This is a genomic window from Cognaticolwellia beringensis, from assembly GCF_002076895.1.
GTDB classification, from domain to species: domain Bacteria; phylum Pseudomonadota; class Gammaproteobacteria; order Enterobacterales; family Alteromonadaceae; genus Cognaticolwellia; species Cognaticolwellia beringensis.
On record NZ_CP020465.1, the window covers coordinates 3,690,976 to 4,152,348 of the forward strand.

Annotated in this window: 380 protein-coding genes, 5 tRNA genes, 3 pseudogenes and 2 riboswitches (2 of these 390 cut by a window edge); of the genes and pseudogenes, 216 read left to right on the top strand and 172 right to left on the bottom strand. The window is 38.0% G+C overall.

What is annotated here, in order from left to right; translation table 11 throughout:
- Nucleotides 1–31 carry the end of a S9 family peptidase gene (locus B5D82_RS15500; RefSeq protein ID WP_157673914.1) on the top strand. The gene continues 1,907 nt to the left of window position 1, outside the view, so the window shows 31 of its 1,938 coding nt (coding positions 1,908–1,938); its start codon lies beyond the left edge, outside the window; the stop codon is at nt 29–31.
- Between the two features lie 353 nt (nt 32–384).
- Here B5D82_RS15500 and B5D82_RS15505 read toward each other — a convergent pair whose 3' ends face one another.
- Nucleotides 385–1,194, bottom strand: coding sequence for a crotonase/enoyl-CoA hydratase family protein (locus B5D82_RS15505; protein ID WP_081152793.1), 810 nt, complete (start codon nt 1,192–1,194; stop codon nt 385–387).
- A 213-nt stretch (nt 1,195–1,407) separates the two neighbouring features.
- Between B5D82_RS15505 and B5D82_RS15510 the strand changes: the two genes are divergently transcribed.
- The 6 genes from B5D82_RS15510 (at nt 1,408) to B5D82_RS15535 (ending at nt 9,043) form a co-directional block, all read left to right on the top strand.
- Entirely contained in the window at nt 1,408–2,454 is a 1,047-nt protein-coding gene (locus B5D82_RS15510) for an isoaspartyl peptidase/L-asparaginase family protein (protein WP_081152794.1), read from the top strand.
- Nucleotides 2,447–2,968: a CreA family protein gene (locus B5D82_RS15515; protein ID WP_245807487.1), complete on the top strand. Its 522-nt coding sequence runs from the start codon at nt 2,447–2,449 to the stop codon at nt 2,966–2,968. The genes B5D82_RS15510 and B5D82_RS15515 overlap by 8 nt, the downstream gene beginning before the upstream one ends.
- Nucleotides 2,969–3,096: 128 nt before the next feature.
- Nucleotides 3,097–3,879: a hypothetical protein gene (locus B5D82_RS15520; protein WP_081152796.1), complete on the top strand. Its 783-nt coding sequence runs from the start codon at nt 3,097–3,099 to the stop codon at nt 3,877–3,879.
- A gap of 145 nt (nt 3,880–4,024) precedes the next feature.
- Nucleotides 4,025–4,438, top strand: a complete 414-nt coding sequence (locus B5D82_RS15525) for a CBS domain-containing protein (RefSeq protein ID WP_081152797.1) — start codon at nt 4,025–4,027, stop codon at nt 4,436–4,438.
- 224 nt (nt 4,439–4,662) lie between these two features.
- On the top strand, nt 4,663–8,664 hold the full coding sequence (gene hrpA, locus B5D82_RS15530) for an ATP-dependent RNA helicase HrpA (protein WP_281255930.1): 4,002 nt from the start codon (nt 4,663–4,665) through the stop codon (nt 8,662–8,664).
- Nucleotides 8,665–8,743: 79 nt separating this feature from the next.
- Nucleotides 8,744–9,043, top strand: coding sequence for a PilZ domain-containing protein (locus B5D82_RS15535; RefSeq protein ID WP_081152799.1), 300 nt, complete (start codon nt 8,744–8,746; stop codon nt 9,041–9,043).
- A 73-nt stretch (nt 9,044–9,116) separates the two neighbouring features.
- Here the strand turns inward: B5D82_RS15535 and B5D82_RS15540 are convergent, their stop codons facing one another.
- A complete protein-coding gene (locus B5D82_RS15540) occupies nt 9,117–10,307 on the bottom strand; it encodes a class I SAM-dependent methyltransferase (protein ID WP_081152800.1) in 1,191 nt (396 codons plus the stop codon).
- 158 nt (nt 10,308–10,465) lie between these two features.
- On the opposite strand from B5D82_RS15540, the gene B5D82_RS15545 reads away from it, so the two are divergent.
- Both B5D82_RS15545 and B5D82_RS15550 read left to right on the top strand, forming a co-directional pair.
- Nucleotides 10,466–10,735: an acylphosphatase gene (locus B5D82_RS15545; protein ID WP_081152802.1), complete on the top strand. Its 270-nt coding sequence runs from the start codon at nt 10,466–10,468 to the stop codon at nt 10,733–10,735.
- Nucleotides 10,736–10,832: 97 nt separating this feature from the next.
- Nucleotides 10,833–11,801: an NAD(P)H-quinone oxidoreductase gene (locus tag B5D82_RS15550; protein WP_081152804.1), complete on the top strand. Its 969-nt coding sequence runs from the start codon at nt 10,833–10,835 to the stop codon at nt 11,799–11,801.
- Between the two features lie 2 nt (nt 11,802–11,803).
- Here B5D82_RS15550 and B5D82_RS15555 read toward each other — a convergent pair whose 3' ends face one another.
- From B5D82_RS15555 to moaC, 5 genes are all read right to left on the bottom strand, one after another.
- The gene (locus B5D82_RS15555) at nt 11,804–12,730 is read right to left on the bottom strand and encodes a tetratricopeptide repeat protein (RefSeq protein WP_081152805.1); all 927 of its coding nucleotides are present in this window, start codon (nt 12,728–12,730) and stop codon (nt 11,804–11,806) included.
- A 404-nt stretch (nt 12,731–13,134) separates the two neighbouring features.
- On the bottom strand, nt 13,135–13,341 hold the full coding sequence (locus B5D82_RS15560) for a DUF1653 domain-containing protein (protein ID WP_081152807.1): 207 nt from the start codon (nt 13,339–13,341) through the stop codon (nt 13,135–13,137).
- Between the two features lie 16 nt (nt 13,342–13,357).
- A complete protein-coding gene (moaE, locus tag B5D82_RS15565; RefSeq protein ID WP_081152808.1) occupies nt 13,358–13,828 on the bottom strand; it encodes a molybdopterin synthase catalytic subunit MoaE in 471 nt (156 codons plus the stop codon).
- 1 nt (nt 13,829) lies between these two features.
- On the bottom strand, nt 13,830–14,078 hold the full coding sequence (moaD, locus tag B5D82_RS15570) for a molybdopterin synthase sulfur carrier subunit (protein WP_081152810.1): 249 nt from the start codon (nt 14,076–14,078) through the stop codon (nt 13,830–13,832).
- A gap of 10 nt (nt 14,079–14,088) precedes the next feature.
- Nucleotides 14,089–14,583 carry a cyclic pyranopterin monophosphate synthase MoaC gene (gene moaC, locus B5D82_RS15575; RefSeq protein WP_259366291.1) on the bottom strand — a complete coding sequence of 165 codons (495 nt, stop codon included), beginning with the start codon at nt 14,581–14,583 and terminating at the stop codon, nt 14,089–14,091.
- 713 nt (nt 14,584–15,296) lie between these two features.
- Between moaC and B5D82_RS15580 the strand changes: the two genes are divergently transcribed.
- From B5D82_RS15580 to B5D82_RS15590, 3 genes are all read left to right on the top strand, one after another.
- Entirely contained in the window at nt 15,297–17,492 is a 2,196-nt protein-coding gene (locus B5D82_RS15580) for a cytochrome c3 family protein (protein WP_245807488.1), read from the top strand.
- Between the two features lie 475 nt (nt 17,493–17,967).
- Nucleotides 17,968–18,975, top strand: coding sequence for an MBL fold metallo-hydrolase (locus B5D82_RS15585; protein ID WP_081152812.1), 1,008 nt, complete (start codon nt 17,968–17,970; stop codon nt 18,973–18,975).
- A gap of 382 nt (nt 18,976–19,357) precedes the next feature.
- Nucleotides 19,358–19,651 (top strand): hypothetical protein, encoded by a 294-nt coding sequence (locus B5D82_RS15590; protein ID WP_081152815.1) that lies wholly within the window; start codon nt 19,358–19,360, stop codon nt 19,649–19,651.
- Between the two features lie 930 nt (nt 19,652–20,581).
- Here the strand turns inward: B5D82_RS15590 and B5D82_RS15595 are convergent.
- The 4 genes from B5D82_RS15595 to B5D82_RS15610 all read right to left on the bottom strand — a co-directional run bounded on the left by B5D82_RS15595 (nt 20,582) and on the right by B5D82_RS15610 (nt 21,470).
- Nucleotides 20,582–20,658 (bottom strand) — tRNA-Met (locus tag B5D82_RS15595).
- A gap of 62 nt (nt 20,659–20,720) precedes the next feature.
- Nucleotides 20,721–20,797: transfer RNA gene (locus tag B5D82_RS15600), tRNA-Met, on the bottom strand.
- 90 nt (nt 20,798–20,887) lie between these two features.
- Nucleotides 20,888–20,964: transfer RNA gene (locus B5D82_RS15605), tRNA-Met, on the bottom strand.
- Between the two features lie 429 nt (nt 20,965–21,393).
- Nucleotides 21,394–21,470 (bottom strand) — tRNA-Met (locus tag B5D82_RS15610).
- A gap of 324 nt (nt 21,471–21,794) precedes the next feature.
- On the opposite strand from B5D82_RS15610, the gene rlmKL reads away from it, so the two are divergent.
- Genes rlmKL through B5D82_RS15630 form a run of 4 tightly spaced genes read left to right on the top strand, consistent with a single transcriptional unit; the run spans nt 21,795 to nt 27,868 of the window.
- Nucleotides 21,795–23,924, top strand: coding sequence for a bifunctional 23S rRNA (guanine(2069)-N(7))-methyltransferase RlmK/23S rRNA (guanine(2445)-N(2))-methyltransferase RlmL (gene rlmKL / locus B5D82_RS15615; protein ID WP_081152817.1), 2,130 nt, complete (start codon nt 21,795–21,797; stop codon nt 23,922–23,924).
- A gap of 1 nt (nt 23,925) precedes the next feature.
- The gene (locus B5D82_RS15620) at nt 23,926–24,156 is read left to right on the top strand and encodes a glutaredoxin family protein (protein ID WP_081152819.1); all 231 of its coding nucleotides are present in this window, start codon (nt 23,926–23,928) and stop codon (nt 24,154–24,156) included.
- 3 nt (nt 24,157–24,159) lie between these two features.
- Nucleotides 24,160–26,070 (top strand): ATP-binding cassette ATPase Uup, encoded by a 1,911-nt coding sequence (gene uup / locus B5D82_RS15625; protein ID WP_081152820.1) that lies wholly within the window; start codon nt 24,160–24,162, stop codon nt 26,068–26,070.
- Between the two features lie 25 nt (nt 26,071–26,095).
- Entirely contained in the window at nt 26,096–27,868 is a 1,773-nt protein-coding gene (locus B5D82_RS15630) for a DUF3466 family protein (RefSeq protein WP_081154549.1), read from the top strand.
- 118 nt (nt 27,869–27,986) lie between these two features.
- Here the strand turns inward: B5D82_RS15630 and ilvN are convergent, their stop codons facing one another.
- Both ilvN and B5D82_RS15640 read right to left on the bottom strand, forming a co-directional pair.
- The gene (gene ilvN, locus B5D82_RS15635; RefSeq protein WP_081152822.1) at nt 27,987–28,490 is read right to left on the bottom strand and encodes an acetolactate synthase small subunit; all 504 of its coding nucleotides are present in this window, start codon (nt 28,488–28,490) and stop codon (nt 27,987–27,989) included.
- On the bottom strand, nt 28,490–30,214 hold the full coding sequence (locus tag B5D82_RS15640; protein ID WP_081152824.1) for an acetolactate synthase 3 large subunit: 1,725 nt from the start codon (nt 30,212–30,214) through the stop codon (nt 28,490–28,492). Before B5D82_RS15640 ends, ilvN begins: the two co-directional genes overlap by 1 nt.
- Before the next feature lie 555 nt (nt 30,215–30,769).
- Between B5D82_RS15640 and B5D82_RS15645 the strand changes: the two genes are divergently transcribed.
- Entirely contained in the window at nt 30,770–31,330 is a 561-nt protein-coding gene (locus B5D82_RS15645; protein WP_081152825.1) for a DUF4136 domain-containing protein, read from the top strand.
- A 166-nt stretch (nt 31,331–31,496) separates the two neighbouring features.
- On the top strand, nt 31,497–31,844 hold the full coding sequence (locus B5D82_RS15650) for a DUF3718 domain-containing protein (protein WP_081152827.1): 348 nt from the start codon (nt 31,497–31,499) through the stop codon (nt 31,842–31,844).
- Between the two features lie 33 nt (nt 31,845–31,877).
- On the opposite strand, the gene B5D82_RS15655 is transcribed toward B5D82_RS15650, so the two are convergent.
- Together B5D82_RS15655 and B5D82_RS15660 are read right to left on the bottom strand one after the other, a co-directional pair.
- Complete coding sequence (locus B5D82_RS15655) at nt 31,878–32,921, bottom strand: energy transducer TonB (RefSeq protein ID WP_081152829.1); 1,044 nt, start codon at nt 32,919–32,921, stop codon at nt 31,878–31,880.
- 100 nt (nt 32,922–33,021) lie between these two features.
- Nucleotides 33,022–33,963 carry an alpha/beta fold hydrolase gene (locus B5D82_RS15660; protein ID WP_081152830.1) on the bottom strand — a complete coding sequence of 314 codons (942 nt, stop codon included), beginning with the start codon at nt 33,961–33,963 and terminating at the stop codon, nt 33,022–33,024.
- 235 nt (nt 33,964–34,198) lie between these two features.
- Between B5D82_RS15660 and B5D82_RS15665 the strand changes: the two genes are divergently transcribed.
- Together B5D82_RS15665 and glnS are read left to right on the top strand one after the other, a co-directional pair.
- A complete protein-coding gene (locus tag B5D82_RS15665; protein WP_081152832.1) occupies nt 34,199–35,155 on the top strand; it encodes a DUF2785 domain-containing protein in 957 nt (318 codons plus the stop codon).
- A gap of 250 nt (nt 35,156–35,405) precedes the next feature.
- Entirely contained in the window at nt 35,406–37,085 is a 1,680-nt protein-coding gene (gene glnS / locus B5D82_RS15670; RefSeq protein ID WP_081152834.1) for a glutamine--tRNA ligase, read from the top strand.
- Nucleotides 37,086–37,235: 150 nt separating this feature from the next.
- Here glnS and trpA read toward each other — a convergent pair whose 3' ends face one another.
- The 6 genes from trpA to B5D82_RS15700 are packed head-to-tail and all read right to left on the bottom strand — an operon-like array spanning nt 37,236 to nt 44,224.
- Nucleotides 37,236–38,081, bottom strand: a complete 846-nt coding sequence (gene trpA / locus B5D82_RS15675; protein ID WP_081152835.1) for a tryptophan synthase subunit alpha — start codon at nt 38,079–38,081, stop codon at nt 37,236–37,238.
- The gene (gene trpB, locus B5D82_RS15680) at nt 38,081–39,328 is read right to left on the bottom strand and encodes a tryptophan synthase subunit beta (protein ID WP_081152837.1); all 1,248 of its coding nucleotides are present in this window, start codon (nt 39,326–39,328) and stop codon (nt 38,081–38,083) included. The genes trpA and trpB overlap by 1 nt, the downstream gene beginning before the upstream one ends.
- Before the next feature lies 1 nt (nt 39,329).
- On the bottom strand, nt 39,330–40,718 hold the full coding sequence (trpCF, locus tag B5D82_RS15685) for a bifunctional indole-3-glycerol-phosphate synthase TrpC/phosphoribosylanthranilate isomerase TrpF (RefSeq protein ID WP_081152839.1): 1,389 nt from the start codon (nt 40,716–40,718) through the stop codon (nt 39,330–39,332).
- Entirely contained in the window at nt 40,718–41,818 is a 1,101-nt protein-coding gene (gene trpD / locus B5D82_RS15690) for an anthranilate phosphoribosyltransferase (RefSeq protein WP_081152840.1), read from the bottom strand. Before trpD ends, trpCF begins: the two co-directional genes overlap by 1 nt.
- Entirely contained in the window at nt 41,805–42,515 is a 711-nt protein-coding gene (locus tag B5D82_RS15695; protein WP_081152843.1) for an aminodeoxychorismate/anthranilate synthase component II, read from the bottom strand. Before B5D82_RS15695 ends, trpD begins: the two co-directional genes overlap by 14 nt.
- Complete coding sequence (locus tag B5D82_RS15700) at nt 42,515–44,224, bottom strand: anthranilate synthase component 1 (RefSeq protein WP_081152844.1); 1,710 nt, start codon at nt 44,222–44,224, stop codon at nt 42,515–42,517. The genes B5D82_RS15695 and B5D82_RS15700 overlap by 1 nt, the downstream gene beginning before the upstream one ends.
- A 369-nt stretch (nt 44,225–44,593) precedes the next feature.
- On the opposite strand from B5D82_RS15700, the gene rnm reads away from it, so the two are divergent.
- The 9 genes from rnm to B5D82_RS15745 all read left to right on the top strand — a co-directional run bounded on the left by rnm (nt 44,594) and on the right by B5D82_RS15745 (nt 52,346).
- Nucleotides 44,594–45,484 carry an RNase RNM gene (gene rnm / locus B5D82_RS15705; RefSeq protein ID WP_081152847.1) on the top strand — a complete coding sequence of 297 codons (891 nt, stop codon included), beginning with the start codon at nt 44,594–44,596 and terminating at the stop codon, nt 45,482–45,484.
- A gap of 142 nt (nt 45,485–45,626) precedes the next feature.
- Nucleotides 45,627–46,247: an L-threonylcarbamoyladenylate synthase gene (locus B5D82_RS15710; RefSeq protein WP_081152848.1), complete on the top strand. Its 621-nt coding sequence runs from the start codon at nt 45,627–45,629 to the stop codon at nt 46,245–46,247.
- A gap of 85 nt (nt 46,248–46,332) precedes the next feature.
- Nucleotides 46,333–47,199, top strand: a complete 867-nt coding sequence (locus B5D82_RS15715; protein WP_081152850.1) for a segregation and condensation protein A — start codon at nt 46,333–46,335, stop codon at nt 47,197–47,199.
- Nucleotides 47,200–47,272: 73 nt separating this feature from the next.
- Entirely contained in the window at nt 47,273–47,836 is a 564-nt protein-coding gene (gene scpB, locus B5D82_RS15720) for an SMC-Scp complex subunit ScpB (protein ID WP_081152852.1), read from the top strand.
- 131 nt (nt 47,837–47,967) lie between these two features.
- On the top strand, nt 47,968–48,828 hold the full coding sequence (rluB, locus tag B5D82_RS15725) for a 23S rRNA pseudouridine(2605) synthase RluB (RefSeq protein WP_081152853.1): 861 nt from the start codon (nt 47,968–47,970) through the stop codon (nt 48,826–48,828).
- Nucleotides 48,829–49,067: 239 nt separating this feature from the next.
- Nucleotides 49,068–50,219: a ribonuclease D gene (rnd, locus tag B5D82_RS15730; protein WP_245807489.1), complete on the top strand. Its 1,152-nt coding sequence runs from the start codon at nt 49,068–49,070 to the stop codon at nt 50,217–50,219.
- A gap of 142 nt (nt 50,220–50,361) precedes the next feature.
- The gene (locus tag B5D82_RS15735) at nt 50,362–50,673 is read left to right on the top strand and encodes a YcgL domain-containing protein (RefSeq protein ID WP_081152855.1); all 312 of its coding nucleotides are present in this window, start codon (nt 50,362–50,364) and stop codon (nt 50,671–50,673) included.
- A gap of 5 nt (nt 50,674–50,678) precedes the next feature.
- On the top strand, nt 50,679–51,740 hold the full coding sequence (locus tag B5D82_RS15740) for a lytic murein transglycosylase (RefSeq protein ID WP_081152856.1): 1,062 nt from the start codon (nt 50,679–50,681) through the stop codon (nt 51,738–51,740).
- Between the two features lie 57 nt (nt 51,741–51,797).
- Nucleotides 51,798–52,346 (top strand): YcgN family cysteine cluster protein, encoded by a 549-nt coding sequence (locus B5D82_RS15745; RefSeq protein WP_081152857.1) that lies wholly within the window; start codon nt 51,798–51,800, stop codon nt 52,344–52,346.
- A gap of 115 nt (nt 52,347–52,461) precedes the next feature.
- Here the strand turns inward: B5D82_RS15745 and B5D82_RS19930 are convergent, their stop codons facing one another.
- Complete coding sequence (locus B5D82_RS19930) at nt 52,462–52,683, bottom strand: hypothetical protein (RefSeq protein ID WP_157673916.1); 222 nt, start codon at nt 52,681–52,683, stop codon at nt 52,462–52,464.
- An 85-nt stretch (nt 52,684–52,768) separates the two neighbouring features.
- On the opposite strand from B5D82_RS19930, the gene B5D82_RS15750 reads away from it, so the two are divergent.
- Nucleotides 52,769–52,975, top strand: a complete 207-nt coding sequence (locus tag B5D82_RS15750; protein WP_081152858.1) for a hypothetical protein — start codon at nt 52,769–52,771, stop codon at nt 52,973–52,975.
- Nucleotides 52,976–53,033: 58 nt separating this feature from the next.
- Entirely contained in the window at nt 53,034–54,299 is a 1,266-nt protein-coding gene (locus B5D82_RS15755) for a glycerate kinase type-2 family protein (protein WP_081154551.1), read from the top strand.
- A gap of 461 nt (nt 54,300–54,760) precedes the next feature.
- On the opposite strand, the gene B5D82_RS15760 is transcribed toward B5D82_RS15755, so the two are convergent.
- Both B5D82_RS15760 and B5D82_RS15765 read right to left on the bottom strand, forming a co-directional pair.
- Nucleotides 54,761–55,162 (bottom strand): hypothetical protein, encoded by a 402-nt coding sequence (locus tag B5D82_RS15760; protein WP_172820651.1) that lies wholly within the window; start codon nt 55,160–55,162, stop codon nt 54,761–54,763.
- A gap of 199 nt (nt 55,163–55,361) precedes the next feature.
- A complete protein-coding gene (locus B5D82_RS15765; protein ID WP_081152861.1) occupies nt 55,362–55,883 on the bottom strand; it encodes a gamma carbonic anhydrase family protein in 522 nt (173 codons plus the stop codon).
- 286 nt (nt 55,884–56,169) lie between these two features.
- Here B5D82_RS15765 and B5D82_RS15770 point away from each other — a divergent pair, with 286 nt between their 5' ends.
- The 5 genes from B5D82_RS15770 to B5D82_RS15790 all read left to right on the top strand — a co-directional run bounded on the left by B5D82_RS15770 (nt 56,170) and on the right by B5D82_RS15790 (nt 63,002).
- Nucleotides 56,170–57,708: a Re/Si-specific NAD(P)(+) transhydrogenase subunit alpha gene (locus B5D82_RS15770; protein ID WP_081152862.1), complete on the top strand. Its 1,539-nt coding sequence runs from the start codon at nt 56,170–56,172 to the stop codon at nt 57,706–57,708.
- A gap of 11 nt (nt 57,709–57,719) precedes the next feature.
- Nucleotides 57,720–59,123, top strand: coding sequence for a Re/Si-specific NAD(P)(+) transhydrogenase subunit beta (gene pntB / locus B5D82_RS15775; protein ID WP_081152864.1), 1,404 nt, complete (start codon nt 57,720–57,722; stop codon nt 59,121–59,123).
- Between the two features lie 300 nt (nt 59,124–59,423).
- Complete coding sequence (locus B5D82_RS15780) at nt 59,424–60,830, top strand: alanine/glycine:cation symporter family protein (protein ID WP_081154552.1); 1,407 nt, start codon at nt 59,424–59,426, stop codon at nt 60,828–60,830.
- Between the two features lie 126 nt (nt 60,831–60,956).
- Nucleotides 60,957–62,285, top strand: a complete 1,329-nt coding sequence (locus B5D82_RS15785; RefSeq protein WP_081152865.1) for a DEAD/DEAH box helicase — start codon at nt 60,957–60,959, stop codon at nt 62,283–62,285.
- 78 nt (nt 62,286–62,363) lie between these two features.
- Nucleotides 62,364–63,002 carry a hypothetical protein gene (locus B5D82_RS15790; protein ID WP_081152867.1) on the top strand — a complete coding sequence of 213 codons (639 nt, stop codon included), beginning with the start codon at nt 62,364–62,366 and terminating at the stop codon, nt 63,000–63,002.
- A 108-nt stretch (nt 63,003–63,110) separates the two neighbouring features.
- On the opposite strand, the gene B5D82_RS15795 is transcribed toward B5D82_RS15790, so the two are convergent.
- A complete protein-coding gene (locus B5D82_RS15795; protein ID WP_081152869.1) occupies nt 63,111–64,007 on the bottom strand; it encodes a GGDEF domain-containing protein in 897 nt (298 codons plus the stop codon).
- 321 nt (nt 64,008–64,328) lie between these two features.
- Between B5D82_RS15795 and B5D82_RS15800 the strand changes: the two genes are divergently transcribed.
- Nucleotides 64,329–66,296, top strand: a complete 1,968-nt coding sequence (locus tag B5D82_RS15800; RefSeq protein ID WP_094122819.1) for a monovalent cation:proton antiporter family protein — start codon at nt 64,329–64,331, stop codon at nt 66,294–66,296.
- Nucleotides 66,297–66,402: 106 nt separating this feature from the next.
- Here the strand turns inward: B5D82_RS15800 and B5D82_RS15805 are convergent, their stop codons facing one another.
- From B5D82_RS15805 to B5D82_RS15850, 10 genes are all read right to left on the bottom strand, one after another.
- Entirely contained in the window at nt 66,403–67,554 is a 1,152-nt protein-coding gene (locus B5D82_RS15805) for a patatin-like phospholipase family protein (RefSeq protein ID WP_081152872.1), read from the bottom strand.
- Between the two features lie 201 nt (nt 67,555–67,755).
- Entirely contained in the window at nt 67,756–68,115 is a 360-nt protein-coding gene (locus tag B5D82_RS15810; RefSeq protein ID WP_081152873.1) for a DUF3718 domain-containing protein, read from the bottom strand.
- A 65-nt stretch (nt 68,116–68,180) separates the two neighbouring features.
- Nucleotides 68,181–68,274: riboswitch (cyclic di-GMP riboswitch) on the bottom strand.
- A gap of 260 nt (nt 68,275–68,534) precedes the next feature.
- On the bottom strand, nt 68,535–69,191 hold the full coding sequence (locus B5D82_RS15815; RefSeq protein ID WP_081152874.1) for a 3-oxoacid CoA-transferase subunit B: 657 nt from the start codon (nt 69,189–69,191) through the stop codon (nt 68,535–68,537).
- A 13-nt stretch (nt 69,192–69,204) separates the two neighbouring features.
- Nucleotides 69,205–69,903, bottom strand: coding sequence for a CoA transferase subunit A (locus tag B5D82_RS15820; protein ID WP_081152876.1), 699 nt, complete (start codon nt 69,901–69,903; stop codon nt 69,205–69,207).
- A 127-nt stretch (nt 69,904–70,030) separates the two neighbouring features.
- Nucleotides 70,031–70,972: a hydroxymethylglutaryl-CoA lyase gene (locus B5D82_RS15825; RefSeq protein ID WP_081152878.1), complete on the bottom strand. Its 942-nt coding sequence runs from the start codon at nt 70,970–70,972 to the stop codon at nt 70,031–70,033.
- The gene (locus tag B5D82_RS15830) at nt 70,972–72,984 is read right to left on the bottom strand and encodes an acetyl/propionyl/methylcrotonyl-CoA carboxylase subunit alpha (protein WP_081152879.1); all 2,013 of its coding nucleotides are present in this window, start codon (nt 72,982–72,984) and stop codon (nt 70,972–70,974) included. Before B5D82_RS15830 ends, B5D82_RS15825 begins: the two co-directional genes overlap by 1 nt.
- Before the next feature lie 5 nt (nt 72,985–72,989).
- On the bottom strand, nt 72,990–73,853 hold the full coding sequence (locus tag B5D82_RS15835) for an enoyl-CoA hydratase/isomerase family protein (protein WP_081152881.1): 864 nt from the start codon (nt 73,851–73,853) through the stop codon (nt 72,990–72,992).
- A gap of 12 nt (nt 73,854–73,865) precedes the next feature.
- Nucleotides 73,866–75,473, bottom strand: coding sequence for a carboxyl transferase domain-containing protein (locus B5D82_RS15840; RefSeq protein WP_081152883.1), 1,608 nt, complete (start codon nt 75,471–75,473; stop codon nt 73,866–73,868).
- A gap of 264 nt (nt 75,474–75,737) precedes the next feature.
- Nucleotides 75,738–76,907 carry an isovaleryl-CoA dehydrogenase gene (locus B5D82_RS15845; protein WP_081152885.1) on the bottom strand — a complete coding sequence of 390 codons (1,170 nt, stop codon included), beginning with the start codon at nt 76,905–76,907 and terminating at the stop codon, nt 75,738–75,740.
- 88 nt (nt 76,908–76,995) lie between these two features.
- Nucleotides 76,996–77,388, bottom strand: coding sequence for a MerR family transcriptional regulator (locus B5D82_RS15850; RefSeq protein ID WP_081152886.1), 393 nt, complete (start codon nt 77,386–77,388; stop codon nt 76,996–76,998).
- A gap of 298 nt (nt 77,389–77,686) precedes the next feature.
- Between B5D82_RS15850 and B5D82_RS15855 the strand changes: the two genes are divergently transcribed.
- The 4 genes and pseudogenes from B5D82_RS15855 to B5D82_RS15875 all read left to right on the top strand — a co-directional run bounded on the left by B5D82_RS15855 (nt 77,687) and on the right by B5D82_RS15875 (nt 80,915).
- Nucleotides 77,687–78,871 (top strand): acetyl-CoA C-acyltransferase, encoded by a 1,185-nt coding sequence (locus B5D82_RS15855; RefSeq protein WP_081152888.1) that lies wholly within the window; start codon nt 77,687–77,689, stop codon nt 78,869–78,871.
- A 241-nt stretch (nt 78,872–79,112) separates the two neighbouring features.
- Complete coding sequence (locus B5D82_RS15860; protein ID WP_081152889.1) at nt 79,113–79,883, top strand: hypothetical protein; 771 nt, start codon at nt 79,113–79,115, stop codon at nt 79,881–79,883.
- A gap of 321 nt (nt 79,884–80,204) precedes the next feature.
- Nucleotides 80,205–80,351: a hypothetical protein gene (locus B5D82_RS15865; protein WP_157673918.1), complete on the top strand. Its 147-nt coding sequence runs from the start codon at nt 80,205–80,207 to the stop codon at nt 80,349–80,351.
- Nucleotides 80,352–80,354: 3 nt separating this feature from the next.
- Nucleotides 80,355–80,915: pseudogene (locus tag B5D82_RS15875) on the top strand (TIGR00366 family protein).
- A gap of 277 nt (nt 80,916–81,192) precedes the next feature.
- Here B5D82_RS15875 and yegD read toward each other — a convergent pair.
- From yegD to lgt, 3 genes are all read right to left on the bottom strand, one after another.
- A complete protein-coding gene (yegD, locus tag B5D82_RS15880) occupies nt 81,193–82,551 on the bottom strand; it encodes a molecular chaperone (RefSeq protein ID WP_081152895.1) in 1,359 nt (452 codons plus the stop codon).
- Nucleotides 82,552–82,867: 316 nt separating this feature from the next.
- On the bottom strand, nt 82,868–83,662 hold the full coding sequence (locus B5D82_RS15885) for a ribonuclease H family protein (protein WP_081152897.1): 795 nt from the start codon (nt 83,660–83,662) through the stop codon (nt 82,868–82,870).
- An 86-nt stretch (nt 83,663–83,748) separates the two neighbouring features.
- Nucleotides 83,749–84,537 carry a prolipoprotein diacylglyceryl transferase gene (gene lgt, locus B5D82_RS15890; RefSeq protein WP_081152899.1) on the bottom strand — a complete coding sequence of 263 codons (789 nt, stop codon included), beginning with the start codon at nt 84,535–84,537 and terminating at the stop codon, nt 83,749–83,751.
- A 698-nt stretch (nt 84,538–85,235) separates the two neighbouring features.
- Here lgt and B5D82_RS15895 point away from each other — a divergent pair.
- The 4 genes from B5D82_RS15895 (at nt 85,236) to B5D82_RS15910 (ending at nt 91,734) form a co-directional block, all read left to right on the top strand.
- Nucleotides 85,236–85,700, top strand: coding sequence for a hypothetical protein (locus B5D82_RS15895; protein ID WP_081152900.1), 465 nt, complete (start codon nt 85,236–85,238; stop codon nt 85,698–85,700).
- A gap of 672 nt (nt 85,701–86,372) precedes the next feature.
- Nucleotides 86,373–89,129, top strand: a complete 2,757-nt coding sequence (locus B5D82_RS15900) for a TonB-dependent receptor (RefSeq protein WP_094122820.1) — start codon at nt 86,373–86,375, stop codon at nt 89,127–89,129.
- Nucleotides 89,130–89,264: 135 nt separating this feature from the next.
- The gene (locus tag B5D82_RS15905; protein WP_081152902.1) at nt 89,265–90,755 is read left to right on the top strand and encodes a tryptophan halogenase family protein; all 1,491 of its coding nucleotides are present in this window, start codon (nt 89,265–89,267) and stop codon (nt 90,753–90,755) included.
- Between the two features lie 61 nt (nt 90,756–90,816).
- Nucleotides 90,817–91,734 (top strand): aldo/keto reductase, encoded by a 918-nt coding sequence (locus tag B5D82_RS15910; protein ID WP_081152903.1) that lies wholly within the window; start codon nt 90,817–90,819, stop codon nt 91,732–91,734.
- A gap of 113 nt (nt 91,735–91,847) precedes the next feature.
- Here B5D82_RS15910 and B5D82_RS15915 read toward each other — a convergent pair whose 3' ends face one another.
- Nucleotides 91,848–94,148: a peptidase U32 family protein gene (locus B5D82_RS15915; protein ID WP_081152905.1), complete on the bottom strand. Its 2,301-nt coding sequence runs from the start codon at nt 94,146–94,148 to the stop codon at nt 91,848–91,850.
- 59 nt (nt 94,149–94,207) lie between these two features.
- Here B5D82_RS15915 and B5D82_RS15920 point away from each other — a divergent pair, with 59 nt between their 5' ends.
- Nucleotides 94,208–94,963, top strand: coding sequence for a glutathione S-transferase (locus B5D82_RS15920; protein WP_342743780.1), 756 nt, complete (start codon nt 94,208–94,210; stop codon nt 94,961–94,963).
- A gap of 361 nt (nt 94,964–95,324) precedes the next feature.
- A complete protein-coding gene (locus B5D82_RS15925; protein WP_081152906.1) occupies nt 95,325–95,786 on the top strand; it encodes a transcription initiation factor IIE subunit alpha family protein in 462 nt (153 codons plus the stop codon).
- 223 nt (nt 95,787–96,009) lie between these two features.
- Here B5D82_RS15925 and B5D82_RS15930 read toward each other — a convergent pair whose 3' ends face one another.
- The 6 genes from B5D82_RS15930 to B5D82_RS15955 form a co-directional block, all read right to left on the bottom strand.
- On the bottom strand, nt 96,010–96,378 hold the full coding sequence (locus B5D82_RS15930; protein WP_081152908.1) for a PH domain-containing protein: 369 nt from the start codon (nt 96,376–96,378) through the stop codon (nt 96,010–96,012).
- Between the two features lie 312 nt (nt 96,379–96,690).
- The gene (locus B5D82_RS15935; RefSeq protein ID WP_081154555.1) at nt 96,691–97,239 is read right to left on the bottom strand and encodes an HPP family protein; all 549 of its coding nucleotides are present in this window, start codon (nt 97,237–97,239) and stop codon (nt 96,691–96,693) included.
- Nucleotides 97,240–97,315: 76 nt separating this feature from the next.
- On the bottom strand, nt 97,316–97,531 hold the full coding sequence (locus B5D82_RS15940; protein WP_081152909.1) for a hypothetical protein: 216 nt from the start codon (nt 97,529–97,531) through the stop codon (nt 97,316–97,318).
- 469 nt (nt 97,532–98,000) lie between these two features.
- Nucleotides 98,001–99,860, bottom strand: a complete 1,860-nt coding sequence (locus B5D82_RS15945; RefSeq protein ID WP_081152911.1) for an alpha-amylase family glycosyl hydrolase — start codon at nt 99,858–99,860, stop codon at nt 98,001–98,003.
- A gap of 23 nt (nt 99,861–99,883) precedes the next feature.
- On the bottom strand, nt 99,884–102,058 hold the full coding sequence (malQ, locus tag B5D82_RS15950) for a 4-alpha-glucanotransferase (RefSeq protein ID WP_157673920.1): 2,175 nt from the start codon (nt 102,056–102,058) through the stop codon (nt 99,884–99,886).
- A 275-nt stretch (nt 102,059–102,333) separates the two neighbouring features.
- Nucleotides 102,334–104,844, bottom strand: coding sequence for a glycogen/starch/alpha-glucan phosphorylase (locus B5D82_RS15955; protein WP_081152914.1), 2,511 nt, complete (start codon nt 104,842–104,844; stop codon nt 102,334–102,336).
- Nucleotides 104,845–105,362: 518 nt separating this feature from the next.
- Here B5D82_RS15955 and B5D82_RS15960 point away from each other — a divergent pair.
- Nucleotides 105,363–106,385 (top strand): LacI family DNA-binding transcriptional regulator, encoded by a 1,023-nt coding sequence (locus B5D82_RS15960; RefSeq protein WP_081152916.1) that lies wholly within the window; start codon nt 105,363–105,365, stop codon nt 106,383–106,385.
- A gap of 134 nt (nt 106,386–106,519) precedes the next feature.
- Here the strand turns inward: B5D82_RS15960 and B5D82_RS15965 are convergent, their stop codons facing one another.
- From B5D82_RS15965 to B5D82_RS15980, 4 genes are all read right to left on the bottom strand, one after another.
- A complete protein-coding gene (locus tag B5D82_RS15965) occupies nt 106,520–106,732 on the bottom strand; it encodes a DUF3565 domain-containing protein (RefSeq protein WP_081152917.1) in 213 nt (70 codons plus the stop codon).
- 171 nt (nt 106,733–106,903) lie between these two features.
- Nucleotides 106,904–108,403, bottom strand: a complete 1,500-nt coding sequence (locus B5D82_RS15970) for an MFS transporter (protein WP_081152919.1) — start codon at nt 108,401–108,403, stop codon at nt 106,904–106,906.
- Between the two features lie 183 nt (nt 108,404–108,586).
- Entirely contained in the window at nt 108,587–109,123 is a 537-nt protein-coding gene (def, locus tag B5D82_RS15975; protein ID WP_245807491.1) for a peptide deformylase, read from the bottom strand.
- A 2-nt stretch (nt 109,124–109,125) separates the two neighbouring features.
- A complete protein-coding gene (locus tag B5D82_RS15980) occupies nt 109,126–110,436 on the bottom strand; it encodes an MFS transporter (RefSeq protein ID WP_081154557.1) in 1,311 nt (436 codons plus the stop codon).
- Nucleotides 110,437–110,665: 229 nt separating this feature from the next.
- On the opposite strand from B5D82_RS15980, the gene recR reads away from it, so the two are divergent.
- Entirely contained in the window at nt 110,666–111,271 is a 606-nt protein-coding gene (gene recR / locus B5D82_RS15985; RefSeq protein WP_081152922.1) for a recombination mediator RecR, read from the top strand.
- A gap of 175 nt (nt 111,272–111,446) precedes the next feature.
- Here the strand turns inward: recR and B5D82_RS20260 are convergent, their stop codons facing one another.
- Together B5D82_RS20260 and B5D82_RS15990 are read right to left on the bottom strand one after the other, a co-directional pair.
- Complete coding sequence (locus B5D82_RS20260) at nt 111,447–111,575, bottom strand: hypothetical protein (RefSeq protein ID WP_281255931.1); 129 nt, start codon at nt 111,573–111,575, stop codon at nt 111,447–111,449.
- 27 nt (nt 111,576–111,602) lie between these two features.
- Nucleotides 111,603–112,793: a YbfB/YjiJ family MFS transporter gene (locus tag B5D82_RS15990; RefSeq protein WP_081152923.1), complete on the bottom strand. Its 1,191-nt coding sequence runs from the start codon at nt 112,791–112,793 to the stop codon at nt 111,603–111,605.
- A 374-nt stretch (nt 112,794–113,167) separates the two neighbouring features.
- Between B5D82_RS15990 and htpG the strand changes: the two genes are divergently transcribed.
- The 3 genes from htpG to B5D82_RS16005 all read left to right on the top strand — a co-directional run bounded on the left by htpG (nt 113,168) and on the right by B5D82_RS16005 (nt 116,774).
- Nucleotides 113,168–115,129 carry a molecular chaperone HtpG gene (htpG, locus tag B5D82_RS15995; RefSeq protein ID WP_081152925.1) on the top strand — a complete coding sequence of 654 codons (1,962 nt, stop codon included), beginning with the start codon at nt 113,168–113,170 and terminating at the stop codon, nt 115,127–115,129.
- 180 nt (nt 115,130–115,309) lie between these two features.
- Nucleotides 115,310–115,954 (top strand): adenylate kinase, encoded by a 645-nt coding sequence (gene adk / locus B5D82_RS16000; RefSeq protein ID WP_081152926.1) that lies wholly within the window; start codon nt 115,310–115,312, stop codon nt 115,952–115,954.
- A gap of 424 nt (nt 115,955–116,378) precedes the next feature.
- Nucleotides 116,379–116,774 (top strand): MAPEG family protein, encoded by a 396-nt coding sequence (locus B5D82_RS16005; RefSeq protein ID WP_081152928.1) that lies wholly within the window; start codon nt 116,379–116,381, stop codon nt 116,772–116,774.
- 66 nt (nt 116,775–116,840) lie between these two features.
- Here B5D82_RS16005 and B5D82_RS16010 read toward each other — a convergent pair whose 3' ends face one another.
- The 11 genes from B5D82_RS16010 to hisG form a co-directional block, all read right to left on the bottom strand.
- Nucleotides 116,841–117,305 (bottom strand): GNAT family N-acetyltransferase, encoded by a 465-nt coding sequence (locus B5D82_RS16010; RefSeq protein ID WP_081152929.1) that lies wholly within the window; start codon nt 117,303–117,305, stop codon nt 116,841–116,843.
- 156 nt (nt 117,306–117,461) lie between these two features.
- Nucleotides 117,462–119,771 carry a putative bifunctional diguanylate cyclase/phosphodiesterase gene (locus tag B5D82_RS16015; RefSeq protein ID WP_216628998.1) on the bottom strand — a complete coding sequence of 770 codons (2,310 nt, stop codon included), beginning with the start codon at nt 119,769–119,771 and terminating at the stop codon, nt 117,462–117,464.
- 202 nt (nt 119,772–119,973) lie between these two features.
- Complete coding sequence (locus B5D82_RS16020) at nt 119,974–120,342, bottom strand: DUF6559 family protein (RefSeq protein ID WP_483862445.1); 369 nt, start codon at nt 120,340–120,342, stop codon at nt 119,974–119,976.
- 180 nt (nt 120,343–120,522) lie between these two features.
- Nucleotides 120,523–121,146, bottom strand: coding sequence for a bifunctional phosphoribosyl-AMP cyclohydrolase/phosphoribosyl-ATP diphosphatase HisIE (hisIE, locus tag B5D82_RS16025; RefSeq protein WP_081152932.1), 624 nt, complete (start codon nt 121,144–121,146; stop codon nt 120,523–120,525).
- Nucleotides 121,140–121,928 carry an imidazole glycerol phosphate synthase subunit HisF gene (gene hisF / locus B5D82_RS16030; RefSeq protein WP_081152934.1) on the bottom strand — a complete coding sequence of 263 codons (789 nt, stop codon included), beginning with the start codon at nt 121,926–121,928 and terminating at the stop codon, nt 121,140–121,142. The genes hisIE and hisF overlap by 7 nt, the downstream gene beginning before the upstream one ends.
- A complete protein-coding gene (gene hisA, locus B5D82_RS16035; protein ID WP_081152935.1) occupies nt 121,910–122,647 on the bottom strand; it encodes a 1-(5-phosphoribosyl)-5-[(5-phosphoribosylamino)methylideneamino]imidazole-4-carboxamide isomerase in 738 nt (245 codons plus the stop codon). The genes hisF and hisA overlap by 19 nt, the downstream gene beginning before the upstream one ends.
- Before the next feature lie 3 nt (nt 122,648–122,650).
- A complete protein-coding gene (gene hisH, locus B5D82_RS16040) occupies nt 122,651–123,271 on the bottom strand; it encodes an imidazole glycerol phosphate synthase subunit HisH (protein ID WP_081152937.1) in 621 nt (206 codons plus the stop codon).
- A gap of 1 nt (nt 123,272) precedes the next feature.
- Nucleotides 123,273–124,343: a bifunctional histidinol-phosphatase/imidazoleglycerol-phosphate dehydratase HisB gene (gene hisB, locus B5D82_RS16045; RefSeq protein WP_081152938.1), complete on the bottom strand. Its 1,071-nt coding sequence runs from the start codon at nt 124,341–124,343 to the stop codon at nt 123,273–123,275.
- A gap of 1 nt (nt 124,344) precedes the next feature.
- Nucleotides 124,345–125,466: a histidinol-phosphate transaminase gene (gene hisC, locus B5D82_RS16050; protein ID WP_081152940.1), complete on the bottom strand. Its 1,122-nt coding sequence runs from the start codon at nt 125,464–125,466 to the stop codon at nt 124,345–124,347.
- Nucleotides 125,467–126,828, bottom strand: coding sequence for a histidinol dehydrogenase (gene hisD / locus B5D82_RS16055; protein WP_081152941.1), 1,362 nt, complete (start codon nt 126,826–126,828; stop codon nt 125,467–125,469).
- Nucleotides 126,829–126,830: 2 nt separating this feature from the next.
- Nucleotides 126,831–127,730 carry an ATP phosphoribosyltransferase gene (hisG, locus tag B5D82_RS16060; RefSeq protein ID WP_081152943.1) on the bottom strand — a complete coding sequence of 300 codons (900 nt, stop codon included), beginning with the start codon at nt 127,728–127,730 and terminating at the stop codon, nt 126,831–126,833.
- 529 nt (nt 127,731–128,259) lie between these two features.
- Between hisG and B5D82_RS16065 the strand changes: the two genes are divergently transcribed.
- The 7 genes from B5D82_RS16065 (at nt 128,260) to fadD (ending at nt 135,580) form a co-directional block, all read left to right on the top strand.
- Nucleotides 128,260–128,589, top strand: coding sequence for a hypothetical protein (locus B5D82_RS16065; protein ID WP_081152944.1), 330 nt, complete (start codon nt 128,260–128,262; stop codon nt 128,587–128,589).
- 184 nt (nt 128,590–128,773) lie between these two features.
- Nucleotides 128,774–130,726: a DNA repair helicase YoaA gene (gene yoaA, locus B5D82_RS16070; RefSeq protein WP_081152946.1), complete on the top strand. Its 1,953-nt coding sequence runs from the start codon at nt 128,774–128,776 to the stop codon at nt 130,724–130,726.
- Nucleotides 130,727–130,848: 122 nt separating this feature from the next.
- Nucleotides 130,849–131,535, top strand: a complete 687-nt coding sequence (gene tsaB, locus B5D82_RS16075) for a tRNA (adenosine(37)-N6)-threonylcarbamoyltransferase complex dimerization subunit type 1 TsaB (RefSeq protein ID WP_081152947.1) — start codon at nt 130,849–130,851, stop codon at nt 131,533–131,535.
- Between the two features lie 171 nt (nt 131,536–131,706).
- A complete protein-coding gene (locus B5D82_RS16080) occupies nt 131,707–132,114 on the top strand; it encodes a hypothetical protein (protein WP_081152949.1) in 408 nt (135 codons plus the stop codon).
- Nucleotides 132,107–132,811 (top strand): M50 family metallopeptidase, encoded by a 705-nt coding sequence (locus B5D82_RS16085; RefSeq protein WP_081152951.1) that lies wholly within the window; start codon nt 132,107–132,109, stop codon nt 132,809–132,811. The genes B5D82_RS16080 and B5D82_RS16085 overlap by 8 nt, the downstream gene beginning before the upstream one ends.
- 66 nt (nt 132,812–132,877) lie before the next feature.
- The gene (locus B5D82_RS16090) at nt 132,878–133,741 is read left to right on the top strand and encodes an alpha/beta fold hydrolase (protein ID WP_081152952.1); all 864 of its coding nucleotides are present in this window, start codon (nt 132,878–132,880) and stop codon (nt 133,739–133,741) included.
- Nucleotides 133,742–133,924: 183 nt separating this feature from the next.
- The gene (gene fadD, locus B5D82_RS16095; RefSeq protein WP_081152954.1) at nt 133,925–135,580 is read left to right on the top strand and encodes a long-chain-fatty-acid--CoA ligase FadD; all 1,656 of its coding nucleotides are present in this window, start codon (nt 133,925–133,927) and stop codon (nt 135,578–135,580) included.
- Between the two features lie 614 nt (nt 135,581–136,194).
- Here fadD and B5D82_RS16100 read toward each other — a convergent pair.
- On the bottom strand, nt 136,195–136,932 hold the full coding sequence (locus B5D82_RS16100; protein ID WP_081152955.1) for a YciK family oxidoreductase: 738 nt from the start codon (nt 136,930–136,932) through the stop codon (nt 136,195–136,197).
- 278 nt (nt 136,933–137,210) lie between these two features.
- On the opposite strand from B5D82_RS16100, the gene B5D82_RS16105 reads away from it, so the two are divergent.
- From B5D82_RS16105 to B5D82_RS16115, 3 genes are all read left to right on the top strand, one after another.
- Nucleotides 137,211–139,622, top strand: a complete 2,412-nt coding sequence (locus tag B5D82_RS16105; protein ID WP_081152957.1) for a VolA/Pla-1 family phospholipase — start codon at nt 137,211–137,213, stop codon at nt 139,620–139,622.
- Between the two features lie 199 nt (nt 139,623–139,821).
- Nucleotides 139,822–140,871 (top strand): protease SohB, encoded by a 1,050-nt coding sequence (sohB, locus tag B5D82_RS16110; protein ID WP_081152959.1) that lies wholly within the window; start codon nt 139,822–139,824, stop codon nt 140,869–140,871.
- 41 nt (nt 140,872–140,912) lie between these two features.
- Nucleotides 140,913–141,566: a thiopurine S-methyltransferase gene (locus B5D82_RS16115; RefSeq protein WP_081152960.1), complete on the top strand. Its 654-nt coding sequence runs from the start codon at nt 140,913–140,915 to the stop codon at nt 141,564–141,566.
- 129 nt (nt 141,567–141,695) lie between these two features.
- Here B5D82_RS16115 and B5D82_RS16120 read toward each other — a convergent pair whose 3' ends face one another.
- A complete protein-coding gene (locus B5D82_RS16120) occupies nt 141,696–141,962 on the bottom strand; it encodes a hypothetical protein (protein WP_081152962.1) in 267 nt (88 codons plus the stop codon).
- Nucleotides 141,963–142,245: 283 nt separating this feature from the next.
- On the opposite strand from B5D82_RS16120, the gene B5D82_RS16125 reads away from it, so the two are divergent.
- From B5D82_RS16125 to rlmM, 4 genes are read left to right on the top strand one after another with little or no spacing between them, the layout of a single operon-like run.
- A complete protein-coding gene (locus tag B5D82_RS16125; RefSeq protein ID WP_081152964.1) occupies nt 142,246–143,163 on the top strand; it encodes a transcriptional regulator GcvA in 918 nt (305 codons plus the stop codon).
- Nucleotides 143,160–143,861: an alpha/beta family hydrolase gene (locus B5D82_RS16130; protein WP_081152965.1), complete on the top strand. Its 702-nt coding sequence runs from the start codon at nt 143,160–143,162 to the stop codon at nt 143,859–143,861. The genes B5D82_RS16125 and B5D82_RS16130 overlap by 4 nt, the downstream gene beginning before the upstream one ends.
- Nucleotides 143,839–144,240: a DUF423 domain-containing protein gene (locus B5D82_RS16135; RefSeq protein ID WP_081152967.1), complete on the top strand. Its 402-nt coding sequence runs from the start codon at nt 143,839–143,841 to the stop codon at nt 144,238–144,240. Before B5D82_RS16130 ends, B5D82_RS16135 begins: the two co-directional genes overlap by 23 nt.
- Before the next feature lie 5 nt (nt 144,241–144,245).
- Complete coding sequence (rlmM, locus tag B5D82_RS16140; protein ID WP_081152968.1) at nt 144,246–145,331, top strand: 23S rRNA (cytidine(2498)-2'-O)-methyltransferase RlmM; 1,086 nt, start codon at nt 144,246–144,248, stop codon at nt 145,329–145,331.
- A 117-nt stretch (nt 145,332–145,448) separates the two neighbouring features.
- On the opposite strand, the gene B5D82_RS16145 is transcribed toward rlmM, so the two are convergent.
- The 7 genes from B5D82_RS16145 to queF all read right to left on the bottom strand — a co-directional run bounded on the left by B5D82_RS16145 (nt 145,449) and on the right by queF (nt 153,557).
- On the bottom strand, nt 145,449–146,276 hold the full coding sequence (locus B5D82_RS16145) for a hypothetical protein (RefSeq protein ID WP_081152970.1): 828 nt from the start codon (nt 146,274–146,276) through the stop codon (nt 145,449–145,451).
- A gap of 407 nt (nt 146,277–146,683) precedes the next feature.
- Complete coding sequence (locus B5D82_RS16150) at nt 146,684–147,691, bottom strand: isocitrate dehydrogenase (protein ID WP_081152971.1); 1,008 nt, start codon at nt 147,689–147,691, stop codon at nt 146,684–146,686.
- A gap of 490 nt (nt 147,692–148,181) precedes the next feature.
- A complete protein-coding gene (locus B5D82_RS16155; RefSeq protein WP_081152973.1) occupies nt 148,182–148,559 on the bottom strand; it encodes a DUF3192 domain-containing protein in 378 nt (125 codons plus the stop codon).
- A 139-nt stretch (nt 148,560–148,698) separates the two neighbouring features.
- A complete protein-coding gene (xni, locus tag B5D82_RS16160; protein WP_081152974.1) occupies nt 148,699–149,520 on the bottom strand; it encodes a flap endonuclease Xni in 822 nt (273 codons plus the stop codon).
- A gap of 5 nt (nt 149,521–149,525) precedes the next feature.
- Nucleotides 149,526–150,866: a nucleotide 5'-monophosphate nucleosidase PpnN gene (ppnN, locus tag B5D82_RS16165; protein WP_081152976.1), complete on the bottom strand. Its 1,341-nt coding sequence runs from the start codon at nt 150,864–150,866 to the stop codon at nt 149,526–149,528.
- 20 nt (nt 150,867–150,886) lie between these two features.
- Nucleotides 150,887–152,521 carry a GGDEF domain-containing protein gene (locus B5D82_RS16170; RefSeq protein WP_081152977.1) on the bottom strand — a complete coding sequence of 545 codons (1,635 nt, stop codon included), beginning with the start codon at nt 152,519–152,521 and terminating at the stop codon, nt 150,887–150,889.
- Between the two features lie 184 nt (nt 152,522–152,705).
- Nucleotides 152,706–153,557 (bottom strand): NADPH-dependent 7-cyano-7-deazaguanine reductase QueF, encoded by an 852-nt coding sequence (gene queF, locus B5D82_RS16175; RefSeq protein ID WP_081152978.1) that lies wholly within the window; start codon nt 153,555–153,557, stop codon nt 152,706–152,708.
- A 72-nt stretch (nt 153,558–153,629) separates the two neighbouring features.
- Here queF and syd point away from each other — a divergent pair, with 72 nt between their 5' ends.
- Nucleotides 153,630–154,211: a SecY-interacting protein gene (gene syd, locus B5D82_RS16180; RefSeq protein WP_081152979.1), complete on the top strand. Its 582-nt coding sequence runs from the start codon at nt 153,630–153,632 to the stop codon at nt 154,209–154,211.
- Nucleotides 154,212–154,283: 72 nt separating this feature from the next.
- Here the strand turns inward: syd and B5D82_RS16185 are convergent, their stop codons facing one another.
- The gene (locus B5D82_RS16185; RefSeq protein ID WP_081152981.1) at nt 154,284–154,613 is read right to left on the bottom strand and encodes a hypothetical protein; all 330 of its coding nucleotides are present in this window, start codon (nt 154,611–154,613) and stop codon (nt 154,284–154,286) included.
- Between the two features lie 172 nt (nt 154,614–154,785).
- Between B5D82_RS16185 and B5D82_RS16190 the strand changes: the two genes are divergently transcribed.
- A complete protein-coding gene (locus B5D82_RS16190) occupies nt 154,786–155,142 on the top strand; it encodes a DUF3192 domain-containing protein (protein WP_081152982.1) in 357 nt (118 codons plus the stop codon).
- A gap of 112 nt (nt 155,143–155,254) precedes the next feature.
- Here B5D82_RS16190 and B5D82_RS16195 read toward each other — a convergent pair whose 3' ends face one another.
- From B5D82_RS16195 to B5D82_RS16215, 5 genes are all read right to left on the bottom strand, one after another.
- Nucleotides 155,255–156,721, bottom strand: a complete 1,467-nt coding sequence (locus B5D82_RS16195; protein ID WP_081152984.1) for a DUF3300 domain-containing protein — start codon at nt 156,719–156,721, stop codon at nt 155,255–155,257.
- A gap of 135 nt (nt 156,722–156,856) precedes the next feature.
- Entirely contained in the window at nt 156,857–158,239 is a 1,383-nt protein-coding gene (locus tag B5D82_RS16200; RefSeq protein WP_245807492.1) for an ATP-binding protein, read from the bottom strand.
- A gap of 51 nt (nt 158,240–158,290) precedes the next feature.
- Nucleotides 158,291–158,980, bottom strand: a complete 690-nt coding sequence (locus B5D82_RS16205; protein ID WP_081152985.1) for a response regulator transcription factor — start codon at nt 158,978–158,980, stop codon at nt 158,291–158,293.
- Nucleotides 158,981–158,986: 6 nt separating this feature from the next.
- Nucleotides 158,987–159,295: a PepSY domain-containing protein gene (locus tag B5D82_RS16210; RefSeq protein ID WP_245807493.1), complete on the bottom strand. Its 309-nt coding sequence runs from the start codon at nt 159,293–159,295 to the stop codon at nt 158,987–158,989.
- Between the two features lie 451 nt (nt 159,296–159,746).
- Complete coding sequence (locus tag B5D82_RS16215; protein WP_157673921.1) at nt 159,747–160,475, bottom strand: DUF1499 domain-containing protein; 729 nt, start codon at nt 160,473–160,475, stop codon at nt 159,747–159,749.
- 866 nt (nt 160,476–161,341) lie between these two features.
- Here B5D82_RS16215 and B5D82_RS16225 point away from each other — a divergent pair.
- The 3 genes from B5D82_RS16225 (at nt 161,342) to B5D82_RS16235 (ending at nt 163,398) form a co-directional block, all read left to right on the top strand.
- The gene (locus B5D82_RS16225) at nt 161,342–162,169 is read left to right on the top strand and encodes a choice-of-anchor H family protein (RefSeq protein ID WP_081152990.1); all 828 of its coding nucleotides are present in this window, start codon (nt 161,342–161,344) and stop codon (nt 162,167–162,169) included.
- Nucleotides 162,170–162,321: 152 nt separating this feature from the next.
- Nucleotides 162,322–162,972, top strand: a complete 651-nt coding sequence (locus tag B5D82_RS16230) for a GNAT family N-acetyltransferase (RefSeq protein WP_081152991.1) — start codon at nt 162,322–162,324, stop codon at nt 162,970–162,972.
- A gap of 90 nt (nt 162,973–163,062) precedes the next feature.
- Nucleotides 163,063–163,398, top strand: a complete 336-nt coding sequence (locus B5D82_RS16235; protein ID WP_425429867.1) for a DMT family transporter — start codon at nt 163,063–163,065, stop codon at nt 163,396–163,398.
- Nucleotides 163,399–164,219: 821 nt separating this feature from the next.
- On the opposite strand, the gene B5D82_RS16240 is transcribed toward B5D82_RS16235, so the two are convergent.
- The 3 genes from B5D82_RS16240 to B5D82_RS16250 form a co-directional block, all read right to left on the bottom strand.
- Nucleotides 164,220–165,344: a hypothetical protein gene (locus B5D82_RS16240; RefSeq protein WP_081152995.1), complete on the bottom strand. Its 1,125-nt coding sequence runs from the start codon at nt 165,342–165,344 to the stop codon at nt 164,220–164,222.
- A gap of 400 nt (nt 165,345–165,744) precedes the next feature.
- Nucleotides 165,745–166,044, bottom strand: coding sequence for a DUF3301 domain-containing protein (locus B5D82_RS16245; RefSeq protein ID WP_081152996.1), 300 nt, complete (start codon nt 166,042–166,044; stop codon nt 165,745–165,747).
- Nucleotides 166,045–166,052: 8 nt separating this feature from the next.
- Nucleotides 166,053–167,093: a DUF3549 family protein gene (locus B5D82_RS16250; RefSeq protein ID WP_081152998.1), complete on the bottom strand. Its 1,041-nt coding sequence runs from the start codon at nt 167,091–167,093 to the stop codon at nt 166,053–166,055.
- Between the two features lie 360 nt (nt 167,094–167,453).
- Here B5D82_RS16250 and truC point away from each other — a divergent pair, with 360 nt between their 5' ends.
- Nucleotides 167,454–168,206, top strand: coding sequence for a tRNA pseudouridine(65) synthase TruC (truC, locus tag B5D82_RS16255; protein ID WP_081152999.1), 753 nt, complete (start codon nt 167,454–167,456; stop codon nt 168,204–168,206).
- Between the two features lie 57 nt (nt 168,207–168,263).
- Here the strand turns inward: truC and B5D82_RS16260 are convergent, their stop codons facing one another.
- From B5D82_RS16260 to B5D82_RS16280, 5 genes are all read right to left on the bottom strand, one after another.
- Nucleotides 168,264–168,617: a hypothetical protein gene (locus B5D82_RS16260; RefSeq protein ID WP_081153001.1), complete on the bottom strand. Its 354-nt coding sequence runs from the start codon at nt 168,615–168,617 to the stop codon at nt 168,264–168,266.
- Nucleotides 168,618–168,920: 303 nt separating this feature from the next.
- A complete protein-coding gene (dapD, locus tag B5D82_RS16265) occupies nt 168,921–169,751 on the bottom strand; it encodes a 2,3,4,5-tetrahydropyridine-2,6-dicarboxylate N-succinyltransferase (RefSeq protein ID WP_081153002.1) in 831 nt (276 codons plus the stop codon).
- A 14-nt stretch (nt 169,752–169,765) separates the two neighbouring features.
- Complete coding sequence (gene glnD, locus B5D82_RS16270) at nt 169,766–172,405, bottom strand: [protein-PII] uridylyltransferase (RefSeq protein ID WP_245807494.1); 2,640 nt, start codon at nt 172,403–172,405, stop codon at nt 169,766–169,768.
- A 191-nt stretch (nt 172,406–172,596) separates the two neighbouring features.
- Nucleotides 172,597–173,385: a type I methionyl aminopeptidase gene (map, locus tag B5D82_RS16275; RefSeq protein WP_081153005.1), complete on the bottom strand. Its 789-nt coding sequence runs from the start codon at nt 173,383–173,385 to the stop codon at nt 172,597–172,599.
- A gap of 371 nt (nt 173,386–173,756) precedes the next feature.
- Nucleotides 173,757–174,383: a hypothetical protein gene (locus B5D82_RS16280; protein ID WP_081153007.1), complete on the bottom strand. Its 627-nt coding sequence runs from the start codon at nt 174,381–174,383 to the stop codon at nt 173,757–173,759.
- Nucleotides 174,384–174,734: 351 nt separating this feature from the next.
- On the opposite strand from B5D82_RS16280, the gene rpsB reads away from it, so the two are divergent.
- The 20 genes from rpsB (at nt 174,735) to B5D82_RS16385 (ending at nt 198,206) form a co-directional block, all read left to right on the top strand.
- Nucleotides 174,735–175,463 (top strand): 30S ribosomal protein S2, encoded by a 729-nt coding sequence (gene rpsB, locus B5D82_RS16290; RefSeq protein WP_081153010.1) that lies wholly within the window; start codon nt 174,735–174,737, stop codon nt 175,461–175,463.
- A gap of 94 nt (nt 175,464–175,557) precedes the next feature.
- Nucleotides 175,558–176,430, top strand: coding sequence for a translation elongation factor Ts (gene tsf, locus B5D82_RS16295; protein ID WP_081153012.1), 873 nt, complete (start codon nt 175,558–175,560; stop codon nt 176,428–176,430).
- A gap of 283 nt (nt 176,431–176,713) precedes the next feature.
- Nucleotides 176,714–177,454: a UMP kinase gene (gene pyrH, locus B5D82_RS16300; protein ID WP_081153013.1), complete on the top strand. Its 741-nt coding sequence runs from the start codon at nt 176,714–176,716 to the stop codon at nt 177,452–177,454.
- Between the two features lie 19 nt (nt 177,455–177,473).
- Nucleotides 177,474–178,031 carry a ribosome recycling factor gene (gene frr / locus B5D82_RS16305; RefSeq protein WP_081153015.1) on the top strand — a complete coding sequence of 186 codons (558 nt, stop codon included), beginning with the start codon at nt 177,474–177,476 and terminating at the stop codon, nt 178,029–178,031.
- Nucleotides 178,032–178,222: 191 nt separating this feature from the next.
- The gene (gene uppS, locus B5D82_RS16310; RefSeq protein WP_081153016.1) at nt 178,223–178,990 is read left to right on the top strand and encodes a polyprenyl diphosphate synthase; all 768 of its coding nucleotides are present in this window, start codon (nt 178,223–178,225) and stop codon (nt 178,988–178,990) included.
- Between the two features lie 87 nt (nt 178,991–179,077).
- Nucleotides 179,078–179,944: a phosphatidate cytidylyltransferase gene (locus B5D82_RS16315; protein WP_081153018.1), complete on the top strand. Its 867-nt coding sequence runs from the start codon at nt 179,078–179,080 to the stop codon at nt 179,942–179,944.
- A 5-nt stretch (nt 179,945–179,949) separates the two neighbouring features.
- On the top strand, nt 179,950–181,149 hold the full coding sequence (gene ispC, locus B5D82_RS16320) for a 1-deoxy-D-xylulose-5-phosphate reductoisomerase (protein ID WP_081153020.1): 1,200 nt from the start codon (nt 179,950–179,952) through the stop codon (nt 181,147–181,149).
- A gap of 20 nt (nt 181,150–181,169) precedes the next feature.
- Nucleotides 181,170–182,525 carry a sigma E protease regulator RseP gene (gene rseP / locus B5D82_RS16325; RefSeq protein ID WP_081153021.1) on the top strand — a complete coding sequence of 452 codons (1,356 nt, stop codon included), beginning with the start codon at nt 181,170–181,172 and terminating at the stop codon, nt 182,523–182,525.
- A gap of 29 nt (nt 182,526–182,554) precedes the next feature.
- Nucleotides 182,555–185,029: an outer membrane protein assembly factor BamA gene (gene bamA / locus B5D82_RS16330; protein ID WP_081153023.1), complete on the top strand. Its 2,475-nt coding sequence runs from the start codon at nt 182,555–182,557 to the stop codon at nt 185,027–185,029.
- A 141-nt stretch (nt 185,030–185,170) separates the two neighbouring features.
- Complete coding sequence (locus B5D82_RS16335; protein WP_081153024.1) at nt 185,171–185,689, top strand: OmpH/Skp family outer membrane protein; 519 nt, start codon at nt 185,171–185,173, stop codon at nt 185,687–185,689.
- A 185-nt stretch (nt 185,690–185,874) separates the two neighbouring features.
- Nucleotides 185,875–186,888 carry a UDP-3-O-(3-hydroxymyristoyl)glucosamine N-acyltransferase gene (gene lpxD, locus B5D82_RS16340; protein WP_081153026.1) on the top strand — a complete coding sequence of 338 codons (1,014 nt, stop codon included), beginning with the start codon at nt 185,875–185,877 and terminating at the stop codon, nt 186,886–186,888.
- 31 nt (nt 186,889–186,919) lie between these two features.
- A complete protein-coding gene (gene fabZ / locus B5D82_RS16345; protein ID WP_081153027.1) occupies nt 186,920–187,372 on the top strand; it encodes a 3-hydroxyacyl-ACP dehydratase FabZ in 453 nt (150 codons plus the stop codon).
- Nucleotide 187,373: 1 nt separating this feature from the next.
- Complete coding sequence (gene lpxA, locus B5D82_RS16350; RefSeq protein WP_081153029.1) at nt 187,374–188,162, top strand: acyl-ACP--UDP-N-acetylglucosamine O-acyltransferase; 789 nt, start codon at nt 187,374–187,376, stop codon at nt 188,160–188,162.
- Between the two features lie 61 nt (nt 188,163–188,223).
- Entirely contained in the window at nt 188,224–189,375 is a 1,152-nt protein-coding gene (gene lpxB / locus B5D82_RS16355) for a lipid-A-disaccharide synthase (RefSeq protein ID WP_172820685.1), read from the top strand.
- Nucleotides 189,376–189,393: 18 nt separating this feature from the next.
- Nucleotides 189,394–190,044, top strand: a complete 651-nt coding sequence (rnhB, locus tag B5D82_RS16360) for a ribonuclease HII (RefSeq protein ID WP_081153031.1) — start codon at nt 189,394–189,396, stop codon at nt 190,042–190,044.
- Nucleotides 190,045–190,052: 8 nt separating this feature from the next.
- On the top strand, nt 190,053–193,607 hold the full coding sequence (dnaE, locus tag B5D82_RS16365; protein ID WP_081153032.1) for a DNA polymerase III subunit alpha: 3,555 nt from the start codon (nt 190,053–190,055) through the stop codon (nt 193,605–193,607).
- Nucleotides 193,608–193,659: 52 nt separating this feature from the next.
- Nucleotides 193,660–194,616 carry an acetyl-CoA carboxylase carboxyl transferase subunit alpha gene (accA, locus tag B5D82_RS16370; protein WP_081153034.1) on the top strand — a complete coding sequence of 319 codons (957 nt, stop codon included), beginning with the start codon at nt 193,660–193,662 and terminating at the stop codon, nt 194,614–194,616.
- A 92-nt stretch (nt 194,617–194,708) separates the two neighbouring features.
- Complete coding sequence (gene tilS, locus B5D82_RS16375) at nt 194,709–196,085, top strand: tRNA lysidine(34) synthetase TilS (RefSeq protein WP_081153035.1); 1,377 nt, start codon at nt 194,709–194,711, stop codon at nt 196,083–196,085.
- Between the two features lie 107 nt (nt 196,086–196,192).
- Entirely contained in the window at nt 196,193–197,416 is a 1,224-nt protein-coding gene (gene sstT / locus B5D82_RS16380; RefSeq protein WP_081153037.1) for a serine/threonine transporter SstT, read from the top strand.
- 220 nt (nt 197,417–197,636) lie between these two features.
- The gene (locus B5D82_RS16385; protein ID WP_081153038.1) at nt 197,637–198,206 is read left to right on the top strand and encodes a PhnA domain-containing protein; all 570 of its coding nucleotides are present in this window, start codon (nt 197,637–197,639) and stop codon (nt 198,204–198,206) included.
- Nucleotides 198,207–198,362: 156 nt separating this feature from the next.
- Here B5D82_RS16385 and B5D82_RS16390 read toward each other — a convergent pair whose 3' ends face one another.
- Together B5D82_RS16390 and B5D82_RS16395 are read right to left on the bottom strand one after the other, a co-directional pair.
- Complete coding sequence (locus tag B5D82_RS16390) at nt 198,363–198,827, bottom strand: methyltransferase family protein (RefSeq protein ID WP_157673922.1); 465 nt, start codon at nt 198,825–198,827, stop codon at nt 198,363–198,365.
- A gap of 191 nt (nt 198,828–199,018) precedes the next feature.
- Entirely contained in the window at nt 199,019–200,878 is a 1,860-nt protein-coding gene (locus B5D82_RS16395; protein WP_081153042.1) for a DUF885 domain-containing protein, read from the bottom strand.
- A gap of 173 nt (nt 200,879–201,051) precedes the next feature.
- Here B5D82_RS16395 and B5D82_RS16400 point away from each other — a divergent pair, with 173 nt between their 5' ends.
- Nucleotides 201,052–201,564 (top strand): GNAT family N-acetyltransferase, encoded by a 513-nt coding sequence (locus tag B5D82_RS16400; protein ID WP_245807495.1) that lies wholly within the window; start codon nt 201,052–201,054, stop codon nt 201,562–201,564.
- A 116-nt stretch (nt 201,565–201,680) separates the two neighbouring features.
- On the opposite strand, the gene B5D82_RS16405 is transcribed toward B5D82_RS16400, so the two are convergent.
- The 5 genes from B5D82_RS16405 to B5D82_RS16425 all read right to left on the bottom strand — a co-directional run bounded on the left by B5D82_RS16405 (nt 201,681) and on the right by B5D82_RS16425 (nt 207,146).
- A complete protein-coding gene (locus tag B5D82_RS16405) occupies nt 201,681–203,021 on the bottom strand; it encodes a M20/M25/M40 family metallo-hydrolase (RefSeq protein WP_081154566.1) in 1,341 nt (446 codons plus the stop codon).
- A gap of 129 nt (nt 203,022–203,150) precedes the next feature.
- Nucleotides 203,151–203,684: a YaeQ family protein gene (locus B5D82_RS16410; RefSeq protein WP_081153045.1), complete on the bottom strand. Its 534-nt coding sequence runs from the start codon at nt 203,682–203,684 to the stop codon at nt 203,151–203,153.
- Between the two features lie 436 nt (nt 203,685–204,120).
- Entirely contained in the window at nt 204,121–204,858 is a 738-nt protein-coding gene (locus B5D82_RS16415) for an SDR family NAD(P)-dependent oxidoreductase (RefSeq protein WP_157673923.1), read from the bottom strand.
- A gap of 27 nt (nt 204,859–204,885) precedes the next feature.
- Nucleotides 204,886–206,304, bottom strand: coding sequence for an aldehyde dehydrogenase family protein (locus B5D82_RS16420; RefSeq protein ID WP_081153048.1), 1,419 nt, complete (start codon nt 206,302–206,304; stop codon nt 204,886–204,888).
- 47 nt (nt 206,305–206,351) lie between these two features.
- Complete coding sequence (locus B5D82_RS16425) at nt 206,352–207,146, bottom strand: gamma-glutamyl-gamma-aminobutyrate hydrolase family protein (protein WP_216629000.1); 795 nt, start codon at nt 207,144–207,146, stop codon at nt 206,352–206,354.
- Nucleotides 207,147–207,295: 149 nt separating this feature from the next.
- Here B5D82_RS16425 and B5D82_RS16430 point away from each other — a divergent pair, with 149 nt between their 5' ends.
- Together B5D82_RS16430 and B5D82_RS16435 are read left to right on the top strand one after the other, a co-directional pair.
- On the top strand, nt 207,296–208,660 hold the full coding sequence (locus B5D82_RS16430) for an aminotransferase (RefSeq protein ID WP_081153050.1): 1,365 nt from the start codon (nt 207,296–207,298) through the stop codon (nt 208,658–208,660).
- A gap of 139 nt (nt 208,661–208,799) precedes the next feature.
- On the top strand, nt 208,800–209,669 hold the full coding sequence (locus B5D82_RS16435; protein ID WP_081153052.1) for a response regulator transcription factor: 870 nt from the start codon (nt 208,800–208,802) through the stop codon (nt 209,667–209,669).
- Between the two features lie 34 nt (nt 209,670–209,703).
- Here the strand turns inward: B5D82_RS16435 and B5D82_RS16440 are convergent, their stop codons facing one another.
- Nucleotides 209,704–211,050 (bottom strand): glutamine synthetase family protein, encoded by a 1,347-nt coding sequence (locus B5D82_RS16440; RefSeq protein ID WP_081153053.1) that lies wholly within the window; start codon nt 211,048–211,050, stop codon nt 209,704–209,706.
- A 91-nt stretch (nt 211,051–211,141) separates the two neighbouring features.
- Nucleotides 211,142–213,430 carry a TonB-dependent receptor gene (locus B5D82_RS16445; RefSeq protein WP_081153055.1) on the bottom strand — a complete coding sequence of 763 codons (2,289 nt, stop codon included), beginning with the start codon at nt 213,428–213,430 and terminating at the stop codon, nt 211,142–211,144.
- A 381-nt stretch (nt 213,431–213,811) separates the two neighbouring features.
- On the opposite strand from B5D82_RS16445, the gene B5D82_RS16450 reads away from it, so the two are divergent.
- Nucleotides 213,812–215,197, top strand: coding sequence for an APC family permease (locus B5D82_RS16450; RefSeq protein ID WP_081153056.1), 1,386 nt, complete (start codon nt 213,812–213,814; stop codon nt 215,195–215,197).
- A gap of 237 nt (nt 215,198–215,434) precedes the next feature.
- Here the strand turns inward: B5D82_RS16450 and lhgO are convergent, their stop codons facing one another.
- Genes lhgO through B5D82_RS16470 form a run of 4 tightly spaced genes read right to left on the bottom strand, consistent with a single transcriptional unit; the run spans nt 215,435 to nt 220,082 of the window.
- Nucleotides 215,435–216,667, bottom strand: a complete 1,233-nt coding sequence (lhgO, locus tag B5D82_RS16455; RefSeq protein ID WP_081153058.1) for an L-2-hydroxyglutarate oxidase — start codon at nt 216,665–216,667, stop codon at nt 215,435–215,437.
- Nucleotides 216,668–216,683: 16 nt separating this feature from the next.
- A complete protein-coding gene (glaH, locus tag B5D82_RS16460) occupies nt 216,684–217,646 on the bottom strand; it encodes a glutarate dioxygenase GlaH (RefSeq protein ID WP_081153059.1) in 963 nt (320 codons plus the stop codon).
- Between the two features lie 40 nt (nt 217,647–217,686).
- Nucleotides 217,687–218,901, bottom strand: coding sequence for a CaiB/BaiF CoA transferase family protein (locus B5D82_RS16465; protein WP_081153061.1), 1,215 nt, complete (start codon nt 218,899–218,901; stop codon nt 217,687–217,689).
- A complete protein-coding gene (locus tag B5D82_RS16470; protein ID WP_081153062.1) occupies nt 218,901–220,082 on the bottom strand; it encodes an acyl-CoA dehydrogenase in 1,182 nt (393 codons plus the stop codon). Before B5D82_RS16470 ends, B5D82_RS16465 begins: the two co-directional genes overlap by 1 nt.
- Nucleotides 220,083–220,213: 131 nt before the next feature.
- Here B5D82_RS16470 and B5D82_RS16475 point away from each other — a divergent pair, with 131 nt between their 5' ends.
- Nucleotides 220,214–221,095: a LysR family transcriptional regulator gene (locus B5D82_RS16475; RefSeq protein WP_081153064.1), complete on the top strand. Its 882-nt coding sequence runs from the start codon at nt 220,214–220,216 to the stop codon at nt 221,093–221,095.
- Nucleotides 221,096–221,268: 173 nt separating this feature from the next.
- On the opposite strand, the gene B5D82_RS16480 is transcribed toward B5D82_RS16475, so the two are convergent.
- Nucleotides 221,269–221,688 (bottom strand): VOC family protein, encoded by a 420-nt coding sequence (locus B5D82_RS16480; protein ID WP_081153065.1) that lies wholly within the window; start codon nt 221,686–221,688, stop codon nt 221,269–221,271.
- Nucleotides 221,689–221,974: 286 nt separating this feature from the next.
- On the opposite strand from B5D82_RS16480, the gene B5D82_RS20265 reads away from it, so the two are divergent.
- Nucleotides 221,975–222,106 (top strand): hypothetical protein, encoded by a 132-nt coding sequence (locus B5D82_RS20265; RefSeq protein ID WP_281255932.1) that lies wholly within the window; start codon nt 221,975–221,977, stop codon nt 222,104–222,106.
- Between the two features lie 201 nt (nt 222,107–222,307).
- On the opposite strand, the gene nth is transcribed toward B5D82_RS20265, so the two are convergent.
- From nth to B5D82_RS16520, 8 genes are all read right to left on the bottom strand, one after another.
- The gene (nth, locus tag B5D82_RS16485) at nt 222,308–222,970 is read right to left on the bottom strand and encodes an endonuclease III (RefSeq protein WP_081153067.1); all 663 of its coding nucleotides are present in this window, start codon (nt 222,968–222,970) and stop codon (nt 222,308–222,310) included.
- A gap of 38 nt (nt 222,971–223,008) precedes the next feature.
- Nucleotides 223,009–223,713 (bottom strand): electron transport complex subunit E, encoded by a 705-nt coding sequence (locus tag B5D82_RS16490; RefSeq protein ID WP_081153069.1) that lies wholly within the window; start codon nt 223,711–223,713, stop codon nt 223,009–223,011.
- The gene (rsxG, locus tag B5D82_RS16495; RefSeq protein ID WP_094122822.1) at nt 223,710–224,351 is read right to left on the bottom strand and encodes an electron transport complex subunit RsxG; all 642 of its coding nucleotides are present in this window, start codon (nt 224,349–224,351) and stop codon (nt 223,710–223,712) included. The genes B5D82_RS16490 and rsxG overlap by 4 nt, the downstream gene beginning before the upstream one ends.
- Nucleotides 224,351–225,415, bottom strand: a complete 1,065-nt coding sequence (rsxD, locus tag B5D82_RS16500) for an electron transport complex subunit RsxD (protein ID WP_081153070.1) — start codon at nt 225,413–225,415, stop codon at nt 224,351–224,353. Before rsxD ends, rsxG begins: the two co-directional genes overlap by 1 nt.
- Before the next feature lie 9 nt (nt 225,416–225,424).
- Nucleotides 225,425–227,887: an electron transport complex subunit RsxC gene (rsxC, locus tag B5D82_RS16505; RefSeq protein ID WP_081153072.1), complete on the bottom strand. Its 2,463-nt coding sequence runs from the start codon at nt 227,885–227,887 to the stop codon at nt 225,425–225,427.
- Between the two features lie 12 nt (nt 227,888–227,899).
- Nucleotides 227,900–228,454, bottom strand: a complete 555-nt coding sequence (rsxB, locus tag B5D82_RS16510) for an electron transport complex subunit RsxB (RefSeq protein ID WP_081153073.1) — start codon at nt 228,452–228,454, stop codon at nt 227,900–227,902.
- A complete protein-coding gene (gene rsxA, locus B5D82_RS16515) occupies nt 228,454–229,035 on the bottom strand; it encodes an electron transport complex subunit RsxA (protein WP_081153075.1) in 582 nt (193 codons plus the stop codon). The genes rsxB and rsxA overlap by 1 nt, the downstream gene beginning before the upstream one ends.
- Nucleotides 229,036–229,261: 226 nt before the next feature.
- Nucleotides 229,262–231,148: an EAL domain-containing protein gene (locus B5D82_RS16520; protein WP_081153076.1), complete on the bottom strand. Its 1,887-nt coding sequence runs from the start codon at nt 231,146–231,148 to the stop codon at nt 229,262–229,264.
- 484 nt (nt 231,149–231,632) lie between these two features.
- Between B5D82_RS16520 and rimP the strand changes: the two genes are divergently transcribed.
- The 7 genes from rimP to B5D82_RS16555 all read left to right on the top strand — a co-directional run bounded on the left by rimP (nt 231,633) and on the right by B5D82_RS16555 (nt 239,402).
- Nucleotides 231,633–232,094 carry a ribosome maturation factor RimP gene (rimP, locus tag B5D82_RS16525; protein WP_081153077.1) on the top strand — a complete coding sequence of 154 codons (462 nt, stop codon included), beginning with the start codon at nt 231,633–231,635 and terminating at the stop codon, nt 232,092–232,094.
- Nucleotides 232,095–232,123: 29 nt separating this feature from the next.
- Nucleotides 232,124–233,620 (top strand): transcription termination factor NusA, encoded by a 1,497-nt coding sequence (gene nusA, locus B5D82_RS16530; protein WP_081153079.1) that lies wholly within the window; start codon nt 232,124–232,126, stop codon nt 233,618–233,620.
- A 21-nt stretch (nt 233,621–233,641) separates the two neighbouring features.
- Nucleotides 233,642–236,329 carry a translation initiation factor IF-2 gene (gene infB, locus B5D82_RS16535; protein ID WP_081153080.1) on the top strand — a complete coding sequence of 896 codons (2,688 nt, stop codon included), beginning with the start codon at nt 233,642–233,644 and terminating at the stop codon, nt 236,327–236,329.
- 136 nt (nt 236,330–236,465) lie between these two features.
- Nucleotides 236,466–236,873 (top strand): 30S ribosome-binding factor RbfA, encoded by a 408-nt coding sequence (rbfA, locus tag B5D82_RS16540; RefSeq protein ID WP_081153081.1) that lies wholly within the window; start codon nt 236,466–236,468, stop codon nt 236,871–236,873.
- A 2-nt stretch (nt 236,874–236,875) separates the two neighbouring features.
- Complete coding sequence (gene truB / locus B5D82_RS16545) at nt 236,876–237,820, top strand: tRNA pseudouridine(55) synthase TruB (protein WP_081153082.1); 945 nt, start codon at nt 236,876–236,878, stop codon at nt 237,818–237,820.
- Nucleotides 237,821–237,959: 139 nt separating this feature from the next.
- Nucleotides 237,960–238,229 carry a 30S ribosomal protein S15 gene (rpsO, locus tag B5D82_RS16550; RefSeq protein ID WP_081153084.1) on the top strand — a complete coding sequence of 90 codons (270 nt, stop codon included), beginning with the start codon at nt 237,960–237,962 and terminating at the stop codon, nt 238,227–238,229.
- Nucleotides 238,230–238,466: 237 nt separating this feature from the next.
- On the top strand, nt 238,467–239,402 hold the full coding sequence (locus tag B5D82_RS16555) for an alpha/beta fold hydrolase (RefSeq protein WP_081153085.1): 936 nt from the start codon (nt 238,467–238,469) through the stop codon (nt 239,400–239,402).
- Nucleotides 239,403–239,953: 551 nt separating this feature from the next.
- Here the strand turns inward: B5D82_RS16555 and B5D82_RS16560 are convergent.
- Entirely contained in the window at nt 239,954–240,787 is an 834-nt protein-coding gene (locus B5D82_RS16560) for a mechanosensitive ion channel family protein (RefSeq protein WP_081153087.1), read from the bottom strand.
- Between the two features lie 798 nt (nt 240,788–241,585).
- Here B5D82_RS16560 and pnp point away from each other — a divergent pair.
- The 4 genes from pnp (at nt 241,586) to B5D82_RS16585 (ending at nt 248,361) form a co-directional block, all read left to right on the top strand.
- Nucleotides 241,586–243,709 carry a polyribonucleotide nucleotidyltransferase gene (gene pnp / locus B5D82_RS16565; protein WP_081153088.1) on the top strand — a complete coding sequence of 708 codons (2,124 nt, stop codon included), beginning with the start codon at nt 241,586–241,588 and terminating at the stop codon, nt 243,707–243,709.
- Between the two features lie 132 nt (nt 243,710–243,841).
- Nucleotides 243,842–244,759, top strand: a complete 918-nt coding sequence (gene nlpI / locus B5D82_RS16570) for a lipoprotein NlpI (RefSeq protein WP_081153090.1) — start codon at nt 243,842–243,844, stop codon at nt 244,757–244,759.
- Between the two features lie 30 nt (nt 244,760–244,789).
- Nucleotides 244,790–246,199, top strand: coding sequence for a tetratricopeptide repeat protein (locus B5D82_RS16575; RefSeq protein WP_081153092.1), 1,410 nt, complete (start codon nt 244,790–244,792; stop codon nt 246,197–246,199).
- Nucleotides 246,200–246,645: 446 nt separating this feature from the next.
- Nucleotides 246,646–248,361 (top strand): SufS family cysteine desulfurase, encoded by a 1,716-nt coding sequence (locus B5D82_RS16585; protein WP_245807496.1) that lies wholly within the window; start codon nt 246,646–246,648, stop codon nt 248,359–248,361.
- 50 nt (nt 248,362–248,411) lie between these two features.
- On the opposite strand, the gene tcdA is transcribed toward B5D82_RS16585, so the two are convergent.
- The 3 genes from tcdA to B5D82_RS16600 all read right to left on the bottom strand — a co-directional run bounded on the left by tcdA (nt 248,412) and on the right by B5D82_RS16600 (nt 253,191).
- Nucleotides 248,412–249,197 carry a tRNA cyclic N6-threonylcarbamoyladenosine(37) synthase TcdA gene (gene tcdA, locus B5D82_RS16590; protein ID WP_081153095.1) on the bottom strand — a complete coding sequence of 262 codons (786 nt, stop codon included), beginning with the start codon at nt 249,195–249,197 and terminating at the stop codon, nt 248,412–248,414.
- A 782-nt stretch (nt 249,198–249,979) separates the two neighbouring features.
- Nucleotides 249,980–251,521: a hybrid sensor histidine kinase/response regulator gene (locus B5D82_RS16595; RefSeq protein ID WP_081153096.1), complete on the bottom strand. Its 1,542-nt coding sequence runs from the start codon at nt 251,519–251,521 to the stop codon at nt 249,980–249,982.
- Between the two features lie 383 nt (nt 251,522–251,904).
- Nucleotides 251,905–253,191 (bottom strand): citrate synthase, encoded by a 1,287-nt coding sequence (locus B5D82_RS16600; protein ID WP_081153097.1) that lies wholly within the window; start codon nt 253,189–253,191, stop codon nt 251,905–251,907.
- Nucleotides 253,192–253,597: 406 nt separating this feature from the next.
- Here B5D82_RS16600 and sdhC point away from each other — a divergent pair, with 406 nt between their 5' ends.
- The 8 genes from sdhC to sucD all read left to right on the top strand — a co-directional run bounded on the left by sdhC (nt 253,598) and on the right by sucD (nt 263,474).
- Nucleotides 253,598–253,972 carry a succinate dehydrogenase, cytochrome b556 subunit gene (gene sdhC, locus B5D82_RS16605; protein ID WP_081153098.1) on the top strand — a complete coding sequence of 125 codons (375 nt, stop codon included), beginning with the start codon at nt 253,598–253,600 and terminating at the stop codon, nt 253,970–253,972.
- Nucleotides 253,966–254,313 carry a succinate dehydrogenase, hydrophobic membrane anchor protein gene (gene sdhD / locus B5D82_RS16610; RefSeq protein WP_081153100.1) on the top strand — a complete coding sequence of 116 codons (348 nt, stop codon included), beginning with the start codon at nt 253,966–253,968 and terminating at the stop codon, nt 254,311–254,313. Before sdhC ends, sdhD begins: the two co-directional genes overlap by 7 nt.
- Nucleotides 254,314–256,083: a succinate dehydrogenase flavoprotein subunit gene (gene sdhA / locus B5D82_RS16615; RefSeq protein ID WP_081153102.1), complete on the top strand. Its 1,770-nt coding sequence runs from the start codon at nt 254,314–254,316 to the stop codon at nt 256,081–256,083. It abuts the gene before it with no gap.
- A gap of 10 nt (nt 256,084–256,093) precedes the next feature.
- Nucleotides 256,094–256,804, top strand: coding sequence for a succinate dehydrogenase iron-sulfur subunit (locus B5D82_RS16620; protein ID WP_081153103.1), 711 nt, complete (start codon nt 256,094–256,096; stop codon nt 256,802–256,804).
- Nucleotides 256,805–256,895: 91 nt separating this feature from the next.
- Nucleotides 256,896–259,700, top strand: a complete 2,805-nt coding sequence (locus tag B5D82_RS16625) for a 2-oxoglutarate dehydrogenase E1 component (protein ID WP_081153105.1) — start codon at nt 256,896–256,898, stop codon at nt 259,698–259,700.
- A 51-nt stretch (nt 259,701–259,751) separates the two neighbouring features.
- Entirely contained in the window at nt 259,752–261,275 is a 1,524-nt protein-coding gene (gene odhB / locus B5D82_RS16630) for a 2-oxoglutarate dehydrogenase complex dihydrolipoyllysine-residue succinyltransferase (RefSeq protein ID WP_081153107.1), read from the top strand.
- 160 nt (nt 261,276–261,435) lie between these two features.
- On the top strand, nt 261,436–262,602 hold the full coding sequence (gene sucC / locus B5D82_RS16635; RefSeq protein WP_081153108.1) for an ADP-forming succinate--CoA ligase subunit beta: 1,167 nt from the start codon (nt 261,436–261,438) through the stop codon (nt 262,600–262,602).
- Entirely contained in the window at nt 262,602–263,474 is an 873-nt protein-coding gene (sucD, locus tag B5D82_RS16640) for a succinate--CoA ligase subunit alpha (RefSeq protein WP_081153110.1), read from the top strand. The genes sucC and sucD overlap by 1 nt, the downstream gene beginning before the upstream one ends.
- A 94-nt stretch (nt 263,475–263,568) precedes the next feature.
- Here sucD and B5D82_RS16645 read toward each other — a convergent pair whose 3' ends face one another.
- Nucleotides 263,569–264,432: a TIR domain-containing protein gene (locus B5D82_RS16645; RefSeq protein WP_081153112.1), complete on the bottom strand. Its 864-nt coding sequence runs from the start codon at nt 264,430–264,432 to the stop codon at nt 263,569–263,571.
- A gap of 2,540 nt (nt 264,433–266,972) precedes the next feature.
- On the opposite strand from B5D82_RS16645, the gene B5D82_RS16650 reads away from it, so the two are divergent.
- Entirely contained in the window at nt 266,973–267,296 is a 324-nt protein-coding gene (locus tag B5D82_RS16650; protein WP_081153113.1) for a ribonuclease E inhibitor RraB, read from the top strand.
- A gap of 584 nt (nt 267,297–267,880) precedes the next feature.
- On the opposite strand, the gene B5D82_RS16655 is transcribed toward B5D82_RS16650, so the two are convergent.
- On the bottom strand, nt 267,881–269,008 hold the full coding sequence (locus B5D82_RS16655; RefSeq protein ID WP_094122889.1) for a pyridoxal-phosphate-dependent aminotransferase family protein: 1,128 nt from the start codon (nt 269,006–269,008) through the stop codon (nt 267,881–267,883).
- A gap of 552 nt (nt 269,009–269,560) precedes the next feature.
- Between B5D82_RS16655 and B5D82_RS16660 the strand changes: the two genes are divergently transcribed.
- Nucleotides 269,561–270,799 carry a malic enzyme-like NAD(P)-binding protein gene (locus B5D82_RS16660; RefSeq protein WP_081153116.1) on the top strand — a complete coding sequence of 413 codons (1,239 nt, stop codon included), beginning with the start codon at nt 269,561–269,563 and terminating at the stop codon, nt 270,797–270,799.
- 518 nt (nt 270,800–271,317) lie between these two features.
- Nucleotides 271,318–272,589 (top strand): mechanosensitive ion channel family protein, encoded by a 1,272-nt coding sequence (locus B5D82_RS16665; RefSeq protein WP_081153118.1) that lies wholly within the window; start codon nt 271,318–271,320, stop codon nt 272,587–272,589.
- A 319-nt stretch (nt 272,590–272,908) separates the two neighbouring features.
- Here B5D82_RS16665 and B5D82_RS16670 read toward each other — a convergent pair whose 3' ends face one another.
- Entirely contained in the window at nt 272,909–273,382 is a 474-nt protein-coding gene (locus B5D82_RS16670) for an META domain-containing protein (RefSeq protein WP_081153120.1), read from the bottom strand.
- Between the two features lie 545 nt (nt 273,383–273,927).
- On the opposite strand from B5D82_RS16670, the gene B5D82_RS16675 reads away from it, so the two are divergent.
- Entirely contained in the window at nt 273,928–274,707 is a 780-nt protein-coding gene (locus B5D82_RS16675; protein ID WP_245807497.1) for a ZIP family metal transporter, read from the top strand.
- A 210-nt stretch (nt 274,708–274,917) separates the two neighbouring features.
- Here B5D82_RS16675 and B5D82_RS16680 read toward each other — a convergent pair whose 3' ends face one another.
- Nucleotides 274,918–277,302 carry a putative bifunctional diguanylate cyclase/phosphodiesterase gene (locus B5D82_RS16680; protein WP_172820653.1) on the bottom strand — a complete coding sequence of 795 codons (2,385 nt, stop codon included), beginning with the start codon at nt 277,300–277,302 and terminating at the stop codon, nt 274,918–274,920.
- Between the two features lie 754 nt (nt 277,303–278,056).
- Here B5D82_RS16680 and B5D82_RS16685 point away from each other — a divergent pair.
- The 3 genes from B5D82_RS16685 to rnk are packed head-to-tail and all read left to right on the top strand — an operon-like array spanning nt 278,057 to nt 279,490.
- Complete coding sequence (locus B5D82_RS16685; protein WP_081153122.1) at nt 278,057–278,266, top strand: hypothetical protein; 210 nt, start codon at nt 278,057–278,059, stop codon at nt 278,264–278,266.
- 4 nt (nt 278,267–278,270) lie between these two features.
- On the top strand, nt 278,271–279,071 hold the full coding sequence (locus B5D82_RS16690) for a uroporphyrinogen-III synthase (protein WP_081153124.1): 801 nt from the start codon (nt 278,271–278,273) through the stop codon (nt 279,069–279,071).
- A 41-nt stretch (nt 279,072–279,112) separates the two neighbouring features.
- The gene (gene rnk, locus B5D82_RS16695) at nt 279,113–279,490 is read left to right on the top strand and encodes a nucleoside diphosphate kinase regulator (protein WP_081153125.1); all 378 of its coding nucleotides are present in this window, start codon (nt 279,113–279,115) and stop codon (nt 279,488–279,490) included.
- Between the two features lie 92 nt (nt 279,491–279,582).
- Here the strand turns inward: rnk and B5D82_RS16700 are convergent, their stop codons facing one another.
- The 6 genes from B5D82_RS16700 to B5D82_RS16730 all read right to left on the bottom strand — a co-directional run bounded on the left by B5D82_RS16700 (nt 279,583) and on the right by B5D82_RS16730 (nt 287,036).
- The gene (locus tag B5D82_RS16700; RefSeq protein WP_081153127.1) at nt 279,583–281,601 is read right to left on the bottom strand and encodes an LTA synthase family protein; all 2,019 of its coding nucleotides are present in this window, start codon (nt 281,599–281,601) and stop codon (nt 279,583–279,585) included.
- Nucleotides 281,602–281,731: 130 nt separating this feature from the next.
- The gene (locus B5D82_RS16705) at nt 281,732–282,097 is read right to left on the bottom strand and encodes a diacylglycerol kinase (protein ID WP_081153128.1); all 366 of its coding nucleotides are present in this window, start codon (nt 282,095–282,097) and stop codon (nt 281,732–281,734) included.
- Entirely contained in the window at nt 282,097–283,785 is a 1,689-nt protein-coding gene (locus tag B5D82_RS16710) for a phosphoethanolamine transferase (RefSeq protein WP_081153130.1), read from the bottom strand. The genes B5D82_RS16705 and B5D82_RS16710 overlap by 1 nt, the downstream gene beginning before the upstream one ends.
- Nucleotides 283,786–284,191: 406 nt before the next feature.
- Nucleotides 284,192–285,616 carry a sensor histidine kinase gene (locus B5D82_RS16720; RefSeq protein WP_081153133.1) on the bottom strand — a complete coding sequence of 475 codons (1,425 nt, stop codon included), beginning with the start codon at nt 285,614–285,616 and terminating at the stop codon, nt 284,192–284,194.
- A 9-nt stretch (nt 285,617–285,625) separates the two neighbouring features.
- On the bottom strand, nt 285,626–286,291 hold the full coding sequence (locus B5D82_RS16725) for a response regulator transcription factor (RefSeq protein ID WP_081153135.1): 666 nt from the start codon (nt 286,289–286,291) through the stop codon (nt 285,626–285,628).
- 205 nt (nt 286,292–286,496) lie between these two features.
- Complete coding sequence (locus tag B5D82_RS16730) at nt 286,497–287,036, bottom strand: manganese efflux pump MntP (RefSeq protein WP_081153136.1); 540 nt, start codon at nt 287,034–287,036, stop codon at nt 286,497–286,499.
- Between the two features lie 393 nt (nt 287,037–287,429).
- On the opposite strand from B5D82_RS16730, the gene B5D82_RS16735 reads away from it, so the two are divergent.
- From B5D82_RS16735 to B5D82_RS16790, 12 genes are all read left to right on the top strand, one after another.
- The gene (locus B5D82_RS16735; protein WP_245807499.1) at nt 287,430–287,771 is read left to right on the top strand and encodes a hypothetical protein; all 342 of its coding nucleotides are present in this window, start codon (nt 287,430–287,432) and stop codon (nt 287,769–287,771) included.
- 150 nt (nt 287,772–287,921) lie between these two features.
- The gene (locus tag B5D82_RS16740) at nt 287,922–288,446 is read left to right on the top strand and encodes a DUF411 domain-containing protein (protein WP_081153138.1); all 525 of its coding nucleotides are present in this window, start codon (nt 287,922–287,924) and stop codon (nt 288,444–288,446) included.
- A complete protein-coding gene (locus B5D82_RS16745; RefSeq protein WP_081153139.1) occupies nt 288,446–289,903 on the top strand; it encodes a TolC family protein in 1,458 nt (485 codons plus the stop codon). Before B5D82_RS16740 ends, B5D82_RS16745 begins: the two co-directional genes overlap by 1 nt.
- A complete protein-coding gene (locus B5D82_RS16750) occupies nt 289,903–291,723 on the top strand; it encodes an efflux RND transporter periplasmic adaptor subunit (RefSeq protein WP_081153141.1) in 1,821 nt (606 codons plus the stop codon). Before B5D82_RS16745 ends, B5D82_RS16750 begins: the two co-directional genes overlap by 1 nt.
- 17 nt (nt 291,724–291,740) lie before the next feature.
- On the top strand, nt 291,741–294,860 hold the full coding sequence (locus B5D82_RS16755; protein ID WP_081153142.1) for an efflux RND transporter permease subunit: 3,120 nt from the start codon (nt 291,741–291,743) through the stop codon (nt 294,858–294,860).
- A gap of 198 nt (nt 294,861–295,058) precedes the next feature.
- Nucleotides 295,059–295,544: a YybH family protein gene (locus B5D82_RS16760; protein ID WP_081153144.1), complete on the top strand. Its 486-nt coding sequence runs from the start codon at nt 295,059–295,061 to the stop codon at nt 295,542–295,544.
- A gap of 24 nt (nt 295,545–295,568) precedes the next feature.
- Entirely contained in the window at nt 295,569–296,072 is a 504-nt protein-coding gene (locus B5D82_RS16765; protein ID WP_081153145.1) for a YybH family protein, read from the top strand.
- 87 nt (nt 296,073–296,159) lie between these two features.
- Nucleotides 296,160–296,981 carry a formyltransferase family protein gene (locus B5D82_RS16770; protein WP_081153147.1) on the top strand — a complete coding sequence of 274 codons (822 nt, stop codon included), beginning with the start codon at nt 296,160–296,162 and terminating at the stop codon, nt 296,979–296,981.
- A 111-nt stretch (nt 296,982–297,092) separates the two neighbouring features.
- Nucleotides 297,093–297,551: a MerR family transcriptional regulator gene (locus B5D82_RS16775; RefSeq protein ID WP_081153148.1), complete on the top strand. Its 459-nt coding sequence runs from the start codon at nt 297,093–297,095 to the stop codon at nt 297,549–297,551.
- Nucleotides 297,544–299,808, top strand: coding sequence for a heavy metal translocating P-type ATPase (locus B5D82_RS16780; protein WP_081153150.1), 2,265 nt, complete (start codon nt 297,544–297,546; stop codon nt 299,806–299,808). Before B5D82_RS16775 ends, B5D82_RS16780 begins: the two co-directional genes overlap by 8 nt.
- 15 nt (nt 299,809–299,823) lie before the next feature.
- Nucleotides 299,824–300,192 (top strand): cupredoxin domain-containing protein, encoded by a 369-nt coding sequence (locus tag B5D82_RS16785; RefSeq protein ID WP_081153151.1) that lies wholly within the window; start codon nt 299,824–299,826, stop codon nt 300,190–300,192.
- 341 nt (nt 300,193–300,533) lie between these two features.
- Nucleotides 300,534–302,498: a cytochrome c/FTR1 family iron permease gene (locus B5D82_RS16790; protein ID WP_245807500.1), complete on the top strand. Its 1,965-nt coding sequence runs from the start codon at nt 300,534–300,536 to the stop codon at nt 302,496–302,498.
- A 463-nt stretch (nt 302,499–302,961) separates the two neighbouring features.
- Here the strand turns inward: B5D82_RS16790 and B5D82_RS16795 are convergent, their stop codons facing one another.
- A complete protein-coding gene (locus B5D82_RS16795) occupies nt 302,962–303,141 on the bottom strand; it encodes a hypothetical protein (protein ID WP_081153153.1) in 180 nt (59 codons plus the stop codon).
- A 303-nt stretch (nt 303,142–303,444) separates the two neighbouring features.
- On the opposite strand from B5D82_RS16795, the gene B5D82_RS16800 reads away from it, so the two are divergent.
- Nucleotides 303,445–303,906 (top strand): flavodoxin family protein, encoded by a 462-nt coding sequence (locus B5D82_RS16800; RefSeq protein WP_081153154.1) that lies wholly within the window; start codon nt 303,445–303,447, stop codon nt 303,904–303,906.
- Nucleotides 303,907–303,955: 49 nt separating this feature from the next.
- Here the strand turns inward: B5D82_RS16800 and B5D82_RS16805 are convergent, their stop codons facing one another.
- Nucleotides 303,956–304,411, bottom strand: a complete 456-nt coding sequence (locus B5D82_RS16805; protein WP_081153156.1) for a YybH family protein — start codon at nt 304,409–304,411, stop codon at nt 303,956–303,958.
- Nucleotides 304,412–305,195: 784 nt separating this feature from the next.
- Between B5D82_RS16805 and B5D82_RS16810 the strand changes: the two genes are divergently transcribed.
- On the top strand, nt 305,196–306,329 hold the full coding sequence (locus B5D82_RS16810) for an OmpA family protein (protein ID WP_081153157.1): 1,134 nt from the start codon (nt 305,196–305,198) through the stop codon (nt 306,327–306,329).
- A 226-nt stretch (nt 306,330–306,555) separates the two neighbouring features.
- Here the strand turns inward: B5D82_RS16810 and yfaE are convergent, their stop codons facing one another.
- From yfaE to ubiG, 5 genes are all read right to left on the bottom strand, one after another.
- Nucleotides 306,556–306,810, bottom strand: coding sequence for a class I ribonucleotide reductase maintenance protein YfaE (gene yfaE, locus B5D82_RS16815; RefSeq protein ID WP_081153159.1), 255 nt, complete (start codon nt 306,808–306,810; stop codon nt 306,556–306,558).
- A 5-nt stretch (nt 306,811–306,815) separates the two neighbouring features.
- Nucleotides 306,816–307,946 (bottom strand): class Ia ribonucleoside-diphosphate reductase subunit beta, encoded by a 1,131-nt coding sequence (gene nrdB, locus B5D82_RS16820; RefSeq protein WP_081153160.1) that lies wholly within the window; start codon nt 307,944–307,946, stop codon nt 306,816–306,818.
- 141 nt (nt 307,947–308,087) lie between these two features.
- A complete protein-coding gene (nrdA, locus tag B5D82_RS16825; protein ID WP_081153162.1) occupies nt 308,088–310,358 on the bottom strand; it encodes a class 1a ribonucleoside-diphosphate reductase subunit alpha in 2,271 nt (756 codons plus the stop codon).
- Nucleotides 310,359–311,167: 809 nt separating this feature from the next.
- Nucleotides 311,168–311,845: an HAD family hydrolase gene (locus B5D82_RS16830; protein WP_081153163.1), complete on the bottom strand. Its 678-nt coding sequence runs from the start codon at nt 311,843–311,845 to the stop codon at nt 311,168–311,170.
- Nucleotides 311,846–311,938: 93 nt separating this feature from the next.
- Complete coding sequence (gene ubiG / locus B5D82_RS16835) at nt 311,939–312,646, bottom strand: bifunctional 2-polyprenyl-6-hydroxyphenol methylase/3-demethylubiquinol 3-O-methyltransferase UbiG (protein ID WP_081154575.1); 708 nt, start codon at nt 312,644–312,646, stop codon at nt 311,939–311,941.
- Nucleotides 312,647–313,120: 474 nt separating this feature from the next.
- Between ubiG and gyrA the strand changes: the two genes are divergently transcribed.
- The 10 genes from gyrA (at nt 313,121) to B5D82_RS16885 (ending at nt 324,172) form a co-directional block, all read left to right on the top strand.
- The gene (gene gyrA, locus B5D82_RS16840) at nt 313,121–315,853 is read left to right on the top strand and encodes a DNA topoisomerase (ATP-hydrolyzing) subunit A (RefSeq protein ID WP_081153165.1); all 2,733 of its coding nucleotides are present in this window, start codon (nt 313,121–313,123) and stop codon (nt 315,851–315,853) included.
- A gap of 278 nt (nt 315,854–316,131) precedes the next feature.
- Nucleotides 316,132–317,217 carry a 3-phosphoserine/phosphohydroxythreonine transaminase gene (gene serC / locus B5D82_RS16845; RefSeq protein WP_081153166.1) on the top strand — a complete coding sequence of 362 codons (1,086 nt, stop codon included), beginning with the start codon at nt 316,132–316,134 and terminating at the stop codon, nt 317,215–317,217.
- A gap of 1 nt (nt 317,218) precedes the next feature.
- Nucleotides 317,219–318,505: a 3-phosphoshikimate 1-carboxyvinyltransferase gene (aroA, locus tag B5D82_RS16850; protein ID WP_081153168.1), complete on the top strand. Its 1,287-nt coding sequence runs from the start codon at nt 317,219–317,221 to the stop codon at nt 318,503–318,505.
- Between the two features lie 80 nt (nt 318,506–318,585).
- Nucleotides 318,586–319,266: a (d)CMP kinase gene (gene cmk, locus B5D82_RS16855; RefSeq protein ID WP_081153169.1), complete on the top strand. Its 681-nt coding sequence runs from the start codon at nt 318,586–318,588 to the stop codon at nt 319,264–319,266.
- A 107-nt stretch (nt 319,267–319,373) separates the two neighbouring features.
- Entirely contained in the window at nt 319,374–321,041 is a 1,668-nt protein-coding gene (gene rpsA, locus B5D82_RS16860) for a 30S ribosomal protein S1 (RefSeq protein ID WP_081153171.1), read from the top strand.
- 78 nt (nt 321,042–321,119) lie between these two features.
- Nucleotides 321,120–321,425 carry an integration host factor subunit beta gene (gene ihfB / locus B5D82_RS16865; RefSeq protein ID WP_164718178.1) on the top strand — a complete coding sequence of 102 codons (306 nt, stop codon included), beginning with the start codon at nt 321,120–321,122 and terminating at the stop codon, nt 321,423–321,425.
- A gap of 70 nt (nt 321,426–321,495) precedes the next feature.
- Nucleotides 321,496–321,747 carry a lipopolysaccharide assembly protein LapA domain-containing protein gene (locus B5D82_RS16870; protein WP_081153174.1) on the top strand — a complete coding sequence of 84 codons (252 nt, stop codon included), beginning with the start codon at nt 321,496–321,498 and terminating at the stop codon, nt 321,745–321,747.
- A gap of 1 nt (nt 321,748) precedes the next feature.
- Nucleotides 321,749–322,918 (top strand): lipopolysaccharide assembly protein LapB, encoded by a 1,170-nt coding sequence (lapB, locus tag B5D82_RS16875; protein WP_081153175.1) that lies wholly within the window; start codon nt 321,749–321,751, stop codon nt 322,916–322,918.
- Between the two features lie 121 nt (nt 322,919–323,039).
- Nucleotides 323,040–323,735, top strand: a complete 696-nt coding sequence (gene pyrF / locus B5D82_RS16880; RefSeq protein WP_081153177.1) for an orotidine-5'-phosphate decarboxylase — start codon at nt 323,040–323,042, stop codon at nt 323,733–323,735.
- 134 nt (nt 323,736–323,869) lie between these two features.
- A complete protein-coding gene (locus B5D82_RS16885) occupies nt 323,870–324,172 on the top strand; it encodes a ComEA family DNA-binding protein (RefSeq protein WP_081153178.1) in 303 nt (100 codons plus the stop codon).
- An 88-nt stretch (nt 324,173–324,260) separates the two neighbouring features.
- Here the strand turns inward: B5D82_RS16885 and deoD are convergent, their stop codons facing one another.
- Together deoD and add are read right to left on the bottom strand one after the other, a co-directional pair.
- A complete protein-coding gene (gene deoD / locus B5D82_RS16890) occupies nt 324,261–324,965 on the bottom strand; it encodes a purine-nucleoside phosphorylase (protein ID WP_081153180.1) in 705 nt (234 codons plus the stop codon).
- Between the two features lie 166 nt (nt 324,966–325,131).
- Nucleotides 325,132–326,136: an adenosine deaminase gene (add, locus tag B5D82_RS16895; protein ID WP_081153181.1), complete on the bottom strand. Its 1,005-nt coding sequence runs from the start codon at nt 326,134–326,136 to the stop codon at nt 325,132–325,134.
- A gap of 222 nt (nt 326,137–326,358) precedes the next feature.
- Between add and aroG the strand changes: the two genes are divergently transcribed.
- The 15 genes from aroG to B5D82_RS16970 all read left to right on the top strand — a co-directional run bounded on the left by aroG (nt 326,359) and on the right by B5D82_RS16970 (nt 342,686).
- Nucleotides 326,359–327,411, top strand: coding sequence for a 3-deoxy-7-phosphoheptulonate synthase AroG (gene aroG / locus B5D82_RS16900; protein WP_081153183.1), 1,053 nt, complete (start codon nt 326,359–326,361; stop codon nt 327,409–327,411).
- 347 nt (nt 327,412–327,758) lie between these two features.
- A complete protein-coding gene (locus B5D82_RS16905) occupies nt 327,759–329,333 on the top strand; it encodes an efflux transporter outer membrane subunit (RefSeq protein ID WP_157673924.1) in 1,575 nt (524 codons plus the stop codon).
- Nucleotides 329,333–330,622: an efflux RND transporter periplasmic adaptor subunit gene (locus B5D82_RS16910; protein WP_081153186.1), complete on the top strand. Its 1,290-nt coding sequence runs from the start codon at nt 329,333–329,335 to the stop codon at nt 330,620–330,622. The genes B5D82_RS16905 and B5D82_RS16910 overlap by 1 nt, the downstream gene beginning before the upstream one ends.
- A complete protein-coding gene (locus B5D82_RS16915) occupies nt 330,619–333,717 on the top strand; it encodes an efflux RND transporter permease subunit (RefSeq protein WP_081153188.1) in 3,099 nt (1,032 codons plus the stop codon). The genes B5D82_RS16910 and B5D82_RS16915 overlap by 4 nt, the downstream gene beginning before the upstream one ends.
- A gap of 124 nt (nt 333,718–333,841) precedes the next feature.
- Nucleotides 333,842–334,210, top strand: coding sequence for an HIT domain-containing protein (locus tag B5D82_RS16920; protein ID WP_081153189.1), 369 nt, complete (start codon nt 333,842–333,844; stop codon nt 334,208–334,210).
- Nucleotides 334,211–334,376: 166 nt separating this feature from the next.
- Nucleotides 334,377–334,491, top strand: a riboswitch (TPP riboswitch).
- 133 nt (nt 334,492–334,624) lie between these two features.
- Nucleotides 334,625–336,730, top strand: a complete 2,106-nt coding sequence (locus B5D82_RS16925; protein ID WP_081153191.1) for a TonB-dependent receptor — start codon at nt 334,625–334,627, stop codon at nt 336,728–336,730.
- Between the two features lie 154 nt (nt 336,731–336,884).
- The gene (locus B5D82_RS16930; RefSeq protein WP_081153192.1) at nt 336,885–337,151 is read left to right on the top strand and encodes a hypothetical protein; all 267 of its coding nucleotides are present in this window, start codon (nt 336,885–336,887) and stop codon (nt 337,149–337,151) included.
- Nucleotides 337,151–337,825 (top strand): nicotinamide riboside transporter PnuC, encoded by a 675-nt coding sequence (gene pnuC, locus B5D82_RS16935; RefSeq protein ID WP_081153194.1) that lies wholly within the window; start codon nt 337,151–337,153, stop codon nt 337,823–337,825. The genes B5D82_RS16930 and pnuC overlap by 1 nt, the downstream gene beginning before the upstream one ends.
- 92 nt (nt 337,826–337,917) lie before the next feature.
- Nucleotides 337,918–338,991, top strand: coding sequence for an aminoglycoside phosphotransferase family protein (locus tag B5D82_RS16940; RefSeq protein WP_157673925.1), 1,074 nt, complete (start codon nt 337,918–337,920; stop codon nt 338,989–338,991).
- Nucleotides 338,992–339,076: 85 nt separating this feature from the next.
- Complete coding sequence (locus tag B5D82_RS16945; RefSeq protein ID WP_081153197.1) at nt 339,077–340,150, top strand: sensor histidine kinase; 1,074 nt, start codon at nt 339,077–339,079, stop codon at nt 340,148–340,150.
- Entirely contained in the window at nt 340,147–340,971 is an 825-nt protein-coding gene (locus B5D82_RS16950) for a LytR/AlgR family response regulator transcription factor (RefSeq protein WP_081153198.1), read from the top strand. Before B5D82_RS16945 ends, B5D82_RS16950 begins: the two co-directional genes overlap by 4 nt.
- A gap of 309 nt (nt 340,972–341,280) precedes the next feature.
- Nucleotides 341,281–341,517 (top strand): hypothetical protein, encoded by a 237-nt coding sequence (locus B5D82_RS16955; RefSeq protein WP_157673926.1) that lies wholly within the window; start codon nt 341,281–341,283, stop codon nt 341,515–341,517.
- Nucleotides 341,518–341,579: 62 nt separating this feature from the next.
- Complete coding sequence (locus tag B5D82_RS16960; protein WP_081153201.1) at nt 341,580–342,029, top strand: SMI1/KNR4 family protein; 450 nt, start codon at nt 341,580–341,582, stop codon at nt 342,027–342,029.
- Nucleotides 342,030–342,297: 268 nt separating this feature from the next.
- Nucleotides 342,298–342,480, top strand: a complete 183-nt coding sequence (locus B5D82_RS16965) for a hypothetical protein (RefSeq protein ID WP_081153203.1) — start codon at nt 342,298–342,300, stop codon at nt 342,478–342,480.
- A complete protein-coding gene (locus B5D82_RS16970; protein ID WP_081153204.1) occupies nt 342,465–342,686 on the top strand; it encodes a hypothetical protein in 222 nt (73 codons plus the stop codon). Before B5D82_RS16965 ends, B5D82_RS16970 begins: the two co-directional genes overlap by 16 nt.
- A gap of 111 nt (nt 342,687–342,797) precedes the next feature.
- Here the strand turns inward: B5D82_RS16970 and B5D82_RS16975 are convergent, their stop codons facing one another.
- Entirely contained in the window at nt 342,798–343,886 is a 1,089-nt protein-coding gene (locus B5D82_RS16975) for an NADP-dependent oxidoreductase (protein ID WP_081153206.1), read from the bottom strand.
- Between the two features lie 100 nt (nt 343,887–343,986).
- Complete coding sequence (locus tag B5D82_RS16980; protein ID WP_081153207.1) at nt 343,987–344,682, bottom strand: type 1 glutamine amidotransferase domain-containing protein; 696 nt, start codon at nt 344,680–344,682, stop codon at nt 343,987–343,989.
- A 238-nt stretch (nt 344,683–344,920) separates the two neighbouring features.
- Here B5D82_RS16980 and B5D82_RS16985 point away from each other — a divergent pair, with 238 nt between their 5' ends.
- Nucleotides 344,921–345,841 (top strand): LysR family transcriptional regulator, encoded by a 921-nt coding sequence (locus B5D82_RS16985; RefSeq protein ID WP_081153209.1) that lies wholly within the window; start codon nt 344,921–344,923, stop codon nt 345,839–345,841.
- Between the two features lie 41 nt (nt 345,842–345,882).
- Here the strand turns inward: B5D82_RS16985 and B5D82_RS16990 are convergent, their stop codons facing one another.
- The gene (locus tag B5D82_RS16990; RefSeq protein ID WP_081154577.1) at nt 345,883–346,905 is read right to left on the bottom strand and encodes an ATP-dependent 6-phosphofructokinase; all 1,023 of its coding nucleotides are present in this window, start codon (nt 346,903–346,905) and stop codon (nt 345,883–345,885) included.
- Between the two features lie 309 nt (nt 346,906–347,214).
- Here B5D82_RS16990 and B5D82_RS16995 point away from each other — a divergent pair, with 309 nt between their 5' ends.
- Nucleotides 347,215–348,063 carry a DUF6279 family lipoprotein gene (locus tag B5D82_RS16995; RefSeq protein ID WP_081153211.1) on the top strand — a complete coding sequence of 283 codons (849 nt, stop codon included), beginning with the start codon at nt 347,215–347,217 and terminating at the stop codon, nt 348,061–348,063.
- A 264-nt stretch (nt 348,064–348,327) separates the two neighbouring features.
- Here the strand turns inward: B5D82_RS16995 and pyk are convergent, their stop codons facing one another.
- Both pyk and B5D82_RS17005 read right to left on the bottom strand, forming a co-directional pair.
- A complete protein-coding gene (pyk, locus tag B5D82_RS17000) occupies nt 348,328–349,782 on the bottom strand; it encodes a pyruvate kinase (protein ID WP_172820654.1) in 1,455 nt (484 codons plus the stop codon).
- Nucleotides 349,783–349,849: 67 nt separating this feature from the next.
- A complete protein-coding gene (locus B5D82_RS17005; protein ID WP_081153214.1) occupies nt 349,850–350,698 on the bottom strand; it encodes a MurR/RpiR family transcriptional regulator in 849 nt (282 codons plus the stop codon).
- 328 nt (nt 350,699–351,026) lie between these two features.
- Here B5D82_RS17005 and zwf point away from each other — a divergent pair, with 328 nt between their 5' ends.
- The 5 genes from zwf to B5D82_RS17030 are packed head-to-tail and all read left to right on the top strand — an operon-like array spanning nt 351,027 to nt 356,713.
- Nucleotides 351,027–352,496, top strand: coding sequence for a glucose-6-phosphate dehydrogenase (zwf, locus tag B5D82_RS17010; RefSeq protein ID WP_081153215.1), 1,470 nt, complete (start codon nt 351,027–351,029; stop codon nt 352,494–352,496).
- Nucleotides 352,496–353,188: a 6-phosphogluconolactonase gene (pgl, locus tag B5D82_RS17015; protein WP_081153217.1), complete on the top strand. Its 693-nt coding sequence runs from the start codon at nt 352,496–352,498 to the stop codon at nt 353,186–353,188. The genes zwf and pgl overlap by 1 nt, the downstream gene beginning before the upstream one ends.
- Nucleotides 353,189–353,205: 17 nt before the next feature.
- Nucleotides 353,206–355,038 (top strand): phosphogluconate dehydratase, encoded by a 1,833-nt coding sequence (edd, locus tag B5D82_RS17020; RefSeq protein ID WP_081154578.1) that lies wholly within the window; start codon nt 353,206–353,208, stop codon nt 355,036–355,038.
- A gap of 2 nt (nt 355,039–355,040) precedes the next feature.
- Complete coding sequence (locus B5D82_RS17025; protein WP_081153219.1) at nt 355,041–356,057, top strand: glucokinase; 1,017 nt, start codon at nt 355,041–355,043, stop codon at nt 356,055–356,057.
- 8 nt (nt 356,058–356,065) lie between these two features.
- Entirely contained in the window at nt 356,066–356,713 is a 648-nt protein-coding gene (locus tag B5D82_RS17030) for a bifunctional 4-hydroxy-2-oxoglutarate aldolase/2-dehydro-3-deoxy-phosphogluconate aldolase (RefSeq protein WP_081153220.1), read from the top strand.
- A 162-nt stretch (nt 356,714–356,875) separates the two neighbouring features.
- Here B5D82_RS17030 and B5D82_RS17035 read toward each other — a convergent pair whose 3' ends face one another.
- Nucleotides 356,876–357,397 carry a hypothetical protein gene (locus B5D82_RS17035; protein ID WP_081153222.1) on the bottom strand — a complete coding sequence of 174 codons (522 nt, stop codon included), beginning with the start codon at nt 357,395–357,397 and terminating at the stop codon, nt 356,876–356,878.
- Nucleotides 357,398–357,951: 554 nt separating this feature from the next.
- Entirely contained in the window at nt 357,952–358,950 is a 999-nt protein-coding gene (gap, locus tag B5D82_RS17040; RefSeq protein WP_081153223.1) for a type I glyceraldehyde-3-phosphate dehydrogenase, read from the bottom strand.
- A 255-nt stretch (nt 358,951–359,205) separates the two neighbouring features.
- Between gap and gndA the strand changes: the two genes are divergently transcribed.
- The 3 genes from gndA (at nt 359,206) to B5D82_RS17055 (ending at nt 362,987) form a co-directional block, all read left to right on the top strand.
- Entirely contained in the window at nt 359,206–360,735 is a 1,530-nt protein-coding gene (gndA, locus tag B5D82_RS17045; protein ID WP_081153224.1) for an NADP-dependent phosphogluconate dehydrogenase, read from the top strand.
- A gap of 399 nt (nt 360,736–361,134) precedes the next feature.
- Complete coding sequence (locus B5D82_RS17050) at nt 361,135–362,586, top strand: glyceraldehyde-3-phosphate dehydrogenase (protein WP_081153225.1); 1,452 nt, start codon at nt 361,135–361,137, stop codon at nt 362,584–362,586.
- A gap of 200 nt (nt 362,587–362,786) precedes the next feature.
- Nucleotides 362,787–362,987: a hypothetical protein gene (locus B5D82_RS17055; RefSeq protein ID WP_081153226.1), complete on the top strand. Its 201-nt coding sequence runs from the start codon at nt 362,787–362,789 to the stop codon at nt 362,985–362,987.
- A gap of 78 nt (nt 362,988–363,065) precedes the next feature.
- On the opposite strand, the gene B5D82_RS17060 is transcribed toward B5D82_RS17055, so the two are convergent.
- From B5D82_RS17060 to B5D82_RS17085, 6 genes are all read right to left on the bottom strand, one after another.
- A complete protein-coding gene (locus tag B5D82_RS17060; protein ID WP_094122824.1) occupies nt 363,066–363,398 on the bottom strand; it encodes a TusE/DsrC/DsvC family sulfur relay protein in 333 nt (110 codons plus the stop codon).
- The gene (tusB, locus tag B5D82_RS17065) at nt 363,395–363,691 is read right to left on the bottom strand and encodes a sulfurtransferase complex subunit TusB (protein ID WP_081153229.1); all 297 of its coding nucleotides are present in this window, start codon (nt 363,689–363,691) and stop codon (nt 363,395–363,397) included. Before tusB ends, B5D82_RS17060 begins: the two co-directional genes overlap by 4 nt.
- 1 nt (nt 363,692) lies before the next feature.
- The gene (gene tusC / locus B5D82_RS17070; protein WP_081153231.1) at nt 363,693–364,070 is read right to left on the bottom strand and encodes a sulfurtransferase complex subunit TusC; all 378 of its coding nucleotides are present in this window, start codon (nt 364,068–364,070) and stop codon (nt 363,693–363,695) included.
- Nucleotides 364,070–364,447 (bottom strand): sulfurtransferase complex subunit TusD, encoded by a 378-nt coding sequence (gene tusD, locus B5D82_RS17075; RefSeq protein WP_081153232.1) that lies wholly within the window; start codon nt 364,445–364,447, stop codon nt 364,070–364,072. The genes tusC and tusD overlap by 1 nt, the downstream gene beginning before the upstream one ends.
- Nucleotides 364,448–364,577: 130 nt before the next feature.
- A complete protein-coding gene (locus B5D82_RS17080) occupies nt 364,578–365,243 on the bottom strand; it encodes a Bax inhibitor-1/YccA family protein (RefSeq protein WP_081153235.1) in 666 nt (221 codons plus the stop codon).
- Nucleotides 365,244–365,405: 162 nt separating this feature from the next.
- Nucleotides 365,406–366,002, bottom strand: coding sequence for a DNA-3-methyladenine glycosylase I (locus tag B5D82_RS17085; protein ID WP_081153237.1), 597 nt, complete (start codon nt 366,000–366,002; stop codon nt 365,406–365,408).
- A 162-nt stretch (nt 366,003–366,164) separates the two neighbouring features.
- Here B5D82_RS17085 and B5D82_RS17090 point away from each other — a divergent pair.
- Nucleotides 366,165–366,255 (top strand) — tRNA-Ser (locus B5D82_RS17090).
- 94 nt (nt 366,256–366,349) lie between these two features.
- On the opposite strand, the gene B5D82_RS17095 is transcribed toward B5D82_RS17090, so the two are convergent.
- Entirely contained in the window at nt 366,350–366,847 is a 498-nt protein-coding gene (locus B5D82_RS17095) for a hypothetical protein (RefSeq protein ID WP_081153239.1), read from the bottom strand.
- Nucleotides 366,848–367,693: 846 nt separating this feature from the next.
- Here B5D82_RS17095 and B5D82_RS17100 point away from each other — a divergent pair.
- Entirely contained in the window at nt 367,694–368,911 is a 1,218-nt protein-coding gene (locus B5D82_RS17100; protein WP_081153240.1) for an SMP-30/gluconolactonase/LRE family protein, read from the top strand.
- Nucleotides 368,912–368,968: 57 nt separating this feature from the next.
- On the opposite strand, the gene B5D82_RS17105 is transcribed toward B5D82_RS17100, so the two are convergent.
- The gene (locus tag B5D82_RS17105; protein ID WP_081153242.1) at nt 368,969–369,754 is read right to left on the bottom strand and encodes an AraC family transcriptional regulator; all 786 of its coding nucleotides are present in this window, start codon (nt 369,752–369,754) and stop codon (nt 368,969–368,971) included.
- A gap of 477 nt (nt 369,755–370,231) precedes the next feature.
- Between B5D82_RS17105 and B5D82_RS17110 the strand changes: the two genes are divergently transcribed.
- From B5D82_RS17110 to B5D82_RS17160, 11 genes are all read left to right on the top strand, one after another.
- The gene (locus B5D82_RS17110; protein ID WP_245807501.1) at nt 370,232–373,261 is read left to right on the top strand and encodes a TonB-dependent receptor; all 3,030 of its coding nucleotides are present in this window, start codon (nt 370,232–370,234) and stop codon (nt 373,259–373,261) included.
- A 162-nt stretch (nt 373,262–373,423) separates the two neighbouring features.
- Complete coding sequence (locus tag B5D82_RS17115) at nt 373,424–374,143, top strand: SapC family protein (protein ID WP_081153245.1); 720 nt, start codon at nt 373,424–373,426, stop codon at nt 374,141–374,143.
- 27 nt (nt 374,144–374,170) lie between these two features.
- On the top strand, nt 374,171–375,214 hold the full coding sequence (locus tag B5D82_RS17120) for a cupin-like domain-containing protein (protein ID WP_245807502.1): 1,044 nt from the start codon (nt 374,171–374,173) through the stop codon (nt 375,212–375,214).
- A 42-nt stretch (nt 375,215–375,256) separates the two neighbouring features.
- Nucleotides 375,257–376,744 (top strand): tryptophan halogenase family protein, encoded by a 1,488-nt coding sequence (locus B5D82_RS17125; protein WP_081153248.1) that lies wholly within the window; start codon nt 375,257–375,259, stop codon nt 376,742–376,744.
- Nucleotides 376,745–376,824: 80 nt separating this feature from the next.
- Nucleotides 376,825–378,354, top strand: coding sequence for a tryptophan halogenase family protein (locus B5D82_RS17130; RefSeq protein ID WP_081153249.1), 1,530 nt, complete (start codon nt 376,825–376,827; stop codon nt 378,352–378,354).
- Nucleotides 378,355–378,723: 369 nt separating this feature from the next.
- Nucleotides 378,724–379,956 (top strand): Gfo/Idh/MocA family protein, encoded by a 1,233-nt coding sequence (locus B5D82_RS17135; RefSeq protein ID WP_081153251.1) that lies wholly within the window; start codon nt 378,724–378,726, stop codon nt 379,954–379,956.
- A gap of 21 nt (nt 379,957–379,977) precedes the next feature.
- A complete protein-coding gene (locus B5D82_RS17140; RefSeq protein WP_081154580.1) occupies nt 379,978–381,030 on the top strand; it encodes a sugar phosphate isomerase/epimerase family protein in 1,053 nt (350 codons plus the stop codon).
- A 12-nt stretch (nt 381,031–381,042) separates the two neighbouring features.
- Nucleotides 381,043–382,269, top strand: coding sequence for an MFS transporter (locus B5D82_RS17145; RefSeq protein WP_245807503.1), 1,227 nt, complete (start codon nt 381,043–381,045; stop codon nt 382,267–382,269).
- A gap of 58 nt (nt 382,270–382,327) precedes the next feature.
- Nucleotides 382,328–382,960 carry a gluconate 2-dehydrogenase subunit 3 family protein gene (locus B5D82_RS17150; RefSeq protein WP_081153252.1) on the top strand — a complete coding sequence of 211 codons (633 nt, stop codon included), beginning with the start codon at nt 382,328–382,330 and terminating at the stop codon, nt 382,958–382,960.
- Nucleotides 382,961–383,040: 80 nt separating this feature from the next.
- Complete coding sequence (locus B5D82_RS17155; RefSeq protein WP_081153254.1) at nt 383,041–384,765, top strand: GMC oxidoreductase; 1,725 nt, start codon at nt 383,041–383,043, stop codon at nt 384,763–384,765.
- 44 nt (nt 384,766–384,809) lie between these two features.
- On the top strand, nt 384,810–385,709 hold the full coding sequence (locus tag B5D82_RS17160; RefSeq protein WP_081153255.1) for a sugar phosphate isomerase/epimerase family protein: 900 nt from the start codon (nt 384,810–384,812) through the stop codon (nt 385,707–385,709).
- Nucleotides 385,710–386,646: 937 nt separating this feature from the next.
- Here the strand turns inward: B5D82_RS17160 and B5D82_RS17165 are convergent.
- Together B5D82_RS17165 and B5D82_RS20180 are read right to left on the bottom strand one after the other, a co-directional pair.
- On the bottom strand, nt 386,647–387,861 hold the full coding sequence (locus tag B5D82_RS17165; RefSeq protein ID WP_081153257.1) for a DEAD/DEAH box helicase: 1,215 nt from the start codon (nt 387,859–387,861) through the stop codon (nt 386,647–386,649).
- Nucleotides 387,862–388,048: 187 nt separating this feature from the next.
- Nucleotides 388,049–388,577, bottom strand: a pseudogene (locus B5D82_RS20180) (aminotransferase class V-fold PLP-dependent enzyme); the annotation flags it as partial.
- Between the two features lie 189 nt (nt 388,578–388,766).
- Between B5D82_RS20180 and B5D82_RS17170 the strand changes: the two are divergent.
- Nucleotides 388,767–390,950 (top strand): malate synthase G, encoded by a 2,184-nt coding sequence (locus tag B5D82_RS17170; protein ID WP_081153259.1) that lies wholly within the window; start codon nt 388,767–388,769, stop codon nt 390,948–390,950.
- A gap of 5 nt (nt 390,951–390,955) precedes the next feature.
- A complete protein-coding gene (locus tag B5D82_RS17175) occupies nt 390,956–391,792 on the top strand; it encodes a bifunctional allantoicase/(S)-ureidoglycine aminohydrolase (protein WP_081154583.1) in 837 nt (278 codons plus the stop codon).
- Between the two features lie 327 nt (nt 391,793–392,119).
- Here B5D82_RS17175 and B5D82_RS20360 read toward each other — a convergent pair.
- Nucleotides 392,120–392,210: pseudogene (locus B5D82_RS20360) on the bottom strand (transposase domain-containing protein); the annotation flags it as partial.
- Between the two features lie 813 nt (nt 392,211–393,023).
- Between B5D82_RS20360 and B5D82_RS17185 the strand changes: the two are divergent.
- The gene (locus B5D82_RS17185; protein WP_081154585.1) at nt 393,024–394,475 is read left to right on the top strand and encodes an NCS1 family nucleobase:cation symporter-1; all 1,452 of its coding nucleotides are present in this window, start codon (nt 393,024–393,026) and stop codon (nt 394,473–394,475) included.
- Nucleotides 394,476–395,630: 1,155 nt separating this feature from the next.
- On the opposite strand, the gene B5D82_RS17190 is transcribed toward B5D82_RS17185, so the two are convergent.
- Nucleotides 395,631–397,325 (bottom strand): NAD-dependent malic enzyme, encoded by a 1,695-nt coding sequence (locus B5D82_RS17190; protein ID WP_081153262.1) that lies wholly within the window; start codon nt 397,323–397,325, stop codon nt 395,631–395,633.
- Between the two features lie 783 nt (nt 397,326–398,108).
- Between B5D82_RS17190 and B5D82_RS17195 the strand changes: the two genes are divergently transcribed.
- The 3 genes from B5D82_RS17195 (at nt 398,109) to B5D82_RS17205 (ending at nt 400,721) form a co-directional block, all read left to right on the top strand.
- On the top strand, nt 398,109–398,618 hold the full coding sequence (locus B5D82_RS17195) for an ureidoglycolate lyase (RefSeq protein ID WP_081153263.1): 510 nt from the start codon (nt 398,109–398,111) through the stop codon (nt 398,616–398,618).
- Nucleotides 398,618–399,562 carry an allantoinase PuuE gene (puuE, locus tag B5D82_RS17200; protein ID WP_094122892.1) on the top strand — a complete coding sequence of 315 codons (945 nt, stop codon included), beginning with the start codon at nt 398,618–398,620 and terminating at the stop codon, nt 399,560–399,562. The genes B5D82_RS17195 and puuE overlap by 1 nt, the downstream gene beginning before the upstream one ends.
- 142 nt (nt 399,563–399,704) lie before the next feature.
- The gene (locus tag B5D82_RS17205) at nt 399,705–400,721 is read left to right on the top strand and encodes an outer membrane beta-barrel protein (protein WP_081153266.1); all 1,017 of its coding nucleotides are present in this window, start codon (nt 399,705–399,707) and stop codon (nt 400,719–400,721) included.
- Nucleotides 400,722–401,011: 290 nt separating this feature from the next.
- Here the strand turns inward: B5D82_RS17205 and B5D82_RS17210 are convergent, their stop codons facing one another.
- The 3 genes from B5D82_RS17210 to B5D82_RS17220 form a co-directional block, all read right to left on the bottom strand.
- Nucleotides 401,012–401,713: a GntR family transcriptional regulator gene (locus B5D82_RS17210; protein ID WP_081153268.1), complete on the bottom strand. Its 702-nt coding sequence runs from the start codon at nt 401,711–401,713 to the stop codon at nt 401,012–401,014.
- A 741-nt stretch (nt 401,714–402,454) separates the two neighbouring features.
- Nucleotides 402,455–403,807 (bottom strand): NCS1 family transporter, encoded by a 1,353-nt coding sequence (locus tag B5D82_RS17215; RefSeq protein ID WP_081153270.1) that lies wholly within the window; start codon nt 403,805–403,807, stop codon nt 402,455–402,457.
- Between the two features lie 100 nt (nt 403,808–403,907).
- Entirely contained in the window at nt 403,908–404,639 is a 732-nt protein-coding gene (locus B5D82_RS17220; RefSeq protein WP_245807504.1) for an aspartate/glutamate racemase family protein, read from the bottom strand.
- A gap of 241 nt (nt 404,640–404,880) precedes the next feature.
- Here B5D82_RS17220 and B5D82_RS17225 point away from each other — a divergent pair.
- A protein-coding gene (locus B5D82_RS17225) for an IS3 family transposase (protein ID WP_094122825.1) occupies nt 404,881–406,049 on the top strand; the annotation gives its coding sequence in 2 pieces (ribosomal slippage) (nt 404,881–405,130 and nt 405,130–406,049; 1,170 coding nt in all).
- Between the two features lie 362 nt (nt 406,050–406,411).
- On the opposite strand, the gene B5D82_RS17230 is transcribed toward B5D82_RS17225, so the two are convergent.
- The 4 genes from B5D82_RS17230 to B5D82_RS17245 form a co-directional block, all read right to left on the bottom strand.
- Nucleotides 406,412–409,378, bottom strand: a complete 2,967-nt coding sequence (locus tag B5D82_RS17230) for a TonB-dependent receptor plug domain-containing protein (RefSeq protein WP_081153273.1) — start codon at nt 409,376–409,378, stop codon at nt 406,412–406,414.
- Between the two features lie 395 nt (nt 409,379–409,773).
- Nucleotides 409,774–412,347, bottom strand: coding sequence for a TonB-dependent receptor plug domain-containing protein (locus tag B5D82_RS17235; RefSeq protein WP_425429891.1), 2,574 nt, complete (start codon nt 412,345–412,347; stop codon nt 409,774–409,776).
- A 315-nt stretch (nt 412,348–412,662) separates the two neighbouring features.
- Nucleotides 412,663–413,700: a FecR family protein gene (locus B5D82_RS17240; protein WP_081153276.1), complete on the bottom strand. Its 1,038-nt coding sequence runs from the start codon at nt 413,698–413,700 to the stop codon at nt 412,663–412,665.
- A complete protein-coding gene (locus B5D82_RS17245; protein ID WP_081153277.1) occupies nt 413,697–414,272 on the bottom strand; it encodes an RNA polymerase sigma factor in 576 nt (191 codons plus the stop codon). The genes B5D82_RS17240 and B5D82_RS17245 overlap by 4 nt, the downstream gene beginning before the upstream one ends.
- A 375-nt stretch (nt 414,273–414,647) precedes the next feature.
- Here B5D82_RS17245 and putP point away from each other — a divergent pair, with 375 nt between their 5' ends.
- Complete coding sequence (gene putP, locus B5D82_RS17250; protein ID WP_425429892.1) at nt 414,648–416,090, top strand: sodium/proline symporter PutP; 1,443 nt, start codon at nt 414,648–414,650, stop codon at nt 416,088–416,090.
- A 515-nt stretch (nt 416,091–416,605) separates the two neighbouring features.
- The gene (locus tag B5D82_RS17255; protein ID WP_081153280.1) at nt 416,606–417,883 is read left to right on the top strand and encodes a hypothetical protein; all 1,278 of its coding nucleotides are present in this window, start codon (nt 416,606–416,608) and stop codon (nt 417,881–417,883) included.
- A 47-nt stretch (nt 417,884–417,930) separates the two neighbouring features.
- Here the strand turns inward: B5D82_RS17255 and B5D82_RS17260 are convergent, their stop codons facing one another.
- The 4 genes from B5D82_RS17260 to B5D82_RS17275 form a co-directional block, all read right to left on the bottom strand.
- Nucleotides 417,931–418,431, bottom strand: coding sequence for a hypothetical protein (locus B5D82_RS17260; RefSeq protein WP_081153282.1), 501 nt, complete (start codon nt 418,429–418,431; stop codon nt 417,931–417,933).
- A gap of 21 nt (nt 418,432–418,452) precedes the next feature.
- Nucleotides 418,453–419,148 (bottom strand): C39 family peptidase, encoded by a 696-nt coding sequence (locus tag B5D82_RS17265; protein ID WP_245807505.1) that lies wholly within the window; start codon nt 419,146–419,148, stop codon nt 418,453–418,455.
- Between the two features lie 8 nt (nt 419,149–419,156).
- Nucleotides 419,157–419,519: a hypothetical protein gene (locus B5D82_RS17270; protein WP_081153285.1), complete on the bottom strand. Its 363-nt coding sequence runs from the start codon at nt 419,517–419,519 to the stop codon at nt 419,157–419,159.
- Nucleotides 419,520–419,606: 87 nt separating this feature from the next.
- Entirely contained in the window at nt 419,607–421,319 is a 1,713-nt protein-coding gene (locus B5D82_RS17275) for a dentin sialophosphoprotein (protein WP_081153287.1), read from the bottom strand.
- A 563-nt stretch (nt 421,320–421,882) separates the two neighbouring features.
- Between B5D82_RS17275 and B5D82_RS17280 the strand changes: the two genes are divergently transcribed.
- Together B5D82_RS17280 and B5D82_RS17290 are read left to right on the top strand one after the other, a co-directional pair.
- Nucleotides 421,883–422,692, top strand: a complete 810-nt coding sequence (locus B5D82_RS17280) for a winged helix-turn-helix domain-containing protein (RefSeq protein WP_081153288.1) — start codon at nt 421,883–421,885, stop codon at nt 422,690–422,692.
- Nucleotides 422,693–423,349: 657 nt separating this feature from the next.
- Nucleotides 423,350–427,636, top strand: a complete 4,287-nt coding sequence (locus B5D82_RS17290) for a hypothetical protein (protein ID WP_081153290.1) — start codon at nt 423,350–423,352, stop codon at nt 427,634–427,636.
- 137 nt (nt 427,637–427,773) lie between these two features.
- Here B5D82_RS17290 and B5D82_RS17295 read toward each other — a convergent pair whose 3' ends face one another.
- On the bottom strand, nt 427,774–429,252 hold the full coding sequence (locus tag B5D82_RS17295; RefSeq protein WP_081153291.1) for a carbon starvation CstA family protein: 1,479 nt from the start codon (nt 429,250–429,252) through the stop codon (nt 427,774–427,776).
- Between the two features lie 350 nt (nt 429,253–429,602).
- Here B5D82_RS17295 and B5D82_RS17300 point away from each other — a divergent pair, with 350 nt between their 5' ends.
- The 6 genes from B5D82_RS17300 (at nt 429,603) to B5D82_RS17325 (ending at nt 436,476) form a co-directional block, all read left to right on the top strand.
- Nucleotides 429,603–430,157 carry a TlpA family protein disulfide reductase gene (locus tag B5D82_RS17300; RefSeq protein WP_245807506.1) on the top strand — a complete coding sequence of 185 codons (555 nt, stop codon included), beginning with the start codon at nt 429,603–429,605 and terminating at the stop codon, nt 430,155–430,157.
- A 64-nt stretch (nt 430,158–430,221) separates the two neighbouring features.
- On the top strand, nt 430,222–431,349 hold the full coding sequence (locus B5D82_RS17305; RefSeq protein ID WP_081153293.1) for a M14 family metallopeptidase: 1,128 nt from the start codon (nt 430,222–430,224) through the stop codon (nt 431,347–431,349).
- Between the two features lie 55 nt (nt 431,350–431,404).
- Nucleotides 431,405–432,901, top strand: a complete 1,497-nt coding sequence (locus B5D82_RS17310) for an alanine/glycine:cation symporter family protein (RefSeq protein ID WP_081153295.1) — start codon at nt 431,405–431,407, stop codon at nt 432,899–432,901.
- 77 nt (nt 432,902–432,978) lie between these two features.
- Nucleotides 432,979–433,308, top strand: coding sequence for a hypothetical protein (locus B5D82_RS17315; protein WP_081153296.1), 330 nt, complete (start codon nt 432,979–432,981; stop codon nt 433,306–433,308).
- 25 nt (nt 433,309–433,333) lie between these two features.
- Nucleotides 433,334–433,618, top strand: coding sequence for a YeaC family protein (locus B5D82_RS17320; protein WP_081153298.1), 285 nt, complete (start codon nt 433,334–433,336; stop codon nt 433,616–433,618).
- On the top strand, nt 433,615–436,476 hold the full coding sequence (locus tag B5D82_RS17325; protein WP_081153299.1) for a DUF349 domain-containing protein: 2,862 nt from the start codon (nt 433,615–433,617) through the stop codon (nt 436,474–436,476). Before B5D82_RS17320 ends, B5D82_RS17325 begins: the two co-directional genes overlap by 4 nt.
- 65 nt (nt 436,477–436,541) lie before the next feature.
- Here the strand turns inward: B5D82_RS17325 and ansA are convergent, their stop codons facing one another.
- Nucleotides 436,542–437,546: an asparaginase gene (gene ansA / locus B5D82_RS17330; RefSeq protein ID WP_081153301.1), complete on the bottom strand. Its 1,005-nt coding sequence runs from the start codon at nt 437,544–437,546 to the stop codon at nt 436,542–436,544.
- A 188-nt stretch (nt 437,547–437,734) separates the two neighbouring features.
- On the bottom strand, nt 437,735–439,597 hold the full coding sequence (gene sppA, locus B5D82_RS17335; protein ID WP_081153302.1) for a signal peptide peptidase SppA: 1,863 nt from the start codon (nt 439,595–439,597) through the stop codon (nt 437,735–437,737).
- A gap of 372 nt (nt 439,598–439,969) precedes the next feature.
- Here sppA and B5D82_RS17340 point away from each other — a divergent pair, with 372 nt between their 5' ends.
- On the top strand, nt 439,970–440,518 hold the full coding sequence (locus tag B5D82_RS17340; protein WP_081153303.1) for a nitroreductase family protein: 549 nt from the start codon (nt 439,970–439,972) through the stop codon (nt 440,516–440,518).
- Nucleotides 440,519–440,647: 129 nt separating this feature from the next.
- Here the strand turns inward: B5D82_RS17340 and asnS are convergent, their stop codons facing one another.
- Nucleotides 440,648–442,048, bottom strand: a complete 1,401-nt coding sequence (gene asnS / locus B5D82_RS17345) for an asparagine--tRNA ligase (protein ID WP_081153305.1) — start codon at nt 442,046–442,048, stop codon at nt 440,648–440,650.
- A gap of 144 nt (nt 442,049–442,192) precedes the next feature.
- Between asnS and B5D82_RS17350 the strand changes: the two genes are divergently transcribed.
- Complete coding sequence (locus B5D82_RS17350) at nt 442,193–442,570, top strand: hypothetical protein (protein WP_081153306.1); 378 nt, start codon at nt 442,193–442,195, stop codon at nt 442,568–442,570.
- 53 nt (nt 442,571–442,623) lie between these two features.
- On the opposite strand, the gene bioA is transcribed toward B5D82_RS17350, so the two are convergent.
- On the bottom strand, nt 442,624–443,961 hold the full coding sequence (gene bioA / locus B5D82_RS17355) for an adenosylmethionine--8-amino-7-oxononanoate transaminase (RefSeq protein ID WP_245807507.1): 1,338 nt from the start codon (nt 443,959–443,961) through the stop codon (nt 442,624–442,626).
- A 189-nt stretch (nt 443,962–444,150) separates the two neighbouring features.
- On the opposite strand from bioA, the gene bioB reads away from it, so the two are divergent.
- Genes bioB through bioD form a run of 4 tightly spaced genes read left to right on the top strand, consistent with a single transcriptional unit; the run spans nt 444,151 to nt 447,818 of the window.
- Nucleotides 444,151–445,131, top strand: coding sequence for a biotin synthase BioB (gene bioB, locus B5D82_RS17360; protein ID WP_425429893.1), 981 nt, complete (start codon nt 444,151–444,153; stop codon nt 445,129–445,131).
- 5 nt (nt 445,132–445,136) lie between these two features.
- The gene (locus B5D82_RS17365) at nt 445,137–446,300 is read left to right on the top strand and encodes an aminotransferase class I/II-fold pyridoxal phosphate-dependent enzyme (protein ID WP_081153310.1); all 1,164 of its coding nucleotides are present in this window, start codon (nt 445,137–445,139) and stop codon (nt 446,298–446,300) included.
- The gene (gene bioC / locus B5D82_RS17370; protein WP_081153311.1) at nt 446,300–447,085 is read left to right on the top strand and encodes a malonyl-ACP O-methyltransferase BioC; all 786 of its coding nucleotides are present in this window, start codon (nt 446,300–446,302) and stop codon (nt 447,083–447,085) included. The genes B5D82_RS17365 and bioC overlap by 1 nt, the downstream gene beginning before the upstream one ends.
- 55 nt (nt 447,086–447,140) lie before the next feature.
- Nucleotides 447,141–447,818 (top strand): dethiobiotin synthase, encoded by a 678-nt coding sequence (gene bioD, locus B5D82_RS17375; RefSeq protein ID WP_081153313.1) that lies wholly within the window; start codon nt 447,141–447,143, stop codon nt 447,816–447,818.
- Between the two features lie 25 nt (nt 447,819–447,843).
- Here the strand turns inward: bioD and pepE are convergent, their stop codons facing one another.
- The 3 genes from pepE to B5D82_RS17390 form a co-directional block, all read right to left on the bottom strand.
- Nucleotides 447,844–448,578, bottom strand: a complete 735-nt coding sequence (gene pepE, locus B5D82_RS17380; protein WP_081153314.1) for a dipeptidase PepE — start codon at nt 448,576–448,578, stop codon at nt 447,844–447,846.
- Between the two features lie 132 nt (nt 448,579–448,710).
- Nucleotides 448,711–449,115: a type II toxin-antitoxin system HicB family antitoxin gene (locus B5D82_RS17385; RefSeq protein WP_081153318.1), complete on the bottom strand. Its 405-nt coding sequence runs from the start codon at nt 449,113–449,115 to the stop codon at nt 448,711–448,713.
- Between the two features lie 695 nt (nt 449,116–449,810).
- The gene (locus B5D82_RS17390; RefSeq protein WP_216629001.1) at nt 449,811–450,584 is read right to left on the bottom strand and encodes a ferredoxin--NADP reductase; all 774 of its coding nucleotides are present in this window, start codon (nt 450,582–450,584) and stop codon (nt 449,811–449,813) included.
- Nucleotides 450,585–450,682: 98 nt separating this feature from the next.
- On the opposite strand from B5D82_RS17390, the gene B5D82_RS17395 reads away from it, so the two are divergent.
- Nucleotides 450,683–451,285, top strand: coding sequence for a glutathione S-transferase family protein (locus tag B5D82_RS17395; protein WP_081153325.1), 603 nt, complete (start codon nt 450,683–450,685; stop codon nt 451,283–451,285).
- 134 nt (nt 451,286–451,419) lie between these two features.
- Here the strand turns inward: B5D82_RS17395 and B5D82_RS17400 are convergent, their stop codons facing one another.
- Nucleotides 451,420–452,316, bottom strand: coding sequence for an SdiA-regulated/phytase-like domain-containing protein (locus tag B5D82_RS17400; protein ID WP_081154592.1), 897 nt, complete (start codon nt 452,314–452,316; stop codon nt 451,420–451,422).
- A 233-nt stretch (nt 452,317–452,549) separates the two neighbouring features.
- Here B5D82_RS17400 and B5D82_RS17405 point away from each other — a divergent pair, with 233 nt between their 5' ends.
- From B5D82_RS17405 to B5D82_RS17430, 6 genes are all read left to right on the top strand, one after another.
- Nucleotides 452,550–453,743 carry a tetratricopeptide repeat protein gene (locus B5D82_RS17405; RefSeq protein ID WP_081153329.1) on the top strand — a complete coding sequence of 398 codons (1,194 nt, stop codon included), beginning with the start codon at nt 452,550–452,552 and terminating at the stop codon, nt 453,741–453,743.
- Nucleotides 453,744–453,847: 104 nt separating this feature from the next.
- The gene (locus tag B5D82_RS17410; RefSeq protein ID WP_157673928.1) at nt 453,848–454,678 is read left to right on the top strand and encodes a M20/M25/M40 family metallo-hydrolase; all 831 of its coding nucleotides are present in this window, start codon (nt 453,848–453,850) and stop codon (nt 454,676–454,678) included.
- 87 nt (nt 454,679–454,765) lie between these two features.
- A complete protein-coding gene (locus tag B5D82_RS17415) occupies nt 454,766–455,323 on the top strand; it encodes a phosphoribosyltransferase (protein WP_081153333.1) in 558 nt (185 codons plus the stop codon).
- A 230-nt stretch (nt 455,324–455,553) separates the two neighbouring features.
- Nucleotides 455,554–456,753 (top strand): alkaline phosphatase family protein, encoded by a 1,200-nt coding sequence (locus tag B5D82_RS17420; protein WP_081153334.1) that lies wholly within the window; start codon nt 455,554–455,556, stop codon nt 456,751–456,753.
- Nucleotides 456,754–456,826: 73 nt separating this feature from the next.
- Nucleotides 456,827–457,279, top strand: coding sequence for a hypothetical protein (locus B5D82_RS17425; protein WP_081153336.1), 453 nt, complete (start codon nt 456,827–456,829; stop codon nt 457,277–457,279).
- A gap of 134 nt (nt 457,280–457,413) precedes the next feature.
- On the top strand, nt 457,414–458,625 hold the full coding sequence (locus tag B5D82_RS17430; RefSeq protein WP_081153344.1) for an EAL and HDOD domain-containing protein: 1,212 nt from the start codon (nt 457,414–457,416) through the stop codon (nt 458,623–458,625).
- Nucleotides 458,626–458,679: 54 nt separating this feature from the next.
- On the opposite strand, the gene yghU is transcribed toward B5D82_RS17430, so the two are convergent.
- The 3 genes from yghU to B5D82_RS17445 form a co-directional block, all read right to left on the bottom strand.
- Entirely contained in the window at nt 458,680–459,549 is an 870-nt protein-coding gene (gene yghU / locus B5D82_RS17435) for a glutathione-dependent disulfide-bond oxidoreductase (RefSeq protein WP_081154594.1), read from the bottom strand.
- A 198-nt stretch (nt 459,550–459,747) separates the two neighbouring features.
- Nucleotides 459,748–460,671, bottom strand: coding sequence for a ribose-phosphate diphosphokinase (locus tag B5D82_RS17440; RefSeq protein WP_081153346.1), 924 nt, complete (start codon nt 460,669–460,671; stop codon nt 459,748–459,750).
- 20 nt (nt 460,672–460,691) lie between these two features.
- Nucleotides 460,692–461,373 carry the final stretch of a thymidine phosphorylase family protein gene (locus B5D82_RS17445; protein WP_081153348.1) on the bottom strand. Its footprint extends 848 nt past the window's final position, so only the last 682 of its 1,530 coding nucleotides appear in the window; its start codon lies beyond the right edge, outside the window — the gene reads right to left on this strand; the stop codon is at nt 460,692–460,694.

Consider the following 461,373-nt stretch of genomic DNA (forward strand, 5'->3'; position numbering starts at 1 on the left):
AAAGTTTTTAAACGATATATTCGCAAGGTAAGACTATAAAAATAGTGTAGCGATGTCATCGATTGAGTTTTAAAATATAAGAGAAAGTGAGCGGCTCAGCTTGACCAGAACATAGCCCTATTTTAGGTGTTTTGAAGTAAGCCCATGCTATTATTTGAACGACCTTTCTTGTGACTTTGTTGTCTATCAAGCTGAAATAAGCTCAACGTCTTTTTAATGCCAAAAGTAGCTCAAAATATAAAGGCAGTTAATGATTATAATTTTGGAAAAGAAGACGTGTTACTTTAGCTTCGACAGATATCAATCCTTGGCTGAACCACATTATAAAAGGGTAATATTTATCTAACAGCATCACGCTGGGCTGGTCATTTAAATAGTGGTTATCTACCACTTCTTACGTGTCAAAAAAGCCTTGTGTTGTTCAGCTTCATGGGTTTGATTATAAATTTTTCGATGCACATTCTTACCCATTAAAATTCTAATCTGATAGTAAGACTCTCGAAACAGCGCGATACCTTTGCTGCCTTTCCAACTTTTGTTATATAGCCTTTTATTTGCGGCAATGGCATCTGGAGATTGTGACACCAAGGAAAGTGCGAAAGCTTGAGCATCGGCGAGTGGTGTTGTTGTTATTTCGGTCACTAAATTTAAGGCTAATGCTTGTTCACCAGTAAACATTTCTGCTGTCATGGCGAGTTTTTTCGCTTGGTCAATCGCCATCAGGTCTCGCAGAGCTATTGTGCCGCCCATATCAGGAATTAATCCCCATTTACCTTCTAAGATAGAGAGCGAGCTGTCAGGTGTGGAAAATCTAAAGTCTGCGCCTAAGGCGATTTGTAAACCACCTCCCCAACAGCGACCGTGAATAGCGCAAATAACGGGTACGGGAATAGTTTGCCAACCGGTTGAAACCACTTGCGCTAAATTAGATCGCCAAGGTAAAACTTTAAAGAGTAGTTTTAGCATGTTCATTGGCGATTTCATGATGGACTTTACGTCTAAGCCGGAACAAAAATCGTCACCATTACCCGATACGATAACCGCACGTATTTCACGGTTTTTACGCAATATTTTAATGGTGCTACGAATGGCAATAAACATCGGCATATCTAGCGCATTAAGCTTGTTAGCGCGATTCAGTTTAACGTGGGCGATGTTATTGGTGATCTCTACACTTACGCGTTGTTCGGTCATGATAATCCTTAGCGTTATAAGCGATTGGCCTATAAAGATAATATAATGGTATGACCAGTACAATAACGAAAGAGTTTAATGATGTCTACATTGAGTCGGTTTTCTAAGTGCTGAAAGCTTGTAAATATATAGAATTTATCGCACATTGTATTTATAGCAATTAATCACACCATTATGGCGTCAAAATCACATGAAAAATAACGGCGAAATTAAATGAAAAATAAAATTATTTTATCGACCATCTTAAGCATAGCAAGTACACCACTATTTATGGTGAATATGGCGCAAGCTCATCAAGAGCAAGCTTTCGCTATCGCCATACATGGCGGGGCAGGCACGATAAATAAAAGTAAAATGACCGAAAAAAAGCGTAAAGCTTATGAAGATAAGCTAAAGGAAGCACGTGATACCGGTTATGCCTTGTTAGCGGATGGAAAATCTAGCCAAACAGCGGTGATTGCAGCGATTCAAATATTAGAAGATTCGCCATTGTTCAATGCTGGCAAAGGTGCGGTTTACACTTTTGATGGCGAGCATGAACTTGATGCGTCAATTATGAATGGTAAAACCTTAAATGCCGGCGCAGTATCGGGTGTAAAAACGGTTAAAAGTCCCATAGCGTTAGCAGAAGCTGTGATGGAAAAATCGGTTCATGTCATGCTTAGTGGTGAAGGTGCTGAAGTTTTTGCAAAACAACAGGGCTTAGAAAGTGTTGAAAATAGTTATTTTGACACTGATGCGAGATACCAGTCGTTATTAAAAGCGAAAAAGCAGCTGGCGGAGAAAGAAAAAGAGTTAAAAGATTTTCAAGCGGCACACCAAACGCTAAACAATGAATATAAATTTGGTACCGTTGGCGCAGTGGCGCTTGATAAATCAGGCACTATAACCGCCGGTACGAGTACAGGTGGTATGACCGCTAAACGTTTCGGTCGTATTGGAGATGCGCCTATTGTAGGTGCCGGTACTTATGCTAATAATGACAGCTGCGCGGTTTCAGCAACGGGACACGGCGAATACTTTATTCGCTATCATGTGGCGGCTGATATTTGTGCGCGCATGCAATATCAAGGTATTAGTCTTGAAAAAGCGGCTGATGTAGTGATAAATGATGTGCTAGTTAAAGCGGGCGGCTCTGGTGGTGTTATTGCAATAGATGTCGCGGGTAATATCACTATGCCATTTAATAGCACGGGTATGTATCGTGCGAGTAAATCGTCAAATGGTGAAGAATTTGTTGGGATATTTAAAGATGATTAAAAAACATAACATGCAAAATGTAGCGCCGAAAAAATTACTAACTGCTAAAGTTTGTCTAGGTTTGGTTTTTGGCTTAGTACTTGTGGGTTGTTCAGATGATGTGGGTAAAGTCAGCTTAGGACTATTTACCACGAAAGACGTGGTGATCAAAGCTAATCAAGACCCGATTGTAACGGGAGTAACTTGTCATATTAGTCATGTAGAAGCTGATTTAGACTTTTCTGATCCCTCAGATATGAGTATTGCTTGTCGACAAACCGGTGAAATAACAGCTGAACATCTTGCTCAAATAGATCGCTCAAAAAATGGTGAAGTGGTTTTTAAAGAGTCAAAAAGTATTTTATTTAAAAGCTTAAAAGTAAGACGTATTTATGATGCTGAAAATAAAACCCTAATTTACCTGTCTTATTCAACGAAAGAGTCGTCGGGCAGTCATCATCATTCATTATCAACAGTGCCTTTATATGATACTAAGGCTTGGCAATGGGCATTGGCTCAAAAGGTTAAAAACTAGTCGCTAATCTGATGATAATTTAACGCAACCCGTTTGGTATAAACCCTATTAGCTTTTGGCATTACTCGCTGTATTTCAATTTACGTAGTATAAAGCCAAAAGCTAAAGATTTAAAAAGTAGTAAAATTATGTTGGCAAACCTGTTTAGCCCAAAAGCAATTATTGACGAGAACACCAAGAATTGGATACTCGATACTTTTGCATGGGCAATTGAAAACTTCGATATTAATGTTCTTAAAGATGATGCGCGCTTAATACTGCCAACCAATGAGTTCTATCCTGGTACGGTTACCAGTATTGAAGAAATGGCTCAAGCGATGTTTATTAAGACAAAAAATTATGCCGGTATGCAAAAATGGCCGATAGAGCTTACTTCTGCTGCACCGACATCGACGACGGCTATTGAAGATTTAAGTTTAGGCGCGATTATTCGTGGTGAGCATGCTGAAGTTGATGTCAACATGAGTAATGCGCCATTGATGTTAGGGTTTACGCAAAATCAAGTGAATCAACCACAAGATTTAATTGCCGGTATTAGCCAGGCACTTGCCAGTATTTTGGTGGTTTCTAACAAGGTATTACCACCAGGTGGTAAAGAATATTTACCTCAAGCGATAGATCTTGTTGCCTGTTTTATGGGCTTTGGTGTTATTTTTGCCAATACCGCCTATCAATTTAGAGGTGGCTGTGGCTCATGTAACAATGCCAGTTTAAACCGCAAAGCCGCATTAACTGAGCCCGAAACGTTATATGCATTAGCGCTGTTTTGTGTATTGAAAAAAGAACCGGTAAAAAATGTTAAAGGCCATTTAAAGTCTCATTTGAAAAAAGATTTTGTTAGTGCTTATAAAAGTATTGAGCAATCAATTTCTTCTACCACACAACCGGCATTATTAGCTTTGGTAAGTTAATAAATTGAAAAAGCTAAAAATTTAATAAAATTTGCTGTAAATGGATGATTTATTTGCAAATGGGTCTACAGTTAATAGTGTATAAGAAAATTATGTTTAATCAGTACTTGGGTATTAGTTTTATTTAAATTTTTAGGGATCCACTATGGAATCATTACAAGTAAAAGAATATATGAACCATTATCCCGTGACTTTCACGCCAGATATGGTGGTAGAAGAAGCGGCGCTGCGGTTTTTAAAAACCAAGCAAATTGGTGGTCCTGTTATCGATAAAAATAATCAGTTAATTGGCTTTTTATCGGAAAGTGATGTTTTATCTAAAATGATCGAAACTATTTACTATAACGAACATATTGCCGATGTCGCAGATTTAATGCGCAAAGATGTGTTAACCGTAAAACCATACGACAGTGTTATTGAGTTAGGTCAGCAAATGCTAAAAAATAAACCTAAGGTATATCCCGTTGTAGACGATGATGAAAATTTACTCGGCACAATATCCCGTAATGATGTACTTCGTGCTATCGATCTACATTTACGTTCAGGTTACAAAGGTTAGCCCGTGAGCGGGAGAAACATAGCGTTAATTTACTAAAGCGTTACCTTTTGTTAACGCTTTAGTTTTTGGCTTTTTATGAAAACTATATGAGATCTAAAAATTTTACGTATACAAAAATAGCTAAATTTAATCGTAGCAAACGGACACTTTCAAGGCCTGTACGTATTCATTTGCTATTGCTTACCTGTTAAACTGTTTTTATTGTTATCTGTTTTGAGTTTCTTTTGTCCACTGCAATCCCCGCAAATGCTAATGCTACTAATAAAGCTAATAAAAACGTCACGTTAAAGTCACTTTTTGATCTTTTAGATCGGGTTAAGTTATCCGATAAAGCGCGTATTCGAAATCGCTTATTGGGTGTTAATAAAATAACTGACCAAAGTAAGCAAGAAAAATCCTTGCAGCAAATAGCTAAATCGATCGAGCAATCAATAGCCAATAAGCAACTTCGCCTGACTAATTTACCTAAAGTAAGTTACCCAGAAGGCTTGCCGGTTTCACAAAATGTTGATGTGATAGCCAAAGCCATTGATGAAAACCAGGTGGTGATTATTGCGGGCGAAACTGGCTCAGGAAAAACTACGCAAATCCCGAAAATATGTTTGCAGCTTGGCCGCGGAATTGACGGTATTATTGGTCATACACAGCCACGCCGTATTGCAGCACGAACTGTAGCAAACCGAATTGCAGATGAGCTAAATACCAAGTTAGGCGACGCGGTAGGTTATAAAGTTCGCTTTAATGACCAAGTGGGTGAACACAGTTATATTAAACTAATGACCGATGGTATTTTGCTTGCTGAGATGCAAAAAGATCGCTTGTTACGCCAATATGACACGTTAATTATTGATGAAGCGCATGAGCGTAGTTTAAATATTGACTTTATTCTCGGTTATTTACGCCAAATATTGCCAAAACGTCCTGATCTAAAAGTGATTATTACCTCGGCGACGATTGACCCTGAAAAATTTGCACAACATTTTGCCAGTACCACCGGTATTCCTGCGCCAATTATTGAAGTGTCAGGCAGAACATTCCCGGTTGAAATGCGTTATCGTCCACTGAACGAATTAAATGAAGACAGTGACAGCGATGCGGATATTATTTCCGGCATTCTCAATGCCGTTGACGAGCTTAGTTCGGAAAATCGTGGCTCAGAAAGTGATGGCGATATTTTGATTTTTCTCAACGGTGAACGAGAAATTAGAGATACCGCACGGGCATTAGAAAAAGCGAATTTACGCCATACTAATGTTTTGCCGTTATATTCTCGATTAACCGTTGCCGAACAAAACTTAATATTTAAACCGCATAGTGGCCGTAACATAGTTTTAGCCACTAACGTTGCCGAAACGAGTTTGACGGTACCCGGTATTAAATACGTTATCGACCCAGGCACAGCAAGAATTTCGCGCTATAGTTATCGCACTAAAGTACAACGCTTACCCATAGAAGCTATTTCACAAGCCAGTGCAAATCAGCGAGCCGGTCGTTGTGGTCGTGTGTCTTCAGGTGTTTGTATTCGCCTTTATGCTGAAGACGACTTTTTAAATCGTCCTGAATTTACCGACCCTGAAATACTTCGCACAAACTTAGCGACTGTTATATTACAAATGCTAGCCTTAGACTTAGGTGAAATTGCTGACTTTCCGTTTGTGCAACCACCCGATAATCGCAATATTAATGACGGTGTAAAATTATTAGAAGAATTGGCGGCGATTGACGCGAACTCAACTCGGGTTAAGTTAACGCCAATAGGGCGATCGTTATCTAAATTTCCTATTGACCCGCGTTTAGCCAAAATGATTTTAACCGCGGCCGACTTAGGCTGTATTGAACAAATATTTATTGTTGTTAGTGCTTTAAGTATTCAAGACCCACGAGAACGTCCGCATGAAAAACAACAGGCAGCAGATGAAAAACATGGCCGATTTAAAAACAAACAATCAGACTTTGTTGGCTTATTAAAACTGTGGAGCTATGTTGAAGAACAGCAAAAGCTTTTAACAAATAATCAATTTCGCAGGATGTGTCAGAAAGAGTTTTTATCGTATGTGCGTATTCGTGAATGGCAGGATATTTATAGCCAGCTAACGCATTCGTTGCGAGAGTTAAAAATTCCAATGAGCCGTATCGAATTAGATTTATCAGAAGAAGCTGAAAAAAATGCCACTAATTCGAATCTAGATATTGTGCATCAAGCTATTTTGTCAGGTTTGCTGAGCCATTTAGGTCAGCAAGATGAAAACCGAGAATACAAAGGGGCTCGCGGCAGTAAATTCTTTATCTTCCCAGGCTCAGCCCTAGCTAAAAAATCGCCTAAATGGTTAATGGCAGCAGAATTAGTTGAAACTAGCCGTTTATTCGCCCGTATGGCCGCTAAAATTGACCCGCTATGGCTTGAGCCATTGGCACCGCACTTAGTTAAACGCAGCTACAGCGAGCCACACTGGGAGAAGAAGCAGGGCGCTGTAATGGCGTTTGAACAAGTGACACTCTACGGCCTGATTATTGTAGGCAAGCGCAGTATTAACTTTAATAAAATCGAACCTGACACTTGTCGTGAAATTTTTATCCGTGAAGCTTTAGTTAACGGCGAAAGTACGATTAAAGAAGCATTTTTAAAAGAAAATCGCCAACTGGTTGACGAAATTGAAGTTTTAGAGCAAAAAGCCCGACGTAAAGATTTCTTGATTGAAGAACAGCAGTTAGTCGATTTTTATCATGAAAAACTGCCCGAAACTGCTATTTGTCAGCGCAGCTTTTTAGCCTGGTGGAAGAAGCAAAAACAATCTGATGCTAAGCTATTAAACTTTACCAAAGCCTTTTTGTTAAAAGAAAACGCGGTTAAATTATCTGCTAACGAATATCCTGAGACATGGCAACAAGGCAGTTTAACACTGCCGCTCAGTTATCATTTTAGCCCAGGCGATGCGGATGACGGTATTAGCGTCATGATACCGGTAGGTATTTTAAATCAAGTAGAGAATACAGGTTTTGATTGGTTAATTCCTGCCCTACGACTTGAGCTAATTACGGCATTGATCCGAAGCTTACCTAAATCATTAAGACGTAACTTTGTACCCGCACCAAACTATGCTGAAGCATGTTTAGCGGCAATAACTAACACTGAGTTAACGTTAACCGCCGCACTTGAAAAACAGTTGTTAAGAATGACGGGAGTGCGGTTACCTGAAGATGCTTGGCAAGGCGCAGAGCTAGTGCCGCATTTATTAATGAACTTTAAAATTGTTAATGAGCAGGGCAAATTGCTTAAAGAAGGGCGTAACCTTGATGATTTAAAAGCTAGCTTGCAAGGTAGAGTGCAAGCGTCGATTAAGAAGGTTGCTGATAAAGGCATTGAGCGCAATGATATTGCACAATGGGATTTTAAAAATTTACCCAAAAGCTACGAAAAGAAAGTCGCTAATATTACTATCAAAGCCTTCCCTGCTTTAGTTGATAAAAATAAGTCAGTAGCAATTGAGTTATTTGAACACGAGAGCTTAGCTGAACAAGCCATGCTTGATGGTGTTAGCCGACTGATATTATTGAACATACCTTCGCCATTAAAATATTTGCAGGAGAAGTTACCTAATAAAGCTAAATTAGGGCTGTATTTTAATCCTTTTGGTTCGATAAATGATTTGTTGGATGACTGTATTGTGGCGGGCTGTCAATTTTTAGTTAACGAATACGGTGACTTACCGCGCGCTCAAGCTGAGTTTAATGCTTGCAAAGAACATGTTCGTGCCGAAATTGCTGATTGTGTATTAAGTGCTGCAATTAAAGTCGAACGGGTATTAAGTTTAGCGCATGATGTGCGCAAAAAAATGAAAGGTAAAATGTCGTTAAATGTAGTGCAGTCGCATGGCGATATTAAAAGCCAATTAGAGACTCTTGTTTTTAAAGGCTTCATCACTAAAGCAGGATATCAACGTTTAGATGATATTGCTCGGTACTTAACCGCTATGTTACGACGTTTAGAGAAATTACAAATAGACCCAAATCAAGACCGATTGAAAATGATAGAGGTTGAAAAGGTACAAAAAGCGTTAGATGCTGTTGTTGCTCAACAACCCAAGGGACAACCTTTGAGCAAAGCATTAGCGCAGGGTTACTGGATGATTGAAGAGTTGCGAGTATCACTTTTTGCGCAAAATTTGAAAACGCCGTTTCCAATCTCAGCTAAGCGGGTATTGAACTACCTAAAAGAAAATGCATAATTTCAAGACACAATGATTTGACAGTGATGGTCACGATTAGTATAAGTATTACAAACTATAAAAAAACATTGGAGTAGTAATGGTTAATTACGATGACAAGCGCAACTTTTATCGCATGATGTTAAACAGTGAAGTAACCGTGACCATTATTGATGATGAAGCTAATAGTAAAGTTTTAGCTACGTGTCGTGATTTAAGTGCGACAGGGATCGCCATTGAGATGGAGCATCCATTAGAAATGAATACAGCGGTGCGTATCAGTGTTCAGTCGGCTAACAGTGCTGTGCAGCCACTAGATGCTAAAGGAAAAGTGGTTAGAGTAACTGAAGAGAGCGCGAACTGTTATTTGATTGGCGTTAATATCACTGAAATTGATTAAGTCATTATGTGTGATATGACATAGCTGTAGCTAGGAGCATAAACTAGCTACAACTGTGATTTATACCCGTAAGCTATTCAACTTGGCAAACAAGGCCTTTTAGGTAATAACCTTCTGGGTAATTAGACGACACTGGGTGATCGGCAGCTTGATGCAATCTATCAACAAAATATGCATTTCTTTTCGCATCTAAAGCCGCATCGGCAACCACTTTTTGAAATAAGCTAGATTCCATTAAACCTGAACAAGAAAAAGTTAACAATATGCCATTAGGCTTAAGTAATTGCATTGCCAACATGTTGATATCTTTATAACCGCGACAAGCACCCGTGAGTTGAGCTTTTGATTCAACAAACTTAGGTGGGTCGAGGATGATCATATCAAAAGTGCGTTTTTCTTCACGGTACTGACGCAATAATTTGAAAACATCAGCTTTAACGAATGAAATATCTTTATCGCTTAAATTATTAAGTTCAACGTTTTTCTTCGCTAGGTCGAGTGCCGACTCTGAAACATCAACGTTAATCACTTCTTTAGCGCCGCCTGCTGCACAATGCAGGGCAAAAGTACCGGTATATGAGAAGCAGTTTAATACCGACTTATCTTTGGCATATTTGCCAGCAGCAAGTCGAGATTCACGTTGATCTAAATAAAAGCCAGTTTTGTGGCCTTGGGCAACATCTACATGAATTTTAATACCGTGTTCTTCAATAATACATTCGGTTGATTCTTGTGGCTCAGTTAACCAGCCTGTTACGGGCTCTAGGCCTTCTTTTTTACGAACATCAACATCAGAACGCTCATAAATATGACAGCCAGGATAGAGCGCTTTAAGGCACTCAACTAAGGTGTAGCGGTGAAAGTCTGCTCCGGCGCTAAGTAATTGGCAAACAATAAAGTCGTCGTATTTATCTATGGTAATACCGGGTAGACCGTCAGACTCGCCTGCAATGAGTCTATAACCCGTTAAGCCGCCTTTTTCGATAAACCAATCGCGTCTTTTTTGCGCGCTTAACAATTTATTACGAAAAAAATTGCTATCAATTTCTTCATCAATATCAAAACTCCAAACACGAATTCTAATTTGAGACTCAGGAGAATATGCGCCTTTAGCAAGCCAATTTCCTTTGTTGTCAAAGACATCGACTGTGTCACCAAGTAAAGGGTTACCTTTAATTTTGTTGATTGCTTGTGAAAAAATCCAAGGATGTTTCCGGCGTAATGATTTCTCACGAGCAACTTTTAAATAAATTCTTGCTGACATAGGCCTATACTTATAATTAACAATAATAATTGCGCGAGTTTAGTCAATGCAAGACTAGGGTGCAATGTTCTATTTTAACTATTTTTCATTTCAGCATTTGGATGGGAATGAAAGTTAAAAATAACAATAACAATAAACATATATTAAGGTGGAATATTATGAATGTAAGTTACATGGCGCATGTCAGCGGCAGGGTTCAAGGTGTCTATTTTCGGGCTTCTAGCCAGCAAGTTGCCATTGAGCATAGTTTAAGCGGATATGCGCGCAATTTAACTAACGGTGGTGTTGAAGTGCTGATGTGTGGTGAAGAGAAAAATATAGAAAAAATGATAAAATGGCTTGAGCAAGGCCCCCCAGAAGCAGAGGTTGATAATGTTGATGTGCAAAAAGTGCCATGGCAAGAACATCATTTTTTTGCGATTAGCTAAGTATCATATCAATTGTAGTAAACTTTATCTCGTTGGTATTTAAAGCTAAATAAGGCAAACTACCCATTATAGAATCAGTATGTAAAAAGGAAATAAATTGCGTTATATAGCTATTAATGAACAACAGCAGTTAAGTTTTGATGAAGTTGAAAAACCAGAAATAGGTGACGACGAATGTCTCATCAAAGTCAGGGCTATTGGGGTTAATCGCGCTGATATTTTACAAAAGCAAGGCAGCTACCCGCCACCGCCAGGCGAGTCTACTATTCTTGGTATTGAAGCTTGTGGTGAGTTAGTCGCTATTGGCGATCAACAATCTAGCTGGAATATTGGCGATAAGGTTTTCGCTATTGTTCCCGGCGGGGCCTACGCACAATATGTTAAAGTGAAAACCGAACACTTAATTCAATTGCCTGAAAACTTAACATATGCACAAGGCGCGGCAATCGCGGAAGTTTTTTTAACCGCATATCAATGTTTATTTACTATCGCTAACTTACAACCTAAAGCGAAAGTGCTTATTCATGCTGGGGCCAGTGGTGTAGGTACTGCTGCTATTCAGCTCGCAAAACACTTAAATTGCCAAGTAACAGTTACGGTTGGTAATGAGGATAAAGCTGCGGCCTGTAAAGCGTTAGGTGCAGATGAAGCGATAAATTATCAACAAACTGACTTTGTTGATTGGGCAAAACAAAAAGCGCAAAGCTTTGATGTTATTTTAGATGTGGTTGCGGGTGAGTATGTAAATAAAAATATTAGCGTGTGTGCCTTAGACGGTCATATCGTTATGCTTTCAATGCTGGGTGGTCGGTTTGCAGAAAATGTAGATGTGGCTAAAATGCTAGTCAAGCGAGTCAATATTCACGCTACCACATTACGTAGTCGTAGTAATGAATATAAAACCCAACTGATTAACGCCTTTATTCAAGATTTTTATCAGTGTTTTGAATTAGCTTCAATCAGTCCGGTTATATACAAACAATATAGCTGGCAAGAAGTAGACGTTGCTCATCACGTTATGTTGAATAATGAAAATATCGGCAAAATAGTATTAACGATAGATTAAAGTTATTCATTGGGTTTATTGATGATAACTTTGGTATCTAACTTTCTTACTTTTACATCAACACCTGCTGATACTAAGTTTTCAAAAAAGTCATATATCTGGCAACTGCTAACTTGTTTGCAGATAATTTCATATTTTAGAATTGCGGGTTTATGGCTTTGTAACGAAGCTTGATTTAGCCAATACAGTGCCTTGCTGAGATCTTTTTCAACATATTGCCCGTTAATATACATTTCTGCTAAGTTTACCTGTCCCGCAGCAAAGTCGTAATTTGCTGATTTAGTAAATAATTCAAATGCTTGTTGCAGGTTAGTTTCACTGAATCGTTCGTTAAGAAAAGCTTCACCTATTAAATTATCTCTGCGCCCTTGTATGTATATACTGCTACGGATTTTTCTTTGTTCTGGACTAATCCGTTGGCCGAAAAGCTTATCGCGCACTGGGCGCATGGCTTGATAAATTGCACCATCATCGAGTTTTTGTAGGATTTGTTGGTGTTTATAATCATAGCGTTTAACTTCGAAATATTTTTTATAGGTTAATTGACCATAGTAAAGGCTATTAATCACCGCGTGGTGGTTTGGATAGTAAAAACGGCCATACGTTAAGGTAATAATATCACCGGTTATATCAACTACCTTGGCAAGTCGGTACTTTTCATTCGGTCTGAGATCATGACTTAAAAGGCGAAAATCTAAAAAATAAATATCATTAACTTTTGGCGAGGAGATTATTTCAAACGTTTGTTGTTTTTCTTGATTGTTTTTATAAATGGTATGGTAGCTGTAATAGGCTAAACAAAGTAATACGGGGATTATAAATGATTTTCTTAACAATATTACCTGTTGTAATGATTGCAAAAAAGTGGACAGTTTGAGTATTTTTATTGGCTGAAAATCGTTACCTTTGTTCGCACTTACTTTAACCATTGTATGTCCTTATAAATGTTGACTAGCCTAATGCTACTTTATGGGCAAAGCATCAATTTAACTTGAAGTTGTACTTTTTGTTGGTGGAATAAATAATACTAACATCTTCGTAATCTATAATAAATGTTGAAAAATAATCCTATTTTATTAGCTTAAATTTTCTTCATAAATATAGAGTAAGGGCTATTTTTTTTATCTTCATTGGCTTAACGATGCAACTGAATGGAGAATGATTTCTCGCCTTTACCACTGACTAATATCTGCATAATTTTATTACTAATTAGTCGATACTCAAGCTTGTTTGGAAAGTCATGTAATTAGTTTGCAAAGATAAATAATTTATCTTTGCATTCGATTAATTTAAAGGCAATGATGGCTAGCACCTGCCTTTTGGCCATAGTTATTTACCCGACATATTCAAAACGTTTGATTGTCTTACCTTCTCTTTCAATGGTCTCGTCAAACATAGACAGTGGTCTAACCCAAATCGCACGTTCGCCATATTCAGGTTGATATACCACCATAGTTTCTTCGGTTTCACTGTGTGTTGCTAGATGAAGCACTTGGTAAAAGTTACCTTTAAAATGTTGATAACGTCCGATTTTTAGCATGAATATCTCAATATGTTTAGTTGGCTTGGTCGTTGGTAAGTTTTTTTGACCATTGTTGAGAAACCTCATTGTCGCTAGCTTTGGCTTCTAGCCATTTGCTACCTTGTGAGGTGAGTTCTTTTTTCCAAAATGGAGCTTTGGTTTTTAGAAAGTCGATAAGAAATTCGCAAGCAGCAAATGCCGCCTTACGATGTTGGCTAGTTACGCCAATAAAAACAATTTGTTCACCAAGCTTTAAATCGCCAACCCGATGAATAATGGTAATTTTATTAAGCGGCCAATGCTCGCGAGCTTCAGTTTCTAGGTTCTGTAACACTTTTTCTGTCATGCCTGGGTAGTGCTCTAAAGATAAGCCTTGAACGCCAAGCCCTTCGTTAAAGTCTCTTACTTTTCCGACAAAAGTGACTATGGCACCGTCTTGGTTGTCAGTGGCGAGTTTTTGATACTCATCAGCAACGTCAAAATCGTTTTGTTGTACATAAATCATATTAGCCGCCGGTAACTGGAGGAAAGAAGGCGACTTCATCACCTTCATTAACGCTATGTGACCAGTCAGTGATCTGCTGGTTAACAGCAACAAGTAAACTATCTGCAGCCATAACCTTAGCCCATAAATCATTCGTTTTAGCGAGTTGCTGACGAATATCTTCTGTGGTCATGTTTTCGCTTGCGGGTACTTGCATGCTATCGGTTGACAATTGTTCGCGAAGGCGAGCAAAAAATAATACCTTTATCATCATCGCTCCTTTATTTAGTCACTTCATTGTGAAAATAGCTGCCAGACTTTCCACCTTGTTTTTCACATAAATGAATGTTGGTAATTATCATATCTTTTTGTACGGCTTTACACATGTCGTAAATGGTCAGGGCTGCAGTTGAAGCTGCCGTTAATGCTTCCATTTCTACGCCAGTTTTACCTGATAATTTACATAGCGCGGTAATTTTAACGCGGTTATGTTGAGGCTCGGCAACTATATCAACTTCAATTTTGGTTAACATCAAAGGGTGGCAAAGTGGGATGAGTTCACTGGTTTTTTTTGCCGCCATAATACCGGCAATTCTAGCCGTAGCAAAAACATCACCTTTGTGGTGTTTACCTTCAACAATCATTGCTAGCGTTTGTGCTGACATTTCAATGTAAGCTTGAGCGATAGCCGTGCGCTCAGTAACTTTTTTTTCAGTAACGTCAACCATATGGGCATCGCCATCGGCATTAATATGAGTAAATTCGTTGCTCTTCAAAAAATAATCTCTTTTATTGTTAGCTATATAATAGCTTTTCTAAAAATACATCCTTTATATTATACCAATTTGACCAATTAAGTGACCTACTTTTTTATGAGGAAAAATGAATAAATACAAGGTGTAAAATCTATAAATAGTTATTCTACTTATAAATTTTACAATACCGGCGTTTATTATTTTAACCTTTAAAAATGAGCAGATACTTAATCCATTTCGTTTTACCTTATCTCAGCGCTTACTGTGTGACTATTTAGAACTTTTTAAAGAACAAATATATTCGATTTTTAATTTAAAGCGATCAGTACGATATTTATTAAAATAGAAGTGAGCGTGTTAAATCGAAACATTGAATATAGTAATTATATAACTAGTAGGGGTTTTAACCTTTTTCTGTGCGTGAGTTTAAAGTAATAAAATATTTATTTTTATAGGTATAGCTAAGTTCACCACGATGAAATCAAATAACTTAATGTAAGTTTTAGCACTCCATTTATCACATAAATAAAAATATTATTTAGTTATGTTGTTTTATATATGCAACGTAATGGTATATATGCAACATATTGATATATATGATATAAATATTTAAGGGTCTATAATGTAATTTAATTAAAGCAAAATATAAATTGAGTGACCTGGTCAACTAAATTCAGCCTTTGTTCAAAGCGCGTTGAAATATTTTGTTAATCGGCTCTATGAGGATTTATATTTTGAAAACGCATTTCTTACCGTATTTTTTGTCCCTTACTTTACTTACCGTACTTTCTACTCAAGCTGCTGATATACAAGGTCACGACTTTAATAAAGCAAAGCCTATTTCAAATGAAACATGTACATCATGTCATGTGCAATCAGAAAAAAATTGGAGGCAGTCTGATCATGCTAAAGCGATGATGATTGCAGACAATAGCTCGGTATTAGCCGACTTCTCTAATGTGAGTGTTGAACATTATGGCCAGAAGGCCCTATTTTTTATAAAAGATAATCGTTACCAAGTAACGATATCTTACGACGATAAATCTGATACATATCCGATTAAGTATACTTTTGGACATTTTCCATTACAGCAATACTTAGTTGAAACTGAGCAAGGAAGTTTGCACGTACTACCGTTTGCTTGGGATGCACGAACTAAAAAAGAAGGTGGTCAGCGCTGGTATCATAATTATAGCCATGAAGAGATTCGTCCTGAAGACAGATTACATTGGCGACAACCATTACAGAATTGGAATGGCATGTGTGCAGACTGCCACTCTGATGGACTTGTGAGAAATTATGACGCTGAGAAAAACAACTTTAATACGCAATTTGATAATATTAATGTAGGTTGCTTGTCGTGTCATGATGATATGACAGAACATGCCAAAGCACCTGCTAAAGAAAAAAATAGCGTTGATATCGTTGCTCTTAATAACCCTATAGGTCAATGGTTAAGAGGCGTAGGGGAAAAAACGGCTCACTGGGAAGGTGGCAAACGTGATAATGCTTTTATGGATAATTGTTTTGCTTGTCATTCACTTCGTGCACCGTTAACTGACGGCTTTAAAGCTAATAAGCCTTTTTTGGATCAATTTACCCCAAATTTTATTGCTGCTCCTAATTATTATGCTGATGGTCAAATTAAAGAAGAAGTGTATGTATATGGTTCATTTTTACAAAGTAAGATGTTTAAGGAAGGCGTTAATTGTTTAGATTGTCACGATAAACATACGATGAAGATAAAAGAAGAAGGTAATGGGTTATGTTTACAATGCCATGGTGCAGAAGTTTACAACGTAAAAGAGCATCATCAGCATAATAATGATTCAACAGGCGCTCAATGTGTAAATTGTCATATGCCTGAAACTACCTATATGGGCGTAGATGATAGACGCGACCATAGTTTTAAAATTCCTCGTCCTGACTTATCCCAAACATTTAATACGCCTAATGCTTGTGTGCAATGCCACGATAATAAGTTGAATGAATGGGCAAGTAAAAACTTAGAGAAATGGCATGGTAAGCCTAAAGCTATGTTAACAAGTAAACAATTACTAATGACGTTAAATAGTGGACAAGCCATTACTTTAGAGCATCATTTAAGTGTTATTAGTGATGATAAGCTTGATGTTATAAGCCGAGCTACTGCCATTCAACTACTTAGCTACACCACGCCTACGCTGAATGCTAATTTTTTAATGCCGTATCTAACGCATACAGAGCCGTTAATTCGCTTAAGTGCTGCTAGTATCGCAACATTACTTCCCCCTATCGATAGAATTAATGGGCTAACGCCTTTATTACAAGATAAATATAAAGCAGTAAGAGTGGCAAGTGCACGAAGTTTAGTTTCAAGTGATATACCTGCACTAAGTCAGCCACTGTTTGATAAAGCTTTTAAAGAATTAACATATTCTTTTGATGTTAATAGCTGGCGTGGCGAAGGGATGGCTAACAAAGGTGGGTTAGCCGTTGAAATGAATAAAATAACAGATGCAGAAATGTCTTTTAAGAAAAGTATAGAAATAGAGCCTTACTTTGATACAGGTTATATAAACTTGGCTGATATTTATCGTTCTCAACAAAAATCATTTCAAGCTGGAGCCGTACTGGCTAAAGGGATTAAACTTAATCCAAAGTCTGCCGCGTTACATTATTCTTATGGCTTGTATTTTGTCCGTCAGAAAAAGCTAGAAAAAGGCATTCCTCTCTTTGAGAAGTCTATAACTCTAATGCCTGATAATGCTCAATATGCATATACTTATGTGTTAGCACTCGATGGAGCAGCACAAAGTAAACAGGCATTAATTCAATTAAAAACATTAATCCTGAATTATCAGGACAAAACACAGTTGAAAGAATTAGGTTTGTATTTATCACAAAAATTGAATTTGAGAGCGGAATATAATTGGTTTATGCAGTTTTAAGTAAACCTGTATGATATTTAGGCTTGAGGTTGTATTCATTTTCACACTTAACGTTTAATTTATATTTAAAGCTCAATACATCGGTATTGAGCTTTTTAATTTACGTTAGTACTTGCCCAATGAAGTCGTTAAGGTGGGAAATAACATGTAGGCCAGGCACTTAATTACATTCTGTGCCGCCATTAAATTACATACAACTTTGCCACTACAGAAATTACAATACTGCAAAAAGCGGTCATTGATATAATTACGCTTGATGGTAGCTCAGAGCCTAAAGCGGTCAAAAATGGTGGCTAATATTCACCTCAATTTATGTCGGCTAGCATACGAGAGCAGACATTAACATCAATAACTAGCGAATTTAAACGCTTTTAGATGTTATTTTATAGTTAAGTGTGTGAACTTTTTTAGTTCGTGATCGTATAAACTCTATGTGCCAAGAATAAATAAATTCTAAGAAAAATGAGCAAGCTAAATGAAAAAATTTTCAGCGTTAATATTTACCATTTTCCTATCCTCCAGTGTATCTCAACCTTATGCAAAGACTAACGCCCCTTTTGACGGTGTTAAATTTGATAACATTGAGCCTTTTGACGATAAAAGTATATTTGACCTACTCAGTTGGAAAATTAAGGCTATAAGTGAGTCTACCCCTTGGCCAGATGAAATTGATTCCAAACAGTTTAAAGCCTCTAGCCAAAGATCGGTAAAGCCAATAATTACTGTAATCAGCCATGCATCAGTTCTTATTCAGATTGATAATTTAAACATACTAACAGATCCTCATTATTCACTCAGAGCTTCACCTGTTCAATTTGCTGGACCCAAAAGAGTCGTTAAACCTGGAATTGCCTTTGATGATCTGCCTTCAATAGATATCGTTCTTATATCTCATAATCATTATGACCACCTAGATCTTGATACGCTCAAGCGATTAAACGAGAGAGATGCTCCCAAATTCGTTGCAGGATTGAAAACAAAGTCATTTCTAGAAGATAATGGAATTGAAGCCGCTGTCGACCTTGATTGGTGGCAAAATATAACAGCTAATAATACTAAGATTACTTTTGTTCCTTCCCAGCATTGGTCAGCAAGAGGTCTATTCGATAAAAGGGAAATGCTGTGGGGTGGGTTCTATATTGAAAATAATTATAAGATCTACTTTGCAGGAGACACCGGATACGGGAAATTCTTCAAAGAAATTAAAGAGAAACTCGGCGCACCGGATCTTTCTTTGATTCCAATTGGAGCGTATGAACCTAGATGGTTCATGAAAGATGCCCACCTTAACCCAAAGGATTCTCTACAAGTATTTAGAGACCTAGAAAGTAAGAAGATGATCGGTATTCACTTTGGGACTTTTAAGTTAACTGATGAGGGATATAATGATCCAATTCAGACTCTTAATGAAGAAATGAAGAAATTAAACATGGATCCTCTAAAAGTAATTATTCCTACTTTTGGAAAGCCTTATTCAATTTAGGTTATATTATAGTCAGTTCATTATTGATATCACTTATATATTTTTGAGGCTAAAAAACATAACAATAGATTATGGCTGCAATAGTTAGTGTTGGTGAAAGCCCACCGTCTGCAATGAGATTGCTGCATGCATTTTATTTAGGTGAGTTATAGCAAAAGAAAAGGTCGGCTTTAGGCTTTGATCTGCCGATAAAATCTCAAAAACTTATGTCCGATTTTAGCTAGCTGAAGTATCTAATGATCACTAGCTTAATGTTAACAAAGATACGACATTTAAATATCTATTTTAAACTTCTATCGTTTGCCAATTTTTTTGTTCCAACTATAGGTTACAATGTACCTTGTTAACTTAGCGCCTATTGAGTAAGTCATAAAGTATGAAAATGAGTAAAATCTGCCATCGTTTGAACAATAAGTTATTGGCTGTATTAGTCCAAATCAATGAAGAGGCAAAGCAAGTCGATGGCTTTAGTCATTTAAGTCACACTGTTCAGTTCGATTGCTTCCCTGCCAGTTTATTAGTACATTGCCATTTTAGTGAAGCACAAAAGCTACGTGTTGCACAGAGCAGTCATACTGAAACCAAATTACAAAAGCAGTTGCATAAATTACTTTTTAAAAAAGGGATCGTGTTAAAAGATCCTAAAATGAATTTAAAACTGCAAGGTCCGGCTTAGGATAAAACAGACTATATTTCACAAGTTGTGTAATATATTTAGCTAGATGGATAATACTCTAATACTCACTGACCAGATATTAACAAGGTACGAAAGTGGACGCTAGCCTTGGCTTATCTAACGACAAGTAATCCGACACAGCGGTCGTAACTATTATTACTATGCACGCTAACTACTTGCTAACAGTTGTCGTAAGTCTAAACAAATTCCTAACGTCCGCTTGCTCGGAAGAGTCGTCGTTAGTGAAAAAAAGCGAATGTTAGCTAAGCGCAAAATGAGCTTAATTTATTAGCGGTAAATCCAATGCAACTGAGTGGTCACAGTTAATGTTATTGGGTGGCCGTTTTAGATAATAATGCCTGGCATGTTTGATGTGATTGGGTGGCATAACTCATATAATTATCCAGTTAAGCTATGTTAACGTAAAATACTGACCCGTTTTCGTATTATTTTATTCGAGATTATTCCAAGTGTTTAATTATAGTGAAGGTCTAAACTTAGATAAAAGTTATATATTTCAAAATGAGAATAATTGCCATGTTATTGAGTTTGTCATGAGATAGACACAAGAGGGGATTTATACCAAGTTAATTAATCAAATTGGTATTGGTATTGGTATTGGTTTTGATTAAGTATTTAAGAGAAGTGTGAAGTTTAAACTATCAATTATTCTTATTTATAATAAGGTTAGATTTTTTGAATTATTGAGGTTGTTTTGATTGTTTAAATTATATTTTTTATTAAAAAGCTAATGTATTAATTAAACATAATTAAATCAGAGAATTGGTTGCTGGAGCAGGATTTTAATTTTCGACCTTTGGCTAGTTATAAAGATTAGCCCGACGAGTTGAACTTTTAGACTGTTCCATCCCGTGTCCTAATGGCCAAAGTAATAAGCAAGAAAAGTTGTTTTAATTCAAACTTAAGAATTGGTTGCGGGAGCAGGATTTGAACCTACGACCTTCGGGTTATGAGCCCGACGAGCTACCAGACTGCTCCATCCCGCGTCCGAATGGTTTAAGTAATTACTTAAACAAGTCTTAGAAGTTTTAATTCATTCTAAAAGAATTGGTTGCGGGAGCAGGATTTGAACCTACGACCTTCGGGTTATGAGCCCGACGAGCTACCAGACTGCTCCATCCCGCGTCCGAATGGTCTAATAAATTAGACAAGCCAAGTTGTTTTAATTCAAACTTAAGAATTAATATTTATTTAAACTCTAATATTATAAAGAATTGGTTGCGGGAGCAGGATTTGAACCTACGACCTTCGGGTTATGAGCCCGACGAGCTACCAGACTGCTCCATCCCGCGTCCGAATGGTTTAAGTAATTACTTAAACAAGCCAAGTTGTTTTAATTCAAACTTAAGAATTAATATTTATTTAAACTCTAATATTATAAAGAATTGGTTGCTGGCTCAGAATTTGAACCTACGACCTTCGGCTAGTTATAAAAAGCAGCCCGACGAGGTTGAACTTTTAGACTGCTCCATCCCGCGTCCGAATGGTTTAAGTAATTACTTAAACAAGTCTTAGAAGTTTTAATTCATTCTAAAAGAATTGGTTTGGAAGTAAGATTTGAATCTACGACCTTCGGCTAGTTATAAAAAGTAGCCCGACGAGGTTGAACTTTTAGGCTGCTCCATCCCGCGTCCGAATGGTCTAATAAATTAGACAAGCCAAGTTGTTTTAATTCAAACTTAAGAATTAATATTTATTTAAACTCTAATATTATAAAGAATTGGTTGCGGGAGCAGGATTTGAACCTACGACCTTCGGGTTATGAGCCCGACGAGCTACCAGACTGCTCCATCCCGCGTCCGATTAGCAAGTTTTAATTCTAGCTTAAAGAATGCTTCTAAGGTGCAATAACTTGCCTCTTCAAAGCGAGGCGTATAATAAGGATACCTCATCTGATTTGCAACCTGTTTTAAGTTTATTTTAGGTATTAATTTGATTTATTTTCTACTTGCTGTTTTTTTACTCTTGAATGACTCGGAATTCAGACAATTAGCTGAAATTTGACTAAATTCAAAATAAAACGGCATAACTTCATAGATAGTTGGCGCTAATTTGTAAAATGCCTATAAGTAGAACGTGTCTTTGTTTATAATCGCGGCATAAATTAGATTGGAAAACCTATATGCAGCAATTTTTAGCATTAACCTCTCCAGGTATAGAAATATTACTGGCACAAGAACTTAAAGATTTGAAAGCCGAACAAGTTGTTCAAAAGCCTGAAGGTGTTTATTTTAATTCAACTATCGAGCATGCCTATCATATTTGTCTGCGTTCTCGCTTATCAACTCGCATACTTTTAAAGTTGGGAGAAGGTGATGCAGTTAATAAAGACGAACTTTATGCTGTAGCGAAGTCGATTAACTGGTCTGAACTATTTTCTGTTGATAGTACCTTCGCGATTGATTTTGTTGGTACCAGTGATGAAATTCGAAACAGTCAGTTTGGTGCTTTAACGGTTAAAGATGCTGTTGTTGATCACTTTCGTGATTTAAACCAAGAACGTCCGTCAGTAGACAAGTCTGCGCCACAGATAAGTTTTCAAGCGCGCTTATTAAAGCAAAAAGTTGTTATTTACTTAGACTTTTCTGGTCGTAGCTTATTCAAACGTGGTTACCGAGAGCATTCAGGTGCCGCACCATTGAAAGAACATTTAGCGGCCGCCATTATTACCCGCTCTGGATGGTTAGACGATACAACTAAACCTTTAGTTGATCCTATGTGTGGTTCTGGAACTATTGTAATAGAGGCTGTATTAATGGCCGCGGGCTATGCACCCGGTATTGACAGAGCACAATGGGGCTTTGATTTTTGGTTAGGGCATCAACCTGAAGCATGGAAAGCCGCAAAGTCTGCTGCCATTGAACAATCTCATGTTGGTTTAACACAACTTAAAGCTAAAGTATTCGGTGTTGACCTTGATAGCAGAGTATTAAAAACGGCCCAGCAAAATGCTAAAAATGCTGGCGTACAAAGGTTTATCGAATTTTCTTGTAAAAATGCCAATGACATGAAAAATGGCTTTGGACCAAAAGGTACGATTTTATTTAACCCGCCATATGGTGAACGCATAGGTGAACTACCTGAGTTAGTAGAAAGCTTTGCCTTGTTAGGACAGACGTTTAAAGCACAATTTGTTAATTGGCGTATCGCTGTTTTAACGGCCAATGTTGAATTGTTAGCCATGATGAAAATGGTTACTTTCAAGCGTTACAAGTTTAAAAACGGTCCGTTAGATTGCCAATTTGCACTTTATAATTTAGATGATAAGCAAGTATCGAGTAGTAATGTTAATGCTGAATTTGAGCAAAAAGACTCAGATTTTGGTAATCGCTTATTGAAAAATAAAAAGAATTTAAAAAGTTGGCTTAAGCAAGAAAACATTGAGTGTTACCGCTTATATGATGCCGATATTCCTGAATATAATGTTGCTGTCGATGTTTATGGCGACCACCTTGTTATTCATGAATATACAGCGCCGGCTATTATTGAGCCAGAAAAAGTTGCTAAAAGATTACAAGAAGTGGTTTACTTCGCGCCGAAAGTGCTTGGCGTTCCTACTGATAAAGTGATTATTAAAACCCGAGCGAAACAAAAAGGTAAAGAGCAATACCAACGTGTTGAGCAAACCAAAAAGTCGATGGTAGTGCATGAATATGGCGCTAAATTAAAAGTAAACCTTTGGGATTACTTAGATACAGGGCTTTTCTTAGATCACCGTAAAACTCGCCAAATTGTCGCGAAAAAGTCCAAGGGCAAATCATTATTGAATTTATTTGCTTATACCGGTTCGGTTTCTTTGCAAGCGGCATTACATGGCGCCGATACGGTAACAACGGTTGATATGTCGAATACCTATTTAAGTTGGGCACAAGACAATTTCGTATTGAACAATCTCAGTGGTCATAAATATGACTTTATTCAAGCGGATTGTTTGCAGTGGTTGAAGAAGAATGAGCAAAAATTTGATGTGGTGTTTATAGACCCTCCTACTTTTTCCAATTCAAAACGTATGGGCGAAAGCTTTGACGTGCAACGAGATCACATAAGCTTAATAACAGATGGTGTGAAATCACTGAGCGAAGGTGGCGAGTTAATTTTTACCAATAATAAGCGTAATTTTAAAATGGATTTTGACGCTATCGCTGCCTTAGATTTGAACGTGCAAGAGTTGAGCGATAAAACACGAGATAAAGACTTTCAACGTAACAAGCATATTCACAACAGTTGGTTGATAACGCGTAAGGCGAGTTAGCATGTCAGTAAAATTTAATCTTTATGGCACAGAAGGCTGTCATTTATGTGAATACGCTTTGGCATTATGTTTATCAGCAATGCCTGCAGCAGAAGTGCGTGAGGTTGATATTATTGATGACGATAAATTAGTCGAGCAGTATCGTGTTCACATTCCTGTATTAGAACGTCTTTCGGACCAAAAAAAATTATTTTGGCCATTTGAACAGAAACAAATTTTGGAGTTATTGTAGTTTATGGAATTAATTCGTATTTCCCAAGGTGAATTAGCCTTTGGTGAAGACAAAGTCTTAGATAAAGCAGACTTAAGTGTACAAACAGGCGAACGAATTTGTTTAGTCGGTAGAAATGGTGCTGGAAAATCGACATTAATGAAAGTATTAATGGGTTTTCAAACGTTAGACGATGGTCAAGTACTTAAATCTAACACTATGCAAGTTGCTATGTTGGAGCAAGATCCACCAGAGTCTTCTGATATCAGTGTTTTTGATTTTATCGCCCAAGGCGTAAAGGAAAATGCTGATTTAATTAAGCGTTATCATGCGATTATTCATGATGTTACTGAAGATCCTTCTGAAAAAAATCTCACTAAAATGGCCACGATTCAAGAACAACTTGAAGTGGCTAATGCTTGGCAAGATGAGCAGCGTATCGAACAAGTGATGACGACTTTAGCGTTGAATCCAGATGATAAAATTTGCGATCTTTCAGGTGGTTGGTTACGTAAGTTAGCGTTAGCTAAAGCCTTAGTGACTGCACCTGATATTTTACTGCTTGACGAGCCTACCAACCATTTAGATATTAAAAGTGTTCTATGGTTAGAGTCATTTTTAAAAGACTTTGCCGGGACCATACTGTTTATTAGTCATGATAGGGCGTTTATTCGTGGCGTTTCAACGCGTATTATCGATCTTGATCGCGGTGTTTTGAAAAGCTACCCAGGTAATTATGATCTATATATAGAGCAAAAAGCTCATGACTTGCAGGTAGAGTCACAGCAAAACTCGTTATTTGATAAGAAATTGGCTGAAGAAGAAGTTTGGATCAGACAAGGTGTAAAAGCGCGACGTACACGTAACGAAGGTCGAGTAAGAGCACTTGAGAAACTGAGAGGCGAACGTCAAGCTCGTCGTGAAGTGCGCAATCAAAGCACGATGAATATTACTCAAGGCGATCGCTCTGGTAAATTGGTCTTTGAAGCCGAAGATTTAACTATCGCGTTTGACGACAAGGTTATCATCAAAGATTTAGATTTATTAATCACTCGAAATGATCGCATTGCATTTATCGGTGCAAACGGTACGGGTAAATCTACGCTAATTAAGATGATTATGGGTAACCTCGAAGCAACTAGTGGAAAAATGCGTTCAGGAGTTAATTTAGATATTGCCTATTTTGATCAACATCGCGATGCGCTGGATCTTAAGAAAACTGTACAAGAAATTGTTGGTGAAGGTAAGCAAGAAGTCTTAGTAAACGGCAAACCTAGACATGTGTTAGGTTACTTACAAGATTTTCTGTTTAGCCCGAAACGTGCACGTACACCGGTTAGAGCATTATCGGGTGGTGAAAAGAATCGTTTGTTGCTGGCCCGCTTGTTTTTACGCCCAAGTAACTTATTGATTCTGGATGAGCCAACCAATGATTTGGATATTGAAACATTAGAGTTATTGGAAGAAGTCGTTGCAAATTACGCAGGAACGGTTATTTTAGTGAGCCATGATCGCGACTTTGTTAATAATTGTGTCAGTAGTTGTTTGTACTTTGATGGCAGCGGTCACATTACTCAAATTGTTGGTGGTTATGATGATGTTGATAGTTATCTTGAACATAAAGATAAACAACGTCAAGCAATGGCAAAGCCAGTTGTTAAAGCTAACGCAAATGATAAAGTGGTGAAGGCTGAGAATAAAGTCGCTACACCGGTAAAGAAAAAGCGCTCATTTAAAGAAAAAAAAGAGCTAGAAGAGCTACCTGGGCAAATTGATGAGCTGGAAAATTTAATTGCACAATTACAAGAAAAAGTGAATCAAGCTGACTTTTTTAGCCAAAGCCAAGAACAAAGTAATAAAATATTGAACCAGTTAGCCCTGAGTGAGTCCAATCTCGAAGTTGCCTACGCTAGATGGCAAGAATTAGATGATTAATAACGAAAGTGAGTTTAGTAGTTACATGAACAAATTTGTAAAATCAATTTTAGCATTAGGTATTACTAGTGCATTAGGACTATCCGCCGTTAATGCAGCAACATACCAAGTTATTGATAAAGGTAATGTTTCCTCATTAAAGTATACCTATTCGCAACAAGAAAATAATAATGGTGAAGCTGCTATTTCAGGCACTGATATCTATAATTTTCCGGTGCAGTTTCAATATCTAGATGAAGACGACTTTGACGCTATAGTCACCTTAGCTGATAGAAGTCATGAAGGTGTTCATGACTTAGTGAATATTGAAGATGAAACTGCTTTGCGCACAGGAAACCCAACCGCGAATGACCTTTCATGGGTGATTAGGTTTCTAAGATCAAGAGCCGGTAATAGCCTTTACCAAGAAGTGGGCGACATTTTTGCAATGACCAATTTTAATGGTCAAACTGAGCTCTTTAATGTTTTTGATGAAAAGTTTACCGGGACTGATATTTATACCCGTTCAACAAAAGAGTACATAAGTGGTATTACCAATGAAGGTTGGGTTTACGGTACTGCATCTGCGCCTTATTTGCCGCTGGACTTTACTAAAAGTGATGGTGAAGAAGTAACACACTGGTTGCGTGATTTTACTACACGTGGATTTTTCTCTTCAGACGGCGGTGCAAGTATTACTGAAATCATCCCACCTAGTGAGACTGATTTACCTGAAGAACAACGCTTTGGTGGTGAATCAGCAATATTAGACATTAGTGAATCACATTTTGCGGTTGGTTATGCTAGTACCAGTATTGATCAGAATGCCCTAGACTTTTTCATTGACGAAACTGGTGGCTGTGCTGACCCTGACGTACTTGATGATTTACCCTTTAAGGCTTGTGTACAGCAAGTTATTGAAGACATCTATAATACTGAAGCAATAAAGTGGACTATTGATGAGCAAGGTATTATTAGCTCGGAAATATTAGGACAGTTAGTTACTCCTCATGTTGATGATGTGCGTGAATATGAAAACTATGCTCAAGCTGTTAATAATCAAGGTGTAGCTGTTGGTTACGCTCATGGTTGGGTGGACGAGAATGAAACTGATCCAAGTGCAAACGAGCGACGCAGTTTATATGCCGTAGTTTATAAAGACGGTCAAGTTACTGATTTTACTGATGACCATGGTAAATATTTTGATTCACGGGCTTATGATATCAATGATGCTGGTATCGCCATCGGGCATGTTAATACGTTTGTTAATGGTAATCAGAGAACTAAGTTCTACCATGTTGATACCAATGCTGAAACGATGGAAATGGTTTTACCAACTGATTTTTTTACAGGTAGTTCAAGTACCGCTCGCGCGATAAATGAAGAAGGTAAAATAGTCGGTGAGGGTGAAGTTGAAACGCATAACGACAATACCAGTACACCGAGAAGAACACATGGTTTTATCTATGACATTACCAGCAAATCTTTTACTGATCTAAATGACTATATAGCCTGTGACAGTGATTATACTATTATTGAAGCTCGTGATATTAATGATGCCAATGAAATTTCTGCAACTGCATTGATCAGAGTACCTCGCCGTGATTCAAAAGGGGTTTTAATGCTAGATGATAAAGGCGAACAGTTATTTGAAGATGTGGTTCGCGCTGTGACATTAGAGCCTATACCGGGTGAAATTGAAAACTGTAGCGCCGTCGAAGAGAAAGTTGAAAGACAAGGTGCAGGTCTTGGCTTCAGCAGCATTTTATTCTTAATGTTAGTAGGATTACGTCGTAGGTTAACAGCTCGAATTAGCTAAAGCTTAATTGGCTCGAAGACTAAATTCAGCGTAAAAATAAAGCCAGCTATTAGCTGGCTTTATAGTATTTTAAGTAAAGTAAGTATGCATATTTATGGCTATTTGCTTTGCTTCAACATTATTGCTTTACCGATAAGGCTTTTTCTCCGCGCGCAATACCAACACAACCTGATCTTACCGACTCTATAATTTCTGTTTCATTAGCGAGTGTGCTAATAAAAGCATTAACTTTCTCTGCGTTGCCAGTTAATTGAATCGTGTAGACTTGTTTACCAATATCAATAACAGAGCCTCTAAAAATATCGGTTATACGCATCACTTCACTACGCGACTTTGCATTCATCGCGAGGACTTTAATTAGCAGTAATTCACGCTCAACATGACTTCGCTCGGTTAAATCGGTGATTTTAATAACATCGATGAGCTTATTCACTTGTTTCACTATTTGTTCAAGTATTTTGTCGTTACCTTTGGTGACTATGGTAATACGAGATAGACTGTCATCTTCAGTTGGTGCTACGGTTAAACTTTCAATATTAAATGCTCGTTGAGAAAACAACCCGACAATGCGTGAAAGTGATCCTGCCTCGTTCTCTAATAAAATCGCTAAAATTCTGCGCATTAGGCTTTAACTCCTTTTTTAATCCACATTTCATCAATAGCGCCAGTACGTATTTGCATCGGGTATACATGCTCATTTTCGTCAACTAACACATCAACAAAGACCAGACGATTTTTAATTGCAAAGGCCTCTTCAATTTTTTCATCTAACTCATCAAGGGTATTAATTTGCATACCTACATGACCATAAGATTCAGCTAATTTAACAAAATCAGGTAAAGATTCCATATAGGAAGATGAATGACGACCGCCATACACCATGTCTTGCCATTGACGCACCATACCTAAAGAACGGTTGTTTAATGAAATAATGACCACGGGTAAGTTATATTGCAGACAAGTCGAAAGTTCTTGTATGTTCATTTGAATAGAGCCGTCACCGGTAATACAAATAACATGGCTATCAGGGAAAGCTAATTTTACGCCCATAGCGGCCGGTAAGCCAAATCCCATAGTGCCTAAGCCGCCTGAATTTATCCATTGGCGAGGTTTAGCAAAGGGGTAGTATTGCGCGGCAAACATTTGATGTTGTCCCACATCAGAGCATACATAGGCTTCACCTTTAGTGGCTTTATACATGGATTCAATAACACGCTGAGGTTTTATCTTTCCGTCTGTTTGCTCATAGCTAACACTGTTAACTGCTCGCCATTGTGCAATTTGTTGCCACCATGTTTGGTTTTCTTCTTGATTGACACTAAATTGTTTTTCTTCAAGCTCATCAAGTAATTGTTTAATTACTATATCGAGTAAACCCACTACAGGAATATGGGCATTGATGGTTTTAGAGATTGAAGTTGGATCTATATCAACATGCACAATAGTCGCATCAGGGCAGAATTTCTTAACATTGTTTGTGACACGGTCATCAAACCTTGCTCCTAAAGCGAGAATAACATCCGCATTAGCCATGGCCTTGTTAGCTTCCAGGCTCCCGTGCATGCCCAACATGCCAATGAAGTTATCATGTAAACCTGATATGGCGCCTAGCCCCATTAAGGTGTTAGTAATAGGTGCATTGAGCTTTTCTACTAATTCAGTCAGTAACTCAGCAGCGTTAGCTATTATAACGCCGCCGCCAGCGTATATAACTAGGCGTTTTGCTTTTGTTATAGCTTGAACCGCTTTCTTAATTTGGCGGTGGTGACCTTTTACTGTCGGATTGTAAGAGCGCATATTAACTTCTGAGTTATAGACAAATTCAGCAGTGTATTGTGGCATTAAAATATCTTTGGGTAGTTCGATAACAACCGGGCCCGGTCGACCTGTACTGGCAATATAAAATGCTTTTGCGATAGTGTTAGGAATATCAACAACATTACGACAGTTAAAACTATGTTTCACAATGGGTCGAGAGCAACCTACGATGTCAGTTTCTTGAAATGCGTCGTCGCCAATTAAATTCGTTGGCACTTGCCCGGAAAGTACCACCATAGGAATGGAGTCCATATAGGCAGTTGCTATACCGGTAATACAATTAGTGGCACCAGGCCCTGATGTTGCTAACACAACACCGACTTCGCCGGTAGCGCGCGCAAAGCCATCTGCCATGTGTGTTGCTGCCTGCTCGTGACGAACAAGAATATGCTCAACATCATCTTGTCGAAACAGTGCATCATAAATGTCTAGTACTGTCCCTCCTGGGTAGCCAAACAAATATTTTACCTTAAGTGCTGACAGGGTTTTTACTACCAGTTCTGCACCTGAGAATAGCTCTTTTGTCATATGTAATCCCTTTAATAAATCGATAAATAGCGATAAAAAAACCCCCGTTCTTTTCAGAGCGAGGGTTTATTGTTTATATTTTTACTTTATTTTTACACACAATATCGACCACGCTTTGGTTCTAAGACCAAGACGACAACGAGGAGAGATAAGAGCGTGTTTACGAAATTCATAGTAAAATATTGTGTAAAAAAGTAATAGCTACAGTTTTAAGGGGTTTAGCTATTTCTGTCAATGAAAAGTTAGCAATTATTTATAAGTATTTATTATTTGTTATAGCTCAAAATAAAATTCTGTCATTAATTTAACCTTTGTCTGGTCATATAATGAGACATGGGGGTAATAAGTAGGTAAGTAAAGTTATTCAAATTGAGCGATGAACTTGCCTCCACCTGTAGCTATATTTTAATATTGGTTATATGAAAACTGACTGTTATTGTTTATTATTCTGTGTATAAAACGTAATGTCGTTACATTTTTCAACAGCTTATTAGCGTATCTATGATAGGCTGTTATAACAAGTTTTAAACACCTCAAAGTTATATGGAAGGATTTATGTTAAAAAGTAAACTAATCATAATGTTAGCACTTGTTAGTGCAATGGCCGGCTGTGTATCAACGCAACAAGCTAGAGTTGACTTTGATCGCAATAGTGAGATAGCTACATCGCATTATAAAACATTCGCATGGCTTAATGAAACAAAGGCTTTAGCTGAATCTGTTGATGCTAATCCAGTGATGAAAGTTAGAATTGATAACGCCATTGAACAGGCTTTTATCGCCAAAGGCTATCAATTAGTTAAAGAAGCAGAGCAGGCAGACTTTACTATTTCATATACCATGGGTAGTAGAGATAAAGTTAAAGTTGATTCTTTACCTGTTATGTACCGCACTAGTTTTATGTGGGGACATAGTTACTACGGTGGCATAGGCATGGGTTCTGATACTCGTGTGCGTAATTATACTGAAGGAAAATTAGCGATAGATGTATTCGATGTTAAAAGCCACCAGCCTGTATGGCATGGTTGGGCCGTAAAACGTATTAAGACCTCTGAACAAGATAACCCAAGTAAAGCGATTAAAATGGTCGTTGAGCAGGTTGTTGCTCAGTTTTAGGTTAGACAATTAAATAAAGTATTTATAAAGCGCAGGCCATCTGCGCTTTTTTTTGTTTTTAATAAATTAAATTTATCAATCACCATGCATATTTTTTATTCGGAGCTAATATTAATCAACTTAGTATTAATTGATATAAGTGTTTTATCTTTAAAAGTGAGGGTATATGAAGCCACTAATTTTTATTACTTTCGCGGCATTCGCTGGGTTTGTTTACGTGCCTGCAAGCCAAAGTGCAAACTTAGCTAGTAATATATGTGAATACGTCGCAGTTGATGATAAAGGGCGATTAAGAAAACTGCTTAAATCAAATCGTTTGAAATTGCGCAATGTGTTTAAGGATGTTAGTTGCGACAACGATAATATATTGATTTTTGCTGCGAAAAAAAATGCTAAAGAAATTGGTCAACTACTGATTAAAAAACTCCCTAAAGGTGTTATAGAAAGTGAATTAGAAAATTTAGTCAGTATATCCCCGCAATTAGCTGAACTAGCGCAAGCGCGTATAAATTAAATGATAATATACGCTTGAGTAAATGTTACTAATCTAAGCTTTAAATGGATGTTCAACAAGATTAAATTTCGTGTTGTTCTCACCAAAAATATAGACATTACATTGTTGCCAAGTATCTGGAATCGTCCATGTGTTGTTGTTTTCTATGGAATATACGTGGCGCTTATTCGCACAACGAATATCCATCTTAGTTAACTTTCCGGTGATATTGCTCAGGGTAAATTCATTACGCACTAATGCATAGTGCCAGTAGTCATTACTGCGCATATCGCCACTAACCACAAGCTCTTTTTCTGACTTAACAAACTCGTCGATACGTTCAATGAGTACTTGGTAATCGGCTAAATAGGGTTCATCACTCGCGATTTTTTTAAGGTATTTGAATGTGCTGTATGCTGCTTTTAATTGATTTAATTTTATTTGTAAAATGAACTTCTGCTTAAGTATCGATACTAACTGTTGGTTATTCTCGGGATCTGAAGAAAACGCAGTTTTATTCAGGTGGGAAAGTTGAAGGGCTGGGTCATCTATGTCGCTAGCATATTGCGCACTAAGCAATTGTAAAAAATTATTTTCAGATAAATGCATATGTTTTATCTTTTCAAACTTGGCTAATAGTTGCTCAACTTCTGCATAATCCTTTTCTGCTAAGGCGGATTTTGTCTTGTTATATAAACTTCTAAAGCGTTTAGTTGCCCCTGTAGTACCATTTTTTTGTTTATGCATTCTAAAATCAATTTGCACACTGTTAGCGCATTGCTGTATTGGCTCGCCATTTTCCATTGCTGGCTGATATTGCCACTTCAATATCGCTTTTTTAGCGGCTAGAGTGATGTCTTTACTGCCGGATGTTTCTTCGGTTATTACATTTGAAACACTGCCGTCTTTTTCAATGATAAAACTAAATCTTGCCCAACCTTCACGATTATTTCTTGCTGCCTCTATTGGGTATTTGGCTGCTACTCTGACTTTAGCTGTAGGTTCAGTTGATGTTCTTAGGTGCTGAGACAGCTCAAATGCGGAAACACTATTGCAAAGCAGCATTACGGGGAGAAATTTAACAATTTTTTTGTTCATTTGAACATCCGTGTAAGAATTATTACTTTAAATTAACATATTTATAACATTTTATATGCAAGTTTGTAATCTATAGCCTAATTTTATTTAGCGACTGAACTTAGCTGTATGAGGAAATTAAGTCAGTGATTTTTTTCGCTGTTTCTATTGGCTCTTCCATCGGAAAACAATGATGCTGACCAAAAGTTTGCCATTGTATAATATTATTGATTTTAGAGGCTCTTTTAACGGCCTTCGGAATGAAGAAATAACTTTTCTTTGCTATTAATATCTCTACCGGAATATCAACTTTATATATCGCTCGCCATAATCCTTTAGGGTAAGAACCAAAAATGGAAGCTTCCCAACTTGGCTGACAACTAAGTTGTACGGAATTATCCTGATGGGTATTCGTGGAAGACTCACAATAATCGCTAATCACTTGTGGATGCCAGGCTTTATAAAAAGACTTACCGGCGATACTCTCTTTCATGGCAGCTAAACTTGGCCATTTTGCATTTCGATTGGCAACTGATCTAACTAATGCTCTTTGTCGCCATGTTCCAGTAGCACGCATTAATTGCTGCGCTATGATCATTTCAGTTTGGAATAATACCGGATCTAACAAAATAATTTCACTGAATAAATCTGGGTATTTAACGGCCGCTAAGAGTGTTAAAACACCGCCCATTGAATGTCCTATACCAATCAATGGGCCGTTTTCTTTTACATTGGCCTGCTTATAAATAGCATCTGCAATAGTATTTGCTATTTTTTGCCAGTTTGGCATCTTTGTCGTTGGCTGTGTCGAACTTCCATGGCCTGGAACGTCGGTTAACCAAATAGACCAGTCTTGTGGCAATTGTGAAGCCATAGCGGCTAAGGTCATCGATGAAAAGCCCGTTCCGTGCAGTAAGTGGATACGCTTAGCGTTTTTAGCTCCCGCTCGATAATGACCATTAACCGTCATTTGACTGTTAGATTTTTGCTGCCATTGTTGAATATTTTCAAGCACAAGCGGGCTAGGTGGTGGCATAGTTTTGGAAGATGAACATTCAGGCATTGGTTTTTATCTACTGATTATTTAGTGTAAGTAACATATCAACTTACTTAACGGTTGTGAATGTTGTTTATAAGAATTGTTGAATAAATTAACCATGGAGATTATGGTAACTGCTTGAGTTTTAGCCAAAAGCTAAAAATAAAGAAGGTGTATAAGGTCATTCGACGTCATTATGATACAGATGGCTTTATGATTAGAAAAAATATTATAAGGTATATAATTACAAGGTATATAGATGTTTAATAAATCAATAGCCGTTTTTATTTTGAGTATTGTATTGACGCCAGTGAGTAAAGCAAAGGCGCAAATAAGTACCGAAATTGATCATATTAATGCCAGCAGCATTGGCCAGCAGTGCTATTCGGCTAAATGGAATAAACAAAAATTACTCGGCTTAGCTGAGCAGAACTTTGTCATTGAAAATGAGCTGGAACGTGCTGAATTAGCTATGCAATTATTACATTGTTTAGCTATCCCACAACCTGAAATTCGTGATGGCGTTGCTTTTACTGGTCTTTCGAACTGGTTGAGGGGAGATAGATTATCCAGTGAGGTGCATCGCTTAATGTTTACAACGTTAATTGAAGGCTTTGGCGTTGAAACGGATGACAAAAATGGCGTTTATCAGCCTTTTGTCGCATTGGTGTTATCTGAATTAGCACGTGTTGACCGAAAATCGACTTATTTGAGTGCAGAACAACGAGACTTGTTGGTGTCAAAAAGTACAGCTTTCATGAGTAACATCAATGATTATCGTGGGTTTGATGAAGTCGTTGGTTGGCGACATAATGTCGCACATACTGCTGATATATTTCTCCAATTAGCCTTAAACCCAGTAATTAATAAAGCGCATTTAACCCAGATGTTAAATGCCATCGGAGAGCAGGTACTTGCGAAAAATACGCACTTTTATATTTATGGCGAACCTGAACGTTTGTCTACAGCACTACTTTATATTCTACTGAAAAATCAGCACAATGAACAAGAATGGCAGCACTGGTTACAGCGCTACATCACACCAAGTCCGCTTAAAAGTTGGCAACAAGTTTACACTAACCAACAAGGCTTAGCTCAACTGCATAATGCGCGTGCGTTTTTAGGCGCGGTATTTGCATCAATAGCCGATAGTAATAATGAAAAGCTGAAAATGCTAAAACCAGCATTAGTCAATGCCTTCGATAATTTGCCATAAAATAGACCTTTAATCTTAATAACGTCTTCATTTTATATTTATCGTGTAATAGGCTGAATTAATCAGGTGGTAACTTTACTTAATAATATCCAAAATAAAGCGTATAAATAGCGCTTTAAGACCACAAGTTAAATTATATTTCGCGATCCACAGTCGAATTTATATTCTTTAGGTGCGCTTGGGTTAATTCTATTGATATAATATCTTCAATTACATTATTTAAATTTTATTATTTTTAGGGGTTCTGTGGATGTCGGAAGTAGAAAACCGTCCAACAAATTTTATTCGTCAAATTATTGATGCCGATCTTGCTAGTGGTAAGCATAGTAAAGTACAAACACGTTTTCCGCCTGAGCCAAATGGTTTTTTACATATTGGTCATGCGAAATCTATTTGTTTAAACTTTGGTATTGCTCAAGATTACAATGGTTTGTGTAATTTGCGCTTTGACGATACTAACCCTGAAAAAGAAGATATTGATTTCGTAAATTCTATTCAAGCCGATGTTAAGTGGTTGGGTTTTGAATGGGCGGGTGATATTCATTATTCTTCAGATTATTTTGACCGCTTGTATGGTTATGCTGTTGAGCTTATCGAAAAAGGTTTAGCTTACGTTTGTTTTTTAAATGCCGAAGAAACGCGCGAATATCGTGGTACGTTAAAGCAACCAGGGAAAAACAGTCCTTATCGTGAAACGTCAGTTGAAGAAAACCTCGCTTTATTTGAAAAAATGAAAGCGGGTGACTTTAAAGAAGGGCATTGTGCCCTGCGTGCTAAAATCGACATGGCATCAAGCTTCATGTGCATGCGCGATCCAGTAATTTATCGAGTTAAATTTGCCCATCATCACCAAACAGGTGATAAATGGTGTATTTATCCAATGTACGATTTTACGCATTGTATTTCAGATGCCATAGAAGGCATTACGCATTCAATCTGTACTTTAGAATTTCAAGATAATCGTCGTTTGTATGACTGGGTGATTGAAAATATTTCGATAGAAACCACACCACGTCAATACGAGTTCTCACGCTTGAATCTCGAATATACTGTGATGAGTAAACGTAAATTAAATAGCCTGGTGGAAGACAAGCTAGTTAGCGGCTGGGATGACCCGCGTATGCCAACCATTGCTGGCTTTCGTCGCAAAGGTTTTACGCCAGGTTCATTACGAGAATTTGCGAAGCGCATTGGCGTAACGAAAATGGATAACACTGTCGAAATGAGTGTGTTAGATGCTTGTATTCGTGAAGATTTAAATGATAATGCACCACGTGCTATGGCGGTTCTAGACCCAATTAAATTGGTGATTGAAAACTATCCTGAAGATAAAGTTGAAAATCTTGATGTTAAGAACCACCCAAGTGATGAAAGTCATGGCTCTCGCATTGTGCCATTTGCCAAAGCGCTTTACATTGAAGCAGAAGACTTTCGTGAAGAAGCCAACAAAAAGTATAAGCGTTTAGTATTAGACAAAGCCGTGCGTTTACGCGGTGCTTATGTTGTTACCGCTACCCGTTGTGATAAAGATGCAGAAGGTAATGTAACTACGGTTTATTGCCAATATGATCCTGAAACTTTAGGTAAAAACCCGACTGATGGCACTAAGCCAAAAGGTGTTATTCATTGGGTTGCGGCTGAACAAAGTCTTGATGCAGAAATTCGTTTGTACGAACGCTTATTTACTGTGCCAAACCCAGGAGCTGCAGAAGACTTTCATTCAGTGATTAACCCTGATTCATTGACTATTATTAATTCGAAAGTTGAACCTTATCTAGCGAATGCAAAACCTGAGCAAGCATTTCAGTTTGAGCGCCAAGGTTACTTTTGTTTAGATAATAAAATATCAGCAGAAGATACTGCCGCAGGTAAGCTAGTTTTCAACCGCACGGTTGGTCTACGCGATACTTGGGAAAAAAAGTCAGCTTAGCTATTAATCATCGACTAATAGCCATTGATTTAGAATCTAAGATGTAATAAAAAAAGCTCATAAGTTAAACCTTATGAGCTTTTTTATATTCAAATAAATCACTTTTAACTGACAGCTTAAAACTTAAAACTGATAGTTATTCCGATTAACTTAAAGTTTAGTAGCTAGCTTCATAGCACGAACAAATCCGGCTAATTCTTCCAACATTTTATCGTGATCATCAAGATTTTTTTCAATAATTTTAACGACAGCAGAGCCACTAATAGCACCTTTTGCTCCCGTTGCTAATGCAGCTTCTACTTGTTCAGGTTTTGATATGCCAAAACCAATCACAGAAGGTGCAGCTTGATATTTATCCAAGATATCAATAAGTTTATGGCCAGTCATTTCAGCTTCAGTTTCTGTGCCCGTAACGCCGACACGACTTAATACATAAGTATAACCAGAGCCATAATCAGCTACTTTTTGTAAAGTTTTTTCACTGGCATTAGGCGGGGCGATGAATATCGGCGCTATACCATTGGCAGTTGCCGCTTGTCTAAATGGCTCACATTCACGAATAGGTAAGTCAGCGATAAGTACAGAATCAACACCTGCCGCGGCAACATCACGATAGAAGTTATTAATGCCACGCGCAAATACTAGGTTGCCATAAAGTAGCAAGCCAATGGGAATATCAGGCGCATAAGCACGAATTTTAGCTAAAATATCTAAACAGACATCGGTATTAGTATTGGCTTTTAGTGCACGAAGCGCAGCCATTTGAATGGTCAAACCGTCAGCACTGGGGTCTGAAAAGGGCATGCCTAGTTCTAAAGCATCTGCGCCAGCATCAATAAGTGTTTTAATCACTTCTAAAGACTGCTCAGCATTTGGGTCGCCAATGATAACAAAAGGGATGAACGCGCCTTCATTCTTTGCCGCTAATTTTTCAAACGCTTGGTCATAACGAGTACTTACATTAGTAATGTTAGTAATATTAGTTGCTTGGCTCATTATGCTTCTCCTCTATGCTTTACATCACTTTTTTCAGCAGTCTCAGGCGATATAATCGCGTTTACATGCGCTAAATCTTTATCACCTCTACCTGATAAATTAACCAAGAAGATGGTTTCTTCTGTCACTTTATCAGCCATTTTTAAGGCATGTGCCAATGCATGAGAAGACTCTAATGCAGGAATAATCCCTTCATTACGCGCCAGTAATTGGAATGCTTCTAATGCTTCGTCATCGTTTATTGCGACATATTGAGCGCGACCAGAATCTTTTAATTGTGCGTGTTGTGGGCCCACAGCAGGGTAATCAAGACCCGCTGATACCGAGTAAGACTCTTCAATTTGGCCCACCTTATCTTGCATAATATAAGTATAGTTACCATGTAACATACCTTTGGTACCTGCCACTAAGGTTGCACCGTGGTGTGCCGTGTTTATGCCTTTACCACCGGCTTCAACACCAATTAGTTTGACATTTTCATCGCCAATAAAGTCATTAAACATACCAATGGCATTTGAGCCACCACCAACACAAGCAATAACGTAATCAGGTAATCGACCTTCTTCAGCTAATAATTGCTGTTTAGCTTCTTCGCCGATCATTTTTTGAAATTCACGCACAATAGTCGGGAACGGGTGAGGGCCCGCAGCCGTACCTAATAAATAGTGTGCGTTTTCATAATTGGCAGACCAATCACGTAATGCTTCATTTACCGCGTCTTTAAGTGTGCCGCTGCCGGCGGTTACTGGAATAACTTCAGCACCCATTAATTGCATGCGAAAGACATTCGGTTGCTGACGCTGACAATCAACCGCGCCCATATAAACCTTACATTTTAAACCTAATAATGAGCAGGCAATTGCTGTAGCAACGCCATGTTGACCCGCACCAGTTTCTGCAATGATTTCAGTTTTTCCCATGCGCTTGGCGAGTAACGCTTGCCCTAAAACCTGATTAGTTTTATGAGCACCACCATGCAGTAAATCTTCACGTTTTAAGTAAATTTTAGCTAATGGATTTTTAACAATATTGCGACACAATGTTAGTGGTGTCGGACGGCCAGCATAACTGGTTAATAGTTTGTTGAACTCAGCTAAAAAAACTTCATCGGTTTGCGACTCAATAAAGGCTTGCTCTAGTTCTTCTAAAGCAGGCACTAACAATTCGCCAACAAACATACCACCAAACTCGCCGAAGTAGGCAGGTAAGGTCTTTTTAGGCTGATTTTCAGTTGTTGATTTTAACATCTTAATAATTCCGTATTTGGGCGAAAACTTGGTTGAGTTTATCGCGACATTTAATGCCTGGGCTTGACTCAACACCTGAGTTGATATCTAAGCCAAATAATTCTTGATTGGTCAGTTGCGCACATGCTTGGGTAATATTATCGAGTTGTAATCCACCGGCCAAAAAGCAACGGGATAAGTCTTGCTCGCTATCAGCTAACGCTTGCCAGTTAAAAGCTTGGCCACTACCCGCACTTTTACCGTCAAGTACAATTTGGTCGACATTTACCGGTAGTGTCGGCACGGTTTTCTCTACAGGTAACGCTTTAAATATCTGACAATTTTTAGCTAGCTTTATCCGTAAGCTATCAATATATTGTTGGCTTTCTTGACCATGCAATTGCACGGCAGATAGTTGTAAATCTTTCGCTAACTCAATCACTTCTGTCTCAGGATGATTAACAAACACGCCAACGTATTTTAAGCTCGGGTTTTCGCTAATTATAGCTGTCGCCTGTGCTTTATTAACACACCTTGGTGACTTTTCAGCAAATATAAGACCGCCAAACTCAGCGCCAGCATCAATAGCAAAGCTTGCATGCTCTGGTTTTGTTAAACCACAAACTTTATTGTGACCGAATATTAGTTGTCGACAAGCTAAGTCAATATCAGCTTCAGCCATTACAGAGCTACCAACTAAAAAACCATCTACAGCAGGGGCAAGTTCTCTCACTTGGGCATTATTATATATGCCTGACTCAGAAATAACGATGCGATCATCCGGAATTGTTGGCGCTAAGTCAAAGGTACGTGAAATATCGGTAGAAAGATCACGTAAATTTCGGTTATTAATACCGATCAGTTTAGCATTTAAGCGAATGGCGCGGTCGCGTTCTTCTTCGTTTGATACTTCGGTTAAAATAGCTAAGTTTAATGACTGAGCAACAGCGGCTAACTCATTATATTCTTCGTCATTGAGCACGCTAAGCATTAATAATATCGCGTCAGCACCATAGTATCTGGCTAAATAGACTTGGTAAGTGTCGAAAAAGAAATCTTTATTAAGTACCGGACACTTGACGAGGTCACTGACCGTTTTTAAATAGCTAAAATCGCCTTGAAAATATTTATGTTCAGTCAGCACTGAAATAGCGGCGGCATAATTATCATAAATATCTGCAATTTCAGCAACGTTAAAATTTTCTCTGATCAAGCCTTTTGAAGGTGATGCTTTTTTGCATTCTAAAATAAAACCGGCATAAGGTTTTTCTGCTGTGCGGGTTAATGCTTGGTACATGTCTTTTTTCGATGGTGTTAAACCTTCAATAAAGCTTGCTAACGGCATTTCTTTTTTCAGTTCTGCAATCTCAATACGTCGATTAGCGACGATTTGCTCAAGAATGTTACTCACTATGCTGATACTCCTGCATTCGATAATCGCACTAAATCTGCTAAGGTTTTGGTGGCAGCACCTGAGGCTAGTACTTTTTTGGCATGTTGTGCTGCTAGTAATAAGGTGTCTGCTTGACCATCTAATTGTTCACGATGTAAATAAAGTAGCGCAGCACAATTAATGATCACTGCACTGTTATGTGCTTCTAACCCTTTACCGGCTAATATTGCTTTAATAAACTCGGCGTTTTCTTGTGGTGTTCCACCTTTAATATCTTCCAAAGTATAATTTTTTAAACCAAAATCGGCCGGCGAAATGTCTTTTTTAATTAACTCACCATTGCTGATTTCGGTAACTTTAGTTTTTCCGTGCAACGCTATTTCATCTAAGCCGCTGCCGTGAACAACCCAAGCGTGCTTAACCCCTGTTAATAATAAGGCTTCGGCTATTGGGGTTATTAATTCAGGCAAGTAAACCCCCAGTAACATAGCATCGGGTTTTGCTGGGTTAACTAATGGCCCAAGAATGTTAAACAAGGTTCTGATCGCCATCGCTTTTCTAACTGGGGCCGCATGTTTAAAACCGGTGTGGTATGCCGGCGCATATAAAAAGCAGATATTGGCCTGTGCTAAACACTCACTTGCCACTTCAGGCGACATGGTTAAGTTAACACCGAATGCTTCAAGTAAATCTGCAGAGCCAGACATACTTGAGACACTTCTATTGCCATGTTTTGCCATTTTTATGCCGCAAGCAGCGGCTAAAATAGCCGCTGTGGTTGAAATGTTAATGGTATTTGCACCATCGCCACCCGTACCAACACAATCGGAAACACCGTTAGTTTGCATTGGAAAAGGCGTGGCATTTTCACGAATAGCAATTGCAGCACCCGCAATTTCTGCTGGGGTTTCACCTTTAATTTTTAATGCCGTTAGAATGGCTGCCAACCGTTCAGGCGCAACAAAGCCATTAATGACTTGTTCAAAAACATCATGGCTTTGCTGTTGTGTTAAGGAATCACCATCAACTAAAGTATTGAGTGCACTGTGGGTAATGTCATCGTTCACTTCTACCTGAGTAAGTGGTGACGTTATACTACTAATTTCAGTGGTTTTCATGAGCATTCCCTTGTGCTTCGTAAATGGTTTGACTAGCTAAAGTGGATAAATGACTAAGGCTTTGGGCTAATAGGTTGGTGCCATAGGTGGTTAATATAGATTCAGGATGAAACTGAAACCCAATGGCAGCATCTGTACTATGTTCAATGGCCATAGGTAAAATAATATCTTCACCATCAGTGGCTAAATTAACATAGGCTGTCATGGTTAATTCTGCTGGCATTTCACTAGCAACAAGTGAATGATAACGTGCCACAGGTAATGGGCTAGCAATATTGTTAAAAGCGCCTAATTCGTTGTGGCTGATATTTGACGATTTACCATGGACCACTTCAGGTGCACGCGCTATAACACCGCCATAATGCTGAATTAATGCTTGATGGCCTAAACAAATACCTAATATGGGAAATTGTCCTGCACAAAGTGATAATAATGGCATTAAACAGCCGGCATGTGTTGGATCGCCAGGTCCAGGTGAAAGCACTAAAATAACACCTGCAGGGTTACTTTGCTGTTTCTCTTGTAACTTATTAAAAATAAAATCAGCACCGATGGTATTGCGATAAATTGTCAGTTTGTAACCTAAGCAACGAAACTCATCGACCAAATTATAGGTAAAAGAATCGAGATTATCTAACATGACAATCTCTGGCAAACAATCAGTAGAAGTGTTCGATATAACGTCAGATGATGTCATTATTTAACCTCCTGCTTTATTACATCGCTGTTCAGCGCAGTTTGTCTTTCCTGATGAGAAATCACTAAGACTTTACCTTCCGCTTCTTTAATCGCACTGATCACCGCTTGAGCTTTTTGTTTGGTCTCGTTGGCTTCAGATTGGGGATCAGAATCAAAAACCACACCAGCGCCTGCTTGAATTTGTGCGCGATTATTTTTAACAAAGGCTGAACGAATAACAATGCAGGTATCCATATCACCTTCGCCGGTTAAATAGCCAACAGCGCCGCCATAACTACCTCGACGCTTACCTTCCACTTCACGAATTAGTGAGGTGGCTTTTACTTTCGGCGCGCCAGATAAGGTGCCCATATTCATACAAGCTTGATAAGCATGCAAGGCATCTAGTTCATGCTCTAAAGTCCCGCAAACACGAGAAACTAAATGCATAACGTGCGAATATCGATCGACCTTTAATAAGTCAGCCACGTGGCGTGTGCCTGGTTGGCTAACTCGTGCAATATCATTGCGGGCTAAATCTACGAGCATAATGTGTTCGGCTAATTCTTTTTTATCTAACCGTAAGTCTAATTCTATGCGACTGTCTAAGTCGGGTGATAAGCTGCCATCAGCGTTAAAACCACGTGGACGAGTGCCGGCAATAGGGTAAATCTCTACTTGTCGGTTACTTTGTTGATATTTAAGTGCTGATTCTGGAGAGGCACCAAAAATACAAAACTCACTGTCTTGTAAATAAAACATATAAGGACTTGGATTACGGTGCTTCAATGCTTTATAAGCATTTAAATTATTTGAGCAAGTTAAGCTAAATGTGCGAGAAGGCACTACCTGAAAAATATCACCCGCTAAAATGTTCTCTTTCAAATCATTAACTATCTGACAAAAGGCGTTATCGTCTATATCGCAACTCAGAGTATCCGGTTCTTTTACACTGTCATCTGAAGGGTTATTAGATGATTTAAGCTCAAATGCTGCAGTAATATCAGTGAACAAACTGGCTTTTATGGCCGTAATTCTCGCTAAAGCTGCTTGCTTAGCCTCTTCATAGCCAAGACCCGTAAATTGGTTGGTGATCAGTTCGCTTGACTGTTTTTCGTGGTCAATAATGATCAAGGTTTCTGCAAGATAATAAACAAAGTCAGGACAGGTATTTTCACCGTCGGCAACGTCGGGTAATGACTCACTCATCGACATCATATCGAATGCAAAGGCGCCGCCGAGAAATACCGCAAAAGGATGTTGGTTAGTATTTTTAAGTTGGCTAAATAAGCGCAAGCTTTGAAAAGGGTTAATAGCAAGTAAGCGTGAACGTTCGTCTAATTGTTCAGTTACTTCAGCAAAGGTTGCTGTGAAACTTTTATGATCGCCGGTAATCTTTGCATCAGATGCTAAAGCTTGCTTAGCAAAGGCAAGGGCGCTTTCGCCATTTTTACTTAAAGCAGTAAAGTTAACAGTATTGCCATTACAAACGATTTTTACCGCGGTATCGGTCAACAATAAACTTTTCAGTTGATGTTTTTTGTCGACTTCAGCGGACTCTAGTAAAAGCGTGTTTTCTTTTTCAGCACACAAGTAATGAAAAACCGCTAATGGATCGCTCTGATAACTTAATGTATCAGTGATAGTGACTACAGCCCCTGGCTGTTGATTATCAAATGCAGTGTTTAACTGCTGTTCTTCGGTGTTATTTTTTTGGGTATTGCTCATGGGTATTCCTACAAATAATCTATTTAAAAACGGTCATCCAGCGTAAATAGGCAGAAGCCACCATAAGAACCAACGTTTAACTTTTATACGTAACATGCTTATTCTCTTATTATTTAATACTAATTAATTCAAAATTTTAAAAGCAAAAAACCCGCAATAGGGTGCGGGTTTTCGAAGTTTTTACTTACAAGTAAACATCACAACCCACTTATGTAGAGTTATGCCACCACCAAATCAAAGAAATAGTTTGTTTTACTTGTATCATTATCTGTTTTATCTCAGTAAAATTGTTTTATTCACTTGCCTAAATAGTGACTTGCACTTGTTTTTAGACAGTTTTAAGTCCCTATAGAAGAACCGATTCGCGTAATGATGTCAACCACTGATTTTACTAATGATAAAGATTTTTCAAACTTACGCGTTGATCTGCATAGTCACACTAATTGCTCGGACGGTGCCTTAACGCCAAAAGAGCTAATAGAACGGGCAGTTAACTTCCAAATTGACGTATTAGCCATCACAGATCACGACAGTGTTAAAGGTCTTGATAGTGCAAAACAAACTATTTTAGATCAAAATATTCCATTAACTTTAATTGATGGCATTGAAATATCGACGCAATGGCAAGGGTTTGAAATTCATATTGTCGGTTTAAATATTCAACCTGAGCATCCAGAATTGCAATCGTTGATTTCAGCGCAGCAACAACGTCGTGAAGATCGCGCGCTCTCTATGGGTGACAAGTTAGAAAAATGTGGCTTTAACGACGTTTATAGCCAAGCAAAAGAAATGGCAGGTGAGGGTTCTATTACTCGCGCGCATTTTGCTAAAGTACTTTTACATCGCGGTATCGTCAGTAAAATGCAAGCCGCCTTTGATAAATATATTGGTAAAGGCAAACGTGCTTATGTTAATCCTAATTGGTGCAGCATTGAAGAAGCGATAGCGACCATTCATGCCGCTGGTGGTGTTGCCGTAATGGCGCACCCGATAAGATACGACTTAACTGCAAAATGGTTAAGGCGCTTAATTGTTCATTTTAAGTCGGCACAAGGTGACGGTTTAGAGGTGGTTTTACCGCAGATGAACAACGAACAGCGTAAAATAATGCTAAGCTATTGTTCAGAGTACGATTTACATGCTTCGATGGGGTCTGATTTTCATCAGCCTAGTCGTTGGAGTGATTTAGGACGTAATTTAGTGATGCCTGAGCAGGCCAAGCCTATTTGGCAACTTTGGCAAACAAAAGTTATTAGCTAATTAAATGTATAATTTAACTAATTGATAATAAAAGAAAATATTAACTACAGTACAGTTTGATTGTATACGAACTGTTCTTCGTTGATCACCTATGGTGATTGCACATTTTAATGGTAAACCTGTTATTTAGTTGGAGCTCATTATGAGTCAGTTTTTTTATGTACATCCCGATAACCCGCAAGGTCGTTTAATGAAACAAGCGGCTGCCATTATTAGTCAAGGTGGCGTTATTGTTTACCCAACCGACTCGGGCTACGCTTTAGGCTGCCATATTGGTGACAAAAAAGCCTTGGAACGAATATGCAATATTCGAGATATCAATAAAGAGCATAACTTTACTTTAATGTGTAGTGACTTGTCAGAGTTGTCTGAATATACCCGCGTTGATAACAGTGCCTTTCGCTTATTGAAAAACAATACCCCAGGGCCTTACACTTTTATTTTCAAAGGTTCAAAAGAAGTGCCTAAACGCTTATTAAATCCAAAGCGTAAAACGATTGGCATTCGCGTGCCGGACAATGCTATTGCTCAAGCGCTTTTAGCCGAGTTAGGTGAGCCAATAATGTCGACAACACTGATCATGCCAGGCGCTGACACTGCAGAGTTTGATCCTGAGCATATTCGCGATATTTTAGAGCACCAAGTAGATTTAATTATTAATGGTGGCCATTTAGGCGAACGTCCAACCACCGTCATTGATTTTTCAAATGATGACGTTGAAATAATTCGTGTGGGTGAAGGCGATCCAACACCTTTTCAATAACGGGTGATTAAATCACCTAGCAAATAGTTATTAATGCCACTTACAAAGCAAACACAAAGCAAAAAATACATGATAAAAGCTGCTTATGCCTGAGAATACGGCTAAATTATCCAAAAATATAACGCCAGATAACAAGCCTGCATCTGGTGTTATGCTTCAGCAAGTATTACCTTTTGCTTTCCTGCGAGGTGAGGCGATTGTTGATAAACCTCAAGACTTATTTATTCCACCTGATGCCTTAGAAGTTATTTTAGAGATGTTCGAAGGGCCGCTCGATCTTTTATTGTATTTAATTCGCAAACAAAAATTTGATATTCTAGACTTACCTATTTCACCTATTACCACGCAATATATGACTTATGTCGAGCTGATGAAAGATATTAAGTTGGAGTTAGCCGCGGAATATTTAGTGATGGCATCTATTTTAGCGGAAATTAAATCACGCTTATTATTGCCAAAACAAGCGGTTGAAGAAGACGAAGGTGATCCAAGGGCAGAATTAGTCAGAAAATTACAAGAATATGAAATTATTAAAAAGGCAGCTGAAAATATCGATGAGTTACCGCGTGTTGACCGCGATAGCTTTGTGGCAAAAGTTGAGTTAGCGGAAAATTTTGTTCCTGAAATCCTTAATAGCCAAGTCGATTTAGCTGAACTAGTCAGCGCGTTACAAGGTGTTATAAAGCGCACACAGGCTTATGAACATCATCATATTCAAAAAGAGTCTTTATCGACAAGAGAGCGAATGGCACATATTTTGACCACACTCAAAGAAGCTGGGAGCGAGCAACCCTATTGTGACTTTAGCGACTTATTTACCGTCAAAGAGGGTAAGCAAGGAGTTGTAGTGACATTTTTAGCTATTCTAGAACTCATTAAAGAGTCTTTAATTGAATGTATTCAAACGCAAATCTATGGCGAAATCCGTGTTTGTCTTCCTAGACAAGGTTAGGCCATTTTTAGCGTAAATAACGGCAATAACAACAGCAAAATTAACTGCAATAACAAGAGTAAAATTAGCAAAAATGATAACCGATAAAATACGCCACAAAGATATTGACGATACCAAGCTGCAACGCTTGGTTGAAGCTGCGTTATTTATTGCTGATAAGCCGTTGTCTGTGCAATTACTTAAACGTGATTTTTTAATAGAATATCGTGTTAGTAACCTTCGCATTCGTGATATAATTATCGCTATTCAGGCTCAGTATAAAGGCCGTGGTGTTGAACTCAATAAAGTCGCTTCTGGCTATCGTTTTCAAACACCGGCAGAGCTGAGTGACGATTTAGCGCATTTGTATAAAGAAAAAGCACCGAAATACTCCCGTGCTATTTTAGAAACGTTAGCGTTAATCGCCTATAAACAACCGATAACCCGTGGTGAAATTGAAGATATTCGCGGTGTTGCCGTCAGTAGTCAGATAATTAAGACACTCACGGATAGAAATTGGATTAAAACCGTAGGTCAAAAGGAAGTGCCTGGTCGACCGGTATTGTATGCGAGCACGCAAGAGTTTCTTGATTACTTTTCGCTAACCTCACTCGATCAATTACCGGCGTTAATGCCAATGGAAGACTTTACGAGTTAAATGCTTTTACAAATAAGCTAAACTAAAAAACATGGGGTATTTACCCTAAACTTAAAGAGACAGAAATGTAATGGTGAGCCAGCTAATTTACTGGTTAACTGTGAAGTTACTGACGTAAGAGAGTTAAGACAATGTCTGAAAAATTACAAAAAGTATTAGCACGAGCAGGTGCTGGTTCACGCCGTGAAATGGAAACTTACATAAGTGCTGGCCGTGTTAGCGTTGAAGGTAAAACCGCTTATTTAGGCGATCGTGTTGAAGGTAATGAACTGATTCGCGTTGATGGCCATCAAGTTAAACTGAAACCTTTAGCAGACGATTTATGTCGTGTTTTAATGTACAACAAGCCAGAAGGCGAAATGTGTACGCGTAAAGATCCTGAAGGTCGCCCAACTGTTTTCGATCGTTTACCTAAGTTAGATGGTAGCCGTTGGGTAGCGGTAGGTCGTTTGGATATTAACACCTCAGGTATGTTGCTTTTTACTACCGATGGTGAGCTTGCCAATCGTTTAATGCATCCTTCAAAACAGGTTGAACGTGAATATGCTGTGCGTATTTTTGGTGAAGTTAATGAAGCGATGTTACAAACATTGCGTCATGGCGTAAAACTTGAAGATGGTACGGCTAAATTTCAAAAAATCACTTATAAAGGTGGTGAAGGTCGCAACCATTGGTTCCATGTTGTGTTATCTGAAGGCCGTAACCGTGAAGTTCGTCGCCTTTGGGAAAGCCAAGATGTACAAGTTAGCCGATTAATTCGTGTTCGTTACGGTGATATGGAAATGAAGCGTCAGTTACCTTTAGGTGGCTGGACAGAATTAAACTTACAAGATGTTAACTACTACAGAAAACTCGTTGATTTAGAGCCTGAAACACAAAGTAAAGTGAAGGTTGATGAGAAAGCAATGGATAACGCGAAAAGCCGCAGAATTCGTCGCTCAGTGAAAAAGCATCAACATCGCAGCCAACAAGCAACTAGACGCAGACGTTAAGCGTTAGATAAAGTAAATTGCTGAATTTATGTGTTACAACAACCAGCTAAATTAATGACAAGTTCAATTCACTATCGAACTTGTCATTTTTATTTCAGTAATTTAATTTCACTTTGGTATTGGTAAAAAAATAAGATATTGTAAGTCGACACTTTTCATAGTCAGTTTTATTGTTTCAGTGTCGTGGAAAATATTTACCTTAGTAATTGATTTAATTTTGACTCAACATAGGACATTACGTGCAAGCAACTCTTAAAAGAATTTATATCGAAGACTCCGAGCAATTACATCTAGTTTGTCAACGCTATGCACAAGCCAATGTGCTTGCTATCGATACTGAATTTGTACGCACGCGAACGCTTTATCCTAAATTGGGACTTATTCAAATAAACGATGGTAATACCTTAGCATTAATTGATCCCGTTGCTGTGCCAGACTTAACTCCTTTTTGGCAAATACTTGAAGATCCAAAAATTCAAAAAGTGTTACATGCTTGTTCGGAAGATTTAGAAGTTTTTTTGACCGCAGGTAACTGTCGCCCAGTCAATTTAATTGATAGCCAAATTATAATGGCTTTTTTAGGTCATGGTATATCCATGGGTTATGCGGCGATGATCTCACATTACACCGATATTGAAGTCGATAAGTCTGAATCTCGTACTGATTGGATGAAACGACCATTAACGCAAAATCAACTGACCTATGCAGCTGCTGATGTTGAACACCTGTTTAATATATTACCTTTATTATTTGCCGATATTGAAAAGGCGGGTTGGTTAGCCGCGGCTCAAGAAGAAAGTGACGTCATGGTTGAGCGTAAGTTCAGTGACATTGATGAAAGTCAGTTATACCTTAACCTTAAAATGGCTTGGCGTTTAAACCCTACGCAACTCTATCGCTTACAGCAATTAACCATTTGGCGCTATCAACAAGCTAAAATAAAAGATCGGCCCATCGGTTTTATCGCCAAAGACCATACTTTATTAGCCTTGGCGCAAATTAACCCAAGTAATGTGGGCGCTATGTCGGGTATTGAAGGTGTTGAGGCACTGGATATTCGTCATAAAGGTAATGCGATGTTAACGGTATTGAAACGTGCAGGTGAAGCAGAAAATATTGAGTTGCCACCGCAAATCATTCGTCTTGATGAATACCCTGGTTATAAACAGAACTTTAAAAAAGTTAAAAATTATATTACCGAGTTAAGTACACAAACAAATTTACTGCCTGAAAATTTAGCCTCTAAAAAACAAATTAATCAATTTTTATCTTGGTATTTTAAGATCAATGGCGCAGAGAATCAGCCACAAATGGTTGATATAATGCGTGGTTGGCGCAAACCATTGTTTGGTGAAAAGTTACTCGCCTTCGTTGAGAATGACTTTCAGTAAATTAGCCTTAAATCTTATTGAGTAAAGTGTTACATAACAGTCAAAGACGCTGGTGTATTGTTGTGATAACGTTACTCAGCGGTTGTTAAGGCAAATAAAATTAGCAATTCCCCATATATCATTTTAATCATAGGTCTCCATTATGCTGTGTAGTGTTTATAAAAGTTCTAAAAAATTACAAACTTATCTTTATGTTAATAACCGAGATGATTTTTCTGAAGTGCCTGACGCGTTAATGAAAATGTTTGGTAAGCCGGTGATGGTTACCGTACTGAACCTTTCTTCAAAGGTTAAATTGGGATTTGCAGACTTAGAAAAAGTAAAAGTAAGTCTAGCTGACCAAGGTTATTATTTGCAGTTAACGCCGCAGGAAGAGGATATGTTAAAAGGGCATAAAGCTAGTATGAATACAGCTAAGAATGCTACTACGGGCAAAGATGATCAAGGAGAATAATCATAATGCGCTATATTAAATCAGTAAAAACAATATCATTTTCACTATGCTTAGCATTATTTTCTCAAGTAACCTTGGCTGCTGATGATAAAACAGCAACAACGTTAGATGCTAAAGCAAGCTTCGAACAATATATCGTTAAGTTAAAACAAGAAGCGATTTCTAGGGGCTTTGAGCAAACATTGATTGACGAATCTTTCGCTAATGTGGTTTTTCACCAACGTGCAGTTAAAGCGGATCGTAATCAACCTGAAACCGTTGAAACTCTTGATACTTACTTGCCAAAACGCTTACCTGATTGGAAAATCAAACGTGCTCGAGCAAAATATAAAGAGCATGAAGCACTGCTAATCAAAGTAGCTGCTGAATACGGTGTACAGCCGCGTTTTATTGTTGCGCTTTGGGGGCTAGAGACAAACTTTGGTAAAATTATGGGCAACTATAATGTTATTTCTGCGTTATCAACCATGGCCTATGAAGGACGCCGCGAAGCATTCTTTAAAAAGCAGCTTTGGGCCGCGTTACAAATATTAAAAGAAGGCCATATCGATAGTGCGAACATGAAAGGCTCTTGGGCTGGCGCTATGGGACAAAATCAATTTATGCCAACCTCATTTGTTGGCTATGCGGTTGACGGTGATGGCGACGGAAAAAAAGATATTTGGGGTAACCAAGCCGATGTCTTTGCTTCAATGGCAAATTATTTGAAAAAAGAAGGTTGGAATGACCAACTTACATGGGGCCGACAAGTTAAATTACCGAGCGGTTTTGATACGTCATTAGCGATACCTAATAATACTGGTGGTCGTAAAAATTGGTTAAAAGCCTGGGCTAAAACCGAAAAAACCTTAGCACAGTGGCAGGCATTAGGGGTTCGACGCAGCGATGGTACTAATTTACCTAAAGTTGATATTAAAGCGGCATTAGTTTTTCCTGATGGCGCTAAAGGACGTGCGTACTTAGCTTACAATAACTATAAAAGTTTAATGCATTGGAATTTATCCTACTACTTTGTAAGCTCGGTGGGACATTTATCGGATCATATTAAATTTCCGCCGATTCAGTAGTCAGTTTTAGTAAGTCTTAGAAAGTAATAGCAACAGTAAGCATACATAAGTAGTGATATGAGTAAAAAAAATAGTCGTTTGAGCGCAAAGCCAAAAAAAGTGGTAGTTGAACGTTTTTGGGAAACTAAATCATTAAATGAAATGTCCCGAACCGAATGGGAATCATTGTGTGATGGTTGTGCTAAATGCTGCCTGAATAAATTTATTGATGACGATAGCACTACTGACGAAACAGAGTTGATGCCGACTACGCATATTGCTGAAGGTGAGCAAATGAGCTACTCGAACATTGCTTGTCATTTACTCAATGATAAAACTTGTCAGTGTTCAAAATACGAGCAACGTACTGTACTCGTGCCAGACTGTGTGCAGTTAACACAAGAGAACTTGGATGACGTGTTTTTTATGCCGCCAAGTTGTACTTATCGACGTTTAAAAGAGGGCAGAGGTATGCCGTCATGGCACCCGTTATTGCACAATGGCAAAAAATCAGCCATGCACCAAGCCGGTATGTCAGTGCGTGGTAAAATTATCAAAGATAACGACGTTGAATTAGACGATTTTGAAGGCTATATTGTGTTGTGGCCACTGAACGATATTGATTAACTCATCATAACAGCAAATTCATGCTACAGATTAGCCATGCTATAAATTAACTATTCTACTAATCTGAAAGCTTAAAAATATTATTAAGCTTTCAGCTATTTTTACCAACACTTTATTAAAGGCATAATGCTCTAAAAGGCAAACTCGCTGCGCCGACTGATACGGGCTCATACGTTACTTCTGATATCAGCAATTCGGGTTTAGGCCGTTCGGAAGAGCGACGATGTAATGCGTACATGACCACTTCTTTGATCAGTAATTTAGATAATGATTTTGGTATGTGTCCACCAATGACAATAGCCTGAGTATCTAATAACGCCGCTGATGATGATGCCACCAAACTTACGGCATCTTTAACTTTTGTTATCTACTCTTGAAACTTACATGAAATATGCTAATTATACGTCTGTTATTTGGGGGTTTTGACTTTAACCTTGTCACTTTACGCGGGCGATATAGCGGCAACAGTTATTGAAGCAATAAATAAAGTAGGCTCGGTATTTTATGGCCCGATTTTAGCTATTTTCTTATTAGCTGTTTTTGATAAACGTTTGTGTGCTTTACAAATTAACAATGGCTTACTTTCTTGTCATGATTGCTATTTGTTTATCAATTCCAATGCTATTTAGTTAATGACCAGAAGGCTGAAAAGCCTTCTGCATCTTTTATTTTATGTGTGAAATCATCATGAAAACTAAACAATTTTTACAAAATCTTTTTGAAATCGCAGTCAATGAAAGCCTACCTTCGGTCTGTATGCCTAAACACCTTGAAAACATAGATGCGAGTAATGGTTTATGTGTTATTGGCGCTGGTAAAGCGGCTGTCGATATGGCTAATACTATGCATCAATTCTTCGGTGAAAAATGCTATGGCACTGTTGTTACGCGTCATGGTTATACCACCAGTGCGAGTATTGGTGGTATAAAAATATTAACAGCAGGCCATCCTATACCTGACGAAGGAAGTGCAAACGCAGGGAAAGAAATTTTAGCCTTGGCTAAAAGTGTTCCTGAAAATGTCCCCGTGGTATTTTTAATTTCAGGTGGAGGCTCTGCTTTACTTTCGTTACCAATTGAAGGCGTTAGCTTTGAAGAAAAGATGCAATTAAATAAATTCTTATTAGGCTCTGGTGCGTCTATTGATGAAATTAATTGCGTTCGAAAACAATTATCACAAATAAAAGGGGGGAGGTTAGCACAAGCAATAAAAGGTGATTTTTATACCCTTATTATTTCTGATGTAGTTGGTGACGACCCGGCCACAATTGCCTCAGGCCCAACAGTTAAAGACCATACTACTGGCGAGCAAGCATTAAATATATTGACTAAATATGGTTGGAAACGAGTTCCTGCTATTGAACAAGCATTACTGGCAAAGTCTGCAGCGGGGAATAGAACTGTATCATCAGCTGATACGATTAAAAACTTTACTATTATGGCGAATGCTAGACAGTCAATTGATAAAGCTATTTCAACAGTTGATAAATCAAAGTGGCATGTTGAAGTGCTTAATTATGATGAAGTGGGTGATGCCAACAACGTTGCAAAGCAACATGCGGCAATAGCATTACGTGCGCTTAAAACCAATAAGCCTACCTTACTATTTTCTGGTGGAGAGTTAACCGTGACTTTAACGAATGCTTCAGGTCAAGGCGGCCCAAATCAACAATATATGCTGGCATTAGCTATTGCACTTAAAGGCGAAAAAGGCATTGTTGCATTAGCTTGTGATACCGACGGTATTGACGGCAGCGAAGATGTAGCAGGCGCTTATATCGATTCAACAACATTGCTAAGAGCTAATGAACTAGGCTTGTCAGCGATGAATTATTTAAAGACCAATAATTGTTTTAACTTTTTTAAGCCACTGGATGATTTAATCATAACAGGGCCAACACATACCAATGTTAATGATTTTAGGGTGATTATGATTGATCCAAGTTTGTCATAAATTATAGTCAGCTTAATTAAGTTATGGCTACTATTAATAGCCATAAGTAGCCATGCGTTGCCATAGCTGTAAAAACAATAATCGTTCGAGTGCAAAGTCATAAAAAGTTGTTGTTGAACGTTTTGGGAATCTACATCATTAAGTGAAATGTCTCGCACTGACTGGGAGTCATAGTGTGATGGTTTTGCTTAATGTTGCCTGAATAAATTTATTGATGACGATAACACCACCGATGAAACTGAGCTGATTCCGAATATGCATATTGCCGAAATAGCATAGAAACTAGAAGAATTAGAGTGTTTAAAATCATTAGGTTGCTATAACTTTCAAGGCTTTATTTTAGCAAACCTATTCCATTTAATGATTTTGTCGCGCTATTAAATTACGTCAAGAGTTAAGTGAAATTAGCATGTTTCACGATTTTTTACTGTTTGTGTATTTGCTTGAGGTTTTATTTTAGGCTATTGACTTGCATCAGTTTTTCTAAAAAATAATAGATTAAATAACTCTTTAACACTGATCGTTAGTAACCAATAACTTGAACGCTTTGGTACTTTTATCTTTGTTGATGTTTTTTTTGTTCTCAAATGATTTTTATCTGATAATATTTTAGCTTTTTCTGCCATTTTAATATTATCTCTTCGCTCTTGTGCAATATTGGCTCGTTCGGTAAAACGTTGTCTAGATTTTGCAGACATGCTTGATAAGAAACTGGCACTTGTAGCGCTTTTTCCTTTAACTTTTGTTCTTGGCTTTGGTGAACTACACATACTAACCTCAAAAATAGCTTTAATTAACGGTGCAAAACTTATAATCGCACTAAAAAAAGTAACATTTAATGAAGTTGTATTTTCCATCTTCATTAATGGCCTGCCTATATAGACCTGACAGTTAACGAAAAAATTCGCATATTAGCCATTAAAGTCGCATTGAAAACAAGACAGACTTACTCTGTATATTGATATCGCTTACAAGTGAGCCTTTAGCGAGGAAGGTATTTGCCTGAATTTTTTAGCTTTAACACTTTAACAATTAAATAAATTCAGACAAAAAGTATTGAAGCTAATCTACTTGCTGTAATTCTTTTAAATAGCGTTCGCCATTTTCAACATAGTGCATAGCAGATTTTGTAAACATTTCGCGGGTTGACTCATCAAGTGGTTTAATAATTTTAGCCGGAGAGCCTATGACAAGGTGTCCGTCTGGCACTTGCATATTTTCAGTGACTAAACTGTTGGCTCCGATTAAACAATTTTTGCCAATATTAGCGCCGTTGAGTACAACAGCATTCATACCAATTAATGTATTATCTCCAATAGTGCAGCCATGTAGCATAACTTTATGGCCGACAGTGACCTTATTTCCAATGGTCATTGGGTATTGAGCATCAACATGCAAAATTGAACCGTCTTGAATATTAGTATGCTCACCAATGTTAATACTGGCAACGTCGGCGCGAATGACGACATTAAACCAAATGCTGGTCTGCTTTCCTAAGGTTACGTCTCCGATTAGTGTGGCGTTTGGTGCGATAAAGTTGCTCTCATTTAAACTCGGGACTAAATCAGCTAATCGATAAATCATCTATTTTTCCTTTTTTAGAATGTATCTCTTTATCTTAATCTATTCATGTCATAGCGCAAACTAGACCTTGGACTACGACCAACAAAATTATAAAGCTTGTCCTATAATGAAAATAAACCAGCTTGATGTATGAAAATTAAACAATTAATGGTAAAACATTAATCTAGTTAGTAATAATAATAATTTTAACGTTCAGTCGAATCAGATAACTCGTAAGTAGGCTCGGCATAATAAATTAAGTGTTGAGCTTGTGAACTAGATTTTTATGATGAAATAAAGGTGATTTATGATTATTGGTATACCGAAAGAAGTATTGTCAGGTGAAAACCGAGTCGCAAGCGCGCCAACGGCGGTAACTTCCTTGCTCAAGCTTGGTTTTGAAGTGCAAATACAAAAAGGTTGCGGCACAAAAGCAAGTTTTACCGATCAAGAGTTTATTGATGCCGGTGCAAGTGTTGTGACTAAGAAAAATGTTTGGCAGTCTGATATTATTTTTAAGGTAAATCCGCCAACGATTGAAGAAGTAGCTGCAATGAAAGATGGGGCTTATCTCATTGGCTTTATTGCCCCAGCTCAAAATGACGATGTTTTAGCCGCGTTAAAAGATAAATCAATCACCACGTTAGCCATGGAAATGGTGCCAAGAATGACCCGCAGTCAATCAATGGACGCGTTAAGTTCAATGGCCAATATTGCAGGCTATCGTGCCGTAATTGAGGCAACTCATCAGTTTGGCCGCTTTTTAACCGGGCAAATAACCGCAGCGGGTAAAATGCCACCGGCTAAAGTGATGATTATTGGTGCCGGTGTTGCTGGTTTAGCGGCCATTGGCACTGCGAGTAGTTTAGGGGCGATTGTTCGAGCGTTTGATACTCGTCCTGAAGTAAAAGAGCAAATTGAAAGCATGGGGGCTGAGTTTCTAGAGCTTGACTACGAAGAGCCAGAAGATACCGGCTCGGGCGATGGTTACGCTAAAGAAATGAGCAAAGCCTTTATCGATGCAGAAATGGCGTTATTTGCAGCGCAAGCAAAAGATGTTGATATTATTATTACCACCGCGATGATCCCCGGAAAACCTGCACCTAAGCTGATTACAGCGGCGATGGTTGAATCGATGAAAACCGGTAGTATTGTGGTTGATTTAGCGGCCGCAGGTGGTGGTAATTGTGAATTAACGGAAGCCGGTAAAGTGGTTAATGCCAATGGCGTAAAAATAATTGGGTACACCGATTTAGTCTCTCGCTTACCTAATCAGTCATCACAACTTTACGCAAACAACTTAGTTAGCTTAGCCAAATTACTCTGTAAAGAAAAAGACGGTACACTTAATATTGATTTAGACGATGTCGTTATTCGTAACATGACGGTGGTTAATAAAAACGAAATTACCTTCCCGCCACCGCCAATTCAAGTAAGTGCAGCGCCCGCTAAACCGAAAGTAACACCGGTTAAAACTGCTGAGGTTAAAGTTGAAACGCCCATGAGCCCGACTAAAAAGTACGGCATGATGGCTGCTGGTGCTTTACTGTTTGGTTGGGTGGCTAGTGTTGCACCTGCTGATTTTCTCTCACATTTTACCGTGTTTGTTTTAGCCTGTGTCATTGGTTACAACGTGGTATGGAATGTTAGCCATTCGCTACATACACCACTAATGAGTGTAACCAATGCCATCTCAGGCATTATTATCGTGGGCGCAATTTTACAGGTGGGTAATAGTAGCCCACTCATTCAATTGCTCGCTGGTGTCGCAATACTTATTGCCACTATCAACATTGTTGGTGGCTTTGTTGTCACTAAACGTATGTTAAAAATGTTTAGAAAATAAGGGACACTGTAATGGAATTTTCTCAAGGTTTTATTAGTGCAGCGTATATTGTTGCCGCGTTATTGTTCATTTTTAGTTTAGCCGGATTAAGTAAGCAGCAAACTGCTGAAACAGGCAATTGGTATGGTATTGTTGGTATGGCAATCGCACTTATTGCCACCATTGCTGATCCTCGTGTCGACAACGTTTGGATTATTTTAGTTACCATGGTCATTGGTGCAACTATTGGTTTAAAGTTAGCCAAAAAAGTAGAAATGACTCAAATGCCAGAGCTAGTGGCCATATTGCACAGTTTTGTAGGGTTAGCGGCTGTAATGGTTGGCTTTAATAGCTATTTTGAAATGGACCATTCAGTGGCAGCTACGTTTAATGACAGTCAACAAATGGCGATTAATATCCATTTAGTTGAAGTGTTTCTTGGGGTGTTTATCGGCGCGGTAACCTTTACCGGTTCAATTGTTGCGTTTGGTAAGTTGCGTGGTGTTATTAACTCGGCGGCATTAATGCTACCTCATCGTCATAAACTAAACTTAGCCGCTGGTGTATTATCATTTATGCTACTAGCGAGTTTTGTAGAGCAAGGCGGCGGTGATGGTACTTTATATATTATGGCGATTATTGCCCTAGCTTTTGGTTGGCATTTAGTGGCGTCAATTGGCGGTGCTGATATGCCGGTGGTCGTATCCATGCTCAATTCTTACTCTGGTTGGGCAGCAGCGGCAGCAGGTTTTATGCTCAATAATGATTTGCTCATTGTTACCGGCGCATTAGTCGGCTCTTCAGGAGCTATTCTCTCTTACATTATGTGTAAAGCAATGAACCGCTCTTTTATTAGCGTAATTGCCGGAGGTTTTGGTACCAATGTGGTGATCGATACCGATACTGATTATGGTGATCACGTTGAAATTACTGCAGAATCAGTCGCTGATATGTTAAATGGCGCCAAGTCGGTCATTATCACACCAGGTTACGGTATGGCAGTCGCGCAAGCTCAGTATCCAGTGTATAAATTGACTCAAGCCCTCAAAGATAAGGGGATTGAAGTGCGTTTTGCTATTCATCCGGTGGCTGGTCGATTACCGGGCCACATGAATGTTTTGTTAGCTGAGGCTAAAGTGCCATACGATATTGTGCTAGGCATGGAAGAAATTAATGATGATTTTGCTGAAACTGATGTCGTGTTGGTGATAGGGGCAAACGATACGGTAAACCCAGCAGCGGCTGAAGATCCCACAAGCCCGATTGCTGGTATGCCGGTATTAGAAGTTTGGCATGCGAAAAATGTCGTCGTATTCAAACGTTCAATGAGCACAGGTTATGCGGGTGTACAAAATCCATTGTTCTTTAAAGACAATACGCAAATGTTGTTTGGTGATGCTAAAGATTCGGTTGAAGAAATATTTAAGGCCTTATAGCATGCCAGAGTTTTGCTAGTGTAAAGCTTAAATAATTAAGGTTAACTTGCCGGTACTTGTTATCGGCTTTTTTATTTCTAAAACTCAATCCAGCACTAAAAAACGATAAAATTGTAATTTATAAATTTTTATACACGTGGGCTGATATTAAACTCTGTATGTTGTTATTGATTTTAATCGTTATTGTGATGAAAAATCATTTATCAGACAGACAATTTTGTTAAACTACGCGAGTTGAAATTCCTAAAAATAAATCCTTCGGAGAATAACGTGATAGAACCAAGTGTAATTGAGCCCAGTATCATAGAATTATGGGTAGGAACTATTAACGGTTATTTATGGGGTAGTATTTTAATTTACCTGCTAAGTGCTTGTGGTATCTGGTTTACCTTTCGATTGAAAGGGCTACAAATTACCCGTTTTTTTCATATGTTTACTATTTTAAAAACCAGTCGTAAAAGTTCAAGCCAAGGTATTTCTTCTTTTCAGGCACTTTGTACCTCGCTGGCAGCTCGTGTTGGTACGGGTAATTTAATGGGAGTTGCGGTCGCTATTTCTCTGGGTGGAGCTGGCGCGGTATTTTGGATGTGGTTAATTGCTTTAGTCGGCATGGCTACCGCATTTGCTGAAAGTACCTTAGGTCAGCTCTATAAAGAGCGTGATAGCATGGGCAATTTCCGTGGTGGTCCCGCATATTATATGAGCAAGGGCTTAAAGAATAAGAAATTAGCCATTACTTTCTCGTTGTGTTTGTTTTTTGGCTATGGTTTTGTTTTTAGTGCCGTACAAGCCAACTCTATTACCAGTGCATTTAATGGCTCATACGGTTTTAATCCACTTTATACCGGCATAGTTATAACCCTAGCGGCGGGTTTTATTATTTTTGGCGGCCTAAAAAATATTGCGCGCTTTGCTGAATTAACCGTGCCTTTTATGGGGTTACTTTATTTACTGGTTTGCTTCGCGGTAATTTGGATGAACATTGAAAGAGTGCCGATGGTCATTAGTGATATTTTTGCTTCTGCTTTGGGTTTAAAAGAAGCCGGTAGTGGCTTAGTTGGTGCTGCTATTGTGCAAGGTGTTAAGCGTGGATTGTATTCTAATGAAGCCGGTATGGGTAGTGCACCTAATGCCGCTGCTGCTGCCGAACCTTTTCCTCCGCATCCGGTATCGCAAGGTTATATACAAATGCTAGCTGTGTTCTTCGACACCATTGTTATCTGTTCATGTACGGCAATTTTAATCTTACTTTTTAAAGATACCGGTGGTGAAGCACAAGGCATTCAATTAACGCAACAAGCATTGGCTTATCAAGTGGGCGATTGGGGCAGCGACTTTATTACTATCGCTATTTTGTTATTTGCTTTTACGTCAATCGTGGCTAACTTTGCCTATGCTGATAATAATTTAAAATATTTAAAAATGGATAACATTTTAGGCCGCTGGTTTTTACGTATTGGATTTTTACTGATGTTGGTCTTTGGCTCTGTCGCGACATTACCCGAAGTAATCGCTTTGGCTGATTTATCGACTGGCTTAATGACCATATTTAATGTTACAGCCTTGTTTATGCTTTCTAAAGTGGTGGTTAAAATAACTAAAGACTATCACAACCAACAAGATAAAGGTTTACTCCCAACTTATCAGGCTGATGAAGCTGAAGAACAGCGCTTAAATTTAACGAAAGGCATCTGGCTTAAAAAGTAGTGTTTAACACGCGTAATATTTAATACAAGCAAGTGTTAACAAAGCTGCTATAATGCGCGCCTTAATATTTTGGCGTGCTGCATTTAGTCGGTACGTTGTTTACGATAATACAGAAATGGTGATGTGATGAGTGTGGATTCAATAGGTTTATCGGCTGACTTACTAAAAGCGGTAAAAGCCTGCGGTTATAAAAATTTAACACCGATTCAACAAATAGCTATTCCTGTTATTCGTACCGGTGTTGATGTTTTAGCAAGTGCTCAAACAGGTACTGGTAAAACAGCCGCTTTTACTTTGCCAATACTCGACAGTTTAGCGAGTAAAGTTAAACCAAACGCGGATGGTTTTGATACCACTACGACAGTTAAAGCCCTAATTTTAACACCAACGCGTGAGTTAGCGGCGCAAGTTGAGAAAAATGTAAAAGCTTACAGTGAGTTTTTACCTTTGCGCTCAGGTGCTATTTTCGGTGGTGTAAATATGCCACCACAAACGAAAATGCTTAAAAGTGGTGTTGACGTTTTAGTCGCGACACCTGGCCGTTTAATTGAGCACCTTGAACAGCGCAACTTAGATTTATCGCAAGTACAATACCTTGTACTTGATGAGGCTGATCGCATGCTAGATATGGGCTTTTACAACGATATTGAACGTATCGTAGCCATGATCAAAGCAAAGCATCAAACATTGATGTTTTCGGCAACATTCTCAAATAAAGTTAAAACGCTTGCAAAGAAAGTGCTTAAAACACCTAAAACGATTGAAGTAGCGCGTCAAAACTCGACATCGGGTAAAGTAAAACAGTCAGTATATTGGGTTTCTGAAACCCGTAAAGCTGAGTTATTGTCTGAACTTATTGGCGTAAATAATTGGCAGCAAGTTTTAGTTTTTGCTGGTACTAAAGAAAGCGCAAATATTTTAGCGAAAGAACTAAAACTCGATGGTATAAAAACCGCTTTATGTCATGGCGATAAAACCCAAGGTGCACGTAATAAAGCGCTTGAGCAATTTGTTGATGGCAGTGTTCGTGTATTAGTTGCGACCGATGTTGCTGCTCGCGGGCTTGACATTGCTAACTTACCTTATGTGGTTAACTTCCATTTACCTTTCCTACCAGAAGATTATGTTCACCGTATTGGCCGTACAGGTCGAGCAGGTAAATCAGGAACAGCAATATCATTAGTCAGCCCTAAAGATGAGCAGTTTCTCGATAATATTGAAGCCTTAATTGAACGAAAATTTGAGCGTATTATAGTACCGGGTTACGAGTTAAATCGACCTTTACCGGCACATTACGACGCTAAAGAAGAAGCGCCGTTGAAGAAAAGCCGTTATAAAGCGACACAAGAAAAGAATCAATTACTTGCGCGTAAAAAAGCCGATGCTACTCCGGCAGCACAACGTAGAGCAAAAGCTAACAAGAAAAATAAAACAGTAAATAAAAAACGTAAATAGTTCACATATACCACGTTAGAATGAAGGATTATTTATTTCAAATGGTATTACTTACAGTTATAAAGTCGCAGGTTATTTATGTCTGATAACACCTACATCGACGTTCCTTTTAACTATCGACATCACTGCTGGTTCTGTTCAGAGCCAGCAGGACACTCTTTTACTTTTCCTCACTCAGCACATCTAGTTTTTGATTGCCCACATCACCCGCTAACTCTACCCAGTTGTTTAGAGTGCGCTCGTGCGGCAAACAAGGCGGAAGTGCGAAACATTTGGCAAGTCGAGCAAAGTGTTAAAGTTTATCTTATTAATAAATATCGTAAAGATTTAGCAATAGGGCTAAATTGGACAGAAGAAGAATTAGCTAACTCTGGCTTTGAGGGAGGCAGTTTTGCTGGCTTTCAAAAAAGTGCTTGGTTTATGTATCAAGTCGCAAAAGATAGAGTTAATTTTCGAGGTTGGCCGCTAGTGCTCGATGGTATTGAAATTACTAACGAAGATATTGAACGAGAATTTTGCTTTGACGGGGTCAGTTACCCGAGTATTGATCAGGCAATGGAACACTATAGCCTTAATTTTAATTTAGATTTGGATTTTTTGCGTCGAGTACTGGCAAAAATTGGTCCGCAAAGCTTTGCAAAAGCGGTAAGGTTTTGCCGCTTGTATGTTGGCGCAACACCTAATGAAAAGTCACTTGCTTTGCGAGAATTTAGCTAAATCAATATCTCGTCTTGGCTAGGTATTGCTGAGAATATAGTTAGTATTCTCAGGCCACTATATAATCATTCTTTATTAAACTTTTAGCTCAGCACCATTCAGTAAAGTTCAACTTTGAGAAACAATACTCAACTTTTGCGGCATAGTCATTTTCTGAGAATATAACGCTTTATCTGCACGTTTAAAAAAGCTTGTTGCGTTGTCAGCTCTATTCATAAAAGCTAAGCCTAAACTACTGGTAACATTATGTTTTGCTAATAATGCATCTTGCGACATTGCATGGTAAATTCTATGTTCAATAACGGATAAAGCCTGCTCAGTAGCATCTGCCACTATAATCGCGAATTCATCACCACCAAAGCGGAAGACACAATCTGTATCTCGAACACTTTGGCGTAATGCCTTGGCAAATTGTACTAAAACATTATCGCCTATGTTGTGACCAAAGGTGTCATTAATGGCTTTAAATTTATTGAGATCACTCAAGATTAATCCGACACGTGTGTGTCGACGGTTTGCTTGGGCCATCGTGCGTTTAATTTGTTCGTCAAAACTTCGGCGGTTGCCTAATTGAGTTAAACTATCTTGCATAGCCAGTTGCATGGCTTGATGATATTGCACCGCATTTTTCAATGGATTGAGCAATAATTCATGCAGTTCAGTCAAAACTTTATAATTACCCATACTTATGGGCATATTAACGGCATAAGTGATCATGCCAAAAAACTGACCATTGAGTTTTAATTCAAATTGACGCTCTGACTTTGCCTGACGACTGCCTCTTGCTGTGGCACTTATATCAACATGTTTAAAGTAAAGTCCAGTAAAATCAAGATACTTTGCCACTTCAATAGCGAAAATATCGATAAGCTGCTTTACATCTAATGTCGTTTGTAACTGCTCAAGTAAGGCCAAGTTGCGTTGGCTTTGTTGTTCACTATGTTGAAATAATGTAAAGGCATTAAATTTAGAATTAGGGTGATTAACAACATTGACTGTGCGCATAGTTTTTCCCTGCTAATATTGACGTTTAAACTTTCTGAAGTAACTAAAGCAAAAAGCATACCTACTATTTAACTTTTAGGGATTTTATTCATATCTAAGGATGAAATGGCTATTTTAGTTTAAATTTTTATGACTGCGGGTGTAAGTTCAAGGCTAATTATCTAAGTTAAGTAACCGTTTTAATGTATGTTTTTCTTTTGCTTACAGAAAATAATTTAGACAAAAGTGCCCCTAGAAGGCTACACTTAAATTAGGTTATTAAGTTCAACAACCAGTCAAACTCTGCCAATATCCGTTTTTATCACCTTGTAAGGAATACATTTGACAAGTCACCTTGAGTTACTCGCTATATTGTCCAGCGCCGTTTTAATTGTTTGGCTATTTCGCCGATTACAATTACCGGCCATTTTAGCTTATTTAGTTGCGGGTGTTTTGGTGGGTGAACATGGGTTAGCTTTGGCGCAAGAACATGTTGACTATGAGCATTTTGCTGAGCTCGGTATTGTATTTCTACTCTTCACTCTCGGACTTGAATTTTCATTACCCAAACTCGTTGCAATGCGGCATTTAGTAGTAACAGTTGGTAGTTTACAAGTGGTTATAACACTTGTGCTGTTTATGTTAGTTGCTATGTTTTTTGGGCAAAGTTTTGCCGCAGCAATAACTATTGGCGGCATATTAGCACTGTCGTCTACTGCTATTGTTATTCGCCAATTAAGTGAAAGCGGAGGCATGAAGAAAAAGTCTGGGCAACTTTCTGTAGCTGTTTTACTATTTCAAGACGTAGCCGTAGTCCCCCTATTAATCGTTATACCTTTATTAGCACAAGGTGGAGACTCTTCCTTTATTATGGCGCTGTTGTTTGCACTAGTTAAAGGGGTCTTTGTCGTTTCGCTTTTATTATTCGCCGGTAAATGGCTACTACCCAGATTATTCAATTTAGTTGCTCAAGTTAGAACGGATGAGTTATTTGTATTAACCACACTATTGGTAACCTTAGTTGCATCAGCCTTAACGCAATGGTTTGGACTTTCTATGGCATTAGGTGCATTTTTAGCGGGGATGATGCTAGGCGAAAGCCAATATAAACACCAACTTGAAGCTGACATTAGACCCTATCGTGATATTTTACTGGGTTTGTTTTTTGTTACTGTCGGCATGAAGCTAAATATCAGTGTTGTTTTCTCATCTCCTTTGATCATTATTTCGCTACTGGTTTGTTTTATGATAGTAAAAATACTGGTCGTTGTTTTATTAGCAAAGCGCGCAGGAGAGTCATCTAAAGATGCTTGGGCAGCAGGTATTATGTTGGCACAAATGGGCGAATTCGGTTTTGTTTTAATCGCGTTAGCAAGCCAAGTCGAAGTGTTACCAGAAACTACCGCCTCTATACTATTGGGGACAGGCGTGCTGAGCATGGCAATAACACCTTATATGATCAACCATGCTCGTGGTTGGGCACTTTGGTTAAGTCATGAGAAACAACTTGATACTCAAGCATTAGAAGAATTACCTCAAAATACAGATCTACATGATCACGTTATTATTTGTGGATTCGGTCGTATTGGCCAAACCGTCAGTCGATTTTTAAAACAGGAATCGATCGATTTTGTTGCCATTGATATCGACCCATTACGAACAACAAAAGCACGAGAAGCAGGTGAAAATGTACTTTTTGGCTCATCGAGACAGGCTGAGTTATTGCAGGCGGCGAAGTTATCAAAAGCTAAACTTGTAGTCATCGCCTTTGGTGAAGACAAACAGTCACTCGATGTTATCCAAAAAGTACGCTCATTAGCGCCAGACGTCCCTATTTTAGTTCGTACCCGTAATGATGATCAATTAGATGAATTACACGCTGCCGGTGCAAATGAAGTGGTACCTGAGAGCTTAGAAGGTAGTTTAATGCTAGTTTCACAAGTGCTGTCATTATCTGGCGTACCTTTTTCTAGAATTGTTCGCCGTGTACAAAAAGAGCGCAAGAATCACTACAATCATTTACATGGCTTCTTTCAAGGTGAACATACCGACATGAGCCCTGAGGGTATTGGTCGGATTGAATTTGCACACGCAATTATCTTGGTAGACGACTCATTTGCTACTGGCAAGTCTATTCAGTCATTAAAACTAGATGAGCGCCGTGTTTTTGTTATAGCGCTAAGACGTAATAATATCGAAAGTGAAGAACCTGATGTAGAGACCATATTATTACCACAAGATACTTTGATTGTTCGTGGTAAGCCCCGTCGAGTTGAGCGTGCAGAGCGTTTTGTGCAAGAAGGGCATTAATAGCGTACTAAAAACAATGTTAGTGCTAGATTCAGTCAACTAAATTTGAAGTTTTGTGCGTTTAAATTCTGACTAGGTGTTCAATATTTAATTTAATTAATTAATATCAGATATCAAGAAATTGACGTATTTTGGTTTCTTGCTCAAGCGCATCGTTAAAACCAAGGTTTATTAACTCTTTACAGTAGTTCTTTTCAAACAACAGGTAGCTGAGTAAGCTTGATTCTGCATCATTACTTATCCCGATACTTCGCAGTAATAATCGAATTGAAATAGGCAGTTTATCGTAATATTTTACGGCAATACTATTGAAGTTGTGGCTTGGGTTTAGCACATATGACTCGATATTTTTTAAACCTAAGGTATTCTTTTTATTTTCGTCTGGGATCAGCGATAGGGTATGGTTAACTCTTTCCATACGTTCAATATCGCTTTGTAAGGTATCAGAGAAAATAGAATCTAGTAAGTGACCCGCGATAGAAGCGGTTGTTGGTGGATGTGGATTATTCTCAAGCGCATGTATGGGCTCTTTGGGTTGATCAACACCGACGATGAATATTTTTTCTGCGCCTAAGTGGATTGCAGGGCTTAACGGAGAAAGTTGATGCACTGAACCATCGCCTAAATGATGTCGTTTTACTTTTTCAGACGGAAACACTAATGGTATAGCCGCTGATGCCATTAAATGCTGGCTATTTAACTGTGTCGGCTCGCCTCGTCGTTTGGATCTAAACCACGGGGATATAGAATCTTCTGATTGAAAAAAACTAATAGAATCGCCGCTACTATAACTTGAAGCCGTAACTGATACCGCGGAAAGATAGCGACGTCTTATATTGGTATCTATTCTGCTAAAATCCACTACAGTTTCGAGTAGTTGCCTAAGCGGCGCATTATTTAATAAACTTCTGGCATTTTTATTGGCATAATCTGCTTGAAATCCTCCCAGAAAACCTCCGATCAGGTGACTGGACACCCGCATAGGATCAGTATGATAAATCCTACATGGGTCTAAGTTTTTCCAAACCCATTCTAATTTTTTGACGGCTAGTTGAAAACATGAAGCATAACAAGCTAATGCGGTAGAGTTTATAGCGCCTGCTGAAGTGCCACAAATAATTGGAAAAGGCACTCCGTGGGTACGTGGCATGAACTTAGCTATTGCAGATAAAACACCGACTTGATAAGCAGCACGTGCACCGCCTCCGGTTAAAACTAGGGCGTTGTTACTGTTAATGTAGCTACGTTTATTGGTCATTCATGAAACCGATTAGATTAATATAAAACTTTGGCGTGATTTTAATCAGTTTTATGCAGTGTGGCTAGCTGAAATTGGTTTTTGATGATAATCACGTAAAAAAAAGGCCAGCTAATGCTGACCTTTTTAATGACACAGAAATATTAACTAGTAAAACATAGAACTTACAGAAAGTATAAACGCCTACTCGAAAATATATTTCTAGCTGCTAACGCGTTCGTTTGCAGCGTCGATTAATGGTTGCGATCCATTCTGGAATACTGCCAAGTTAGCAGAAACGGTTTTCTTTGGTAATTTACTTATCATCAAAGAGCCTGTTTCAACTGAACCTTTAGTGGCTGCGAATTCCAACAAGTTCTGACCATTACATTGGATACCTGAGAAGATATTACGAATTTTTAATTTATTCGTCTTTAAGAATGAACGCATACGTCTTTTGTCGTCAGCAGCAACATACTCACATACACTTTGTGCAACATTAGCAGCTTGTGCTGTCGGCGCAGTTATAATAGACGTCATAGTTAAAGCAGTAATGGTAGTAACTAGTAATAATTTTTTCATTTTAATAACCTTTTATAAAACAAGTAGAGTTAGTAAAAGAAAAAACCACAGGATGTACCTAATAACACGGTAACTCCGCTGTCATAGATAAATAGTATATTTATCCTTAGACCGGTGGTTTTGCGTAACACGTTTTCGCGTGTTTTGCCTTTTCTTTGTCTATTTCAGTATCTCTAATATTGCAATAGATTGCAACCCAACTGTAACAGCCTGTAGGTAATTGACCTGGTTATATTTGTAGTATTGTACACATAGCACTACATTGATGAAGAAGCTGATTATTTTAAATATTTAATATTTACGTGAAAATTATTGAAATCGATAGGTGGGTCTAGGTAAAGGCAAAATAAAAGGGGCTAGCGCCCCTTAGTGTATATTTTGCTCTGTAGACATTTCATTTAGTCTTCAATGTAAACACTTTATAATTTCATTTCAGGCACATCGCCTTCAACAATGAGTTCGCCTTCAGTTAATGACATTATTTCTTCAACAGAAACGCCAGGTGCTCGCTCTAATAAGTAAAATTTACCATTTTTTATTTCGATAAAAGCAAGGTCAGTTAATACTTTTTTAATGCAACCTTTGCCGGTTAACGGCAGGGTACAATTACTTAATAGTTTAGAAACACCATGTTTTGAAGCATGGGTCATGGTAACAATAATATTGTCAGCACCGGCAACTAAATCCATCGCACCGCCCATGCCTTTAATTAACTTACCTGGGATCATGTAAGAGGCGATATTACCATTAACATCAACTTCAAATGCGCCTAAAACGGTTAAATCAACATGGCCACCGCGGATCATCGCGAACGATTCTGCTGAATCAAAAATTGATGCACCTTTTGCCATAGTCACGGTTTGTTTACCGGCATTGATTAAGTCGGCGTCAATTTCGTCTTCGGTAGGGAATTGTCCCATACCAAGAAGGCCATTCTCTGACTGCAGCATAACTTCCATACCCTCTGGAATATAGTTTGCCACTAACGTTGGAATACCAATACCTAAGTTAACGTAGTAACCGTCTTGTAATTCTTGTGCAACTCGCTGTGCTAGTTGTTCTCTTGATAAAGCCATAAATTACTCCTTACTAACTGCGAATAGTGCGCTGTTCAATGCGTTTTTCGAATGTACCTAAAATTAAGCGATTTACATAAATACCCGGTGTGTGGATTTGATCTGGGTCTAGTTCTCCCGGTTCAACAATTTCTTCCACTTCTACCACCGTTATCTTTCCAGCTGTTGCTGCCAAAGGATTAAAGTTACGCGCAGTTTTTCTGAACACTAAATTGCCATAGCGGTCAGCTTTCCATGCTTTTACGATCGCAAAGTCGCCAGTAATAGCGGGCTCTAAAATGTAATGTCTGCCATCAAATTCACGTTCTTCTTTGCCTTCGGCGACTGGTGTTCCGTAACCTGTTGCAGTAAAGAATGCCGGAATACCCGCACCGCCAGCACGCATTTTTTCGGCTAAGGTACCTTGAGGCGTTAATTCAACTTCTAATTCGCCATTCATCATTTGACGTTCAAATTCGGCATTTTCACCGACATAAGAGGCAATGATTTTTTTGATTTGACGGTCAGGAAGCAAAATACCAAGACCAAAATCGTCAACACCACAGTTGTTAGAAACAACAGTTAATCCCTTTGTGCCTTTACGTTTAATTTCGCTAATCAGGTTTTCTGGAATACCACATAAACCAAAACCACCTGCAATGACGGTCATATTGTCTTCAAGACCCGCCATTGCTTCTTCATAGCTTGACACTACTTTGTCAAATCCTGCCATTGTTTGATCCTCAGTAAAAATTATTGTCTTTGTGCTTGTTGGCTAACGCAGATAATAGATAATAGATGCTATATGCGTTAGCAAAATTATTCATAATGTTATTTAAGTACATTAACCAATTAACGCGTTATTGTGCTCGATATGCCACAGATACTTTTGATATTGGCGCTTTACCTAATTTGTCGCTAATAAACCAACCAGCCTTGAGTAACTTGTCGAAATCAATATTCGTTGTTATGCCTAAACCATTGAGCATGTACAACACGTCTTCAGTCGCAACATTACCTGATGCTCCCTTAGCATATGGGCAACCACCAAGACCTGCAATAGCACTATCGACTACCTTCACGCCAGCTTGTAATGCAGCGTAAATATTAGTTAACGCTTGGCCGTAGGTATCATGAAAGTGTACGGCCAATTTTTCAACCGGTACCTTAGTACTAACCACCGCTAACATTTTACTTACGCTTGCGGGGGTACCTACTCCAATAGTGTCGCCAAGGGAGATTTCGTAACAACCCATTTGGTATAACTTTTCGGCAACTTTTGCTACTTGCTCTGGCGCAATATCACCATCGTAAGGACAACCAACTACACAAGAAACATAACCTCGAATGGGAATGTTTGCGGCTTTGGCCGCCTGCATAATAGGTTCAAAGCGCTGCAGACTTTCTTCAATTGAGCAATTGATATTCTTTTGACTGAACGCTTCTGAAGCGGCGCCAAATATAGCGACTTCATTGGCATTAACGGCCATGGCGGCTTCAAAACCTTTCATATTAGGTGTGAGTGCCGCGTAAGTAACACCCGCTTTGCGGGTAATACCGTTAAACACATCGCTCGACGTTGCCATTTGTGGCACCCATTTAGGGGAGACAAAACTGCCACTTTCGATGTAGCTAACACCTGCGTCGGCTAATTGTTCAATTAGCGCTATTTTATCTTCAGCGCTAATTTGCACTTTTTCATTTTGCAGGCCATCGCGCGGGCCAACTTCAACTATTTTTACCGACGTCGGTAACGGAACAGGCAACGAAGCTGGCAGTGTAGGTGTAAATACATCAGTCATTATGCGTCCTCAGGGCTGAAGGCAACTAATTCAGCGCCACCGTCAACCATTTCACCGTCGTTATAATAAATGGCATCTACTACACCGTTGCTTGGGGCACGAATGGTATGCTCCATTTTCATCGCTTCCATGATCATTAATGGTTGATCTGCAATAACGCTGTCGCCAGCTTTAATTAGTACTGATACCATAGTGCCGTTCATTGGTGCCACTAAGCCACCATGGCTATCATCACCGGTATTGTCGCCACAGTCAGGCAAGATGTGCGTAAAGTTAAACACACCATTTTGATGATAAAGACTAATTTGGTTAGCATTTTGTGCAATGGTTGCATGGCTGCGGTAGCCATCAATACTGGCGTACAAAGTATCGTTTTCAATACGACCTTGGCAATCAACGGTTTGGCCATCAACGGTAATTAAATAATAACTACCACTGCCTTGGCGTTTTTGCTCGACGACAATGGGGTATTCGGTGCCGTTATGGGCTAAAACGATATGATGGATGTTTGCTTCATTTAAGCGCCATGCATTGGTCATGTTCCAAGGTGAAAATGGGTCGTTAGTTTTAGCCGCTTTTGCTTGCGCTTGTTGTGCTTGCGATAACACTAAATAAAGCGCTGCCATCGGTAATTCGCCAGCGAGTGCTTGTTCACTTTCATGGAAAATAATTGCTTGGTTTTTCTCAATAAAACCAGTGTCGATATCCGCGTTAACAAAGGGCGCACTAGTGGCCAAATTATATAGAAAATCGATATTGGTAGTAACACCACTGATGCGATATTCTGATAAAGCTTTAGCTAAACGTTGTAGGGCCTTTTCACGACTTTCATCCCAAACAATTAACTTTGCGATCATAGGATCGTAAAATACGCTCACTTCATCACCTTGTCGCACGCCGGTATCTACACGGACAAATTCACTTTCCAGCGGTGGTTGTAAAAAGTCTAGTGTGCCCGTAGCCGGTAAAAAATCGTTGTTTGGATCTTCAGCGTAAATGCGCGCTTCAAAAGCGTGACCGTTGATTTTTAGTTCGTGTTGAGCTTTCGGCAATATTTCGCCAGCTGCTACCCGCAGTTGCCATTCAACTAAATCTTGGCCAGTAATTAATTCTGTAACGGGATGTTCTACTTGTAAGCGAGTATTCATTTCCATAAAGTAAAATGAACCGTCAATATCAAGTAAAAATTCAACCGTACCAGCGCCTTGATAACCAATAGCTTGAGCTGACTTTATGGCAGACTCACCCATTTGAGCGCGTAGTTCTTCACTCATGCTAAAGGCAGGAGCTTCTTCTATTACTTTTTGATGACGACGTTGAACAGAACAGTCGCGTTCGAACAGGTAAACCGCGTTTTGATGATTATCACAAAACACTTGAATTTCAACATGGCGAGGCTGGGTTAAGTACTTTTCAACCAGCATAGTATCATCACCAAATGATGATTTAGCTTCGCGTTTAGCAGCAGCAAAGCCTTCCGAAAATTCACTTTCGTTCCATACTTGGCGCATACCTTTACCACCGCCACCCGCGGTAGCTTTAAGTAGTACCGGATAACCCATATCATCAGCAGCTTTTTTAATGACAGCTTCCGATTGGTCGTCACCATGATAACCAGGTACTAAAGGTACGTTCGCTTTTTCCATGATGTTTTTAGCGGCAGACTTAGAGCCCATCGCTTCAATGGCTGCAACCGGTGGGCCAATAAAGGTAATACCTTCTTTGGCACACATACGACAAAAATCAGCATTTTCCGATAGGAAACCGTAGCCTGGATGAATAGCTTGAGCGCCAGTACGCTTAGCTGCTTCAATCACTTTTTCAGATAATAAGTAACTTTCGCGTGAAGGTGAACCGCCAATATGGATAGCTTCATCAGCCATAGTTACGTGCAGTGAGTCAGCATCAGCATCAGAATAAACCGCAACGGTTAATATACCCATTTTTCGGGCTGTTTTAATAACACGACAGGCGATTTCACCACGGTTAGCAATTAGTATTTTAGTAAACATGAATATTATCCTTCGCCTTTATTTGTTGATGTTGTTGGCTCTGCTGAGTGTCTTTGAGTAGCTTGCCAAGCAGGTTGGCGTTTTTCAAAAAATGCCGTTAGGCCTTCTTGGCCCTCTGAAGAAACGCGAATTGCGGCAATACGTTCGCTGGTTTCTTTAATTAATGTCTCATCAATATCTTGGTAGGAGACATCAAATGCTAACTGCTTTGCTTGTCGCACCGCTGATGGTCCATTGGCTAATAAGGTCTTTACCATTGTAGTAACGGCGGAATCTAACTCAGTTAACGAATAAACTTCATCAACTAAACCCAATTGTTGTGCTTTGTCAGCAAAAAATCGTTCAGCGGTTTGAAAATATCGTCTGCTAGCTTTTTGGCCAATAGCATTAACTACATAAGGGCTGATGGTCGCTGGAATTAAACCTAGCTTGACTTCACTCAAACAAAAACTCGCTTTATCACTTGCCAGCACAATATCGCAACAACTTGCTAAGCCAACCGCACCACCAAAAGCTGCACCTTGCACTTTGGCAATGGTGGGTTGTGGTAAAAAATTTAGATTTTTTAGCATTTGCGCTAGGGCGTTTGCATCCGACAAATTCTCTTCGTAAGAATAAGACGCCATACGCTGCATCCAGCCTAAATCTGCCCCAGCAGAAAAGCTTTTCCCTGTTGACGCTAACACCATGATATTGATGTCATCGCACAGTGCTATTTCTTTAAATAATTGGTTTAGCGCATAAATAATACTGTCATCAAAGGCGTTGTGCTTATCGGCATTATTCAATGTCACGGTTGCTACGCCAAGGCTATCGACGTCGAACAGTACTTGTTCGCTCGGGCTTTTTATATTGCTATGTGAAAACATCTTCAATTACCCTTACATTCTAAACAGACCAAACTTGGTCTCTTTAATAACTTTATTTAATGAAGCTGAAATAGCTAACCCAAGTACTTGACGAGTTTCAGCCGGGTCGATAACACCGTCATCCCATAAACGCGCAGACGCGTAATATGGATGACCTTGGCGTTCGTAGTCATCAATAATCGGTTGCTTGAAGTTTGCTTCTTCTTCGGCGCTCCACTGCTCGCCAAGTGTATCTTTTTGATCGCGCTTAACTTGCGCTAACACGCCCGCTGCCTGCTCGCCGCCCATCACTGAAATGCGAGAGTTTGGCCACATAAATAGGAAACGTGGGTCATAAGCGCGCCCACACATACCGTAGTTACCTGCACCGAAGCTACCACCAATTAAAATGGTAAACTTAGGCACTTGCGCAGTAGCAACAGCCGTGACCATTTTCGCGCCATGTTTTGCTATGCCGCCAGCCTCGTATTGTTTTCCAACCATAAAGCCAGTAATGTTTTGTAAAAACACTAGGGGGATTTTTCGTTGTGCACAAAGCTCGATAAAGTGAGCTCCTTTTTGTGCAGACTCGCCAAATAAAATCCCATTATTGGCGACAATGCCGACTTGATAGCCGTAGATACGAGCAAAACCACAAACTAAAGTTGTGCCATAAAGTGCTTTAAATTCATCAAATTCACTACCATCAACCACGCGGGCGATAATTTCACGTACGTCAAATGGCTGACGAGCATCTTTTGGTACGATGCCGTAAACTTCTTCCATAGCGTATGCAGGTTCAACCACTTCTTTAATCGCCATTTGTACGGGTTTAACTCGGTTTAAGTTACCAATAACACTGCGGGCAATTTCTAAAGCGTGATGATCATTTTGTGCCATGTGGTCGGCAACACCGGAGGTGCGACAATGCACATCAGCGCCACCTAAATCTTCCGCACTCACCACTTCACCAGTGGCCGCTTTAACTAATGGTGGGCCTGCAAGGAAAATAGTGCCTTGTTCTTTAACGATAATAGATTCATCAGCCATGGCGGGAACATAAGCGCCACCTGCGGTACATGAGCCCATAACCACAGCAATTTGCGGTATGCTTTGTGCAGACATATTCGCTTGGTTAAAGAAGATACGACCAAAATGTTCTTTGTCAGGGAAAACGTCATCTTGATTCGGTAAGTTTGCACCGCCTGAATCTACAAGATAAATACAAGGCAAATTGTTTTCTTGTGCGATAGTTTGCGCGCGTAAATGCTTTTTAACTGTCAGCGGGAAATACGTGCCACCTTTTACGGTCGCATCGTTGGCAACAATAATACATTCTTGGCCTCCAACACGGCCAATGCCGGTAATAATACCAGCAGCAGGGACGTTATCGTCGTAAACTTCATAAGCGGCTAATTGTGATAATTCAAGAAAGGCCGAGCCTGGATCGAGTAGGGCGTAAACGCGATCTCTAGGCAATAATTTCCCCCGTGATAAATGACGTTCGCGACTGCGTTCGCCGCCACCCAGCTTTATTGTCTCTAACTTTAGTTTTAAGTCATCGACTTGCACTTTCATATGGGCAGCATTTTCGATGAATTCAGGGCTGCGGGAATTAATTTTCGATATTATCTTAGCCACGGTATAACCTTCTATTTTGTTGATCTTTTGCTTCGTCAGAGCATATTGATATTGTTGTCGATTCACTAACTTTACATGCGGTACTTAATTCAGCACTTAATTCAGTCGTTAATTCAGTACTTAATTCGGTAATTCATTAGTTATAAGTGTTCAATAGCAATAGTCACTGAGAGACTTTATTTTTGTATATAATTTATCTATCCCGAAGCCAATGGTGCTGTTTTTATATAGCAACAGCATTCATTGGCAACGAGAAAAGGTAACTTAAACCGATTCGTTGAATAATTCGCGGCCAATTAGCATGCGACGAATTTCTGAGGTGCCAGCACCAATTTCATACAACTTAGCATCACGTAATAAACGACCCGCTGGGAACTCATTAATGTAACCGTTACCACCGAGTAACTGAATTGCATCTAAGGCCATTTTGGTCGCCAGTTCGGCAGAATATAAAATCACACCTGCAGCATCTTTACGGGTTGTTTCGCCACGATCCGCTGCCATCGCACATAAATAGGCATAAGATTTTGCTGCATTCATTTGTGTGTACATGTCGGCAATTTTGCCTTGAATTAATTGAAATTCACCAATGGCTTGGCCAAATTGTTTTCTGTCGTGAATGTAAGGTACAACTAAGTCCATACAAGCATCCATAATACCTAGCGGTCCGCCAGTTAAAACTAAACGCTCGTAATCTAGGCCCGACATTAGTACGCGCACGCCTTTGCCTTCTTCACCTAAAATATTTGTCGCCGGTACTTCACAATCTTGGAAGACTAATTCACAGGTATTAGAGCCACGCATACCTAACTTATCGAGTTTTTGATGACGAGAAAAACCTGGGTAGTCACGTTCAACGATAAAAGCAGTAATACCTTTAGAACCAGCACTGGTATCGGTTTTGGCATAGATAATAAAAACATGGGCGTCAGGACCGTTAGTGATCCACATTTTATTGCCATTAAGAATGTACTTATCGCCTTGTTTTTTAGCGGTAAGTTTCATGCTAACTACATCAGAGCCGGCATTTGGCTCTGACATCGCTAGGGCACCAATATGTTCACCAGTACAAAGTTTTGGTAAATACTTTTCTTTTTGTTCATGGCTACCATTTTTGTTTAATTGGTTTAAACAAAGGTTAGACATAGCGCCGTAGCTTAGGCCTACAGAAGCAGAAGCACGTGAAATTTCTTGCATCGCCACCATGTGCTCTAAATAACCTAAACCAGAACCACCATATTGCTCATCAACCGTCATACCTAATAAACCTAAATCGCCAAACTTGCGCCATAAGTCGTTTGGAAATTCATTATCAATATCAATTTGTGCTGCACGAGGAGCAATTTCGTCACGAGCAAAAGCATTCACCGTGGTGCGGATCATGTCAACGGTTTCACCCAAGTTAAAATTCATTGATGAGAATGTAGAAATCATAGTAGTACCTTTAATAATTGTTTGTCATGTTAACGCTGTTAATTGTCGCGTTAGCTGTTACTTAAATTTTTTCTGTATTTATTGTGCTTTATTTATCAATGGAGGCTAACGCATTTTGACAGTTGTTTTCTAAGCCTGTTAATTCAATTAATACCGCTTGGATATCTTCTAGCTGTTGGTTTAAATCATTTTTCTTGTTGGAAATTAAATCCATAATTGTTTTTAGTTGTGTAGCACTTGATTTGTCGGCATCGTAAAGCTCAAATAAGCGACCTGTTTCAGCTAATGAAAAACCTAAGCGTTTACCCCGTAGAATTAACTTTAGTCGAACTCTGTCTCTTTGGTTGTAAATTCTTGTCTGTCCTTTGCGAGTAGGAATTATCAAGCCTTGGTCTTCGTAAAAACGGATACTGCGGGTGGTAATATCAAACTCTCTCGCTAACTCACCAATAGAGTAGGTGATTGGGGTAATATCGCTCATTTTTATTGCTCGAAGTTAATTTGGTTTTTATCTATAGGATACCTTACAACAAGTTTACGTTAACGTAAAGTGCGAGGCGTAAGTAAGCTATGTAATACAGCATATATTATTGCTGATATTAGCTAGGTTTTAAGCGAGCGTTGTAAAGAATGCTTGGCGAATTTGCAATCAGAGATAAAGATAACACTAAAGGACTATAATCTTTACGTTGGCGTAAAGCTTGAATTGCGGTAATCTGTTGCGCAATTATTATCGATTATTAGCTACATTTATCGAACTACACTTTTTGGAGAGCCACATGTCTACTCAAGATCCTATCGTTATCGTTGCAGCAAAACGCACCCCTATGGGCGGTTTTATGGGCGGTTTATCTGCAGTTAGTGCTACCACATTAGGTGCCACAGCTATTCGTGGTGCTATGGCAGCCGCTAATTTATCTAATGTTCAAGTCGATGAAGTGATCATGGGTTGTGTATTACCTGCCGGTTTAAAACAAGCACCTGCCCGTCAAGCGGCATTAGAAGCTGACTTAGACCTGTCTACGACTTGTACTACGATTAACAAAGTTTGTGGTTCAGGCATGAAAGCGGCTATGCAGGCGCATGATGCTTTATTAGCGGGTTCTATTGATGTTGCTATCGCGGGCGGCATGGAAAGCATGACGAATGCGCCACATCTTTTACCAAGTGGCAGAGCTGGTATTAAAATGGGTCACGGTCAGGTACTTGATCATATGATGACTGACGGCCTAGAAAATGCTTATGACGGTATTGCCATGGGGTGTTTCGCACAAGCAACTGCTGATGAATCTGCATTTACCCGTGAAGACATGGATGCTTATGCAATTCGCTCTTTAGAACGTGCTAATGCTGCGATAGCTGACGGCTCATTCGTTAATGAAATATCACCAGTAACCATTAAATCTCGTCGTGGTGATTCAGTATTTGAAATTGATGAACAACCGGGTAATGCGCGCCCAGATAAAATTCCTAGCTTGCGTCCAGCATTTAAAAAAGACGGTACAATTACTGCTGCTAACTCAAGCTCTATTTCTGATGGCGCAGCCGCATTAGTGATGATGAAATTGTCAGAAGCACAAAAACGTGGTTTAACGCCATTATGTAAAATTGTTGCTCATGCAATGCACGCACAAAAGCCAGCAGAATTTACCGTAGCACCGGTTGGCGCTATGAAAAAAGTACTAGCAAAAGCTAATTGGACAACCGCTGATGTTGATTTATTTGAAATCAACGAAGCCTTTGCCATGGTAACTATGTTAGGTATTAAAGAATTAGACTTAGATGTTTCGAAAGTAAACGTTAACGGCGGCGCTTGTGCTTTAGGCCACCCGTTAGGCGCTAGTGGCGCACGTATTATGGTGACGTTAATTCATGCTTTGAAAAACCGTGGTTTAAGTAAAGGTCTTGCGTCTTTATGTATTGGTGGCGGTGAAGCCACTGCGATTGCTATTGAAATGATGTAGCAACTAAGGTTACTTATAAAAGCCCGCTTTTTTGCGGGCTTTTTTGATTCTAGGGTTACTGAAAAATATTTTATATTGTTAGACACTATGAATATGGGCAAAAAAATCACAGTAATTTAAATAAAAAGAAATACTTAGTAACAATTGTTTGAATAAAATATATTGAACTACTCACGTAATATTGAGTATAAAGTATGGGTATATCATCCACTGAAAATTAAAATAATAAACAGGGTAAGTTATGACATTCAAAAATATTCACATTACGGTATTAGCTGTGCTTACGTGTACCCTTACACAAAACGTTCACGCTGATGGCTTGGCTGATTTACAACAAGCCTTGGCTAAGTTAGACGGTAGCCATTCAGTTTCTGGTGTATTAAGCGTTACTTTTACTGAGTCTAGAGGTGATGGGAAAGATAAAAAATTAAAAACCGGCGCAATTAAATCAACACTTTCTGAAAGTATTGAAGGTTTAGATATTCGTTATTCGAAAAATGTTTTAACGCAAATAGCACAAGAAAATCTCATTAAAATCAATAATGAAGAAGCGGATACCCCAGCCTTAAATGGGGCAGAAATACTATCGGCGTCATCTTTAATTCCTATACTCTCCTCAGCACAAACCATTTTAGATATTATCGCAAAAGGCAAATTTACCACTGAAAGCAATATTGACTACCTCGACAAACAAGTGCGTGTATTAGACTTTGACTTACCGCTAGAAAGTTTCATTGATGATAAAAAAACGCGCGGTTATGTAAATAAATTCAACGGCAGTTATAAAATTTTAATTAACGATGAAGGTATTCCTATTGAAACTCGCATGAGCTATTCAGGAAAAGGCAGCGCTTATATATTTTTTTCTATGTCTGCGGAGAGTGAAACTACCTCTCAGTTTCAAATTAAAGGTACACGTTTAGTTAGAGTTAATAAAACAGTAGAGTCGAACTCAACTTCTACGTTTAACGAGCGAACTTATAGTGGTCGCTGGGCGTTGGAACTACAATAATATATTAACTTTATTAATGAAAGCTTTTGGCTGTTGAAAACGTTATATCAACAGCCCTGATTATTTGATGATTTAAATAGATTAAGATAAATACCTTATATTTGGCCACTTTTCCTGCGTATAAAGTTGCCCACCCAATTAGACACATTGTTGCTATACAAAAAGATAAAATAAAACGTAAAGCACAGGTGTGCTGCAGATTTAATTCCAGTAAGCCTTACGCTAGGTAGTTTGTTAAACTACTGCTATCTTTTTACACATTTTTTAACCGTGCCTTTGTTGATGTGGTTATTAAAACCAAAAGCGGACACTGCAAGTTCAATGGCTACATTGAAAGCTGTAGGACATGCTGCAAATAACACTGTTGCTGAAGAAGCACACTCACAAAATCTCACCGGCAACTCAATGTCTGATCGGCTAAATAATAGCTCTTGGTTACAATTTATTATTGCCCTGACTGCTTTTTAGTTTATTTTCCGTCACTTTTTAAATAATGGCTTTGATTTAAATCTTAATATTATGATCTTCACTTTTATGGCTATTGGTTTAATCGCTCATAAAACACCTATTCAATATGTCATTTCGATGAAGCGGTCTTGCAGTAATATGTCAGGGATCGTTTTTCAATACCCCTTTGTTACTTGAATAATGGGCATCATGATGTTTAGTGGATTAGGTGCTAATTTGTCAAGCTGGATGTCTGCTGGAGCCTCGATACAATCTTTACCTTTTATTACCCTATTAAGTGGTTCACTGATTCATTTTGCAATTCCTTCTGCAGGCGGAGAGTGGGCAGTGATTGGACCGGCACTAACTGAAACTGCACTCAAACTTACTGAAACTTTACCCGCTGAGCAAGTAAAAGCTTTTGTCTCACGTGTTGCTATGGCAACAGCCTATGGGGAGACAACTAGTAACTTACTTCAGCCATTTTTCCTGCTGATAATTTTACCTATTATGGGAGTGGGTGTACAAATTCATACGCGTGATGTTATGGGGTTTTTGGTCATCCCATTTATCTATTCGTTATGACATCATTATTAGTAACTTTTGTACCACTATAAACTACAAAGGATCCATTTAAAGGTCACTTCGATCATATATAAACCTGATCTTTTAGGTGACCTTCTATCTAAGGAAGATAAAAGTGCTAAATAACGCAAAAGTTGGCTGTTTTATTCAGTAGAATGTTCAGGTAATTAGTAATATTGATGTTACTTCTCTAGTTTATGCTAAGTAGCCATTAATCACGTATCATCAAATAATCGTAAGCGTCTGGCTACTAAGTACCGTTAATTTTACTATGTTTTTATGAATAAATAGTCTTAGCCCAACGCGTAAGACCTGCTGTAACACTACCGAAATGGTCACCAATGACAATCGGTGTATCTTGGAATTGCTGTTGCAAAAATTGGTTTAATACCGGTGATTTGGCGGTACCGCCAGTGACAAATACCACATCTGGCTGGCAGTTAGCCTGCGAAATAGCATCTTTCATTAGCACCGCAATAGCATTCAATTCTCTTTTACATGCCATGGCAAAACCATTCCTATCAAGATCTACGGTGAGCCCGTTATCGATATCAGATAAGTCTATTTGCTGTTCGGTTTGCTCAGTTAAGGCAATCTTAGTTTGCTCTGCAGCATTCACCACGCGGTAACTTAACTTTTGCTGTTGAACAGTTAACAAGCGGGTTAATAAGTCTGGCTGCTCGGCATCACGAATAAGCTGTTCTAAAAAGCGGCCATTAGCCGAACTGTAAAACTCAGTTTGATGGTTGATATTATTAATAGCCATTGCTTGCCAAAAACTATTGCTTGGCATAGGTTTGCCTGTTTTTAACAAACTATTTAAACCAAAACTGGGCATAATACCTTTAAGCGCAAAAGCAATATCAAAATCATTACCGCCAACGCGTTCACCACTATGGCTCAATAAATCACGGGTTCTATCAGCTAATACTGCTTGTTTCGGCCCCATTAATAACATTGAGCAATCTGTGGTGCCACCGCCAATATCGACCACTAAAACCTTGGTTTCCTCAGTAAGGCTAGCTTCATATTCAAAACCTGCTGCAACCGGTTCAAATTGAAATTCAACATCTTTAAAACCTACACGCTTAGCGGCATTAGTTAATAGTTTTATTGCTTGCTGGTTACTTTCTTCGCCACGTAGACCTTGAAAGTTAATCGGGCGACCAATGACCGTTTGGCTTACACTTCTACCAAGTGCTGCTTCAGTCAGACTTTTTACGTTACTCATCATTGCGGCAACAATATCTTCAAATAACTCCATTTGTTGCGGCAATAAACCACTGGCACCCAGAAATGACTTTGGAGATTTTATGTAATAGCCTTCATCGGGTTCTTGTAAATAATTATTTAATGCTTGTTGGCCAAACGATAATTCAGTTGGGTAACCGTCTAAAGTAAGCTCTCGTAAGGAGTTTTGTCCTTTTTGTAGCTGCCATTGACGTTGCTGTTGAAAGTTTTTTTGTTCGTTCAAGCTCAAGCGCTTTTGCAGCCAATTAACGATAACATCACGACTGGGGGCATACAAAGTTGACGATATAAATCGACCATGATCACCTAAAGATAATAGTTTTGGCGTATTGTTTTCCATAACGCCGACAGCACAGTTTGAGGTGCCGTAGTCAAATCCGATCATGTGGAAGTCCAAAGATAAAATGGCCGCGTAGAATACTGGTATATTGCACAGTAGGCAAGGGTTTTCAGGTTGTTCGGCGACAAAACTTACGATTAAACTTCTGCCTCGTTAAGCTTCAATTAATATATTTCAACAAAACACTTAATGAGTGTTTCGATAAAGAACTGAGGGGACAATGGGCTTTTGGGATACTGATTATTTTATCTTTTAGTCAGTGTAGATTATTTGGCGGTGTATTTTCTTGTAGATAATAAGAAAAAAGACAGTAGTGAACTGTCCTTTTTTTTTTGATTCTGGATGCTATATTACTAATAGATTAGCCCGAGGCCATGGCCAATATAGTCTTAATATCTAATGTTTCTTGGTATTGAACAAAACCTTTTGTGCATTTAACCCGAGCTAATACGGCCATTCTATCGGAAAGTTCATTACCTTCGATATTGGCGTGACCTTTTACATGACTAATAATTAAATTAGCCTTTAGTGCTTGGTAGAGCGTAAAACATTGTTTGATGATCTCAAGATTTTTAATTTCTTCACCCTTGCCGCGTGTCCAGCCTTTAGCTTGCCAGCCTTTTGCCCATTTAGTGATGCAGTCTATGGAATATTTAGAATCAGAAAGTACTTGAACAGTTTTACCTTGCTTAATGTGATCTTGTGCGTAATTAAATGCGGCAAGTAAGCCATTAAGTTCAGCGGTGTTATTCGTGCCCATTGGTTCATATAAGCCATACCACAGCTCAACTAATTTCTGCTGTTGATATACCGCCATGCCCGTTCCTGATTTTCCAGGATTTGGAGAACAAGCACCATCACAATAAATATTGATATCTGCAGTTTTTGCAGATGTTGAGCTATTACTCGCTCCGGTAGTTTCAGCTTTAACGTAGGCAGCAGAAGCAGCAGGTTTAGCGCCGCTACTTTTACTCATCGATCGTTTTGTTAAAGCCTTAGTATAAGTAGATTGAAATGCTGAATCAGCCTCTGCTTTTGATGGGAACCCCATATATTGCGCGTCTGCACGTCCTTGAGTGTGACTTTTAACATCATTCCACTGCTCAAAGACACCTGTTTTTGCGCCTTTCCATACCACGTAATATTTTTTACTCATAAATTTTTGACCATTTTTTATTAATCATAATTTTGTCATTACCTAAGCATTTTTCGGTCACTTAGATATGGGTGAAATTGTTAATATTATTGTACTTGTTTATTGTTTTTTAATGACCAAATAACTAATACAACACCCGCGATAAAAAAAGGAATACTTAACATTTGTCCTGCAGTTAGCGCAATATCGGCAGTGTAAGCGGCTTGTTTTTCTTTTAACATTTCAATAAGAAAGCGCGCGGTAAAAATTAAAATTAAAAATATGCCTAAAATAGAGCCTTGTGGTGTTTGGGATTTCTTTTGTTTATATAAAACCATCAATATAAAAAATATAGCTAAATAAGCAAAGGCTTCATACAGTTGAGAAGGGTGGCGAGTAACGTTATCGATACGGGCAAAGATTACTGCCCAAGGTACATTACTCGCGGTACCTAAAATTTCAGAATTAACGAAGTTGGCACTGCGGACAAAAAAGCCGAATAGGGCAGTACATATCGCGAGTCTGTCGAGTAACCATAGAAAGTTCATGCTATGTTTTCTGCTATAAATTCCAGCGGCAATAATCGCACCAAGGCCGCCACCATGGCTAGCTAAACCGCCTTCCCAAATGGCGAGTATTTTCATCGGGTTGGCAAAGTAATAACCGGGGTCGTAAAAGAAACAATGGCCTAAACGTGCACCGACAATCACGCCTATAACAATGTAAACCAATAAGTTATCTAGGGCAGCTAGGTCTTGCTTTTCGGTTTGAAAAATCCATTTCATTACTTGCAAACCAGATAAAATAGCAGCAGCGAATAACACGCCATACCAATGAACAGTCAGTGGCCCAATGGAGAAAAATACGGGATCCAGATCCCAAACTAAATGTTGCAAAGCGTAACCCTTAATATTGCTAATGTTGAATAATGTTAAGTGGTTCTTCTTTTAACTAACCACATATTTTTCGATATTCTATCAAGCTACTTGTTGCAGTGGTGAATTAATTTGTGCCAAAGCGTTAATGACTACATTTGACTGTTATTCGTTGATTAAAACTTGCTCAAGCGATGTAATAAAACTGCGCTTACATGACTAACGTTTTTCTTTATTGGTTGGAAGGTGCTTATCCTTTTTTAATAATACCCTTAATTATTTTGACACCTTCTAACTAGCTAACGTCTTTATTTAAATAAGATTAATCCTAAGTTTATTAAATTTTTTGTAAACATGTTAATCAAATATAGATCAAAGAGGCATGATTGAATTACCCACAAAATCAATTGTAATAACCTGTGACAACTTAAGCTGATATAAATTTAATACGAGCTGTCTAAGTTAAATCACTTTGACCATCAGCAGAAAGTTAGCACTAATTTGAGACATCATTCTAATATTCACTATTTTTATCGTAATTAACTGTGCTGATTACAGAAATTGATGCTTTACTTAAACTGTAAATGGAATTATCCAAAATTTAATTACGTTGTAGGTGATAAATGAGTGTTATAGAACCTGAAAATCATTAAGCACGCAGTGCTATTGGGTATTTTATAGCGATATCATTAATAAGTTGTAATAAGGAGCACTTCGTTATGGAAGGGATGATGACGGTTGAATCAAAAATTAATATTTTTGAAATAGCTCAGCCACCGATTAGTTGTAAGCTTATCATTGCTGCTGAACAGCCAGTAGTAAATGGTATTTTTGTTGATTTTATCTTATTTAATCATATTGACAGAGATTTATCTGTGTTGACTTGGCATACGCCATTAGAAGGGTTTTATTCAAAACTTTTTATTATTACCGACCAATATAATGAGCAAGTAGACTATCAAGGACCTATTATTAAACGCGCGAATCCGAGTCCAGAAGATTATCAATTGATCAGGGCCAACGGTAACGTTGCCACCCTACTAGACTTGAGTTTAGTGTATGATTTAATTCCAGGAGATTATAAAATAAAGCTTAACAAGAAAACCCTGCAGGTTATTGAAAACGACATGCCATTTTGTATTTGTCAATGCGAAATAGATACGTTAACTTTTAGGGTTAATTAGCAGATGGTTAGCTGATGTCAGGTCGTTAAGTCTTCATAAAAAAGCTTATTGCATTGCAATAAGCTTTTTAGTTTCAAGCGTAATTAATCGACATCATATTATTATCGCCCAATGAATTGAACGAATTCAGACACCAAATTATTTTATCGAATAAAACTAACTTTGTTTGACTGTGCTTGTTGTCTTTAATTAATGGGAAGGGGCTGGTGTTCGTTTAAATGTGGGGGATTAATGTTTTGTCACGACTTATGTTTTAAGTCGTCGAAGTTGTTATATATCGATCACTTTAACTTCAAAATAGTCGTTAGTGTTTTGAAACCATTTCATTTATTACATACGTATTCAACGCTAATTTAAAAAGAAGAATATTAAGGGGTTTAATAGTTATTATGTTGAGTTTTATGTTCATGTTCGTTTAACTTATTGATAATAAATGGTTAAGTTATAATTGTATCGACTTTTATTTTACGGTTAATTCTATGGTGGCTGTTTTATCTTCTAAGTAGGCTTTTAATCTGACTTTATGAATACGTATGCAGATAGTATTCATCATCAAGCCTCCACTCTATATTAGAATTGTCTGCAAAACTAAGCAGAAAAATACAAATTATCGATATCAGCGCCGGATCGCTGAATAATAATTAAAGCATGGATGTATAGGGGAGTTCACCAGTGTTAAATTTTAAACCAAGCCGAGTAACTTTGGCATTGCTATCAAGCGGTTTCATGGCGTTAAGCTTGCCAACTTTTGCAGAAGAAGTGGCACTTGAAACAGCAAAAGAAAAAGAAGTAGAAACCATCACAGTTACAGGTATACGTGGAAGCTTACAAAGAGCTCAAGCAATTAAAATGAGTTCAAGCTCTATCGTTGAAGTTTTATCGGCGGAAGATATTGGTAAATTACCTGATACAAGTATTGCTGAATCATTAGCACGACTTCCCGGTGTAACCGGTGAAAGACGAAATGGCCGTACCAGTGGTTTATCTGTTCGTGGTTTTAATGAAAACTATGTGGGAACTTCACTCAATGGCCGTGAATTACTCGGTATGGGTGATAACCGCGGTGTAGAATATGATTTATATCCAACTGAAATTATATCTAACGTTGTTGTCTATAAAACACCTGAAGCTGGATTAGTGTCACAAGGCCTTGGTGGTACAGTTGATTTACAAACGGTCAGCCCGCTAAATTCAGACTCGGTCATGGCATTTAATGTCAATTTTGAACAAAATGAAAAAGATTCAGCAAATCCAGACTATGATAATGACGGACACCGATTTTCATTCAACTTCGTTGATAAGTTCATGGATGATACTTTAGGCGTTGCTTTAGTCTTATCTTCTTTAGAAACACCACGCCAAGAAGAAAACTTCCGCGCATGGGGTTATGCAGATACACCTGAAGGCAATAAAATATTGGGTGGTCACGATTCATTCGTTCGTTCTGCACTTTTAGAGCGTGATTCAATTGCTGCCATTATCGAATATGAGCCGACAGATGCGTTAAAAATTCAATTCGATGCGTTATATATAGATTTCAGTGAAAATGATGTTCGCCGAGGCCTTGAAGAGGGCGGTCCGGTGTGGGGTGGCGTAAATTATACGGAAACCAATGTAGAAGATGGTTTAGTTACTTCTGGCTACTGGGATGGCTTTCAATCTGTTGTTCGAAATGATGCCCGTACTCAAGATTCAAAACTAACCACATTTGGCTTAAATGTTGAGTACGTTTTGAATCAAGACTGGACAGCTGTTTTAGATATTTCAACAGGCTCTGTTGAAAAATCAATTGTTGATGTAGAGAGTTACTCTGGTGTTGGCCGTGCCGGCATTGATGGTCGACCTGGTGCCGCACGCTCTTGGGAAATGACGCCAACAGGTGTTATGTATAGTGATCATCCAACACTAGCGGGTGTTGATTATACTGATGAAAGCCTTATGCGTTTAGCCGGCCCTCAAGCTTGGGGCGCACCTATCATTGGTAGTGACGCACAAGATGGCTTTATTAATCGTCCAGAATTTGAAGAAGACTTAGACAGTGTTCGTCTAGAAGTTAATGGCTTATTAGAATACGGTATTATTTCAGGTATCGAAGCTGGTGTACTTTATTCTGACCGTACTAAAGAAAAAATCAATGAAGGCGATTATTTAACTGCACCAGAATATCCAAATGATGGTCCAATTCCTAATGTATTAGGTGTCGCTGACTTAGGATTTATCGGTATTAATGGCGTTTTAGCTTACGATAGTATTGGTCTATATAAAAGTGGCTACTACACAGAAACAGCTGCTTCTTTAGTACAAACAGATCGCTTAGGTGATACTTATACTATTAATGAAGAGCAATTATCTGCTTACGTAAAACTAAATTTAGAAGCTGAATTTGGTGATGTGCTAATGAGTGGTAATGTAGGTTTACAAGTTGTTAGCATTGATCAAACATCTACAGGCTTCTCCGTTGTTGATAATGCCACTGGCTATGTTGATGCGACTCCGGTAAGTGGTGGTGATTCATATACTGACATTCTGCCCACTTTAAACTTAAGCTTTGAAATTGCTGAAAATCAGTTTATTCGTACAGCAATGGGCAAAGTATTAAGTCGTCCACGTATGGATGATATGCGCCCTAATAATAGAGCAACTTTTTCATTCAACGATAACAATATTAATAGCACCGATCCTGAAAATGGAGCATGGTCTGGCAGTAGCGGAAATCCAACACTTAAACCATTAGAAGCCAATCAATTCGATTTGTCTTACGAAAATTACTTTACTGATGATGGCTATTTTGCAGCAACATTCTTCTATAAAGATTTAAAAAATTGGCATCGAAGTGGTCAAGCGTTAACAGATTTTTCAGACGTTTATATTCCTGAGTATCATCAAGGGTCAACGGGTCAAGCGCCTGCGAGCTTTTTAGGTTTTGTAGACTCAACTGAAGACGGTTTGCAAGGCTTTGTACGTGGTTATGAATTCCAAGCCAGTGTACCATTTCGCTTAATTCACGAAAAACTAGAAGGTTTTGGTCTTGCCGTTAGTGCAACTTTCATTGATGGTGAATTAGAAGACGGCGGTCGAATTCCAGGTCTTTCTGAAGAAAGCTATTCATTAACCGCTTATTATGAATATAAAGGTTTCGAATTCCGTATTGCGGGCACTAAACGCGATGAGTTTTTAACTGAAACTCGTGGTTTAAGTCTTGCGCTTGATGAAACTGAAGATTTAGGCTCAGAAATTTGGGATGCACAAGTTAGTTACGACTTTAAAGAGTCTGGTATCGAGTCACTTGAAGGGTTGCGTATTACATTACAAGCGCAAAACTTAACAGACGAAGACACCTTACAAGCTGAAGCAACGGATGGTCGACAAATTAGGTCTTACCAATCGTTTGGTGCAAACTACTCGTTAGGTCTTAATTACAAGTTTTAATTATTAAGTGTAATTAATTAAACGTTTGTAAAATTAAAACCTGCTAGGCTTCTAGCAGGTTTTATTATTTGGACCGTGATAAAGTTTTATATTGAATTAATGTATATGTAGTAGTAATAAAGTAGAGAATTACACATGACAAATAAAATTAAAAAAGTTGTTGTTCTAGGCGGTGGTACTGCAGGTTGGATGTCAGCCTCATTAATTAAAAAGTTAATGGGCAAGTCAGTTGATGTTGAATTGGTTGAGTCAGAAGCTATAGCGAGTGTTGGTGTAGGTGAAGCGACTATCCCTCCTATTCGTTTATTTAATAGCGTGCTTGGAATTAATGAAGCTGAGTTTCTGCGAGAGACTAAAGCGACTATCAAGCTTGGCATAAAATTCGAAAATTGGAAAAACACCGAAGAAAGCTATTTTCATACTTTTGGTGCTGCAGGTAAAAGTTCTCCATTTTGTCAATTTCATCATTATTTAAAACGTGCACAAGATGCCGGACTAAAAGATAATTTATGGGATTACGACCTGAATTATCTATGTGCAACCCAAGGTAAGTTTGCGCAAATAAAATCTAAAGACCCTATTATTGATATTCCTTACGCCTTTCATTTTGATGCCGGCTTATACGCAGAATTTTTAAGAAAATTTAGTGAAAAAATCGGCGTTAAACGCACCGAGGGCATGGTTGAAAATGTTGAGCAATGTAAAAAAACCGGTAACGTAAATTCATTGGTACTAAAAAGTGGCGAGGTAATTAAAGGTGATTTGTTTATTGATTGCTCTGGTTTTCGCGGTCTGCTAATACAACAAACGCTTAATACTGGTTATGAAGACTGGGGGCATTGGCTACCTTGTGACCGGGCCGTGGCAGTGCCTTCTAAAAGGTTCGACGAAACAGTGCCTTATACTCGCTCAATTGCGCACGCAGGGGGTTGGCAATGGCGTATACCGTTGCAACATCGCAACGGCAATGGTCTCGTTTATAGCAGTAAACATTATAGCGATGAACAAGCTAAAGCACTGTTATTAGCCAATATTGAGTCAGAGCCCTTAGCAGAACCTCGAATTATAAAATTTACTACGGGGCGTCGACGTAAACAGTGGCATAAAAATGTAATCGCGATAGGATTATCGAGCGGATTTTTAGAGCCGCTTGAGTCAACCAGTATTCATTTAATTCAATCAGCCATTGTGCGCCTGATTCATATGTTCCCGCAAAAGGGTATCAGTACAGCACAAGTTGATGAATATAATCGTCAATCGAAAGTAGAGTATGAACAAATACGAGATTTTATTATCTTGCATTATCATGTTAACCAAAGGGACGACAGTCAACTGTGGCGTGATTTACGTGAAATGGATATACCAGAGTCTTTAGCGGAAAAAATTAAACTCTTTAAAGAAAGCGGCAAAATATTTCGTGAGCAAAACGACTTGTTTAATGAAGGTTCATGGTTACAAGTGATGTTAGGACAGGGCATAGAGCCAGAAGATTATCATCCTATGGCGAATGATATGCCGCTTGAGCAGCTCAACTCGATGTTAGCGAAAATTAAAGCTATCAAACATGAGCCGCTAACAAAGCTGCCAAGTCATGATGAGTATTTAACTAATTTTTGTCGGTTGTAGTGATTAGTTATATTACTTATTTTAGTTATTTTTAAATTCCAATTGTTAAACAGAGTGATCAATGAAACACAGTAAACTAGGCAACTCAACTATCGAATCATCACGTTTTATCTACGGCTGTATGCGTATTGCTGGCGACAACAGCACGAGCGATCGTAGTAAAGGTAAACGGGCAATAATGACGGCGTTGGATGCAGGCTATAACCATTTTGATCATGCTGATATCTATGGTGGTGGTGCAAGTGAAAGTATTTTTGGAGAGATATTAGCAGAACAACCGCATTTACGTGAAAAAATGATTATTACCTCAAAAGCTGGTATCCGACCAAAAAATAATGATGATAGCTACGCACCAACTCGTTATGATTTTAGCCAAAAGTATTTATTGGCCAGTGTGGAAGGTTCATTAAAACGTTTAAATACCGATCATTTAGATCTGTTTTTGCTGCATCGACCTGATTATTTATTTGACGCAAATGAGGTGGCAGAAACCTTTGCGTTATTAAAAGCCAGCGGTAAGGTTAAGCATTTTGGTGTCAGTAATTTTAAACCCTCGCAAGTTGCGTTGTTAAAATCTGCGTTATCTATGCCACTGTTGGTTAATCAGGTTGAAATTAATATTCACAATATCGATACCTTACTTGATGGCACGTTAGATCAATGCCAACAGCATGGTATTACACCTATTGCGTGGTGTCCGCTGGGCGGCGTTGCTTATTCAGCTTGGGGCAACACTTTTTCAGTTGAAGATGAGCAAAGAATTGAAAGCGAGCTAAACAACCAAAGTAAAAAATATGGTTGCGCACCTTGGCAAGTTATTCTCGCTTGGTTGTTACAACATCCTGCCAATGTTTTCCCCATTATAGGTTCAACGACCCCAGAACGCATTATTGCGGCTAAACAAGCCTTAGCAATAGATTATTCGCGTGAAGATTGGTATCGCTTGCTAGAAGCTAGAAATGGCCAAGCAGTGCCGTAGGTTTTTTAAAGAGAGTCTTAAGTGAGCCACCAAAAAAGCCACTCATTTACTTTATAATCGTAAGTGAGTGGCTTTATTAATTTACATTGTCTAAATAATAAGTCGTACTTTATCTACAACCCATTATGGTATTGAATATTAGTCGACTCAGGCACTAAATTATTTAACTGTTGTTTTACTGCCGACTGATTATCTTTCACTTGCATAGACAATAGTGCTTCAAATTGGCTGATCAACAAGGCTTTATCAGGAGAGGCTTTATCGCCTGCGCCAATGTTGGTTAAATCAATCATAAAGCTGTCGAATAAATCAGATAAGTCTTCAATAACTTCCATATTTAAAAACTGATCTTGGTTATAAATACTTGGATAACCCGCTTTTTGCTTATCAATGGCAAACGACACGCCTTTAAGGTTAGTGATGCTAGTCGACTTATCACAAGACAGCATACAACCATTGTCGATGCGTGGTTTTTCACAGCCAACACTTTGTTGGAAGAAACATTGTCGGCTAGTCATCAACAAAATAGGGTGGTAAATACTGTAAAACAATTTAAAGTTTTCAGGACGTGCAATATGCTTCATTTGCATGGCATTAATTTCGTTTGAAATAAACGCGCCGCTACAGTCAAAGTCTTCTTTCATGGCTAATAGCGCGTATGAGTTGGTGGTGTTTAAAAACGGGCCAGCAATCCATTTTATGCCTAAGGCATTGGCTTTATAAGCAATACCAGTGTTATTTGTGACGATAAGTTCAGGTTTTACTTGCTCTAAAATCGTAACAGCAGCGTCATAATCTTTTCCGATTAGCACGGCAGGAAACCATGGAATTAAACGTGGATTGTCTTGTAAAAAGCCAACATACTTAGTGCAGCCACGTTTGTAAGCATCGGGTAATTTAAAGTAAATATCGGCATCAGTAATCTCTGTAAGCGCAACATCGGTTTCGTCACAAATCAAAATTGATAGTTCAGCTTTACTCGCGTTTTTAGTATCACTTTTAGGGTGACTAACCAACTTAGGTAACGTCACCTCAGGGATAATATCAACCGCATTATTTAACGTGCTAGCGATTTGGTTTTTAAGTGCGGTTAGCTCTTTAAAAGGGATACTTAAACCGGCATTTAATTTGTCGCAGTTTAGCTCGTTAAGTAAAAACTCAGCATTATTAAAGCTTTTAAAGCGTTTTTCGATGGTTGCTTTATCAATACTAGCGTTATCACTAGCGCGTAATAGGCTAGTAGAGTGCACGGTAAAGGTATTTTGCTCAATAGAAAAGCCAGTGGTAGTCACTGTAACCGTTAACGGTTGCTCTAGTTGGCCTGAAAAGCTTAAGGTTAACGGTACTTTTTCAATACTTAAATGCTTTATTTTCTCTACAACTTCCGCTTCAATGTCGTTTTTATCTGTTTGTAGATTTTGCTCTACATCTTGAATTTGAACGACTGAAATTGCTTGGCTTTCGTCAGCTTTAAATTTACTGACCGCATGCACTTTTGAGTTATCGCGCGGATTATCAATAAACATCGATTGATTTAAATCACCGCGTAAAAAAGCATTGGAGAAGTCACGATTAAATACTTTGTAAAGGCGTTCGCCATCTTGTGTTAATTCGCCAGTATTAAGAAAACCATCGATTTGTTTACGGAAACTATCGACGACCGTATGGACGTAATTAGCACCTTTAATGCGGCCTTCAATTTTGAACGAATGCACACCTGCGTCAATTAAAGCCGGTAAATCAAAAAAGGCTGAATTGTCTTTAATATTTAGTGGGAAGTTATGACCAGACGGTGTTGTTTCATACTCTTCACGACAGGCTTGGCTGCAACGGCCACGATTACCTGAATTACCGACACTAGCTGAAGTTGAATAACAAAGCCCTGAAAAGGCCACGCAAAGTGAGCCATGCACGAATACTTCGGTTAGCACATTGTATTCATTACAAACTTCAGTGATAGCCGTTATTTCACGTAAGTTTAATTCTCTAGATAAATTAACTCGCGACGCCCCTAATTTTTTTAAAAAAGGTATTTGGCCTATATTATGGGTAGTTAACTGGGTTGAAGCGTGAATATCTAAGGTTGGAAAATGCTTTTTAATAATATTAAACATACCGATATCTTGCACGATAACGCCGTCTAATGTGGTGTTAACCAATTTACTTAATAATTTAGCAATAGACTTAAATTCACGCTCTAAAATAATGACGTTCAAGGTCAAAAATATTTGGCATTCGTATTGATGGGCAAGACGGATAATGCCAATAAGTTGTTCAAAAGATATATTAGCAGCGCGATTACGGGCATTTAGTGTGTCTAAACCGCAATATACCGCGTCGGCTCCGGCTATAATGGCCGCTTTAATTGCGTCAACATCGCCACCGGGGGCTAATAATTCTATTTTATGATCCATTTGTACAACTTTTTATTCGCTAAATTTCAGAGCAGGGATTTTACCCGTATATTTCCCTAATGAATACCGTTAAAGTTGCAGGATTAAAAGAAAAAGTATTCATCAAGAAGAGCACTATGGCACTCCCTATCCTTTATTCGTTAAGAAACTGCCCCTATGCAATGCGCGCACGTATTGCTATTTTTAAGTCGCATCAACCAGTTGCGTTACGTGACGTGGTGTTAAGTAATAAACCGCCAGAAATGATTTTAGCTTCACCCAAAGCTACCGTCCCCATTTTAGTGTTAAATGAAGAAAGTGAAATTGTTACCGGTGCTGTTAGCGAAGCAGACACAAAAGGTAAAATTATTGATGAAAGCCTAGATGTTATGTTGTGGGCGCTGCATAAATCGGATCCTCATGATTTACTTCATCATGAAACGCCTGAAACTTTAGTGCAAATGTTAAGCTTTATTGCTGAGTTTGATGTTGAATTCAAACGCTGTTTGGAAGCTTATAAATGCGCAAAACGTTATCATGAAACCAATATTAGTGAATGCCGAGCAGCATGCGAACATTATATTAAACAGCTAGAAGCACGATTAGCCCAGCATGAATTTTTAACGTCATCACGAGAAAGTTTACTCGATATAGCGCTGCTTCCGTTTATTCGCCAATTTGCCCGTATAGAACGCCAATGGTACTTACAATCGCCGTATCCCAATTTAAAAAAATGGTTAAATAGTTATCTACAAAGTTCAATGTTTACTAAAGTAATGGCCAAACATCCATTATGGCTAGATAGCGGTGAAGAAGTAATTTTTGTTGGTCGGTAAAATAAATGCTTTAAGTGGTAGTTAGATGAGTTTAGCAATGGAGATAGTTTTTTGGTTATTAATTGACACTATATTGGGTGTTATATTTTATTTCCCGGCTGTTTAATACTTAAAGTAATCACTTTGGGCCAGATTAACGTTGAGTTTTAGGACTTTGCAGCTTTTAAGGTGAGTAAATCTGCAAAGAGAAACTTCATTGGTCTGTTGGGAATATCTTTTTACATCATATTAATTGTCTTCGTTGCCTATTTAAATAATTAAATTATAACAGGCTATTAAATTGGACAAATGGCGTTAGCAGATTATATTTAACGTAGACATATTATTGCCCTTTATTAGGGCTTTCCAAGGAGGATTCAATATGGAACCCAATTATTCAGAGTATTCTTTAGATGAACTTAGAGAAGCCTTAACTCAAATAGACCCAAAAGCTTTCCCCGAAAATGCTGTTAATCTTCGACAGGAATTAAATAAAAGGCAGATGTCAGTTCCAGAAGCGATTTCAGATGTTAATTTCGACTACAATGAAAAATTTTATACTTGTCCAAATTGTGAAGTGAAAATTGGTTTTTTTTCTAAAGAATTGAATAAGTGGAGCAAGGATAAAACCTGCCCTCATTGCGGAAAACCCTATGTTGTGTCAATAGATTTTAAATTCTTAGCTTACCTTTTTATTCCTGTGATGGTTATCCATTTTCTGCTGCTTAAACCTATTTTGTTAACTTTCGACGTTAGTGGTTCTTTTAGTACGGGCATTTTGTCAGGTTTAATTGTTGTTTTATCAATTCGGCTTAAAAAAGTGAGAAGTAGTGGTAGCATTTAACAAGGCGCTAAACTTTACTCTTTGATGACCGTATTGTGCAGCTTTCAAATAGGTCTCTGTGAATAATGTTAACTTAATTTATGACGGGTTTATGAGGAATTTAATAGCACTTATTACACCTTTTGATTATTCAGTAAGGGCGCACTTTTGAATCATTGAATAGCAAATAGAGAAGCGTGCTGACAATAAAGCAACTAACTTATCTATTTGCTAAATTAAGCATTTATAATAAATGGCTAGATATTATTTTTGATACTTCTAGCATTGATGTTTTACCAGAAAACTCGAATCTCACTTTACCGATCGCCGAAAAGTATATTTCTAATTCAGAATCAAGATCAAAGGTGCCTGATGTTTCAATAGAGTAGGCTACAATGTTTTTGTAAGGTAGTGAGGTGAAATCTTTTTTGCTACCCGTAATACCTTGGACATTAACCGCGATTATTCTTTTGGTGGTAAATACTACACCGTCTCGCATGGTTTTATATGAGTCGACTATTTGCTCATCTTCTAACAGTAAGTCTGTTACTTTTTCTGCGTAGTCAATATCTTGCTTAAGTTTAAAAAAACCTTTGTTTTCAAAATCAATCATTGAATATCCTTAGGTAGTAAATAGCAGTACTGAGCGGTTAATTACTGCGTTTATAGATCTTGAGTTAACCGGATAAGTGTAAGTCATTTTATTGAAATTAATGCCAGTCGACTTGCTAAATTGACTTACTTTACAGACTCGAATTTACTCAAAGCTTGTTTGTCAGTTTACTTAAATGAGCTACTTTTACAAGCACAATGCGAGTCAGCTTTTATTCGAGGCTGAAATACAGAAGTTGTAACTAACACTTACTTTTAAACCGTGATCGTTAATCTTAATAGATACCAGCTTTAATGGCGTAAATTCTTACGATTAAAACCAATATTTAGGGTAATGTCTGAGTGGATTTTTAGATAAGTTATTTATGACTAAAGCTATGACTAATAAAATTAGTGTACCAATGGCAACGGGAGTCACAACAAAATAATAACCCGCACTGTGCAGCTCTGTACTGCCAATAACGGCAATTAAAGCCGTTGCTCCACCTGGAGGGTGCAATGTGCGCGTAAAATGCATAGCTACAATTGATAATGACACAGCCAGTGCACCCAATAATGCGATATCCAAGGTTAAATACTTTTGTAAAGAAACGCCGATAAAAGCCGATATTATATGGCCGCCAATCAGGTTTCTGGGTTGAGAAAAATCTGCTTGAGGCGCGCCGTAAATGAGCACAGCAGATGCGCCAAAAGAACCGACGAGAAACATGCTTTTTAAAACATCAACTTCTGTAAGGCTACTCAAAATAGCAACAAAATACATGCTAAGAAATGCGCCTAGCCAAGACCATGCAACTTTTGAAACGGGTACTCTAGGTGGACAGCTATCGCTAGCTCTCATTCTTGAAAAAATGACTCTTATCATAATAAAACATATATCCGTTAAACTTTTAACTCTCGTGACTTAACCAATTTTTCAGTGCTATTGGCATCATTAATCATTTAGTATCCATTGTGGCGTGCCACATATCGCATATTGCGACAATATCGCTTATCGCCTGATTTTTGTTGATATTAGACACCGATACTAATTGACGGGAATCATTAGTAATAATTTTTTCAATACCTTTTACTTCAGATAACCGTTGATAAAAAATGTCTTCGTCGGTCTTACACTTAAATACCGCACCTGATATTTCAATTTCTGTGGTCATTGAGCTCAACCCTGTCAGTTTGTTTATATTATGTAATGATTACACCTCACATTACACAACTTCGCGTAATGTCGCATATTGTGCAAACTATTGAAAATAATTTATCTTCGATTGTGAGCACAATTTGTTATTAGTAATAATTTGTAATCAGTTTTGGAGGTACGCAGATTAAGGCAGTTTATTTTATACCAAGTTGATTAATTAACGGCCCATTTTTAATGGTTAAAATTAATGATGACGGCGTTATAAAATTTATAAATAGAATAACTACTGACTAAATTTTATGCCTTGTCATTATCTGTTTTCTCTCATGAAAAAGTAGATTACTTAACTAATCAAATTGGTATTACTTACGTGAATTACGCTTAAACTGTTAATTTTAGTAATAAAAAAGTCCACATCTAGCCGTTAGGTATGGACTTAATAAGTTAATGTTTTTTGCGCTATATTTACTTACTCATTTTTTTATTCATTGTTTTTCATATATAGCGAAACTAAGTGCTGGAATCTCAATGGTATGAGTATCTTTGCTCGATTGTATTAGTTTGTTTTTACCCATAACTAGTCGATAGCTTTCACCTTCCAGAGCAATACTGGCTTTTGCTGGTTTATCAGAAGTATTAAAAGCGATTAACATTTCTGAGCTTGTCTCAGCTGGACTTGTACCTTCATTATCAGCAGCTAAAGTACGAGTAATGGCAAAAATAGCATTATCATCGGCTTGATATACCGTTTTTTGCTCACCTCGACGCAGTGCCGGATATTGATAAAAAACATCAGCGTATTGCGCGAAACTTTGGTAAATAGGGTGCGTAGTATCAAAGTTATCGTCAGCGGTGGTAGCGTCAGTAGCTAATAAGTCATCGTCATTATAACTAGCAACCAATGAGGGCATCATATCTTGTCGAGACGCTTGGTCACCGCCATCCCCGACAAAACCTTGTTCGTCACCGTAATAAATAATAGGTACACCACGCATAAAATAAGTCATGGCGTGCGCCAGTAAAGTTCGTTTAACCATTTGCTCTTCACTGTAATTAAACTCGCTTTTTTTCAACATATAAGCGAAGCGACCCATGTCATGATTACCTGTAAAGTTCATCAACTGATTAGCGTTACTGTCATGGTCAAGGTAGTCAATATCGTTGGCAAAAAGTGTCGCTAACGAGCTCGTGCCTTTTTGTTCTATTAAGCTTTCTACCATAGCACCTTGAAAGCCAAAATCTAATACTGATTGCATATTACCGACAGTGGTATATTCGCTAAGCTCTTTGCTGCTAAAACTATAAACTTCACCAAACATGAAGAAATTATTAATGCCAAGACTTTGCGCGTGATTAACTAACGCTGGAGCAAAATCAGCCCAAAAATCAGTATTTACATGCTTAACAGTATCAATGCGAAAGCCGTCAGGCTTAAATTCAGTGATCAGGTTTTTAAAGATATCGATCATACCGGCAAGTACTTCAGGGTTGTTGGTGTCGATATCGTCAAGTCCAGCGAAATCACCACGTTTTGAGCTTTCGCCTTGCCAGAAAGAGTCGCCTTGATTATGGTAATACTTTGGATCGTTTAACCAAGCTGGCGTTTTTAATTGCTCGTGACCCTTTGGGATTACGGTAGTGTAATTATCGCCACTCGCTACTTGCTCTACTGATTTAAATGGGCAACCTTTATCAGATTTAACTAGCCACTGGAGACCATCTTCACCATGACATTCAACGTACTTAATAACATCGGCAGTGTGGTTTGTAATAATATCGAAATAGATTTTAATGTTTTCAGCGTGAGCACTGTTGATAAGATCTTTTAAATCGTCGTTACTGCCCAAGTGTGGATCAATTTCAGTAAAATCTAATACCCAGTAGCCGTGATAGCCTGAACTGTCGGCTTGCATGGCTTGGTTGCGTAAAATAGGCGTTAACCAAATGGCAGAAATGCCCAGTTCTTTTAAATAAGGTAGTTTATCTTTTAACCCTTGAATATCACCGCCATGAAACATGCCTTTATTGGTTTTATCAAATCCGCCAGCAGAAATAGGTTGGGTTTTTGAACCTAAGTCATTATCGATATTGCCATTATTAAAGCGATCTGGCATAACAAAATAAAACACTTCTTCTTGCACATCGCGCTCAAGGTAATGCGGTAGATCTGCTGCGGTTGTATATTGCTTTGTCGTGTTAGTTTGCCCAGATTTTACCTGTACCTCTGCAACTGATGCAGGCTCAACGTGTGTATCTGCGCTTATTTTATCACTGCCACAACCGGCGAAAATCAATGTAGCGAAGGTCGATAATAGTAATGCGCATACTTTGTTATTTTTAAGCATATTTGTTTCCAAGGTTAACTCATTTAATCGCGGTTAGTTCGAGGTCGAGCAATTTTCATTGCTGTTGCTAGTTCAGTCACGGAATCAATTTGATCAAATTCTTCGACAGTCACGGGTAATCTCTGTAGCCAATTAGGGTGCTCATCTATGGTGCCCGGAATATTGACCTGTTCAACGACCTCTAAAACATCTTCAAGCGGAATTAACTGAATATGACTTGGTGCTTTTGCCATATATTTTTGCACGCCAAGCGTTAGTTCTCGGTTCATTGTGGCCGGAGCTTGAATAGGTGCTTTACTGCTATCGATAACGTTTAGGTCTTCTAATGCATCAATTAACAACTGTCGATCTTTAATTCGGCTATTACGCTCCTGCTGGCCCATATCTTCGTTTGGATAAAGCTGAAGTTTTTGACGCCATTCTAGATCTTTGCCTGTCCACCAACCCGCAAGTGTTGGTAAGTCATGGGTTGATACTGTCACCATCGATTGTGCAGGGTAAAGCTCTGGACGCATGAAAAATCCAGAATCCCAGCGTTCAAAAAATAATACTTTGTACGATAACAAGCCTGCACGTGCCATTATTTCGCCAAAGCCATCGGGCACAGTACCCAAATCTTCACCTATAACAACACAGTTATTGCGGCGAGACTCTAACGCTATAATGCGTAAAATATCTTCCAGTGGGAAAGTGATATAAACACCTTGATCGGCTTTCATGCCGGGTGCTACCCAGTACTGACGCATTAATCCCAGAATATGATCAATGCGCAGTGCACCGGCATACTGCATATTACTGCGCAATGCTTTAACAAGTGGTTGATAACCTTGCTTTTGCAGTGCAACCGGATTAATAGGCGTAAGTCCCCAATCTTGTCCTAGGGTATTCATCGCGTCAGGTGGTGCTCCAACGGCTGCGCCAGCAACATAAACATCTTTATCTGACCATACATCTACACCTGAGCCGTCACAACCCACGGCTAAATCAAGATATAAGCCGATCGGCATTCCTGATGTTTTTGTTTGCTTAGCAATCGTCTTTAATTGGTCATGGGCTAACCATTGTACAAAACAAAAGTAGTTAATACGGCTTGCATATTCTTGTTGAAAAGCTTTTACTTCAACACTGTCAGGTGTTTGAAATTCTGTTGGCCAATCTGGCCAGCCATACGCGTTAGCATCAGTTTTTCTAAAATATTCGTAAAGTGCTTCAAAAGTTGCTAGCTGTAATAAGTCATTGCCTTGGCTATTTTTAAAGTCAGTAAATTGGTCATACTCATCGGGTTTGTTCGTTATAAAGTCTTGAAATAATATTTCTAAAATTTCAAACTTAACATCGGCAACCGCAGGGTAGTCAATTAATTTTGTTTGTTTAGCGTAGGCAATTTTGTCTTGAATTTCTTCGCTGTTAAAACGCGCCTGTGCTGCCTGGCAAGAAACAAAGTTAGGGACTTGTTTAAGGTCAATATACAGGGTATTTAAAAAACAACGGCTAGTGGGGGAATATGGGCTGCGATGTGCCGGGTTATTTTGATATAACGGGTGCAATGGATTTAAACCGATGGCTGACGCTTGTTGCTTGGCTGATATATCAACCAGTTTTGCTAAGTCGCCAAAGTCACCCATGCCTAGGTTATCAGCACTGGTTAATGAGTATAATTGTGCGGCATAACCCCACATTTTATCGCTTGAAGCTTCTTGTGGGCTATAACAAGTTTGTGGCGCACATATCAGCGGGCAAGTTGCACTACTTTCGCCGTAATGCAGCGTTAATTGATGATAACCTTCCACTAAAAGCGGCAATAACAGGGTATATTTGCTAAATGATGCATCGCTGAATGTGGCAGTATCTAGCAGCGTTAACGCCTTTAAGGCTATGCTTTCGCTAACGGTATCACCTGACTCCAGAGTAATTTCCCAGTTCAGTTCGGTTATCGCAGAGTCTGCAACACTAATGGTTACTTGATGCTGCTTGGCTTCAAGTTTTGCAATGTGTGCTGGTGGTAGCATGTTGCGCCAAGACTTTTGCTCTAACTCAGTAATACTGGCTGCGATCTTTTTATCACATGAAAGATCATAACCCATAGCATTAAGTAACGAGTACCTCGCTTCATCCTTGGCATAAACTTGTTCGCCAAATGAATTGGTATAGGTTGCATGAAAGCCAACCAGTTCTGCAAGTTTCTCAATTAAATTCATTCTATGTTTCTCTCCGCTTATCGTCTTGCACTTTGTGCTAGCGTTATTATTTTTAAAATTACGCTCTGATACCACAGAGGCGATAATAATTAGTGTTTTGGATATTTTCATTTGTTTAACGCAACGGGGTTTAAAAATCAGCAAAAAATGCTTTTTTTAAAAACTGATGCACGGTCATTAATTTTGTCGAATAACCTTTATATAAACAGTACAAGGCAATATAGCTGTTAATGCCTTCAGTCAATAAACAGCTATATTTACGTTAATCGCTAGCGCTATTTACTGACAGTTAAGTGCCAAATGTTTTGCACATAATCTTCAATAGAACGATCCGAGTTAAATTTACCCATAAGCGCAGTATTTAAGATCGCCATTTTTGCCCATTGACTCGGATTTCTGTAAGCCTTGTCTAATGCTAGTTGCGCATCGGCATAGCTTTGAAAATCAGCCAATACTTTGTAAGGATCGCCGCCTGCTAAAAAGCTTTCTTTAATCGATGATAATTCACCCGGATTACCAGGGGTAAAGTAATCTGTGTCCAACCAATCTAAACAAGCGCGAATCTCAGCGTTATTCTGGTAGTATTGGTAAGAGTTATAATCTTGTGCATCTAGGGCTTTAACTTCATCGACGGTTAAACCGAAAATAAAAATGTTGTCATCGCCAACTTCTTCCGCGATTTCGATATTGGCACCATCAAGGGTACCGATAGTGACTGCGCCATTGAGGGCTAACTTCATATTACCGGTACCAGAAGCTTCTTTACCCGCGGTTGATATTTGCTCAGAAACATCAGCTGCTGGGATGATTTTCTCCGCTAAACTGACGCGATAATTAGGTAAAAACACCACTTTAAGCTTGTCTTGTATACGTATATCATTGTTGATTTTTTCAGCGACCTTGTTAGTCGCGTATATAATCTCTTTTGCTAGCTTGTAGCCAGGAGCCGCTTTAGCACCAAAGATAAAAACACGCGGTTGCATATCTAGCTCTGGGTTAGCTAATAGCTGTCGGTATAGCGAAATAATGTGTAGTAGATTTAAATGCTGACGTTTGTATTCATGCAAACGTTTAATTTGCACGTCGAAAATAGCGTCAGGACTGACCGTAATACCGGTGAGTTTTTTAATTTCTTTCGTCAAGGCAATTTTGTTTTGTTGCTTTATCGCCATAAACTGTTGTTGAAAATCGGCATTGTCAGCAAGGTGTTTCAGTTCACTTAAACGGTTGAGATCTTTCGCCCAATCAGCATTGATGGTGCTATCTAGCAAGTTGGCTAATAAAGGGTTACACGCTTTTAACCAACGGCGAGGGGTAATACCGTTAGTTACGTTGGTTAATTTTGTCGGCCATAATTGATCAAACTCTGGAAATAGATCTTGTTTTACCAGATCAGAATGAATTTGAGCTACGCCGTTCACTCTATGTGCAGTAACAACACAAAGGTGAGCCATGCGAACTTTAGGTTCATGACCCTCTTCAATCAATGATAAGCGAGCGCGCATGTCATCATTATTTGGCCAAAGCGCATTAACGTCATCGTTTAAGAAGGCTTCGTTAATACGGTATAAAATACTTAAGTGGCGGGGAAGTACGCGCTGAAATAAAGCCACTGACCATTTTTCTAAAGCTTCAGGCAATAAAGTATGGTTTGTATAGGCAAATACTTTTTGGCAAATCGCCCAAGCATTATCCCAATCAACATTATGGTTATCAATGAGCGTACGCATTAATTCTAAAATAGCGATAGTAGGGTGGGTATCGTTTAACTGAATCGCCACTTTTTCACAGAATGTTTGCCAGTGACTCTGCTCTGCAAGAGCGCCATATTGGTTTTCAAAACGGGCAATAATGTCTTGTACTGAACAGGCGCAGAAGAAATATTGCTGAACAAAACGCAGCTCTTTACCAGCCTCATGTTCATCATTTGGATAAAGTACTTTCGATACAGTTTCAGCCGCCACTTGCTGTTGGTGTGCTTGTAAATAATCACCATGATTGAATGTATCCCAATCAAAAGCGTTATCGGCACGACACTCCCATAAACGCAAGGCATTAACCGTATCAGAGTTATAACCAACAATTGGCACATCCCAAGGTACACCCTTTAACGTTTTACCGGCATGCCAAACTGATTTTATTGTTCCGTTAGCTTGAGCAACTTCTTCAATATGACCATAAAGTGGAATGGTTTGGCTTGATTCAGGGCGACATATTTCCCATGGACTACCAAACTCACGCCACATATCTGGAGTTTCTATCTGTTGGCCATCAGCAAAGCTTTGCTTAAATAAACCATGTTGATAATGCACGCCGTAGCCCATTGCGCTGTAATCTAACGTTGCAAGTGAGTCTAAAAAACATGCCGCTAAACGGCCTAAACCACCGTTACCTAATGCTAAATCAGCGCCTTGTTCGCATAAATCTGCCAATTCAAAGCCCATTGTTTTTAAAGCTTTTTCAGTATTTGTATATAGGCCTAAGTTATGTAAATTGTTCGACAGTAAACGGCCCATTAAATATTCAAGTGACAAATAATTAACTGACTTTACTTCACTTTGTTGTTGGCGAGCTTTAGTGTTTTGTAGTTTTTCAACGATTATATCGTTAAGCGCAAGGGAGGTAGCCCGCCAGTACGCTGGTTTTTGGTCTACGTTGATTTGTTCATCTAACGTAAATTTTAAATGGTGTTCGATACGTTGGCTAATCTCAGCCACAGTAATTGATTGTGTTTTATTTTTAGTTGAAGACTGTGTGTTAGTCGACGTTTTTGTTTTAGTAACCATATAACTACAAACTCTTTTATCGGACATTGTAATGTCGGTAAATGTTAACTTCTTCTTACTTAATGCAAAAAGTGAAGTACGGTCTCTCTATTATTAATTCGCGAACGAGACAACACGCAATAGACTTCATCTTGTAAATGCAGTTCTGAAAGCTCACTTTAATTTAGCTCATAAATAGCTCTTGAATCAGCGCTTGAATTAATTATGCCGATGTAAGTAATTAGAGCAATGCGCTACATACGTATGCACTGCAAAAATATGACTTAAAATGCATGCATACGTATGTATTTGAGCTTTTTATCAACATTAATTTTAAGTGAGTAAATGTATTGTTTAAAAAGCAGTGATGGCGATTATAAACGCCTGCCTTTGGCTTAGCTGGTTGTCGGAAAAGTTTAGTGATTGTGCAGGGAGGGCGTATGTTCTCTAGAAGGGGGTGATTCATCATCAATTAAATTATGTACTTAGCTTAAACCCTCGGTTAATATGAATTAGATATTTTCATTTATAGGTTTGCTGTGAGATCAAAACAAACATCATTTGATATTGCTTATCGTGCTGGCGTTTCACAATCGACAGTGTCACGAGCGCTGCGTAATAGCCCATTAGTTAATGAGGAAACGCGTCTTCGTGTGCAAGCAATTGCCAAAGAGTTAAACTATAAAGTCGATAAAAATGCCAGTAGTTTACGCACACAACTTAGCGGCACTATTGCATTATTACTTTTTGAAGATCCCACTAATGACGATTCTTTGATCAACCCATTCTTCTTGTCTATGTTAGGTAGCATTACTCGTGCAAGTGCGAAAAAGGGCTATGACTTATTAGTCTCTTTCCAACAAATGAGTAATGACTGGCATGCTGATTTCGAAGATACCCGTAAAGCTGACGGTATTATTTTGCTGGGTTATGGTGATTATACGGATTATGAAGAAAAGCTTGTTCAACTGATAAAACAAGAAACACATTTTGTGCGTTGGGGAGCCGACGTTAAAGGGCTATCTGTAGTGTCTGTAGGTTGTGATAATTTTCAAGGTGGCTATCAAATAACAGAGCATGTTATTAATAAAAATCGTCAACACTTTGCATTTTTGGGCGGGATTAGTATAGGTTCTCCCGAATTTCTAGATCGTTATTCTGGCCATTGCCAAGCATTAAAAGATAATAATCTTAAGGTAGATAGCAACCTACAAATTGATGCTATATCTACTGATGAATCTGGCTATCAAGCGGCTAAACAGCTTATTGCTAAAGGTATAAAGTTTGATGCCATTTGTACAGCAAGCGACTTAATTGCTATTGGCGCAATGCGAGCGATACAAGAAGCGGGTTATAACGTCCCAGGTGATGTAGCTATAGTGGGTTTTGATGATATAGCTACGGCTTGTTCTACTTCACCGGCATTAACCACTGCTAAACAAGACACAGTTTTAGCCGGTGAGCTTTTAGTTGATAAGTTGCTACAATTAGTTAGCGGCGAAGTAGCGCAAACTCAATTAATGCCAGCGACATTAGTGGTGAGAAAGTCTTGCGGTAGTTAGGTGGTTGAGTGGGTTTTACTTTTATTTAATGGCTTAATATCTATAGAGTTACTATTAAGCAATGTACCTGAAATCAATGTACCCGAAATCTATGTTCCCTAAAATTTAGCATCTGCAAACTTAGCATCAGTAATCTATGTTATTGAGAAATCAGCAGCTGCGCCTTGATCACACTTAATACAATTAAGTTTTTGACCCAATTTTTCATCCCTCGTTGACTGTTTTAATACCCATGGACGATTAATAAAAGGTGGTTGGTGTCGAACATGTTGAAAATGTCCGCAAGCTAAGCGAGCAACCCAATGATTTTCATCATCGAGGTGATAACCGATAATTGGCGTTAACATTTTAAACTTTCCACCACTATAGTCAGCCTAATTCATCTTAAATTGCGTATTGTACCTACTATTACACGATAAAAAATAAAACGTAATATCATTACTGCACTTTATTGGCTAAAGCCTGATATCGATATTTTTCGTTATCAGGCTTTATTATTTTAACAAGGAGCGAATTAACTAATACTCAGGCTCTTTTACTCGTAAGGTTAATATACCCGCAAGCACCATACTTGCGCCACCAACGGCAAGCGCATATACCGGTTGATTGTCGAAAACCTTAGTAATTAAAAAGCCTAAAATACTGGCGGCTAATATTTGCGGTAATACGATGAAGAAGTTAAATATTCCCATATATAAACCCATTTTTTTAGCCGGTAATGCATTAGCTAAAATAGCGTAAGGCACTGATAAAATTGACGCCCAAGCAAAGCCGATACCGATCATAGAAACAATAAGTAAGGTTGGATCTTTAATAAAGAGGAATGAGATAAAACCAGCACCACCGAGGAATAAGTTGATCATATGCGCAATACGTAAATTAAAGTATTTAACGACTATTGGAATGCATATCGCAGCAAAAACCGAGGTTAAGTTATAAGCTGAAAACAGCACACCCACCCAGTCTGCGCCTTCATTAAACGCCGCCGATGTAACATCAGAACTGCCGAAGTGGAATTCAGTAACGGCTGCTGTGGTATACGTCCACATGGCAAAAAATGGAAACCAAGAAAAAAACTGTACAAAAGCGAGTTGCTTCATAGTTTGCGGCATGGAAAATAAATCAGACATGACTTGTGCAAAGCCATTATGACTATTATTTTTTGCCATCAAGCCTGCCACTAACTGACAAATAGCAAAGAAACAAAACCCACCAGCAAGAATGAATAAACTTTTATCGAGTTGCTCAACATTAAGTGCGACTATCGCAAAGCTTACTAAGCCGAGTAGTAACCAAGTTGCCCCACCGGTAAAGTATTTTTTTGCCGTGCGAGGGACAAAGGACTCTTCGCTTTGCGTTTGCGCTTCGGCGTCTTGAAAGGCTTGTAGCTGTTCAGGAGAATATTCTTTCGTTGAATAAATAGTCCACAATACGGCGAGGAAAAAAATAACACCACCAGCATAAAATGAAAATTTAACCGTATCCGGTAGTATGCCTGGCTCTGCGATATTGCTGATATCGAACCAATTTGCCATCATCCAAGGTAATGAGGAAGCAACCACTGAGGCAACAGCAATAAAAAAGCTTTGCATCGCATAGCCCATTGCGCGCTGTTTTCGCGGTAGCATATCGCCAACAAAAGCGCGAAAGGGTTCCATTGAAACATTGATTGACGCGTCCATTATCCACAACATACCGGCTGCTACCCATAACGTGGGCGAGTTCGGCATAATAAACAATGATAAACTGGCGGCAATTGCGCCAAAGAGAAAGTAAGGTTTACGTCGGCCTAGTCTATTCCAAGTGTTGTCACTGAAATAACCAATAATTGGCTGAACGATAAGTCCTGTTATAGGGGCCGCAATCCATAAGATTGCCATATTAGAATAATCTGCACCTAAGGTTTGAAATATGCGGCTGACATTAGAGTTTTGCAAGGCAAAGCCAAACTGTATCCCCATAAAGCCGAAACACATATTCCAAATTTGCCAAAAATTAAGTTGTGGTTTGGTGGTCATATACGAACTCTTATTGTTATAAATCGGAGTTAACGCTTATCATTTTTAGGCTTAAAAGCTTACTTAGCCAAAATCTAGGTTAACAGTATCGATTTCCATCTTAGCAATAGTCTTTAAGATACAACATTAGTTGCATACGTATTCACCACTTATCTATGCTTATGCTTGATATGAAGCTGGGTGCTAATCGATTGTGTTATTCAGTATTTGTTGTTGCCATTGAGCTTCGTCAATCGCATCGTTTTCGTTGTCGAGGCGCTCAATAAAGGTAATACCGTCAAGATGATCTAATTCGTGTTGGAATATCCTAGCAAGAAAACCCGTGAGAGTTTGATTATGCATGATGCCTGTTTCGTCTAAATAGCTAACATCAATGCTGCTATGCCTAAGCACAAGTGCTCGTTTGCCTTTTACACTTAAACAACCTTCCCAGCCTAACTCTTGTTGATTACTGGTGTGAAGTATTTCTGGATTGATAATGACAGATGGTGCTAATAACGGCGCCTCAGGGTAGCGCTCGCTTGGAGCAGAGCACATAATGAATAGACGTAAACTCTTTCCTACTTGGGGGGCTGCGATACCGACACCTTTTGCGAGGGCTACTGTGTTTTTAAGATCAACAATAAGCTGTTTTATTTCAGCCGTAGCAACATTGGGTATCGGTTTTGCGATAGCAGATAACACTGGCGCGCCACGTTGTAAAATAGTTAAAGTGCTCAAGATTAAACTTCGCTCTGTTGAGTGATTTTTTGCTGGGTATTAACAACCACATTAGAAGTTGCTTGATTAATTTTCTCACGCTCTTTTCTATAATAAAACCAACTAACAGCGAACAAGATAATAATAAAAGGTAAACTGGTGAGCACTACAACATGCCAACCGGCTTTAAATAATATCCAACCTGCTAGTAGTGACGCTGTGGCCTGAAAGCCAAAAATAATAAAGTCATTAATTGCCTGAACCTTATGGCGTTCGCTGGCGTGATAGCTTTGGGGTAATAATGAAGTACCGGTGAGAAAAAGGAAATTCCAACCAATGCCCAATAAAACTAACGCCCACCAATAATGCATGACTTGTTCACCTGACAAAGCAATTACCGTAACAATCGCATAAATAAAGGTACCGGCTAACATTAAATTTTTCAAACCAATACGTTTAACCAATAAAGCGGTAAATAATGACGGGATAAACATGGCGGCAATATGGCTTTGTATCACCCATTTTGTATCGTTTAAGCTATGACCATGCAGTTGATGCATACTCAATGGTGTAGCAGTCATTAGATAACTCATGAGTGCAAAGCCAATTGCGGCGGACAATATGGCGATAATAAAAATGGGTTGCTTAATGATGACACTTAAAGGGCGAATGTCACCTTGGTTATCACTATGCTTTATTTCGGGGTCTTTGAAGTTCAGCATCAGCAGCATGGCAACAATAAAAAGCGCTGACAGGAATAAAAAAGAGCCAGCATAGCCATAAGGAGAGCTTAGCCAGTCTTTTGCGGTTACGGCGATTTCTGGCCCCAAAAACGCGGAAAAAATACCACTGAGCATCAGAATAGAGAGTACCGTTGGTACTTCATTACTGTCAGTTACGCTTTCAATAGCGGCAAAACGTAACTGTTGAATAAAGGCCGTACTAATGCCGAAGAGCAAACTGGCCAATACCAGTAGCTCGAAGCTACCATTTAACGCGGCAAACGTTGCCATCATAGTACCTGAAAAGCCTAAACTAAAACCGGTGAATGAGGCAAAGCGTCGGCCTTTATTTTTAGCCAATAAAGCAGCGGGAATAGCGCCACTGGCGACGCCGAGTATCATCACAGTGACGGGCAAGGTCACTAATGCAGGATCAGCGCCCATGCTTGTGGCAAGTATACCGCCAATAAAAACAATCACCGGCGATGCTGCCATTACTAACGGTTGCACTAAAAAAAGTAACCAGACATTTTTCGGTAGGGTAAACAGCCGTTGCAAGCCAATAAAGCTGACAATCAATAACGCTAAAGTAATGAAAATATTGGTTAGCATAATTGGCCTTATTGATGCTGTTGCTAAAGATTCAATGATGAAGGTTTTTATTATCACCATCATACTGAAGTTTTAAAGTTTTGGGTGAAATTACTCTGCTAGAAGCGAAAAAATTCTTTTTAATAAGTTATTATCAATTTTTAAACTCAATGATAAACTCCGTTGTAAATATTATTCATTTGCTTAACATTAGGTGAATGAAAGTCAATTAAGCCAAGAAAGAGTCGTAATGAAATTTAGCCCGTTAGTTCAAGAACTTATTGATTCATTAAAATGTTTACCCGGTGTAGGTGCAAAATCAGCGCAACGTATGGCATTTCATTTACTTGAACGTAATCGTCGCGGGGGTAGCAAACTCTCACAAACATTAGCGCTTGCGATGGAGAATATAGGTCATTGCGAGCAATGTCGTAATTTTACCGAAGAAGCCTTGTGCGAAATTTGTCAGAGTCCAAAACGAAAAATAGCTACACAACTGTGTATTGTTGAAACACCTGCCGATGTTATTGCTATTGAACAAACCGGCGAATTTCAAGGACGTTATTTTGTACTTATGGGGCATTTGTCGCCACTAGATGGTATTGGTCCGGACGATTTAGGTTTAGACATTTTAGAAAAGCAATTGGCGACAGGGCAGTTTACTGAAGTTATATTAGCCACCAACCCCACTGTAGAAGGTGAAGCAACCGCACATTTTATTGCTGAGCTTACCCAAACCCATGATGTTGAAATATCACGCATTGCTCATGGTGTGCCAGTAGGTGGAGAATTAGAATATGTTGATGGTAATACCCTAGCACATGCTTTATCGGGGCGAAAAAATTATAGTTTTTAGCCTTTAACTATTTAGCTTTAACTATTTAGCTTTAACTATTTAGCTTTAAATTTAAAGTAGTAAACTTAAGAACATGCACAACTAAGTGCATGTTTGGCTGAATTAGCACGTTCGAAGTCGTTTGTTTTGTGCATACTCGTTTATGGAGGGATAGCGTGATAAGTTTGCGCATGACTTACTGCTTAGCACCAACGATAGGTGTTTGAAGGGCATTTACTACGAATGGCCAACAAGAAATGCCAACCATCACAAGTATCATTGCCGAAATTAATCTAACATTGATGTTCTTAATTTTTCTTTTCATGAATCTCTCTTTATTCACATTATAATTTTACGCTTCATTTACTATTGGCGGCTTAGCAATTAAATTAGCCTGTGCGTATTTAAGTAAAAAGATGCCACAACAAACAATAAAAGCGGTTAAATAAAGCGCCGCGTTGTAATTTTTAAATTCTGCTATTAATGCGACACAATAGAGCGGCGCGACAACTTGTCCAACGCCATATGCCGCCGTGATCAGGCCCATAATAAATACCGGGTTTTTACCGGCTAACTGGCCGCCATAATTCATAAACAATGATACTAGCCCAATAAATGTTGCGCCGAATAATATGCCGCTGACTAAGTTAAGATAGATATTAGCGGAAAATGTCGGTATTAAAATACCAACAACCTGTAATGCCATAGCTACAATCATAATATCGATGCTGTTATATTTGTGGGCTAAACGCATCCAAATAATGCAAGAAGGAATACCCGCTAAGCCAACCGCCAACCAAGCATAACCACCGTAACCGTCGAGCCCAGGTAATGAGTTAACAATATCAGGCAGAAATGTCGCTTGCACCACCATGCCAACGCCTTCTGTAAAGTAGGCAAGTGCTAGCACAATAACTAAAGGTGTAAATAGAGACTTATCAAATTTGTGTTTAATGACTTGGTCAGCTGATTGTTTTTCAAAACTTAAAATATAACCGGAATAGCAAGCGAATATTGCGCCTGCAATAGCTAAAGCTAACCAAGCATGTTGCCAGTTTGCACTATAAGTAAATACACCGCGCATGATTAAATCAGACACTAAAATAGAAAAACCTAAACCACTAAAGTGAATGCCCATTGCTTTGGTTTTATTGGTGTTTTGTAATTTTGACATCACAATAGCAGAGCCTACCACTAATGCCATGGCGGCACCAAAACCTGCAAATAAGCGAGACAGTAACCAGAGGGTATTGTTTTCAGTAAACGCTAGTAGTAGCGATGTAATAACACACAAAGCTAATCCTATGCGGAAGAATCTAACCTTGGCATGAATATCTTTAATGAATATGGAAAAAATTGAGCCAGACAAATAACCGACATAATTAATTGATGCGAGCACACCTGCGAAAGCAATACTGAGGTGATTTTCTAGCATCGAAGGTAATAAAGAGGTAAAAGCAAATCGCGCTACACCCACGCCTACCACTAAAGCTAAAATACCAGCTAATAGAATAGCGGCATTATTATTTCGATCAAAAAACATGTTAATCCCTGTGTAATCGCTGCTTAGGCAAAAGCTTACGTTGCCTGACAAGTGGTAATAAGCGAACGCTTTAATGTATGTATAGAAGTCATTGAAAGCAAATCATTATTTATTATATAGAGTATGTATAAAAGTATATGAGGACAATGAAATACTTCAAAATCGACAGAAAATATGGGCGTTATCTGTGAAAAATTTTAATTTCTTGCTTGAAAATGTTTTCGCTACCCCCACATGTTAACTATCGAGTGAGTATTGAATAATACCAAATCCATTAAGTAAGTCTCTACACTTGAACTTATTGGAATTGGTATAATGTTCGATGGTCACCATAACCAATCGTTTTAATGCTATTTAGAGTAGGAAGTTTTCAAATGTCTGAGACAGGTCAAAAAGAAGTTCATGGTTTTCAAACCGAAGTAAAACAACTATTGCAGTTGATGATCCACTCACTTTACTCAAATAAAGAAATATTTTTACGTGAGTTAGTTTCCAATGCCGCTGATGCTGCTGATAAATTACGATTTAAAGCATTGTCTAATGCAGATTTATATGAAGGCGACGGTGATCTGCGTGTTCGCGTAAGTTGTGATAAAGAAAATAATACCCTAACTATTTCTGATAACGGTATTGGTATGACTCACGACCAAATCGTTGAGCATTTAGGAACTATTGCAAAATCAGGTACGGCTGAATTTTTCTCGCAACTTTCTGGTGACCAAGCGTCTGATTCACAATTAATTGGTCAATTCGGTGTTGGTTTTTACTCAGCATTTATCGTTGCTGACTCGGTAACTGTGCGTTCACGTGCTGCCGGTGTTGCTGCGTCTGAAGGTGTTGAATGGACAAGTGCTGGTGAAGGTGAATTTACGACGGCTAAAATTGAAAAAACAAACCGTGGTACCGATATTATTCTTCACTTAAAAGCAGAAGAAAGTGAATATGCAGATGACTGGCGTTTAAAGTCTATCGTTACTAAGTACTCTGATCATATTTCTGTGTCTGTTGAAATGCTGACACCAGAAGTGCCTGGCGTTGAAGCTGTTGAAGAAGCTAAAGACGACGAAGGCAATGTAACCACGCCTGCTGTTGAAGCCCGTGACGCTGTTCCGGCAATATGGGAGCCAGTGAACAAGGCGACTGCGCTTTGGACTCGTGAAAAATCAGACGTTTCTGACGAAGAGTACAAAGAATTTTACAAGCACGTTTCGCACGACTTTGGTGACCCACTTTTATGGGAACACAATAAAGTAGAAGGTAAGACTGAATATACTTCATTACTTTACATCCCGTCTAAAGCACCATTTGATATGCACAACCGTGAAAAGCAGCATGGTTTAAAATTATTTGTTCAACGTGTATTTATTATGGACGATGCTGAGCAATTCATGCCTAGCTACTTACGTTTTGTAAAAGGTTTATTGGACTCTAATGATCTACCTTTGAACGTATCACGTGAAATATTACAAGATAACAAAATAACTGAAACAATTCGCAAGGGTTGTACTAAACGTGTTTTAAAAATGCTTGAAAAATTAGGCAACAAAGATGCTGAGCAATATCAACTGTTCTGGAATGAATTTGGTCAAGTCCTAAAAGAAGGTCCAGCAGAAGATTCAGCTAATAAAGATGCGATTGCAAAACTTATGCGTTTTGCTTCTACTCATCAAGATAACAGCATGCAAAGTGCCTCACTTGCGCAATATATTGAGCGTATGAAAGAAGGCCAAGATAAGATTTACTACGTGGTTGCTGATAGCTTTGAAGCAGCTAAAAATAGCCCGCATTTAGAAGTTTTCCGCAAGAAGGGCATTGAAGTATTATTGATGTCTGACCGCATTGATGAGTGGTTAGTTAGCCATTTAACTGAGTTTGATGGTAAGCAATTACAATCAGTAACTCGTGGTGGTTTAGACTTAGGTGATATGGATGATGCAGAAACGAAAGAAGCACAAGAGAAGCTTGCGCAAGAATTCGATTCAGTTGTTACTCGTATTAAAGCCGCACTTGAAGGCAAAGCTAAAGATGTTAAAATTTCACAGCGTTTAACTGACTCACCGGCGTGTATCGTAGCAGACGAGCATGACATGAGCAGCCAAATGATGAAGTTGATGCAATCGGTTGGTCAAGAAGTACCAGACGCATTGCCAATTTTTGAAATTAACGCTGAGCATGATTTAATCAAGCACGTTGCCGAAGAGCAAGACGACGCACAGTTCAAACAATGGGCCGAAGTCTTATTTGAACAAGCTATGTTAGCAGAACGTGGTAGCTTGAAAGACCCTGCAACTTTTGTTGCGCGTTTGAACAAGCTAATGTTAAGCCTGACTAAATAAACACAACTCAGGTTAAATCGTACTTAAGTCATAATGTCGTTAGACTTTAGTCAAAAAAAGGAGCTTTTTAGCTCCTTTTTTGTTTTTTTAGTCTGCTTGCTACTTGTTTGCAACCCTTTGAATATGTATAGTGTTTGCACTTTCGAAAACCAATTCATTTATTAAATAGGGTTATACTAAATGCGCATTATTTTATTAGGTGCACCTGGTGCCGGTAAGGGTACTCAAGCACAATTCTTAATGGCTAAATTTGGCATTCCACAAATATCGACTGGTGATATGCTACGCGCTGCAATTAAAGCAGGGACTGAACTTGGCAAGAAAGCTAAAGCAGTGATGGACGCAGGGCAACTCGTTTCTGATGAATTAATTATTGGTTTGGTTAAAGAGCGTATAGCGCAAGATGACTGTAAAGCAGGATTCTTACTGGACGGTTTCCCACGTACAATTCCACAAGCAGACGCTATGAAAGAAAATGGTGTTGATGTTGATTACGTGGTTGAGTTTGACGTACCAGATGAAGTGATTGTAGAACGTATGGCCGGACGTCGTGTTCATGCTGGCTCTGGTCGTGTTTATCATCTTGTTTACAATCCACCGAAAACGGAAGGTAAAGATGATGAAACGGGTGATGATTTATCCATTCGTCCAGATGATGAAGAAGCAACAGTACGCAAACGTTTAGGCATTTATCACGAACAAACTAAACCTTTAGTTGCTTATTATCAAGCTGAAGCTGCTGCCGATGCTTGTGCTTATTTAACTATTGATGGCACTCAACCTGTTGAACAAGTTAGCTCATTGTTAGATGAGAAATTATCATAAATTAACCATTGTCGTTAATTTTTGAAATTGAAAGCTCGCGCAAGCGAGCTTTTTTATGCTCAGATAGCGGATAAATTCAAGGTTTCCGGCATATGTTAAGATCATAGTTCATAATCACAGGGACATGTTTTGACAACTCTAAAAGCGCTGAGTAACCACTCCCGCTATACGTTATTGTAATCTCTTTTGTAATCTCTTGGTATTGTATGTTCGTGTAATACCAAGTTGATTAATTTACTGCCTCAAAATTAATATGTTGTCATGGGTTTGATAAACTGTATCTAGCGCTTAGAAAAGGTGAATGGTGCTATAGCTTTGCTTCATTGTTTTTACATATTAAAAACAGCTATTAATTGAACAACTTAATAGGTAATATTTCGCACAATACTACAAACCATACTTCATCAAACATTAAGGAAAAACAATGGTAACGCTTTCATTAACAGGCTTCTATGCCAGTTTATTAGGACTTTTGTATATAGGTTTATCTATAAATATTATTCGTGTACGTTTGAGTGCGCAAATTGGCATCGGTACTAATGGTAATAAAACTTTAGCTAAGCGTGTTCGAATTCATGGTAATTTTTCAGAATATGTTCCGTTGGCATTAATATTACTGGGTTGCTACGAAATTAATGGCGCATCTGCTTTTATGTTACATATGTTAGGTGGAGCATTATTGTTAGCTCGTTTATCGCATGCCATTGGTTTAAGTAAATCTATTGGCACTTCAAAACCGCGTCAAATAGGTGTGCTTACAACATTTATTGTATTATTAGTTTTATCGATAGAAAATATTAGATTATTTGTTTTTGCCTAAGTTTCGTATTTATTTAACCTATAATAAAAAGCCAACATGGTGCCCATGTTGGCTTTTTGCTCAGTATTAATGTGTTTTTAGCATAGCGATATGCGGTATATCATCTTCTAAATACATGTCACTTACACGTTCAAAACCATGGTGATTGTAGTATTTTTCTAAATGCTCTTGAGCTGATATTTTTACCGTGTCATTTGGGAAATACTTTAAACATTGCGCTAAACCGACACGCATTAGTTCGTGACCAAGTCCGGTGCCTCGAACACATGGGGCAATGACAACACGGCCAATACTAATGTAGTCTGGGTAAGTTAATCCTGTAGGTAAAATACGTAAATACGCGGTCATAACATCGTTTTGATAGCAAAATAAATGTTGGGTTTGTGGGTGGCGGTCATGGTCGTCTAAGTCAGGATAAAAACAGGTTTGCTCAACAACAAAAATATCAATGCGTAATTTTAGTAAATCGTAGAGTTCATTAGTGGTTAACTGTGAGAAATTTTTATTTGTCCAGGTAATATCAGTGATCATAGCGGCTTGTTTAATTGTGTTTTTTACATTTTTTCACGATATCATACTCATGTACAGTTTACGTTTAATGTAGATAAATGAGAGGCCCTGATGAGCGATTTCCTTGCCCAAGAAGGGACATTATTAAAGATATAATATGAATTAATCCATTATGTTTTACTTTTTTTGCTCTTTAATGAGTAATTGTTCAAAGTCATCTTTTACCAAGGGCATTGCTAATAAGTAGCCCTGGCCATACCGGCAGCCTGCCTTTGTTAGAAACTCTTTTTGTTGGTCCGTTTCAATACCTTCAGCAATAACATCAATATTCAACTTACTGGCCATCACTATAATAGCTTCACATAACGCAGCATCTTTATTATCAGCAGACATATTTTGTACGAAACTTTTATCAATTTTTAAATAATCTATCGCGTAGTTTTTCAGGTAAGAAAAAGAGCAATAGCCCGTACCAAAATCATCAATAGAAACGGCAATACCTTTCAGGCGAATTTGATCAAGAACACTGACAACTTCGGCTTGATTTTCCATTAATAAATTTTCGGTTATTTCTATTGCTATAGCTTGCGGGTCAATTTCTCTCTCTTTAAGAGAATCAACCCACGCCGTAATTTGCTTGCCTTTATTTTTATATTGTACGGGCGAGGTATTTATACTGATCATCAAATTTTGACAATATGTCTCTCTCCAATACTTAACTTTCTGAGTTACCTCATTAAATATCCATTCACTAATTTCTGTAATTAAGCCGGTTGCTTCTGCGATAGGGATGAAATCTAACGGAGAAATTAAGCCTTTCTCAGGATGTTGCCAGCGAATAAGTGCTTCTGCTTTAGTTATTGTGTTGTTTGATAAGTTAACTATAGGCTGATAAACCATATGAAATTGCTGTTGTGTGATAGCAATGCGTAAATCTTTAATAATTTCCATACGTTTGAGGAAATCAGTACGCATATGTTCAGTAAAGTAGTGAATACTGTTGCGACCTTGAGCTTTAGCATTGTACATAGCTTGGTCGGCATTCCTTAATAAGGTGTCAATGTTTGCGGCATCATCGGGATAACGCGCAATACCGATACTCGCGGTATAATGAACACTTTGATCATCAATAGTATACGGTTGGGCTAGGGTGCTTAATAATTTTTGCCCGATGTTGTCTATATCTATCTCTGTAATCGTGCCGACTAGAACTATGATGAATTCATCACCGCCCAAGCGTGCGACAATATCATTTTTTCTAATGCAACTTTTAATACGGTTTGCACTTTCTACAAGTAATTTATCACCGACACTATGCCCTAGAGAATCATTAATATCTTTAAAGTTATCGATGTCGAGCATGGCTATAGCAATTTGTTTTTTATCGCGTTTAGCGTTCTCAATTGCCGCCGTTAGATGCTCAATTAATAAATTACGATTGGGTAATTGAGTTAAATTATCAAAATTGGCTTGATGCCAAATTATTTTATCAGCTTTATCTCGTTCAATGGCAATGCGAACAAGGTTAGATATTTGTTCAATGAGTGTGAAATCCATCTCATTTGGTGTTGATTTTGTACGATGATAAATTGCAAACGTACCGAGTAATTTACCTTTACTATCAATAATAGGCTCTGACCAACAAGAACCTAGTCCAGCTTTTTTAGCTAACTCTGCCCAAGCTGTCCAATAAGGATGCGTTGAAATATCTGTAACAGTAACTCTTTCTCTGGTAAATGCCGCTGTTCCGCAGGAACCCTTACCACGACCAATAGCAATTCCGTCGACAGCTTTGTTATAAAAATCAGGTAAACTTGGCGCAGAGCCTAACACTAAATGTTTTCCTGAATCGTCAATTAATAAAATGCTACACAACACATCAGGGTGTTCTTTTTCAATTCCAAGAATTATGGCAGGTAATATTTTGGATAGGTGATCCGCTGCTGCTATTAACTCAAGAATTTTGTTACGAAGTTGATTAAATTTATCATTTTCTAATAATTGCCGATTTTTATTTTGCATAAATACTGAAAATGCTAAAGCAAATACATTGGTCAAAACCATAGAAATAATAATGCGCGTTAGCGTAAAACTATCAAGCTGTTGGTAGGTAATGAGGTAAGTAACCGTAATTAATATACCATTTAGCACACTTGCCATTATTGTAGGTAGTAAATAGAAACTCGCAACCACCACGGGGAAAACCCAGTAAATTAAATTCGCCCCTTTCAATTCAACAGCAACCAATATTATTATTTGAGCGAAAACGGCAAGGAAAAAGCTAAAAATTTTTGTTCTGTTAGTGAACAGAACGCCACAGAAAATGCTGAAAATACCTACAATTGCTGAAAGTGAAAGTATGATTTCTACGCTATCTTGTATTTTTATACTCATAGCAAGAATGGGGATGAAACCGATCACAGCTGCAGCACTCACTGTTAAGAGAATTTTGTTTTCTATTGAGCGATTTTTTATTTTAGTTATCATATAAACATTAACTTATTGTTATTGATGTTGTCTGTTGTAGCGTAAGGTTTTTACTTATACGAATAATATATGGAAAAAGTTCTTTCTATTTAATAAAAATAGCAGAAATAATAGAGAGTGCATATCGTCATGTATATCGATATGCATGACGATATTTAGTGGGATCTTGGAAAAGAGTTAGTTTTGATTTAGTTATTAGTTATTAGTTGTGATTTAAACTCAGGCTTAAACGTTGAAAATATTCACTGTATTTTTTACGCACAATATAAGCACTTATTTCTTTTTTATATTGCTCAATATCGAGTTCTGGATATTCTGAAAATAAAACGTTTTTTAAGTCACTTTGCTCAAGACAAAGTAAATAGGCTAATGGTAAATATGTTGGATTAAAGTTGTTGTGGTAAACGGTGGTTCTAACTTCAGAGGGGCTATAATGCTTTTTTGCACCATAACGGTTTACAAGTACAGGCATTAGTTTGGAACCGTACTTTTTAATTGCATGAGATTTAAACAACTTGCCTTTCCTTAGCGAGAATATAGTCCTGTAAAATATTGTGCGAATTATATACATTAAGCTTGGAATAATCAAGTCAATTAAGGCTAGAGGCCTAGCTTTAATTGACTTGTGTGAATTTCGATAGGCATTTGAAAAAAGTGTAGATTACTCATGCTTTTACAATGCCAGTAGCACTTATAGGCTTAAATAAAATGTAGTTAACTAGATAAATAGCTAACTACTTAACGTGCTGTTTTACTTTTTTTTGTGTCTTGACTGTAATACGGCCATTACTTCACTTAGGTCAATATTTTGGTCCTGTAAAAGCACTAAGGTGTGATAAAACAAGTCCGCACATTCACCCAATAAATCTTCTTTCGTTTCAGCAACAGCAGCTAGTGCTACTTCTACGCCTTCTTCGCCTACTTTTTGCGCTATTTTAGTGGTGCCGCGCGAAAATAAATGTGCGGTGTAGCTATCTTCTGGGTCATCATTTTTTCGACTGGCAATAACTTGCTCTAGTTGACTAAGAAAATTTTGTTGGCTAATGTTTTGCTCTGGGAAGCAAGACTCTGTACCCAAGTGGCAAGTAGGGCCTTGCGGTCGACAAGCAATTAATAAGCTGTCTTGATCGCAGTCAGTCACAACTTGGCTGACTTTCAAAAAGTTACCGCTAGTTTCGCCTTTGCACCACAGTGCTTGTTTAGCGCGACTATAAAATGTTGCTAAGCCTGAGCTTAAGGTTTGCTCTAAAGCTTCAACATTCATATAACCTTGCATTAAAACCGCACCGGTATCTTGATGCTGAATTATTGCAGGGATCATGCCCGACATCTTGTCCCATGCCAGTTGGCTTATATTATCTTGTGTAATTAGCATAATCTGATCTCAATTTTTTCATTTTTAAGAGTTTGCTTTAATTCGTCCATAGGGATAATACCTTTATGGAAAACACTGGCAGCAAGTGCACCATCAACATCTGCTTGCTGAAAAACATCAACAAAGTGTGATATTTCGCCAGCACCGCCTGAGGCGATTAGTGGCACATTACACAAATCTCTCACTTGTTTAAGCTGCTTTATATCATAACCTTGGCGAACCCCGTCTTGGTTCATACAATTAAGTACAATCTCGCCTGCGCCGAGCTTTTGTACTTCTTGGATCCAATCTAAGGTGCGCCATTTGGTTTTTTGTGTCCGTGTTTCATCGCCAGTGAATTGGTAAACTTGATATTCGCCTTCACCATTGTTCGCATCTTGATTAAAAAAGCTATCAACACCAACTACAATACATTGTTGGCCAAAAATATCCGCTAAGCGTGAGATTAAACTTGGATCTCTTAATGCAGGAGAATTGATAGAAATTTTATCTGCGCCCATCATCAGAATTTGCTTAGCATCTTCTTCTGTTTTTATGCCGCCAGCGACACAAAAGGGGATATCGATAACTTGAGCAATACGGCTAACCCAGCTTTTATCGACTACGCGATCGTCCGAGCTGGCAGTAATATCGTAAAAAACTAGTTCGTCAGCACCCGCTTGTGCATATTTTTGTGCCAGCGGTACTATGTCGCCAATTATTTCATGGTTACGAAATTGAACACCTTTTACGACTTTACCGTCTCGAACATCAAGGCAAGGAATTATGCGTTTGGCCAGCATGCGATTGCCTCCTCTAGAGTAAATTTACCTTCAAGTAACGAGCGACCGAGTATCACGCCATCAACGCCAGTAGGAATTAGTGCTTTGATATCGTCTAATGAACCAATACCGCCTGAAGCTTGCCATTTTATACTTGGGTATTGCTGACATAGTTCTTGATACATGCCTACGTTGCTGCCTGTAAGCGTGCCGTCTTTACTAATGTCAGTACAAAGTACATGATTTAAACCGGCAGTAATGTAGTCATCTAATAATGTTTCTAAGTTAACGCCACTGTCTTTTATCCAGCCGTGCGTTGGCAGGGTTTTATTGCCTAAAGCATCAATTTTTACATCTAACGCCAGTACAATTTTTTCGCCGCCAAATTCTGTAATCCATGTGCGTACTAAATCGGGTTCTTTTATCGCTAATGAGCCAATAACAACACGGTCGGCACCTAAGTTAAGTAACTGCTGAACGTCTTCTTTACAACGCACACCACCGCCTACTTGAATGATCATGGTATCGTGTTTAACCAAAGTTTCAAGTAAGGCTAATTGGCGTTTAGTGCTATCTTTTGCGCCGTCTAAGTCAACAAAGTGCATGACCGTTGCACCAGCTTTAGCGTAAAGGTTTTGTCGCTCTTTTGCGGTATATTGATAATTAGTCTTTTGCTGGTAATCACCTTGAAATAACCGTACGACTTCGCCGTCAATTAAGTCAATTGCTGGGATCATCATGGCTTACATCTCCAAAAAATTTTTAATGATTTTACTGCCAAGCGCGCTTGAGCGTTCTGGATGAAATTGACAACCGATAAAGTTGTCTTTTGCGATAGCGGCAGAAAATTCACTGCCGTATTGACAGCGGGCGACGGTATATTCAGAAATAGGCGCGGCAAAGCTATGCACAAAATAGAAATAGTCATCAGCGCTAATACCTTTGAATATCGCATGGTCGCTAACTTGCGTTAACGTATTCCAACCCATGTGGGGCATACGTAAATCGTTCGCTTGCAGAGGCGTAATATCCGTAGGAATTAAGCCTAAACATTGCACTACTTCGTCTTTACCTGCGCCTTCAACAGATGTGCGTGCCATTAATTGCATGCCTAAACAAAAGCCTAATACAGGCTGGGTAAGTTGCTGTAATGTTGCCACTAAACCTTTCGATACTATATTTTCCATAGCATGACGAGCACTACCCACGCCGGGTAATATAACTTTATCGGCATTTTTAATGACATCAAGGTCATCAGAAATAATGATAGAAAAACCTAAGCGTTCAACGGCAAACTTTACTGACGCTAAGTTGGCACAACCGGTATCAACAATCACAAAGTTAGCTTGTTTTTTCTCGCTCATACTATAGACATCCCTTGGTGCTTGGTAAGTCGTCACCGGCCACGGTTATGGCTTGGCGAAGTGCACGACCAAATACTTTAAACAAGCTTTCAACTTGGTGATGACAGTTTCCTTCAGTCGTTGAAAGGTGCAGGGTGATTGCCATAGAATCTGCTAACGAGCGGAAAAAGTGCGAGACCATTTGCGTCGACATTTGACCCACCATATTATCGGTAAAGTTCGCGTCAAACTCTAACCAAGGACGGCCAGAAAGATCTATCGAGCACTCGGCGCGACATTCATCCATAGGCAAAACAAAACCAAAACGGCCGATGCCACGTTTATCACCTAAAGCTTGTTTAAGCGCTTGGCCTAAAGCTAAAGCAGTGTCTTCAACGCTGTGATGTTCGTCAATGTGATAGTCGCCATCAACATCTACTTGCATACTAAAGCCGCCATGTGCAGCAATTTGTTCCAGCATATGGTCGAAAAAGCCTAAACCTGTTTTGATTTTGATATCACCGACTTTATCTAGGTTAATAGCCACATTGATATCAGTTTCTTTTGTGGTGCGAACCACTTTTGCAACTCTTGAACTGGTCAGTAGTTGTTCAGCAATATCATCCCAATTAAGGGTTTGACGGTCATATTTTATCGCTTTAATACCCATGTTTGCGGCAAGGGCAACATCGGTGTCGCGGTCGCCAATAACATAAGAGTTGGCAAAGTTGACCTTACCTTGCTGTAAATAGTCGCTAACTAAGCCTAATTTTGGTTTACGACAGCTACAATTATCGGCTTCAAAGTGCGGACATAGTAATACGTCGTCAAAGGTAATACCTTGCGAGGCAAACATTGCCATCATTTTATCGTGCGGTAAGTCAAAGTCGCTTTGCGGGTAGCTTGTCGTGCCTAAACCATCTTGATTCGACACCATTACCAAGCGAAAGCCTTTCTTCTGTAAGGCAATTAACACCGGGATTACGTTCGGTTCAAAGACTAACTTTTCTAAACTATCAACTTGTTTATCGGTAATTGGCTCTTCAATTAAGGTACCGTCTCGGTCGATAAATAAAATATTTTCTTGGCTCATATTAATTCTCTTGTGCCACCGTTTGGGCTGTGGTCGTGGTGAAACTATGGGTTATAGTTTGCTGTAAAAGTGAAAGTTCGCGTTCACTGCCAATGCTAATGCGTAGACAGTTTGCGAGGTTTTGTTGCTTTGATTGGTCGCGTATTAAAATACCTTGCGCAACTAAACTATTAAAAATGAAGTCTTTTAGCTCGTTACTTTGACAGCGGAATAAAACGAAATTGGCATCACTGTGAAAGACTTCGTTACACCACGTTTGTGCTGTTAACCACGTCGCTAGTTGCCCACGTAATATGTCAGTTTCTTGCACGCGGGTACTCATTTTTTCAAGACCTGGCTGTGCTAATGCTTCACTGGCAATATCGGCAACCGGCGCTGAAATAGGATAAGGCGCTATCACTTTACTCAGCATAGTAATAACATCGTTATTCGCCAGCGTAAAACCGCAACGTAAGCCCGCTAAAGCAAAGGCTTTTGATAGTGTTCTTAAAATAACTAAATGCGGATAAGTGTTAAGCCAGCTTGCCACTGATTGCTCAGGGCTAAATTCGATATAAGCTTCATCAACTACCACAATTGCTGTTTCAGCAAAAAGCTCAAGTGCGGTTTTAATCTCTTGTTGTGATAGCAAATTACCGGTTGGGTTACCCGGAGAGCATAAAAATACAACTTTGGTTTTGCCAACGTTTGCTTTTAAGCCCGTTAAGTCCAGAGACATTGTTTCTGTCAGTGGCACTTTAATAACGTCAGCACCATGGTTTTCAGCACTAATGGCATACATTCCATAAGTGGGCGGACAAATTAAAATGCTATCTTGGTAAGCTTGGCAAAAGGTTCTGATGATCAGCTCTATACCTTCATCTGCACCACGCGTGGCGAGCAAATTTTCTGGCGCTATTTCACTATACTGGCTGTAAGCATTGATCAAGTTTTCTGGCTGAAAGTCAGGATAGCGATTAATGCTGTCGCTGCTAACTTGATAAGTACCTGGGCCAGAGGCTTCGTTAGCGTTTAACCATATTTTTCCTTGCATTGCACCGCTGCTGGCAAAAAGTCTGCGGGCAGATTGGTAAGGCACCATATCAATTAGCTCTTTTCGAGCAAGTTTGTTCGCAATGCTCATTTATGCCTCCGCGTTCTTTGTCGCTGCATTTTCTGCAGGTGCTTCTAGGCGAATGGTGACAGCGCGTTTGTGACCGTCTAGTCCTTCTGCATCAGTGAGTTCGCAAATACATTCGGCTAAGGAACTTAAGCCTTCGCGAGTAATTTCTTGCACAGTAAAGCGTCTTGAAAAGTCAGCCAATGACAAACTGCTAATAACTTTTGAATAACCATAAGTTGGCAGCACGTGATTAGTGCCGCTGGCATAATCACCAGCAGACTCTGGCGTATAAGCGCCAACAAAAATTGAACCAGCATTACGCAAACTTTTTAATAACTGCTGCGCGTTGTCGGTTTGAATAATTAAATGCTCTGGGCCGTATTCATTTGAAACTTCAACCGCTTGTGCTAAATCTTTTGTCAGTATTAAGCGGCTTTGCTGTAAAGCTTGGCGCGCTATTTCTGCACGAGATAAGGTCGTTAGTTGCGCTTCTAATGCTGATTGCACGGCGTTAATTAGTGCTTCGCTATTTGATAGCAAAATAACTTGGCTATCTGGTCCATGTTCCGCTTGCGATAATAAATCTGCAGCTACAAAGCTAGCATTAGCATTTGCATCAGCTATAACAAGTACTTCAGAAGGGCCTGCTGGCATGTCGATAGCGAAACCATTAACTTGCTGTGACAACTGCTTTTTTGCCTCGGTAACATATTTGTTTCCTGGACCAAAGATTTTGTTTACGGCCATAATGGTTTCAGTACCAAAGGCTAAAGCGCCACAAGCATGAGCACCACCAACGCTATATATTTCATCAATACCACATAATGAAGCTGCAACAAGTATTTCGTCGGCTAATTGTCCGCTTTTATTAGGCGGGCAAACCAGTACTTTACGCGGACATTTTGCCAGTTGTGCCGGCACACCTAACATCAACACAGTTGAGGGTAATGGTGCGCTACCGGCTGGTATATATAAACCTACGCTATCAATAGCTTCAGTTTTTAAGGTACAAACCACACCAGGAGTGGTCTCAACACGAATGTCTTCACTAATTTGGGCCTGGTGAAAGCGTTTAATTTGTCCGTATGCTGTTTCAATAGCTTTTAGGCGCTTGGCGGTTAATCTCACTTTTGCAGCGGCAACCTGTTTAAGTGTTACTTTAAGTGTATCAAGCTTCACACCATCAAATTTTTCGGTTAAATCAAATAAAGCTTTATCACCATTGTCTTTTACGTTGGCAAGAATGTTTTCTACTTGTTGTGATAATAAGCCGCTTTCTGCAATAGCTGGCCGAGAAAGTGCGAAACCACGCTCGGCTTTAGACAAGTTCTCCCAAACTATTGAGTCTTTAAGTTTAGTTGTGTCTTGGTTCTTTATGCTCATGTTTAGCCCATCATTTTTTCAATTGGCATTACTAGAATGGAGTTACAACCTAAAGCGTTAAGTTGTTCCATGGTTTCCCAGAAAAATGTTTCTGTTGCAACAACGTGCACTGCAACAAGATCTTCACGTCCTGCTAAGGGAAGTATGGTTGGTGTTTCTTTACCAGGCATAAGTGCGCTAACTTGAGCTATTTTGTCTTTTGGCGCGTGTAGCATAATGTATTTACTTTCTTTTGCTTTCATTACACCTTGAATGCGAGGTAATAAGGTATCAAGAATCGCTTGTTTCTCTGGGACTAAGGCATTGGCGGTTTGAATTAATGACGCATTTGATTGAAAAATCTCTTCTACTTCAACTAGCCCGTTAGCTTCTAGCGTTGCACCCGTTGAAACTAAGTCACAAATACCGTCAGATAAACCAACACGAGGCGCTACTTCAACAGAGCCTTTTAGTAAGCAAAACTCGACATCGATACCATTGTTTTTGGCAAAGCGATTAAGTAATTGTGGGTAGGTAGTGGCAAATCTCAGACCATTAAGGCTCTCAATACCTGTATAGTCAAAGCCTTCTGGCATGGCAATTGATAAACGACAACCGCCAAAATTCAAACCTGAAGTGCGAATGTATTTTGATTTTTGATTCATTAAAGCACGCTCTAACGCGGCTTCTTCTAAGGTATTATCACCTACTATACCTAAATCACAAACACCGTCCATAACGAGTCCTGGGATATCACTGCTGCGTACGCGCATGATATCAATTGGCATATTAGTAACATGAGCAAGTAAGCGGCGATCAGAGACATTAAGTTTAAGGCCACAACGCTTCAATAGTGCTTGTGTGTCGTCGCTTAAGCGACCTGATTTTTGCATTGCAATGCGTAAACGTGGTTCTGTTGTCATGTTATTTTCCTATTAAATTTTAAAATTTTTATACTATTTAGTCACATTTAATACGGTTAAAATTCATCATGTATATACAATTATATAGCCATAAAAATGCGAAAACCCCCGAGAGAGGTGAACTCTTTCGGGGGTTTAGAAATTAATTTTCATTTATCTTACACCGCTGAAAGGTTCAATGCCCCTCAGCGAATAAACCTGAGCAGCTAATCCGTATGATGGTGATGATGATGGATGGCAATCAGATTTAAAGTCATGTGTTATTTACTCTATTTAAGTGCTGAGTTATGTTTCAGCGTCAAGTTTCGGTGTAAGTTAATTTTTTGTCTTGTTATTAAATTAAAGTACTTACTTTAATTTAGGTTTACATTACGTGGATTTTTGGAGCAGATCAAGCGATTAATTTTAACTCGATATGAAATTTTGAACTAAGCTAGTATTGTTTGGTTCTAAGAGAAGTAGAGTCGCAAAGTTAACGTTAGGGCCGGTATTGCCGATATAGAGACAATACTTAAATGAGGAGGCAACCATGGACATTTTCACTACTGCATTAACACGTGTTGTGCCCGTGCCTATAAAACCAACTAACCTAAAAGTTAAGGCGTTAGCTAAAGCGGCTGCAACTCATGCAGTGTCTGATGACATTGCGGGCTTAGAAGATCCTGCTTTATATTTTAAAAAACCATCAGATGAAAAATCACCAAGTAAAGAAGAAACACACGATAATGACGCAGCTGAATCGGTTGAACCTTCAACAGTGCCAGCAGATAATACGGGTAAACATATAGATATATATGATGATAGTGAAAACGCACCAGTAGAAAAAGATGATAAACCCCACTTAGATATTTTCGTATGATACTTACGTTGATATTAAGCGCCTGACCTAGGCACTATTATTTAATCAGAGTATTTGTAGTCGAATTGTTAGCATATTCTACGATATTTTCTTGTTTAAAATTAGCGAGGATTTGCTATATTTATCCTGTTATTTTTATCTGTGATGATTATAATGAGCGCAAATTTATCAATGTCGTAACCTCATGAATGCTGTTGAACATGCGTTTTCACATCAAGGTGCTTTAGCGAAAGCCATTAATGGCTTTTCTCCTCGCCAAGCACAACTCGATATGGCATTGGAAGTTGCTAAAGCAATTGAGCAAAAAAGCTCGCTTATTGTCGAAGCGGGGACAGGTACTGGTAAGACATTCGCCTACTTAATTCCAGCATTATTGGCGAATAAGGCGAATGCTGAAAATGATGCCGGGCAGATAAAAATTATTGTTTCAACCGGTACCAAAAACCTACAAGAACAATTATTTCATAAAGACTTACCTCTAATACGTAAAGCGCTGGCCAGTAATGCACAAGTAGCCTTATTAAAAGGGCGCGCAAACTATCTTTGTATCTATCGATTAGAGCAATATCAACAATCGCGCGGTCAACTTGACGCTCAAACATTAGCTGATTTTGTCAAAGTACGTGCTTGGGCGAATGGCACACACAGTGGCGATATTGGTGAGTTGGTTAATGTTACCGAAGGCTCGCCGGTATTTCCGTTTGTTACCAGCACGGTTGATAACTGTCTCGCAAAAGATTGCCCAAATATTGAAGATTGTTATTTAATTAAAGCGCGAACAAAAGCCATTGATGCAGATCTTGTGGTGGTAAATCATCATTTATTCTTTGCTGATATGGCGCTAAAAGATAGTGGCTTTGGTGAGCTAATTCCTAAAGCTGATGTGATGATTTTTGATGAAGCGCATCAAATAGCCGACATTGCCAGTGAATACTTTGGCGAGGCATTTTCTACTCGGCAAATGCTTGATCTTTGTAGTGATGTTTTACAAGTTTACCGAACAGAATTAACTGATGTAAAGCAACTGGCTAAAGCAGCAGAAAAGCTGTTAAAAACCAGTCAAGAATTTCGCCTGTTATTTAGTTATGATCCCGAACGCGGCAATTGGCGAGAAAAGCATCAACAGCAACAATTTGCTCATGCCTTTAAACTATTAAAAACTGATTTAGATTTTCTCTATCAAGTGATCAAACTTTGTGTTTCTCGCAATGAAGCTATTGATAACTGTTTTGATCGAGCGGTAAACCTATTAGCACAATATGAAGTCATGGCTGATGTAGAGGCGATGGGTATGAGCTTTTGGTATGAAACCACGCCACGCCATGTTGTGTTACATAAAACACCATTATCAGTAGCTGACAAATTTGGCACGTATGTTAAAGAGTCTGGTGCAGGCTGGATATTTACTTCGGCAACGCTCGCCGTAGATGGCGCATTCAAACATTTTTCTAGCCATTTAGGTCTTGAAGGTTCCGCCAGTTTATTGCTCGATAGTCCATTCGATTATGCCAAACAGTCTCAATTAATAATACCGCGTTATTTGCCCGCAGCAAATGACATGAACCGGGCTAAAGCGTTATCTGAACTTGCTATTCCCTTAATTGAAGCCAGTGCTGGTGCTTGTTTTATGTTGTTTACCAGTTATCGCGTTATGCATCAGGTTGCTGAGTTATTAACCGAGAACATTGATAACCCATTATTAGTGCAAGGGCAGATGGGCAAGCGAAAGTTACTTGAAGAGTTTGTTGAGCAAGATAGCGCGGTGCTATTAGCCACGGCAAGCTTTTGGGAAGGAGTGGATGTTCGCGGTGACAAACTTACCTGTGTGATCATCGACAAATTGCCCTTTGCTTCACCCAATGATCCTTTATTACAAGCACGCAGTGAAGATGTAAAACGACAAGGTAAAGACCCGTTTGCGCAAATTCAATTACCGCAAGCGGTCATTGCTTTAAAGCAAGGAGTAGGGCGTTTAATTCGTGATGTGAATGACAATGGTATTCTTGTGATATGTGATGATCGACTGGTTAATCGTCCCTATGGCGAAGTTTTCCTGAAGAGCTTACCTGATATGAAACGCAGTCGAGATATTAAGCAAGCAGCGACATTCTTAGCACAACTTGTGAGTCGAAAATAAAGTATAACCAACTTCATGCCTGCAAATTTCAAACATGGCAGTGTTAAAGTTTTCTGGGAATAACATAAAATAATGTTAAACTCGCCCCATAAATAATGAAGCAATTTTAAAAGGTTTTTGACGTGAATTTTTTGGCCATTGATGCCTCAACTGAAGCTTGTTCAGTCGCAATTAAATATAATGATAAACAGTTTAGTGAATATGAGCTGTGTCCTCAGTCGCATAGTTTGCGTTTACTGCCGATGATCGACAGCGTGTTAAAACAGGCTAGTGTTAAATTAACTGATCTTGATGGTATTATTTTTGGCCAAGGCCCGGGTAGTTTTACCGGCGTGCGAATTGGTATTGGTGTTACGCAAGGATTAGCATTTTCTGCAGAGCTGTCTGCACGTGGTGTGTCTACTTTACAAGCGATGGCTCAGCAAGCCTACGATGAAAAAGGCGAGGGTAAAGTTATTGCCGCAATAGATGCGCGCATGTCAGAAGTTTATACTTGTTACTTTGAAGTTGATAAACAAGGGATTATGCAACCGAAAACTGAAGAAACAGTGCTAAAACCAGAGTTTGTTGCTCAATATTATCAAGACTTAGTCATACCTGCTTATGCGGTTGGCACAGGGTGGGATGCTTATCCTGAATTAGCCGCCTTAAAATCAAATGCTGATTCACCTGAAATTTTGTTTCCAACTGCTGTGGCTATGTTAACACTGGGGCAAGTCGATTTTGCACAACACTGTGTTGATGCTGAAAATGCACAGCCAAAGTATGTGCGCGATACTGTTTCATGGAAAAAGCTCCCAGGAAGATAACACTTAGCTATTTTGACGTTATCTAACTGACTAGGACTAAAACATTTAAATTTACCACTGCCCTTTAACTTGCGTGATTGAAAGCATATTAAGGTGTTTAACAATATACGATCTATTCGACCGTATAAAAAATTGATTTCACCTTGACGATAAATTTGTTAAATTAGTAGCATGCAAGTTAATAATACCGCCAATTTAGCTTCTCAAGCTGCTCTCGCACTTGGAAATAGCAACTCTGTACCTGCTCAAGAGCAGCGTACTAGAGCACTTGCGCGTGAAACGCTTAGCAATGAAGAAAATCAAAGCCAAAAGTCACAAGCTGACATTGATAGCCGACAACGATTAGATATTGACGACCAAGCGATTGCGCTTATTGAGCGAGAACAGTTGCCACAATTTGAAAGCCGCAACAACGCTCAGCGAAGTAATCACCAAGGTGCGCAATCAAACAGCTATAATAGTGGTTATGATTCACCTTCGAATCAAAATCAATCGGCAGTAGCCGCTTATCAGTCCATTGGTGCAATTGCCCAGCGCGATAATATTCAACAAATTTTTGGCGTTGACTTATTTGCCTGAATCATCGGATAAAAAATATCGTTCCTCAACTGAAAAAACCACAAAAAGCTTGAGCCATAAGTTTCAATTTTGGTTGCTGTTTTTAACGGCGCTAATTATTTTACAGTTGCCTTTTATTTCCATACCCTTTAAATGGTTAGAAAGCTATTTCCATGAGATTAGCCATGGTTTAACGGCGCTGCTAACTGGCGGAAGTATTATACAAATTCAATTGTTTCCTAATGGTGCTGGATTATGTACAACTCGCGGCGGCTCAGCTTTTTTTATAAGCTTAATGGGCTATGGAGGCGCAATATTGTGGGGCAGTTTACTATTCTACTTAGCTTCAAGTCATCGCAGAATTGCACAGGTTTTTTCTATGCTGCTAGTCGGGTTACTCGCAAGTAGTATATTATTATGGGTACGCGATTTATTAACCTTATTTATTGTTTTAGTTTTGCTGGTTTTAGTGCTGGCGCAAATAAAATATTCTTCACAAAAGTATCTGCAAAAGTTTTTACAAGTTACGGGTTTATTAGTGTTAATTAACAGTTTAATGAGTCCACTTTATTTACTTGATGGACAAGCTCGCGGTGATGGTGCAGCCTTAGCCAATCTGACTTATATTCCAGAAATAATTTGGGTTGTTATTTGGTTTTCAGCAGCATTGTTAGCAACCTATAAACTTAGTAAAATATCATTGGGTAGTAAACGTTAGCTTCTAGAACACCATTATCTTCATTTGAAACAAGCGATAGCTCTGTCGGCTTATTAAAGGATTTTCATGCCAACTTCTCATATATTTAAAACAGTAGAATTCGATGTTAACGGCCAAAAAATTAGTGGGATAAGTAATGGTAATGAGCAGGGGGAATTACTTTTATGCTTGCATGGTTGGCTCGACAATGCTGCAAGTTTTCATCCTCTGATGCCGTATTTATCAAACTATCATGTTATTGCCATTGATTGGCCTGGGCATGGTTTATCTGATCATCGCAGCGCTGATGCTCATTATCATTTTTTAGATTGGGTCAATGACTTAATTGCTTTGTTTCGCTCACAGCAATGGCAAGCTATTGATATAGTTGGTCACTCTATGGGAGGAATGGTAGCGTCTACCTTCGCAGCAGCATTTCCTGAACATGTGAAGTCATTAACCTTAATTGACGCTATCGGACTTTTAACCTCATCCGAAACAACTACAACGACACAATTGCGCAAAGGATTATTAAGTCGATTATCCCAAGGGACTAAAGTTAAAAAATATCACGCTAGTCTTGAATCTGCTGTTGAGGCTAGGGTACTTGTATCGGATTTGAGCCAACAAAATGCCGCACTTATTGTTAATCGAGGCATCGAGAAAACAGCGGCAGGTTTTAGTTGGCGTTCAGATAGTCGTTTACGCACTATTTCAACTTATCGATTTACTATGGCACAAGCACAACAACTTGTTGCAGATATAAATATACCTGTGCAATTGCTATATGGCAGCAAAGGCATGGATATGGTTACTAAAGGGCTAAAAAATTTTAGTCCGTTGTTTAAAAACTTGCAGAAGCACAAATTGATAGGCGGGCATCATGTTCATATGGAACAACCCGAGCAGGCGGCTATGTTAGTAAATGCGTTTATTCAACAGTTAAAGTAAGTATAAGCTTAACTCCATAGCTATAAGTTATTTAAAGGTAATTTTTTTACTCAGTTCAACTATAATAACGGTATTAAATTCCAGTTAATTTAAACAAGTGTTTAAATTAACTGGATCGACCAGTGAAAATTTGATAAAACGTATCACTAAATAAAGAATAAGAATCTAAAGAGGAAAGGTACTGTGGAAAAAATTTGGCTTGAGAAGAGTTATCCTCCCGGCGTTCCATTTGAAATTGATCCTGATAAATACGCTTCAATTGTCGATATGTTCCATAAATATACTAAGGTTTATGCCGATCGTGCTGCCTTTATTAATATGGGTGCGGAAATTAGTTATAGTGAACTTGCTGAGCAAGCCACTTCCTTTGCGGCCTACTTGCAGCAAGATTTAGGTTTAGTTAAAGGTGATAAGTTTGCCATTATGGTGCCTAACTGTTTGCAATATCCTATTGCACTCTTTGGTGCCTTGTTAGCCGGTTTAACTGTGGTGAATGTTAACCCGCTATACACAGCTCGTGAATTAGAGCATCAATTAAAAGATTCGAATACTAAAGCGATTTTGATTATTCAAAACTTTGCCAGCATTTTGGAAAAAGTGATTGATAAAACGCCGGTTGAAAAAGTTATTTTGACTTCGCTTGGTGATCGCTTAGGTCCAGTCAAAGGTGCGATTGTTAATGGCGTAGTTAAATATATCAAAAAAATGGTCCCTGCTTTTAATCTCGATAATGTCGAACACTTTAATAAAGCGTTAGCAAAGGGGAGCAAGTTAACTTTTAGCCCTGTTAAGCTTTCTGGTGACGACTTGGCCTTTTTGCAATATACCGGTGGAACAACAGGTGTTTCAAAAGGGGCGATGTTAACGCATCGCAATATGGTTGCTAACTTAGAGCAAGCCAAAGCAGCGATCAAACCACAACTAGAAGAAGGTAAAGAGCTCGTTGTTACCGCGTTACCGCTTTATCATATCTTCGCTTTGACCGCGAATTGCCTAACCTTTATAACTTTAGGTGGTACAAACTTACTGATCACCAATCCGCGTGATATGCCAGGGTTTGTAAAAGAGTTAGCTAAATATGACTTCACCGCGATTACCGGTGTAAATACTTTATTTAATGGTTTATTAAATACGCCTGGTTTTAGTGAACTAGATTTTTCTAATTTAAAGTTATCATTAGGCGGTGGTATGGCTGTTCAACGTCCGGTTGCTGAAAAGTGGGAAAGTGTCACGAAAACACGCTTGCTAGAAGGCTACGGATTGACAGAATGTGCACCATTAGTAACTTTATGCCCTTACAACCAAGAGCATTACAGTGGCACTATAGGTTTACCAGCATCTTCAACTGATATTCGTATTGTATTGGAAGATGGTAGTGAGGCTAAAATTGGTGAACCAGGTGAAATGTGGGTTAAAGGCCCGCAAGTGATGAAAGGTTATTTTAACCGTCAAGAAGCTACCGATGAAATTTTAAAAGATGGCTGGTTAGCAACTGGCGATATTGCCTGCATGGATGAGAATGGCTTTTTCAAAATTGTTGATCGCAAAAAAGATATGATTATTGTCTCTGGCTTTAATGTCTTTCCAAATGAAATTGAAGAAGTCGTAGCTAGCCATCCCGGCGTATTAGAAGCAGCCGCGGTGGGTATTCCGCATGAAGCAAGTGGTGAAGTAGTGAAAATATTTGTTGTGCGTAAGGATCCTAATTTGACCGAGGCTGGCTTAATTAAACATTGTCGTGAAAACTTAACTAATTACAAAGTGCCTAAACTTGTTGAGTTTCGTGACGAGTTGCCAAAATCTAATGTCGGTAAAATTTTACGACGTGAACTGCGCTAAGACTAGTTTTGCTATAAAAACTTACGTAAAAGTTACATAAAAGTTACTTAAAAAGGCCAACATTCTGTTGGCCTTTTTATGTTCAGGATGAACGGTCAGTTTTTTTGTTCCAGACAAAAACTAAGTACCTTCGTCCTTGCAGGCAATGTCGTGATCACATGGATGTGAATGAACGACGATGTTCAGGATGAACGGTCAGTTTTTTTGTTCCAGACAAAAACTAAGTACCTGCGTCCTTGCAGGCAATGTCGTGATCACATGGATGTGAATGAACGACGATATTCAGGCTGAACGGTCAGTTTTTTTGTTCCAGACAAAAACTAAGTACCTGCGTCCTTGCAGGCAATGTCGTGATCACATGGATGTGAATGAACGACGATGTTCAGGATGAACGATCAGTTTTTTTGTTCCAGACAAAAACTAAGTACCTTCGTCCTTGCAGGCAATGTCGTGATCACATGGTCGTTCTTTGCCATCTCGGTAATTGCTCCTGAATTACTCTAATGACTTACATCCATGTAAGAACATGGCACCACGGCATTAATACGTCCATATACGTCCATATACGTCGATGTGAAAGAACGACGGTGTTTATGAAGTAAATGTCCTAATGACTATTGTGCATTCAACCTTTGGCCGTTAATCGCTTTACTGTCGTCAGCCATTAAATATACGTAAAGTGGCATAATATCTTCAGGGGAGGCGATTGTAGCTTTGTTCTCAGCAGGGTAAGCAACTGAGCGCATATTTGTATTCGTACCGCCTGGGTTGATGGCGTTAGTTCTAAGCACGCTATTATCGTACTCATCAGCAATAACTTGCATCATGCCTTCTGTAGCAAATTTAGAAACGCTATAAGCGCCCCAGTAAGCCTTACCTTTATTGCCCACACCTGATGAAGTAAATACTAATGACGAGCTTTTAGCTTTTAATAGCACCGGTAACAATGCTTGTGCTAATAAAAACTGCGCATTAACGTTAACTTGCATTACGTCTTGCCAAGTTTGTAGATGAATTTGGTTGAATGGTGTCAACTCGCCTAATATTGAGGCATTAAGCAGTGCGCCATCTAATTGGCCAAATTGATTCTCTATTGTGGCGGCTAAATCGATATAATTTTGTTTTGTCGCACCTTTTAAATCAAGCGGAACGATGGCAGGTTCAGGATAGCCCTTGGCTAGAACCTCATCATAAACCGCTTCGAGTTTTGCAACGGTTTTACCTAATAAAATAACCGTAGCACCTAGCTCCGCATAAGTTAATGCTGCTTGGCGGCCAATACCAGCGCCTGCACCGGTAATTAAAATGGTTTTATTCGCTAAAATCTGTGGTGTTATTGCGTAGTCAAACATAAGAATAATTGCTGAAAAAATTTGTTAATAATTCTACTACTTTCACCACTATGCTGACGAGTGTTTTTCGTTAGAATTCTACATTTGCAGAACAAAACTGTGAATAAATCAAAAAATCACTAGCACTTGATCTATTCTTGAGTTAAGTTTAACTGGTCGAACAAGTTGATGCTAATCTTAGGATAAGTATAAAAATCAACGATAATGAAGAATAATAAATATATGCTTGGTAAATAACTAAGTTTATAAAAATAAAGACTAGACCGTGGGGAGATAAAATGAAAAAGCTAGTACTCAGTCTCGCAATAGCCAGTACCTTAGGGTTAAGTGCTTGTGGCGACGAAACCATACAAGATGTTGAAAAAGAAGTTGTTGAAAATGGCTCTGCCGTAACAGCAACAGCACGCGTTAAATTTGATCCCGCAGCAGGTGCTGCAGGACTTTCTATTCCAAATGATTTAATTTTTTCTGGTACTGTTGACGGCACTTTAGAGATACCCGTTGACGATCCAACTGATGGTTCAGATCCTTTTGTTGCTATTAGTGCTCTTGATGGTTGGTCTATTTCTCAACCTTTTTCACTGGGTATTGAGTTTCCTGCAGGCACTTCGTTAGAAGCCAGTAGCGCTTCAGAGCCTGCTTCGGTTAGAATTTTTGAAGCCGTTATGGGCGGCGATGCTAACGACAGTGATTGTACAGCGGTTACACGTGGACTAGCTTGTAAAATTGTAGCTGAACTAACCTTTGGACAAGATTTTGTTACTAGAGGCTCAGCGACTGGCGTATCTGTTATTCCAACACAACCGCTAAAAGCTGAAACAACCTACATTATGATGATGACAAATAATCTTCGTGATAATAACGGTAAAGCCATCGCAGGTTCTAGTACCTATGAATTAGCGCGCCAAGATATCAACACATTACCTTTAGGTAATGAGTCACAATTAGGCCTACAAGCCGCAATCAATAGTTACGAAGCTGCACTTGTTTCTGCAGGCGTAGATAGCGACACTATTATTTATACTGCTGCGATGACAACCCAATCTACAACGCGGGTATTAAGTACGGTTAAATCTTTAATGGCTGCTGGCGTACCGCAGATGTTTGCTAATAAAGAAGCTGGCATTCCAGCCATTGGCGTAGCCGATACAACTCTGTCAGTTGCGGATGTGTTAGCGGATATAATTCCTGAAAGCTTGGTACCGCTATATTCTGCAGCAAACTATATTCGTGGTTCAATTACACTGCCTTATTACTCAGGCGTACCTTCAGCAGAAAATCCATTAGCACCGGTTAATGATTGGTGGCGTGCACGTTGTGATTCAGGTGCAACACTGGCCGGATTAGCAGCAGCAAACCCAGAGGCAATTCCTGCAGGGCCATTAGATGCAAATGATGGATTTTGTATGAACTTTGGCTTGCGTGATTTAAGCTCGGTTGTAGCGATCGATACTGAACGTAATTTAACTAAGTTTAATCCAATTCCAGCAACAAGCGCGATGTTGCCGGTTGATGTGCAAATGACCACGCCAGATTTAGCTTGGGCTAACCCTGTTCGTGCCAGCATGGGATTAGCGGCTATAGAAGAACCTTTAGGTGGTTGGCCAGTAGCGATTTTAGTGCACGGTATTACAAGACAAAAAGAAGATATGTTACCGATTACTGGCATATTATCTTTATTTGGTATAGCAACGGTTGCTATTGATCAACCATTACATGGTAGCCGCGGTTTTGATTTAAATGGCGATGATGTTGATGATATTAATGCAACTACAGTCTCTACTTTACATTATGTAAACTTGGGTAACATGTTAAGTATGCGTGATAATACCCGACAAAGTACCGCTGATTTAATAGGTTTGCGTTTAGGTATGAACTTTTTGGCCGGTGTTGATGGCGATGGTAACCCAATAAAAATCGATAGCTCAAAAGTTCACCTGTTGGGGCATTCATTAGGTGGAATTTACGGCATGAATACGGTTGGCTTAGCAAACACTGAGTTAAACCCGCAAATCGATGGTTTATTTAAAATTGCCAGTACGTCTCTAGCAATGCCAGGATTAATGTTGGCTAACTTTGGTTTGGATTCGCCAGCATTTGAAGGCTTAGCTAAATCCAATTTAACCTTGCAGTTATCACCTGATTTTGCAGCCGCAGTTGCAGCAAATTTACCTACTGGGTATACCCAAACTGAATTGAGTGGTTTCTACTTTGCCTTTTATAACTCTTTATCCGTTGAACAAAAAGCGACATTAGATGCTGGTTTTGCACAATTTACTTTTGCCGCACAAACGGTTACTGATTCTGGTGACCCTATTGCATATGTTGAAATGTTAGCAGCGACAGAAACACCAACGCATTTAATTGAAGTCGTTGGTGATGGTGGTGATAACTTACCAGACCAAACGGTAACGAATACAGCTCCATATACTCCTATGGGTGGTACAGAGCCTGTAATTGCTTTCTTAGGTTTGCAAGGTGTTAGCGAAACGACTCAAGGCTCAGGAGCAGTAAGATTTGTTCATGGTCATCATAGTTCAATTCTTGATCCTCGTCCTGATGCTTCGTCACCCGATGAAGGGTTAAGCAAACGAGCTACACAAGAAATGCAAACGCAAGTTGCGACATTCTTTGCGAGCATGGGACAATTGATTACAGTTACAGACGCTGCAGTTGTAAAACAAGACTAAGTTCAGCTCAAGTCAAAAAAAGCCCTCATTAGAGGGCTTTTTTATTGGTGCTTATTTACAAGGTTAACTTTATTGAATAATTTAAGCATAGACCTTTATTTATAAACTATTTACCCCATATTGTTAGATATAATATTTTTAAAATTAATGCATAACAGCAAGGTTAGCATAAGTTAATTTGCTGGTTAGGAGAGTAACATTGGAATTTTTGTATGAATACGGTTTGTTTTTAGCTAAAGCTATCACTTTTGTCATAGCAGTAATCGCTATTATTATTGCTATTGCATCTTCAGCAATGAAGCAAGGTGGAAAGAAAGGTGAGTTAGAAATTACAGACTTGTCAGAGCAATATACTGAAGTGGAAGAAGATATTACGCATCACTTATTATCGAAAGAAGAATTAAAAGAAAAAGAGAAAAAAGATAAAAAAGCGGCGAAAGAGCAAGCAAAAATAGATAAGAAAGCCAGCAAAGATGACAGTGATGAAAAAACCGTTACACCACGTTTATTTGTTGTAGATTTTAACGGCAGTATTGACGCTAAAGAAGTTGGATCTTTACGTGAAGAAATTAGCGCAATATTAACCGTTGCTCAACCTAGTGATGAAGTGTTCGTTCGTCTAGAAAGTGGTGGCGGGATGGTGCATGGCTATGGCTTAGCAGCGTCGCAACTTGATCGTGTTCGTCAAAAAAATATTCCATTAACCGCATCTGTTGATAAAGTAGCAGCAAGTGGCGGCTATATGATGGCCTGTGTCGCTAATAAAATAGTGTCAGCACCGTTTGCCATTATTGGTTCCATTGGTGTTATTGCTCAAGTGCCAAATTTTCATAAGTTATTAAAGAAAAACGATGTCGACTTTGAGCAGTTCACTGCCGGTGAGTTTAAACGCACCGTGACTATGTTTGGCGAAAACACTGAGAAAGGTCGTGAGAAGTTTGTAGAAGAACTTGAAGAAACGCATGTGCTATTTAAGAACTTTGTCAGTGAGCATCGTCCAAGTTTAGATATTGCTAAAGTAGCAACCGGCGAGCATTGGTTTGGCACACAAGCAAAGGGTTTAGGGCTTGTTGACGAGTTACAAACCAGTGACGACTATCTGCAAGCGCGTTGTAAATCTCATAAAATAGTGCAAATTAAGTATGCAACGAAAAAAGGTTTAGCTGAAAAGTTTTCAAAAGCTGCATCTTTATCGTTTGATGCCATCATCAGTAAGGTTTGGCAAAATAACCGAATTTTTCCAGGTTAAGCGCTTTATTCATTTCAAGTTTAGCTAGGTGGCATATAGCAATGGATAACAGTTTTTGGCATAAATGTTGGGAGCGCAACACACTGGGATTCCACCAGCGTGACGTGCACCCTTTATTATCTCAATACTTCGAAAAATTGACACTACCCTCAGACCGGCATGTATTCGTGCCGTTATGTGGTAAAACGCTCGATATGGCCTACTTAGCAAGGTTTATGCAAGTGACAGGCAATGAATTAAGTGACATTGCCTGTAAAGACTTCTTTCTTGAAAATAATATTGAGTATCAAAAGCAGACTTTAGGTGCATTCGAGCAATTTTCTTGCCCGCAGCTTGTATTGCTTCAAGGTGACTTTTTTAAGCTTTCTTCAAAGGCAATCGACAGCATAGATTGGATATATGACCGTGCAGCGTTAATTGCGCTACCAACAGCGATGCAACAACAATATGTTGATCACTTAAGAACGTTTTTCTCGACGCAAACGCGGTTGTTTTTAGTGACAGTCGAGTTTCCAAAAGAGCAGTTGAACGGTCCACCGTTTGCCGTTACTGAATCTGATGTGAAAAGCCTTTTTTCAGGTTTTAACATTGAATACGTTGCTAAGAATGAGATTAAAGATAAGCAATTTGCGCAGCGGACATTTGAGGTCGATTACTTGCTTGAAAAGCTATATATCATTTCACTCGATAATTAGATGTTTGTTTGAGGTATGAGCGCCGTTAATGTTTAGGTTGATTGGCGATTAAGAGGTCAAGATGGTTGGAAGTTATAAATAGCAAAAAAGGTGCCATCGAGCACCTTTTTTTATTGCCAGTATTCTTACTTATTCAGCAAGTGATATACTTTTGTTGATGCTTTCTATGCTTTTGTTTGTCTGTACACGGTTCATTGTAACTTGAGCACGAGCCGTTTTTTCGATAGGGTTAAACGCTATCGTATTTAATTTAATTGATTGTGCTAAATGCAGTTTAGTTGTCTCAATAAGCTCAACAGCGTTGATTGCTTGGGTTTTAACTAACTGAGTTGCGTGGCTGCTATTTGCCATTAAAACGAGTATAGCGATGGTTGATAGTTTAACAATGTTTTTCATAAGTCACCTGTAATAAAACGTCAATAGTATTTATAGATGTTTTGGGACTCTTTCTTTTTCAATTGCAAACAAGGGTTGGGAGCCTGTTTGATTATCACCGGTATTTCGGGGTAAAGATGAAGTCCTTCATCTATGGTGGGTATAGTACGGTAATACTGGTAAATTTTAAAATGACTAATTATAATGTCATTCATTAGAAAAACTAATCCGACATAATTATGTCGATAATTTGATGAGTTATGCAAAAGTAGATTCATCAATAACATGACTTAATAGGTGTATTTTGGCCAATAGACTCCCACCCCTTAATGCTTTGAGAGCTTTTGAAGCATCGGCAAGGCAGTTGAGTTTTACTCGAGCAGCTGAAGAGTTATTCGTCACTCAAGCTGCGATCAGTCATCAAATAAAATCGTTGGAAGACAATTTAGGCATAAAATTATTTATGCGTAAGAATAGATCTTTGTTACTGACTGAAGAAGGTCAATCATATTACCTCGATATTAAAGATGTTTTTAATGCGCTGCATGATGCTACCGAAAAACTATTAGCGCGCGGTGAAAAAGGCGCTATAACGGTAAGCTTGCAACCCAGCTTCGCCATTCAGTGGCTAGTGCCTAGATTAAACACCTTTAGCCTGTTACATCCCGATATTGATGTGCGCATTAAAGCGGTAGATCAACCTGAAAATTCGCTTACTGAAGATGTAGATTTAGCAATATATTATGGTAGAGGTCGCTGGAAAGGTATCCATGCAGAGCAGTTGCATACCGAATATTTGATCCCCGTTTGTTCGCCGCTATTATTAGCAGGTAAAAAGCCCTTAGATAAAATTGAAGACCTAGCAAATCATACTTTGTTGCATGATACCTCGAGAAGAGACTGGAAAAGATGGTTTAAGCATGTTGACGTCAGAGGAGGGAATGTCAATCATGGGCCAATATTTAGTCATTCTGCTATGGTCTTGCAAGCCGCTATTCATGGTCAAGGCGTTGCACTCGCGCATAGTGTGTTAGCTAAACCCGATATTGATAGTGGTCGGTTGGTTTGTCCATTCAAAGAAGTATTAATCAGTAAAAACTCTTACTACATTGTTTGTCGAGAGCAGCAACTTGAATTAGGTAAAATAGCCGCATTTCGAGAGTGGGTATTACAAACTGTGGCTGACGAGCAAACAATAATTGATGAAGGACAAGTAGTGTGAGCAACAACGAATCTATCGTAAGTAACGAATTAGCTGCAAATAGCGAATTAAATATCAGTCATGAATTAACCGTTACAGAAGACCCAAAAGCATTAGTCATATTTGCCCATGGTGCTGGTGCTGATATGAAGCATCAATATATAGAAGATCTTGTTCAATTGATGAATGCTCAGCAATTGAACGTATTGCGCTTTAACTTTCCATTTATGGATAAGCGCAAACTTGATGGTAAAAGAAGACCGCCAGATAGAATGCCCACGTTAGTTGCTTGTTACCAGTCAATACTTGCAAATGTAACTACGGATTTACCGATATATATTGCCGGAAAGTCTATGGGAGGGCGAGTAGCCGCGATATTGGCTGGAGATAAAGACTTGATGAATACTCATCAAATTCGGGGTGTTATCTGCTTAGGTTACCCATTTCACCCGGCAAAAAAAACAGATAAGTTACGTTTAGAACCGCTGCAAGAAACACAACGGCCTGTGTTGATACTTCAAGGTCAACGAGATGCACTCGGTAGTGAGATTGAAATTAAGGCATATGAACTTTCTTCACACTGCCAATTACATTTTTTTAATGATGGCGACCATGATTTAAAACCACGGGTGAAATCTGGCTATAACTTGAAACAACATCAAAGTGCTGCGGTGAATAAAATGAGGAGTTTTATCGATGAAATTAATAACTGTTGCTAAACTATTGATGATATTTGTTGGTATCAGTGGTTGTTTTTCTGTATTATTCGGCGCTTGGTTAGCCCACGGTGGACAATCTCTACCTTTGGCGTCACAAGAACGACTACTGACAGCATTAACGTATCAATTTTTTCATACGTTAGCGCTTATGCTAACCATTATCTTATATAAGCTTCATTCCAAAGCTATGCTATTGATAGCAGGCATCTTGTTTGCCCTTGGCATCATATTTTTTAGTGGTAGTTTGTATATCAAAACTTTATTCGATGTGTTGAGTATTGGGAAGTTGGCGCCCTCAGGCGGCCTGTCATTTGCACTTGCATGGCTATTGGTTGGATTTGCAGGTACTAAAATGTTTGATCAAAAGTTAGGTAATTAATCGTAATGACTGCAATAGTTTTATATTGTCGCCCCGGATTTGAAAAAGAATGTGGCGCAGAAATTCAAGAAAAAGCCTCATGGAATGAAGTTTATGGCTATTTAGAGCTAAGTAAAAACCAGGGAGTGGTTTATTTTCATTTAAATAAGCCGGAAGAGGGCGAAGTCTTAATGGAAAAAATTCCATTACGTCGACTTATTTTTGCACGCCAATGGTTTGTTACTGTAACGGAAAAAATTGACTTACCGGACTACAATCGTGTTGAAGCTATTGTAGAAGCGTTAGGCACCGAGTGGCAATATGCTGATTTACGTATGGAAACGCCTGACACCAATGACGGCAAAGAATTGTCGAAGTTTTGTCGGAAATTAGCGGTTCCATTACGACAAGCACTGAGAAAAGAAAAAATACTCACCGAAAAAGGCAATAAAGATGGGGCAGTTCTACACGCGTTATTTTTATCAGGCAAAGAAGTTATATTTGGCTTTTCTCTAGCGCTAAATACTTCACCGCATGTTATGGGTATTCCACGTTTAAAATTCCCAAATGCTGCGCCAAGTCGCTCAACATTGAAATTAGATGAAGCTTTTTTATATTTTATTCCTAAAGAGGAATGGGACATACGATTAACATCAGGCATGAATGCGGTTGATCTAGGCGCCGCACCTGGCGGTTGGACTTATCAATTGGTACGTCGTGGCATGATGGTAACGTCAATTGATAATGGTCCAATGGCTGAGTCATTGATGGAAACAGGGCAAGTAAAACATCGTACTATGGATGGCTTTAAATATGTGCCGCAAAAGAAGAACGTTTACTGGCTAGTATGCGATATGATTGAAAAACCTCAACGCGTAGCAAAACTTATGAGCGAGTGGTTATTAAAAGGGCTGTGCCAAGAAGCAATTTTTAACTTGAAACTGCCAATGAAAGGTCGTTATCAGCAAGTTAATGACGATTTACAAACGATGAAAGATGCATTTTCTCTCCACAACGTTAAGTACGAATTGTTTGCTAAACATTTGTATTATGACCGTGAAGAAGTCACCGTACATGCAAGGCTGCTTTCTCCTCCTCCAACAGATATTTAAGCTATATTTTAGTGAAATTAATCTGAATAAACACCCTGGTATTTATAAAGTTCAGGGTGTTTTATTATGTAAAAACCGTTCTACTATCTAAATATCACCACGCATCGGTAACTCTTTCTAAGCTTTAAAACACATTCGATTATCACCCCCACTTTTTTGTCTAAACAGTACCTGACTGACGGTAAAAAATAGTAATGCAAAAATCATTATTACAAATGACTTTGGTTCACTAACTGTTACAGTATTAGACACGCCTTGAATGAAAACATTTTGAAACGCGATAGCTTCATTGTCGCTATTTGCATTAGCCTTCAGTTCAATTGTTAATAAGTTTCCGGTGTCTAAAATTGACGAAGAAAATGCTGTAAATTGATTGCTGAGTAATATTGAGTTTACTGTCATGGGATCGTTAAGGGTTTTTAAGCTGTTATCTTTTAAGCGATAGCTTTGCTGGGAGTCTAGATTACTTACGCCTTGAAAAAGGCTTGAGAATGGATTGTTGTCGATACTATAGCGCCATTCGAACTCGTCACTACTTTCAAAATCGCCCATGGCTGCCATATCAATTAAAAGCTTTATTGCGGTTAGGTTGGTAATATCTACTTGCCAGCTAGCGACAGCATCATTGCTTGGGTTGTTCAGATTTACGGTATCCACAATGCCAAAAAAAGCTTGTGTATTAGTACGGGTAATAATGCCTAAACTATCGGCTCCTATGTCACTGTTATCTAACAACGCGTTAGGTATATTCAAATCGACATTTCGTTGATAGATTTGAAAGCCATCTGCATTACTTGAAAAAGCATCTGTGAATGGATTAGCGTAGCTAATGTGTGGTGAAGAATTTGGGGTTAGAAGGTCATAACTTATTAGTGAGGCATAACTTTTACCTGCAAGTAAACAAGTGAATAGCGTGGCTGTAATTTTTAATTGAAATTGATTCATAACAAAGTCCTTTTGTTTTAACCTGTTTGGTTGATTTCCTCTAAGATGTTTTCGCTTGAAATACAAAAGCGAGTAATTAACAGCATTAAATATAACGTCTTTAAATATAACTACTTTCATCCTTGGAGCAGTTTAATATTGCAGTATTTATAGTACTATTTTTAATAAACAGTCTATAAAACTTTACATAGTATAGTGCTGGTTTAAATAAATGCGAATTCAGTCGGTTCACAATTTAACTCTCTTAGTTTGATTGTATGCTTTAGAAAGTATCTATGGCGTAATAAACTCAAAAAATTAATTTACCTATATTTAGGCATGATTTAGGCATAATTTAGTCATAAAAAAACCAAGCTACAAGGCTTGGTTTTCATTAGAACTATTTATTATTCAGAAGTTATATAGTTTTATAGACGCTCTAATACCGCTTGGGTGAAATCTGAAGTGCCATGTGTACCGCCTAAATCACGTGTCGTGCGATCACCTGTTTCGATAACGTCAGTGATAGCGCGACGAATATTATCGGCTTTATCTGCCATGCCTAAATATTCTAGCATTTGTATAGCAGCTAAAATAACGGACGTTGGGTTTGCCAAGTTTTTACCTGCAATGTCGGGTGCACTACCATGAACAGCTTCAAATATTGCACAGCCATTACCAATGTTAGCGCCAGGAGCCATTCCTAGACCACCAACTAAACCAGCACATAGATCAGATAATATATCGCCAAATAGGTTAGTGGTAACAATGACGTCAAACTGCTCAGGATTCATTACTAACTGCATACAACAGTTGTCTACGATCATTTCTGTTGATTCAATTTGTGGGTAACGTGCGGCTACTTCACGGGCAACTTTAAGGAATAGACCTGATGTTGATTTTAGGATATTAGCTTTATGAACGGCAGTAACCTTTTTACGGCCTTCTTTTATAGCAGTTTCGTAAGCAAAAGTAACAATGCGTTCAGCACCTTCGCGAGTCACAAGGCTCATTGCCTCTGCATGATTGCCATCTTCTGAAACCGTTTGCCCAAGGCCTGAATACATGCCTTCTGTATTTTCACGAATGGTAATGATATCAATGTTTTCGTAACGCGCTTTTGTGCCTTTAAATGACAACACAGGACGAACATTTGCGTACAGTTGAAAGTGCTTACGTAATGTCACGTTAATTGAAGTAAAACCATCACCTACTGGCGTTGTTAATGGGCCTTTAAGGGCGATTTTATTTTTTTCAATCAGCGCTAATGTAGACTCTGGTACTAAATCGCCATGATTCTCTAATGCTGTTAAGCCAGCGTCAGCATACTCATATTCAAAATTACAACCTGCTTTATCAAGGACTTTGATAGTTGCATCTATAATATCTGGACCAATACCGTCACCTGGTATCACTGTTATGATTTGTTTTGCCATTGTTTCATTACCTTTTGAGTATTACTTTTTTAGTGATGAGAATCGAGTGTAGTAGTACATATAAGACTACTGCCAACGGGTATAATTTATATGGCAGTTTTTATATCGACTCAACTGTGTTAATGCCTGCAATTATAGCAATTAATCGAAACAGTTAGTAAGTATTAACGTTAAACTTTAGTCTTATTTATGGGACAAATATTGATATTAACTGATGAATGATTACGTTAACTGGATAAATTATGGAATTAATGTGAAATGACTTTGACCTTCAGGGAAACGAAGGAACTATGACTATAGGTTATTTATCTTATTTTATAGCGAAGTTGTTGGTTTTAGCGCCATTTAAAAGGAGGTGATAATTAATCTATATATAAAATTAAAATCAACGATAGACTTTAGAAGCCTTAACCATAACTAGTCGATGACTTTAAATACTACTTTATTAATATGAGTGAGTAAGTGTTAGTAAGAGTTAATAATCGCTTCATTAAAAGTCTTTAAATTGCTGGTAAGCTGTTTTACCAATGGCAGTTAAAATCCCGTTAGTAAACAGTAATGCGGTACATTCATCTTGCGTTGTTATGCCGTCAGACTTTACGTGTTGCGTACGGTAAAAGCTGACTTGGTAACTGCTTTCGTTGACTAACTTGGCTTCAGTAATATCTGGACTGCCTAGTTGCTCTATAGCACTATTAAAGTTAAATTTTTTCAGTTCAAGTTTCGCTATAAATTGTCGATTATAGGCTTCTCGGTCTTCCCATTGCATTTTTGCTGGGCTGTCATCGTAAAAATTCACCACTAATGCGACAAAAATGCCATATGCAATTAATGCGACTAATATTCTAGCAATAACTTTTTTATTCACTTTTATTCCTTGAATCTTGCTAATCAATGGTTTTATTATCATTCGTAATAACAAAAAACTTAGTTTTAGTTATTATTTTTTAGTACGTTTAATGACGACATTACAAATGATGGTGATAAGGACTAATGTTACCAGATTGTTAACTACTGGCAAGTTCATTTTCATTAGGTAGTCTGATATCTTTTAAATTGAAGCCTAAAGGAATATCGATTTTTAACGTCAGTAGTTTGCGACTTAATGCTATTTGCTCATCATGGAGTGATAGTTTTTCACTGATGCTACTTTTTAAGTCTGTCGCACTAAGAATACTTTTAATTGAGCCGTACTGATTTAATAATTTGGAAGCCGTTACTTGCCCAATTCCAGCTACACCTGGTATTTTGTTGGTGTTATCGCCAGTTAATGTCCACAAGTCCATTAATTTATCTGGCTTTACACTAAATTTGTTAACTACATACTCTTCGTCTAAATAGCGTCGGTTAAAATAGTCATAAACTTTTATATTGGGGTTAAGTAGCGATAAAAAACATTTATCTGTAGAGACTATAGTGACATTTTGCCCTCTTAATGCGACTTTTATCGCTAAGGTAGCAATTAAATCGTCAGCTTCGTCAGCTTCTGACACTAAAGAATCAACAAAATTTTTCATAAAACGATCCTGAATATCGGGTAACTTATCAGCCAAATGCTCAGGCATTTTTTTACGGCCTTTTTTATAGTCAGGAAAAATATCGTATCGCCAACATGGTGCTTGCGAGTCAAAAACGGCAAGCGCATGAGTTGGTTGTAATTGATCTAATATTTTCTGCAAAGCTTGTTCACAGGCTTTGGCGGTATTAAACAAAACTTGTTGCTTGGTATTTTCAGCCAATTCATTATTTAACAAAAAAGGCCGTTCTTGGACAGCATAAATTCTTCTGATCAAATTTAATGCATCAATTAATACCAAATGAACCGTCATAAAGTCTAACCTTCAATGACTGTATAACAAGGAATATATTTACTGCCGGGTAGTTTCATTCTTTGTTGCTGGACGAAAGAATGTAATAAAGTATCCATTAACGCCATTATTTTACTATCACCACTTATTTCAAATGGCCCGTTTTCTCGGATGGCTTTTATTCCGCTTGCTTTGACGTTACCTGCGACAATACCAGAGAACGCACGGCGTAAATTTGCGGCTAAAGCAGCTATGCTTTGGTCATAATGTAAATTTAATGAGGCCATTTTTTCGTGATTTGGATCAAAAGGCTGTTGAAACTCAGCTTCAATAACTAATGACCAATTGAAATGATAAGAGTCACCAGTAAGTTTACGATGTGCAACCACATCTTTGGTGGTTGATTTCAAGGTTTTGGCGACTTGTTCTGGGTCGTCAATAATAATTTCATAAAGTTGTTGTGCTGATTCACCTAACGTGGCGCCAATGAAGGTATCAATTTGTTGAAAATATTCAGCGCTTTCAATTGGCCCCGTTAAAATAATAGGTAATTTTTGTGATTGATTTTTAGGGTGTAACATAATACCCAAAATATAAAGTAACTCTTCTGCTGTGCCTGCTCCACCGGGGAATATAATTATACCGTGTGACATACGTACAAACGCTTCTAAACGCTTCTCAATGTCAGGCATGATAACCAATTCATTAACGATAGGGTTTGGCGGTTCCGCGGCAATAATACTTGGTTCAGTTAACCCTATATAACGACCCGTAGCGTTGCGTTGCTTAGCATGACCAAACGTTGCTCCTTTCATAGGACCTTTCATTGCGCCAGGCCCGCAGCCAGTACAAATGTTAAAACCTCTAAGCCCAAGATGATAGCCCACCTGCTTGGTATATTTATATTCAATACTATTAATGGAGTGTCCACCCCAGCAAGTGATCAAATTAGGTGAGCTGTCAGGGATTATGGCGTTAGCATTGCGTAGCATATCGAAAATAACATTAGTGGTACTGTCAATTGCGTTTGAATTGTAACAATCACCGATAAATAATATATCGCGTAACACCGCAGAAAGGTGTTCTTGTATACCTTTTATAATAACACCGTCTACAAAGGCATGTTTTGGCGGATTATCTAATGCTAATTTCACGCCACGCTCACGTCGTAATACTTGAATTTGAAAGTCGAGAAATTGTTGATAGATATCTTCAGCATTGTCGGTATGACTGCCGGCATTAAGAACGGCCAATGAACAATTACGATAGAGATTATAGAGTTCACTAGTTGCTGATTGTTGTAAGTGATCAACTTCTGCTTGAGACAGTAAGTTCATTTTACCTACGGGATTAACTTGAGTGTGCATAATTCAACTTCCTCTATTTTTTACCCGTATACCACTTTATTTTTACCATCATGCTTTGCTTGATACAGTGCGGTATCTGCACGTTCGAATGCAGAATGCACAATATCATCTCTTTGTACTAGAGTGACGCCAACAGATAAAGTAATACTGACACGAGTGCCTTTAAAGGTGAATGGTAAGCTTGCCACTTTTTTACGTAACATGTTGAGTTTGTTCATCACAGTGATTTTGTCTACACCTTTAAAAATTAAGACAAATTCTTCTCCGCCATATCGGCTAATAAAAACATCTTTGCCCATAACTTTTGTTAAGGTCTCAGCAATAACTTGTAACGTTTTATCACCAGCAGTATGACCGTAAGTGTCATTTATACGTTTAAAGTCATCTAAATCAACAACCGTGATCGCTAAATCAAACTGTTTATGGTGAAAGCGAACAAGTTCTTTTGCAAAATACTCATCAAACGCTGCTCTATTGGCTAATTTGGTTAAAGCATCTTGGAAGCTTTTAGCCTGAACTTCTTGAATGCGCTTTTCAAAAACTTTACTTTGTTGCTCTAATTGTTCTACCTGTGCGGACATATTATTTAGCTTTTCGTGTAAAGCCAAACGTTGTTCTTCTTCTAATTTAGATTTATTTTCCAGTGTCTTAGCAATTTGCTGAATTTTATCATTAACATCGACTTTCATTTCGGTTAATGAACCTGCGTCGATAATACCAATACTAACTTCGTTTATTTTGTCAGATAGTTCTTTATTGATTTTGGCATTCTCAATACTACATTCTGAGGAACTAGTAAGCGTTGCAGCTACTGAAACTTGAACAGAAGTCAGTGTTTCGCTCAGTGTAGATAAAAACACTTTAGCTCTACTGCGTTCCTGCTCTAAATCTTCAATCATAAAATCGAAAACATTGAGGCATGTTGTCATTAATATTTGATTTGAAACTTGACCGTGTAAACTGGATTTAATTTTGGTGATATCAGCTTTATGCTTTTTGGAAATAACTAACGTATTGAGGATGGAGCTAAACCGTCCAAGTAATTCCTTCGGAGCAATTTGTTCAGTAACTGGGCTTGTTTCAGATACCTCATTGCTGTCAACCTTATTGCATTTACTAATAGCAACAGGCTGGCTCACCTTTGGTGATTGTTCCGCTGGTTGTCTGATCTGTGTATGAATTACATTTTCATAGAAGGCTATAAACTCGCTCATTAATGGTATGTATTGCACTAATGACGAGTGGCTTTCCTCTGCTTTGTTAATCAAGCCTTGCAATTGACGACGACTTTCCTTTGGAAAGCCTTTAACTTTTTGCAGACCCGTACCAGAGTTATTTAATTGTTTGTGTATTTTTATGCTGTTTTTATCATTTTTTAGCGAGTGCTGTCGTAAAAGTGTCGATATCGCTTTTATATCTTTTTCTATATCTGTGAAGCTTATAGATGTTTTTAGGGTTGTTCTTAACTTAGCTAACTTATTATCAAGTAATATGTCAGTGCCTTTGCAAGCTTGAGATAATTTGCTAATAAAACTGGTTAAAAGAACCGATTGTGCACTAAATTCGTTTTCTAGCTCACTTCGAGCGATAATAGCGGAGTTAAGTCGAGATTTTAAATCTTTGATAGTTTTTTCCGCAACAGAAGTTTCGCTCATTAAATTCTTCCCTTAAACACGATACGATGAAAGTAGACACTAATTAGTTTTATTGAAATACAGCTTTAACATCAAGGGTAAAGCTGTATTTTAGTATATATTAATAATAAACATAACCGTATAAAAAGCTAGCATAAGTGTATATCAATCACGCGTTTGTTTAAAAACTACTCATTATTGCACTTTATTGCCTAAGTGTTCTTAATTTAGGTGCTTTTATCTCAGTAGTTGAGCGGAAAGGATTAATATCTAAACCGCCTCTTCGTGTGTATCTGGCGAAAACAGTTAGACTTTCCATATGGCAAAAGCGCTTGATGTCACAAAATATCCGTTCAACACATTGTTCGTGAAATTCATTGTGTTGACGAAATGAAATTAAATACTTTAATAAGGTTTCATGACAAATTTGTTTACCTTGGTATTTTATATAAACACTTGCCCAGTCAGGTTGATTAGTAATTAAGCAGTTTGATTTTAATAAATGGCAAACTAAATATTCTGCTACGTTATTGCCTTCTTGCTCACCAGCATTTTTTAATATATCGGGTGCTAATTGATATTGGTTAATTTCAATATCAAGATCATCTATGCACAACGCTGTATCAGTAGATAAACTAAGAGCAGGGCAGTTATCAACCGGAAACAGTTTTACTTCAGCTGAAGCGCCTGCAGTGGCTGATAAATCTTTTCTTAACGCAGACTCTACGCTTTGCCATGAGGGAAATTGGGTTTGATTAAAGCTATTTAAGTACAGCTTAAATGACTTTGATTCAACAATGCTAGGACTCGTGCATGGAAAACTAAACTCAGCAACAGCAACTACAGGCTTACCTTTGTCATTAAGCCATGAAAGTTCATAGCCATACCAAACATCTTCACCTGTAAAAGGAAGGTTATTAGCTGTTAAGCCTAAACTGTCTCTATTTAAGCTTCTTGGTACCGCTTGTAGTAATTCTGGGTTATATTGACTGCAATAGTTTGTTGCTTTTCCAAGCGTTAAGTTGCTTAACGCATTTGCGTTTGTATAAGTGCTCATTTTGAGTAACTTCTTCTCTGGTTGTAACAATGCTGATAAAATTTTCTTCATTTTATAGGAATTAATCGTTAGATGAAAATATCAAATTATTCTCTTAATGATCTCGTATGGCATTTTTCTCAAGATTACTTAAAAGCGTACCAACATAGATTTGAACATTTACCTATTACTCATATAGTTGAGGATTGGGCGTCACCTTGCGAGCAAGGTGTGTATAAAGAAGAGTTTTCGCTTTGGCATCCGATAAAAGTGGATGAAGAACTGACTTTCGATAATGTTGAAGAGGCCTTGGAAGTAAAACTTCATGATGACATTAAACAATATTTTACCGCTATGTACAGTGATAGCTTAGACGCAAGTTGCTCAGAAGGGGATTTGTCATTGTTATTTGCATGGAGCAGCAAAGATTTCTCTCGTTTACAAGAAAATATCATTGGTCATATTTTAATGAAAACGAAATTAAAACAAAAGTTGACGATATTTTTTGCCATCACTGATGATGACGACCATATCATATCCTTAGACAATGAAACTGGCTCAGTTTGGGTCGAAAAAGTCGGCTGCGATCCGCATAAAAAAATAGCGGATACACTTGCTGATTTTATTTCGCAACTTACGCCACGGATACCACCAAAAGCTATCGAAAATGATTAGCAAGATTTAATCCGACTATTAAAATGCTAATTTATTTGAATTGAATGGTTTATATACAGACTGTTTATGAGGCTATTGTTTTTTAGCCAATTGATTTTCCAATAGCTGTTTTACCTGCTGTTTTAATTCAATAATTTCTTGCTGTAATGGCGCTAGGGCATTTGCTATAAGTAAGCTTATTTCTTCTGGGTTAGCTTTTTTAACAGTAGATGCCTTCGTTGTAATGTCTTTTTGTGGAGCATTTATAAACTCTGGGTCGTGATGCCAGTTTTTTAAAGCGGAAATGATTTTAGGCAAAGGTACCGTTTGGCTCAGACGACTTTTAATCAGCGCGACACTTGGCACTTTACCATCATTGGCTAGCTTGTTGGCGATGACGGAAATTTCATCAAATATAGTCATAAATTATAACTCAAGTGTAAAAGAGACAATATTTTAGCGAAAAACACCAACTTTGTCTCGCTATGATTTTAGTTTTTTTGTTTATATTTAATTTAATCAATTAGTTAGAGAAGTGGTTTGGCATTTGCAACCATTTGTATAAAACCATTACTTTTGATGAGAGAAAAATAAAATGAAAAAATCGTTATTAGCACTAATCGTTATCGCGCCTTTAACATTGGGTTTAACCGGCTGTGTTATTGCCGTTGGTGGCGAAGATGGTCACTCGATTTCAGGTGATTTTGAAGACCGAGAATATAAAAATAGAAAAAAAATTGCGGGTATTCAATTAAATACAGCCTTTGCTGATGTTTCTCGTGAAATGGGTGTAGCTGACTTTACCGAGACTTATTTAAAAGATGGCAAAACCGTTAATGTTGTTTACTACCGAACACACCGCCTGCACAAAGATGGCTTAACAACTAAAGATGAATGTACAAAATTAGTTTTTGTTAATAATAGCCTGACGGCTATAGAGCAAGCCGGTTAACTGATTTTTATTTTATTTGAATAAAAAAAGGCGATATCAGTAATTGATATCGCCTTTTTAATTGCTTTAAAGCCGTTAAGTTTTTTTGTGGTAAATCTAAAGTCACGTGACATTAGTTATGTTGTTTGGCTCGGCTTTGGTGCGTTCTACTACCGCTACTTTGTTGTCTGTTGGCCACGTTAGTATTTGAATGCTTTCTTACGCTTTTTTCGCTTTTTAAACGATTTGAGTTATGGCGCTTCTGCACTGTACTATTCGGTGTTTTCATTGGCTTTGAATAACTTTTTTCACTGTTATTTCGGCTAGTTAACACTTGAGTACTTTGCTTATGGCTGACGTTTTTTTCGTTAGCTCTAAACTCTTTATGCTTTTGCTCGTAACGTTTTGGCGATGTTTTTATTTTATTATTATCAATTTTTCTACTGTCTTTAGCGTGTCGCCAATTTTTATTTCCATAAGGTTCCTGTCTAGTAAATGAGTGTTTATTAGCCTTGTTCTGGTCAATTTTTTCTGCTCGATTGACTTGCAATTTATGCTTCAGACTTTGACTTTTACTACTGTTATATCTATTACTAGCATGCTGTGCTGTGTGCTTATTTTTATTCACAAAATGCCTTTGATTAGCACGTAAAACTTTATGTTGCTGAGCGCTAGGCGTTTGACTGCGATATTTTTTCTGAGTACTCGATGTACGATAAGCTACCCCCTTTCTGTGCCGAGGGTTATGCTGCCAGCGTTTAGACTGGTAACTGGTCGAAGTTTTCTTCTTGCCATGGTTTTTGTAATATCGAGATTTGTGATGTTGAACTACAACATGCCGATTATTCCAATGTACAGCTCCAAAAAATAGCCCAACGGTTAGGTGTACAGGATTATGCCAATAATAAGGACCATGATGCGAAACATAGTGCACAGGGTGCTGCCAAAAAATTGGTGGGTAATGCGACCAACGCCAATCACCATAAACCACTCGGGTGTCATAGTAGGGCACATAAATTATATCGGGTTGTCTTGATTCAATAATGATTGTTTTCGTTTCACGAACAACATTAACGTTGTTCATATTTTGAAGGTTTCCTGCCTGGTCTGCTTGTTGACGTAATATTTGCACACTGGCAAGTACTTGTGCCTCATCTTGCAAGAAAGCATCACCTAAATTACGCATCCAATGTAAATCTTCGCTTAATTTCTTAAGTACGTTTGGAAACGGTAGAAGGGCTTTAACGCTGGCATCCCAATCTTTATCATCAGCAGCGTCGGCAAGTGCCTGTGCGCTTAGTTGGCTGTTTTTATTTAACCAACGCTCTGCGTCAACAACTTCAATTGGGTATGTTGTAGCAATAAGGATATGGGTGAGCAAGGTGTCTGGGTATAAAGCGATGGGTGCCAGCATCTGCTCTAGCTCAGCACGTGTAAAATTGCGGGTGCTTGTTTGTTCAGCTAATGTTGGTTCATTATTTGAACCATAGTAGGTTTTACTAGCGTTTTCTGCGCTAAAACTTGGTGCAGATAGTACTAGTGCACTTGATAGAGAAAAAATTAAGTGACTCAACGACCTTTTGATATTTACTTTTAGCATGTTCTCTCTCCTTTAAACCGGATGATTTAAACGTCGCCTTTGTAAAACAATAAATGCAAAATTGTGCAGGTGACTTTTTAAGTTATGCTTGTAATATTAACAGCTGTAAACTGAACGTTAACTGAACAGATATGTTTATAGGGGAAAGTTAAGGGTAAATTTTGCGCCTTTTAGTTGTTCTGACGATCCGATGTGCATACTGCCTTGGTAACTTTTTACCAAATCACGCACGATGGCCAAGCCTATGCCATGACCATGTTGATAAGTGTCTGCTCGAGTTCCACGTTGTAATATATCTTCTCTAACGGCGGGGGCTATGCCTACACCATCATCTTGAATAATAATAGTCATGCTATTTACAGAGAGTTTTATTTCAAGTTGAACTTCTTTTATAGCCGCTTTACAGGCATTGTCTAATAAGTTACCCAGGATTTCTAACAGATCGGATTCATCACCTTTAAAATTGCATTCATGTTGAATGTTGACGGTAAACTTTAGTGATTTGTCTCGATATATTTTAGTCAAACTATTGATTAATTTATTTGCTATGGGCTCGACCGCTGTGCCTAAATACCATGATGATTGCCCCGCACTTTGTGCTTTACGAAGCTGGTGTTCAATGATCACATTAATTATACTGAGTTGTTCTTGTGTTAATACTGATAGCTCTTTTTGAGTTTGCATAACCGCTAACGGAGTTTTCAAGCTGTGAGCAAGATCAGAAAGGGCATTTCGATAGCGTTGACGCTGTTTTTGTTCAGCACTTAGTAACAAGTTCAACTGCTCGGTCACTTGATTTAGCTCGGTTGGATAAGTCCCCGTAAGTCGCTCGCTTTTACCCTGTTCTACATCGCTAAGTTCGGTTTTTAAATTTTTTAAAGGCTTTAAAGTCCATATTGACCAGAGGTACTGAATCATCAAAAGTATTAACATTAAGCCAGCTAAACCTAACATAAGTTGACGATGAAACTCTGCCATCATTTGAGTTAAATCTTTTTGCTGCTTTATAATATGTAATGTCATGGGAAAAGGCTGCTCTTCATTGCCATAACTGACACTTAAGCTGTAGACATAATGTGCCTGGTCATCAATCTCAGCTTGGTAAAATGCATTTGCTCCTAACAGGGGTTGTTGAAAGCTTGTTGTTTGCCAAGGCGCAAGTAGTGATTGAGAACTCCAAAGCTTGATTGATTTAGTAGAAGGCTTTTCTGCTGTGTTGTTTTGAATTGTCGTTGAGCTAGAAGTTAGTACCGCATATAAGCCTGACTGGCTGACATTAAATTGGGTCTCCAATAGCTGATCTGGCATGATAAGCAGGTTATTTTCAACTTCAATAATCGCTAAAATAGAGTAAGAATAAGCAGAAAGTTCATTTTTCAAACTCGCCACCATATGTTTTTCATAGGCATTACTGATGATTAATCCGACGATAGGTAATAAGATGAAAATCATCAGTAAAGCACTAAATAGCACTCTTGTTTTTAATGAGTTCAAGGATTTTTTCAGTGAATTAAACAACTAAGATTGCCTTTTATATGTTTAAATTATTTACCTACTTTTCTAGTTAAATCAGCCTAAATTAAGGTTAGAAAAGTCTTTTAATAAGTAGCCTTGGCCTCGCAAAGTCTCAATAAACTGATATTTATTTTCGGGATCAAGTTTCTTTCTTAATCGTCGAATAAAAACTTCAATAACGTTTGAGTCCAAGTCGAAGTCTTGATCATATATATGTTCAGTAAGCTGAGCTTTAGACTTTACTTCACCTAAATGGTGCATCAAGTACTCAAATAGTTTGTACTCATAACTACTTAGAGAAATCGTTTTTTCATCAACGCTAACTTGCATACTTGAGGTGTTAATCGTAAAGGGGCCATTTTCGATCAACGGACTCGCTTGTCCTGCACTACGTCGAATTAATGCATTTAATCTCGCGAGTAGTTCTTCAATATGAAAAGGTTTAGTTAAATAGTCATCAGCACCTGCGTCTAATCCTGAAACTTTATCTTGCCAACTACCTCGCGCCGTTAATATTAATATAGGGAATGTAAAGCCCTGTTCACGTAAGGATTTAATAACGCTTACACCATCAAGCTTTGGTAGACCTAAATCAATAATAGCAGCATCGTAAGGGAACTCTTGACCTTGAAATAATCCAGACTCACCATCACCTGCAACATCAACACTATATTTAGAGGTAATCAAATGTTCTTTAACGTGTGCTTGCAGGTTTTTATCATCTTCGACGAGTAATATTCTCATTGCTTATTATCCTGATATTCGGCCTGTTTGGGCGTCAACATTGACTGAGATCACATGACCATTGTCTTTAAGTAATTTCACTCGATAGCTTGGATTTTTTTTAGAACCACTATTGTTAACCTTTAGTACCTTACCGCCAAATTTATTTTTAACTATACGGGCTGCTTGTTGAGCACTGATTGATTTAGTGTTACTAGCCTGACCATATTTAGTCTTTACAATCATCATACTATTGGGTGCAGCCTCAATCGTAGCAAACACCGGGGCTGCTATTAATAAAGCTATTACGCTTAGAATAAATAATTGTTTCTTCATTTAAGTACCTTCTCAAAATTACCTTATTAGACAGTGTAAAATAATGATTGCTGTAATCCAAGTATCCGTTATTTTAAAATAACCAAGCTGAATGCTTTATGAACATATAATGTCCATAAAAATATGAATGGCTGTTTGAAAGATGCTTGGGACATAAATTGGAAAATATTTACAATCAGTGGCACCCAATGGCATCTAGCCAAACCATAAAATTAGATTTTAATTTCCACATTAAAGGCCTTTTAGATATCAGTCGTCAGATGATGAGCTGGTTGATAGACTTGTGCTCTGGCTGATATCTAAAATCTTAATATTGTGACGTTTCAACGAACCTGACCCCGTTGATTATCAGTCGTCAGATGATGAGCTGGTTGATAGACTTGTGCTCTCTCTGGCTGATATCTAAAACCTTAATATTGCGACGTTTCAACGAACCTGACCCCGTTGATACTTACTTGTCAGAGAAAGTCGTGATAAATTTTTCGACACGAGCTGCATTAGCACCAAGATCTGTACCGCCAATACGCGAAATTGAACGCAAATCTATTTTACTACTTACGCCCAGCGCTTGAACACGAATAGCAATATCATCTTTAAATGCCCACAGTGCCGAAGTATCAACCGCTTCAATAATGCCTTGTTGTTCATTTTTAGCGACAACTTCCCAACCTAAACTTAATGCAACTTCAAGGGCTTTAGCAAACGCTTGGTCTTTATCTAATTGACTGAGTATCGGCTTTAATTTTGGGTATGCAGCCAATTGTAGCGGAGCAAGTTTTTCTTGGTCATAGGCTAACGGATTACTGTTGTCACCACGCAGCGCTATAATGGCGTTAAATTTAGGTAAATTAACCGTATCAGTAGTCACTTGATGTAGAAAAGGTAGTGATTTCGCTTTAGACGCTTGCATCGACAAACCTATAGCAGGTATCGCAGATAGTATCGCAATAAAGGCACAACGTTTTGCCAACGGATATTGTTTTTTAAAGAGAGTAAAAAGCCCAATCAATATCGACACGGCTAATACAGCGATACTGGCATAACCTGTATATTTAATAATTTTAAAAGACACTCCCATCGGCCATAATTCCATTCGGTAAGCGATTACAGCGATAGGAAATCCTAGCAGCAAAGGAATAACGACGGCCTTACAGACGTTGGTGATGGTGTTAATTAACATAAATACCCTCATGCTTTTTATATGGCGCACTAGATTGTAATTGGTTTCGTAAGTCTAAATAGTAACAGTCATTGTTAGTGCATTGAACAATAGCCGGCATTTTGACACTTAAACAGATATATAAGAAGTGCTTTCCACTCAAACGCTAACCTTTGCGATAGTAAAAATTTAATATCGTAAAATTATTGGCTAATGACCTAGATACAGTATCCAAAGTACATACGTCAATTAATCAGTATTGGATCTTACGCTATAAATTAAACATCAGTATATTCCTGACTAGATAATACAAATGCACTCGCACGACTTGCTATTACAAATAAAAGGCCAAAAAATTAGTAATAGTGCCATTTAGGTCTCTATTTTTAATATTTAGGAGTACAAGAGTAATAGACGGTTTGCTTGAGGTTTTTCTGCAGTAATACAAAGGCTTATAGTGTTCTTGTGCTACTAGAGCTAATCTATACACCAAGAGATTTTGCACCACCTGCAAGGGCAGAGCGATAAACAGACCGTTAGGTTCTGAATCGCACATAAAGGTAACCTTGATCCAAAGTCCAAATATCACTCTGCTTGCTGATGTCCGCAATGTCGGATCACTTGCCATTATAAAGATAAGTCGTAACGTCTGCTTTCCTATATAAACTAGTATTTACTATTGAAAGTTGAAGTTAAATATCAAGGTTGTTAGGTGTTCAAAGTAGATGATATTAAGCGGCTAGTATGAATATTATAAATCGGCAGTTTTAATATAATTAAAGGGCAAAGCTAATGCGATTAGCTATATATCAAGTAAGCATTGTTCAGCTTCGGTTCAGAATAACTCTGGTTAAATGACAGTCATACCCAATTTAAAGGCTGTCATTATGTTTAATACACTATTCAATAAAACTTTTAATAAAAAGTTAACCATCAACTTAACAGCGACATTACTTTTAGTAAGCCAATTATCATTTGCCCAAACATCGACACAAATTGAACAGGTAAGTCGCTCTGTTGGTGGGACAAAAAGCAATATTGATTCCGCAAAATCAGAGGGTAAATCCCATCGGACCCTAGCATTTAAAGGTATGAATAGAACTGAGGTAACACTTGCTCGCCAACAAAAAGCAAAAGACCTTGCGTCAACACCTTCAACATCATCTTCAAGCCAAAGTGTTGTTTATAGTTCTAATTTTTATCACAGCTTTTCAATTTACACCGGCTATAGTCAACTTATCACGGATATTGACGAAGATGGCTATTATCAGACATTTAGCGTTGCCTTCGATGCGGATTTATTATCACCAATGGCTAATGAACAAGCGGTTGTTTTTGCCGACTTATACCTAAGTCAAAATGGTGGCCCGTGGGTATTGTATTTCTCTACTGACGATTTTGTTATAACGGGGGAATATACAGACGATGAATTCGAGGTGGTCACGAAACTAGATTCTGGTTATGTACCTGACTATTACGACGTGTTAATTGACTTGTATGAAGTCGGTTATAGTGAGGTGGTGGCTACTTACAGTTCAAATGACAGTAACGAACTTTATGCATTACCATTAGAAAGTAGTGACTTTGATCCTGAATACATTGAAGTCGAATATGTAGAGGTTGAATACTACGAAGAACACTCAGGGGGTGGAATTTGGTTGTTGCTTGGAGCGCTATTAGCATTAGGAGTGCGCCTCCTTAAATTGACAAAATAACAATAATTTAAGTTATTTAAGGTTATATAATTATGACTCCCGTCGAGGGCCATACCACTGTATGGGAATATAATTTGACCTGATTTCAACTATCCTGATATGGTGAACCGATAAAAATAACAAAAAATCGTACCATCTATGAGGGACTCTACATGTCATCAGAAGTCATTGGCAAAAGTAATGTCGAGATAAAAGCCGCTTATCTATCAGCTCAAGACTTGAAATTAGCCGCATCGTTGTTATACCAAGCTTATCATGACGATCCGGTATTTCTTGAAATATTTGCATCTGATAAAAGTGATTACGAACAACGTCTACGTGCAGCTATTCGTGAAGAGCTAAATGCTTTTTGGCAAGCAAAACAGCCAATGGTAGGTTTGTACTTAGGTGAAACGATAGTGGGCGTTGCATGTTTGAATGACCCCGAAGAAGGTGTTTCATCTGAGCGATTTTGGCATTGGCGCCTGAAAATGTTGCTGGGTGCAGGGTATTTTAGTACGAAACAAATGATCGAAAAAGAAAAGGTTGTTTTAACGTCGGTCCCATTGAAAAAATTTCATATGTTATCTTTTATTGCTATACACCCTTTACATCAACATCATGGTTTTGGCCATTATTTAATGGCGGCCGTAAATTCTATTTTGGCAGAACATAAAGATAGTGAAGGTGTTGCTGTTTATGCTACGAGTAAAAAATATAAAGCCTTCTTTAAAGATGTGAACTATCAGTTCATTAAAGAGGTTGCGGTGGGTAATGTATCGGGTTCTTTGATGGTTTATTATCGAGAAACAGCCGAAAATTAATCATTAGCCGTTTCAGCTCAATTTTCTGCAGTAAAGTAACATTACACTAGTATATAATTATCCTTTTATAATATTTATTATTTCAAGGGAATGATTATGGGTTACTGGTATTTAGCGTTAGCAATTGGTTCTGAAGTTATAGCGACAATGGCGCTTAAAGAGTCAGATGGTTTTTCTCATGCTACTTCTAGTACCGTTTGTGTTATTGGTTATGCTGCAGCATTCTATTTTCTGTCCTTAGTCCTCAAAACTGTGCCCATAGGTGTTGCTTATGCTATATGGGCAGGGATGGGAATTGTCTTAATTGCAGCCATTAGTGCTGTTTTATATGAAGAAACTCCAGACTTTCCAGCGTTAATAGGTATGTTTTTAATTATATTAGGTGTAATAATTATTAACGTCTTTTCAAAAACAGTGGGTCATTAATCTAGCAACAATATTATATTATTTCGTCAAATTTAGTGTTGATGGTAAACACCAACCAAACACTACTTCGAATAACACTTTCTAACTAATTTTATAATTGCCTAAATGCACCCAAACAATGTAAGACATATCTTACATTGTTGTGAGAGATAATGTTTTAGATGTATGTATATATCCTCATGAATAATTTAAGTCATTGTTTTATAACTTTTTATTTTTAAATTGTTTGTTGGGGCGTTTTTTATACTTAAATTATTAAAAATCACCTGCTTTGAAAAGTTTGCATTTAGTCTACTATTATACCTGTCAGGAAGACAAAGGGATTACGAATAACGGTATGGATATACCAACAGGATGCTTAGGTTAGCAAAGAGATTGGATGTCTCGCAAGGATAGAAGGAAAAAATTGTCACGGAATGATCGTCAGGATGATGAATATAGACAATTGATGTAACTAGGATAGTTACTTTTATGGATAATGTGGACAGCAAATGGTTTGCTAGGAAAGGCTAGGGACAGCTCTTTATGGATGAAACGGGATCATTATATAGTTATGCAGGATGCACATAAGCTAGTTATAGAAATGCGGTTCTTTGAACCGCTTTTTTTTGCCTAAAATTTGCTAAACTCCCCCCTAAAAATGCCTGGATGAATATACTCATCGCAATAATCGTCAGTGCTTCTCAACTGTTTAAAGCAACTAACTACAGCGTTGTATATGTACTACCAATCTCATTAATTTCTAAACATTTATACTGTTTGTTTCCCCAGCGTATAACGTTGGCCTTGTCAGTTAATTTATTACCATTAGACGTGTTTGATCAATAATCAATTAAATTGGCATAAAAAGCTGATTTTCCTAAGGTTGCTTGGCTACCTTTTAGTGAAAAGCTGTAGCCGCAAAGAGAGAAGTTGTTTTTAAAAGCGATATTTTTAATTAATGCTTTCGTGTCTAATGGCGAAAAGTAGGCATAAAAACCACTATCTATTGCGCTAACACGATAGGTTCTAATGGCAGCTTCTTTATTAAATGCAATCTCTTGACAGCTTTTATCGCCCTGAGCAGTACCTAGGGTCCATGTGTCTTGATTATCTAATACATTGGCTGGCCAGTGGATAACAATCGCGTTTTCAGCGGCTATCATGATGGAAAAGTTGTCTTGTAGTGTTAGTTTATGTTGAAAGCTTGCTTTTGCTTTTGCTTCTGATGCTTCGCTTATTTTCTCATTTTCTGGAGTTATTGGCGTTGGACTAGAAAACATAAAAGGAAGTGCCAAAGCTAATACCAATAATAAACTAAAAACTGAGACAGTGATTCGAGCATATTTTGTATTAAAAAGTGCTAATCGAATTGATTCGCCAAGCTCGAGTTTATGTTGTGCATTCGCGCTAACCTGGTTTGCTGCATTAGTTGAAGTTACATGCTCAACGTTATCAGTAAAACTTGTAGGCTGACTTTTAAATACTGATGGTTGATTAACATTAATGCCATTCATTGTCGGTTCAACACGTTTACTATTCTGAGCACTAGTTTTTTGCTCTTGTTGAAAATCCGATAAATTAACTGGACCGTTATAACCTAGAATATAGCTGTTTTGGTTTTTACCTGGATAAGTTAATAACAATAATGCGAAGAAAAAAGGAATTAATAATAACCAATAGGCACTGGTAAGCCCGGTAAAAATAATAATTAAGCCTGTTACTAAAAAGCTGCCTGCAGGGGCTAGGAGTAAATTGCTATGAAATTTTGCATCATTGAGTCGGCGTCTAGCCGTTGCTAAAGATATGGATGAGCATAATAGTAGTATGGAAATAGTGCCTACTTTAAAGTCAGTAAAGCTCTCATTGAGCATAATAAAAGCAAGAACGATTGAAAAATTAATTACAGTAAAACGTGGTCGGTTATCAAAACCGTGCCAGCAAAATAGTGACTTGATAAGTTGCACAAAACCTCCGGAAATCAGTTGGTTGTATCGAATTGGATACTAGTTTTAAAAATATGAGAATAAAAATCCAATGAGAATGGGCAAGGGTAACCAATTTTTCCTGTAAAGTCAGTCTATCTAAGAGATTTGTTTATTCATATATAGCCATTTATCGGTTAATGAACCGCATTTTTATGGTCATCGTAAAACTATAGAGTTTAATCCCAATATTACTTATTATCTGCTCATTGTTACTGATTAAAATAATCAAATACTACATTAATGATTCGCTATTTCTACACTTAAAGTAGGAGACTAATTTTATGAAATTTGTGTTAGTAATGATATTTCATAAATCAAAGGGATAATTAAAATGAAAAAGCGACATTACGTCGCTTTTTTTATGTCTGCTAGTTTATTTTCACACTCGGTATGGAGGCGTGTCGATATTATCAAGTTTGTAACCACGTAATGTCATTGTGCCATGATATGTAGATTCGCCATCACCACTAAATTCAAAATCGAAGTCACTGATCCAGTGGGGTCCAAAGCGCTTTGAAAATCTAAACCGACTTGATAGGCGACCTATCGCCAAAAACTGTAAATTCTCTTGTTTACAATAACTATCAGCATGGGAGCGAGCGTACTCAGCAACTTTTCGCAAATATACGAAATACCAGAAGAGTAGCCCTATAAAAAGTAAATAGTAAATATTTTCCATGGGAATGCCTATTGTTTAAAAAGTATGCCAATGGCTTTTGCCAAACTTGGGCTGCGTTTTGGAGAACGAATGGCTTGCAATATTACGGGGCGTATCATTGGTATTGCAACTAAATCTTTAAATATTGCCGAAAATAACTCGTAATCATTATCTTTTATCAACTGCTCTAAGTAGACAAAAAGAATATCTTCATCATTTAATACTGACCATAAACGACCCGCTATAATAATAAGAATTTCATCTTCTAGGGCATTATCTTTGATTAATGTAATGAGGAATTTCTGACTAAAGGGGTGTTGTGTACTTGATGCAAGTGCACGTAACAATGCAACTGTAGCGGTGTTATTTTTATTAACTTTATCTTGTTGATACCGTGTTATTATTTGTTCTATAACTTCTGCTGGTAAAGTCATGTTTTCAAGCGCTGAACATAATGGTACTAGTACTTGTTCAGGCACAGAATTAATAGCCTTAACTAAAATTTCGCTATTGTTTGCTTCATTTAATCGAAAAGAAAAGTCGGATAAACCTTGCACGCCAATCTCTTGCCAAGCATCCCATCCGTTCACCCCCGACAAGTAACTTTGTGCAGGTGCATAAAACTTGCTGGCAGCTTGTTTAAGTGATGTTGATACAACACTATTTACTGCGGCTAATTTGTACTGCGCGGGTGTAAAGTGATAAGGGTTTTTCTTAAGTAACGCCTCTTGTTGTTCGGTTGGATTTACCGTGAGATTTTCACCTAGTGCTTCAATAATAATAGCAATAAAATGATTTCTGGCACCTTGGTTTAATAAGCCACGCTCGTCTAATGGAAGTTTGATAAACCATAAGTAAGGGCTAGATGCTCGTTTTTGCCAAAATGCGATAGCAAGCAGTGCATGACCTTGGGTAGGAAATGGGTAGGGAAGCTCGGCCGCTTCAATTTTTTCAAATTGTTCTTTTGATATTTTATCTACACGACGACCAATATCGAAAATACGGTATTGAGAGTCAGATAAGTTCAGTAATGCTGATATTGAAGAAATAGTTTCCGAAGATTTACTCATAGAATAATACTGTTGCCATTAAAAGTTGCTAGAATTAAGTATCCGTTGTTTAGACGCATTATTATAGAGATAATAGCGTTTTAACTCCACCGTTAATCATTTATACCAATTAACAGAGGGCGCTTTTCTAATGTTTTTTGTAGTGAACCCTTGATGTTTAATCACCGCTAGCAAGTACTGTATAATTACAAATCTTGTACAAGCACTTATGATAAGACATTGATATAAGACATTGATACTTAATTGTAATAACAGGAATAGTATCAATGTATGAGTTATAACATTTACAACAATGAATATTAATGGCTGACGCTAAAGGATAGCTAATGATATTCACTAATATGAGAAGAATACACTAGCATGACAATTAAAAATGCCGGTACGGTAATTGTTGAAAAACCTGTATTAAAAATTTTATATCAAGATGAGTACCTAGTCGCGGTTGATAAACCCGCAGGTCTTTTTGTCCATCGTAGCTTTATGGACAAAGATGAAATTTACTTTGCCTTACAGCTTCTTCGCGATCAAATTGGCCAATATGTTTATCCTCTACATAGACTTGATAGGCCAACATCAGGTGTTTTGCTCTTTGCTTTAACCCAAGAGGTTGCGCGTACAATGGGTCTGGCTTTTAGCGAGAGAAAAATACAAAAAACCTACTATGCGTTAACACGAGGACATTTGTTAGGTGAAGGTCTAATTGACTATCCGTTAAAAGAAAAACTTGATGATTTAGGGGATAAAAATGTTAGTCGTGACAAAGAAGCACAAAGTGCGAGCACTAATTACCAGTCGGTTGCCATAGCGTCATTACCGCTGCCATTAGGTAAATATTCAAGTGTGCGTTATTCGTTAATTAAATGTCAGCCTCAAACTGGGCGTCGCCATCAAATTAGGCGTCACCTCGCGCATTTACACCACCCTATAATCGGCGATATAAATTATGGTGATAATAAGCAAAATCCATTTTTTGGTGAACACTTCGGTTTTAAGCGTTTAATGCTGATAGCTAAACAAGTCAGTTTTCTGCATCCTGTTACAGCGCAGCCGGTGACGATTGAAGCAGAATTTGATTCACAATGGCAGCAAGTATTCAGTGAATTTGATTGGTAACACTAAACACGTTTAATACCCTGTAAATTTTGTATCTTCGAAGTTATCCCCGTTGAATTAATTTGGGCCACTAATTTGCACAGAGTTAAAATCTTGAGCAATTAATTTACTATAACTGTGAGTGGGTCTTTTTGTTGTGTATTCACTTTTTATACTGTCATTGTATGCGTTGTTTTTTGGCCCTCTAATTTCGACCGCATTGACAAAGTATGGGCTTTGATAACTTGCACGATGTGCTGCAAAAGCTAACATCATTTGTTGATCTTGTGTCATTCCACGGTTTAACAAACTCAGCATTAAATAATGGTCTGATATAAGTGGCTTTTTCGCAACGACTAATTTCGGTGTAGTATTACAAGCCGATAATAATGTAACAATTAAAATAGCGATCAATATGGATAATTTTTTCATAAAGTTTGTGGTGTTTAAGAATACTAATTATCACTATCGCAAAGGTTATGCCAATTGTAATTTTGACTCAGTGTAGGATGTTTTTTCTAAGGGAGGTTTTTTGTTAACTTTATGATTTTAAGTTTGATTTTATTGCTTTAATATTGGATATAAAATTTCGGGACTCTTATATTTATTGAGATATATTACAAATTTTTTTGGTGATTTTAAGAGATAGGTAATGTGTCAAAAAAATAGCACTTTGCAAAGCCACACAATAATTTATTAAATAAAATTGTGTGGCTTTGTTATAAAATTAGCTAATTACTCTTCAGAAACAGAGCGAAGCAAGGCATTAATACCTACTTTTGCACGGGTTTTAGCGTCAACTTTTTTAACTATAATCGCAGCATATAAACTATAGGTGCCACATTTAGAAGGTAAGTTACCTGGCACGACTACTGAGCCTGCAGGCACTCGACCATAATGAACTTCGCCAGTTTCTCTATCATAAATACGGGTACTTTGACCGATATAGACACCCATCGAAATTACAGCACCTTCTTCTACGACTACGCCTTCCACAATTTCTGAGCGGGCACCAATAAAACAGTTGTCTTCAATAATGGTTGGTCCCGCTTGTAATGGTTCAAGCACACCGCCAATACCAACACCACCAGATAAATGTACGTTTTTACCAATTTGGGCACAAGAACCGACAGTAGCCCAGCCATCAACCATACAGCCTTCATCTACATAGGCACCGATGTTAACAAAGCTTGGCATTATCACAACATTCTTACCAATATAACTACCGGTACGTACAGAAGCACCCGGCACAACTCTAACACCGTCAGCAACAAAATCAGCGTGGCTATAATCAGTGTATTTCATCGGAACTTTATCGAAAAATTTACTTTCAGCTCCGTCGATGACTTCATTATCCCAAATTCTAAATGAGAGTAATACCGCCTTTTTAAGCCATTGGTGAACAACCCATTCACCGGCAATTTTTTCTGCTACGCGAGCTGAACCATTATTTAATGCTGCTAATGCATCCAATACTGCTTGTTTTACTTCAACGGAAACATTGGCTGGGCTAATGTTCATGCGATCTTCGAACGCTTGCTCAATAATTGTTTGTAATTCTAACATCATAATTCCTAATATTAATTTGGTAAAATTTGTCGCTGGCTATCATTGCAAAGCATAGCTTCTAATGAGGCTTTTTGCGCATCAGTTAATGATTGATTATCATTGTTTGAAATTGTAAATACATCTTCAGCTTTTTCACCAAATGTGGTGATTTTAGCTGAATGTATTTGGATATTACATTTTTGAAAAATAGCGGCAATATTTGCTAATAAACCGGGATGATCTAAAGCTACAATTTCTAGCATAGTACGGTTTTTTGCTGCCCCTTTAATATAGCTAACATGCGTTGGTACTTTAAATTGTCGAAATCTTTTTGCCAAGGGTTTTGGCTTTATTCTGATTTGCTTTGAGGCTAATTTAACACTTAAAGAACGCGCTATACTCAAGGCTCTAGCGCTATCATTAATGGCTTTATTGCGATTGTCTAACACGACAAAAGTGTTGGCCGTATAGCCAGATTTATTGGTCGTGATTTTTGCATCATGAATTGAAAGCTTTTTCGCACCCAGTAATGAGACAATATTGTAAAATATATTGGGTTTATCTTTCGTATAAACGAACACTTCTGTACCACCACGATAAGGTTTTGGACTAATAATGACCAAAGGCTTATCTTTGTTGTGTTCCAATATGTGTTTAAAGTGCCAAGCAATCTGTTCAGGTGAATAGCGTAAAAAGTAATCCGCTTTAAACTCTTTCCACAATTGTTTCAATCGTTCTTGATCAATGGTTTCAGCTTTTAAAATAGCTATGGCTTGTTGTTGATTCTCTCTAATCTTTGCTCTTAAATCGACAGGCTTTTCAAGGCCACGTCTAAAGGCGCGCTTAGTACTGTAATATAAATCTTCTAGTAAGTTAGCTTTCCAACTATTCCACAAACTTTCGTTGGTTGCTCTCATGTCGGCAACCGTTAAACAATACAAATAGTCAAGGTGAGCTTCATCACGCACAATTTCTGCGAAAGTTTTAATAACTTCCGGATCAGAGATATCTCTTCGCTGAGCGGTAACTGACATTAATAAATGTTTTTCTACTAACCAAGCGATCATTCGGCCATCGTGATCACCTAATTTATGGATTTTAGCAAAATCTAACGCGTCAATCGCGCCAAGTTTAGCATGGTCGCCACCACGACCTTTGGCGATGTCGTGAAATATACCGGCAAAATATAACAGTTCTGGTTTTCGTACACGTTGGACAATTTTGCTACACAACGGGTATTCTTTATTATGTTCAACTTGACTAAAACGATACAAGTTTTTCAATAAACGAAAGCTATGTTCGTCGACAGAGTATGCATGAAATAAATCAAATTGCATTTGGCCGACAATATTGCGCCAAAGTGGTAAATAGGCCCCAATAATAGAGTGTCGGTGCATTAAGGTAAATGCTAATCCTAAGCCGCGAGGGTGCTTGATTAGCGCGATAAATATTTCGCGGCAGCGTGCATAGTCGATCATACCTGAAACTAGACGGCGGCGGGCATTACGCATCAAGCGTAAAGTTTCCGGGTGTAAATCAGTAATTTCTTTATGTTGAGCAATCAGTAAAAACATTTCCATGATCATGGTAGACCGGGTAAAAACCCGCTTATCACAAACCTTGATTTGACCATCGATAATGACAAAATCGTCATTGAGTACGATTTCTTTACTGTGTTTCTTTTCGTTTAAAATAGCGTATTCAAAATGCTGTAATAGCATTCTATTAAGCTCTGAAACTCTTGATATTATGCGGAAAAAGCGTTTCATCATACGCTCAATAGCGAGCTTGCCACCATCACCAAAACCCATTAATTCAGCAACATCGGCCTGATAATCGAAAAGTAAGCGGTTTTCATTACGCCCGGCGATAAAGTGCAATGCACAACGCATACGCCAAAGGTAATCTTGACATTCTAAAAGCTCGAAAAATTCATTACTGGTTAAGTAATGATGGTCAATAAGTTGCTCAAGGGTATCAGCCATAAAGTGGCGTTTGGCAACCCAACCAATAGTTTGAATATCACGCAAACCACCAGGGTTAGATTTGAGGTTAGGTTCAAGAGTATAAGATGCACCATGGTATTGCTGATGGCGCAGGTATTGTTCATTACGTTTGGCAATAAAGAATTTTTCAGAAGTCCAAAAGATGTCTTCAATTAACAAGGGTTGTAATTGAGTTACTAAGGCTTGATTACCACAAATTTGTCGCATTTCAAGTAAGTTTGTTGCGATGGTAACATCATCTATAGCTTGATTTAGACATTCTTTAATACTACGAACGCTATGGCCAATATCAAGTTTTACATCCCAAAGTTGAGTAATAAAGGCTGATATTTTATCGGCTAAGTCATCAGCGATGACATCTTGGGTAATTAATAGAATATCAACATCAGAGTAGGGATGAAGCTCTTTCCGGCCATAACCACCAACAGCAACTAAACTGATTTGAAATTCATCTAAATGATGCTGGCACCAAAGTTTGGTTAAAATGAGGTCGACATAAAAGGCTCTTGCTGCAACGAGCGAGGTAACCTCACTAACAGGGAATTGTTCTTTTTGCCACTGGTGAAATTCATTACTCAGTGAACAAATTTGCGAGCTAGTTAATGGAGGGGCACTAATGGCAAGAGCGTCACTGTATTTTTCTGGAATTAATGATGTAGTATTCAACAATAAACTCTCATATTTTTAATTAAGATTGCCGTTAGCCATACACTAATATCAATCTCACTAACTGTGTGATCTTTTCTACGGGGTTAAATAGCTAACAATTTCGTTATTTCCCTGGGTAAAAACTAACACACCTAGTTAATGAAAATGATATTACAATAACTCTAATAAGTTACTGTGTAATAAGTACTTTAATTGTGCAGTATACGCGCTATGGTATCATCTTTGCGTAAGGTTAATATTTCACAGCCTGTTTTGGTTACTACAACGGTATGTTCCCATTGCGCTGATTTTTTACCATCCAAAGTATATACTGTCCAATTATCTTCTTTATCAAGCAAAGTATTGGCGCGACCTAAATTAATCATAGGTTCCACGGTAAAGCACATACCTTCTTGCATCTTTTCACTGTCATTATTTTTATAGTGAACAATTTGCGGCTCTTCATGAAATTCTTTGCCGATACCGTGACCACAATATTCTTTAACTATTGAATAACGTCCCGATTTTTTGATGAATTTTTGAATTGCTGTGCCAATTTCACCAAAAGTATTACCTGGCTTAACTTTTTTAAGGCCAACATAGAGCGATTCTTGGGTGATTCGACAAAGACGATTATCTTCAGCAGACGTTTCGCCAATTAAAAACATTTTACTGGTATCGCCATGGTAACCATCTTTAATAACCGTAATGTCGATATTGATAATGTCACCGTCTACTAATGGCGTATCATTTGGAATACCATGACAAACCACGTGATTAACAGAGGTACAAATGGATTTTGGAAAATTGTGGTAATTTAAAGGCGCAGAAATTGCATTTTGCACCTTATCAGTATATTCCGCACATAGGGTATTAAGCTCATCAGTGGTAATACCTGCTTGAACGTGAGGTTCGATCATTTCTAATACATCTGCAGCAAGCTTCCCTGCAATTCTCATTTTCTCTATTTCTTGCTGATCTTTAATCGTAATTGTCATAAAACCTCAAATGTGACGCTGTAAATTATGTAATAAGGGTAATTATATAGCTACTTAATCAATAGTTTCACTAACATGAAAAATATTACTATCGTAGTTAAAAATTAATTACTGCTGATTTTACCTGCTTTTTATACCTTTGCCCAATCGTAAAACGTTAGCGTTAATAATTAGATGTTATATAGCGAGCATTTAATAAGCTAAGGGCTCGCGTAATGTCGTTAGGTAAAGTAGATGGAGCAACAGCGAAACACATTTAAAATCATTTCAGTCCTGTTATATAACTATGCCGCTATGCTCGTTGAATAATGTCTGTGAAACTATGGCGTTAAATAATGAATGATGGCAATGTTCGATTGCCATCAATTTTATTATGATAAGTTTTCTAGCTCAATCTTAACCGCATCAATAATGGATTCAGGACTTTCTAGATAAAGATTGTGATTCAATAACACTAAACTTTCATTACACGCTAAGAGCATCGCTGGAATAGCTTGCGTACCAATTATTTCCTGAATTTCAATAATGTCATGAATCGCAAACTCGGCATCTTTAGTCAGTTTATTAGATTGTAGACATTTTGCTGGTGGTGACAATTTCAGTTCGTCAATAATATCATTCACACTTTCTTGATCCGTTAATTCGTTGCCTAAAACAAAGTGTGCATATTGTAATTTAGTCAATAACTCAAAGGCAGATTTTGCCGATTTGTTTTGCACCCAAGCCATTAAGTTAGCCGCTAACGTTGAGTCTTTAGAATAATTAAGGGTATCAATGTAATTAGCACCAAAAGTTACCTGACTGAATTCTCGAACGGCAGCAATGGTTGTGGGTGTTACTTTATTGTCACCATCGTAATAACCTACGTGCATAGCTCTAAGTGTAATAGATGGAAAAGCACTTAATACTTTTTCAACTAATACTGTAGAGGCATAGCTCCAAGGACAATGACTATCGTAAATATAAAAAAGTTCTGCGTTTGGTGTATTCAATGACATGATTTAATTAGCTTGATGAAAAAAGTAAGTTAATTTTAACTCGCTGGTATTAAAGATCCTAGTCATTAGCAAAATAAAATATCATTAGGGTAAATTTCAAGCTAAAAGCTAGTCAATTGCTTGTGTTTATGGTATAAAGTGCGCCGTTAAATTGTTTGTCTGAATCTTCAATGGTTTTTTCAAATATTTTTAGCATTAAAAGGGTATTGAAAAAATTCAATACATTAAAACTAAACTCACATACATCTAGCAAAGATATACCGGGGTGCTCAGCGTATTTACGATAAGTAAGGCGCAATAAGGGTCGTGTATATTGGATGTATGAACGCTTAACCCCACAAAGGAAAAAACATGCCAAACGTTTCTATGCGCGATATGCTTAAAGCAGGTGTTCATTTCGGTCACAAAACCCGTTACTGGAACCCAAAAATGAAATCATACATTTTTGGTGCACGTGATAAAGTTCATATCATCAACCTTGAACAAACTGTTCCAATGTTCAACGAAGCTCTTGCTGTTTTAAGCAACGTTTCTTCGAAGAAAGGTAAAGTTTTATTTGTTGGTACTAAACGCGCAGCAAGCGATGCTATTAAAGATGCAGCGATTAAATGTGATCAATTCTACGTAAATCACCGTTGGTTAGGTGGTATGTTGACTAACTGGAAAACAGTTCGTCAATCAATCAAACGTTTAAAAGATCTTGAAGCTCAAAGCTCAGACGGTACTTTTGAAGCGCTTACTAAAAAAGAAGCTTTAATGCGTACTCGTGAAATGGAAAAACTTGAGAAAAGCCTTGGTGGTATCAAAAACATGGGTGGTTTACCTGATGTTTTATTCATCATCGATGCAGATCACGAGCACATTTCTATTAAAGAAGCTAACAACTTAGGCATTCCAGTAATTTCTGTTGTTGATACAAACTCAAATCCAGATGGCGTTGACTACATCGTTCCAGGTAACGATGATGCGATTCGCGCTGTGACCTTATACTTAGATTCAGCTGCTAATGCTGTTCTTTCTGGTCGCGAGCAAAACATCGCAGTACAAGCTGAAAAAGACGGTTTTGTTGAAACTGAATAAATTCAGTTTTAAGTAACGTTTTATGCTGTTATTACCACAACAGCCAAGGTTGTTGTGGTAATTACTGATAACTTTTTATATTGAGGAAAATTTCATGGCAATTACTGCTGCACAAGTTAAAGAATTACGTCAACGCACAGCTGCGGGCATGATGGATTGTAAGAAAGCTTTACAAGAAGCTGATGGCGATATGGAACTTGCGATTGAAAACATGCGTAAGTCTGGCCAAGCAAAAGCTGCTAAGAAAGCAGGTAATATTGCTGCTGAAGGTACTATTTTAATCAAAACTAACGATGGCGTTGCTGTTTTAGTTGAAATTAACTGTCAAACTGATTTTGTTGCAAAAGACAATAACTTCTTAGCTTTTGCTAACGAAGTTGCTGACGCGGCACTTGCTTCTAAAGTAACTATCGAAGAGCTACAAGCTCAATTCGAAGAGAAGCGTATTACTCTAGTGACAAAAATTGGTGAAAACATCAATGTTCGTCGTGTAGAGTACATCGAAGGAGCTGCTTTAGCTTCTTATAGCCATGGTGCTACTATCGGTGTTGTTGTTGCTGGTGAAGGTGATGCAGAATCTCTTAAGCACATTGCTATGCACGTTGCTGCAAGCAAGCCAGAATACATCAACCCTGCAGATGTTCCTGCAAGCGTAGTTGAAAATGAACAACGTATTCAATTAGATATTTTAAAAACTGAAAACGATGCTCTTGAAGAAAGTAAGAAAAAGCCAGTTGATTTACTTGAAAAAATCATCATCGGCCGTATGAAGAAATTTACCGGTGAAATTTCTTTAACAGGTCAAGCTTTTATTATGGAACCTAAGAAAACTGTTGGTGCTATCTTAAAAGAGAAAGGCTTAACTGTTTCTTCATTTGTACGTTTAGAAGTTGGTGAAGGTATTGAGAAAAAATCAGAAGATTTTGCTGCTGAAGTAGAAGCACAAATCGCTGCAGCTAAAGGTTAATTTACTTCGGTGAATTAATATTAGCTCAATTGAAAAAGCGCCAGTAGGCGCTTTTTTTTTGGCAAAAATTTGAAGCTTGTTAGACTTTTTGGTATTAGCCTTTTTATTTCTATGAATCAGCGTTCAATAATTACACTATTTCACCAGTAATAAAGGATAAATAGCTTCTACTTTAGACTTTTTTCATATTTGACTTTCGAACCGTGGCTAAACGTATTAAAATAGCTGCGGTCGATCAGGCCTAGACTATTTTAATTTAAAATTCTTAAGGAATGTTTATTACATGAGCATCAATCCCAAACCAATGTATCGTCGAATCCTTTTAAAACTTAGTGGTGAAGCCCTAATGGGCGAAGAAGGTTTTGGCATAGATCCAAAAGTCTTGGATCGTATGGCGCAAGAAATAAAAGAATTAATCGAAATGGGCATTCAGGTCGGCTTAGTTATTGGCGGTGGTAATCTATTTCGTGGTAAAGGCCTAGCAGAAGCAGGTATGAACCGAGTGGTAGGCGACCAAATGGGTATGTTAGCAACCGTAATGAATGGCTTAGCTATGCGTGACGCTTTACATCGTGCTTTTGTCAATACGCGCTTAATGTCGGCTATCGATCTTGCCGGTGTTTGTGACCGCTATAACTGGGCTGAAGCCATTAGTTTATTAAAGTCTGGCCGTGTGGTGATTTTCAGCGCAGGCACAGGTAACCCGTTTTTTACAACCGACTCAGCAGCATGCTTACGCGGCATTGAAATTGAAGCTGACGTGGTGTTAAAAGCGACGAAAGTTGATGGTATTTACTCAGAAGATCCGGTGACCAATCCTGATGCAACTTTGTATAGCCATTTAACTTATCAAGATGTTTTAGAAAAAGAATTACAAGTGATGGATTTAGCAGCCTTTACGCTCGCACGTGACCACAGCATGACGCTACGTGTTTTCAACATGAATAAACCGGGTGCGTTAAGGTCTGTAGTTATGGGTGGTGATGAAGGTACAACAATCGATCACGCCAAAAATTTAAATTAATTAGTGCAGGAATAAAATAGTGATAAACGAAATAAAACAAGACGCTCAAGACAGAATGGCGAAAAGTATCGAGTCATTAAAAATTAGTTTGAACAAAGTACGTACAGGGCGAGCACATCGTTCTTTACTTGATAATATTGTTGTTGAATATTACGGTATGGACACGCCACTTAGTCAAGTAGGCAATATTTCTGTGCCAGACGCTCGTACGTTAGCGATTACTGTATTTGACAAAGGCATGATTGGTGCTGTTGAAAAATCTATTCTAAAGTCTGATTTAGGCCTCAACCCATCATCACAAGGTACGCTAATTCGTATTCCTTTACCTGCATTAACAGAAGAACGCCGTAAGGACTTAGTTAAAGTCGTTCGTGGAGAAGCCGAAGGCGGTAAAGTTGCGATACGTAATATTCGTCGTGACGCAAATACAGATATTAAATCACTGAATAAAGAAAAAGAAATCAGTGAAGATGAAATGCATCAAGCAGAAGATGAAATACAAAAAATTACTGACACGTTTATTAAGCAGGTTGATGATATTTTAGGCAATAAAGAAAAGGAATTAATGGAAATTTAAAGTTTTCATTGCTTAATCCATGACGCCGTAGATAATGACTACGGCGTTTTTGCATATAAGGGCATGTCCATTATTATCAAACGTGCTTTGATTTAACTTCTAAGCTTAGCGATAAAATTGAATGTTAATATGCAACGGATATACCCATAATATATTTTATTACTCAGCGTTAAGCTTACAATGGAGAGTATGTGAGTAAAACAGATAATCAAACTAATCAATTGCTAACAACAGAAGCCAGAACACCTCAACATGTTGCCATTATTATGGATGGCAATGGCCGATGGGCTCAGTTAAGAGGCAAAAAGCGCGCTGCAGGTCATAAATCTGGCGTTGAGACGGTGAGAACAACTGTCGCTGCAGCAGCAAAAAATGGTGTAAAGGCATTAACTTTATTCGCTTTTAGTAGCGAGAATTGGCAACGACCGGAAAGCGAAGTTAGTGTTTTGATGGATCTATTTATGTTTGTCTTAACGAGAGAAGTTAAGCGATTACATAAAAACGGTATTAAATTTAATGTCATAGGTGATTTAAATAAATTTTCTAGTAAATTACAGAAAATGATAAAAGAATCAGAAGCATTAACCGCAGAAAATACAGGTATGGTATTATCGATTGCTGCGAATTATGGTGGTCGTTGGGATATTACTCACGCAGCAAAAAAATTAGCTGAAAAAGTAGCGCGCCAAGAGATCACCGCTGAAGAGATTACTGAAGATTCACTCAACGAATATACTAGTCTAGCGCAATTACCTGAGTTAGATTTATTAATTAGAACTGGTGGCGACTATCGCATTAGCAACTTTCTGCTTTGGCAAGCAGCCTACGCAGAATTATATTTTACCGATGTGCTTTGGCCAGATTTCAATGAAATAGAATTTACTAAAGCAATGACTGTGTTTGACCAACGAGAACGACGTTTTGGTCAAACGGGTGAACAAGTAACTAATAAAAACTAAAAACTACTAAAGGGTATTGAGCTTTCAGGTTATAACTATAAGCAAGATGGAAGCTCTACAAACCCGTGTATTATTAAGGAATAACGTTTGTTAAAACAACGCATCATCACTGCATTAATACTCGCACCCGCTGCGATCTCGGCGATTTTTTACTTATCTCTATTTAACTTTGCAGCAATAATGCTGGTTGTAATGGCCATCGGCGCATGGGAGTGGGGTCCACTGATGGGCTGTGCTAGCAAACGTTATCGCATCGCTTTCGTTAGTATTACCAGTATTTTAATAGCAACATTATGGTTTTTGATACCACTCGAACAATTATGGGATGCGCCAAAGCACTTAATTGAGCAAGCTAATATAGTCTTGTGGCTGGCAGTTGCATGGTGGTTGTTATCAGCAGGCTTAACATTGCTATATCCACGATGTAGTAAGTTTTGGTCAAGTCATCGTTCTGTACGTGGGCTTTTTGGTTGGTTGACCTTAGTACCTACATGGCTAGCTTTTATGGCGCTGAGAACCAGCGAATACCAAGTTGATAATTATCATGGCGCGCAGCTGTTGATGTTTCTATTTTTAATGGTTTGGAGTGCTGATGTTGGTGCGTACTTTGTTGGTAAGTCAATTGGAAAACGTAAGCTTTTACCAAACGTTAGCCCAGGTAAAACCCTAGAGGGATTTTTAGGTGGTGTTGTGTTTGCCTGTATTATGGTAGCAATTGCTGGCTATTTTATTGACTGGACAATGGCACAATATCGCATTGTTATCCCAGTAACGATTTTAATTACGACTATTTCTGTACTGGGCGATTTAAATGAAAGTATGTTTAAGCGTCAAGCGGGTGTAAAAGATAGTGGAACTATATTACCAGGACACGGCGGTATCTTAGATCGTATTGACAGCTTAACGGCAACAGCACCTATATATGCGCTTTGTTACGCTTATTTGGGTTGGTAGATAAAATGCAAAAATTGTGTATTTTAGGCTCTACCGGTTCAATCGGTAAAAGCACGTTAGATGTTGTGCGTTTACATCCTGAAAAATTTGATATTGTTAGTTTGTCAGCTTATTCGAGCGTTGACGACATGCTTGCGCAATGTTTAGAATTTCGTCCAACTGAAGTCGTTATGGTCTCACAACAACATGCCGAAGCGCTTGTTAGCAAACTAATTGCTGCAAAGCTTAGCGATATTGTGGTGACATCAGGCACTTGTGCTCTTGAAGATATAGCCAAAAAGTCAGCTACAGATACTGTAGTAGCGGCCATTGTTGGTGCCTCGGGTTTATTACCGACATTAGCGGCGGTTAAAGCGGGTAAAAAAGTCTTACTGGCGAATAAAGAAGCGTTAGTAACATCTGGCGCAATATTTATTGACGCGGTAAAAAAATCTGGCGCTCAGCTCTTACCTATTGATAGTGAACACAATGCGATATTTCAGTGCCTTCCGTTAAGTGCTCAACAACAACCGGGTTATTGTGACTTAGCCAATGAGGGGGTCAGTAAAGTGTTACTGACAGGTTCAGGAGGTCCTTTTAGAACCTGGACACTTGAAGAACTCGACAACGTAACACCAGAACAAGCATGCGCTCACCCAAATTGGGATATGGGCCGAAAAATATCGGTTGATTCAGCTACCATGATGAATAAAGGCTTAGAGTTCATTGAGGCTAAATGGCTATTTAATATTGAACCCGAAGACATTCAAGTCGTGTTGCATCCACAAAGTACGATTCACTCGATGGTGCAATATAAAGATGGTTCGGTGCTTGCCCAAATGGGTAATCCTGATATGCGTACTCCCATCGCACATGCGTTAAGCTTTCCGCAACGCATTGAATCAGGTGTTGAACCCTTTGACTTTTTCTCGGCAAAATCCTTTGAATTCCAAGCGGTAGATTTCATCAAATATCCCAATTTAAAATTAGCAATTGACGCCTGTAAAAGCGGTCAAGGTGCATGTACAGCGTTAAATGCTGCCAATGAAATTGCAGTTGATGCTTTTTTGAACGAAAAAATTAAATTTACTGATATTGCAAAAATAAATGAAACTTCTGTGAATAAATTTGTCTCAGAAAAGGTAACTTCAATTGAAGATGTTGTTGCCCTAGATAAAAGTGTCAGAGTTTTTGCACAATCATTAATCACTAAAACCAAGCATTAGAGCAATTATAGAGTAGTAGCATGATAGAGTTTATTTGGAATCTAGCGTCTTTTGTCGTTGCATTGGGTATATTGATCACCGTTCATGAATACGGTCACTTTTGGGTTGCACGTAAAAATGGTGTGCAAGTCGATCGTTTCTCTATTGGTTTTGGTAAAGCGATTTGGCGAAAAGTTGATCGCCATGGCACTGAGTTTGTTATTGCGATGATACCACTAGGTGGTTACGTTAAAATGCTCGATAGTCGAGTTGATGATGTAAGTGAAGCGCAAAAAGATCGTACATTCAATGCCAAGTCAGTTTATCAACGTATTGCGATTATAGCGGCGGGACCGTTTGCTAACTTTGGCTTTGCCATTGTCGCTTTTTACTTAATGTTTTTAATTGGTGTACCTAGTGTTAAACCGATTATTGGTGAGGTTACTGTTGGCTCAATTGCTAGCGAAGCTCAACTGCCTAGTAATAGTGAAATAATTGCAATATCAGGGAATAAAACAGTAGATTGGCAAGATGTTAATTTAGCTTTAGTTAGTGCCATAGGTGATAAAAATATTATCTTTACGGTAAAATCTGCAGGCAGAACATCAAGCCAAGACTTTAACTTAAATACCCAGAATTGGTCCTTTTCACCGGAAAAAGAATCGGCGATGGCAAGTCTTGGCTTTCTGCCATATCGCGCCAATGTGCAAGCTAAATTAGCCTTAGTAGCAAAGGGGAGTCCGGCAGAAAAAGCAGGATTGCAGGTTGGTGATGAATTACTGTCAATTGCTGATGAAAAGATCAATGGTCAGTGGCAGAAGTTTTCTGATGAAATTAAACAGTATCCAGAACAAAATGTGCCAGTTACTGTTATGCGAAATGGTAAAGCATTAACTCTTAATGTTTACCCTGAAGCAAAAGAGTTTCAAGATAAGGTCGTAGGATATTTAGGCGTGCAGCCGGTATCAGATCCCTATCCAAAGGAATATTTATTTGAACAAGCTTATGGTCCAATAACAGCACTTGAGCAAAGTGCGTTAAAAACATGGAATTTAGTGATTTTAAGTTTTGATATGATCGGTAAATTAATTACCGGTGATGTCTCAGTGAAGAATTTAAGTGGCCCAATATCTATTGCACAAGGTGCGGGTAATAGTGCTGATTATGGTTTTGTTTACTTTTTAGGCTTTTTAGCCTTAATTAGTATCAACCTTGGCATAATTAACCTTTTACCTTTACCGGTTTTAGATGGTGGACACTTATTTTATTATTTTATCGAGCTTTTAACGGGGAAACCCGTGCCAGAAAAAATACAAGAAATAGGTTTTAAATTTGGTACTATAGCGCTACTAAGCTTAATGAGTATCGCCATATTTAACGATTTATCGCGATTATAACTAAAAGAAGTATATAAAGTTAATATTTTATGATTATTAAAAAACTTGCCCTGGCGGTATTATTAGGTAGTTTGGGAACATCAGTGCATGCCGCTGAAGATTTTCAAGTTGAAGATATTCAAGTTAAAGGCTTGCAGCGTGTAGCGCTGGGAGCAGCATTAACGCATATCCCATTCAATGTCGGCGATAACTTAAACGAATTTCGCGTGTCACAATCGATTAAAGCACTTTATAAATCGGGTCACTTTAGTGATGTTGTGGTGTCAAGAGATGCCAACACCGTTATTTATCGTGTTCGAGAAAGAGCAACGATAAGTGCTATTACCTTTGATGGTAATAAAGATTTAAAAGAAGAACAATTAACCGAAAGCCTTGATGGCAGTGATATTCGCGTGGGTGAAACGCTTGATATGACCGTTATTTCAGGTATTGAAGTTGGTTTGGAAGACTTTTATCACAGTGTGGGTAAATACAATGCTGATGTAAAAGCCAATGTCACTCACTTACCGCGTAACCGCGTTAACATTGATTTTGTTTTTAAAGAAGGTGATGCTGCCGCGATAGAGCAGATAAATATCGTGGGTAATGAAAAGTTTTCAGATGCCGAGTTGTTAGAGCGTATTGAGCTTACTTATGATTCACCTTGGTGGGACTTTATGGCGCAAGATCGCTATCAAAAGCAAACCTTGCAAGGCGATATGGAAACCATTCAAAGCTATTACCTCGACCGAGGTTATTTGCAATATAAAGTGGATTCAACACAAGTTTCAATGACCCCAAATAAAGAAGCGGTCTACATCACGCTTAACGTAACTGAAGGCGAGCTTTATACCGTTAGTGAAGTTGATTTTATTGGTGATATGGCAGGCTTTGAAAAAACTATTCGCGCTATTACCCCGATTAAAACTGATGCATTATATAATGGCGCCTTAGTGACTTATTCAGAAGAATTGGTCAGTAAGTTTTTAGGTCGCTATGGTTATGCATACCCTAAAGTGGTGACCATTCCAGAAATTGACGAAGAAAATAAAACCGTCAAATTGGTATTGTCAGTCGACCCTGGTAAACGTGTTTATGTAAACCGCATTAATTTTAAGGGTAACAATGTTACTGCCGAGCATGTTTTACGCCGTGAAATGCGTCAAATGGAAGGTGCTTGGTTATCAAACAACCTTGTTGAAGGCTCAAAAGCTTGGCTACAACGTTTACCTTATATGGAAACGGTAGAGTTTGAAACGAATCAATTACCGGGTGAAGACGACCTGGTTGATATCGATTTTACGGTAAAAGAGCAACCATCGGGTTCATTTACCGCTGGTATTGGTTATGGTTCAACCACACAGTTAAGTTTAAATGCCGGTATACAACAAAATAACTTTTTGGGTACGGGTAATCGCTTAGGTTTTAGCATAAATACTTCTAGCTACTCAAAAAGTGCCAATGTTTCTTACACTGACCCATACTTTACGGTGGACGGCGTATCGTTAGGCGGCAATATTTTCTATCAAGAATTTGACGCCGGTAACGCTAACCTTGTTGAATATAATAATAAAACTTATGGTGTCGGTCTGACTTTAGGTTTTCCTATTAATGAATATGTACGTTTAAGCTTTGGTTTAGGTTATAAAAATAACGGTATTACTCGCTTAGAAACTTACGAGCAAATTCAGAAGTTTTATGAATTATATTCAGATCCAAATGATCCTGATGGTGGTTTAACTTTTGAAAACTTTGATATTAACGCAGCAATATCGCGTTCTACGCTAAACCGCGGAACATTCCCTACTGATGGTTCGCAACAAAGTTTATCTTACAAGATGACTACGCCTAATTCAGACGTAAATTACTTTAAAGTTAACTTAGATACTAAATGGTATTTTCCGTTAACCCGAGACCAACGTTGGACCGTTTTAGCTAAATTTCAGCTAGGTTATGGTAACGGTTATGGTTCTGTTGAGGGTAACGATCAAGTCTTACCGTTTTGGGAAAACTTTAGAGCCGGTGGTTCAGGTACGTTGAGAGGCTTTGAATCGAACATTGTTGGACCACGTGCGATATATCGTCGACCAACCTCAATTCCAGGGACACCTGATTCAGTTGGCTCTGGAAGCGGTTGTTGTTTAGGCCCGGATCACGACTTTATTCAAACGTCTAGACGCTCTGTTGGTGGTAATGCTATTGCCATAGCAGGACTTGAACTTATTGTACCAACACCATTTTTAGATGAAGGTTTTAGTAACAGTGTTCGCTCAAGTATATTTATTGACGCGGGTAATGTTTGGGACACTGAGTTTAATTTAGACGACTATGCCGACTTGAATAGCGTTGAAAGTGACAAAATTGCAGACTACTCAGATGTTGGCCGTTTCCGAGCATCTGCTGGTTTATCTGTGCAATGGTTATCGCCAATGGGACCGATGATTTTTAGTTTTGCTAAAACGTTGAAAGAAGAAGAGGGTGATGACACTGAATTCTTTAGCTTTAATATTGGCCAAACTTTTTAAGTTTTATCTAATAAAGGCTGTTAATTGCTAAAATTAGGCAACCTTTAAATAAATAGGCTTGAACCAAATTAACTGAGACGGTATAACTACCGCATAAATAAAAAAATACAAAAATATTTGAAAATATTTTAGGAGTAAAAATTGAAAAAATTGATTAAATCTATCGCAATCGCTACTGCAGCATCAGGTTATATATTAGCAAGTTCAGCTATGGCTGCCGATCAAAAAATTGCTGTGGTAAACTTTCAAGAAGTTATGGGTAAAATTCCACAAACTGCGGCAGTAATGAAAAGCTTAGAAGAAGAGTTTAAAGACGAAAAAGCTGTACTTGCCCAACTTGAACAAGATATTAAATACCTTCAAGAAAAGCGTAAGCGCGATGGTTCTTTGATGAGTGCTAAAGACATTGAAGAATTAGAAGGCAAAATTGGTGTTCTTTTTCAAGATTACCAAACCAAAGGAAAAGCTTTTCAACAGAGCACTGGTGCTAGAAAAAATGAAGAAACTAACAAAATTATCGCATTAGTTCGTCAAGCAATAGATAATATTGCTGCTAAAGGTGATTATGACTTAGTGCTTGAACAAAGTGCTGTAGTTTATTCAAAACCAGATTCTGCGATTACAGAAGAAGTGGTTAAACAAGTTAGCAAGCTGAAATAATCATTTATTTTCAGGTAAATTGAATAAAACCGACTCGGCTTTATTCTTTGCTTTCTCGTCTATTTAATATTCCGAATCAAGTTGATTCGGAATATTGCGTTTAGCCCTAAGGTGGTTAGCGCTTTTCTTTAAGCCCATACTTTAAAATTTATACTTTAGAGCACATTTAAAAGAAGTTTATTCTTATGAGTTACATTCTCGACGATATTGCAAAAAAAATAGGGGCTGTTGTTCAAGGAGACGGGCAATGTGAGATATTAAGTATTGCCACCTTAGCCGCAGCCACATCTGGACAAATCGCATTTTTAGCCAACAGTAAATACAGTGAACAATTGGCAACGACTAATGCTAGTGCGGTTATTGTTACTGAGGCTGAAGCAGAAAAATGTCAAACCAACGCCTTAGTCATGGCCAACCCCTATATGGGCTATGCTTTGGTTGCACAGTTACTTGATACTACACCCAAGCCTGCTAATAGCATCCATGCCAGTGCTGTTATCGATGACAGTGCTATTATTGGCGAGGGCGTTAGTATAGGCGCTAATGCCGTTATTGAAGCTGGTGTTAGTCTTTCAAATGGCGTGAGTATAGGGGCTGGGAGTTTTATTGGCATTGCTGCTCAAATAGGCGCTAATTCAACTATTTGGTCTAACGTTAGTGTTTATCATGGTGTGGTTATTGGCGAAAATTGTTCAGTACATGCCAACACGGTTATAGGCTCTGACGGTTTTGGTTATGCGAATAATAAAGGCAGTTGGGTTAAAATACCGCAACTAGGTACGGTCATTATTGGTGATAATGTTGAGATTGGTGCTAGTACCACAATAGATCGCGGTGCATTAGGTAACACCATTATTAAAGACGGTGTTATTTTAGATAACCAAATACAGATTGCTCATAATGTTGTAATCGGAGAGAATACAGCCATGGCTGCTTGTAGTGTTATCGCCGGCAGTACTGAGATTGGTAAAAATTGTGTTATCGCCGGACTGGTTGGTATTAACGGTCATATTAACATTGCTGACGGTTGTGTGTTTACCGGCATGACGATGGTGACAAAATCATTATCAGCGCCTGGTGTATACTCGTCTGGTATGCCATGCCAACCAAATAAAGAATGGCACAAAAATAATGCTAGAATTAGAAAACTAGAATCGTTAACTAAACGGTTAAGTATTTTAGAAAAAGCTAGCAAATGACGTCATAGTTTAGTCAATAGAGGAACAAATTTTGGAATCGCAAAATAATATTATCGATGTCGAAGAAATTAAAACACTAATTCCACACCGTTACCCGTTTTTATTAGTTGATCGTGTACTAGATTATACGCCTGGAAAATCAATCCATGCGATTAAAAATGTCACGGTTAATGAGCCCGCATTTATGGGGCACTTTCCAGGCTATTCTATTTTTCCAGGTGTACTTATTCTTGAAGCGCTGGCCCAAGCTAGTGGTATTCTCGGCTTTAAATCTGTTGCAGATCAAACCGAAGGTGAGTTGTTTTTGTTTGCCTCAATTGATAAAGCCAAATTTAAAAAGCCAGTTCACCCTGGCGACACGATGCATTTGCATTTAGAGCTGTTAAAAGAACGTCGTGGTATGTGGAAGTTTTATGCTGAAGCAAGAGTAGACGGCAAAGTTGTTTGCTCTGCAGATTTAATGTGCGCAAGAAGGGCATTGTAATATGGTGAATTCAACGTCATTGATCCATCCGCAAGCGATTATTGAAGATGGTGCGGTTATCGGCAAAAATGTAAAAATTGGCCCGTGGACTCACATAGCAGCAAATGTTGTTATTGGAGATGATTGTCATATTAGCTCGCACGTAGTTATTAATGGCCCAACTACCATTGGTAAAGGCAATAGAATTTTTCAATTCGCTTCAATTGGCGAAGATTGTCAAGATTTGAAATATGCCGGCGAGTTGACTGAATTAGTCATTGGTGACAACAATACCTTCCGCGAAAACTGCACGGTACATCGTGGCACGGTTCAAGATAAAAGCTTGACCCAAATTGGTAGTAATAACTTATTCATGGCCTACACCCATGTTGCTCATGACTGCATGGTGGGTAGCAACTGTATTTTAGCGAATGGTGCCTCAATCGCAGGTCACGTGCATGTCGGTGATCATGTCATTATCGGTGGTATGGCAGGTGTACATCAGTTTTGTCATATTGGTGCGCATTGTTTTGTTGCTGCCAATTCATTGATTCTTAAAGATGTACCTCCCTATATTATGGCCTCAGGTCAACCGGCAAAACCTTTTGGTTTAAATAGCGAAGGGTTAAAGCGTCGAGGTTTTGATCCAGAGGTTATTTTGCAAATTAAACGTGCCTATAAAGCGATTTATCGCCAAGGTTTAACAGTTGATGAAGCAATAGCCAAGATAAAGAGTTCTGAAAGCGATTTGGTTGAATTGACCTTATTCACTGACTTTGTCAAAAGCTCTAGCCGCGGCATTGTCCGATAGTGATCTGATCATGGCAGCAAATTCAAAATCTTTAGCGAACAATCATTTATCATCTAATCAAATTATGAATAATTCAGCAGTTACTTTCGCTTTAGTGGTTGGCGAGCATTCCGGCGATACATTAGGTGCTGGTTTGATGCAAGCACTTCAACTGACTCACCCAAATGCAAAATTTATCGGCATTGGTGGCCCTAAAATGCTCGCGTTAGGCTTTGAAAGTCTCTTTGACATGGAAGAGCTGTCTGTAATGGGTGTGTTTGAAGTACTCGGACGCTTGCGCCGATTATTATATATTCGAAAATCCTTATGTGAATACTTCTATACCAATAAACCTAACGTATTTATTGGCATAGATGCGCCTGATTTTAATATAACTTTAGAAGCTAAGTTAAAATCCCAAGCGATAAAAACCGTTCATTATGTCAGTCCTTCGGTTTGGGCTTGGCGTGAAAAACGCGTATTCAAAATAGCTAAAGCGACTAACATGGTTTTGTCGTTATTACCTTTTGAAAAAGCGTTTTACGATAAACATCAAATTCCATGTACTTTCGTTGGTCATTCGCTTGCGGATGATATTCCTTTGGTTTCAGATAAATTGATGGCTCGACAAGCCCTCGGCTTACCTGATTCTTCAAAAATACTAGCGTTAATGCCCGGTAGCCGAGGTGGGGAACTTTCACGCTTGGTTGAACCGTTTTTGCTCACGGCTAAAAAATTGCTGCTCTGTGAGCAAGCAAAAAATGCCGAGTTACGCTTTGTTGTCCCCATGATCAGTGAGAAAAGAGCTGAGCAATTCCATCAATTGCATCAAAAAATAGCTCCCGAATTAAAAGTGCAGGTTATTATCGGTAAAACTCAAGAGGTGATGGCGGCTAGTGACTGCTTGTTGACGGCATCTGGCACAGTAACGTTAGAAGCCGCCCTAGTTAAACGTCCGATGGTAATTTGTTATAAATTTCATCCACTGACGTACCACATGTTTAAAGGTTTTGTGAAATTGAAGTGGTTTTCATTACCCAATTTACTGGCCAATAAAAGTTTAGTACCGGAACTGCTGCAATCAGACGTTACCGTAGCCAATATTCTTCCTTTAATTGAAGAGCGTCTGTTTGAAGATCAATCAGTGTTAAATCAAGCCTATACAGATATACACTTAATGCTTAAGCAAAATGCCAGTGAACAAGCCGCTAAAGCTGTTATTGCTTTATTATAATATTGAATCTGAGTAATTATGCCTACAGTTAAAAAAGTTTTTCCGCCCTTTGAATATCCCATAGCCTATTGTATCGCAGGCGTTGACGAAGTTGGACGAGGGCCCTTAGTGGGTGATGTTGTAACGGCGGCAGTTATATTAGATCCTGACAATCCTATTGAAGGTTTGATGGACTCAAAAAAGCTTTCAGAAAAGAAGAGGCAGCATTTATCGGGAGAAATTAAGCAACGAGCTATCGCTTGGTCGATTGGCCGTGCCTCTCCTGAAGAAATTGATACCCTTAATATTCTTCATGCCACTATGTTGGCTATGCAACGCGCCGTGCAAGGTTTAAAAGTGAAACCTGACTATGTCTTGGTTGATGGTAACCGTTGCCCTACATTTGCCCATGAAAGTGGTAATATTGCCAGTCAAAGTGTGGTAAAAGGTGATGCGCGTGTATCAGAAATTAGTGCGGCGTCGATTTTAGCTAAAGTCGTTAGAGATGATGAGATGGTCGCATTAGACAAGCTTTATCCCTATTATGGCTTTGCACAACACAAAGGTTACCCGACAAAAGCTCATCTTGAAAAAATCATCGAGCATGGTGTACTCGATTGTTATCGTCGAAGCTTTAAACCTGTCGCCAATGTACTCGCTAATGCAGCAACGCATAATAAAAATAATTAGAGCACTAGATGTCTGAATCTGAGTCAACACTAACCATCGCTGAATCCGATGTAATTCCAGCCCGAAGTGATCCGAAGTTTATTCATTTAAGAATACACAGTGATTATTCAATGTCGGACGGTTTAAAGAAAGTTAAGCCGATTGTTGCCCGTGCTGCTGAATTGAATATGCCAGCCATGGCATTAACTGACCAAACAAATTTATGTGGTCTAGTAAAATATTACCATGCCGCACATGGTGCAGGTTTAAAACCCATTATCGGCTGCGATTTCTGGGTTAAAAGTGAGGCACTTGAAGGTGAGTTGTCTCGCCTCGTTGTCTTAGCTAGCAGCAACATAGGGTATAAAAACTTAACAGAATTAATTTCTAAAGCGTATTTGCGCGGACATATTCAGGGCAAAGCGGTATTAGATAGAGATTGGTTAATTGAGCGTGCAGAAGGCTTAATTTTGCTATCGGGTGGCCGAGAAGGTGACGTAGGCAAAGCGCTGTTAAAAGGTAATCGAGAGTTTGTTGAAGAAATGCTCGCGTTTTATCTGCAATATTTTCCTAATTGTTATTACATTGAACTGATTAGAACCAACCGTAATGATGAAGAAAACTATATTCACCTTGCCGTTGAACTTGCCGCGAGTCATGACCTGCCTGTGGTTGCCACCAATGAGGTGATGTTTTTAAGTCCTAATGACTTTGATGCCCATGAAATTCGTGTCGCTATACATGACGGTTTTACCCTAGATGATAAACGCCGTCCGAAAAAATATTCTAAAGAACAATACCTACGAACCGAAGAGGAAATGGTCGAGCTTTTTGCTGATATTCCCGAAGCGCTGGCTAACTCAGTAGAAATAGCAAAACGCTGTAATGTTACCGTACGTTTAGGGGAATATGTATTACCTGACTTTCCTACTGAAGGATTGTCGATTGAAGACTATTTAGTGAAAGTCTCAGAAGAAGGTTTACAGGAAAGGTTAGAGTTTTTATTTGATAAAGACGCTCCTGACTTTGCCGAGAAACGGAAACCTTATGATGAACGTTTGGCCATCGAGCTCAAAGTTGTCAATAATATGGGCTTCCCCGGTTACTTTTTGATCGTGATGGAATTCATTCAATGGAGTAAAGATAATAATATTCCTGTCGGTCCTGGTCGTGGTTCAGGGGCAGGTTCATTGGTTGCTTATGCACAAAAAATTACCGATCTAGATCCCCTCGAGTATGATTTACTTTTTGAGCGATTTCTAAACCCTGAACGTGTCTCAATGCCTGATTTTGATATCGATTTTTGTATGGACAGACGCGATGAAGTTATTGATCACGTTGCTGAGTTGTATGGTCGTGACGCGGTATCTCAAATCATTACCTTTGGTACCATGGCCGCAAAAGCGGTAATTCGAGATGTTGGTCGAGTGCTCGGCCATCCATACGGTTTTGTTGATCGTATTTCAAAATTGATCCCACCAACACCGGGCATGACGTTAGCGAAAGCATTTGAAGAAGAGCCAAAGTTACCTGAGGTTTATGCGCAAGACAGTGACGTAAAAGATCTGATTGATATGTGCCGAATTTTAGAAGGTACAACTCGAAATGCCGGTAAACATGCGGGTGGTGTGGTTATTTCGCCGACCACGATCACCGATTTTGCGCCACTTTATTGTGACGAAGAAGGTAAAAATCCGGTAACGCAATTTGATAAAAATGATGTTGAAGATGCCGGTTTAGTTAAATTTGATTTTCTTGGTTTACGTACTTTAACGATATTGCAGTGGGCCATTGAAATGGCGGACGCAAAACTGTTAAAACAGGGAAAAGAACCGATCAATTTAGCCGGTATTGATCTTGAAGATAAAGCCAGTTTTAAAGTCTTATTAAAATCGGAAACAACCGCGGTTTTCCAACTTGAGTCTAGCGGTATGAAATCGCTGATTGCAAAACTAAAACCCGATTGCTTTGAAGATATCATTGCTTTGGTGGCGCTGTTTAGACCTGGGCCTTTGCAATCAGGCATGGTTGATAACTTTATCGAACGTAAACATGGCCGTGAAGCGATTAGTTACCCAGATGAAACTTGGCAACATCTTGACTTAAAACCAATTCTTGAACCGACTTACGGAATTATTCTTTATCAAGAACAGGTTATGCAAATTGCGCAGGTACTTGCCGGCTATTCATTAGGTGGCGCTGATATGTTACGTCGTGCCATGGGTAAGAAAAAGCCAGAAGAAATGGCAAAACAGCGAGCGGGTTTTGAAGCCGGTGCGATAGGTCGTGGCGTTGATGGCGAGCTGGCGATGAAAATTTTTGATTTGGTTGAAAAGTTTGCGGGTTATGGTTTTAATAAATCGCATTCTGCCGCTTATGCCTTAGTGTCTTATCAAACTCTGTGGATGAAAACCCATTTCCCGGCGCCTTTTATGGCCGCGGTAATGTCAGCTGATATGGATAACACCGATAAAATCGTTACCTTAGTTGACGAGTGCAGCAACATGGGACTTGATCTATTACCGCCGGATGTAAACCGGGGGCAATATAAATTCACAGTTAATGATGACGACCAAATTATTTATGGTATTGGCGCTGTAAAAGGTGTTGGTGAAGGCCCAATTGAAGCCATAATCGCTGCGCGGGAAAGTGACGGCGAGTTTATTGATTTATTTGATTTTTGCGCTCGGGTTGATTTGAAAAAGATCAACAAACGGGTGTTAGAAAAATTAATTAAATCGGGTGCAATGGATGCCCTTGGACCGAATGCTAAAGCCGGTCCTCATCGTGCGGCTTTATTTGAGTCTTTACCTGAGGCGTTAAAAGCAGCTGAACAACATGCTAAAGCGCAAGCTATAGGGCAAAATGATTTATTTGGCTTAATAAACGAAGAGCCTGAAGATAATAGACAAGTCTATAAAGAGGTTGCTAAGTGGCCTGAACAACGATGGTTAGATGGCGAAAAAGAAACTTTAGGTTTATATTTAACGGGTCACCCTATAAATCGTTATTTAAATGAAATTAAACGTTATGCGACAGGACGTTTAGTTAGCTTACAACCAACAAATAAAGATAAAACTACCGTAGCGGTAGGTTTGGTTCTGGCTGTGCGGGTTTTAGTGAATAAACGCGGTCGTCGTTGGGCATTGGTAACATTAGATGACAAAAGCGCCCGGATGGATATTCGTTTATTCCCAGATGACTACGATAGGTTCGCAGAATTGCTTATTTCTGATGCAATTTTAGTCTGTAGCGGACAGGTCAGCTTTGATGATTACTCTGGGGGTATTACAATGACCGCTCGAGACATAATGACCATTGCTGATGCACGTGAGAATTATGTCACGTCATTAGATTTACAAATCGATAAAAATCAGCTTTCGGGACGATTTATCGAGCAATTTACACAGGTGCTCACACCTTATAAAGATGGTATTTGCCCAATTCGTGTTTTTTATCAAAGAGATGAAGCGAAAGGTATGCTAGAGTTAGGGGTACAGTGGCGCGTATCGCCAAGCGACATGCTATTATACGATTTGAAAACCCTATTGGGTGAAGAGCAAGTCGAGTTAAAATTTAAATAGGTAGCGTTCTTTAATAACGGTACTCAAAGACAACATAGGTAATAATAATCATATGTCATTAAATTTTTTAGATTTTGAGCTTCCAATTGCGGAACTTGAAGCAAAAATTGAAGAATTGCAGTTGGTCAACAATGGCCAAGAACTCGATCTTGATTTAGAAGATCAGATTTCTCAGCTGCGAGAGAAAAATAACGAGCGAACAAAAAAGATTTTTTCTAGCTTAGATCCTTGGCAAACAGCACGAGTTGCGCGTCATCCGCAGCGTCCATATACCCTAGATTATTTGCCACGTATTTTTACTGAGTTCGATGAACTTGCTGGTGATAGAGCTTATGCCGACGACAAAGCTATTGTTGGTGGTACTGCGCGTTTAGATGGACGACCTGTGATGGTCATCGGTCACCAAAAGGGTCGTTCTACTAACGAAAAAGTAAAACGTAATTTTGGTATGCCTCGTCCTGAAGGTTACCGTAAAGCCTTACGTTTAATGAGAATGGCAGAGCGTTTTAAAATGCCCATTATCACTTTTATTGATACTCCAGGTGCCTATCCGGGTATTGGCGCTGAAGAACGTGGCCAAAGTGAGGCCATAGCTATGAACTTAAAAGTGATGTCACGATTGAATGTGCCAATCATTTGTACCGTTATCGGTGAAGGTGGTTCTGGTGGTGCACTTGCCATAGGCGTTGGTGATAAAGTTAACATGCTTGAGTATTCAACTTATTCTGTTATTTCTCCTGAGGGCTGCGCTTCTATTTTATGGAAGACTGCTGAGAAAGCACCTACAGCAGCAGAAGCTATGGGTATTACAGCGAAACGTATCAAAGAACTAGGTCTTATCGATAGTATCGTTGAAGAACCCTTAGGTGGTGCTCATCGCGATATGGATCAAATGGCCGCTTTTCTTAAGCAAGCTTTAAAATCTGATCTTGCGGACCTAGATAAATTGTCTAGTGAAGAGCTAATTGAAAGTCGTTATGACAAGTTAATGTCGTTCGGTTATTGTTAAGTTCAACATAAGCGACCTCAACAGGTCGCTTTTTATTGTCTTTACTAAAATAATCCTCGCAACAACACTTTTACCTACTATTTATTAAATCTGTGAATATAATTGAATCAGCGCTGGTGCAGTTTTTTAAAAGCACACCAGACAAACCTATTATTATTGCTTATAGCGGCGGTGTAGATTCACAAGTGCTATTGGTGGCATTGGCGAAATTAAAACAACAGGGACAACTTCCTAACCCTGTTGTTGTTTGTCATGTTAATCATGGTTTAAGCCCTCATGCCGACACTTGGCAAGTTTTTGCTCAACAACAATGTGATAGCTTTGATCTACCTTTGCTCACCCAGAAACTTCATTTAAAGAAACAAGCGCAACAAAGCTTAGAAGCAATGGCACGTGATGCACGTTATCAAGTGCTAATTAAAGCCAGTACGGAGCCGGCAATCATTGTTACTGGCCATCATCTTAATGACCAAGCTGAAACATTTCTATTAGCATTAAAGCGCGGAGCAGGGGTTAAAGGTTTATCAGCAATGCTGGTAAGTTCGGCATTAGCACAGCACACATTAGCTCGCCCGCTGTTAGCCGTTTCACGTGACGATATAGTTGACTACGCAAATCAACAAAAGCTAAGCTGGATTGAAGATGAGTCTAATACTGATGAGCACTATGATCGAAACTTTTTACGTCATCAGATTTTACCTACACTAAATGAACGTTGGCCAAGTATCAATAAGACCATTGCGCGCAGTGCAGAGCATTGCTTTGAAGCGCAACAATTACTTGATGAGTTAGCCCAAGACGATTTAGCTGAATGTCAGCTTTCAACTTTTAAGCTTTCGGTTCCTCATTTATATAAGCTGAGCGAATCACGCCTTAAAAATCTTATACGCTATTTTTTATCTGGTCATAATTTTTTAATGCCCACTCGTCAGCAGTTAGCACAAATATGCCAACAACTTAATGCTGATGCAGATAAGTCGCCTGTTATTCAACTCGCTAATTGTTGTTTTAGACGTTTTAGGGATGGCTTGTATTTAACCCCTATTTATCAGGATATTACGTTATGGCAACAAAGCGTAGATTTGAGTTGCGTACCTGATAAAAGCCGGTTAAATGTTCAGCTTCCAGAACAGTTGGGCGTATTAAGTTTTTCAATAAATTCAGAGCAAGTTACAACAAAAAGTCATTGGCAAACGGCAATAAAACAGCCTGCAACTAACCAATTGGTCAGCGTTAGATTTTCTCACGATAATCCTACATGTTTACCGCAATACCGGCAGCGTTCACGCGCTTTAAAAAAGGTTTTACAAGAGCTATCTATTCCACCTTGGCAGCGAAAAAGGTTACCGTTTATATATTATGATAATGAATTAGTTGCCGTTGTAGGTCACTTTGTTTGTCAAGCTTTCTTAGCCGATAGACCTGATTTGGCGTTGATTGTTTCCTGGGACAGTGAACCGTCTTTTTAAAGTAACCATACAACGAATATACTAGACAGTAACCACATTTAAGTGGTAAAAATCTTGCACGACACGTTAGCGTGATCATCAGTACAACAACTCAAATAAGAAAAATTATGACAACAGAAAATTATTCACTTTTTAGTAAGCTAAAATCTATTAACATCGTAAATCAAATCATCATTGCAATTGTTTTGGGGATTTTTATAGCACTTATCTCCCCTGATATAGCAATGTCATTCTCCATATTGGGCAGCTTATTTGTCAATGCATTGAAAGCGGTAGCCCCTATTTTGGTCTTAGTTTTAGTTGCCTCGTCTATTGCGAACCAAAAGCCGAATAGCGAAGCCAACTTAAAGCCTATTGTAGGGCTGTATTTAATTGGTACCATAAGTGCTGCATTAGTCGCAGTTGCGTTAAGTTTTATGTTCCCTGTGCAATTAACCCTAGATATTGTTGGCGCTAGTGCTAACCCCCCGCAAGGCTTGGGAGAAGTATTAACAACGTTGGCATTCAAAATTGTTGATAACCCTTTTAACGCCGTTATTACCGGAAACTTTATTGGTATTTTAGCTTGGGGCTTAGGTTTAGGTTTTGCGTTGAAAAAGGGTAGTGAGTCAACAAAAGTCATGGTTCATGATTTTGCCGAAGCTATTTCCAGCGTGGTCAAATTAGTTATTCGTTTCGCGCCATTAGGTATTATGGGCTTAGTTGCGAATACGGTAGCGACAACCGGCTTTGAGACCTTAGGTGAGTTTAGTCATTTAGTGTTAGTATTATTAGGCTCAATGCTTATTATTGCCCTGATAATTAATCCGTTAATCGTGTATTTCATTATGCGGAAAAATCCGTATCCATTAGTATTAACCTGTTTAAAAGAGTCGGGAATTACCGCTTTCTTTACCCGTAGTTCAGCCGCAAATATTCCAGTAAATATGGAACTCTGTGAAAAGCTTGATTTACATGAAGATACTTATTCGGTTTCTATCCCTTTAGGTGCCACCATCAATATGGCTGGCGCTGCTATTACTATTACTGTTTTAACACTTGCAGCGGCTAACACTTTAAATATTGAAGTTGATTTTGCTACCGCTATTTTACTGAGTGTTATTGCAGCCGTGTCAGCCTGTGGGGCTTCAGGTGTAGCTGGTGGTTCATTATTACTTATTCCATTAGCTTGTGGCTTGTTTGGTATTAATACTGACATTGCCATGCAAGTAGTCGCAATAGGATTTATTATTGGTGTAATTCAAGACTCAGCAGAAACGGCATTAAATAGCTCGACTGATGTTGTTTTTACTGCCGCGGCGTCACACCATATCACTAAAAACCTAGATTAAATCCTACTTAGAAGCTTTGCTACTTTTTCGTTTTAAAGTAGCAAAGCTAGAGTATCCCTTTAAAAAATGTTAAAAATTTCTTTAAACCCCTTCACTAGATAAATAGCCATAGGCATTAATTCCCCCCGCGTTCATAATCTGCACTTTTTAAATCGGTAAATTAGAAGCAGTTAATTAATCAACTTGGTATAATAGCGCAAAAATTTAGGGAGAACCTTTTATGCCAACAGAAAATGCTTTGAAAGCACGCAGTAATAATAGCTGTGAATTATGTACTTCACCTGCCAATTTATCGGTATTTCCTGTCCCACCCACAAGTGACTTAAGTGCTCAACAAAGTATTTATTTGTGTGATACATGTTTAGGGCAGGTTGAAGGCAATGCAGAGCTTGATATTAATCATATGCGCTGTTTAACTGACGCTATGTGGAACCAAGAGCCAGCTGTACAAGTCATGGCTTATCGTATGTTGCATAAATTGTCAGCTGAAAGCTGGGCGCAAGATGCCTTAGATATGATTTATTTAGAAGATGCTGTTAAAACTTGGGCTGAGCAGGGAATAGCAGCCGCAGAGCGAGAAGGGCCAACTCGCGATAGCAATGGCGCTGATTTACAAGATGGCGATAATGTCACCTTGATTAAAGATCTAAAAGTTAAAGGCGCTAACTTTACGGCTAAGCAAGGGACAATGGTCCGCGGAATCAGCTTAACGGATAACCCAGAGCATATTGAAGGTAAAGTGAATGGCACGCGTATCGTGCTAGTTGCAAGCTATTTAAAGAAAGCGTAAGCCATTAATAATGAAAGAATTTGAGGGCTAGTCTTTAAAAATCTAGATAACTCAAATCTTAAAAAAGCACTATCAGCGCTATCGTTGACTAGTGCTTTTTTTGTTTATGGCTTTTGTTTATGGCATATCAATCATCAATAAAGCACCAACTATGGGTTATAGCCAGCGTCGAACACTGTTTTTATAGTGAGCGTAATCTTGGCCAAAAAGTTTGGTTAGCATACGCTCTTCTGGTGTAATTTGATATTTGCCTATATACCAAATAAAAAGTCCACAAATAAGAAAAGTTAAAAGATTTTCAAGATAACAAGCATAAGCCAGTAATGCTAAAAGCATCGCCAAATACATTGGGTTTCTAGAATAGTGATATATCCCGCTATCAACCACCTGAGATGAGGTCTCGGGTTTACTCGGGTTGACCGTTGTTTGATGTTTTCGAAAGCTATAAATGGCAAGAAAGCCGATTAATATCGCAATAATCACTAATAGCGTTACCAATATTGAGTTGATTTTTGGGTTAATAATATCGCTGTAGTTTAACGTCGGTAAAAAGCGTTGTATTAGTGTCATTAATATCATGGCAATGACTACTTGCACAATAGGGATAACTTTTAGCTCCATTCTCATTCCTTGTCGGGTTTTAAAGCCTTGGCTGACTATAATGCTCCGATGAAGCTTTATTTGAAAGCAGATAAAATAAAAAACGCCAAAGGCGTATGCATTTGACGTTTGTAACGTCTTTTATATTTTACACAATATCACGTTAGCTGATGATAAAACAAACTAATAATAGTACTTACTGTTGGATAGTTTTAGCTATTATCCGCGATATAGTCATTCACCATATCTTCAAGTACATTCAGTGGTACTGCACCATTTGTTAACACAACATCATGGAACTCGCGAATATCAAACTTGTCGCCTAATTGTTGTTTTGCTTTTGCTCGCAGCTCGACAATTTTCAACATACCAATTTTATATGCAGTCGCTTGTGATGGCATAACAACATGGCGTTCGACCATTTTTATCGCATCTGATTCGGCATTCGGTGTGTTGTTAACGTAATATTCGATACCTTGGACACGGTCCCATTTCTTATTGTGAATACCAGTATCAACCACTAAGCGACAAGCTCGCCATAATTCCATCGCTAAACGACCAAAGTCAGAATAAGGGTCTTGATAAAAGCCAATCTCTTTCGGGATCATTTCTGAATATAAGCCCCAGCCTTCACTGTAAGCGGTGTAACCGCCAAATTTTCTGAACTTTGGAATACCTTCTAGCTCTTGTTTCAGTGCTATTTGCATATGATGTCCAGGAATGCCTTCATGGTAGGCTAAAGCTTCCATTTGGTAGGTAGGCATGGCTTCCATGTCATATAGATTTGCGTAGTAAATACCTGAACGTGAGCCATCAGGTGCCGGTTGTTGGTAAAATGCTTTACCCGCAGACTTCTCTCTAAAGGCTTCTACTTTTTTAACTTTTAAATCTGCTTTAGGCTTGGTAATAAATAGCTGATCTAATTCACCTTTCATGGTGTTAATTAATGCTGTTGCTTCATTTAAATAACGCTGACGTCCGGCTTCATCTCCTGCATAATAAAACTGTGGGTCGTGACGCATAAATTGGAAAAACTCATTCAACGAGCCTTTAAAACCGACCTTTTTCATTATTACGCGCATTTCATCATGTATACGAGCGACTTCATCTAAGCCAATTTTATGAATTTCATCAGCGGTTAAATTAGTGGTGGTCGTACGAGTTAAAGCATTGTTATAAAATTCATCACCGTCTGGAAACTTCCACGCACCGTCAGTGGTGTCGGCTTGTTTTTCAAGCTCAGTTAAGTAACTGACTAATTGCTGATAACCCGCTTTAAATTCATTGGTTAAAGCCATTGATAATTCGGCGGTTAACGATTCTTTTTCTGTTTCAGAAATATCTAATAGTGCTATCTTTTTTGTAAAATCTGCATACAAAGTGCTTTCTGCACCGTTATCAAAAGGCGCACCAATCGTTAAGTTTTTAGAATCTCGGATCACATGACCAAAAACAAATTTTGGCGCAATAATGCCTTTATCTGCTCTAATTTTAAGTTGCTCTACTAACTGCTCAAGCAAGACTTTTGAGTTTTTTACGCGGGCAATATAGTCATGAGCTTGCTTGGTATCTTTAATGCTATGTTGGTTGATCAATAACGCCGGTATTTGGGAATGTACACCAAACATTTGGTTAACCGGATAGTTATGGTGGCGCCAAGGGTAGTCAGCAATTTGTTGTTCTAGCTTTTGTGATAGTAGCTCGTAACTTAACTTTGTTTGTTTATCAAGATTGTTTACGTTAATAACTTGTATACGTTGTAGTGCTTGTTTTGCAAAAGCCAACTCCTTCGCACTGTTTTCCTCTGAAAGGTTTTGCCACTTATCATAGTCAGTTTTAATGCCAAGATAGGTTTGTCTGACAGGGTTACGATTAACACCTTCCATAAAAATAGTATCAAATAGCTCATTTGCTGCTTGAGAAGCGTTAACGGTGAGATCAGTTTTGGCTAATTCTGATGGCATGGCAAGTGCATTATTGCCTTTACCTATTTGTGTCGTCGTCTCATTACTGCAGGCAACAGATAATACCGCTGAAATTGTGATAACAATGAGTGATTTATTGAAGGTCATGTTGATTTCCTATTTTAATTTATACGCTATATTGCCGTTATCTTACCTTGGCGATCAAGCATGCAGCGCTCAATGGAGTCTTTTTTGCGGTAGCTTTCCAGAACTGTTGTTTATTTCAAGTGATCTATTTAGGGTTTACCTCATAAATCAACTTGCTATAGTAGTAGTATTAATTGATAAATTATTCGCGCTCAATGTCATCAATAAAGCAAGTATCAGAAAGTAACAGTGCTAGCCAAAAGCGTGCCGCGATTATTAGTTTTCGGCGGGCAATACCAAACGATAGAGCATTTCTTTTAACGTTACGAAAAACATCGATGGACGCGAATCTAAAAGCTGCTGGAATTTATCTCAATGATCATTCGCATATGCAGCGCATTGATGAATTCTTTTCTGATTCGCACATTATTTTATACCAAAATAATACCATTGGATTATTAAAGTTAGGTTTATTTTCCGATAAAATTCACCTACGTCAATTTCAGTTATTACCGGCATATCAAGGTTTAGGTATTGGCAGTCGAATACTTGGGTTAGTGAAGCGGAAAGCTCAAGAGAAACAGCTCAATATAACCTTAAATGTGCTGCTAAATAATCCGGCTAAAGCATTATATTTACGCCACGACTTTGTTGTTATTGATAGCAACGAACTGGAATTTCAAATGCGCTGGCAGTGGCTGAAATAATTATTGAATACAGAACTGATTAACAAAAACAGAGCGCAGGATTAAGCATGCGTTATTTTTATTTGGCAGAAATTTAAGTTACTGTAAAAATCATAACAGCCTTGAAGCTGAATACTTTAGTAAATTTTACCCTTGACACGTACTTGTGTTTTATCGATACGCGTGGGTGTTGCTGAGCCATCTACGAGCGCTTGTGTCGCTGTGGCTAAGGTTTCAATTACCTGATGCATTGAAGATAAATCTAAACTGCTAATATCATCAGTTACTTTATGGTAATGCTGGTCTTTATCAAGTTGAGTGCTACTAAAACTGTGTGCTGGAACGCCTAATCGGGCTAAAGTTGCATTGTCTGATCGATAAAAAAGCCCTTGTTCTGGGTAAGGGTCTTGATAAATTTTTCTGTTAAGCACAACAAGCTTATCATTCAAAAGGGTCCCTAAATTAGAGCGTTCCATACCGGTCATCCAAAGGGTGCCAGCACCAAACTTTGATGGTTTACCTATCATTTCAATATTAATCATGGCGACTACATTGTCGGGATTGAGTTGCTGTGAAAAATACTTAGAGCCAAAACCGCCGATTTCTTCTGCAGTAAATGCGCTAAACATTAACGTGCGTTTGTTATTGCCTTTTTCTGCGTAATATTGCGCTAAATTTAATACTGCAGTTGTGCCAGAGGCATCATCATCAGCACCATTATAAATTTGCTTACCATCTTCTGTTATTCCTAAATGATCATAGTGTGATGAGTATAAAACAATTTCTTTTGCGCTTTGTCTACCAGGTAATATACCAACAACATTAGTTAGAGACTGTTGAGTGATTGTTACACTGGCATTGATCGCATAGTTTTCGACTTTATCTTCGTCACTTAACACCAAAACAAGTGCACCAGGATGTTCAAGTGACAGCTTAGTTAAACCACGAGTAAAGTAATTTTGATAAGCTTTAAATATTTTAGCGTGCGTATTATGGATAACAACAAGATGTTGACCACCTTGTTGATTTAGCTCACTTAAGGTTTTTCTCATATCATCATCTTTACCAACAATATGCACCTGAGCATTGCTGTTTTGCCAATCTATATTTTCTATCGTCGTCGCAATAGCAATATCTTCACGGCTGATTTTTTTATGATTTAGTACAACATTCTGCGTTTGAGGTTGAATTTTATGAACCGTAAAAGGTTGCAGGAAGCTTTTATTTTTAAGGGGTTTGAGTCCAATGTCTTTAAAACGCTGGGCAATGTAATTTGCCGCTTGGTCAATTTCAGGACTAAAGCTTGCGCGACCCTTTAAGTCGTCAGACGCTAAATAGGTAATATCTTTGATGACTTGCTTTGAAGATATTATTTCCGCAACACTACAAAACGAGCTGGTAATAACGATCGCCGCTAATATAGTTTTGATTTTTAAGTTAAGATTTGTTTTTGCATTAGGGGTAAATGTTATTTTCATAGTTTTAGGCATTGCTCAGCATAAGTTGTATCTAGACGTTTACTGTCGAAGAACTATTAAAATATATCAATAGTTTAAGGCTATGGGTTATTGAGTAGAGATGCACTCATAAACATAACCAGCTTAAATTTACTTTAACTTCTCAAGTTCAATCAATAATGACTCTTCACCACTTGTCAGCCAAACTTGCCCGTCTTGGATACTCACTTGAAATTCCATTGAACGGTCTGCTAGCAACTCTAAAGCTTGTGAAGTTTCTTCACTAAAACGCTCAATTGACAGTTTATTAAATTGATTTAGTTTACTTTTAGATTGCTGCCACCAAGTATCTACACTTGTGCCAAAGCAATATAATTTTACCTCTTGCGCGCGATTACAGGCTTTTTTTAAGCGCTTTTCATCAAGCTGGCCAAGTTCAATCCAGAGCTCTATCACGTCACTATAATTTACTCGCCAAATGGCAGCTTCATCTTCGTCACTTACCCCCTTACCAAATTGCAAGTTTTCACTGGCGTTTAGCACATAAGCAATGAGTCTTATCATCATACGACGATCATTCTCAGAAGGGTGCTGCGCTATGGTTAATTGAATAGTGTCATAATAGTTACGGTCCATATCAGATAAATGGATTGTCGCTTTATTAATGGTTGATTTTAAGGCCATGAAGTTCTGAGTAATATTTTGAGTAATTAATTCAGTATATTAACGTGTATTAAGCGCTCGTGATAGCAACTTATAAGAAATTAAAAGCACAATAGCTGTTTGCTAAGGACAATATGAGCTTATTGGTTAAGCTTTATGGATAAAGTTTATTAAACTTAGTGAGCTGATTATGAACAGCAATATATAGACGTTTTATTTTTGGCAGACTATTAAAGGTTTGTCCAGAAACGTATCTACTTTGTGAACTTACTGAGCTTTGTTATATTCGTTCATTAAATGTTATGCGCAGAGATAACAGTAAGTTATAAAATTTATTGATTTTTAAATCAGTAGAAGCGGGCAGATAATTAGTGAAATGGTATGACGCCTTTGTAAGTTTAGTTTACTTACATAGGCGTTAATAATACTGGGACGAACTAGTAACAACAGAACAACGTTAAGCGGTATTACCACCGTCGATAGAAATGGCGGTACCCGTAATTTGTGCGGCACAGTCTGAAGCAAGATATAAGCATAAAGCGGCAACCTCGTCAGGCTGCGTGATGCGGCCGGTTAAACTATCAGCATTGTTATCGATCATCGCTGCTTTATAGTCAATGCCCCGTTGCTCTGACTCTATTTTTAGCATGGGCGTATCAACATCACCAGGACAAATGGCATTAATGCGAATTTTATCTTTAGCATGATCTATCGCCATGGCTTTAGTTAGAAGCACTAAACCACCTTTACTAGCGCAATAAGCGGCAGCCAGTGCTCCACCTTTTAAGCCCCAGTCAGACGCTATATTAAGAATGGTTCCACCGGCTTCTTTCATATGAGGGATTGCCGCTCTGGATAAATAAAATGGCGCATTTAAATTAACCGCCATCGTCTCTATCCATTGGGTATCAGTCGTATCAAGTGCAGTAGCACGATGAATAACACCGGCACAATTTATTAACACATCTAATCGGCCGAAATTTGCAATCGTAAAGTTAACAAGCGTTTCACCAGCTGTGCTTTGTGTTAAATCACCGGCCCAAATAATTGTGTTAGCTAAGGTACTTGCTAAGGCATTAAGACGCGCTTCATTTCGGCCAGCAAGAACAACATTATAACCTTGCTGATGAAATTTTAGCGCAGCCGCGACTCCAATACCTGAACTTGCGCCAGTAATAACAACCACTTTAGTCATAATATTATCCATGCTATTAAAATGAAGTTAGCTACTGATAGATTTAATTTCCAAGAAATCATCAAAACCAAACTCTCCCCATTCACGGCCATTACCTGACTGCTTAAAACCACCAAACGGAGAAGTGTAAGTATGTGAACCACCGTTGATACAGATCATGCCGGCGCGTATTTTCCTAGCCACTTGTTGTGCTCGCTCAGGATTTCCTGATTGAATAAAGGCGGCTAAACCATAAGGCGTATCGTTAGCAATACGAATCGCTTCAGCTTCATCAGCATAAGAAATTATCACCAAAACTGGCCCGAAAATTTCCTCTTGTGCGATGTACATATCGTTAGTTACATCAGAGAAAATAGTAGGTTTAGTATAGTAACCTGTTTCAAAGCCTTCAGGCTTGCCCACACCACCAGCAAGTAATGTAGCACCTTCATCAATTCCAGCTTGGATCATAGCTTGCACTTTTTCAAAATGGCCTTCACTGACTAATGGACCAATATGATTGCCATGCTCAGCAGGGTTGCCCACTTTTACTTTAGCCACGGTTGCTTTTGCTACCGCGATAGCTTGTTGATATTTACTCGCCGGTACCAACATACGCGTTGGTGCGTTACACGATTGCCCCGTATTGCTCATACAATGCAAAACACCATTTTTTACTACTTTATCGATATCTGCATCATCCAAAATAATATTGGGTGACTTGCCACCAAGCTCTTGTGCAACACGTTTAACGGTATCAGCTGCAGATTTTGCAATTGCGATACCCGCACGAGTAGAACCAGTAAATGAAACCATGTCGATATCTTTATGCGCTGAAATAGCAGAGCCAACGCCCATGCCATCTCCATTTACCATGTTATATACACCTGCTGGATAACCGGCATCATGTATCATTTGGGCAAATAATTGCGCTGATAATGGTGCAATTTCACTTGGCTTGAGAATCATCGAACAACCAGTGGCCAGAGCAGGAGCTACCTTACAAGCGATTTGGTTTATTGGCCAATTCCACGGAGTAATAAAGCCACAAACACCAATGGGTTCTTTAACAATTTGGGCATTACCTAAAGTACGTGAAAATTCAAATTCTTTTAGCGCTGCTAATGTTGACTCAATGTGACCTTTACCACAGTCGGCTTGTGCGTTTGTTGCAAAGTCGATAGGTGCGCCCATTTCTAATGAAATAGCATGTGCCATTGCATCATAGTTATCCATGTACTGCTTTAACAAAGACTCTAATAGCGATATACGCTCTTCTACGCTGCTGTAACCAAAAGTAGAAAAGGCAGCTTTCGCTGCAGCTACGGCTAGGTCAACATCTTTGCTTGTACCTAAAGAAATAACGGCAATTTCTTGCTCTGTTGCTGGGTTAATCACAGCAAAATCTTTGTTAGCCAACGGATTGACCCATTGACCATTAATATAAAATTGACGACAGTCTTTCATGTAAATCTCCAAAAATTTATTTTTATGTGAATAAGTATGTGTGATTATCACATTGATTTATTATTTTTTTCTTTGAACCTTTGGTTTATCGCCTCGCCAAATGCGGAGAATAAACTGCTTGATAGCTTGTCTTGTTGATATTGCCATTCAGGGTGCCATTGCACGCCTACAACAAAATTACTATTGTCATTACCGCTGATGGCTTCAACTAAACCATCAGGGGCAGTAGCCTCAACCTTTAAACCATTACCCAGTGTTTTTATACCTTGTCCATGTAGTGAGTTCACTTTATGGGTTGTTGCACCTAATATATTAGCTAAGACACCATCAGGGGATAAAGTAACGTCATGTGCTGGTGCATATTGTTCATCGCGTGTGCCATTTTTATTTTCTCGATGTTCAATAAATTCTTCATGATGGAACAAGCACTGATGAAGTTCTCCTCCCATAGCAACATTTAGCTCTTGCATACCACGACATACTGCCAGCAAAGGAATACCTTTTTCAATGGCAAGTTTAATTAAAGGCAAGCTAGAACCATCTCTTTGTTTATCATGGCTTTCGGGGGTTTTTGATGTCTCCGTACCGTAATGATGAGGTTCTACGTTTGAGGGACTACCCGGAAAGAATACGCCGTCAAGTTGTTCGAAAAAGTCAGCATCAAAAAACACACTTAAAGATTCAAGGTCTTGGGCTTCAGGTTGCGCAGGAATTAGAATAGGAATTGCATTCGCCCCGTGAGCAATGGCATTAATATATTTTTCGCCTACGCCATGAAAACCATTAAGGCCATATTTTATTACATCACAGACTATACCAATCACTGGTTTTTTAAAGTTCACCTTAACTTTTCTCCTCATACAACTCTTTAGGGGTAATCCAATAGTGTGGATTTTATGTGAAACTATTAGACATGAAGAGAGCAAATGCGGCTATAACCCAATAGTGTAGCCAACATATTAGAGCATTTTATTATATAAAGAGAACAGCTATGAGTCATAACAATACATCATTAAATACGTTAGATAAAACACATTTTTTACATCCTTTTACTGACTTTAAAGAATATAAAGCAACAGATACTGCAATTTATACTAAAGCGGAACATATTTATATTTATGACGAAGCGGGTAAAGAGTTAATTGATGGTATGTCTGGACTCTGGTGTTGTAACTTAGGTTATAGTCAACCGAAAATTAACGAAGCTATTAGTAATCAATTAAATAGCTTACCATTTTATAATAGCTTCTTTCAGTGTACGACTGATGTAACGGTAAAAATGGCGAAAGCATTGGTTGATATTTCTCCTGCGCAATTTAATCATGTTTTTTTCACTAACTCAGGTTCTGAAGCAAACGATACCAACATACGTTTAGTGCACCGTTACTACGACTTACTCGGCAAGCCAAGCAAGAAAATATTCATTAGTCGTCATGGTGCTTATCACGGTTCGACTATTGCTGCCGGTTCGCTAGGTGGTTTTAGCGGCATGCATAAACAATATACAGGTCTGAGTTATGTAGAGCACATTGGTCAACCTAACTGGTTTACTGAAGGTGGCGATATGGATAAAGCTGAGTTCGGTATTAAAGTTGCTCAAGAATTAGCCGCAAAAATTGATGAACTAGGTGAAGAGAATGTTGCAGCGTTTATCGCTGAACCCATTCAAGGTGCTGGCGGTGTTATTGTGCCACCTGAAACGTACTGGCCAGAAATTTCTCGTATTTGTAAAGAGCGTGATATTTTATTAATTAGTGATGAGGTTATTTGTGGTTTTGGTCGCACCGGCGACTGGTTCGGCGCACAAACTTTTGGTTTTGAACCTGACCTAATGACCTTTGCAAAAGCGGTTACTAATGGTTATCAGCCACTAGGCGGAGTTTTGGTTAGCGATAAAGTCGCTGATGTATTATCGGCAGACGGCGGCGAGTTTACCCACGGTTTTACATATTCAGGTCATCCTGCGGCTTGTGCGGCGGGTATCGCCACCATCGATATTCTAAAAAATGATAAAGTGATTGAAAATGCTGCTGCAGATATTATGCCTTACTTCCAAGCACAACTTCGTACTTTAGAAAGTCACCCTATTGTAGGTGAAGTACGTGGTATGGGTATGGTTGCTGCGTTAGAAATTGCTAAAAACAATTCAGCAAAAGAGCGTTTAGCGCCTGATTGTGCTGGTGGTGCAATGGTGAAAACTCATGCGATTAATCATGGTTTGATGGTACGTTCAGTAGGCGACGCAATAGTTACTGCACCGCCTATGGTTTGTAATAGAGAAGAAATTGATCTGTTAATTGCCCGTTTGACTATTGCGTTAGATTACACGGCAAAACACTACGGCATAAAAACATAGACTTGTTAGTATAACTAACCAAAATCTAAATAAAGTCAAACTACACCAGTTTGACTTTTTCTTATGTAAAAAATCAATTAATTGTTTCTCATTAGTGAGTTACTGCAGATATATTCAATTACTCTATAGTATTATCATCATGACAATGTTATTTATAATAGGGTATCTAATTAAAAAAGTATTAAATGTTATGTCTTATATTGCAAAAATAGCTGATATTACGGCGGGATGGATTGATGATTTATCAGATCCCAATTTTTCGAATAAATTAGCGCTAGGATTAAAGCAACTTGTTGAAAGTAATGATGTAACAATAATCTTATTTCGGCATTCTGATTTACCGACATTAGAATATTTTGATGAACCGATGAAGGGCGGTAGTCATAATATAGACTTGTTTGTTAAAGGTGCATTTTTAATCGATCCTTTTTATTTAATGGCTACTCAAAAAAATAAACGCGGCTTTTTTCATTTTAAAGAAATAATGCCTTCCGGCTTTAAGCAAACAGAATATTACCGTACTTGGTACTGTAATTCTGGATTAAAAGATGAAGTTGGTTACCTTATTTCCTTACCAAATAACGATTTTATCAATATCTCTTTAGGGCGCACTGGCGGACTAAAGAGTTTTACAAAAAAAGAATTAACTTTGTTAGCAGATATCCTGCCTTTGATAGAAAAAGTTTGCCAATGTCATTGGCAACAAACCAATATTAATGATGATCCGACTAATATCAGAATGAGAATGCAACATGCCTTAGATCACTTTGGTGCTTCGATTTTAACGCAAAGAGAACAGCAAGTAGTGCACTTGATCCTCCATGGTCATACGACAAAAACAGTCGCAGAAGAATTAAATATTGTCGTAGAAACCGTAAAATTACATCGCAAGCATGCTTATGCTAAGCTTGATATTAATTCTCAGTCTGAATTGTTTTACTTATTTATTGACTCATTAATGAGTGAGGAAAAATATGTAGAAGGGGATCCGCTAACTAACTACATGTAATTAGTCAGCGGATAAAGCTAAAAATAACAATATTTTACAAGTAAGTTTCGTATTCAAGTGTTGTTATTTTAGTAGTAAACTCTTCCAACTCTTGCTCTTTAGTCGTCGTGAACACCCGCTGAAATTCTGCTCCAAAGTATTCTTCAATAAACTTTGACTGTTTAAAATGCTCAATAGATTCTAGCCATGTGCTAGGTAAGCTTGGTTTAATCTGAGTATAGGCGTTTCCTGTAATTGGCTCAGGAGCAGCGAGTTTATTTTCAATACCATATAACATACCCGCAATAATCGCTGTCGCTACTAAATATGGATTTGCGTCTGCGCCAGCCACTCTATGTTCAACACGCATGGCTTTATGGTCTCCGGCAGGCACTCTTATAGCTACCGTGCGGTTTTCATAACCCCAAGTTGGGGTCATAGGCACATGTGAACCTTCTTTAAAACGGCGGTATGAATTTAAATGTGGTGCAAAAATTAGCATACAATCTTCTAACGTTGCTAAACAACCGGCAATAGCATGTTGCAGTAATTCATTACCTTCATCTGTACCGTTGTCAAATGCGTTGTTACCGTCTTTATCGAGTAAACTACAATGCATATGCATGCCGTTGCCGGATAAGTCGGCAAATGGCTTAGCCATGAATGATGCTCGTAAATCTAATTGCTGTGCTACACCTTTAATTGCGCGTTGAAGCATTAAGGCCTGATCAGCAGCGACTAAGGCGTCAGGTTGATGATATAAATTAATTTCATATTGTGAAGGCGCCGCTTCAGTAATCAAAGTATCAATAGGTAAATTTTGCGCTTGAGCAGCGTCACGCACACCGTGCATAAACTCACTCATATCTTGCATACACTCTAAACCATAGGTTTGACCAGCATTAACACCTGAAGAGCTTAGTTGGCTATGAACGGGCTGACCTAGTTCATCATCCTGATTTTCAAATAGACTAAATTCCATTTCAAAAGCAGGCATTGCTGATAAACCGAGTTTGTCAAAGCGTGTCATAATATTTTTTAAAATATTGCGGACATCGTACGAACAAGGTGTGTTATCAAAGTTATTCAACGACATCAAAATTTGTGCGGTGGGTCTAGTTAACCAAGGCACAGTTGAAAGAGTACGTATGTCTGTAATACAAACACCGTCTTCGTCGCCGCTTTGGTAAACCCAACTACTAGGATCACGGCCCCAGATGTCAAAAGCAATGGCAGTTAACGGTAATTTAAGGCCACCTTTAATGACTTTTTTAATGTTTTTTCTTTCGATCCATTTACCTCTTAATTTACCGTTTATATCGGGAAGAATAACTTCGAAAATTTCAATAGTAGGGTGGTCTTTGAGAAATTCATTCAGAATTTCAGCATCACTTAAAGACATAATTATCTCTGTAAAATAAGGGTTAAAAGGAGTTTTTAACCTAGAAAAATAGCCCCTAACGCAAGCGCTAGGGGAAGTAAACGTAGGGAAATTAAAAGGTCATATCAAAGCTGACACCAACGGTGCGAGGTTTGGCTGGCCAAACAAAAGTATTCACTAAACCAAAACCATTTTTGTTATCGGCATCAGCATTTTCCCAACCACGTTCATAGTAGTCAGCATCGGTAACGTTATCGATGTATAAGCTTACTGACCAATCGTCATTGCTTTCAAACATGGCACGTAAACCAAGCTCATTCCAACTATCAACTTTAGCTGTTTCATAGTTACCTGGGCCACCATAGATTTCACTTTGGTAAACCCATTTAGCCATTAAGGTTACTATACCGCTGTCCATGTAATGGAAATAAGAAGTAACTAATGAGCCGCTTAACTCAGGCGCCATGGGTAATTTATTACCTAAAGTTCCGTCACCAGCTTCTATTTCTTTAGTTATTTCACTGTCCATCCAGGCACCAGCCACTCGTAAATCCCAATTATCAGTTGGTGTCCAATGCAGGTCAGCTTCTATACCGTGATTTTTTGCTTCACCAACGTTTTTAACAAGCTGTGAACCACTTTCAAAAATTATCATTTGTAAGTCTTGATAATCATAAGTGAAGTAAGCAAGGTTTAGTTGCATAGAATTGTCTAGCAACATCATTTTACTACCAATTTCATAACTGGTTGTTGTTTCAGGTTCAAAAGCAAGGGGTTCACTACCTGCCGCTAACGGCCCGCCGTATTCTTGTGAACCATCATTCATAATACCAAAGGTAGAATAACCACCTGATTTATAACCTTTAGCCGCATTGGCGTACACATTAATGTCGTCAGTTAATTCATATACAGCGGCAATTCGTGGAGTAAAATCTGACCAAGTATCTTTGGCTTGAACTGGACCGTCTGTGTACCATTCAAATACAAAGGTATTGCCTAATGCTCCACCAGAATCTAACACTTCAATGCTCATATCTTTAGTATCTTCGGTGTAGCGTCCACCTAAGGTTAAGTCGAGTTTTTCGGTGGCTTGCCAAGTAATATCACCGTAAATAGACCAACCTGTGTTCTTTAATATATCTATATTGGTTTCAGGTTTGTTAGTCAGTAAGTCTGAAGGGTTGATATCATCTTCCCAGTAGGTTTCCCAGTTTACGTCATCACAACCTGCAGCAGGACCATCAAAGTCTGTAGAATCGGTTAGAGAAACCGCTTTACATAATGCATCTTCATCGTAAGAGTTAATAAAAGTTGCATCAATATCTTCTTGATAAACACTAGCACCTATAAACCAATTGATTGTACCATCACCTTGATAGTTTAATCTTAATTCTTGGCTAGCATAATCAACAGTTTGATCTTGCCCGTAATTATTAATTAACTCGGGTTGTGCATCAAAATCTTCTAAATAAGCAAAGTCATAAGTTTTATAGCCTGTAATAGAAGTTAATAAGTATTCATCAGATAAGGTAAATTCGACGTTGGCTTGTAATGAAAGTATTTCACCTCGGTCATAACCTTTATCATTGCCGTAATCTATATTGACTTTATCTTCAGCTACAGCACTGATTTCAGTCCAGTACACGGAAGGGTCTTGTTCTCTATCTTCATAGGTTGCACGAAAAACAGCGTCTACATCATCACCTTCATAGCGAAGCGATAAACGAGTAGAGCTTATTTCACTAGCACCAAGATCACCGCCACCAGCAATATTTTCTAACCAAGCACCTTTAGAGATAAAATTTCCAGCTGCGCGAAAGTACCAATTTTCAGATAAAGGTATATTCACCATACCTGTTACTTCTTGAGTATCAAATTGGGCAACAGTTACCCCTATTTTCGCTTCAAAGTCAGAAATAGGTTTGTTGGTGGTAATATTAATACCACCAGCGATAGCGTTACGACCGAATAAAGTGCCCTGTGGACCTTTAACAACTTCAGCGCGTTCCATATCGTAAAATGACATTTGAACACCGCCATTACGACCTGACCATAAGCCATCAGTAAAAATAGCAACTGATGGGTCGCCACCGATACCAAAGTCATTGGTACCTATGCCACGAATTGAAAGCGCATCAATAAAGCTGTCTTCTGTTTTACCGTTAAAGCCGGGTGTTAAATCAACCAAACCGCGCACGTCTTCTATACGGAGTTGATCCATCATGTCACCATTAAAGGCTGATACTGCTACCGGTACATCTTGCACAGACTGCGTACGTTTTTGTACTTGAACTTCGATCACTTCTATTTCACTTGCTACTGCATTGTTTAAGCCTAAAGCCAGAACCAATGGCGATAGTTTAAATAAATGAGGAGCAATGAGCGCGGTTTTCAGATTCATAGTTAGGCCTATTATGTTTATATTTAAGTTTATATTTCACTGCGTCATAACTTCAAAAGCGTTAGACACTGTGTATGTAATTGTTATTATGTCGTTGTTTTAATTTTATTCAAAATTAGAATAAATAAATTACAGATAACCGAACATACCCCTATCGCGTTAGAGTTAGATAAAGGATGATAATTGAGCTATAAAACTAAGTTTTGTAAAAAATATTTACCTTCAAATATCCCCCTATAGGGGTAACTTAATCAAGGCTTTTTTATGTAAGACTGAATGACTAACAAAAATATAACTATAAATAGTTAAACGGCTATTTTTATTCAAACAACCTAAAGTCAGCCGACGATAGCTAATTAACTTCATAGAAGAGAAAGATTTATGACAAAAAAAATATTGGGGAAAAAAGATCTGGTGCTTTTTACCGTATCAGCCATTCTGCTTTTAGATACTTTAGCTTCAGCCGCCTCAGTTGGAGTATCTAGCATTTTTTGGTGGTTATTTCTTAGTGTAATATTCTTTATTCCTATTGCGCTCATCAGTGCTGAAATGTCATGTTCATACCCCGCACAAGGTGGTATATACGCATGGATTAAAACTGCTTATGGTAGTCGTTGGGCAGCCCGAGCATCCTGGAGTTACTGGATTAACACTGCGGTGTGGATCCCGGCTATTTCTATTTTATTTGCTGGCATATTTAAGCAAATGTTTTTTCCTGACTTAAGCCTTTATGGCCAAATAGGTATTGGACTTTTACTTACTTGGATTACGGTTATTGTCAATATTGTTAGCTTAGATGTTGGTAAACTGATACCTGATACCGGTGCTATTTTTAAAATAGTTATTTTTATTGTTATCATTGTTGGTGCCTTTAACTACGTCGATGAACATGGCATGGCTAATGAATTTACCATGGCAGCCCTTAAACCTGATTGGCAAGCCAGTTTTCAATATATTCCGGCAATTATTTACGGCATGTTAGGCTTTGAATTAGTCAGCGCTAGTAGCGAAGAAATGAAAGACCCTGCGCGAGATATGCCAAAAGCCGTACTTATTTCTGCTCTTATTATTATTGTACTTTATGTATTAGGTACAGTTGCAATGTTAGCCGCCATTCCTGCTCAAGACATTAATCTTGTTGAAGGGTTAATGGACACCTTATATCTTCTATTTGGTCAATCGCCGGCTGGAAAAACCTTTGCGATGGCACTGGGCGTTATGGCATTGTTTACCTTTTTCTCTAATGGTGTAACTTGGGCATTAGGGTGTAATCGTGCTGCTGCAGAAGCCGCTAAAACCGGTGAGCTTCCGGCTATTTTCGGCTTAATGAGTAAAAAATCTGGCACACCTTTAGGCGCTAGTATTATGATGGGATTAGTCAGTACAGGTACCATCGTGCTTTACGGTGTTCTAGCCGGTTCGAATGAAGATTTATTCTGGTCATTATTTGCTTTTAGCGCGGTTATCTTTATGTTGCCATATATCGGCATGCTACTTGCATTTGTGAAAGCCCGCGTAGAACATCCAAATCATTCTCGCCCATATAAAATACCTGGTGGATTATTCTTTGCACGTTTATCAGCTTATTCGTGTATATCAGTATTAAGCTTTGCCATTGTGTTATTTATCTATTCTCCTGAAGAAGGTATGCAATGGTCGGTATTTATAGGGGTTGTTGTAACGTTAATTATTGGCGAGTTGGCAATTAACTCAGCTGAAAAGACCAAGGCTGTAGCAAAAGGGAAGTTGGGATTGATTAACGATTAATAAAATTAGATAGTGATAGATTAGACCAACTTAATTGTAAGTTGGTCTTTTTTTTCATTCAATCATCAGATTAACTTCTTTCAAATAATATAAATATTAATTTTCAGTATGTATTCACATGAACGGGTAATGGCTATAAGGCATACACCTGGTACTTTTTCTACCATATTCACTAATTAATAAGTCATAAACAACTCGATAAATACATCGAAATTGAAGTATTTATCGATTTACAACTTAGACCATTGTTTGATCTACTTCATTAGATGCATTTACACAGAAGTGCTGATTTACTTTATCAACAATATAGCCACCAATCGGAATTGCTGAAGTCGCTGCAGGAGACGGAGCATTGCAGACATTAATTGTTCGTTTACTGTTAGCAAACAAAAAGTCATGTACTAAGCTACCATCTTTCATCACTGCTTGGGCACGAATACCGGCAGGATATGGGCTTAAATCTGATAATGCTATTGATGGACAATATTTTTGCACTAGCTTTAAATAGCCACGCTTAAAGAGTGAATTTTTGAACTCAGTGATTCCAGATCTTAGGTTTTGACTAAGTACTTTCCAAAAACCTGAAAACATGACCATTTCTTTAATATCACGAAGGTTTACATTGACTTTTCCGTAGCCCTCGCGTTTAAAACCCAGTACTGCATTCGGTCCAACCGTTACACTACCATCAATCATCCTTGTTAAATGCACACCTAAAAAAGGTAAATCCGGGTCTGGAATAGGGTATATCAGGTGATTAACAATGTTGTTTTTATTCGCGGGTAACTGAAAGTACTCACCACGAAATGGTACAATTTGAAAGTCCACAGGGATCTTTAACATTTTGACTACGCGATCGGCCATTAAGCCTGAGCAAGTAATTAAATATTGGCAAGAAAAGTCTCCTACCGTGGTACTGACGGTGACGTTATCAGCGGTTTCAGCGAGATTGGTGACTTGCGTGTTTAATTTATATTCTCCGCCCAAAGATTTAAAAACTTGCGCCATCTGAATGGTAATTAACTGGTAATCGACAATACCAGTAGATTTAACCAAAATAGCACCTAGCCCGGTGATATTTGGCTCACAAACTTTTAACTGCTGTTGGTTTAATAACTCTACCTCAAGATTATTTTCTTGGCAGCGTTTATAAAGCGCCTCCATGCGATTTACTTCTAATTCATTAGTGGCAACCAATAACTTTCCGCATTGATTAAAGGGAATATTATATTGCTGGCAAAAATTAATTGTCGCCTGCACACCTTCAAGACAAAACTTAGCCTTTAAACTCCCAGGTTCGTAATAAACGCCAGCATGAATTACTCCGCTATTATGACCAGTTTGATGTGTAGCAAATTCACTTTCTTTTTCTAGTAATAGTATTTTTTTATCGGGGTAGCGTTGCTGTAGTTGCCAAGCTGTTGATACACCAACAATACCACCACCAATGATGATGTAGTCATAGATCATAATAAATTCCTATTCGTTACGGCTTTAGTTTCGCATTTTCATAATATGCGCCACGCTGGCGTAATAATTCACGATAAAGCCCTTTATCAGCGACAAATTTATCACGACCATGAAGCCAAACATGGTTATTCATGACTAACATACTGCCAACAGGAACTCGTACATTGAAAGTGTTTTCCTCAGCTTCCAATGAGTTGCCCATTTCATATAAATACTGTCCTTGTCGCATATTTAAGGGTTCGGCAAATTGATCGATATAAAGCATTTTAGGTCTGCCATTTTGATCTTCTTCGAAAAACACCGGATGTTGCATTTTATAAGTAATATTTTTACTGGCTGGAGGTGCCCATTGAATATCTTCTTTTGCTAAAGGATGATTATAAAATTTTTCTAGATCTTGCCATTCATCTACATGCAATATTAAAGAGTCACCACCTTCCATATTCTCTTCAGCTATTTTTTGCATAATAACCCAGTCGGTGCGCTCTTTTACATAAGTGCCATCGTTGTGTAATTCCATACGACGGTGTGCTTGGCGAAGGTAACTGTCGCTATTATCTTCGTTTTTAACACTAAATCGCGCATAATATTTGCCATACATAGCATCTAAATTAGGCACACCAATTAAATGAGAAATTGCGGTAGATAATAAAATATTAAACTCAAGTTCATCATATTCAGCTGCGACAGGTTCGCACTGCAATAAAAATGCGCCGGTCGCTCTATTTTTGATGGTGTTGAGTAAAAGGTCGCCTAAGGTGTTATTAGTGAGTGAATTAAGAATACTGGCAACGTGAAAACGCAAAAAAGGTTTATATTCTATCGCTTGCACACCTATGGGTAATGCTTGTTCAATAAATTCTTTGACTGTTGCCGAGGTTAATTTTATTACTTGTAAACGTGGGTTTCCTGCATATGGAGCTACCGAAAAACCATAAGGGCTTGCTGCATTATCGATTTTGATTACTGATGTATTCATATTATTACTCTCACACTGTATTAAACTTAAAGGTATTTAGTTAGCTAACAGTCCCGTTAGAAAAAAGTTTTTTAATGTTATCTTCACTGTATTTAAGCAGCGATGATAAAACCTGATGACTATGTTGGCCTAAGTCAGGTGAAGCACTGTTATATTGTAATGGTGTCGCTGAAAGGTTTATGGGTGATGCTATGGTGTTAATAAGCTCACCTTGTTGATTGCTCACTTGCCTAACCATTTCGCGGTGCTTAATTTGCGGGTGGTCAAAAACCTGTTCTAAGGTATTAACTGGGCCACAAGGTACTGCAACAGACTCAAGTTGTTCAATCCACCAAAGCGTTGAATATGAAGCAAGTTTGTTCGCAATAATTGGAATGAGCTTATCTCGGTTAATAACGCGTTGAGCATTGGTGGCAAATAACGCGTTTTGCGCAAGTTCCCCACAATGAGCAACCTGACAAAATTTAACAAATTGACTGTCATTGCCAATGGCTAAAATGATGCTACCATCTTGCGTCGCAAAAGTTTGATAAGGCACAATATTCGGGTGTCCGTTACCTAGTCTTTGTGGATTTTTACCTGTTGCCAAATAGTTCATACCTTGGTTGGCTAATGTCGCTACTTGCACATCTAGCAGGGCAATATCGATATGTTGACCTGCATTTGTTTGATGACGAGCCATGAGTGCAGCCAAAATTGCATTGCAACTGTACAAACCTGTCATAACATCAACCAAGGCAACGCCGACTTTCATTGGCATGCCATCAGGCTCACCCGTTAAGCTCATCAAGCCACCTTCACCTTGGATCATGGCATCGTAACCGGCTTTATGTGCGCTGGGTCCACTTTGTCCAAAGCCAGTAATAGAGCAATATACTAAGCGGGGATTAATCGCTTTTACGCTTTCATAATCTAGCCCGTACTTAGTCAGTCCACCGACTTTATAATTTTCAATGAGCACATCTGCCTGAGCAATTAAATCTTTAATCACTTGTTGACCTTGCTGCTGAGTAATATCAATCGCGATAGATTGTTTATTACGATTTACACAGTGAAAATATGCGGCCTGTGGCGGCTGTTCTTCATTCGCTTCTTTGATAAAAGGAGGGCCCCAAAAGCGAGTATCATCACCTTTTTTAGGACGCTCCACTTTTATCACTTCTGCGCCCATGTCAGCTAACATTTGCGAAGCCCAAGGCCCCGCTAAAATGCGGCTTAAATCGACAACTTTTATGTTCCCCAATGCGCTAGTCATTAGCAGAAAGCCTGATAACCTGTGATAGCACGACCCAATATTAGCGCGTGCACATCGTGTGTACCTTCATAGGTATTAACCGCTTCAAGATTCATCATATGGCGAATTACACCAAATTCATCACTAATACCATTGCCACCATGCATATCACGCGCAACGCGAGCAATATCAAGAGACTTGCCACAATTATTACGTTTTAATAAGGAGATTAATTCAACCGGACATTGATCTGCATCCATTAAGCGACCCATTTGCAAGCACCCCTGTAAACCAAGGGATATCTCAGTTTGCATATCAGCCAGTTTCTTTTGAATAAGCTGATTTGAAGCCAAAGGACGACCAAATTGCTGACGGTCTAAGGTATAGTTTCTTGCTGAGTTAAAGCAAAATTCTGCCGCGCCTAATGAGCCCCAAGCAATACCGTAACGTGCTTTATTTAAACAACCAAAAGGTCCTGCTAAGCCGGTAATTTCTGGGAACATATTTTCAGCCGGTACAAAAACGTTATCCATCACAATTTCGCCTGTTATTGAAGCACGTAATGAAAATTTACCTTCAATTTTGGGGGCAGACAAACCTTCCATACCTTTTTCCAACACGAAGCCACGAATTTTACGATCGAGCTTTGCCCACACGACAAAAACATCGGCAATAGGAGAATTTGTGATCCACATTTTATTACCGGTTAAACGATAACCACCGTCAACTTTCTTGGCATGTGTGGTCATTGAGGCAGGATCACTACCCGAGTTAGGCTCAGTCAAACCAAAACAACCCACCCATTCACCCGAAGCAAGTTTAGGTAAATACTTCATGCGTTGTTCTTCCGTGCCGTAAGCATATATTGGATGCATTACGAGTGAAGATTGCACACTCATTGCGCTGCGATAACCACTGTCAACACGCTCTACTTCACGCGCAATTAAACCATAACTGACATAATTGACTTCACTGCCGCCATATTTAGCCGGCAAAGTAGCACCCAACAAACCTAATTGACCTAATTCACGCATGATTTCACGATCAAAATGTTCATGTCTATTGGCTTCAAGCACACGTGGCAGTAACTTTTCTTGGCAATAATCATGAGCAGAGTCACGGATCATTCGTTCTTCTTCGGTCAGTTGACTATCAAGAAACATCGGGTCTTGCCAATTAAAAGGGGTCAATTTTGTGTTCATAGAGTTACTCTTTTTTATATAGTTTTGCAGTAAGCATTTATTTTATGACTGTACTCTATCGCTAATGACAAAATAAATATAATATATAGTTATTATATTTTTCATAACTTTTATTTATAGCTTGAAATAACATGAATTTAAAACGTCTAGAATATTTCTGTCAATTGGCCGCAATAGGCAACTTTACAAGAGCAGCACTTAAAATTGGTATTGCTCAGCCAGCCTTGACTATTTCGATTCAAAAGCTCGAACAAGAAGTTGGCTTAAAACTGATCAACCGCGCAGAAAAAAATGCGTTATTAACTGCCGAAGGCGAAGTATTGAATAAACGGGCAATTCAACTATTAAGCCAAGTAAAACAAGTGGAATTAGAGCTAGAAGATCTAAAAAATCTCGGGCAAGGCACCATTCGTTTTGGTGTTTCCGCTATGATGGGCTCTTATTATTTTCCAAAAGTATTGACCGAGTTTAAGCAAAAGCACCCAAAAATAAAAATACAATTAGTCGACCAAGGTACTGCAGCGCTTGAAAAGATGTTGCTCAATGGTGAGCTGGATTTAGCCTTAATACGCGGTGACTTAGAGAATCAACAGCTGCGATATACTGAACTTATTAATGAAGAAGTCGTGGCCGGTATGGCAAGTACGCACGAGCTTGCTACAGAGCGAACCATCTCACTTGCACAATTTTGTCAGCAGCCACTCGTACTATTCCATGAAGGGTATTTTTTACGTGAAGTGGTTAGTCAATATTCAAAAAAACATCATGTAGACTTAGACATACGTATGGAAACGAACCTTATTGAGCTGCAAAAGTCATTGGTGCGCAATGAAGTAGGTATAACCACTTGTTTATCGCGTATTTTACAAAATGATCAGAAGATGACATCGATAGCTTTTGAGCCAAAAATAGAATTTAAATTGAGTTTAGCATGGAAAAAAAGTCACTCGCTTTCTAACGCCAGTAAAGCCTTCATGACTTATTTAAGCTCAACACCTGAACCGTTAACCTAAATGATCGATATAATGTTTTGAACAAGGTTAGTTTATGGGAGTTAAGGTTTAGCTGGAAAATTAGCCTAATCTCGACGATAGCTGATGATTAGGCTAAACAGGATTAAATATGCTTAAGTAAAATCTAGTCAAACTTAATGAAGCCAAACTAAACATGGTTAAACTTTGGCTATTTACCAGCTACCTGAATTTTCCATACTTAACCAAGGTTCTTGTGGTGCTAAACGTTCACCTTTTTGCAGTAACTCAATAGAAACATTATCTGGTGATTTTACAAATGCCATATGACCACAACGTGGAGGTCTATTAATGGTAATACCTGCAGCCATTAACTTTTCACACAAAGCATAAATATCGTCAACTTCAAAAGCTAAGTGGCCAAAATTTCTGCCGACGGTGTACTCTTCTTCTGAACCCCAATTGTGGGTAAGTTCTATTTCAGGAGCGCCAGGCTCAGTCGCTAAGAAAATTAAGCTAAATTTACCTTCCGGCACATCTACTCGCTTAGTTTCTATTAAGCCTAAATGGGTTATATAGAAATCTAATGATTTATCTAGGTCTTTAATACGAACCATTGTGTGTAAAAATTTCATAGTTTACTTATCCAATCTATCTTAAAATTCACAAAGACTTTCTATTAAAAAGGTGTCACATCAATGTTGTTAACACTTTTGATAGTATATCTTCAACTTGAAAAAATATTGACCTCCACCGCAAGCTCAGTGCGATTGAGGACTAGGTAAATATGGGGAAAACCGCAATGGTAAGCCAGCATATAGAAGTGTTTTATTATTTCACAGATTTAATAAAGGAGGAATACTTCAAAGTGTTGTTTTGTAATCGAAGTAGTCTAAAAAGCAAATTAGGACCGTTCAGACTTTGTGTTTAACACTACTTTATGCCGCGCATATACCGCCTTCTCGTATGGAATCACTGGCCTCGTTGCTAAATATTCCAGAAAAAGTATCTGCTCATGGACAAAAGATGGTGTTATTGCGTAACGCTAAATAAGTACGACTTACCCCCCCAATTCGTTTTTATTGGAAAGTTACATTACACATTAGAAAAAAGTTATAATTGGGGGCTGAAATTTGTAGCCCAAAAATTAATATTCGTTGAAGCTTATACTTGGTTTAGCAGTATTAACACCATCCTATGTTATGTAAATCCAGCGTAGATGACTCTTAAATTAAAAGCCCTTGAGTTAATTACTTAGTCTTCAGTTTTATCTTTAAAGTCGCATAAATCTTCGATAATACATGATCCGCAGCGGGGCTTTCTAGCAATACAGGTGTATCGGCCATGTAGAATTAACCAATGATGTAAATTAAAAAAGAACTCTGTTTTTCTTGGTGTGTGTTTGACAATATTCTGTTCAGTTTCTTCTACTGTTTTACCTTTAGCGTAACCTGTGCGGTTAGCGACTCGCTGGATATGTGTATCCACGGCTATAAAGTATTTACCTTCATTATCTTTTAGCCAGCCAAACGCGGTATTTAATACTACATTAGCGGTTTTTCTGCCCACACCGGGTAGGGCTTCAAGTGCCGCTCGGTTTTGTGGTACTTCACCGCCATGTAAATCAATTAACATTTGGCAGGTTTTAAGCGTATTTACCGCCTTGGTATTAAATAAACCAATGGTTTTAATATACGATTTTAAGCCATCTAGACCAAGGTCAAGTAGTGCTTGTGGTGTATTGGCTATCGGGTATAGTTTATCCGTGGCTTTATTAACGCTTACATCAGTCGCTTGAGCCGATAATAAAACAGCGATTAATAACTCAAATGGACTTGAAAAATTAAGCTCGGTAGTCGGATTTGGATCGTTGTCCCTTAATCGAGATAGCATCTCTATTCGTTTTTCTTTATTCATCAGACTTATATTCTTTATTTTGACTTAAGTATTCAGAGTTAACTTTCAAAGTTTACCCGTACACGTTCAATGGCTTTTTCTAGTTTTTTCGGTTTAGCTAGGGCTATTTTATTGTCGATCAGGTTTTTTCCTGCGATTAAAAACCCCATGGCAATAAAAGCACCTGGCGGCAATATTGCTAATAAAAACTGACTATCAAGTTGGTATATTTCCAACCTTAGACCTGTTGCCCATGGCCCTAGGAGTAAGTTTGCGCCATCGAATAACGTGCCTTGCCCTAAGACCTCACGTATTGCACCTAGTACCATTAAAACAGCTAAAAAACCAAGTCCCATCATCAAACCATCAAAGCTAGCTAGCTTAATAGGATTTTTAGACGCATAAGCTTCTGCACGACCAATAATGGCACAGTTAGTGACAATAAGTGGCAGAAAAATACCTAGCGACTGATATAAATCATAAGTGAATGCATTCATTAGCAGTTGCACACAGGTAACAAAAGTAGCGATGATAAGAACAAAAATTGGAATACGAATTTCTTTTGGAACCCATTGTCTGATCGCTGACACCGTTGCGTTTGAGCAAATAAGCACAAACAGTGTGGCAATGCCTAAGCCTAATGCGTTAACAACAGTCGAGGTTACGGCCAGTAATGGACAAAGACCAAGCAATTGTACTAAGCCAGGATTATTTTTCCATAAGCCTTGCCAAGCCAGCTCTTTATATTCGGGATTTAATTTCATAGTTCAGCTCCACAATTGCTAGCGGCATTAAAAATAACTGCTTGATTAGCTTGAAAGTAATCGATTGTTTTTCTAACCGTATTTACGACAGCTCTAGGGGTGATGGTGGCTCCCGTAAACTGATCGAACATACCTCCGTCTTTAATAACCGCCCAGCGATTGTCATTATTTCCTAGCAGTTTTTTACCCGCGAATGTGTCGATCCAATCACTTTTTCTTAACTCGATTTTATCACCTAAACCTGGCGTTTCCTTATGTAGCAATGTTCTTACGCCACTAACACTGCCATCAGTATTTAAGGCGATTAATAACTCGATGTTGCCATTATAACCGTCTGGAGCAACTGTTTTAATTGCTGCTGCGGTCGGCACATTATTGAGGCGAGCGCGATAAATAACATCGATTAGTAAGTCAGAATTATTGTCAATTGGCGCTAAAATACAGTCAAGAAACATTTTATTATCATGGCTGCTGGGTTGAATAACTTCATTTAACTGTTGAATTAATTGTTGTTGAGCTTGAAATTCAATACGATCTTCTGTGAGCAGTTGTACTAAAGCAACCGCCGCAGTACAAACAATAGCAAATATACCTAATATTATTGAGTTTTTACTAATGGCAGGCATTAACTCAGACATTATTTCTTCACTCCTAAATTATGTCCGTAAGTGCGTGGGCGAGTATATTGGTCAATTAATGGTGCAGCCATATTACAAAGTAAAACGGCAAAAGCGATGGCATCAGGATAACCGCCAAACTTTCTGATCAAATAAACCAATAAGCCAGCAAGTGCACCAAAGACTAATCGACCTTTAACACTTGTTGCTCCAGAAACTGGGTCAGTTAGGATGAAAAAAGCGCCTAACATAGTTGCACCAGTAAACCAGTGAAACATGGTTGAAGCACTACTGTCAGGACTAATAATGAAGCCAATAAAGCTACAAACAAACAAGCTTGCTAAAAAGCTTACAGGAGTTGTCCAGTGAATCGCTTTTTTACTCAGTAAAAATAGTCCACCAAGTAAAAAACCCGCATTTATCCATTCCCAGCCGATACCAAAGTGCTTTCCTATAACGGGGTCGTTCATACTTTCAACTACTGTTAGGCCAAGCGTAATGTTAGTTTTTACGGTATCGAGCGGGGTTGCCATGGTAAAGCCATCAATGTGCGTGCGAATTTGTTCAACAGAATAGCCTTGAGGCGTATAACCGGAGAAAATAACCGCGAGTGTGTCATTAAATTGTATATCCATCGCCAGTAATGATAATGGTGGTTGCCACTGCGTCATTTGGACAGGAAATGATATCAACAACATGACATAAGCTGCCATAGCAGGGTTAAACGGGTTGTGGCCTAAACCACCATAAAGCTGTTTAACCACTACAATAGCAAATAAACTCCCGATAATAGTAATCCACCAAGGCGCTAAAGCAGGTAAACTTATACCTAATAAAACAGCGGTTAATATGGCACTTCCGTCAAATAACTGAGTTGTTATTTTTTTATCTCGTAGTGATAACACCGTAAATTCAGCAACAATGGCGGTAATTACGGCTAATAAAATATGAATTAAGTTACCCCAACCAAAGAAATACCATTGAGCAAATATGCCTGGAATTGCGGCATAAATTACCAGCCTCATCAGGGCCGATGTTTCACTTTGTTGATGATTATGCGGAGAACTTGCTATCCAAAATGCCATGGTACTTATTTACTCTGAAGTTGATGATTTATCGGATGAAGCAGCCAGTTTTTTGGCTTTCGCTTTAGCGACTGCGGCTGCAATTCGCGCTTTTTTATTTGCAGCACTTGCAGCTTGTGTTGCTAGTACACGTTTATCTTCACTTTCTTTCGATTCTGATATCGTGCTTAATGGTATATCAGATGTCTGCTGAGACTTTACAGCCAATTTCTTTGCTTTCGCTTTAGCTACTGCAGCAGCTATCTTAGCTTTTCTATCTACGTTTGAACTGTCAATGGCATTAACCGTCAGGGGTTCACCGTTGTCTTCATTTTCGCTCAAATGGTCGATATTTATAATTTCTGTTGCTGTTATTTCTGTTTTATTTGGCGTTTTTTCTGCATTTTCAAGCACTGGTTCAGTGTTTAAAATTGCGTCTGCGTCTGCTTTTGCTTTTACCTTTAACTTAGCTTTGGCAATAGCGGCGGCAACTTTAGCTTTTTTATTTCCTGCTTCGTTGTCATTTTCCTCGGTAGTCGACTCATTGGCAATTACATCAGGTTTTAATATCTGACTTGCTTCCACGGTAGGTTCAGCTGGAATATTTTCATTGCTTGATGCTGCTTCAGCTTTGCGTTTTTTTGCCTTAGCTTTAGCAATAGCGGCAGCAACTTTAGCTTTTTTATCTATAACAACGGGCGCAGCTTGCGCTAATGACGTTGAGCTAGGCGACTCATTGTCTTGTAGAGTATCTAACGAATCTATTTTTGCTTGGTTTTTCTGTACTAATTTTTTCGCTTTTGCTCTTGCTATAGCATTAGCGACCTGGCTTTTACTGTTATCATTTTGTGCTGCGGTCACTGTCGATGCGGCGCTTGTATCCATAGGATTATCTGCAGTATTGGCAGCAGTATTGGTTGATAAGCTCGCTTGGGCTTTTTTGGCTTTTACGCGAGCTAATGCGTCAGCCACTGCAGACTTTTCTGATTTTGCTGCTGTGGTGCCTGAATTCATTCTGGCTTTGCGAGCTTCAGCGGCAATTTTATGTTTCTCTGCACGGGCAATTTTTTCTCGCTCAAGCCTTAGTTTACGTGCTTCAAATCTTACTTTGGCTTTTTCGGCTTTAATGTCGAGTAACTTTTGTTGACGAATTTCAGCTTTCGCAACTCGATAATAATGCACTAACGGAATTTGACTTGGACATACATAAGCACACGCGCCACATTCAATACAATCAAATAAGTTCAGTTTCGTTAGCTGTGGCTGATCTTTTGCTTTCGCACTCCATTGCAATTCTTGTGGTAATAACTGTGCAGGGCATACATCGGCACATTGGCCACAACGAATACATTCTACCTCTTTACTGCTGGTAGAGGAAAAAGGTGAAGCTATTTCAATTTCACTGGGTGCTAAGATACAGTTAGTGCTTTTTATCACTGGCACTTGATCATGCGGTAAACTAAAGCCCATCATAGGGCCACCCATAATTAAGTGTCGTTTTTCGCTGTTTTGATAGCCACATTGGTTGGTTAGAAATCCAACGGGTGTGCCAATAAGTGCCCATATATTTTGTGGTTTTTCGAGCGCTTGCCCGCTAACAGTAACAACACGTTTTATTAATGGTGTATCGTTAATAACAGCGTCAGCAATAGCAAAGCAAGTAGCAACGTTTTGCATTACTATCCCTAAAGAACTTGGTAATACGCCCGACGGTACTTCTTGACCTGTTAATATTTGAATAAGTTGCTTTTCGCCACCACTCGGGTATTTTGTCGGTATAACACAAACTTTTATATTCTCGATATCTGCTGTGGCTTTTTGTAAGGCCTCAATGGCTTTGGGTTTGTTATCTTCAATACCAATAAGAATATGTTTCGGCGTTAATAAATGGTCGACAATTTTAATACCATCTAAAATAGTTGGGCTATGCTCTTGGATCAATAAGTCATCAGCGGTGATATAGGGTTCGCACTCAGCAGCATTAATGATGAGATAGTCAATTTTAGCTAAAGTGCTGACTTTTACTTGCGTAGGAAAGCCTGCGCCGCCCATACCTGAAATACCTGCATTCGCTATTTTTTCTAAGATTTGTGCTTTGCTTAATAACTGAAAGTCAGGACAAATATGTCGTTGTTTCCAAGTGTCCTGGCCGTCAGGAGTGAGTATTATACAAGTTTCGCTTAAGCCTGAAGGATGGGGGATTGCCATCGACTTAATTGCCGTAATGGTGCCACTAGTCGGTGCATGTACCGGCAAAGACATTGGAGTGTCACTGGCACTTAATGCTTGCCCTTTAAGCACTTTGTCGCCAACCTTGATAATTAAATCACCGGCTTGACCAATATGTTGGCGAATAGGGATGATTAATTGTTCTGGTATCTGCGCACTTGCAATAGGTTTGTTACAGGTGAGAAACTTTTGCTCAGGCGGATGTATGCCGCCATGAAACTGCCAGAAATTTCCTCGTTGTATACGTTCAATTACCGATTCCACCCAAACCTCTTCTTAATCTATCTGTACTACAGGAATACTATTTAGATCCCATTGCCAGTTTTGTGTTGTTGTGGCAACTGGGATCATTTCTATACAATCTACTGGGCATGGGGCAACACATAGGTCGCAACCAGTACATTCGTCCGCAATTATTGTATGCATTTGTTTGGTTGTGCCGATGATGGCGTCAACAGGACAAGCCTGAATACACTTGGTACAACCAATGCAATCTTCTTCAATAATAAAAGCTACTTTAGGTGAATTATCTGTTTCGTGATTCTCATCTAAAGGCTGAACTTCAACTCCCATTAAATCTGCTATTTTTTTTATGGTATCTTCACCGCCAGGGGCGCACTTATTTATAGCTTCCCCATTAGCGACTGCTTCTGCATAAGGTTTACATCCAGGGTAACCACATTGACCACATTGTGTTTGTGGGAGAAGCGCGTCTAATTGCTCAGCAAGAGGATCACCAATAACTTTAAACTGTACAGAGGCGAAACCTAATAAGGCGCCAAACAATGCGGCAATAACACCGACGACTAATATTGCGATGAGTGTGCTCATTAAAACTTAACCAATCCTGTAAAGCCCATGAATGCTAGTGACATTAAACCCGCGGTGATCATGGCAATAGCCGAACCTTTGAAGGGGGCAGGGACATCGGCATTGGCTAATTTTTCACGCATGGCTGAAAACATAATCAATACCAAAGAAAAACCAACAGCAGCACCGAAACCATAAATAATTGATTCAAAGAAATTATGTTGTTCATAAAGATTCAACAATGCAACACCAAGCACGGCACAATTAGTGGTGATCAGTGGAAGAAAAATACCTAATAAGCGGTATAAATTAGCACTAGTTTTATGAACAACCATTTCAGTAAATTGTACGACAACGGCAATGACTAAAATAAAGGTCATTGTCGTTAAATATTCCAAACCTAACGGTGCAAGAATATAACTATTTACGATATAGCTGAGTAATGACGCTAGTGTCATGACAAAGGTTGTCGCAAAAGACATACCTATGGCGGTTTCAGTTCTAGACGACACGCCCATAAATGGACATAAGCCAAGAAACTTAACCAAGACAAAGTTATTTACTAATACTGTGCCAACAAGTAGCAAGAGATAATCAGTCATTCGATCAATATTTTACCGTGAAAATTCGCACTATTATCCGTGTTTATCTAGCAATAAACAACATACGAACAGTAGGGATATTCATTTTAATGTTGAGTTATTTAAATGTGCGAGTGAAACTGTATTAAAGTTAACCAAGGAAGCGGTAGAAAATGTTTTCTAAACACCTTTAAAAAAACTAAAGCCACTAGAATATAGTGGCTTTAGTTGAAGGTATATAAACTAACTATACTGAAGATATAGTTCTGGGCTTACCAATATAGAAACCCTGGCAGCCATCAACAAATAGTTTTTCAAGCATAAATTTCTCTTCTTGGCTTTCAACACTTTCTGCCAACACGCTAATACTTAGTCTGTGTGCTAAGTCGACCATCAAACGCATAAAATATTGATTGTTTTTGTCTTCGTCAATATCACGAGTATAGGTGCTATCCATTTTTATAAAATCAGGTTTTAAATCTCTGAAAAATTTAAAAGAGGTTAATCCTATACCAAAGCGTTCAACGGTAATTCGGGCACCAACTCTATGGACCATATCAATAAAGTTTTTACTGGTTTTTATATTTTGCTGTAAACCACTCTCGGTGATTTCAAAAACAAGTTTTGAAGCAATTATGTTATCTCGCAATAAACGTCTTTCTAACCAAATCAGGAAGTGACCGTCGTTAATAGAGCGTGCGCTAACGTTAATACCAAAGAAGTTATCGTGCATGTTTCTGTTGGCAATTTCTTTAATTGCAGCTTCTATAATCATTTGGTCGACAGCCACGATTTTGTCGAGTTTTTCTGCCATCGCAAAGAAAGAAGCGGTAGGTAAAATATCATCATTACTATTTAAAAAGCGTGTCAGGATTTCTCCATAGACTCGATTGTTAGGGCTACTTGGCTTGATCGGTTGAACAAGTAAATTAACTCTTTGGTTTGCAATGACACTATCAATTTCTTGGCGCCAATTTTGATTGCCGTAACTTGCGCTACTGTTATCTAAAATACTGGTATCAGTTTGAGCGTACCATGCGTTAACGCTTTGCGTTTGCGCTACGCTAATACCGGTATCAGCTAATGCTAAAAGTTCACCCAGTGGTTTGTCATTATCAAAGTAAACTAATCCGGTATAGCCAACTGAATCTAGATCTGAGGCTTGCTGATATCGGTTAAAGCTTGCGGTTAATTCTGTCGCAAATGTTTCAGCACTTTTTAAGCTAATATTGGGGATTAATGTCGCAAAGTCAGAACTATTTAATCTAAAGACCTGTGCACCTTTATAGCGACTGATAGCATTTTTCATTATATCGGCAACTTTGCGGATATAAGTATCACCTTCGTGGTAACCGTGAATTTGGTTAATAGTTTGTAATTCAGAACAACGAGTAATAGATAAAACACCGAAATCTGAACGGTTATCAGCATTTTCAAAAAATTGAACAAAGCGGTTACGGTTTTCTAATTTAGTGACCGGTTCAATATAGGCGTCTTTCTCTAATAAGGCTGTTGCGGTAATTTTACTCGCAATAAGTGCTCTAAGTGCTATTAAACTTTGCTCAATATTAGGTAAAGTAACTTCATGCTTATTAACTTCATCAGTGCCTTCTTTGCCTTCAATAATCAGCGTAAGATCTTGCTTAACTTGCTTATCAATTCTATCTGCAAATCGACGCGATCTTGCAATACTCAATGGTGCTGAAAAAATAGTAAATAATAGCGTAATAATAAACACAGCTAAAACGGTCGTGCGCAAAAAGATTAAATTAGCGCTTACATCTAATTGAAATTGTATAATTAAGCTTGAATTAGGTAATGTAACTTGGCTAACTGGTGACAAAATAAACTCGTCGATAAACGTAGGTTTCTTTTGCTCGTTGACAATGACTTCACCTTCTATATTGATAATATTTATAAAGTGATAAGCGTTAAATATAGGAAGTTGCTTAGCAAGTGACTCACTTTTTCCAAAATCTATTTGTTTGTCTAAAGTGAGTAAAATCTGTTGATGTTGGCTTTGCTGCGTTGATATTTGTGTTGCCAATAACACAGCGCCAGCTAACGCTACGCAGGCACTAAAGCCGATAGCAAAAAGAAAGTTTCTTAAAAGTAATTGAGAATATGTATACATATAATTCCAAAGTGCCTGTGTACTGTTATTAAGGTAGCAAATGAATAGCCGTTAATGTTTTTTAACATAAACTGGACTAATTTACTAACTATCTGATAATGCCGCAATAATTATTATGCTTATGTTATCTAAAATTTTTGATATTTCTACCTAATGATCTCGGTGAGTTAACAATAATAAGCTACACTGGCTTCGAAAATTAACTTGCTATGGAAAGAGCAACTCTATATAATTTGCGCAGCTTTAATATAGCAATATCTCACTGAAAAGATTTTTATCGAAGTTTGATAACAGTCTAAGATATTGTTGTACAGAACCAAGAGAGTTATTGCTTGGTTTACATCGTGGGTTCAGTGAATAAGCCCCGCGTATTGGGGCTTTTTTGTATCTTAACTTTGTGAAAAGGTGCAATAGCAGCAAGGTATATCGCTGGGCTTTAAGCCCTTTTTTTGTTTCTGGACTCTTCCAAATTGGAGAAAAGTGATTGGCTAAATTTGAACACAAATTAACCGCAATGTTACGTCCTGCCGTTGAAGAAACGGGTAAGGAATTATTAGGCGTTGAATTTATCAGTGCCGGCAACCATTCGGTTTTACGATTATTTATCGACCATGAAAATGGTATCGATGTTGATGACTGCGCAGAAGTTAGTCGTCAAGTAGGGGCTATTCTAGATGTAGAAGACCCGATCAGTAGTGAATATAGCTTAGAAGTTTCATCACCTGGGCTTGATCGCCCACTTTTTGACAAAGCGCACTTTGAGGCGGTTGTTGATGAAACAGTAGAAGTGAAAATTTCTATGCCATTGAATGGCCGTCGTAAATTCAAAGGCAAATTAGTTGCCGTTGATAACGATAGTTTAATTGTAATGGTGGATAACGAGGAGTATGTACTTGTTATTAGTAACATTGACAAGGCACACCTTGTTTTTAACCATCGTAAATAAATTTAAAATACTGAGAAAGGCTAACTAGCATGAGTAAGGAAATATTACTGGTCGTAGATGCTGTTTCTAATGAAAAGGCATTACCACGAGAAAGCATTTTTGAAGCGATGGAAACAGCTTTAGAAACAGCGACAAAAAAGAAATATGAAGGTGACATTTTAGTTCGTGTAAGTATTGACCGTGCAACAGGTGAATTTGACACTTTCCGTCGTTGGTTAATCGTTGATGAAAGCGACACTCCGATGGAAAACCCATATTCTGAGATTAGTTTAGCGGCTGCGCAATATGATGATCCAGAATTAAACGTTGGTGACTTTGTCGAAGATCAAATTGAATCTGTTAAGTTTGACCGTGTAACAACGCAAACAGCTAAACAGGTTATTGTACAAAAAATTCGTGAAGCAGAACGCGGACTTATTGTTGATGCTTATCAAGAGCAAATTGGTGAAATCATTACAGGTGTAGTGAAAAAAGCCAGTCGTGATAGCGTAATTTTAGATCTTGGTAATAATGCTGAAGCGATTATTTATCGTGACGACATGTTACCACGCGAAAGTTTTCGTCCAGGCGATCGTATTCGTGGTTTACTTTATGAAATTAAACCAGAAGCACGTGGTGCACAATTATTTGTAAGCCGTACAAAACCTGAGATGTTAATTGAACTTTTCCGTGTTGAAGTACCAGAAATTGGTGAAGAAATGCTTGAGATCAAAGGCGCAGCACGCGACCCTGGTTCTCGCGCTAAAATTTCAGTAAAAAGTAACGACAAGCGTATCGACCCTGTTGGCGCGTGTGTTGGTATGCGTGGTTCGCGTGTACAAGCCGTTTCAAGTGAGTTAGGCGGCGAACGTGTTGATATCGTTTTATATGATGACAACCCAGCACAATACGTGATCAATGCAATGGCACCAGCTGAAGTGGCTTCTATCATTGTTGATGAAGACAAAAACACCATGGATATTGCCGTTGAAGAAGGCAACTTAGCCATGGCGATTGGTCGTAGTGGTCAAAATATACGTTTAGCTAGCCAGTTAACAGGCTGGGAACTTAACGTAATGACTGTTGCTGACATGAACGAGAAACACCAAGCTGAAAACGATAAAGTATTAACGCTATTTATTGACAAGCTAGATCTTGATGAAGATTTTGCTTTGATGTTAGTAGAAGAAGGCTTTACCTCGTTAGAAGAAATTGCCTACGTACCTGTTGCCGAAATGCTAGATATTGATGGCATGGACGAAGACACTGTTGAAGAATTGCGCGAACGTGCAAAAGCGGCAATTACGACTCAAGCACTTGCAAGTGAAGAAACACTTGAAGGTGCAGAACCTGCAGAAGATTTATTAAATCTTGCCGGTTTAGAACGCCATTTAGCGTTTGTATTAGCAAGTCGTGGTATTACAACTTTAGAACATCTTGCTGAGCAAGGTGTTGATGAAATATCCGACATTGAAGAATTAGATGAAACCAAAGCGGGCGAGCTAATTATGGCTGCACGTAATATTTGTTGGTTTAACGAAGAATAACTCACCGGGAGAATTATATAGATGGCAAACGTAACAGTAGAACAACTTGCCAAAGAAATCGGTACACCGGTGGATCGCTTAGTTAGCCAATTGGCTGACTCAGGCGTGAAAAAATCGGCAACTGATTCTGTTTCGCAAGAAGAAAAAGAAAACCTGCTTGATCATTTGAAAAAGCAACACGGTGATGACTCAACTGCTAACCCAAGCAAAATGACATTAAGCCGTAAGAAAAAGTCTACTTTGGTTTTAGGTCATGGTAGTAAAGCTAAATCAGTGCAAGTAGAAGTACGTAAAAAACGTACTTATGTTAAACGTAGCGATTTAGAAGAGCAGCAACAAGCAGAAGTTGAAGCGAAAGCTGCAGAAGAAGCGCGTATTCAAGCTGAAATCGACGCTAAAGCTAAAGCAGAAGCTGATGCTAAAGAGGCAGTAAATGCTCGTGCAGCAGCAGCAGCAAAAGCAGAAGTGCAAGCCGAAGCTAAAGCAGAAGCAAAACTTGAAGCTGAAGCTAAAGCTAAGCAAGCCGCAATCGCTAAAGCAAAATCTATTGAAGAAGCGCCTAAGCCTGCGCCAGTAGTTGCTGAAACTGAAGAAGCGAAAAAATTACGTTTACAACAAGAAGCAGAATTAACAGCAAAAGCTGAAGAAGAAGCTAAGTTGTCTGCAGAAGTAGCACGTAAACTTGCTGAAGAAAACGAATCTCGTTGGAAAGAGCAAGAAGCTGAGCGTAAAGCGAAAGAAAAAGAAGTGGTACATTTAACCTCTTCTAAATACGCGCAAGAAGCTGAAGATAAAAGTGACTCTGCCGATGAAAGTGGTCGTCGACGTAAGAAGAAAAAACCAGCGGGTCAAGATAGAAATAACCGTGGCGGTCGTAATGCAAGAGGCAAAGGCAAGTTAAGCTTATCTTCTCCTCAAAGCTTAAAGCATGGGTTCACTAAACCCGTTGAAATTAAGCTTAACGAAGTACGTATCGGCGAAACAATTTCGGTTGCTGAACTAGCAAACAAAATGTCTGTTAAAGGCGCTGAAGTTGTTAAAGCAATGTTTAAAATGGGTGCTATGGCAACCATTAACCAAGTGATTGACCAAGAAACAGCGGCATTAGTTGCTGAAGAAATGGGTCGTGAAGTGGTACTAGTGAAAGAAAATGCCCTTGAAGAAGCGGTACTTTCAGATCGAGGCCATACAGGTGAAGCGATTACACGTGCTCCTGTTGTAACTATCATGGGTCATGTTGACCATGGTAAAACATCATTACTTGATCACATTCGTGAAGCAAAAGTAGCTGACGGTGAAGCCGGTGGTATTACTCAGCATATTGGTGCATACCATGTAGAAACAGGACACGGAATGATTACATTCCTTGATACTCCTGGTCATGCGGCGTTTACGTCTATGCGTTCACGTGGTGCTAAAGCAACCGATATCGTTATTATTGTTGTTGCCGCAGATGATGGTGTAATGCCACAAACAGTTGAAGCGATTCAGCATGCTAAAGCATCTGACGCACCAATTATTATCGCTGTTAACAAAATGGATAAAGAAGGTGCTGATCCAGATCGTGTTAAGAGTGAGTTATCACAACACGACGTACTTTCTGAAGAGTGGGGCGGAGACGTTCAATTCTGTCACGTATCAGCTAAAACTGGTTTAGGTATTGACGAATTACTTGACGCTATATTACTTCAATCTGAAGTATTAGAGCTAACCGCTGTTGTTGATAAAATGGCTAACGGTGTTGTTGTTGAATCTAAACTTGATAAAGGCCGTGGCCCAGTGGCTACTGTACTTGTTCAAGAAGGTACATTGAACCAAGGTGATATCGTACTTTGTGGTTTAGAATACGGTCGTGTTCGTGCCATGCGTGATGAGAACGGTAAGACTATTCAATCTGCAGGCCCATCTATTCCAGTAGAAATTATTGGCTTAAGTGGTGTACCAATTGCGGGTGATGAAGCTACAGTTGTTAAAGATGAGAAGAAAGCGCGTGAAGTTGCTTTATTCCGTCAAGGTAAATTCCGTGATGTGAAACTTGCACGTCAACAGAAAGCTAAGCTTGAAAATATGTTTGCGAACATGGCTTCAGGTGAAATTTCTGAAGTGAATGTAGTCCTTAAATCTGATGTTCAAGGTTCACTTGAAGCGATTTCAGATTCATTGACTAAGCTTTCAACTGACGAAGTTAAAGTTCGCATTATTGGTAGTGGCGTTGGTGCAATTACTGAAACCGATGCAACGTTAGCTGCTGCCTCTAACGCTATCATGGTTGGTTTTAACGTTCGTGCCGATGCAACAGCACGTAAAGTGATTGAAGCTGAGAAAATCGACTTACGTTACTACAGTGTTATTTACTCTTTGATTGACGAAGTTAAATCAGCAATGAGCGGTATGCTTGCTCCTGAGTTTAAACAAGAAATCATTGGTTTAGCACAAGTTCGTGATGTATTTAAGTCACCTAAGATTGGCGCAATTGCTGGTTGTATGGTTACTGAAGGTATAATCAAGCGTTCAGCACCAATTCGTGTACTACGTGATAACGTAGTTATTTACGAAGGTGAGTTGGAATCTTTACGTCGCTTTAAAGATGACGTACAAGAAGTTCGTAACGCTACTGAATGTGGTATCGGTGTTAAGAACTACAACGATGTTCGTGTTGGTGACCAAATAGAAGTATTTGAAACGGTTGAGATTAAACGCACACTATAATCGCGTTTAGTTTTCATAGTTTAGTTAAAATGGGGGCTTAGCCTCCATTTTTATTTACAAAATATACCTAATATTTAAAGCTGATGATGGTTATACTTGTATCAATTTTAATATCATTAGGTTGTAGGAATTATTTATGGCCAGAGAATTTGCTCGTACTGATCGAGTTGCACAAGAAATTCAAAAAGAAATCGCGATGATTATTCAACGCGAAGTAAAAGATCCACGTTTAGGTATGGTGACGGTTAATGCGGTAGAAATTACGCGTGATTTAGCTTATGCAAAAATATTTGTTACTTTCTTCACTTTAGAAGGTCAAAATGTTGATGTTTCAATCGATGTTTTAAACGAAGCTTCAAGCTATATTCGTACTTTGTTAGCCAAGCGTATTAATGCTCGTATTATGCCAGAGCTTAGATTTATTTATGATAGCTCTATGGTTGAAGGTGTTCGCATGGGCAATTTAGTTGATAAAGCTGTAGCTGAAGATGTAAAAAATCATGAAGGTGAAATAGACGAAGCCCCAGCACCAGAGAGTGAATAACGATGGCGAAGAAAAGAAAAGGCCGTGCGATTAACGGCGTTTTATTATTGGATAAACCCTATGATATGTCGTCTAACAATGCCCTACAGCGAGTTAAGCACATATATTTTGCACAAAAAGCAGGGCATACCGGTGCTTTAGATCCATTAGCGACCGGCATGTTACCGATATGTTTAGGTGAAGGTACTAAGTTTTCTCAGTTTTTACTTGATACCGATAAAACTTACCAAGTTACCGCAAAATTAGGTGTTCGTACCACAACAAGTGATGCTGACGGTGAGGTGGTTAGTGAAAAGCCTGTCGATGTTAGTGCTGAGCAATTAGCAGCCGCATTAGACTCGTTTCGCGGTACAACTCAACAAATACCGTCAATGTACTCAGCATTAAAGTATCAGGGGCAACCTTTATATAAATATGCTCGTGAAGGTATTGAAGTACCGAGAGAATCACGTGACATTACGGTATTTCGGTTAGATCTATTACGTTTTGAAGGTGATGAAGTTGACCTAGATATTCATGTTTCTAAAGGTACCTATATTCGTACCATTATTGATGATTTAGGTGAACTTTTAGGCTGTGGAGCACATGTTGCTGATTTACGCCGAAGTGCGGTTGGTAATTATCCTCCAGAAAGAATGGTAACAATGGCAACGTTAGAAGCATTGTTAGAACAAGCCCAAGCGGAAGATGTTCCACCGTCAGTTTATTTAGATCCTTTGCTATTACCTATGACTACAGCTTGTGACGGTATACCTGCGGTTTTTGTTGATGATATGTCGGCGAACTTTTTGCGCCACGGTAACCCTGTGCAATGCTCGAATGGGCCAAGCGAGGGGTTAGTGCAAGTGTTCATTGGCGATGATGTCGATACTGGTGAATTTATTGGTGTTGGTGAAATTGATGACGATGGTTTAGTTGCCCCGAAGCGTATTACAGTCGTTGGGTAATTGTCACTATAATTAATAGGCTATCTGTTTAAGTTGCAATTGTAGCTATTATTGATAGAATACGCGCTCTTAGAACGTCTTGCTGATTTAGTGTTCGGCTTGACGCGATTTTTAAAACACTAAAATTAAGGTAAATATTATGTCTTTAAACGCTACTGAAAAAGCGGCTATCGTTGCAGAATACGCACAAGCTGAAGGTGATACTGGTTCTCCAGAAGTACAAGTTGCTTTGTTAACTGTACAAATCAACCACTTACAAGGTCACTTCAAAGAGCACATCCATGATCACCACTCACGTCGTGGTTTATTACGCATGGTAAGCCAACGTCGTAAATTACTTGATTACTTAAAAGGCAAAAACGTTGAACGTTACACTGCTTTAATTGGTAAATTAGGTCTACGTCGTTAAGATACAGTTTATTTAATAAAATAAGCAAAGAATATCAAAAGGAGCCGAATGGCTCCTTTTTTCATTTTTGGTTCTTAATACAATTTTTATTTTTGTACCATAATACTAAGTTAACAAATCAACTTGGTTTAAGATCAGAAAGCTTAATAGTACGACTATCAGTTGCTAGGTTAGCGCACTTTAGTTAGTTTATTTGTTTCTGATAAAGTCGTAATAAATAAGGCGCGCAGAAAGTTGATGATTTTAAAATATAGCTTATATCTACTGCTTATCTTGGCCGTTTTCCTCGGCATTTATCTGTATTCAAATTTAGCGTACGACAAATCTGTTGCAGAACTGAGTAAACGCTGGGCGCCTGAACCATCACAATTTTTAAATGTAGCTGGGATGAATGTTCACTACAGAGACGAAGGCCCTAAATCGGATAAAGCACCTATTGTTTTGATACACGGTACCAGTGCGTCATTACATACTTGGGATGGGTGGGTAGAGGTATTAAAAGAGCAGCGAAGAGTAATTCGATTTGATTTACCCGCTTTTGGCTTAACAGGACCTGACCCGAAAAATAATTATACCATTGAACATTACGCTAAAGTCGTTATTGCGGTGTTAGATAAATTAAAAGTCGACAAAAGTGTATTAGCAGGTAACTCGTTAGGCGGTTATATTGCTTGGGCGACAGCGGTATTTCACCCAGATAGAGTATCTAAATTGATTTTAGTCGATGCAAGTGGCTACCCCTATGATCCTGAATCTGTGCCACTTGCTTTTAAATTGTCACAAAACCCGATAGCAAGTCGGCTATTAAAAAATATTTTACCTAAATCACTAGTAGAAAAAAGTATTAAAAATGTTTATGGAAATCCGGATTTAGTGACCGAAGAATTAGTTAACCGATACTATGAACTTTCATTGCGTGAAGGCAACCGCAGTGCTTTAAAGGCACGTTTTGAACAGACATTACCTGGAGCCTTGATAGAAAAACTTCATACTGTTAGTGTGCCAACACTTTTAATTTGGGGGAGAAAAGACCGACTAATTCCGCTTAAGTTTGGTAAACAATTTGAACAAGAAATTGTTAATAGTGAATTAATTGTCTTTGATGACTTGGGTCACGTGCCTCATGAAGAAAACCCTCAGGCAACCGTTTCGGCGGTGCTAAAATTTTTATAGCTTACTCTTTGTAGCGCTCTAAAGATAAATCATATTCACTCAAGGAGATTGGTGTAATACCCTAAAGCTTTTGTACCATTAATATCATTAGCTTTGTCTAAGTTAATTGAGGTTATAGCGTAAGTTAACGTTAATTAATATTGATCTGATAGCTTAATTTATTACCGCTATTATAAACGGGGATTTATGAACGAAAATTGTTTCTGGGCAAAACTTCATTGGTATTTTAGCTATAGGTATTACAGATATATAGTCTGAGTACTATGAGTATTATTTCAATTGGTATTGTCATATTTCTAAAAGGATCACAAAGCTCATAATCGTATTGATATTAAGCGTTTTGGTGAATCAAAGAATATTGTTGTGCTACACTTTTCACAATTGATAAGGCAGTGATTGATAGAAAGTATTTGATATCAGTAGCAGACGGCTTCTTTCATCGCTTTAATCGTTTGCGGTAAAGTAGCTTTTGCTACCTTACCGCCATAAAGTATCAGCCCAGTTGATGCTGGACAGAATGTGAAAAGCTCAATGTTTTCATTGGATACATATCACTCGGATTTATAAACATGAACGTCACGTTGAGGGTAGGGAATAGTAATGCCTTCTTTATCATAGGCCTTTTTGACCTTTTCTTGCATGTCCCAGTAGTAAGGCCACAGGTCATCAGTCGAAACCCAGGGGCGAAACATCAGGTTAACTGAATTATCGCCGAGACTGCCAACACAGATTCTTGGTGCAGGTTCTTTAAGAGAGCGTTCGTCTTCATCAAACAAGCGTTGAAGAATAGCCTTCGCCTTATCGATGTCGTCGTCATAGTGTATGCCAAAGGTCATGTCGCATCGGCGCTTATCGTAAATACTGACGTTAACCAAAGTGGCGTTAGATAGGCTACCATTTGGAATAACAATACGGCGGTTGTCGAAGGTATTTACCACGGTGTAGAGAATTTGGATTTCAGCGACAGCGCCCAAAAAACCCTGAGCTTCAATGGTATCACCGACCTTGAAAGGTTTGAAGATTAAGATAAGTACACCGCCAGCAAAATTGGCCAGACTTCCCTGCAATGCGAGCCCTATAGCGAGGCCAGCAGCACCGATGACCGCAATAAATGAGGTCGTTGCAATACCGATCATCGAGGCGACTGAAATTAGTAGCATGACTTTCATCACGGCGCTCAGCAATCCACATAGAAATTTGTTAAGTGTTGGATCTTTTTTACCCAATTTTTTGTCTAACACGCCGACAAATCGGTTAATCAACCACAAACCAACGATTAAAGTAATAATGGCGAGCACCAACTTGGGTGCGTATGTCATCACCAGCGATATTGCTTGGTCTGTTAATTCCGAAGCATTTATATTTGTCCCAATAATATCATCCATTCAATGGTTCCTTGTTTATGTGAGTTACTAGTTGAATAGTATAAGGATAAACGCGATATTACCTTGATGCAACTAGGGTATATATTTGGATTTTTTGATATTTGAGGTCATTGTTGTAACTCGTTAAAGTAAAATAAGACCTGACATTAGGTACCCCTGAGTATTGTTAGGTTTAGATGAACAAGTATTTTTTAAAAACCATCTCGACTTTTAATTCGAGCGACAACGATTGAAATATTTTTAACGTTATTTAACGCGATGAATTAAGAGGTAATATTATTATATTGTTTATCACATAGGCGATAGTTACCGAGTATAAAATCAATTCTAAATTACGTAAATATAGACCATTATCTGCTATCAAGAAGCGAAGTGACATTGAAAATTATGGATTTAATACGCTGAAAAAAGTCACTGATAAGTCATTTAAGGTAAAAGCGCCTATGCTGTTGCTTATTTATAAGTAAAACTCGCCTTTATATCAACTGAACCGCCCACACTGATTTAAAATTTGTAATGTATAGTTTCGCTGCAATAAAACTAATATTGACAAAAATTTTCAGGTTTTCTTCTTTTAACGTCAACATTTATGCTTTCAGGCTAGTAAAAACATAACTGTTAAGTATAATGTGCGTGCAAATTTCGTATTTGCAAAAAACTAATCAATCAAACTGTATAATTTTTTGTTCAACTTAGTGCGTAACTTATTGGTAACGCCTTAATACTTAATGATTAACTAAGTGAATAAATAATTGTACAGATTGATTAAAATCAAAAGATATTTAAGGAACTAACTAAATGTTTAATCCAGTTACTAAAACATTTGAGTTCGGTCAACATACCGTAACTCTAGAAACGGGCGTTATTGCTCGTCAAGCCACTTGTGCCGTTATGGCTAGCATGGACGATACATCAGTATTAGTCTCTGTTGTTGGTAAAAAAGAAGCAAAACCAGGTCAAGACTTTTTCCCATTAACGGTTAACTACCAAGAGCGTACCTACGCAGCGGGTAAAATCCCAGGTGGTTTCTTTAAGCGTGAAGGTCGTCCTTCAGAAGAAGAAACACTCATTTGTCGTCTAATTGACCGTCCAATTCGTCCACTATTCCCTGAAGGGTTTACTAACGAAGTTCAAGTCGTTATCACTGTTGTTTCGGCAAACCCAGAAATTTCTCCAGACATTATCGCTTTATTAGGTACGTCTGCAGCATTAGCTATTTCAGGTATGCCTTTTAGTGGTCCAGTTGGTGCAGCGCGTGTTGGCTATACTGACGGAAAATATATTCTTAACCCATTACAATCTGAATTAGAAACTTCTCAGTTGAACTTAGTTGTTTCTGGTACTGATTCTGCTGTATTAATGGTTGAATCTGAAGCTGACGTACTTTCTGAAGAAGTTATGCTTGGCGCTGTTATGTTTGGTCATGAGCAAATGCAAACGGCTATTACAGCAATTAAAGAAATGGCCGCAGAAGTTAACAATCCTAAATGGGATTGGGTTGCACCAGTTAAAAACGCCGATCTTATCGCTAAAATAGCTGAGCTTTCTGAAAGCCAAGTTGACGAAGCTTACCAAATTACTGAAAAAGCTGTTCGTTACGAAAAAATTAAAGAAATTCGCGATGGTGTTGTTGCGGCATTATTGGCAGCTGATGCTGACCTTGATGTTCAAGAAGCAAAAGATTTATTCCATGATTTAGAAAAAACGGTTGTTCGTGGTCGCATTACAAACGGCAAGCCTCGTATTGATGGTCGTGATCCTGAGATGATCCGTGCTTTAGATGTAATGACGGGTGTATTACCGCGTACGCATGGTTCTGCTGTGTTTACTCGTGGTGAAACTCAAGCATTAGTTGTTGCTACATTAGGTACACAACGTGACGCACAACGTTTAGACACCATCATGGGTGAAAAAACTGATAACTTCATGCTTCATTATAACTTCCCTCCATACTGTGTGGGTGAAACAGGTTTTGTTGGTTCTCCTAAACGTCGTGAAATTGGCCATGGTCGTCTTGCGAAACGCGGCATGTTGGCTGTTATGCCTTCAGCTGAAGAATTCCCGTATTCGGTTCGTGTAGTTTCTGAAATTACTGAATCAAATGGTTCATCTTCAATGGCTTCTGTTTGTGGTACTTCTTTAGCACTTATGGATGCTGGTGTACCCATTAAAGCTTCAGTTGCTGGTATTGCTATGGGTCTAGTTAAAGAAGGCGACAACTTTGTTGTTCTTTCAGACATCTTGGGTGATGAAGATCACTTAGGTGATATGGACTTTAAAGTAGCGGGTACTACCGGTGGTATTACTGCACTTCAAATGGACATTAAAATTGAAGGCATCACGCAAGAAATTATGCAACTTGCTTTAAACCAAGCAAAAGCTGCACGTACTCATATCTTAGGTGTTATGGACGAAGCTATTGGTGGACATCGTGATGATATCTCTCAATTCGCTCCACGTATTCATACTATGAAAGTTCCTCAAGATAAAATTCGTGACATTATCGGTAAAGGTGGCGCAACTATTCGTCAATTGACTGAAGAAACTGGTACGACTATTGAAATTGAAGACGATGGTACAGTTAGAATCGCAGCGACTGACGGCGATCAAGCAAAAGACGCGATTGCACGTATTACAGCTCTGACTGCTGAAATTGAAGTTGGAACTGTTTACACAGGTAAAGTTGTACGTATCGTTGACTTTGGTGCGTTTGTTAACGTATTACCAGGTAAAGACGGTTTAGTTCATATTTCTCAAATCTCTGAAGAACGTGTTAACGCTGTTAGCGACGTATTGACAGAAGGCCAAGACGTAACCGTTAAAGTACTTGAAGTTGACCGTCAAGGTCGCGTACGTTTAAGCATGAAAGAAGCGATGGAAAAGCCAGTTGCAGCAGCGCCTGAAACTGACTCAGCAGAGTAATTTACTGCTATAAATCGAGTGCAGGAGATATGTTAGTTAACACTACTTAATACCTGGACACAAAAAGGGAGCTTAATTGCTCCCTTTTTTATATACTCAATAGTCTAAATACTTACTAGGATTCTGTTTTACGTGCGCTTACTTTCTAATACTCAATTTTCTAAAGCTTTATTTTCCAAAGTATTACTTTTATCTGGTTTATTGCTCGTTCAAGGTTGCCAATCAACAACCTCTCAGCAATCTGTAATTGGAGAACTGATCATTGCTGAGCCCATTGCTATTAGCTATAAAAGCGAAATAGCGATAGCACGATTGACACAAGTGATACAAAGGGCTGAAATCAGCGATGGCCAAAGAGCAGAATTATTTTATCAACGAGGTGTTGAATACGATAAAGTTGGCTTGCGTGGTTTAGCGCGTTTTGACTTTAACCAAGCCATAAGCCTAAAGCCCGATATGGTAGACGCCTATAACTTTATTGGTATCCATTTTACTCAATTACAAGAATTTAATCAGGCATACGACGCCTTTGACTCTGCCATAGAATTAGCTCCTGATCATGAATACGCTTTTTTAAATCGTGGCATCGCGCTCTATTATGGTGGGCGTCCAAATTTAGCCTCTGCTGATTTTGAAACCTTTCGAGAATTTCAACAAAATGATCCTTATCGAGTGTTGTGGCAATATCTAGCAGATATAGAAATAGATCAACTAAAGGCCAATCAAGACTTAGCCTTATTCGCCGAATTAATCGATGAAAGTGTTTGGGCAAAAAATGTTATTAAGCTTTACTTAGGCGAAATGAGTCAAGATGTCTTTATTGATAAATTAGTCGTAAATGTTAATTCAAACGAAGCACTAACCGAACGTTTATGTGAAGCATATTTCTATTTAGGAAAGTACAGCCAAATGAAAGGCGATGTAAACGCCGCTATTAACTTTTTTAAACTAGCGCTTAGTACAAACGTATATGAATTTGTTGAACACAGGTATGCCAAGCTTGAATTAGATTTGATACGACAATCGATACAACAAAGCAGTACACCTTAACTAATTAATTAGTTAATTTAGATTTATAAAATGGCATTTAAAAATATTCTTATAAGCTTAGTAATAGTGATATTACTAAGCTTATTTCTATTTATAGCCGATTATCGTGACAAAATTTCGAACGCTGAAATAACCCGCCAACAACTATCGTTACTTGAAATACTCGACCCGCTAACTGACACGGATGAACGGTTGGCTCAATTGTTAAAGAATGGTAATGAACAGGCATGGATACACTTAGCAAAACATCATGCTAATGAGAGTGCAAGTACAGCCTTTCAACTCGGAGAATATTACCTAAAACAAAAGCAAGTGTCTGCAGCTCAATTATGGTATCAACTTGCGATACGTCAGCATCATGTAACAGCACGGTTAGCCTTGGCGAATAGTTATTTTGACCAACATCAATATGCAGACATCAAGTCATTGTTATTACCCATTTTGAACAATGAAAAAGCATTAGCCCTGTTATATAAATTAGCTTTACAACAAGGTGATCTATCTTTTATTCAAGCTTATAAAAGCAAGTTAGCACATGGTGATAATGCTGGTCTGTTCAACGAACTTGAGCAGTTCTCTGTATTTAGTCAAAACGTAAGGCATAAAAGCGAACATAACACCGCTTGTTCAATTGATGTGCAGCTGTTTGCAACTAACTTAGCGGGCTTACGCCATGGTAAACAATTAACTTTAGCATTTGAGGGTCATAAGCTTGCAAAATATATCTGTGTACTAACACCAAAATATATTCCTGCTGAAGTGGTAAACTGCCAACATCAACCAACAGATAAGATACGTTGTAATGCAAGTAAGTGGCTACAACGTTCAGATATAAATTCACGCTATTTAGGGGTTATTGTTGAGCAAGGGAGTGCAAATGTCGATAATGGCATTATGTATATAGACCAGCAAGACAACCTTGATGTTTTAGTTCATGAACTTAGTCATTTTATTGGTTTTGTTGATGAATATCCACTGCCAAAGCAACACCAAAAGTGTCAGCAATTTCAACAAACTCCATTTGCTCATAACCTGGTTGTTTTAGATAAATATTATCAGGGGGAACGAGGAAACTTGCGAGAAAGTATATTATTGCAGTTGCCATGGCGAAGCTTAGTTAAAGATTCAACACCAATATTGTCTAATCACCCCCAAGGTTGGCAGTTAGGTACACCCGTCGAACATAATAACGAAATAGGCTTATTTACCACTAACTCTTGTAATAGCAAGCGCGATACACAAGCGTTTAAACCATTAGCCCATCGGACAAAGTTGGAGTATTTCGAGTTAGATTTTCCCGATATATATTTAAATATTATGAAGCTAGATCCCAAACGTTACTTAATGCCTAGTTATCATTTTAACATCAGTCGAGATTTAGTGGGACAGGGGAAATATATTAAGGCGAGTGAGGTATTACAGGTTACGCTATTTAAATAATTAAAAGTTAGCCAATTTGAAAATTCAAAACTGCTACTAATTGGCTAAATTTTTATTCAATATCTTTTATTTTCTAACCTTAGATTAGTTAATGTGTTCTTTCAGTGTATTGAACTTAGTTTCTTTTTTGAAGTGTGATGCAGCATTTACGTATACTTGCTGTTGTATCACGGTGTTACTTCTTACTTTAGCTACTGGCCACATTGTATTGTTGTTAAATGTAGATAATTCTTGTTCCAATGTCGCCTTGTTATTTTTTGTGGAGTTTATGTTAGCCTTTCGCATAAACCATGAAAATAATGCCATAGTATTTTTTCCTCCAATTATTCATCTTTAGTTATAGCTCAAGTTATTAATTTTTGCTCAAAGATATTGAAAATTTTGTTAAAAAAAACACATTAACTCAGTTTATAAATCATAAGTTACGATATAATCGTGACAACTCAATGAAAATCACTATTACCTCTATGGAAAAATTTACTTTTACATCTTTTCGTCAACAATTCCCCATCCTTGAAGACTTAATTAATGGTCATGCGTTAGTATATTTCGATAATGCGGCGACAACTCAAAAGCCAATTTGTGTTATTGATAGCTATCAAAATTACTATCAATTGAACAATGCTAATGTTCATCGGGCATCTCATGCTTTAAGTGCAAGGGCCACGTTAGCTTTTGAAAATGTTAGAGGTAAAGTAAGAACATTCATTAATGCTAACACTAACAAAGAGATTATTTGGACAAAGGGCAGTACTGAAAGTATTAATTTAGTTGCACAAAGTTGGGGACGTTCAACACTACAAGTCAATGATGAAATAGTCTTAAGTTATAGTGAGCATCACGCTAACATTGTGCCTTGGCAAATTGTTGCACAGCAAACTGGCGCAAAAATTAAAGTATTACCTTTAACGCTATCGGGTCAAATAGATGTTGAACAACTTGAAAGTGTTATTGGCGAGCGTACTCGAATCGTATGTTTTGGCCATATATCTAACGTCATTGGAAAAATCAATCCAATTAAAGAAATCATTCGCGTCGCGCGCAAGTATAAAGCATTAACTTTAGTTGATGGTGCTCAGGCAATTGCACATTTAAAGGTAGATGTTAGGGCATTAGATTGTGACTTTTATGTCTTTTCCGCACATAAAATGTATGGCCCAACGGGTGTTGGTGTACTTTATGGTAAGCGAGAATTATTAGAGAAAATGCCACCATACCAAGCCGGTGGAGAAATGATCAAAGCAGTAAGTTTTGAGCAAACTACATTTAACGACTTACCCCATAAATTCGAGGCCGGCACACCCAATATTGCTGGTGTTGTTGCGCTGGGTTCAACTATTACATTTCTTGAACAACAAGGCCATGCAGCGTTACTCGAATATGAAACCCGATTGAAGCAGTATTGCTTCGATAAGTTATCAACCGTTGAGGGATTAACATATATTGTTAATGAAGCGCCGGATATTCCAGTATTTTCATTTACCCTTGCTAACCAACATAATCATGATGTTGCCACCGCACTAGACAGTGTTGGTATCGCAGTTCGTTCAGGACATCATTGCGCTATGCCGTTAATGCAGTATCTGCATATTGATGGCTGTATTCGCTTATCTTTATCTGCATATAACAGCTTTGAAGAAGTAGACTTTGTCGTGCAACAACTGAAAAGCATAAGAAAGTCTATGCTAGAGGAAAATGAAAAAACAGGGACTTTTGAGCACAAAGAAATTACCGACTCTAATTCCTTTGCTACCACACATTTAGCTGTTGATGACATATATACCATATTCGCCAAAGCGAAAAGCTGGGATAGTAAACATCGTGAAATTATGATGTTAGGGAAAAAGCAATTACGTCTAGCAGAAGCAGACAAGACAGAATTGTCATTAATTACGGGTTGTGAAAGTCAGGCATGGTTAGTCTGTAATAGAGAAAATAACGATATATTTCGATTTAAAGGTGATAGCGATGCCAAGGTTATACGTGGCTTATTTGCCATTATATTAGCCGCTGTTGATAACAAAACTGCCGCGCAAATTAGCGCCTTTGATATGGATAAATATTTTAATGAATTAGGTTTACTACAACACCTAAGCCCGTCGCGTGGTAACGGGCTACGAGCTATTGTGCAGAAAATATATAGTTCGATTGAGTTGTATTAAGGGTAAGTTTATAAAGGCTTACAACGTTAAGTATTACCTTAAAATAATAACTAGCTACGTACTTTCTTTAAATATTTATCCATTGCTTTACCAACGGCAAAAAATGCAAAACAGGCAGTAACATGTGTTGCTGCACCAAAGCCGCCACTACAATCCAAACGCATAGAGCCATCATTTGATTGCTTAGCGTGGCAAACATTTCCATCAGCATCAGGGTAGCGTAGCTGTTCACTTGAGAATACGGCATCAATTGAAAACTTCCGTTTCACATTTCGTGAGAAATTGTATTCTCTACGCAGTTGGTTTCGTACTTTAGCCAACAGGGGATCTTGAAAAGTCTGACTTAAATCGGCGATGGCGATTTTACTTGGATCTATTTGCCCCCCCGCACCGCCAATAGTAACGATGGGTATTTTATTTCGTTTGCAATGCGCAATAACGGCACTTTTAACATTAACAGAGTCGATGGCGTCGATAACGTAATCAAACGAATTTGAGAGTAATACTTTAATATTTTCTAGCGTGACAAAATCTTCTATAGTGTTAACAATGCAATCAGGATTAATTTGCTTAATTCTGTCGCGCATAACATCAACTTTACTCAGGCCTATAGTATCGGTTAAGGCATGAATCTGGCGATTAATATTGGTTACACATAAATCATCAAGATCAATTAACGTTATTTGGCCAATACCATTACGGGCAAATGCTTCTGCTACCCATGAACCCACACCACCTATGCCGATAACACAGAAATGTGCCTGCTGAAGCGCTGCACTTTGGCTGTTACCGTACAGTCGTGCGATACCGCCGAATCTTAATTGATAATCTGACATTATTTATCCACTTGCTTGAAAATTCGTTGCGCATTATAGCAGTACATTATAGTAAAGCTACGAACGCAAATAACTAAGTACTCATAAAATATGTAATATTTATATATGGATGGTGAATATTTCATCGAAAAGACATGCTAGGTATTTATTATATTTATTTCCAATATTGAAAATAATGATGATGAAGTAGTCTTATATGGATATGAAAGAACTATGCTTGCTTGTTTTTTGACCCATTAATTAGTGTTGGCGCGAAAAAAAGTGAATAAAAAATATAATTACCGCGATATAAGTAATTATTTTTTATAAATCTAAGCTGGAATTTCGTAAAATATTTAAATAATTGATGTTTTTATTCGCGTATTTATACTTAAAATCGGGCTGGTAGATATAAAATGTCGGCATATTTGACATAATTATGACAAATAGGTCAAATTATTTACCTTAAAGGAGACGTTTTGCTGATTTACTCTCTGATTTATTGTCAATTTAAGTCATTAGTTACGCTAATTTATATGCATGGAAAACCACCCGATAGAGGCTTGATATAAATAAATAGTTATTCAAGGCGGTAATTTTGCGTGGCCTAATAAGCTAGTTCATTGTAGCGACAATGATTAAATAAATGTCGTAGTAATTGGTTGTTTTAACCCGTAATAGAGCTCGACGATATGTGAAACTTTTATTAACATCTTGTGCTACCTTGCTCTGTATATTGGATAGTATTTATATTACTTTTAGGCAATTATTAGGCGTGATTCAATACTAGCGCACACATAATATTATGCAGCAGGTAGTTTGACAATAAACTGTGTTTGCTGCTCATCAATAATATTAAAAGATATTTGCCCATGTTGTACTTGAGTCATTAGCTTAGCTGAATAAGTACCTAATCCTGTACCAGTATTATGATTAGAGCTACTGTATTTTTCAAATAACCGTTGGCGCATGTGCTTAGGAATCACCCCGCGGTTAGTTAACTGAAAGCTTATATAGCTTTTATTACGTGTTATTACCATGGCGATGGTTTGATTGTCCGGTGAGGCTTCTACAGCATTCTTGATCAAATTATTGAAAATTGATAAGCAAAGTAAAGGCTCTGCCATAATAGCATGTTCAGTCTCAAAACCGCTTAAGGCAAACTGGATGTTTTTCTCATTACTAAGGGTTGATACCGCATTCATAGCATCGTTTATTAACACAATTAAGTTGGTTGATTGTGGTTTTAATGTATAAATTCCTTGCTCTATTTTGTATACATTCAGAGAGTTATTGACCATATTAACCACATTGTGTACCGCACGATTAATTGATTTAGCTGCACTTTTATCTGTTAAGCGGTAAGTCTCAAACAAAATATTATTGAGTGGTGCTTTCAAATCGTGATGGGTAATTTTCTCGATGTCTTCACGTAATTTAGCATTTTCTTTAAGAGTAGCGACTTGTGTAGTTAAGGCGATCTTTTGCTGTTGCAGCCTAATGTGAGTGGCGACCCTGGCACGGAGTAAATCGCCATTTAAAGGTTTTGTTATATAATCTACAGCACCTAAGTCAAAACCGTATTTTATATCCTCTACAAGTGCTTTTGCACTGAGAAATATTACCGGAATATTAGCAGTTTCATGATCTGCTTTGAGCATTTCACAAACTTGATAACCATCCATCGTCGGCATCATAATATCAAGTAAAATCAGTCTAATATTATGTTTGTTATTCGCAACTATTTTTAACGCGTGCTCGCCTGATTTTGCCGCCATTACGCGGTAAAGATTACGCAAATTTCCTGCTGCAACATCAATATTACTGCTTTCATCGTCAACCACAAGAATGGTTGGTTTTTGTTCAAGTAACTCGGAAGCTTCGTTAACAGGGAGTTTTGACAACTTATCGTTAGTGCTGTCCTCATTTATATAATTGGCAAATAGTTTATCTTGCGTTAATTCAAATAAGGCACTAACGACATGTTGCTTTTTAAATGGAGGAGACAGACAAATACTATTGCTCACCGGACATTTTTTATTGTGGTCTGTTGCTGCTTGTTCTAATTTATTGTCATCAATTCTATGTGACAGAATCATCAACGGAAGCTGAGTTTTATTTGATGCTTTTGCTAACTCATCACGAAAGTTTAAGCTATTTTCGGTGGTTAAATTATCAGCACATATTAATAAACTAATCGCTGCAAACTGGGCATACTCTATAGCGTCATCGGCATTCTCAATGCAAGCAATTGCGGTTTTACTAACACCACATGACAGTAAGATTTTAGCAAGAGCCTCGCGCACTAAGCGGCTCTCATGGACGATTAAAATATGTTCAAGCACAGATATAATACCGATTGGAGGAGTTTATAAAAATCGCTGTAACAATATAGTGTTTTTAACACTAATGTACAGGAGTTTATCCCTTTATTTATAACGACTAACCGAGGTTTAATACCAAGTTGATTAATTAACTGCTCATTTGTAATGGTTAAAATTAATAATGACGGCGTTATAAAAATTTATAAGTAGCATAACTACTGACTAAATTTTATGCCTGGTCATTATCTATTTTTCCTCATGAAAAAGTAGATCACTTAATTAATTTAATTGGTATAAGTCAATTTATATGCTGCTAATTGGCAACATGTGAAATAGAAAAAGGCAACCAAGTGGTTGCCTTTTGATATCCAAAATAAGAAGTTAGCTAACTAAATAAAACCTACTTATCTCTCACTCAAAGGAATAAATTTACGATCAATTTCGCCAGTATACTTTTGACGTGGACGACCAATTTTTTGTCCTGCTTGACCTAGCATCTCATCCCAATGTGCAATCCAACCTACAGTACGAGACATGGCAAATATCACTGTGAACATATTGGTTGGAATACCAATAGCTTTTAAGATGATGCCTGAATAAAAATCAACGTTAGGGTATAATTTTTTCTCAATGAAATAAGGGTCTTCAAGCGCTACTTTTTCAAGCGCCATTGCTACGTCAAGTAATGGATCTTGTATACCTAACTCAGTCAATACTTCATGACAAGTTTCACGCATTACAGTAGCACGAGGATCGAAGTTTTTATAAACACGATGGCCAAAGCCCATTAAGCGGAACGGGTCAGCTTTATCCTTTGCTTTAGCAACAAATTCGTCAACTCTATCTAACGAACCTATTTCTTCAAGCATCGTTAAACATGCTTCGTTTGCGCCGCCATGTGCTGGGCCCCAAAGTGATGCAACACCAGCTGCGATACATGCATAAGGGTTCGCGCCAGATGAACCAGCTAAACGCACTGTAGACGTTGAAGCGTTTTGCTCGTGGTCTGCATGTAGCGTAAAAATACGGTCCATAGCACGAGCAACTGTCGGGCTAACAACGTACTCTTCTGCTGGAACAGAGAACAACATATGCAAGAAATTTTCTGCATAAGTTAAGTCGTTACGAGGGTAAACAAAAGGTTGTCCGATGCTGTATTTGTACGCCATAGCCGCTATCGTTGGCATTTTCGCAATTAGACGATGTGCACTACGCATACGTTGGTCTGGTGCATGAATATCTAGGTCACTGTGGTAGAACGAAGAAAGTGCGCCAACAACACCACAAAGCATAGCCATTGGATGTGCATCAGGTAAAAAACCATGAAAAAAGTGGACTAATTTTTCATGTACCATAGTGTGGTTAGTAATGGTGTTGGTAAAATCTTCATATTGCGCTTTAGTTGGCGCATCACCATTTAATAAAATATAACAAACTTCTAAATAATCTGCTTGTTTTGCAAGGCTATCGATAGGATAACCGCGGTGCTGTAATACACCTTTATCACCATCAATGAAGGTGATTGCAGATTCACAAGACGCTGTAGCTAAAAATCCTGGGTCATAGGTGAAATAGCCTGCACTACCAAGTGTACGAATATCTATCACATCGTTACCAGCAGTGCCTTTAAGAATTGGCAAGTCAGCTATTACTTTTCCATCGATACTAAGAGAGGCTTTCAAATCAGCCATATGTTATTTCCCCATTAAGATTTATTTATCTTGAAAATTGTTAAAACGAGATGTTTAGTCAATTTTTGTGAATATTAAACTGACGCTATTCTACTTCAGATCACCCCCTAAAAGTCAATTCGTTTGTTAAGTACTTAGACTAAAGTTATATGTCGGAATCAATTTTTGTAAAGTATGGTTGATAATTAGTCGTAAGCCTTGATAATTGGCTAAAACTTGTCGGGAAGAAAATTGTAATTAATGATTTTCACCTATATAATCAGGCCGATCTGAATTATATTTTGCATTTTTTTTTAAAGATTAAAATTTAATTTAAATCGGAGGGGGGTTATCTAGCTTTAATAAATGAGTTAGGTAGCGTAAAAAAAATAAGTTGAAGGCTCTAAGAGCTCCTTAGGCAACAATCGTGAAAAAACAACGTCCTGTAAACCTAGATTTGTCAACAATTAAAATGCATGCAGCAGCTAATGCATCGATATTACACCGAGTATCCGGTGTGATCATGGTATTTGCTATTGGTATTTTATTGTGGACGCTTTCTTTATCACTATCTTCTATTGAAGGTTTCACACAAGTAGAGTCATTACTTGATGGTGTATTCTTCAAAATAATTATCCTGGGTACGCTTTCTGCTCTTATCTATCACTTACTTGGCGGTATCCGTCACTTATTAATGGATTTAGGCTATTTTGAAGAGCTAGCTTCTGGTAATGCTACGGCAAAACTTATTATCGCACTTTGGTTGGTGCTTACTGTAGTAGTAGGAGTTCGATTATGGTAAATAATGCAGCAACAGTAGGCCGTAGTGGCGTACATGATTTTATTCTTATTCGTGCCAGTGCCATTATTTTAGCACTGTACACTTTTTTTCTTGTTGGTTTCTTCGTTACAACACCCGATGTGACTTTTGAAATTTGGCAGGCATTCTTTGGCAATATTTGCACTAAAGTCTTTACCATTTTAGCCATTCTTGCGTTGTTAATTCATGCATGGATTGGTGTATGGCAAGTACTTTCTGATTACATAAAACCAGCGCTATTACGCGGTGGTTTACAATTTTTCTTTTCTGTTTTGTTGCTCGTATACTTTGCAGCAGGCCTATTAACTGTGTGGGGTGTGTAAGTGAGCGTTCCAATTCGTGAATTCGACGCCATTGTCATTGGCGCAGGTGGTGCAGGTATGCGCGCTGCCTTAGCAATATCGGAGTCAGGCAAATCTTGTGCTTTGATTTCAAAAGTCTTTCCTACTCGTTCTCATACGGTATCAGCACAAGGCGGTATAACTGTTGCCTTGGGTAATGCTCATGAAGATCATTGGGAACAGCACATGTACGATACCGTTAAGGGTTCCGATTATATCGGTGACCAAGACGCTATTGAATATATGTGTAAAACAGGGCCAGAATCTATCATCGAATTAGAGAAAATGGGTTTACCATTCTCTCGTACGGAAGAAGGTAAAATTTACCAACGTCCATTTGGTGGTCAATCTAAGAACTTTGGTGGCGAACAAGCTGCGCGTACAGCAGCAGCAGCTGACCGTACCGGTCATGCATTGCTACATTGTTTATATCAGCAGAACGTTAAAAACAAAACTAACGTATATTCTGAATGGTATGCCTTAGATTTAGTTAAAAACAGTGATGGTGCTGTTGTGGGTACTACCGCAATTTGTATTGAAACTGGCGAGATTGTTTACTTTAAAGCCCGTGCAACTGTTTTAGCAACAGGTGGCGCTGGTCGTATCTTTGCTTCAACAACTAATGCTCACATTAATACCGGTGACGGTGTTGGTATGTCGCTTCGCGCTGGCGTACAAATGCAAGATATGGAAATGTGGCAGTTCCACCCAACAGGTATAGCGGGTGCTGGTACGTTAGTGACTGAAGGTTGTCGTGGAGAAGGTGGTTACCTTCTTAACAAAGACGGCGAACGTTTCATGGAACGTTATGCGCCGAATGCTAAAGATTTAGCCGGTCGCGATGTTGTTGCACGTTCAATGATGACAGAAATTCGTGAAGGTCGCGGTTTTGACGGTCCATTAGGTCCTCATCTTAAACTTAAACTTGATCATTTGGGTCGTGAAACGTTAGAAAAACGTTTACCAGGCGTTTGTGATTTATCGAAAACGTTTGCTCACATTGATCCTGCTATTGAGCCTATCCCTGTTATACCAACTTGTCATTATCAGATGGGCGGCGTGCCTTGTAATGTTAACGGTCAAGCGATTCACTTCAATCCAGAAACGGGCGAAGAAAATATCATCGATGGCTTATTTGCTGTTGGTGAAATCGCAAACGTATCTGTGCATGGAGCTAACCGTTTAGGTGGTAACTCATTACTTGATTTGGTGGTATTTGGTCGTGCAGCGGGTAATTTCTTAGGTACATACTTAAGTGAAACGCAAAGCGGTAAAGATGCAACTGAATCTGATTTAGAAGCCTCTTTAGCTCGCACGAATCGTTGGGAATCTTCAACAAGTGGTGAAGATCCAGTTCAAATTCGTAAAGACCTTCAAAAATGTATGCAATTTAACTTCTCGGTATTCCGTGAAGGTGAAGCAATGGCACAAGGCATGAAAGAACTTACGGAAATCCGTGAACGTCTTCAAAATGCACATTTAGATGATAAGTCTTCTGAGTTTAACACCCACAGAATTGAGTGTTTAGAATTAGACAACTTAATGGAAACAGCTTTTTGTACCGCTAAAGCAGCTAATTTCCGTACGGAATCTCGTGGCGCACATGCTCGTGAAGATTTCCAATCACGTGATGATGAAAATTGGTTATGTCATTCAATTTACTCACCTGCGACTGAAGACATGAGCAAACGCTCTGTTAACATGAGCCCGGTTCACCGTGAAGCTTTCCCACCGAAAGCAAGAACTTACTAGGAGCGTTGTGATGAAACAAATTTTTTCAATTTACCGTTACAACCCTGATGTTGATAACAAACCTTACATGAAAGATTATGAGCTGGAAATTCCAGAAGGCTCAGACATGATGGTACTAGACGCGTTAATTTTGCTGAAAGAGCAAGATTCTAGTCTTTCATTCCGTCGTTCATGTCGTGAAGGTGTTTGTGGCTCTGACGGTTTGAATATGAATGGTAAAAACGGTTTGGCTTGTATCACGCCTTTATCTGCTGTTCCAGCAAATAAAATTGTGTTACGCCCATTACCAGGTTTACCTGTAGTACGTGATTTAATTATTGATATGACACAGTTTTATAATCAATATGAAAAAATCAGACCTTACCTGATTAATGATGGTAAAGAACAACCTGCACGCGAACATTTGCAATCTATCGAAGAACGTGAAAAATTAGATGGGCTATACGAATGTATTTTATGTGCTTGTTGTTCTACATCTTGTCCTTCTTTCTGGTGGAATCCTGATAAGTTTATCGGTCCAGCGGGTTTATTACATGCTTATCGTTTTCTTATCGATAGCCGTGATACCGCAACAGAAGAACGTTTAGATGATTTACAAGATGCTTACAGCGTATTTCGTTGTCACGGTATCATGAACTGTGTTGATGTTTGTCCGAAAGGATTAAACCCAACCAAAGCCATTGGCCATATTAAGTCAATGTTGCTAACCAGAGCGGTTTAAATTAATTAGTCGAGCATCTTAAAATAAGATGCTCGATTATGTTAACTTAAACATATCTTTTGATTGCTTTTATCCCATAAAGGAACAGGCAATGCCCGAAGGTGCTATGAAGACTTGGATAGAGTCTTCCCATTTAAGTGGTGCAAACGCTGCTTATATTGAAGAATTATACGAATCTTATCTGAATAACTCACAATCTGTTACTGCAGAGTGGCGAGGTATTTTCCAACAACTTCCTAAAATTGAAGGTGCTGACGTTGAATATCGGCATTCTGAAATCCGCAATGAATTTAAAGAGCTAGCCCAACAAACACAAAAAACCGTGGTTGTTTCAGGTGGCAGTGACGCTAAGCAAGTAAAAGTTTTACAGCTGATTAATGCTTTTCGTTTTCGCGGACATCAAAATGCTAACCTTGACCCATTAGGGTTATGGCAACGTGACAAAGTACGTGACCTGCAATTATCTCACCATGAACTTTCAGAAAATGATTTTGATCGAGAGTTTAACGTTGGCTCATTGGCGATAGGCCAAGAATCAATGAAGCTTGGTGAGTTATATAAAGCGCTGAAAACTACTTATTGTGGTTCTATTGGTGCTGAATATATGCATATCAACTCTACTGATGAAAAGCGTTGGTTACAACAACGTCTTGAGTCAGTGCAGTCACAAGCGGTACTGAGCGTTGAAGATAAAGCAGAAATATTTAAGGACTTAGTTGCGGCTGATGGACTTGAAAAGTACTTAGGGGCTAAGTTCCCGGGTGCAAAACGTTTCTCTCTTGAAGGCGGTGACTCGCTAGTTCCTATGTTGAAACAACTGATCACGCGTGCTGGTTCGCAAGGCGCCAAAGAAGTTGTTATAGGAATGGCTCATCGGGGTCGTTTGAATGTGCTGGTTAATGTTATGGGTAAAAACCCATCAAAGCTTTTCGATGAATTCGGTGGCAAGCATGACGAAATTTTATCTTCTGGCGATGTTAAATATCACCAAGGTTATTCGTCTGACTTTGTGACTCCAGGTGGCACTGTTCATTTGGCATTAGCATTTAACCCATCGCATCTTGAAATTGTTAACCCAGTGGTTATCGGTAGCGTTCGTGCTCGACTTGATCGACGCGAATGCAGCGAAGGCGATTTAGTCTTACCAATCACTATTCATGGTGATTCGGCAATAGCTGGTCAGGGTGTTGTACAAGAAACTTTTAATATGTCGCAAGCAAGGGCATTTAAAGTTGGCGGTACTATTCGTATAGTCGTTAACAATCAAGTTGGCTTTACGACATCAAGTTCAGAAGATACGCGTAGTGGTGAATACTGTACTGAAGTCGCCAAAATGGTATCAGCACCTATTCTTCATGTTAATGGGGATGACCCAGAAGCAGTGATCTTAGCAACGCAAATTGCGCTTGATTACCGTAACGAATTTAAACGTGATGTGGTGATCGATTTAGTTTGTTACCGTCGTCATGGTCATAATGAAGCCGATGAGCCTAGTGCTACTCAGCCACTTATGTACAAAAAAATTAAGAAGCATCCGACACCACGTCAACTTTATGCTGATAAACTTAACGCTGAAAACTCACTTAATAAAGCTAAGACTGATGAGTTAACTGCTTATTATCGTAAATTGCTTGATGAAGGCCAGTGTACGGTTGAACAATGGCGTCCGATGACAGAACATTCTGTTGACTGGTCACCTTATATTGGCCATAACTGGGATGACGATTATGATAAAGAAATTTCACTTGAGAAGTTAAAAGAACTCGCTGGTAAAATTTCAACTATTCCAGAAGATTATCATGTTCATAATCGTGTAAACAAAATTTATGACGATCGTGTCAAAATGGCCAGCGGTGAAAAGCTGCTTGATTGGGGCATGGCAGAAAATTTAGCTTATGCATCAATTGTTGATTTAGGTAAACGTGTTCGTCTTACCGGTCAAGACTCTGGTCGTGGTACTTTTTTCCATCGTCACGCTGTTTTACATAGTCAAGATGACGCAAGTCGTTATTTACCATTGCAAAACATTCGCGAAGGACAAGGTCCTTTTGATGTGCATGACTCAGTGTTATCAGAAGTGTCAGTATTAGCGTTTGAATATGGTTACACAACAGCAGAGCCAAGTGGATTAACTATTTGGGAAGCACAATTTGGTGATTTCGCTAACTGTGCACAAGTGGTATTTGACCAATTTATCAGTTCAGGTGAACAGAAGTGGGGCCGTTTATGTGGCTTAACTATGTTGTTACCGCATGGCTATGAAGGTCAAGGCCCAGAGCATTCGTCAGCCCGTTTGGAACGATTTTTACAGCTTTGTGCCGATCACAACATGCAAGTTTGTGTCCCTACAACCCCAGCGCAAGTATTTAACATGTTGCGTCGTCAAGTGGTGCGTCCTATGCGTCGTCCATTGGTTGTTATGTCGCCTAAATCATTATTGCGTCACCCGATGGCAGTTTCTTCATTAGAAGAGCTATCTACTGGTGTTTTCCATAATGTAATTGGTGAAGTTGACGAACTTGATGCTGACAGTGTTGAACGTGTAGTGTTCTGTAGTGGTAAAGTTTATTACGAACTACTCGATCAACGTCGTAAGAATGAGCAAACGAATGTTGCTATCGTTCGTGTCGAACAATTATATCCATTCCCAGAAGAAGAGCTAAAAGCTGAAATTGCAAAATATCAGCATGTTAAGCAATTCGTTTGGTGTCAGGAAGAACCGCAAAACCAGGGTGCTTGGTACTGTTCACAGCATCACTTTAGAGCGGCTATCCCTGATAATACTTATTTGACATATGCAGGTCGTAACGCTTCGGCGGCACCGGCTGTAGGTTATATGTCAGTTCATGTTAAAGAGCAACAAGCGCTAGTTCATGACGCGCTTAATGTAGAATAGACCCTCTTTTTTATAAAGAGATTAATTAAGAGTGTGTAAGGAATATTATAAATGACAACCGAAATTAAGGTTCCCGTTTTACCTGAATCAGTTGCTGATGCAACTATAGCAACTTGGCACGTACAAGTTGGCGATAAAGTATCTCGCGATCAAGTATTAGTTGATATCGAAACTGACAAAGTGGTACTTGAAGTACCGGCTACATCAGATGGCGTTATTACTGATATATCTCAAGCTGAAGGCGCTACGGTTTTAGGCGAGCAAGTTATTGCTATTTTGTCTGAAGGTGAAAGCGAAGCTGCAGCTCCTGAAAGTAAAAGTAATGAAGCGGCACCAGCAAAAGCAGAAGCAGAAACTACTGCCAGTGCGCCTAAAGCATCAGGCGATTCAGCTAAAGTGATTGATATTGTCGTACCAGTACTGCCTGAATCAGTTGCTGATGCGACTGTTGCTGCATGGCATGTTGCTGCAGGCGATACCGTAACTGTTGATCAAAACTTAGTTGATATCGAAACTGACAAAGTGGTTTTAGAAGTTGTTGCACAAGCTGATGGTATAATTGGTAAAATAATTCATGCTGAAGGCGATACAGTATTAGGCGACCAAAAATTGGGTGAACTTAATGTTGGTGCTGCAGCAAACTCAGCCCCTGCAGCGTCTCCTGAAGAAGCGATTAGCTCTGACGAGCTTGCTAGCCCATCAGTGCGTCGTTTAATGACTGAGAAAGGTCTAACGGCTAGTGATGTTGTTGGTACCGGTAAAGGCGGACGTATTTCTAAGGAAGACGTAGAAACGGCAGCTAATAAACCTAAAGCAGCACCAGCAAAAGCAGCGGCGCCAGCGCCTGCAGCCCAAGCGACTGCCGCACTAGGTGAGCGTACTCAAAAACGCGTACCTATGACGCGTTTACGTAAAACTATCGCGACACGTTTATTAGAAGCGAAAAATTCTACTGCGATGCTAACGACGTTTAACGAAGTTAACATGAAGCCAATAATGGATCTTCGTAACCAATATAAAGACGTATTCGAGAAAACACATGATACCCGTCTAGGTTTTATGTCGTTCTACGTTAAAGCGGTTACTGAAGCGCTTAAACGCTACCCTGCAATTAACGCGTCAATTGACGGTGATGACATTGTTTATCACAACTTTTTCGACATCTCGATTGCGGTATCTACACCACGTGGTTTAGTTACACCGGTATTACGTGATGCAGATCAGCTAAGCATGGCAGGTATCGAAAACGGTATCCGTTCATTAGCGATTAAAGGTCGTGACGGAAAATTAACCATGGACGAAATGCAAGGTGGTAACTTTACTATCACTAATGGCGGCGTTTTTGGTTCATTAATTTCAACGCCTATTCTTAACTTGCCACAAGCGGCAATCTTAGGAATGCATAAAATCCAAGATCGCCCGATGGCGGTTGACGGAAAGGTTGAAATTTTACCTATGATGTACCTAGCACTTTCTTACGATCATCGTTTAGTTGATGGTAAAGAATCTGTAGGTTTCTTAGTAACCATTAAAGAGTTGTTGGAAGATCCAACACGCTTGTTACTAAACATCTAGTAAGCAGTAATATTGAAATATTTGGTTTGATTTAGACTATAGTATTAGGCTCTAAGGACTATGCTCTTTAGAGCTTTTGTACTATAATCGGTCGACTCTTTTCGATGGTAATAATTATAATTATTGCCATTTTCATCTACAGATAAATGGATAAAACACCATGAATTTGCATGAATATCAAGCGAAACAATTATTCGCTGAATATGGTTTACCAGTTTCTGAAGGTTTCGCTTGCGATACCGCTCAAGAAGCTGCCGAAGCTGCCGACAAAATTGGCGGCGATATGTGGGTTGTTAAAACTCAAGTACACGCGGGTGGCCGTGGTAAAGCTGGCGGTGTTAAGCTAGTTAAAAGCAAGCAAGAAATCAAAGATTTCGCGCAAAACTGGTTAGGTAAAAACTTAGTTACATACCAAACTGACGAACATGGTCAGCCAGTTGCTAAAATCTTAGTAGAAAGCTGTACAGATATTGCTAACGAATTGTATCTTGGTGCTGTTGTAGACCGTGCAAGTCGTAGAGTAGTATTCATGGCCTCTACTGAAGGCGGTGTTGACATTGAGAAGATTGCTGAAGAGACTCCTGAGTTAATTCACCAAGCTGAAATTGATCCACTAGTTGGTGCTCAACCATACCAAGCACGTGAATTAGGCTTCAAGTTAGGTTTAAACCCAACGCAAATGAAGCAATTTGTTAAGATCTTTTTAGGTCTTGCACAAATGTTTGAAGATTTCGATTTCGCTTTATTAGAAATCAATCCGTTAGTTATTACTGACGAAGGTAATCTTCACTGTCTAGATGGCAAAATTGGTATCGATGGTAATGCTTTGTACCGTCAACCTAAAATGCGCGCATTTCACGATCCATCTCAAGAAGATGAGCGTGAAGCACATGCAGCACGTTTTGAATTAAACTACGTAGCTTTAGATGGCAACGTTGGTTGTATGGTTAACGGTGCAGGCCTAGCAATGGGTACTATGGATATCGTTAATTTACACGGCGGCAAGCCAGCTAACTTCTTAGATGTTGGCGGCGGGGCGACTAAAGAGCGTGTATCTGAAGCATTCAAAATCATTCTTTCTGACGACAACGTTAAAGCTGTTTTAGTTAACATCTTTGGTGGCATCGTACGTTGTGACATGATCGCTGAAGGTATTATCGCTGCAGTTAAAGATGTAGGCGTTCAAGTGCCTGTAGTTGTACGTTTAGAAGGTACAAACGCTGAAGAAGGTCGTGAAGTACTTAAGAAATCTGGCTTAGACATCATTGCTGCTGAGTCATTAACTGATGCAGCAACTAAAGTTGTAGCAGCTGCGGAGGGCAAATAATGTCTGTCTTAATTAATAAAGATACTAAAGTAATCTGTCAAGGTTTCACTGGTGGTCAAGGTACATTCCATTCAGAACAAGCACTTGAGTACGGTACACAAATGGTTGGTGGCGTAAGCCCAGGTAAAGGCGGTCAAACGCATTTAGGCCTTCCAGTATTCAATACAGTACGTGATGCAGTAGAAGCAACTGGCGCAACAGCTACAGTTATCTATGTTCCTGCACCATTTTGTAAAGATGCAATTTTAGAAGCTATTGATGCAGGCATCGAGCTTATCGTTACTATCACTGAAGGTATTCCAACTTTAGATATGGTTGACGTTAAAGCTAAGCTTGATCAATCTGGCGTTCGTATGATCGGTCCTAACTGTCCAGGTGTTATTACTCCTGGCGAAACTAAGATTGGTATCATGCCTGGTCACATTCACAAGCCTGGTAAAGTAGGTATTGTTTCACGTTCTGGTACACTTACGTACGAAGCCGTTAAACAAACTACAGATGCTGGTTTTGGCCAATCTACTTGTGTAGGTATTGGTGGTGACCCTATCCCTGGTACTAACTTCATCGACGTATTGGAAATGTTCCAAAACGATCCACAAACTGAAGCAATCGTAATGATTGGTGAAATTGGTGGAACAGCTGAAGAAGAAGCAGCGGAATACATCAAAGCACACGTTACTAAACCTGTAGTATCTTACATTGCTGGTGTTACTGCACCAGAAGGTAAGCGTATGGGTCACGCTGGCGCGATTATCGCCGGTGGTAAAGGTACAGCTGATGAGAAATTCGCAGCATTAGAAGCGGCTGGTGTTAAAACTGTACGTTCTTTAGCTGAGATTGGTTCAGCACTTAAAGAGAAAACAGGTTGGTAATCAGCTTTTGATTGCAAACTGTTATTCTTAATAAAAACCCGCATTCTCTGATGGATAGTGCGGGTTTTTTGGTTTAAGACTTTTTAAATAATATTTATTTTTGTCGATACTTGCCAAACTGTAAAGGATTTTGTTGGAATTGCTGTTTTTCATTTAGCTCAGCGGTAATAATACTGTCCAATCTAGTTTCATTTTCTAACAAATACTCTATCCCACTATTTGTAATAGTAAAACCAAATCCTGTATTTCCATTATTGTCTTCAGTGATGTTTCGGTCTACGTATCCAATTCGTATTAATTTGATTAAGGCTATTTGGAGTTGAGCTTCTGAAAAGGATAGTGCCTTTTGTTCAATATCCCAAAAGAACAAGCCGTTTGTAGAACTTGTGTGAGTGGAAAGTAGTTCAGATAGCAAACGGAGAGATTTATCATTAATAGAATATTCACTTTTAGATATCTTGGGTGTCATCAATTTATCGGTAGCTGAACTTCTATTAATGTTGCCAAGTTGGTCCATTTGCTCGGATATTTTTATACAAGCAGCATTGACCGCACAATTTAAATTTGTATCACTTCTACTTTCATCAAAATCTAAAGTATTAATTCCAGCTAAGTCACTAGCGATATATAACTCTATATTTCTAGGTTTCAGTATAAAACAACGTTCTTTTCCTATTGAACCAATAAAAAGTCCTAATTCAAAAAGCACATTGTCTCTAACTTTTGGGTGATTATTGCCTCGAACAGTTATTACATCATCGGGCGAGAAAACAAATAAAGAAAAATCAACATTAGCAGCCTTAGTAATTAATGAACTCAAAGTATCACTGCCTGCCTTGTCAAAAGCATACGGCCAATTTGACACTTCAGCTGACCGGTCTAACGCGACGTTGCATGCGTTAGCTATATCAATACTATCACTTGATGATCCAATAAAAATTCTTGGCTTATTATTCATGTTATCCCTTCGACTGCTTTTCTCATTATCATAAGCTTAGCAACTTATTTCTTTAAGTTATATGAAAAATTAGAAGGACACCGACTCTAACTTAACTGCTTGGAGTTTAATTTATCTGCTTGGCGTCGCGGTGGCGACGACACCCAAAGGGAGGCTGACGCCGACCTCCCTCTGGACTCCCTCGGCGCTGCTGCATTAAACTTGTTTCCTTCATGACGTCCAATATTCTTCGACGTACCAGCGCTGAACGTACATCCATGTACTACATCGCTTTCACTGGCATCCATGCCAGTGATACGTGAATATTGGCCATCATTCCGGAGTTTAATGAAGCAGACTTGGCGTCTGGTTTATCTGTTGTGTTTATTCTTTAATATTTCAATAAACCGATTTGCTAAAGAACTACACCATAGAACTCACAAACTCCCGATCCCATCTCAGCAACGGAAACTTAATTTAGATAAGTGCGATGTTTATCGGAGCCATGGATGGCGTAGACTGCCGTGTGAAGGGACGATTTTCGGCAGGAATAAACATCGTGCCTAAATTCAGTTGGAGTGTTTTGCTGTGTAGGGCACAGTGGGGGATGCAAGGGGGAGATCTGTGTCTATCTCCCCCTTGCGTGTAGTCGCCACCGCGACGCCAAGCAGAGATTAAAACTCCAAGCGGTTGAGTTATGTATAAGTAGGGTCAGATACACATTAAGGCTTAATGCACGCTAATCTACCGTTGTCGCGGTGGCGACGACACCCAAAGGGAGGCTGACGCCGGCCTCCCTCTGGACTCCCTCGGCGCTGCTGCATTAAACGTGTTTCCTCCATGACGTTCAATATTCTTCGACGTACTAGCGCTGAACGCACTGCGCTCCTTGCCATCCATGGCATCGCGCTTTACCGTTCATCCTAAACATAATCCATGCACTACAGCGCTTTCACTGGCATCCATGCCAGTGATACGTGAATATTGGCCATCATTCCGGCGTTTAATGAAGCAGACTTAGTGTTTGTTTCTTCGTTAGTAATTATTCTCAGTGATTTAGCTTTAACAGCTGTTACAGCGATCTCTAAATCCCATCACAGCAACGGAAACTTAATTTAGATAAGTGCGATGTTTATCGGAGCCATGGATGGCGCAGACTGCCGTGTGAAGGGACGATTTTCGGCAGGAATAAACTTCGTGCCTAAATTCAGTTGGAGTGTTTTGCTGTGCAGGGCACAGTGGGGGATGCAAGGGGGAGATCTGTGTCTATCTCCCCCTTGCGTGTTGTCGCCACCGCGACGCCAAGCAGAAAATTAAAACTCCAATCCGATAATTTTTCAATATTAGACGGACACTCACTCTAAATTAATGGCTTGGAGTTTGTTTACTGGTTTGGCGTCGGCGTGCCTATTAAGTAGGGTCAGATACACATTAAGGCTTAATGCACGCTAATCTACCGTTGTCGCGGTGGCGACGACACCCAAAGGGAGGCTGACGCCGACCTCCCTCTGGACTCCCTCGGCGCTGCTGCATTAAACGTGTTTCCTCCATGATGCCCAATATTCTTCAACGTACCAGTGCTGATGGCACATCCATGTGCCAACAGCACTTTCACTGGCATCCATGCCAGTGATACGTGAATATTGGGCATCATTCCGGCGTTTAATGAAGCAGACTTGGTGTCTGGTTTATCTGTTGTGTTTATTCTTTAATATTTCAATAAACCAGTTTGCTAAATAACTACACCATAGAACTCACAAACTATTGATCCCATCACAGCAATGGAAACTGAATTTAGATAAGTGCGATGTTTATCGGAGCCATGGATATTAAGTAGGGTCAGATACACATTAAGGCTTAATGCACGCTAATCTAACGTTGTCTCGGTAATATAAGAAGGACACTCACTCTAAATTGACAGGCTTGGAGTTTGTTTGCTGGTTTGGCGTCGGGGTGCCGACTACACCCAGAGAGGGTTAAACGCCGAACCCTCTCTGGACTCACCCGTCGCTGCAACATTAAACGTGTTTCCTCCATGACGCCCAATATTCTTCGACGTACCAGCGCTGAACGTGCATCCCTGCACTACAGCGCTTTCACTGGCATCCATGCCAGTGATACGTGAATATTGGTCATCATTCCGGCGTTTAATGAAGCAGACTTGGTGTTTGTTTCTTCTCCTGAGTTTATTCTTTAATAATTCAATATATAAGTTTGCTGAATAAGCACCACGGGGAGTCCAGAGGGGCTTTTGTGGCGTGTAACGCCCCTCTGGGTGTTGTCGCCACCGCGACGCCAGACAGTAAAATATGCTCCAAGCCGTTCAATTTATTAAACTAGAGCCCACATACACTAACTTAAAATCAATGGGGTCAGGGGATTTTGATTTCTTCTGTAGAATTTATTTAGGCATTATCAGTCAAAATTGACAGGCTTGGAGTTTGTTTGCTGGTTTGGCGTCGGGGTGCCGACTACAACCATTAAATATATTTTGTTTTCTATTCATTTAAAACATTGCCGTTTATAATACCGCCATTAATTTTATAGCTTTGAAGAGTAATATGAACTTCCCAAAAGATGACACCGGTAAAGTATTGTTTGAAATGCAAAAGGCAGGTATTGATTTAACTGTGATGCATACTATCGTTTTCTTTCACTTATTTGAAACACCAGAACAAGCAGCGGCTATGGCGGCATATCTTGCTGAAATAGCACCTGATCTTATTTGTCATGTTCACATTGATGAAAATCCAAAAATATGGCATTTAGATTGTTCCATAACAATAATTCCTCTTTACGATGCAATTATTGCTCAGGAAGCTAAGTTTGAGCAAATAGTATCGCAGTTTAAAGGGTATACGGATGGTTGGGGAATTGAAGCCTAAGTTGCTAATTTTTGATTTTTCTGAAGACTTTTGGCCTTATTAATTTTTACGAATGGTGGCCATTGAAAGGAATACAGTAAAGTACAGGTTAATTCTTTAATTCTTTTCACTATATGAAATTAATTTGAAAAATAAAAGCTAAAAAAGAGCTTAAATTATTGATTTAATTTAGGCTCTTTGTTTATTTGACTGTCTAAATACTCTCATTGTTACTTAAAAGGGTTAATAAACACTGTTTATTTGGCTAATTATATCGGTACAGTCTTGCCTATGTACGGTAAGTGGTAGGGTAAATGGCGATATATTTATTTAGTTTATACCAACACTAGCAACTAAACGTGTTTATAAAAACAACCGTATTTCTACCTTAATGGCTTCTGCTAATTTAGTTTTAAACACGATAGAACTTGTTAATAAGCCAGCCTTACCAAGTTATCTTTATTTTGGTAAGGCTGGCTTAATTGCTTTCCTAATTGAGTAGTTCTTGCTTTTAATTTTTGTTCTGAAATCGGAACATCAATTATATTCGCTATCTAAGCTCACTTTTGGATTTCATATCGTGAAAGATGTTTATTTAACATTTTCTACTTTTGTTGAGCTAAAGCGTCTTCAAGTGTAGTTAAACATAGGGCTACATTTTCGCTTCTAGCGGTGTAACCCATCAAACCAATGCGCCATGCTTTACCTGCAAAATCACCTAATCCACCCCCTATTTCTAGGTTGTACTCATTCAATAGATAGCTTCTTACTTTTGCGTCATCTATGCCTTCTGGGATGTAGATAGCGTTTAACTGAGGTAAGCGTTCTTCTTTAGGTACAATGAACTTGATACCTAGCTTATCTAAGCCTTTCGCTAAAGTTTCGTGCTGGATTTGATGGCGTGCCCAACGGTTTTCTAAGCCTTCATTTTGTAGTTGTATTAATGATTCATGCAAGCCGTATAGCGAGTTAACAGGCGCGGTATGATGATAGCTGCGTTTGCCTGCTCCAGACCAATAACTCATCACAAGTGATTGATCTAAAAACCAACTTTGTATTTGTGTTTTACGGTTTTTAATAACATTTACCGCTTTTTCACTAAACGAAATAGGCGATAATCCCGGTACACATGATAAACATTTTTGTGAACCAGAATAAATAGCATCTATGCCCCAATCATCAACTTTAAGCTCAACACCGCCTAGTGATGTAACGGCGTCAACAATAGATAAACAGTCGTGTTGCTGTGCTAGAGCACATAAGGCTTCTGCATCTGATAAGGCACCTGTAGAGGTTTCAGCGTGAACAAAGGCTAAAAATTTCGCCTCTGGATTAGCCTTTAAAGCGGCTTCTACTTTGTCAACTTCAACTGCTCGACCCCAAGGAGAGTCAACTATAATGGCCTCTGCGCCAATACGGTTGACGTTTTGGATCATCCGGTCACCAAACACCCCATTTCGGCAAACAATAACCTTGTCGCCTGCTTCGACTAAGTTAACAAAACAAGCTTCCATACCAGCAGAACCGGGCGCTGACAGGGCAATAGTGAACTCATTTTTAGTTTGAAAAGCATACTGTAGTAAGGCTTTTAATTCGTCCATCATACCAACAAACAAAGGATCTAAATGACCAATTGCAGGTCTTGATAATGAAGCTAAAACTTCTGGACTGATGTCTGAAGGGCCAGGACCCATTAATATTCTGCGCGGTGGGTGAAATGATTTAAAGTTCATTTTGAGTGCCTTTATTTGATGTAAGTAATGATTGATTAATACTTTGATATCAAAGGCTGTCATTAGTGTCAAGCTTCTAGTTTGTCGGTAAATTATTTATTGTAAATAAGAATAAATTTACGAAAAATAAAAATTGACATACCTGTCATGATTTGTGATTTTATTAAAACCTTAGCTAAAATTTAATCTCATGACTACTTTGAACGTTTAAAGCAAAGTTTAAAAAATTGAGCTTCAGCACGGTAATTTTTATTGAAATGTTTAATTAGTCAACATTATCGATAACGAAAATTTCTCGCCAGTCATTAAGATATTCTGCTGAGACGAAAAATTAAGATAACGACTAAAATACCTAACAATGTTGTTTAAATAAAAATAACATTATTTGTAATTACCTCGTTGACAGAAATACATAACATTACGTCACGATATTTTTATTTTCGAGACAAATCAGCGCAATAGTTCCCTCGAGATGCTTACCTTCTTGTTTACTGAGTGAGTGACACTATTGAAGAACTTATTTATATTTTTACATTTAATTAAAGGTCAATTATGAGTGATTTTAAACAACGTGCATTAGATTATCATGCCAAACCAACACCCGGTAAAATAGCCGTTCAAATAACTACTGCTGCAGAAACAAGTGAAGACTTGTCATTAGCTTATAGCCCCGGCGTTGCTGAACCTTGCCGAGCAATAGCTGAAAACCCTGATGATGTTTATAAATACACAGGTAAGGGAAATACCGTTGCTGTTATATCAAATGGTAGTGCTGTTTTAGGGTTAGGTAATTTGGGGCCAATGGCTTCTAAACCTGTGATGGAAGGTAAAGCGCTACTTTTTAAAAGGTTTGCCAATATTGATTCATTTGATATAGAAGTTAATCATAAAACGCCAGAGGAATTCATTAATACAGTTGCCAGTATTGCTGACACCTTTGGTGGTATTAACCTTGAAGACATAAAAGCGCCAGATTGTTTTATTATTGAAAAAGCGTTGCAAGAGCGCTGTAAAATCCCAATTTTTCATGATGACCAACATGGTACGGCAATCGTCACTTGTGCTGCTATGATCAATGCTTTAGAAATTCAAGGCAAAGACATTGAACATGCGGTCATTGTTTGTTTGGGCGCGGGTGCTGCGGCAATAGCTTGTATGGAATTACTTATTCAATGTGGTGCTAAACGTGAAAAAATATATATGTTGGACACTAAAGGCGTAGTACACACTCGCCGTAGCGATCTTAACGAATATAAAATGCTATTTGCTAATAATACAGATAAACGTACGCTTGATGATGCTATTGCTGAAGCTGATGTGTTTGTTGGAGTATCAGGACCAAACTTATTATCTAAAGAGCAATTATTAACCATGGCGCCAAATCCTATTGTTTTTGCTTGTTCAAATCCTGATCCTGAAATTAAACCTGAACTTGCCCATTCAGTTAGAGATGATTTAATTATGGCCACAGGTCGTTCTGACTATCCTAACCAAGTAAATAATGTGCTGTGTTTCCCATTTATTTTTCGAGGTGCTTTGGACGTTAGAGCAAGAAAAATAAATAACGAAATGAAAATAGCCGCTGTACACGCCATACGTACGTTAGCAAAAGCTGAAGTACCTGAAAGCGTGTTAAAAGCCAGTGGTGAAAAGTCATTAAGCTTTGGCAAAAACTACATTATTCCTCGTCCGATGGACCCCAGACTTTGTCACAATGTGGCAAAGGCGGTAGCCGTAGCTGCTGTAGAATCTGGTGTTGCACAAATCCCAATGCCTGAATGTTATCTTTAATATATTTGATTTAGTTTAAGTATTCGTAATCTGAGTCTGTAGCATAGTTATTTTATGTTTCAGACTCAGACATTTTAGGATATCTGAAAATTACTCCAATGCACGCTTCACAACCTACCGTCGATTTTATGACTAGAATTGCAACATTCTTTGATAAAATGCCTTTAAAAAGAACCTAATGAGTTATACGCTGAAAATTGTACTATTGTTGGCTAACCATATGAAATTTATCAGCGATTAGTGTAAAATTATCAGCCTAAACATTATCAGCTTCAGCTATGTAGTCAGAGTTTGTTTATCTGGGCAATATAGCGAGACAGTAATATTTTGTGGAATTGATTAATCAAAGGCCGTGTTAACTAAACCGTGTTTGAAACTGCTTATTAATCTATTTTACAAATAACAAAACAAACCCAGTTTTGAATACAATGTTTTCAACTATTTTATTGAATACAGACTTCAGCACGTGATTTTTTATTTATTAAATCTTCCAAAAAATGATTAAGGGCAACATTAAAATGACTGAAACAAGGGCACAATTGAGAGAGTTTTTATTAGGCTGGTTTGAGCAAAGTATGCCGGGTAATGCCTTTTTTTGGTATGACATATTAGTCGTTTTATGGATAACCATATTTGCCGTTACACTACATTATATCATCAGGGGCTCAGCTAGGCATTTTCTCAAGGGCAAGTTTGAGATTATGGACAAAGGGCAAGTAAAAAACATCACCATCGAGTTAATTCAACGCCTAGCAAGCCGACTTTCGTTTGCGCTTCAAGGCGCTGTAGTGGTGATACAAGCCAAGCTGTGGCTACCTGCAGAAGCATCGTTCTTACACTTTGTGCAAGTGGTAACTGACCAATGGATTATCTTATTCTTATTGTTATCATTGTTTACTTTTTTAGATATTTTACAATCACTTGCAGATAAGCGCCAAACTCAGGCACATTTCCCGTTAAGAGGGCTTTTACAGACGGTTAAACTGATAGCCAGTGTTTTAACCACCATCTTGGCCGTTTCGTTACTGATGGACAAATCGCCGCTGATTTTATTAAGTGGTTTAGGCGCATTGTCTGCGGTGCTGTTATTAGTATTTAAAGATCCTATTTTAGGCTTAGTTGCTGGGATACAGCTTTCTGCGAATAACATGCTTGCAGTGGGTGATTGGCTTGAAATGCCTAAATATGGTGCAGACGGTGATGTAGTCGATATTGCTTTAACCACGGTAAAAGTCAGAAATTGGGATAAAACTATTACTACTATTCCAACTTATGCACTTATTTCAGACTCATTTAAAAACTGGCGCGGCATGTCTGAATCTGGCGGCAGAAGAATAAAACGCTGTATTCACCTCGAAATGAGCAGTGTTTGCTTCTTAGATAAAGCACAAATAACTGAATTGAAAAAAGCACAATTATTAAGCGAGTATATAACTCATACGGTACCGGCAATTGAAAAAGAAAATACCGATAAAAAGATCGACATGACCGTCATGCAAAATGGTCGACGACTGACCAATGTTGGCACGTTCAGAAAATATCTCTTATCGTTTTTGAGAAACCACCCTAATATTCATCAGGGGATGACCTTAATCGTTAGACAGCTAGAGCCAACGAGTAATGGCTTGCCAATTCAAATTTATGCTTTTACGAATACCACAAGCTGGGTGCTTTACGAGGATATTCAGTCCGATATTTTCGATCATATTATTGCGGTTTTGCCAGCATTTTCACTCAGAGTACATGAGTCGCCTACGGGCAATGACATTAGGTTACTGGCTAAACACTAGCGCATGTTTTGTTGAAGTTAATATACTAATTTGTAGACACTAAGCCGTATTCTTAAGGCTTAGTGTCAAATACCATTCTTATTAATCAAGTGTTTGAACTCAACTAAGGTGCACAAACAAGATCTGTTCGCTAATAACGTTGAGATTGGTGCGGGAAAATATAAGACTACACTTATAATTTTATCCACTTTACCTAAGTGAGTGCAGCACCAATAGTTAAAAATTATTTTACCTGTTAAATCGAATAATATTTTGTAACTCATATAAAATTTTTTGTATTATATAAATCGTTACAAAAGACAGGGAATTGCCTGTTAATCTAAAAATATACGGCAGCGAAACTTGCTAATTCAACTCCATCTTGATTGAACAACGCTAGGGATTCTGCTGTGATTTTATAAGAAGTGGTATTAGCAAATACATTCAATACAGACTGCTCATTTAATTTAGCATCTGGGCAAGCCATTTGGGTTGCTCCTAAAGCGCTGAATTGTAAGTTGCCTGATCCTACTGCTATTGCCTTTGTATTAAATTGCCCAAAAAAGCGGTTACAGCCAGAAAACCCGGCTATGCGACCATCATTGCTATGTAATGTGAAATGACGTTCATGTTTTTGTTCAGGCGTCATTTCAACGTTTGTACCGTCTAGTTGCATCAGCTTCCAATAGGTGTTGGTGAGATTAGCAAGTGGGGCGGTGGCTTTTGATTCCTCGGTTGCCAGTTCTGTTGATACGCAACCCGATAATGTTAGCGCTAATACAAGACAAGAACGTCCTAAGTATTTTTTGAACATGATAATTTATTTCCTCAATTGAATGTTTAATCTGGTCAGTGAAAAATTTACTATAAAATGACTTGCTTTGAAATTTTGAGTGTTCACATATCATGCAATGATGGTAAATCGTAAATAATAGTCAACTCAAAACTAATTTTATCAATGGAAATAAGTAATGACTATTAAATAAAAGTAGCATCTTGTAACTGTGAATTGGCTCTTGATGATCATGGTACAATAAAAGAGTGCGCTTTATCTTTGTAGTGATGAGACATTTATGCTTGAAATTATTATATGCTTTGCTGACTTTTTATAAATTTACGTAGTGAGTTTTTCAGCAATTCAATAATAGTTCTGGTTGTTTAACAAACTTGAAGATTTATCTGCTATTCCTGAAAGTGATCAAGTCAAAGTGATCAAGTCAAAGGGATAAAGTACAGTACTTAATGAATTGAACACTCTTAAAAAACCACTCTTAAACCATATGTACAAGGGTAAATAACTGTTATTATTAACTATTATTTATAAAAAGCATTAGTTAATTAAGGAAGTCATTATTTAAAATGATTAATCAAGCGTTAGAGGCTGCGATTTGGGGCGGGGTGTCAGGCCTAGCACTTATTATTGGTGCGATAGTGGGTTATTTTGTTAACCTACCTCATAAAGTTATTTCAAGCATTATGGCATTTGGTGCGGGGGTGCTAATTTCAGCACTGTCATTCGAGTTAATGGCCAAGGCAACAGAGCAAGGTGGTTTGTTATATTCTGTTAGCGGTTTCGCTTGCGGTGTTTTGATTTATTCTCTGGCAAACTATTTGGTAGCACATAATGGCGGCCTGCATCGTAAACGTTCACAAGGTATACCCAAATCTGTCGGTAATAACTCTGAAAAAAAAGGAGTTGCCCAGTCTGCGGGTATCGCGATTGCTTTAGGGGCGTTAATCGACGGCATTCCAGAGTCGGCTGCAATTGGGGTTAGTATGATAGAAGGCGGTGGTGTTGCCTTAGTCACGGTCTTTGCGGTATTTATGTCGAATATACCAGAAGGGTTATCAAGCTCTGCTGGTATGAAAAAGAGCGGTAAAAGCGCCACATTTGTTTTTACCCTATGGATTGCCATTACTATTGTGCTAGCCATATCGGCTTATCTTGGTTTAACTATTTTGGGAGAGCTTGGTAACGAATATATAGGTTTTGCAACGGCGTTAGCTGCAGGTGCAATTTTGGTCATGATCATACAAACTATGATCCCAGAAGCCTTTGAAGGTATGCATGACATTACCGGCCCAATTGCCGCCGTTGGATTTTTAGTGGCTTATAGCGCCAGTGAAATGTTCAGTTAATATCCAATACATAAATAAACCATAACAATTCATCGTTAGATTTAAAATAAATTGGGTATTGATTTTAATTGGTTTTATTCTCCAAGCGGGCAATCTAATTACTGCCTTTTAATTAACCAAATAAATTAAGTGTTATTTTTATAAGTTATACCAAGTTGATTAATCGTCTACATGAGTTTCGCCAGCGCAACTTAGTTGTATCTTTCTGTGTTAGCCAACGCGTGATTTATTGACAAGTCCGTCAAGCCGCTCAGGTTTATGTAAATGATAACCTTGTGCAAATTCAACGCCCATTTCTTGTAAACATTTTAAGGCGGGCTCGTCTTCGACAAACTCAGCAACGATGACTTTACCTAAGGTTTTACCTATATCGCTAATGGCTCTAACCATAGCTTTATCTGTTTTATCGTTGGCCATGTTTTTGACAAATACGCCATCAATTTTGAGATATTGGACGGGGAATTGCTTAAGGTAGGCAAAGGAGGATAACCCCGCACCAAAATCATCCAGCGCGAAGCTGCTGCCTAATTCTCTTAGCTTTTCCATAAAGTTACGTACAACGTTCAAGTTGCTAACCGCCGCGGTTTCGGTTATTTCAAAACAAAGTTTATTGGCTGGAATATTATAGTGCGCGATGGTTTTTAACGTAAAGTCAGTAAAGTCTTCTTGATCAAAACTTTTACCTGAAATATTAATATGGCAAACGTCAAAGCCATTTAATTCTAGAGGATAACGTTGTAAATGTGAGCAGACTTTCTCTATTACCCATCGGTCAAGTAAGTGCACTAGATTGAATCGTTCAGCAGCAGGTATAAATGCACCTGGTGGGATAATTTCGTTGTTCTCTCCTAACATGCGCACTAAAACTTCGATATGTGTATGTTGAACTGATGTCAGAGAAACTAATTTTTGTGCATCTAAATATAAGCTATCAGTCTCGATAGCTCGGCGAATACGTTCGATCCACTCCATTTGTATACGACGAGCTGCGAGTTCTTTATCTCCTTGATAAGTTAATATCACACGATTACGACCTTGCTCTTTAGCCATGTGACAAGCCGAGTCTGCAGCCTGTAATAATGATGCTTCATCAGTACTAGTGGCCATAATAGGAGTAATACCAATACTACAGCCGATATTAAAGGCACGACCATCCCAACTAAATGGGAATTCACTCAAGCTATTTCGCAGGTTTTCCGCTGTTTTAATCGCTTGCTCAGGCTCGCAGCAATCTAGAATTAACCCAAACTCGTCACCACCCAAACGGGCTAATAAGTCACTTTTTCTTAATTGTCGGCTAAATAGTTGCGTAACTTGTAGTAGTAGTTGATCGCCGGCAAAATGGCCAAGTGTGTCGTTGATCACTTTAAATTGGTCTAAGTCGATAAAACAAAGACAATGAACAAAGTTCTCACTTCGGGCTTTTAATAGAGATTCGCTTAAGTAACCATCAAAAGCTCTGCGGTTAATTAGGCCCGTTAAGTTATCATGGCGGGCTTGGTAGCTTAGCTCTTTACTGAGACGCTGTTGCTCAGATACGTCTTCTATAATACAAATATAACGTATTTCGCTCGGGTTTCCCCACTCAAAACGCGACATCGTGGTTTGTACCCAAATCACGCTACTGTCAATGCGATGTAAGCGCTGTTTAAAGCTAACCCTTTCGCTTAAACCTTTGTCTAAGATCGCACGTTCTTCTATAAAAATATTGCTATCTTCAGGATGAATTAACTGGTTATACCTTAATTGTGAAAGTACCGTGAAGTTATAATTAAGAATATCGCACAAGGCGCTATTAGCATCTTTAATGCGGCCATCAGCATCTAGCTGTGCAATACCGACAGCAGCATTTTCAAAGGTGCTTCTAAATTTGTACTCAGAAATACGTATGGTGGAGGTTAATTTTTTTAGCAGCAAGGTAGCAATGCCACCTAATAATAGAAAGAAAATAACGCTTACTATTGACAATAATATTGCCAAAACACGACTAGCCAAACTCATTTTTACTTGAAATTCAGTTTGTGGCTGAGCGAGCTTCTGTGTAATTTCATCTAGCTCGGATTGTAGTACTTCCACTTCAATTAAGGATTTTTGTCTGGTGTGGGGTAATTTGTCTAAGGTATTGCCTAGCCTTACTATCCATGGATCTGAGCTCTGCCAAGCTTTTACCGCATCTTTAAAATAAGGTGCATTTTGAAAAAAGCGAAATAACCATATCATGCGAGAAATATCATCAGGATGATTACCACCTTGTAAAAATCCACGATAGGCAGAGTCATAATCTAAAACATCGCGCTCTAATATTAGACGACCTAGCATATGACCCAGCGGGAGTTGGTATTTATCTCGCGCCAACTTTAAGGCCCGAGGATCTCCAGATCGCAAATAAATTTCACTTTGTCTGACCGATTCGCTCACCCCGTGAGACCAATTACTTAACGCAGCTAAATAAGCGGCCGTACCCGACTGAATTTGGATAATTGACAGCGTAAAACCGATGGCGACTGCACCGAGTAATACTAATAATGACGCTGTGAGTTTAAACCTATTTCGATTAGTGCTATTTATGTCTTTGACTCCGGATTCGTTCAGCATAGTTATCCTTAATTGAGCATTAACACATGTCAGTAAAAGGTTAATTTTGAACGCTAAACTCATTTTACTTCAATATATTATACACTAGTTTACGCGAGCATAAATTACAGTCAATAAATACCATTATCACTGTTTTAAATGAATACATTTGTAATGTAAAGTAATTTGAAGTCCTCGTAATGCCATACACTAATGGTAAAACTTATTCTTGCTTGAAGTAGTAAGCGCTTTAAAGTAAATTCTCTAAATCATCACTAGCTAATAGGGTAATTAACTATTGAAAAGTCGGTGTAAACGGTGGTGAATAGATTTATGATTGAATGCTAAAGTGTAAAAATATGCTTTGTAGCAATTGTATTAGAATTAATTGTCATGGTTTATTTTATATATAAAACATTTATTACTTTTGACTTGAAATTTAACTCGTTCACCGCAATTAACTTAATATAACCCTGGGATTAACCATTATTGGTAAAAATAGTGGTCTATGTTACGATTAATATATGCTTACATTATCATTTATTCAGTTCATTGCTTTAGTTGATGACTTATCCATTACACAGATGGTACCTGTTCGCACCTTGCCCATTTTAGGGCGACTAAATACAGCTTTAACTTAGTCGCCCAACACGTAAACAAAACTAATCTACGAAAAGACAAGTAACAGCACATAAATGGTGCCTGCTATTCGTGGCTAGTTTAAATTTGTGCAATTAACACTCACCACCATTTATTCGAGATTGATAATAGATATATGCATAATAATTTTTGGGATTACCTCTATGAAACCACTGAGTTAATAGAAAATATGGCTAATGAAAAGCAAGATATAATTGAGCAAGTTTATGCTCGATTAGAAAATGTTGAGTTGCTATATGAGCGAAATTTCGATCCTGTTGATTCATATGAAGAATATGTAGCAGTAAAGTTAATTCGGGCAATTTCACAGGCGATCAAAAGGTAACAACATGGATGCTCTCCCTATAAATGTTTTGTTTAGCAGAGAATACTCGCAGCTTGGTAGCGCCTTAAAAGTGTTGTCAGCTAAAAAGTTCAAGGTTATTGCTTGCCCAACGATCAAGATAGCGGCGGTTGAAAAAAATCAACAACTTAAAAATGACTTTACTCAAGCAGTAACTGCTGATTATTTAATTTTTACTTCTCAATACGCGGTTATTGAAACCATAGCATTCCTGAAGCTTTTAGGTATTAGTGCATCTGCACTTAACGCAATGAAAATTTGTGCTGTTGGCCCGATGGTTTCTCGCCAGTTGGCTGAATATGGCCTTATTGCCGATATGATGCCCAGCATATATACAGCTGAATCGTTAGGCGATTTATTTCCACGTATAGCGGCTGATAGCTTAAAAATATTTTTTCCAAAAGGAAATCGAGCAGCGTTAAAATTAGAACAGGTGCTTGCTGAAAAAGGTTATTCGATAATTTCACCTATTATTTACCAAACGACATTAAGAAAATCGCTTGAAAAACCTGCGCAAGCTTTATTTGATGCAAAGAATGTCGATTGTTTTGTATTTACATCTCCGTCATCTGTGCTTGCTTTGACGTCGATCTTAAATACCGCTAAAAATGAACAGGCTTTAAAAAATACGGTGCTTTGCGCCATAGGAACAACAACGTATCAGGCGTGTTTAGATGCTGGATTAACAGTCAGCATTATGCCAAAGGAGTTTACTATTGAAGGATTAGCTCGTGCGATAGATAGCTACTATCTCCACTTTACAGGTAAAGATATAGACAAAAATTAATATTTTATTAGGTCAGTTAATTTAAAAATAAGAGGTATATAATGAAAAAACCAAAATTAATTATAAGCCATGAAGACTATGATGGCTTACACTCTATGATAGAGAATGAAGAATTTGCACCTTCGCACGCGTTACTAATTGATGAATTAGAGCGAGCGAAAACTGTAGATAAAGTAAAGCTGCCAAGTAATGTTGTGCGGATGAATTCTACCGTAACATTCACGATGCTTTCGACACAAAAGACTTTTGCTCTTAAACTTGTCTACCCTAAAGATACTAAGGAAACTGGTACTTTATCGATCCTCACACCCGTTGGTAGTGCCTTAATCGGCTTATCTATTGGACAAGAAATCGAATGGCCTTTAGGTAATAGTAAAACTACCATTGTTCATATCGATTCTATTGAATATAGTGAGTAATTCGCGCTCTAACTGACTCATTTAATTAGGCAATAGCTCGCTAGTTACAAACGAATAACGTTAATTTAAAAATTAGAAGTTAACGTTATTCGTTATTTAATAACTGCTGTATATTTTATATCAACTTGATTATCATTATTGATATCATCTGGTAATACATACCATTCATTTTCATAAGCTAAACTGCCCCATAAAGCATGCGCCAATGCTATTTCTGATAGCGGTTGATTTAAATTTTTAGGTGTTAAGCTTTTTTCTTTGAAATCATAACTGAAATTCAACGGGGCTTTTTGGGGTTGTAAAATAGTAACTTCGTCATTTTCCATATAAGCAAAATTGTCAGCGTATTGCATCATAGCCCGTTCGGTAACATTCGGATTGTTCAGATCATGTCCGAGCATTGGAGAATAATTGTTAATGCCCATCAATGATAATAGTGTTGGTGCTAAGTCAATTTGACTGACTACTCTTTCATCAGAAAAATTCTGCTTAGATGAATTAAGAATAACACCTGGTATATGGAAATTTTTAATCGGCACAAGGTCACTGCCTAGTGCTCTAGCATCATGATCAGCAACAATGAGAAATATAGTATCTTGCCAATAGGGTTGCTGCTTTGCATTAGCGATAAATTTACCCAAAGCATAATCAGCATATTGAATTGCTTTATGGCGTGACAATTCTTTCTCGTCATATTGTGCTAACTGCTCATCGGTATAATCGATAGGCGTAACTATACCGTCTGGAATTTCAAAGGGATCATGATTACTAGATGAAAAAATAAAGCTGAAAAAAGGTTGGTCATTATTATTAAGTTTAGTTAGCTCTATATCTGCTTGCTTGAATAAATCTTCATCGCTGGCACCCCAAGAGCCGACAAAATTAGGGTTTTTAATATCTTTAAAGTCAACAATATCAGTAAAACCATTGCCTAAGAAAAAACTCTTCATGTTGTCGAAATGACTTTCGCCGCCGTAAATAAATTGCGTTGTGTAATCATGCTTTGCAAGTAAGCTCGCAATGGTGAAGAAACCCGTTTGTGACTTATCTAGCTTAACAACAGCTCTTGCAGGCGTTGGCGTAAATCCTGTAATTACCGCTTCAATCCCTCTTACAGAACGTGTACCAGTGGCATATAAATTTTTAAATGCCCAGCCTTGCTTATTAAGTTTATTAATTTCTGGGCTTAGAGGAAGTCCGCCTAAGGAGGATACAAATTGAGCCCCTAAACTTTCTTCTAAAATTATAACGAGATTTTTTGGTTTACCTTGATAAACCGCAGTTCTTGACGCCAAGGAAGGTTGCGTTTCAACATTAAAAGCTTGAGGTGTTAAACCTGTTTCTTGTTGTATAAGCGTAATAACTTTTTCAGTGCTCATTTTCCCGTAAAGCTTAGCGGCATCTTTTTCGTTGCCTAACTGTTTGTAAGCATGAGCAACGCTATAAATAGAATTTAGGGTCAATGAATTAATTAATGGGTCAGTGGAAAAGTAAACTAATGACGGATTAATAGGGCGATGACCAATAGTGCCTCGCGTGCAAAGCACAAGTACCATCAATAAAGCTAAACATGAAAAGCTTGAAGATATAATTGATTGCTTGTGGTTAATCCCTCTAGCATCAATAACTTTATTTAGAATCTGCCAAATGTATTTACTGGTGATGAGCAATAAACAAATAACAATGACTAAAGTCATTAAATGTCCATTGAAAAGCATTTTCATGACTTCATTTGGATAAGGTAAATATTCAATGAATAATCTGTTGGGCCTAAAGCCATATTCATTGATAAAAGCTGGCGTTGCTAGTTCAAAAAATAGTACGCAGATAAAAATAAAGAAAAATATGCCTTTTAAGGTTTTAAGCCATGCGTTTTGGTATTTAGAAAGCATAAACCAAGGGTGTAATAGGGCAGGTAATATTAACAAATAACCCAGCGCACTTAAGTCAATTCTAAAACCCTGTGAAAATAAGGTCATAAAACTGGCAAAACTTTCGAAGCGATCGATTTGCCATAACCCTAATCCTAATCTTGAAATGAATAAAGTCAGAATAAGTAATAGGGAAAATAAAGCAAATGGGCGTAATAAGTTGTATGTTGGTTTAAACATAGTAAGTAATACCGCTAGTAGAACACGGTGCTACTTTAAAATATGAAACTTAAGGGAAGCTTAATTTAAACTGAAAAGTAGCTAATCTCTTAGCTACTGACTAATTAAGGAAAAATTAAGGGAAAGAGCTTTACAGCAATATTACCAGCCAAATACTGCTGGCGATAATCAAACTAATAAAAACTGCTGCTGAGCCTAAATCTTTTGCTAAACCCGATAACGGGTGAATCTCTAAGCCGATTCGGTCAACAACTGCCTCAATGGCGGTATTGATAATTTCAGTAAAAATAATGAACAGTATTGCTAATATTAGCGAGACTTGTTCTAAGGCACTGATGTCAAATGCAAAAGAAATGGGTAGAGCAATTAATAGCAATAATAACTCTTGCCTAAATGCCGATTCATTCTGATACAACCATTTTAGGGCTCTAAATGAATTTAATGCCGCTAAAGCTACTCTTTTTACACCTTTAGGTTTATTTATATTGTCAAACACTAGTCTATTATCTCCATGTCTAATTTTTGTGAAGTGGTGGTACGGGCTATTGCGTGTTCCGATTTACAATCTATGAATGGATCGTTTTCAATATCATAGGCTGTTGACTTAACGGACATAATACTGAGTAAAGTATCAAAAACGTTATCATGGCTTATAGGGGCTTTTGATAAGTCACTCAAGCACTTAGTATTAAAATCATTTTGAATAGGATCAGCCCAAAAAATCATCGGTACATGCGTTTGTTCTTCTGGAGCAAAAGCATAAGGTAAACCATGCAAATAAACACCACTTTCACCTAATGATTCTCCATGATCTGAAATATAAAGTAGCGATGATTCGATATTATCTTTTTTATCAAGCTCGCTTAATTGATTAATGACTTTTGAGAGCACTAGGTCAGTATAGGCAATTGTATTGTCGTAAGTATTAATAAGTTGCTCTTGGCTACAGTTTTGAATATCACTACGTTGACAGTCTGGTGTAAAAACGCTTTTACTGCTTGGATAACGCTTGAAATAGGTTGGCCCGTGAGAGCCAATCATGTGCAAAACAATCAGGGTGTTTTCATTAGTTAGCGAATTAAGCTTCTTTTTTAATGGCGCTAATAATGCTTCATCGAAACAATATTCACCGTCACATAAAGGGTTAGATTTATCAGTATCGACCTGTAGTGTTTTTACACGGGTACACACGCCTTTACAGCTACCATTATTATTACTGATCCATAAAATATCAGCGCCGGCTAAATGTATTAAATCTACGGCGTTTTGCTGGGCGGTAGATTTGCGTTTGCTGTAGTTATCTTTGTTTAATCTAGAGAACATACAAGGCACAGAAACCGCTGTTGCTGTTCCACAAGAGCTCATATTTGAAAAAGATATCACGCCTTGAGTTTCAGTATACTGATTGGTCGGTTTTGTATAACCATTGAGTGAAAAGCTTTGTGCACGAGCGGTTTCACCTAACACCATTACCGTGACATGCTTACGACTACTATCGCGGACAATTGTCGGCGCAGTATCTAAAACCTGAAACTTCATAGGAGGATAAAAATAATGGTTTCTGACAAATTTATAGCTCGCATCAGCCATTTTATAAGGCGTAACATATCCCAAGAGATCTTTATTATTTCTACCTACGGCCGCATAATTTGAATAAAAAACGCTGGCGATTAAGAGAACGACAGCAAAACTGAAAGTAATAATTTTTAAGCGAGTTAATAATTCTCTGAAAAAAGGTTTATAAGTTAGTTTTACCTTATAGATTATAAATGATGGTAAAACACCAAAAATTAGGAAAAATAAGCTGGCGTGCAAATTAACGTAAGATAGTGCCTCAGCCGAGTCTGTTTCAAGGGTATTTTGCACCATACCGTAATCAAAAACGATACCATAAGTAATTGTGCCATAAAATATCAGTGATGAAATAATGACAGTGGTGATCAGTAAAGGCTTAGTTAGCCATCGAAAAGAAAATATCCCTTGGAATACTACGCTTAATGAGAGTAAGAATATTGGTAAAGAGATTAAAAATAGCACATTATAATTATCTAAAGCCGTTATTGCTGTGCTTGCTTTTGACAAAAAGGGTAGATTCAACACCAATGCAATATAACAGCAAGTAAAAAACAGCAACTGATTGGTTGTTATGGTTAAATTTTCAAAATAGGAGATAATTTTTTTCATTTTATCAGGCCTAGACTTGCACAAAAGTTAAACTCAGCGATTAGAATATTTGCCTTATTTTTACGGTGAAAAAAATTAAATCTGCTATCGATAAGAAGAGAAAATGGCTCAATCAATTCGAATGTATCAGTGCAAATAAAGTTATGATTGACACTTTGTTGCCAATGACTTTTTTTCGCAGCAATATTGAATTTTAAATTCGATGAAATGAGTAAGGTTATGATTGGAATATGTTTGAAAATATTTAGCATGTAAACACCTATTAATAAGTGTTTGTATGTTAAATATGTAAACTTAAGATAGGCTTAGGGCAAACTGATAATTAGCTTAGTTTAAACTTAAAACTCTATGAGAATAAAAAAGATAGTGAATATATTATTCCAGATAATTAAGCAGTTAAAGCCTTTCAAAATATAATCGTGAAGGTTATTTCTTTTTCGGCTGACATTGCGACATTTAAATCAGCCGAGATATTTTCACAATAAGATTTAACAATAGCTAAGCCCAAGCCGTATCTTTCGACTGAAGTTCTTGACGAATCTTTCTGCCATAAAGGTTCAAAGAATAAGGCGAGATCTGCCTCACTATAATCATGTTCACAGCGATTAGTCATTTTTAGCATGATTTGTTCATCATCAGAATAAGGCTCAACCGTTATCGTTATTGCTGTTGAATCTGGACTGTAAAACAAGGCATTGTTAATTAAATTCGATAATACAGTCGTTAAGGCGAATTCATTGGTATTGATGTTTCCACATGCCTTATTAAAGTAATAATCAATGACTCTATTGGCTTTATTTTCCAGTGTGATAACTGAGTTGATAAGTTTATCTACATCGACCTGTTGTTTTTCTAATGTAGCTTTGTTACTGCTTTTTTGTAGTAAAAGTATGCCATTGACAATATTACGCAAACGCTCGGTAATGCTAAGTACATCGGTTTGGAAGTTCTCAGAGAGTTGTTTTTCATGGGGAAATTTAATCGTCACTTCACTTAAGTTGAGTAATTCTGCTATCGGTGTTTTTAATTCATGCGCAATATCTGAGGTGATCCTTTGCTCTCTTGCATAAAGAATCTTATTTTCACTGATAAAGTGATTGATACCATTGGCAATTGTGATGAGTTCTTCGGGGAGCTTGCAAGTACTTATTTCGCTAACTTCAGAATTTAAGTTTATTTTTTTGAGTTCTTGACTCAGATTTTCTATGGGTTTTAATTCACGGATAACCACATTAAAAACAATGATTCTTACCGCAATAATAGCGATTAGCGATGTCACTATAAAAATGATATCAACAAACCAAAGTATATGATTCAAACCTTCAGTACTAATGGCGTATGCAAGTTCCATCGGTTTTTGATTTTTAGAAAATTGCGCTTTGGATATACCATTTTCTGCTCTAACATCACTGTCTATTTGCGGTATAAATTGTGTGAAAAGCATCTTTCCTGAACGACCATCGGGCAGGGTAATGTCAGTTATTATTGAGTGCTTGTCTCCAAGTTCAACTTTAGGTAATTCATTTATGTCAAAAAGCTCAAGCGTTTTAGAGCGTTCAAAAACTTTATTATCAAGCCATAATTGAAAGTATTCAGGATCATTGACGCCAGAAAACTCAGGCATAAATTCATCAGCAAAATCAAAATCAATTTCATGAGTATCTGCACTAACCAGTGTTGTGAGCAATCCAACTTTATTCACCATGGCTCGATCGAATTCACCACTGATCCAAGTATCAACAGCAATGTCAGTGAGCAAGAAAATGGCGACTAATAATATCGAAATTGAAATGGATATATAACGACTTAATTTTTTCTTAATAGAAATCATCTACAGGTCTCAACAAAAATAGCCGAAGCCACGCTTGGTTTTTATGGGTAAATCATGTCCGAGTAATTTTACTTTTTTTCTAGCCGTGGAAAGGTGTGCTTCGATAGAGTTTTTTGCAATGGCATCGTATTGGCCCGCTAAATATTCACTTAATTTTTCAGGGGATATTACTTTGCCTTGATTGGTAAATAAACATTCAACAAGCTTGTATTCATTTGGGGTTAAATTGGCATCATTGCCATCACAAAATAATTGCTTTAAGTGCAGGTCTAATGAAAACAAGCCGATATTAACTTTACTGTCACTAACATTTAAAGAACCTCTGCGCATGAGGCACAATAAGCGGACATGAAGTTCATCGAATGAAAAAGGTTTAGTGAGATAATCGTCAGCACCGTTAAGTAAACCTTCAATTTTGTCTTCTGTTAGATCTCGGGCTGATAAAATTAAAACCCGGAGGTCTTTATTGGCTTTTCTAATCGCTTTTAATATGGCTGTGCCATCCACAGAAGGGAGCATTAAATCAAGTATCAGCAAAGAATAGTCACCCGCGAGTGCCATGCTTAATCCTTCAGAGCCATCACCGGTGTCATCGACGGTATAGCCTAAGTTTGATAAGCCAATTTTTAAGCTTCTTCGCAGAGAAGTTGAATCCTCAATAATTAAAACTTTCAAAGGTTACCTGCAACATAGAATTGTTATTAATAACAAGATACCAGACTAACCTTAAGATTTACTGATTTTTTGCTGAAGTTATGCTTTGTTTTCGTATCTATTTACCAGCGCTGGTGACAAGTTATGCGCTGATTATAATTAATGTGCCAATAACTTAAGTTAGGTTGTTATCTTCAGGGCCCATTTTACTGAGAAACTGAGACAATTATATTAAGAGTATTTTGATTGCGATAAGTATTAAGACGATGCCACCTAGCAACTCAGCTTTACTTTCAAGCCAAGTACCACTTTTAGCACCAACATAAACACCAATAACACTGAAGAATAAGGTAGTTATGCCTATTATTGCACAGGCAATTAACGGGTTAACGTCCAGTATTGTTAATGAAAATCCTGCAGCCATAGCATCTATGCTGGTCGCGATAGCAAGTACCAACATAATTCTGTGAGTGACCTTAGCTATGTCTTCTTCTATGCCGTTTGATAAGGACTCGTATATCATTTTTCCGCCAATTAATAGCAAAAGAAAAAATGCTACCCATGGCGCATAGGCTTCTACCCAACCAAAAACACCTCTTCCTCCCATATAACCTATTAAAGGCATTAAGCCTTGAAAGAAACCAAAATATAATCCACAAGCTATCGCAAGTGACGGTGTTTTTACTGGGTGTTTAGCACCTAATCCTATTGAGACAGCAAATGCATCCATACTTAACGCTAAGGCAAGAATAATAATTTCGAACATTTTTATAACTTCCAATGAGTACAATTTATTGTGTTGTAGATATGCCGTGGTAAATTATTTGACAGCTAATTGATAACATTAGCGGTTTTTAATGCTGACTAGACACGCTATTTTTTCATCATGTTATGGATAAGTGGTGCTACCAAAATTTGGCAGGATATTATAGCTTTGTATATTTCATATCAAGTGGGAATATCTGAAATATAAAATTGTAGGTATAAATCTAAGCGGGGCTTGAGACTTTAATAAGTTGTAAAAGTATTACATTGAATATAAACAGGAGGTATGCGAACATATTCACTAAGTATATTATATTGTTGGTAACTCGTGGCTTTAAACTTCTCTAAAACATTAATGGTACTGCTAATATGTTTGTCCTTTGTGGGTCAAGCAATGGCGTCTACTATTATGTCTTACCATATGATGGGTATGGCTAGCATGAGTGGAATGAAGAGTATGAACAGCCATGCAGAAGTATTACCACAAAATATGCCAATGATGGATCATAGTAATCATAATATGGCTGCTGATACGGCTACGTTAACGGAGTCAACAGAAGATTGTTGCAATACAATATGTCACTGTTTCACCGGTGGTTGCTCAACTATTGCTGCCTTAATTAAGTATGTAAGTAATACTCCAATTGTTGATAGCTCACCTAAAATACTTTCCTTTTCTCGTTTGGCACTAAGCCAACAACCTAGATCTTTATATCGCCCTCCAATATTAAGTTAACTACAGAATAAGTGTGCCCAAAATTTGGCTCATTTATGTTTTATCATTCTGTATTAGGCTTTTTTGAGTTCGTATTCGTAGAAAATACTTATTTAATCTCATTAATAATAACCTAATTAATTAAAAATTTAACATCCAAATGGGTGGGTTATGTTTACAAAAATATTTACGTTAAAAGTTATTGCTACCTTTGTTGTAGTTTTCTCACTTGCCAGTTGTACTGACGAAAAAACTACTTCTAAGGCTATAGAATCCATAAAGGTTTTGCCACAAACAGTAGAGCTAGCGGTTTATAAAAGTCCTTCCTGTGGTTGCTGTAAAAAATGGATCAGTCATGTTAATGAACATGGCTTTGAATCGAAAGTTCACAGCTTTGATGACTTTCCAGGCATTAAAGATGAAAAATCTATAGCGCCAAGATATCGTTCTTGTCATACCGCAATTTCAAAAGATGGATATGCCTTTGAAGGGCATGTACCAGCGAAATTTATACATCAATTTATGCAAGAAACACACAAAGATGATGTTATCGGTTTGTCTGTCCCTGCTATGCCAGTTGGTAGCCCTGGAATGGAGGTTGGTGATAAATTTCAGCCTTACCGGGTCTTACTGTTGAAGTTGGATGGTAGTTATGAAATTTATGCCAATGTTCAATCCTATGAGGAACAGTTTTAATGATTAAGCCAAACGATAATAGCAAGCTTGCGCTTAAATTTGGTGCTGGTCTTCTCGCTATTTCTGTTTTTTATGTCAGTGCAGCACAATCGATAGCATTGAATAATAGCGAGGTTTTAACTTTTGAAAAAGCGATTAAAGCCGCGCAAAAAAATGATCCTTGGTTAACAGGAAACCTGCATAAGCAACGCGCAATTGAGTCGATGAGTCATGCAGTAAACACATTACCAGATCCTAAAGTGTCTATCAGTTTGGCAAACCTACCAGTAAATGGCTTTGACTTTGGTCAAGAAGGCATGACACAAGCTAAAGTGGGTATTTCACAAATGTTTCCTCGCGGCGATAGCTTAGGCATTAAAAGCCAGCAGCTAAAAATTCAAAGTGAAGCATTTCCCTATCAAAGAAAAGACCGTGAATCAAAAGTAGCTGTTACGGTAGGTAGCTTGTGGTTAGACGCTTACCGAGTTCAGCAAAGCATTGCCTTGATTGAAAAAAATAGATCGCTATTTTTGCAATTAGTCGACGTCGCCGAAGTGAGTTATTCATCTGCTTTAGGGAAAACTCGTCAACAAGATATTGTCCGAGCACAGCTTGAATTAACCCGTTTAGAAGACAGACTAAGTCTATTAGCACAACAGAAAAACCGTTATGAAGGCGTGCTATCTCAATGGCTGACTAGTTTGTCTAGTGAAAATAACTCTTCAGACGAAGCTATCTTAGCAGCTGACTTCTCTTTATATAACATAAAATTAAGTCAGAAACTTCCTGAAGTCGAGCTCTTAAATAATGATTTAGTGGCAAAAAACACCTGGCTCAAGCCGACGGCATTGGTTCAGTATTTTGCTAATCATCCTTCAGTTTTGGCCGTAGATAAACAAATTAACGCCACTAAAACAGGCATTAATTTAGCACAGCAAAAATACAAGCCAGAATGGGGCGTAAACGCAAGTTACGGTTATCGTAGTGATGATGCAATGGGAAGGAGTAGAGCAGACTTGTTTTCTGTCGGTGTAACCTTCGATGTGCCACTGTTTACTGAGAATAGGCAAGATAATGAGCTTAAATCAGCCATATCAGAAACAGAAGCGGCGAAAACAGACAAGGTTTTATTACTCAGGGAGTTACTCGGTGCTTATTCAAGTGCAAAGGGCAGGTTGCTGCGTTTAAAAGAGCGACAAAACCTTTATAGCACAAGGTTGCTACCGCAAATACATGACCAAGCAGAAGCTTCTTTATCCGCTTATACCAACGACGATGGCGATTTCTCTGAAGTCGTTCGCTCACGCATTGCCGTACTCAATACCGAAATAGACGAGCTAACACTCAATGTTGAAGAGCAAAAAATACGTTTAGAACTCAATTACCTTTTTATCGGCAGCCTCAATACTGCAAATACACCAAACAATATGAATATAAACAATAGCTCGAGAACGGCTGTTGTTTCAGGAAATAAATGATGAGCACAAACACGTCAAATAAATACATAAAACCATTAATTGTCGGTATGGCGATAGGCTCAATATTAACTTTTGGTACATATGCTTTCTTGGTGCCAGTTGGGTCTGAGCAAGCAACGACAGCTGAAGCAGAAGAAAAACCCCTCTATTGGGTTGCTCCCATGGACGCTAATTATAGACGAGATAAAGCGGGTAAATCACCTATGGGCATGGACTTAGTGCCCGTTTATGATGACGGTGGAATAGGTCCTGATGAAGGCGTAGGCACTATTCGTATTTCGTCTGACGTTGTGAATAACTTAGGTGTAAGAACCGCCGTAGCACGTTACAAGCCGCTGCATTTTGAAATAAACACGGTGGGTTATGTAACTTACGATGAAGAAAAGCTTGTACATATTCATCCACGAGTACAAGGCTGGGTTGAAAAACTTTATGTGAAGGCTGTCGGTCAAGCGGTTAAAAAAGATCAAGCACTGTACGACATTTACTCACCTGAGCTAGTTAATGCTCAAGAAGAATTATTATTAGCATTAAGCCGTAATAACAGCCAGTTAATCAATGCCGCTGAAAATAGATTAAAGGCTTTACAGCTCCCCGCTTCAGCTATCGTAAAATTGAAAAAAACTAAGCAAGTTCAGCAAAATATTACGTTTTATGCTCCGCAAAACGGGGTAGTTGAAACCCTAAATATACGTGAAGGTTTCTTTGTTCAGCCTGGTACAACTATGTTGTCTATTGGTGATCTTTCAGAGATCTGGTTAGAAACAGAAGTATTTGAAAGACAAGCCAACCAAGTAAACAAGGGCACACCGGTTACCATGACCTTAGATTATTTACCCGGTAAAACATGGCAAGGACAAGTAGATTTTATTTACCCAACACTTGATGCCAAAACACGCACGGTAAAAGTACGTTCACGTTTTAGTAATGAAGATGGTGAGCTCAAGCCTAATATGTTCGCACAAATAGCCATTCATACCTCGAATGATGAAAAAGCGCTATTGATCCCAACTGAAGCACTGATCAGAACAGGCAAACAAGACCGAGTTGTACTGGCATTAGGAGAAGGGAGCTTTAAGTCTATCGCCGTAACCGTTGGCCGATATGACAGCGAAAGTGTTGAAATACTTACCGGACTTAACGATGGCGATAAAATTGTGAGTTCTGCGCAATTCTTATTGGATTCAGAATCGAGTAAATCATCTGATTTTAAACGCATGCATAGCAATGAATCAAGTGATGAGCAATTAGCACCCATATCGGTTTGGGTGCAAGCTGAAATAGAGAGCTTAATGGCAGAACATAATATGTTAACACTTTCGCATGCTGCGATTCCTGAGTGGAGTTGGCCTGAAATGGTGATGGACTTTATTGCCATTGATACTATTGACTTCTCAAGCCTTAAAATCGGCCTAAGTTTACATGTTGAAGTCAGTAAAACAGCTGAAGGCGATTACATCATAACTAATATTCACATCCCTGAACAAAGCAGTTCAATGGAAATGGATATGCCTCAAGATGAAAAAGTAAGTTCTGCAACAGTAACAGGGACAATTAATTCACTAATGGTTGACCATGGCATGATTAATATCAGTCGTTCAGCGATAGAGAAGTGGAGTAGACCAGCTGCTACGGTAGATTTTATTACCGATGAAAACGTAAGCTTAGCTAATTTTAACAAAGGCATGGAGGTGACATTTACTTTCGAAATACGTGATGGAAATTTCATTATTACTGACATTTCTCCATTGTTAGAAGGTGATGCACCAAGTATTGAATCTTCTTTTGAAGAAGCATCTGTTGACCACTCAAACCACTAATTAGGAGTAAATAAATTATGATTACTGCTATTATTCGTTGGTCGATTGGTAACCGTTTTTTTGTCTTGCTAGCAACCATGCTACTTGTTGGTGCGGGTTTATATTCAGTTAGCAAAACACCGATTGATGCACTACCTGATCTTTCAGACGTACAAGTAATAATTAAAACAAGCTATCCAGGCCAAGCGCCACAAGTCGTTGAAGACCAAGTGACTTATCCGATGACCACCGCCATGTTATCAGTGCCAGGCGCTGTAACAGTGCGCGGTTATTCATTCTTTGGTGACTCCTATGTTTACGTTATTTTTGATGAAGACACCGACCTTTACTGGGCACGTTCTCGGGTACTTGAATATTTAAGCCAAGTTGCACCCAACTTACCCAGTGACGCACGGCCACAATTAGGGCCTGACGCTACGGGTGTTGGTTGGGTATATTTATATGCGCTTACTGATAAAACTGGCCAACATGATTTAAGCCAACTGCGTAGTATTCAAGATTGGTTTTTGAAGTTTGAATTACAAACTGTTCCTGGGGTTTCTGAAGTTGCTGCACTGGGCGGTATGGTTAAGCAATATCAAGTGAAGGTTGATCCAGAAAAAATTCGTGCTTATGGAATTCCACTTTCACTTATCCAAACCGCCATTAAACAAGGTAATCAGGAAATTGGAGCTTCAGTGGTTGAAATGGCTGAAGCAGAGTACATGGTCCGAGCCACAGGCTATATAACTGACGTTGACGATCTAGAAAACATTCCACTGGGTGTAAACCAAAATGGCACGCCGTTACTCTTAAAAGATGTGGCAGATATTGGTACTGGCCCGCAAATGCGCAGAGGCATTGCTGAGCTTAATGGTGAAGGAGAAACGGTTGGCGGCATTGTTGTCATGCGCTTTGGCGAAAACGCCCAACAAGTGATTAACGGCGTAAAAGCCAAACTTGAACAGCTTAAAAAAGGCTTACCTGATGGCGTAGAAATAGTGCCGGTTTATGACCGTTCTGCATTAATAGAGCGAGCTGTCGATAACTTGGCTTTTAAGCTATTGGAAGAATTTGGTGTCGTTGCCTTGGTTTGCATTATTTTCTTATTCCATGTCCGCTCTTCTTTAGTCGCTATAATCAGTTTACCTGTCGGAATTTTAACGGCATTTATTATCATGCATCTGCAAGGTCTTAACGCCAATATTATGTCTTTAGGCGGAATTGCCATTGCGATTGGCGCGATGATCGATGGTGCTATTGTCATGATAGAAAATATGCATAAGCATATGGAAAAAAACCCGCTAACGAAAGAAAATCGCTGGCAAATAGTGACCGAGTCAGCCAGTGAAGTAGGGCCGGCATTATTCTTTAGTTTATTAATAATTACTGTAAGCTTTGTGCCAGTATTTACCTTAGAAGCACAAGAAGGACGGATGTTTGCTCCGTTAGCCTTTACTAAAACTTATGCTATGGCGGCATCTGCGGCATTAGCTATAACGTTAGTACCGGTATTAATGGGCTATTTTATTCGCGGTAAAGTACTGCCTGAGCATAAAAATCCGGTCAATAGATTTCTGACCTTTATCTACATGCCTGCGCTTAAAACTGTGTTGAACTTCCCTAAAATAACACTACTAGCAGCATTAATCGTCCTGGGCATTGGTATATATCCAATTAATAAGATTGGTAGTGAGTTTATACCTCCGCTCGATGAAGGCGATCTGATGTACATGCCAACAACATATCCTGGTATATCGATTGGTCAGGCTCGTCAATTGCTACAACAAACTGACAAACTAATTAAAACAGTGCCAGAGGTGAAAACCGTTTTTGGCAAAGTAGGCCGTGCTGAAACCGCAACGGATCCAGCGCCCTTAACCATGATTGAAACCTTTATTCAGTTTAAACCCCATGACCAATGGCGTGAAGGTGTAACACCTGAAAGTTTGAAACAAGAACTCGACGCTTTAGTGAAATTACCAGGGGTGACTAATGCTTGGGTTATGCCAATAAAAACCCGTATTGATATGCTAGCAACCGGTATAAAAACCCCCGTAGGCATAAAAGTGGCGGGGCCTGATTTATCAGTTATTCAAGATATTGGTCAACAGTTGGAGGTGATTTTAAAAGACGTACCAGGCACTGCTTCCGTTTATTCAGAACGTGTTGCGGGTGGTCGCTATATAAAAGTGGACATTCAGCGGGCGAAAGCGGCACGTTATGGTTTGAATATCGCTGAAATTCAACAAGTAGTTGCTACAGCTGTTGGCGGTATGAATGTTACGCAAACTGTTGAACGTTTAGAGCGTTATCCGGTCAATGTGCGTTACCCACAGGATTATCGTGACTCTCCAGAGCAATTATCATTGCTACCGATAGTTACGCCTAATGGCCAACGTATTGCCTTAGGCGATGTTGCCAATATTTATATTGAAGATGGACCTCCGGGTATCAAGTCTGAAAATGCCCGGTTAAATGGTTGGGCTTTTGTTGATATTGAAGGCGTTGATGTCGGCACTTATGTTGAAGCCGCACAGAAAGTGGTCACTGATCAATTAGTGCTACCCGCGGGTTACTCAATTACTTGGGCCGGACAATACGAATATATGCAGCGAGCAAAAGCCAAGTTAGCTTATGTGGTGCCATTAACCTTATTTATTATCGTGATACTACTTTACCTTAACTTTAGAAATGTCATTGAAGTGGCAATGATTATGGGTACTCTGCCGTTAGCGATGGTTGGCAGTATTTGGTTGATGTATTTAGAAGGATTTAACTTCTCTGTGGCGGTTGGGGTCGGTTTTATTGCGCTGGCAGGTGTGGCGGTAGAAATTGGCGTTATTATGTTGGTGTATTTAAATCAAGCGTATCAAGCCATGTTAGATGAACATCGCTTAAAAGATGTTGCCACCACAAAAGAAGATTTATTTCAGGCCGTGTTGCATGGTGCGGGTATGCGTGTGCGCCCGGTAATGATGACAGCGGCTGCCATTATTGTTGGTTTGTTACCCATTTTATATGGCACAGGCACAGGTTCTGAAGTCATGAGCCGTATTGCAGCTCCTATGGTTGGCGGCATGATGAGCGCGGTGATATTAACCTTGCTAGTTTTACCGGCATTATTTTATTTATGGCGTTCGTCATCGATAAAATAACTGAAGTAATAGTTAAGTATTACTTCACTATTACTTAACTATGGCAATAATTTAGGCACTAACTTGAGCGCTAACTTTATTAGCGCTCAAGACTATGTGAAATATAATAATAGAGACATAAAGCGTAAAGCTGATTTTAGAAAACCAGCATAATCAGTAACTACGAATATTAACGATAAAAATAAAAAAGAGACGGATATGAAAATAATTAAAAGTATTTTAGTGATGACTTTACTGTTGAATATATCAATGAGCTTTAACTTGCACGCTCATAAGAACGACAAAAATGAAGCTAAAATTGAGACTAAAAATCCAGTAATAGAAACTGAAGCGGGTAAAGCCATTACTCAATTCCATCAAGCGCTAAAAGCAGGCGACAAAGTAACAGCCAGAGCTTTATTAGCTGATGATGTATTGATTTTTGAAGGTGGCGGTGTAGAAAAATCTGCTGATGAATATGCTCAGCATCATATGCTTTCAGATATGAAATATTTGGCAGAAATTAACACCGAAGTATTAGATTATCAAATCAAAGTTTTTGGTGATATTGCTTACGCAATGTCGAGCAGTAAATCGACTGGTAAATACCGTGGTAAAGATATTAATAGTGAAGGTATGGAAACCATGGTGCTACAAAAAATAGATGGGAAATGGAAAATTGTCCATATTCATTGGTCAAACTAAGTTTACATATTAATAGGATTAATAATGAATAAATATATTACGGCAATTTTAGTGCTAATGATGAGTTTTCTCTCAATGGCACATGGTGATAAAGACCATAGTAATAAAGATGAAAAAGCGATCATCGATATTATCAACAGTATTAAATATGGCTGGGAAAATGGTGATGGCAAACCTTTTAGAAAAAACTTTCTTGATTTTAAAGGTGCTCGATATGTTGAGAGTGGTGGTCAAAATTCGGGGTTAAACTCTTTAGTTGAGCACCATGTTGAACCAGAAAAAGATGCATTAGAGTACTTAAAGCTAGATTTTAGTGAAATTGAAATTCACTTTGAAGGTGAAGCCAAAAGTTTTGCATGGGCAATTGCCGCTACGCGTGTAAAAGGTAAAGTTAACAAAAGTGGTAAAGAGTTCGACAAAAGTGGTTATCAAACATTTCTTTTGAGAAAAATTGATGGTTTTTGGAAGGTAGTACACAGTCATTCGTCAAGTCGTGATTACAAACCCAAAAAAGTCCATAAACATTAATGGTTATAGACTTAATTATAAAAACATATAGCGGTTAATTATTAATTTTAGCCGCTGTACTTTTTTAAAATACGATATAAGTAGCTTATGAAAATTGTTTATTTAGGGAATAACTTATTTTCCTCATGCTTAAAATATTTGCTTGATGAAGGTCATCAAATATTAAGAGTATATAAAAATAGTTCATCATACGACTCATCTATTATAGATAAATTGTGCGAGAATAATTGTATTCCTTTACATAGTCACAAGCCTACTCTTAGTGAATTAAACCAATTGATTACACTAGGAGCGGAAATGTTTATTGTTGCTGAATATAGTTATTTATTACCTGTTACTGAGGTGAAATATGCAATAAATATACACCCAACATTATTGCCCGAAGGCAGGGGGCCTTCGTCTTTATCTTACCTCATAAAAATGCCTGAGTTTTCTGGGGTCACAATACACAAAATAACTGAAAATTTTGACTCTGGAGATATAATTTTACAGGCTAAAGTCCCACAATCTATCAATGAAAGTTTTACGACGTTAATGATAAAAATGCATCTTGAATCTGTAAAGTTATTGCAGATTTTCTTTAAAGATATTGATGGTTTTTATCAGTTAGCTCGTCCGCAAGTTAATTACTCCTATTGGCCCAGAATTGATGTGTCAGAGAGAGTTTTGGATTGGAACTCAACCATTAAAGATATAAATAAACAAATGAAATTCTTTGGTCATATCGGGTTGATTGTAAAATTAGAGCAAGATTTATGGGTTATCTCACATATAGAAACAATAGATTATCAGCATACTTCAAAACCTGGACACGTAGTTTTTGAAAATGACAGTTTACTGGCTGTTCATGCTTTAGATGGCATCGTTTGTATGCATAAATCATCACTGTCTGCGATGACTTCGGACTGAATTTACTTTATACACTTGACCTGTGTCCTAGACCTAGGTGTAAGGTGAACTCAGTTATTAATAAACATTTTTTGCATTACCGTTTGCATTATTTAAAAGAGGATTTATGTCATGAGGGTAACCGAATTAGCTAATGCGATGAATACAACGCCGGATACGGTGCGTTATTATACTAAGATTAAGTTTATTACACCCAGTAAAAACCCAGACAATGGCTATAAAAATTACGGTGAAAGTGCTCAGAACAGACTTAAATTTATATTAAGTGCAAGGCAATTAAATTTTTCAGTAACAGAGATTAAAAGTATTTTAATTGAATCTGACAAGGGACATACCGCTTGCCCAATGGTGCGAGATATTATTGTGCAGCACTTAAATGAGACAGAAAAACAGTTTCAAGCAGCACTGCTGCTGCGGGAAAAGTTAAAAAACGTTATTAACGAATGGCAAAATAAACCCGATAAAGCACCGACTGGACATATGATATGTCATCTCATTGAAGGTGAGTTTGAAGGTGAAACGCTCAACATTAGTTCGAGTGACGCGAACCAAGGGGATAATCATGAATAAATTAACAGGCGACCAGCTTAGGAATAACACTCAAGATTTAATTATTGAGGGAGCAGGTTGTGCTAGTTGTGTTGGCAAAATTGAAACAGCGCTAAAAAATATTAATGGTGTAGAAAGTGCTGAGATGAATTTTGCCTTACGCACGGTTTCAATCAGTGGAAATGTTGCCTCTGAAGTACTTATTAAAGCTGTTGAAAATATAGGTTACAACGCAAAAAGTGCAAGTGACAGAAGCGATGATGAGCTGATAGATGAAAAAGAAGTGGCTGATGAAAAATATTACGCTAGTTTAATGAAGCAAATGTGGGTCGCCTTAGCTTTAGGTATGCCTTTAATGATTTATAGCCTTTTTGGCGGGCCGATGACAGTTGAAACACCGTTAGAGAGAGGTGTTTGGTTATTTGTTGGCGTATTATGCGCAGCCATTATGTACTTTTCAGGTAAGCACTTTTACATCGGCGCTTGGAAGTCATTGCTAAATCACACAGCGAATATGGATACCTTAATTGCACTAGGAACTGGCACTGCTTGGATATATTCCATGATAGTTGTGCTCTTTCCTTTGGCTTTACCTGAGATGGCACGACATGTTTATTTTGAAGCAACAGCCATGATTATTGGGCTAATAAACTTAGGCTTGGCGCTTGAGGTTAAAGCTAGAGGAAAGACCAGTGAAGCGATAAAACGCTTAATTGGTTTACAAGCCAAAACTGCGCGAGTTGTGCGTGACAAGAAAGAAATTGATATAGCTATTGAACAAGTATTACTTAATGACATTGTGCGAGTTAGACCAGGCGAAAAGGTGCCTGTAGATGGTGTTGTAACGCAAGGAAATACCTCTATTGATGAGTCAATGTTAACTGGTGAGCCTATGCCAGTTGTAAAAGCTGAAGGTGATAAAATTGTCGCGGGTACTTTAAATAAATCAGGATCCATTTTATTTAAAGCCACTCGAGTAGGTAAAGACACTGCTATAGCCCAAATTATTAATATGGTTAAAAGAGCGCAAAATTCGAAGCCACCTATCGGCCGTTTAGCTGACATTATTTCAGCGTATTTTGTGCCTGTAGTGATGATTATTTCAATTGTAAGTGCGTTAGTATGGCTTAATTTTGGACCTGATCCTGTTCTAGCTTTTGCCGTTGTATCTGCAACTACGGTTTTGATAATAGCTTGTCCTTGTGCACTTGGCTTAGCAACACCTATGTCGGTAATGGTTGGTGTGGGCAAAGCGGCAGAAGCAGGCGTGTTAATACGAAATGGTGAAGCATTACAAACTGCTTCAAAAGTTACAGCAATGATTTTAGATAAAACCGGTACAATTACTGAAGGGGCTCCGAAGGTCACGGATATTATTGTTGCGGACGAAAGCTACTCAGAAGACTTTATTTTAACGGTTGCAGCGAGTATCGAGAGCGGATCAGAACATCCACTCGCGCAAGCGATTGTTGATTCAGCCATCGAGCAGAATATTGAACTTGAAAATACAACTGATTTCCAAGCCATTGCGGGCCATGGTGTAAAAGCAATGTTGAATGGTCAGCAATTATTATTTGGTAACCAAAAGTTAATGTTAAAGCATAGTATTGCGTTAAATGGTTATGTGAATAAAGCACAGGCGCTTGCATACAAAGCTAAAACACCTATGTATTTGGCTATTGATAATAAACTAGCGGCTATTATTGCGGTGTCCGACCCGATTAAAAGTGATTCAATAGCGGCAATTAAAAGGCTACAAGCCATTGGGATTCGTGTGGTTATGCTTACAGGGGATAATCGAGCAACGGCCAATGCAGTAGCAAAACAGGTCGGCATTACAGAAGTTTTTGCAGAAGTACTACCAGAAGATAAATCCAACAAAGTTGCCGACTTACAAGCGCAAGGTGAAATTGTCGGTATGACAGGTGACGGCATAAATGATGCACCAGCGTTAGCGTTAGCCAATGTTGGATTTGCCATTGGTACAGGCACTGACGTTGCCATAGAAAGTGCAGATATTACCTTGATGCGTGGTTCATTGCATGGCCTTAGCGATGCGATTGCAGTAAGTAAAGCGACATTACGTAATATTAAACAAAACTTGTTCGGTGCCTTTATTTACAACGTTGCAGGTATTCCTTTTGCAGCCGGTATTTTATATCCATTTTTTGGTCTCTTGCTTAATCCAGTTGTGGCGGGTGCCGCTATGGCATTCTCATCATTAACTGTGGTTAGTAATGCCAACCGTTTACGTTTATTTAAACCACAAGATCATTAATTTATGGAGAGTAAGATGTTAATAATTAATTTAATTGGGTTAGGTTTAATCGTTTTAATTATTTGGTGGTTTTGGGTATACAAACCGCAATCAACTCAAGTGAGTGATGAACAGGGTGATAATAGTGAAATAACCGTAGTAGTTAAAGATGGTGTTTATCAACCTGCACGCATTTCACTGCCTGAAAATAAAGCATTTAAGATTAAATTTATCCGAAAAGATGCTAGCCCTTGTGCAGCAAGCGTATTATTTCCTGATTTAGAGATAAGTGCTGACTTGCCGATAAACGCAGAGTTTACATTACAGCTTCCGGCTTTGAAAAAAGGCGAATATGCTTTTCATTGTCAAATGAAAATGTATTCTGGCACTGTTGTTGTTAAGTAAATAATATCCAGGGAAGGGCAATCTACTGAGACATAGCCTTGTAAAATAAGTCGCAAGAGTGGATATTAAGTTATTTCAATTAGATTGCCTTTAATTTTATAGTTAGAACTTTAAAGCTAGATTGATAGAAAGTGAAAATGTCGTAACAGCTATTATTTTCAGCTGAACTAGGTTTTAATTATTAACGCTAAGCAATATGTCATTCATTGTTATTAGTAAAATGATGCCGTATCAGATCTTAGTGAACTTGTTTTAATAACAATTAATTACTTACATTAGTGACTATATTGTTTAGAATTGATAATAGTTATCATTACGTGGCGTTGTTAAGGTTATTTAACATGAATAAAAGTTCTACCCACCTCTATACTCAATATTGCTCTTTCGCAAAAGCTCAACAAAAATTATTCAGCGCAGTTGCTATTATTATTATGCTGTCGTTCTGTTTTTTTTCTCAACAAGCTCTCGCTCAGTCATCGGAAACAGCTCAGTTACGACAGTTAGCACAATTGGCTGAATATATTGCGGTTGACTATGTTGCTGCAGTTGAAAATGGCGAGGTAGTTAATGAAGATGAATATCAGGAAATGCTTGAGTTCTCATCAATCATTGTTAGTAAGGTTTCTAGTCAATTTGGCGCTGAGCATGAAACAACAATACTTAGTCAGTCATTAGCCTTGGAACAGGCAATTATAGCCAAATCTAGTATCAGTCATATTCGTCAATTGAGCGGAAGTATTCGTGGCCAAATATTAGCGGTTTTACCAGAATCACTTTTACCTGCAAGACTATTATCAGAACAGAGTACGCAAGCATTATTTCAAGAAAACTGTTCAAGCTGTCATGGTGTTATGGGTAAAGGGGATGGTGTTTTAGCACAAGATTTGTCGCCAGAGCCAACAAATTTTACCGATAAAGAGCGAGCAATGAATCGGTCATTATTAGGATTGTTTGACGCAATTTCTAATGGTTTAGATGATACGGCAATGCCAGCTTTTACTCAACTGAAGGAACATCAACGCTGGTCATTAGCATTTTATGTCGGCAGCCTAGCTTTTAAAACAGAAACTAATACTAGCCAAAGACTAAAAAATATCGACTTACAAAAATGGATAAATCTAAACCCATCACAGCTTATTAATAATGTGGCAAATATAGATGTTGATTTTATTGATACATATAGAGCTACGCCTAAATTATTGTTCAATGAACAACAAAGCCCGATAACCATAGCTAAAAGCCAATTAAATGCAGCTTTGAATGCCTATTATAACAACGATTATCAAAAAGCTAATACCCTAGCTGTGAGTGCTTATCTTGATGGGTTTGAATTAATTGAGCATAGCCTTGATGCCAGAGACGAAGTGCTGCGTAAACGTATTGAAGTCAACTTTATCAATTTAAGACATGTGATTAGTGTGGTTGGCGAAGAAACAAGTCTGCTCAAAATATCAGCAGAGATATTTGAACAGCTAGATGAAGCAGAGCAATTATTAACAGGATCGGCATTATCAAGCAGTGCCTTGTTTACTGCCAGTTTAGTTATTTTATTGCGCGAAGGTTTAGAAGCTTTATTAGTGGTTATTGCACTGATGACTGTGTTGATTAGAACGAATAGAAGAGATGCGCTTAAATACGTACATCTAGGCTGGTTGTTAGCATTAATAGCTGGTGTAGGAACATGGGCAGTAGCACAAACGGTTATCGATATTAGCGGTGCTAGTCGTGAAGTGATGGAAGGAGTTGCGGCAATGCTTGCGGCCATTATGCTTTTATATGTTGGTATATGGATGCACAGTAAAACCAATGCAGATCAGTGGCAGGCATATATTCAAAAGCACATAAATACGCAACTTCGCTCTGGAACCCTCTGGGGGCTAACATTACTGGCATTTATTGCTGTATATCGTGAAGTATTTGAAACCGTTTTGTTTTATCAATCACTGCTTACGCAAGCAGAACCAAGTCAATTTTCAGTAGCGGTAACCGGTTTTATGGCTGGAGTTGTTATTTTGACTGTTATTGCCTGGGTTATTTTAAAATATTCCATTAAATTGCCTATTGCACGTTTCTTTGCCGCGACGACTTATTTGTTGCTCGCATTAGCATTTATTCTAATGGGTAAGGCAATATCGGCGTTACAAGAAGCTGCGCTGATTAGTATTTCACCGCTACCAATTCATTTAGATATACCATGGATTGGTGTAGGTTCTAGCTGGCAGGGGGCATTTGCCCAGATTGCGGTTATTTTGGCGTTTGTTTTATACAGAATAGCGACCAAACAAAAAACGATGATATCGAAGTAAACGGTAGAGCTTCGTTGTCGTTATTTAGCTCTAATTGCTGAAGGTTACATTACTGAAAAATTATAATTATCGGTAATGTAACCATATAATTTGTATTCGTTAAATATATTACCCTTTCGGTTATTCTTATTGAATATCTGACCAAGGTAGATAGTTGCATCAGATCTGCCAATCAATAACATCACCCATACTATTTATTATCATGAATTAATCAACTTGTTATAATGCCAGTAAATAATATCTACTTTGACCAGAGAACAGCTGATAGCTTTGTCACGTCTTAATTTAGAAACATAACTTTTGATTTAGGGGTAGAGGTCGATGATGCTCTTGAGATTTCAGAGAGTATCGATTCATTGGTGTTGGTAATGTGCCAGAACCATAACTGGTATTTGCCTCTCATGCCGCCAGTCACTTAATTATATTATCATGACTTCAAAGTGATCTTACCCTAATTTCGTGGTCACACTACTGCTGTATCCACGGTTACGTACTCATAGCTGAAAGCACGAATTTTCTTTCCGGAATCCAAAGTAAACTCAACAGTTGTTGAGCGAGGTGACAATAACACTGCATCGTGCTCTTCACCTGATGAGCAAGTTTCTTGGCTACAGGCTAAGTCTTTAGTCAATTTTATCCGCATTACTACTCTTCACTATGTTAAATAATTAAACGGATTGTACCAACAATGCCATCATTTAGATGTAAAAAAATGACCTGAGTGACCCGCATCAATAAAAGAATATAAAGAGTTTACATGATTCACAGCATCACCAGCCCCGATTGAACTTCACTGTGACTGGCTTCTGCGCCACCACAGCGGTCATTCGTCATCAAACTGTTAATGCTAACTTTGTGGCTAAATTGACTATGTCACTATAAACGGACTAAGCTTCGATGAACCTTTATTTCCAAAGGGGTGTTTTAAGTCAAAGTGAGTTGACCAATGAAAAAACTTTTAATTGTAGCGCACGCTCCTTCAGAAAATACGCAATTAATGGTTGAAGCGATCTTGAAAGGTGCACAGCATTCTGATATTGAACAGGTTAAAACAAGCTGGATACCGCCTTTAGAAACTACACCTGAGGATGTATTAGCATGTGATGCGATAATTTTGGGGACGACTGAAAATCTCGGTTATATGAGTGGAGCTTTGAAAGATTTTTTTGATCGCTGCTATTACCCTTGTCTGGAAGTAAAGCAGGGATTGCCTTGTGCTTTATATGTTCGTGCTGGGAATGATGGAACTGGTACTTGTCGGGCAGTCGAATCGATCTGTACAGGTTTGCGTTGGAATTGGATTCGACCACCATTAGTGTGCCGTGGTGGCTGGCAGTCAACGTTTCTTGACCAATGTGAAGAACTAGGTATGACAATGGCTGCCGGACTTGATGTTGGAATTTATTAATTCGCCTTTTACACTTCAGGAGTCATAGCTGTCATAGCACTATGTTGCTCTATAGGGTTTGATGTTTTTCTGAATAGTTAATCACGTCACGATAAATCAGCCATTGGCCATTAGATTGTTTTTGCCAAACGACTAAGTAATTACCTAATATTTTTTCATTAGATTTTTCACCTTTTATGGTGACTTCCCAAACCCCGACCTCTGTTGCAGTTCTATTATCACTCTTTAGTTCAACAGTTTTTAAAGTTATGGTTGCTAGCCCTGCCGACATTTCCATTTTGAGCTGTTTGGCTATTTCTTTACGCCCCTGAATTATTGAAAAACCATCATTTAAATATAATGCATCTTCTGTAAACATTTGGGACAATTGCTCAGCCTTTCCTTCATTGAACAACTCTATGTATTTATCATTTTTTGCTTTGATTGCTGAACTTAAATCACTGGTCCAAGCAAATGATGAAACACTCATCAGTGCAACTAGGCAGTAATAAGGAAACTTTTTCATAATAAGGCCTTTTATAGTCAATTTATTAAAACATTAAAACATTAGTACAAGGCTACAAGTAATGCAATGTGACATAGCTTAATGTTTTGAACTAAAATACCAATGCCTCCTTTGAGCTTAGAGCAGTCCTTAGGTGGGAGATTACTGAGATTGTATAGCGCATAAAATGAACACCTCAGGAAGTATTGCCAACGACTGCTTTATGGAATTATTGTCATTTTTTAGCGGCTAAACTGTAAGTCATTTAGTGGTATTAAAAAATATAATTGGGTGACTCAACGAAATGACGTGGTCAAAAGGCTATTTTCCATAAGGCCAAGGCAACGCCTGTGGCATTCATGTGCTCGGCTAAATAGTTTAACTTGTACATACTTCCTATAACGTAAATCGCTTAAAAGCTTACCTTTTATCAACGACCCTAAAGCAGATTATGCCTTAACTTAGTTATATTAGTGAATGAAATAATTGTAGGTTATTAAGGGTAACTTACTGAATTTATGGATTAAATGTAGGACGTTGAATTTATTGTAAATTAAAGTTGTTGATTATTAATTCTTTTACTAGAATTAATTTTAGGTTTATTGATTAAATACATGAATTACTGAAGGAAATTAGTTATTACTTAGCGTTTAATAGGTAATTTAATAAAGAATTTACTCATTCGAGTTTAGCGCAAAGAAATGAATAAGTTTGTTGAGTGCTACATTGTTACTGCTTAGCAATAAGATATGACATTAAATGTGTCGATATTAGTCGTTTATTCATCATTGGAGGGTTGTTATTAATGGTAGTACTCAGCAGTAAACGCCAGTTTATGGCGTTAGTTTTATTAGTGGCGATGAGTTTCTCTAGTCAAGCTGAAAAGGATTGTAAGGTACTAGAAGGTGACTATTGTTGGTATGTGTCTGGTGCTTTAGGTTTGACTTTGCTTGAACCTTACGAAAATAATTCTGGTTGGCAAACGTTTGATGACAAAGATAAGGGTTATAAGCTTTACGGCGGCTTTGTTTTTAACGAACACTGGTTTGCAGAGCTAAGTTATTCCAATTTAGGTGAAGCTTTATTTAGACATAAAAACCCGGGGATTAATGATACTTTGAAAGTAGAGTATTCAGGAGTGGCAGCGCAGGCAGGTTATTGGCTTATGCCAGTTAATAATGACTGGAATGCATTTGTTAGAGCAGGTCTTGCAAAGATGGATTCTAGCAGCAACTTGGAACGGGAACATGAGCAACTAAATAACTTTCAAGTTGTCTTTAGTGCGGGTATTCAGTGGCGCTTTATCGATCAGTGGATGACACGACTTGAAATAGACAGTTATGACAAAGACTCTTTATTCATAGGATTATCTATTAGCCGTTTCTTTGGCGAAAGCGAAGCAAAAAGAACAGTAACACGCACTCAACCTAAAACTAACCCTAATCTTTCACCTACACCTAAAGCTTTGCTGACTAATCCAGCCACAGTAGTCACTCGAACAGAAAACCCTGATAAAGATGGTGACGGTATTTTAAATACCGCTGATCAATGTCCTGATTCGGTTAAAGGCCTAGTCGTTAATGAGAGAGGTTGTCCAGTTCCGTTTAATATTACTATCCAGTTTGCTTCTAACTCTTCCGGTGTCGATGCAAAAATTCAGCAAGAAATTGACTCATTGGCTGCTCAATTGCGTTTATACAGAAATGCAAAAGTTACGCTTGAAGGTCACACTGATTGGCGAGGAAAACAAGCCCAAAATCAACCGTTGTCGCTAGCACGAGCACAAACTTTAGCTTATGCGCTAATGCAAGCAACCGGTCTCCCTGAGTCTGCCTTTACGGTAGTAGGTCATGGTGAACTTAAACCTGTTGATACCAATAACACTGAAGCAGGAAGATTTAACAATCGTCGGGTAGAAATTAATATTGAAGGGAATTAATTTCTAGCTAGGTGAAGGCTAAGCATAAAAAAGCAGCGAATAATCGCTGCTTTTTTTTGTTCAATTAGTTGCTATATATTCTGTTTTATTTGCAAACAAAGTACGACAAAAAACAGGTTTTTTGATATGACTAATCAACTTGTTATTACCTCAGCTCAGGTTAATGAATGCTTATAAATCTAAAATAGCTTGCTGAGTAGCTTTGCTTATTCCGCACTGAGCTTGACTAATCAATTGTAATTTCAATGTTAGAAGTAGGGTACGCACAACAAGTAAGAATTTCATTCTCACCAATATAAGCTAAAGGGTACTGGCTATAGTCAACAGTCCCCTTTTTTAAAGAGCAGCGACAAGCGCCACAAAATCCATCACGACAATGAAAATGTGACTCAATATTCTCTCTTTCTAGGGTGTTTAGAATGTTTTTGTCTTTATCGAGGAACGTTATTTCCCGTCCCTCGACCGTAATACTAAAAGGCATAAATACTATAAGTCGAAATCGTCGAAGTCGTCACTTGATACTGACGAGTCTACCTGGCCAACTAAGTAACTAGATATCTCGGTTTCTTGTGGGGCCACTTGGACGTTATCACTAACCAAATAAGAGTTCATCCACGGTAGTGGATTACTTTTGATGTCATAGGGTGCATCAAAGCCGATAGCACTTAAACGTTGGTTACTGATGTACTCAATGTATTGTTTTAAAATAGCAGCGTTAAGACCAATCATAGAGCCATCTTTAAATAGATAGTCAGCCCATTCTTTTTCTTGATCGACAACGTCTAAGAATATTTGTTTACCTTGCTCACGTAACGTTGTGGCAATTTCTTGCATTTCAGGGTCGTCTTTACCTGACATCCAGTTGTTTAGAATATGCTGTGTACCGGTTAAATGGAGTGCTTCGTCACGAGCAATAAGTTTGATGATTTTTGCATTACCTTCAAGTAACTCACGCTCAGCAAAGGCGAATGAGCAAGCAAAACTAACATAAAAGCGAATAGCTTCTAAAGCATTTACCGAACATATAGCTAAAAATAGGCGTTCTTTCAATTTACGTTCGCTGACTTCAATCGTCTTACCGTCAACTTCATAGCTACCAGCACCTTGCGATTGTAATAATTGTGTAGTGATAATAACGGCGTCAAAATATTGTGCGATACTTGAGGCGCGCTTTAAAATGGCAGGATTCACCATGATATCGTCAAACACTTCACTAGGGTCGGTAAATAAATTACGTAAAATGTGGGTGTATGAACGTGAGTGAATCGTTTCACTGAACGCCCATGTCTCTACCCATGTTTCAACTTCTGGTAATGAAACCAGTGGCAATAATACGGCGTTTACTGAACGAGCAGCCATTGAATCAAGTAACGTTTGATATTTTAAGTTAGAAATAAAAATATGTTTTTCAGAGTCAGTTAAACTCTGCCAATCGGCACGGTCTTTTGATACATCAATTTCTTCTGGACGCCAAAAAAACGATAATTGTTTTTCAATCAGTTTTTCAAACGCCATATAACGTTGTTGATCGTATCGTGCAATATTAACACTGTTTCCCAAAAACATTGGCTCTAACAAGGCATTGTTAGCTGTTTGGTTAAACGTAGTGTACGACATTTATATCTCCTTGAAATAACGCCATTTGAGGGCAGTATTTCATTACTTAATGGTAATTTATCTAGTTTTTATTAGTTTTTTTGCCATACAAATATGTTGGCAAAAAAAGAGGAAAACCTTATGTTTTCCTCTGATGATACGCTAAATCTTACAAGCGCCACCGGCACAATCGTCATCAACATCTATTTGATTGTCATCAGCGCCATCACGAGTGTTGTGATAATACATGGTTTTAATACCAAGCTTGTAGGCGGTTAAAATGTCTTTTAACACTTGTTTGATTGGCACTTTACCACCTTCAAAGCGTGAAGGGTCGTAGTTGGTGTTAGCTGAAATAGTTTGGTCAATAAACTTTTGCATAATCCCAACTAACTGTAAGTAACCTTCGTTACTTGGAATATTCCACAGTAATTCGTAGTTATCTTTTAATCGTTGATACTCAGGTACGACTTGCTTTAAAACACCATCTTTACTTGCTTTAATGCTGATTAAACCACGAGGTGGCTCAATACCATTGGTTGCATTAGATATTTGAGATGAGGTTTCTGACGGCATTAGTGCCGATACCGTTGAGTTTCTAACTCCGTGCTTTTTGATACTAGCGCGCAGTGATTCCCAATCTAAATGAAGTGCTTCACCGGTAATGTTATCGATTTCTTTTTTGTAAGTATCGATAGGTAATATACCCTGTGATAAACGCGTTTCATTAAACTTAGGACATGCACCTTGTTCAATCGCTAATTCGTTTGACGCTTTTAATAAATAGTATTGAATAGCTTCAAAAGTTCGATGAGTTAAGTTATTCGCACTACCGTTTGAGTAGAAAACGCCATTTTTTGCTAAGTAATAAGCGTAGTTAATAACACCTATACCTAATGTACGACGGCCCATAGTTGCGGTATGTGCAGCCGGAACTGGATAGTCTTGATAATCTAATAAACTGTCTAATGCACGTACGGCTAAATCAGCTAAGCCTGCTAATTCGTCAAGGCTGTCAATAGCGCCTAAGTTAAAGGCTGATAATGTACATAGCGCAATCTCACCATCAGGATCGTTAACATCCTTCATTGGTTTCGTTGGTAAGGCAATTTCTAAACATAAATTGCTTTGACGAATAGGGGCAACACTTGGATCAAATGGTGAATGTGTATTACAGTGATCAACATTTTGTAAATAGATACGACCCGTACTCGCACGCTCTTGGGCAAATAAAGTAAACAGTTCAATCGCTTTAATACACTTTTTACGAATTGAAGCATCCGCTTCGTATTTAACGTATAGCTCTTCAAATTTATCTTGATCTTCAAAGAAGGCATCGTATAAGCCAGGAACATCACTTGGACTAAATAAGGTAATTGATTGACCTTTAATCAAACGTTGATACATCAATTTATTAAACTGCACGCCGTAATCTAAATGGCGAACGCGGTTCTCTTCAACACCACGGTTATTTTTAAGGACCAGTAGACTTTCAACTTCTAAATGCCAAAGTGGATAGAATAGGGTAGCTGCGCCACCACGAACTCCACCTTGCGAACAGCTTTTAACCGCTGTTTGAAAAAGTTTATAAAATGGAATACAACCAGTATGGAATGCTTCACCATTACGTATTGTACTGCCTAGTGCGCGAATACGACCGGCATTAATACCAATGCCTGCACGCTGAGAAACATATTTTACAATTGAACTTGTTGTCGCGTTAATTGAATCTAAGCTATCGCCACATTCAATTAATACACAAGACGAAAATTGGCGAGTTGGCGTTCGAACACCTGCCATAATAGGTGTTGGTAGTGAAAGCTTAAAGGTAGAGATAGCGTTATAAAAACCTTTAACATAATCTAGACGGGTTTCTTTCGGGTATTTAGCGAATAAACAAGCCGCTACTAAAATATAAAGAAATTGCGCACTTTCATAAATTTCACCGGTTACACGGTTTTGAACAAGGTATTTACCTTCTAACTGTTTTACCGCTGCATAACTGAAATCTAGATCACGACCGTGATCCATAAAAGCTTCTAACTGTTCGAATTCTTCAGCGCTGTAATCAGTTAATAAATGCTGATCGTATTTACCTGCTTCAACTAGTTTTACTACATGTGGGTAAAGCTTAGGTGGCTCAAACTGTCCGTAAGCTTTTTTACGCAAATGGAATATAGCTAAGCGTGCTGATAGGTATTGATAATCAGGCGTTTCTTCCGAGATTAAATCAGCGGCTGATTTAATAATGGTTTCATGAATGTCAGCGGTTTTAATACCGTCATAAAACTGAATATGAGATTTCAATTCAACTTGAGACACCGAAACATTGTCTAGGCCATTAGCTGCCCAAGCAATAACTTTGTGGATTTTTTCTAAGTCGATGAGTTCTTTTGAACCATTGCGTTTTGTAACAAAGAGTTTGTTATTCATGAAAGACCTGTAAATCTATTTGTTGTTATAACCACCCAAAATAGGTGCTCATAATGTTAATTGCCTCAAAATGTCATTTATACGAGGTAAATCGTATTTCATTCAAAATGTCTTTGAATGAAAAATGCACTATATATTGGGGTTTTTAAAAAACTAATCACAAGATAGTGAGGTTTGCACTACAATGCAAGCGATATAAATTATCTAATATTACTTGATTTTTTTAGAGTAAAAGTTCTGTTAGTAACAACTAACTTAGTAGTGCTTTTTAATTTTGGTTTTTATAAAACGCAATGCTTATTTTAACTTTTTTTTCAGCCCTAAATTATTTTATTTTAATTTTTAAGGTTTATATGTCAAAAGAGAATATAAAATATATAATCTATATTATTCAATGGGTTAATTATTTGGCTTAATTCTTGTTCACATATATTGACGAGTGATTGTTTTATCAACGCTTGCAGATTGATTTATGTTCTTAACCTGAATGAGTATGCAGTATTGGCGCAATTATTCACTAATAAACGGTTAGTCATGGCTATTCATATAAATTTGCTGAAATAGGTGCTTTTTAGGGAATAAACAAGGGAATACTCTAAGGAACATAGATTGGGTTATGGTGAGGTGCTTTATAGAAAACTAAATGCTCTGATCAGTAAACGACAAAAGGTAGGTTAGTCTTTGTCGATTGTGAATGTAGCAGAACATATTCATATCAATATAATATAGAGCAATGCCACTCTCTATAACGATTCAAGTTGAAACTTAAAAGGGGGCATTCAGCAAAAGAGTTTCCCCTATATTCGTGTTTACTTAATAAAAGCGAGTAAATCGGTTGGTGTATCAATTATGTGATCAGCCTGCCAAGTTAAGCAATCTTCATCAGCTAAAATATAGCCCCAATTAGCGACAAAAGTTTTCATTAAAGCACTATTCCCTGCCTGTATATCACGCAGGGCATCACCCACATAGTAACAGTGTTGATTATTAACATTAATTAGCTCACAGGCATGCAATATCGGCTCTGGGTCTGGCTTTCGTTTAGTGAGCGTGTCACCACCCACCATTACTGCACAGTTAATAAATTCAGGGTAATGGGGTAACAGTATTTTTGTTAAGCCTTCTGGCTTATTTGTAATAATTCCCCAGGGTATTCCATTGGCCTCTAAGTGTTGTAGAAGCTCAGTTACGCCTGAATATAGGCGAGTATGCACGGCAATATTTTCTTGGTAGTAATCGAGAAATTGTTGACGTAAAACTTCATAGTCATAATTTTTAATATCATGACCAAAGCCAAGGTTAAGCAATCCTAATGCGCCGTCTGAAGCAACAGGACGGTAATCTTTAGCCGCTACAACAGGTTTATTATATCGTTGCAACACATGATTTAATGCCGCACCTAAATCATCAGCGGTATCTAATAATGTGCCGTCTAAATCAAAAAGTACGCTGGCAATTGGCTTTGTTGTTTGATTTTCGGTTGACATAATGTTGCTCTTTTTCGTTAGGTAATTTAAAGGAGGGGCCGCGTCGATATTGAATACTTTATATCAACGCGTTATTCGTTATAGTTGTAAATGTTAAACGCGTTGGCAACACAGGATATAGTTCACATCAAGCGATGAGGTCAACTTATGATTTTCAGTCAACGGGTTATAATGAATACCGGCGGCATCGATACATTTTAAATCGAACGACTCAGCCCACGCTATTAATGTAGATGGACGAATGAAGCTGTTGTGATCATGTGTGCCATTGGGTACGAGTTTGAATATTTTTTCGGCCGCTACAATGGCTAATAAGTAAGCTTTTAATGATTTATTTAGTGTTGAGAAAAAAACGAAACCACCAGGCTTAACCATTTGTGCACAGGCACTGACGATTGACTCAGGATCAGGCACATGTTCTAACATTTCCATACAAGTGACTACATCATAATGTTGTGCTTGCTGCTGCGCTTTCTCTTCGGCGGTAATTTTTTGATAATCAACGCTAACACCTGTTTCTAAAGCATGCAGTTTGGCAACATTTAAGGGCTCTTGCCCCATATCAATCCCGGTAACTTCTGCGCCAAGTTGTGCTAGGCTTTCGGCTAAAATACCGCCACCGCAACCCACATCGATTACTTTTTTAGCAAAGATATCGCCAACATGCTGACAAATAAACTGTCGGCGTAAAGGGTTAATTTGATGTAAGGGCTTAAAATCACCGTCAAGTTCCCACCATTGGCTGGCTACTTGTTCAAATTTAGCAATTTCGTCGGGATTAACATTTAAAGGGTTAGACATGGCTATTATCATTATTTGTCTTCTAATAACGGCGATTCTAAACCAATAATTACTGTACGCCTAGTGTCAAAATTGATTCATTTAAATTTAAGTTAAAATGCTAGTCGGTTTATTTATAGCGCGAAATTATTGTATTAATAGTTTATCGAGATAGCTGCTAAACCGAGTTAAATAAGTTATGACGATGAGAAAACAAACGCTTTAGCATGACATGTGCTCAAAATGCGAACAGCGCGCATTAATTAAGCATTTTTTTAGCAAACATTGTCTAATAAATACCATAAAAATCAGATCTGTATTGTGAATAAAGTTAATATCTCGCATTTACTTGAAACTTTACGTTTTTAACGGCAGAATTAAGCAAAACAAAGCGGTAGGGCATGACAAATATTTATGCTAGTATGCTGTGTTAATTAAAAATAATAATTTCGAAATTTTCTGAATTAGATTTACGTTAAGGGATACCATCAATTTATGACCGATTTGGCGAATAATATTGCTCCTGTCAATATTGAGGATGAGCTAAAAAGCTCCTATTTAGATTACGCAATGAGTGTAATCGTAGGTCGTGCATTACCAGATGTGCGTGATGGCTTAAAGCCAGTGCATCGTCGCGTACTTTTTGCGATGAACGTGTTAGGCAACGATTTCAACAAGCCGTACAAAAAGTCTGCACGTGTTGTTGGTGATGTTATCGGTAAGTATCACCCACATGGTGATACCGCTGTTTATGACACAATTGTTCGTATGGCGCAGGATTTTTCATTACGCTATATGCTTGTAGATGGCCAAGGTAACTTCGGTTCTGTTGATGGTGATTCAGCGGCTGCAATGCGTTATACCGAAATTAGAATGTCGAAAATTGCACATTCTATTTTGGCTGATTTAGATAAAGAAACGGTTGATTACGTTGCCAACTACGACGGCACGGAAATGATACCAGCCGTTATGCCAACGCGCATTCCTAACTTACTGGTTAATGGTACTTCAGGTATCGCGGTAGGTATGGCAACAAATATTCCGCCTCATAACCTCACTGAAGTTATCAATGGTTGTTTAGCTGTTATTGAAAATAGCGATATCACTTTTGAAGAATTATTAGAGTTTATACCAGGACCTGATTTCCCAACTGCGGGTATTATCAGTGGTCGAGCGGGTATTCAAGAAGCTTACCTTACCGGTCGTGGTAAAATTAAGATTCGTGCTAGAGCTAGAATCGAAGTCGATGAAAAATCGGGTAAAGAAACGATTGTTGTGTTCGAATTACCTTATCAAGTTAACAAGGCTCGTTTGATTGAGAAAATGGCTGACTTGGTAAAAGAAAAACGCTTAGAAGGTATTTCTGCCTTACGTGATGAGTCTGATAAAGACGGTATGCGTATGGTAATCGAAGTGAAACGTGGTGAAGTAGGCGAAGTTATTTTAAATAACTTATATAAGCTTACTCAAATGCAAGTTTCATTTGGTTTGAATATGGTGGCATTGACCAACGGTCAGCCTAAATTATTCAACTTACGAGAAATGCTCGATGCCTTTATTTTACATCGTCGTGAAGTTGTAACACGTAGAACCATCTTTGAATTGCGCAAAGCACGTGAACGCGCACATTTACTTGAAGGTTTGTCGATTGCACTTTCTAACATTGACCCAATAATTGCTCTCATTAAGAACTCACCGACACCTAGTGAAGCAAAAGAGCAATTATTAGCACAGGGCTGGGACTTAGGTCTTGTTTCTGACATGTTAGCTGCTGCGGGTGACGACGCTGCACGCCCTGAATGGGTTGAAGAAGAATTTGGTATTCGTGATGGTCTGTATTTCTTAACGCCACCACAAGCACAAGCCATTCTAGACTTACGCTTACATAAGTTAACGGGTCTAGAACACGAAAAAATTATCAGTGAATATAAAGCCTTATTAGATGTGATTGCAGAATTACTTTATATTTTGGCAACGCCTTCTCGATTAATGGAAGTTATTCGTGAAGAGCTTGAAGCGATTCGTGATGAGTTTGGTGATGAGCGTCGTACTGAAATTACTAATGCTTCACATGACTTATCGATGGAAGACTTGATCACTGAAGAAGACGTGGTGGTTACGCTTTCACATGAAGGTTATGTTAAGTATCAAATATTAAGCGATTACCAAGCGCAACGTCGCGGTGGTAAAGGTAAAGCAGCAACTAAGATGAAAGAAGAAGATTTCATTGAACGTTTATTGATTGCTAATACCCATGATACTATTTTATGTTTCTCAGATCGCGGTAAGCTTTACTGGTTGAAGGTATTCCAATTACCATTAGCAAGTCGTACAGCACGTGGTCGTCCAATTGTGAATATTCTGCCGCTTGAAGAAGGCGAGCGTATTACAGCAATTCTGCCAGTACGTGAATATGCAGAAGATAAATTTATTATCATGGCTACTGCCTCTGGTACCGTGAAGAAAACTGCGTTGACAGCATATAAAAACCAACGTGCCAACGGTATTATTGCTTTGAACTTACGTGATGACGATACCTTAATTGGTGTTGATATTACCGATGGTGAGAATGATATTATGTTGTTCTCTGACGCGGGTAAAGTTGTACGCTTTAACGAGAAAAAACGTGACAGCGAAACCGGTGAGATAAAGGTTGATCCTGAAACTGGCGAACAACTATGGGCATTAAAACCTATTGGTCGTACTGGTACAGGTGTTCGTGGTATTAAGTTAGAGGGCGATCAAAAAGTTGTGTCTTTAATTGTACCGAAAAACGATGGCCCGATATTGACCATTACTGAAAATGGCTATGGTAAGCGTACTGCTTTGGAAGAATACCCTGCGAAAAGTCGAGCGACTAAAGGTGTTGTTTCAATTAAAGTCAGTGAGCGTAACGGCCCAGTAGTTGGCGCAGTACAAGTTGAAGAACAAGACGAAATAATGTTGATCACAGACAACGGTACATTAGTGCGTACCCGTGTTGGTGAAGTCAGTGTTATTGGTCGTAATACTCAAGGTGTTCGTATTATTCGTACGATTGAAGGCGAACATGTTGTTGCCTTACAACGTATCGATGAAATAGAAGAAGTTGAAGTATTTGAAGAAGATGAGAATGGCGAGCCAGTGCCAACACTTGCAGCAGTTGAGGGTGAACAAGTAGATACACCTGAAACTGATGAGAGTGAAGGCGATGACACTCCACTCGATAATGACGATACTCAAGAGTAACCGTCGTTAACTTAAAAAAAGGCGGTTATAACCGCCTTTTTTTATGCGTAAAATTTATCAATTCATTTTATATAAGTTAAAAATGGTTATATCAAAGTTGATTTATGAATTGATGCTGTGTACCAAATAGGTATGCTAGTAGCCGTGAAATTTAAGTGAATTTTTACAGAGGGTATTACAGCCGTAATTCCCAGAGATAATAGAATGACTTGTTAATAATGTGACCTATGAAACTATTTTCAATTTAACAAGTTAAATAAAGAAGGGTGTAGTGTTAGATGTCTAGTGTTTACAATTTTTGCGCAGGTCCAGCCATGTTACCTGTTGATGTAATGAAAAAAGCACAAAGTGAATTTTTAAATTTTGCCGGAACTGGTAGCTCTGTGATGGAACTGAGTCATAGAAGTAAAGAATTTATTGCTGTGGCTGAAAACGCTGAAGCAAATCTGCGTAAGCTGATGACTATTCCTGAAAATTATAAAGTGTTATTTTGTCATGGTGGGGGGCGCGGTCAGTTTTCTGCTGTAGCTTTAAACTTGCTGGGTGAAACAAAATACGCGGATTATATCGTCACAGGAGCTTGGTCTAAATCTGCTGCCGAAGAAGCTAGTCATTACGGCAATATAAATATTATCAATGTAATGGACAATATCGACGGCACCCAACGAGTTAAACCAAGTATCGAGTGGCCAATTAGCCAAAACGCAGCTTATGTGCACTATTGTCCTAATGAAACCGTAGATGGTATCGAGATATTCGACGTGCCAAATACTGGTGATATCCCATTAATTGCTGACATGTCATCAACTATTCTATCTCGTGAATTTGATGTCAGAAAATTTGGTTTGATTTACGCAGGAGCCCAAAAAAATATTGGTCCGTCAGGTTTAACTTTAGTTATCGTGCGCGAAGACCTGCTGGGCAATGCTCATATAGATACACCATCAATTATGAATTATCAGGTGCTGGCAGAAAATGGCTCAATGTATAATACCCCACCTACCTATGCGTGGTATTTAGCAGGGCTAGTGTTCGACTGGTTACTCGCTAAAGGTGGTGTTAGTGCTATAGCGGATATTAATCAGCAAAAAGCTCAGTTGCTTTATCAATATATTGATCAAAGTACTTTTTATAAGAACACTATAGCACCAGAAAATAGAAGCTTGATGAATATACCTTTTTGGTTAATCGATGACAGTTTGTCTGCTGATTTTGTTAAGCAGGCTGAAGCTCAAGGCTTAACAGCGCTTAAAGGTCATCGTATGGTGGGCGGAATGCGCGCGAGTATCTATAACGCGATGCCGATAGAGGGCGTACAAGCGTTGATAGATTTTATGAAAAAATTTGCAGCAGAGGCTAAATAACATGGAGCAACTAACCTTAAATCCAATCGCTAAAATAAATGGTGAAGTATTTCTACCGGGTTCAAAGAGCTTGTCTAATCGTGCATTGCTAATAGCAGCGCTTGCAAATGGTGAAACTAAAATCACTAATCTGCTCGTCAGTGATGACATCAACTATATGTTAGGTGCATTAAAAACCTTGGGTATTCAATATACTTTAAGTGATTGTGGCACAGAGTGTACCGTTACTGGCAACAACGGCTTTTTTAATGCCAATGAATCGTTAGAGTTATACCTAGGCAATGCCGGTACCGCGATGCGTCCGTTATGTGCTGCACTTGCTGCGAGTAAAGGCGACTTTGTTTTAACCGGTGAGCCAAGAATGAAAGAAAGACCCATTGGTCACTTGGTAGATGCATTAGCTCAGCTCAATGCCGATATTGAATATTTGGAAAACAAAGACTTTCCACCCGTCAAAATTAAGGGCAAAGAGCTAACCGGCAGTACAGTCAGTATTGATGGTTCAATTTCAAGTCAGTTTTTAACCGCGATTTTGATGGTGTCACCATTACTAAAAACTGATACTAACATCAATATTGAAGGTGAATTAGTCTCAAAGCCTTACATTGATATAACGCTAGATATTATGGCTAGGTTTGGCGTAACAGTACAAAACAACGATTATCAGTCGTTTACCGTAAAAGGTAATCAGTCTTATCAAGCGGTTGAAAAATATATGGTAGAAGGTGATGCATCATCAGCATCATATTTCTTAGCGGCTGGTGCAATTAAAGGCGGTGAGATTACGGTACACGGCGTAGGTAAATTAAGTGTTCAAGGCGATAAACATTTTGCTGATGTGCTTGAAAAAATGGGTGCAGAAGTTATTTGGAACGATGAGTCAATAACCGTTATTGGTAAACCGCTTACTGCGGTGGATATGGATATGAACCATATACCTGATGCGGCGATGACCATTGCGACAACGGCACTCTTCGCCAAAGGCACCACCACGATTCGAAATATCTACAATTGGCGTGTAAAAGAAACCGACCGCTTAACCGCAATGGCAACGGAGTTAAGAAAAGTAGGCGCTGAAGTAGTAGAAGGTGAAGACTATATTTCGATAACACCACCTGCAGTTTTGAAACATGCAAACATTGATACTTATAATGATCACCGAGTTGCCATGTGTTTTTCACTTGTCGCATTAAGTGATACACCAGTAACGATTAATGATCCAAAGTGTACGGCTAAAACATTTCCTGACTATTTTGAAAAGTTATCGACGGTCTCACTTTTTAAATAGTGACAGAATAAATTATTACGCGATTTTGAACGATAAATCCCGTATAATGCCGCCGATTTTCGACTTTAGGAGAAAAATGTATGCAGGAAAGCATTCCAGTCATCACTATTGATGGACCAAGTGGTGCGGGTAAAGGAACTGTTGCACGTATTGTCGCTGAACAACTCGGTTGGCATTTATTAGACAGTGGCGCTATTTATCGCGTTTTAGCGGTAGCAGCTCAACACCATAATATTAGTGTTGAAGATGAAGAGTCCTTATTGCCGATAGCGGCTCATCTCGATGTACAATTTCAAATATGCAGCGTAGGTGAGGGTAAAGTCATTTTAGAAGGCGAAGATGTTTCAAATGCAATACGTACAGAAGAAATTGGCGCTTTAGCGTCAAAAGTGGCGGCATTTCCTCGTGTTCGTGAAGCATTACTTAGACGCCAACGCGCTTTTAAGGTTACACCCGGCTTAGTTGCTGATGGTCGTGACATGGGCACTATCGTATTTGCTGATGCGCCAGTTAAAGTATTTTTAACGGCCAGTGCCGAGGAAAGAGCACAAAGAAGATTTAATCAGTTGAAAGGGAAGGGCTTTGATGTTAAAATCGGGCGCCTTTTGGATGACATACGTCTAAGAGATGAGCGAGATCAAAACCGCAAGGTGGCGCCGCTTATCCCTGCAGAGGGTGCATTAATTATTGATTCTACTGAACTTTCTATTGATGAAGTGGTTAGTAAAATCCTTTCATTTTGTAATGAAAAATTAATGTAAGCTGAAAATTAACCTATGCCTACTGTAAGGATGCACTGGGCAATTATTTAATTACCCCATGAAACAATGATGTTGACTGGATTAATAACTGAGTTTATATACAAGTTATGACTGAAAATTTTGCACAACTTTTTGAAGAAAGTTTAAAAACAATCGAAACTCGTCCTGGTTCAATCATTAAAGGGACTGTAGTTGCCATCACAAAAGACAACGTTTTAGTAGACGCTGGCTTAAAATCTGAATCTGTTATTTCAATTGACCAATTCAAAAGCTTAACAGGTGAAGTTGAAGTATCTGTTGGTGATGAAGTTGACGTGTCACTTAAAGCTACAGATGATGGTTTCGGTGAAACTATTCTTTCTCGTGATGACGCAAAACGTCATGAAGCATGGCAAGTGCTTGAGAAAGCATATGAAGAAAAAGAAACTATTATCGGTGTTATCAACGGTAAAGTTAAAGGTGGTTTCACAGTTGAAGTTAGCAACATTCGTGCTTTCTTACCTGGTTCACTAGTAGATGTGCGTCCAATTCGTGACACTACTCACCTTGAAGGTAAAGATTTAGAATTTAAAGTTATTAAGCTTGATCAAAAGCGTAATAACGTTGTTGTATCTCGTCGTGCTGTTATCGAATCAGAAAGCAGTGTTGAACGTGATGAACTTCTTGCTTCTCTTGCTGAAGGCATTGAAGTTAAAGGTATCGTTAAGAACCTTACTGACTACGGTGCATTCGTAGACTTAGGCGGCATTGACGGCCTACTTCACATCACAGATATGGCTTGGAAACGTGTTAAGCACCCAAGTGAAATCGTAAATGTTGGTGATGAAATTCAAGTTAAAGTATTGAAATTCGATCGTGAGCGTACTCGTGTATCTCTAGGTATGAAGCAGTTAGGCGAAGATCCATGGGTTGCTATCGCTAAACGTTACCCTGAAGGCGCTAAGCTTACAGGTCGCGTAACTAACTTAACTGACTACGGTTGTTTCGTTGAAATCCAAGAAGGCGTTGAAGGTCTTGTTCACGTTTCTGAAATGGATTGGACTAACAAAAACATCCACCCATCTAAAGTTGTTAACCTAGGTGACACAGTTGAAGTTATGGTACTTGAAATTGACGAAGAACGTCGTCGTATTTCACTTGGCCTTAAACAATGTATCCCGAACCCTTGGGAAGAGTTTGCTAAGAACTTCAACAAAGGTGATAAAGTATCAGGTAAGATCAAGTCAATCACTGACTTTGGTATCTTCATTGGTCTTGACGGCGGTATTGACGGTTTAGTTCACTTATCTGACATTTCATGGGCTGGCGGTGAAGAAGCTGTTCGTGAGTACAAGAAAGGTGATGAAATCTCAGCTGTAGTACTACAAGTTGACCCAGAGCGCGAGCGTATTTCTTTAGGTGTTAAGCAAACTGAAGATGATCCGTTTAATCAATACCTTGCAGATAACAAAAAAGGTGCTATTGTTACAGGTAAGGTAATTGAAGTAGACGCTAAGGGTGCTAAAATTGAATTAGCCGAAGGCGTTGAAGGTTACCTTCGTGTTGCTGATATTTCACGTGAGCGTATCGAAGATGCGACTACTGAATTATCTGTTGATGACAGCGTTGAAACTAAGTTTGTTGGTGTTGATCGTAAGAACCGCACTATCAGCTTATCAATCAAAGCTAAAGATCAAGCAGACGAGCGTGAAGCTATGGATACATTGAACCAAGCTCCAGAAGAAGATTCTGGTCTAAGTGCAATGGCTGAAGCGTTTAAAAACGCTAAAATTTAATTCCTAGCAATACCAAGTGAAGAAGAACTGCTTTAAGCAGTTCTTCTTAATGTTTAAACCCGATGGCGCGAAGCTATAGTGAACACTGGAGGTCAAATGACCAAATCAGAACTCATTGAAAGATTAGCAGATAAATTAAATCATTTAGCTGCTAAAGATGTAGAACAAGCTATTAAAGAAATTCTTGAAATGATGGCGCAAACTTTGTCGAAAGGCGAGCGTATTGAAATTAGAGGTTTTGGCAGCTTTTCGTTGCATTATCGTGCTCCTCGCGTGGGACGGAACCCAAAAACTGGCGAGTCTGTAGAGCTTGACGGTAAATATGTTCCGCATTTTAAACCTGGTAAAGAATTACGTGAAAGAGTAAATCTTTCAATAGCGTAATTGCAGAATTAATGAATAAACGGCATGCTATGAGCATGCCTTTTTTTTGTGTTGTTTTGGATGAACTATTATGCGACTTTATATTACCGTTATTCTTTTTCTTATCTTACTTGCCATTGCATTTATTTTTGGTAGTCAAAACGATCAAATGCTTAGCTTAAATTATTTGATTGCCAAAACTAATATCTCTGTTGCGACTGCAGTAGGTTTATTTACTGCTATTGGTTTTGTCTTAGGATTATTATTTGTTCTGTTTTGGAAGCTAGTTAGCATGGTAAAACCCAATAAAAAAGATCAAGCTTTAGCAGGAAAGAAGTCTTAGTATGCTAGGTTTATTATTCTTATTGTTACCTGTTGCTATGGGCTATGGTTGGTTTATGGGGCGCAATAGCGTTAAACAAAACGATCATTCTGCCAAACAAGAACTTTCAATTAAATACTCTACAGGTTTAAATTACTTATTTTCAAATCAACAAGATAAAGCGATTGATTATCTGCTCGAAGCCTTAAAAGTTGAAGATGATACCGTAGAAGCTCACTTTGCGATGGCAAATTTATTCAGACGCCGTGGTGAGCTTGATAGAGCGTTGAAAGTACATGAGCATCTAGTACGTCAAAAACACTTACCCAATAGTGCCAAGCAACAAGCGGTATTTGAACTTGCAAAAGATTTTCTCAGTGCAGGCCTTTACGATCGTGCTGAAGATATGTTCCATAAGTTATTAAAGTCAAAAATTTACGGTTTAAAGTCGTTAACTTCTTTAATGCAAATTTATCAATCCACTAAAGACTGGAAGCAAGGTATTGCGCTTAAAAAAGCTATTGCCAAAACCCGTGATATAAAACTCTTACATACGTTAGCTAATTTTTACTGTGAACTTGCCACTTTAGCTTTAGAGAAAGATGAATTTATTGACGTTATTGAGCTTTTAGATAATGCATTAAGTCATGACCCTAACTCATCTCGTGCTAATTGGTTAATGGCACAAATATACGAAAACCATCAACAGTACAATGAAGCTTGCCAATGCTATAAAGCCATTTATGAGCAAGATAAAGAATTTTTCCCTGATGTCATCGAAAAAATGTTTATTTGTTATCAGGCGCTTGATGCAGAAAAAGAATTTTTTCAGTTCATCAGGAAAGTTTATGACGAAACAGGCAGTACCAGTGCGCTGATCAAATATTTAACACATATTGAGCAAGTTAAAGGCGTTAATCAGGCTAAAACTTTTATTCTAACGGCTCTAAAACGTCGACCAACAATTCGTGGATTTAAGCACTTCGTAAAAATGCAAATGGGCGACAGCCAATCTGAAAGTACTTCGGATAATCTTGAAGTTATCACAGAGCTAGTGACGGCCTATTTAAATGTTAAACACCGCTACAGTTGTAGAACTTGTGGATTCAACTCGAGCACGCATTATTGGTCATGCCCATCATGCCATGGTTGGGAACAATTGAAGCCTATACGTGGATTAGATGGTGAATAAAGCCATGCTTCATTCACCGTTTAGGTGTTGTTAGTTATAAAAAGCCTGTTATTTACACAGGCTTTTTGGCGCAAAGTAGCGCAGAATTTTTATTACAATATTACCTATTGAGGAAAACAGCATGAGAGATGCAAAAGTTGTCGTCGCCTTAGATTTTGATAACAAAGTTGAGGCTTTATCTTTTGTAGATAAAATTCAACCCAGCGACTGTCGATTAAAAGTAGGCAAAGAAATGTTTACTCACTTCGGACCTGAATTTGTAAAAGAGCTTGTTAATCGTGGTTTTGATGTTTTTCTTGATTTAAAATTTCATGATATCCCTAACACCGTTGCCAAAGCCGTTGCAGCATCTGCTGATTTAGGCGTTTGGATGGTAAATGTACACGCTTCTGGCGGTCTTAAAATGATGCAACAAGCCAAAGCCGCGTTATTACCGTACGGTGAAAAAGCGCCATTATTGATTGCGGTTACGGTGTTAACCAGTATGGGTGAAGAAGATCTTGCTGATATAGGTATAACTAAGTCACCTGCTGAACATGTTTTGCAGCTAGCCACATTAACTAAAAAGGCCGGTTTAGACGGTGTGGTTTGCTCTGCAATGGAAGCGGAATCATTAAAACAACATTTAGGTAAAGAATTTAAGCTTGTTACGCCAGGTATTCGCCCAGCAGGGAGTAATGCTGATGATCAAAAACGTATTATGACCCCTCGTGAAGCCTTAGATGTTGGTGTTGACTATTTAGTCATTGGTCGCCCGATCACCAAAGCAGACAATCCACATGCTGTTTTACAAGAAATTAACCAATCAATTAGCTAATGCCAATAATTAAAAAATTATTTTTTCCCTGATTGTTTGACAAATAACAACAAGACTTCTAAACCTAATGAAGTGAATTATTATCTATGATGATTCACTTATATGGATATTAATTTTATTAGAAGGAAGGTTATATGAAAAAGCACATCTATTATTCTCTCATTATCTTATTTACAGTAATGTCATTGCCACTTCGAGCTGCAGGTTTCAATCAAGCGCCCGAAGTGATTTCTAACGCAGAAATACAAGTTGTTGATATTAATAAAGCTGATATTGAAACCTTAGTTTTATTGAAAGGTGTTGGGGAAAAAAGAGCAAAAGCAATCGTCGCTTATCGTGAATCAAATGGTCAATTCAACTCGGTTGATGATTTATTGAACGTTAAAGGCGTAGGTGCGCAAACATTACAACTAAATAAAGGAAGGATTAAGTTGTAATTCTTGATAGTTTTGAATACTAGAATAAATTATCAAGCTGTAAAAAAGCCAGTCATATGACTGGCTTTTTTGTTAGCTATTTTTGCCGCTATAATAAGCTATCGAGGGTTAATTCCATCATACCTTTAAAGGTTGTTTCGCGTTCATCAGCCGTGGTTTGTTCACCGGTTTTAATATGATCGCTGACGGTTAATACCGTTAAAGCTTTTTTACCGTACTCAGCAGCGACACCATATAAACCTGCAGCTTCCATTTCAACGGCTAAAATACCGTATTTTTCCATTAGGGCGAACATTTCAGGTTGTGGAGTGTAAAATAAGTCAGAAGTGAAAATATTACCAACACGAATTTTCTTGCCGGTTTTTTCTGCAGTTTTTACTACACTACTCAGTAAATCAAAATCAGCAGTTACGGCGAAATCACAGCCATTTAAACGTGAGCGATTTACATTGGAGTCGGTACTTGCGGACATGCCTACAATGATGTCGAGTAGTTTTATATCATCGCGTACAGCCCCACAAGAGCCAATACGAATAATGTTTTCAACGCCATAGTCTCTATATAATTCTGTTGCGTAGATTGAAATTGATGGAATACCCATACCTGAGCCCATTACGGAAACGGGTTTACCTTTATAAGTTCCCGTGTAGCCAAACATGTTTCGTACGCGAGTGACACATTTTGCGTCATCAAGAAAATTTTCTGCGATATATTTTGCGCGAAGTGGGTCGCCCGGCATAAGAACCGTTTTTGCGAAGTCGCCGTTTTTTGCTTCTATATGTGCTGTTGCCATGAGTGTTAACCTTTTTTAGTGGTGTTCAATCACAGTAAGTTTCTAGCCTTTGCTGATATTATATCTATTCAGCCGCTATCAAGGGTGTTTTACTGATATGTCTGTAATTTAAAATGAGATTCTAACTGAAAAAGTATGCAATGATCCAGTCAATACTTTTCTTCGCCTAGTTGTTAACTAACACTTTTTGCTTTAATGCTGCCTTTTCGCTGTCTGATAAAAAGCTCGCTTTAAGAGAGTTCTCTTGTAGTTGCTTTATATCTTTATCATTAAAACCTAATGTATTACGTGCAATATTATATTCATTTTTTAGCTCAATACCTTGTACACCCGGGTCATCAGTATTTAAACAAACCAATAATCCACGCGCTAGAAAGCCTTTGATAGGATGTTGGCTTAAATCTTTGATTGTACCTGTTTGAAAGTTAGAGGTAAGGCAAGATTCTATAGCGATATTATGTTCGAGCATATAATCCATAATCTTTTCATCGCGATGACATGCAACACCATGACCAATTCGTTTAGCGTGTAATTGGTTTATTGCTTGCCATATACTTTCTGGCCCAGCAGCTTCACCTGCATGAATAGTGGCGTTCAGTTGTGCTTTTTGTACTTGCTTGAAGTGCTCAACAAACAATTCACCTGGGTAATTGTATTCGTCACCGGCTAAATCAACTGCAACTAAATGTTGTTTATGTGCCAACAGGGCGTCTAATTCAGCTTGGCATTTTTCTACACCAAAGGTACGACTTAAAATACCAATAAGGTTAATTTTTACGTCGTATACTTTACAGGCGGCATTAACACCATCTATAACGGCAGCAACCACATCCGCAATGACTAGGTTGTTGTTCATTGCCATATAGTAGGGTGAAAAACGTAATTCAGCGTAATGGATACCCGCGTTAAAAGCATCTTCAACGTTTTCATAGGCTATGCGTTTACAATCATCTAACGTTTTAAGCACAGCAACGCCCCAGTCAAGTTTACTGAGGAAAGCTAATAAATCACTTTCACTCCCTTGTACTTGTACATGAGGTATAAAAGCTTCGAAGTTAGTTTCAGGCAGAACAATGTTATGTTGTTGTGCTAATGCCCAGATAGTTTTAGGGCGAATATTACCGTCTAAATGTCGGTGTAAATCAATGAGTGGAAGTTGAGAGTTATTCATAGTTATTGGGAACCTATTTATATTTGTTAGATAAAAGTCGACTAGAGTTTTCTAAAATAAGCGTATTTTTAATGCTCTTAAGCCGAATTTTTTTATTATAGCGTTTTTTTCGTATTTTATGTTGCTATTAGTGTCGTAACACTGATAAGTTAATTTTGAGACCAATCATCTAGGTGTCTAGACGTAAACATTCAATAGATTCATAGTATAAAGAGAAACAATATGTTTGAGCAAACCGACGACGTTCGTATTAATAACATTAAAGAACTTTTACCTCCTATCGCCTTACTTGAGCGATATCCATCATCTGAGCAAGCAACAAAGTCGGTTTTTTCTGGCAGACAAGCCATTAGCAACATTTTTAATAACCAAGATGATCGTTTACTGGTGGTTATTGGTCCTTGTTCTATCCATGATCCTAAAGCGGCATTAGAATATGGTGAGCGACTTGTTAAATTACGTGAAAAATATCAAGACACACTAGAAATTGTTATGCGAGTTTACTTCGAAAAGCCAAGAACAACGGTCGGCTGGAAAGGGCTTATCAATGACCCTTATATGGATAATAGTTTCCAACTTAACGACGGTTTACGCATTGGCCGTAAGTTATTGCTCGATTTAAATAACTTAGGCTTACCTACAGCAGGTGAGTTTTTAGATATGATCACCCCACAATATATGGCTGATTTTATGTGTTGGGGCGCCATTGGTGCAAGAACGACAGAAAGCCAAGTGCATCGTGAACTAGCATCAGGGTTATCCTGTCCAGTAGGCTTTAAAAATGGCACAGATGGCACGATTAAAGTCGCTATTGATGCAATTGGTGCTGCTAGTGCCTCACATCATTTCCTTTCGGTTACTAAATATGGCCATTCAGCGATAGTTGAAACTACAGGTAATGAAGATTGCCATATTATTTTACGTGGTGGTAGAAAAACAAACTTTGATGCTGAAAGTGTTAAAACAGTGACAGAACAGCTAGATAAATCAGGTTTAAATACCAATATCATGATCGATTTTAGTCATGCTAACAGTAGTAAAAAGTTTGAAAATCAAATGTTAGTGTGTCGTGATGTTTGTGAACAAATGAGTAGCGGTAATAAAAATATTTTTGGTGTTATGGTAGAAAGTCACTTAGTTGAAGGCCGTCAAGACCTAGCTATAGGTGAGAAAGGCACTTACGGACAAAGCATTACTGATGCTTGTATCGGTTGGCAAGATACTGAAACGCTACTGGCTGAATTAGACCAAGCCGTAACCAATCGTAGGGCTTAAACACAGCTTTACAATAGAGTTTCAAAACTAGGTAATACATACGCCAAGCAATTAATCATTGCTTGGCGTTTTTCGTTAGGCCAAGTCAATGTTTATTGTCCTGTTATTAACGTTCTATAAAGTCGGTAAATTCCAATAATGATAAGGCTGTGAATTGACCCTTGTTGCGTTGTCTAGGTTTTGGTTGTGTTATACAGCGCAATTTAACCGAATAAATATACCATTCACCGTACTTAACAAAAACTTATGTAAAGCAGTGTAAAGAACGTTGTTTGTCACATTTTGCAGTCATACTATACTTGTTAATTAATATAACAAAATTGAAATTGTTACTATGGGGAAGGGTTTTGAAAGTTCGTTTTAACAAAGTTTTCAAGATAAGTGAGCTAGATAATAAGCGTAAATCTAGTTTGTTTTTTTGGAAGTTACCTAAGTTAACTACAAGGTTAAAGACACGTAATATACTGGTAGTGAGTATAGCTTTGCTTGTGGGTGCTTGTAGTACTCCCACAGGATTAACTTATCAAAAAGCTAGTCGTTTAACAGCGCATAATGTCCCAAATAAATGGCAAGAAAATATCGCAGCAACTGAAAATAACACAATAGCAACTGATTGGGTTAAAAGCTTTAAAGACAATGGTTTAGCTGAGTTGATTGGTTACGCGTTACAAAGTAGTTATGCACTTGATGCCGATAGAATCGGTGTTTCGCTTGCTAAAGAACGTTTAAATATAAGTGCAGCTACTGACTTTCCAGAGCTATCTTTATCTCTAGCTAATTCAAGAAATAAACAAGTTTCAAACAGTGTCACAACGTATCAAAATAGCGCCGACCTTAGTCTCGATTTAAGTTATGAAATTGATCTGTGGGGAAAACTGTCAGACCAACAAAATCAAGACAGATTAAATTATGCAGCAGCCCAAGCAAGTTATCAGCATAGTAAACTGACGTTAGTCGCTGATATCAGTAAAGCGTGGTTTAATCTAACTCAAGCACAACAGTTGCTAAATTTATATCAAGAACGTGCTGAAAACCTTCAACGTAATTTATTAATGATTCAATCTTCATATCAACTGGGTTTGAATGATGCATTAGATGTTTATCTCACCAAAAATACCGTTAACCAAGAATTGGCTCGTGTAGCTCAACAGCAGCAAGCATTAAAGGTTAGCAGTAGAGCACTTGAGCTGCTGGTAGGAGATTATCCGTTAGCTAAAAAAGTAAGTGAACAGAACTTACCGTTTATTGCTGATGAAATTAAGCTAGGTTTACCTGCACAATTACTCACCCGAAGAGCCGATATTCAAGCAAGTTGGTTATCGCTATTAGCGTTAGATGCTGGCTTAGCGATAGCACATAAGCAACGTTTCCCAAGTTTTAATTTAAATGCCAGTGTAGGAGATAATGCCAGTGAATTGACTAATTTGCTCAATGGTGGAGCATTAGCTTGGTCTTTAATGGGCAATATAACCAGCCCGTTATTTAATGCTGGCCGACTTGAGTCACTGGAAACCCAAGCAAAATTAACCGTAGTTCAAAACGAAAAGCTATATTTACAACAAGTTTATCAAGCCTTTGCTGACGTGGAAAATAGCGTAAGCGAGCGAGAGTCGCTTAATCAGCAATATAATTTTTATCTTAAAGCACAAGAGAACGCTTTAGCCGCTGAAAAACTTTCATTTGATCAATACTTACGTGGCTTAGTCACCTATACCACGGTATTAGAATCTCAAAGACGTTCATTTGATGCTCAAACTACCGTTATTCAACTAACCAATGAATTATTACAAAATAGAATCGAAATTTACCTTGCTTTAGGTGGTGACTATCTTGATGGCACAACCCAAACGCAGCAAACAAACAGTACTAAAGGTAACTCATTACCAGCATCGTTAACTCACCGTATAAGCATGGAAAAGTAATGTCGTTAAAATTAAAAAAACTCCTACCGATCATCGTATTATTGTCGCTCTTATTTGCAGCCTATATTGTCACTAGTAATCCTCCTTCAGCAAAGCGGGGTCGCCCAAGTGCATTGCCGCAAATTAGTGTTGAGGTAAAGAAATTAGTGCGTAATGATCTTGCTATTACAATTGATAGCTATGGCACCATAAAGCCTCGTACACAGAGTGTGTTATTGCCACAAGTATCAGGCCAAATTATCCGTATTAACCCAAAATTTAGAGCCGGTGGATTTTTTGAACAAGGCGACGTATTGCTTGAATTAGATCAAAGAGACTTACTTGCCGAAGTTAAAATTGCACAAGCGAGTCTGTTTAGCGCAGAACAAAGCTTTAGTGAAGAACAAGCGCGTGTAGAACAAGCAGAGCAAGACTGGCAACGTTTAGGTAATGACAAAAAAGCACCTGATTTAGTACTGCGTAAACCACAATTAATGGCGGCACAGGCTTCAGTTTATTCAGCCCAAGCCAGTTTATCTAAAGCTGAATTAGCCGTAGAGCGAAGTCACATTGTTGCGCCATATACTGGACGTATATTAAGTAAATCAGTTGATGTTGGACAAGTCGTCAGTATTGGGACCGAACTTGCAGAAATTTATGCCGTAGATTATGTCGAAATTCGTTTGCCACTTAAAAATAAAGACCTGCCTTACATGATGTTGCCAGAGATCAATCGCTTTGAAAATGCTACCGCTCAAGAACAGCCTGTTGTTACTATCTATTCAGATTTAGCCACTCGTCAAAGCTGGCAAGGTAAAGTAGTGCGCACCGAGGGAGCATTTGATGAAGAGTCACAGCAATTATTTGTAGTAGCACAAATTGACGATCCTTATGGCGAGAATGAAGGTAATGGCTTACCTTTAAAAATTGGACAATATGTTAGTGCAAAAATTAAAGGTAAAACGATTGAAAAGGCCTTAACTATTCCAAATAAAGCGATTTATCAAGGCAGCTATGTGTATATTGTTGATGATAATATTCTTAAGCGTAAAAATATTACTATTGCTTGGCAAAGTGATGATGTAGCGGTAATTAAAGCCGGTCTAGAAGCTAACGAATTATTGGTATTAACACCTTTAGGTCAAGTAACCTCTGGCACCATAGTTAGCATAAATAGTATTGACGGTAAGCCTGTTAAAGCATCAAAACAAACTAGAGTAAAACCTAGCGCTGATAATAAGCCTGACAAAAGCTCAAAATCTAGACCAAATGCAAAGCAATCGCGTGAAGATAAAGGGGCTAAGTCATGATTGCTTGGTTTGCAAAAAATCATGTTGCTGCTAATTTATTGATGATCACCATTTTATTGACCGGTATTTTCTCAATAAAAAGTAGTATTCCATTAGAGGTATTTCCATCTTTTGAATCTGAGATTGTTAATGTTTCTGTGTCCTTACGGGGTTCAACACCTGAAGATGCAGAACAAGGTGTCGCAATTCGAATAGAAGAAGCTGTTCAAGATCTTGAAGGCATAGAAAAAATCACCAGTACGTCTGTTGAAGGCGGGGCATCGGTGCGAATTGAAGCTGACTCCAATACAGATGTACGAGATTTACTCGCTGATATTAAAAGCCGTGTCGATGCAATTAATACCTTTCCTGCTGATGCAGAAAAGCCAGTTACCGCAATCGCACAGCGTATACGTAATGTTATTTCAGTTACTATTGCTTCTGATTACGGTGAAAAAGAAATACGTGAGTTTGCTGAACAAGTACGTGACGATTTGCTGCGACTACCTCAAGTAACCCAAGTAGCGTTAGATGCAGTTCGCGACTATGAAATTAGTATTGATATTAACCAAAGTAAATTGGAGCAATATCAATTAACCCTATCTGAAATTTCTACAGCAATCAGTAGTAGCTCTGTCGATATTTCTGCAGGTAATGTTCGCACTGATGGCGGTGATGTTCTTATACGTAATAAGGGACAAGCCTATCGTCGAGACGAGTTTGAAAAAATTGTTATAAAAACCAATACTGATGGCACGTTTTTATATTTGGAAGATATTGCACAAGTTAATGATGGTTTTGAAGAGACGCCCTTACGTGCTCGTTTTAATGGCCAGCAAGGTGCGTTAATTGATGTGTATAGAATTGGCAATCAAAGCGCAATTGACGTTGCTGATGCCGTAAAGAACTATATTGATGAACGACAAGATAGCCTGCCACAAGGTTTTGTATTAAGTTACTGGGATGATGATTCTGAAATTGTAAAAAGTCGCTTAAACACCCTGATCACTAATGCTTTACAAGGTGGCTTTCTCGTACTGATCTTGTTGACTTTATTTTTACGTCCCTCGATAGCATTTTGGGTGTCTATAGGTATTCCCATCAGTTTTATGGGAGCGTTTATTGTGATGCCGTTTTTCGACATTTCAATTAATATTATGAGCTTATTTGGTTTTATTCTAGTGCTGGGGATTGTCGTTGATGATGCCATAGTGACCGGAGAAAATATTTATCGTCATACGCAAACAGCATCTAGTGGTTTAGAAGCGGCGATAAAGGGCACTCAAGAAGTGGCAACACCGGTGACCTTTGGTATTTTAACTACCGTGGCAGCATTTTTACCCTTAGCGTTTATTGAAGGACAACGAGGTGCTTTATTTGCGCAAATTCCTATTATTGTTATTCCGGTACTGCTATTTAGTTTAATAGAGTCTAAATTTGTTCTGCCTTCGCATTTAAAGTCACTACGATTGCGTAGTGAAAGTACAAAACAATCAAAATTCAGTGTGTGGCAACAAGGCTTTGCTGATGGCTTTGAAAACGCAATTCTCAAGTATTACAAGCCATTATTGTCAATAGCAATTCGTAACCGTTTAACTACCGTGGCTTTGTTTTTTGGCGTGTTTATTTTGATTCTAGCATTTATTACTAGTGGCTGGACTCGCTTCGTATTTTTCCCACGTATTGCGAGTGAAACTGCTCGTGGTAGCGTTACTATGCCAGTAGGTACTAGCTTTGATGTCGTTGACTCTTATGTAGAGAAAATGTCGAATGCAGCCAAAATATTACAAGATAAATACCGTGATGACGACGGTAATAGCTTGATTTTAAATACCTTGGCTATCACCAAAGACGCCAGCGGTCGAGTACGCTTTGAAATTCAGCCGGCAGATAAAAATGACAGCGGTATAGGTACAGCACAATTAGTCAATGAGTGGCGGGAATTAATTGGTCCATTACCGGGGGCAGAAAGTGTTACCTTTAGGGCCGAAATAGGCAGGGGCAGCGATCCTATTGATGTACAACTTTCAGCAACTGACTTAAAAACCTTAAATCAAGTCGCAGATGAAGTTAAAACCCGCATTCGAACGTATCCTAGCGCTTTTGAAATAGCTGACAGTTTATCTAACGGTAAAGAAGAACTGCAAATAGAATTAACGGCGCAAGGATACGCCATGGGTATGAGTAACGCTTGGGTCACCAGACAAGTTAGAGATGCTTACTTTGGTTCAGAAATCCAGCGTATTCAGCGAGGGCGTGATGATGTTCGTGTTATGTTACGCTTTCCATTATCAGAGCGGCAATCTATATCAAGCCTGAACGATATGCTGATAAATACCCCTACGGGTGGCAAAGTACCGTTATCGCATGTAGCGTTATTACAACCTGGGAAAAGTGCGTCGGCGATTAAACGTATTGACCGATATCGTACGGTGAATGTTACTGCGGATATTGATAAAAACACCACTAACATGACCACGCTAAATGCCGACCTTAATCAGTTTTTAACCGAGCTAATGGGCAAGTATCCTGGTGTATCTTACAGCTTGGAAGGGGAGGCTCGCGAGCAAGCAGACTCGTTTAGTAGCCTTGCTTGGGGCTTAGTCTTTGTATTTTTTATTATTTATTGTTTATTAGCGATACCGTTTAAATCATATGTGCAACCCATCATTGTAATGTCGGTGATCCCGTTTGGCGCCATAGGTGCCATTATAGGCCATTGGATCATGGGGATGGATCTAACCATCATGAGTTTATTAGGCTTAATGGCGCTGATCGGCGTTGTGGTGAATGACAGTTTAGTGCTAGTTGATTTTATTAACACTAAAGTACGCGCTGGGGAGAAGGCTTACAATGCAGTATTAATCGCGGCACAATCGCGATTTAGGCCGGTCATGCTAACGTCTTTAACCACCTTCATTGGCTTAATGCCATTACTGTTTGAGAAGGCAACACAAGCGCAGTTTTTGATCCCGATGGCTGTGTCTCTTGGTTTTGGTATTATATTTGCGACTTTTATAACGCTAATTTTAGTTCCGGTAAATTACTTACTTGTAGAGGATATGAAAAAATTGACTTCACATAGTAAGAAAAAGCTGATTACCCAGTTAAATTAATTTAACGGAGTAATCTGAGCTATCAAAAAAATATCGAGCGTTAAGTGAATGATAATTCTTTGTTATTCGCTTAACTTATCGTTAAACTGAGCGACATATATTTTAATTTTATAAAGGCTAAATTATGGCTGATAAACACGCTGCTGAAGAAACCATATTTTCTAAAATTATTCGTCAAGAAATTCCAACACCTTTACTTTTTCAAGACGAATTAGTGACGGCTTTTCGTGATATTTCACCACAAGCGAACAGTCATATTTTAATTATACCTAATAAGTTGATCCCAACGGCCAATGATATTGAACAGGACGATGAACTGACTATTGGTCGCATGTTTACCGTGGCGAAAAAACTCGCGAAAGCCGAAGGTATAGCCGAAAATGGATACCGCTTGATCATGAATTGTAATCAACACGGCGGCCAAGAGGTTTACCATATACATCTACACTTAGTCGGTGGTGAACCGTTAGGTAGAATGCTAGACCTTAAATAATGAGCGATACGATTGACGATAACTAAATATAATAGTGATCGAGTTTGGAAAATAGATAATTTGGTAAATACCGTTATCTTTAGCTTAAGTGATAGTAATAACAGCATAATTTTTAGTGCATGAAGGTTTTTCCCCTGTACTTTTAAAAAAATATTGTTAGTATGCATAACGAGCCAAGGGGTGCCTGAAAATCGTATACGATTTTAAAGGCTGAGATGCGAAGCGAACCCTTAGAACCTGAACCGGATAGTACCGGCGTAGGAATGGTTAAGCTAATCGCATTACCGCTCTGTAGCATTATATTTTCAGTATTTTTACTTGTGCTTTAATGCTATAGATTGTTACCGAACAGCTATCTAACTTCCCCCATGCCGGATCCCATAACATATTCTTAATCGAATTTATGAGATCATAATGAAATTTAAAACATCACCTGTAGCTTTGGCTATTTTTACTAGCATTGTTACACCAACAATTTTTGCCGCTGACACGTCATCGAATACCTTATCTAAAAACCTAGAGCAAGCTACAGAAGTTATCACTGTTAATGGCGACTTTCGCACGAGTTCGCTTCAAAAAACGGCAAGTTCTTTATCTGTTATCGCTAGTGATGAAATTAGCGCTCGTAACGCACAGAACTTAGAAGAGATCATTGCTCGAGCACCCAATATAAATTTTTCTAGTGGTACTCAACGCGCTAGATATTATCAAATTCGCGGTATTGGTGAGCGTAGCCAATTTAAAGAGCCAATTAATCCATCTGTTGGTTTAGTGATTGATGGAATAGATTTTTCTAGCATAGGTAGCATAGCGTCAACGTTTGATGTTGAACAAGTCGAAGTTTATCGTGGTCCACAAGGCACACGCTTTGGTGCTAATGCCATGGCTGGAATGATAAATATTACTTCCAGTGCACCTACCGACAGTTTTGAGGGTAAAGTCAAATTATCTGCAGGAAATTACGACAGCTATAGCGCTGGCTTGGTATTGTCTGGTCCCGCAACTGAAAAGGTAAATTATCGCATAGCTATTGAACAGTTCAGTAGTGATGGTTTTATTGAAAATGATTTTCTAAATCGTGACGACACTAATAATCGTGATGAATTAACCCTGCGTGGCAAGTTAGCGATTAAAGCAAGTAATGACTTAACTATTGACTTAACCGCGTTTGTTGCTGATTTTGATAATGGCTACGATGCGTTCTCACTTGCTAATACTCGCCAAACTTTATCAGACCAACCGGGATTTGATCGCCAAGACACCAAAGCGTTAGCGGCTAAATTTACGTATAGCGGTTTTAATGACTTTACAGTTGAAAGTATTATTAGCTATGCTGATTCAGCACTGGACTACGGCTATGATGAAGATTGGGCCTATGAGGGGATTCGTCCAGGATGGGAATATAGTTCAGAAGATCACTATTTTCGTGATAAAACATCAACGACTTTTGAATTAAGGGCAGTATCAGAGCCAGGTGGTGAAATTTTTAATAACACAACGGCTTGGATAACAGGATTATACTTTAAGCAAGAAAAAGAGGACTTATTACGTCAATACACTTATTTGTCTAGCGATTTTAGCTCATCTTTTGATACCGAGAATATTGCTGCATTTGTTCAGTTTGACACTCAACTTAATCATAAACTAAGCCTGACAACGGGCTTAAGGGTAGAGCGCAGAAATTCAGATTACATCGATGCAGAGCAACTTAGTTTTGATCCTAGCGATACTATGGTTGGCGGTAAAGTGGTGTTGTCATTCCAAATGGACGACAATAATTTATTTTATGGCTCAGTAAATCGCGGTTATAAAGCCGGCGGTGCTAATACTGATGGTAGTTTACCCGCTAATCTTCGTGAGTTTACGCCTGAATACTTATGGAATTATGAATTAGGCTATAAAGTCAGTCTATTGGACAATCAAGCTTATGTTCGAAGCGCGATATTTTATATGGATAGAGACGATATGCAGGTACGTACGTCTTATTTAGAAGAACGACAAGATGGCAGCACAGACTTTGTTTCATATTTAGGTAATGCGGCAACGGGTAGTAATCTAGGTCTTGAATTTGAGGCAGGCTGGCAAATTACCTCTAAACTTGAAATATACGGTGCGTTAGGGCTTTTAGATACTGAATATAAAGGTTTTATTGCCGCAGATGGAATCGACAAGTCAGGTGACGAACAAGCACATGCACCTAGCTATCAATTTAATCTCGGTTTGAATTATCAATTATCTGATCATTTATTAGTTAATATTTCGGTTGATGGTAAGGATGAGTTCTTGTTTTCTGATACTCATCAAGAAAAGTCAGAGTCAATTGAAGTCGTTAATATGTCCATTAGTTATGCCAGAGATGATTGGCAAGTGAAGCTATGGGCGCGTAACTTATTGGATGAAACTTACGCGACCCGTGGCTTTTATTTCGGCAATGACCCCAGAGACGAATACACCGCCAAAGCCTATTATCAATTAGCTGAACCCGCTGTTTTTGGTGCAACTTTCGACTATGAATTTTAGTTGGGAGTTTTAATAAGTTATTGTTATTAGATTTTTTTGCGATAAAAAATAATTGTAGCGGATAAGTATAAATATAGTGCAACACATTGAGTAATCAACTTGGTATAAAGACTAATGTGTTGTTTATTTAATAATATTATTAAGAGAATTAAATATGAAAATATCAATTGAAATTAGTTTATACCCGCTAGCGGAAGACAAATTTAAAACTGAAATATGGGCGTTTATTAAACGTTTACGTTTAGTTTCAGGTTTAACGGTAGTAACCAATGGCATGAGTACGCAAGTATTTGGTGATTATGATTTAGCTACACAACATGTCATGGCTGAAATAAAACATGTGCATCAAACGCTAAATGCTGCGGTATTTATTTGCAAATTTATAGGCGGAGATCGATCTGTTGTAGAAGCTGAATCATAATGTCGAATTCAATCAGTGCAACAAGCGAAATTATTAATTATTTCACAACATTGCCAGTATTAGAGCTAGTCGCTGTTGCCGCATCATTACTCTATGTCGTTTTAGCGGCAAAAGGTAATATTTGGTGCTGGCCGGCTGCTATTTTGAGTACCGTATTATATACCGTCATTTTTTATGACGTTTATCTATGGATGGATAGCCTACTGCAGTTGTATTATTTACTCATGGCTGTGTATGGTTGGGCTTGCTGGCACAAAAATAGTCGATTGAGCTTCAATAGTCATTCTAAAGAGCTTTTGTACAGTCAATGGACGCTACATCGTCATAGCAGTATAATTTTGGCTTTAACAGCAGTCTCTTTCGTTTTAGGCTGGATAATGGCGACTTATACGCCAGCACATTTTCCATACCTTGATAGCAGCACTACCGTATTTGCGGTGTTTGCTACCTATTTAGTGACCCAAAAAGTACTGGAAAATTGGTTATACTTTATTGTTATCGATATTGTTTCTATATTTCTTTATGTTGAAAAGGGCTTGTTACCAACCGCTGCGCTATTTGGAGGTTTTGTCATTATTGCCGCTTATGGCTATTGGGAATGGCGTAAGCAATATAAGCTGCAATTTCGTCAACAGCACCAAGACATGTGTATTGATAACTCTGTTGCGGGATAACGCTAACTCATTGCTCAATAGTATGTTAACTAGTTTCTGGCATAGCTTATTGGCAAGTGTTAAATAAGTTATGTTACTTTTTGGGAAACCTTTTGAAATTGGATCAATCAATAATAGACCATCAGCAACATTCGTTAACGCTTGAATTATGCCATCTACCTTGTTTTAATCAACTCAAGGTAGAACACATTCGTCATATTGATGCAGGCTTAAGCAATCCTTGTTTTCATGTTAGCTATGAAAATAAATCCCTATTCGCCAAGTATTTAACGGCTAACAGTATTGAACCATTCGTAAGCCAACTTGCTGCAAGCGAAGGAATTGCGCCAAAATTAGTCTATGTTGGGCATAACTGGTTAGTTACAGAGTTTATAACAGGTCAGGGGCTTGAGAAAAGCGATCAAAGTGAAGATGAAAAAATAGCAATAGTACTAGCGCTATTGGCACGCTGTCATAGTATTCTAGATCTTAGTGTCAGTTATAATAGTCAACGTAACCATCAAGCATTAGCTCAGAAAACATTCATTACCGATGTGAATGTACCAACACAGTCCAACATACCTAACCTCGATATATCAGCTACGATCAACCAATTATTACAAAAAATAAAACTTAGTGATACTCAAGATAAAGCCCTACAATTTTTATTAAATATTTTACAGAAAAACTTGGTGAACACATCCAAGTTTTTGTCAAACATTCAGCAAGTTCTTTGCCATGGAGACACTAACTTTAGTAATGTTATACAGCTTAAAAATGACGATACAAGTGCTGAACCTTTATATAAATTAATTGATTTTGAGTGCGCATGCATCGCACCAATAGAGTATGAATTAGCGATGCTAATGGCGGTTAATAATATAGATGCGGGTAAAGTTGAACTGATTGAATCGCTTTATCAGCAAGCAATAATATCCAAAAAATTACCGAATAAACCTTTAGATATTGTCGACAATATAGCAAGTAAAACACAAAACACACTTAAAACATCAACAGTATTGGTTACGTGTTACCTAGATTTTTCATTCTTAATCAATGCCTTGTGGTACATGGTTGAATATCAGAGTAGAAAGCAATTAAAATACAAAAAATTAGCTATAAAACAACTCAGCATACTGGCGATTAGGTACCCACAGGCAGATATTGTTTTGAACGAAATGAGATAAGGCGCACTAATCTTAGGATTAGTGGTAGTGCGAGAATAACTTGCTTAGCGCATAATTACATTAACCTCACTTGTTGGTGTATTGTGTGAATTGGAAAGAGTTTGTAGAAAATAGAAATCGCTTATTTTGGTTGGTTCATACCGCTGGTTGGTGTGGTTTTGCCTTAGTACATTACTTAGGCTCATTACTGCACGACTTACGCGATATTTTTCTTGTTATTATCTTATTGAATGCCTATGCCGGTTGGTTATTTACCGCACCGCTTAGGTATATCTATCGTCGTATCTGGAATTTTACCCCGTTAAAAATTGCCATCGTGGTGATATTAGCTTCTTATTGCACGGGTGTATTATGGCAAGTAGTCAAAAACATCAATTATTGGGAAATATATAAACACGGTTACCGACCTGACTTTTGGCTGTATTACACCAAAAATAGCCTGTTATCTTTCTTTATTATTTTAAGTTGGAGCGGCTTATATTTTGGTACTAAATACTACCAAATGCTACAAATAGAAAAACAAAATGTATTACGCGCCAATACTGTTGCTCATCAAGCGCAGCTTAAAATGTTACGTTATCAACTCAATCCCCACTTTTTATTTAATACCCTTAATGCAATATCAACCTTAATTTTGGTGGAAGAAAACAAAGCGGCCAATGGCATGGTCACTAAATTAAGTGAATTTTTACGTTATTCACTTGAAAAAGATCCCATGAAGCGAGTTACGCTCGATAGCGAATTACAAGCACTCAGGCTTTATTTAGATATTGAAAAAGTGCGATTCGAAGAGCGATTACAAGTAACCTTTGATGTTGCTAATGACTGTAAATTTGCCTTGGTGCCTAGCATGATATTGCAGCCCTTAGCTGAAAATGCGATTAAGCATGCTGTTGCCGTGCAAGAGCAAGGCGGCGGAATTCATGTGAAGGTGCACCGATTTGGTAACGATTTATTGATAGAGTTAGCTGATGATGGGCCCGGTGCAGACATTATAAATGGCAACTTATTTCGTGAGAATGGTGTTGGTTTAGTCAATACTCGTGAACGATTACAGGCTTTATATCAGAAGGATTTTTCTTTAGTTGTTGCCAACAACACACCAACTGGTGTTAAAATCAGTATACGCATTCCCTATGAAGTTGGCCATCGAGTATGAGCAAGCAGCTCACCACTATAATTGTTGATGACGAACCCCTTGCCAGAAAAGGTCTTGCGGTTCGTTTACAAGTGCACAAAGACATTAACATTATTGCCCAATGCACTAATGGCAGAGAAGCATTAGAAGCTGTTAGGGCTTATCAACCAGATCTCATTTTTCTCGATATTCAAATGCCAGGTTTAAACGGCTTTGAAGTCGTTGAAGCGATTATTGAGCAGGACTTATTATTGCCTATGGTGGTTTTTGTGACCGCTTATGATCAATACGCCATGCAAGCCTTTGAAGTACACGCACAAGATTACTTACTTAAACCTGCTGACGAACAACGCTTAGCGCAAACTTTAGATAAAATCCGCCAAAGCATCAGTAGTGAAGTAAATGCACTTCATAAATCAAAATTAGTGCGTTTAGTGAGTGATGTAACCGGTAACGACTGTGAAAAAATTCTACAAGAATTAGAAAATAACGAACCCGTCAGTATGTCTAGTTATTCCGACGTTTTAGCGATAAAAGACGCCGGAGAAGTCAGCCGGGTGCCCGTAAAAGATATTTTATGGATTGACGCTGCTGGCGACTATATGTGCGTGCATACTCATGATAATACCCATATCTTACGTAAAACCATGAAGCAGCTCGAAGAAGTGCTAGACCCAAGACGCTTTCTACGCAGCCACCGCTCTACCATAGTGAACAAAAGTTACATTGATAAGTTTTGCAGCCAACTTAATGGTGAGTATTATTTAGTGATGTCAAACGGCAAAGAATTAAAAGTCAGTCGTAGCTATAAAGAGAAAGTTAAAAAAGCGGTGACGACTTAACGTATAGATCTTATCATTAATGTTTCATGAATAGATATTCTGTCCGCTATTTGGAGAGAAACCTCTCACTAGTTGCATAATTATCTATGCATAAGGTTATACGCATAATGTTGCCTTTATTCTATTGATAACCCGATTTTATCTAAAAGACAGTGCAGTTGCGTTACTTTTCAATGAAAGTTAAATTGAGACTATCCCTGAAACATGAATTAACGAAATAAGGTGAACTTTATCAGGAATTTAGAGCTTAAAAAAACATAATTTGACTGATTAAACTTAATTACCAGTAAACTACAAGGATGAAATAAAATGCGGATATTAATGGTTGGATTAATGTTGTTAACTTTAACAACGGGCTGTGCATCAAGTTCGGATTTAGATAAAAGTGCTGAAAGGCACATTAAATCTGGTGATTATTACCAATCAATCGGACAACATCAAGCCGCGAGAGAAGAGTATAGTGAGGCTGATAAAGATTTTGACCAAGCAGGAGAAGTGTTTTCCATTTTGATTGATTTATTTAATCACTTTTCAAAAGACGACTAATTTTAAAAAAGAGCATGTTAATGAACCCTCTCAAAAAGTTCTTATATTTGGAGTACCTCTAAGTGCAAAGTATTGATCGTTATATGGATAACAACTGCAGTGAACAAGCTATGACACCTATATCTAACGTTGATATTGCAGAGCTTGAAGCGCGACTTTCTGTAATATTACCTGACTCATACAAATACCTATTGTCGAATTACGGTTTACTTCACACGCCTAATGTTATGACTAAAACATGTGATTTATCGGTCGAGCTTTCCCAAGTACAGGATTTTTTAAGCCTTGAAGATGTATATTCACTTTCTAAATTATATGAAATGAGTGGTATGCCAAAAGGTCATATCTTGTTTGCGTCAGACTGTAAGGGCAACATGTTTTGTTTTAAACTTAGCGATTGTGAAATCAAGCACACCGATGTACCCGTATGGTTTTACGAACATGAATTTCATATTGTAAAAAAAGTATCGGACAGCTTCAGTGCATGGATCGGAGATTTCAATAAAGAATAGATAAACTGACTTTTCTATTATTTTCACTACCCTAGATATTATTTATGCTAAATGTTCCATGCTTATTTATTATGTAATTAACCTTAATAGAACTATGCTTCTAGTTGTAATTCAATGCTATTTATCGTCTACCTAAATCTCGGGTAAATAGGCTATAGATAGCACTGAAAAAGCTATTATACCTTGGACACTGCCTGTCTGGCACGGAGATGCAAATGAGACTAAATATCAATGGACACATGGCTATACTCAAGAAGCTAATTGTCTTTTGTCTAGCATTGATCATCCGTTTGAATATAAAGCACCTGAATCATTAAAAGGTCATACGTTAGGTGGATTAGTAGGGTATCGATATTTAGGATCAGATGAGTTGATCGCCAATGGTGATATTAAACGCGTGAATGTCAGTCATGCTATGGAAAATATTAAAAACTCATGGAAGAACGTGTAGATGTAACACGAATAACGCAATCAACGGCACGTTATTTTATCACAAAAATGAAACAAAAAAATCAAATTCATTTTTCAAATCGTAATTATCAAGACTTTACCTACAGAATGATAATGAATTCTTTATCAGACGAGTTACAAAATAGGCTAATGAAAATATCAAAAGAAATGTTAACCGATCAGGAATGGTTGTCGCGCCTGAGTTAGTATCGCTAGGCATTGATAAAATTTTATCGATTAAATTATTGATATAAAAAAAGAGTAAACAACGCTTGTGTTTACTCTTTTTAAATTTTTACTAATCTGGCGACAAACAGCTTATTTAGCTAATTCGATCGGTCCTACTTCTATAACACGTTTACCGAAATTCTCACCTTTTAATAGGCCGATAAAAGCACTTGCTGCTTGTTCTAAACCGATAACTTTATCTTCACGATATTGAATTTTACCTTCAGCAAGCCATTGGCCCATCGCTTGACTAAATTCGTTGTAACGATGACCGTAATCATCAAATACGATAAAGCCCTGCATTTTAATGCGCTTAACTAATATTAGTCCCATCAGTTGCGACATTCTGTCAGGCCCAGAAGGCAGCTCAGTAGCATTGTATTGCGAAATCAAACCACAAACAGGTACTCGCGCGCTAGAATTCAATAGTGGCATTACAGCGTCGAATACTGAGCCACCGACATTTTCAAAATAAACATCAATACCAGCAGGACATTGCTCAGCCAGTAACTTTGCTAAATTTTCATCTTTATGGTTTAAACAGGCATCAAAACCAAGCGTGTTAGTAACGTAATTACACTTTTCTTCACTACCGGCGATACCAATAACACGACAACCTTGTAATTTCGCAATTTGGCCGACTAAGCTACCTACAGCGCCACTTGCTGCTGCCACAACTACGGTTTCACCTGCTTTTGGTTGGCCAATATCGAGTAAGCCCATATAGGCGGTTAACCCCGGCATACCTAACACGCCAAGTGCATATGATGGTGTGGTTAACGCTTTAGGTAACTTTAACAGGTCATCACCATTGGAAAGCGCATAATCTTGCCAACCGGTATAAGCCACAACTAAATCGCCAACTTGGAAATTGTCATTGAGAGATTTCTCAACACGACAAACCGCGCCACCAACCATAACTTCGTCAATCGCAACCGGTTCAGCGTAAGACTTTGCATCGCTCATACGACCACGCATGTAAGGGTCTAGGGATAAATATACCGTTCTTAATAATACTTCACCTTGGCTCGGTGTCGGTATTTCGGTATTAATAAGGTTAAAGTTCTCGGCTGTTGGCGCGCCTACAGGACGAGAAGCTAAAGTAAATTGACGGTTTTGCTGCCAATTTTGTTTTAATGTAGAAGTGCTATCGGCATTATTAACTATGTTAGCGGTCATTATATTGTCCTAACTAAATATCATGAGTATTAGAGATAACATAGCCAAATATCTATCCAGATAATTGGCTATGTGGATTTTGTTGTAATGACTTTAGGTATTAGCTTAATTTTTTAATTAAACGTGCAGCCGCTTCGCTTGAACTCGCTGGGTTTTGGCCACTGATAATACCGCTATCTTCAACAACGAATGATGACCAGTCGTCACCTTTTTGGTAGTTTGCGCCTTGCTTAATTAGCTCATCTTCAAGTAAAAATGGCACGATATCCGTTAACTGTACAGCTGCTTCTTCACTGTTAGTAAAGCCAGCCATTTTTTTACCTTTAACGATTGGGTTGCCATTTTTGTCTTTAACATTAAGCAATACTGACGTTGAATGACAAACTACAGCTACTGGCTTATTTTGTTCGATGAAAGCTGAGATCAAAGCAATAGAGTCTTGATCATGAGTTAAATCCCACATTGGGCCGTGTCCACCAGGATAAAATACAGCGGCATAATCATTCGCATCAACAAGATTTAACTTGGTTGTGGTCGCCAATACTTGTTGATTTTCTTTATCTTGCTCAAAACGGCGAGTAGCATCTGTTTGAAAGTCAACTTCTGCGCTTTTTGGATCTAGCGGTGGTTGTCCGCCTAAAGGTGAGGCTAATGTTACAGAGTAACCCGCGTCAATTAGTTGATAATAAGGGGCAGCAAACTCTTCTAACCAGAAACCAGTTTTTTCACCTGTGTCACCTAATTTATCATGCGAAGTTAATACCATTAATACTTTATTTGTATTTGTTGCAGTCATTTTAATTATCCTTTGCTGTTAATCAGCGACTTGTTTTTAAAAGTAAAAGTTGATGAAAATACTTTCTTGAAAATAAATATAATGAAGTAACAGAATTAAGTTCTTCAATCTATGGACAAAGTATATGCTCAATTATTTTTAATACAATGCAGAGTAATTTGATATCTTTGTTTTAATTATTGATACAATAGCTAAGTGTTTATTCTTTATTATCAAATTTGTTATTACTGAGGATTAAATGGATATTTCTTTTGAACAGTTGAAGAGCATGGTGGTTTTTTCACATGTGGTTGAACAAGGGAATTTTAGTGCGGCAGCAAAGCATATAGGGCTTTCAAGAGCCGTAGTAAGCTACCATATAAAAAAACTAGAACAACAACTTGGCGTTACACTATTAAACCGTTCAACGCGCTCAATTGCCCTTACACAAGCGGGTAGTGATTATTATCAAAGGTGTCGTATCATTGCACAACAAGCGAGTGCCGCGAATCAACAAATTGAAAACGTTAAAAATGAACCCGAAGGACTGCTTAAAATTACCTGTCCAGTAAGCGTAGGCTTGCATACTATTGTGCCTGCTTTGGACAAATTTCGAAATATTTATCCAAAGATCGAGCTTGATATTATGTTAACCGATGAAGTAGTCAATATTGTAAAAGAAGGTATTGATTTAGCGATTAGAGGCGCACCATTATCTGACTCAGGTTTACAAGCAAGAAAGCTTGCTGTTTTATCTACTTGTATTTGCGGATCTCCAGAGTACTTTAAACAACATGGGCGTCCGAATAAACCAAGTGAATTAAATCAACATAATTGGGTAGTCTACAAACTTACCAGTAATAAATTAGCACTTGAAAAGTCAGGACGAACATATACAGTTGATATTAAAGGTACAATAAAAACTAATAATGCCACGGCAAGAACCGCTTTTGTTGAAGGGGGTCATGGCTTAGGTCGAGTGCCAACCTATGATGCTTGGCCAAAAATTAAAGCAGGACGATTACAAACTGTTTTAGACGATTACCAGCTTAAAGCCATCGATGTTTATGGCGTTTTTCCGCCAGGGGCTGCAACATCAAAAAAATTACGATTGTTAATTGATTTTCTTAAACAATTTTTTGATCAACAACAGGCAAAATTAGTCACTCAATACCCTTAAGGTTAGTTTATTTATATGCCAACGCAGCACAAGTTCGGTTATCAAAGTCGCTGCGCGGTTAACGCTAAAATATTTTCTTGAGCCTGTACTAAATTATTACTCACGCCTTGTTGATGCATAATGGCTGTTTGTAATGCTACATGGGCGACAGCATTGTTTTGCTCGGCAATCATAATATTAGACTTTCCTGCGATCATGGCCTGTACTGCACCCACGCCAAGTTTTGTTGCTAAAATTCTATCTTTGGCAACTGGTGAGCCGCCACGCTGGATATGACCGAGTATACAGGCAGTACAATCAATATTAGCGAGTGTTTGCAACTGTTGTGCTAGTGCAGTAGCTCCGCCTTGCCATAAATTTTCTGCCAGCACGATAATATAGCTAGCATGCCTATTGGCTTGAGCGAGCTTTATTTCTTTTGCTAAGGCGAGTAACTTTTCTTGTTCACTGGCGGTTTGATTTTTTGTGGCAAAGTTTTCAAATGAAATGATTTGTTCTGCCGCGCAAGCAATTCCGACATTATAAGTAATATGGCCGCTATTTCGTCCCATTAATTCAACAATGAAAATTCGTTCAAACGCTTCTGCGGTATCGCGTATTTTATCTATCGCCTCTATAGCGGTATTGATCGCTGTTGAAAAACCTATGCTAAAGTCACTACCATCAATATCATTGTCAATGGTACCTGGGATACCGATCACTTGACCAGACCACTGCTTTTGTAAAGCAAGTAAACCTGTAAATGAGCCATCACCACCAATCACAATTAAACCATCTATTTTCTCCTTCATTAAGGTACTCGTTGCTTGTGCTATACCTAATGATGTTTTCATGGTTGGGCAACGAGCACTTTTTAAAATAGTACCGCCTTTATGGATAATGTGCGCGACAGCTTTATCGCTCAATAATACGGATTCGTCATCAATCAAACCATTAAAGCCCGCGTAAAAGCCAAATACGGCTATTTTGTAATGGTGTGCTGCAATAACTATCGCTCTTATGGCTGCGTTCATCCCCGGTGCATCACCGCCACTGGTTAAAATACCTATGTGTTTAATTGTCATAATTTTAGTCATCCGAGTAGTTAGTCACAGTTATTTATCTTGAACGTTTGCTAAAGCGAAGTGCCATTAAGCTAAGGTGAAAGAGTTTTGTATTAATCTAAGCTTAGTTTATTCTAAGCCAGTCATTGTTAGTTATATACTTGGGCTTGGGCTATTTGAAGATCTGGGTTTCAACCTACTGAACAAGAATGGGTACACCGTTTATAACTCTAGATTGAACTGCAGTATCTAAGCTGTGCCTTATCTATAAATCTTTTAATACCGCTAAAGGGTACAGACAATAATTTAATTGGTAAAACAGGAGGGTAAATGATAAAAATAAAACAGATACTGCTTTGTATGGTACTCTCTGCGCTGCTTTCTGGTTGTAGCTTCCGATTTGTCTACAACCATTTAGATTGGTGGACTAATTGGTATCTTGATGATTATGTCACGCTGAATGAGCAGCAACAGCAAAACTTTGATCATGAGTTTGAGCAATTGCATTTATGGCATAGAACAACGCAGTTACCTGTTTATGTGCAGCAGCTTAAAAGCCTTAAAATTGCGATTAATGAAGAAATAAACGAGCAACAAGTCACCGATAACTTAGCGAAGTTTATTCAACATTGGCAAAACTTCTTAATGGCCGCAGAGCCTAGATTACAACTGCTAGCTTTTAATTTATCTACCGAGCAAAAACAGCAGTTATTACTAGCATTACAAGAAGCTAATCAAGAAAATATTGATGATATCGAAGATCTTTCTCAGCAAGAGTGGCGAGAAGAGCGAAGCGATGACCAAAAAGATCAACTTAAATCCTGGTTTGGTAAGCTAACAGCTGATCAAAAATCGCAAGTTACATTGATGAGTAAAAACTTTCAGCGCTCACTTTTATCTCGTATGGTTTATCGTCAACGTTGGACACATCAATTCGGAGAGCTTTTAAATGGCGAATTACCTGATCATCAATTTAAGTTTGAATTTTATCGTTTATTTGTAAATGGCCGTGCTTTAAGAGACGAAAAATTAAATGCAATTTCAGCTAATAATAATCAAGTGTTTGCGAAAATTTTCGTTTATATGGTAAATACTGCCAATGACAAACAACGTAAGCGGATTAATAAAAAAATTGATAAAGTGATCGGTGATTTAGAGTACTTAATTAATAATGATTAATCAACTTGGTATAATACAACTTTGACTTATTAAAGGCCGTAATTTCTAATTTTAACTATTGATAATTATAAGGTAGTTAGTAAGGTGGTTTTAAGGTAATTAGCCAGCGCCGTTTAAATGTTCAATTGAGATCAGAGCTTAAACTTTTTTATAATGGATTTTAGAAATATTAAAACAAAAAAATAGGCAGCTATATAGCTACCTATTTATATTTAACTTTCGTTTGTTATGAAGTTATAGCAAACGGGCTACTATTTAACGAATTTAAGCAAAATGCTTTTTAGTCAAAGTTAGTACTTTTAATGTGTTGGTTGCGCCAACAGTTTCCATTAAATCACCGTGCGTTAAAATAACTTTATCTCCAGCAACTAATTCTGAACCTTTAACAACAGCAGATAAAACGTCTTGAGCCATTTTTTCAGCATTTACAGCATCTGTAGAGTCAAATGCAACCGGGTAAACACCACGATAAATAGCAGTTTTAGTTAACGTTTTAGGATGACGAGATAATGAATAAATCGGTAAGCCTGAAGAAATACGCGACATAATCTGTGTAGTATGGCCAGATTCAGTCAAGGCAATAATGGCTTTAACACCGTCTAAATGATTTGCTGCATACATAGCTGACATAGCAATAGTTTCTGATACTTCAGTAAACGTTGTTTCAACGCGATGCTTTGAAGTAGTCACTGAACTTTCTTTCTCAGCACCAATACAAACGCTAGCCATCGCTTTAACTGTTTCAATCGGATATTTACCGGCAGCTGTTTCAGCTGAAAGCATCACGGCATCTGTACCATCTAGTACGGCATTTGCAACATCCATAACTTCAGCACGCGTTGGCATTGGCTGCTCAATCATGGTTTCCATCATTTGTGTTGCAGTAATAACTACGCGGTTTAACTGGCGACTACGGGCAATAATATGTTTTTGTTTACCGACTAATGCTGCATCTCCAATTTCAACACCTAAATCGCCACGGGCAACCATGACAACGTCAGACGCGAGAATAATACCATCCAATACATCGTTGTCGTTTACTGCTTCAGCACGTTCTATTTTAGACACTAAGCGAGCGTCACAGCCGGCTTCTTGCGCCAATAAGCGCGCTTCACGCATGTCAGCAGCGTCACGTGGGAAGGAAACGGCTAAGAAATCAACATTAATTTTTGCTGCCAGTTTAATATCTTCTTTATCTTTAGCAGTAAGAGCAGGGGCAGTAAGACCACCACCTTGGCGGTTAATGCCTTTGTTGTTTGATAATGGACCACCAACCGTAACTTCAGTAAAAACTGATTGTCCCTTGGTTTCAAGCACACGTAATTGCACACGACCATCATCAAGTAACAAAATATCACCAGGGATAACATCTTGTGGTAGTTTTTTGTAATCAATGCCCACTTTTTCCTGACAACCTTCACCTTTTTCTAATGCAGCGTCTAATTCAAACTTATCGCCGATGGCTAATTTAATTGGGCCATTTTTAAACGTAGATACACGAATTTTAGGTCCTTGTAAGTCACCTAATATACCGACGTAAATACCAAGTTCTTTCGATAACTCACGTACTGTGTTTGCGCGGTCAATATGATCTTGTGGAATACCGTGAGAGAAATTCAGTCTAACAACGTTTACACCTGCAGCTAATACTTGTTTTAATACTGATCTATCGTCAGTTGCCGGACCTAACGTCGCGACAATTTTGGTTCTTCTAGGCATCGTAATCCTTAAATTTATCTATTTTCTATGTGTTTACAGCGGTTGGTTATTCACCAGTCGCAACTAATTAGTCTTTACGTTCAAAGCGTGAGCTACGTAAACTATCTTTAACTTTCTTCAAATTGTCTCTGAATTTTGTGCCACGGCGTAACGTAAACCCTGTTGCTAAACAATCAATTAAGGTCAACTGCGCAATGCGCGATGCCATCGGCATATATAAATCTGTATCTTCTGCAACATCTACTGATAAGACAAAGTTACATTCTTTCGCCAGTGGAGTGCCGGCGGTTGTTATACCTATTACAGTCGCGTCGTTTTCACGCGCTAAACTTGCTACATCAACCAAAGATTTTGTTCTACCCGTGTGTGAAATAACAACAACAACATCACCTTGTCGACTATTTATAGCACTCATACGTTGCATTAAGATGTCATCGAAATAAACCACGGGGACGTTAAAACGAAAAAATTTATTTTGTGCGTCGTGTGCAACAACAGCAGAAGCACCTAAGCCGAAAAAAGAAATTTTATTGGCTTGAGTTAAAAGGTCTACTGAGCGATTGATGGTTGCCGTGTCTAAACTCTTACGGGCTAATTCGAGATTAGCCATGGTTGATTCGAAAATTTTTGAAGTATATTCTTCAGCCGAATCATTTTCGTCTACATGGCGATTAACATAAGGTGTACCATTGGCAAGACTTTGCGCTAAATGGAGTTTAAAGTCAGGATAACCTTTAGTGTCAAGTCGACGACAAAAACGGTTAACTGTTGGTTCACTTATATTAGCTTGTTTTGCCAAGGCGGCAATACTGGCATGTATAACAGTACCCGGTGATGATAATATAACTTCTGCCACTTTACGTTCAGATTTACTGAAAGTATCTAACTCGTTGGCGATTTTTTCTAATATATTCATTACGTTTTAGCCTTAGCGCGTTACTTGGTTGGTACATATTTGGTTTTTTATTGACCAAATCAAGAGTAGCTGTAATTTAATTTCTGCCTTTAGAACAGAAAATATGAAAATTTATTTCATATTTTAGGCTAATATAAAGCAAAAGTAGTGAATTTTGCAAACCTTTAATCTTTTTTGTTGAAAAGTAGCCTTGAAGTCGCTATTTTTAAATGAAATGCAAATAATGTAATAATATTACAGAAAGTGCTTTACTGCTGACGCTATAGCAGATAAATTAGCTTTAAATGTAGTTTAGTTACAGTAAAATATATAATTGAGAATACATGCTATGAAAAACATAGATTACCCTTTAGCAAGTGAAATTGTTATTTTTGGTGCGCTGGGAGACTTGTCTCGTCGCAAACTTTTACCTTCTTTATATCAATTAGAACTTGCGGGATTGTTGAGTGATGACACTCGTATTATTGCTGTTGCTCGAAACGAACTTACACTTGATGAATTTACTAAACAAATAGATGAAAGCTTAAAGGAATTCATTTCTGAAGATTTAGATGCTGCAACGGTAACGAAATTTTTATCGAGACTGGTTTATCAACAACTCGATTTTAAAGATATTAAAGCCTATAGCGAACTTGCTAAAACCCTATCGTCAGTAGAGGGCGCGCGCGTCTACTATTACTCAACACCACCTGCTATTTTTGGTGATATTAGTGAAGGCTTAAAATCAGCCAAGTTAATTGAGGCTGCTGACCGAGTGGTGATGGAAAAGCCTATCGGACATTGCTTAGAATCATCAAAAGTCATTAACGATCAAGTATCTCGCTACTTTAAAGAAAAACAAATTTATCGAATTGATCATTACTTAGGTAAAGAAACTGTTTTAAACCTGTTAGTGTTACGTTTTGCTAATAGTTTATTCACCAACAACTGGGATCGTAACTGTATCGATCATGTGCAAATAACTGTTGCAGAGTGTGTTGGTATTGAAGGGCGTTGGGGCTTTTACGATGAAGCAGGCCAAATGCGCGATATGGTACAAAACCATTTGTTACAAGTGCTTTCACTACTCGCTATGGAACCTCCAGCAGACCTAAGTGCTGATAGTATTCGAGATGAAAAATTAAAAGTTATAAAAGCGCTTAAGCCTATTACCCTTCAGAACGTTAAAGAAAAAACGGTACGTGGCCAATATGCCGATGGTTATTTAAATGGTGTTGCCGTGCCTGGTTATTTGAATGAAGAGGGCGCTAAAGCCAATAGTACAACGGAAACTTTTGTCGCAATTAAGGCTGAAATAGACAACTGGCGTTGGGCAGGTGTTCCATTTTACTTGCGTACAGGTAAACGTATGCCACAAAAGCATAGTGAAATAGTCGTACATTTTAAGCAGCAAGCTCATAATATATTTAAAGAAAGTTATGCGGAATTACCATCAAATAAATTAACTATTCGTTTGCAACCAGACGAAGGTGTTGAGCTTGAAATGATGAATAAAATTCCTGGCATTGCGTCACAAATGCAGATCCATGAAAACAAGTTAGATTTAAGTTTTTCAAAAACTTATGACAACCAGCGTGTTGTAGGTGCTTATGAACGCTTATTACTTGAAGTGATTAAAGGCGATCAATCATTATTCGTTCGTCGTGATGAAGTAGAAGCAGCATGGAAGTGGGCTGACAGTATTATTGAAGCATGGCAATCAACTAATAGTGCACCTAAACCTTATGCCGCAGGTTCATGGGGACCTGTTTCATCAATTTCTTTAATTGCGCGTGATGACCGCCAGTGGGTAGAGTAATGTTTAAAATTAATGAATTCGAACAACGTCAATTATTAGACGAATCATTGGCAGATAAAGTCGCTGAACTATTAACTGCTGCTGTTGAAAGCAAAGGTAAAGCGAGCATTGCTGTTTCGGGTGGTTCAACACCCAAAGGTTTTTTTGAAGCTTTGTCGAAAAAGAAATTAGCATGGCAGGCGATTACCATTACTTTAGCGGATGAACGCTGGGTTGATATTAAATCTAGCGATAGTAATACCAAGCTAGTACATGAAAACCTATTACAAAATGAAGCGGTAAATGCTAATTTTTTTCATCTAAAGCAGGGGGATATTTTTAGTGAAGATACTTTAGCTGATTTAAACCTAGCAGCAAATCAGCAGTTACTACCTTTAGATGTACTAATTTTAGGTATGGGTGAAGATGGCCATACCGCTTCGTTATTCCCATGCAGTGATGAAATAACCCAGTGTCTTGCTCAAGATAGTGATGCACTGATAAAAGTTACACCAAAAACGGCGCCATACCAGCGAATCAGTTTTAGCTTTGCAGCTTTAGCGCAAAGCAAGCATACTTTTTTACACATAAGCGGTGCGAGTAAAAAGCAAGTGTTAGCAACCGCTATTGCCGGACAAGATTGTCGAGAAATGCCGATCAGAGCATTTTTACAAGCGCCAGACGTTAATACACAAATTTATTGGGCACTATAATTATGACTAAAATTTCTATGAATAAAAATATTTTACGCATCACACAACGCATTATTGACAGAAGTAAAGCAAGCCGTGCAGCTTACCTTGATAAAATAGCGGGTGAAAAATCAACGACAGTGCATCGCGCTAGCTTATCTTGCGGTAACTTAGCTCATGGTTTTGCCGCTTGTGGTTCAGATGACAAAAATACATTACGTGGTGTTAATCACTCTGATGTCGCCATTGTCTCCGCTTACAATGATATGCTTTCAGCGCATCAACCATACCAAACGTATCCTGAAATTATTAAAGCAGCAGTTAAAGAGACCGGTGGTGTAGCGCAATTTGCTGGTGGTGTGCCGGCAATGTGTGACGGTGTTACCCAAGGACAACCAGGCATGGATTTAAGTCTGATGAGCCGTGATGTTATTGCGATGTCGACGGCTGTTGCTCTGTCGCATAACATGTTTGACGGTGCATTAATGCTAGGCATTTGCGATAAAATAGTCCCTGGCTTGATGATCGCCAGTATGACCTTCGGCCATTTACCAACAGTTTTTGTACCTGCAGGCCCAATGCCATCAGGCTTGCCGAATAAAGATAAAGCACGTGTTCGTCAACAGTACGCTAAAGGTGAAGTTGGCAAGGAAGAATTATTAGAAGCAGAATCTGCGTCTTATCACAGCGCGGGTACTTGTACTTTCTTCGGTACGGCAAACTCAAATCAATTAGTAGTTGAAGTGATGGGGTTACATCTACCAGGTGCTTCTTTTATCGCACCCAATACACAATTACGCGAAGAATTGACCAAAGCCGCAGCCCGCCAAGTTACTCGTTTGACTCAGCAATCGGGCAATTATATGCCGATAGGTAAAATGGTTGATGAACGTTCAATTGTTAATGCCATTGTTGCTTTGCTAGCAACCGGTGGTTCAACAAATTTAACCATGCATATCATCGCCTTTGCTAAAGCAGCAGGTATTATTATTAACTTCCAAGATTTTAATGATTTATCTGACGCTGTGCCATTACTTACGCGCATTTACCCGAATGGTCATGCTGACATTAACCAATTTCAAGAAGCGGGTGGCATGGCATTGCTATTCAAAGAACTTATTGATGCTGGTTTGGTACATGAAGATGTTGAAACTATTTGTGGCCGCGGCTTAACGCGCTATACCCAACGTCCTGTATTGGAAGATGGTAAATTAGTCTGGATTGACGGTGCAACTAGCTCAGGCGACGACGAAATAATTGCCACTGTTGAAAAACCGTTCAGTAGCCATGGCGGCTTACAAGTCATGAAAGGCAACTTAGGTATTTCAGTGTTGAAAACCTCATCACTTCGCGAAGGTAGTTTTGTTATTAAAGCACCTGCTGTTGTTTTTGAAGATCAACATGAACTTGATATTGCTTTTAACGCGGGTGAGTTAGAAAAAGACTTTATCGCGGTTGTGCGTTTCCAAGGCCCGAAAGCCCGTGGCATGCCTGAACTACATAAGTTAACGCCACCGTTAGGCGTTTTACAGGACAAAGGCTTTAAAGTCGCGTTAGTTACCGACGGAAGAATGTCTGGCGCTTCTGGTAAAGTTCCAGCGGCTATTCATTTGTGCCCTGAAGCATTAGATGGCGGCTTAATTTCAAAAATTAAAACCGGCGATATGATCTTACTTGATGGTGAGACAGGCGAGCTAACGTTGTTAGTAGAAGAAAGTGAACTAGCAAAACGTGAAAATGCCACTTTTGAAGTTAATGGTCATCATCAAGGTATGGGTCGTGAACTGTTTGGTTTTATGCGTCGTAATTTAAGCTCTGCTGAAACGGGTGCATGTTCACTATTTGATGAGAATTTTCAAGGCGGGCTATAATTATGCCGCAAAGTGAAATAAACATTATTGCTGATATTGGCGGTACCAATATGCGCGTTGCTCAAATCGACGCGCAAGGAAACATTGCTAATATAACCATTTATGCATGTGCAGAACACGATAGCTTGGCTGTGGTATTAACAGACTTTATTACTCGCCAACACTTGGTGGGTAAAAAAATAAATGCCTGTTTAGCTATTGCTTGCCCGGTAGATAAAGATCTTATTGTGATGACGAATCTACCTTGGCAGTTTTCGCAGACACAATTAAAGTCACAATTACAACTTAATGAACTGGTGTTAATTAACGACTTTACTGCTATTGCTCATGCCATTCCACATTTAGGTGCTGATCAAAAAGTTCAAATAGGCGTTGGCGATGTTATAGCAAACAAACCTATTTCTATTTGTGGTGCTGGCACTGGTTTAGGTGTAGCAAACTTAATACCTTTAGGTTCTATCTGGCATAGTTTAAGTGGTGAGGGTGGTCATGTAGATTTTGCACCGGTTGATAAACAAGAGATTGCCATTTTACAATTCCTGTCAAAAAAATATGACCGTGTTTCTTGTGAGCAATTATTGTCAGGTTTAGGCATTGAACAAATATATCAAGCCTTAAGTTATGCAAAACACGGCGAAGCAACCGTGCTGCCAGCCAAAGAAATAGCTGAAAAAGCCTTATCAGGCGGTTGCCCCTTGTGTGTGGAAACCTTAGCACAATTCTGCCGTATTCTAGGGAGTTTCGCTGGTAACCTAGCTTTAACCCTTGGCAGCTATGGCGGGGTTTATATCGCTGGCGGCATTGTTCCTCGTTTTATCGAATTCTTTGCAAGCAGTGAGTTTAGAAAAAGATTTGAAGCTAAGGGACGGTTATCTAGTTTTAATCAACCTATCCCAACATTTGTCGTTACTGAAGAACAACCTGGCTTACTTGGCGCATCAGCCTATCTTGATCAATATATGTCAGAAAAAAGTAAAGCTAATCACATAAACCAAACAACTAACACTACGAGGTATTAAGAGGAATTATGACTTTATCAAATAAATGGCAAATTCAGCCATCAGATCTATTTGCAATGGGCCCTATAGTTCCCGTTTTAGTGATAAAAGATGTTAAAGATGCGATACCAATAGCAGAAGCCTTGCTAGCTGCTGACATAAAAGTATTAGAAGTGACATTACGCACACCTGCTGCTTTAGAAGTGATCAGTATCATTGCAAAACATTTGCCAGAAGCTGTTATTGGCGCGGGTACGGTAACCAATCGCGATTTGTTGCAACAGTCTTATGATGCAGGGGCAAAATTTGCAATCAGCCCAGGTTTAACAAAAGATTTATTACAAGCAGGTAAAGAAGGTAACTTAGCGTTAATTCCTGGTATTTCATCTATTTCAGAATTAATGGATGGTATAGACTTAGGTTACGATCACCTTAAGTTCTTCCCTGCAGAAGCATCAGGCGGAGTTAAAGCACTTCAGTCAATTGGTGGACCATTTCCAGATATTAAATTTTGCCCAACCGGTGGTATCAATTTAAATAACGTAAGAGACTATTTAGCATTACCTAATGTGGTATGTTGTGGTGGCTCTTGGTTAGTGTCTGATGAAATTATTAAACAAGGTAATTGGCAAGAAATTACCCGCTTAGCAAAACAAGCTCTAGCGCATGTAAAATAAGTTCGTTAACGTCTAACTTAAATCTGTTTAATTGATTTTTACGCATGAAAAACCAGGCTTTTGCCTGGTTTTTTTGTGAATAATAAACGGTAATATATGCTGACAATTACTTAGATATGTGTGGGAAGTGTCAGTTATAGCTTAATAAAAACTTATGTTTAGTTAGATTTTTGTCTCTGTCAATAATGGCAGCTCTAATCTCATTCTTTGACTATTACGGATGAAATTGCTCCCTGTTTCTACTAACTCTCTACCTTCCTTTATCATAGCTTGGGCTTCAGTCTGTAATTTTTTTGACTTGGTAATCATGGAATTACCTTTTTTTACATCGTCAATGGCATCTTCCCATTTTTCACCAATTGCCGTTAAACGGTCAGCTTCATATTGAATTTCTTTTGGGCTTGTAGAGGTTCCAATTTTTTGAGACTCTAGCTGGTAACTTTGTCGAGAACGAATAATCGTATCGCTAGCTAATTGAATTAAAGCTTCACCTTCTCGTAGCTCTGTACGTGATTTTTCAAGTGTTTTTTCACCTTTAATAATCAGTTTCTCACCTTTCTCAGATGTTTTTTTGCCTTGCTCCCACATACCGTTAGGGTTATTAGCATAATCACCAAGCTTAGGTGTTGTAGCACAGGCAGTTAAAAAAACAGTCGTTAACACTATGAGTAAAATTTGTTTCATTTTATTTTCCTTTCCTTTCATTCTTATTGTGAGTTGAAATATCACAAATAAGTTTTGGCTTTATTTACCCATATTATACGGACTATGTTTCAAAGTAGTTAAAATATATTGATGGTTACCAAAATATAGTTAACTTTAAGGCGCTTTATTTAGGTAAGGTTTAATAGGCATTTAGACCGGTGAGATGTAAGTCTTAGTAAGTTACTATTGAGTAGGTTTATAAAATCGTATTTGTTGTTTTATTTCATGAGTATACTATACCAAGTTGACTAATTAACTGCTCATTTTTAATGGTTAAAATTAATAATGACGGCGTTATAAAATTTATTAGTAGAATAACTACTGACTAAATTTTATGCCTTGTAATTGTCCATTTTCCCGCATGAAAAAGTAAAACACTTAATTAATCTAATTGGTATTATTTGCCGTGTTCGCAGGTTTCTATAGCAATACATTTCATAAACATATGTGAGTACTTTAAATTTAGGGTGTAAAAAAGCCAGATTGAATCTGGCTTTTTATGCTAACTTGTTAAGCTAAAATAAATGAAATACTTATTGCTTAGAAATATAAGTAGCTAAGTCTAAAATTTTATTCGAATAACCAATTTCATTGTCATACCAAGAAACTACTTTCACGAAGGTGTCTGTCAACGCTATACCTGCTTCAGCATCAAATACTGAAGTACATCTTTCGCCGATAAAGTCATTAGAAACTACGGCATCTTCAGTGTAGCCTAGGATACCTTTTAATTGGCCTTCTGACGCGGCTTTCATTGCATCACAAATTTCTTTATAACTGGCAGGTTTTTCTAAGTTTACAGTTAAATCAACCACTGAAACATTAGGTGTTGGGACACGAAATGCCATGCCAGTTAACTTACCATTAAGTGCAGGTATAACTTTACCAACAGCCTTTGCAGCACCTGTTGATGAAGGGATGATGTTTTGGCCAGCACCACGACCACCGCGCCAATCTTTAGCTGATGGGCTATCGACGGTTTTTTGTGTTGCTGTAGTCGCATGAACTGTGGTCATTAAACCATCTTTAATGCCCCAGTTATCATTTAACACTTTAGCAATTGGTGCTAAACAGTTTGTAGTACAAGACGCGTTTGAAACAATGTCTTGTCCTGCATATTCAGTATGGTTAACACCCATAACAAACATTGGGGTATCGTCTTTAGAAGGAGCTGAAAGTACAACCTTTTTAGCGCCAGCAGCAAGATGTTTACGTGCGCTTTCATCAGTTAAAAATAGTCCTGTTGATTCAACAACAACGTCAACCTCAGCTTCATTCCACTTTAGATCAAGTGGATTACGCTCAGCGGTAACTCGAACATTTTTACCATTGACAACTAAATGACCATTAACAACCTCAACAGTGCCGTTAAATCGACCATGAGTAGAGTCATACTTAAGCATGTAGGCGATATAATCTACGTCAATTAAGTCGTTAATAGCGACTACTTCAACATCTGCTCTGGCAAATGCTTCTCTAAATACGAATCGACCAATGCGGCCAAACCCGTTGATCCCTACTCTAATTGTCATAATGAAACCTTAAAACTAAGCTTTAAATAATTAATGTAGTAAAATTACACCATTTCAGAGAAATTACAAGATAAAAATCGATATTACACGATATAATTCTATTTAATACTTGTTTAATTGCGTATTGTTACTAAAATGCTGGGTATTAAACGTAGTTATTTACTTACGACTTATTTACGAGTGTTTTCCTCAGATTACTATTTCTATTTGTCGATGATGCTATAATGCATTTTATTTAAAATTTTTGGACTTTTTATGATACAGAACAACAGCGTATGCGATATTGGCTTTATAGGCTTAGGCGTAATGGGCAAGAATTTAGTGCTTAACTTAGCTGACAATGGCTTTAGTATCGCCGCTTTTGATCTTGATATTAGTAAAGTTGAAGGTGTTATTGAGCAAGATAAAGCTGAAAGTGGCTTATCTACTGCTCGTGTAATAGGTTGTACTTCTTATACAGAATTACTTTCTCGCTTAAAACCTCCGCACCTTATTGTGTTGTCAGTTCCTGCAGGTGCTCCAGTCGATCAAGTATGTGAAAACTTGATCGGTGCTGGGATTCAACCTGATGATATTGTAATTGATACTGGCAATAGCTTGTGGGTTGATACTGTTGCGCGTGAGAAAAAATATAAAAATAACTTTATTCTATTCTCATCAGCCGTTTCAGGTGGTGAAGTAGGGGCAAGATTTGGCCCCGCATTAATGCCGAGTGGCTCTCCGTATGCGTGGACAAGAATAAAGCCTATCTGGGAAGCAATTGCCGCCAAGGTAGATGATGCAACCGGTAAACCGATAGAACGTACGAAGCCAGGTGATATTGTGACAGAAGGGGAACCCTGTGCGGCATACATTGGTCCTGCAGGTGCTGGACATTATGTGAAAATGGTACACAACGGTATCGAATATGCGGATATGCAAATTATTTGTGAAGCATATCAAATGCTGCGAGATGGTCTAGCTTTAAGCAGTGATGAAATTGCTGATATTTTCGCCTTGTGGAATAAAGGACCATTAGAAAGTTATTTAATGGAAATATCAGTTGAAGTTTTACGCCATCGCGTTGGCGAAGATCAAACACCATTAGTTGATTTGATCTTAGACAAAGCGGGTCAAAAAGGTACAGGGCTTTGGACTGCGGTCAGTAGCTTAGAGTTAGGTACACCCGCACCAACTATCGCGCAAGCTGTTTATGCTCGTTCTATTTCATCATTTAAAGACTTACGTGTTAAAGCTTCTACTATATTGTCGGGTCCAGAATTAATCACGCTTGATAAAAATGAAAAACAGGCGTTTATAGCGCAACTTCATGATGCTATTTATAGCGCCAAAATATGTGCCTATGCCCAAGGCTTTCAATTAATGAAGCTCGCTGAAAAAGAACACGATTGGCAGCTTAACTTTGCCAGCATTGCAAAAATTTGGCGTGCTGGTTGCATTATTCGTGCAGCGTTTCTTCAGTCTATAACTGAAGCATTTGAGCGTAACCCTGAGTTAGATAACTTATTATTAGACGATTTCTTTGCTAAGCAATTAAGTAAGCACCAAATGAACTGGCGAAAGTCAGTGTCAAACTCTGCCTTAATGGGGATACCAACGGGGGCTATTTCTTCTGCATTATCATATTATGACTCTATTCGATGTGCCGTGCTGCCAGCAAATTTATTGCAAGCTCAGCGAGATTTTTTTGGTGCGCATACCTTTGAGCGTATCGATAAAAGCACGGGTAAAAAGTATCATGTTAATTGGTCAACACCAACGCGTGATATGGTCGAAATTGGCTAGATTGTCTTTTGTACTCTACCCAGCGTAAAATTTGCTTGGGTAGAGGCTCCTACTTTATTACCTCTCACCCATAGCTTGAACCTTAAAAATAAACACCTCCATAAAAGTAATAAAGAAGATAAAATACAGACTTATTTTATCTTCAACAACGTGCCAATAAAATCACACCAAAGCGCTGGTAATTAGAATGATGTACCTCGACTCTTAAGTAAAAATAGCCACTATTTAAATGAAATCTATTATTTTGATTATTTATGCCTGAAAAACGATTGTAACTGGTAGCGAAATAATTCATGTTGGATTACAATATGTGCCGAATTTAGTAATTATTTATTACGAATTACAGCTTTACATTAAAAACAACCCATCTTCAATTGACTGAAATAAAAGGTTTACGCAATGACTTCTCATCTTGAGGAACAATATCAAACTAGTTGGCAAGAGCGCCAAACGTTCGCTGAAAACATGCAGCCGATCACCGGGCAATTATTTAGAAATAAAGGAATCGAAATTTCTATTTATGGCCGTCCACTAGTTAATGCTTCTGCTATCGACATTATTAAAGCCCATAGATCTGTGGCTTTACACGAAGAAAATAAATTGCGTTTACGCGAAAGTTTCCCATTTTTACAAGCGTTGGCAGAAATGGATTTAGCGCCTGCCCGTATTGACGTTGGTAAATTAGCTTATCGTTATTTATTCAAAGGTGAAGCTAATGGTTTGTCAATTGAACAATTTTTAGAAAAAGAATTAGCGTCAATTATCTCTAAAGGCAGCGACATCCAAGAAACTAAAGACGTTGTACTTTACGGCTTTGGTCGCATAGGTCGTTTATTAGCACGTTTATTGATTGAACGTGCTGGCCCCAATGCTAAATTAAACTTACGTGCGATTGTTATCCGTCCAGGTAAAGAAGATGATTTAGAAAAACGTGCCAGTTTACTGCGTCGTGATTCAGTCCATGGTGCTTTTAATGGCAGTATTACTATTGATAAAGAAAACAATGTTATTAAAGCAAATGGCGCTTTTATAAAAATTATTTATGCTAAATCACCATCAGAAATTGATTACACCGCTTACGGTATTAACAATGCGCTGGTTGTAGATAACACAGGTATTTGGAGTGATGAAGAAGGTTTAGGTCAGCATCTACAATCTAAAGGTGTTGCTAAAGTATTACTAACAGCTCCGGCTAAAGGCGATATTAAAAACATCGTATTCGGCGTAAACGACGATATGATCTTAGCCGATGACAAAATAATTTCTGCTGCAAGTTGTACTACGAACGCTATTACACCGGTGCTTAAAGCATTAAATGATGAGTTTGGTATTCGTAACGGTCATGTTGAAACTGTTCATTCATATACTAACGACCAAAACTTAATTGATAACTACCATCCTGCGCCACGTCGCGGCCGCAGTGCGCCACTAAATATGGTAATCAGTACTACGGGTGCTGCTAAAGCTGTAGCCAAAGCGCTGCCTGAATTGAAAGGGTTGTTAACTGGTAATGCTATTCGCGTCCCTACGCCAAATGTTTCAATGGCTATCATGAACTTGAATTTGAAAAAAGAGACTGACAAAGCAGCATTAAATGACTACTTGCGTAAAATTTCTTTAAACTCCAAGTTACAAAACCAAGTAGATTACACAGCATCTACTGAAATTGTATCGACTGACTTAGTGGGTTCACGTTACGCAGGTGTTGTTGACTCACAAGCAACAATTGTTGACGGTGATCGCGCGGTACTTTACGTATGGTACGACAATGAGTTTGGCTACAGTTGTCAGGTTGTTCGTGTGATGCTAGCAATGGCCGATATTAATGTGCCAACATTGCCCTTAATATAAGCATAATTAACTCGAACGGTATTATGGTAAACATATTGTAGATCTAGTTTATTTAAATAAGCGTTTACTGTTTAGGTAAGCGCTTTTTTTATAGCTAATTTTTAATAAAGTCTTAAGTTATGTGGTGTGATGTCGATATAACATTTATAGTTATACCAAGTTAGTTAATTACAATAATCAACGTAGAAGTAGGGTAGATAATGTCAGTTGAACTGAATGCAAATAATTCTGTATCTATGGATGTCGAAACTATACTCGCGGTTAAAAGTGCAAATTTAGCAAAGTCACAAACTGAGTTAGAAGGTCAGCAGGCGTTGGCACTTATTGCTTCAACCTCTGTAGACAATGTCAGTTTACCTGCGGTCGGTAATACCGGACAAAATATTAATATCAAAGTATAAAATCTTCAGAATATAGCCTATTCAAAATATTTAAGGGTTTAAAAATATATGCTGTATTCTATTCTAATCTACTTGAATCTAAATACACCTTGCCGGTTTCGGTAAGCCAGCATATTTAGTGGCTTGTTTAGCTGGGCCTTCTTTAAACAATCGATATAAATATCGACTGCTCGCTTTTTCTTCACCAAATTCTGCTTTCATAGCTTTAGTTAAGGCGCGAATAGCAGGTGAAGTATTGTAAGTTAAGTAAAACTCTCGAACAAAGCGAATAACTTCCCAATGGGCTTCTAAAAGCTCAATTTTGTCAGTGCTTGCCAATAAAACAGCTACGTCTTCATTCCATTGTGTAAAATCGAGCAAATAGCCTTGTTTATCCGTGGCTAAGCTTTGATTGTTATATATTATTGTCATGACCAAGTAATTGAATTGTCGTGTTTAAAAAGTAGTGCGACTACTTCGGTTAATGTGATTGCTATAAATATATTATTCGTACTAAATTGTGCACGTGCATCAGCGTGTAGGCTAATAAAATACACGCTTAATTCAGGTTTTTTTTCTAACGTATCGAGTAACAACTTTTGACTAAGATTATAACAACCGTCATCCATCAATAATATACTGTCTTGTGGCAAAACCATATCAAGGCATTGTGCTAATGCATTGCTGCTATAACCTGAACTTCTAATAATATGTAGCATTGCCATGTTAAAACCTGTAAATCACGTTGTGCTGATGTAAGCGTTGACTGAAAGCCTCGTTCGATAATACTTGTGCATTACTAATATGAAAATTTTCAGGTAAGTTTCTCTCAACTAAAGACTGTTGGCAAACATATATATTTTCAATGTCATAAAATTCTAATGCTGAAAATGTTTTTAAGTAATCTTTAATATCTATGGCTGAAGCTTTTTGATCCCCGATCACCTGAAATACTCCATCACCTAAAAAAAACAGTGACGTAGCTTGTTCGTATGAGCCAAATATTAATGCGGCGTCTAGGGCTTCTTTACCGGCAGCACTTGAAAAGGGTGCTTGCGTGTTGAGAATAGCGATAGTTTTGTCACGTTGTTTATTATCAGACATTATAATTGCACCACACGTTCGGCTTTACTGGTGAGTTCAACTAACTCACCTAAACCTGAAACTGTAAAAGCTGGGTCAATGTTTGAAAGCTCAATATGATTAACTTCGTCAGTTAACCCCCGTTTTTCCGCTGCGGTAATACATAAATATAAAGGCACACTATAATCTTTGTTAATCTGTTGCCATTGCTTTAATGTCTGGTATTCATCACTCGGGATGGACAAATGCTTAGCCGCATTTAACACGCCGTCTTGATAAAAGAAAACACCTATAATGCTGACACCACTTTTAACCGCCGCATGCACAAGATCAATGGCGGTTGTTGTTAAGTTGCTGTTGGGCTGGGTGGTTATCACTAAAGCCAATGTGTTTTGCATCTAATGCCTTCTTGTCTTAACGAACGTTGCTTAAAAATAGGTAATAAAAAAGCCTCAATACTGAGGCTTTATATTTTATACGGTAAGTATAAACAATTACTAATCACATTTAAGGATTTTTAACTGCTAATTAGTCATCGCCGCCTAAAACACCTAAAAGGCTTAATAGATGTACGAAAATGTTATAAATATTCAAGTATAGAGAAACAGTTGCACGAATGTAGTTTGTTTCACCACCATGAATAATGCGGCTTGTATCGTATAAAATCAAACCTGACATAATCATAATAATTGCAGCACTAATCGCTAACGACAGCGCTGGAATTTGGAAGAATATGTTTGCTACCATTGCAATTACAGCAACGATTAAACCAACCATTAAAAAACCACCCATGAATGAGAAGTCTTTTTTGCTAGTTAATGCGTAACCAGAAAGAGCAAAGAAAATTAATGCTGTTCCACCTAATGCCTGCATAATCATTGATGCGCCGTTCGGCATTGCAGCATAATAATTAAGCATAGGGCCTAAAGATGCACCCATTAAGCCAGTGAAGGCAAAAATCCAAAAAATACCACTCGCTTTATCGGCATTCTTATTTACAACAAATAATAAACCGAATGAAACTAAGGTCATTACTAAGGCAGCCATATGAGACAAGCCCATCGCCATAGAAACACCAGCAGTTACGGCACTAAACGCCAAAGTCATTGAAAGTAACATGTAGGTGTTTTTCAAAACCTTGTTAATTTCAATCGCTGAACTTCTACTAGCATTTACACTAATATTTGATTGCATAAAATTTCCTCTAAGTATGCTAAATATATTTTTTAGATGTGGGCAAATGTTAAAAGTTCAAGGGTAAATCAAATATTTAACCTTTATTTCATCTGTATAGGTGATAATTAACGATTAACCACATTGACATATTATGGCACGCTATATTTTTAATTACTATCTTTAAACTTGTTGAAACTCATCAATAATTTGTGAGCGTTTGTAACAGTCGCTGCTGTGATCGTTTACCATGCCACATGCCTGCATATGCGCATAACAAATGGTAGAACCAACAAATTTAAAACCACGTTTTTTTAAGTCTTTACTCCAAGCATCAGACTCAATAGACGTGGCAGGGTAGTCGTCCTTATCAGTTAAATGATTAACAATAGTTTTATGGCCAACAAAGCCCCACATATAATCACTGAAGCTGCCAAACTCTTGTTGAATATCAATAAATAGCTTAGCATTGTTAATAGCAGCAGTAATTTTACCTCGATGACGAATTATATCGCTATTAATTACTAGCTCTTCAACTTTCGCATCACTAAAAAGGGCAACTTTTTTAACGTCGAAATTATCAAATGCTGCTCGGTAACCATCACGTCGCTTTAAAATAGTGTACCAACTTAAACCTGCTTGCGCGGATTCAAGGGTTAAATATTCAAATAGCTTTCGATCATCGTAAACAGGCACTCCCCATTCGTCATCATGATAAGCAACATAATCGGCTTTTGTGGTATCTAACCATGGGCAGCGACAAAGATTTTTTTCACTCACAAGCTTTCCTCAAATATGAAAACCAGTAAAACTTGCTCAAATAAATGGCAAATTGTTGATTTTTTTAGCAAACAAACTTTTTTATAGAATAAATCCTTTACAAGAGAATTTCGAGCCTTTATTATTCGCCCCGTTCTGAAGCAGCAATGCTTTTGAACTTCAGGTGAGATGGCTGAGTGGTCGAAAGCACCGGTCTTGAAAACCGGCAAGGGTTTGTAGCCCTTCTAGAGTTCAAATCTCTATCTCACCGCCACATTCTAAGGGCTGCACAAAGTGCAGCCCTTTTCCTTTTTGGCACTTCCGAATACTTTCCGAATATTTTTTCCGAATATAATTTACATTAAACACTAAAGTTTTATGAATTCATCATAATCTTTGGTTTCTTCAATGGCTGATTTTAGCCGTGCATAATAATCTTGTTTAACTTTTGATTTTAATGGCAACTGCATAAGTACTTCAGAGTAACCTTGAAATCTCAATAGAGGTGGTATAACAAAACCTTCTTGTTTTTCCTCTTTTAATATAATTTGCTCAGCCTGAAAGCAACGGTGCAATTCTGCTACTTCCTGTTTAAGTATTTTAGATCCTGAAGGTAATGAATTATTTCGTGTATTTGCATCAATATACTTTGAGATACCAATTTTTAGGTAAAATGAATGTTCACCATGGGGGATTGTCGCTAAGTAAATACAACCTCTACTCTTAGCTAATTGAGGAGATGATTTAAATCGTCCAAGTGAATACCTTCCGTGGCCCATTGCAATTTTCTCTTCAGGAGGACTATTAACAGCTCTTTTAACCTGTTTAATTGTAGCAATACACTTATTTAACGTACTAACTTTCAAACGTTTAAAGCGTTCAATAGCTTCTTGTAATTTATGCTAGTTATGAAAAACAATAGGGTACTTCAATAGTAAAGGGTGATCTGAGTATGTTTTTCTTATACTTCCATGCTTTCGAGTTAATACTGCTTTCTCAGGCGGCCATTTATAAGTATGGATTCGAGTATAAACAAGCTGTCTGTCCATTTATATGCTGCAGCAAAAGCACTATAGCTAGGGTACACTTTATTATGACTTTCATACAGTTCTCTAGGTCAGAAACCGGCTAACAAGGTCATTAACTTAAGATTTAATTTTGTATTTACAATGGGTTAGCTAGTTGCTAACCTAGCTATTAATATAAATTATAGAGAAATCACTAACAGATATTAATGTTGACTTTTTTCACTATGAGGCAAGTGCAGCCGTTACACAGATGTTACTTGCAATCATATCATAAAATTGCTTTATTGGCGCCAGAATGGATACGAGAAGCTGTGACGCCTGGCGGTTTTTAAATCAGTAATTACTTCGGCCGGGCCTTAAGTTTAAAACAGGTGATAACTAATCCATAACTCTCTTCTGTTGCTATGGAAACGGTATTATTTAGAGGGGGGGGGCAACGCATGTTGAGTTGTCTAATCAAGCGAGAGTGTTAACCGATAAAAATGGGTAAGCAAACCATGAAAATGATCTTCGAGTGTGCAAATAACTCAGAAATTAGTGACAATGCACAGATAAACACAGAGCAAAGTTATGTGAATACGGGGTTTGAATTATTCATACGTAATTCGATCCTACAGTAATGCAAAAGCGAAATTAAATAACTCTTTAGACAAAAAAATTAAGTAATTTAACCAAGGTATTCTTATGACTTTTAAACTAACTAATCCCAAAAATATCAAACTCGTTAGCGTTGTATGTATCAGTTTATTAGTTGTTTCTTGTGCTGATGACAATGAAGTTCAGGTAGTTGAACAAGCAAAAAATAACATCGTATCAAACGCGGTTTCCAACTCTGTTGCTGATGCTAACGCACGCTATTGCTCTGTAGGTTCTTCGGATGTTCAGCTGGACTTAACCAATATAAAACTGGTTCGTGAACAGAACATTCCATTGATGTACCAAGGTTATAACAGTATAGAAGGTCCTGTTTGGTATAAAGGGGCATTGTATTATTCCAATATGGGTTCACATCAACCCGATGAAAATGACTTTGTATTAAGCAATCAAACAACCATTTGGCGTTGGGTACAGGGAAGTAAGCCACAAGTTTGGATCAAAGATAGTGAGGCAGGTACCAATGGCTTAGCATTAGACAGTAAAGGTAATTTAATAGCCACTCGTCAGCTTGATGGCTCACTTTCGTCTATTGATTGGGATAGCAAACAAATTACTCCCATGGTAAGTACATACCAAAATAAACGTTTTAATTCTCCTAATGATTTAACTATCGGATACGACGATACCATATATTTCACGGATCCAAATTGGAATATACCATCAAATATTAATTTAGAAAATGTCCAAGGTGGTGGTCAAGAAGGCTCAAATGCTCCAGGGCAAAGGATTTACCGAGTAACAACAAGTGGTGCTGAAAATGCTAGCGTTAAAGCAACTAAGGTCACTACTTTGGTACCTGCTCTAAGTGATAAACCTAATGGCATTATGTTAACCCTTGATCAGCAACAATTAATCGTCGGTGGCTTGCAAGGTTTATGGGTATTTGATTTACATTCGGGGGAGGTTGCTAATCCTAAACAATTGCTAAATACGCCAGTTGACGGTTTAGGTAAAGACTGTAGCGGTAATATTTATGTGACAACAACACGGGTAATGTCAGAAAGAAAAGATGGGCAAGTGGTCGTTATATTAGATAAACAACTCAAGGAAGTGGGTATATTAAAAGTACCAGGTATTCATATTGTTACTAATATTGCTTTTGGCGGAGATGACCGAAAAACACTCTTCGTGACAGGACTGACAGCAACAATGGATGGGAGTAAACTCCGTCAATGTGGTGATAAGGCTTGTTTGAAAGCCGGTATCTATACCACCAAACTCAATGTACAAGGCTTTCCTTTTTAAATGCTTTTTAAAATTAAATTAAATATAAGTATGTAAATACCGATGGGAATTGCCATTTTAGGCTAATTCAACATTTTCTGTTGTGTCGTTACTTAACTTTTCATTCGAACAATGCTGTTGGCGAAATGCGGAAGGGCTTTGTTCGAATAACTTTTGAAACTGACGACTAAAATAACTGTGATCGGAAAATCCCGTATCATTAGCTATATTGGCAATAGCTCTATTGGTTTCAATTAATAGGCGTCTTGCATTTTCTAAGCGTACTTCATTAATGAATTGTTTAGGTGTTTTACCTAGGAATTTTTTGAAACGACGTTCTAATGCGCTAATAGATAAATGTGTTATATCAGCGAGTTCTTCCAAACAGATTTGTTGCATATAGTTTTTTCGTACATAAGCTACAGGCTCTTTTAAAGCATCCATTCCAGCCAATACCAATGACGTTTTTTCTAAATGTCGCGAAATACCGTAAGAACCAATTGGCTGTCCTTGTTCGTTGAGCAGAGGCCTTTTAGATGTAGTAAACCAAGCAATATCACCCGATTTAGTATTATTCATTTCTAAACGATTATTAACAACTTCGCCTTGCATCACTTTTTGATCATCGACACTAAACTGCTTAGCAATATGAACAGGTGAAAAATCATAATCACTTAACCCTATTATTTGGCCCAGTGATGTTATCCCTATATGCTCTAAAAATAATTGATTGCCATAAACAAAACACCCTTTTTCATCTTTTACCCAAAAAATAATATCAGGCATAAGATCAAACATCTCAATGATTTGCTTGACACTAAATTGATTAATAAATTTATCTACACAAACTGGCAACTTTGACATCTTATTTATACTTAAACATTGATTACACCAGAGGTTGAATATCTAAAAAATAACAGTGTACGGTCTTTATATAAAAAATACAACGCCGATTTTATTGCATAGGAAACCGATTTACTCTTAACACTACACAGAAAAATTTATTTATAGTAAACAATCATTTTCGCGTGATATTTATACAATTAAATTTAACGCATATGATTATCGATTTTAAATACGACAGTATTTAACTAAACAGAGTGAATTATAAATTTAACTCTAAATTGCAAATTGACTGGAGGAAGAATAACTTTCAATCGTCTATTGATGAATGAAATAAATTAGGAATAACAATAAAAGCAATAAGATATAGATATCAACGAATAATAGGTTGTATCGGTTTTACTTTATCTTAAACAATAAAAAATACGGGGAAATAATATGAACCATAAACCACATAAAAGTTTTAATAAATCACTTATAGCTAAAAGTATAAGTCTAATGCTTAGTACAACAGTGATTGCTCCAGTTCTCGCTGAAGAAACCAAAAAGACTAATTCCAAAGTTGAAGTTATAGAAGTTACAGGTATGCGTGGTAGCTTATCAGAATCAATGAATGTTAAACGTCAATCTTCAGGTGTTGTTGACGCAATTTCTGCGGTAGATATGGGGAAATTCCCTGATACTAACCTTGCAGAATCTTTACAGCGTATTACGGGTGTATCAATTAACCGTGTTAATGGTGAAGGTTCAGAAGTTACCGTTCGTGGCTTTGGTGGTAACTATAACCTAGTGACATTAAATGGTCGACAAATGCCGGCAGCTAACGTATCTACTATCACGGGTAACCCACAAGATAAAGGTTCAACCGGTACTAGTCGCTCATTTGATTTTTCAAATGTTGCATCAGAAGGTGTTAGCGGTATTGAAGTGTATAAAACAGGTCGAGCTGCAATTGCTACTGGTGGCATCGGCGCAACAATAAACATTAAGACCCTTAAGCCATTAGAACAAAGCGATAACATGGCTTCTATTGGTATTAAAGCAGTGAAAGATCAAGGGGGTGATGGTATCACTCCTGAAATAAGTGGAGTTGCTAGTTGGGTTAATGAAGAATCTAATTTTGGTGTTTCATTATTTGGTTCTTTCCAAGAACGTAACTCAGGCAGTCGCCACATGAGTGTTGAACAGTTTCAATTACGGGAATGGTCCGCTGATGATTTATCAGATTTTACCAATCCTGGCGTTGTAGCAGTTAATGCACCTAATGTTGGTCAAATCGTTGCCATTCCGAGTAATCTCGGCTTAGGAACAAATCAAGATGAACGTGAACGTACTAATGCTATGTTAACGTTACAATTTCAACCAATGGAACAATTACGATTAACCGCTGATGTCTCTTATGCAAGTAATGAGCAGAACTCTACTTCACTCATTGACGGTATCTGGTTTTCACAGCAATTTAATTCGGTTGAGTTCGATGGAAACCCAGTAGTATCTACGCCGGTTAAATTCTCTGAAGATATCGAAGGTGGTAAAGATTTCTTTTTCCAAAATTTAGCATTAGCAACCAAAGATGAACTAACATCTTTTGGTTTTAATGCTGCGTATGACGTAAACGACGATTTAATTTTACGCTTCGACATTGCATCATCAGAAGCTAAAAGTGGCGGAAATGGACCATTAGGTAAGAATAGTATCCGCTACAATTTAGCTGGTTCGAATGCGGGTTGGCAGGCGGCAGATTTTACACAATCTATGCCTCAAGCAAGTATACTGATTGATGATCTAGCTAAAGGTAACAATAACGGAATATTTGATAGAGAAGACGTAGGCTCTCAAGTAGTACAATCGGATGTCTCTAACCAAGTAACCACTGTTGACCAAGTTAGTTTTGATGGTACATGGACTAATGACGAAATCACAGTAGATTTTGGTGTCGGCTATCTTGCTACAGAAATGGTGCAAACAAATACCAATACCAGTGACGCTTTAGGCGGGTGGGGCGTGGATAATCCGGGTGATATTGATGCTATACAAGAAGGTTTGTTTGAACAAAGCTGTACCGCTTGTGCATTTGAAGATCATGATGTTTCAGGTGTAGAAGGTGCTGATGCTGCAGCCGGTGGCTCAACGATCGCGCTAGGTAGTGTTTCATTTGGTGGTGACCCAGCTGCACTTTTAGCAGCTACAGGACAACAACTAGGCGGTGTTGACTTAGCAACATTAACTGTTAGTGGCTTAGCTAACAATACTATTGCAGAAGATATTCTTTCTGCTTATGTCCAAGTTAATTTGGATTATGATATTGGCGGTATGCCTTTAAATATAGTTGCTGGTGTTCGTTATGAACAAACCGATGTAACTTCAATATCTAATCAAATTGTCCCTCTACAAATTGTTTGGGAATCTGATAACGACTTTAGAACTGATCTAAGCACAAGTTCTCAGGATGTAGCTGCTGAACATGATTATTCTAACTTTTTACCGAGTATTGATTTTACGCTTGACGTAAATGATGAGGTTAAAGCGCGTGCTTCTTTTAGTAAAACATTAGCTCGACCTGCTTATAATCAATTATTTAACTCTACTACGGTATCGGCGCCATCAAGACCTACTGCATTATCTGGAAAACCAACAGGTAACTCTGGTAATGCTAAACTTAATCCTCTTGAATCAACTAACATTGATTTATCTCTTGAATGGTATTATAACGATTCTAGCTTACTTTCTGTTGGCTATTATAGAAAGGATGTTAAAAACTTTGTTGGTACAGCACAAGTTACAAAGCCATTATTTGGTTTATTAGATGCGTCATCAGATGCACCAGGTACATTATCAGCCCAAGCAGGAGATGAATTAGCTGCATTAGGTTTTGATAATAATGAACGTAATTTATTTACAATGACTGCAATATTACAAAATCCTGATGCATTTCCTGGTGGAGCTTCCGAATTTGAAAGCACGCAAGCTTTTGCTGACCAAGTATTCAGTGCTTATGATGTTTTCCCTGAATCTGGTGATCCAGAGCTTCAATTCCAAGTAACAAATCCTGTAAACAGTGACAGTGCTGTAATTGATGGTTTTGAGTTTGCTTGGCAGCACTTTTTTGGTGAAACAGGCTTTGGTTATCAGTTTAACTATACTACTGTAAATGGTGATATTGGTTATGATAATGGTGGTTCTATCAATGCAGATCAGTTTGCTTTAGAAGGTTTGAGTGATTCAGCTAACTTGGTGCTAATCTATGAAAAAGATAACTTCTCATCACGTATTGCTTATAACTGGCGTGATGAATTCTTAAGTAAAGTTAACCGTGGTTCTGGTAACCGTAACCCGCTAAATATCGATGACTTTCAACAAATAGATATAAACGTGAGTTATAGCCCACTGGAAGATTTAACAGTTAGTTTAGATGTGATCAACTTAACTGAAGAAGGACAGCGTCAGTTCGGTCGTAGTCGCAACAATGTTTTCTTTATTCAAGAAGCGGATCGACGTTTTGTCTTAAGTGCTAATTACAAGTTCTAAATAGACCATAAAGTCCTCAGTTTAAGCATTCTTCTGAGGACTTTATATACCAAAAAGTGAAGCATACTCTCAACGCTTCACTCTTTCTTTTAGGTCATTGTTCCTATTGATTAAATGGAATATGATTAAATTTGATAATAACAAAAAAAGCGAAGTGTGCTTATGAATAAAGCAACGGTCATAAATAATGTAGATCATAAAAACCTCAAGGTTGATACACGACTTAACCCTAATTTAAAGGTGAATCGTTCTGTAGTCTACACGACAGAAATTGGTGAGCTACATAAGGAATTCCCACTTATATTCTTTAAAGACCCTGATGGTAAAACACAATTACACGCCATTTTAGGTTTAGCTAAAGATGAAAACCTGTTTATTGGAGATAATGGTTGGACAACTCGGTTTGTACCTGCGTTATTAGCCAGAGGTCCGTTCAGTTTAGGTTATAAAAAATCAGTAAAAGAAAGTGATCAACAAGATCCTGTTATCTGTATTGATATGGAAGATCCTCGGGTAAACATCGAAGCCGGTGAGGATGTTTTTCTACCGTTTGGTGGCGAAGCACCTTATCTAAATTATGTAAAAAAAGCGCTACAAACTATTGATAGCGGTATTCACTTCGACAAAACACTCTTTACTTTAATTGAATCCATGGATTTATTAGAGCCGGTAGCTATTAATATTAAGCTTAGTAATGTTGAAGAAGTAAATTTCAGCGATTATTATACCGTCGACCAAGAAAAGCTATCAAATTTAGATAGTGAGAATCTAGCTAAATTAAACCAATTTGGCGTACTGAGCTTATTGTATTTTGTCTTATCGTCAATGGGGAATTTTCAAACCTTGATAGAACTAAAAAATGCAAAATCTGCGATGTATTAACGATCTTCTAAATAGCGAAGGACGTGTATGATGACAAATAAAAACAATGCTAATAATAAAGTAAAGATACTCGAAGGGATCACGCCGCAAACTATCCCTTATGATGAACTATTTTCACAAAACCAGCCTGTTATTTTAAAAGGCTTGGTTAAAGACTGGCCGTTAGTGAAAGCTGGGCAAGAATCTGCACAAAAGGTGATGGAACAACTAGAGCTTCATTACAGTAAACGTCCAATGCTAGTGTATATAGCGCCAACTGAAATTAAAGCTCGCTTTGGTTATAATAAAAACTGTACTGGTTTCAATTATACTACTAAACAAACAACTATCCCTGAAGTCTTTGCTTTTATACGTAGTCAATTGATTCAAGATGAACATGATTATCTGTATATCAATTCACTGAGATTTGATGAAGGTTTTCCAGAGCTTGCTCAAACTCACCAGCTAGACTTTACACATTCCGAATTTAAAAATAATCATCCTGTTTCAAAAATTTGGTTGGGTACGGAATCTGTTGCTGCTGCCCATTATGATCAACCTAAAAATATTGCCTGCTGCGTACTAGGTAAGCGACGTTTCACTCTATTTCCTCCGGATCAAATAAATAATCTTTACCCTGGACCATTGAGTCCAACCCCTGGCGGTCAAGTGGTCACACTTGCCGATATCAGTAAACCTGATTTTGTCCATTTTCCTCGCTTAAAGGAGGCTTTTGAAAACGCCTATATTGCTGATCTTGAACCCGGTGACTGTTTATATTACCCCAGCATGTGGTGGCATGAAGTCGAAGCTTTTGATCGTTTCAATGCCATGGTGAATTATTGGTGGATGGAAGCTGAACCTTATTTAGGTAGTCCTATGGATGCATTGTTGCATGCCATGATGAGCGTAAGAGATCGCCCAGTCAAAGAAAAAGAAGCATGGAAAGCATTATTCGATTACTACATTTTTGGTGATAGTGACATAGTACGTGCACACTTGCCACCAGAGAGTCATGGTGCATTAGCAAGTCTAAACGAAAACCAAGCAAGGCGATTGGGTGCAATGTTACGGAATAATCTAAATCGTTAAAAATAAATATAGCAAAAAAAAGATAGGCTTGAGGCAAATAGTATGACCAATTTAAAAACCAAAGTAGTCATTGCAGGTGGTGGAACAGCGGGCTGGCTTAGTGCCTTCAGTTTAGTAACCCGCCTTGGTAGTGTCTTAGATATTACACTAATAGAATCCGATCAAATTGGTACAATTGGTGTAGGTGAAGCTACAATTCCAACCATGCGAACGTATCATCGCTTAATAGGTATTGATGAACAAGAATTTATGGCTGAGACCCAAGCAACGTTTAAATTAGGTATTCAGTTTGATAATTGGGGACAACAAAACGATAGTTATTTTCATTCTTTTGGCGAAATTGGTCAGCGCTCTTGGATGGCTGAATTTCACGAGTTTTGGATGGAAGCTAAAGCACAAGGTTTTGGTGGAAGCTTGGAAGATTATTGCCTCGAACTAAAAGCAGCCAAAGCCAATAAGTTTGCTACACAGGCGGGTAATAAACCGGTTAACTTTGCTTATCATTTCGATGCTACGGCCTATGCTCATTATTTACGAAAAAAAAGTGAAACTGCTGGCGTTAAGCGTGAAGAAGGCTTTATAGAACGAGTTAAAAAAGATGCGACGGGTAACATCAGCTCACTTACTTTAAGCTGTGGTAAAGAAATCTTAGGTGATGTTTTTATTGATTGTACTGGCTTTAAAGGACTATTAATTGGCGAACATCTTAATGTAGGCTTTGAAGATTGGAGTCATTATTTAGCGGCAGATAGTGCCATTGCAGTACAAACAAAAACAGTAGAAGAACCACGTCCATACACTCAATCTATAGCACACCGTGCTGGCTGGCAATGGAGGATTCCATTGCAAGGCCGTGTTGGTAATGGAATTGTTTATAGTAGTAAATACTTATCTGACGATGAAGCTCGCAGCACATTGATGGGTAACCTAACGGGAGAACCGATCACAGAACCTAGATTAGTTCGTTTTACAACGGGGCGACGTGAGAAAGCTTGGCATAAAAACTGTATTGCTATTGGCTTATCCAGTGGGTTTTTAGAACCTTTAGAATCAACCAGTATTCACCTTGTTACTACTGCTTTGCTTCGATTAATGAAGTTGTTCCCTTTTAGTGGGAATTCAGCGCTATTAGCTGAACAATATAATCGTGAGGTTCAACGGGAAGCTGAAACTGTTCGTGATTTCATTATTTTGCATTATCACCTAACCGAACGTGATGACAGCCCATTTTGGGAGCATTACCGAACGATGGAAATTCCTGAATCATTGGCTCATCGCATGGCTATTTTTAGAGAAAATGGTTATGCATGGCCTGACGATGTTAACTTATTTAGAGTAGACTCATGGGTGCAAGTGATGATGGGGCAGGGCCTTATGCCTAAACGGCATCATAAAGGTAGTTGTGTGATACCTACCGAAGGATTAAAAGATCAAATGAAGGCTCTAAAAATCAGGATCGAAAAATCGGTTGAACAACTCCCTACGCATAGTGATTTTATTAAAAAGTACTGTCCAGTTAAAGGCATTTAATCGACTAATAGCTTATATGATTTTGAAAAAATGTTGTTTATTTATCTATAACTAAATACCTTGATATTAAACGAGAAGAAATGAAAACTAGAGTTGTTATTGTAGGTGGCGGTACAGCAGGTTGGTTAACGGCAGGTATTATTGCTGCTCAGCATTATTTAAAAGGTGCGCCAACGCAAGATACTGAAGTTATCCTAGTGGAATCTCCAGACGTTAAAAATTTGGGGGTTGGTGAAGGCACTTGGCCAACCATGCGAGATACCCTCCGCCAGATCGGTATTTCCGAAAGGGAGTTCCTCTCTTGTTGTGACGCGAGTTTCAAACAAGCGTCTAAATTTGTCGGTTGGTCTAACGGTCAAAATGAGCATTATTATCATCCTTTTACCGCTCCGTCTGGATATGGTGTAGTAAGCATGGCTGACCACTGGTCAGCGGCAACTAAAGACATGAATTTTGAAAACTGGGTTTGTGCACAGGGGACTATTTGTGATTACAATCTAGCGCCTAAGTTACCAAAAATGTCTGAATATGCTTTTAGTGTAAACTATGGTTATCACCTTAACGCTGGGAAATTTGTAAAAATACTTCACCAACATTGTGTCGATAATCTTGGTGTAAAATATATCCAAGGTCATGTAGAACAGGTACTTTCTGCTGAGAATGGTGATATTTCTGAAATTGTATTATCTGATGGGGAACATATAGCAGGGGATTTATTCATCGACTGCAGTGGTTTTGCGGCGATATTGATTGGTAAACATTATCAGATCTCCTTTAAATCCCAGAAACATATTTTATTTAACGATACAGCACTCGCTCTTCAAGTGGAGCATGCCTCAGAGGACACGCCAATCGCTTCAAGCACGATTGCAACAGCGCAGCAAAGTGGTTGGATTTGGGATATTTCCCTGCAAAACCGCAGAGGAATTGGTCATGTATTCTCTAGTGACTTCACTAATGTAGGAGATGCGGAAGACGCATTGTCTATGTACGTAAAAAATGACCCTTTGCTTACTGCACAGAAACTGACGCCCCGGATTATAAAGTTTAACCCAGGCCACAGGGAAACCTTCTGGCACAAAAACTGTGTCGCTATTGGTGTTTCAGCAGGTTTTGTCGAACCGTTAGAAGCAACGGCTTTAGTCTTGATAGAAAAATCTGCTGAATGGGTCAGCCAACAACTTCCGCGTGATTCTGATGCTATGTCAGTTTTGGCGAAAAGATTTAATAACCTCACCTTACAACGGTGGAAGGAAATTATCGATTTCCTTAAGCTGCACTATGTACTGTCAAATCGTACAGACAGTGAGTACTGGCAAGCACATCAACAACTAGGTTCAATTCCCGAAAGTTTACAAGAGTCATTGCAATTATGGCGTTCACAAGCACCTGGGCTTTATGAATCCAATCAACGCTTTGAACTCTTTTCGTCAGCAAGTAAACAATATGTATTATATGGTATGGGCTTTAATACAGCGCCGCACCCATTAGGTCAAAAAGAAGCTTCGCTAATAAAGCGCTTACGAAATGAAACGCTCCATAATACTGAAAAATTGCTTAGTGCATTACCAACAAATCGTCAGTTTCTATCTAAAATATTGCAAAAATAAAGCCGGATTTTTATCAATCGACGCTAACCTCTTACCACATAATTTGGTTAGCTGTTTTAAAACATTAATGAACATTAATCCATTTAGTACTAACTTTTTCGCAAATGAGAAGTTACTGTTTTGGTGACATAGCTAATCTATGAAGTTATTTCATGATGACCAACTTCTATTATTCTACGTCTCTATAATAACTCAGTTTAGCGCTTGTTATAAAATATATTACGCCGATTTTGTTGCATAAAAAACCGATTTATTATTAACACAACACATTGAAATTTCCTTATAGTAAATAGTCACTAATAATAAGGTCATTAACTTATGACTAAATGGTAGTGTTGTAATTTATATTTCAAAAAGAGTTAACTATTTATGCGAAAAATTAGAATGGGTATGGTTGGTGGCGGACAGGGCGCTTTTATTGGCGCAATTCATCGCATAGCAGCACAACTAGATAATCAAATTGAATTAGTTTGTGGAGCCTTTAGTTCTGATCCAGATAACGCTGTTGCCTCTGGTAAAGCACTCTACTTAGAAGAAAGCCGCTGTTACCGATCTTATCAAGAAATGTTAAAACAAGAAGCACTACTTGGTGATGATAAACGTATGGATATGGTGGTTATTGTCACCCCCAATTTTTTACATTTCCCTATTGCTAAAATGGCTCTTGAACAGGGCTTTCATGTAATGTCAGATAAACCAGCAACGGTTGATTTAGCAGAAGCGCTAGCGTTGAAAGACATCATTGAACAAACAGGTTTATTATACGGTCTAACTCACACCTATACGGGTTACCCTATGGTGAAAGAGGCTAAAGCACGTATTAAACAAGGTCAGCTAGGTAAAATAAAAAAAGTTGTAGTTGAATATCCACAAGGTTGGTTAGCTAATAAAAACGATGAAAATAGTAAACAAGCAGCATGGCGTTTAGATCCTAAAAAATCAGGTATTAGTTGTTGTATGGGTGATATTGGTGTTCATGCAGCTAATCTTGCTGAGTATGTAACAGGTCTTAGCATTACCGAACTTTGTGCTGACTTATCAACTAATGTTGCTGGCCGACTACTTGACGATGATGGAACGGTTTTACTTCGTTTTAATTCTGGTGCACAAGGTACATTACAAGCCAGCCAAGTATCTATAGGTGAAGAGAATTCCCTTAAGTTACGTGTGTATGGTGAAACAGCTAGTATCGAGTGGTCGCAGCTTGAACCAAACACTGTATTAATGAAGTTTGCTGATAAACCCAGCCAACTAATTCGTGCAGGAGTTGGCGAAATGGATAAGATAACACAGGCGAACATGAGAACGCCAGCAGGTCACCCTGAAGGGTACTTAGAAGCTTTTGCCAATATTTACACTCAGTTTTCATATCAAATACGCGATAGGCTCTTTGTTGATATTAATGCTAGTGATGCTAACAATAGTGATCTAAACACTCATGATAAAGCAGCAATAAATGATGTTCCGGGCATTGAGTCAGCTATCAGAGGAATGGCTTTTATTGAAAATGTCGTGGCTGCGAGTCAGTCAGAAATTAAATGGCATCCATTTTCATTAAAGCCGCAAAAAATAACTCTACTAAATGAATTAGATAAAGGATAAGAAAATTTTATGGGAACACAAATGCAAAAAATTAAAGGCCCAGCTATTTTTCTTGCTCAATTTATGGGAGATGAAGCACCATTTAATGACTTACCTTCATTATGTCATTGGGCGGCAAATTTAGGTTACAAAGGTATTCAATTACCAACCTCTCCTAAACTTATCGACTTATCAAAAGCTGCAAACAGTCAAAGTTACTGTGACGAAATAACCGCAATAGTTGCAGATGCTGGTTTAGTAATAACAGAGCTTTCTACGCATCTTCAGGGTCAGTTGGTGGCTGTTCATCCCGCTTACGATGAAATGTTTGACGGTTTTGCTCCTGAAGCTTTTAGAAAAAACCCAGAAGCTAGAACTGAGTGGGCAATAGACCAATTAAAATGTGCAGCGAAAGCAAGTAAACGACTTGGTTTAAAAGCACATGTTACTTTTTCAGGCGCACTATTGTGGCATACTTTTTACCCTTGGCCACAAAGACCTCCTGGCTTAGTGGAGTTAGGTTTTGAAGAATTAGCAAATAGATGGTTACCTATACTAGAGGCCTTTGATGCAGCGGGTGTTGATGTTTGTTATGAATTACATCCAGGAGAAGATTTGCACGATGGTGCAAGCTTTGAACGTTTTCTTGAGGCCGTAAATAACCATCCACGTGCCAATATCTTATATGATCCAAGTCACTTTGTTTTACAGCAATTAGATTACCTTGCTTTTATCGATATCTATCATGAACGTATTAAAGCTTTTCATGTTAAAGATGCAGAGTTCAACCCATCAGGTCGTAGTGGTGTGTATGGTGGTTATCAATCTTGGCAAGACAGACCCGGACGTTTTCGTTCATTAGGCGATGGTCAAATTAATTTCAATGCTATTTTTAGTAAATTAACTCAATACGGTTTTACTGGTTGGGCTGTGCTCGAATGGGAGTGTTGTATCAAACACCCAGAAGATGGTGCTAAAGAAGGGGCTATATTTATTGACCAACATATTATTAACCCTACTGAAAAGGCATTTGACGATTTTGCAGCAGTAGCTACAGATAATAATGCTAATAAACGCCTTTTAGGGCTGAAATAAAGGAACAAGCTTATGAAAGTTACTAAAACTATAAGCACAAAAGACTCTTCACGGATCTTTACCATTTGCTGTTTAGCTTTACTTGTTACGTCAATGACTTTTGCAATACGAGCAGGTATTTTAAGCCAACTAGGTGCAGAGTTTGCACTTAGCGATGGGCAGCTTGGTTGGATAAACGCTATGGCTTTTATGGGTTTTCCTGTTTCTATGATGATTGGTGGAGCACTGTACAATAGTCTTGGTGCGAAAAAACTATTGTTAATTGCCTTTGTATTTCATATAGCTGGGCTACTTCTTACTATCTCTGCCGAAGGATTTTGGAGTTTACTCATTTCAACATTTTTTATAGGTTTCGCTAATGGCGCTGTAGAAGCTGGCTGTAATCCATTAATTGCTGAAACGTATCCAGATAAAAAAACCACTATGCTAAATAAGTTTCATGTTTGGTTTCCAGGTGGAATAGTTGTAGGTGCGCTTATTTCAAAAGCAATGACCGATGCAAATTTAGGTTGGCAATTACAAATAGTAGTCATGTTAATTCCAGCGGTTATATATGGTTTGATGACTTTGAAACAACGCTTTCAAGAATTTGAACGTATTAAAGGGTCGACCAGCGGCAATGTAAAAGCATTATTTTCTCCACTATTCATTTTTATTGCTTTTTGCATGACGCTAACAACAACTGCTGAGTTAGGAACTCAACAATGGATCGAACGAATTATGGGCGCATCGGGCGCATCACCTATGTTAATTATGGCGTTAATCACCGGATTAATGGCAGTAGGCCGTTATTTTGCAGGACCTGTTATCCATCGTTTAAACCCTGTTGGAGTGCTTCTGTTTTCTGCGATTGTCTCTACAGCAGGTATATACTCAATGAGTATTGCTACAGGCCCTATGGTTTATATTGCAGCCATATTATTTGCGGTTGGCGTAATGTATTTTTGGCCAACCATGGTGGGATTTGTTGCAGAAAATATTCCAGAAAGCGGAGCTTTAGGTATGTCGATGATTGGTGGTGCGGGCATGTTTGCTTTAAGTTTATGGAATCCTGTTATCGGAAGTTGGATCGACAGTGCTCGTGAAAAGGCCAATGCTTCAATCGCTACCGGTGTTGAACCAGAACTTTTAGCAGGTCAAAGCGTATTAGCTAATCTTACGTTTTTTCCTGCAATACTGATTGTTGCATTCAGCTTTTTATATTTCTATATGAAGAGAAAAAATACTCATCTGAAATAACAATTAAATTTAATAAATAAAAATAAATAAAACAAAAGAGTTAAAGGGGGGATTTACTATGAATGATGATAAGAAATCAACAACATTAACAAATGAAAACTCAAGACGAAGTTTTCTAAAAGGCTTCACAACTATGGTTGGTGGTGTTGTTGTTGGTTCAATGTTAACAGGTAATGCTATTTCTGTAGCTATGGCTTATGTGCCAAGAAAAGATAGCTCATTAACTGACGGTAAAGTATTTAATAAGCATCAATTAAAACTACTCAAACAAATATGTTCAATAGTTATTCCTAAAACAGAAACCTTAGGCGCAGCAGAAGTTGATACTCATGGCTTTCTTGATAACCAACTTTTTAGTTGTCACACTAAAGCGGAACAAAATGTTGTATTAGATATACTAAAGTTAGTCGATGCGAGTGCTCAACAACATCTATCTAAGCCATTTCTAGAGCTAACATCAGAGCAACAATTTTATTTATTAACGAATCTTGATCTCGGTGAACAAAATTTCAATCAAGCACAGCGTGCAGATTTTAAAATATTAAAACAATATATTTGTTTTGGTTATTACACATCTGAAGTAGGCGGCACTCAAGAATTACGTTATGACCCAGTTCCGGGTGGCTTTAAGGGGTCAATTCCTTATAAGAACTCAGATCCTTCATGGGCTACTAAAGGTTTATTTAACTAATAAGCTTCAGCGCAGTATTTAGGTGCTACCCCCAAAAGAGCTAACACCTTGGTGAGTCTATTTGATATGAGATAATAATTATGAAAGAACAAGTTTATATAAATAAAACCAGTGAAGTATATGACGCCATTGTTATTGGCTCTGGTATTTCAGGTGGTTGGGCGGCGAAAGAGCTTTGTGAACGTGGCCTAAAAACATTAATGATTGAACGCGGTCGTGTTGTTGAACATCGCAAAGATTATACCGGTGAGAATACTCCTATGTGGCGTCAAGAGCACAGAGGACGTGTAGAAAACTTATTGACTGATCAGCAACACTCAGTTCAAAAGCAATGTTATGCCTTTGGCAATACTACGAAACAGTTTTTTGGTAACGATCGTGACTTACCATACCAAACTAAAGAAGGTACTACCTTTTCTTGGATTAGAGGCAATCAATTAGGCGGTAAATCATTGACTTGGCATCGTCAGTGTTACCGTTTAGGTGAATATGATTTTAATGCCAATAAAGTTGATGGTTATGGAACAGACTGGCCAATTCGCTCAAAGGACATCGAAAAGTGGTATTCACATGTTGAAATTCATGCCGGTATAAGTGGCTCAAAAGAAAATTTACCTAATTTACCTGACAGTGAGTTCTTACCTCCATTTGAAATGATGACCATTGAAAAGGATATGCAAGAGAAGTTTTCTAAGTTATATCCTGAGCGCCCTATGATTATGGGGCGAACTGCTCATTTAACTCAACCTACTGATCTACATATTTCACAAGGGCGAATACAGTGTCAGGCAAGGAATGAATGTCATGCAGGTTGCTCATACGGGGCTTACTTTAGTACTCAAAGTTCGACTTTACCTGCTGCAGCTAAAACAGGTAATTTGCATATTGCACCTAATAGCGTTGTACATAGTCTTATTTATGATGAAAAAACTAACCGTGTTAAAGGTGTAAGAGTTATTGATAATGATGACTTAAGTGAACGAGAATATTTTGCCAATGTTATTTTTGTTTGCGCATCAACGATCGGCTCAACACAAATATTAATGAACTCTATTTCTAAAAAATTCCCTAATGGTATTGCTAATAGTTCGGGTGTATTAGGTCATTATTTGATGGACCATAACTTTAATGGCGTTGCTTCTGGAGAGGTAGAAGGTTATGAGAATGAATATTATAAAGGCCGAAGACCTACTGGCCTTATGATCCCAAATTTCTTTTATAAACCTGATCGTCAAAGAGACTTTTTAAGAGGTTATGCTTTACATGCTTCAGCTTATCGAGAAGGGTGGGAAGCACAACAAGCACAAGATGGTTTAGGTGTTGAATATAAAAACAAATTAAAACAAGCAGGTAAATGGCACTTTCAATTAGCTGCACAAGGTGAAATGTTACCTAGATTTGAAAATCAAATGCGCTTACACCCCTCTCTAAAAGACAAATGGGGAATCCCACAAATAGAATTTGATGTACGTTTTTCTGACAATGAAAAAATGATGATGGAAGATGCCGTTGAACAGTCAATAAAAATGTTAAAGGCTGCTGGATTAAAAAATGTTTCAGGCAATACTATGCATGGTCCTCCAGGCTTAGCTATTCATGAATTAGGCACAGCCAGAATGGGACGTGATGCTAAAACTTCCATCTTAAATGGTTTCAATCAAAGCCATGACATCCCTAATTTATTTGTAACTGATGGTGCGAGTTTTTGTTCATCTGCGGTACAAAATCCTAGTTTAACCTTTATGGCATTAACTGCCAGAGCTGTTGACTATGCTGTTAAAGAAATAGCAGCTAAACGAATATAGTACTTATCAACGAATTAGAGAAATTCAACCAAATAGGAATAAGAATGAAACTATTAAAACTAATAACAATAGTAATTGTGGTGTGTATCGCTTGTATATCTTGCACATCCCCATTGCACCAAGATAAAAGCACACAGCAATATAAAAATAAACCAATTCCTAAAGTTGGTGTGCAATTATGGTCTGTAAAAGAAGAGCTTAAAGCAGATTTTAAGGGTACGTTAACTCAATTAGCTGATATGGGATTTGAAGGCGTTGAATTAGCAGGTGAATTTGGTCCATATAAAGACGATGCTAAAGGGCTTAAAGCTTTTTTAGATAGCTTAGGGTTAGAAGCAAGTTCTGCTCATGCTCCTTTTGCAGCTTTTGATGACGAACATTTTGACAAGTCCGTTGCTTTTTATAAAACCTTAAAAACTGAAACATTAATTATCCCTTGGGATGACAGAGGTTGGGATAGTGCAAAAGTAGATAGTTTAATTACTGATTTAAATGTGTTATTCACTAAGCTTAAAGCTGAAGGCTTTCACTTTGGTTACCATAATCATGAGCAAGAATTCGATGATCATAAAGATGCTACTTTTTGGGATCATATTGCTAAATCAACACCTAAAGACTTTGTTTTACAAATGGATGTTGGTTGGGTGACACTTGCGGAAAAAGACCCTGTAGAATATATCAATCGTTATCCAAACCGTACATTAACCACGCATATCAAAGCCAAACTTCCAAGAGACGTAGCAGCTAAAATGGCCACTAATGGTAAACGTCAGATCGTTGGAGATGATGTAACAAATTGGGATGCCGTTATAAAGGCAGATATAATGGTTGGTGGCACAAAATGGTTTGTTATAGAGCAAGAAGAATATCCAGACGGTTTAACACCACTACAAGCGGTTAAATTATCGAAGCAAGGTTTGGATAAAGCGATTATAAACTTGTAATTAGCGAAACCAGGTCAGTCTATAATCTGGCCTTTTTACCGTTCATTTCATGTGATATCTTTAGCATTTATTCATCTTTTTCTTTTAATTATATCATTTAAAAATTGAATCGCGTACGGCTAACATATCATCTTTGGACTTCCCACCTAAACCAAAAGCAGAGCCAGAAAATTAAAAGCTCAAGAGGTTAATAAAGAAGAAAGCTCATATTTTTTATTATTCATTCTAGAGTTCAAATCTCTCTCCGCCACATTAAAAAAAGCTGTTAGTCGACAGGTTAATGGTTTTTTGCTTTCTGGAATTTATGTTTTTAAGTTTGCTGTATAATACCGCCACCAAACTCACAATTATGAAAAGACGGCTTTCAGTAATAATACCAAGTTGATTAATTATTTGCTCATTTTTAATGGTTAAAATGAATAACTACGGCGTTATAAAATTTATAAGTAGAATAACTACTACTAAATTTTATGTCTTGTAATTATCCATTTTTCCTCATGAAAAAGTAGAACGCTTAATTAATCAAATTAATATAGGCCTAACTCATCTATGCCATATGTAATAAGAGAATATCTGTGGGCTAATTATATCATTGTGATGTAGGGAGTTGACCGAAGCCAATAATCTCTCTGAAAAATACTAATGATCATGGCTTACAAAGAATGTTCAATTCAGCTTAATAGGTTTTAACATCAATGATTGAGTTTTGTTAATTACTAACATTCTATCTTTGTTTGTTCTCTTTCTGGGGGGCAGTGCATTTTGAAATTAATCCAGTAGGATAAAACTCAACAAATGCACTCATTATTAATTTGTCTGCTAAGAATATTCAGGGTTTAAAGTAAGCCTGTGTAGTTTACATTTTTAAGTATATACAGGCTTTGATAAGGGTGTTATGGCTATATTTTAAGTTTTAAATGACAATCTATAACAATCCTTATTTTCTCTTTGTTCTAGGTCTATTAGTTTTTTTCACCGGTTTCTTTTTCTTGTTTTGTATAGGCGCTTTTGAAAACTCTTTATGGAAGGGCTGATCTGTAACAACAGGAATTACTTGCCCTATGCTATTTTCAATATTAGTTAATTGCCTTATATCATTTTCTACAGTAAATGAAATCGCCATGCCACTTTTCCCGGCACGAGCAGTTCGCCCTATACGGTGTATGTAGTTTCTTGGATCTTCAGGAAGGTTATAGTTAATAACTAAAGTAATATTATCAACATCAATGCCACGAGCAGCAACATCAGTTGCAACTAATACTCTTAAATTAGAATCTTTAAAGTTTTGTAAGGCTTCTTCCCTAACTGCTTGTGTTTTTCCACTGTGAAGGCTAGCGGCAGTTATTGATGCTCTTTCTAGTTCTTTAACAATGATGTCAGCGCCATACTTTGTTTTACAAAAGATGAGCACTTTTTCATAGTCAGCTTTTGTCAGGATATTAAATAGCAAAGGTAGTTTATTGGATTTTTCAAGGTGGTATACACTTTGATTAACCAAGTCGATGGTAACTGTTTGTGCAGTAATTTGAACTTTGGTTGGTTCGGTTAATATCGCTTCTGCAAGTAGCTCTATTTCAGCTGGCATAGTGGCTGAAAATAATAGTGTTTGTCGCTTCTTTGGTAGTTTAGATATGATGCTTTGAACATCGTTAAAGAACCCCATATCAAGCATTGTGTCTGCTTCATCTAATACAAATACTTCTAACGCCTTAAAATCTATATCGCCCGTTTCAATTAAATCCAATAATCTACCAGGGGTGGCCACTAAAATATCAAGTCCAAGCGCGATAGCGTCAACTTGCGCTTGTCTTCCTACGCCACCATAAACAACCTTTGTTTTAAGCCCTAAACCCTCAGAGTAGTCATCAATGTTTTGCATTATTTGCGAGGCAAGCTCTCTTGTAGGCGTTAGTATGAGTGAACGCGTGCTCTTAGCTTTGATATCTATTTTGTTTCGCCCAAAATTATTGATAATAGGCAATGAAAAGGCGGCGGTTTTTCCTGTTCCCGTTTGGGCTATACCCAGAAAGTCACTACCATTAATAAGAGCTGGAATACATGCTTTTTGGATCGGTGTGGGTTGTTTATAGCCTTTAAGACTAACACGGTCAATAATTGACGCTAAAAGTGAAAATTCTTTAAATTCTGACATGCTGTCTCGGTAATCTTTAATCAATAGCCGACTATTCTAACAGAATGCTTTAACATGTTTAAGATGTATTCAAGGGGCTGTATCTGTCAACTTTTCACAAAAATATCTCTCGAAAAAATAGTTCAGTAACGAAGTATTCTGACGACTTGATCTTTGTGCCACTTTTTTTAACATTTACCTATTTTTCACTGAACAAAATAGGTGATAAGCTCGATACACATGATAAACATTTTTGTGAACCAGCATAAATAACATCTATGCCCAGTTATCAACTTTAAGCTCAACACTCTCTGGTGAAATAACAGCGTCAACAATAGCTAAACAGTGATGTTGGTGCGCTAGAGCATCGGGTTTTACATCTATTAAGTCACCTGTAGAGGTTTCAGCGTGAACAAAAACTAAAAATTTCGCATCTGGATTTGCTTTTAAAGCGTCTTTTACTTTGTCAACTACGATTACTCACCCCAAAGAGAGTCAACTATAATAGCCACTGCGCCAATACGGTTAACGTTTTGAATCATCAGATCCTCTATTACGCCATTTCGACAAACGATAATCTTGTCGCTTGTATACTAAGTTATCTAAACAAGCTTCCATACCAGTAGACCCGGGCGATGACAGGGCAATAATGAACTCATTTTTTGTTTCGAAGCATAATGTAGCAAGGCTTTTAATTCCTCCATCATACCAACAAACAAAGGATCTAAATGACCAATTCAGGTCTTGATAATCAAGCTAAAACTGCTGTACAGATGTTTGATGAGCTAGGGCCTGTGTAATTGTTGACAATATCAATTGGCATTGTCAATCAGTGCGCCGGTGCATGGTTGACAATATCATTATTTTTGTTTACATTTGTGGGCATTGTAGCTTTAAATGTCTAAGAGCAAAGAGTAAATAAAAATATGACAAACTATCATCAAAAAGACGCACTAAACGTAAATACCGATTTAGTAAACTTTATAAAAGAAGAAGTCTTACCAGGCTTGGACATTACCGAGCAACATTTCTGGACAATGTTATCAAAAATCACCCACGAATTAGGGCCAGAAAATAGAGCATTACTAGCTAAGCGCATTCATTTACAGGAACAAATAGACCAATGGAACACTAAGCATCAAGGACGTTTTGATGTTGTCGCCCATAAAGAATTTCTCTCTGAAATTGGTTATTTGGTGCCTGAAGGTGAAGACTTTACAATCAGCACAAGTAATGTAGATACAGAAATAAGTTTGCAAGCAGGACCACAGTTGGTGGTGCCAACGGCCAACGCGCGTTTCGCTTTAAATGCAGCGAACGCCCGCTGGGGCAGTTTGTACGATGCACTTTATGGAACTGATGTGATTAGCAACGAAGGTGGCGCCGAAAAAGGCCCTACACACAACGCTATTCGCGCTAATAAAGTTATTACCTATGGCCGTGAATTTTTAGACTCCCATTTTCCGTTAATATCCGGCTCGCATGCAGATTCATGTTGTTATTATATTGACGAAAGCCAGTTACAAATAACATTAGCTGACGGAACAACTACCCAATTACAAAACGCTCAACAACTGAACGGTTATCAAGGGAAAAAAAACAACCCAAGTTCAATATTATTAACACATAACGACTTACGGGTGGCCATTGAAGTAGACGCGATGTCGGTGATCGGGAAAACTGATGCGGCAGGCATAAAAGATATTACGCTCGAGTCTGCACTTACTACCATACAAGATTTTGAAGATTCGGTTGTTGCCGTTAACGCCGACGAGAAAATCCACGTATATCGCAACTGGCTTGGCTTAATGAAGGGTGATTTAAGTGAGACCATTGAAAAATCTGGCAAGGTAACTAAACGCGTGCTTCAGGCAGATAAAGAATATCTAGATCTCTCGGGTAATCACTTTAATGTCCATGGTCGTAGTTTATTATTTTGTCGTAATGTTGGGCACTTAATGACAAACCCAGCCATAGTAGACAAAGACGGTTTTGAAATTCAAGAAGGCATCATGGACGCCATGATAAGTACTTTAATTGCCTTGCATGATTTACAAAAAACTAACCTTCATCGTAACTCTAGAAATGGTAATGTTTATATTGTTAAGCCGAAAATGCATGGCCCTGAAGAAGTGGTATTTGCCAATAAATTATTCAACGCGGTTGAAGATGCATTAGACCTTGCCCGAGACACGATTAAAATTGGTGTAATGGATGAAGAACGCCGAACAACGGTGAATTTAAAAGAGTGTATTCGCGCCGTTAAAAGTCGCGTTGTTTTTATTAATACCGGATTTTTGGATAGAACTGGCGACGAAATACACACCAGTATGTTACTTGGCCCTATGGTGCCAAAAGGTAATATGAAAGCCCAGCCTTGGATCAAAGCTTACGAAGACTGGAATGTTGATATCGGTCTAGCTTGCGGCTTTGCAGGAAAAGCACAAATAGGTAAGGGCATGTGGGCTATTCCAGACGAGATGGCCGAGATGATGAAAGCAAAAATTTCTCACCCATTGGCGGGCGCTAATACAGCTTGGGTACCATCGCCAACGGGAGCCACACTGCATGCGATGCATTATCATCAAGTTAAGGTATTTGATATTCAAAAAACGTTAGCTAAAAGGGCACGTGTAAGTATCGACGATTTATTAACGGTTCCTTTACTCGCTAATGTTAAAGACCTCAATAAAGAAGCCATTGATAAAGAGCTAAACAATAACGCACAAGGCCTTTTAGGCTACGTGGTGCGCTGGATTGATTTAGGCATGGGGGCTTCGAAAGTACCTGATATAAATAACATCGGATTAATGGAAGATAGAGCAACTTTACGAATCTCAAGTCAGCATATTTGTAATTGGCTTGAACATGGCATCTTAACTGAAACACAAGTCATAACAGCGTTAGAAAAAATGGCGAAAGTTGTTGATCATCAAAACGCTCATGATCCAGCTTATCAAGCTATGTCAACAAACTTTGAAAAGAGCTTATCTTTTCAAGCAGCATTAGATTTAATTTTTAAAGGTAAAACTCAACCCAATGGGTATACCGAACCTTTGCTTCATGAATACAGAAAAAAATTCATTGCAGCCCAGACACCAAGGAAATAATGACCATGTCAGATAAACATACATATTATGCACCAACAGGTGGTTTGCCACCACAAACTCAATTGATTTCGGATAGAGCAATTTTCACCGAATCTTATGCCATTATTCCTAAACGTGTTTTAACTGATATTGTTATCAGTTATTTACCTTTTTGGGAAAAAATGCGCATGTGGGTTATCGCTCGACCATTAAGTGGATTTTCAGAAACATTTTCTCAATATATTGTAGAAGTCGGTGCTGGTGGTGGTTCTGAAACCCCTGAACTAGACGAAGCGGCTGAAGCTGTTCTTTTCGTTGTTGAAGGTGAGATGGATGTCAACATTGAAGGGACTCATCATCATTTGGAAACGGGTGGTTACGCCTATTTACCACCTGGTTGTAAGTGGACACTGAAAAATAATAGCAATGCCAACGTAAAGTTTCATTGGATCCGTAAAGCTTATCAGTTTGTTGATGGCATTGATGCTCCTGAAGCTTTTGTTACAAGTGATAATGACGTTGAAGGCATTGAAATGCCAAATACTGGTGGCGTGTGGAAAACTACCCGCTTTACTGAGCAATCAGATATGCGCCATGACATGCACGTTAATATTGTAACCTTTGAACCCGGTGGTGTTATTCCATTTGATGAAACGCATGTAATGGAACATGGTCTCTATGTGCTAGAAGGGAAAGCGGTATATCACTTGAACGGAGAGTGGGTTGAAGTAGAGGCAGGTGATTTTATGTGGTTACGCGCTTTTTGCCCACAATCTTGTTATGCCGGCGGACCAGGTCCGTTTAGATACTTACTTTACAAAGACGTAAATAGACATATGCCATTTATACGCCCTAAAAACTAGTTATTACTTTGTACCATTAAAAGTTTCTTTAGGGGATAAACCATTCAGTTAAGGGTATTTTTCTGAATGGTATAACTGTTTTTAGAAATCATAGCGGTCCTTGGTTTGGGCCGATTTTTTTTCAGAGAATACAGCTATTTTCTGTGTCGAAATCACGCACCAGAATCTTTCATATTGGATATAGCGCAATGCAGCACTTTCGCTATCTTCTTGCTTTGTCCAATGGACTATCGTTAAGTTAATCTAGGCACTTAATGGCTCTTTCCAATCCTTAAGCGCGCTAGTGAAAGATACTTGGTGCAACTTATTCATCTAACTCATCTGTTACTGATAAGTCTAATTTACTAACAACAACATTAATCGAACGATCCCGATACAAGACCAAACCAAAAATTAACCAAACAACAAGCTGTGCGGGAAACTCCTGTGCCTGACACGCGCTTTATTCATTGTTTTATTGCGGTTTTAATTTCTGTAAGCAGTGAGCTGTTTTGAAAAAACGTTTACGCTTTCTTATTCATCAAAAGATTGGATATCATCTAACCACATAGATAACTTAAAAAATAGCTCCATCAAAAGAGAGCTATTGTCATATGAATAATTTCTCTGTCAACCGTTAGATTTCTTAACATCAGTGTTTCTCTAAGGGGAACTTTGTTTGCTTTATCGTTTGTGATAAAGCTTTTTACTATCTTCAAACTCGGTCGTTATGGCCGTAATATTTATCTCACCTTAGTCTTCTTTCTTTGTAAGCTGCTGTTTTATAATTATTTTTCATTTATATTTTCCTAATGAAAAACGTTAATTAACCTCTGTTGTTTTCTAATATATTCATACTATTCTTTTATTAGTTTTTAATTAAATGGTTGTGGACAATGACTATTCATTTTGGTATGTTGAATTGTCAACAATATACTGTAGGAATGTTTTCCTTGTTGTTGTTAATGGTCATCGATAGGTGTTTTAGTTGTTTTTTTATATCCTTTTGGATAGGCGACATAAGCACTAATAAAAAGTATTAATAATATAATTATAAGAGGTCACATTATGCAACATTGCTTAAGGGGAAAATGCTTTAGCCTGTGTTCAAGGATATTTTTTTCCTATATTCATCGGGAATCTATCATGTTTGATAATTCAAAAAATTCAAAAAATTCAAAAAATTCAAAAAATTCAAAAAATAGATGGAAACACATATTATCAATATCACTTCTTGATAATCGAGGTGCTTATGTCAAAACCTGAACATTATATCTCTAATGATAACAACCTATGCAATGAAGCTTTAGCTCCAGTACCATTAAATAAGCGAACATGGGGATGGTTTGAAGTTTCTAATATTTGGGCTAACGATATTCAAAGCTTGTTTGGCTACACGCTAGTAGCCTCTTTATTTATTACTTATGGTGTTAGTGGTTGGACCGCATTTTCTGCATTGTTGGTCTCTGGAATGTTTGTTATGTATCTAGTAAACATATCCGGTAAACCAGGGGTAGAACATGGTATTCCTTTTCCTGTATTCGCTCGTGCAAGTATGGGTGTTCATGGTGCAAAATTACCGGCAATTTTACGTGCTGTAGTCGCTGTTTTTTGGTATGGGGTACAAACCTACTTCGCATCTACTGCATTAACTTTATTGATTAATACAATCATAGGTGGCAGTTCTACTACTGAAATTCTTGGGTTAACGCCAGTTGGTTGGATTTCCTTTTTGCTAGTTTGGGCATTTCAAATTTATATTTTCAATCGCGGTATGAATTGGGTTAGCAAGTTCCTTAATATTGCAGGTCCATTTGTTTATATTGTTATGATTGGATTGTTAATTATTTTATGGCAGAAGTCAGAAGGGCAACTATTACATGCAGCAGGTACACTTTTCGCTCAAAAAGACGCCACTCTAAGCTCTGAATTTAATGGTTTCATTGCTATTGTAGGTACTATGATTGCGTATTTTTCTGCCGTTATGATTAATTTCAGTGATTTCTCTCGCTATGCAAAAAGCGAATCAGCCATGCTCAAAGGAAACTTAGTTGGCCTACCAGCTAATATGATTCTTTTCTCAGCCTTGGCACTATTAATTACTGCTGGCGGTGCTGTGGTATATGGTGAGAATCTCACTAATCCGACCGATATTGTTGCACAGACTGACAGCGCAATTTTAAGTATCATTGCTGCTATCACGTTCTTTGCTGCCACGGTAGGAATTAACTTGGTTGCCAACTTTATTCCTGCGGTTAACGGTATTGCCAACTTAGCACCACAAAAAATATCGTTTTGTAAAGCGGGCATGATCACCTCTATGTTTGCTCTAGTCATCGGTGGATTATGGGTCAATCTTATCAGTGAAATAGGCATTAGCGGTTTTGTAAATACACTGGGTGCAACACTTGCTCCGCTGTATGGCATTATAATCACAGATTACTATTTGATAAAACGTCAGAAACTTAATATCGATGATTTATACAGCGATGATAGTAACGGCGCTTATGCCTATAAAAATGGCTGGAATGATAAAGGTGTTATAGCGTTTGCTTTAGCTGCTTTATTCTCAATAGCCACTGTATGGCTTGATTCACTGAGCTTTTTATCAGGTTATGCTTGGGTAATTGGCGCAATACTCGGTGCAATTATTTACAAGGTATTATCACTAAAAAAAAGTGAGCCTGTAATAGAATTAGTGTAACTATTCGTTTTAAAAAAGCCTATTAAACGGTTTCTGAATTAAATTCTCAATTGATTCAAAGTTGTGTTTAGTTTTATATTGGCGTCATCCATTTTTTGGGTGCTGCCTTTATTGCAATATACACAACATTTTTTGAATAATATTACGGGAGTCGTTTACGTTTTTTAATCGCTTTTAGAATTACAATTCCTATGGATAATACAGGGCTGAATAGATTTTTCAGGGATTTGTTAGTACTTCAGGCAAAGTCTTTAAAGACATCTCTACTGACCATGAATATGTCATTACTCCACAGTTTTGAAGATCAGAAAGTATATTTAAGCAAAACTTTACCTCTCATTTTTCTATACCTACATACCTAATAATTGTGTACGCCTGGACAATAGCAAATTCAATTAACCAATTTTTCACTCAACAGTTGCTTCAATTTATTTGATAAGAGCAATTTATGACCTCGAAAATCCTTTGATTACTGTAAGGATTTTGTTGAAAAGTAAGTATCCAGCCGCTTATCTGTACCGCCGTTTTGTAAACGACATATTCTAAAGCCTTAGTACTTTTATCAACTCATTCAAAAGTTGTTAGCGCAAATATTAATTTTGGCTTTATTCAAGCACAAATAATTACCGAATAAACATCATTTTTGGCAACCACATCAGTGAATAATATAAAGCGCGTTACCCACTCGGGGGGAATTATCATTGGCGCGCAATATCTTGGATCAGTATGAAGCTAAAGCTAAGCTTTATATTGTTAAAGAAGATAATGAACCAGTCGTTATCATGCAAAGAACAAAACCGTTCGGCAGAAATTACCTATCGATTTAGCGCCTAAAATCATCATTGACGATATTGAAGACAAAAGCTGTGCTTGTTCTGGCAATAACCTGCATCGCATGGGGGATGAGGGCAGAGAAAAGTTGAAATTTATTCTAGCCATGCCAAAGCAATTGAACAAGTGCGCTTAAAGTAAAGCTGTCGCACTTATGAAAGATGGGCGCCGCATCAAAAATAATAACATTACCATTACCATTTTTTGAGTTTTTATCTTTTTAGCAGCTAACGTCACAAATTTTATGCTTATATATTTATTATAATTCATTACAGTTACTACCTATTTTAGTAACTGACTAAAATATACTAAAGTTATCTGCAATTATACAGAGACACGTTTGTATGGTCTATATTCAGCTTCCCAGAAGTTATCGTTTATCTTAGCCATCAACACTTCCTCAGAAAGTTGCAATGCAAGCCCTTGATTCATAGCAACTTTAGAGACCTCTAAGGCGATATTACGACTCAGTTCGCTTATTTCGGTCATAGGGGGTAATAATTCAGCATTAACATCCCTAGCTTGCGGGGAAGAATCTGCCAATGCATTACTCGCTGCCATAAGCATTTCATCACTAATTCTACGTGCATTACATGACAGCACACCTAATCCTATTCCTGGAAAGATATAGCTATTATTACATTGAGCAATATGAATTTTTTTACCATTATACTCTACTGGTTCGAATGGACTTCCAGTCGCGATAACAACCTCACCATTTGTCCATTTAATAATATCCTCAGGTGTCGCCTCAACTTGCTTTGATGGATTACTTAATGGAAATATGATGGGTAAATCACAGTGTTGCTTCATGTTACGCACAACTTGTTCAGTGAATAAGCCTGCCTGACCAGATACGCCAACTAAAATATCAGGCTTAGCGCAATTAATCACATCAATTAACGATGCATATTCTCGGCTATATTGCCAATCAACTATTGCAGATAGCGGTTGTTTTAGTGCACTTTGGAAATCACGTAAATCGTTCATGCCTTGCGTAAGTAATCCATCTCTGTCCACCATAAAGACTTGCTTACGTGCATTAGTATCACTAAGACCTTCAATACGCATTTGCTTGATTAGCATTTCAGCAATACCACACCCTGCTGAACCTCCACCGACAAAAACAACCTTCATATCAGAAAGCTTACTACCACGAGTTCGACAAGCGGCCAATATGGTGCCTAATGTAACAGAGGCTGTCCCTTGAATATCATCATTAAAACAACATATCTGATCTCTGTACCTATTAAGCAAAGGCATTGCATTAGGCTGTGCAAAGTCTTCAAATTGAATCATAACTTTAGGCCAGCGGCGCTGTGTGGCTTGAATAAATAAATCTAAAAATTCATCATACTCCTGCTGTCCGATACGTTCATGTTTAGCCCCCATATACATAGGATCATTCAGTAATTTTTTGTTATTAGTACCAACATCCAACATTACTGGTAATGTGTATGCAGGGCTAATACCACCGCAGGCGGTATATAATGAAAGTTTACCTATAGGAATACCCATACCTCCTATGCCTTGGTCACCTAAGCCTAAAATTCTCTCACCATCTGTAACCACGATAACTTTTACATTTTGTTTTGTTGAGTTACGCAAAATATCATCAATCATATGGCGATCTTCATAGCTAATGAAGAGACCTCTTGATGAACGATAAATATCCGAAAATTTTTCACAGGCATCACCAACGGTAGGTGTGTAAATGATAGGTAGCATTTCTTCAATATGGGACTGTAATAAATGGAAGAACAATGTTTCATTATTGTCTTGAATAGCGCGTAAATAGATATGCTTATTTATCGGCTCATCAAAGCTCTTGTATTGCATATAAGCCCGTTCGACTTGTTCATCTATTGTTTCGTAGCGAGGTGGTAATAATCCAAGTAAGTTGAAACTGTTTCGTTCTCTTTCGGTAAATGCACTACCTTTATTTAATAATGGAGCCTCAAGCAAAGAAGGACCTGAATACGGAATGTATAAATAATTTGAATTTTTGTAATCACTCATTTTGCAGGACTCTTAATTTGTAGGTTCGAAGATAGCATTGCACTTTATTCATTGTGTTCAATAATTGATGTTATTGTCAACTATTTGTGAGTTTTTATTTAAATTTATAATACCAAAACTGAATGGCCAGTTTAATTATCGTAATGTTTTATCCATCGTAAGATTTACTTTTTATGTTATTGCTGACAACTACGAACCTTCTTTCAGCGCCTTTATTAATCCATAATTTAAAAACAAATTAATTGTTATTTAAATTATGTGTTTATGGCTGCTCTATAAGGTTTTATCAAATTTTTAAGTGAGTAAAATTAACCCCTTATGCTTGTCATTTTATCCGCCATGGTTGAATGATGGCTCAAGAAGAGAGTTGTATATACTTAAATTAACCATGAAAAAACTGTGAGTTCATTCATTGAACAAATGGTTTTAATTCTTTATTCACATGCAGTTCTAGGTTCTTATCTGATTTTAAGGCTAAAGGTTTTAGAATTTAATTTATATGTATGACACCATAAAGGTAAACAATTTAACTATAGATTGTTGACATTGATGTTTTTGTTACATATGCTCAACTCATACTTACAAAAAAATTCAATTTTATTTCCACATTATTCTTATAAACCTAGCTTATTTTTACTAAGAATTTTGGCCACTTTTCATAATAAGAATTTTTAATATAACCCTGATTTACAGTAGAAATAGTGAAACGGCGAAGATGAGAGGGTAGCAAGTACATTTTCGATTTACTTAAACACATTACATAATGACTAAAGAGAAATCTCCATGAATACTGTTGTTTTGAATGTAGAACCACTGACCAAAAAAGCATTTGCACCTTATGGTGATGTTATTGAAATAGATGGGGCTGATCACTTTGGTATAAACGTTGATACAGTCGAGCGTTATCATGATCTTGCCAAAATAGAGATAGATTATTCAGAAGGTGGACGCCCTGTTGTCAGTCTTGCAAAAGTTAAAACAGCAAGCTCTTTTCCAATGACTTTTAATCTTGTTGAGCGCCATCTTAAAGGTAGCCAAGCCTTTATACCCATGTTTGATACACCTGTCCTTGTGGTCGTTGCATCACGAGGTGAATCAGTTAGCGCAAAAGATTTTAAAGCCTTTATTACTAATGGCGAGCAAGGCTTTAACTACCACTCAGGCATTTGGCATATGCCGATAATGTCTGTTCAGAGTGAACACATGTTTGTTGTTATTGATCGATCTGGGCATGGTAGTAACTGTGATGAATTTACATTTATAAATGAAGAAATAAAGGTGAAATTACAATGATGGACAATAATTTAAATAACTACCCAAGGGATATGATTGGGTACGGTGCTAAACCGCCTCAAGCGAATTGGCCAAATAAATCAAAAATAGCCGTCCAATTCGTCATTAATTATGAGGAAGGTGCTGAAAATTGTGTTTTGCATGGCGATAAAGCTTCAGAGACATTTTTGTCTGAAATTATTGGAGCCGCACCAATTCAAGACGCACGGCATATGAATATGGAGTCATTTTACGAGTTTGGCAGTCGAGCCGGATTTTGGCGACTGCATCGTTTATTTACCCAGAGAAATCTACCGGTTACTGTATTTGGCGTAGCTATGGCCATGCAACGAAATCCTGATGTAATTGAAGCTATGCTTAAAGCAGATTGGGAGATAGCAAGTCATGGGTACCGCTGGATTGACTATCAACATGTGCCAATAGATATTGAACGAGAGCATCTACAACAAGCAATTTCGATTCACCACTCAATGACAGGTGAAAAGCCAAAAGGTTGGTACTTAGGACGGTCGAGTCCTAATACACGAGATTTAATTTTAGAAGAAGGCTCATTTTTATATGATTCTGATAGCTATGCAGACGATCTTCCTTCTTGGATTCAGGGTAAATCTAAGCCACATCTAATAGTTCCCTATACATTGGATGTAAATGATATGCGCTTCGCCAGTCCACAAGGATTCAACTCAGGAGATCAATTTTTCAACTACTTGAAAGATACTTTTGATACTCTTTATGCAGAAGGATCTGATACTCCTAAAATGATGTCAATTGGTCTGCATTGTCGAATTATTGGTCGTCCTGGAAGATTTGCAAGTCTTGTTAAATTTTTAAACTACATTGAAAACTATAATGATATTTGGGTATGTAGAAGGGAAGACATTGCTCAACACTGGTGGGATAACCATCTTCCATCCAACCACGCTGTCGTAAACTCACCCCTATAATTATCTGAGTCTGAAACCAAACCGAAGGCATAAAAATATAAAAAACCAAAGCGATTAGCCTTCGGTCAAAAGTGTCCATGTATTTAAAGATAAAAAAATTCAAACATATTTAAATAAAATAAAATGCTACCAAGGGATATATATGAAAAAGTCGAATAAAAGTTTATTAAGAATAACCTCAGTTTCCATTGCATTATTAACAGCAGGATTCTCCCATGCGAAAACTGATCTTACTGATGAGTTATCTGTAATTGGCCAGTTTGATGCTTTTTACAGATCAGATAGCAATGCAGTAATAGAACAACAATTAAAAACAACAGAGTTTCAACTTGATTTTGACTATAATCATGCAGATTCAGGCTTCTCAGCTCATCTTGAAATTGAGGGAGCAAGAGGTCAGTACGGTGGCACAGTAAGAACTGAAGGCGCTTTTATTGGCTATAGGACAAGTGATAATTTAAATTTTAAAATAGGTAATTTCATTTCCCCAGCAGGTTACGAAGGAGCTGAACCTTGGGATCGTAAAACACGAATAACTGCTTTTGGTGGTGTTTATTCATATTTGCAAAATGGTGTTGCCGCGCAATACCAAAAAGGCATCTTTAGTTTATACGGTGCAGTGGTTGATGGTGCCTGGACAGGAGACAATGACTTTAGTACACCAAGTTATGAATTGAACTTTGGTTTAAACCTTGAAAATTTCGTTATGCGCTTAGGTTACGCATATGAAGAGTATGATAATAGTGCTGACTCATCACTGCCAGATCAAGATCGAACAATGATCAACTTATGGGGGCAATATACTCTAGATAACCTATTATTAGCGGTAGAATACAATGTCTTTGACGAAATGAATAGAGTGACAACAGATCCAGCCGTTACCCTTTGGAAAGGTGATAACTTAATGTTGTTTGCCAGCTACACTCTATCTCCTAAGTGGTCGGTAGGCCTTCGTTATTCAATGACTGAATACGATGATCTTAGTGGTAATATGGTACAAGACAGTAGTGAAGTGACATTAACACCACGCTATCAAATTTTATCTGGTGATATTAATTGGGAGATTAGAGCGGATTTAAGACTACAAGATGGTGATGAATTAGTTAATGGTATTCTTGATGGAACAGTTTTTGAATTAGGAACAACCGTTAAGTTTTAATCGAAACTTAACGGTTGTTGCGTAAACCTCAAGAGTTTTCTCGTGTTAAAAAGCATATGCTGGCCTTTTCCAGTTTATGCTTTTTTTACCACTTTCATCCGTATACGAGCATCACGACTTACATCATGTAGATATTCAAGATCTATCGATTTCCCTCTGGCTAATTTGAGGTTTTTCAAAAGGTATAGCTTGATCTTCTTTTGAATAAATCGAGTCCCTTAATTGATCACAGTGATATATTATTGAGAGAAAAAATAATTTTTCCTACTTTTTAGTTTGTTTTTCTCGGGTTACTGGCCGGTGAATATATTCTTAATATTTACAGATTCTTCTGGTGGAGGATCAAGGTTTAGCATATTTTGTATATCTAAAAGGTGAGTTCTCATAAGGGCTACAGCTTTATCAGCATCACCTTCATCAAGAGCATTAATTAAAGCTTGGTGATCATGACAAGGTTCTGTAGCAAGGTGGCCGCTATTCGATTTTTGGCGTTCATATAGCGCAATGATTAATGAAGTACGAGAGATAATACCCCGTAATAATTCAGTTAATACAGTCTTATCTAAGAGCTTACCAATTAACAAATGATACTCTCCTGATAATCTTATGCGCAGGTTATGATTTCCAGCATTATGAGCACTTTGTTCACGGGTAAGGTGCTCTTCGAGTACTGCACGTTTTTCTGGCGTAAACTGTTGCGCTAATTCTCTGATTAGCTCAGATTCAATTATTAATCGAGCTTGAAATACTTCTTTAGATTCTTTAATACTGGGTTTTGCAATGAAAGACCCACTATTGGGAATTGTTTCGACTAGATTTTCAAGGGCCAGACGATGCAATACCTTTCTGATTTTTCCACGACTTATACCAAAAATATCACAAAGCTCTTCTTCTTTTAATCGAGTTCCGGGCAGTAGTTTACGCTCAAATATAGCGCCTAAAATCTGGTCATAGATTGATTCTTCATTGTTTTTATTAGTTTTATTGTTCATCTTTTGTTGTTCTGCTATTCACGGTTTATACAATTGAAATTTTGTAGAACTGTTTTTCTCAGTACTTAGCTTTAGCATTTTAATCACTGCTAATCACAACTACAAAATATTTTCCAAATTATAGCAAAAAATTATTGCAAAGACACTGAAGACTATTAAACAGGTAAGTTATCGACTGTTGGCTTAATTTGTAACAGGGTAATGGTGTAACTTGACTATGACTTCAGGCGATTTATCCCAAGCCATAGTAGCATCAAGTTGTTTTAACGTATGAGTGATGATCTCATCATGAAAGGTGATATTAGTTTTGCTAGACGCAGCGTAGAACAAGCATTAAATGCGCTGTTCCATTATGTATACTTATTACCGAATAGAATAATGGCGATATCGTTTGCGTTAAGTTGTAGCTGTCTGTGAATAACATTTACTTTTTATGACTTATGAACACACCAACATTGAAGGCATTCATTATTTAAAACATTCCCAACTGCATCACTAGTTTCTTGCTCAGTAATGGGCGTTGTAAATAAGATATCTAACTCAAGCTCATTGCAGCCTTGAGTTAAACATCATCAGTCGCTGTAGTTTTCGCCGATAATTATACATATCTAATGTTTTATTCATATTTTCAATATGATTATGGACGATTAATAAATGAAATTAAATTATTTTAATGCGTAATAACCTAGTAATATTTCAGTTTATTTAGCGTTTTTCCTGTACTTTATAGTCAAATATTGCTTATTTTCTAAAGCGCGCACAAACAGACCAATTGTTCATCAGTAAGTAGTAACTTAATCCAGCAGGAATTAAACTTGCGTACCAAGAAACAGATGAGAAGGTCAATGCAATAGCTGCGCCGAATAGTGAAGCGATAATTGCGGCCCAGTTAACACCTTTATAAGGTCCATTTTCATCATAGAGAAAATCAAGGTTTAATGTACGCTTACGTAGAATGTAGTAATCAACAACCATTACAGCAAAAAGAGGACCAAGGAAAGCTGAGTAGGTTTGAACGAACAGCTGTAAACCTGCAGAAGATTCTTCTTTGATAAGTTCCCAAGGGAAAGTACCAAATGCCGCTAAACCAACCAAAATAGTGGCAGTACGGAACTTCAGTTTAAATACATCCATCAGGATATAAGTTGGTGGTACGACGTTGTTCAAAACGTTTGTTGTTACTTGTGCAAAAGCAATAAACAATAACGTTGTTACAAGTAGAGGAGTGTTATCAACTGCGCTTGAGAATACTTGGATAGGATCCGAAATACCAGTTGCACCCGAAACCATTAAGCCAATTAAGCCCATAAACAAAGTACAAGGTAAGATTGACATGGCATAAATCGTTGTCAATATACTAGGTTTTGCGCCTTTTTCAAGTTCACGAGAATAATCACTAACGTTCAACATCATTGTACTATATATGCCAAGGAATAACATTGTAGCGCCCCAGAAAGGTGCGCCCCATGTACCTTCAACATCCACTAGGTTAGTGGTGATTTCATTACCATACTTATTTATTACACTATAAAACATATAAACTAGCGAAACGAGAATGAAACCACTACCGATATTCTCCAACCATTTAATACCTTGGAAGCCAAAAATAGATAAACCGATTTGCAAAAATTGAAAGGTGACGAAAAAGAAGACTAAGTTATCAAAACCGAACAACGTGGATGACACTGCATTTAATGCACCTGCACCAATCCACGATTGAAATCCATACCAAACTATCGCAGGGACAGCACGGACAAGACCTGGGAATCGAGTACCGGTAAAACCGAATGCACTTCGCGCTTGTACCATGAATGGAATACCATACTTATAGCCAGCAGCACCATTTAAAGCTAGTGCGATACCTATTATAAAACAACCAATAGCGATAGCTACAGTAGTTTGTAATAAGTTAAGTGTACCTACGAGACTCGATCCCATGGCAAATGTTCCGATTGAAACACAGCCACCAAACCAAGCTAATAGATATGAAAAACGGCCCATTATTCGCGTTGTTTGGGGAGCCAGTGATTCCTCGCCCGCAGCTTTGGACTTTGGAATAACTTCGGTGTTATATGCTGATTTTTCTTGTTGCATTGTAAAATCCTCTTGAGAGTTAAACTCTCTATTTGTTATTGTATCTTATCTCTGCGATTTATTTATTTGGCTTATATAGTTTTAAGCTCTTGTTGTTTTTTTATTTATTTGATAAATATTCGTAAGTACCCGTGAAATGTTTAGGTAATGGATACGCTAGATCTCCAAACTTACTGGTTTTAAGCCCTAAACTGACGAGAGATTCAGCAAGCTTAACAGCCGCTGTTACGCCTTCGATTACTGGTAGTCCCACTCTTTTACTGATTTCATCTGTTAAATCCGCCATACCACCACAGCCGAGTACAATTGCTCCGATATCATCTTCTGCTTTGGCAAGAAGACATTCTTCAACAATTTTATTCAACGCAAGTTCGCTATTATCCTCAAGATCAAGCACAGGAATTTCTGCAGCACGAATTTTGCGACAATGATGAGAGAAGCCATAAGATTGCAGAAGGTGCTCAGCAATAATTCCGGTACGACCTAGGGTTGTCACAATTGAGAAACGGGTGCTAATAAGAGTTGCCAAATGAAAAGCTGCTTCAGCAATACCAATAACAGGGGATTGGGTCAGTTCTCTGGCAGCCATCAAGCCTGGATCACCAAAGCAAGCAACGATATACGCATCGGCATCTGGATTACGTCGTATTTCATCTAGTACACCAACAGCACTGATTGCTTCATCGAAATGACTTTCAATAGATACAGGGCCACTGGTTGGATTAGTTGCAACTATCTTAGTGCTAGAACTTGCTACTTGTTCAGCTGCCTCACCTATTTTCTTAGTCATACTCGCCGTTGTATTTGGGTTTATTAAGTGGATTTTCATCATTGTGCTCCAGAGGTTGAAATTGATAATTCTATTATCGCTAATTATTTTGTGAACAATGATTGCTGTTAATGTAAACATTGCTGGTGAATTATAATATGTATCAATGTGTACAATTACAAGCTTAATGATTAATTAGGTGTGGATTTTGAAAAAAAGTCTTACTATTTTATAATTAAAGTGACGTGGTCTAATTGATACGACTACCCCAGTTAAGACATAATAGACTTAACTGGAGATACAAATGAAAAACCGTAAAACTTATTCAAAAGAATTCAAACTAGATGCAATTGCACTCGTTAGAGATCAAAACTACGCTGTAGCAGAAGCCGCTAGAAATTTAGACGTCAGTGCCCAAGTGCTTGGTCGATGGATCAAAGAAGCTGAAAATGATGATGGTCATGCTTTTAGAGGAAATGGAAAGCTAACGCCAGAGCAAGATGAAATCCGTAAACTTAAAGCTCAAGTAAAGCGCCTAGAAATGGAGCGTGAGATATTAAAAAAAGCGACGGTCTTCTTTGCAAAAGAAACGAAGTAAAATACTCGTTTGTTACCCAACATAAGAAGATCTGGCCTGTGATACTGATGTGTCGAGTACTGGGTATAAAAAGTAACAATTATTATAGTTATCAGAAAAGAAAAGCTCAAAGACCCATTGATACAACCCATCAAGAGATGCTGAAATGGGTGAAAGATATTGCAAAATTTAGCGATAATACTTATGGCGAAAGACGTATTCAGAAAGCGTTGAATGCACTCAGCTTCCCAGTTAGCCGTAGAAAAACAGCGCAATTAATGAAAGAAGCAAACGTTTGGGTACGTTACAAGAAAAAATATAAAGCAACGACAAACAGCGAACACAACAAGCCCGTTTACGCGAACGAACTTGAGCAAGACTTTGATGTGCAACAACCTAACCAAGCGTGGGTGCAAGATATTACCTACATATGGACTTCAGAAGGCTGGCTATATTTGGCGATAGTAATCGACCTATACTCTCGTAAAGTTGTCGGTTGGAGCATGGGTTCAAGAATGAAAGCTCAACTTGTTTGTGATGCTCTCACCATGGCAATGTGGCAACGAAAACCAAAGGCTGGACTGATAGTACATTCAGATCAAGGTGTTCAATATGCGAGTCATCAATATAGACGAATACTCAAGTTACATGGCTTTGTTGGTAGTATGAGTAAGAAAGGTTGCTGCTGGGATAATGCGGTAGCAGAGAGCTTCTTTGGTAGTTTAAAACAAGAACGCGTGCATTGGCGTAACTATCGAACACGTTATGCAGCTCAACAAGATGTGCTGAACTACATCGCGATGTGGTACAACAGCAAAAGAATGCACTCATATCTTGGTTATCAAAACCCCAATGAATTTGAGTGTAAAGAAAGAGAACTGAAAAAGGTAAATTAGCGAACTTAACCAGGGTGTCTGAATTTAGTTGACCAGGTCAAAGTGCTGACTTTATTATGGGATTGGTGCGGTTATTAAAACTATCTGTATGTATTAAATAGGTATTTTTAATAGCCTAAGAAACATTAAAAATTCTCTTTTAATGTTTATGTAAAGCTTTAGTGGTTGAGCAAAGTTATTTACAAGCGGAGGCAACTATAGATTTGGGGGCTAACCCAATATGCTTGGCCGTTGCATAAAAGAAGCTGTCTAGTTAAATATGGGAAGTCGAGAGTTTGTTGTTCTAAACCTTCGAGTAGAAAGTAAATGCTGCACAATGGGTGAATTAATGAATGGTTTATTTAATAAAATGTATGTAAAAATTAGAAATCCCACCCCATACGAAGGTAATAATGACCACCGTTAAAGCTAGCAGGGGAGTTTAAAGGATAAATAGCACCTAAAAATCCAGAGGTACGGCCTTCACTATATTCTTTCGGATAGGCATCAAAGACATTTTTAGCACCTAAAGCAACAACTAAATTATCTGTAATATCATAGGAAAATTCTACGTCAGTAATAATGAGAGGGCTAACTTTTTCAATGAGAGATACGTCATTAAATTGTGCGTTATAAAAGCTACCATAATAATTAATACGCACCATCGCACTAATATCTTCTTGAGAAAAAGAATAAGTTAATACAGAGCGCGTTTTTGGTATTCCTTCCTCCCGCTCTCTAAGTACATTAATATCTGTAATTGGACTTTTAGGATTGGTTACCGCTAGTTGTGTGTCTGTGAAATTAAAGGCTAATGATATAGAGTCATATTCTCCGATAAAACTTAATGGTAAACTTACCACTAAATCAACACCTTGAGTCGTTGAATTAAAATCATTAGTATAATATTGAATATTGGTTACATTCGAATTAATCTCAGAGGCTGCTAATAATGGTGCATCACTTGCCACTATTTCACTGGAAAATAATGATAGCCGATCATCTACTTCAATATAAAAATAATCCAAAGTAATATTAATTGGCCCTATCTCTGATAATACGCCAAAACTAAAGCTTGATGCAGTTTCGGGTTCAAGTTCCCCTCCATAACGTGCGGTTGCAATTGGGCTCAAAGCACTGACCAATTGTGATCTTTGCTGTACAACTCTATCATTTACAATAGAGTTTGAGGTCGATATACGTTGAAGAGTGGATTGAGCCACTGTAGGAGCTCGGAAGCCTGAACTTAGTGTCGAACGTAAGGCAATTTCATCAGTTACTTGTAACCGAGCTGAAAGTTTTCCATCAAAACTATTTCCGATTGCGCCTATATCCTCATATCGCATTGCAAGTGATATTGAGAAATTATCAGTGATGTCGGTTTCTAAATCTAAATATACGGCGTTGGATTTACGCTCATTCTTGCCAGCAGTATCGGGGGAGAAACCTGGAAACCCATTCGACCCAATTGCTTCACCATTGCTTGAAAAAGGGCCTATCTCATAAGATGCGCTATCTCCAGCAACGACTTCAAATTGTTCGAAATGATGTTGAAAACCAAAGGCTATATTCAACTCCGATTCAAAACCAACGTCAACGGGATAAGTAAAATCTGTATTAAATATGCGTTCTGTTTGAATTTGTGAGCCCAATTCGAAGATACTTGGTGAGTTTTCACCTAATGATGCATTTACGCTATTACGTAGGCCATAATCAATATAATTTCTACCGACTACCATACTAATGTCATAAGTTAATGCAGCACGATTGTTATCTATAGAGCCTCGAAAGCCACCGACTATACTGCTATCATTTATTTTGCCACTAAACCTTGGGGTAAATCCTCCAGGAAAACGTTCATTAAAAGCAAAACAATTAACATTACTAAAAACGGACTTTAAGGCTTCTGCATCTCCCGTACTTCCTGGAATTGTAGGCGCAGGACAGTTACCTGAATTATTATTAGTCATGTCAAAAAATAGGCGGGTACCATCATTGGGGTTGGTAAATATACCTGCACGAGTATTTGGGTGGCGATAAAAAAAACTTCCATCAACGGTGCGTTGTGCCCAGTTACCAAAAAGATAAAGCTGTTTATAATTACTGTTACTTGCAATATCCACTTCAATATTGCCCACTAGCTTTACATTGTTAGTAATTTTAGGAGCCCCCCAAATAACAACAGGGTCTTGTATATCATTTATATTAATACCACTATCAATTAAACTCTGTACGGCAGGATCCTGAATCCCGCGAGAAGTCGCATCGCTTTCTGATAATTCGAATGAAAAGTTCGCCGTTCCACTTTCAGAAAAATTTGTTCCTACTATACCTGACAGTTCAAACTTTGTGCCATCACCTTGATAGTATTGGCCTGTTCGCATTTCAATACGGTTGACATCTGCACTATTTTCTAGACTAAAATTAATAACCCCCGCGATGGCGTCAGAGCCATATTGAGCGGCCGCGCCATCTCTTAAAACCTCGACACTTTTCAGTGCAATACTCGGAATAGGTTCTAAATCTACTCCGTGGGCACCGACATTCAACCCAGATATATATTCATAAATAACACCACTACGGTGACGACGTTTGCCATTGACTAATATTAAGATACTGTCTGTGGGTAAACCTCTAAGATTAGCCGGTCTTACCAAAGTCCCCGCGTCACTAATGGCTTCCTGCGTTGAGTTATATGAGGGAATAACACTTGATAGCGTAGAAATAATATCGCTATTACTGCGCGTTTTTAAATCTTGCTTATTAATTATATCTAAAGGCGCTAATGCATCTCTAGGTGAGCGATTTATTCGACGTGAACCTATTATTTGAATACGTTCCGCTTCAATTTCCTTATGTTCATTTTTTGATTTTAATTCAGCTGTATTTTGAAAGGTAATTGACGGTACATTGACGTCAATATTTAAAATATCATTAAATTGGCGATTTAATTCAATTTTCAACAGTAACTTGGTGTTGAAGTGCTCTGAGTAACTGTCGTAATTTGTTAATGTTGAAGATACTGCAATCACATGTTTTTCGGTAGCAATAGCATTAATCGGGGTATTTAAAAGAATTTTGGCTAAGGCATCGGGAAGTGAATAAGTGCCAAATAGCGGATTGGTTTGTACGATAATAGCATCACCAAATGGATATAAAAGTGAATATCCAGATATATCTGCCAATTTATCTAAAGCTTCAGCAGCATTCATGGCGGGTAACTTAAATTCATAATATTCAGTGGCTTGACATACGAAAGTATGACCTGACAACAGCAAGCTAAATACAATATTGAATGAACTGTATTTATGCTTTTTAGACTTTATTAACCGACTGAATATTTTATACATATTTTATTGTCTGATAGTTTTTTCTTAAATAACGATCATAGTGAGCATATTACGATCATCACTTGGTTTGGATTTATAAATTTTCCTTGTTATTACTGATGATTATTTAAATCAGTAACTGCAATTGTTTCTTTAAATAGTATAGTAACAATGTGTTAGCCACTGATATTGTCATAGTAGTATCACATAAGTCTATCGAACTATCTCAATAGTTTTAATTAGTTGTATTAATGTTGCCGCGTTTTCATGGTTTTATAATGTGTGTGCTAAGTTATTGGAGGGTTAGCTTTGCTTTATTTCCTTCATCCGTTACAAAGTTGATGAAATGTTTTTATTTTTAAATAAAAAAAATCCCAGCAAAAGCAGGGATTTATAGTTTATATAACGCTTGTAGTTTAGAAGTTATATGTTGCTTTTACGTAGTAGAAACCACCATTAAAGCCAAATGGAGATGTTTCATAGTACTTACCACCAAGTAGGTTATTTGGTGTACCAGGTCCAAAATCTAACTCTTCAGCATCTTGATCTAGTAGGTTTTGAGCACCAACACTTACTTTAAAGTCTTCCATTACATGATAGCTAACTTCAAGATCAACAGTAACAGCTGCATCTGCATCTTTACTTAATCCGCTAGAGTCAGCATGAACACCTTGGTATTCACCGTAGTAGTTTACACGCGTAAACATACTAACTTCATCCCAGCTTTGTGACCAAGTAAAGGTCGCACGATGGTTAGGTAAGTCATTTTCTAAACGAGATACTTTAAAGTCACCAGTAACAGCAGAGAACCTATCAACGGTTGTTTCATTCCAGTTATAAGCAAGACCGAATGTAGTATCACCGTTTAACAATGAAGTAGAGTAGTTAGCAACAAAATCAATACCTTGAGTTGTAGTATCAAAATCATTAGTAAAGAAACTTACTTGTTGAATTGAGTCTACATTTGGTACGCCATCTGCTTTTAATTTCACTTTATCTTCAGGAGTTAAATTAACTTTAGCAGACTGAGAAACACGATCAGTTACTTCAATGTTGTAATAATCAAGTGTGAAATGAATACCTTCTACTTCCCAAACTGCACCTAATGAAAGACTTTCTGATTCTTCAGGTGATAATTCAGTTGCACCCAACTGCTGAGCTACAGGATTAGACGCTGCTAATAACGCAGAATCTACAAGTATGCCGTCGTCAAGAGAGGTTTGTACGTTTGAGTAGTTAGCCTGACCAACGGTTGGCGCACGGAAGCCTGAACTTACAGAGCCACGTAATGAAAAGTCGTCTGTCACATTGTATTGTGCCGTTACTTTGTAGTTCGTGGTGTTACCAAAAGTACTGTAATCTTCAAAACGTAAGGCATAGCCCATTAAGAAGTCTTCAGTGTATTGTGCTTCGACATCAAGATAAAGCGCATAGTTTTGACGAGAAAATGAACCGGCTGAAGAGGGTTTAAAGCCAGGAAACCCGTTAGAGCCAATACTAAAACCTTGGTCTGTATATGGACCTGCGGTAAAAGATGCTTCGTCACCTGCACTCACTTCAAACGTTTCTTGATGGTATTCATAACCACCAGCAATAATTAGTGGCATCTCCAAACCTACTTCAAGTTCTTTAACTAAATCAACATTAAAGAATTTTTCAAGTTGAACGTGGCTACCTGGATTAAAGTCACGTGGAGTTTCTGGACCTAATGATGCATTTAACGTGTTGTAGATAACGTAACTTGATTCGTTACGACCTACAGAACCACTGACGTCGTAAGACAAAGTGTCATCAAACTGACCACGTGTTCCCATGGTTATTGATGTATCAACGATGTTACCACCAAAGTTAGGTGTAAATCCGCCTGGTGCTAATTCATTGAATGAAAAACAATTATCATTATTTGCGACATTATCAATGTAATTTTGTTGAGTTAACACGTTACCGGTAGTGATCTCTACAGGTAGACAAGTTCTCTCAGCGCCCTGAGTTTGCGCAAGATCACCAATCAATAACGAAGCACCGTCGTCATTAGAGTAGACGCCACCACGGTTATGTGGATTACGATAATAGAAACCACCACGAACATCACGTTCAGAGAAGTTACCAAACATATAAACTTCACGGTCGTTACCTATATCTAAACCGAAGTTACCAAAAATAGTGATGTCATCATTAATTTCTGGAGAACCCCAAATTTGTGCTAGCGATTCAACATTTGTGTTGCCGGCATCAATAAAACCTTGATCATCAGGACGTTGTTCACTTCGACTAGTAGCATCTGCATTTTTATATTGAAAACTCAGGTTAGCAAAACCATCATCAGTCAGAGCCATACCAATATTACCAGACACTTCAGTAGTATCGCCGTCACCTTCGTAATATGAACCATGACGCACATTTAAAGAGCCACCGTCTGCATCATCTTTTAAGACAAAGTTCATTACACCTGCGATAGCATCTGAACCGTATTGTGCCGCAGCACCGTCACGCAATACTTCAACTTGTTTTAGTGCTGAACTAGGAATAACTGAAATGTCAGGACCCTGAGCACCATCATTAATACCACCACCTAATAAGGCAATAACAGAGGCACGATGACGTCGCTTACCGTTGACAAGTATCAAGGTGCTGTCTGAAGAAAGGCCACGAAGGTTAGCAGGTTTAACTAAGCTTGCAGCATCTGATATAGGGTTACTTTGCACGTTGAATGAAGGAACAGTACCTTTTAATAATTCAAGCATATCGGTGTTACCCGATTTCTCTAGTTCCTCAGAGCCTATTAAATCAATAGGTACTGGTGAATCGTTCACTGAACGAGGTGCGCCGCGAGAGCCTACTACGGCAATACGCTCAACTTCTTCTTTTTTAACTTTGCCTGCATCGTTTTCAGCAGCATATGATTGAACAGTACCTAACGCTAAACTCACAGATAGCGCTAAAGTTGTAATTTTAAATGTTGACGACATGGTATTACCTTCCCAATATATTTATAGTTTTATAATTATCTTTTTCAGCTGCTATTTGATTAAATTTTTTGCAACTTACACTAAAGAGTTAGATTGTTTATAAAACCGTAAAGAAAATTTGTTTTTTCTTTAAATAATTTCTGCAAAGGTATATTTAATGCTTTTTTACAGCTTTATTGTTAATCCTTGTTTTTAGTAACAGAGGTAATAACAGAGCGGATAACAAGGGTTGTCAGGAGGGGATGAGGTTTTATCATTCATATTCAATGATAAAACCTTAATACATAACTAAAATAAATGTTTTGGCATCTAGAGTTAACTTTTTAAACTAAGCCGTTATATTTTTTTAGTGAGTAATACTTTATTTGCACCAAGACGCTCAGACTTCATATTAAATGAAAGTTCTATTGCTTCTATTAAAGCTTCACTGTCTTTAAGATCAAAACGCCCACTGATTAGAGTCTTGTGTAGAGAAGGGTCCTTTAAGACTATCTCAATTTCTACATAGCGATTAATCTCTTCAATAACATCAGATAATTTTTCATTAACAAAAATTAATTTTCCATTAAGCCATGAAAGTTCTCGAGCCATATTCTCTGCTTTAATGTGCGTTAGCGTAGGTGATTGATCGTTAGTTACTACTACTTTTTCACCTTTAGTAATATAAACATCATCTTTATGAATCGTTCCATTATCTAAGTCGTTAATGTCAGTTAATGTTGTATTGAGTGCCAGTTTTGACATTTTAACTTTACCGTCAGTTACCGTGACTTGAATATCTTCGGATTGTAAATGTACAACAAACTTTGTGCCGATAGCTTGTACCAAGCGATCACCAGCATAAACAATAAAGGGTCGACTAGGATCATGTGCAACTTCAAATAAAGCCTCACCTTTGATTAATTTAATAATACGTTTATTGTCACTAAACTCAGTTTCAATATGAGTATTGGTATTTAAATATATAATTGAGCCATCATCAAATGTTGCATCCATTTGCTGACCAATTAATGTAGCATATGAACTTTTTTGCACGTCATTAGGCATTCCTACCCAAAGCAGCAGTGCAACAAAGCTTATACTTGCTGCCAACATAACTGGCTTAACGATAGGTTGTAATATCGGCCATATAGATACCTTTACTGATGCATCTTTATTATCAATAATCATCAGTATCTCATCCATATCATCCCAGACATCGGCCATCGCTTTTAATGCTACTGGGTGCCTTTTATCTGCCGACAACCAAGCCTTCAATTCTTTTCTTGATTGATCAGATAAATTACCATTGTCTAGTCTAACTAACCAAATAGACGCTTCGTCATCAATCGTATTTAAGGTACGAAGTGGAATTACTTTATTACTTTTATTCATTTTGTTTGCTCTTCGCTTGATTGATTAAGATGTACCGGCAGTTTGAGTTCATCAACTTCATATCCTTGAGCACAAAGTGACTGTTTGCATTGTTTTAACCCTTGGGCAATGTACTTTTCAATAGAACTAACTGATACATCCATTTTATTTGCTATTTCCTTATGACTTAAACAATAGAGCTTTCTTAATAGTATTGCGCGGCGTTGTTTTTCTGGTAATGAACTTAAGACCTGATTAAAACGCTCAAATTTTAGTTTTTGATATAAGTCTTTCTCAACCGTATTCTCATCGTCATCTTCAATTAATGCATCATCTAATTCTGTATGTATTGCTTTTGATTGTTGCATTAACTTTTTAAGCACTAAGTTTCTCGAAACAACAAATAAATATCCTTTTGGGGATTTAATTTGTTGTTTGGCATCAGAGTCTAAAACTCTAATAAAAGTTTCCTGTAAAATATCATCAACATCTTGCTGCTCTACACTCATCTTCATAATAGAGCGCACTAAACCATCCCTACATGACTGGAACGCTGTTAAAACTCTATTGTTCGATTGCTTGTTTACTAGCATTTAATGTTTCCGTTAATACGCGCTTTAACTAAAGAGTCTGCTTGTTATGTAATCCATAACAATTTTAGACAAAAGATAAGATAACATCCTTTTTATCACAACTTGTATAAATTATAACCGCGTTATATTTCTTTACTTATATTTTTACCCATTGAATTAATGGATTTAATTGATGATAAACACCACAACGTTAAATGATTTATCTGATGGTAAATAATGTTTATGAATTTCTTAATAAAAAGTTATGGATTATCGCACTGACAAACTCTTTAGCGGTATCGGTGAATTAATTTACTAGCACAATAAAAAATTATAACGGTGGAAATTATTTTGGAATTTGAAACACTTTTTTCTTTAGGTCTTTATTTTAGTGCAATGCTTGGTATTGGTTTGTATGCGTATCGTAAATCAACCAGTGATGTCGCAGGTTATATGCTTGGCGGTAGGAGCTTAAGTCCGAGTGTTGCAGCGCTTTCTGCTGGGGCATCTGATATGAGTGGTTGGATGTTGATGGGCTTACCTGGAGCGATGTATATTTCAGGTGTTAGTAGTTTATGGATTGCTATAGGTTTAGTCGTTGGTGCTTTTTTAAATTACCTGATTGTTGCTCCTCGTCTTAGAACCTATACCGAAGTGGCCAATGACTCTATAACCTTACCTGATTTTTTTGAAAATAGGTTTAATGATAAATCGCGTATGTTAAGAATAGTTTCATCGGTTGTAATTGTGGTGTTTTTCACACTTTATACTTCGAGCGGTATAGTTGCTGGCGGTAAACTATTTGAAAGTTCTTTTGGTATAAATTATGAAGTCGGCTTGTATGTTACTGCGGGCGTAGTTGTTGCGTATACACTCTTTGGTGGGTTTTTAGCGGTGAGCTTAACTGATTTTGTTCAAGGTTGTATTATGTTTGTTGCTTTAGTATTGGTGCCTATAGTGGCTATTGGTGAAGTGGGTGGTATATCAGAACTGCATGCAAGTATTAGTGCCATTAACCCTGCATTATTAGATGTTTTTAGTGGTGTCAGCTTAATCGGTATTATTTCTGCTCTGGCTTGGGGGCTAGGTTATTTTGGTCAACCCCATATTATTGTACGTTTTATGGCGATACGTAGTATTAAAGACATACCAGCAGCTCGTCGAATAGGGATGAGTTGGATGGTCGTTTCTATTATTGGCGCAATGGCAACAGGCTTTGCTGGTATTGCATATGTAGCTAAAACAGGATTACAACTTGATGACGCTGAAACTATTTTTATTGTTTTATCTCAAATATTATTTAGCCCGTTAATTGCAGGTTTTTTATTGGCGGCAATCTTAGCGGCCATTATGAGTACTATTTCTTCTCAGTTATTGGTTACATCAAGTTCATTGACTGAAGATTTTTATAAAACATTTTTGCATCGAGACGCTAGCGACAAGCAACAAGTGCTGGTAGGGCGAATTGCGGTATTTTTAGTTGCTTTGGTGGCAATTTATCTAGCTTATGATCGTAACTCATCTATTTTATCATTAGTCAGTAATGCTTGGGCAGGTTTTGGGGCGGCTTTTGGTCCTGTGGTTATTGGCAGTTTATTTTGGAAAGAAATGACTAGAAATGCCGCTTTAGCCGGAATGATAACAGGGGCGTTAACGGTATTGTTGTGGATTTACGTGCCTATTAGTATTAATGGTCAATCATTAAGTTCAGTCATGTATGAACTAGTGCCAGGCTTTATTCTATGTTCAAGCGTTATCTATATAGTAACAAAAATAGCCCCACAAGATGATGGAAAGGTTTTAGCCAAACATGATGAAATGTTAACGCATCATGTTTAATTTTAAGACTTACTGAATTTTCTATCAGAAAAATTAAGCCCCTAACAGATCTAATCACTGAGTTTTACCTGTTAGGGGAACAGTACAATAAATTTTCCTTAAGCGACGTATTTACTCATTATTATCAGCAGTGTTATTTTTAGTTAAGTTTTAGAATAGCGCTAAATAGAAGGGGGCTTGTACAAGAAATTTAATTCAAATGGGCCTTTGTTTTATAATTTTAGACCTTGCTTTGATCATGTATTTAAATCTCTAATGTAGTCATAAAGTTTAGTCACTAGTTCATGGTATTAGATGATGTAATTATAAAGCGGCTGATGGAAAAAGATTCTCAACTAATTTCTTAAGTAATTTACCAAGTATTACCTAGCCGCTAAATTTGCATTTCAACGTTTACCATATAAGCTTATATTTACTACTTTATAAGTCAGAAATATGATTTTCAGTTAATAAATATATTTGTAAACGTCAACGATTGGCTGAAATAATTGAATGTTTTCATAGAAGGGAAACTTATGAAAAAAACTAACAATCACTTAAACCTGCCTAGTGTAAAGCGATATAACTTGTTTGTACTTATGTCTACATTGTGGATATCTACAACTCATTTCAGTTATGCTCAGCAAATTACTGAACCGCAAGCATCAGATAAAACAAAGTATCAACTTGAATTAGAACGACAACACAAAATGCTCATTAAACAGGGAGAAGAAATTAAAAATTTAAAACGTTTGATTCAAAATCAACGTGCTAAAAAAGAACAAAAAAATACCAATTCTCCCCGTAAACCATCAAAAAATAAAGTTACCAAGAAAAATAACAAAGCCAATCCTAAAGTTGTTAATAAGCCTGTAGGCAAAGCGCCACCTAAAACATCAACACGTATTGATGTAGCTTCCATACCTAAATTAAGTACTAATATTAGCGGTGTGCTGACAAAGGCAGGTACTTTAATCGTTGAGCCAAGAATAGGCTATTCGTATACAGATACTAACCGAGTATTTCTAGATGCATATTCATTTCTTCCTGCACTAGTGGTGGGTTTAATCGATCTTAGAGAAATAAAACGCCATACCGTTATTGGCAGTCTCGGTACTCGATATGGTTTGACTGATCGATGGGAAGTCGACCTCAAACTTTCTTACGTTGGCCGTAATGACAGTCAACGCTCTCGTCCTGTAAGTGTTGGGGTTAGTGAAGACGAAATATTTACAGCAAGTGGTAGTGATATAGGTGATATAGAGCTGTCAACACGATACCAACTGAATTCTGGGCTAGATGGCGGAGCAATTTATGTTTTTAATCTAGTTGCCACGGTGCCTACAGGTACAAGTCCATTCGATGTTGATTATGTAGAATCAACGCCTGGAGCTGTTTTTCCTACAGAGTTACCAACAGGATCAGGATATTTCAGTGTTCAACCTAGTTTAACTGCTATTTATCCAACAGACCCTGGCGTACTTTTTGGTAATATAAGCTATGGTAATAATTTAGGCACAGATGAAGATGTAGGCCGAGTCAATCCAGGTGATAGCATAGGGTTAAGCTTTGGCTTAGGACTGTCGTTAAATGAACGCACTTCTATGAGTTTAAGTTACTCACATAAACATGTATTAAAATCTAAAATTGATGACGTTAAAATTGATGGTAGTGAGCTTGATATTGGGCAATTGGTTATTGGTTTTTCATTCAATTATTCCCAACAAACCAATATTAATTTATCACTAAATATTGGTGTTACAGATGATGCACCCGATGTTCGATTAAACTTCAGGGTTCCAATGGTGTTTTAACTCAATATTTAAAACCTTCTATATAAATAAATTAATTACCCGAATGGCTATAGGCAGTGAGTACATATTGAGTGCAAATTATAAAATTGATCATTATTTGGCGTTAAATTGATATTATTTAAGTTTTTAATATCAATGTTGATGTTATTGATGGTTTGTAGTGTTTGGTTGTCGAGATCATTTTGAATAATTGACTGGAATAGGGAACTAGATAACCCTGGTACATTCAATTTTCCATTTTTCACTATATTATGACTATTTGGTGTTTTAAAATAAGAACTTGCGATTTCTTCTCCATTTTGAAATATGCGTTTTTCAAAACTGATATTAACAATTACACCATTCGGTAATATAAATCCGCCACGCGAATAAGCTAATTGAGAGTCTGATACTTTAGACCATTTTTCTGTCTCTAAAGTTTGCACAAAAACTCCATCGCCAATGACATCGACGCTACTTGCCGCTGAAACTTTATCTGAACCCGTAATGACGATAAATGTCACTATTATGAGGAAGGTTTTTAAAAGCATGGCTGAGATCACATTCATGGTTATTTCCTTTAATGAAAATCAAAAATCAATTGCTGAAGGTTGAAGCATATTAAATAATGCTAAACTAGAATGATCTACAGCGAGAACCAAATGGCCCTTCACTCTGAGTCTCCATTCAGCTTGAGATTGGTAATGATTAGATGCAATGTCCTTTTTGTCCTGAATAACAAACAAAATTCTATTATTCCACACCTCTTCAAATTTTGATCTGCTATAAACTTTAATGCCAACGGCAGGGTCACCAATTAACACTTCGTTTTCATCAATGCCTTTAATAATAACAAAGTGCATATAACCTTTATTATTAATAATAGTTATGGCCGGAATTTCAGCTTTTGCAAGCTGGTTTAAACTAATTTTAAATCCATTAGAGTTATAACCTCTACGTGATAAATAATGTTTCATATCTAATAATGAAAAGCCATTCTGTTGTATTTTTGGTTGATCACCATTGCTATACATGTCTTTAAAAACCATGAATTCATCTACAACATCATCATAATGAAAAGACAGTAAACTTGCTAAAGTAGCAGAGCCACAACTAAAGTCGTACTGCTGCTTATATATAGTTTTGAAGCGTAATTCCGTGATACTTGAAATATTTATTGAAAAATCGCCACCACTGAAACCACCACCCAAATTAACTGTGCCAGCCTGTGCAGGAGGCATTAGTAGTATTAACGACAAAATTACCGTAAATATTATACGCATCATGGTTACCTTTAATCTGGAGATATTGTAATAGTAATGATAGTCGAGTCTTGAATGATGACATTATTCCCCGTATTTTGGATGATTGAAAATATACCACTTGCGTCATTAAATGAGCCTTGATCTATGATGTTATATCCTGTGACACTGTTACTAGCATCATTGTTGGTAAGTACGGCTCCTAAGTCGGCATTGCTAGTAACATCGACAACTCCACCAAGGCCACGTATTTGATCCAACTCTTCAAGCATTACAGGTGCAACATCAAGAATCACAACATCTACAACAACATCTTCGGCAGAGGTCTTGTTACTTATTATCATTAACAAGCTAAACCATAATAATAGATGAATACTTTGATATAGGTTTTTCATAGCACTTATCCTTATAGAAAGTTGCTGACAATATTGCCAGCAACTTTTTAACATAACGTCATATAAACCTAAATGATGTCCACATCATTATTGATTTACATTAACATTCCCTTGTAGTGATATTTGTTGTTGCGTTAAAGCATTAGCACCAAGGTTTTGCACATTTTGGTTAATACCAGCACTACCATTAAAGGTATCTGTCATATTGTTGCTAGTTGCTATTGTAGAAGCACCATCGAAGTTATATGCCAAGGTATTTTGAGTTACAGTTCCCATTAATGTAGATTCATTAACGCTATAGGTTGTAGTAGCGGTACCGCCATTATTTGCTGAAGATGTTCCCCATCCATCAGCCCACGCTGAACTGTTATCGCTATTGTCACTATTGTCGCTATTGTCACTGTTATCAACATTGGCAGTACTGCCATTATTCGCTGAAGCTGAGTGATCACTTGCATCAGCAAAACTGTTGTCACTGTTATCTGAGTTATCACTATTATCGCTGTTATCTACATTAACAGTACTACCATTAGTGGCTACGGCAGACCCCATTCCACTCGCATTAGCCATGCTATTGTCAGAGTTATCCGAATTATCCGAATTATCTGAATTGTCACTATTATCACTGTGATCTAGATTAACCGTACTACCATTGGTGGCAATGGCAGACCCCATACCACTTGCATTCGCCATGCTATTATCCGAGTTATCAGTATTGTCAGAGTTATCACTGTTATCAGAATTATCACTGTTATCAGAGTTGTTGCTGTTATCTGAGTTATTGGTGTTATCTGAATTATCTGAATTGTCGGAGTTATCGCTATTATCTGAGTTGTTACTGTTATCGTCGTTATCAGCAGTACTGTTATCGGAATTATTACTATTATCCGAGTTATTGCTGTTGTCGTCGTTATCAGCGGTACTGTTATCGGAGTTGTTGCTGTTGTCCGAATTGTTACTGTTGTCGTCGTTGTCAGCGGTACTGTTATCGGAATTGTTGCTGTTGTCCGAGTTATTAGTATTATCTGAGTTATCCGAACTATCAGAATTATCACTGTTGTCAGAATTGTTGCTGTTATCAGAGTTATTACTGTTGTCGTCGTTATCAGCGGTACTGTTATCGGAGTTATTACTGTTGTCGTCGTTATCCGCGGTGCTGTTATCGGAATTGTTACTGTTGTCCGAGTTATTAGTATTATCTGAGTTATCCGAATTATCAGAACTATCACTGTTATCAGAGTTGTTACTGTTGTCGTCGTTATCAGCAGTGCTGTTATCTGAATTGTTGGTATTATCAGAATTATCACTGTTATCGGAGTTGTTACTGTTGTCGTCGTTATCAGCAGTACTATTGTCAGAGTTATTGCTGTTATCGTCGTTGTCAGCAGTACTATTATCTGAGTTGTTGGTGTTATCTGAGTTATCCGAATTATCACTGTTATCACTGTTATCGGAGTTGTTGCTGTTGTCATCGTTGTCAGCAGCACTGTTATCCGAGTTATTAGTGTTGTCAGAATTATCAGAATTATCACTGTTATCACTGTTATCGGAGTTGTTGCTGTTGTCGTCGTTGTCAGCAGCACTGTTATCCGAGTTGTTAGTGTTATCAGAATTATCGCTATTGTCTGAGTTATTAGTATTATCTGAGTTGTTATTACCAGAGTTATCGGTAGTTGCCGTTGAAGTTTCATTTGCAGCAGCTGAGCCGTTATCCACATCATTGTCCATTGCTAAAGTGGTTGTCGAACTCAGTATTAGGGCAATACTGACTGCTAGTATGTTTTTGTTAAAATATTTCATATTGTATACTCCACTAAAAATTATTTAGTAACTATCAATCTAATTAAAGATATAAACCTTTAATTTATAGAAGAAAAATAGATACACCTTTAACGTCCATATAAAGCGTGTATGCATGTATAAAAAGCGTTAACCGACATTTGCGTTAACATATATCTGAATGCAGCTGCTTTGTATTCACAATGAATAGTAGTAGATGGCCAACTTAAAATTCCATTAAAAGCACATCAAAAAAGACTTAAAAAATACTGATTAAAAGATCAAAATACCTGAGTTTTTAAATGAATCTATAAAATGTGACAGCCATCAGCAGTTAAGGAATGTGTTAATAATATTGTAGAGTAGATTGTGTTTGTGGCTAATTTTACTGTCAGCTTTTTTTACACTTTATATTGTTTTGTTAACGATGATATTAAGTGAGTTGATTAAACTATTGTATTACTGTTAAAAATTATTTTAGGTATAGGTATTGCTTAATTTTTGAGTGCAATAACTATGAATTATGCTTTCCTGTGTATTTTCTATGACGATGATGTCAATTAATATTATCAAAGGATTTGAATATGACATGTTTCCAGCCTAACAATAGTTTGCTCATAATCTCAAATGATAGTTTTATTATTGGCTTATTAACGGGCTATTGTGTTGCAAATCATTTTACTCTTAATTGTATCTCTAGCGCTAAGCCTCTGCTTAATAATGGTGAAAATCCTAATTTTAAATTAATTATTTTTGATCTGCGAGAGTTGACTTCTACCGTCATTGAAGAACATTTGGAATCGTTGAGTAAGATACACAATACATACTCCACTCCTATTTGTGCCATATATAATTTGAATAGAATGCCGATTTACCGTATGTTGTCTTGGATAAGTTATTATAAACACGACCTTTTTATTGAAAGACTGGATGATTATATTAATAAATATATGATCGATTTTACTCACTTTTTTGATGAAAGAAGGAATTATAATCGTCGCTTAGGATCTGGACGCCGTAAATTATTAGGCACCATCAATTCTTTTTCATCAAAACCACTTAATGGTTCAGCTAGCTTACCTAATGTAGATGCAACTCTTGAGTCGCTAGGTCCTTTTGAAATAGACAAAGATTGTCAAAAAATTTATTTAAAAGGTAAAAACTTAGATCTTACGGCTAAGGAATTTAAGCTTTTTAAGTTATTATCTGAGGATCCAGAACGTGTATGCACGAACGAAAAATTGATCACTCATTTATGGCCAAATAGAAAACGTGCAAACAAATCTGATCTTTATCAATACATGCATTTATTGAGAAAGAAGGTCGAATTTGACCCAAGTAATCCCTGTTGGATCATAACGATTAAAGGCGTTGGTTATAAATTTCATATCTAAATGTTTCGCTCATAATTTATTATTTCACTCTAATATACTCGATGTATTAACTTTTTTACTTCTCAAATATTAAGCTTGTAACTCTAGAGGAAAGATACAGCTCATTAATATAACTCCAAATGGGGATTTAGCTTACAGGTCGTTTGTAAACCAGAGCCAACGCATTTTATGTTTTATGAAAACTGGCAGACCCGTGAACTAGGGCAAACCCATATGACAAATCAACATTTAGCTGATTATATGGCTGTAACTGAAGTCTGTGTTGAAGAATTTGTTCTTAGTGAAATGACGTTAATCGGCACATAATAAGTTGCTTGTTGATTTATACGATGGCTTGTTAAGATTGTTTTAATATAAAGCTAAATAGCCTGCCTATCAAATGTAGAAAGCCTGTCACGCAAGTGATGGGCTTTTTATTATAAAAAATAAAGTTATAGAAATAGGATGTTTAGACGATACAGCTACATGCAGCGTTAAAGTCAATAAATTACTGCCTTTGAAAAATCCGCGGTTTTCTCTTCACCTGAATAATGACATTTAAATACATAACGCGTAACCGTTAAGAGGCCGTATTTTATTTATTAATATTTTTGCGATTTATTTGATTTTTTAGGCTTTAGGGCACTTACTTAAAGTAAGCTAATTATGGAAATCCATATGCCGTCATCAATTATCGCCACTCAGCCATCTTCCAGCCAACCGCGTGTGCGCAGCAGAACGTGGATTTATTTATTCCTAGGTATACTCTTTATCGCAGGTTTTGCTTACTTTCGTTTTGTAAATGTACAAACTAGCTTTATTAACAATGATTTTTATCGAGTGTTATACGAAGCATCAAATAGATTTAATGAGAACCTAAATTCGCTTAGTAAGATGCATGAAAGTGGTGAAAGCCAAGTAGCTATTCGTTCTTTACTTCCAAGTTATAAAAGGGTTAAGCGCACTTCTAATGTGGATCCCGTAGTTCCTGATGGCGAATATCGTTATCAAATTAGTGGCCAAGACATATTGGTTTTTACGTCGACCTATAAAGCTGAGCTTAATAATGAAGATATTGTACCTGAAACGGTACAGGGTTTTAGTCAATATTTATTCGCTAATAAGTCTGGCAAGGTAGTGGCTAAAGGTGGTGGTGAAAAAACCATATCAATTGTTCAGATGGATGATATTAATCTGCAATTAAAAAAGCAAAGTCAAAAATTCAACATAAACTTTTCCAATGATAAATCCAACTCCGATAAGGAGGAAGCTAACTTACCTAGCTATAGCAGTCATGTAGATATGCAACTATCTTACGGTGATTTTCGTATTTTTATATTTCCTTTCTCATTAGATACAACGTTATACCAAACTAAAACAAACGAGGTTGGAAGTAAGTTAGAACAGTTATATTTAGTGGGCTTATTACCGAAACAGCAACTCAGCAAAAAAGGTTCAGGGCAGTGGAATATATCGTTACTGGTTGTGAGCTTAGTTAGTCTGATATTTATGTGGACGTTAATTCGGCTAGTTTTACTACCAGAAAATCATTCAATCACCCGGTTTTATCAAGGTTTAAGCCAATTTGCCAGTTACGGTTTTTATATCGTTTTGGTCGCAATGATTTTGTCTTATTTAACGCAAAGTGGGCTTCAGGCGCACAAAACCCTTACAGCACAAGATCATGCTGGGAAAATAGCCAGACAATTAGAGGGAGAGTTACGCGAAGTATTCAATGATTTATCTCGTTATAGGGGCTTTTATGCGAGTTTTGTAAACAGCATCAATCAACTGCAAGATGAACACGTGAACCAACAAGACCCGCTACATCCCCTTGACTGGCCGTTTGATGAAACGATCACAGAAATAAACAAAGCTTTAATGATTTTGTCTGATGATTTGAAATCAAACTGTCAAGGATGTTCGTTAAACAGAATACCTCCACATTTTTTAGCTGCTACTTCATGGAAGGCTGACATTGAAGAGCAGTCTGGCATAAATAAAATATCGACTAAAGATGCTGAAAACCTGAAAAAATTAGTCAGCTATCAGGCGAAACCTGAAGAGTTGGGGGTTATGAGTTTTTTTTCAGGTAAATTAGAAGCAACTTTTGATTATAAAAACGAAGTTTTTAGTTCTAATGCGCCAAGAGAAGGTAGCAGTAATGATTTTAAGGAACCTAAAGAAGGCAGATGTACTAATTATATTACGCGAAGAGAACAAAGCTGTAATGATTTTAATGCTCCCAAAATATTGACTATATTTGCCGCAAATAAGCAAGGGGTAACCAATCTTCCGTCTATTTATTATCAAGAATCAAATTCACGGCCTCAAGCGTTTAATATAAGTCATCGTAATTATTATAAGCGTGTTAGAGATTATCGTGGTTGGCGTGTTGATTTTTATAATAAAGATATAACAAATTGTGAAAAGGAGGTGAAGGAGTGTAAAAAGGAAAGCTTTAAAAATATTTACATACAACGTTTACTGAATATAAATGATGGCACAAGAGGCACCACTATTTCAGTGCCGATGCACCAACCTCATGATGACATGAATGTTGATATGTCAGTAGCGGGCTATGTATTAGGGGCCGATGTTGTATTACCCTCTGTTAGTCTGTCACCCCCTGGGCCGTTTGATTTAATCAGCATGATCGTCGACCGAAATACGGGTGATGTATTATTCCATAGTGATGAAAGCCGTTCTTTAGTTGAAAATTTGTTTTTTGCAGGTAACGACAGCTCAACCATAAGTCAGTGGATTAAAGCAGGGCTTGATAATTATTCTGGTGCGGATGCGAAACAACTTCAGGGTTTTTATCATGGTCAACCAGGAAAATACACTTTGGCGCCCAGCATAATAGACAGTTGGGCAATAGTCGTATTTTCACCAAACGATAGTTTAGATAGTTTTATGACTAATCAGTTTATGTACATAGTGATCAGTTTTATTTTGGTGCTTGCGTTGAGTTTTGCTATTGCTAATTTTCCAAGGTATTGGCGCACCGCAAGTGAAATTAAACGTAAAATGGCATTGCCGAAACAGCTAGATAACAAGCGTATTATGTTAATTTGCACTGCTTTGTTTACCACAAATTATGGTGTGTTCTATATTAGTCAATTACTACAAATAAACAGTAAAGTTGAATACCTTTATTGGCTTATTCCTATGATAACCGTCATTGTTTTAATGTTTTTTATACATTATTTTTATATCAAACACTTTTCTAAATTTGTTGATACAGATAGCGAAAAAACAACATTTAAACGTGGTGCTTTGCTTTTTGTTTTGGGCTTTGGAGTCACTGCATGGTTGCACTTTGGCTATTTACAATACACGGGTTCTATGCCGCTTAGCACCCTTAATTTTAACTACGAACAGCAACGATGTAGTGGCATTAATAAAGAACGTCGTGAACTTACTAATATGGCACTTAAACGCTATCCAAACTCTGTAACCCAAAAGCGAATTCCACCGACTGAATTATTACAAGTTGGTGAAAAACTCAAAGCCGCTTTATCGACTGAGTATGATGCATGCCAAAAAATATTAAGTGTGGTGGAACCTAGTGATTATCCAAAGTTAAATACCTTGAATAACACCTTATTTGGTTGGGGTTGGTTCAACACCTATATATTAGCTACTGATAACGATGTGTATAGCGAGCAAGGCGAGAAATTAAAAACTGAAATTGAATCTGGCTTGATTTTTCTATCATTAGTTGTGCTACTTGCTTTGGTTTGGTTATGGTTTTACTTTAATCGCAAAATTCTCTGGCCAAAAATTTACTGTCCGTCGGGGTTTTTAGGACATATAAATCATTTATGCTCAAGTGTTGCCCATATGACCCACGGGCAGCCTGAAGAAAACCTTTTGATTAAAATAGACACGACTCAACTAGGTGGCGTTGGATTAGCGCTGTTAATACGCCAACAGCAGGCAGATGAACACTTAGAAGAAAAACTGACTCTCGTTACAGGATTTGATGAACTTTTTAAAATAAGTCCAATTTTGCAACTCTTTTCAAGTCAGAAAACTTATTTACCTAATCTTAAAATTGATATGCAACGAGACAGTAGTTCAGATTTATTGTCGGTACAAATTTGGGACATTGAGACTTGTTTGGAGAAAGTTAAATTTCGACAGTGTCTGCTAGATCTTATTATGGAATTAAAATCTTTAACTATATCCAATAAGCTACAAAGTTTTACTATTTATTCTGGTTTTAGGAGTTTACGCCGGGTCAAAATGAAAGACTCTTTATCTGACATTAACCCGTCGATTCCTGAACATGCAGAATACATGTCTTGGTCAGAGTGCTTGATGGATTTTACTGTTAGTGTGATAGAAGATTTACAGCACAACATTGATAGCCGCATGCTAGCTAACGAAATAAAGTATATTCCAGAATTAAAATATTTAAATAAATATGTTAACAAAGCTTTAAAGCCAGAACGCAGAAAACGTGATTGGAGCTTGAACGATAGTGATTTGTCTGAGTCAGGCTGGGCGACTATTAATTTTATTCTTTTACATGCCGATGCATTATATCGCTTTAAATGGGAGTCTTGTTCAGGTTCCGAAAAGGTGGCTTTATATAATTTAGCAAAGAAACATCATCTTAATCCTAGTAACACCGATATGATTGAACATTTAGCCATCAATGGCATGATCAAGGTTAAACATGACTATCTTGAGATTATAAATAAAAGTTTTGCCCAATTTGTCTTACAGGCTGAAAGTAAAGAGACTATGCAAGAGCTAGTAAGTATAGGAGAAGCAGGCGTGTGGAAAAACTACCGACTACCTCTAGCATTGTTTATTGTCGTCATTGTAGGTGGTATTGCGCTTACTTCTGGTGAGTCTATATTTATCATAATTGCCTCTATTGCCGGTGTATTAGGCACATTAGGCAGCTTAACCAGTAGCGCAAATATGCTAAAAGGGCAGTTTAAGGAATAATCAAAGGCAGATAAAAAAGTTAGTTATTATGATTTCATTCGAACATTTTATGTGAATTTTGGCTATAAAAAATCCCCTGTATTTGTTGTGACAACTACAGGGGATTGCTATTTTTATCGCGAGTAAATTCGCTGTATTTACATATTACTCGTTGTATTCAATTTTTTGTAATGCTTCGAGTGCACAATAGCCAGCGCGATAAAGCCAATAATTGCGACAACAGCACCAATGGGTTTACCAAAGTCGCTTGATAAGTTAAAACCAATTGCCGCAGTTAAAATGTAAGAGCAGGTTACAGCAGTCGCTATTACTGCAGGAATACTGGTGATCCAATGGAAAGTACCACGGTCAAATAAGTATTTGGTTGCAAGCCACAATACACTGGTTGAAAGTAGCATGTTAGAGAAAGCAAAGTAGCGCCATATTACTGTGAAGTCGAGCTTAGTCATAAAGTACGCTATGGTTAATATTGGCACGGCAAGCAATAATCTATTTCGTAAGCTTTGCGGAATATTAAAAGCGTCAACAACGGTTAAACGCAATGAACGGAAAGCGGTATCACCAGAGGTAATTGGGAAAACAGCAACCGCAATAACAGCCATAATACCGCCAAACACACCTAAGTAACTATTTGCTACATGGTTAACCACTAAACCAGGGCCACCTTGGTCGAGCAATATTTTTAAACCAGCGTAACCTTCAGGAAATGCTGCAATACCTGCTAATGCCCATACACAACCTACAATACCTTCACATACCATTGCACCATAATATACCGGACGAACATATTTTTCATTGGTTAAACAGCGGGCAATGATAGGGGCTTGAGTTGAATGAAAACCGCTGATTGCGCCACACGTAATGGTAATAAATAGTAATGGCCAAGTAGGTAAACCATCTGGGTTTGGCGCTAAAAAGTCATGAGCATGGTCAGCTTCAAAATAGGCTAAAAAATCACCTGTTACTGGTAAGTGTGGAGCATCCATTAACAAAGCAACAGCCACTAAGGTGGTCATTAAAATCATTAATAAACCAAAGAAAGGATAAAATTTAGTGATAATTTTATCAATGGGTAACAAGGTTGCTAAAAAGTAATACCCTAAAATGGCTAATACCCAAAAGGTATTATTAGCTAATATTGTACCCTCAAAGAAATCTAGGTTACTTAGCAAGCCGGCAGGGCTCATAATAAATACCACACCAACAAAAAACAGCAGCATAGCGGTAAATATCAACATGAAGCCTTTAAAAACTACATTGTAATATTTTCCTGCTATTTCTGGCAGGCTTTTGCCGTCTTCTTTAATACTCATAACACCTGAGAAGAAGTCGTGAACCGCACCACCTAAAACGTTACCAAGTACAATCCAAACCAAAGCAATAGGTCCATATAAAGCACCTAGAATTGGGCCAAATATTGGACCAACACCTGCAATATTTAAAAATTGTATTAAAAATGCACGTACAGGATGAATGGCGACATAATCAACACCTTCACTGAAGCGTTTTTGTGGTGTATCAATGGTTGAATCTAGTCCGGCTTGTTTTTCGACAAAGGGGCTATAAAATTTGTAACCTAATATTAAAATAGTGAGGCAGATAAAAAAGATGATCATAATGGATATTTCTCTTTGTGATATTTTATTATTGAGTGCCATATCATTTCATATAAGAAAGTGTCCACTTTTTAAAATGGAATGATATTAGATTGCAACTCGATTGTTCAAATATTGAATATTCGGCGCACTTTAGCAAAAGATTAAGACCTTAACAATAATACGTTTGGCTAATTTTTTAGTGTCTTTTAGCCGATATTTGTACAATTTGTTTGTTAAATGAACTGATTTGTTTTTTAAGTCAAAATAGAAGTTAAAAGTGAGGTTTTACTGTTCAATAAATTTCATAAAACGTATTTTCAATTGTGGTTTTAAGCAATGCTTAAGTAAAGTATGCTGTTGTGGTAATTATGATGAACAAAAATATTGCTAAACCGGTCTTACTTACTATTATATTTAAATTTTTGGATGTTACCATTTTGATACGCAGTTTATTAATACAAACTATTGTTTTTATATTTATTTTTAATGCTGTTTCGATGTTACGTGAAACCAGTATGTTGTCGACAAGTGCTGACATTGTCCCCGCCACACATGAATTAAAAACACTGAGCAATAACAACATAACTTTGCATGCAAACGGAAAAAAAACCATCGTGTATTTTTTTGCACCCTGGTGCCAAGTATGCAACTTCAGTATTGATAATCTGCAAAGTGTCTATCAGAAAAATCCAGAGTTGAATGTAATCGCCGTTGCTTTAGATTTTGTCGATGTAGAAGAAGTCAAAAAATTTACTAATAATCATCAATTAACCTTTCCTGTTGCGTTAGGCAATGAGTCAGTAAAAGTAGATTTTCAAGTGATGGGATATCCAAGTTATTATGTTTTAAATGAAGAAAATACCATTATTGGTCGTTCTCTTGGCTATTCGTCTGAAATTGGTCTGTATTTAAGGAGTCTTTAGACTTCTGATCTTTTAAGTGTTTGTGTACACTGTTGCCATTATTAAATAATGAGCAGACTGCCTTATGCAAATTTCATCAAACTTCGACTCAGGTAATATCGAGGTTATCTCCGCCGAAAGTCCTAGCAATATAGAACTAGCCATTAAAAAAGATCATCAATCAGAATTCTACCAATGGTTTCATTTTAAACTACATAACACTGAACATTCAGAACATGTTATGCATTTAACTAATGCTGGCAAGTCAGCTTATGTAGAGGGATGGAAAGACTACCAAGCGGTTGCTTCTTATGATCGTCAACATTGGTTTCGTGTTCCAACAACATTCGATGGTGAAAACCTCTCAATTACTTTCACTCCAGAATATGATTCAACATACTTTGCTTATTTTGCTCCTTACAGTTACGAACGCCATCAAGATTTAATTCACAGTGCACAATTAGATATAGATTGTCAGTTACAAGTGTTAGGTCAAACACTTGATGGACGTGATATGTCGTTATTAAAAGTTGGAGAAGAGGGCGAAGGCAAAAAAGTTATTTGGATCACTGCGCGTCAGCATCCAGGTGAAACCATGGCTGAATGGTTCATGGAAGGTTTTATTGATCGCTTATTAGATGAAGATGACGGTGTTGCACGTTCATTGCTCAACAGTGCCGTATTTTATTTAGTACCAAACATGAACCCTGATGGTTCTGCCAGAGGTCATCTTCGCACGAATGCAAAAGGGGTAAATTTAAACCGTGAATGGCTATCGCCAACAATGGAGAACAGCCCAGAGGTTTATTTAGTTAGAGAGAAAATGCTTGCTACTGGTGTAGATATGCATCTAGATATTCATGGCGATGAGGCTTTACCTTACAACTTTGTTGCAGGTAGTGAAGGTGTTCCATCGTACAATGAACGAGTTAAAGGACTTGAAGATAATTTCAAAAATATACTTCTCGCTATTACACCAGAATTTCAAGATGACAAAGGCTACGATAAAGACGAGCCGGGTAAAGCTAACTTAACAGTTGCTGCTAATTGGGTGGGTGAAAATTTTAAATGTTTAGCTTATACCGTTGAAATGCCATTTAAAGACAACGATTTATTACCTGATTATAGTGTAGGTTGGTCTGACGAGCGCAGTAGCTTATTCGGTCGAGATTTCCTAACAGCTGTTTATCATGTGGTTGATGACTTACGATAAAAATTTTACAACACAATGTTAACTTTATAAAAATAATAATTATTAGGAGTATGGAATGCAAGAAATTGTGAATATGATAAATGGCTATATTTGGAGCCCATATTTAATTTATCTGTGTCTTGGGGCTGGAGTTTTTTTCTCTATTTTAACGCGTTTTGTACAAATTCGTCATTTTCGTGAAATGTTCCGTTTATTACTTTCAGGTAAAAGTTCAGCAAAGGGGATATCCTCATTTCAAGCATTAGCGGTTTCGTTGTCGGGACGAGTAGGTACCGGTAACATTGCTGGGGTAGCTGCGGCCATTGGTTTTGGTGGTCCTGGTGCCGTATTTTGGATGTGGGTTGTTGCTTTTTTAGGGGCTGCTACAGCTTATATTGAATCAACAAACGCTCAAATTTATAAAGAAGAAGAAGACGGCCAATATCGTGGTGGTCCAGCGTACTATATAGAAAAGGCGCTTGGACAAAAATGGTATGCTTGGACGTTTGCTCTCGCGACAATTTTGGCTTGTGGTGTACTTTTACCTGTTGTTCAATCTAACGGTATTGGTGATGCTATGGTCAACGTTTTTGGTGTCGGCGGCTCGGTTAACTCTTTTATGGGCGCCTTGCCTTTAACAAAAGTGTATACCGCGGTATTTATTGTTATATTGCTTGGCTTTATCATTTTCGGTGGCGTTAAACGTATCGCCAGCTTCACACAAGTTGTCGTGCCGTTTATGGCATTAGCCTATATCATTATTGCGTGTTCAATCATTGCACTACATATTGATGCATTACCAAGAATATTCATGTTAATTGTTTCAGATGCGTTCTCTCCTATGGCTGGCTTTGGTGCTGCAATTGGTTGGGGTGTAAAACGTGGTGTTTATTCAAATGAAGCTGGTCAAGGTACCGGTCCTCATGCCGCCGCTGCAGCTGAAGTTCAACATCCGGCACAACAAGGACTTGTACAAGCGTTTTCTGTTTACATTGATACGCTATTTGTTTGTTCTGCAACAGCATTTATGATTTTAATCACACAGTCTTATAATGTAATGCCTGAAGGTGCATCAAGCTTTGTTGTACAAAATTTAGCCAGTGATGTGGTTATTAACGGACCTGCTTTTACACAGCTTGCTGTTGATAGTGTACTAACCGGTTTCGGTAAGCCGTTTATTGCAATAGCATTGTTTTTCTTTGCATTTACAACGGTACTTGCGTACTACTTCATTGCAGAAAACAACGTTTCTTATATAAACAAAACCATTAAAATGCCAATACTTAGGTTTGTGCTTAAGTTAATCATTATGACAGCCGTATTTTACGGTACTGTTGCAGAGCCAAGTGCTGCTTGGGGATTAGGTGACATAGGTGTTGGTTTAATGGCATGGTTAAATATTGTTGGTATTATTGCAATTTTCTTTATGGCTAAGCCCGCAATTAAAGCGTTAAAAGACTACGAAAGACAGCAAAAAGAGGGTGTTGAAGATTACACTTTTGATCCAAAAACTTTAGAAATTAAAAATGCTGACTTTTGGGAAAACCGTTTTAATAAGCAAAATAAAAAATAATTGATGATTACTGAAAAAAAACGCCCGCAAGGGCGTTTTTTTTAGGTAAAATAAAGTATCGAAACAGAGGTAGAAAAATGGCCGTAATAAATTGCCCAAGTTGTAAGAAAAAAATATCCGATAAAGCTAAGCAGTGTGAGCATTGCCAAATAGACTTAACCGCATTAGATGCTGATAAAATAGCAAGTTTAAAGCGCGTCAGTGCAGTAGCTAAGTCACAACAATTAATGAATCATTCTTTTATTGCTATGTTATTATTTTGTGGTGGTTTTCTGTTTTTATATTGGCAAGATGCACAACCGGGTACTTGGGAATATATTTCTGCAATAACCAGTACAGTATTAGGTTTTATTCTTTATATAATTACCCGAGTTAGACTTATATTAACCAAACGTAGCCAATCTTAATTAACCTAATTTATAAGAGATATTCATGGATATCATTCAGTTAGTCGACAATATGTCAGAAGAAATGTATTTGCGCTTAAAATGTGCCGCTGAAACTGGCAAATGGCCAGAAGGTACCGTTGTGGCTAAAGAGCAGCAATTAAGTGCTTTACAAATTACCATGGCTTATCAATCTAAACATTTAAACTCTGATCAAACCCTTTCTATTAGCCCTAAAGGTGAGATGATCATAAAAACAAAACGCGAACTACGTTCGGATTTCCCTACAGCGCAAGACAGTAATGACATTGCTAGGTTTTCAGATATATGATTTTTTCAAAGTTTTTAAAAAAGAAATGGCAACATAAAAACAGTACGGTTCGAGTTGAAGCAATAAACACTAGCTTATCAATTGCTGAACCAGAACAACGTGAAATTATTTTAGAGCTTGCTAGAACAGACGACAGTGAAAATGTTCGACGCGCTGCATTAATAAAGCTCGATAACTTTCAATCTTGGTTAACCCATAGTCAAGAAAATACTATGGTAAAAGTAAAACAATATGCGATAAAAAAAGTAGCCGCTATTTTAACTGACCAAGATGCTATTAAGCTTTCGGAGCAAGACAAGCTTACTTATATTGCAAATCATAATGATTATAGCTTTTATGAACATTGGTTAAAATTAACCGAAAACGCCAACTTAATTATCGCGTTATTTGAAAAATTGGCGACTAAAAATCAACTAAGTGAACACACTAGCAAACAGGTATTAAAGCCTGGTTTATTGATTAACCTTTTTGGCCAAAAGCAAAACATTCAGGTTCAAGAATACATTATTGATAAAGTTGATGATGTAGATACCCTAGAAAAATTGAAGAAAAAATCACAGCAAGCTGAAATAACACAGCAATTGTCTGAAAAAATTGCACAATTGCAGCTTGCTATCGATCAACCCATTGCATTGCGTAAAAAAGTCAATTTGGTTTTAGCTAAATTACAGGCCTTAAAAGATCAATACGAGTACAAAGTATATCTTGAAAAAAGAGCATTACTTAACCAAGAGTGGCAAGCACTAGTCGCTGATTTTTCTTGTTTTGAACCGCTAGAAATTTCTGTGTTTACCGATAAACAAGCCACGATAGTGTCACAACTTGATAAACTTTTTGCCGCTAAAGCTGAGCAGCATGCTCAAGCTGAAATTTCTCGTGAGCTTATTGAGAAAAAACAACAGGCGCGTATTCATTTTGATAAAACCTTAGCAATTATTGATCAAACCTTAACGACTAGCATTTTTGAAAATGATGAAATTGAAGAACAACAATATCAAACGCTATTTGATAAATTAACCAGTGAAATTATTGCCTCTGCGTTAAATAAAGATGAGCAGAACGAATTTATTGCTAAAATTTGTCAACAACAACAAAAATTGCAGCAATTACCTGAAATTGCACAATCAGTTAGTGACGCAACGCATTTGATCTCGAAAATATCACAGCTAGCAATGCCCACGACTGTTTTAGAAATGAATGAGCGACTGCCTGTTTATCAATCGTGGTTAACAGATTGGAAAAATGCAGAGAAAAATTCTTCAGGGACTTTACCTGATTCAATTAAAAACGCAGCCACTGAAATACAGCGTAACTGGCGTCAAGCCATAAAACCTTTACAACAAGCACAAAAACAAGAGTTTTCAGTCACCCAGAAAAAACTTCATGATGTTAGAAGATTAATTGCTGCAGGTAAATATAATGCCGCATTCGGCGTATTTAAAAAAGCTAAACAGTTATTTAATGCTTTGTCAGATCAACAGCAATACCGTATCCAAAAAGATTATGATTCACTCAGTGAAAAAATTGCCGAATTAGCAGACTGGGAACACTACATTGCAACACCTCGCAAGCAACAATTATTAACAGATATTAAAGCGATAGTAGAAACGCCACTTGATAATCCGAATGAACAAGCAGAAAAAGTTAAACAATATCGTAAAATCTGGAACAGTTTAGGTCATGCTGATGACGATGCTGAACAAAGTTTAAATACTGAGTTTAATAAATTATGTGAAACTGCATTTACCCCTTGTCGATTATTTTTTGCCGAACAAGAAAAAATACGTGCACAGCATTTAATTACACGTCAATCATTTGTTGAACAAGCAAAATTACTTGCTGAGCAATTAACACCGCCAAAAGATAACGACGACGAAACTACAGCAGTAGATTTTAAAAATTTAGAAACTGAACTAAATCAGATAATAAAACAATGGCAAAGCGCTGGTCAGGTTGATCGCGCTGTTTATCAAGAAATTAACGAACAATTCAATTTAGTTTTACAGCCAATAAAATCTGCCATTAAAGTTTTTCATCAGGAAAATAAATTATTAAAGCAGCAACTTATTTTAAACGCAGAAAAGTTACTCGCTGATGACGATATTTTTGCCGCAGTTAATCAAGTGAAGTCATTACAAACACAGTGGCGTAATACCGGTTATGCTGGTCCAAAAATAGAAAATAAACTTTGGCAAAGCTTTCGAAAAATTAATGATGATATTTTTGCTAAACGAGATCAAAAAAGTTTACAAGAAAAGTCAGCTATAACCGCTAAGGCGGTTGAGTTAGAAAGCACGTTAACTAAACTTGAAGCAGAATTTTCGCAAGTAACTGAATTAAATGAACTGCAAAATTTTGAACAAGCATTGCAGTCCCTACATCGTGATGTTATGCAACAAAAGCCTAAAATGGTAAATCTTGAAAAACAAATTACTGCTAAAGAAAAAGCGATAGCTAAGAAAATTGTTGATTTTAAATACGCGAATGAAAAACGTCAATGGGGCTATTTATTTTCAATACTTGAAGAAAGTATAAGTAATGATAAAAGCTTTACTGAGCACAACGATTATTCACATCTAACAGCGTTTTGGCAGAAAAAATTAAAAGAACTAGCGAATAACGTAACACATTTCAATAGAGAAGATGCGACGCTAGAGCTTGAAATTTTATCTGGCATACCTTCGCCGAGTGAATTGCAACAACGCCGTATGAAAGTGCAAGTAGACTTGATGCAAGCACAAATGTCTTCAGGTGCAACAATTGATTTACCGGATAAATTTGCTCAATGGTTAATGTTAGGAAAGCTTGGGCAACATGATTTAGTGTTATTAGAAAGAATAAAGCCTATTTTTCAATAAATAGAAAGCTTATCAGCTATCAATTAAAAATTGATAGCTGATAGTTTAAATCTGAGAGTGATAACCTAACTTAATTCACCACGTAAACTTACTTCGAGCAATTGACAAATTTTTGCGTGGCTATATTTTTTACTTAGTAGGTAATGTAATTTTGTTAGCGTAGCTTCTAAGGTCATATCATGACCGCTAATAACGCCGATGTTACTCAAAGCGTTGCCTGTAGCATACCCTTTCATATTGACAGTACCTTTAATGCACTGACTGCAATTTACAATAACTATTCCCGCTTCATTGGCTTGTTTTAAACAATCTAACATAGCCTGATCTTGCGGAGCATTTCCCACCCCGTAACTACGAATAATTAACGCTTTTACTGGTTGTTTTATAATATTTTTAATCAGCTCTACTGATATGCCGGGATATAAGTGCACAACCCCAATAGGCTGTGGCGTAATTTGTGCCAATTTTAACGGCTGAGACACAGGCTCGGATATTTTTCCTTCAATTAACTTAATGTTAATTCCCGCTTCTAACAAAGGCGGTAAATTCGGTGAGTCAAAGGCATTAAAACCATCAGCATAAGCCTTTATACTGCGATTCCCTCGAAATAGTTTATTGTTAAAATATAAACCAACTTCATTTATAGGGTAGTTAGCAGCAATATAGAGGGAATTGAGTAAGTTTTCTTGTCCGTCAGAACGTAATTGACTTAAAGGTATTTGTGAACCTGTAACAATGACGGGTTTGCTTAAATTTTCTAACATAAATGAAAGCGCAGAGCTGGTGTAAGCCATGGTGTCTGTACCATGTAGCACGACAAATCCATCATAATCATCATAATGTTGCTTAATATCATTGGCAATATGTTGCCAGTCAGCGGGTGACATATTTGATGAGTCAATTAACGGATGATATTCATTAATGGTAAATTCTGGCATTTCTTCACGATGAAAATCGGGCATTTTCATTATAGCGTCAGTTAAATGCTGCTTCTGTGGAATATAACCATTTTCGCTGGGTTTCATACCAATTGTGCCACCGGTATAAGCGATATATATGCGTTTTTTCATAGCTGAAGTCTTAATGTAAAATTGGCATAATTAAAATGCCAAAGTATAAATATAATTGCTCGGGATTGTAACACACAGGGTTAATACACTTTCTAGAAAAAGTGAGCTATCTGGCAAATAAAAGCCCCGATAATTCGAGGCTTCAATTTAGATAAAATTAGTTATACCAAGTTGATTAATACCGAAAGTTATTCGACTTCACAAGCCAAGCAAAATGAATAGATACCCTGAGGATCATTTAATTGTGCTAATTGTTTAAGCTCGAGTGATAATTGACTAATTATTTTAGTGATACTGTTTCCACTATATTCAGTGCTCGATTGTACACCAAGCAAGATAGATGCTTGGCCAAACAAGCTTTGTAAGAATAAAGCACGTGGGCTTTTTTCTTTCTCAATTAATAATGTATCGTAACTTTCTATGTTTGCCAGTTCAGCTGCAGCTTCAATAGCGTTTTCAATATCACCTAAAGCGTCGACTAATCCAAGTTCTAATGCTTTTGAACCTGACCATACACGGCCCTGTGCAATAGCATCAACTTGTTCGGTTGTCATATCTCGATTATTGGCCACAAGTTCAATAAAGTCACGGTATCCGCGTTCAATATTCAATTGCACAATATTTGCCATACCAGGTGTTAATTCTCGGGTTAAACCAAAGCCAGCAATATCTGTCGTACCAACACCATCGGTATGTATACCTAATTTACTTAAGGTATTTTCAAAAGTCATGAAAAAACCAAATATACCAATTGAGCCGGTTATTGTCGTAGGAGAAGCATAAATCTTATCAGCTGATGCTGATATCCAGTACCCACCTGACGCAGCATAAGTTCCCATCGAGGCAACAACGGGTTTACCCGCGGCTTTTAATAATTCAACTTCTTGGCGGATGACTTCAGAAGCGTATGCACTGCCGCCAGGGCTATCAACACGAAGTACAACCGCTTTTATAGCATCATTATCTCGGGCTTCGCGTAACAAAGCTGCAGTAGAAGTACCACCTATTATGCCAGGTTTTTGATTACCATCTAAAATAGTGCCTTTAGCTACGATAACAGCCACTTTATCGGCGTTGATATTATCAAAAGAAACTTTTGAATTGATAACCGTTAAATAATCATTAAAGCCTATGCTTTTATAACCATCCTCGCCATCGCTCCCTAAGGTGTTGATTAACTCATGCCTGATCTGTTCCCTTGTTTTTAATGCGTCGACCCAGTTATTTGCTAAAGCATACTCAGCAATATTTCCATTGGCTGCTTTTAATTTTGTGATTAAAACATCAATGTCTTCATCAAAATTGCTGACGGCAAAGTTACGTTGCTGAGCAACATCTGATTTGTATTGTTGCCATAAATCGGTAAGCCATAATTGGTTAGCCTCTTTAGCTGCGTCTGACATATTGTCACGTATATAGGGCTCAACGGCTGATTTATAAGTACCAACACGAAAAACGTGTTGGCTGATTGAAAGTTTTTCCAATGCAGATTTGAAATAGAGTTGATAACGACCGTAACCGTCTAACAGCATCCAACCTTTCGGATTTAGCCAAACTTCATCAGCATAACTTGCCAGGTAATATTGGTTTTGGCTATATTGCTCACCAACTGCAATTATTTTTTTACCACTGTTCTTGAATTCAGTGAGTGCCTTGGCTATATCACGTAACTTGGTAATACCTGAGCCCTGCATGTTTTTTAAATCCAACACCATCATACTGATACTGTCATCATTTTCTGCATTTTTGATCACTGATAGTATATCAGCCAGCAATACTTCAGGTGCAGTTTCTGATTGTTCGAGCGCTTCACTGATAAACGCGTCCATTGGATCTATCTCATGTTTTTGCTCGACAATGTCACCACTTATATTTAATACAAGTGCTGAACCTGGCTTCACAACAATACTTTTCTCACCACTACTAATAGCAATAATAAAAATAAATAGCACAGTAAAAAATATTAAATTGAGAATAATTTTTCGTGAGGTGTTGAGCAAACTAAATAAGCCTAAGGCTATTCTTGCTATGGTACTTTTACTTTCTTTCATAAGAGCTTGTCTACAGGTTGTTTTTATTTTTGATAGCTATATGCTACTGAAAATTGACGCGCTTAAATAGTCGTAAATGTAACTATTTTTGTCAGTAGCGGTAATTGAAAGTATTTATTAGCTCGCAGGTTCTACTATTTATATATTTAAGCTATTTTTAAAAGCTAATGTAAAAGCTGATGCAGATAAAGAAATAAATAGAACAAAGTTATATTAACTAATGACAAAAGATATTTAATCTATATGATAACAAGCAGATAGCACCTATAGTACCGAGATTTTTAACTTGCAAAAACTCAGTAATATTGACAGCTATAGTCATCAGTTCGTTTTACGCCCGAAGGATATTAAACTAAAGGAATTTACAATTTTATGAATGTATTAGAGTTTTTACATACTCGTCAATCTAATCCTCATTTGCAAGGTAATACACCTGAACAGGGTATCATTGATAATATTCTCAAGGCGGGTATGCGCGTACCTGACCATGCAGGTCTAACACCTTGGCGATTTACCGTCGTGAAAGACGAAGGCTTAACCAAGTTAAGTAAGGCGTTTAAGTCAGCGACCATCAGTGATGGTGGAGATGAAGCTAAAATTGAAAAAGCGGCTAAAATGCCTTTTCGTGCGCCTTTAATTATCGTGATTAGTACTAAGTTTCACCAGCACGTGAAGGTGCCTAAGCAAGAGCAATTAATAGCGGCAGGGTGTGCAGTGCACGCGATGCAGATGGCAGCAACATGCTTAGATTTAGGCTCGGTCTGGCGCACAGGTGAAATGAGCTATCATCCATTAGTGAAAGAACGCTTAAATATTGAACTTCATGAGGAAATTGTTGGCTTCTTATATATTGGTGAAGAGACTAAAGAGTTGCCATTGAAAAGTAGTAAAGGGTTTGAAGAGTATGTAAGTTACTTTTAACTTACAAAGTACGAGTAACTATTTTAAAATTTTACTTTACCCGTTTATATTGAACAATTTTCACTTAATAAAAAACCCTCGGCTGAGGGTTTTTTATTTTATGCGATATCTATTTTGCTTTACGCTAATTTAGAATGCTGCATTATTTGGCGTTCTTGGGAAAGGGATCACGTCACGAACATTTTGCATGCCAGTTGCATAAGCAACTAAACGTTCAAAACCTAAACCAAAACCTGAATGTGGCACGGTGCCGTAACGGCGTAAATCACGATACCAACTGTAATCTGCAGGATCTAAGTTCATTTCCGCTAAACGTTTATCTAAAACATCTAAACGTTCCTCACGCTGACTACCGCCAATAATTTCACCGATGCCTGGTGCTAAAATGTCCATCGCAGCAACAGTTTTACCGTCATCATTTAAACGCATGTAGAAAGATTTAATATCTTTCGGATAATTTTGTAAAACTACCGGGCCGTTGAAATGCTCTTCAGCTAAGTAACGTTCGTGCTCTGAGTTTAAGTCAACGCCCCAAGCCACTTTGTTTTCAAACTTTTTACCACAGTTTTCTAGAATTGTGATCGCGTCTGTGTAATCTAAACGCACAAAGTCGTTTTTGATCACAGAGTTTAATCTATCTATCACTGTTTTATCGACACGTTGTTGGAAGAATGCCATGTCATCCACACGCTCATCAAGCACGGCTTGAAAAACATATTTTAACATTTCTTCAGCAAGATCTGCAGCGTCAGATAGATCGGCGAAAGCTATTTCTGGTTCAATCATCCAAAACTCTGCTAAATGGCGCGAAGTATTTGAATTTTCAGCACGGAAGGTCGGACCAAAGGTGTACACTTTAGAAAGGGCACAACAATAGGCTTCGGCATTCAGTTGCCCAGAAACAGTTAAAAATGTTTCTTTACCAAAAAAGTCTTGGTTGTAATCAACTTCTCCTTGGTCGTTTAACGGTAAGTTTTCCATATCAAGGGTACTAACACGGAACATTTCGCCCGCACCTTCACAGTCACTACCCGTTATTAACGGTGTGCTGATCCAAAAATAACCTTTGCTATGTAAAAAGCGATGTACTGCTTGCGCCAAGGTATTACGGACACGCGTTACCGCTCCGCCAATATTAGTGCGCGGACGCAAATGTGCTTGTTCACGTAAAAATTCAATACTATGACGTTTAGCTGCCATTGGGTAAGTGTCAGGGTCTTCTACTAAACCTAATACTTCTACTTGTTCAGCTTGTAACTCAAATGACTGACCTTTACCTGGAGACTCAACTAAAATACCGGTAACTTTTACGGCAGCACCTGTCGTAAGTTTTAATATATCAGTCTGATAATTATCCAAGTTGTTCGGAGCAATTGCTTGAATAGCGTCGAAACATGAACCGTCATGAACCGCTAAAAATGAAATACCTGCTTTAGAATCACGACGTGTGCGGATCCAACCATGGATAGTAATTGATTCATTAACAGGATATTTTCCTGCCAAGATATCAGTAATTGCAATGACTGACATTTAAACCTCTTCTTTGTCAAAAATGTTCTCTAATTTTAAGGATTGTTATGTTACCTTGCTTGTAAGGTTTAACAAGTAAAAATTGCTAAATCTTGTCTTTATAAAAAGAAAAAATACAATTAGAGATAAAAGGCGGTAAAAACTATGAAAAATACGAAAAAAGAGCGTAGGAGTACTGCTGATTTATGGACTTATTTGTTAAGGGTTTTAGCTATTGTTGGTTGGGGGTTGTTCGTTTTTGCTTTAATTGTGTCTTATTATGCTGCACCAGAGTCTGATTACGGGCTATTACGCTACCATGATATTGAAATTAGGAAGTTTTGGCTGACACCATTAACCGGTTATTTGTATATAGTATTATGGCTAAGCGCATTAAGTAGCTATTTTTGTTTAATACTTGATAAATACCGTAGTCGCCGAAAAAGTGATAGTAAGCATTTTAATATATTATTATTGCTTGTGATCACCATCTCATGGGTCAGCTTTATATTGGTTCAAATTTCAGAAACTAAAATTGTTTAATTGCCAAACTCTAAGATTAAAGCACAAAGAACAAGGTGATAAATGCAAAGCGTTTAATTACGCTTAAAACAATTATCCTCTGCTAACACGGTACTTATCGCCTTTATCAGTAAATTCAGTTGCACTTTGTTACTGATAAATGGCGGCATAATATAGATAAGTTTACCAAAAGGGCGTATCCACACGCCTAATTCTACAAATCGCTTCTGTATTACTGCCATCTCAACATTTTCAGTTGCTTCAACGACACCAATTCCACCTAACACTCTTATATCAGCGACTCTTGGGTGATCTATTAATGGCATTAATTCATCTTTGAAAATGCATTCAATATCAGCTATTTGTTTTTGCCACTCATTACGTTTTAATATCTTTAAACTAGCATTTGCAACCGCACAGGCTAGCGGGTTGCCCATAAATGTTGGACCATGCATGAAGCAACCCGCTTCGCCATTACTAATTGAATTAGCGACTTCGTCAGTACACAAGGTTGCTGCTAGTGTCATATAGCCACCGGTCAAGGTTTTACCTAAACAGATAATATCAGGACTTATATTTGCCCACTCGCAGGCAAATAGCTTACCGGTTCGTCCTAGACCTGTAGCTATTTCATCGGCAATCAACAAAACGTTGTACTGATTACAGAGTTCTCGGCAGGCTTTTAAATAATTAGGGTGATACAAGCGCATGCCTCCAGCACCTTGTACTATTGGCTCTATTATAAACGCGGCTATCTCATGATGATGTTTTTCGAACATTGCTGATAATTCATCAACGTCAGAAACATCCCATGCTTGATCAAAAGCCGTTTTCGGCGCAGGGGCGAATAAATTTTTCATTAATACCGGCTCAAACAGCTGATGCATGCCATTAACTGGGTCGCATACCGACATAGCAGCAAAAGTATCACCGTGATACCCATTTCTAACGGTCAGTATTTTATGCTTTTCAGGCTTATTCTTACTGTGCCAGTACTGTATCGACATTTTTAACGCAACTTCTACCGATACCGAACCACTGTCACTTAAAAATACTTTATTTAAACCTTTTGGTGTCAGTTCAATTAAGGTTTGGGACAGGGTAATGGCTGGTTCATGCGTTAAACCACCAAACATGACATGAGCAAATTTTTCGGTTTGCTTTATTAACGCATGATTTAATTCAGGATGATTATAACCATGTAGAACTGACCACCAAGATGACATGCCATCAACCAGTTTCTCGCCACTGGCCAAGTTAATGTGAACGCCATCGGCAGACTCTACCAAATAAGAAGGTAGTGGCTTCGACATTGAAGTATAGGGGTGCCATACATGGTTTTTATCAAATTCTAAATTTTCTGTTTGTTTTTTGTTCATATGTAAGGTTTGTTCAAGTAAATTAGTTGACATCTTGGAGTTGACGCATAGACTACCCGTTAATAATACTAGATGCAATTTCAAAACGAGTGAATAACTATGACACAGCAAACATCAGCAGTAAGTGAATCTAGGTCTACTACTGCCGCTAATAATATCAACCAAAGTAGCAGTGAAGCTCGCCATAACTGGCAAGCAGAAGAAGTTAAAGCGTTGTTTGACATGCCATTTAATGACTTGATGTTTAAAGCGCAAGTTATTCACCGAGCAAACTTCAACCCTAATGAAGTGCAGGTAAGTACTTTATTATCGATTAAAACTGGTGCATGCCCTGAAGATTGTAAATACTGCTCGCAAAGCTCTCGCTATAAAACTGACATCGATAAAGAACGTTTAATGGAAGTACAAAAAGTACTTGAAGCCGCACAAGTAGCAAAAGATCAAGGTTCAACACGTTTTTGTATGGGCGCTGGGTGGCGTAATCCTAAGGCAAGAGATATGCCTGCAGTGGTTGAAATGGTTAAAGGTGTTAAGGCTCTAGGGCTAGAAACTTGTATGACATTAGGTATGTTATCTGCGGATCAAGCGGATGAACTCCAAGGTGCCGGTTTAGACTATTACAACCATAATTTAGACACTTCGCCTGAGCATTATAATCAAATTATCACTACACGTACTTATCAAGACCGATTAGACACTTTAACCAACGTGCGAAGTTCAGGCATGAAGGTATGTAGTGGTGGTATTGTTGGTTTAGGTGAAGAAAGTAAAGACCGAGCGTCATTGTTAGCACAACTCGCCAATCTTTCACCACAACCAGAAAGTGTGCCGATCAATATGTTGGTTAAAATTGAAGGTACGCCGCTTTCTGACGTTGCAGATTTAGATCATTTTGAATTTATTCGCTGTATTGCGGTTGCACGTATTATGATGCCAAAAAGTCATGTGCGTTTATCAGCCGGGCGTGACGCCATGAATGAACAGATGCAAGCTATGTGCTTTTTAGCCGGTGCCAACTCAATATTTTACGGTTGTAAGTTGTTGACCACAGGCAATCCTGAAGCGAATAAAGATATGATGTTGTTTGATCGTTTAGGTATTAATACTGAAACTATTGCAACTTCAGAAATAGATGAAGCAAAAATTAAAACGGCTGTTGTTGATCAACAAAATAGTGATTTATTTTATAACGCCGTAAATTAATCTTTATGGCGTTTGATTTTTTATCTGCAAATATTGCACAACAAAAACAGCGCGCACGTTATCGTGTGCGCCAATGTGTTGCTGAGCAAAATGGCCGTTATGTTAAAATTGATGATAAAAGTTACTTAAACTTTTCCTCAAACGACTATCTCGGTTTAAATCATCACCCAGAAATTAACCAAGCATTGATTGCAGGGGCTGATCGATTCGGCACTTGTGCTAGCGGGTCTAGCTTAATTACTGGTTATTCTTATGCACATCAAGCGTTGGAAAATGACATTTGTGATTGGCTAAACAAGCCTAATTGTTTGATATTTGCTAGCGGATTTTCGGCCAATAACGCGCTAATGCATGCCTTAGGGCATGAGAGCTGCCAACTTTATTTAGATAAACTCAGTCACGCGTCATTAATTGATGGGGCTTTATCAAGTCATGCTAAAGTAAAACGCTTTTTACATAACGATACTGCACAACTACAACGATTTTTAACACAAAGCCAACAAGCAGCCATTAAAGAGGGTAACGAGCTAAACAAAGTTATCGTCTCTGAAGGTGTTTTTAGTATGGACGGCGATCAGGCCGACGTAGAACAATTATCTAAAATAGCACAACAACACCAAGCCTTATTATATTTAGATGACGCGCACAGTATCGGTGTTGTAGGTAATAAAGGTGAAGGAAGTAGCAGTGTTGCAGATGTGGACGTTATAATGGCAACGTTTGGCAAAAGTATTGCCACTAGCGGAGCTTTTGTTGCTTGTGATGAATTACTCGCTGATTATTTAGTTAATTTTTCACGGCATTATATCTATTCCACAGCAATTTCTCCGGCATTAGCTTGGGCAACAAAAAAGAGCATTGAAATCATTCAACGTGAACATTGGCGACGTGAAAAGATTACAGAATTGAGTCAATTACTTGCATCAAAACTCAGCAATAAAGTACAATTAATTAAAAATGCATCTTCAATTCATGCCATCGTTATTGGCGATGAAGTTGCGACACTTGCTGTGTGTCAAAAATTACGAGATAAGGGTATTTGGCTCAGCGCCATCCGTCCTCCTACTGTTCCAAATAATAGTTCGAGGTTACGCGTAACCGTAACATCGAAACATGAAAGTAAAGATATCAATTACTTAGCTAATTGTATCAATGAGGTTATAGCATAATGTCTGTAAAGACTAACCGTTTTAAGATAGCGAGATCATTTGGCTCAGCTAGTACTTCTTATGACATTTCAGCGCGTTTACAACGATACTGTGGTAAGCATTTAATGCCTTGGTTACCTAATCGCAACGATTTAACTGCGTTAGATTTGGGTGCGGGTACTGGCTTTTTTACAGAGCTTTTAGCAAGTCGTTATCAGTATGTTATTGGTTTAGATATATCGAAAAAAATGTTAAATTTTTCAAAAGAAAATCGTAACCAAAGTATTCATTGGCTTGAAGCCGACGCGTATAAAATTCCATTACAAGATAACAGTATCGATTTGGTTTATTCCAATCTTATGATCCAGTGGTGCGATCCGCTAGATTTAGTGCTAAATGAGGTAATGCGGGTATTAAAACCCGGAGGCCTGTTTGTTTTTAGTACCTTAATTGATGGGACTTTATTTGAATTAAAATCTGCTTGGGCACAAGTTGATAATGACCAACACGTGATTGACTTTAAAAAAGAAAGTGACATTAGACCTTTATTTGATGGCACTGATCGAAAATTATTGAATGCTAAACAACAAGATATTGTTTTAGAGTATGAAAATGTTTTACATTTAGCCCATGAATTGAAAAGCCTGGGTGCCAATCATGTACCTAAAAAGCAGGCCAAAGGTTTGGCGGGTAAAGATAAATGGCAAAAAATGACTAAAAGCTATCAAGACTTTATAGAGCCAAGTGGAATATATCCAGCCACTTATAAAGCTTTTTCTGGTCTTGTTGTAAAGTTAAACAATTAAGCTTGTAAAGTTTAATTGTTGCAAAATTCGTTATTAATTTAAAGAGTCAGCTGTTATGTTGAAATTATTTATCACCGCCACCGACACAGATGCGGGAAAAACTTACGCCGCTCAAGCACTTGCCCATGCTTTTGTTAGTAAAAATAAGAAAGTTGCGGTATATAAGCCAATTTCTGCTGGCTGCGAACGCATTCATCATGATCTAGTGAATGAAGATGCCTTGTTATTACTAGCGCAATCTAATTGCCAGCAAACCATTACTCAAGTTAATCCCATCGCTTTTGAACAACCTATTGCACCACATATAGCAGCCGCTCAGTTAAAACAAGAAATAAACTTAACTGATATTCAAGAAGGTTATGAAAGAATTACAGCTTTAGAGACAGACATTGTGATTTGTGAAGGTGCGGGTGGTTGGCGTTTACCGCTTGGGCAAGGGAAGTTTTTATCAGAGTTTGTTCAAGCAAGTCACCAAGATGTTATCCTTGTCGTTAATATGAAGCTAGGTTGTTTGAACCATGCAGTATTAACTTATCAGTCTATTATAGCTGATGGCTTGAAATGCTTGGGCTGGATAGCTAATTGCCCAGAAGATATGCCATATTTAACTGAAAATATTAGTGAGTTAACTACATTACTACCCATACCTAAATTGGCAGTTTTACCTTTTGATAAAGATATTACTAAAGCGGCGAAGCGTATAGATATCTCGCTATTAACCTCGCTACTTTAATCTACAAACGGTTAGTCATCTCAATTTACAGTAGGTAGTCTAAGTTATCATTAGGTGTGATAACTGACTTCTTACTCGCCTTAAATAAAAAACCATTAGCTTCAGTTGTTAGCTCAGGCAAACCAGAGGCGAGTTTTATGGTGTTTTGCATAATATCTAATGCCGTACCTTCAACAATCGCAACAATGGGTGTCGTCGGGTTAAGCACCATAAACTCAGCCAAACGTTGTTCACGTGTTTCCCCATTATGGCCAGCAGGGTTTTGATCGGTATAATGTGGGTTCAGCTGAAAATCAACAAGTTGTAAGGCATTAAAGCTCAACGGTTCAATAATCGGCATATCATTAGTAGTGCGAATAGAAAGCCCAGCAATATTTGATCCCGCACTCCAACCTATATAAGGCGTGCCTGTAGCTACTTTGTTCTGAATGGGCTTAATTAATTTATGTTGATATAACTGGTGTAATAAATGAAAAGTATTTCCACCACCTACGGCTATTGCTTGCGCCGTATTAATTGCGATGATCGGGTCATCATATTGATGGATGCCTGTTACCTTAATACCTATCTCGGCTAATGCGTTTTGAACCTTTACTGTGTAATCATCATAATTTAACGTGACTCCAGCATAGGGGATAAACAATAATTCAGTTACCCCATCAAGTTTTGCTTTTATCATCGCTAAAGCATGCTGTAAATATTCTGTGTTACCAACACGAGAGCTGCTAAGTAATAGTAAGTTTGCATTTTCAATGGTCAATTGATTCACCTATATAAATTTTTAATCTTTCTATTTTACCTGATTTATAAATCAAATTATTAATAATAATTTTCTGTTTCACTTTATTAAATTACTTTTATTTTTTTACTAAATTCATATTTTAGTTGCTTTCTATTTTGCTAACTCTGTTGAACATGCCATTGCGATAAAGCCAGAACGGGTTTTGTAATGGGAAGATTTAGCCACTCGATCATCAATTTGTTTTATCAATAACTCAGGTAAGGTTACGTTTATTTTATGACTTTTACCCATATAGGGAACAATGTCAAAATCAAGCACGGCCCAAATTGGAGACACTGCATCAGACAGCAACATATGCTCCTCAATAGATTTTGCGTGTGGTACTTGTTCGCCATATTCAACTAATACTTTTAAGTGTGAAACCATAGCTTCATTTAGTAATAAAAAACCCTCATCCATTGTTGTAGCTTTCACCTGGCAACCCGGTAAATCAACAATTGAAAACAGATAATTATTTTCTTCATTATTACGTAAAACCAATACGGGATATTTCATCGTTCTTCCTGAGTTCTGCTGTTGACTTAGTGTAACCCTAATAACCCCTTAAGTATACAGTATAGTAACCCTGGGAGTTATTCTCATTGCGCTACATGCAACCCTGGTAACTCCTTGTTAAGTTGCGATGGCAACCCTGGTAACCCCGGTTAATTTAGGAGTGACTATTCACTTACGTTTAAAAGCCATATTAATAGGCTTACAAATTATGATGTTTTGTAATATCGAATTTTAATTTTATTTGCGCTTAGAATGTAAATAGCTTTATTTGTAGAGTTATTAGGTGCTTTTATATGATTTTTTATGTGATTTTTATTATAATTTTTATTAAAATTTTATACATAAATTAGCGGAATGAACTTGTATTATGTTTGTCTAGCGAGGTTTTTGTGCTAAAAAAAGTGACTATTTAAGGACATAATTAAAATTTAATTTTTCATTATATTCTGATCAATAGGCCATTATGAGTGGATAGCAAAGAGCTACTCTATAACGCCTTTAATGGAAGTTATAAAATTAGATTAATATTTTTTATCAGTGTTTTTGGTCTATCTGTAGCCATCAGTTTAGAGCTGATCTTGAGCGAATTGATATCATAAAAGCTCAAATCCTACTGCTATAGTTAGTGATTTTTAGACCCGGCAAACAATTTTAGGTGGGGACTTTTCGATAGTCAGTAATCAACAATCGCTCAATTACCAATAATTTTCAAAACTAAAATGTCCAGCAGATCGTCTTAAGTGTTTTTGAAAACCTAATTCAAGTAATACATCTCGTGTGTCGTGAACCATGGCAGGATTTCCACATAAATAGAAAAAGCTACTTTCTGTATCTGGCGTTAAATTAACTGCCTGCATTAGACCACCATCTTTTAATAAGTCAGGAATACGTCCAGACATTATATGCTGATGTTTCTCGCGTGAAACTATCGGTAGATAAGTTAGCTTACCAGTATAATCTTGTTTAAATTTTTCGATTAAATCTTGATAGACTAATTCTTGACGGGTTCTCACAGCGTGGACTAAGATAACATTGTCGAATCGAGTTTGAGTTTCTATTTCAGCCAACATTGACAAAAATGGGCCAATGGCAGTGCCTGTTGAAAGTAACCAAAGGTTAGTGGCGGTTTCAGGAATTTCAGCCAGGGTCATGAAGCCACTCGGCTTTTCACCTACATAAATTTCATCACCTAGGTGTAGTTGCCCAAGTTTTGGGCTTAAATCGCCATTTGGAACATCTATAATAAGAAACTCCATACAATTTGAGCCTAATTTATGATTTGGAGAGTTAACAAAGGAGTAAGCACGTCTAAGCCAGTTACCGTTTTCATCGGGCAGGGCCAATTTTGTAAACTGTCCCGCCACATAAGGACCAATTTCTGATTTTACCGTGATCGAAAACTCGTTGTCGGTCCATTGTTTATAATTAATAACTTCACCTTTGGCAAAACCATTGAGTTTTGTCATCATCGTGATCTCCTGATAGTTTAGTTACTATGAGTTATATAAGTAACTATAGAACTAACGCATTACTTTACATAGCATTCTTTATAATAAAGGAGTTTAAATTGAAGGTATACGGTGATAGTCAGTCGGGCAATTGCTATAAAGTGCAGTTAACTTGTGCTTTATTAAACATAAAATATCAATGGTTCCCGATCAATATTCTTAAAGGTGACAATAAAAAAGCAAGTTTTCTAAATAAAAGTAATAACGGCAAGATACCACTTTTAGAATTAGATGATGGTCGCTGCTTAGTTGAGTCGAACGCTATTATTAATTATTTAGCGCATGGTCGCTATTTATTACCTAATGATGTATTTGCATTAGCCAAAGTACAACAATGGCAATTTTTTGAGCAATATAGTCACGAACCCTATATAGCTGTCGCTCGATTTATCTCAAAGTACCTTGGTTTACCTGAAAATAGGCGTGCTGAGTACGAGTCAAAACACTTAGGTGGCTATAAAGCACTTAAGGTGATGGAGCAGCAATTGCAGAAAAGTGATTATTTAACGGGTGATAAAATAACCACTGCCGATATAGCGTTATTTGCCTATACCCATGTTGCAGATGAGGGAGGGTTTGATTTATCACAATTTTCAGCCATAAGTCATTGGCTTGAAAGAATTAAAATGCAAGATAACTATCTTCCAATGCCTTTGTTGTAATGTCCAAGTATCATATCACTAATAGTATTTGTGCCGACTTTGATGAATTTACTGATAAAGTAAAACTAGCGGCGCAAATTTTTGTATTTTTACTTGTTTAAACCTGCATTAAGTAGTCCATTAAGTAACTTAATTTAAAGCTTGTTCTTTTTCACGTCATTAAGGTTAATTTCATAAGCGTTTCTGCCAATCCCGAGAAACTCTTCGTCAGTGAATACTATGTTATCGTTATCAAGAAAAGTAATCGCTTCTTTTTGTGTAACTATACCTAAGTCAATACGATATCTATCACCAGAAAAAAAGTCATCTCCTTGCCAATTTTCAAATAACCAAATACGTTGAGAATCCAACAATGCTAATCTTTTCTTGTTAGGACTTAAAGCGGCTGAAGTTATCCAACATAGCTTTACAGCGATAGTACAGGTCTTAAATTTACTTATTTTTATGGCATCGTAATTGGCAGCATGATCACCAATTTTATATAAAGTGGTTATGCCGTTAAAAGGCACAGTCCGATTTTTTGTAAATAAATATAAATGCTTTTTATAAAAAACGAACGCTTCAACATCAAACTCCATTTCGTCAGCTTTAGGTGGAAAACTGGTATGTTCAGGGTATGTGAACTTAATAATTTCTGCTTGAGTTGTTTCACCTTTAATATCTATAGGGTTTTCAATTTTATATATCGTCAACCATTTGCGAAGATTGTCATTATTGCCAAAGTCGCCTAAAAAGAAGTGGCCAAAATCATCTTGTGTCATATCCTCCCAGTCAATATTTTTAGCATTAGTGACGGTAATCGACCTTTCAATATCGCCTGACTTATTCAACTGATATAACTTTGCTTCATCACCGCTATCATTTATTGCCCAAAGCTTCATGCTTTTATCGAACTCAATACCTGATATTTCGTTCAGTTGAGCGTCAATGGTGGCATATTTGTTCTTATATAACTGATAGCTCGTAGTCGCTATGATTATAGCAACGGCAATAGCACTTCCGGTAAAAAATCCGGCGAGTGTTTTTTTCATAAATTTAAGGCCACCAAGAGTATAAAATTCAATAGTGCGCAGCATAGCAGGGAATAATAAATATTACTTGTCTCAAATTGTAAGTGAAAACTTAATCAGCAATTTAATAGGGTTATTAAGCTAGAGCTAAAAAATTGTAATGTTTTATTAATGGTTGATTGAAAATTGAGCGCAATGCAATGAACAGGCATATGCTTAATAGAACGGAAGTCGCCTGTTTTTTAGGAGGGTATATGAAAAACTCATTAAACCTCACGTTGCTAGCCGCAATATTTTTTTTCTTAACGGCCTGTCAATCGGCCAACAAATTACAAAGCTATGATATTGGTAGTCATACTAATAAATTTTTAGATGAAAAATTTAAAGGTTACAAAGAGATTAACGTAGAGACCGAGGATGAAATTTTTGCTTTGAGTAAAGAAATGATAATAATGGCAAAAAGTATTAGTTTAGAACGTGATACTCGTAAAAAAGCGCACAAGTTACTGCAACATTTTTTTAGCCCAGAAAACATCAATCTAGCCTATAAATCGGGGGCCAATGTTATCGCAGCCAAAGCATTTAAAAATAAAGAGGCAAACTGTTTATCATTAACTATTATGGCTTATGCGATATCCCAAGAGGCTAAGTTAGATGTTGCTTTTCAACGTGTTGAAGTACCTGAGTATTGGGTGCGTAATGGGCGTACCAACATGCTCACAGGACACATTAATTTAACGGTTTTGGAAGAAAGCTTTCCTGACAAAAGGGTACTTTGGCAGCGCACCGGTATTGAAATTGATTTTGATCCATTTGTTAATAAAAAGTCGTTTCCAAAGCGTAAAATTTATAAAAACAATGTGCTTGCGATGTTCTACAATAATAAAGCTGCCACAGCTATGGTTAATAGGGATTATGTCTCTGCCTATGCCTATTTAAAAAAAGCCACCTCTGTAGATCCTTATTTTTCTTCTGCTTGGGGTAATTTAGGTATTTTATATCGTTTTAAAGGCTTCCAACAAAGCGCAATTAACACATATCGATATGCTATTTATTTGAATAAAAATAATTTAACCGCAATGGCTAATTTAAGCATGTTGTTGCACATAAATGGGTTAAATGAAGAAGCAAAGCAACTTGATAGTCATATTATGCACAAGCGAGCTAGTAACCCTTATTATTATGCGCTACTTGCTGATGAAAGGTTATATCAAGGCGCTTATGAGCAGGCGATATCTCATTATAAAAAAGCCATAAAACTCAATGATAATATCCATGAATTTTATTTTGGTTTGGCTAAAGTTTATTACCAATTAAATGAAATTAAAAAAGCTGAAAACTATGTCAGAAAAGCCATAGCAAAAAACCGTAGCCCACAACTCGACAAGCAATATATAGCTAAGTTAAATATTTTAAAACAGATCGATAACAATACTAAATTACCATGATTAATTTAAAACCTTACTGTTTATTGTTGGTTGTTTTGATAAGCACAGCTTGCAGTATACATAAAAATTCATTTTCAAAGATAGGTTATAGCCCGCAAGAAACCGTGTTAAAACACTTACATTACTTATCATTAGATAGCTTGCAAGGACGGAAAATTGGTACAGCGGGTGGAAAATCAAGCCAAGATTATATTGTTGCCCAACTTGAGTTAAACAACATTAAACCGCTATCAAGTGAATATTTAGCGCCTTTTTCTATTACAGGTTTTTTAAATTCAACCCAAGGTAATAATGTTGTAGGTTTAATTACAGGTACTGAATTTCCAAATAGATTCATCGTAATTTCTGCTCATTTTGATCATATTGGCGGCCATGGTAATAAAATATATAACGGCGCTGACGATAATGCATCAGGCACCTCAGCTTTATTATATTATGCAAAAAAACTACAACATTCTCCGTTACGTTACAGTGTGATAGTTTTATTCACTGATGGAGAAGAAGTTAACTTAAACGGAGCAAAATCTTTCATCAAGCAAAACGCAATAATATTAGACAAAATAGTCCTTAACATTAACCTTGATATGATCGCGGGTCATGCGACAACAAAATATTTACGTTATATAAGCAGAGGGTTAAATGATCTCTTAGGCGAGGAAAAATCATTAGTTTTTGAGCAGAAAAATTATGCTATGCAATTAAAAAAAGGCTTCAGACAGCGAAACCCATGTGAGAACAAAAATATAAAGTGGCAACTCGCGAGTGACCATGGGGTATTTTATCGACAGCGTATTCCATTTATTTATTTTGGTGTTGGATGTCACAAAAATTACCACCAAATAAGTGACACTTTTGAAAACATAAATCGCGAATTTTTTCTCTCAGCAGTCGATATTATCTACCAACAAATTAAATTTATTGATCAAAATATATAAATTTTTCAACTGAGCTACTCAGGCTGGTAAAAATCACGTTATAATAACCCTTACTCTAAAAATTAATTAAATGAGGTTAACTCATCGATGGAAAAGCGATTTATAACAGCGCAAGAGTTACTTGAAGATTCATTTCGCGTTGCTGCGAAGGTATTTGAAGACGGTTTTAGACCACAATTTATTGTTGGCATTTGGCGTGGTGGTGCACCTATTGGCATTGCAGTACAAGAATACTTTGACTTTAAAGAAGTTGAAACTGACCATATTGCCGTTCGAACATCTTCTTATTACGGTATTAATCAGCAAAGCAAAGAGATTAAAGTTCACGGTTTACATTATATAATTGAAAATGCAAATGCTGATGACGGGTTGTTAATTGTGGACGATGTATTCGATTCTGGTCGTAGTATCGATGCGTTAATAACTCAAATGAAAAAGTTAACCCGCAACAATATGCCAACAGATGTAAGAATTGCATGTCCTTGGTATAAGCCAACAAATTCTAAAGTAGATCTAGTGCCTGATTATTATGTACATGAGTCAGCAGAATGGTTAGTTTTTCCACATGAACTATCTGGCTTAACACCAGACGAAATAGCGCATGGTAAAAAAGATTTGGTCAATATTTTAGACTTATTTAAATAACCTGTATTTATCTAAGATCAAAACACTAACCCATAGCATTGATATGCGTTAGTGTTTTAAATGCCCATCATTTTATCCACTTTACCTTCATACAAAGTAGGCCCTCATTAATAAAATAACTATAAATATAAAAGTTTAAAATCGAAATCCCAAAGCTAGCTTGTAATAAAATAGTTAATACCTTATCTTAATCGTTATAAAAATTAGCCATATTTTACTGGTATTAACGAATGAATCTAAAAGCAAGTATACTTTTTGGCTGTTTTATTTCTTCCGTAGGTTGGGCTAAAACACCGCTGATACTGTTATCGATCGATGGTTTTGCTCAACATTATATAGAGCAATATAAACCCAAGGCATTGACGTCACTTATTCAGCAGGGGACTAGTGCCAAAGCCTTGTTACCGGTTTATCCGAGTAAAACCTTCCCTAATCATTTAAGTATCATCACTGGTCGCTATCCTATAAATCACGGTATAGTGCATAATTCGTTTTTCCATCGCGATATTGGAAAAACATATAAATTGGGCGCTGGAAAGAATGATGTTAGATGGCTTACCGCTGATCCTCTTTGGCATATCAACGAAATGCAGGGTAATAAATCTGCAGTTTATTTCTGGCCAGAATCTGAAACCGCGATAGATAATAAAACGGCCAGTTATTACTATCCTTATGATCATTTTACACCCAATGAAAATAGGTTTGAGCAGATACTTGCATGGTTACGGCTTCCCGAATCTGAACGTCCAAACTTTATCGTGGGTTATTTTGCCAGTGTAGATGATGCAGGACACGAATTCGGTGCAAACTCGCCAGAACTTATTAATGCTATTAGCAAATTAGATATTTTAATTGGTAATTTTGTCGAAAAAATTAACCAAGAGTTTAATGGTGAGGTTAATTTAGTAATTGTTTCCGATCATGGCATGACAAAAATTTATCAAGATCATGTCATCAAATGGCAAGAAAATATTGTTGATGGCGTAAAGGCTATCAATGGTTCGACACAACTTTATTTGTATAGCGATAATGATAAAAAATTGCAGCAAAGCGTTAAGCTATTTAAAAATAATCAAACACAGGCTGAAGAACAAAATTATCGTATTTACCAATACCCTAACTTCCCAGCACATTGGCGTTTAAGCCGCAAAACGGCCACTGTACCTGATGTTATTATTGAAGCCTTACCCTCTTATATTTTTGATAATGGCAAAACCTCTATAAAGCCTGAAACACATGGTTACGATCCAAAACTTCAAGCTGAATTAAATGCAATCTTTATTGCTATTGGACCCGCATTTAGAAAAAACATGCAAGTTGAAGCTTTTGAAAACGTAAATGTATTACCAATTATCACACGAGCTTTAGGGCTTAAAGATGTCGATAATATTGACGGAACCTATCAAATAGCAGAGCTAGTCATTAAATAGCTTTACTATTTTTGTGTTATTGAATCGAAAACTCGCATAAGTCAGCGAAACATACTAAAAAGAATGCGACATAATGGCTATATATAAATTTACTGTGGTAAAAGGGCATCAAGTAGCGTCTGGGTGTGCTAATGATCCCCGGTTCCCAAAAGGTACCATTGCAGCCCAAACACCATTTTTTCGTGCTCTAGGTCTTGAACTTGCTGTATTTCACCCTGCAACTTTAAATGCACAATTTAACTGCGATGCTATTATATTAAAGCGTTATGACCATTTTTTTAAGCAAGTAAAATGGCATGAAGATGTTCCGCCTGAAGATTTCAAGTTTTGTCGATGCCATATCCTAGTAAAGTCAAAATCCTATCCCGCTTTAATTTATCAACCACAAGTAGTTACTAAAAAAGAACACTTACAGCCCTTAAATCAACTAGAAATCCTCGCGCCATTTATCCCAGGAGTTTTTTACGGTGATGTCCTAACGTTAGATATTGTAAATGGGTCAATTTCTCAATTTGACACTACCTAATGGTATTTTTAACGTACTTAAGATAATTACTGGTTATTAAAATCATAAACTTGCGAAATTTTCATTAATTACTTTTCAATAACATGCATAATAAGGTATGTTTTACATACAATAAGTCTTTAAATAATCTTCCTATGCAAATAAGTTACATTGCCCGTCAGGCTATACTTGACAGAAATCATCAAACGGTCGGTTACGAACTTTTATTTAGAGATAGTCCAGAAAATAAATTTCCCGAAATTGATCAAGATATTGCTAGTTCGAAATTGATTATTCAAAATCATTTTCAGGGTGATATTCAATCAGTAAGTTTAGGGAAATTAGCCTTTATAAATTTTACTGAAAAATGCTTAATTAACAAATATCCACTGATGTTCGATAAAGCTAGTATCGTTATTGAATTAGTTGGGCATCAATCTGCAAGTGATCGGCTCTTAAAAATTGTGAAGTACTATCATGATAAAGGGTATAAGGTTGCATTGACTGAATATGATCTTGATGAAAAATGGGACGTGTTATTCCCCTATATTGCGATGATAAAAATAGATATAGAAATAACCAATGCTAAACGTATACGTCCGGTTTTGGATAGAATCAAACCATTTAATATCAAATTAATCGCAGAAAAGGTAGAAACCAACTATCAGTTACAATCGTTAGCGGAAGTCGGCTTTAATTATTACCAAGGTTTTTTTTATCACGAGCCTGAAATTATTGAAGGGCAAACCTTAGCGCCAATTAAGTCACAAATGCTGCATTTAATCAGCGAAACATTCAATAAACCTTTAGATTTTGATCATATCGCAGAAATAATTGGTCACGACGTCAATTTAACCTTAGGTTTACTTAAATTAGTTAACAATGTTGCAACTGGCGCCCGTGTTGAAATTACTTCATTAAAACAAGCTGCTGCATATTTAGGTGAAGACAAGCTTAAGCAATTCGTCACCATTTTAGCGCTATCTAAATTAACCACCAATAAAACCAGTGAAGTTTCAAGACAGTCGTTAATAACAGCAAAATTAATGGCAGCACTTGCAACGGAAAGCGCATTTATTGAAGTTAGTGACTTTGCATTTATTACCGGGTTATTAAGTGCAATTGAAGTTATATTGAGTCGACCGATGGATGAAATTCTAAAAACCATGCCATTAGCCAAGCCAATTGTAGACGCTTTAGTAAACCATAGTGGATTATTAGGAGAATTATTAGATTTAACCATTAATTACATTACAGGTAATGGTGAAAATATACAGCAGCTAACTGATTTATACGGGCTTGATGCAAACTTTATTCATAAAGAATTTGTTCATGCTAGCAACTGGTGCAAGTCGTTAGGTATATAAGTTATTGGTCATAAAAAGAGCGTAATGTGGAATACGCTCTTTTTATTGGAAATACTATTCTTCAGTTAGCTTATCTTGAGTACGCTCATCAAAGTCTCTAGCATCATGTCTTTCATGCAGTTGATTCGATAACTCACCCCAGGTTTTATTAACCATAACTCCACGTTTAACCGCAGGGCGCTGATCAATGTTTTCAGCCCAACGCATTACATTTTTATAAGACTTTAAATCTAAAAATTCTGCGGCATCATATAAACGGTTTAAAGCAAGCGCACCATACCATGGCCAAATAGCAATATCGGCAATAGTATATGCATCGCCACACATGTAATCATTATCTTCTAGATGCTTATCTAACACATCAAGTTGGCGTTTTACTTCCATTGAAAACCTATCAATACAATATTCTATCTTTTCAGGTGCATAAGCATAGAAATGGCCGAATCCACCGCCAAGGTAAGGCGCGCTGCCCATTTGCCAAAATAGCCAAGACATACATTCAGTCCGATTTTCGGTTGTTGGTAAAAAAGCATTAAATTTTTCAGCTAAGTGAAATAATATTGAGCCAGACTCAAATAATCTCACAGATTGCTCATTACTTTGATCGATCAAAGCTGGTATTTTTGAGTTTGGATTAACCTCAACAAAACCGCTACCAAATTGCTCGCCGCTACTAATATCAATTAAGAACGCATCATACTCTGCTTCCTTTATACCTAATGCTAGTAACTCCTCAAACATAATAGTAACTTTAACGCCATTGGGTGTCGCGAGGGAATATAACTGAAAAGGGTGCTTACCTTTTGCTAAAACTTTATCGTGTGTTGGACCGGAAATTGGGCGATTTATACTTGCCCAGTTGCCACCATTTTCAGTATTCCATTGCCATACTTTCGGCGGAATATATGAATTTTCATCACTCATGTTATCTCCCATAATATAATATTGTTTATACGTTATGGTGAAACAGTTTAAAATGCCAGTCATTCTGACTATTTTATTATCTTACCTGGCTATAAGTCAGTTAAAGATGTTTTGAATTAATATTGAACCAATATACATAGTGAATAAACTGATAAGTGTTTACAGATGATATTTTGCTGCGTGACGGGTAATATCCTATCAATGCGACTGCAACGTTTCTGCGATAGTATCAACAATACTAAAAGCATTACTGCTATGAAGCACGCTGTCTGAGCTCCAAATGTTAGCAACACCCATAAGGGTAAGTCTTGTTATGGCGTCATCAACAAAAAATGCATGGGTGACTATGATTGAAATACTCGATGGTGCTTGAAGTTGTATTTGTTCTACCGCTTGTTCAAGGGTTTTTCCCGTACTGGCAATATCATCAACCAGGATCACGTCGCGATTGGTCAAGCTTAGGGCTTTATTGTTTTTATTACGTCCACTATTTTTATCACCAGTGTCGCTATTAGTTGCTAAGCTTACCTTAACATTCTTATCATCAAAGCGCTTTTTGGTCGCGATGGTATAATGCCAATTGTGCGGTTTGGCTATGGCTTGAACCCATTGCGCAGATTCTTCATCTGGACCAACGAGGACAGGTTGATTAAAGTGCTGCTGTAAAAATGTCGACATGGCGTTACTCGCATGTAAAGCAATGGCTTGACTGCTAATAGCCTCACTTAAGTTATTAATACGATGCAAGTGTGGGTCGATAGTGATAACGCGATCAAAATAGTCTCCAAGTAATTTACCAATAATCTTTTGGCTGATAGCTTCACCTTCGTGAAAAGCGGTATCTTGTCGCATATAGCATAAATAGGGCGCGACTAAGGTTATAAATTTAACACCTTGGGCCCGTGCTGCTGCAGCTGTGATAATTAATTCAATGAGCTTTTCATTAGGTTGGTTTAAAGTACGACATATTATCACTTGCTTTGGCAATGTAACCGGTAATAAAACTTTTGTTTCACCATCTGGAAATCGATGCAATACAATCCTTTTGAATGGCATCGATAAACTTTTCGCTAGTTGTTGTGCGGGTATTAAATAATCGTCAAAACCCAGTATTAAAGTCATCGCAACTCCTAAAGGAAAAATTAAATAAAGTAGTTATCGTTTGTCACCGGTGGATTTTTTTCTATGACATAAGCATTGTTTTCATTAGAAAATTGTGTGGAAAATTCATAATTACTCTTAAAGCAGGCGTATATCGTAAAAAGAATGTCACCTTTTTTAACATTATCGCCTACTTTTTTGCTGATATTAATACCGGCATTTTTATCGATAGGAGCGCCAGCAAGGCTTGCGATATGAGCAATATTTAAGTTATCTATGGCATGGACATAGCCGCTTTTTATAGCGGTTACCGAGTATTCTAACGCGGCTTTACGTTGTTGTTTTTGCTGGACTCCTTGTGCTGCAATAATGGCTTGCATCTTCTCAAAGGCCCGGCCAGACTCTAAAATATCTCTTGCGATATTATACCCTTGACCGCCTCTAACATCAGGATCAAACTCTAATATACGTCCTGCTAAGCGTAAAGATTTTTCTCGTAAATCACTTGGGGCACATTTTTGGTTACTTAATACTTGTTGAACATCTCTGGCTTCTAATGCGGGACCAATACCATTACCTATGGGTTGGGAGCCATCACTCACCACAACTTCTATATATAAACCAAATAGATCACCAATATATTCAAATAATTTTCTTAAGGCTAATGCCGCCTGATTATGATGAATTTTAGCGGAAGTGCCGACCGGTATATCAATGAGCAAG

What these genes read in the sequence shown, in the direction of transcription:
- B5D82_RS15505 (WP_081152793.1), bottom strand. Translation starts at nt 1,194, where the DNA reads ATGACCGAACAACGCGTAAGTGTAGAGATCACCAATAACATCGCCCAC.
- B5D82_RS15510 (WP_081152794.1), top strand. Translation starts at nt 1,408, where the DNA reads ATGAAAAATAAAATTATTTTATCGACCATCTTAAGCATAGCAAGTACA.
- B5D82_RS15515 (WP_245807487.1), top strand. Translation starts at nt 2,447, where the DNA reads ATGATTAAAAAACATAACATGCAAAATGTAGCGCCGAAAAAATTACTA.
- B5D82_RS15520 (WP_081152796.1), top strand. Translation starts at nt 3,097, where the DNA reads ATGTTGGCAAACCTGTTTAGCCCAAAAGCAATTATTGACGAGAACACC.
- B5D82_RS15525 (WP_081152797.1), top strand. Translation starts at nt 4,025, where the DNA reads ATGGAATCATTACAAGTAAAAGAATATATGAACCATTATCCCGTGACT.
- B5D82_RS15535 (WP_081152799.1), top strand. Translation starts at nt 8,744, where the DNA reads ATGGTTAATTACGATGACAAGCGCAACTTTTATCGCATGATGTTAAAC.
- B5D82_RS15540 (WP_081152800.1), bottom strand. Translation starts at nt 10,307, where the DNA reads ATGTCAGCAAGAATTTATTTAAAAGTTGCTCGTGAGAAATCATTACGC.
- B5D82_RS15545 (WP_081152802.1), top strand. Translation starts at nt 10,466, where the DNA reads ATGAATGTAAGTTACATGGCGCATGTCAGCGGCAGGGTTCAAGGTGTC.
- B5D82_RS15555 (WP_081152805.1), bottom strand. Translation starts at nt 12,730, where the DNA reads ATGGTTAAAGTAAGTGCGAACAAAGGTAACGATTTTCAGCCAATAAAA.
- B5D82_RS15560 (WP_081152807.1), bottom strand. Translation starts at nt 13,341, where the DNA reads ATGCTAAAAATCGGACGTTATCAACATTTTAAAGGTAACTTTTACCAA.
- moaE (WP_081152808.1), bottom strand. Translation starts at nt 13,828, where the DNA reads ATGATTTATGTACAACAAAACGATTTTGACGTTGCTGATGAGTATCAA.
- moaD (WP_081152810.1), bottom strand. Translation starts at nt 14,078, where the DNA reads ATGATAAAGGTATTATTTTTTGCTCGCCTTCGCGAACAATTGTCAACC.
- B5D82_RS15585 (WP_081152812.1), top strand. Translation starts at nt 17,968, where the DNA reads ATGAAAAAATTTTCAGCGTTAATATTTACCATTTTCCTATCCTCCAGT.
- B5D82_RS15590 (WP_081152815.1), top strand. Translation starts at nt 19,358, where the DNA reads ATGAGTAAAATCTGCCATCGTTTGAACAATAAGTTATTGGCTGTATTA.
- rlmKL (WP_081152817.1), top strand. Translation starts at nt 21,795, where the DNA reads ATGCAGCAATTTTTAGCATTAACCTCTCCAGGTATAGAAATATTACTG.
- B5D82_RS15620 (WP_081152819.1), top strand. Translation starts at nt 23,926, where the DNA reads ATGTCAGTAAAATTTAATCTTTATGGCACAGAAGGCTGTCATTTATGT.
- uup (WP_081152820.1), top strand. Translation starts at nt 24,160, where the DNA reads ATGGAATTAATTCGTATTTCCCAAGGTGAATTAGCCTTTGGTGAAGAC.
- B5D82_RS15630 (WP_081154549.1), top strand. Translation starts at nt 26,096, where the DNA reads ATGAACAAATTTGTAAAATCAATTTTAGCATTAGGTATTACTAGTGCA.
- ilvN (WP_081152822.1), bottom strand. Translation starts at nt 28,490, where the DNA reads ATGCGCAGAATTTTAGCGATTTTATTAGAGAACGAGGCAGGATCACTT.
- B5D82_RS15640 (WP_081152824.1), bottom strand. Translation starts at nt 30,214, where the DNA reads ATGACAAAAGAGCTATTCTCAGGTGCAGAACTGGTAGTAAAAACCCTG.
- B5D82_RS15645 (WP_081152825.1), top strand. Translation starts at nt 30,770, where the DNA reads ATGTTAAAAAGTAAACTAATCATAATGTTAGCACTTGTTAGTGCAATG.
- B5D82_RS15650 (WP_081152827.1), top strand. Translation starts at nt 31,497, where the DNA reads ATGAAGCCACTAATTTTTATTACTTTCGCGGCATTCGCTGGGTTTGTT.
- B5D82_RS15655 (WP_081152829.1), bottom strand. Translation starts at nt 32,921, where the DNA reads ATGAACAAAAAAATTGTTAAATTTCTCCCCGTAATGCTGCTTTGCAAT.
- B5D82_RS15660 (WP_081152830.1), bottom strand. Translation starts at nt 33,963, where the DNA reads ATGCCTGAATGTTCATCTTCCAAAACTATGCCACCACCTAGCCCGCTT.
- B5D82_RS15665 (WP_081152832.1), top strand. Translation starts at nt 34,199, where the DNA reads ATGTTTAATAAATCAATAGCCGTTTTTATTTTGAGTATTGTATTGACG.
- glnS (WP_081152834.1), top strand. Translation starts at nt 35,406, where the DNA reads ATGTCGGAAGTAGAAAACCGTCCAACAAATTTTATTCGTCAAATTATT.
- trpA (WP_081152835.1), bottom strand. Translation starts at nt 38,081, where the DNA reads ATGAGCCAAGCAACTAATATTACTAACATTACTAATGTAAGTACTCGT.
- trpB (WP_081152837.1), bottom strand. Translation starts at nt 39,328, where the DNA reads ATGTTAAAATCAACAACTGAAAATCAGCCTAAAAAGACCTTACCTGCC.
- trpD (WP_081152840.1), bottom strand. Translation starts at nt 41,818, where the DNA reads ATGAAAACCACTGAAATTAGTAGTATAACGTCACCACTTACTCAGGTA.
- B5D82_RS15695 (WP_081152843.1), bottom strand. Translation starts at nt 42,515, where the DNA reads ATGACATCATCTGACGTTATATCGAACACTTCTACTGATTGTTTGCCA.
- B5D82_RS15700 (WP_081152844.1), bottom strand. Translation starts at nt 44,224, where the DNA reads ATGAGCAATACCCAAAAAAATAACACCGAAGAACAGCAGTTAAACACT.
- rnm (WP_081152847.1), top strand. Translation starts at nt 44,594, where the DNA reads ATGATGTCAACCACTGATTTTACTAATGATAAAGATTTTTCAAACTTA.
- B5D82_RS15710 (WP_081152848.1), top strand. Translation starts at nt 45,627, where the DNA reads ATGAGTCAGTTTTTTTATGTACATCCCGATAACCCGCAAGGTCGTTTA.
- B5D82_RS15715 (WP_081152850.1), top strand. Translation starts at nt 46,333, where the DNA reads ATGCCTGAGAATACGGCTAAATTATCCAAAAATATAACGCCAGATAAC.
- scpB (WP_081152852.1), top strand. Translation starts at nt 47,273, where the DNA reads ATGATAACCGATAAAATACGCCACAAAGATATTGACGATACCAAGCTG.
- rluB (WP_081152853.1), top strand. Translation starts at nt 47,968, where the DNA reads ATGTCTGAAAAATTACAAAAAGTATTAGCACGAGCAGGTGCTGGTTCA.
- B5D82_RS15735 (WP_081152855.1), top strand. Translation starts at nt 50,362, where the DNA reads ATGCTGTGTAGTGTTTATAAAAGTTCTAAAAAATTACAAACTTATCTT.
- B5D82_RS15740 (WP_081152856.1), top strand. Translation starts at nt 50,679, where the DNA reads ATGCGCTATATTAAATCAGTAAAAACAATATCATTTTCACTATGCTTA.
- B5D82_RS15745 (WP_081152857.1), top strand. Translation starts at nt 51,798, where the DNA reads ATGAGTAAAAAAAATAGTCGTTTGAGCGCAAAGCCAAAAAAAGTGGTA.
- B5D82_RS15755 (WP_081154551.1), top strand. Translation starts at nt 53,034, where the DNA reads ATGAAAACTAAACAATTTTTACAAAATCTTTTTGAAATCGCAGTCAAT.
- B5D82_RS15760 (WP_172820651.1), bottom strand. Translation starts at nt 55,162, where the DNA reads ATGAAGATGGAAAATACAACTTCATTAAATGTTACTTTTTTTAGTGCG.
- B5D82_RS15765 (WP_081152861.1), bottom strand. Translation starts at nt 55,883, where the DNA reads ATGATTTATCGATTAGCTGATTTAGTCCCGAGTTTAAATGAGAGCAAC.
- B5D82_RS15770 (WP_081152862.1), top strand. Translation starts at nt 56,170, where the DNA reads ATGATTATTGGTATACCGAAAGAAGTATTGTCAGGTGAAAACCGAGTC.
- pntB (WP_081152864.1), top strand. Translation starts at nt 57,720, where the DNA reads ATGGAATTTTCTCAAGGTTTTATTAGTGCAGCGTATATTGTTGCCGCG.
- B5D82_RS15785 (WP_081152865.1), top strand. Translation starts at nt 60,957, where the DNA reads ATGAGTGTGGATTCAATAGGTTTATCGGCTGACTTACTAAAAGCGGTA.
- B5D82_RS15790 (WP_081152867.1), top strand. Translation starts at nt 62,364, where the DNA reads ATGTCTGATAACACCTACATCGACGTTCCTTTTAACTATCGACATCAC.
- B5D82_RS15795 (WP_081152869.1), bottom strand. Translation starts at nt 64,007, where the DNA reads ATGCGCACAGTCAATGTTGTTAATCACCCTAATTCTAAATTTAATGCC.
- B5D82_RS15805 (WP_081152872.1), bottom strand. Translation starts at nt 67,554, where the DNA reads ATGACCAATAAACGTAGCTACATTAACAGTAACAACGCCCTAGTTTTA.
- B5D82_RS15810 (WP_081152873.1), bottom strand. Translation starts at nt 68,115, where the DNA reads ATGAAAAAATTATTACTAGTTACTACCATTACTGCTTTAACTATGACG.
- B5D82_RS15815 (WP_081152874.1), bottom strand. Translation starts at nt 69,191, where the DNA reads ATGGCTTTATCAAGAGAACAACTAGCACAGCGAGTTGCACAAGAATTA.
- B5D82_RS15820 (WP_081152876.1), bottom strand. Translation starts at nt 69,903, where the DNA reads ATGGCAGGATTTGACAAAGTAGTGTCAAGCTATGAAGAAGCAATGGCG.
- B5D82_RS15825 (WP_081152878.1), bottom strand. Translation starts at nt 70,972, where the DNA reads ATGACTGATGTATTTACACCTACACTGCCAGCTTCGTTGCCTGTTCCG.
- B5D82_RS15830 (WP_081152879.1), bottom strand. Translation starts at nt 72,984, where the DNA reads ATGTTTACTAAAATACTAATTGCTAACCGTGGTGAAATCGCCTGTCGT.
- B5D82_RS15835 (WP_081152881.1), bottom strand. Translation starts at nt 73,853, where the DNA reads ATGTTTTCACATAGCAATATAAAAAGCCCGAGCGAACAAGTACTGTTC.
- B5D82_RS15845 (WP_081152885.1), bottom strand. Translation starts at nt 76,907, where the DNA reads ATGATTTCTACATTCTCATCAATGAATTTTAACTTGGGTGAAACCGTT.
- B5D82_RS15850 (WP_081152886.1), bottom strand. Translation starts at nt 77,388, where the DNA reads ATGAGCGATATTACCCCAATCACCTACTCTATTGGTGAGTTAGCGAGA.
- B5D82_RS15855 (WP_081152888.1), top strand. Translation starts at nt 77,687, where the DNA reads ATGTCTACTCAAGATCCTATCGTTATCGTTGCAGCAAAACGCACCCCT.
- B5D82_RS15860 (WP_081152889.1), top strand. Translation starts at nt 79,113, where the DNA reads ATGACATTCAAAAATATTCACATTACGGTATTAGCTGTGCTTACGTGT.
- B5D82_RS15865 (WP_157673918.1), top strand. Translation starts at nt 80,205, where the DNA reads ATGGCTACATTGAAAGCTGTAGGACATGCTGCAAATAACACTGTTGCT.
- yegD (WP_081152895.1), bottom strand. Translation starts at nt 82,551, where the DNA reads ATGATCGGATTTGACTACGGCACCTCAAACTGTGCTGTCGGCGTTATG.
- B5D82_RS15885 (WP_081152897.1), bottom strand. Translation starts at nt 83,662, where the DNA reads ATGAGTAAAAAATATTACGTGGTATGGAAAGGCGCAAAAACAGGTGTC.
- B5D82_RS15895 (WP_081152900.1), top strand. Translation starts at nt 85,236, where the DNA reads ATGGAAGGGATGATGACGGTTGAATCAAAAATTAATATTTTTGAAATA.
- B5D82_RS15905 (WP_081152902.1), top strand. Translation starts at nt 89,265, where the DNA reads ATGACAAATAAAATTAAAAAAGTTGTTGTTCTAGGCGGTGGTACTGCA.
- B5D82_RS15910 (WP_081152903.1), top strand. Translation starts at nt 90,817, where the DNA reads ATGAAACACAGTAAACTAGGCAACTCAACTATCGAATCATCACGTTTT.
- B5D82_RS15915 (WP_081152905.1), bottom strand. Translation starts at nt 94,148, where the DNA reads ATGGATCATAAAATAGAATTATTAGCCCCCGGTGGCGATGTTGACGCA.
- B5D82_RS15920 (WP_342743780.1), top strand. Translation starts at nt 94,208, where the DNA reads ATGAATACCGTTAAAGTTGCAGGATTAAAAGAAAAAGTATTCATCAAG.
- B5D82_RS15925 (WP_081152906.1), top strand. Translation starts at nt 95,325, where the DNA reads ATGGAACCCAATTATTCAGAGTATTCTTTAGATGAACTTAGAGAAGCC.
- B5D82_RS15930 (WP_081152908.1), bottom strand. Translation starts at nt 96,378, where the DNA reads ATGATTGATTTTGAAAACAAAGGTTTTTTTAAACTTAAGCAAGATATT.
- B5D82_RS15940 (WP_081152909.1), bottom strand. Translation starts at nt 97,531, where the DNA reads ATGACCACAGAAATTGAAATATCAGGTGCGGTATTTAAGTGTAAGACC.
- B5D82_RS15945 (WP_081152911.1), bottom strand. Translation starts at nt 99,860, where the DNA reads ATGCTTAAAAATAACAAAGTATGCGCATTACTATTATCGACCTTCGCT.
- malQ (WP_157673920.1), bottom strand. Translation starts at nt 102,058, where the DNA reads ATGAATTTAATTGAGAAACTTGCAGAACTGGTTGGCTTTCATGCAACC.
- B5D82_RS15955 (WP_081152914.1), bottom strand. Translation starts at nt 104,844, where the DNA reads ATGGTTACTAAAACAAAAACGTCGACTAACACACAGTCTTCAACTAAA.
- B5D82_RS15965 (WP_081152917.1), bottom strand. Translation starts at nt 106,732, where the DNA reads ATGTTAACGCCAATTATCGGTTATCACCTCGATGATGAAAATCATTGG.
- B5D82_RS15970 (WP_081152919.1), bottom strand. Translation starts at nt 108,403, where the DNA reads ATGACCACCAAACCACAACTTAATTTTTGGCAAATTTGGAATATGTGT.
- B5D82_RS15980 (WP_081154557.1), bottom strand. Translation starts at nt 110,436, where the DNA reads ATGCTAACCAATATTTTCATTACTTTAGCGTTATTGATTGTCAGCTTT.
- recR (WP_081152922.1), top strand. Translation starts at nt 110,666, where the DNA reads ATGAAATTTAGCCCGTTAGTTCAAGAACTTATTGATTCATTAAAATGT.
- B5D82_RS20260 (WP_281255931.1), bottom strand. Translation starts at nt 111,575, where the DNA reads ATGAAAAGAAAAATTAAGAACATCAATGTTAGATTAATTTCGGCAATG.
- B5D82_RS15990 (WP_081152923.1), bottom strand. Translation starts at nt 112,793, where the DNA reads ATGTTTTTTGATCGAAATAATAATGCCGCTATTCTATTAGCTGGTATT.
- htpG (WP_081152925.1), top strand. Translation starts at nt 113,168, where the DNA reads ATGTCTGAGACAGGTCAAAAAGAAGTTCATGGTTTTCAAACCGAAGTA.
- adk (WP_081152926.1), top strand. Translation starts at nt 115,310, where the DNA reads ATGCGCATTATTTTATTAGGTGCACCTGGTGCCGGTAAGGGTACTCAA.
- B5D82_RS16005 (WP_081152928.1), top strand. Translation starts at nt 116,379, where the DNA reads ATGGTAACGCTTTCATTAACAGGCTTCTATGCCAGTTTATTAGGACTT.
- B5D82_RS16010 (WP_081152929.1), bottom strand. Translation starts at nt 117,305, where the DNA reads ATGATCACTGATATTACCTGGACAAATAAAAATTTCTCACAGTTAACC.
- B5D82_RS16015 (WP_216628998.1), bottom strand. Translation starts at nt 119,771, where the DNA reads ATGATAACTAAAATAAAAAATCGCTCAATAGAAAACAAAATTCTCTTA.
- B5D82_RS16020 (WP_483862445.1), bottom strand. Translation starts at nt 120,342, where the DNA reads ATGTATATAATTCGCACAATATTTTACAGGACTATATTCTCGCTAAGG.
- hisIE (WP_081152932.1), bottom strand. Translation starts at nt 121,146, where the DNA reads ATGCTAATTACACAAGATAATATAAGCCAACTGGCATGGGACAAGATG.
- hisF (WP_081152934.1), bottom strand. Translation starts at nt 121,928, where the DNA reads ATGCTGGCCAAACGCATAATTCCTTGCCTTGATGTTCGAGACGGTAAA.
- hisA (WP_081152935.1), bottom strand. Translation starts at nt 122,647, where the DNA reads ATGATGATCCCAGCAATTGACTTAATTGACGGCGAAGTCGTACGGTTA.
- hisH (WP_081152937.1), bottom strand. Translation starts at nt 123,271, where the DNA reads ATGAGCGAGAAAAAACAAGCTAACTTTGTGATTGTTGATACCGGTTGT.
- hisB (WP_081152938.1), bottom strand. Translation starts at nt 124,343, where the DNA reads ATGAGCCAAGAAAATATTTTATTTATCGACCGAGACGGTACCTTAATT.
- hisC (WP_081152940.1), bottom strand. Translation starts at nt 125,466, where the DNA reads ATGAGCATTGCGAACAAACTTGCTCGAAAAGAGCTAATTGATATGGTG.
- hisD (WP_081152941.1), bottom strand. Translation starts at nt 126,828, where the DNA reads ATGAGCATAAAGAACCAAGACACAACTAAACTTAAAGACTCAATAGTT.
- hisG (WP_081152943.1), bottom strand. Translation starts at nt 127,730, where the DNA reads ATGACAACAGAACCACGTTTACGCATTGCAATGCAAAAATCAGGTCGC.
- B5D82_RS16065 (WP_081152944.1), top strand. Translation starts at nt 128,260, where the DNA reads ATGGACATTTTCACTACTGCATTAACACGTGTTGTGCCCGTGCCTATA.
- yoaA (WP_081152946.1), top strand. Translation starts at nt 128,774, where the DNA reads ATGAATGCTGTTGAACATGCGTTTTCACATCAAGGTGCTTTAGCGAAA.
- B5D82_RS16080 (WP_081152949.1), top strand. Translation starts at nt 131,707, where the DNA reads ATGCAAGTTAATAATACCGCCAATTTAGCTTCTCAAGCTGCTCTCGCA.
- B5D82_RS16090 (WP_081152952.1), top strand. Translation starts at nt 132,878, where the DNA reads ATGCCAACTTCTCATATATTTAAAACAGTAGAATTCGATGTTAACGGC.
- B5D82_RS16100 (WP_081152955.1), bottom strand. Translation starts at nt 136,932, where the DNA reads ATGTTTGACTACGCAATAACACCACAGATTTTAGCGAATAAAACCATT.
- B5D82_RS16105 (WP_081152957.1), top strand. Translation starts at nt 137,211, where the DNA reads ATGAAAAAGCTAGTACTCAGTCTCGCAATAGCCAGTACCTTAGGGTTA.
- B5D82_RS16115 (WP_081152960.1), top strand. Translation starts at nt 140,913, where the DNA reads ATGGATAACAGTTTTTGGCATAAATGTTGGGAGCGCAACACACTGGGA.
- B5D82_RS16120 (WP_081152962.1), bottom strand. Translation starts at nt 141,962, where the DNA reads ATGAAAAACATTGTTAAACTATCAACCATCGCTATACTCGTTTTAATG.
- B5D82_RS16135 (WP_081152967.1), top strand. Translation starts at nt 143,839, where the DNA reads ATGAAATTAATAACTGTTGCTAAACTATTGATGATATTTGTTGGTATC.
- rlmM (WP_081152968.1), top strand. Translation starts at nt 144,246, where the DNA reads ATGACTGCAATAGTTTTATATTGTCGCCCCGGATTTGAAAAAGAATGT.
- B5D82_RS16145 (WP_081152970.1), bottom strand. Translation starts at nt 146,276, where the DNA reads ATGAATCAATTTCAATTAAAAATTACAGCCACGCTATTCACTTGTTTA.
- B5D82_RS16150 (WP_081152971.1), bottom strand. Translation starts at nt 147,691, where the DNA reads ATGGCAAAACAAATCATAACAGTGATACCAGGTGACGGTATTGGTCCA.
- xni (WP_081152974.1), bottom strand. Translation starts at nt 149,520, where the DNA reads ATGACGGTTCATTTGGTATTAATTGATGCATTAAATTTGATCAGAAGA.
- ppnN (WP_081152976.1), bottom strand. Translation starts at nt 150,866, where the DNA reads ATGCACACTCAAGTTAATCCCGTAGGTAAAATGAACTTACTGTCTCAA.
- B5D82_RS16170 (WP_081152977.1), bottom strand. Translation starts at nt 152,521, where the DNA reads ATGAGCGAAACTTCTGTTGCGGAAAAAACTATCAAAGATTTAAAATCT.
- queF (WP_081152978.1), bottom strand. Translation starts at nt 153,557, where the DNA reads ATGAGCACTTATACAAACGCAAATGCGTTAAGCAACTTAACGCTTGGA.
- syd (WP_081152979.1), top strand. Translation starts at nt 153,630, where the DNA reads ATGAAAATATCAAATTATTCTCTTAATGATCTCGTATGGCATTTTTCT.
- B5D82_RS16185 (WP_081152981.1), bottom strand. Translation starts at nt 154,613, where the DNA reads ATGACTATATTTGATGAAATTTCCGTCATCGCCAACAAGCTAGCCAAT.
- B5D82_RS16190 (WP_081152982.1), top strand. Translation starts at nt 154,786, where the DNA reads ATGAAAAAATCGTTATTAGCACTAATCGTTATCGCGCCTTTAACATTG.
- B5D82_RS16195 (WP_081152984.1), bottom strand. Translation starts at nt 156,721, where the DNA reads ATGCTAAAAGTAAATATCAAAAGGTCGTTGAGTCACTTAATTTTTTCT.
- B5D82_RS16205 (WP_081152985.1), bottom strand. Translation starts at nt 158,980, where the DNA reads ATGAGAATATTACTCGTCGAAGATGATAAAAACCTGCAAGCACACGTT.
- B5D82_RS16210 (WP_245807493.1), bottom strand. Translation starts at nt 159,295, where the DNA reads ATGAAGAAACAATTATTTATTCTAAGCGTAATAGCTTTATTAATAGCA.
- B5D82_RS16215 (WP_157673921.1), bottom strand. Translation starts at nt 160,475, where the DNA reads ATGTTAATTAACACCATCACCAACGTCTGTAAGGCCGTCGTTATTCCT.
- B5D82_RS16225 (WP_081152990.1), top strand. Translation starts at nt 161,342, where the DNA reads ATGTTTAATACACTATTCAATAAAACTTTTAATAAAAAGTTAACCATC.
- B5D82_RS16230 (WP_081152991.1), top strand. Translation starts at nt 162,322, where the DNA reads ATGTCATCAGAAGTCATTGGCAAAAGTAATGTCGAGATAAAAGCCGCT.
- B5D82_RS16235 (WP_425429867.1), top strand. Translation starts at nt 163,063, where the DNA reads ATGATTATGGGTTACTGGTATTTAGCGTTAGCAATTGGTTCTGAAGTT.
- B5D82_RS16245 (WP_081152996.1), bottom strand. Translation starts at nt 166,044, where the DNA reads ATGGAAAATATTTACTATTTACTTTTTATAGGGCTACTCTTCTGGTAT.
- B5D82_RS16250 (WP_081152998.1), bottom strand. Translation starts at nt 167,093, where the DNA reads ATGAGTAAATCTTCGGAAACTATTTCTTCAATATCAGCATTACTGAAC.
- truC (WP_081152999.1), top strand. Translation starts at nt 167,454, where the DNA reads ATGACAATTAAAAATGCCGGTACGGTAATTGTTGAAAAACCTGTATTA.
- B5D82_RS16260 (WP_081153001.1), bottom strand. Translation starts at nt 168,617, where the DNA reads ATGAAAAAATTATCCATATTGATCGCTATTTTAATTGTTACATTATTA.
- dapD (WP_081153002.1), bottom strand. Translation starts at nt 169,751, where the DNA reads ATGTTAGAATTACAAACAATTATTGAGCAAGCGTTCGAAGATCGCATG.
- map (WP_081153005.1), bottom strand. Translation starts at nt 173,385, where the DNA reads ATGACAATTACGATTAAAGATCAGCAAGAAATAGAGAAAATGAGAATT.
- B5D82_RS16280 (WP_081153007.1), bottom strand. Translation starts at nt 174,383, where the DNA reads ATGTCATTGAATACACCAAACGCAGAACTTTTTTATATTTACGATAGT.
- rpsB (WP_081153010.1), top strand. Translation starts at nt 174,735, where the DNA reads ATGCCAAACGTTTCTATGCGCGATATGCTTAAAGCAGGTGTTCATTTC.
- tsf (WP_081153012.1), top strand. Translation starts at nt 175,558, where the DNA reads ATGGCAATTACTGCTGCACAAGTTAAAGAATTACGTCAACGCACAGCT.
- pyrH (WP_081153013.1), top strand. Translation starts at nt 176,714, where the DNA reads ATGAGCATCAATCCCAAACCAATGTATCGTCGAATCCTTTTAAAACTT.
- ispC (WP_081153020.1), top strand. Translation starts at nt 179,950, where the DNA reads ATGCAAAAATTGTGTATTTTAGGCTCTACCGGTTCAATCGGTAAAAGC.
- rseP (WP_081153021.1), top strand. Translation starts at nt 181,170, where the DNA reads ATGATAGAGTTTATTTGGAATCTAGCGTCTTTTGTCGTTGCATTGGGT.
- bamA (WP_081153023.1), top strand. Translation starts at nt 182,555, where the DNA reads ATGATTATTAAAAAACTTGCCCTGGCGGTATTATTAGGTAGTTTGGGA.
- lpxD (WP_081153026.1), top strand. Translation starts at nt 185,875, where the DNA reads ATGAGTTACATTCTCGACGATATTGCAAAAAAAATAGGGGCTGTTGTT.
- lpxA (WP_081153029.1), top strand. Translation starts at nt 187,374, where the DNA reads ATGGTGAATTCAACGTCATTGATCCATCCGCAAGCGATTATTGAAGAT.
- rnhB (WP_081153031.1), top strand. Translation starts at nt 189,394, where the DNA reads ATGCCTACAGTTAAAAAAGTTTTTCCGCCCTTTGAATATCCCATAGCC.
- dnaE (WP_081153032.1), top strand. Translation starts at nt 190,053, where the DNA reads ATGTCTGAATCTGAGTCAACACTAACCATCGCTGAATCCGATGTAATT.
- accA (WP_081153034.1), top strand. Translation starts at nt 193,660, where the DNA reads ATGTCATTAAATTTTTTAGATTTTGAGCTTCCAATTGCGGAACTTGAA.
- sstT (WP_081153037.1), top strand. Translation starts at nt 196,193, where the DNA reads ATGACAACAGAAAATTATTCACTTTTTAGTAAGCTAAAATCTATTAAC.
- B5D82_RS16385 (WP_081153038.1), top strand. Translation starts at nt 197,637, where the DNA reads ATGCCAACAGAAAATGCTTTGAAAGCACGCAGTAATAATAGCTGTGAA.
- B5D82_RS16390 (WP_157673922.1), bottom strand. Translation starts at nt 198,827, where the DNA reads ATGGAGCTAAAAGTTATCCCTATTGTGCAAGTAGTCATTGCCATGATA.
- B5D82_RS16395 (WP_081153042.1), bottom strand. Translation starts at nt 200,878, where the DNA reads ATGACCTTCAATAAATCACTCATTGTTATCACAATTTCAGCGGTATTA.
- B5D82_RS16405 (WP_081154566.1), bottom strand. Translation starts at nt 203,021, where the DNA reads ATGAAAATAACATTTACCCCTAATGCAAAAACAAATCTTAACTTAAAA.
- B5D82_RS16410 (WP_081153045.1), bottom strand. Translation starts at nt 203,684, where the DNA reads ATGGCCTTAAAATCAACCATTAATAAAGCGACAATCCATTTATCTGAT.
- B5D82_RS16415 (WP_157673923.1), bottom strand. Translation starts at nt 204,858, where the DNA reads ATGACTAAAGTGGTTGTTATTACTGGCGCAAGTTCAGGTATTGGAGTC.
- B5D82_RS16420 (WP_081153048.1), bottom strand. Translation starts at nt 206,304, where the DNA reads ATGAAAGACTGTCGTCAATTTTATATTAATGGTCAATGGGTCAATCCG.
- B5D82_RS16430 (WP_081153050.1), top strand. Translation starts at nt 207,296, where the DNA reads ATGAGTCATAACAATACATCATTAAATACGTTAGATAAAACACATTTT.
- B5D82_RS16435 (WP_081153052.1), top strand. Translation starts at nt 208,800, where the DNA reads ATGACAATGTTATTTATAATAGGGTATCTAATTAAAAAAGTATTAAAT.
- B5D82_RS16440 (WP_081153053.1), bottom strand. Translation starts at nt 211,050, where the DNA reads ATGTCTTTAAGTGATGCTGAAATTCTGAATGAATTTCTCAAAGACCAC.
- B5D82_RS16445 (WP_081153055.1), bottom strand. Translation starts at nt 213,430, where the DNA reads ATGAATCTGAAAACCGCGCTCATTGCTCCTCATTTATTTAAACTATCG.
- B5D82_RS16450 (WP_081153056.1), top strand. Translation starts at nt 213,812, where the DNA reads ATGACAAAAAAAATATTGGGGAAAAAAGATCTGGTGCTTTTTACCGTA.
- lhgO (WP_081153058.1), bottom strand. Translation starts at nt 216,667, where the DNA reads ATGATCTATGACTACATCATCATTGGTGGTGGTATTGTTGGTGTATCA.
- glaH (WP_081153059.1), bottom strand. Translation starts at nt 217,646, where the DNA reads ATGAATACATCAGTAATCAAAATCGATAATGCAGCAAGCCCTTATGGT.
- B5D82_RS16465 (WP_081153061.1), bottom strand. Translation starts at nt 218,901, where the DNA reads ATGACTAGCGCATTGGGGAACATAAAAGTTGTCGATTTAAGCCGCATT.
- B5D82_RS16470 (WP_081153062.1), bottom strand. Translation starts at nt 220,082, where the DNA reads ATGAACACAAAATTGACCCCTTTTAATTGGCAAGACCCGATGTTTCTT.
- B5D82_RS16475 (WP_081153064.1), top strand. Translation starts at nt 220,214, where the DNA reads ATGAATTTAAAACGTCTAGAATATTTCTGTCAATTGGCCGCAATAGGC.
- B5D82_RS16480 (WP_081153065.1), bottom strand. Translation starts at nt 221,688, where the DNA reads ATGAAATTTTTACACACAATGGTTCGTATTAAAGACCTAGATAAATCA.
- nth (WP_081153067.1), bottom strand. Translation starts at nt 222,970, where the DNA reads ATGAATAAAGAAAAACGAATAGAGATGCTATCTCGATTAAGGGACAAC.
- B5D82_RS16490 (WP_081153069.1), bottom strand. Translation starts at nt 223,713, where the DNA reads ATGAAATTAAATCCCGAATATAAAGAGCTGGCTTGGCAAGGCTTATGG.
- rsxG (WP_094122822.1), bottom strand. Translation starts at nt 224,351, where the DNA reads ATGTCTGAGTTAATGCCTGCCATTAGTAAAAACTCAATAATATTAGGT.
- rsxD (WP_081153070.1), bottom strand. Translation starts at nt 225,415, where the DNA reads ATGGCATTTTGGATAGCAAGTTCTCCGCATAATCATCAACAAAGTGAA.
- rsxB (WP_081153073.1), bottom strand. Translation starts at nt 228,454, where the DNA reads ATGAGCACACTCATCGCAATATTAGTCGTCGGTGTTATTGCCGCATTG.
- rsxA (WP_081153075.1), bottom strand. Translation starts at nt 229,035, where the DNA reads ATGACTGATTATCTCTTGCTACTTGTTGGCACAGTATTAGTAAATAAC.
- B5D82_RS16520 (WP_081153076.1), bottom strand. Translation starts at nt 231,148, where the DNA reads ATGTATACATATTCTCAATTACTTTTAAGAAACTTTCTTTTTGCTATC.
- nusA (WP_081153079.1), top strand. Translation starts at nt 232,124, where the DNA reads ATGAGTAAGGAAATATTACTGGTCGTAGATGCTGTTTCTAATGAAAAG.
- infB (WP_081153080.1), top strand. Translation starts at nt 233,642, where the DNA reads ATGGCAAACGTAACAGTAGAACAACTTGCCAAAGAAATCGGTACACCG.
- rbfA (WP_081153081.1), top strand. Translation starts at nt 236,466, where the DNA reads ATGGCCAGAGAATTTGCTCGTACTGATCGAGTTGCACAAGAAATTCAA.
- truB (WP_081153082.1), top strand. Translation starts at nt 236,876, where the DNA reads ATGGCGAAGAAAAGAAAAGGCCGTGCGATTAACGGCGTTTTATTATTG.
- rpsO (WP_081153084.1), top strand. Translation starts at nt 237,960, where the DNA reads ATGTCTTTAAACGCTACTGAAAAAGCGGCTATCGTTGCAGAATACGCA.
- B5D82_RS16555 (WP_081153085.1), top strand. Translation starts at nt 238,467, where the DNA reads ATGATTTTAAAATATAGCTTATATCTACTGCTTATCTTGGCCGTTTTC.
- B5D82_RS16560 (WP_081153087.1), bottom strand. Translation starts at nt 240,787, where the DNA reads ATGGATGATATTATTGGGACAAATATAAATGCTTCGGAATTAACAGAC.
- pnp (WP_081153088.1), top strand. Translation starts at nt 241,586, where the DNA reads ATGTTTAATCCAGTTACTAAAACATTTGAGTTCGGTCAACATACCGTA.
- B5D82_RS16575 (WP_081153092.1), top strand. Translation starts at nt 244,790, where the DNA reads ATGGCATTTAAAAATATTCTTATAAGCTTAGTAATAGTGATATTACTA.
- B5D82_RS16585 (WP_245807496.1), top strand. Translation starts at nt 246,646, where the DNA reads ATGAAAATCACTATTACCTCTATGGAAAAATTTACTTTTACATCTTTT.
- tcdA (WP_081153095.1), bottom strand. Translation starts at nt 249,197, where the DNA reads ATGTCAGATTATCAATTAAGATTCGGCGGTATCGCACGACTGTACGGT.
- B5D82_RS16600 (WP_081153097.1), bottom strand. Translation starts at nt 253,191, where the DNA reads ATGGCTGATTTGAAAGCCTCTCTTAGTATCGATGGAAAAGTAATAGCT.
- sdhD (WP_081153100.1), top strand. Translation starts at nt 253,966, where the DNA reads ATGGTAAATAATGCAGCAACAGTAGGCCGTAGTGGCGTACATGATTTT.
- B5D82_RS16620 (WP_081153103.1), top strand. Translation starts at nt 256,094, where the DNA reads ATGAAACAAATTTTTTCAATTTACCGTTACAACCCTGATGTTGATAAC.
- B5D82_RS16625 (WP_081153105.1), top strand. Translation starts at nt 256,896, where the DNA reads ATGCCCGAAGGTGCTATGAAGACTTGGATAGAGTCTTCCCATTTAAGT.
- odhB (WP_081153107.1), top strand. Translation starts at nt 259,752, where the DNA reads ATGACAACCGAAATTAAGGTTCCCGTTTTACCTGAATCAGTTGCTGAT.
- sucC (WP_081153108.1), top strand. Translation starts at nt 261,436, where the DNA reads ATGAATTTGCATGAATATCAAGCGAAACAATTATTCGCTGAATATGGT.
- sucD (WP_081153110.1), top strand. Translation starts at nt 262,602, where the DNA reads ATGTCTGTCTTAATTAATAAAGATACTAAAGTAATCTGTCAAGGTTTC.
- B5D82_RS16645 (WP_081153112.1), bottom strand. Translation starts at nt 264,432, where the DNA reads ATGAATAATAAGCCAAGAATTTTTATTGGATCATCAAGTGATAGTATT.
- B5D82_RS16650 (WP_081153113.1), top strand. Translation starts at nt 266,973, where the DNA reads ATGAACTTCCCAAAAGATGACACCGGTAAAGTATTGTTTGAAATGCAA.
- B5D82_RS16655 (WP_094122889.1), bottom strand. Translation starts at nt 269,008, where the DNA reads ATGAACTTTAAATCATTTCACCCACCGCGCAGAATATTAATGGGTCCT.
- B5D82_RS16660 (WP_081153116.1), top strand. Translation starts at nt 269,561, where the DNA reads ATGAGTGATTTTAAACAACGTGCATTAGATTATCATGCCAAACCAACA.
- B5D82_RS16665 (WP_081153118.1), top strand. Translation starts at nt 271,318, where the DNA reads ATGACTGAAACAAGGGCACAATTGAGAGAGTTTTTATTAGGCTGGTTT.
- B5D82_RS16670 (WP_081153120.1), bottom strand. Translation starts at nt 273,382, where the DNA reads ATGTTCAAAAAATACTTAGGACGTTCTTGTCTTGTATTAGCGCTAACA.
- B5D82_RS16675 (WP_245807497.1), top strand. Translation starts at nt 273,928, where the DNA reads ATGATTAATCAAGCGTTAGAGGCTGCGATTTGGGGCGGGGTGTCAGGC.
- B5D82_RS16680 (WP_172820653.1), bottom strand. Translation starts at nt 277,302, where the DNA reads ATGCTGAACGAATCCGGAGTCAAAGACATAAATAGCACTAATCGAAAT.
- B5D82_RS16685 (WP_081153122.1), top strand. Translation starts at nt 278,057, where the DNA reads ATGCATAATAATTTTTGGGATTACCTCTATGAAACCACTGAGTTAATA.
- B5D82_RS16690 (WP_081153124.1), top strand. Translation starts at nt 278,271, where the DNA reads ATGGATGCTCTCCCTATAAATGTTTTGTTTAGCAGAGAATACTCGCAG.
- rnk (WP_081153125.1), top strand. Translation starts at nt 279,113, where the DNA reads ATGAAAAAACCAAAATTAATTATAAGCCATGAAGACTATGATGGCTTA.
- B5D82_RS16700 (WP_081153127.1), bottom strand. Translation starts at nt 281,601, where the DNA reads ATGTTTAAACCAACATACAACTTATTACGCCCATTTGCTTTATTTTCC.
- B5D82_RS16710 (WP_081153130.1), bottom strand. Translation starts at nt 283,785, where the DNA reads ATGAAAAAAATTATCTCCTATTTTGAAAATTTAACCATAACAACCAAT.
- B5D82_RS16720 (WP_081153133.1), bottom strand. Translation starts at nt 285,616, where the DNA reads ATGATTTCTATTAAGAAAAAATTAAGTCGTTATATATCCATTTCAATT.
- B5D82_RS16730 (WP_081153136.1), bottom strand. Translation starts at nt 287,036, where the DNA reads ATGTTCGAAATTATTATTCTTGCCTTAGCGTTAAGTATGGATGCATTT.
- B5D82_RS16735 (WP_245807499.1), top strand. Translation starts at nt 287,430, where the DNA reads ATGGCGTCTACTATTATGTCTTACCATATGATGGGTATGGCTAGCATG.
- B5D82_RS16740 (WP_081153138.1), top strand. Translation starts at nt 287,922, where the DNA reads ATGTTTACAAAAATATTTACGTTAAAAGTTATTGCTACCTTTGTTGTA.
- B5D82_RS16745 (WP_081153139.1), top strand. Translation starts at nt 288,446, where the DNA reads ATGATTAAGCCAAACGATAATAGCAAGCTTGCGCTTAAATTTGGTGCT.
- B5D82_RS16750 (WP_081153141.1), top strand. Translation starts at nt 289,903, where the DNA reads ATGAGCACAAACACGTCAAATAAATACATAAAACCATTAATTGTCGGT.
- B5D82_RS16755 (WP_081153142.1), top strand. Translation starts at nt 291,741, where the DNA reads ATGATTACTGCTATTATTCGTTGGTCGATTGGTAACCGTTTTTTTGTC.
- B5D82_RS16760 (WP_081153144.1), top strand. Translation starts at nt 295,059, where the DNA reads ATGAAAATAATTAAAAGTATTTTAGTGATGACTTTACTGTTGAATATA.
- B5D82_RS16765 (WP_081153145.1), top strand. Translation starts at nt 295,569, where the DNA reads ATGAATAAATATATTACGGCAATTTTAGTGCTAATGATGAGTTTTCTC.
- B5D82_RS16770 (WP_081153147.1), top strand. Translation starts at nt 296,160, where the DNA reads ATGAAAATTGTTTATTTAGGGAATAACTTATTTTCCTCATGCTTAAAA.
- B5D82_RS16775 (WP_081153148.1), top strand. Translation starts at nt 297,093, where the DNA reads ATGAGGGTAACCGAATTAGCTAATGCGATGAATACAACGCCGGATACG.
- B5D82_RS16780 (WP_081153150.1), top strand. Translation starts at nt 297,544, where the DNA reads ATGAATAAATTAACAGGCGACCAGCTTAGGAATAACACTCAAGATTTA.
- B5D82_RS16785 (WP_081153151.1), top strand. Translation starts at nt 299,824, where the DNA reads ATGTTAATAATTAATTTAATTGGGTTAGGTTTAATCGTTTTAATTATT.
- B5D82_RS16790 (WP_245807500.1), top strand. Translation starts at nt 300,534, where the DNA reads ATGAATAAAAGTTCTACCCACCTCTATACTCAATATTGCTCTTTCGCA.
- B5D82_RS16795 (WP_081153153.1), bottom strand. Translation starts at nt 303,141, where the DNA reads ATGCGGATAAAATTGACTAAAGACTTAGCCTGTAGCCAAGAAACTTGC.
- B5D82_RS16800 (WP_081153154.1), top strand. Translation starts at nt 303,445, where the DNA reads ATGAAAAAACTTTTAATTGTAGCGCACGCTCCTTCAGAAAATACGCAA.
- B5D82_RS16805 (WP_081153156.1), bottom strand. Translation starts at nt 304,411, where the DNA reads ATGAAAAAGTTTCCTTATTACTGCCTAGTTGCACTGATGAGTGTTTCA.
- B5D82_RS16810 (WP_081153157.1), top strand. Translation starts at nt 305,196, where the DNA reads ATGGTAGTACTCAGCAGTAAACGCCAGTTTATGGCGTTAGTTTTATTA.
- yfaE (WP_081153159.1), bottom strand. Translation starts at nt 306,810, where the DNA reads ATGCCTTTTAGTATTACGGTCGAGGGACGGGAAATAACGTTCCTCGAT.
- nrdB (WP_081153160.1), bottom strand. Translation starts at nt 307,946, where the DNA reads ATGTCGTACACTACGTTTAACCAAACAGCTAACAATGCCTTGTTAGAG.
- nrdA (WP_081153162.1), bottom strand. Translation starts at nt 310,358, where the DNA reads ATGAATAACAAACTCTTTGTTACAAAACGCAATGGTTCAAAAGAACTC.
- B5D82_RS16830 (WP_081153163.1), bottom strand. Translation starts at nt 311,845, where the DNA reads ATGTCAACCGAAAATCAAACAACAAAGCCAATTGCCAGCGTACTTTTT.
- ubiG (WP_081154575.1), bottom strand. Translation starts at nt 312,646, where the DNA reads ATGTCTAACCCTTTAAATGTTAATCCCGACGAAATTGCTAAATTTGAA.
- gyrA (WP_081153165.1), top strand. Translation starts at nt 313,121, where the DNA reads ATGACCGATTTGGCGAATAATATTGCTCCTGTCAATATTGAGGATGAG.
- serC (WP_081153166.1), top strand. Translation starts at nt 316,132, where the DNA reads ATGTCTAGTGTTTACAATTTTTGCGCAGGTCCAGCCATGTTACCTGTT.
- aroA (WP_081153168.1), top strand. Translation starts at nt 317,219, where the DNA reads ATGGAGCAACTAACCTTAAATCCAATCGCTAAAATAAATGGTGAAGTA.
- cmk (WP_081153169.1), top strand. Translation starts at nt 318,586, where the DNA reads ATGCAGGAAAGCATTCCAGTCATCACTATTGATGGACCAAGTGGTGCG.
- rpsA (WP_081153171.1), top strand. Translation starts at nt 319,374, where the DNA reads ATGACTGAAAATTTTGCACAACTTTTTGAAGAAAGTTTAAAAACAATC.
- B5D82_RS16870 (WP_081153174.1), top strand. Translation starts at nt 321,496, where the DNA reads ATGCGACTTTATATTACCGTTATTCTTTTTCTTATCTTACTTGCCATT.
- lapB (WP_081153175.1), top strand. Translation starts at nt 321,749, where the DNA reads ATGCTAGGTTTATTATTCTTATTGTTACCTGTTGCTATGGGCTATGGT.
- pyrF (WP_081153177.1), top strand. Translation starts at nt 323,040, where the DNA reads ATGAGAGATGCAAAAGTTGTCGTCGCCTTAGATTTTGATAACAAAGTT.
- B5D82_RS16885 (WP_081153178.1), top strand. Translation starts at nt 323,870, where the DNA reads ATGAAAAAGCACATCTATTATTCTCTCATTATCTTATTTACAGTAATG.
- deoD (WP_081153180.1), bottom strand. Translation starts at nt 324,965, where the DNA reads ATGGCAACAGCACATATAGAAGCAAAAAACGGCGACTTCGCAAAAACG.
- add (WP_081153181.1), bottom strand. Translation starts at nt 326,136, where the DNA reads ATGAATAACTCTCAACTTCCACTCATTGATTTACACCGACATTTAGAC.
- aroG (WP_081153183.1), top strand. Translation starts at nt 326,359, where the DNA reads ATGTTTGAGCAAACCGACGACGTTCGTATTAATAACATTAAAGAACTT.
- B5D82_RS16910 (WP_081153186.1), top strand. Translation starts at nt 329,333, where the DNA reads ATGTCGTTAAAATTAAAAAAACTCCTACCGATCATCGTATTATTGTCG.
- B5D82_RS16915 (WP_081153188.1), top strand. Translation starts at nt 330,619, where the DNA reads ATGATTGCTTGGTTTGCAAAAAATCATGTTGCTGCTAATTTATTGATG.
- B5D82_RS16920 (WP_081153189.1), top strand. Translation starts at nt 333,842, where the DNA reads ATGGCTGATAAACACGCTGCTGAAGAAACCATATTTTCTAAAATTATT.
- B5D82_RS16925 (WP_081153191.1), top strand. Translation starts at nt 334,625, where the DNA reads ATGAAATTTAAAACATCACCTGTAGCTTTGGCTATTTTTACTAGCATT.
- B5D82_RS16930 (WP_081153192.1), top strand. Translation starts at nt 336,885, where the DNA reads ATGAAAATATCAATTGAAATTAGTTTATACCCGCTAGCGGAAGACAAA.
- pnuC (WP_081153194.1), top strand. Translation starts at nt 337,151, where the DNA reads ATGTCGAATTCAATCAGTGCAACAAGCGAAATTATTAATTATTTCACA.
- B5D82_RS16950 (WP_081153198.1), top strand. Translation starts at nt 340,147, where the DNA reads ATGAGCAAGCAGCTCACCACTATAATTGTTGATGACGAACCCCTTGCC.
- B5D82_RS16955 (WP_157673926.1), top strand. Translation starts at nt 341,281, where the DNA reads ATGCGGATATTAATGGTTGGATTAATGTTGTTAACTTTAACAACGGGC.
- B5D82_RS16970 (WP_081153204.1), top strand. Translation starts at nt 342,465, where the DNA reads ATGGAAGAACGTGTAGATGTAACACGAATAACGCAATCAACGGCACGT.
- B5D82_RS16975 (WP_081153206.1), bottom strand. Translation starts at nt 343,886, where the DNA reads ATGACCGCTAACATAGTTAATAATGCCGATAGCACTTCTACATTAAAA.
- B5D82_RS16980 (WP_081153207.1), bottom strand. Translation starts at nt 344,682, where the DNA reads ATGACTGCAACAAATACAAATAAAGTATTAATGGTATTAACTTCGCAT.
- B5D82_RS16985 (WP_081153209.1), top strand. Translation starts at nt 344,921, where the DNA reads ATGGATATTTCTTTTGAACAGTTGAAGAGCATGGTGGTTTTTTCACAT.
- B5D82_RS16990 (WP_081154577.1), bottom strand. Translation starts at nt 346,905, where the DNA reads ATGACAATTAAACACATAGGTATTTTAACCAGTGGCGGTGATGCACCG.
- B5D82_RS16995 (WP_081153211.1), top strand. Translation starts at nt 347,215, where the DNA reads ATGATAAAAATAAAACAGATACTGCTTTGTATGGTACTCTCTGCGCTG.
- pyk (WP_172820654.1), bottom strand. Translation starts at nt 349,782, where the DNA reads ATGCCTAGAAGAACCAAAATTGTCGCGACGTTAGGTCCGGCAACTGAC.
- B5D82_RS17005 (WP_081153214.1), bottom strand. Translation starts at nt 350,698, where the DNA reads ATGAATATATTAGAAAAAATCGCCAACGAGTTAGATACTTTCAGTAAA.
- zwf (WP_081153215.1), top strand. Translation starts at nt 351,027, where the DNA reads ATGAAAAACATAGATTACCCTTTAGCAAGTGAAATTGTTATTTTTGGT.
- pgl (WP_081153217.1), top strand. Translation starts at nt 352,496, where the DNA reads ATGTTTAAAATTAATGAATTCGAACAACGTCAATTATTAGACGAATCA.
- edd (WP_081154578.1), top strand. Translation starts at nt 353,206, where the DNA reads ATGAATAAAAATATTTTACGCATCACACAACGCATTATTGACAGAAGT.
- B5D82_RS17025 (WP_081153219.1), top strand. Translation starts at nt 355,041, where the DNA reads ATGCCGCAAAGTGAAATAAACATTATTGCTGATATTGGCGGTACCAAT.
- B5D82_RS17030 (WP_081153220.1), top strand. Translation starts at nt 356,066, where the DNA reads ATGACTTTATCAAATAAATGGCAAATTCAGCCATCAGATCTATTTGCA.
- B5D82_RS17035 (WP_081153222.1), bottom strand. Translation starts at nt 357,397, where the DNA reads ATGAAACAAATTTTACTCATAGTGTTAACGACTGTTTTTTTAACTGCC.
- gap (WP_081153223.1), bottom strand. Translation starts at nt 358,950, where the DNA reads ATGACAATTAGAGTAGGGATCAACGGGTTTGGCCGCATTGGTCGATTC.
- gndA (WP_081153224.1), top strand. Translation starts at nt 359,206, where the DNA reads ATGATACAGAACAACAGCGTATGCGATATTGGCTTTATAGGCTTAGGC.
- B5D82_RS17050 (WP_081153225.1), top strand. Translation starts at nt 361,135, where the DNA reads ATGACTTCTCATCTTGAGGAACAATATCAAACTAGTTGGCAAGAGCGC.
- B5D82_RS17055 (WP_081153226.1), top strand. Translation starts at nt 362,787, where the DNA reads ATGTCAGTTGAACTGAATGCAAATAATTCTGTATCTATGGATGTCGAA.
- B5D82_RS17060 (WP_094122824.1), bottom strand. Translation starts at nt 363,398, where the DNA reads ATGACAATAATATATAACAATCAAAGCTTAGCCACGGATAAACAAGGC.
- tusB (WP_081153229.1), bottom strand. Translation starts at nt 363,691, where the DNA reads ATGGCAATGCTACATATTATTAGAAGTTCAGGTTATAGCAGCAATGCA.
- tusC (WP_081153231.1), bottom strand. Translation starts at nt 364,070, where the DNA reads ATGTCTGATAATAAACAACGTGACAAAACTATCGCTATTCTCAACACG.
- tusD (WP_081153232.1), bottom strand. Translation starts at nt 364,447, where the DNA reads ATGCAAAACACATTGGCTTTAGTGATAACCACCCAGCCCAACAGCAAC.
- B5D82_RS17080 (WP_081153235.1), bottom strand. Translation starts at nt 365,243, where the DNA reads ATGCAATCAAATATTAGTGTAAATGCTAGTAGAAGTTCAGCGATTGAA.
- B5D82_RS17100 (WP_081153240.1), top strand. Translation starts at nt 367,694, where the DNA reads ATGACTTTTAAACTAACTAATCCCAAAAATATCAAACTCGTTAGCGTT.
- B5D82_RS17105 (WP_081153242.1), bottom strand. Translation starts at nt 369,754, where the DNA reads ATGTCAAAGTTGCCAGTTTGTGTAGATAAATTTATTAATCAATTTAGT.
- B5D82_RS17110 (WP_245807501.1), top strand. Translation starts at nt 370,232, where the DNA reads ATGCTTAGTACAACAGTGATTGCTCCAGTTCTCGCTGAAGAAACCAAA.
- B5D82_RS17115 (WP_081153245.1), top strand. Translation starts at nt 373,424, where the DNA reads ATGAATAAAGCAACGGTCATAAATAATGTAGATCATAAAAACCTCAAG.
- B5D82_RS17120 (WP_245807502.1), top strand. Translation starts at nt 374,171, where the DNA reads ATGATGACAAATAAAAACAATGCTAATAATAAAGTAAAGATACTCGAA.
- B5D82_RS17125 (WP_081153248.1), top strand. Translation starts at nt 375,257, where the DNA reads ATGACCAATTTAAAAACCAAAGTAGTCATTGCAGGTGGTGGAACAGCG.
- B5D82_RS17130 (WP_081153249.1), top strand. Translation starts at nt 376,825, where the DNA reads ATGAAAACTAGAGTTGTTATTGTAGGTGGCGGTACAGCAGGTTGGTTA.
- B5D82_RS17135 (WP_081153251.1), top strand. Translation starts at nt 378,724, where the DNA reads ATGCGAAAAATTAGAATGGGTATGGTTGGTGGCGGACAGGGCGCTTTT.
- B5D82_RS17140 (WP_081154580.1), top strand. Translation starts at nt 379,978, where the DNA reads ATGCAAAAAATTAAAGGCCCAGCTATTTTTCTTGCTCAATTTATGGGA.
- B5D82_RS17145 (WP_245807503.1), top strand. Translation starts at nt 381,043, where the DNA reads ATGAAAGTTACTAAAACTATAAGCACAAAAGACTCTTCACGGATCTTT.
- B5D82_RS17150 (WP_081153252.1), top strand. Translation starts at nt 382,328, where the DNA reads ATGAATGATGATAAGAAATCAACAACATTAACAAATGAAAACTCAAGA.
- B5D82_RS17155 (WP_081153254.1), top strand. Translation starts at nt 383,041, where the DNA reads ATGAAAGAACAAGTTTATATAAATAAAACCAGTGAAGTATATGACGCC.
- B5D82_RS17160 (WP_081153255.1), top strand. Translation starts at nt 384,810, where the DNA reads ATGAAACTATTAAAACTAATAACAATAGTAATTGTGGTGTGTATCGCT.
- B5D82_RS17165 (WP_081153257.1), bottom strand. Translation starts at nt 387,861, where the DNA reads ATGTCAGAATTTAAAGAATTTTCACTTTTAGCGTCAATTATTGACCGT.
- B5D82_RS17170 (WP_081153259.1), top strand. Translation starts at nt 388,767, where the DNA reads ATGACAAACTATCATCAAAAAGACGCACTAAACGTAAATACCGATTTA.
- B5D82_RS17175 (WP_081154583.1), top strand. Translation starts at nt 390,956, where the DNA reads ATGTCAGATAAACATACATATTATGCACCAACAGGTGGTTTGCCACCA.
- B5D82_RS17185 (WP_081154585.1), top strand. Translation starts at nt 393,024, where the DNA reads ATGTCAAAACCTGAACATTATATCTCTAATGATAACAACCTATGCAAT.
- B5D82_RS17190 (WP_081153262.1), bottom strand. Translation starts at nt 397,325, where the DNA reads ATGAGTGATTACAAAAATTCAAATTATTTATACATTCCGTATTCAGGT.
- B5D82_RS17195 (WP_081153263.1), top strand. Translation starts at nt 398,109, where the DNA reads ATGAATACTGTTGTTTTGAATGTAGAACCACTGACCAAAAAAGCATTT.
- puuE (WP_094122892.1), top strand. Translation starts at nt 398,618, where the DNA reads ATGGACAATAATTTAAATAACTACCCAAGGGATATGATTGGGTACGGT.
- B5D82_RS17205 (WP_081153266.1), top strand. Translation starts at nt 399,705, where the DNA reads ATGAAAAAGTCGAATAAAAGTTTATTAAGAATAACCTCAGTTTCCATT.
- B5D82_RS17210 (WP_081153268.1), bottom strand. Translation starts at nt 401,713, where the DNA reads ATGAACAATAAAACTAATAAAAACAATGAAGAATCAATCTATGACCAG.
- B5D82_RS17215 (WP_081153270.1), bottom strand. Translation starts at nt 403,807, where the DNA reads ATGCAACAAGAAAAATCAGCATATAACACCGAAGTTATTCCAAAGTCC.
- B5D82_RS17220 (WP_245807504.1), bottom strand. Translation starts at nt 404,639, where the DNA reads ATGATGAAAATCCACTTAATAAACCCAAATACAACGGCGAGTATGACT.
- B5D82_RS17230 (WP_081153273.1), bottom strand. Translation starts at nt 409,378, where the DNA reads ATGTATAAAATATTCAGTCGGTTAATAAAGTCTAAAAAGCATAAATAC.
- B5D82_RS17240 (WP_081153276.1), bottom strand. Translation starts at nt 413,700, where the DNA reads ATGAATAAAAGTAATAAAGTAATTCCACTTCGTACCTTAAATACGATT.
- B5D82_RS17245 (WP_081153277.1), bottom strand. Translation starts at nt 414,272, where the DNA reads ATGCTAGTAAACAAGCAATCGAACAATAGAGTTTTAACAGCGTTCCAG.
- putP (WP_425429892.1), top strand. Translation starts at nt 414,648, where the DNA reads ATGCTTGGTATTGGTTTGTATGCGTATCGTAAATCAACCAGTGATGTC.
- B5D82_RS17255 (WP_081153280.1), top strand. Translation starts at nt 416,606, where the DNA reads ATGAAAAAAACTAACAATCACTTAAACCTGCCTAGTGTAAAGCGATAT.
- B5D82_RS17260 (WP_081153282.1), bottom strand. Translation starts at nt 418,431, where the DNA reads ATGAATGTGATCTCAGCCATGCTTTTAAAAACCTTCCTCATAATAGTG.
- B5D82_RS17265 (WP_245807505.1), bottom strand. Translation starts at nt 419,148, where the DNA reads ATGATGCGTATAATATTTACGGTAATTTTGTCGTTAATACTACTAATG.
- B5D82_RS17270 (WP_081153285.1), bottom strand. Translation starts at nt 419,519, where the DNA reads ATGAAAAACCTATATCAAAGTATTCATCTATTATTATGGTTTAGCTTG.
- B5D82_RS17275 (WP_081153287.1), bottom strand. Translation starts at nt 421,319, where the DNA reads ATGAAATATTTTAACAAAAACATACTAGCAGTCAGTATTGCCCTAATA.
- B5D82_RS17280 (WP_081153288.1), top strand. Translation starts at nt 421,883, where the DNA reads ATGACATGTTTCCAGCCTAACAATAGTTTGCTCATAATCTCAAATGAT.
- B5D82_RS17290 (WP_081153290.1), top strand. Translation starts at nt 423,350, where the DNA reads ATGCCGTCATCAATTATCGCCACTCAGCCATCTTCCAGCCAACCGCGT.
- B5D82_RS17295 (WP_081153291.1), bottom strand. Translation starts at nt 429,252, where the DNA reads ATGATCATCTTTTTTATCTGCCTCACTATTTTAATATTAGGTTACAAA.
- B5D82_RS17300 (WP_245807506.1), top strand. Translation starts at nt 429,603, where the DNA reads ATGATGAACAAAAATATTGCTAAACCGGTCTTACTTACTATTATATTT.
- B5D82_RS17305 (WP_081153293.1), top strand. Translation starts at nt 430,222, where the DNA reads ATGCAAATTTCATCAAACTTCGACTCAGGTAATATCGAGGTTATCTCC.
- B5D82_RS17310 (WP_081153295.1), top strand. Translation starts at nt 431,405, where the DNA reads ATGCAAGAAATTGTGAATATGATAAATGGCTATATTTGGAGCCCATAT.
- B5D82_RS17315 (WP_081153296.1), top strand. Translation starts at nt 432,979, where the DNA reads ATGGCCGTAATAAATTGCCCAAGTTGTAAGAAAAAAATATCCGATAAA.
- B5D82_RS17320 (WP_081153298.1), top strand. Translation starts at nt 433,334, where the DNA reads ATGGATATCATTCAGTTAGTCGACAATATGTCAGAAGAAATGTATTTG.
- B5D82_RS17325 (WP_081153299.1), top strand. Translation starts at nt 433,615, where the DNA reads ATGATTTTTTCAAAGTTTTTAAAAAAGAAATGGCAACATAAAAACAGT.
- ansA (WP_081153301.1), bottom strand. Translation starts at nt 437,546, where the DNA reads ATGAAAAAACGCATATATATCGCTTATACCGGTGGCACAATTGGTATG.
- sppA (WP_081153302.1), bottom strand. Translation starts at nt 439,597, where the DNA reads ATGAAAGAAAGTAAAAGTACCATAGCAAGAATAGCCTTAGGCTTATTT.
- B5D82_RS17340 (WP_081153303.1), top strand. Translation starts at nt 439,970, where the DNA reads ATGAATGTATTAGAGTTTTTACATACTCGTCAATCTAATCCTCATTTG.
- asnS (WP_081153305.1), bottom strand. Translation starts at nt 442,048, where the DNA reads ATGTCAGTCATTGCAATTACTGATATCTTGGCAGGAAAATATCCTGTT.
- B5D82_RS17350 (WP_081153306.1), top strand. Translation starts at nt 442,193, where the DNA reads ATGAAAAATACGAAAAAAGAGCGTAGGAGTACTGCTGATTTATGGACT.
- bioA (WP_245807507.1), bottom strand. Translation starts at nt 443,961, where the DNA reads ATGTCAACTAATTTACTTGAACAAACCTTACATATGAACAAAAAACAA.
- bioB (WP_425429893.1), top strand. Translation starts at nt 444,151, where the DNA reads ATGCCATTTAATGACTTGATGTTTAAAGCGCAAGTTATTCACCGAGCA.
- B5D82_RS17365 (WP_081153310.1), top strand. Translation starts at nt 445,137, where the DNA reads ATGGCGTTTGATTTTTTATCTGCAAATATTGCACAACAAAAACAGCGC.
- bioC (WP_081153311.1), top strand. Translation starts at nt 446,300, where the DNA reads ATGTCTGTAAAGACTAACCGTTTTAAGATAGCGAGATCATTTGGCTCA.
- bioD (WP_081153313.1), top strand. Translation starts at nt 447,141, where the DNA reads ATGTTGAAATTATTTATCACCGCCACCGACACAGATGCGGGAAAAACT.
- B5D82_RS17385 (WP_081153318.1), bottom strand. Translation starts at nt 449,115, where the DNA reads ATGAAATATCCCGTATTGGTTTTACGTAATAATGAAGAAAATAATTAT.
- B5D82_RS17390 (WP_216629001.1), bottom strand. Translation starts at nt 450,584, where the DNA reads ATGATGACAAAACTCAATGGTTTTGCCAAAGGTGAAGTTATTAATTAT.
- B5D82_RS17400 (WP_081154592.1), bottom strand. Translation starts at nt 452,316, where the DNA reads ATGAAAAAAACACTCGCCGGATTTTTTACCGGAAGTGCTATTGCCGTT.
- B5D82_RS17405 (WP_081153329.1), top strand. Translation starts at nt 452,550, where the DNA reads ATGAAAAACTCATTAAACCTCACGTTGCTAGCCGCAATATTTTTTTTC.
- B5D82_RS17415 (WP_081153333.1), top strand. Translation starts at nt 454,766, where the DNA reads ATGGAAAAGCGATTTATAACAGCGCAAGAGTTACTTGAAGATTCATTT.
- B5D82_RS17420 (WP_081153334.1), top strand. Translation starts at nt 455,554, where the DNA reads ATGAATCTAAAAGCAAGTATACTTTTTGGCTGTTTTATTTCTTCCGTA.
- B5D82_RS17425 (WP_081153336.1), top strand. Translation starts at nt 456,827, where the DNA reads ATGGCTATATATAAATTTACTGTGGTAAAAGGGCATCAAGTAGCGTCT.
- B5D82_RS17430 (WP_081153344.1), top strand. Translation starts at nt 457,414, where the DNA reads ATGCAAATAAGTTACATTGCCCGTCAGGCTATACTTGACAGAAATCAT.
- yghU (WP_081154594.1), bottom strand. Translation starts at nt 459,549, where the DNA reads ATGAGTGATGAAAATTCATATATTCCGCCGAAAGTATGGCAATGGAAT.
- B5D82_RS17440 (WP_081153346.1), bottom strand. Translation starts at nt 460,671, where the DNA reads ATGACTTTAATACTGGGTTTTGACGATTATTTAATACCCGCACAACAA.